The 403,588-nt window shown below is 72.2% G+C and carries 395 protein-coding genes, 4 tRNA genes, 1 other RNA gene, 2 pseudogenes and 1 riboswitch; of the genes and pseudogenes, 184 read left to right on the top strand and 218 right to left on the bottom strand.

The window, feature by feature from the left end:
- Positions 1-146 precede the first annotated feature (146 nt).
- Genes J2X26_RS20500 through J2X26_RS20485 form a run of 4 tightly spaced genes read right to left on the bottom strand, consistent with a single transcriptional unit; the run spans position 147 to position 6,097 of the window.
- Positions 147-1,814, bottom strand: coding sequence for an ABC transporter substrate-binding protein (locus tag J2X26_RS20500; RefSeq protein WP_307494554.1), 1,668 nt, complete (start codon positions 1,812-1,814; stop codon positions 147-149).
- 37 nt (positions 1,815-1,851) lie between these two features.
- On the bottom strand, positions 1,852-2,760 hold the full coding sequence (locus J2X26_RS20495; RefSeq protein WP_439897879.1) for a carbohydrate ABC transporter permease: 909 nt from the start codon (positions 2,758-2,760) through the stop codon (positions 1,852-1,854).
- Positions 2,754-3,791 (bottom strand): ABC transporter permease, encoded by a 1,038-nt coding sequence (locus J2X26_RS20490; protein ID WP_307494552.1) that lies wholly within the window; start codon positions 3,789-3,791, stop codon positions 2,754-2,756. The genes J2X26_RS20495 and J2X26_RS20490 overlap by 7 nt, the downstream gene beginning before the upstream one ends.
- A complete protein-coding gene (locus J2X26_RS20485; RefSeq protein WP_307494551.1) occupies positions 3,788-6,097 on the bottom strand; it encodes a glycoside hydrolase family 3 N-terminal domain-containing protein in 2,310 nt (769 codons plus the stop codon). The genes J2X26_RS20490 and J2X26_RS20485 overlap by 4 nt, the downstream gene beginning before the upstream one ends.
- A 251-nt stretch (positions 6,098-6,348) precedes the next feature.
- Here J2X26_RS20485 and J2X26_RS20480 point away from each other — a divergent pair, with 251 nt between their 5' ends.
- Positions 6,349-7,428, top strand: coding sequence for a LacI family DNA-binding transcriptional regulator (locus J2X26_RS20480; protein WP_307494550.1), 1,080 nt, complete (start codon positions 6,349-6,351; stop codon positions 7,426-7,428).
- A 2-nt stretch (positions 7,429-7,430) separates the two neighbouring features.
- Complete coding sequence (locus tag J2X26_RS20475; RefSeq protein ID WP_307494549.1) at positions 7,431-8,399, top strand: acetylxylan esterase; 969 nt, start codon at positions 7,431-7,433, stop codon at positions 8,397-8,399.
- A 253-nt stretch (positions 8,400-8,652) separates the two neighbouring features.
- Here J2X26_RS20475 and mgrA read toward each other — a convergent pair whose 3' ends face one another.
- Positions 8,653-9,678, bottom strand: a complete 1,026-nt coding sequence (gene mgrA / locus J2X26_RS20470) for an L-glyceraldehyde 3-phosphate reductase (protein WP_307494548.1) — start codon at positions 9,676-9,678, stop codon at positions 8,653-8,655.
- Between the two features lie 28 nt (positions 9,679-9,706).
- Here mgrA and J2X26_RS20465 point away from each other — a divergent pair, with 28 nt between their 5' ends.
- Positions 9,707-10,168 carry a tRNA (cytidine(34)-2'-O)-methyltransferase gene (locus J2X26_RS20465; protein ID WP_307494547.1) on the top strand — a complete coding sequence of 154 codons (462 nt, stop codon included), beginning with the start codon at positions 9,707-9,709 and terminating at the stop codon, positions 10,166-10,168.
- Here J2X26_RS20465 and J2X26_RS20460 read toward each other — a convergent pair.
- Positions 10,165-11,763 (bottom strand): beta-1,3-glucanase family protein, encoded by a 1,599-nt coding sequence (locus tag J2X26_RS20460; RefSeq protein ID WP_307494546.1) that lies wholly within the window; start codon positions 11,761-11,763, stop codon positions 10,165-10,167. The genes J2X26_RS20465 and J2X26_RS20460 overlap by 4 nt on opposite strands.
- Before the next feature lie 100 nt (positions 11,764-11,863).
- Complete coding sequence (locus J2X26_RS20455) at positions 11,864-12,886, bottom strand: GGDEF domain-containing protein (RefSeq protein ID WP_307494545.1); 1,023 nt, start codon at positions 12,884-12,886, stop codon at positions 11,864-11,866.
- A gap of 143 nt (positions 12,887-13,029) precedes the next feature.
- Here J2X26_RS20455 and J2X26_RS20445 point away from each other — a divergent pair.
- The 3 genes and pseudogenes from J2X26_RS20445 (at position 13,030) to J2X26_RS20435 (ending at position 16,542) form a co-directional block, all read left to right on the top strand.
- Positions 13,030-14,864, top strand: a pseudogene (locus J2X26_RS20445) (gamma-glutamyltransferase family protein).
- Positions 14,865-14,961: 97 nt separating this feature from the next.
- Positions 14,962-15,831, top strand: a complete 870-nt coding sequence (locus J2X26_RS20440; RefSeq protein ID WP_307494544.1) for an amidohydrolase family protein — start codon at positions 14,962-14,964, stop codon at positions 15,829-15,831.
- Positions 15,832-15,855: 24 nt separating this feature from the next.
- Positions 15,856-16,542, top strand: a complete 687-nt coding sequence (locus J2X26_RS20435) for a FadR/GntR family transcriptional regulator (RefSeq protein WP_307494543.1) — start codon at positions 15,856-15,858, stop codon at positions 16,540-16,542.
- Here the strand turns inward: J2X26_RS20435 and J2X26_RS20430 are convergent.
- Positions 16,539-17,561, bottom strand: coding sequence for a LacI family DNA-binding transcriptional regulator (locus J2X26_RS20430; RefSeq protein WP_307494542.1), 1,023 nt, complete (start codon positions 17,559-17,561; stop codon positions 16,539-16,541). The two genes, J2X26_RS20435 and J2X26_RS20430, sit on opposite strands and share 4 nt — an antisense overlap.
- 96 nt (positions 17,562-17,657) lie before the next feature.
- Between J2X26_RS20430 and J2X26_RS20425 the strand changes: the two genes are divergently transcribed.
- Both J2X26_RS20425 and J2X26_RS20420 read left to right on the top strand, forming a co-directional pair.
- Complete coding sequence (locus J2X26_RS20425) at positions 17,658-19,181, top strand: UxaA family hydrolase (RefSeq protein ID WP_307494567.1); 1,524 nt, start codon at positions 17,658-17,660, stop codon at positions 19,179-19,181.
- 64 nt (positions 19,182-19,245) lie between these two features.
- Positions 19,246-19,482, top strand: coding sequence for a hypothetical protein (locus J2X26_RS20420; RefSeq protein WP_307494541.1), 237 nt, complete (start codon positions 19,246-19,248; stop codon positions 19,480-19,482).
- A 127-nt stretch (positions 19,483-19,609) separates the two neighbouring features.
- Here J2X26_RS20420 and J2X26_RS20415 read toward each other — a convergent pair whose 3' ends face one another.
- The 4 genes from J2X26_RS20415 to uxaC all read right to left on the bottom strand — a co-directional run bounded on the left by J2X26_RS20415 (position 19,610) and on the right by uxaC (position 23,331).
- Positions 19,610-19,756, bottom strand: coding sequence for a hypothetical protein (locus tag J2X26_RS20415; protein WP_307494540.1), 147 nt, complete (start codon positions 19,754-19,756; stop codon positions 19,610-19,612).
- Between the two features lie 335 nt (positions 19,757-20,091).
- Positions 20,092-21,195 (bottom strand): sugar kinase, encoded by a 1,104-nt coding sequence (locus J2X26_RS20410; RefSeq protein ID WP_307494539.1) that lies wholly within the window; start codon positions 21,193-21,195, stop codon positions 20,092-20,094.
- Positions 21,196-21,220: 25 nt separating this feature from the next.
- The gene (gene eda / locus J2X26_RS20405; protein WP_307494538.1) at positions 21,221-21,850 is read right to left on the bottom strand and encodes a bifunctional 4-hydroxy-2-oxoglutarate aldolase/2-dehydro-3-deoxy-phosphogluconate aldolase; all 630 of its coding nucleotides are present in this window, start codon (positions 21,848-21,850) and stop codon (positions 21,221-21,223) included.
- The gene (uxaC, locus tag J2X26_RS20400; RefSeq protein WP_307494537.1) at positions 21,847-23,331 is read right to left on the bottom strand and encodes a glucuronate isomerase; all 1,485 of its coding nucleotides are present in this window, start codon (positions 23,329-23,331) and stop codon (positions 21,847-21,849) included. Before uxaC ends, eda begins: the two co-directional genes overlap by 4 nt.
- A gap of 237 nt (positions 23,332-23,568) precedes the next feature.
- On the opposite strand from uxaC, the gene J2X26_RS20395 reads away from it, so the two are divergent.
- From J2X26_RS20395 to J2X26_RS20375, 5 genes are all read left to right on the top strand, one after another.
- On the top strand, positions 23,569-24,681 hold the full coding sequence (locus J2X26_RS20395) for a LacI family DNA-binding transcriptional regulator (protein WP_307494536.1): 1,113 nt from the start codon (positions 23,569-23,571) through the stop codon (positions 24,679-24,681).
- Positions 24,678-26,192, top strand: coding sequence for a mannitol dehydrogenase family protein (locus tag J2X26_RS20390; RefSeq protein WP_307494535.1), 1,515 nt, complete (start codon positions 24,678-24,680; stop codon positions 26,190-26,192). Before J2X26_RS20395 ends, J2X26_RS20390 begins: the two co-directional genes overlap by 4 nt.
- Before the next feature lie 137 nt (positions 26,193-26,329).
- Positions 26,330-27,493, top strand: coding sequence for a Gfo/Idh/MocA family protein (locus J2X26_RS20385; protein WP_307494534.1), 1,164 nt, complete (start codon positions 26,330-26,332; stop codon positions 27,491-27,493).
- Positions 27,494-27,495: 2 nt separating this feature from the next.
- Positions 27,496-28,377, top strand: coding sequence for a sugar phosphate isomerase/epimerase family protein (locus J2X26_RS20380; RefSeq protein ID WP_307494533.1), 882 nt, complete (start codon positions 27,496-27,498; stop codon positions 28,375-28,377).
- A 25-nt stretch (positions 28,378-28,402) separates the two neighbouring features.
- Entirely contained in the window at positions 28,403-29,032 is a 630-nt protein-coding gene (locus J2X26_RS20375; RefSeq protein WP_307494532.1) for an HAD-IA family hydrolase, read from the top strand.
- Here the strand turns inward: J2X26_RS20375 and J2X26_RS20370 are convergent.
- The 3 genes from J2X26_RS20370 to J2X26_RS20360 are packed head-to-tail and all read right to left on the bottom strand — an operon-like array spanning position 29,029 to position 32,950.
- The gene (locus J2X26_RS20370) at positions 29,029-30,174 is read right to left on the bottom strand and encodes an SGNH/GDSL hydrolase family protein (protein WP_307494531.1); all 1,146 of its coding nucleotides are present in this window, start codon (positions 30,172-30,174) and stop codon (positions 29,029-29,031) included. The two genes, J2X26_RS20375 and J2X26_RS20370, sit on opposite strands and share 4 nt — an antisense overlap.
- Positions 30,174-32,192: an FAD-dependent oxidoreductase gene (locus tag J2X26_RS20365; protein WP_307494530.1), complete on the bottom strand. Its 2,019-nt coding sequence runs from the start codon at positions 32,190-32,192 to the stop codon at positions 30,174-30,176. Before J2X26_RS20365 ends, J2X26_RS20370 begins: the two co-directional genes overlap by 1 nt.
- Entirely contained in the window at positions 32,192-32,950 is a 759-nt protein-coding gene (locus J2X26_RS20360; RefSeq protein WP_307494529.1) for a 3-ketoacyl-ACP reductase, read from the bottom strand. Before J2X26_RS20360 ends, J2X26_RS20365 begins: the two co-directional genes overlap by 1 nt.
- Before the next feature lie 119 nt (positions 32,951-33,069).
- On the opposite strand from J2X26_RS20360, the gene J2X26_RS20355 reads away from it, so the two are divergent.
- A complete protein-coding gene (locus tag J2X26_RS20355; RefSeq protein WP_307494528.1) occupies positions 33,070-33,543 on the top strand; it encodes a hypothetical protein in 474 nt (157 codons plus the stop codon).
- A 48-nt stretch (positions 33,544-33,591) separates the two neighbouring features.
- Positions 33,592-34,497, top strand: a complete 906-nt coding sequence (locus J2X26_RS20350) for an AEC family transporter (RefSeq protein WP_307494527.1) — start codon at positions 33,592-33,594, stop codon at positions 34,495-34,497.
- On the opposite strand, the gene J2X26_RS20345 is transcribed toward J2X26_RS20350, so the two are convergent.
- The 6 genes from J2X26_RS20345 to J2X26_RS20320 all read right to left on the bottom strand — a co-directional run bounded on the left by J2X26_RS20345 (position 34,498) and on the right by J2X26_RS20320 (position 41,260).
- Positions 34,498-35,154 carry a class II aldolase/adducin family protein gene (locus J2X26_RS20345; RefSeq protein ID WP_307494526.1) on the bottom strand — a complete coding sequence of 219 codons (657 nt, stop codon included), beginning with the start codon at positions 35,152-35,154 and terminating at the stop codon, positions 34,498-34,500.
- Positions 35,155-35,318: 164 nt separating this feature from the next.
- The gene (locus tag J2X26_RS20340) at positions 35,319-36,092 is read right to left on the bottom strand and encodes an SDR family oxidoreductase (protein ID WP_307494525.1); all 774 of its coding nucleotides are present in this window, start codon (positions 36,090-36,092) and stop codon (positions 35,319-35,321) included.
- Between the two features lie 75 nt (positions 36,093-36,167).
- Positions 36,168-37,631, bottom strand: a complete 1,464-nt coding sequence (locus tag J2X26_RS20335) for a rhamnulokinase (RefSeq protein ID WP_307494524.1) — start codon at positions 37,629-37,631, stop codon at positions 36,168-36,170.
- Between the two features lie 85 nt (positions 37,632-37,716).
- Entirely contained in the window at positions 37,717-39,756 is a 2,040-nt protein-coding gene (locus J2X26_RS20330; RefSeq protein WP_439897878.1) for a bifunctional aldolase/short-chain dehydrogenase, read from the bottom strand.
- Positions 39,744-40,898, bottom strand: coding sequence for an L-rhamnose isomerase (rhaI, locus tag J2X26_RS20325; protein ID WP_307494522.1), 1,155 nt, complete (start codon positions 40,896-40,898; stop codon positions 39,744-39,746). Before rhaI ends, J2X26_RS20330 begins: the two co-directional genes overlap by 13 nt.
- Entirely contained in the window at positions 40,895-41,260 is a 366-nt protein-coding gene (locus tag J2X26_RS20320; protein ID WP_307494521.1) for an L-rhamnose mutarotase, read from the bottom strand. The genes rhaI and J2X26_RS20320 overlap by 4 nt, the downstream gene beginning before the upstream one ends.
- 265 nt (positions 41,261-41,525) lie before the next feature.
- Here J2X26_RS20320 and J2X26_RS20315 point away from each other — a divergent pair, with 265 nt between their 5' ends.
- From J2X26_RS20315 to J2X26_RS20300, 4 genes are all read left to right on the top strand, one after another.
- Complete coding sequence (locus J2X26_RS20315; protein WP_307494520.1) at positions 41,526-42,572, top strand: LacI family DNA-binding transcriptional regulator; 1,047 nt, start codon at positions 41,526-41,528, stop codon at positions 42,570-42,572.
- Positions 42,573-42,832: 260 nt separating this feature from the next.
- The gene (locus J2X26_RS20310; RefSeq protein WP_307494519.1) at positions 42,833-43,942 is read left to right on the top strand and encodes a Gfo/Idh/MocA family protein; all 1,110 of its coding nucleotides are present in this window, start codon (positions 42,833-42,835) and stop codon (positions 43,940-43,942) included.
- 245 nt (positions 43,943-44,187) lie between these two features.
- The gene (locus J2X26_RS20305) at positions 44,188-45,042 is read left to right on the top strand and encodes a hypothetical protein (RefSeq protein WP_307494518.1); all 855 of its coding nucleotides are present in this window, start codon (positions 44,188-44,190) and stop codon (positions 45,040-45,042) included.
- Positions 45,039-47,003: a beta-galactosidase gene (locus tag J2X26_RS20300; protein WP_307494517.1), complete on the top strand. Its 1,965-nt coding sequence runs from the start codon at positions 45,039-45,041 to the stop codon at positions 47,001-47,003. The genes J2X26_RS20305 and J2X26_RS20300 overlap by 4 nt, the downstream gene beginning before the upstream one ends.
- A 41-nt stretch (positions 47,004-47,044) precedes the next feature.
- Here the strand turns inward: J2X26_RS20300 and J2X26_RS20295 are convergent, their stop codons facing one another.
- Positions 47,045-48,142, bottom strand: coding sequence for a DNA glycosylase AlkZ-like family protein (locus J2X26_RS20295; protein WP_307494516.1), 1,098 nt, complete (start codon positions 48,140-48,142; stop codon positions 47,045-47,047).
- 47 nt (positions 48,143-48,189) lie between these two features.
- Between J2X26_RS20295 and J2X26_RS20290 the strand changes: the two genes are divergently transcribed.
- The 5 genes from J2X26_RS20290 to J2X26_RS20270 all read left to right on the top strand — a co-directional run bounded on the left by J2X26_RS20290 (position 48,190) and on the right by J2X26_RS20270 (position 53,245).
- Positions 48,190-49,125: an ABC transporter ATP-binding protein gene (locus J2X26_RS20290; RefSeq protein ID WP_307494515.1), complete on the top strand. Its 936-nt coding sequence runs from the start codon at positions 48,190-48,192 to the stop codon at positions 49,123-49,125.
- Positions 49,122-50,336 carry an ABC transporter permease gene (locus J2X26_RS20285; RefSeq protein WP_307494514.1) on the top strand — a complete coding sequence of 405 codons (1,215 nt, stop codon included), beginning with the start codon at positions 49,122-49,124 and terminating at the stop codon, positions 50,334-50,336. Before J2X26_RS20290 ends, J2X26_RS20285 begins: the two co-directional genes overlap by 4 nt.
- A gap of 82 nt (positions 50,337-50,418) precedes the next feature.
- Positions 50,419-51,063, top strand: a complete 645-nt coding sequence (locus J2X26_RS20280) for a GNAT family N-acetyltransferase (protein ID WP_307494513.1) — start codon at positions 50,419-50,421, stop codon at positions 51,061-51,063.
- 121 nt (positions 51,064-51,184) lie between these two features.
- Complete coding sequence (locus J2X26_RS20275) at positions 51,185-51,556, top strand: STAS/SEC14 domain-containing protein (protein ID WP_307494512.1); 372 nt, start codon at positions 51,185-51,187, stop codon at positions 51,554-51,556.
- A 42-nt stretch (positions 51,557-51,598) separates the two neighbouring features.
- A complete protein-coding gene (locus J2X26_RS20270) occupies positions 51,599-53,245 on the top strand; it encodes a bifunctional 3'-5' exonuclease/DNA polymerase (RefSeq protein WP_307494511.1) in 1,647 nt (548 codons plus the stop codon).
- Position 53,246: 1 nt separating this feature from the next.
- On the opposite strand, the gene J2X26_RS20265 is transcribed toward J2X26_RS20270, so the two are convergent.
- Positions 53,247-53,738, bottom strand: a complete 492-nt coding sequence (locus J2X26_RS20265) for a hypothetical protein (RefSeq protein WP_307494510.1) — start codon at positions 53,736-53,738, stop codon at positions 53,247-53,249.
- A 159-nt stretch (positions 53,739-53,897) separates the two neighbouring features.
- Between J2X26_RS20265 and J2X26_RS20260 the strand changes: the two genes are divergently transcribed.
- Complete coding sequence (locus J2X26_RS20260) at positions 53,898-54,392, top strand: hypothetical protein (protein ID WP_307494509.1); 495 nt, start codon at positions 53,898-53,900, stop codon at positions 54,390-54,392.
- 6 nt (positions 54,393-54,398) lie between these two features.
- On the opposite strand, the gene J2X26_RS20255 is transcribed toward J2X26_RS20260, so the two are convergent.
- From J2X26_RS20255 to J2X26_RS20245, 3 genes are read right to left on the bottom strand one after another with little or no spacing between them, the layout of a single operon-like run.
- Positions 54,399-55,127, bottom strand: a complete 729-nt coding sequence (locus J2X26_RS20255; protein WP_307494508.1) for a cupin domain-containing protein — start codon at positions 55,125-55,127, stop codon at positions 54,399-54,401.
- Positions 55,124-56,041, bottom strand: coding sequence for a PmoA family protein (locus tag J2X26_RS20250; RefSeq protein WP_307494507.1), 918 nt, complete (start codon positions 56,039-56,041; stop codon positions 55,124-55,126). The genes J2X26_RS20255 and J2X26_RS20250 overlap by 4 nt, the downstream gene beginning before the upstream one ends.
- Positions 56,038-57,483, bottom strand: coding sequence for a Gfo/Idh/MocA family protein (locus J2X26_RS20245; RefSeq protein ID WP_307494506.1), 1,446 nt, complete (start codon positions 57,481-57,483; stop codon positions 56,038-56,040). The genes J2X26_RS20250 and J2X26_RS20245 overlap by 4 nt, the downstream gene beginning before the upstream one ends.
- Positions 57,484-57,591: 108 nt before the next feature.
- On the opposite strand from J2X26_RS20245, the gene arfA reads away from it, so the two are divergent.
- Both arfA and J2X26_RS20235 read left to right on the top strand, forming a co-directional pair.
- On the top strand, positions 57,592-59,103 hold the full coding sequence (gene arfA, locus J2X26_RS20240; RefSeq protein ID WP_307494505.1) for an arabinosylfuranosidase ArfA: 1,512 nt from the start codon (positions 57,592-57,594) through the stop codon (positions 59,101-59,103).
- Between the two features lie 76 nt (positions 59,104-59,179).
- A complete protein-coding gene (locus J2X26_RS20235; RefSeq protein ID WP_307494504.1) occupies positions 59,180-60,178 on the top strand; it encodes an alpha/beta hydrolase in 999 nt (332 codons plus the stop codon).
- Positions 60,179-60,185: 7 nt separating this feature from the next.
- On the opposite strand, the gene J2X26_RS20230 is transcribed toward J2X26_RS20235, so the two are convergent.
- The 4 genes from J2X26_RS20230 to J2X26_RS20215 form a co-directional block, all read right to left on the bottom strand.
- Positions 60,186-60,824: a hypothetical protein gene (locus J2X26_RS20230; protein WP_307494503.1), complete on the bottom strand. Its 639-nt coding sequence runs from the start codon at positions 60,822-60,824 to the stop codon at positions 60,186-60,188.
- Positions 60,825-60,868: 44 nt separating this feature from the next.
- Positions 60,869-61,780, bottom strand: coding sequence for a carbohydrate ABC transporter permease (locus J2X26_RS20225; RefSeq protein WP_307494502.1), 912 nt, complete (start codon positions 61,778-61,780; stop codon positions 60,869-60,871).
- On the bottom strand, positions 61,780-62,733 hold the full coding sequence (locus J2X26_RS20220) for a carbohydrate ABC transporter permease (protein WP_307494501.1): 954 nt from the start codon (positions 62,731-62,733) through the stop codon (positions 61,780-61,782). Before J2X26_RS20220 ends, J2X26_RS20225 begins: the two co-directional genes overlap by 1 nt.
- Before the next feature lie 98 nt (positions 62,734-62,831).
- Positions 62,832-64,157, bottom strand: a complete 1,326-nt coding sequence (locus tag J2X26_RS20215; protein ID WP_307494500.1) for an ABC transporter substrate-binding protein — start codon at positions 64,155-64,157, stop codon at positions 62,832-62,834.
- A gap of 264 nt (positions 64,158-64,421) precedes the next feature.
- Here J2X26_RS20215 and J2X26_RS20210 point away from each other — a divergent pair, with 264 nt between their 5' ends.
- On the top strand, positions 64,422-65,633 hold the full coding sequence (locus tag J2X26_RS20210) for an alpha-hydroxy acid oxidase (protein WP_307494499.1): 1,212 nt from the start codon (positions 64,422-64,424) through the stop codon (positions 65,631-65,633).
- 193 nt (positions 65,634-65,826) lie between these two features.
- On the opposite strand, the gene J2X26_RS20205 is transcribed toward J2X26_RS20210, so the two are convergent.
- From J2X26_RS20205 to J2X26_RS20185, 5 genes are all read right to left on the bottom strand, one after another.
- On the bottom strand, positions 65,827-71,568 hold the full coding sequence (locus tag J2X26_RS20205) for a GDSL-type esterase/lipase family protein (protein WP_307494498.1): 5,742 nt from the start codon (positions 71,566-71,568) through the stop codon (positions 65,827-65,829).
- Positions 71,569-71,759: 191 nt separating this feature from the next.
- Entirely contained in the window at positions 71,760-72,635 is an 876-nt protein-coding gene (locus J2X26_RS20200; protein WP_307494497.1) for a hypothetical protein, read from the bottom strand.
- A 108-nt stretch (positions 72,636-72,743) separates the two neighbouring features.
- Complete coding sequence (locus J2X26_RS20195) at positions 72,744-73,220, bottom strand: GNAT family N-acetyltransferase (protein ID WP_307494496.1); 477 nt, start codon at positions 73,218-73,220, stop codon at positions 72,744-72,746.
- Positions 73,221-73,242: 22 nt separating this feature from the next.
- A complete protein-coding gene (locus tag J2X26_RS20190; protein WP_307494495.1) occupies positions 73,243-74,385 on the bottom strand; it encodes a Gfo/Idh/MocA family protein in 1,143 nt (380 codons plus the stop codon).
- Positions 74,386-74,396: 11 nt separating this feature from the next.
- Positions 74,397-76,349: a DUF6807 family protein gene (locus tag J2X26_RS20185; protein ID WP_307494494.1), complete on the bottom strand. Its 1,953-nt coding sequence runs from the start codon at positions 76,347-76,349 to the stop codon at positions 74,397-74,399.
- Positions 76,350-76,517: 168 nt separating this feature from the next.
- Here J2X26_RS20185 and J2X26_RS20180 point away from each other — a divergent pair, with 168 nt between their 5' ends.
- The 3 genes from J2X26_RS20180 to J2X26_RS20170 are packed head-to-tail and all read left to right on the top strand — an operon-like array spanning position 76,518 to position 79,760.
- Positions 76,518-77,459 (top strand): carbohydrate ABC transporter permease, encoded by a 942-nt coding sequence (locus J2X26_RS20180; protein ID WP_307494493.1) that lies wholly within the window; start codon positions 76,518-76,520, stop codon positions 77,457-77,459.
- Entirely contained in the window at positions 77,452-78,387 is a 936-nt protein-coding gene (locus tag J2X26_RS20175; protein ID WP_307494492.1) for a carbohydrate ABC transporter permease, read from the top strand. The genes J2X26_RS20180 and J2X26_RS20175 overlap by 8 nt, the downstream gene beginning before the upstream one ends.
- Before the next feature lie 59 nt (positions 78,388-78,446).
- Entirely contained in the window at positions 78,447-79,760 is a 1,314-nt protein-coding gene (locus J2X26_RS20170) for an ABC transporter substrate-binding protein (RefSeq protein WP_307494491.1), read from the top strand.
- A gap of 291 nt (positions 79,761-80,051) precedes the next feature.
- Here the strand turns inward: J2X26_RS20170 and J2X26_RS20165 are convergent, their stop codons facing one another.
- Positions 80,052-81,188 (bottom strand): LacI family DNA-binding transcriptional regulator, encoded by a 1,137-nt coding sequence (locus J2X26_RS20165; protein ID WP_307494490.1) that lies wholly within the window; start codon positions 81,186-81,188, stop codon positions 80,052-80,054.
- Positions 81,189-81,516: 328 nt separating this feature from the next.
- Between J2X26_RS20165 and J2X26_RS20160 the strand changes: the two genes are divergently transcribed.
- From J2X26_RS20160 to J2X26_RS20145, 4 genes are all read left to right on the top strand, one after another.
- Complete coding sequence (locus J2X26_RS20160; protein ID WP_307494489.1) at positions 81,517-84,153, top strand: discoidin domain-containing protein; 2,637 nt, start codon at positions 81,517-81,519, stop codon at positions 84,151-84,153.
- A gap of 146 nt (positions 84,154-84,299) precedes the next feature.
- Positions 84,300-85,688: a DUF1996 domain-containing protein gene (locus J2X26_RS20155; protein WP_307494488.1), complete on the top strand. Its 1,389-nt coding sequence runs from the start codon at positions 84,300-84,302 to the stop codon at positions 85,686-85,688.
- Between the two features lie 84 nt (positions 85,689-85,772).
- Positions 85,773-88,379 carry a discoidin domain-containing protein gene (locus J2X26_RS20150; RefSeq protein ID WP_307494487.1) on the top strand — a complete coding sequence of 869 codons (2,607 nt, stop codon included), beginning with the start codon at positions 85,773-85,775 and terminating at the stop codon, positions 88,377-88,379.
- Positions 88,380-88,522: 143 nt separating this feature from the next.
- Positions 88,523-89,731, top strand: coding sequence for an MIR domain-containing protein (locus J2X26_RS20145; RefSeq protein WP_307494486.1), 1,209 nt, complete (start codon positions 88,523-88,525; stop codon positions 89,729-89,731).
- Between the two features lie 10 nt (positions 89,732-89,741).
- Here J2X26_RS20145 and J2X26_RS20140 read toward each other — a convergent pair whose 3' ends face one another.
- Positions 89,742-91,202, bottom strand: coding sequence for a serine hydrolase domain-containing protein (locus J2X26_RS20140; RefSeq protein WP_307494485.1), 1,461 nt, complete (start codon positions 91,200-91,202; stop codon positions 89,742-89,744).
- Between the two features lie 200 nt (positions 91,203-91,402).
- Positions 91,403-93,982, bottom strand: coding sequence for an ATP-dependent Clp protease ATP-binding subunit (locus J2X26_RS20135; protein ID WP_307494484.1), 2,580 nt, complete (start codon positions 93,980-93,982; stop codon positions 91,403-91,405).
- A gap of 286 nt (positions 93,983-94,268) precedes the next feature.
- On the opposite strand from J2X26_RS20135, the gene J2X26_RS20130 reads away from it, so the two are divergent.
- Positions 94,269-95,267, top strand: coding sequence for a ScyD/ScyE family protein (locus tag J2X26_RS20130; protein WP_307494483.1), 999 nt, complete (start codon positions 94,269-94,271; stop codon positions 95,265-95,267).
- A gap of 49 nt (positions 95,268-95,316) precedes the next feature.
- Here J2X26_RS20130 and J2X26_RS20125 read toward each other — a convergent pair whose 3' ends face one another.
- A complete protein-coding gene (locus J2X26_RS20125) occupies positions 95,317-95,943 on the bottom strand; it encodes a helix-turn-helix domain-containing protein (RefSeq protein ID WP_307494482.1) in 627 nt (208 codons plus the stop codon).
- Between the two features lie 205 nt (positions 95,944-96,148).
- On the opposite strand from J2X26_RS20125, the gene J2X26_RS20120 reads away from it, so the two are divergent.
- Genes J2X26_RS20120 through allB form a run of 3 tightly spaced genes read left to right on the top strand, consistent with a single transcriptional unit; the run spans position 96,149 to position 99,849 of the window.
- Positions 96,149-97,747 carry an NCS1 family nucleobase:cation symporter-1 gene (locus tag J2X26_RS20120; RefSeq protein WP_307494481.1) on the top strand — a complete coding sequence of 533 codons (1,599 nt, stop codon included), beginning with the start codon at positions 96,149-96,151 and terminating at the stop codon, positions 97,745-97,747.
- A 42-nt stretch (positions 97,748-97,789) separates the two neighbouring features.
- Complete coding sequence (locus tag J2X26_RS20115; protein WP_439897877.1) at positions 97,790-98,503, top strand: aspartate/glutamate racemase family protein; 714 nt, start codon at positions 97,790-97,792, stop codon at positions 98,501-98,503.
- 26 nt (positions 98,504-98,529) lie between these two features.
- Positions 98,530-99,849, top strand: coding sequence for an allantoinase AllB (allB, locus tag J2X26_RS20110; protein WP_307494479.1), 1,320 nt, complete (start codon positions 98,530-98,532; stop codon positions 99,847-99,849).
- A 4-nt stretch (positions 99,850-99,853) separates the two neighbouring features.
- On the opposite strand, the gene J2X26_RS20105 is transcribed toward allB, so the two are convergent.
- A complete protein-coding gene (locus J2X26_RS20105; RefSeq protein ID WP_307494566.1) occupies positions 99,854-100,534 on the bottom strand; it encodes a YoaK family protein in 681 nt (226 codons plus the stop codon).
- 29 nt (positions 100,535-100,563) lie between these two features.
- On the opposite strand from J2X26_RS20105, the gene J2X26_RS20100 reads away from it, so the two are divergent.
- The 10 genes from J2X26_RS20100 to J2X26_RS20055 all read left to right on the top strand — a co-directional run bounded on the left by J2X26_RS20100 (position 100,564) and on the right by J2X26_RS20055 (position 113,855).
- Positions 100,564-101,637: an acetamidase/formamidase family protein gene (locus J2X26_RS20100; protein WP_307494478.1), complete on the top strand. Its 1,074-nt coding sequence runs from the start codon at positions 100,564-100,566 to the stop codon at positions 101,635-101,637.
- Positions 101,637-103,133, top strand: coding sequence for an AtzH-like domain-containing protein (locus tag J2X26_RS20095; RefSeq protein WP_307494477.1), 1,497 nt, complete (start codon positions 101,637-101,639; stop codon positions 103,131-103,133). Before J2X26_RS20100 ends, J2X26_RS20095 begins: the two co-directional genes overlap by 1 nt.
- Complete coding sequence (locus tag J2X26_RS20090; RefSeq protein WP_307494476.1) at positions 103,130-104,347, top strand: pyridoxal-phosphate-dependent aminotransferase family protein; 1,218 nt, start codon at positions 103,130-103,132, stop codon at positions 104,345-104,347. The genes J2X26_RS20095 and J2X26_RS20090 overlap by 4 nt, the downstream gene beginning before the upstream one ends.
- Positions 104,347-105,591 (top strand): allantoate amidohydrolase, encoded by a 1,245-nt coding sequence (locus J2X26_RS20085; RefSeq protein ID WP_307494475.1) that lies wholly within the window; start codon positions 104,347-104,349, stop codon positions 105,589-105,591. Before J2X26_RS20090 ends, J2X26_RS20085 begins: the two co-directional genes overlap by 1 nt.
- Before the next feature lie 12 nt (positions 105,592-105,603).
- On the top strand, positions 105,604-106,419 hold the full coding sequence (locus tag J2X26_RS20080) for a Cof-type HAD-IIB family hydrolase (RefSeq protein WP_307494474.1): 816 nt from the start codon (positions 105,604-105,606) through the stop codon (positions 106,417-106,419).
- Entirely contained in the window at positions 106,419-106,949 is a 531-nt protein-coding gene (locus tag J2X26_RS20075; protein ID WP_307494473.1) for an alpha/beta hydrolase family protein, read from the top strand. The genes J2X26_RS20080 and J2X26_RS20075 overlap by 1 nt, the downstream gene beginning before the upstream one ends.
- 26 nt (positions 106,950-106,975) lie before the next feature.
- Complete coding sequence (locus J2X26_RS20070) at positions 106,976-107,629, top strand: SanA/YdcF family protein (RefSeq protein ID WP_307494472.1); 654 nt, start codon at positions 106,976-106,978, stop codon at positions 107,627-107,629.
- 25 nt (positions 107,630-107,654) lie between these two features.
- Complete coding sequence (locus J2X26_RS20065) at positions 107,655-108,707, top strand: aminotransferase class V-fold PLP-dependent enzyme (RefSeq protein ID WP_307494471.1); 1,053 nt, start codon at positions 107,655-107,657, stop codon at positions 108,705-108,707.
- Positions 108,708-108,875: 168 nt separating this feature from the next.
- Positions 108,876-110,978: an MMPL family transporter gene (locus J2X26_RS20060; protein ID WP_307494470.1), complete on the top strand. Its 2,103-nt coding sequence runs from the start codon at positions 108,876-108,878 to the stop codon at positions 110,976-110,978.
- A gap of 102 nt (positions 110,979-111,080) precedes the next feature.
- Positions 111,081-113,855 (top strand): cation-translocating P-type ATPase, encoded by a 2,775-nt coding sequence (locus J2X26_RS20055; protein WP_307494469.1) that lies wholly within the window; start codon positions 111,081-111,083, stop codon positions 113,853-113,855.
- Here J2X26_RS20055 and J2X26_RS20050 read toward each other — a convergent pair whose 3' ends face one another.
- Together J2X26_RS20050 and J2X26_RS20045 are read right to left on the bottom strand one after the other, a co-directional pair.
- Positions 113,856-114,602, bottom strand: a complete 747-nt coding sequence (locus tag J2X26_RS20050) for a PIG-L deacetylase family protein (protein ID WP_307494468.1) — start codon at positions 114,600-114,602, stop codon at positions 113,856-113,858. It lies immediately after the preceding gene.
- 10 nt (positions 114,603-114,612) lie between these two features.
- On the bottom strand, positions 114,613-115,167 hold the full coding sequence (locus J2X26_RS20045; protein WP_307494467.1) for an O-acetyl-ADP-ribose deacetylase: 555 nt from the start codon (positions 115,165-115,167) through the stop codon (positions 114,613-114,615).
- A gap of 944 nt (positions 115,168-116,111) precedes the next feature.
- Between J2X26_RS20045 and J2X26_RS20040 the strand changes: the two genes are divergently transcribed.
- Positions 116,112-116,756 carry a hypothetical protein gene (locus J2X26_RS20040; protein WP_307494466.1) on the top strand — a complete coding sequence of 215 codons (645 nt, stop codon included), beginning with the start codon at positions 116,112-116,114 and terminating at the stop codon, positions 116,754-116,756.
- Here J2X26_RS20040 and dtd read toward each other — a convergent pair.
- The 8 genes from dtd to J2X26_RS20000 all read right to left on the bottom strand — a co-directional run bounded on the left by dtd (position 116,753) and on the right by J2X26_RS20000 (position 122,168).
- Positions 116,753-117,190, bottom strand: a complete 438-nt coding sequence (gene dtd / locus J2X26_RS20035; RefSeq protein WP_307494465.1) for a D-aminoacyl-tRNA deacylase — start codon at positions 117,188-117,190, stop codon at positions 116,753-116,755. The two genes, J2X26_RS20040 and dtd, sit on opposite strands and share 4 nt — an antisense overlap.
- The gene (locus J2X26_RS20030) at positions 117,187-118,143 is read right to left on the bottom strand and encodes an asparaginase (protein ID WP_439897882.1); all 957 of its coding nucleotides are present in this window, start codon (positions 118,141-118,143) and stop codon (positions 117,187-117,189) included. Before J2X26_RS20030 ends, dtd begins: the two co-directional genes overlap by 4 nt.
- A 2-nt stretch (positions 118,144-118,145) precedes the next feature.
- Positions 118,146-118,496 (bottom strand): DUF2516 family protein, encoded by a 351-nt coding sequence (locus tag J2X26_RS20025; RefSeq protein ID WP_307494464.1) that lies wholly within the window; start codon positions 118,494-118,496, stop codon positions 118,146-118,148.
- Positions 118,497-118,515: 19 nt separating this feature from the next.
- A complete protein-coding gene (locus tag J2X26_RS20020) occupies positions 118,516-118,935 on the bottom strand; it encodes a type II toxin-antitoxin system VapC family toxin (RefSeq protein WP_307494463.1) in 420 nt (139 codons plus the stop codon).
- Position 118,936: 1 nt separating this feature from the next.
- Positions 118,937-119,203 (bottom strand): type II toxin-antitoxin system Phd/YefM family antitoxin, encoded by a 267-nt coding sequence (locus J2X26_RS20015; protein ID WP_307494462.1) that lies wholly within the window; start codon positions 119,201-119,203, stop codon positions 118,937-118,939.
- Between the two features lie 90 nt (positions 119,204-119,293).
- The gene (locus J2X26_RS20010) at positions 119,294-120,406 is read right to left on the bottom strand and encodes an FUSC family protein (RefSeq protein ID WP_307494461.1); all 1,113 of its coding nucleotides are present in this window, start codon (positions 120,404-120,406) and stop codon (positions 119,294-119,296) included.
- Complete coding sequence (gene ygfZ / locus J2X26_RS20005; protein ID WP_307494460.1) at positions 120,403-121,590, bottom strand: CAF17-like 4Fe-4S cluster assembly/insertion protein YgfZ; 1,188 nt, start codon at positions 121,588-121,590, stop codon at positions 120,403-120,405. Before ygfZ ends, J2X26_RS20010 begins: the two co-directional genes overlap by 4 nt.
- Positions 121,590-122,168 carry an FABP family protein gene (locus J2X26_RS20000; RefSeq protein WP_307494459.1) on the bottom strand — a complete coding sequence of 193 codons (579 nt, stop codon included), beginning with the start codon at positions 122,166-122,168 and terminating at the stop codon, positions 121,590-121,592. Before J2X26_RS20000 ends, ygfZ begins: the two co-directional genes overlap by 1 nt.
- Positions 122,169-122,354: 186 nt before the next feature.
- On the opposite strand from J2X26_RS20000, the gene J2X26_RS19995 reads away from it, so the two are divergent.
- Positions 122,355-122,726 carry a DsrE family protein gene (locus J2X26_RS19995; RefSeq protein ID WP_307494458.1) on the top strand — a complete coding sequence of 124 codons (372 nt, stop codon included), beginning with the start codon at positions 122,355-122,357 and terminating at the stop codon, positions 122,724-122,726.
- Here J2X26_RS19995 and J2X26_RS19990 read toward each other — a convergent pair.
- From J2X26_RS19990 to J2X26_RS19980, 3 genes are all read right to left on the bottom strand, one after another.
- A complete protein-coding gene (locus tag J2X26_RS19990) occupies positions 122,723-123,184 on the bottom strand; it encodes a DUF4395 domain-containing protein (RefSeq protein WP_307494457.1) in 462 nt (153 codons plus the stop codon). The genes J2X26_RS19995 and J2X26_RS19990 overlap by 4 nt on opposite strands.
- A 73-nt stretch (positions 123,185-123,257) precedes the next feature.
- A complete protein-coding gene (locus J2X26_RS19985) occupies positions 123,258-123,719 on the bottom strand; it encodes a thioredoxin family protein (RefSeq protein WP_307494456.1) in 462 nt (153 codons plus the stop codon).
- 3 nt (positions 123,720-123,722) lie between these two features.
- Positions 123,723-124,457 (bottom strand): hypothetical protein, encoded by a 735-nt coding sequence (locus J2X26_RS19980; RefSeq protein WP_307494455.1) that lies wholly within the window; start codon positions 124,455-124,457, stop codon positions 123,723-123,725.
- Between the two features lie 235 nt (positions 124,458-124,692).
- On the opposite strand from J2X26_RS19980, the gene J2X26_RS19975 reads away from it, so the two are divergent.
- The 3 genes from J2X26_RS19975 to J2X26_RS19965 are packed head-to-tail and all read left to right on the top strand — an operon-like array spanning position 124,693 to position 127,698.
- On the top strand, positions 124,693-125,421 hold the full coding sequence (locus tag J2X26_RS19975) for a winged helix-turn-helix transcriptional regulator (protein WP_056593539.1): 729 nt from the start codon (positions 124,693-124,695) through the stop codon (positions 125,419-125,421).
- Positions 125,422-125,464: 43 nt separating this feature from the next.
- Positions 125,465-126,745: a Na+/H+ antiporter NhaA gene (nhaA, locus tag J2X26_RS19970; protein WP_307494454.1), complete on the top strand. Its 1,281-nt coding sequence runs from the start codon at positions 125,465-125,467 to the stop codon at positions 126,743-126,745.
- Positions 126,746-126,756: 11 nt separating this feature from the next.
- Complete coding sequence (locus tag J2X26_RS19965) at positions 126,757-127,698, top strand: alpha/beta fold hydrolase (RefSeq protein ID WP_307494453.1); 942 nt, start codon at positions 126,757-126,759, stop codon at positions 127,696-127,698.
- On the opposite strand, the gene nth is transcribed toward J2X26_RS19965, so the two are convergent.
- Positions 127,688-128,404, bottom strand: a complete 717-nt coding sequence (gene nth / locus J2X26_RS19960; RefSeq protein WP_439897881.1) for an endonuclease III — start codon at positions 128,402-128,404, stop codon at positions 127,688-127,690. The two genes, J2X26_RS19965 and nth, sit on opposite strands and share 11 nt — an antisense overlap.
- Before the next feature lie 168 nt (positions 128,405-128,572).
- Here nth and J2X26_RS19955 point away from each other — a divergent pair, with 168 nt between their 5' ends.
- Together J2X26_RS19955 and J2X26_RS19950 are read left to right on the top strand one after the other, a co-directional pair.
- Positions 128,573-128,983 carry a hypothetical protein gene (locus J2X26_RS19955; RefSeq protein WP_307494451.1) on the top strand — a complete coding sequence of 137 codons (411 nt, stop codon included), beginning with the start codon at positions 128,573-128,575 and terminating at the stop codon, positions 128,981-128,983.
- A 125-nt stretch (positions 128,984-129,108) separates the two neighbouring features.
- Positions 129,109-129,786, top strand: a complete 678-nt coding sequence (locus J2X26_RS19950) for a Crp/Fnr family transcriptional regulator (protein WP_307494450.1) — start codon at positions 129,109-129,111, stop codon at positions 129,784-129,786.
- 12 nt (positions 129,787-129,798) lie between these two features.
- Here the strand turns inward: J2X26_RS19950 and J2X26_RS19945 are convergent, their stop codons facing one another.
- From J2X26_RS19945 to J2X26_RS19935, 3 genes are read right to left on the bottom strand one after another with little or no spacing between them, the layout of a single operon-like run.
- The gene (locus J2X26_RS19945) at positions 129,799-130,293 is read right to left on the bottom strand and encodes a RidA family protein (protein WP_307494449.1); all 495 of its coding nucleotides are present in this window, start codon (positions 130,291-130,293) and stop codon (positions 129,799-129,801) included.
- A complete protein-coding gene (locus tag J2X26_RS19940) occupies positions 130,293-130,451 on the bottom strand; it encodes a DUF4177 domain-containing protein (protein WP_146847999.1) in 159 nt (52 codons plus the stop codon). The genes J2X26_RS19945 and J2X26_RS19940 overlap by 1 nt, the downstream gene beginning before the upstream one ends.
- 39 nt (positions 130,452-130,490) lie before the next feature.
- Complete coding sequence (locus tag J2X26_RS19935; protein WP_307494448.1) at positions 130,491-130,784, bottom strand: WhiB family transcriptional regulator; 294 nt, start codon at positions 130,782-130,784, stop codon at positions 130,491-130,493.
- A 233-nt stretch (positions 130,785-131,017) separates the two neighbouring features.
- Here J2X26_RS19935 and J2X26_RS19930 point away from each other — a divergent pair, with 233 nt between their 5' ends.
- The 4 genes from J2X26_RS19930 (at position 131,018) to J2X26_RS19915 (ending at position 135,761) form a co-directional block, all read left to right on the top strand.
- On the top strand, positions 131,018-133,477 hold the full coding sequence (locus J2X26_RS19930) for a penicillin-binding protein (RefSeq protein ID WP_307494447.1): 2,460 nt from the start codon (positions 131,018-131,020) through the stop codon (positions 133,475-133,477).
- Complete coding sequence (locus J2X26_RS19925; protein WP_307494446.1) at positions 133,477-134,427, top strand: metallophosphoesterase; 951 nt, start codon at positions 133,477-133,479, stop codon at positions 134,425-134,427. The genes J2X26_RS19930 and J2X26_RS19925 overlap by 1 nt, the downstream gene beginning before the upstream one ends.
- Before the next feature lie 48 nt (positions 134,428-134,475).
- A tRNA-Pro gene (locus J2X26_RS19920) sits at positions 134,476-134,549 on the top strand.
- Between the two features lie 111 nt (positions 134,550-134,660).
- Complete coding sequence (locus J2X26_RS19915) at positions 134,661-135,761, top strand: HEAT repeat domain-containing protein (protein WP_307494445.1); 1,101 nt, start codon at positions 134,661-134,663, stop codon at positions 135,759-135,761.
- A 108-nt stretch (positions 135,762-135,869) separates the two neighbouring features.
- On the opposite strand, the gene J2X26_RS19910 is transcribed toward J2X26_RS19915, so the two are convergent.
- From J2X26_RS19910 to J2X26_RS19860, 11 genes are all read right to left on the bottom strand, one after another.
- Positions 135,870-136,733, bottom strand: a complete 864-nt coding sequence (locus J2X26_RS19910; RefSeq protein ID WP_307494444.1) for a DUF4097 family beta strand repeat-containing protein — start codon at positions 136,731-136,733, stop codon at positions 135,870-135,872.
- On the bottom strand, positions 136,730-137,398 hold the full coding sequence (locus J2X26_RS19905; RefSeq protein ID WP_055918957.1) for a response regulator: 669 nt from the start codon (positions 137,396-137,398) through the stop codon (positions 136,730-136,732). The genes J2X26_RS19910 and J2X26_RS19905 overlap by 4 nt, the downstream gene beginning before the upstream one ends.
- Positions 137,386-138,726 (bottom strand): sensor histidine kinase, encoded by a 1,341-nt coding sequence (locus J2X26_RS19900; RefSeq protein ID WP_307494443.1) that lies wholly within the window; start codon positions 138,724-138,726, stop codon positions 137,386-137,388. The genes J2X26_RS19905 and J2X26_RS19900 overlap by 13 nt, the downstream gene beginning before the upstream one ends.
- 127 nt (positions 138,727-138,853) lie before the next feature.
- Entirely contained in the window at positions 138,854-142,141 is a 3,288-nt protein-coding gene (locus tag J2X26_RS19895) for a glycoside hydrolase family 48 protein (RefSeq protein WP_307494442.1), read from the bottom strand.
- Between the two features lie 246 nt (positions 142,142-142,387).
- Positions 142,388-143,158, bottom strand: a complete 771-nt coding sequence (locus J2X26_RS19890; RefSeq protein ID WP_307494441.1) for an ABC transporter permease — start codon at positions 143,156-143,158, stop codon at positions 142,388-142,390.
- Positions 143,159-143,161: 3 nt separating this feature from the next.
- Positions 143,162-144,061: an ABC transporter ATP-binding protein gene (locus J2X26_RS19885; protein WP_307494440.1), complete on the bottom strand. Its 900-nt coding sequence runs from the start codon at positions 144,059-144,061 to the stop codon at positions 143,162-143,164.
- Positions 144,062-144,138: 77 nt separating this feature from the next.
- Positions 144,139-144,879, bottom strand: a complete 741-nt coding sequence (locus J2X26_RS19880; RefSeq protein WP_307494439.1) for a hypothetical protein — start codon at positions 144,877-144,879, stop codon at positions 144,139-144,141.
- The gene (locus J2X26_RS19875) at positions 144,876-145,766 is read right to left on the bottom strand and encodes an ATP-binding cassette domain-containing protein (RefSeq protein WP_307494438.1); all 891 of its coding nucleotides are present in this window, start codon (positions 145,764-145,766) and stop codon (positions 144,876-144,878) included. The genes J2X26_RS19880 and J2X26_RS19875 overlap by 4 nt, the downstream gene beginning before the upstream one ends.
- Positions 145,763-146,125: a GntR family transcriptional regulator gene (locus tag J2X26_RS19870; protein WP_056025858.1), complete on the bottom strand. Its 363-nt coding sequence runs from the start codon at positions 146,123-146,125 to the stop codon at positions 145,763-145,765. Before J2X26_RS19870 ends, J2X26_RS19875 begins: the two co-directional genes overlap by 4 nt.
- A 260-nt stretch (positions 146,126-146,385) precedes the next feature.
- Positions 146,386-147,435: an aspartate-semialdehyde dehydrogenase gene (locus J2X26_RS19865; RefSeq protein WP_307494437.1), complete on the bottom strand. Its 1,050-nt coding sequence runs from the start codon at positions 147,433-147,435 to the stop codon at positions 146,386-146,388.
- Positions 147,436-147,439: 4 nt separating this feature from the next.
- Complete coding sequence (locus J2X26_RS19860; protein WP_307494436.1) at positions 147,440-148,714, bottom strand: aspartate kinase; 1,275 nt, start codon at positions 148,712-148,714, stop codon at positions 147,440-147,442.
- A 205-nt stretch (positions 148,715-148,919) separates the two neighbouring features.
- Between J2X26_RS19860 and J2X26_RS19855 the strand changes: the two genes are divergently transcribed.
- Positions 148,920-150,146 (top strand): cellulose-binding domain-containing protein, encoded by a 1,227-nt coding sequence (locus J2X26_RS19855; RefSeq protein WP_307494435.1) that lies wholly within the window; start codon positions 148,920-148,922, stop codon positions 150,144-150,146.
- 143 nt (positions 150,147-150,289) lie between these two features.
- Here the strand turns inward: J2X26_RS19855 and J2X26_RS19850 are convergent, their stop codons facing one another.
- The 8 genes from J2X26_RS19850 to J2X26_RS19815 form a co-directional block, all read right to left on the bottom strand.
- Positions 150,290-150,853: a DUF5063 domain-containing protein gene (locus tag J2X26_RS19850; protein ID WP_307494434.1), complete on the bottom strand. Its 564-nt coding sequence runs from the start codon at positions 150,851-150,853 to the stop codon at positions 150,290-150,292.
- 10 nt (positions 150,854-150,863) lie between these two features.
- Positions 150,864-151,463, bottom strand: a complete 600-nt coding sequence (gene recR, locus J2X26_RS19845) for a recombination mediator RecR (RefSeq protein WP_146846750.1) — start codon at positions 151,461-151,463, stop codon at positions 150,864-150,866.
- A 9-nt stretch (positions 151,464-151,472) separates the two neighbouring features.
- On the bottom strand, positions 151,473-151,898 hold the full coding sequence (locus J2X26_RS19840; RefSeq protein WP_307494433.1) for a VOC family protein: 426 nt from the start codon (positions 151,896-151,898) through the stop codon (positions 151,473-151,475).
- Complete coding sequence (locus J2X26_RS19835; protein ID WP_307494432.1) at positions 151,895-154,102, bottom strand: DNA polymerase III subunit gamma and tau; 2,208 nt, start codon at positions 154,100-154,102, stop codon at positions 151,895-151,897. The genes J2X26_RS19840 and J2X26_RS19835 overlap by 4 nt, the downstream gene beginning before the upstream one ends.
- 40 nt (positions 154,103-154,142) lie before the next feature.
- Positions 154,143-155,495: an FAD-binding oxidoreductase gene (locus J2X26_RS19830; RefSeq protein WP_307494431.1), complete on the bottom strand. Its 1,353-nt coding sequence runs from the start codon at positions 155,493-155,495 to the stop codon at positions 154,143-154,145.
- A gap of 115 nt (positions 155,496-155,610) precedes the next feature.
- Positions 155,611-156,969: an FtsX-like permease family protein gene (locus J2X26_RS19825; protein ID WP_307494430.1), complete on the bottom strand. Its 1,359-nt coding sequence runs from the start codon at positions 156,967-156,969 to the stop codon at positions 155,611-155,613.
- Positions 156,966-157,652 carry an ABC transporter ATP-binding protein gene (locus tag J2X26_RS19820; RefSeq protein ID WP_307494429.1) on the bottom strand — a complete coding sequence of 229 codons (687 nt, stop codon included), beginning with the start codon at positions 157,650-157,652 and terminating at the stop codon, positions 156,966-156,968. Before J2X26_RS19820 ends, J2X26_RS19825 begins: the two co-directional genes overlap by 4 nt.
- Positions 157,653-157,767: 115 nt before the next feature.
- Positions 157,768-158,373: a LysE family transporter gene (locus J2X26_RS19815; protein WP_307494428.1), complete on the bottom strand. Its 606-nt coding sequence runs from the start codon at positions 158,371-158,373 to the stop codon at positions 157,768-157,770.
- Between the two features lie 69 nt (positions 158,374-158,442).
- Here J2X26_RS19815 and J2X26_RS19810 point away from each other — a divergent pair, with 69 nt between their 5' ends.
- On the top strand, positions 158,443-158,868 hold the full coding sequence (locus tag J2X26_RS19810) for an Lrp/AsnC family transcriptional regulator (protein WP_307494427.1): 426 nt from the start codon (positions 158,443-158,445) through the stop codon (positions 158,866-158,868).
- Here the strand turns inward: J2X26_RS19810 and ffs are convergent.
- An RNA gene (ffs, locus tag J2X26_RS19805) (signal recognition particle sRNA small type) lies at positions 158,867-158,963 on the bottom strand. The genes J2X26_RS19810 and ffs overlap by 2 nt on opposite strands.
- An 88-nt stretch (positions 158,964-159,051) precedes the next feature.
- On the opposite strand from ffs, the gene sthA reads away from it, so the two are divergent.
- Positions 159,052-160,491 (top strand): Si-specific NAD(P)(+) transhydrogenase, encoded by a 1,440-nt coding sequence (sthA, locus tag J2X26_RS19800; RefSeq protein WP_307494426.1) that lies wholly within the window; start codon positions 159,052-159,054, stop codon positions 160,489-160,491.
- Positions 160,488-160,898 carry a tRNA (N6-threonylcarbamoyladenosine(37)-N6)-methyltransferase TrmO gene (gene tsaA / locus J2X26_RS19795; protein WP_307494425.1) on the top strand — a complete coding sequence of 137 codons (411 nt, stop codon included), beginning with the start codon at positions 160,488-160,490 and terminating at the stop codon, positions 160,896-160,898. The genes sthA and tsaA overlap by 4 nt, the downstream gene beginning before the upstream one ends.
- Before the next feature lies 1 nt (position 160,899).
- Here tsaA and J2X26_RS19790 read toward each other — a convergent pair whose 3' ends face one another.
- Together J2X26_RS19790 and J2X26_RS19785 are read right to left on the bottom strand one after the other, a co-directional pair.
- Positions 160,900-161,454 carry a DUF5134 domain-containing protein gene (locus J2X26_RS19790; protein WP_307494424.1) on the bottom strand — a complete coding sequence of 185 codons (555 nt, stop codon included), beginning with the start codon at positions 161,452-161,454 and terminating at the stop codon, positions 160,900-160,902.
- Positions 161,455-161,546: 92 nt separating this feature from the next.
- Positions 161,547-162,368 carry an inositol monophosphatase family protein gene (locus J2X26_RS19785; protein WP_307494423.1) on the bottom strand — a complete coding sequence of 274 codons (822 nt, stop codon included), beginning with the start codon at positions 162,366-162,368 and terminating at the stop codon, positions 161,547-161,549.
- A gap of 99 nt (positions 162,369-162,467) precedes the next feature.
- Between J2X26_RS19785 and J2X26_RS19780 the strand changes: the two genes are divergently transcribed.
- From J2X26_RS19780 to J2X26_RS19765, 4 genes are all read left to right on the top strand, one after another.
- A tRNA-Ser gene (locus J2X26_RS19780) sits at positions 162,468-162,552 on the top strand.
- 353 nt (positions 162,553-162,905) lie between these two features.
- A complete protein-coding gene (sqr, locus tag J2X26_RS19775) occupies positions 162,906-164,141 on the top strand; it encodes a type III sulfide quinone reductase, selenoprotein subtype (RefSeq protein ID WP_307494422.1) in 1,236 nt (411 codons plus the stop codon).
- Positions 164,142-164,153: 12 nt separating this feature from the next.
- Positions 164,154-164,468, top strand: coding sequence for a TusE/DsrC/DsvC family sulfur relay protein (locus J2X26_RS19770; RefSeq protein ID WP_307494421.1), 315 nt, complete (start codon positions 164,154-164,156; stop codon positions 164,466-164,468).
- Between the two features lies 1 nt (position 164,469).
- Positions 164,470-164,985: a DsrE/DsrF/DrsH-like family protein gene (locus tag J2X26_RS19765; protein WP_307494420.1), complete on the top strand. Its 516-nt coding sequence runs from the start codon at positions 164,470-164,472 to the stop codon at positions 164,983-164,985.
- A gap of 170 nt (positions 164,986-165,155) precedes the next feature.
- Here the strand turns inward: J2X26_RS19765 and J2X26_RS19760 are convergent, their stop codons facing one another.
- From J2X26_RS19760 to J2X26_RS19745, 4 genes are all read right to left on the bottom strand, one after another.
- Positions 165,156-165,398, bottom strand: coding sequence for a thioredoxin family protein (locus tag J2X26_RS19760; RefSeq protein WP_307494419.1), 243 nt, complete (start codon positions 165,396-165,398; stop codon positions 165,156-165,158).
- A 25-nt stretch (positions 165,399-165,423) separates the two neighbouring features.
- Complete coding sequence (locus tag J2X26_RS19755) at positions 165,424-166,479, bottom strand: permease (protein WP_307494418.1); 1,056 nt, start codon at positions 166,477-166,479, stop codon at positions 165,424-165,426.
- Position 166,480: 1 nt separating this feature from the next.
- The gene (locus J2X26_RS19750) at positions 166,481-166,795 is read right to left on the bottom strand and encodes an ArsR/SmtB family transcription factor (RefSeq protein ID WP_307494417.1); all 315 of its coding nucleotides are present in this window, start codon (positions 166,793-166,795) and stop codon (positions 166,481-166,483) included.
- A gap of 118 nt (positions 166,796-166,913) precedes the next feature.
- Entirely contained in the window at positions 166,914-168,929 is a 2,016-nt protein-coding gene (locus J2X26_RS19745) for a hypothetical protein (protein ID WP_307494416.1), read from the bottom strand.
- A gap of 201 nt (positions 168,930-169,130) precedes the next feature.
- Between J2X26_RS19745 and J2X26_RS19740 the strand changes: the two genes are divergently transcribed.
- Complete coding sequence (locus tag J2X26_RS19740) at positions 169,131-169,568, top strand: hypothetical protein (RefSeq protein ID WP_307494415.1); 438 nt, start codon at positions 169,131-169,133, stop codon at positions 169,566-169,568.
- A 3-nt stretch (positions 169,569-169,571) separates the two neighbouring features.
- On the opposite strand, the gene J2X26_RS19735 is transcribed toward J2X26_RS19740, so the two are convergent.
- The 4 genes from J2X26_RS19735 to J2X26_RS19720 are packed head-to-tail and all read right to left on the bottom strand — an operon-like array spanning position 169,572 to position 173,098.
- Positions 169,572-170,795 (bottom strand): NAD(P)/FAD-dependent oxidoreductase, encoded by a 1,224-nt coding sequence (locus J2X26_RS19735; protein ID WP_307494414.1) that lies wholly within the window; start codon positions 170,793-170,795, stop codon positions 169,572-169,574.
- Between the two features lie 26 nt (positions 170,796-170,821).
- Positions 170,822-171,139 (bottom strand): DUF2314 domain-containing protein, encoded by a 318-nt coding sequence (locus J2X26_RS19730; RefSeq protein ID WP_307494413.1) that lies wholly within the window; start codon positions 171,137-171,139, stop codon positions 170,822-170,824.
- Entirely contained in the window at positions 171,136-172,659 is a 1,524-nt protein-coding gene (locus J2X26_RS19725; RefSeq protein WP_307494412.1) for an ATP-dependent DNA ligase, read from the bottom strand. The genes J2X26_RS19730 and J2X26_RS19725 overlap by 4 nt, the downstream gene beginning before the upstream one ends.
- A 43-nt stretch (positions 172,660-172,702) precedes the next feature.
- Positions 172,703-173,098 carry a YchJ family protein gene (locus J2X26_RS19720; RefSeq protein ID WP_307494411.1) on the bottom strand — a complete coding sequence of 132 codons (396 nt, stop codon included), beginning with the start codon at positions 173,096-173,098 and terminating at the stop codon, positions 172,703-172,705.
- Between the two features lie 264 nt (positions 173,099-173,362).
- Between J2X26_RS19720 and J2X26_RS19715 the strand changes: the two genes are divergently transcribed.
- The gene (locus tag J2X26_RS19715) at positions 173,363-173,566 is read left to right on the top strand and encodes a cold-shock protein (protein WP_028049733.1); all 204 of its coding nucleotides are present in this window, start codon (positions 173,363-173,365) and stop codon (positions 173,564-173,566) included.
- Between the two features lie 136 nt (positions 173,567-173,702).
- On the top strand, positions 173,703-174,782 hold the full coding sequence (locus J2X26_RS19710; protein WP_307494410.1) for a fatty acid desaturase family protein: 1,080 nt from the start codon (positions 173,703-173,705) through the stop codon (positions 174,780-174,782).
- A 266-nt stretch (positions 174,783-175,048) separates the two neighbouring features.
- Here the strand turns inward: J2X26_RS19710 and J2X26_RS19705 are convergent, their stop codons facing one another.
- Positions 175,049-177,640, bottom strand: a complete 2,592-nt coding sequence (locus tag J2X26_RS19705; protein ID WP_307494409.1) for a rhamnogalacturonan lyase — start codon at positions 177,638-177,640, stop codon at positions 175,049-175,051.
- 360 nt (positions 177,641-178,000) lie between these two features.
- On the opposite strand from J2X26_RS19705, the gene J2X26_RS19700 reads away from it, so the two are divergent.
- From J2X26_RS19700 to J2X26_RS19685, 4 genes are all read left to right on the top strand, one after another.
- Complete coding sequence (locus tag J2X26_RS19700) at positions 178,001-178,297, top strand: type II toxin-antitoxin system VapB family antitoxin (RefSeq protein WP_055919049.1); 297 nt, start codon at positions 178,001-178,003, stop codon at positions 178,295-178,297.
- A complete protein-coding gene (locus tag J2X26_RS19695) occupies positions 178,294-178,917 on the top strand; it encodes a LytR C-terminal domain-containing protein (protein ID WP_307494408.1) in 624 nt (207 codons plus the stop codon). Before J2X26_RS19700 ends, J2X26_RS19695 begins: the two co-directional genes overlap by 4 nt.
- A gap of 84 nt (positions 178,918-179,001) precedes the next feature.
- Positions 179,002-179,187 (top strand): hypothetical protein, encoded by a 186-nt coding sequence (locus J2X26_RS19690; protein WP_307494407.1) that lies wholly within the window; start codon positions 179,002-179,004, stop codon positions 179,185-179,187.
- Positions 179,188-179,340: 153 nt separating this feature from the next.
- Positions 179,341-180,591: a glycosyltransferase 87 family protein gene (locus J2X26_RS19685; protein ID WP_307494406.1), complete on the top strand. Its 1,251-nt coding sequence runs from the start codon at positions 179,341-179,343 to the stop codon at positions 180,589-180,591.
- Here the strand turns inward: J2X26_RS19685 and J2X26_RS19680 are convergent.
- Genes J2X26_RS19680 through J2X26_RS19665 form a run of 4 tightly spaced genes read right to left on the bottom strand, consistent with a single transcriptional unit; the run spans position 180,534 to position 184,174 of the window.
- The gene (locus J2X26_RS19680; protein ID WP_307494405.1) at positions 180,534-181,754 is read right to left on the bottom strand and encodes a lysophospholipid acyltransferase family protein; all 1,221 of its coding nucleotides are present in this window, start codon (positions 181,752-181,754) and stop codon (positions 180,534-180,536) included. The genes J2X26_RS19685 and J2X26_RS19680 overlap by 58 nt on opposite strands.
- The gene (locus tag J2X26_RS19675; protein WP_307494404.1) at positions 181,751-182,629 is read right to left on the bottom strand and encodes a phosphatidate cytidylyltransferase; all 879 of its coding nucleotides are present in this window, start codon (positions 182,627-182,629) and stop codon (positions 181,751-181,753) included. Before J2X26_RS19675 ends, J2X26_RS19680 begins: the two co-directional genes overlap by 4 nt.
- A complete protein-coding gene (locus tag J2X26_RS19670) occupies positions 182,626-183,210 on the bottom strand; it encodes a CDP-alcohol phosphatidyltransferase family protein (protein WP_307494403.1) in 585 nt (194 codons plus the stop codon). The genes J2X26_RS19675 and J2X26_RS19670 overlap by 4 nt, the downstream gene beginning before the upstream one ends.
- A 40-nt stretch (positions 183,211-183,250) precedes the next feature.
- Positions 183,251-184,174 carry an LLM class F420-dependent oxidoreductase gene (locus J2X26_RS19665; protein ID WP_307494402.1) on the bottom strand — a complete coding sequence of 308 codons (924 nt, stop codon included), beginning with the start codon at positions 184,172-184,174 and terminating at the stop codon, positions 183,251-183,253.
- A 56-nt stretch (positions 184,175-184,230) separates the two neighbouring features.
- Here J2X26_RS19665 and J2X26_RS19660 point away from each other — a divergent pair, with 56 nt between their 5' ends.
- Positions 184,231-184,875: a DUF1684 domain-containing protein gene (locus tag J2X26_RS19660; RefSeq protein WP_307494401.1), complete on the top strand. Its 645-nt coding sequence runs from the start codon at positions 184,231-184,233 to the stop codon at positions 184,873-184,875.
- Positions 184,872-185,690: a hypothetical protein gene (locus J2X26_RS19655; protein ID WP_307494400.1), complete on the top strand. Its 819-nt coding sequence runs from the start codon at positions 184,872-184,874 to the stop codon at positions 185,688-185,690. The genes J2X26_RS19660 and J2X26_RS19655 overlap by 4 nt, the downstream gene beginning before the upstream one ends.
- A gap of 61 nt (positions 185,691-185,751) precedes the next feature.
- Here J2X26_RS19655 and J2X26_RS19650 read toward each other — a convergent pair whose 3' ends face one another.
- The 5 genes from J2X26_RS19650 to J2X26_RS19630 all read right to left on the bottom strand — a co-directional run bounded on the left by J2X26_RS19650 (position 185,752) and on the right by J2X26_RS19630 (position 191,088).
- Positions 185,752-186,669, bottom strand: coding sequence for an Fpg/Nei family DNA glycosylase (locus J2X26_RS19650; RefSeq protein WP_307494399.1), 918 nt, complete (start codon positions 186,667-186,669; stop codon positions 185,752-185,754).
- A 10-nt stretch (positions 186,670-186,679) separates the two neighbouring features.
- Complete coding sequence (locus tag J2X26_RS19645; protein ID WP_307494398.1) at positions 186,680-188,560, bottom strand: AAA family ATPase; 1,881 nt, start codon at positions 188,558-188,560, stop codon at positions 186,680-186,682.
- Between the two features lie 125 nt (positions 188,561-188,685).
- Positions 188,686-189,480, bottom strand: coding sequence for a tyrosine-protein phosphatase (locus tag J2X26_RS19640; protein WP_307494397.1), 795 nt, complete (start codon positions 189,478-189,480; stop codon positions 188,686-188,688).
- A 5-nt stretch (positions 189,481-189,485) separates the two neighbouring features.
- Positions 189,486-190,673, bottom strand: coding sequence for an RNA polymerase sigma factor (locus J2X26_RS19635; protein WP_307494564.1), 1,188 nt, complete (start codon positions 190,671-190,673; stop codon positions 189,486-189,488).
- A gap of 28 nt (positions 190,674-190,701) precedes the next feature.
- A complete protein-coding gene (locus tag J2X26_RS19630) occupies positions 190,702-191,088 on the bottom strand; it encodes a YciI family protein (RefSeq protein WP_307494563.1) in 387 nt (128 codons plus the stop codon).
- 159 nt (positions 191,089-191,247) lie between these two features.
- Between J2X26_RS19630 and J2X26_RS19625 the strand changes: the two genes are divergently transcribed.
- The 3 genes from J2X26_RS19625 to J2X26_RS19615 are packed head-to-tail and all read left to right on the top strand — an operon-like array spanning position 191,248 to position 193,579.
- Complete coding sequence (locus J2X26_RS19625; RefSeq protein ID WP_307494396.1) at positions 191,248-192,126, top strand: L,D-transpeptidase; 879 nt, start codon at positions 191,248-191,250, stop codon at positions 192,124-192,126.
- A 45-nt stretch (positions 192,127-192,171) separates the two neighbouring features.
- Complete coding sequence (locus tag J2X26_RS19620; protein WP_307494395.1) at positions 192,172-192,873, top strand: phosphatase PAP2 family protein; 702 nt, start codon at positions 192,172-192,174, stop codon at positions 192,871-192,873.
- Positions 192,848-193,579, top strand: a complete 732-nt coding sequence (locus tag J2X26_RS19615; RefSeq protein ID WP_307494394.1) for a phosphatase PAP2 family protein — start codon at positions 192,848-192,850, stop codon at positions 193,577-193,579. The genes J2X26_RS19620 and J2X26_RS19615 overlap by 26 nt, the downstream gene beginning before the upstream one ends.
- Here the strand turns inward: J2X26_RS19615 and J2X26_RS19610 are convergent.
- On the bottom strand, positions 193,547-194,179 hold the full coding sequence (locus J2X26_RS19610) for a hypothetical protein (RefSeq protein WP_307494393.1): 633 nt from the start codon (positions 194,177-194,179) through the stop codon (positions 193,547-193,549). The two genes, J2X26_RS19615 and J2X26_RS19610, sit on opposite strands and share 33 nt — an antisense overlap.
- 42 nt (positions 194,180-194,221) lie before the next feature.
- Here J2X26_RS19610 and J2X26_RS19605 point away from each other — a divergent pair, with 42 nt between their 5' ends.
- On the top strand, positions 194,222-194,761 hold the full coding sequence (locus J2X26_RS19605; protein ID WP_307494392.1) for an AAA family ATPase: 540 nt from the start codon (positions 194,222-194,224) through the stop codon (positions 194,759-194,761).
- Between the two features lie 90 nt (positions 194,762-194,851).
- On the opposite strand, the gene J2X26_RS19600 is transcribed toward J2X26_RS19605, so the two are convergent.
- Positions 194,852-194,941: transfer RNA gene (locus J2X26_RS19600), tRNA-Ser, on the bottom strand.
- A gap of 82 nt (positions 194,942-195,023) precedes the next feature.
- Here J2X26_RS19600 and J2X26_RS19595 point away from each other — a divergent pair.
- The 3 genes from J2X26_RS19595 to J2X26_RS19585 are packed head-to-tail and all read left to right on the top strand — an operon-like array spanning position 195,024 to position 196,536.
- Complete coding sequence (locus J2X26_RS19595) at positions 195,024-195,281, top strand: FitA-like ribbon-helix-helix domain-containing protein (protein ID WP_307494391.1); 258 nt, start codon at positions 195,024-195,026, stop codon at positions 195,279-195,281.
- A 1-nt stretch (position 195,282) separates the two neighbouring features.
- Positions 195,283-195,666: a type II toxin-antitoxin system VapC family toxin gene (locus J2X26_RS19590; RefSeq protein WP_307494390.1), complete on the top strand. Its 384-nt coding sequence runs from the start codon at positions 195,283-195,285 to the stop codon at positions 195,664-195,666.
- 18 nt (positions 195,667-195,684) lie between these two features.
- The gene (locus tag J2X26_RS19585; protein ID WP_307494389.1) at positions 195,685-196,536 is read left to right on the top strand and encodes an NAD-dependent protein deacetylase; all 852 of its coding nucleotides are present in this window, start codon (positions 195,685-195,687) and stop codon (positions 196,534-196,536) included.
- Here the strand turns inward: J2X26_RS19585 and tadA are convergent.
- A complete protein-coding gene (gene tadA, locus J2X26_RS19580) occupies positions 196,524-197,003 on the bottom strand; it encodes a tRNA adenosine(34) deaminase TadA (protein WP_307494388.1) in 480 nt (159 codons plus the stop codon). The genes J2X26_RS19585 and tadA overlap by 13 nt on opposite strands.
- Positions 197,004-197,042: 39 nt before the next feature.
- Here tadA and upp point away from each other — a divergent pair, with 39 nt between their 5' ends.
- The 3 genes from upp to J2X26_RS19565 all read left to right on the top strand — a co-directional run bounded on the left by upp (position 197,043) and on the right by J2X26_RS19565 (position 198,862).
- The gene (gene upp / locus J2X26_RS19575) at positions 197,043-197,678 is read left to right on the top strand and encodes a uracil phosphoribosyltransferase (RefSeq protein ID WP_055919117.1); all 636 of its coding nucleotides are present in this window, start codon (positions 197,043-197,045) and stop codon (positions 197,676-197,678) included.
- A 250-nt stretch (positions 197,679-197,928) separates the two neighbouring features.
- The gene (locus tag J2X26_RS19570; RefSeq protein WP_307494387.1) at positions 197,929-198,144 is read left to right on the top strand and encodes a hypothetical protein; all 216 of its coding nucleotides are present in this window, start codon (positions 197,929-197,931) and stop codon (positions 198,142-198,144) included.
- Positions 198,145-198,196: 52 nt separating this feature from the next.
- Positions 198,197-198,862 carry an SDR family oxidoreductase gene (locus J2X26_RS19565; protein WP_307494386.1) on the top strand — a complete coding sequence of 222 codons (666 nt, stop codon included), beginning with the start codon at positions 198,197-198,199 and terminating at the stop codon, positions 198,860-198,862.
- Positions 198,863-198,866: 4 nt separating this feature from the next.
- Here J2X26_RS19565 and J2X26_RS19560 read toward each other — a convergent pair whose 3' ends face one another.
- The gene (locus J2X26_RS19560) at positions 198,867-202,745 is read right to left on the bottom strand and encodes a sigma-70 family RNA polymerase sigma factor (protein ID WP_307494385.1); all 3,879 of its coding nucleotides are present in this window, start codon (positions 202,743-202,745) and stop codon (positions 198,867-198,869) included.
- A gap of 145 nt (positions 202,746-202,890) precedes the next feature.
- On the opposite strand from J2X26_RS19560, the gene J2X26_RS19555 reads away from it, so the two are divergent.
- Positions 202,891-203,709: a hypothetical protein gene (locus J2X26_RS19555; RefSeq protein ID WP_307494384.1), complete on the top strand. Its 819-nt coding sequence runs from the start codon at positions 202,891-202,893 to the stop codon at positions 203,707-203,709.
- Positions 203,710-203,809: 100 nt separating this feature from the next.
- Positions 203,810-204,688 (top strand): aminoglycoside phosphotransferase family protein, encoded by an 879-nt coding sequence (locus J2X26_RS19550; protein WP_307494383.1) that lies wholly within the window; start codon positions 203,810-203,812, stop codon positions 204,686-204,688.
- A 66-nt stretch (positions 204,689-204,754) separates the two neighbouring features.
- Here J2X26_RS19550 and J2X26_RS19545 read toward each other — a convergent pair whose 3' ends face one another.
- The 7 genes from J2X26_RS19545 to nrdH all read right to left on the bottom strand — a co-directional run bounded on the left by J2X26_RS19545 (position 204,755) and on the right by nrdH (position 210,843).
- The gene (locus tag J2X26_RS19545) at positions 204,755-205,054 is read right to left on the bottom strand and encodes a DUF1540 domain-containing protein (RefSeq protein WP_307494382.1); all 300 of its coding nucleotides are present in this window, start codon (positions 205,052-205,054) and stop codon (positions 204,755-204,757) included.
- A gap of 123 nt (positions 205,055-205,177) precedes the next feature.
- Positions 205,178-205,906 (bottom strand): DUF2510 domain-containing protein, encoded by a 729-nt coding sequence (locus tag J2X26_RS19540; protein WP_307494381.1) that lies wholly within the window; start codon positions 205,904-205,906, stop codon positions 205,178-205,180.
- A gap of 86 nt (positions 205,907-205,992) precedes the next feature.
- On the bottom strand, positions 205,993-206,793 hold the full coding sequence (locus J2X26_RS19535; protein WP_307494380.1) for a DUF2510 domain-containing protein: 801 nt from the start codon (positions 206,791-206,793) through the stop codon (positions 205,993-205,995).
- Between the two features lie 157 nt (positions 206,794-206,950).
- Positions 206,951-207,925 (bottom strand): class 1b ribonucleoside-diphosphate reductase subunit beta, encoded by a 975-nt coding sequence (gene nrdF / locus J2X26_RS19530; protein ID WP_307494379.1) that lies wholly within the window; start codon positions 207,923-207,925, stop codon positions 206,951-206,953.
- 34 nt (positions 207,926-207,959) lie between these two features.
- On the bottom strand, positions 207,960-210,107 hold the full coding sequence (gene nrdE / locus J2X26_RS19525; RefSeq protein WP_307494378.1) for a class 1b ribonucleoside-diphosphate reductase subunit alpha: 2,148 nt from the start codon (positions 210,105-210,107) through the stop codon (positions 207,960-207,962).
- A complete protein-coding gene (gene nrdI / locus J2X26_RS19520; RefSeq protein ID WP_307494377.1) occupies positions 210,077-210,493 on the bottom strand; it encodes a class Ib ribonucleoside-diphosphate reductase assembly flavoprotein NrdI in 417 nt (138 codons plus the stop codon). Before nrdI ends, nrdE begins: the two co-directional genes overlap by 31 nt.
- Positions 210,494-210,597: 104 nt before the next feature.
- Positions 210,598-210,843, bottom strand: coding sequence for a glutaredoxin-like protein NrdH (gene nrdH, locus J2X26_RS19515; RefSeq protein WP_146846699.1), 246 nt, complete (start codon positions 210,841-210,843; stop codon positions 210,598-210,600).
- A gap of 514 nt (positions 210,844-211,357) precedes the next feature.
- Here nrdH and J2X26_RS19510 point away from each other — a divergent pair.
- A complete protein-coding gene (locus J2X26_RS19510) occupies positions 211,358-214,537 on the top strand; it encodes a BTAD domain-containing putative transcriptional regulator (RefSeq protein ID WP_307494376.1) in 3,180 nt (1,059 codons plus the stop codon).
- Between the two features lie 27 nt (positions 214,538-214,564).
- Here the strand turns inward: J2X26_RS19510 and J2X26_RS19505 are convergent, their stop codons facing one another.
- From J2X26_RS19505 to dnaK, 7 genes are all read right to left on the bottom strand, one after another.
- Positions 214,565-215,392, bottom strand: a complete 828-nt coding sequence (locus tag J2X26_RS19505) for an ABC transporter permease (protein WP_307494375.1) — start codon at positions 215,390-215,392, stop codon at positions 214,565-214,567.
- Positions 215,392-216,378: an ATP-binding cassette domain-containing protein gene (locus tag J2X26_RS19500; RefSeq protein WP_307494374.1), complete on the bottom strand. Its 987-nt coding sequence runs from the start codon at positions 216,376-216,378 to the stop codon at positions 215,392-215,394. The genes J2X26_RS19505 and J2X26_RS19500 overlap by 1 nt, the downstream gene beginning before the upstream one ends.
- Before the next feature lie 156 nt (positions 216,379-216,534).
- Entirely contained in the window at positions 216,535-217,701 is a 1,167-nt protein-coding gene (locus J2X26_RS19495) for an aminotransferase class V-fold PLP-dependent enzyme (RefSeq protein ID WP_307494373.1), read from the bottom strand.
- An 85-nt stretch (positions 217,702-217,786) separates the two neighbouring features.
- On the bottom strand, positions 217,787-218,209 hold the full coding sequence (locus tag J2X26_RS19490) for a heat shock protein transcriptional repressor HspR (RefSeq protein WP_307494372.1): 423 nt from the start codon (positions 218,207-218,209) through the stop codon (positions 217,787-217,789).
- A 2-nt stretch (positions 218,210-218,211) separates the two neighbouring features.
- Positions 218,212-219,180, bottom strand: a complete 969-nt coding sequence (locus J2X26_RS19485; RefSeq protein WP_307494371.1) for a DnaJ C-terminal domain-containing protein — start codon at positions 219,178-219,180, stop codon at positions 218,212-218,214.
- Between the two features lie 79 nt (positions 219,181-219,259).
- Entirely contained in the window at positions 219,260-219,820 is a 561-nt protein-coding gene (gene grpE / locus J2X26_RS19480) for a nucleotide exchange factor GrpE (RefSeq protein WP_307494370.1), read from the bottom strand.
- Positions 219,817-221,679, bottom strand: a complete 1,863-nt coding sequence (gene dnaK, locus J2X26_RS19475; protein WP_307494369.1) for a molecular chaperone DnaK — start codon at positions 221,677-221,679, stop codon at positions 219,817-219,819. The genes grpE and dnaK overlap by 4 nt, the downstream gene beginning before the upstream one ends.
- Positions 221,680-222,034: 355 nt before the next feature.
- Here dnaK and J2X26_RS19470 point away from each other — a divergent pair, with 355 nt between their 5' ends.
- Together J2X26_RS19470 and J2X26_RS19465 are read left to right on the top strand one after the other, a co-directional pair.
- Positions 222,035-222,709 carry an ATP-binding cassette domain-containing protein gene (locus J2X26_RS19470; protein WP_307494368.1) on the top strand — a complete coding sequence of 225 codons (675 nt, stop codon included), beginning with the start codon at positions 222,035-222,037 and terminating at the stop codon, positions 222,707-222,709.
- On the top strand, positions 222,709-223,395 hold the full coding sequence (locus tag J2X26_RS19465; protein ID WP_307494367.1) for a hypothetical protein: 687 nt from the start codon (positions 222,709-222,711) through the stop codon (positions 223,393-223,395). The genes J2X26_RS19470 and J2X26_RS19465 overlap by 1 nt, the downstream gene beginning before the upstream one ends.
- A 309-nt stretch (positions 223,396-223,704) precedes the next feature.
- On the opposite strand, the gene J2X26_RS19460 is transcribed toward J2X26_RS19465, so the two are convergent.
- Positions 223,705-224,058, bottom strand: a complete 354-nt coding sequence (locus tag J2X26_RS19460) for a hypothetical protein (RefSeq protein ID WP_307494366.1) — start codon at positions 224,056-224,058, stop codon at positions 223,705-223,707.
- Positions 224,059-224,533: 475 nt separating this feature from the next.
- Between J2X26_RS19460 and J2X26_RS19455 the strand changes: the two genes are divergently transcribed.
- The 4 genes from J2X26_RS19455 to J2X26_RS19440 are packed head-to-tail and all read left to right on the top strand — an operon-like array spanning position 224,534 to position 226,380.
- Positions 224,534-224,977, top strand: coding sequence for an SRPBCC domain-containing protein (locus tag J2X26_RS19455; RefSeq protein ID WP_307494365.1), 444 nt, complete (start codon positions 224,534-224,536; stop codon positions 224,975-224,977).
- A complete protein-coding gene (locus J2X26_RS19450; RefSeq protein ID WP_307494364.1) occupies positions 224,967-225,314 on the top strand; it encodes an ArsR/SmtB family transcription factor in 348 nt (115 codons plus the stop codon). The genes J2X26_RS19455 and J2X26_RS19450 overlap by 11 nt, the downstream gene beginning before the upstream one ends.
- A gap of 1 nt (position 225,315) precedes the next feature.
- Positions 225,316-225,888: a dihydrofolate reductase family protein gene (locus J2X26_RS19445; RefSeq protein ID WP_307494363.1), complete on the top strand. Its 573-nt coding sequence runs from the start codon at positions 225,316-225,318 to the stop codon at positions 225,886-225,888.
- A gap of 15 nt (positions 225,889-225,903) precedes the next feature.
- Positions 225,904-226,380 carry a nitroreductase family deazaflavin-dependent oxidoreductase gene (locus tag J2X26_RS19440; protein WP_307494362.1) on the top strand — a complete coding sequence of 159 codons (477 nt, stop codon included), beginning with the start codon at positions 225,904-225,906 and terminating at the stop codon, positions 226,378-226,380.
- A gap of 43 nt (positions 226,381-226,423) precedes the next feature.
- Here J2X26_RS19440 and J2X26_RS19435 read toward each other — a convergent pair whose 3' ends face one another.
- Complete coding sequence (locus tag J2X26_RS19435; RefSeq protein WP_307494361.1) at positions 226,424-227,197, bottom strand: VOC family protein; 774 nt, start codon at positions 227,195-227,197, stop codon at positions 226,424-226,426.
- A gap of 79 nt (positions 227,198-227,276) precedes the next feature.
- Here J2X26_RS19435 and J2X26_RS19430 point away from each other — a divergent pair, with 79 nt between their 5' ends.
- The 3 genes from J2X26_RS19430 (at position 227,277) to J2X26_RS19420 (ending at position 228,832) form a co-directional block, all read left to right on the top strand.
- Positions 227,277-227,837 (top strand): GNAT family N-acetyltransferase, encoded by a 561-nt coding sequence (locus J2X26_RS19430; protein WP_307494360.1) that lies wholly within the window; start codon positions 227,277-227,279, stop codon positions 227,835-227,837.
- Positions 227,838-227,904: 67 nt separating this feature from the next.
- Positions 227,905-228,522: a DinB family protein gene (locus tag J2X26_RS19425; protein ID WP_307494359.1), complete on the top strand. Its 618-nt coding sequence runs from the start codon at positions 227,905-227,907 to the stop codon at positions 228,520-228,522.
- A 10-nt stretch (positions 228,523-228,532) separates the two neighbouring features.
- Positions 228,533-228,832: a hypothetical protein gene (locus J2X26_RS19420; protein ID WP_307494358.1), complete on the top strand. Its 300-nt coding sequence runs from the start codon at positions 228,533-228,535 to the stop codon at positions 228,830-228,832.
- 19 nt (positions 228,833-228,851) lie between these two features.
- Here the strand turns inward: J2X26_RS19420 and J2X26_RS19415 are convergent, their stop codons facing one another.
- Together J2X26_RS19415 and J2X26_RS19410 are read right to left on the bottom strand one after the other, a co-directional pair.
- Positions 228,852-229,193 carry a YciI family protein gene (locus J2X26_RS19415; RefSeq protein ID WP_307494357.1) on the bottom strand — a complete coding sequence of 114 codons (342 nt, stop codon included), beginning with the start codon at positions 229,191-229,193 and terminating at the stop codon, positions 228,852-228,854.
- Between the two features lie 148 nt (positions 229,194-229,341).
- The gene (locus J2X26_RS19410) at positions 229,342-230,184 is read right to left on the bottom strand and encodes a hypothetical protein (RefSeq protein ID WP_307494356.1); all 843 of its coding nucleotides are present in this window, start codon (positions 230,182-230,184) and stop codon (positions 229,342-229,344) included.
- 533 nt (positions 230,185-230,717) lie between these two features.
- On the opposite strand from J2X26_RS19410, the gene J2X26_RS19405 reads away from it, so the two are divergent.
- Positions 230,718-232,340: a DUF294 nucleotidyltransferase-like domain-containing protein gene (locus J2X26_RS19405; RefSeq protein WP_307494355.1), complete on the top strand. Its 1,623-nt coding sequence runs from the start codon at positions 230,718-230,720 to the stop codon at positions 232,338-232,340.
- Positions 232,341-232,412: 72 nt separating this feature from the next.
- On the opposite strand, the gene J2X26_RS19400 is transcribed toward J2X26_RS19405, so the two are convergent.
- Complete coding sequence (locus J2X26_RS19400; RefSeq protein ID WP_307494354.1) at positions 232,413-233,150, bottom strand: SDR family NAD(P)-dependent oxidoreductase; 738 nt, start codon at positions 233,148-233,150, stop codon at positions 232,413-232,415.
- A gap of 101 nt (positions 233,151-233,251) precedes the next feature.
- Here J2X26_RS19400 and J2X26_RS19395 point away from each other — a divergent pair, with 101 nt between their 5' ends.
- On the top strand, positions 233,252-234,115 hold the full coding sequence (locus tag J2X26_RS19395; RefSeq protein WP_307494353.1) for a LysR family transcriptional regulator: 864 nt from the start codon (positions 233,252-233,254) through the stop codon (positions 234,113-234,115).
- 48 nt (positions 234,116-234,163) lie between these two features.
- On the opposite strand, the gene J2X26_RS19390 is transcribed toward J2X26_RS19395, so the two are convergent.
- Positions 234,164-234,691, bottom strand: a complete 528-nt coding sequence (locus J2X26_RS19390; protein WP_307494352.1) for an NUDIX domain-containing protein — start codon at positions 234,689-234,691, stop codon at positions 234,164-234,166.
- Between the two features lie 59 nt (positions 234,692-234,750).
- Positions 234,751-235,266: a GNAT family N-acetyltransferase gene (locus tag J2X26_RS19385; protein ID WP_307494351.1), complete on the bottom strand. Its 516-nt coding sequence runs from the start codon at positions 235,264-235,266 to the stop codon at positions 234,751-234,753.
- A 273-nt stretch (positions 235,267-235,539) separates the two neighbouring features.
- Between J2X26_RS19385 and J2X26_RS19380 the strand changes: the two genes are divergently transcribed.
- The 4 genes from J2X26_RS19380 to J2X26_RS19365 all read left to right on the top strand — a co-directional run bounded on the left by J2X26_RS19380 (position 235,540) and on the right by J2X26_RS19365 (position 242,404).
- Entirely contained in the window at positions 235,540-238,290 is a 2,751-nt protein-coding gene (locus tag J2X26_RS19380) for a glycoside hydrolase family 9 protein (protein WP_307494350.1), read from the top strand.
- A 119-nt stretch (positions 238,291-238,409) separates the two neighbouring features.
- Positions 238,410-239,006 carry a GNAT family N-acetyltransferase gene (locus J2X26_RS19375; protein ID WP_307494349.1) on the top strand — a complete coding sequence of 199 codons (597 nt, stop codon included), beginning with the start codon at positions 238,410-238,412 and terminating at the stop codon, positions 239,004-239,006.
- Between the two features lie 195 nt (positions 239,007-239,201).
- Positions 239,202-240,824: a cellulase family glycosylhydrolase gene (locus J2X26_RS19370; protein ID WP_307494348.1), complete on the top strand. Its 1,623-nt coding sequence runs from the start codon at positions 239,202-239,204 to the stop codon at positions 240,822-240,824.
- A gap of 122 nt (positions 240,825-240,946) precedes the next feature.
- Positions 240,947-242,404: a DUF6345 domain-containing protein gene (locus tag J2X26_RS19365; RefSeq protein WP_307494347.1), complete on the top strand. Its 1,458-nt coding sequence runs from the start codon at positions 240,947-240,949 to the stop codon at positions 242,402-242,404.
- 7 nt (positions 242,405-242,411) lie between these two features.
- Here the strand turns inward: J2X26_RS19365 and J2X26_RS19360 are convergent, their stop codons facing one another.
- Positions 242,412-243,341: a cold-shock protein gene (locus tag J2X26_RS19360; protein WP_307494346.1), complete on the bottom strand. Its 930-nt coding sequence runs from the start codon at positions 243,339-243,341 to the stop codon at positions 242,412-242,414.
- A 138-nt stretch (positions 243,342-243,479) separates the two neighbouring features.
- Between J2X26_RS19360 and J2X26_RS19355 the strand changes: the two genes are divergently transcribed.
- Positions 243,480-245,942: a hemopexin repeat-containing protein gene (locus J2X26_RS19355; RefSeq protein WP_307494345.1), complete on the top strand. Its 2,463-nt coding sequence runs from the start codon at positions 243,480-243,482 to the stop codon at positions 245,940-245,942.
- A 58-nt stretch (positions 245,943-246,000) separates the two neighbouring features.
- Here J2X26_RS19355 and J2X26_RS19350 read toward each other — a convergent pair whose 3' ends face one another.
- Positions 246,001-247,296 carry an MFS transporter gene (locus J2X26_RS19350; protein ID WP_307494344.1) on the bottom strand — a complete coding sequence of 432 codons (1,296 nt, stop codon included), beginning with the start codon at positions 247,294-247,296 and terminating at the stop codon, positions 246,001-246,003.
- A 56-nt stretch (positions 247,297-247,352) separates the two neighbouring features.
- Between J2X26_RS19350 and J2X26_RS19345 the strand changes: the two genes are divergently transcribed.
- Together J2X26_RS19345 and J2X26_RS19340 are read left to right on the top strand one after the other, a co-directional pair.
- Entirely contained in the window at positions 247,353-247,898 is a 546-nt protein-coding gene (locus J2X26_RS19345; protein ID WP_307494343.1) for a CGNR zinc finger domain-containing protein, read from the top strand.
- 196 nt (positions 247,899-248,094) lie between these two features.
- Positions 248,095-248,631, top strand: coding sequence for a class I SAM-dependent DNA methyltransferase (locus J2X26_RS19340; protein WP_307494342.1), 537 nt, complete (start codon positions 248,095-248,097; stop codon positions 248,629-248,631).
- 126 nt (positions 248,632-248,757) lie between these two features.
- On the opposite strand, the gene J2X26_RS19335 is transcribed toward J2X26_RS19340, so the two are convergent.
- Positions 248,758-248,907: a hypothetical protein gene (locus J2X26_RS19335; protein ID WP_307494341.1), complete on the bottom strand. Its 150-nt coding sequence runs from the start codon at positions 248,905-248,907 to the stop codon at positions 248,758-248,760.
- Positions 248,908-249,054: 147 nt separating this feature from the next.
- Between J2X26_RS19335 and J2X26_RS19330 the strand changes: the two genes are divergently transcribed.
- From J2X26_RS19330 to J2X26_RS19320, 3 genes are all read left to right on the top strand, one after another.
- Positions 249,055-249,597, top strand: a complete 543-nt coding sequence (locus J2X26_RS19330; protein ID WP_307494340.1) for an AAA family ATPase — start codon at positions 249,055-249,057, stop codon at positions 249,595-249,597.
- Positions 249,598-249,817: 220 nt separating this feature from the next.
- Positions 249,818-251,101 carry a cellulose binding domain-containing protein gene (locus tag J2X26_RS19325; protein ID WP_307494339.1) on the top strand — a complete coding sequence of 428 codons (1,284 nt, stop codon included), beginning with the start codon at positions 249,818-249,820 and terminating at the stop codon, positions 251,099-251,101.
- Positions 251,102-251,235: 134 nt separating this feature from the next.
- Positions 251,236-251,574, top strand: coding sequence for a cupin domain-containing protein (locus tag J2X26_RS19320; RefSeq protein WP_307494338.1), 339 nt, complete (start codon positions 251,236-251,238; stop codon positions 251,572-251,574).
- Positions 251,575-251,595: 21 nt separating this feature from the next.
- Here J2X26_RS19320 and J2X26_RS19315 read toward each other — a convergent pair whose 3' ends face one another.
- The 5 genes and pseudogenes from J2X26_RS19315 to J2X26_RS19295 form a co-directional block, all read right to left on the bottom strand.
- Positions 251,596-252,465, bottom strand: a complete 870-nt coding sequence (locus J2X26_RS19315) for an AraC family transcriptional regulator (protein WP_307494337.1) — start codon at positions 252,463-252,465, stop codon at positions 251,596-251,598.
- Positions 252,466-252,559: 94 nt separating this feature from the next.
- On the bottom strand, positions 252,560-255,040 hold the full coding sequence (locus J2X26_RS19310; protein ID WP_307494336.1) for a hypothetical protein: 2,481 nt from the start codon (positions 255,038-255,040) through the stop codon (positions 252,560-252,562).
- Between the two features lie 685 nt (positions 255,041-255,725).
- Positions 255,726-255,830: pseudogene (locus tag J2X26_RS19305) on the bottom strand (RidA family protein); the annotation flags it as partial.
- Positions 255,831-255,923: 93 nt separating this feature from the next.
- Positions 255,924-256,823: an NADP-dependent oxidoreductase gene (locus J2X26_RS19300; RefSeq protein WP_307494335.1), complete on the bottom strand. Its 900-nt coding sequence runs from the start codon at positions 256,821-256,823 to the stop codon at positions 255,924-255,926.
- 18 nt (positions 256,824-256,841) lie between these two features.
- Positions 256,842-257,921, bottom strand: coding sequence for an alkene reductase (locus J2X26_RS19295; protein ID WP_307494334.1), 1,080 nt, complete (start codon positions 257,919-257,921; stop codon positions 256,842-256,844).
- A 101-nt stretch (positions 257,922-258,022) separates the two neighbouring features.
- On the opposite strand from J2X26_RS19295, the gene J2X26_RS19290 reads away from it, so the two are divergent.
- Positions 258,023-258,517: a MarR family winged helix-turn-helix transcriptional regulator gene (locus J2X26_RS19290; RefSeq protein ID WP_307494333.1), complete on the top strand. Its 495-nt coding sequence runs from the start codon at positions 258,023-258,025 to the stop codon at positions 258,515-258,517.
- A gap of 102 nt (positions 258,518-258,619) precedes the next feature.
- Here J2X26_RS19290 and yiaA read toward each other — a convergent pair whose 3' ends face one another.
- Positions 258,620-259,081: an inner membrane protein YiaA gene (gene yiaA / locus J2X26_RS19285; RefSeq protein ID WP_307494332.1), complete on the bottom strand. Its 462-nt coding sequence runs from the start codon at positions 259,079-259,081 to the stop codon at positions 258,620-258,622.
- A gap of 203 nt (positions 259,082-259,284) precedes the next feature.
- Between yiaA and J2X26_RS19280 the strand changes: the two genes are divergently transcribed.
- Positions 259,285-259,683, top strand: a complete 399-nt coding sequence (locus tag J2X26_RS19280) for a GNAT family N-acetyltransferase (RefSeq protein WP_307494331.1) — start codon at positions 259,285-259,287, stop codon at positions 259,681-259,683.
- Positions 259,684-259,718: 35 nt separating this feature from the next.
- Here J2X26_RS19280 and J2X26_RS19275 read toward each other — a convergent pair whose 3' ends face one another.
- The gene (locus J2X26_RS19275; RefSeq protein ID WP_307494330.1) at positions 259,719-260,213 is read right to left on the bottom strand and encodes a putative immunity protein; all 495 of its coding nucleotides are present in this window, start codon (positions 260,211-260,213) and stop codon (positions 259,719-259,721) included.
- 83 nt (positions 260,214-260,296) lie between these two features.
- On the opposite strand from J2X26_RS19275, the gene J2X26_RS19270 reads away from it, so the two are divergent.
- Both J2X26_RS19270 and J2X26_RS19265 read left to right on the top strand, forming a co-directional pair.
- Positions 260,297-261,331: an LLM class flavin-dependent oxidoreductase gene (locus tag J2X26_RS19270; RefSeq protein ID WP_307494329.1), complete on the top strand. Its 1,035-nt coding sequence runs from the start codon at positions 260,297-260,299 to the stop codon at positions 261,329-261,331.
- Positions 261,328-261,978 carry an NADPH-dependent F420 reductase gene (locus tag J2X26_RS19265; RefSeq protein WP_307494328.1) on the top strand — a complete coding sequence of 217 codons (651 nt, stop codon included), beginning with the start codon at positions 261,328-261,330 and terminating at the stop codon, positions 261,976-261,978. The genes J2X26_RS19270 and J2X26_RS19265 overlap by 4 nt, the downstream gene beginning before the upstream one ends.
- On the opposite strand, the gene J2X26_RS19260 is transcribed toward J2X26_RS19265, so the two are convergent.
- The gene (locus J2X26_RS19260) at positions 261,975-262,937 is read right to left on the bottom strand and encodes a helix-turn-helix transcriptional regulator (RefSeq protein ID WP_307494327.1); all 963 of its coding nucleotides are present in this window, start codon (positions 262,935-262,937) and stop codon (positions 261,975-261,977) included. The two genes, J2X26_RS19265 and J2X26_RS19260, sit on opposite strands and share 4 nt — an antisense overlap.
- Positions 262,938-263,020: 83 nt before the next feature.
- On the opposite strand from J2X26_RS19260, the gene J2X26_RS19255 reads away from it, so the two are divergent.
- From J2X26_RS19255 to J2X26_RS19245, 3 genes are all read left to right on the top strand, one after another.
- On the top strand, positions 263,021-263,446 hold the full coding sequence (locus tag J2X26_RS19255) for a VOC family protein (RefSeq protein WP_307494326.1): 426 nt from the start codon (positions 263,021-263,023) through the stop codon (positions 263,444-263,446).
- Positions 263,447-263,572: 126 nt separating this feature from the next.
- Positions 263,573-264,397, top strand: coding sequence for an alpha/beta hydrolase (locus J2X26_RS19250; protein WP_307494325.1), 825 nt, complete (start codon positions 263,573-263,575; stop codon positions 264,395-264,397).
- Positions 264,398-264,399: 2 nt separating this feature from the next.
- The gene (locus tag J2X26_RS19245; protein ID WP_307494324.1) at positions 264,400-265,182 is read left to right on the top strand and encodes an MBL fold metallo-hydrolase; all 783 of its coding nucleotides are present in this window, start codon (positions 264,400-264,402) and stop codon (positions 265,180-265,182) included.
- 4 nt (positions 265,183-265,186) lie between these two features.
- Here the strand turns inward: J2X26_RS19245 and J2X26_RS19240 are convergent, their stop codons facing one another.
- On the bottom strand, positions 265,187-265,537 hold the full coding sequence (locus J2X26_RS19240) for a hypothetical protein (protein WP_307494323.1): 351 nt from the start codon (positions 265,535-265,537) through the stop codon (positions 265,187-265,189).
- 98 nt (positions 265,538-265,635) lie between these two features.
- Here J2X26_RS19240 and J2X26_RS19235 point away from each other — a divergent pair, with 98 nt between their 5' ends.
- Genes J2X26_RS19235 through J2X26_RS19225 form a run of 3 tightly spaced genes read left to right on the top strand, consistent with a single transcriptional unit; the run spans position 265,636 to position 268,939 of the window.
- The gene (locus J2X26_RS19235; RefSeq protein ID WP_307494322.1) at positions 265,636-266,076 is read left to right on the top strand and encodes a YciI family protein; all 441 of its coding nucleotides are present in this window, start codon (positions 265,636-265,638) and stop codon (positions 266,074-266,076) included.
- Positions 266,073-267,272: an RNA polymerase sigma factor gene (locus tag J2X26_RS19230; protein ID WP_307494562.1), complete on the top strand. Its 1,200-nt coding sequence runs from the start codon at positions 266,073-266,075 to the stop codon at positions 267,270-267,272. Before J2X26_RS19235 ends, J2X26_RS19230 begins: the two co-directional genes overlap by 4 nt.
- Positions 267,269-268,939: a glycoside hydrolase family 9 protein gene (locus J2X26_RS19225; protein WP_307494321.1), complete on the top strand. Its 1,671-nt coding sequence runs from the start codon at positions 267,269-267,271 to the stop codon at positions 268,937-268,939. Before J2X26_RS19230 ends, J2X26_RS19225 begins: the two co-directional genes overlap by 4 nt.
- On the opposite strand, the gene J2X26_RS19220 is transcribed toward J2X26_RS19225, so the two are convergent.
- Positions 268,929-269,741 (bottom strand): SDR family NAD(P)-dependent oxidoreductase, encoded by an 813-nt coding sequence (locus J2X26_RS19220; protein WP_307494320.1) that lies wholly within the window; start codon positions 269,739-269,741, stop codon positions 268,929-268,931. The two genes, J2X26_RS19225 and J2X26_RS19220, sit on opposite strands and share 11 nt — an antisense overlap.
- A 102-nt stretch (positions 269,742-269,843) precedes the next feature.
- Entirely contained in the window at positions 269,844-271,148 is a 1,305-nt protein-coding gene (locus J2X26_RS19215; RefSeq protein WP_307494319.1) for a carbohydrate-binding protein, read from the bottom strand.
- A 320-nt stretch (positions 271,149-271,468) separates the two neighbouring features.
- Here J2X26_RS19215 and J2X26_RS19210 point away from each other — a divergent pair, with 320 nt between their 5' ends.
- The 5 genes from J2X26_RS19210 (at position 271,469) to J2X26_RS19190 (ending at position 274,725) form a co-directional block, all read left to right on the top strand.
- A complete protein-coding gene (locus tag J2X26_RS19210; RefSeq protein WP_307494318.1) occupies positions 271,469-272,314 on the top strand; it encodes a CPBP family intramembrane glutamic endopeptidase in 846 nt (281 codons plus the stop codon).
- Positions 272,311-273,222: an ATP-binding cassette domain-containing protein gene (locus tag J2X26_RS19205; protein ID WP_307494317.1), complete on the top strand. Its 912-nt coding sequence runs from the start codon at positions 272,311-272,313 to the stop codon at positions 273,220-273,222. The genes J2X26_RS19210 and J2X26_RS19205 overlap by 4 nt, the downstream gene beginning before the upstream one ends.
- An 8-nt stretch (positions 273,223-273,230) precedes the next feature.
- Positions 273,231-273,938 carry a hypothetical protein gene (locus J2X26_RS19200; protein ID WP_307494316.1) on the top strand — a complete coding sequence of 236 codons (708 nt, stop codon included), beginning with the start codon at positions 273,231-273,233 and terminating at the stop codon, positions 273,936-273,938.
- Positions 273,939-274,024: 86 nt separating this feature from the next.
- Positions 274,025-274,522, top strand: a complete 498-nt coding sequence (locus tag J2X26_RS19195) for a DUF2975 domain-containing protein (RefSeq protein ID WP_307494315.1) — start codon at positions 274,025-274,027, stop codon at positions 274,520-274,522.
- Entirely contained in the window at positions 274,522-274,725 is a 204-nt protein-coding gene (locus J2X26_RS19190) for a helix-turn-helix domain-containing protein (RefSeq protein WP_146846945.1), read from the top strand. Before J2X26_RS19195 ends, J2X26_RS19190 begins: the two co-directional genes overlap by 1 nt.
- Positions 274,726-274,742: 17 nt before the next feature.
- Here J2X26_RS19190 and J2X26_RS19185 read toward each other — a convergent pair whose 3' ends face one another.
- A complete protein-coding gene (locus tag J2X26_RS19185) occupies positions 274,743-275,264 on the bottom strand; it encodes a flavodoxin family protein (protein WP_307494314.1) in 522 nt (173 codons plus the stop codon).
- A gap of 183 nt (positions 275,265-275,447) precedes the next feature.
- On the opposite strand from J2X26_RS19185, the gene J2X26_RS19180 reads away from it, so the two are divergent.
- From J2X26_RS19180 to J2X26_RS19170, 3 genes are all read left to right on the top strand, one after another.
- Positions 275,448-277,136 carry a cellulase family glycosylhydrolase gene (locus J2X26_RS19180; protein ID WP_307494313.1) on the top strand — a complete coding sequence of 563 codons (1,689 nt, stop codon included), beginning with the start codon at positions 275,448-275,450 and terminating at the stop codon, positions 277,134-277,136.
- A gap of 94 nt (positions 277,137-277,230) precedes the next feature.
- Entirely contained in the window at positions 277,231-278,208 is a 978-nt protein-coding gene (locus tag J2X26_RS19175) for an NAD(P)-dependent alcohol dehydrogenase (protein WP_307494312.1), read from the top strand.
- A 190-nt stretch (positions 278,209-278,398) separates the two neighbouring features.
- Complete coding sequence (locus J2X26_RS19170; protein WP_307494311.1) at positions 278,399-280,327, top strand: glycoside hydrolase family 11 protein; 1,929 nt, start codon at positions 278,399-278,401, stop codon at positions 280,325-280,327.
- Between the two features lie 95 nt (positions 280,328-280,422).
- Here J2X26_RS19170 and J2X26_RS19165 read toward each other — a convergent pair whose 3' ends face one another.
- Together J2X26_RS19165 and J2X26_RS19160 are read right to left on the bottom strand one after the other, a co-directional pair.
- Positions 280,423-280,683, bottom strand: a complete 261-nt coding sequence (locus tag J2X26_RS19165; RefSeq protein WP_307494310.1) for a GlsB/YeaQ/YmgE family stress response membrane protein — start codon at positions 280,681-280,683, stop codon at positions 280,423-280,425.
- A 61-nt stretch (positions 280,684-280,744) separates the two neighbouring features.
- Positions 280,745-281,515, bottom strand: a complete 771-nt coding sequence (locus J2X26_RS19160) for a TetR/AcrR family transcriptional regulator (protein WP_307494309.1) — start codon at positions 281,513-281,515, stop codon at positions 280,745-280,747.
- A gap of 86 nt (positions 281,516-281,601) precedes the next feature.
- Between J2X26_RS19160 and J2X26_RS19155 the strand changes: the two genes are divergently transcribed.
- From J2X26_RS19155 to J2X26_RS19145, 3 genes are read left to right on the top strand one after another with little or no spacing between them, the layout of a single operon-like run.
- Complete coding sequence (locus tag J2X26_RS19155) at positions 281,602-282,540, top strand: ATP-binding cassette domain-containing protein (protein ID WP_307494308.1); 939 nt, start codon at positions 281,602-281,604, stop codon at positions 282,538-282,540.
- Positions 282,537-283,313, top strand: coding sequence for an ABC transporter permease (locus tag J2X26_RS19150; RefSeq protein WP_307494307.1), 777 nt, complete (start codon positions 282,537-282,539; stop codon positions 283,311-283,313). Before J2X26_RS19155 ends, J2X26_RS19150 begins: the two co-directional genes overlap by 4 nt.
- Positions 283,310-285,613, top strand: a complete 2,304-nt coding sequence (locus tag J2X26_RS19145) for an excinuclease ABC subunit UvrA (protein ID WP_307494306.1) — start codon at positions 283,310-283,312, stop codon at positions 285,611-285,613. The genes J2X26_RS19150 and J2X26_RS19145 overlap by 4 nt, the downstream gene beginning before the upstream one ends.
- Positions 285,614-285,708: 95 nt before the next feature.
- Here the strand turns inward: J2X26_RS19145 and J2X26_RS19140 are convergent, their stop codons facing one another.
- The 4 genes from J2X26_RS19140 to J2X26_RS19125 all read right to left on the bottom strand — a co-directional run bounded on the left by J2X26_RS19140 (position 285,709) and on the right by J2X26_RS19125 (position 288,406).
- Positions 285,709-286,740 carry a medium chain dehydrogenase/reductase family protein gene (locus tag J2X26_RS19140; protein WP_307494305.1) on the bottom strand — a complete coding sequence of 344 codons (1,032 nt, stop codon included), beginning with the start codon at positions 286,738-286,740 and terminating at the stop codon, positions 285,709-285,711.
- The gene (locus tag J2X26_RS19135; RefSeq protein WP_307494304.1) at positions 286,740-287,090 is read right to left on the bottom strand and encodes a hypothetical protein; all 351 of its coding nucleotides are present in this window, start codon (positions 287,088-287,090) and stop codon (positions 286,740-286,742) included. The genes J2X26_RS19140 and J2X26_RS19135 overlap by 1 nt, the downstream gene beginning before the upstream one ends.
- Positions 287,091-287,166: 76 nt before the next feature.
- Positions 287,167-287,718, bottom strand: coding sequence for a TetR/AcrR family transcriptional regulator (locus tag J2X26_RS19130; protein WP_307494303.1), 552 nt, complete (start codon positions 287,716-287,718; stop codon positions 287,167-287,169).
- 49 nt (positions 287,719-287,767) lie between these two features.
- A complete protein-coding gene (locus J2X26_RS19125; protein ID WP_307494302.1) occupies positions 287,768-288,406 on the bottom strand; it encodes a class I SAM-dependent methyltransferase in 639 nt (212 codons plus the stop codon).
- 38 nt (positions 288,407-288,444) lie between these two features.
- Here J2X26_RS19125 and J2X26_RS19120 point away from each other — a divergent pair, with 38 nt between their 5' ends.
- A complete protein-coding gene (locus J2X26_RS19120) occupies positions 288,445-288,891 on the top strand; it encodes a GNAT family N-acetyltransferase (protein WP_307494300.1) in 447 nt (148 codons plus the stop codon).
- Between the two features lie 13 nt (positions 288,892-288,904).
- Here the strand turns inward: J2X26_RS19120 and J2X26_RS19115 are convergent, their stop codons facing one another.
- Both J2X26_RS19115 and J2X26_RS19110 read right to left on the bottom strand, forming a co-directional pair.
- The gene (locus tag J2X26_RS19115; RefSeq protein WP_307494298.1) at positions 288,905-290,011 is read right to left on the bottom strand and encodes an AAA family ATPase; all 1,107 of its coding nucleotides are present in this window, start codon (positions 290,009-290,011) and stop codon (positions 288,905-288,907) included.
- A 29-nt stretch (positions 290,012-290,040) separates the two neighbouring features.
- Positions 290,041-290,469: a nitroreductase/quinone reductase family protein gene (locus J2X26_RS19110; protein ID WP_307494297.1), complete on the bottom strand. Its 429-nt coding sequence runs from the start codon at positions 290,467-290,469 to the stop codon at positions 290,041-290,043.
- A gap of 45 nt (positions 290,470-290,514) precedes the next feature.
- On the opposite strand from J2X26_RS19110, the gene J2X26_RS19105 reads away from it, so the two are divergent.
- From J2X26_RS19105 to J2X26_RS19095, 3 genes are read left to right on the top strand one after another with little or no spacing between them, the layout of a single operon-like run.
- On the top strand, positions 290,515-290,922 hold the full coding sequence (locus tag J2X26_RS19105; RefSeq protein ID WP_307494296.1) for a type II toxin-antitoxin system VapC family toxin: 408 nt from the start codon (positions 290,515-290,517) through the stop codon (positions 290,920-290,922).
- Positions 290,923-290,931: 9 nt separating this feature from the next.
- Positions 290,932-291,510 carry a mycothiol transferase gene (locus J2X26_RS19100; protein ID WP_307494294.1) on the top strand — a complete coding sequence of 193 codons (579 nt, stop codon included), beginning with the start codon at positions 290,932-290,934 and terminating at the stop codon, positions 291,508-291,510.
- A gap of 24 nt (positions 291,511-291,534) precedes the next feature.
- Complete coding sequence (locus J2X26_RS19095) at positions 291,535-292,089, top strand: GNAT family N-acetyltransferase (RefSeq protein ID WP_307494293.1); 555 nt, start codon at positions 291,535-291,537, stop codon at positions 292,087-292,089.
- Between the two features lie 16 nt (positions 292,090-292,105).
- On the opposite strand, the gene J2X26_RS19090 is transcribed toward J2X26_RS19095, so the two are convergent.
- Entirely contained in the window at positions 292,106-292,669 is a 564-nt protein-coding gene (locus J2X26_RS19090; RefSeq protein WP_307494292.1) for a hypothetical protein, read from the bottom strand.
- A 128-nt stretch (positions 292,670-292,797) separates the two neighbouring features.
- On the opposite strand from J2X26_RS19090, the gene J2X26_RS19085 reads away from it, so the two are divergent.
- The 8 genes from J2X26_RS19085 (at position 292,798) to J2X26_RS19050 (ending at position 299,065) form a co-directional block, all read left to right on the top strand.
- Positions 292,798-293,574 carry an SDR family oxidoreductase gene (locus J2X26_RS19085; protein WP_307494290.1) on the top strand — a complete coding sequence of 259 codons (777 nt, stop codon included), beginning with the start codon at positions 292,798-292,800 and terminating at the stop codon, positions 293,572-293,574.
- Between the two features lie 17 nt (positions 293,575-293,591).
- Positions 293,592-294,011, top strand: coding sequence for a type II toxin-antitoxin system PemK/MazF family toxin (locus J2X26_RS19080; RefSeq protein WP_307494289.1), 420 nt, complete (start codon positions 293,592-293,594; stop codon positions 294,009-294,011).
- Between the two features lie 34 nt (positions 294,012-294,045).
- Entirely contained in the window at positions 294,046-295,290 is a 1,245-nt protein-coding gene (locus tag J2X26_RS19075; protein WP_307494288.1) for an MFS transporter, read from the top strand.
- 46 nt (positions 295,291-295,336) lie between these two features.
- Positions 295,337-296,245, top strand: coding sequence for a metalloregulator ArsR/SmtB family transcription factor (locus J2X26_RS19070; protein ID WP_307494561.1), 909 nt, complete (start codon positions 295,337-295,339; stop codon positions 296,243-296,245).
- Positions 296,242-296,655 (top strand): arsenate reductase ArsC, encoded by a 414-nt coding sequence (locus tag J2X26_RS19065; protein WP_307494287.1) that lies wholly within the window; start codon positions 296,242-296,244, stop codon positions 296,653-296,655. The genes J2X26_RS19070 and J2X26_RS19065 overlap by 4 nt, the downstream gene beginning before the upstream one ends.
- Entirely contained in the window at positions 296,652-297,902 is a 1,251-nt protein-coding gene (locus J2X26_RS19060; RefSeq protein ID WP_307494286.1) for an APC family permease, read from the top strand. The genes J2X26_RS19065 and J2X26_RS19060 overlap by 4 nt, the downstream gene beginning before the upstream one ends.
- 21 nt (positions 297,903-297,923) lie before the next feature.
- A complete protein-coding gene (locus J2X26_RS19055; protein ID WP_307494285.1) occupies positions 297,924-298,103 on the top strand; it encodes a hypothetical protein in 180 nt (59 codons plus the stop codon).
- Positions 298,104-298,708: 605 nt separating this feature from the next.
- Positions 298,709-299,065: a hypothetical protein gene (locus J2X26_RS19050; protein WP_307494284.1), complete on the top strand. Its 357-nt coding sequence runs from the start codon at positions 298,709-298,711 to the stop codon at positions 299,063-299,065.
- Here J2X26_RS19050 and J2X26_RS19045 read toward each other — a convergent pair.
- Genes J2X26_RS19045 through J2X26_RS19025 form a run of 5 tightly spaced genes read right to left on the bottom strand, consistent with a single transcriptional unit; the run spans position 299,062 to position 301,904 of the window.
- Entirely contained in the window at positions 299,062-299,931 is an 870-nt protein-coding gene (locus J2X26_RS19045) for an alpha/beta fold hydrolase (RefSeq protein WP_307494283.1), read from the bottom strand. The two genes, J2X26_RS19050 and J2X26_RS19045, sit on opposite strands and share 4 nt — an antisense overlap.
- Before the next feature lie 21 nt (positions 299,932-299,952).
- On the bottom strand, positions 299,953-300,537 hold the full coding sequence (locus J2X26_RS19040; RefSeq protein ID WP_307494281.1) for a TetR/AcrR family transcriptional regulator: 585 nt from the start codon (positions 300,535-300,537) through the stop codon (positions 299,953-299,955).
- Between the two features lie 34 nt (positions 300,538-300,571).
- The gene (gene crcB, locus J2X26_RS19035) at positions 300,572-300,937 is read right to left on the bottom strand and encodes a fluoride efflux transporter CrcB (protein ID WP_307494280.1); all 366 of its coding nucleotides are present in this window, start codon (positions 300,935-300,937) and stop codon (positions 300,572-300,574) included.
- Entirely contained in the window at positions 300,934-301,383 is a 450-nt protein-coding gene (locus J2X26_RS19030; RefSeq protein WP_307494278.1) for a fluoride efflux transporter FluC, read from the bottom strand. Before J2X26_RS19030 ends, crcB begins: the two co-directional genes overlap by 4 nt.
- Positions 301,380-301,904, bottom strand: coding sequence for a universal stress protein (locus tag J2X26_RS19025; RefSeq protein ID WP_307494277.1), 525 nt, complete (start codon positions 301,902-301,904; stop codon positions 301,380-301,382). Before J2X26_RS19025 ends, J2X26_RS19030 begins: the two co-directional genes overlap by 4 nt.
- A 52-nt stretch (positions 301,905-301,956) precedes the next feature.
- Here J2X26_RS19025 and J2X26_RS19020 point away from each other — a divergent pair, with 52 nt between their 5' ends.
- Positions 301,957-302,604: an NADPH-dependent F420 reductase gene (locus tag J2X26_RS19020; protein ID WP_307494276.1), complete on the top strand. Its 648-nt coding sequence runs from the start codon at positions 301,957-301,959 to the stop codon at positions 302,602-302,604.
- 46 nt (positions 302,605-302,650) lie between these two features.
- Here the strand turns inward: J2X26_RS19020 and J2X26_RS19015 are convergent, their stop codons facing one another.
- Together J2X26_RS19015 and J2X26_RS19010 are read right to left on the bottom strand one after the other, a co-directional pair.
- Complete coding sequence (locus J2X26_RS19015) at positions 302,651-303,445, bottom strand: hypothetical protein (RefSeq protein WP_307494275.1); 795 nt, start codon at positions 303,443-303,445, stop codon at positions 302,651-302,653.
- Between the two features lie 30 nt (positions 303,446-303,475).
- Positions 303,476-304,264 carry a DUF6345 domain-containing protein gene (locus J2X26_RS19010; protein WP_307494274.1) on the bottom strand — a complete coding sequence of 263 codons (789 nt, stop codon included), beginning with the start codon at positions 304,262-304,264 and terminating at the stop codon, positions 303,476-303,478.
- 122 nt (positions 304,265-304,386) lie between these two features.
- Here J2X26_RS19010 and J2X26_RS19005 point away from each other — a divergent pair, with 122 nt between their 5' ends.
- Complete coding sequence (locus J2X26_RS19005) at positions 304,387-305,109, top strand: SAM-dependent methyltransferase (protein ID WP_307494272.1); 723 nt, start codon at positions 304,387-304,389, stop codon at positions 305,107-305,109.
- Positions 305,109-305,948 carry a class I SAM-dependent methyltransferase gene (locus J2X26_RS19000; RefSeq protein ID WP_307494271.1) on the top strand — a complete coding sequence of 280 codons (840 nt, stop codon included), beginning with the start codon at positions 305,109-305,111 and terminating at the stop codon, positions 305,946-305,948. The genes J2X26_RS19005 and J2X26_RS19000 overlap by 1 nt, the downstream gene beginning before the upstream one ends.
- Here J2X26_RS19000 and J2X26_RS18995 read toward each other — a convergent pair.
- The gene (locus J2X26_RS18995) at positions 305,921-306,568 is read right to left on the bottom strand and encodes a response regulator (RefSeq protein WP_307494270.1); all 648 of its coding nucleotides are present in this window, start codon (positions 306,566-306,568) and stop codon (positions 305,921-305,923) included. The genes J2X26_RS19000 and J2X26_RS18995 overlap by 28 nt on opposite strands.
- Complete coding sequence (locus tag J2X26_RS18990) at positions 306,565-307,833, bottom strand: sensor histidine kinase (RefSeq protein WP_307494269.1); 1,269 nt, start codon at positions 307,831-307,833, stop codon at positions 306,565-306,567. Before J2X26_RS18990 ends, J2X26_RS18995 begins: the two co-directional genes overlap by 4 nt.
- A gap of 182 nt (positions 307,834-308,015) precedes the next feature.
- Between J2X26_RS18990 and J2X26_RS18985 the strand changes: the two genes are divergently transcribed.
- Together J2X26_RS18985 and J2X26_RS18980 are read left to right on the top strand one after the other, a co-directional pair.
- Entirely contained in the window at positions 308,016-308,837 is an 822-nt protein-coding gene (locus tag J2X26_RS18985) for an SDR family oxidoreductase (protein ID WP_307494268.1), read from the top strand.
- A 39-nt stretch (positions 308,838-308,876) separates the two neighbouring features.
- The gene (locus J2X26_RS18980) at positions 308,877-309,929 is read left to right on the top strand and encodes an NAD(P)-dependent alcohol dehydrogenase (protein WP_439897876.1); all 1,053 of its coding nucleotides are present in this window, start codon (positions 308,877-308,879) and stop codon (positions 309,927-309,929) included.
- 153 nt (positions 309,930-310,082) lie between these two features.
- Here the strand turns inward: J2X26_RS18980 and J2X26_RS18975 are convergent, their stop codons facing one another.
- Positions 310,083-310,799, bottom strand: a complete 717-nt coding sequence (locus J2X26_RS18975; protein ID WP_307494267.1) for a TetR/AcrR family transcriptional regulator — start codon at positions 310,797-310,799, stop codon at positions 310,083-310,085.
- Between the two features lie 107 nt (positions 310,800-310,906).
- Here J2X26_RS18975 and J2X26_RS18970 point away from each other — a divergent pair, with 107 nt between their 5' ends.
- Positions 310,907-311,638, top strand: coding sequence for a DUF4386 family protein (locus J2X26_RS18970; RefSeq protein WP_307494266.1), 732 nt, complete (start codon positions 310,907-310,909; stop codon positions 311,636-311,638).
- A gap of 25 nt (positions 311,639-311,663) precedes the next feature.
- Positions 311,664-312,380: a YqjF family protein gene (locus J2X26_RS18965; RefSeq protein ID WP_307494265.1), complete on the top strand. Its 717-nt coding sequence runs from the start codon at positions 311,664-311,666 to the stop codon at positions 312,378-312,380.
- A 6-nt stretch (positions 312,381-312,386) separates the two neighbouring features.
- Here J2X26_RS18965 and J2X26_RS18960 read toward each other — a convergent pair whose 3' ends face one another.
- From J2X26_RS18960 to J2X26_RS18950, 3 genes are all read right to left on the bottom strand, one after another.
- Entirely contained in the window at positions 312,387-312,581 is a 195-nt protein-coding gene (locus J2X26_RS18960; RefSeq protein ID WP_307494264.1) for a helix-hairpin-helix domain-containing protein, read from the bottom strand.
- Between the two features lie 82 nt (positions 312,582-312,663).
- On the bottom strand, positions 312,664-313,398 hold the full coding sequence (locus tag J2X26_RS18955; protein ID WP_307494263.1) for a PadR family transcriptional regulator: 735 nt from the start codon (positions 313,396-313,398) through the stop codon (positions 312,664-312,666).
- Positions 313,399-313,538: 140 nt separating this feature from the next.
- Entirely contained in the window at positions 313,539-314,246 is a 708-nt protein-coding gene (locus J2X26_RS18950) for an SDR family NAD(P)-dependent oxidoreductase (RefSeq protein WP_307494261.1), read from the bottom strand.
- A 97-nt stretch (positions 314,247-314,343) separates the two neighbouring features.
- On the opposite strand from J2X26_RS18950, the gene J2X26_RS18945 reads away from it, so the two are divergent.
- A complete protein-coding gene (locus tag J2X26_RS18945) occupies positions 314,344-314,709 on the top strand; it encodes a YciI family protein (protein WP_307494260.1) in 366 nt (121 codons plus the stop codon).
- Here J2X26_RS18945 and J2X26_RS18940 read toward each other — a convergent pair whose 3' ends face one another.
- Entirely contained in the window at positions 314,710-315,105 is a 396-nt protein-coding gene (locus J2X26_RS18940; RefSeq protein ID WP_307494559.1) for a VOC family protein, read from the bottom strand. It abuts the gene before it with no gap.
- Positions 315,105-315,395, bottom strand: coding sequence for an ArsR/SmtB family transcription factor (locus tag J2X26_RS18935; protein ID WP_307494259.1), 291 nt, complete (start codon positions 315,393-315,395; stop codon positions 315,105-315,107). The genes J2X26_RS18940 and J2X26_RS18935 overlap by 1 nt, the downstream gene beginning before the upstream one ends.
- A 110-nt stretch (positions 315,396-315,505) precedes the next feature.
- Here J2X26_RS18935 and J2X26_RS18930 point away from each other — a divergent pair, with 110 nt between their 5' ends.
- The 6 genes from J2X26_RS18930 to J2X26_RS18905 all read left to right on the top strand — a co-directional run bounded on the left by J2X26_RS18930 (position 315,506) and on the right by J2X26_RS18905 (position 319,407).
- Positions 315,506-315,871, top strand: a complete 366-nt coding sequence (locus J2X26_RS18930; protein WP_307494258.1) for a YciI family protein — start codon at positions 315,506-315,508, stop codon at positions 315,869-315,871.
- On the top strand, positions 315,868-316,218 hold the full coding sequence (locus J2X26_RS18925; RefSeq protein WP_307494256.1) for a YciI family protein: 351 nt from the start codon (positions 315,868-315,870) through the stop codon (positions 316,216-316,218). Before J2X26_RS18930 ends, J2X26_RS18925 begins: the two co-directional genes overlap by 4 nt.
- Before the next feature lie 78 nt (positions 316,219-316,296).
- Entirely contained in the window at positions 316,297-316,695 is a 399-nt protein-coding gene (locus J2X26_RS18920; RefSeq protein ID WP_307494254.1) for a YciI family protein, read from the top strand.
- Complete coding sequence (locus J2X26_RS18915; protein WP_307494253.1) at positions 316,692-316,919, top strand: hypothetical protein; 228 nt, start codon at positions 316,692-316,694, stop codon at positions 316,917-316,919. Before J2X26_RS18920 ends, J2X26_RS18915 begins: the two co-directional genes overlap by 4 nt.
- Entirely contained in the window at positions 316,916-318,226 is a 1,311-nt protein-coding gene (locus tag J2X26_RS18910) for an RNA polymerase sigma factor (protein ID WP_307494252.1), read from the top strand. The genes J2X26_RS18915 and J2X26_RS18910 overlap by 4 nt, the downstream gene beginning before the upstream one ends.
- A gap of 233 nt (positions 318,227-318,459) precedes the next feature.
- A complete protein-coding gene (locus J2X26_RS18905) occupies positions 318,460-319,407 on the top strand; it encodes a hypothetical protein (protein WP_307494251.1) in 948 nt (315 codons plus the stop codon).
- A gap of 200 nt (positions 319,408-319,607) precedes the next feature.
- Here the strand turns inward: J2X26_RS18905 and J2X26_RS18900 are convergent, their stop codons facing one another.
- Entirely contained in the window at positions 319,608-320,855 is a 1,248-nt protein-coding gene (locus J2X26_RS18900; protein WP_307494250.1) for an Nramp family divalent metal transporter, read from the bottom strand.
- 182 nt (positions 320,856-321,037) lie between these two features.
- Positions 321,038-321,670, bottom strand: coding sequence for a hypothetical protein (locus J2X26_RS18895; protein WP_307494249.1), 633 nt, complete (start codon positions 321,668-321,670; stop codon positions 321,038-321,040).
- 68 nt (positions 321,671-321,738) lie between these two features.
- On the opposite strand from J2X26_RS18895, the gene J2X26_RS18890 reads away from it, so the two are divergent.
- The gene (locus J2X26_RS18890) at positions 321,739-322,842 is read left to right on the top strand and encodes a GNAT family N-acetyltransferase (RefSeq protein WP_307494248.1); all 1,104 of its coding nucleotides are present in this window, start codon (positions 321,739-321,741) and stop codon (positions 322,840-322,842) included.
- On the opposite strand, the gene J2X26_RS18885 is transcribed toward J2X26_RS18890, so the two are convergent.
- From J2X26_RS18885 to J2X26_RS18870, 4 genes are read right to left on the bottom strand one after another with little or no spacing between them, the layout of a single operon-like run.
- Complete coding sequence (locus J2X26_RS18885) at positions 322,829-323,620, bottom strand: SRPBCC family protein (RefSeq protein ID WP_307494247.1); 792 nt, start codon at positions 323,618-323,620, stop codon at positions 322,829-322,831. The two genes, J2X26_RS18890 and J2X26_RS18885, sit on opposite strands and share 14 nt — an antisense overlap.
- A gap of 50 nt (positions 323,621-323,670) precedes the next feature.
- Entirely contained in the window at positions 323,671-324,660 is a 990-nt protein-coding gene (locus tag J2X26_RS18880) for an ABC transporter ATP-binding protein (RefSeq protein WP_439897875.1), read from the bottom strand.
- Positions 324,654-326,390, bottom strand: a complete 1,737-nt coding sequence (locus J2X26_RS18875) for an ABC transporter permease (protein WP_307494245.1) — start codon at positions 326,388-326,390, stop codon at positions 324,654-324,656. Before J2X26_RS18875 ends, J2X26_RS18880 begins: the two co-directional genes overlap by 7 nt.
- Before the next feature lie 2 nt (positions 326,391-326,392).
- Complete coding sequence (locus tag J2X26_RS18870; RefSeq protein WP_307494244.1) at positions 326,393-327,415, bottom strand: thiamine ABC transporter substrate-binding protein; 1,023 nt, start codon at positions 327,413-327,415, stop codon at positions 326,393-326,395.
- A gap of 55 nt (positions 327,416-327,470) precedes the next feature.
- Positions 327,471-327,588, bottom strand: a riboswitch (TPP riboswitch).
- Positions 327,589-327,675: 87 nt separating this feature from the next.
- Between J2X26_RS18870 and J2X26_RS18865 the strand changes: the two genes are divergently transcribed.
- Complete coding sequence (locus J2X26_RS18865; protein WP_307494243.1) at positions 327,676-327,963, top strand: DUF4235 domain-containing protein; 288 nt, start codon at positions 327,676-327,678, stop codon at positions 327,961-327,963.
- Positions 327,964-327,972: 9 nt separating this feature from the next.
- Here the strand turns inward: J2X26_RS18865 and J2X26_RS18860 are convergent, their stop codons facing one another.
- The 7 genes from J2X26_RS18860 to J2X26_RS18830 are packed head-to-tail and all read right to left on the bottom strand — an operon-like array spanning position 327,973 to position 335,923.
- Entirely contained in the window at positions 327,973-329,421 is a 1,449-nt protein-coding gene (locus J2X26_RS18860) for a phytoene desaturase family protein (RefSeq protein ID WP_307494242.1), read from the bottom strand.
- 18 nt (positions 329,422-329,439) lie between these two features.
- A complete protein-coding gene (gene mnhG, locus J2X26_RS18855) occupies positions 329,440-329,841 on the bottom strand; it encodes a monovalent cation/H(+) antiporter subunit G (protein WP_307494241.1) in 402 nt (133 codons plus the stop codon).
- Positions 329,838-330,251, bottom strand: a complete 414-nt coding sequence (locus tag J2X26_RS18850) for a monovalent cation/H+ antiporter complex subunit F (RefSeq protein ID WP_307494240.1) — start codon at positions 330,249-330,251, stop codon at positions 329,838-329,840. Before J2X26_RS18850 ends, mnhG begins: the two co-directional genes overlap by 4 nt.
- A complete protein-coding gene (locus tag J2X26_RS18845; RefSeq protein WP_307494239.1) occupies positions 330,248-330,799 on the bottom strand; it encodes a Na+/H+ antiporter subunit E in 552 nt (183 codons plus the stop codon). The genes J2X26_RS18850 and J2X26_RS18845 overlap by 4 nt, the downstream gene beginning before the upstream one ends.
- Complete coding sequence (locus J2X26_RS18840; RefSeq protein WP_307494238.1) at positions 330,796-332,340, bottom strand: Na+/H+ antiporter subunit D; 1,545 nt, start codon at positions 332,338-332,340, stop codon at positions 330,796-330,798. The genes J2X26_RS18845 and J2X26_RS18840 overlap by 4 nt, the downstream gene beginning before the upstream one ends.
- On the bottom strand, positions 332,337-332,816 hold the full coding sequence (locus J2X26_RS18835) for a Na(+)/H(+) antiporter subunit C (protein ID WP_307494237.1): 480 nt from the start codon (positions 332,814-332,816) through the stop codon (positions 332,337-332,339). The genes J2X26_RS18840 and J2X26_RS18835 overlap by 4 nt, the downstream gene beginning before the upstream one ends.
- Positions 332,817-332,821: 5 nt before the next feature.
- The gene (locus J2X26_RS18830; RefSeq protein ID WP_307494236.1) at positions 332,822-335,923 is read right to left on the bottom strand and encodes a Na+/H+ antiporter subunit A; all 3,102 of its coding nucleotides are present in this window, start codon (positions 335,921-335,923) and stop codon (positions 332,822-332,824) included.
- Positions 335,924-336,352: 429 nt separating this feature from the next.
- On the opposite strand from J2X26_RS18830, the gene J2X26_RS18825 reads away from it, so the two are divergent.
- The gene (locus J2X26_RS18825; RefSeq protein ID WP_307494235.1) at positions 336,353-338,425 is read left to right on the top strand and encodes a (Fe-S)-binding protein; all 2,073 of its coding nucleotides are present in this window, start codon (positions 336,353-336,355) and stop codon (positions 338,423-338,425) included.
- Complete coding sequence (locus J2X26_RS18820) at positions 338,422-338,865, top strand: pyridoxamine 5'-phosphate oxidase family protein (RefSeq protein ID WP_307494234.1); 444 nt, start codon at positions 338,422-338,424, stop codon at positions 338,863-338,865. Before J2X26_RS18825 ends, J2X26_RS18820 begins: the two co-directional genes overlap by 4 nt.
- Here the strand turns inward: J2X26_RS18820 and J2X26_RS18815 are convergent.
- The 7 genes from J2X26_RS18815 to J2X26_RS18785 are packed head-to-tail and all read right to left on the bottom strand — an operon-like array spanning position 338,862 to position 347,237.
- On the bottom strand, positions 338,862-339,641 hold the full coding sequence (locus J2X26_RS18815) for a siderophore-interacting protein (RefSeq protein WP_307494233.1): 780 nt from the start codon (positions 339,639-339,641) through the stop codon (positions 338,862-338,864). The two genes, J2X26_RS18820 and J2X26_RS18815, sit on opposite strands and share 4 nt — an antisense overlap.
- Positions 339,638-340,216 (bottom strand): GNAT family N-acetyltransferase, encoded by a 579-nt coding sequence (locus J2X26_RS18810; RefSeq protein WP_307494232.1) that lies wholly within the window; start codon positions 340,214-340,216, stop codon positions 339,638-339,640. Before J2X26_RS18810 ends, J2X26_RS18815 begins: the two co-directional genes overlap by 4 nt.
- Positions 340,213-342,222 (bottom strand): penicillin acylase family protein, encoded by a 2,010-nt coding sequence (locus J2X26_RS18805; RefSeq protein ID WP_307494231.1) that lies wholly within the window; start codon positions 342,220-342,222, stop codon positions 340,213-340,215. Before J2X26_RS18805 ends, J2X26_RS18810 begins: the two co-directional genes overlap by 4 nt.
- Positions 342,219-343,973, bottom strand: a complete 1,755-nt coding sequence (locus tag J2X26_RS18800) for an IucA/IucC family protein (protein ID WP_307494230.1) — start codon at positions 343,971-343,973, stop codon at positions 342,219-342,221. The genes J2X26_RS18805 and J2X26_RS18800 overlap by 4 nt, the downstream gene beginning before the upstream one ends.
- Positions 343,970-344,506, bottom strand: a complete 537-nt coding sequence (locus tag J2X26_RS18795) for a GNAT family N-acetyltransferase (protein ID WP_307494229.1) — start codon at positions 344,504-344,506, stop codon at positions 343,970-343,972. The genes J2X26_RS18800 and J2X26_RS18795 overlap by 4 nt, the downstream gene beginning before the upstream one ends.
- Positions 344,503-345,768 (bottom strand): lysine N(6)-hydroxylase/L-ornithine N(5)-oxygenase family protein, encoded by a 1,266-nt coding sequence (locus J2X26_RS18790; RefSeq protein WP_307494228.1) that lies wholly within the window; start codon positions 345,766-345,768, stop codon positions 344,503-344,505. The genes J2X26_RS18795 and J2X26_RS18790 overlap by 4 nt, the downstream gene beginning before the upstream one ends.
- A complete protein-coding gene (locus J2X26_RS18785; protein ID WP_439897874.1) occupies positions 345,765-347,237 on the bottom strand; it encodes a pyridoxal phosphate-dependent decarboxylase family protein in 1,473 nt (490 codons plus the stop codon). Before J2X26_RS18785 ends, J2X26_RS18790 begins: the two co-directional genes overlap by 4 nt.
- A gap of 185 nt (positions 347,238-347,422) precedes the next feature.
- Between J2X26_RS18785 and J2X26_RS18780 the strand changes: the two genes are divergently transcribed.
- The gene (locus J2X26_RS18780; RefSeq protein ID WP_307494227.1) at positions 347,423-349,195 is read left to right on the top strand and encodes an ABC transporter ATP-binding protein; all 1,773 of its coding nucleotides are present in this window, start codon (positions 347,423-347,425) and stop codon (positions 349,193-349,195) included.
- Positions 349,196-349,199: 4 nt separating this feature from the next.
- Here J2X26_RS18780 and J2X26_RS18775 read toward each other — a convergent pair whose 3' ends face one another.
- Both J2X26_RS18775 and J2X26_RS18770 read right to left on the bottom strand, forming a co-directional pair.
- A complete protein-coding gene (locus J2X26_RS18775; RefSeq protein WP_307494225.1) occupies positions 349,200-350,465 on the bottom strand; it encodes a threonine/serine ThrE exporter family protein in 1,266 nt (421 codons plus the stop codon).
- Between the two features lie 19 nt (positions 350,466-350,484).
- A complete protein-coding gene (locus J2X26_RS18770; RefSeq protein ID WP_307494224.1) occupies positions 350,485-350,931 on the bottom strand; it encodes a MarR family winged helix-turn-helix transcriptional regulator in 447 nt (148 codons plus the stop codon).
- A 97-nt stretch (positions 350,932-351,028) separates the two neighbouring features.
- Between J2X26_RS18770 and J2X26_RS18765 the strand changes: the two genes are divergently transcribed.
- Genes J2X26_RS18765 through J2X26_RS18755 form a run of 3 tightly spaced genes read left to right on the top strand, consistent with a single transcriptional unit; the run spans position 351,029 to position 354,097 of the window.
- Entirely contained in the window at positions 351,029-352,912 is a 1,884-nt protein-coding gene (locus tag J2X26_RS18765) for an ABC transporter ATP-binding protein (protein WP_307494557.1), read from the top strand.
- Positions 352,909-353,271: a VOC family protein gene (locus J2X26_RS18760; RefSeq protein ID WP_307494223.1), complete on the top strand. Its 363-nt coding sequence runs from the start codon at positions 352,909-352,911 to the stop codon at positions 353,269-353,271. Before J2X26_RS18765 ends, J2X26_RS18760 begins: the two co-directional genes overlap by 4 nt.
- Before the next feature lie 10 nt (positions 353,272-353,281).
- Positions 353,282-354,097: an MBL fold metallo-hydrolase gene (locus J2X26_RS18755; RefSeq protein WP_307494222.1), complete on the top strand. Its 816-nt coding sequence runs from the start codon at positions 353,282-353,284 to the stop codon at positions 354,095-354,097.
- 4 nt (positions 354,098-354,101) lie between these two features.
- On the opposite strand, the gene soxR is transcribed toward J2X26_RS18755, so the two are convergent.
- The gene (soxR, locus tag J2X26_RS18750; protein ID WP_307494221.1) at positions 354,102-354,563 is read right to left on the bottom strand and encodes a redox-sensitive transcriptional activator SoxR; all 462 of its coding nucleotides are present in this window, start codon (positions 354,561-354,563) and stop codon (positions 354,102-354,104) included.
- Between the two features lie 45 nt (positions 354,564-354,608).
- Between soxR and J2X26_RS18745 the strand changes: the two genes are divergently transcribed.
- The gene (locus J2X26_RS18745) at positions 354,609-355,022 is read left to right on the top strand and encodes an SgcJ/EcaC family oxidoreductase (protein WP_307494220.1); all 414 of its coding nucleotides are present in this window, start codon (positions 354,609-354,611) and stop codon (positions 355,020-355,022) included.
- On the opposite strand, the gene J2X26_RS18740 is transcribed toward J2X26_RS18745, so the two are convergent.
- The 7 genes from J2X26_RS18740 to J2X26_RS18710 form a co-directional block, all read right to left on the bottom strand.
- Positions 355,023-355,484 (bottom strand): NUDIX domain-containing protein, encoded by a 462-nt coding sequence (locus J2X26_RS18740; RefSeq protein ID WP_307494219.1) that lies wholly within the window; start codon positions 355,482-355,484, stop codon positions 355,023-355,025.
- A gap of 95 nt (positions 355,485-355,579) precedes the next feature.
- Positions 355,580-355,861 carry a hypothetical protein gene (locus J2X26_RS18735; RefSeq protein ID WP_307494218.1) on the bottom strand — a complete coding sequence of 94 codons (282 nt, stop codon included), beginning with the start codon at positions 355,859-355,861 and terminating at the stop codon, positions 355,580-355,582.
- Positions 355,862-355,938: 77 nt separating this feature from the next.
- Positions 355,939-356,934: a hypothetical protein gene (locus J2X26_RS18730; RefSeq protein ID WP_307494217.1), complete on the bottom strand. Its 996-nt coding sequence runs from the start codon at positions 356,932-356,934 to the stop codon at positions 355,939-355,941.
- A gap of 102 nt (positions 356,935-357,036) precedes the next feature.
- Positions 357,037-358,164, bottom strand: a complete 1,128-nt coding sequence (locus J2X26_RS18725) for a hypothetical protein (protein WP_307494556.1) — start codon at positions 358,162-358,164, stop codon at positions 357,037-357,039.
- Positions 358,165-358,176: 12 nt separating this feature from the next.
- Positions 358,177-358,752, bottom strand: a complete 576-nt coding sequence (gene dcd, locus J2X26_RS18720; protein WP_055920610.1) for a dCTP deaminase — start codon at positions 358,750-358,752, stop codon at positions 358,177-358,179.
- 56 nt (positions 358,753-358,808) lie between these two features.
- Positions 358,809-359,456: a response regulator gene (locus J2X26_RS18715; RefSeq protein ID WP_307494216.1), complete on the bottom strand. Its 648-nt coding sequence runs from the start codon at positions 359,454-359,456 to the stop codon at positions 358,809-358,811.
- Positions 359,453-360,553 carry a sensor histidine kinase gene (locus tag J2X26_RS18710; RefSeq protein ID WP_307494215.1) on the bottom strand — a complete coding sequence of 367 codons (1,101 nt, stop codon included), beginning with the start codon at positions 360,551-360,553 and terminating at the stop codon, positions 359,453-359,455. Before J2X26_RS18710 ends, J2X26_RS18715 begins: the two co-directional genes overlap by 4 nt.
- 135 nt (positions 360,554-360,688) lie before the next feature.
- Here J2X26_RS18710 and J2X26_RS18705 point away from each other — a divergent pair, with 135 nt between their 5' ends.
- The 4 genes from J2X26_RS18705 (at position 360,689) to J2X26_RS18690 (ending at position 364,975) form a co-directional block, all read left to right on the top strand.
- The gene (locus J2X26_RS18705; protein WP_307494214.1) at positions 360,689-361,078 is read left to right on the top strand and encodes a DUF6069 family protein; all 390 of its coding nucleotides are present in this window, start codon (positions 360,689-360,691) and stop codon (positions 361,076-361,078) included.
- 270 nt (positions 361,079-361,348) lie between these two features.
- On the top strand, positions 361,349-363,811 hold the full coding sequence (locus tag J2X26_RS18700) for a GH36-type glycosyl hydrolase domain-containing protein (RefSeq protein ID WP_307494213.1): 2,463 nt from the start codon (positions 361,349-361,351) through the stop codon (positions 363,809-363,811).
- Between the two features lie 93 nt (positions 363,812-363,904).
- Positions 363,905-364,831 (top strand): aldose epimerase, encoded by a 927-nt coding sequence (locus J2X26_RS18695; protein ID WP_307494212.1) that lies wholly within the window; start codon positions 363,905-363,907, stop codon positions 364,829-364,831.
- Positions 364,832-364,904: 73 nt separating this feature from the next.
- Positions 364,905-364,975, top strand: a tRNA-Gly gene (locus tag J2X26_RS18690).
- 128 nt (positions 364,976-365,103) lie between these two features.
- Here J2X26_RS18690 and J2X26_RS18685 read toward each other — a convergent pair.
- The 7 genes from J2X26_RS18685 to J2X26_RS18655 all read right to left on the bottom strand — a co-directional run bounded on the left by J2X26_RS18685 (position 365,104) and on the right by J2X26_RS18655 (position 372,855).
- Positions 365,104-365,871, bottom strand: a complete 768-nt coding sequence (locus J2X26_RS18685) for a hypothetical protein (RefSeq protein ID WP_307494211.1) — start codon at positions 365,869-365,871, stop codon at positions 365,104-365,106.
- Entirely contained in the window at positions 365,868-366,635 is a 768-nt protein-coding gene (locus tag J2X26_RS18680; RefSeq protein WP_307494210.1) for a hypothetical protein, read from the bottom strand. The genes J2X26_RS18685 and J2X26_RS18680 overlap by 4 nt, the downstream gene beginning before the upstream one ends.
- Positions 366,632-367,270 (bottom strand): hypothetical protein, encoded by a 639-nt coding sequence (locus J2X26_RS18675; protein ID WP_307494209.1) that lies wholly within the window; start codon positions 367,268-367,270, stop codon positions 366,632-366,634. The genes J2X26_RS18680 and J2X26_RS18675 overlap by 4 nt, the downstream gene beginning before the upstream one ends.
- Complete coding sequence (locus J2X26_RS18670) at positions 367,267-367,908, bottom strand: signal peptidase I (protein ID WP_307494208.1); 642 nt, start codon at positions 367,906-367,908, stop codon at positions 367,267-367,269. Before J2X26_RS18670 ends, J2X26_RS18675 begins: the two co-directional genes overlap by 4 nt.
- A gap of 113 nt (positions 367,909-368,021) precedes the next feature.
- Entirely contained in the window at positions 368,022-368,666 is a 645-nt protein-coding gene (locus J2X26_RS18665; RefSeq protein ID WP_307494207.1) for an alternate-type signal peptide domain-containing protein, read from the bottom strand.
- 77 nt (positions 368,667-368,743) lie between these two features.
- Positions 368,744-370,996, bottom strand: a complete 2,253-nt coding sequence (locus J2X26_RS18660; RefSeq protein WP_307494206.1) for a CshA/CshB family fibrillar adhesin-related protein — start codon at positions 370,994-370,996, stop codon at positions 368,744-368,746.
- A 413-nt stretch (positions 370,997-371,409) separates the two neighbouring features.
- Positions 371,410-372,855, bottom strand: a complete 1,446-nt coding sequence (locus J2X26_RS18655) for a Tat pathway signal sequence domain protein (RefSeq protein WP_307494205.1) — start codon at positions 372,853-372,855, stop codon at positions 371,410-371,412.
- Positions 372,856-373,459: 604 nt separating this feature from the next.
- Here J2X26_RS18655 and J2X26_RS18650 point away from each other — a divergent pair.
- A complete protein-coding gene (locus J2X26_RS18650) occupies positions 373,460-374,242 on the top strand; it encodes a potassium channel family protein (RefSeq protein ID WP_307494204.1) in 783 nt (260 codons plus the stop codon).
- On the opposite strand, the gene J2X26_RS18645 is transcribed toward J2X26_RS18650, so the two are convergent.
- On the bottom strand, positions 374,235-374,849 hold the full coding sequence (locus tag J2X26_RS18645; protein WP_307494203.1) for a GNAT family N-acetyltransferase: 615 nt from the start codon (positions 374,847-374,849) through the stop codon (positions 374,235-374,237). The two genes, J2X26_RS18650 and J2X26_RS18645, sit on opposite strands and share 8 nt — an antisense overlap.
- Positions 374,850-374,921: 72 nt before the next feature.
- Between J2X26_RS18645 and J2X26_RS18640 the strand changes: the two genes are divergently transcribed.
- On the top strand, positions 374,922-375,161 hold the full coding sequence (locus tag J2X26_RS18640; protein ID WP_307494202.1) for a hypothetical protein: 240 nt from the start codon (positions 374,922-374,924) through the stop codon (positions 375,159-375,161).
- Between the two features lie 3 nt (positions 375,162-375,164).
- Here the strand turns inward: J2X26_RS18640 and J2X26_RS18635 are convergent, their stop codons facing one another.
- From J2X26_RS18635 to J2X26_RS18605, 7 genes are all read right to left on the bottom strand, one after another.
- Entirely contained in the window at positions 375,165-375,542 is a 378-nt protein-coding gene (locus J2X26_RS18635; RefSeq protein ID WP_307494201.1) for a YybH family protein, read from the bottom strand.
- A gap of 69 nt (positions 375,543-375,611) precedes the next feature.
- Complete coding sequence (locus tag J2X26_RS18630; RefSeq protein WP_307494199.1) at positions 375,612-376,190, bottom strand: hypothetical protein; 579 nt, start codon at positions 376,188-376,190, stop codon at positions 375,612-375,614.
- Entirely contained in the window at positions 376,187-376,762 is a 576-nt protein-coding gene (locus J2X26_RS18625; RefSeq protein WP_307494198.1) for a DUF6286 domain-containing protein, read from the bottom strand. Before J2X26_RS18625 ends, J2X26_RS18630 begins: the two co-directional genes overlap by 4 nt.
- Positions 376,759-377,121, bottom strand: coding sequence for an Asp23/Gls24 family envelope stress response protein (locus J2X26_RS18620; RefSeq protein ID WP_307494197.1), 363 nt, complete (start codon positions 377,119-377,121; stop codon positions 376,759-376,761). Before J2X26_RS18620 ends, J2X26_RS18625 begins: the two co-directional genes overlap by 4 nt.
- Complete coding sequence (locus tag J2X26_RS18615) at positions 377,114-377,293, bottom strand: hypothetical protein (protein WP_307494196.1); 180 nt, start codon at positions 377,291-377,293, stop codon at positions 377,114-377,116. The genes J2X26_RS18620 and J2X26_RS18615 overlap by 8 nt, the downstream gene beginning before the upstream one ends.
- Positions 377,294-377,302: 9 nt before the next feature.
- Positions 377,303-377,710 carry a hypothetical protein gene (locus tag J2X26_RS18610; RefSeq protein WP_307494195.1) on the bottom strand — a complete coding sequence of 136 codons (408 nt, stop codon included), beginning with the start codon at positions 377,708-377,710 and terminating at the stop codon, positions 377,303-377,305.
- The gene (locus J2X26_RS18605; protein ID WP_307494193.1) at positions 377,707-378,159 is read right to left on the bottom strand and encodes an Asp23/Gls24 family envelope stress response protein; all 453 of its coding nucleotides are present in this window, start codon (positions 378,157-378,159) and stop codon (positions 377,707-377,709) included. Before J2X26_RS18605 ends, J2X26_RS18610 begins: the two co-directional genes overlap by 4 nt.
- A gap of 132 nt (positions 378,160-378,291) precedes the next feature.
- Between J2X26_RS18605 and J2X26_RS18600 the strand changes: the two genes are divergently transcribed.
- Genes J2X26_RS18600 through J2X26_RS18585 form a run of 4 tightly spaced genes read left to right on the top strand, consistent with a single transcriptional unit; the run spans position 378,292 to position 382,845 of the window.
- The gene (locus tag J2X26_RS18600; protein WP_307494192.1) at positions 378,292-378,846 is read left to right on the top strand and encodes an RNA polymerase sigma factor; all 555 of its coding nucleotides are present in this window, start codon (positions 378,292-378,294) and stop codon (positions 378,844-378,846) included.
- Positions 378,843-379,289 (top strand): hypothetical protein, encoded by a 447-nt coding sequence (locus J2X26_RS18595; protein WP_307494191.1) that lies wholly within the window; start codon positions 378,843-378,845, stop codon positions 379,287-379,289. Before J2X26_RS18600 ends, J2X26_RS18595 begins: the two co-directional genes overlap by 4 nt.
- Before the next feature lie 59 nt (positions 379,290-379,348).
- Positions 379,349-381,934 carry a circularly permuted type 2 ATP-grasp protein gene (locus J2X26_RS18590; protein ID WP_307494190.1) on the top strand — a complete coding sequence of 862 codons (2,586 nt, stop codon included), beginning with the start codon at positions 379,349-379,351 and terminating at the stop codon, positions 381,932-381,934.
- Complete coding sequence (locus tag J2X26_RS18585) at positions 381,931-382,845, top strand: transglutaminase family protein (RefSeq protein WP_307494189.1); 915 nt, start codon at positions 381,931-381,933, stop codon at positions 382,843-382,845. The genes J2X26_RS18590 and J2X26_RS18585 overlap by 4 nt, the downstream gene beginning before the upstream one ends.
- Here the strand turns inward: J2X26_RS18585 and J2X26_RS18580 are convergent.
- From J2X26_RS18580 to J2X26_RS18565, 4 genes are all read right to left on the bottom strand, one after another.
- Positions 382,842-383,768, bottom strand: coding sequence for a hypothetical protein (locus J2X26_RS18580; protein ID WP_307494188.1), 927 nt, complete (start codon positions 383,766-383,768; stop codon positions 382,842-382,844). The genes J2X26_RS18585 and J2X26_RS18580 overlap by 4 nt on opposite strands.
- Positions 383,769-383,972: 204 nt before the next feature.
- Positions 383,973-384,500 (bottom strand): DinB family protein, encoded by a 528-nt coding sequence (locus tag J2X26_RS18575; RefSeq protein WP_307494187.1) that lies wholly within the window; start codon positions 384,498-384,500, stop codon positions 383,973-383,975.
- Positions 384,501-384,510: 10 nt separating this feature from the next.
- A complete protein-coding gene (locus J2X26_RS18570) occupies positions 384,511-384,693 on the bottom strand; it encodes a hypothetical protein (protein WP_307494186.1) in 183 nt (60 codons plus the stop codon).
- 182 nt (positions 384,694-384,875) lie between these two features.
- Positions 384,876-386,138, bottom strand: a complete 1,263-nt coding sequence (locus J2X26_RS18565; RefSeq protein WP_307494185.1) for a GAF domain-containing protein — start codon at positions 386,136-386,138, stop codon at positions 384,876-384,878.
- 216 nt (positions 386,139-386,354) lie between these two features.
- Between J2X26_RS18565 and J2X26_RS18560 the strand changes: the two genes are divergently transcribed.
- From J2X26_RS18560 to J2X26_RS18550, 3 genes are all read left to right on the top strand, one after another.
- Positions 386,355-386,984 (top strand): TetR/AcrR family transcriptional regulator, encoded by a 630-nt coding sequence (locus J2X26_RS18560; RefSeq protein ID WP_307494184.1) that lies wholly within the window; start codon positions 386,355-386,357, stop codon positions 386,982-386,984.
- A 4-nt stretch (positions 386,985-386,988) separates the two neighbouring features.
- Positions 386,989-388,125, top strand: a complete 1,137-nt coding sequence (locus J2X26_RS18555) for a methyltransferase (protein WP_307494183.1) — start codon at positions 386,989-386,991, stop codon at positions 388,123-388,125.
- 140 nt (positions 388,126-388,265) lie between these two features.
- The gene (locus J2X26_RS18550; protein WP_439897880.1) at positions 388,266-390,254 is read left to right on the top strand and encodes an NHL domain-containing thioredoxin family protein; all 1,989 of its coding nucleotides are present in this window, start codon (positions 388,266-388,268) and stop codon (positions 390,252-390,254) included.
- Between the two features lie 55 nt (positions 390,255-390,309).
- Here the strand turns inward: J2X26_RS18550 and J2X26_RS18545 are convergent, their stop codons facing one another.
- Together J2X26_RS18545 and J2X26_RS18540 are read right to left on the bottom strand one after the other, a co-directional pair.
- Positions 390,310-391,746, bottom strand: a complete 1,437-nt coding sequence (locus J2X26_RS18545; RefSeq protein ID WP_307494555.1) for a GGDEF domain-containing protein — start codon at positions 391,744-391,746, stop codon at positions 390,310-390,312.
- A gap of 132 nt (positions 391,747-391,878) precedes the next feature.
- Positions 391,879-392,520, bottom strand: coding sequence for a heme oxygenase (biliverdin-producing) (locus J2X26_RS18540; RefSeq protein WP_307494181.1), 642 nt, complete (start codon positions 392,518-392,520; stop codon positions 391,879-391,881).
- A 182-nt stretch (positions 392,521-392,702) separates the two neighbouring features.
- Between J2X26_RS18540 and J2X26_RS18535 the strand changes: the two genes are divergently transcribed.
- Positions 392,703-393,116: a hypothetical protein gene (locus tag J2X26_RS18535; protein ID WP_307494180.1), complete on the top strand. Its 414-nt coding sequence runs from the start codon at positions 392,703-392,705 to the stop codon at positions 393,114-393,116.
- Positions 393,113-393,304, top strand: coding sequence for a helix-turn-helix transcriptional regulator (locus tag J2X26_RS18530; RefSeq protein WP_307494179.1), 192 nt, complete (start codon positions 393,113-393,115; stop codon positions 393,302-393,304). Before J2X26_RS18535 ends, J2X26_RS18530 begins: the two co-directional genes overlap by 4 nt.
- Here the strand turns inward: J2X26_RS18530 and J2X26_RS18525 are convergent, their stop codons facing one another.
- The 6 genes from J2X26_RS18525 to J2X26_RS18500 form a co-directional block, all read right to left on the bottom strand.
- Positions 393,305-393,475, bottom strand: a complete 171-nt coding sequence (locus tag J2X26_RS18525; protein ID WP_307494178.1) for a hypothetical protein — start codon at positions 393,473-393,475, stop codon at positions 393,305-393,307. It lies immediately after the preceding gene.
- 104 nt (positions 393,476-393,579) lie between these two features.
- A complete protein-coding gene (locus J2X26_RS18520) occupies positions 393,580-394,575 on the bottom strand; it encodes a hypothetical protein (protein WP_307494177.1) in 996 nt (331 codons plus the stop codon).
- Positions 394,576-394,675: 100 nt separating this feature from the next.
- Positions 394,676-396,463: an ABC transporter ATP-binding protein gene (locus tag J2X26_RS18515; protein WP_307494176.1), complete on the bottom strand. Its 1,788-nt coding sequence runs from the start codon at positions 396,461-396,463 to the stop codon at positions 394,676-394,678.
- Entirely contained in the window at positions 396,460-398,343 is a 1,884-nt protein-coding gene (locus J2X26_RS18510; protein WP_307494175.1) for an ABC transporter ATP-binding protein, read from the bottom strand. Before J2X26_RS18510 ends, J2X26_RS18515 begins: the two co-directional genes overlap by 4 nt.
- Positions 398,340-400,742, bottom strand: a complete 2,403-nt coding sequence (locus tag J2X26_RS18505; protein WP_307494173.1) for a glycoside hydrolase family 9 protein — start codon at positions 400,740-400,742, stop codon at positions 398,340-398,342. Before J2X26_RS18505 ends, J2X26_RS18510 begins: the two co-directional genes overlap by 4 nt.
- Before the next feature lie 135 nt (positions 400,743-400,877).
- A complete protein-coding gene (locus J2X26_RS18500) occupies positions 400,878-401,591 on the bottom strand; it encodes a helix-turn-helix transcriptional regulator (protein ID WP_307494172.1) in 714 nt (237 codons plus the stop codon).
- A gap of 64 nt (positions 401,592-401,655) precedes the next feature.
- On the opposite strand from J2X26_RS18500, the gene J2X26_RS18495 reads away from it, so the two are divergent.
- Together J2X26_RS18495 and J2X26_RS18490 are read left to right on the top strand one after the other, a co-directional pair.
- Entirely contained in the window at positions 401,656-402,360 is a 705-nt protein-coding gene (locus tag J2X26_RS18495) for an alpha/beta fold hydrolase (RefSeq protein WP_307494171.1), read from the top strand.
- Between the two features lie 91 nt (positions 402,361-402,451).
- Positions 402,452-403,276: a DUF4397 domain-containing protein gene (locus J2X26_RS18490; RefSeq protein ID WP_307494170.1), complete on the top strand. Its 825-nt coding sequence runs from the start codon at positions 402,452-402,454 to the stop codon at positions 403,274-403,276.
- The last annotated feature ends 312 nt before the right edge of the window (positions 403,277-403,588 follow it).

Below are 403,588 nucleotides of genomic sequence, written 5' to 3'. Positions count from 1 at the left end.
GCGTGGGCCACCGGGTGTTTGCCCCCGCCCAACCCGTCGGCCCCCCCTGGGCGGGGTTTGTTGCCCCCCCCCCCGGGGGGGGGGGGGCCCCCCCCCCCCCCCCGGGGGGCGCCCGGGGGGGGGGGGGGGGCCGGCCCGGACGGTGCTCAGCCCTTGGCGGCGAGCGCCTGGTTGAACGTGTCGACGTACTGGTCGACGTTGAGCCCCTTGAGCTCGGTCTGCCAGTCATCCCACTCGGACATCGGCCGCTGGCCGAGGATGAACGCGGCCGTGTTCTGCGTGACCGAGTCGTTGAGCGCGGCCTGCCAGAGCGTGATCTGCTCCTGCTGCATCTCGTCCAGGGGTGCGGACGGGACCAGCGGCAGCTCGGTCTTGTCCGCCATGACGTCGATGAACTCGTTCGTGGCCTCGGTGTTCAGGCCGCGGATCAGATCGTCCGTCGTGCCGTTGGCCAGCATCCACACGCCGTTGCTGAACCCGAGGTCGGCGTTCAGCTTCTTGGTCCCCGCCGGGTTGACGCCGTTCCAGTCGACATCGGCCGCGAGCGCGCGGGTGTCGCCGTCCTTGGTGAACGTGGTGCCCTCGACGCCGTACTTGGCGTACTCGAGACCGCCGTCGGAGTAGTACAGCCAGTCCACGAACTGCAGGAGCGCCAGGAAGTACGGCTTCTCGGCCGCCTCGGACGAGATCATGAAGCCCGACGCGACGCGGCTGCCGGAGGCGACGTTGTCACCCGCGGGGCCCTCGGGCACCCGGATCAGGTGCACCTGGGCGTCGGTGTTGCCCGCGTCGGTGAACGTCTTGGAGTAGCTGGTGATCTCCTGGGTGTTGCCCGAGATCGCCAAGGACTGGCCGCTGCCGAACTTCTGCTTGGCGGTGTCGTCGTCCTGCGTGACCGACTCGGGGTCGAGCAGGCCGTCCTCGACGAGCGACGCGAAGTACGAGACGAGCTCCTTGTAGCCGTCGCCCGACGCCGCGTAGGAGAACGTCTCGGAGTCCTCGTCGAACACCAGCCCGTTGCCGAAGCCCCAGCCGGCGACCGTGCCGAAGTTCGGAGCCGCCAGGTTCAGCGTCGCGCCGAGCGGGCTGTTGTTCGTCGTGGACCAGCGGTCGGACATCGGCCAGACGCCGGGGTTCGCGTCCTTGATCGTCTCGAGGTCGTCACGCAGGTCGTCCCACGTCTGCGGGTCCTCGGTGATCCCCGCCTTCTCCCACACGTCCTGGCGGATCGCGATGGAGTACTGCGGCTGGGGCGACTCGTACAGGCCGGGGAGCATGTAGTACTTGCCGTCGGCCTGCTTGAGGTTGTCGATGTACGGCTGGAGCTGCCAGTCCTCGATCCGCTGCTGGAAGTTCGGCATGTACTGCACGAAGTCGCTGATCGGCAGCAGCGCGCCACCGGACACGAACTGCGTCTCCTGGCCGGGGTAGGTCACGGGGATGAGGTCCGGGGCGTCGCCCGCGCTGATGATCAGCGACTTCTTGGCGTCCCAGTCCGACAGCGGCGCGCTGGTCAGGTCGAAGCTGACCTTGTTGTTCTCCGCGAGGTGCGAGAAGAACAGCCAGTCCTCGTTGAGCGGGTAGTTCGGGTGGTCGCGGTACAGCACGCCGAGCTCGATCGGCTCCGTCGCGACGAACTCCGTGCCGACGGCGAAGTCGTCCATGGCGCCGACGCGCTGGGCGTCGGGGATGCCGCTGCTGCTGGCCGACGGCTCGTCGGCCGCGTCGCCGCCCGACGAGCACGCCGCGGTGAGCGTGAGCGCCAGCACCGCGACGGACGCCGCCGCCCCGACGCGCTTCCTGGTGGTCCTCATGGGTTCTCCTCGTTGAGAGAGATGTGGAGGGGTGGGATTACTGCTTCACCGCGCCGAGCATCACGCCCGACACGAAGTACCTCTGGAGGAACGGGTAGAGGCAGATGATGGGCAGGACCGTGAGGAGCATGGTCACGGACTGCACGTTGGCGCCGATCTGGGTGAGGTTGTCCGTGCCGCCGCCCTGGATCGAGGTGCCCCCGGTGACACCGGCCATGAGGTTCCGCAGGTAGACGGTCACCGGGTAGAGGTTCGGGTCGTCCATGTAGAGGAAGGCGCCGAACCAGCCGTTCCAGAACGAGACCGCGTAGAACAGCAGCATCGTCGCCACCACGGCCTTGCTCAGCGGGAGCACCACCTTGAAGAAGACGCCGTAGGTGCTCATGCCGTCGATCGAGGCGGCCTCCTCGAGCTCGCTCGGGAAGTTCTCGAAGAACGACTTCATCACCAGCAGGTTGAAGATGCTGATGGCGTTGGGCAGGACGATCGCCCAGAGGGTGTTCCGGAACCCGAGCTGGCTGATGAGGATGTAGTTCGGGATCAGACCGCCGTTGAAGAACATGGTGGCGACGGCGACGCCGATGAAGAACTTGCGCCCCTTGAGGTGGTGCTTGGACAGGGCGTAGGCGTACGTGGTGGTCAGGGCCATCGCGATGGCCGTGGCGACCACGGTGTACTCGAGGGTGTTGCGGTAGTTGCGCCAGAACATCGAGTCCCCGAACACCACCTGGAACGTGGTGAGGTTGAACCCGCGCGGGATCAGGTTGACCTGTCCCGAGTTGATGTAGCCCTCGGAGCTGAACGCCTGGGCGACGATGTTGACGAACGGGTACAGGACGAGGGCGGCGACGATGATCAGGACCGCCGCGTTGACCCAGCGGAAGGCCCGGTAGCCGGTGCTGTCCTTGACGCCGGTGCTCTTCGGGAGGGCAAGGTCGGTCACCACAGGCTCGCCCCCACGGTCTTCCGGGAGATCGCGTTGGCCGACAGGATCAGCGTCACGCCGATGATCGCCTCGAACAGGCCGATCGCCGTCGCGTAGCTGATGGAGTTGGACACGATCCCGACGCGGTACAGGTACGTGGAGATGACGTCGGCCGTGGAGTAGATCAGCGGGTTGGACAGCAGCAGGATCTTCTCGAAGCCCACCGCCATGAACGTCCCGATGTTGAGGATGAGCAGCACGATCATGGTGGGGCGGATACCCGGCAGGGTGATGTGCCACGTCTGCTGCCACCGGTTGGCGCCGTCGATCCGGGCCGCCTCGTAGAGCTGCTCGTCGATCGTCGTGAGCGCCGCGAGGTAAAGGATCGTGCCCCAGCCGACCGTCTGCCAGACCTCGGACGTCAGGTAGATCGTCCGGAACCAGGACGGCTCCTGCATGAAGGTGATCGCCTGCCCGCCGGCCGCCTCGATGATCTGGTTGACCGTGCCGTTGACGCTGGTGAGCTGGAAGACGATGCCCGCGACGATGACGACGGACATGAAGTGCGGCAGGTAGGAGATGGTCTGGACGCTGCGCTTGAACCGGCGCGACCGGACCTCGTTGAGCATCAGCGCCAGGATGATCGGCAGCGGGAACACGACCAGGAGCGTGAGGAACCCGAGGATCACCGTGTTGGTGAAGGCGTGCCAGAACTGCTGGTCGTTGATGAACATCCGGACGTAGTAGAGGCCCACCCACTCGTCGCCGAACATGCTGCCGCCGGGGCGGAACCGGCGGAACGCGACGACGTTTCCGAGGATCGGCACGTACCGGAAGATGAGCAGGAAGAGCAGCGGCAGGACCAGGAACGAGTAGAGCCGCCAGTCCTTGCGCAGCGCGGTCCGCCAGGTCTGGTGCGCGGCGGGGATGATCGAGCCGTCGTGCGCGAGCCAGGTCTGCTTGCGCGGCTTGCGCGACTTCTTCTTCGTGGGGTCGAGCGCCGGCGCGATGGGCGACAGCGGCTCGGCCACGGCGGGTTCCTTGAGGCTCATGCGCGCGTCACCTCCAGTGCGTGCAACGGCACGACGGATACCGCCGTGGTCAGCCGCCGGGTGTGGTCGACGGTCCGCAGGTCGCCGACGAGACGGAGCGCGAGCGCGTCGCTGTCGTCGGCGCTCGACCGCGCGACCCGCAGCTCGACGTCGCCCGGCTCGACGATCCGCGCACCGAACCTGCCGGTGAACGCGGTGACGTCGGCGGGGACGGTGAACGTGACGAGCGCCGACTCCCCGGGCTCGAGCTCCACGCGGGCATAGCCGACGAGGCGCACGACGGGCCGGGTCACCTGGGCCACCGGGTCGTGCAGGTAGAGCTGCACGACGTCGGCGCCGGACCGTTCCCCCGTGTTGGTGACGAGGACCTCGACCTGGGCGTCACCGTCGACCGCCCACTCGTCGCTGGTGGCGCGGGCCGACCACGAGAACGCCGTGTAGGACAGGCCGTGGCCGAACGGGAACGCCGCCGTCGGGTCCACCGACGAGACGCCCGAGCGCCGGCCCAGCGGCGCGGACAGGTAGGTGCCGGGCTGCCCGGAGGCGTCCGCGGGGATGCTGACCGGCAGGCGACCCGACGGCGACACCGCGCCCGTGAGCACCTCCGCGAGCCCCTGCCCGCCGAGCTGGCCAGGGAAGAACGCCTGCACGACCGCGGCGGCGTCGTCGGCGAGCGCCCCGATCGCGTACGGCCGCCCGGTCAGCAGCACCAGCACGACCGGGGTCCCCGTGTCCAGCAGCGCCCGGACCAGGTCGGCCTGGACGCCCGGTAGGTGCAGGTCGGTGGCGTCGCAGCCCTCGCCCGACGTGCCGCGGCCGAACAGCCCCGCTCGGTCGCCGACCGCGACGACGCACACGTCGGCGTCCCGGGCGGCGGCGACGGCCGCGTCGAACCCCGTGCGGTCGGGGTCGGTGACGCCGCAGCCGCGGGCGTAGGTGACGTTCTCGTGCGCGCCACGCAGCGCGTCGAGAACCGTCGGGATCTCGATGCCGAGCCCGTGCTCCGGGTGGTGCACGCCGACGTGCGCGGGGAACGAGTAGCAGCCGAGCATCGCCATCGGGTCGTCGGCGAGGGGGCCCACGAGGGCGACCCGCGCGTCGGGCCGCAGCGGGAGGACCTGTCCCGGGTTGGCCAGCAGGACGATCGCCTCGCGGGCCAGGCGGAGCGCCACGTCCCGGCTCTCCTCGTCGTCCAGGACCAGGTCCGGGTCCGCGACGGGCGACCAGTCGGCGTCGAGCAGGCCGAGCTCGGCCTTCTGCGCCAGGACGCGCCGCAGCGCGCGGTCCACCAGCACCTCGTCGACGTCGCCGCGGGCCAGCGCGTCCCGCAGCGGCTCGCCGTAGCAGTGCACGTTGGGCAGCTCCACGTCGACCCCGGCCGCGAGCGCCAGCGCGGCCGCCTCGCCCTCGGTCCCTGCGACGCCGTGCAGCGTCTGCAGGAACCGGATGCCGAAGTAGTCAGCGACGACCGTGCCGGTGAACCCCCAGCGGTCGCGCAGGACCGTGGTGAGCAGGGTGCTGTCGGCCGCGGACGGCACGCCGTCGAGCTCGGCGTAGGAGTGCATGACCGACCGCGCGCCGCCGTCGCGGACCGCCATCTCGAACGGGGGCAGGATCACGTCGGCGAGCTCGCGCGCACCGATCGAGACGGGTGCCAGGTTGCGTCCGGCGCGGCTGGCCGAGTACCCCGCGAAGTGCTTCAGGGTGGCGACGACGCCCGCGCCCTCGAGCCCCCGGACGTAGGCGGTGCCGACAGTCCCGACGAGGTACGGGTCCTCACCGATCGTCTCCTCGGTGCGACCCCAGCGGTAGTCGCGCGTCACGTCGAGCACGGGTGCGAGTCCCTGGTGCACCCCGGCCGCGCGCATCGAGGCGCCGATCCGGGCGGCCATCTCCTCGACCAGCTCGGGATCGAAGCTCGCGCCCCAGGACAGCGGCACCGGGTAGGCGGTGGCGCCCCAGGCGGCGAACCCCGTGAGGCACTCCTCGTGCACGAGGGCGGGGATGCCCCACCGGTTCGCTGCCACGACCTCCGCCTGCGACGCGGCCAGCGACCGCGCGCCCGCGGCGGGGTCGACCGGCGCGGAGCCGTACGGGCGGGTCAGCTGGCCGAGCCCGTCGCGGATGACCTCGGACCAGCCGAGGCCGTCGTCGGTCATCTCGGACTGGTGCGGGGCGACGCCGGCCCCTCCCGCATCGGCTCCGACCCAGAGGCCGACCAGCTGCGAGAGCTTCTCCTCGAGGGTCATCCGGGCGACGAGGTCGTCGACCTGGGCCTGCCGCTGTGTGGTGTCGTGCGCTGTCATCTGACCTGTCCACCTCCCCGTCTCACAGCCTTGTGAGCGCCGAAAGTATCGACTGCTTTGTCGATATCTGCCGGTGACGGACGTTAGGCGCCCGTACGAGACTCTGGCAATCCGGACGGGAACTTTGGCAAACGTTTCTCATTCGGAGCGCTGCTGGGAGCGGATGAGATCTCCGGACAGTGCTGGGCGGAGCACCTGGTCAGTGCTACGTTCGGCCGATAGTTGCGACGAGCAGACCGGGACCACGCACCATGACGACCACCAGCGCCAACGACGCCGACGCCGCTCCCGACGACGAGGTGGCCGGTGCCGAGGTCCCTGGGAGCACCGCGACGATCGCCCTGATCGCCGCCGAGGCAGGCGTCTCCATCCCCACGGTGTCCAAGGTCCTCAACGGCCGCACCGACGTCGCCGCGGTCACGCGCGCACGCGTCGAAGAGGTCATCGACCGCTACCAGTACCGCCGCCGCCGGGGCCGCGCGCAGACCGGACCGGGCCTGCTCGACCTCGTCTTCCACGAGCTCGACGCCGGCTGGTCCGTGCAGATCATCAAGGGTGTCGAGTCCGTCGCCGGGCCCGAACGCCTGGGCGTCGTGCTCTCGGAGCTGGGCGGCGCGCACCGGCCCCGCCAGGAGTGGCTCGACGACGTGCTGGCCCGCCGCCCCCGGGGCGTCATCCTCGTCCTGTCCGACCTCGACCCAGCACAGCGCCGCCAGCTGGAGACCCGGTCGATCCCGTTCGTCGTCGTCGACACCGCCGGCGAGCAGCCCGCCGGCGTCCCGACCGTCGGCTCCGCGAACTGGGCGGGCGGCCTGGCGGCCACCCGTCACCTCCTCGGCCTCGGTCACCGCAAGATCGCCGTCGTCTCCGGCCCGGTCGACGTGCTCTGCAGCCGCGCCCGCATCGACGGGTACCGCACCGCGCTCGACGAGGCCGGCGTCGCGGTGGACCCCGGGCTCGTCCGGTACGGCGACTTCTTCGTCGGCGGCGGCTACACGCACGGCATGGACCTGCTCGACCGGCCCGACCGGCCCACGGCGATCTTCGCGGGCTCCGACTTCCAGGCCCTCGGCGTGCTTCGCGCCGCCCGCGAGCTGGGCCTGCGGGTGCCGCAGGACCTGTCCGTCGTCGGCTACGACGACCTGCCCGTCACCGAGTGGATCGGTCCGCCGCTCACCACCATCCACCAGCCCCTCTACGAGATGGCCGCCACCGCCACCCGCATGGTGCTCGGCATGGCCCGCGGCGAGGCGCCGGCCAACCCGCGCATCGAGCTGGGCACCGAGCTGGTGATCCGCGAGAGCACCGCACCCCCGGCGACGGTGGGCTGACCGTGGCGCTGTTCGACCTCCCGCTCGACCAGCTCGAGCGTTACCGGTCCACCGTCCCCGAACCCGACGACTTCGACGAGTTCTGGGTGTCGACCGTCGCCGACGCCCGCCGGGACGACGTGCTGATCGACGTCGTCCCCGTGGCCACCGGGCTGACCCTCGTCGAGACCTGGGACGTGACGTTCGCCGGGTTCGACGGGCACCCCGTGCGCGCCTGGTACACCCGGCCCGCCGGCGTGCTCTCCGACCTGACCGCCGTGGTGGAGTACCTCGGCTACGGACGGGGGCGCGGGCTGCCGCAGGAGCGGCTGACCTGGGCCTCCGCCGGGTACGCACACCTGCTGATGGACACCCGCGGCCAGGGCGGTCAGTACGGCTCCGGCGGCGACACCCCCGACCCCGTCGGCTCCGACCCGGCCGCCCCGGGCTTCGTCACGCGCGGCATCCTCGACCCCGCGACGTACTACTACCGCCGCGTCCTCACCGACGCCGTCCGCGCCGTCGACGCGGTCCGCGCGCTGCCGGGCGTCTCCCAGGTGGCCGTCGTCGGGAACAGCCAGGGCGGCGGGATCGCCCTCGCGGTCGCCGGGCTGGTGCCCGACCTCGCCGCCGTGATGGTCAGCGCACCGTTCCTCTGCGACATCCCGCGCGCCCTGGCGATCACCGACGCCGACCCGTACGGCGAGATCGTCCGGTACCTCGCGGTCCACCGCGGCGCCGCCGACCAGGTGCTCCGGACCCTGGCCTACGTCGACGGGGTCCACCACGCCGCCCGGGCGACCGCCCCGGCCCTGTTCGCGACAGGTCTGCGCGACACGGTCTGCCCGCCGTCGACGGCGTTCGCCGCGCACAACGCGTACGCGGCACCGCGGGAGATGGCGGTCTACCCGTACAACCACCACGAGGGCGGCGAGGCCCACCACACAGCCCGCCAGCTGACGTGGCTCACGCAGCACCTACCGCCGACCTGACCGCCGACCGCCGACCGCCGACCGCCGACCGCCCCGCGATCGTGAGTTTGCGACGAGATCGTCAGTTGCAACTCACGATCTCGTCGCAAACTCACGACCTCGTCGGCAGCGGCGCGCACACCTGCCCGCCCTCGCGCCGAACTCGTCAGTCCGCGCCGAACTCGTCGGTTGCAACGAACGAGTTCGGCGCCGGGTGACGAGTTCGGCGGCCGGGCGGCGGCGGGGGCAGCGGGGATCTGGTAGATCGGGCGGGTCAGCGGCCCGTGCCGTCGACCGCGTGCGGGTCGATCGACGCGATCTCGTCGGCCGTCAGCGGCGCGGCGCTCAAGGCCTTGACGTTGTCCTCGAGCTGGGCGACCGAGCTGGCGCCGACGAGCGCCGAGGTGATGCGGTCGTCGCGCAGGACCCAGGACAGGGCCAGCTGCGCGAGCGACTGCCCGCGGTCGGCCGCGATCTCGTTGAGTGCTCGCGCGCGGGACAGGTAGGTCTCGGACAGGGCGGACGGCTTGAGGAAGTGGCCGACGGCCGCGCGGGAGTCGGCGGGGACGTCCCCGGACAGGTACCGCCCGGTGAGCAGACCCTGCGCCAGCGGGGAGAACACGATGGTGCCGATCCCCAGCTCGCCGACGACGTCGAGCAGGCTCTCGGTCTGGTCGGCGGCCACGTTCTCGATGTGCCGGTTGAACATCGAGTAGCTGGGCTGGTGGATGAGCAGCGGGGTGCCCAGGTCGGCGAGCACCTGCTGCGCGACCCGCGTCTGGGCGGGCGAGTAGTTGGAGATGCCCGCGTACAGGGCCTTCCCGCTGGTCACGGCGGTGTGCAGCGCCCCCATCGTCTCCTCGATCGGCACCGAGGGGTCGGGGCGGTGGGAGTAGAAGATGTCGACGTAGTCCACGCCGATGCGCGTCAGGGACTGGTCCAGGGAGGACAGCAGGTACTTGCGCGAGCCGCCGTCGCCGTACGGGCCGGGCCACATGTCGTAGCCGGCCTTGGAGGAGATGACGAGCTCGTCGCGGTACGGGCGCAGGTCGGATGCGAGGATGCGGCCGAAGTTCTCCTCCGCGGAGCCGTACGGCGGGCCGTAGTTGTTGGCCAGGTCGATGTGCGTGATGCCGAGGTCGAACGCCCGGCGCAGGACCGCACGCTGGGTGTCCAGCGGGGTCGTGTCACCGAAGTTGTGCCACAGGCCGAGCGACAGCGCGGGCAGGTCCAGCCCGCTGCGGCCGGTCCGGCGGTAGGTCATCGAGTCGTACCGGGCGTCGTCGGCAAGGAAAGGCATGAGACAACGCTATCCGTAGGATCGGCCCGTGCTGCACGTCGCGTTCTTCGAGCCCCGCATCCCCGGCAACACCGGCAGCGCCATCCGGCTGGCGGCCGGCACCGGCTCGACGCTGCACCTGGTCGAGCCGCTCGGGTTCGACCTGTCGGAGGCCAAGCTGCGCCGGGCGGGCCTCGACTACCACGACCTCGCGCACGTGGTGGTGCACAAGAACCTCGAGGCGCTGCTGGCGACCGTCCCGGGGCGGGTGTACGCCTTCACGACCCACGCGACCCAGCACCACACCGACCTCGCGTACCGGTCCGACGACGTGCTCCTGTTCGGACCGGAGCCCACCGGGCTGCCCGCCGATGTGCTGGAGCACCCCCGGATCACCGGCCAGGTGCGCATCCCGATGCTCCCCGGCCGGCGATCCATGAACCTGTCGAACGCCGCAGCTGTCGCCACGTACGAGGCGTGGCGACAGCTGGGCTTCGAGGGCGGCGTCTAGCCGAGCTTCCACTTCTGCGCGTTCGCGCCGTTGCAGTCCCAGATCTGGACCTGCGTGCCCGGCGTCGTCGAGTGCGCGGGGTTGTCCAGGCACCGGTTCGACGCGGGGTTGTAGTAGCCGCCGTTCTGCGGGATCCAGACCTGCGCGCCGGTGCCGTTGCAGTCGTACAGCTGCACCTTGGTGCCGTTGGCGGTGCCGCCGCCGGTGATGTCGAGGCACTTGCCCTGGACGCGCAGCGTGGTGCCGGCCTGCACGAAGGTCCACTTCTGGGCGACCGTGCCGTTGCAGCCCCAGATCTGGATCTTGTTGCCGTTGGCCGTGTTCTGCGCGCTGTTGTCGAGGCACATGCCGTTGGCGTTCACCAGCGCGCTGCCGCTGCCGGTGGGCGGCGGGTTCGTCGTGCCACCGCCGGTGAACGGCTGGATGATCAGCCCGGCCGCGGACGGCGAGCCGTCGTGCACCAGGGACTCGAAGTTGCCGACGTCGTCGAACGCGAACGCGTACGCCTTCCCGTCGGCCATGTTCGCGTGGATGACCCGCGCGTACTGGTTGGTCGGGTTGCTCTTGTAGAACGCCGACGCGTCGGTGCTGGGCTGGGTGTCGACCGTGCCGAGGGTGCCGCGGTTGAGGGCGGCGCACAGGGTGCGGGCGATGGGGCCGACGACGAGGTCGTTGGGTGCGTGCAGGGCCCCGTCGCAGCCCCACACGTCGGCGCTGCTGGGCCGGTTGAACGATGCGACCTGCTGGCCGGAGCCATTGGTGAACGTCATCGTGGTGCCCGAGGTCCGGCCGAAGTACTTGAGGTTGGGCTGGTCGCCGAACGGGACGACCGTAAGCGTCTTGCCGGTGTACGCGTTCCACGCCGACGCGATGTACGGGTCGAGGTAGGTCGCGCTCATCAGGCCGGCGCCCGCCGCCTTGCCGGGGGCGAGCACCCGCAGGACGGTGCCGTCCGAGCGCTTGACCACGGTGTTCGCCCACCCGGACTGGGCGGCGATCTGGTTGATCGTGTTGTCGCGGCCGTTGGCGACGAGGTCGCCGGACCGTCGGGTGCCCTGCGCACCGGTCACCGTGACGGTGTGCGGCACGGCGAACATGTCGACCTGCGAGCTGTTCAGCCACAGCCCGGCGTCGTTGTACGTGAACTCGCTCCAGTCGAACAGGATCTGGTGGTTGGCGTCCCCGCTCGCCCACGGCGCCGGCTGCACGAGCCCGTCCGGCGTGAGGAAGAACTTCAGCTTCTCGCCGAGCGAGAAGTACACGCGGCCGGAGATGCCGCGCGGCACCTGGATGGTGGTGCTGCCGCCGTTGCCCGGTCCGGCGATGGACACGTCGGGCGCGGCCGACGGCGGGTTCGACCCCGCGGGCCACGCGGTGAACGTGCCGCCCGCGTTGACGTAGCCGAGCCGGCCCGTGCTCAGGTTGGTGCCGAGCACGTAGACGTAGACCGCCTCACCGCGGCCGCTCGAGTTGGTGATGGTCAGCGGGAGCCGGTCAGGGCCCACCGCCTGTGCTCCTGCGGCCGCGGCCACCATCGTCGTCACTGCGACCGCGAGCGCACTGAGCGCTCCGATCACGCGTCTGCTGGTCCTCATTGACCCGCTCCTCATCACATTGCCGGCATCCCCACCCGCGTTGACACGTATCAACACCAGTCGCAGGACCCTATGACTTGGTGAGACGAGTCCGCAACTGTCAGACCCCGAGGTCGCCCGTGAGGATGCCGCGCAGCTCGTCGGCCAGACCGCCGCCCACCGACGCGGACTCCTTCGCAGAGCGCAGCCGACGCTGGGCCGACGCGACGAGGTGCTCCGCGTCGGCCGACCCGAGGCCGGAGAACGCCGCCGCGGAGTGGAAGGCCGGCCACGCCGACGGGTCGATGCCGGCCTGCGGCTGCGCGAGCAGCGCGAGGACGTCCCGCCGCAGGCCGTCGACGAGCGCCGCGGCGTGCTGGTCGGACGCCACCCCGGGGAGCGAGGCGATGACCGCGAACTCGTCGCCCGCCGTCCGTGCGGCCTGGCATCCCCCCGGCAGCCCGCCGGCCAGCCGGGCGCCGACTCCCGCGAGGACGATGTCGCCGACCGCCGGGCCGTACGTCGAGTTGAGCCGGGAGAACCCCGCGATGTCGAGCAGGACGACGACCACCCGCGCGCCGGTGCCGGCGCTCTCGGCGCACCGCCGGGTGAGCTCGTGCATGGCCATCGACCGGTGCGGCAGGGCGGTCAGCGGGTCGTGCAGCGACCGCACCGCCAGCAGGGTCGACAGCGACCGGACGAGGTCGGCCGTGCTGACGACGCCCCAGGACTCGTCGGCGACGAGGACGTCGTCGTACCGGCGCTCGTCGAAACGCTGCATCGCGCGCACGGCCACCTCGGAGACCGGCGCGGTCGGAGGGACCACCATGGGGCCCCAGTCGGTCAGCTCGTCCGTCCCGCGGCGGGCAAGTACCGCGCGGCCGAACCCGAGACGACCGGTCATCGCCGCGGTGAACCGCGTGCGCGTGACCAGCCCGATGCGTCGGTCGTCGTCCGGGTCCCGCACCGCGACGCTGGCCACGTGCGGCGAGCGGAAGATCAGCTCGAGCCGTGCCACGGGCATCCCGGCGTCGACCACGTCGACGGCGTGGGCCAGGTCGGCGACGGTGGTCGTGGCGGCCACCTTGTACCCGCCGACGGCGTTGCCGAGGCGCTGGGTCAGGAGCGTCAGGTCTGCATGCACCCGGAGAGTATCCGCGCAGGTCAACGCCCGTACGCCGCGGATCGACCGGAGTTCACCGACCGTTCGCCCGGTGTTCGGACGGTGCCGTGGGGCAAGATCGAGAGGTGTTCACCACCCGCCCCGAGCTCGTCGGAACCTTCGGCATGGTCGCCTCCACCCACTGGCTCGCGTCGTCGGTCGGGATGCGGATCCTGGAGGCCGGCGGCAACGCGTTCGACGCCGCGGTGGCCGCCGGCTTCACGCTGAGCGTCGTCGAGCCACACCTGAACGGCCCCGGCGGCGACGCCCCGATCATCGGCCACCGCGCCGACGACGGGCACACCTTCGTGATCTGCGGGCAGGGCACCGCGCCCGCCGCCGCGACCATCGACACCTACCGGGACCTGGGCCTGGACCTCGTCCCCGGCACCGGGCACCTCGCCGCGGTGGTCCCCGGGGCGTTCGGCGCCTGGCTCGACCTGCTCGCGCGGTACGGCACCCTCCCGCTGGCCGACGTCCTCGCCCCGGCCATCGGCTACGCGCGCGACGGCTATCCGCTGGTCCGCGCCGCCTCGCGCACGATCGCGACGGTCGCGCAGCAGCTCACCGAGCACTGGCCGACGTCCTCGCCCCGGCCATCGGCTACGCGCGCGACGGCTATCCGCTGGTCCGCGCCGCCTCGCGCACGATCGCGACGGTCGCGCAGCAGCTCACCGAGCACTGGCCGACGTCCGCCGCGGTCTACCTCCCGCACGGTGAGGTCCCGACGGCGGGCGCCCGGTTCAGCAACCCCGCGCTCGCCGACACGTTCGAGCGCCTCCTGGTGGGCAGCGGCTCGCGCGAGGCGCAGATCGAGGCTGCGCGGCACGCGTTCTACGAGGGCTTCGTCGCCGAGGCCGTCGACGCGTTCCAGTCGGGCGTCGCCGTGCAGGACTCGTCGGGCCGACGTCACACCGGGCTGCTGCGGGCGTCGGACCTGGCCGGCTGGCGGGCGACCGAGGAGCCGACGACGTCGCTGCGGTTCGCCGGCCGGACCATCCACAAGACCGCGGCCTGGGGGCAGGGACCGGTGCTCCTGCAACAGCTCGCGATGCTCGAGGCGCTCGGCGTCGCGGATCTCGTGCGCACCAACGACACCGTCGAGCTCGTGCACACCGTCGTCGAGGTGGCCAAGCTCGCGTTCGCCGACCGCGAGGCCTGGTACGGCGACGTCGACGACGTCCCGCTGGACACCCTGCTCTCCGGCGCATACGCGGCCGAGCGCGCGCGGCTCGTCGGCTCCGAGGCCTCCGAAGGGCTCCTACCGGGCTCGCCCGACGGGCGCGTCCCCCACGTCGCCGCGGCCCTGTGGGCGGCTCGGGCAGAGTCCGCGCCCGGCGTCGGCGAACCGACCGTCTCCCCGATCGGGCTGAGCCCGGGCGACACGTGCCACGTGGACGTCGTCGACCGGTGGGGCAACCGGGTGTCGGCGACGCCGTCGGGCGGCTGGCTGCAGTCGAGCCCGGTCGTCCCCGGCCTCGGGTTCGCTCTGCCGACCCGCGCGCAGATGTTCTGGCTCGAGCCGGGGCTGCCCAACAGCCTGGCCCCGGGCAGGCGCCCGCGGACCACGTTGAGCCCCGCGCTGCTGCTCGACGACGACGGCTCAGGCGTCGCGTTCGGCACGCCCGGCGGCGACCAGCAGGACCAGTGGCCGGTGCCGTTCTTGCTGCGTCACCTCGTCGGCGGCGCCGGCCTGCAGGCGTCCATCGACGCGCCGGCCTGGCACTCGACGCACGTGCCCGGATCGTTCTACCCGCGCACCCACACGCCCCGCGGACTCGTCGCCGAGTCCCGGCTCGGGGCCGACGTCCTGGACGCGCTCGCGGACCGCGGACACCAGGTGGAGACCGTCGGGCCGTGGGAGCTCGGGCGGCTCAGCGCGGCGGGGGTGCGGTCGGACGGGCTGCTGGTGGCGGCGGCGAACCCGCGGGGAATGCAGGGCTACGCCGTCGGCCGGTGAGGCAAGTCCTCCGATGACTTGACGAGTCGATGAGGGTTCGATGAGGGATGGCGTCTTGAAGGCGCTCAGACATCGGACCACTGTTAGCGTCCGGTCCATGCCCAATGTCGTGGATGCCCACCTCCAGGTGTGGAACCCGGACTCGGTGCACTACCCCTGGATGACCGCGGAGAACGCGGGGGTGCACCACACGTACCGGATCCCGGACATCGAGGACCAGCTCGCCGACGAGGACGTCGCCTGGGTGGTTCTCGTGCAGGCCGCCGACAACCGCGCGGACTCCGAACTCATGCTCTTCCAGGCACTCTCGTCCCCCCGCGTCGCCGGGGTCGTGGCGTGGGTCCCCCTCGACGCCCCCGACGACGCCGCCACGCAGCTGGACAAGTGGCGCCGGGAGCCGATCGTCGGGATCGGCCACCGCGGACACGACGGGCGCGATCCCGACTGGCTGCTCGACGCCGCCGTCGACGACAGCCTGACCCTCCTGACCGAGCGACGACTGACCCTGGACCTCACCGCGCACACGCCCACGGCCCTGGCGCATGTCGCGACCCTCGCCGAGAACCACCCCAAGCTCACCGTCGTCCTCGACCACCTGGGCGCTCCCCCGCTCGCCGCGCTGCGGGCCGGCGACCGGGACGGCTGGAGCCGCTGGTCCGCCCTGCTGGGCGCCGTCGCGCAGATGCCGAACGTCGTCGCCAAGCTGTCCGGGCTGACCACGGCCGCCGGAGCGGGCTGGACCCCGGACCACCTCCGGCCCGCCGTCGACCGCGCGCTCGAGGTGTTCGGACCCGACCGGCTCATGCTCGGCAGCGACTGGCCGTACGCGCTCCTCGAGGGCGACTCCTACGCGCAGGTCTGGCACGGTCTGCGCTCGACGGTGGACCAGCTGGGCGACGACGACCGCGCCGCGGTGCTGGGCGGTACGGCGACGCAGGTGTACGGGCTCCCGTTCGACTCGTTCTGACCGCGCGACCGCTAGGTTCGCTCCGTGTCACGTTCAGATGATGTCGTCGACGGGGTCAAGCAGATGATCCTCGACGGGCGGCTGGAGGCAGGGCAGCGGCTGCCTGCCGAGAAAGAGCTCGCAGCCACCCTCGGCGTCTCGCGCGGCTCCCTGCGCGAGGGCGTCCACGCGCTGGGGACGCTCGGCATCCTCGAGTCGCGGCACGGTGACGGCACCTACGTGACGACGCTCGACCCCGCGCTGCTGCTCGCCCCCGTCGGCTTCGTCGCCGAGCTGCAGGACGACGCCGCCGCGTTCCACAGCGTCCGCCGCCTCCTCGAGACAGAGGCCGCCGGCCTCGCCGCGCTGCACATCGACGACGACGCGCTCGCCCGCCTCCGCGCCGTCCTCGACGAGACAGCACGCGCCCTCGTCGACCTCCCGCTCGACCACGAGCGGCTCGTCGACGCGGACCTGGCCTTCCACGAGGAGGTCGCCCGGGCATCCGGCAACCCCGTCCTCGCGGCGCTCGTCGGGGGCCTGGCGGGGCGGGCGTCCCGGACCCGGCTGTGGCGCGGGCTCTCCGACGAGGGTGCGGAGGACCGGGCGTTCGTCGAGCACGAGGCGATCCTCGCGGCCCTCGCTGCCCGCGACCCCGACCGGGCACGCCTGCGGATGGCCACGCACCTGCTCGGGCTCGAGGACTCGGCGACGGGCGTCTGGGCGCGCTAGCGCCCGGGCGTCGAGTCGCGCAGCACGACCTGCGTCGGGACGTGCGTCAGGCGCGGTTCGTCGGAGGCGTCGGCCAGGGCGAGCTCGGTGGCGGCGATCCCGATGTCGACCAGCGGGATCCGGACCGTCGTGAGCGCCGGGACCACGTCCCGCAGGGTCGAGATGTCGTCGAAGCCCGCGAGCGCCACGTCCTCCGGCACCCGGATCCCGGCCTCACGGCCGGCGGCGAGCGCGCCGAGCGCCATGACGTCGTTGACCGCGAACACCAGCTCGGGCAGCTCGCCCTGGCGCAGAAGGGCGCGCATCGCGTCCTCGCCACCCTCGTGCGTGAACGCGCTCGTGATCACCGCGTCGTCCGGCACCGGGCTGCCCAGCTCGGCGAGCGCCCCGCGGAACGCATCGCGTCGCTCGCACGCCGTCAGGTGATCGGCCGGCCCGGCCAGGATCGCGAACCGGCGGTACCCGCGGCCGTGCAGGGCCTTCGCCAGGTCCCCGGCGCCTTGCGCGTTGTCCACCACGATGCTGTCGACGCCCAGGATCGGCTGACCGATGAGGGCGACCGATCCGCCCACCGACCGGTAGTCGGCCAGGGCCGCGCGCAGCTCGTCGTTGGTGGCCTCGTCGTCCAGGCGACCACCCGCGATGACGATCGCGCGCGCCCGCTGCCGCTTCAGCAGGTCGACCAGCCCGCTCTCGCGGCTCGGGTCGTGCTGGGTGCTCGCGAGGGTCACCTGCAGACCGGCGCGGTCGGCCGCGCGGGCGACACCCGCGGCGATCGAGGAGAAGTACGGGTCCGCGATGTCGTGCACCACGAGACCCAACGACGTCGTCCGGCCGCGCGCCATCGCCTGCGCGTTCGCGTCCGGGGTGTACCGGAGCCGGGTCGCCGCGGCGAGCACCCGGTCACGCAGGTCGGCGCGCACCGTGCGGTTGGCGCTCCCGTTGATCGCGCGGGAGGCGGTGGCCAGCGAGACGCCGGCCTCGCGGGCGACGTCACTGAGGGTCACGGAAGCAGCCATGGTCAGGAGGGTAGGCGCTTGCCGATGGTTGCAGGCCTGTTCGGGGTGGGCACGCCGGTGCGGACGTCGGGAAAGCGGTATCCTGGAGTGGTGACGATGACGCTCCGCCTCGCCGACTGCGTTCTCGTGCTGCGCCCCGACGACGACGTCGGCGTCGCCACGCGGGACCTGCAGTCCGGCACCGAGCTCGACACCCTGGTCGTCACCCAGAGCGTGCCGCGCGGGCACAAGCTCGCCGTGCGGGCCGTTGCTGTGGGCGAGCCCGTGCACAAGTACGGCCAGTCCATCGGCCGCGCCACCCGGGACATCGCCGTCGGCGACCACGTGCACTCGCACAACCTCGGCATGGACGACGGCGAGCGCGCCTACGAGTTCGGCACCGCCCGCGTCACCCTGCCGACGCCCCCGGGCCCCGTCCGCACCTTCGACGGATACGCCCGCAGCGACGGCCGCTGGGGCACCCGCAACTACGTCGGCATCGTCACCTCCGTGAACTGCTCCGCGTCGACCGCCCGGCTCATCGCCGACCAGTTCCGCGGCCGCGTCCTGGACGCCTACCCGCACGTCGACGGCGTCGTCGCCCTCACCCACGACACCGGCTGCGGCCTCGTGCCCACCAGCGAGGGCGCCCAGATCACCCGGCGCACCCTGCGCGGCTACGCCGACCACCCCAACATCGCCGGCCTGCTCGTCCTCGGCCTCGGCTGCGAGATGCTCCCCGCCGAGTCGCTCCTGGACGGACTCGACCTGCCCGCAGACAAGCCCGTCACCACCCTGGTCATCCAGGAGACCGGCGGCATCCGGCGCACCGTGCGAGCCGGTGTCGAGGCGATCGAGAAGATGCTGCCCGCGATCGACGCGCTGCGCCGCACCCCCGCACCCGTCTCCGAGCTGGTCCTCGGACTCAACTGCGGCGGCTCCGACGGGTACTCCGGCATCACCGCCAACCCCGCGCTAGGCCACGCGTCCGACCAGCTCGTCGCCCGCGGCGGCACCTCGATCCTCGCCGAGACCCCCGAGGTCTTCGGTGCCGAGCACCTGCTCCTGCGCCGGGCGGTCTCGCGTTCCGTCGGCCAGAAGCTGCTCGACCGGCTCGACTGGTGGAAGGGCTACACCGCGGCCGGCGGCGGCACGATGGACAACAACCCCTCCCCCGGCAACAAGGCCGGCGGGCTGACGACCATCCTCGAGAAGTCCCTCGGCGCCGTCGCCAAGGGCGGCACCGCCGAGCTGGTCGAGGTCTACGAGTATGCCGAACCCGTCACCGCCCGCGGCTTCACCTTCATGGACACCCCCGGGTACGACCCCGTCTCCGTCACCGGCCTCGTCGCCGGCGGCGCCACCGTCGTCGTGTTCACCACCGGCCGCGGGTCCGTCCTCGGCTGCAAGCCCACACCGTCCATCAAGGTCGCGACGAATACCGCCACCTACCTGCGGATGACCGAGGACATGGACCTCAACGCCGGACGCATCGTCGACGGCACCGCGACCGTCGCGTCCGTCGGCGACGAGCTGTTCGAGCTGATCATCGCCGTCGCCTCGGGCGGGCAGACCGTCTCCGAAGAGCTCGACCTGGGGTCCGACGAGTTCGTGCCCTGGCAGCTCGGCGCCGTCACCTGACCCTTCTTGACGGGCTCGCGGTCCGCCGACGTACCGTCGGGGTTCACCCTCAGGAGGTTCCGCGATGAAGTTCGTGCTCGAGGTCGACCTGTCTGCCGGCGCGGTGGCCGACGCCCCGCTCGAGGAGCTCGGCCGGATCTTGCGCTACTGGGCGGGGAACGTGAAGCACTACCCGCTCCAGCCAGGGTCCGGCGAGACGATCTCCGACTCGACCTATGCGTCTGTCGGGTCCTGGACGATCACGGGCGCTGACTCACCGGCTGAGCGAGGAAGCGCAGCGGGAGCGTCCGCGACGGACTGACGAGCCGAGCGGGGACGCACTCACTAGGGCCGAGACGCGGCGGCGCCGGCTTTGTCGGGGTCGCGAGGCCCCGGATCGCGCTGCCTCAACGGCGTCGAGGTCGAACGGCGCCGCGGGGACGAGCACGTCAGTCGTCGAGCCAGCGCAGCACCGTGCGGCCGAAGGCGCCGACGAGGGCGAGCCGCGATGTCACACCGCACGTGCTGCACACGAGGGCGTGGTTCACCCACGGCATGCCGTTCACCTGGTCGATCCCCGCGACGTCGAGGGTCAACGCCCGGCACCTCGGGCAGTACAGCTGCCCTTCAGGGTCCAGCTCGAGTGACGCTCCAGGCATCGCGGTCGGCAGGCTCGAGTGGCTCACGGGGTACCTCCGGGGGTCGTGCTGAGGGTGCGGATGCTGGCCCCAGTGCACCACGGCGCCATGGGGGTGCGCCCGTCGGTCCACATTGGTACGCCGGCGCGCGGCTCCAGCGGGGTCAGCGCTCGAGGTCCGCGGTCGAGCTCAGCGCTCGGGGTCCGCGGTCGACATCAGCTGTCGGGTTCAGCGCTCGGGGTCAGCGGTCAGGGTCAACGGTCGCGTCCGTGGTCGGGGTCAGCACTCGGGAGTCAGCGGTCGACGCGGGCTCCGCCGCCACCGGCCAGCTTGAGCACCTCGGCTTTGCTGACCATGGTCGTGTCTCCGGGTGTCGTCATCGCGAGGGCCCCGTGTGCGGCGCCGTACTCCACGGCGGTCTGCAGGTCCTCGCCGGCGAGCAGCCCGTAAGCGAGACCGGAGGCGAACGAGTCGCCGCCACCGACACGGTCGAGGATCTCCAGGCGCTCGCGGTGCGTGGCGCTGACCAGGCCGGTGCCCTTCGACCAGGCGATCGCGCCCCAGTCGTTGACGGTCGCGGAGTGCACGGTGCGCAGCGTCGTCGCGATGACCTGGAAGTTCGGGTAGGCCTCGGCCACGCGGTCGATCATGGCGGCGAACGACGAGAGCTCCAGGGCCGACAGGTTCTCGTCGACGCCTTCCACCTCGAAGCCGAGTGAGGCGGTGAAGTCCTCCTCGTTGCCGATCATCACGTCGATGTGCGGCGCGATCGCCCGGTTGACCTCCTGCGCGCGAGCCTGACCGCCGACGGCCTTCCAGAGGCTCGGCCGGTAGTTGAGGTCGTAGCTGACGATGGTGCCGTGCTTGCGCGCGACCGTGACGGCCTCGATCACGGTCTCGGCGGCGCTGTCCGACAGTGCCGCGAAGATGCCGCCCGTGTGGAACCAGCGCACCCCGAGCTCACCGAAGAGGTGCTCCCAGTCCACGTCCCCCGGCGTCAGCTGCGCCGCCGCGGTGTGGCCCCGGTCGCTCACGCCGACCGCTCCACGGACCCCGAACCCACGCTCGGTGAAGTTGAGCCCGTTGCGGACCTGGCGACCGATTCCGTCGTACGGCACCCACTGGATGAACGAGGTGTCCAGCCCGCCGGTGAGGATGAGGTCCTCGACCAGCCGCCCGACCTCGTTGTCCGCGAGGGCGGTCACGATCGCGGTGCGCAGCCCGAACGCACGCCGCAGCCCGCGGGACACGTTGTACTCGCCGCCACCCTCCCAGGCGCGGAACGAGCGCGCGGTGCGGATGCGACCCTCGCCGGGGTCGAGTCGGAGCATGACCTCGCCGAGGGAGACGGCGTCATAGCGCGTCTCGCCCGCGGGGCGGATGACCAGGTCGGACATGAGCGGTGTTCCTTCGCGATCGAGGTCAGGGGTGGGCGACGAGGCTGACGGCTTCGGCAGTCAGGTCCCGGACGGCGTCGAGGTCGCCGCCACGGATGAGGTCGCGGGGAACCATCCAGGAGCCGCCGACGGCCCGGACGGAGGGCAGCGCCAGGTACTCGGCGAGGTTGCTCGGCCCGATCCCACCGGTCGGCACGAACCCGACGTCACCGAACGGCGCCGCGAGCGCGGCGACCGCCTTGGCGCCGCCGGACGTGCCGGCGGGGAAGAACTTCACGGTGGTCAGGCCCAGCTCGAGCGCGGCCTGCACCTCGGTGGCCGTGACCGCGCCGGGCAGGGCGAGGATGCCGTGCTCCTGGCAGCGCTCGACGACCGCACGGCTGGTGCCGGGCGACACGACGTAGGACGCGCCCGCCGCCACCGCCTCGTCGACCTGCTGGGGGGTCAGCACCGTGCCCGCACCGACGAGGACGTCGCCCCGCGCGGCGATGGTGCGGATCGCGTCGGCCGCAGCCGCGGTGCGGAACGTGACCTCGGCGACCGGCAGCCCACCGTCGACGAGGGCCTGCGCCAGCGCGTCGGCGTGGGAAGCGTCGTCGATCACGACGACAGGGACGAGGCGGTGCGCCGACAGGCGCTCGAGGATGTCGCTCACTTGTGCTCCTTCGCACCGTGCTCGGACCCGCTCACGCGCGGGAAAGCGTTTGCCGACTTGGGTGGAGCATACGCCTGACGCGGGATCCGGTAGGCGAGGTCGACCGCGGTCTCGATCGCCTCGTCGGCGTCGAGCCGGTGCTCCGCGACGAGCCGGGCGAGGAAGCCGGCGTCGATGCGCCGGGCCAGGTCGTGGCGCGCGGGGATCGAGCAGAACGCACGCGTGTCGTCGACGAACCCCGTGGTGTTGGCGAACCCGGCCGAGTCGGTGACCGCCTCGCGGAAGCGCCGCATGCCGTCGGGCGTGTCGAGGAACCACCACGGCGCACCCAGCCGTACCGCGGGGTACACGCCCGCGATCGGTGCCAGCTCGCGGCTGAACGTGTCCTCGTCGACCGTGAACAGGACCAGTCGTAGACCGGGGTGGTGGCCGAACGCCTCCAGGACCGGACGCAGGGCGCGCACGTACTCGGTGGTCACGGGGATGTCGTAGCCGACGTCGGGGCCGCGCAGGTCCGCGACCGCCTGGTCGTGGTCACGCAGGACCCCCGGGTGGAGCTGCATCACCAGCCCGTCCTCGGCCGACATGCGGGCCATCTCGAACAGCATGTGACCCGAGAACGCCTGCGCGTCCGCCGCGCTGACGTCGCCGCGCAGGGCCGCCGACACGATCCGCTCGGCCTCGGCGTCGCTCAGCGGGGTCGTGTCCGCGGAGAGGTGCCCGTGGTCCGTGGCGCGCGCGCCCGCGGCGACGAACGCCCGCCGACGCTCCTCGAGCGCGTGCACCAGGTCGCGGTACCCCCCGATCGCGACCCCCGACCGCTGCTCGAGCAGCGCGACGTCCGCCTGCCAGCCGGGGCGGTCGACGTGCAGCAGCGCGTCGGGCCGGAAGGTCGGCACGATCCGGTCGCCCCACCCGCGGTCCGCCAGGTCCGCGTGGTCGGCGAGCGTCGCGGTCGCCGCGTCCGTGGTCGCCAGGATCTCGATACCGAACTCGTCGAAGAGCGCGAGCGGCCGGAACGCCGGCTTCTCCAGTCGCTCTGCGAGGAGGTCGAAGAGCCGGTCTGCGGAGTCGGCCGAGGGCCGCTCGTCCAGCCCGAACACCTCGACGAAGACGTGCTCGAGCCAATAGCGCGTCGGCGTCCCGCGGAACAGGGGCCAGTGCGTCGCGAAGGTCCGCCAGACCTCGCGCGGGTCCGCGACGACGCCCGGCCGGTCCCGACGGGGTACCCCGAGAGCGTCGTGCGGCACGCCCTGGGACACCAGCATGCGGACCAGGTAGTGGTCGGGCGTGACCAGCAGCGACGCCGGGTCCGTGAACGGCTCGTCGCGCGCCAGCAGGCCGGCGTCGACGTGACCGTGCATGGAGACGATCGGCAGGGTCGCGGTGGCGGCGAGGATCTCCCGGGCGATCGGCCGCACGACGGGGTCGCTGGGCAACGCCCGGTCGGGGTGCAACGACCACCCGGTCTCGCTCACCATCGGATCCTCCTGGGAACTCGCACTGGACCAGCACTGGCGCTGCCGTCGTGCACCGCCGAGAGGGTCCTCGATGACGCGCCGTGCAAACGCATTCATCGCACCCAAGCAGGTGAACGGGCTGGCCACAAGCCCCTGGGCGAAGACATCCCGCATGTCGGGACGACACTTGCGACGCGCGGATGCGGCGTGCTGAAATCGCATTCATTCATCCAGGGGTCGAGGCAAGGAGGGACTGTGGTGGTCACGCTGCGCGATGTCGCGCGAGCCGCGGGCGTCTCGCCGGCGACGGCCTCCCGCGCGCTCAGCGCTCCTGATCTCGTCGCCCCAGCCCGCCGGGAGCACGTCCAGCAGGTCGCCCGCGACCTCGGCTACCGGCCCAACCGGGCCGCGCGGGAACTCATCACGGGGCGCACCGGGAACCTGTGCCTCGTGGTGCCGGACCTGGAGAACCCGTTCTTCGCCGCCGTCGCCAAGGGCGTCCAGGCGCGTGCCCGCGCTCTCGGGTTCGCGCTGCTCGTCGCGGACGCCGAGGAGGACCCGCGCCTGGAGACAGAGCTGGTCGGGCACCTCGGTGCCCAGGTGGACGGCGTCATCCTCTGCTCCCCGCGAATGACCGACATCGAGCTCGACCGGCTCGGTCGGGACGTGCTCGACGACGACGTCCCCCTGCTGCTCGTCAACCGGCTGCACGGCGGGCTGCCGTCCGTCGTGATCGACAACGCGGACGGCGTCCGCCAGGCCGTGACGCACCTGTACGCGCTCGGCCACCGCCGGATCGGGTACGCCGGCGGCCCGGTCGGCTCGTGGTCGGACGCGCAGCGCCGTCGCGGGCTCGAGCACGCGTCGCACGGCTTGCGCAGCATCGACGTGGTCGACCTCGGGCACTTCCCTCCCCTCTTCGGCGGCGGCGTGGCTGCCGGCGACCTGGTCGCCGCGAGCGGTGTCACCGCGGTCCTCGCGCACAACGACCTGCTCGCGCTCGGCATCCTGAGCAGGCTGCGCGCGCGGGGTGTGCGCGTTCCCGAGGACGTGTCCGTCGTGGGGTACGACGACATCCCGGCAGCGACCCTGGTCTCGCCGACGCTCACCACGGTCACCGTCCCGCTGGCCCGCCTCGGCCGGGCGGCGGTCGACCTGCTCATCGAGACCGGCTCCGTCCCGACGGCGGCGGAGTCCGCGCTCGCGGCCGCGCTGACGGCGGCCGAGCGGACACGGCACGCGACACCGACGATCACGATCGGTTCCGGGGGTGCGGCCGACGTCCCGGCCTCGGTGCTCATCGGGGTCGAGCTGGTGGTCCGTGCGTCCACCGGCGTGGCGTCCGCACACTCGTCGGCGGCCGGCGAATGACCTCCAGCGCCGGGTCGTCCCGGCTCTCGCGCGCGACCCTTAGCGGCGCCTGCCTGCCGGCCGGCGTGCAGCCGCCCGCCGTCGACCCCGGGGACGTGAGCGTCGGGCTGGTCCACCTCGGGCTCGGTGCGTTCCACCGGGCGCACCAGGCCGTCTTCACCGAGGACGCCGCCGCGGCGACGGGCGAGAACGGGTGGGGCATCCTCGGCGTCACGCAGCGCAGCGCCCGCGTCGTGGAACAGCTCGCACCGCAGGACGGCCTCTACGGCGTCCTGACCAAGGGCACCGCCGAGACGTCGCTGCGACTCGTCGGATCGTTGCGCGACGTGGCGTTCCCGGGGACCGACACCCCTCACGTGCTCAGCACGATCGCCGCGCCGACCACGCACGTCGTGACCCTGACCGTCACCGAGAAGGGGTACCGGCGGGCGGCCGACGGCCGCCCGGACCTGGCCGACCCCGACCTGGCGGCCGACCTCGACGCGCTGGCGGCGGAGCTGAGCGGCGGCCGGACGGATACGGCGGCGCGCTCACCGCTCGGCCTGCTCCTCCGGGGGCTCGCCCTGCGCGCGAGGCACGACGCCGGGAACCTCACCGTGGTCTGCTGCGACAACCTCGCCGACAACGGAGCCGTCCTGGCGACACTCGTCGCCGCGACCCTCGACGCCGTGCCGCACGGGGACCGGCTCCGGGAGTGGGTCGACTCGGCGGTGCGCTTCCCGGGGACGATGGTCGACCGGATCGTGCCCGCGACGACCGACGCGCACCGCGCCGAGGCGCAGTCGCTCCTCGGGCTGAGCGACGCCGGCCTGGTGATCGGCGAACCCTTCACGCAATGGGTCATCCAGGACACGTTCGCGGGGCCGCGCCCGGCGTGGGAGCGCGTCGGGGCGACGCTCACCGCGGACGTCGCACCGTACGAGCGCGCCAAGCTGCGGGTGCTGAACGCCAGCCACTCGACGCTCGCCTACCTCGGGGCACTGCGGGGCCACGCGACGATCGCGCAGGCCGTCGCCGACCCGGCTCTGGAGGCGATCGCCCGGGCTCTCGTCGACGAGGACGTCCTGCCCACCCTCGTCGCACCCGACGGTATGGACCTCGCGCAGTACCGGGACGACGTCCTGTCGCGGTTCGCCAACCCGAACACCGGGCACACCACCGTGCAGGTCGCCATGGACGGCTCGCAGAAGCTGCCGCAGCGGCTGCTCGGCACGGTCCGCGACCGGCTCGACAGCGGGGCGGTGCCGACCGCCGCGGCCGGAGCGGTCGCCGCCTGGATCGCCTACGTGCGGGCGACCTCGCAGGGCGAGCTGGCGGTCGACGGCAAGCAGGTCGGACTCGACGACCCGTTGGCGCCGACCCTCGCCGCGGCCGCCGACGGGCCGCTCGACTCGCTGGCCGACCGGATGCTCGGCGTGCGGGCCGTCTTCGGCGAGGACCTGGCTGGGTCGGACGTCTTCCGGTCGGCCGTCCGCGGCGCGGTCGCGGACCTGGTGAGCATCCGGGCGTAGCCCGACGCCTCCCATCAGGGTCGACCCGACCAGCTGCCGACTTCAGACCCTTGACGGGGTGGCGCACCCGTACGCTACGCTGGAAAGCGCATTCCACACTCCGACCGACATCGCGGTCCAGAACACTCGGAGCACTCATGACGACCCGCACCCTGCGCATCGGGATGAACGGCATCACCGGCCGGATGGGCTACCGCCAGCACCTCGTCCGCTCGATCCTGTCGATCCGCGACCAGGGCGGCGTCACGCTCGAGGACGGCACGCGCGTGCAGGTGGAGCCGATCCTCGTCGGCCGGAACGCCGACAAGGTGCGTGAGCTGGCGGAGCTGCACGGGGTCGAGCACTGGACCACGGACGCAGACGCCGTCATCAACGACCCGACGGTCGACATCTACTTCGACGCCCAGGTGACCAGCCGCCGGTACTCGGCGCTCACCGCGGCGATGAAGGCCGGCAAGCACATCTTCACCGAGAAGCCGACGGCCGAGACGCTGGCGGAGGCGATCGACCTCGCCCGCCTGCGCGAGAGCACGGGCGTCACCGCGGGCGTGGTGCACGACAAGCTCTACCTGCCGGGCCTGGTCAAGCTGCGCCGACTGGTGGACGAGGGCTTCTTCGGCCGGATCCTGTCGCTGCGCGGCGAGTTCGGGTACTGGGTGTTCGAGGGCGACGGCCAGGAGGCCCAGCGCCCCAGCTGGAACTACCGCAAGGAGGACGGCGGCGGCATCGTCGTCGACATGTTCTGCCACTGGAACTACGTGCTGGAGGGCATCCTCGGCACGGTCAAGACGGTGAACGCGCAGACCGCGACGCACATCCCGACGCGCTGGGACGAGCGGGGCACCGCGTACGACGCCACCGCTGACGACGCCGCGTACGGCATCTTCGAGATCGAGACGCCGGGCGGCGACCCGGTGGTCGCGCAGATCAACTCCTCGTGGGCCGTGCGCGTGTACCGCGACGAGCTGGTCGAGTTCCAGATCGACGGCACGCACGGCTCGGCGGTCGCCGGCCTGAACAAGTGCGTCGCCCAGCAGCGCGCGCACACCCCGAAGCCCGTGTGGAACCCGGACCTGCCCGTCACGGAGTCGTTCCGCGACCAGTGGCTCGAGGTGCCGGCGAACGGCGACCTGGACAACGGCTTCAAGCTGCAGTGGGAGGAGTTCCTGCGCGACGTCGTCGCCGGGCGGACCCACCGGTTCGACCTGCTGTCGGCCGCGCGCGGCGTGCAGCTCGCCGAGCTGGGCCTGCAGTCGTCAGCGGAGGGCCGTCGTCTCGACGTCCCGTCGATCACGCTGTGAGCATGCAGAGCGCCGACCTCTCCCGGCTGTCGCTCAACACGGCGACCACGAAGTCGTGGACCTTGCGCGAGGCCGTCGACGGCACGGTCCGTGCCGGCCTGCCGGCGATCGGCGTGTGGCGTGACCGCGTGCAGGAAGCGGGGGTCGGCGAGGCCGCGAAGATCATCGCCGACGCCGGCCTGCGGGTCTCGTCGCTGTGCCGCGGCGGGTTCCTGACCGCGGACGACGACGCGGCCGCGACGGCTGCGCTCGACGACAACCGCCGCGCGATCGTCGAGGCGGCCACGCTCGGGACGCGCGAGCTGATCATGGTGGTCGGCGGGCTGCCGGCCGCGAGCGCCCCCGGCGGACCCGCGCTCCCGGGGACGGCCGGACGCGACATCGTGGGCGCCCGCCAGCGGGTGGCGGACCGGATCGGGGAGCTCGCACCGTTCGCGGCCGGGCACGGTGTCCGGCTGGTCCTGGAGCCGCTGCACCCGATCTTCGCCGCCGACCGGGCGGTCATCTCGACGCTGGGCCAGGCGCTCGACATCGCGGAGCCGTACCCGGCGGACGTCGTCGGCGTCGTGGTCGACACGTACCACGTGTGGTGGGACCCGGACCTCCAGCGGCAGATCGCCCGGGCAGGCGCGTCGGGCCGCATCGCGAGCTACCAGGTGTGCGACTGGACGCTCCCCCTCGCGGTCGACGCCCTGCTCTCCCGCGGGCACGTGGGCGACGGGTACATCGACTTCGCGACGATCACGCGGTGGGTCGCCGAGACCGGGTACGCCGGTGACGTCGAGGTGGAGATCTTCAACCAGTCCATCTGGGACACCCCGGGCGACGAGACGGTCGCGACGCTGGCCGACCGGTACGTGCGGCTCGTCCTGCCGTACCTCTGATCGACAGCCCGCTAGCGTCTCGACAGTGCCCGCACCCGACGCAGCGGCCGTGCTGTTCGACGTCGACGGCACGCTCGTCGACGCGGTCGCCAACCAGCGGCGCATCTGGGCGACCTGGGCGGATCGGTTCCGGCTGGACGGTGACGAGGTCTACTCCGTCGCTCTGCGAACACGGCCCGTCGAGACAGCGGCGCACTTCCTCCCGGAGGCGGACCGAGCGCGCGCCGTCGAACACTTTCACCGTCTGGAGGACGACGACGTGCACCAGGGCCAGTACAAGGCGTTCACCGGGGTGCACCAGTTGCTGCGCGACCTCGAGCCCGACCGATGGGCACTGGTGACGGCCAACCTTCGCCGACGAGTCGAGGGCCGCTTCCGCCGGTTGGCCCTGCCCGTCCCCAGGGTGATCGTGGACGCCGAGTCGACCGTGCACGGGAAACCTCACCCCGCGCCGTACCTCGCGGCCGCGGCTGCCCTGGGCGTCGTGCCCGCCCGATGCCTCGTGGTCGAGGACTCGGCCTCCGGGGTCGCCGCGGGCCTCGCCGCGGGGATGACCGTGTGGACTGTCAACGGCCCTGTTCCGCTCCGGGGTGCACATCGGCACTTTCCTGCGCTGTCGGATGCTGCGCCCGACGTCCTGAGGTTCGTCGGCTAGCTCGTCACCAGTGGCCGGAGCACCGCGGCGAACCGCGTTCCGATCAGCCGGTGGGCGTCCGCGTCGGGGTGCATGAGGTCGCGCATCGGGAGGTCGTCCCAGTCGGGCCAGCCGTAGAGGGACGCGCCGTCGACGTAGCTCAGCGCGCCGTCGGCACGCGCGTCGACGACCGACCGCAGCACCGACCGGATGACCGTCAGGGTCAGCTTGCCGTCGGCGACCTCGGACGCGTGGCCGGTGGTGCGGAACACCGACGGGTCGGCCGGGTCGAGCGACGTGGGTCCCGGGGTGGTCTCGACGAGCGGGCACAGGAGCGGCGAGACGACCACCAGCGGCGTCGTCGGATGTCCCTCGCGGATGGTGTCGAGGAAGCCGTGCACCGCGGGGGCGAACGCACGCAGGTGGATCGCGTCGTGGTTGACCACGTTGATGCCGAGCTTGAGGGTGATGACGTCGGCGGGCTGGTCGCGGATGGCGCGGGCGACGAACGGGTCGAGGACGGCGTTGCCGGAGAACCCGAGGTTGACCAGGTCCAGTCCGGCGATGCGGGCGGCGACCATCGGCCAGGCGCCGAGGGCCGACGCGGCACCGGCGCCGTGGCTGATCGACGAGCCGTGGTGGACCCAGCGACGGCCGACCACCGCGCTCGGCGCCGACACGGGCGCGTCGGTGGTCAGCGCGACGAGCCGCGTGGTCTCGCCGGGAGGAAGCCAGATCTCGACGTCCCGCTCGACGGTGCCGTCGCCGCCGAGCACCAGGTCCACGACCCCGGCGGGACCGGGTCGCACCGCGGTCGTCCCGGCGAGTGGATCGAGCACGAGGACGCCGGCCGCAGAGGCCACGGCCGACGGCTGGGGCACCACGACCCCGTCGACGAGGACGTCGTAGGGCTGGGGCTCGCCGGCGGGTGCGGGATCGACTGCGACGCGAAGGACGGCGACCTTGAGGGAAGCGTGACGAGCCGACGACCGGAACCGCAGCCGGACACCGGACGCCTGCGACTCGACCATGGCCATGAAGTCGTCGGGGAACTGCGGACGCGCCCACAGGGGCAGCCGGTGCGGCAGGAGCCCGGACGGCCCCTCCTCCACCCACGACGCCCCGCGGATCTCGACGCGAGGATCCGGCAGAGCGATGCGCATCAGTGGATGTTCCCGTGCTCGCGGAACTCCCGCCAGACGTTCTCGAAGAAGTCGTCGTCCTCGGGGATCGGCCGCCGCGGTCGCCAGCGGAACACGGGCTCGCCGGCGGGGTCGTCCGCGTCGCGGGGAACGACGGCCCGCCAGCCAGGAGCCGGCACCCACGACGTCTCCTGCACCTCGTCGTCGAGCGCGCCGCCGTCCAGGGTGAACCGGAACACTGATGGGAGCTCGGTGAGGCCGTGCGGGATGGCGCCGTCGGGATCGGTGTAGAGGACCGACCCGCGCGACCGGCCGCCGTGCGCGACATAGTCGGCCATCGCCGAGAGGTACACGTACGCGCTGGTCAGGATGTCGCGGACGAGGAAGGTGCGGTTGATCGAGCGGCGCGACGACGCGTCGGCGGACACCGTGGACTCGTACGACGAGAGCCAGGCGTGGACCTGGACCAGCGCCTCCTGGATCGACTCCGCGGAGCGCACCGGGCCGGCCTTGGCGCTCATGAGCACCTGGACCTCGCGCAGCAGGTCGCCGGTGTTGTCGGGGATCCCGGAGGCAGCGCGTGCCGAGGACGCCGCGACGAGCGCGACCGCGGCGTCGAGCACCGGGGCGGCGGCGGCGTCAAACGGACGCGGAGCGGCACCGCGACGGGCCGCGATGAACTGCGCCGCCCTGGTCGCGCCGACCTGCCCGCTGTTCAGCGCCGCACCGCCGGGCCGGTAGACCCCGTGCGCGCCGCCGGCCTCGCCGACCGGGAAGAAGCCCTCGATGTTCGACTGCCACCAGGCGTCGACCACGAGCCCGCCGTTGTTGTGCTGCGCGCAGACGTCGACCTCGAGCATGGTGGTCTCGAGGTCCACGTACGGGTTCTTGCCCAGGTAGAACTGGTACGCGGGCTCGTTCATGCGCCGCAGCCGCTCGATGGGCGTGCCGAACAGGACGCCCGCGCGGTCGAGGTACTCGTGGGCCTCGGGGCTCAGGGCAGTCGGGTCGAAGTCGGAGTGGACCGGGTTCCGACGGAAGTCGAGGAACACCCGCCGCCCGCGCAGCACCGTCTCCCGGTAGACCAGCAGGTCGATCAGCGACGAGCCGTCCATGGCCTTCCGGATGTCGAACGGCCACTGGTAGCCCTTGAGGAACACCAGCGACATGAGCTGCCCGTAGTCGGGTATGGCTTCCGTGAGAAATTCGCGCGGGTCCTCTCCAGAGGCGTCCGTCGAGATGAACGTCGGGATGACCTGCATGTACGTGCCGGACACGTTCCAGCGCGGGTGCGTCGAGGCCAGCCCGAACTGCCACTCGGTGAGGTTCTTGCCGTGCACGCCCGCGCGGTACGCGGCGCCGGACGCACCCCACTGGCCATTGGGGAAGACGCGCGTGGCGTACATCCCGGCCGGGCCGCCGGTCGCGTAGACGATGTTGGTGCACCGGAACAGCAGGAACGGGGACTCGACACCGTCGTGCGGCACGTCGGTGCGCAGCACCAGCAGCCCCGCCACGGCCCCGTCGGAGACGATCACGTCGACCACCCGGCACTCGTCGTAGATGCGGGTGCCGTTGCGGTGGACCTTCTTCTCCAGCTGCTCCACCATCGAGCGGCTGGTGTACGGGCCGACGGACGTGGCGCGCCGACGAGGGTCGTGGTCGGTCTTGTAGCCGATGAACTCGCCGTACCGGTTCTGCGGGAACGGCACGCCGAGGTCGCACAGGCGCAGGAACCCACGAGCAGAGAGGGCGGCTTCCGCCAACGCGTTGTCGCCGTCCATCGCCCCGCCGGAGTACAGCGTCTCGGCCATCTCCCGCACGGAGTCGCCGTCGCCGCCCGAGAGCGTGAGCTTGTAATAGGTCTGCTTGTCGGAGCCCGCGTTGCGCGACGATCCGGCGTTGACCTTGTCGGCGACCATGACGATGTCCGTCTGGCCGAGCTCCCACAGCCGGTCGGCCGCGCAGAACCCGGCAGAGCCGGTGCCGACGACGACGGTGTTGACGGTGACGACTGGCACACCCTGCAGCGACGTCATCACAGCACCGGGATGTGCATGCCGCCGTCGACGTGGAACACCTCGCCGGTCGAGTACGGGGTCTGACCGGACGCGAGGATCGAGACCGCGCCGGCGACGTCGGACGGTCGGCCCCACCGGTTGATGGGCGCGAGGCCCTCGGCGATCAGGGCGTCGTACTTCTCGGTGACGCCCGCGGTCATGTCGGTGGCGATCACCCCGGGCCGCACCTCGTAGACGACGATCCCCTCGGGCGCGAGGCGCACGGCGAACAGCTGCGTGGCCATGGCGACGCCGGCCTTGGAGATGCAGTAGTCGCCGCGGTTGGTGGAGACGGTGGTGGCGGAGATGCTCGACACGTTGATGACGGTGGCGCGGGGCAGGTTCGTTGAACCGAGCGCGATCACCTTGTTCGCGAACGTCTGCGTCAGGAAGTACGGCCCGCGCAGGTTGATGCCCAGCACCCGGTCGAAGCTCTCGGCGCCGGCCTCGAGGAGGTCCGCCCGCACGCTGGGAGCGACCCCGGCGTTGTTCACCAGCAGGTCGAGGCGACCCCAGGCCTCGACCGCGTCGTCGACGAACCGGGCGTGGTCCTCGAGGTCGGCCACCGAACCGCGCACGTAGCGGACCCGGCCTGGGGCGTCGAGCGACTCCAGCAGCTCGGTCGGCTCCTCGCGTGTGGCCAGGATCGAGACTGCGAACCCGTCGGCGAGCAGCCGCTGCGTGATTCCGAGGCCGATCCCCCGATTGCCCCCGGTGACCAGTGCGACTGCCGGCATCGTTGCCCTACCTCCGTGTGCGGGACGCACGTCTGACCTGCGCGTCGGAACCGATCGTGCCATGTCAGATGCCGTTCAGGCAAGCGCTTTCCGGCACCGGTCCGGCTTACGCTCGACCGATGTCGCGCGCCACCTCGTCACCCGTCCGCCGACGGTTGTGGTCGTTGGCCACGGGCGAGCTGGCCAGCATCGTCGTGCTGCCCTGGGTCGCCTACGGCTTGATCGGGCTACCCCGGTCGCCGGCCAATGTGCTAGGCACCGCGCTGGCGCTGTTCATCCTGCTGCAGGGGTCCGTGTACTGGCTGCTGAAGCTCCGTCGGCCGGCGGCGCCGGCGGGGATGGGCGTCTACGCGATCCTGCGCCGGATCAACTGGGCACTGCTCGGCATCGTGCTCGGCGTCCTCGTCGCGGCGCTGGTGAGGGGACCGGCCGACCAGGCGCTGCCGGGCCTCGCGTTCTGGGTGCTCGCAGTCCTGGAACAGGTCAACTACTTCCACACCCAGCTCATGTACGACACAGCAGCGGACCGCCGACGTCTGCGCGCGTCCGGCCTGCAGCCCGCCCACCTCGGGCGCGACATCGCGCGACGCTGATCCTGCAAGGATCGACGCCGTGATCCCCCGACCCCGCCCGGCGACCTGATGGGCGCAGTCATCACCGCACTCGCCACGATGGGGGCCGTCGTCGCGCTCGGCTGGTTCCTGGCCCGCCGGCGCGTGCTGGGCGAGCGCGCCGCGCCGGTGCTCGCGCGCGTCGTGTTCGCGGTGGCCACCCCGGCGCTGCTGCTCACCACGGTCGCGCACGCCGACCTGCACCTGCTGCTGTCCCGCCAGGCCGTCGTCACCTGGACGTCCACGGTGGCCGTCGCGCTCGTCGCGGTCCTCGTCCTGCGGTTCGCCCTGCGTCGACCGGCCGCCGACATCACCGTCGGAACGCTCGCGTCGTCCTACGTCAACGCCGGCAACGTCGGCCTCCCGCTGGCCGTCTACCTGCTAGACGACGCGGTCGCCGTCGTCCCGACCTTGCTCTTTCAGCTCCTCGTCCTGGCTCCGATCGCCTTCGCGGTGCTCGACCGAGGCTCCCGCAGCGGGTCCGTGCTGCGGCGGACCCTGAGCAACCCGATCATCGTCGGCACGCTCCTCGGCCTCGTCCTGGCGGCGCTGCCCTGGTCGCTGCCGGAGGTCGTGTACGAGCCGTTCCGCCTGGTCGGGGCCGCGGCCGCACCGCTCGCTCTCCTCACCTTCGGCATGGCGCTCGCCGTGCCGCGGACGGTCGACTCCGCGGCACCGCGCGCCGACCTGACGCTCGCGGTGAGCCTGCGCGCCCTGGTGCACCCGCTCCTCGCGTGGGGACTGGGCACGGCCCTCGGCCTGCCGCCGCAGGCGCTGCTCGCGGTCGTCGCGATGGCCGCCCTGCCGACCGCGCAGAACGTCCTCGTCTACGCGATGCAGTACCGGCACGGCGAGGCGCTCGCGCGGGACGCCGGACTCGTGACGACCGTGCTGTGCGTACCGGTGCTGCTGGTCGTCGCGGCGACCCTGGGCTGACTACGGCAGCCGGGCGCCCTCGGGCACGGCGATGCGGTCGTAGACCAGCACGTTCGGCACGCCGGCAAGGCTCGCGTGGTGCAGCACCTCGGCGTTCTCCTCGACGGCCACGGCCACCTTGAACGCGAGCTCGAGCGTGGTGCCGACGGCCAGCAGCCCGTGGTTGGCCCACACGACCGCGTTGACGGTGTCGCCCATGAGGTCGGCGCTGCGCCGACCGAACTCGGCGTGCGTCGAGAACTCGAACGGCATCACCGGGACCGGCCCCTTGGCGTAGAGCACCATGTTGAGCAGCACCGGGTCGATGGTCCGGCCGAGCACGCCGAGCACGTTCACGAAGGTGGACTCGGTGTGCACGATCGCCTGGACCTCCGGGCGGCGGCGGTAGTGCGCGAGGTGCACGGGCAGCTCGGTCGACGGCAGCATGCTCCCCTCGAGGACGTTCCCGTCGAGGTCGACGACCACCAGGTCCTCGGGCGTCATGAGGTCGTACCGCACGCCGGACGGCGTGATGACGATCGCCTCGTCGCTCAGGCGGACGCTGATGTTCCCCTGCGTGTTGAAGTTCAGGCCGGCGCGGACGGACTCGCGGCAGTAGTAGAGGATCTCGTCGCGCACGGGCGCGGTCGCGCGTGCGGCGCGGTGGGACTGCAGCATGTCGACGTCCTTCGATCGATGAATCGTTTCATGAGGATTCTGTCGCGACCCCCGCCTCCACAACGAGGGACCTTCGTCCCTGGGTGCACCGAGGCGCGCGCCGGACGATGTCTGGACCGGCGCGCGGACCCGTCCCGAGCGGCCCCGCGCGCCGGTCTCCACGCTCACCAGGTGCTGTCGCCGCGGATCACCACGTCGGAGCCGCCGTCGACGAAGACGAGCTGGCCGCACACGTGCGTGTTCTCCTCGCTGACCAGCCACGCGAGCAGCCGGGCCGGTACCTCGGCCTGCATGTAGCCGTTCAGCGGCATCGGCACCACGTCCGCCATCGCGGCGCGCTGCTCCTCGCTGGCGATCAGGTCGGCGGTCATCGGCGTCTCGACGATCCCGGGGCCGATCCCGTTCAGCGGGATGCCCGTACCAGCCCACTCCGGCGTCGCTGCGTGCCGGCGCATCCAGCGGCTGAGCGCCACCTTGGTCGACGAGTAGATCAACGCGCCGAGGTCGGCGTCGACCAGCTCCTGCGCCCGCTCCAGCGCCTTGGACTCGTCGCCGGCCAGGGCCAGCTCGACCAACAGGTCGTCGTGCGGCATCAGGCTCGCCATCGAGCTGGTGAGCGCCGCGCGGGGAGCCGACGAGCCGACCAGGAGGGGCCGCAACCCGTCGAGCGTCGCGACGCAGCCGTAGAAGTTCACGGCGACGGTCGCGGGGCTGGACAGGGCCAGGCCGGCGTTCGCGACGACGGCGTCGATGGTGCCCCCGCTGAGGGCGCGCACGTCCTCGACCATGGCCGCCCGGCCGGCGACGGTCGAGAGGTCCGCGACGACCTCCGCGTCGTGCAGGTCCACGCCGATGACCCGGTCACCCCGGTCGCGCAGGATCTCTGCGGTCGCGAGCCCGATGCCCGATGCCGATCCCGTGATGACGACGGTACGCATGACCACTCCTTCGGGACTGGGCCCGACGCCTTCGGGGGGCCTCGTCTCCACGCTAGGAAGGAGCGGGTCTGCGGACTACGGACCTTCGACCCGGTGCTCGGCAGCAGCCCACTGCCGGTCGGTCGGACCACCGGTCGCCCCGGGCTCGTAGCGCCGGAGCTCGAGGCCTTGCGCGCCCACCGCCCGCAGGTCCGCGAGCCCGCCGGAGAGCACCCCGGCGGCCCGTGCCTGCACCAGCACGTTGCCCAGCGCGGCACCCTCGACGGGCCCCGCGACCACCGACAGACCCGTCGCGTCCGCAGTGAGCTGGCACAGCAGCTCGTTGCGCACCCCCCCGCCGACCACGTGCACGACGCTGACGTCCTTGCCCGCGAGCGCCGACGACTGCCGGACGGCCCGCCGGTAGGCGAGCGCGAGCGAGTCGAGGATGCAGCGGACCGTCTCGGCCTGCGACTGCGGCGGCGTCTGCCCGGTCCGTTCGGCCTCGGCGGCGATACGGGCGGGCATGTCGCCCGGCGGCAGGAACGCCGGACCGTCGACGTCGACCACCGTGGTCAGCGCCGGTACGCGGGCGGCTGCCGCGAGCAGGTCGGGCAGGTCGGCAGGGAGCCCGGCCTCGTTCCAGGTGCGCAGGGACTCCTGGAGCACCCACAGCCCCATGACGTTGCGCAGGTACCGGACCGTGCCGTCGACCCCGGCCTCGTTGGTGAAGTTGGCGGCGCGGCTGGCCTCGGTGAGCACTGGTCGGTCCAGCTCGAGGCCCACCAGCGACCAGGTCCCGCAGGAGATGTAGGCGAAGTCGTCGCCGACGGCCGGCACGGCGACGACGGCCGAGGCGGTGTCGTGCGAGCCGACGGTCCACACCGGCACGGTCCCGTGCAGGCCGACGTCCGCGCGCACGTGGCCGAGCAGCGCACCCGGGTCGAGCAGCGGGGGGAGCAGGGTGCTGTCGATCCCCAGCCGCTCCGCCAGGTCGGTCGCCCACGTCCGCGTCGACGCGTCGAGCAGGCCGGTGGTCGACGCGTTGGTCACCTCCGCGACGCGCGCGCCGGTCAGCCAGCAGCCCAGCAGGTCCGGGATCAGCAGAGCGGTCTGCGCTGCGGCGAGCGCCGCGGTGCCCTGCGCGGCGACCAGCTGGAACACGGTGTTGAACGGCTGCACCTGCAGGCCGGTCCGGGCGTACAGCTCGGCTGCGGGGATCGTCGCGAAGACCGTGTCCGGGACTCCGTCGGTGCGCGCGTCGCGGTAGTGGAACGGGTTGCCCACCAGGGCGCCGTCGCGGTCGAGGAGCCCGTAGTCCACCGCCCACGAGTCGATGCCGACGCCGCTGAGCACCCCCGCCTCGCGGCCCGCGGCCCGCAGCCCGTCGAGCACGCCCCGGTAGAGCCCGAGCACGTCCCAGTGCAGCGCACCCGCCAGCTGGACGGGTCCGTTCGGGAACCGGTTGACCTCGTGCAGCGACACCCGCCCGCCGTCGACGGTCCCGACGATGACCCGGCCCGACGAGGCCCCGAGGTCGACGGCGGCGAACGCGCTCACCGCGCCGCCCCGCCGAGTGCGGCAGTCCGCGACGAGCGCGGCAGTCGGAACTGCCGCGCTCGTCGCAGAGTGCCGTTCTGGTGGCTCATCGCAGGAAGGCCGCCGCAACGCCGGAGTCGACCGGGATGTGCAGACCGGTGGTCTGCACCAGGTCGGGGCCGGTCAGCGCGAAGACCGCCGCGGCGACGTGCTCGGGCAGGACCTCGCGCTTGAGCAGGGTCCGTTGGGCGTAGTAGGCACCCAGCTCCTCCTCGGGCACCCCGTAGGTGGCGGCGCGCTGGGCGCCCCAGCCGCCGGCGAAGATCCCCGACCCGCGCACGACACCGTCGGGGTTGACCCCGTTGACCCGGATCCCGTGCCCGCCCAGCTCGGCGGCGAGCAGGCGGACCTGGTGGGCCTGGTCGGCCTTGGTCGCCGAGTACGCGATGTTGTTCGGCCCCGCGAACAGGGAGTTCTTCGAGGCGATGTAGACGATGTCCCCGCCCATGTCCTGGGCGATCATCGCCCGGGCCGCCTCACGGGCGACCAGGAACGAGCCGCGGGCCATCACGTCGTGCTGCAGGTCCCAGTCCTTGACGGTGGTGTCCAGCAGCGGCTTGGAGATGGACAGCCCGGCGTTGTTCACGACCAGGTCGACACCACCGAACGCGAGTGCCGTCGACGCGATGAGCCGGGCGATGTCCTCCTCGGAGGTCACGTCGGCCTGCACCGCGATGGCCACGTCCGGACCTCCCAGTGACGCGGCGACCTCGGAGGCGCCCTCCAGGTTGAGGTCCGCGACGACCACGCACGCGCCCTCGGCGGCGAGCCGCTCGGCGATCGCCCGCCCGATGCCCGACCCCGCCCCGGTGACCAGTGCGACCCGGGTGGCCAGCGGCTTGGGCTTGGGCATCCGCGCGAGCTTGGCCTCCTCCAGCGCCCAGTACTCGATCCGGAACTTCTCCGCCTCGCCGATCGGCACATACGTGCTGATCGCCTCGGCGCCGCGCATCACGTTGATCGCGTTGACGTAGAACTCCCCCGCCACCCGCGCGGTCTGCTTGTCCTTGCCGAACGAGAACATCCCCACCCCGGGCACCAGCACGATCGCCGGGTCCGCCCCACGGATCGCCGGGCTGTCCTCGGTGGCGTTGCGGTCGTAGTAGCCCTGGTAGTCCGCCCGGTACAGGGCGTGCAGCTCCTTGAGCCGGCCCACGACCTCCTCGATCGGCGCGTCCGAGGGCAGGTCCACGACCAGCGGCTTGACCTTGGTGCGCAGGAAATGGTCCGGGCACGACGTGCCCAGCTCGGCCAGACGCGGCAGCGCAGCGCGAGACACGAAGTCCAGCACGACGTCCGAGGAGGTGTAGTGACCGACCTGCGGCCTGTCCGTCGAGGCCAGCCCACGGATCACCGGCGCGAGCGCGGCCGCACGAGCCCGCCGCTCCTCGTCGCCAAGCGGGCTGACGACCACCTCACCGAACGGGTGCGGGCCTGCCGCGAGCTTCTCCGCGATGAACGCCTCGGCGGTCCGCACGATCTCCAGCGACCGCTCCTCGGCCTCCTCGGAGGTGTCACCCCAGGCGGTGATGCCGTGCCCGCCCAAGATGCAGCCGATGGCCTGCGGGTTCTTCTCCTTGATCTCCGCGATGTCCAGCCCGAGCTGGAACCCCGGCCGACGCCACGGCACCCACACGACCGAGTCCCCGAAGACCTCCTGGGTCAGCGCCTCGCCGTCGGCGGCCGTCGCGAACGCGATCCCCGAGTCCGGGTGCAGGTGGTCCACGTGCACCGCGTCGACCAGCGCGTGCATCGCCGTGTCGATCGACGGCGCCGCACCCCCCTTGCCGTGCAGGCAGTAGTCGAACGCCGCGACCATCTCGTCCTCACGGTCCACGCCCGGGTAGACGTCGACCAGCGCACGCAGCCGGTCCAGCCGCAGCACCGCCAGGTTCTTCTCCGTCAACGTGCCCAGATCACCACCCGAGCCCTTGACCCAGAGCAGCTCGACATCCGTACCCGTGACCGGATCCGTCGCGGTGCCCTTCGCGGAGGTGTTCCCACCCGCGTAGTTCGTGGTCCGCGGGTCCGCCCCGAGCCTGTTGGACCGTGCGACCAGCTCTTCTGCGACGCTCATGCTCCCCATCCCGCCTGGTTGCCACCGACGCGCTCGGCGACGATCTTCTCCGCGTACCCCGACGCCTTGTACGCCCCGATCGGGTCGGGATCGAGGCCTTGCGACTCCCGCAGGTCCGCGAGCAGCGGCCGGACATCCGTGTTGAAGGCATCCATGACCAGGCCGTTGGCGCCGAGCACGTCACCGGCCGTCTGCGCCTCCAGCAGCGCGTCGGCGTCGACCAGCAGCGCCTTCGCCGTGGCCTCCTGCACGTTCATGACCGAGCGGATCTGCCCGGGGATCTTCGGCTCGATGTTGTGGCACTGGTCGAGCATGAAGTTGACCCCGCTCGTGGGTGCCAGGGCACCCGACTGCACGATCTCGTGCATGATCCGGAACAGCTGGAACGGGTCCGCGGAGCCGACCATGAGGTCGTCGTCGGCGTAGAACCGGGAGTTGAAGTCGAACGCACCCAGGCGGCCCGCCCGCAGCAACTGGGCGACGATGAACTCGATGTTGGTCCCCGGCGCGTGGTGCCCGGTGTCCAGCACGACGAACGCACGGTCCCCCAGCGCCAGGCAGTGCAGCAGCGACGTGCCCCAGTCGGGGATGTCCATCGAGTAGAACGCGGGCTCGAAGAACTTGTACTCGAGGATCAGCCGGTGGTTCGGGTCGAGGGCCGCGTAGATCTCGGCGAGCGAGTCCGCGAGCCGGTCCTGCCGGGCGCGCAGCGAGTCCTGGCCGGGGTAGTTGAGGCCGTCGGGCAGCCAGAGCTTGAGGTCCGTGGAGCCGGTGGCGCGCATGACGTCGATGCACTGCAGGTGGTGCGCGACAGCCTTCGCCCGCACGCTCGCCGACGGGTGCGTCAGCGAGCCGAGCATGTAGTCGTCGTCCTGGAACAGGTTCGAGTTGATCGCCCCGATGGACACGCCCTGCTCCTTGGCGTGGCGCGCGAGGTCGTCGTAGTCGTCGACCAGGTCCCACGGGATGTGCAGGCTGACCCGCGGCGCCACGCCCGTGTACCGGTGCACCTGCGCCGCGTCGGCGATCTTCTCGTACGGGTCGCGCGGGACGCCCTGCTGGGCGAACACCTTGAACCGGGTGCCGGAGTTGCCGAACGCCCAGGACGGGAGCTCGATCGTCTGCTGTCGGAGGACATCCTGGATGGTCATGCGCGGAGCTCCTGGGGGTGGGTGGCGAGGCCGGCCGCACGCAGCTGGTCCTCCAGGTGGAACACCTCGTCGAGGACCCGGAAGCCCTCGTCGGGGTTGCCGTCGTCGACGAAGAACTCGCTCATCTCGGCCTGCCAGCGCGGGTTGACCGCGGTGCGGGTCATGGCCTCCTGGGCGGCGGCGTAGTCGTCGGTCTCGAGGTAGCCGACGAGCAGGCCGTCACCGGACAGGAACAGCGAGTAGTCGCGCCAGCCGGTGTCACGCAGGGCCTCGAGCATCTCGGGCCACACGGCGGCGTGCCGGGACCGGTACTCGTCCAGCCGGTCGGGCCGGACGCGGGACACGAAGCACACGCGGGTCATGCGCCGCCTACCTTTCTCGTATCAACGTTGAAACGATTCATGCACTCTAAGTAAGCGTTTACCGCGGTGTCAAGGGTAGGCCCCGGGAGCGACTTTGCGGGAGAGCTTCCTTGAACTCGATGAATCGATTCACTATCCTGCACCGTACGCGTCCGACCCGGCAGCCACAAGAGGCGTGGTGCAGCGAGGCACCCACGACGGCCGGCGCGGGGCAACTACCATCGGGCGCACGCGCGATGGGTTTCGACGGAGAGGACGACGGTCGATGTCGACGACGACACGGGGACGCGCGGACCGCCGACCCTCCATCACGGACGTCGCCAAGCGGGCCGGAGTCTCCGTCGGCACCGTCTCCAACGTGCTGAACCGCCCCGACCAGGTCAGCGACACCACCCGCGACCGCGTGCTCGTGGCCATCGAGGAGCTGCAGTTCGTCCGCAACGCCTCCGCCCGGCAGCTGCGCGCGGGGACCATCCAGACCGTCGGCGCCATCGTGCTCGACATCGCCAACCCGTTCTTCACGGAGGTCGCCCGCGGCGTCGAGGACCGGCTGGCCGCCGACGAGTACACCCTCATGCTCAGCTCGTCCGACGAGGACCCCGAGCGCGAGGCCCGGTACCTGCGGCTGTTCGAGGAGCACGGCGTGCAGGGCGTCATGGTCACTCCGTCCGCCGGCTCGCTGGACGCCCTGCTGGCCCTGCGGGACCGGGGCATCGACGTGGTCCTGCTCGACACCACGTCCCCGGTCGACGACATCTCCTCGGTCGCGGTCGACGACGTGCGCGGCGGCGCCCTGGCCGTCGAGCACCTGGTCAGCCTCGGGCACACCCGTATCGCGTTCATCAACGGGCCCCAGACCATCAAGCAGTGCGTCGACCGTCGCGAGGGCGTGCTCGCCGCGCTCACCGCCGCCGGGCTCGACCCCTCCGCGGCGCTCGTCGAGATCACCATCGGCTCGCTGAACGCCGAGGGCGGCGAGGACGGGGTCAACCGGCTGCTCGCGGCCGACGGCGACCGGCCGACCGCGATGTTCTGCGTCAACGACCTCACCGCGCTAGGCGCCCTGCGCGCGCTGCGGGCCCACGGCGTCGCGATCCCCGCCGAGATGGCCGTGGTCGGGTACGACGACGTCGTGTTCGCGTCGATGCTCACCGTGCCGCTGACGTCCGTCCGCCAGCCGACGCACCAGCTGGGCTGGACCGCCGCCGACCTGCTCCTGCGCCAGCGCTCGGAGGGCTCGACGTTCCAGCACCAGCGCATCCAGTTCCAGCCGGAGCTGGTGGTCCGGGGCTCGTCGGACCCCTCGGCCTGAGCCCGGGCCGACGCACGCGCGAGGACGACCCAGCCGACCCCGTCGGCTGAGCCGATCTCGTCCGTCACGCCCGAACTCATCAGTCCCGGCCGAACTCGTCGCTCGCAGCCGAACTCGTCGGTTGCAACAGACGAGTTCGGCTCGGTGTGACGAGCTCGCGACACGGTGTAGCGCGGGATCGCGGGCGGGGCGGATGGACGGATCGGTAGGCAAGCGCTTACCGTTGATTGAGTCGATTCATGCAGGCAAGGGAGCCGGACGTGACGGAGCAGGGCACGCTGAAGGTCGCCATCGTCGGGACGGGGGCTATCGCACACGCCCACGCGCAGGTGCTCGGACGCGACCCGTTGGCGTCGGTCGTCGCGGTCGCGGACCCGACCTCGGCCGTGCGAGAGAAGTTCGCCGACGAGTACAGGGTGGCCGGCCGGTACGACAGCCTCGATGCTCTCCTCGCTGCCGAGACGGTCGACGTGGTGCACCTCTGCACCCCGCCCGGCCTGCATAAGGACCAGGCGATCACCGCGCTGCGTGCCGGTGCCCACGTGGTCTGCGAGAAGCCGCCGGTGCTGTCGCTGGCGGACCTGGATGCGGTCCTCGAGGTAGCCCACGAGGTCGGTCGGGAGTACGCGGTGGTGTTCCAGCAGCGCACCGGGACCGCCGTCGGGCACGTGCAGAGGCTGCTGGCCCACGGCACGCTCGGGCGCCCGCTCGTCGGCGTCTGCCACACGCTCTGGTACCGCAAGCAGGAGGACTACTACGCCGTGCCATGGCGCGGGAAGTGGGCGACGGAGGGTGGCGGGCCGCTGCTCGGGCTCGGCATCCACCAGCTCGACCTGCTCGGGTTCCTGCTCGGCGAGTGGGCGGAGGTCGACGCTCGCGCGTTCCGCCTGGACCGTGACCTGGAGACCGAGGACACGTCGACGGCGGTGATCCGGTTCGCCAACAACGCGATCGTGTCCGTGCTGACCACCGCGCTGGCGCCGCGCCAGGTCAGCTACGTGCGGGTCGACACCACGCTCGGCACGGTCGAGGTCGAGCACCTCTATGGTCACGACGCCCGCTCCTGGCGGCTCACCGCGGCGCCGTCCCGCACCGGTGCAGAGCCGGACGCGGCGCCGTCGTCGTGGACGCTGCCGGTCGACGACGAGCCCTCCGGCCACACCCCGCTCCTCCGCGCGGTCTACGAAGCGCTGCGCTCCGGCGAGCCGCTGCCGGCTGTCGCGGCGGACCCGCACCGGTCGCTCGAGCTGGTCACCGCGATCTACGCGTCGGCGACCCTGGGCCGCCCGGTCACCAAGGCCGACCTCGCCCCGGGCAGCACCCTGCGCGACGGCTTCCTGCACGGCATCGAAGACCTCCGCCCGGCATGACGAACCACCCCACCCGAACGCCCGAGCAACTGGCTGCCCGAGCGACCACACGCTCGGACGCACGCCCTCCCCTCAGCGCAACGTCCGCAGATTCGAGCGTCCCGACGACCGAATCTGCGGACGCAAGCTCCACTCCCACCACAACGTCCGCACGTTCGGGCGTTCTGACGACCGGATCTGCGGACGTCCGCGTCGCGCCCGATCCCTTGTTCACCGATCCGCTCGGGGCGCCTACCGATCCCACCGTGGTCGAGGGGCCCGACGGGGCCTGGTGGTTGTTCGCGACGCAGCGGCGGGTCGACGACGACAGGCCCGGGGTCAGCTGGGTGCACGGGACGGACATCGCGGTCGCGACGAGCGCCGACGGCGGGCTGACCTGGACGCACCGCGGGGTGGTCGACGGGCTGGACCCCGGCGAGGGTCGCAACACCCTCTGGGCACCCGAGGTCGTGTTCGCCGAGGGGCGCTTCCACATGTTCGTCAGCTACATCACGGGGATCCCGGAGCAGTGGGCCGGGCACGAGCGGCACATCCTGCACCACGTGTCCGACGACCTGGTCACCTGGAAGTACCACGGGATCGTGCCGCTGAGCTCGGACTACGTGATCGACGCCTGCGTCGCACCGACGGCCGACGGCTACCGCATGTGGTTCAAGGACGAGGCCGCGGACTCGACGACGTGGTGCGCCGACTCCAGGGACCTGGAGACGTGGGGGCCGTCGCGGCCCGTCATCGAGGGTCGCCCGCACGAAGGCCCCAACGTGTTCACGCTCGGCGGCTGGCACTGGATGATCGTCGACGAGTGGCGCGGTCAGGCGGTGTACCGGTCGGACGACCTGGAGCAATGGACCGCCGACGGGCGCATCCTGGTCGAGCCGCGCGGCCACCACGCGGACGTCGTCGCGACGGACGACCAGGCCTGGATCTTCTACTTCACGCACGACGTGTCACCGTTCGGTGAGACCGGCGCGGGCGAGGACCCGGCCACGAGACGGGCCGTCGTGCGCGTGGCAGAAGCCCGCGTGGTCGACGGCCACCTGGTGTGCGACCCCCACGACCATGTTGACCTAGACCTACGACGAGCGGCGAGGACCCGATGATCCAGTACGGCGGCGACTACAACCCCGAGCAGTGGCCCCTGGCCACCCGCATCGAGGACGTCGAACTCATGCAGCAGGCCGGCGTCACGCTGGTCAGCGTCGGCATCTTCAGCTGGGCACAACTGGAGCCGCGCGAGGGCGAGTTCGACTTCGGGTGGCTCGACGACATCCTCGACCGGCTCCACGCAGCGGGCATCAAGGTCACGCTGGCCACCGCGACCGCGAGCCCGCCCCCGTGGCTGACACGCAAGCACCCGGAGTTCCTGCCGGTGCTGGCGGACGGCACGGTGCTGCACCCGGGCGGTCGGCAGGCGTACCGGGTGTCGTCGCCGGCGTACCGCGAGTACGTGCTGCGGATGACGCGGACGATGGCGGAGCGGTACGGGGACCACCCGGCGCTGGCGCTCTGGCACGTGGACAACGAGCTGGGCTGCCACGTCCCGCACGACTTCTCCGACGACGCCGCGGCCGCGTTCCGGCGCTGGCTGGCGGACCGGTACGGCACGGTCGAGGCGCTCAACGCCGCCTGGGGCACGGCGTTCTGGTCGCAGCGGTACGACGACTTCGACGAGGTGCTGCCCCCGCGCAGCGCGCCGACGTACCCGAACCCGACCCAGCAGCTGGACTTCGCGCGGTTCTCCTCGGACGAGCTGCTGGTGCACTACCGCGCGCTGCGGGACGTGCTGCGCGAGGTCACGCCGAACGTGCCGACGACCACCAACCTCATGCTCTCCACGGGCACGAAGTGGATGGACTACTTCTCCTGGGCCGACGACCTCGACGTCATCGCCAACGACCACTACACGCGCGCCCACGACCCGGAGGCCCACGTCGAGCTCGCGTTCAGCGCGGACCTCACGCGCGGGGTGGCCGGCGGCGACCCGTGGATGCTCATGGAGCACTCGACGAGCGCGGTGAACTGGCAGCCGCGCAACCGCACCAAGCGTCCGGGCGAGATGCTCCGGCACTCGCTGGCGCACGTGGCCCGCGGCGCGGACGCGGTGATGTTCTTCCAGTGGCGGCAGTCCGCCACGGGTGCGGAGAAGTTCCACTCGGCGATGCTGCCGCACGCGGGTACGGACACCGACGTGTGGCGCAACACGGTCGCGCTCGGGTCGGCCCTGAAGGCCCTGAGCGAGGTCGGGGGCAGCCGCGTCCGCGCGCGGGCTGCGATCGTCTTCGACTACCCGGCCTGGTGGGGCACCGAGCTCGACAGCCACCCGTCGGCCGCCGTCACCTACCCGGACCGCGTCCTCGCGCACTACCGCGCGCTGTGGCAGCGGAACGTCACGGTGGACATCGTGCGGCCGTCGGCGGACCTGTCGGAGTACTCGCTCGTCGTCGTGCCGGCTCTCTACCTGGTGACCGACGCGGACGCGTCGAACATCGCGCGGGCCGCCGTGCGCGGTGCGTCCGTGCTGGTCACGTACTTCTCGGGCATCGCCGACGAGCACGACCACATCCGCCTCGGCGGCTACCCGGGCGCCTTCCGGGAGCTGCTGGGGGTGCGCACCGAGGAGTTCTGGGCGCTGCAGGACGGCGAGACGCTCACCCTCGACGACGGCACGACCGCCGACGTCTGGTCGGAGCAGACGCACCTCGCGGCGGGCACGTCAGCGGTGCGCACGTTCGCCGACGGCGACCTCGCCGGCTGGCCTGCCCTCACGCGGCGACCCGTCGGCGCGGGAGCCGCGTGGTACGTGGGGACGCGTCTCAGCGCCGACGGGCTGCAGGGCGTGACGGACGCGCTGATCGCGGAGGCGGGCCTGACGCCGGAGCACGACGGGGTCGAGGCCGTCCGCCGGGTCGCCGACGACGGCCGCTCGTGGCTCTTCGTCCTCAACCACACGACCGACGAGGTCAAGGTCGCGGCGACCGGGCACGAGCTCCTCCGCGACGAGCCTGTGCCGGGCACCCTCGTCGTCCCGCCTGGTGCGGTCGCGGTGGTGCGCGAAGGCTGACCACCGCGGCGACGCCGAAGGATCGCGAGCCTGCGGGCCGGTCAGGGCCTCACCAGGTCCAGCTCCAGCCACTGCGCGAGGTCCTCGATCTCGGCGTCCACCGCGGCGCGCGCGTCGGCGGACCACGGGTGGTCCTCGTGCACCGCGTGCAGCCGCAGCACCCCCGCCTTCACGTCGGCGGTCGCGTCGACCTTGCCCACCAGCCGGTCGCCGACGAGCACCGGGAGCGCGTAGTAGCCCCAGCGGCGCGCGGCCACGGGCTTGAACATCTCGAGGATGTAGTCGAACTCGAAGATGTCGGTCATGCGCTTGCGGTCGTGCAGGAGCAGGTCGAACGGCGAGAGCAGCGCAGCCCGGCCCTCGAACGGGGCGTCGAGCTGGGCGGGGTCGACGCGCCACTCGCCGCGGACGCCCTCGACCACGGCGGGCTCACCCGCCTCGGCGACGTCGACCGGCTCGACGGGTTGCTCGGGTCCGCGCCGCCGGGCGATGCCGAGCGCCGCGAGCCGGCGTTCGTCGCGGACCCGGAACGCCTCCTCCAGCGGCACCGGCGGACCCGGCGGGTAGACGCGCTCCGCCAGGTCCCAGAGCCGGTCGCGCCCGGTGCCACCGGCGGGGGCGACGTCGCCCATCTGCACCATGAGGCCCAGCAGCATCTGGACGTTGCGGTTGTTGTTCCAGCCCGTCGACTTCCACGGACGCACGCACGTGTCGGGGATCTCGCTGATCGGGAGCGGCCCGTCGGCGCGCAGCAGCTCGAGGACGTCCTGCCGGCACCCCTCGTTGTCCGCGACCCACTGCCGGTTGGACCGCTGCCAGTCCTTGAGCCGGTCCCCCGCGCCCGGCCACACCGCCATCTCCGCGCGGTAGAGCGCGATGTCCTGCGCGACCCGCAGCGTGCCGCGGTACTCCAGGATCGACTGCCCGTCGAGGGCGTCGGCGAGCTCGCGCGGGTCGTACGCCGACCCGATCCGGCTCCACAGGACCAGGTCCGCGCTCGGCGCGACCGCGCTGGTCGGGTTGAGCAGCAGGAGCCACAGGTCGTGCACCGTGTCGTGCACGTCGGTCGGCCGGTCCGCCGTCAGTCGCTGGGCACGCACCGCGATGCGGCGGGCCTCGGCACGGGTGAGGTGGTGCACGCTCGGCAGACTAGGCCTGACCACCGACAGATGTTTCGATGGGCGCCATGGGTGCACTGACGATGGAGTCCCTGAACAAGACGTACGGCGAGGTCCGGGCGCTGCGCGACCTGTCGATGGAGGTGCGGGCCGGCGAGATCGTCGGCTTCGTCGGCTCCAACGGCGCGGGCAAGTCGACGACGATGCGGATCGTGCTCGGCGTGCTGGAGGCCGACTCCGGCGAGGTGCGCTGGGACGGTCGGCCGATCGACCTCGCGGTCCGGCAGCGCATCGGGTACATGCCCGAGGAGCGCGGCCTCTACCCGCGGATGAAGGTCAGCGACCAGCTGGTCTACCTCGCGCGGCTGCACGGCCTGGACCCGGCGTCGGCCAAGGCGTCGATGGAGCACTGGACCGAGGTGCTCGGCATCGCGGAGCGGCGCGGCGACGAGATCCTCAAGCTGTCGCTGGGCAACCAGCAGCGCGTCCAGCTGGCCGCGGCGCTGGTCCACTCCCCCGACATCCTGGTGCTCGACGAGCCGTTCTCCGGTCTGGACCCCGTCGCGGTCGACGTGATGAGCGGCGTGCTGCGCGAGCAGGCCGCCGCGGGCGTGCCGGTGCTGTTCTCGTCGCACCAGCTCGAGCTCGTCGAGTCCCTGTGCGACCGCGTCGGGATCATCAAGAGCGGGTCCATGGTGAAGTTCGGCGGGATCGAGGAGCTGCGCCGGACCGACGACAGGCGATGGGTGGTCGACGGTCCGCCGGCGGCGTCGTGGATCACCGCGGTGCCGTCGGCCCACGTGGTGTCCACGCAGGGGCGGCGGACCGTGGTCGAGGTGCGCGGACAGTCCGCCGACGCCGTCGACCAGGAGATCCTCCGCGCCGCGATGGCGGCCGGCCCGGTGCACGAGTTCAGCCTCCTGCGGCCGTCCCTGACCGAGCTGTACCGGCACGTCGTGACGACCGACACCACCGCGACCGACCGAGAGACGGTGTCCGCATGAACCCCCGCCCGACCGTCGTCGAGATCTCGAACGGCGCCGCCATCCGGCTGATCGCCGGGCGGGAGATCAGCACCCGCGTGAAGTCCAAGGCGTTCATCTGGACCACTGTCGCGCTCGTCGCGGCCGTCGTGCTCGGCGGGGTGCTGCTGCACTTCGTGGGGCAGCAGGCCGACGATGCCCAGCAGGTCGGGGTGACCCCCGAGGCGTCCGGAATCTCCGAGCAGCTCGTCGCCCTCGGCGCGGTCCTGGGCGCGACGATCGAGACGCAGGACGTCGCGTCCGCCGAGGCCGGCGAGGAGCTGCTGAGGGACGGGACCGTGAGTGCGGTCGTGACCGGCACCGACCCGCTGACCGTCGTCGTGCACACCGAGCTGTCCGACTCGCTCGCACCTGTGCTCGGCTCTCTGGCGCAGCAGGAGGCGCTGTCGTCGGCGGTCACCGACCTGGGGGGCGACCCCGGCGAGGTCGGCCGCGAGATCGCGCAGGCCGCACCCGACGTCACTGCGCTGGAGCCCGAGCCGGAGCGCGACAACGCGCAGATCGTGGCGGGGTTCGTCGCGGGCATCCTGCTCTTCATCTCGCTGATGACCGCCGGCCAGCTGGTCGCGCAGGGCGTGGTCGAGGAGAAGTCGTCGCGCGTGGTGGAGCTGCTGCTGGCGACCGTGCGTCCGTGGCAGCTCATGGCCGGCAAGGTGCTGGGCATCGGGGTCATCGGGCTGGGCCAGGTGGTGCTCGTCGTCGGCGCGGGGGCGGGAACGGCTGCCCTGCTCGGACTCGTCGACGCCAGCTCGATCAACCTCGGCCTCACGGCGCTCTGGGTGATCGTGTGGTTCGTCGTCGGCTTCACCATGTACGCCCTGGCACTCGCCGCCCTCGCCGCGCTGGTCTCGCGCCAGGAGGACGTCGGCTCGGTGACCGCTCCCGTGATGACGCTGATGATGATCCCGTACCTCATCGGCGTCAGCATCGCGCCGTGGGACCCGACCAACCCGCTGGTCGTCTTCCTGAGCTTCGTCCCGTTCTGCGCTCCGCTGCTGATGCCCATGCGGATCGCGCTCGGTGAGGTGGCTCCATGGGAGGTCGCCCTGTCCCTCGGCCTGTCGCTCGCGCTGATCCCCGTGCTGGTCTGGCTGGCCGGCCGGATCTACTCGAACGCCGTCCTGCGCAGCGGTGGCCGGATCAAGCTGAAGGACGCACTGACAGCGTCGTAAGTGTTTCCGCAGGTCAGGCGCGTGTTCACGGGAGTCATTCTGGGGTTGCATCTGGACGCATGTCCCAGAGAGGATGCCCGACATGTCCGCTCCCCCGCCGCCCGATGTCGTCGAGCCGTTGCACCCCTCCGGCATCGCAGAGGCGGCGACGGTGCTGGCGGCCGCCCTCGCCGACGACCCCGGATTCGTCCACCTGTTCCCCGTCCGCGCCCGGCGGGAGCGTGAGCTGCGCGCGATGTACCGGATGACCCTGTCCGACTCGGTGCAGCACGGCCACGCGTTCGTGACCCGGCTCGACGGCGTCGTCACCGGCGCGATCGCGCTCTACCCGCCGGGCGCCTACCCGATGACGCCCGTGCGCTGGTGGCGCCAGGCGTTCCGGATCCTGCGCATCGCCGTCAACACCCGCGAGCACAGCCTCGGCATCATCAAGTTCGGCGACGTGACCTCCGCCGGCGTGCCGGGCGACTCCTGGTACGTCGAGGCGCTGGGCGTGCGGCCCGACCTGCAGCGCGCCGGCCGCGGGAAGCGGCTCATGGCGACCGTGTTCGGGCTCATCGACCACGCCGGCGGCCCGTCCTACCTGGAGACCACCAAGCCCGACAACGTCGGGTACTACACCGCCCTCGGGTACGACGCCGTGCGGACGCGGGTCGCGCTCGGGCACCCCGACGACGGGCCGTGGATCTTCCCGATGCGTCGCGACCCTGTGGGCGTGACCGTCTAGGGTCCCGCCGCGCGGAGGACGTCGACCCACCTCCACCGTCATCCCGGTCGCGCCGGGCGGTCGGTCGACGACCGCCGCGCGCCGTTGACGGCCCTCGCACGTGCGGTCCAGGCTCGCTGGCATGATCCGACTTCTCGATGACATGCCCGCCGGCGTCCTCGGATTCCAGGCGGTCGACGACGTGGAACGGGAGGACTACGCGGAGGTCCTCCTCCCAGCGATCCGGTCGGCGATCGCGGAGCACGGCAAGGTGCGGCTCCTGTACGTGCTCGGCCCGGAGTTCGACGACTACGAGGGCGGGGCGGTGTGGGAGGACCTCAAGCTCGGCGCCAGCCACCCGGCGTCGTTCGAGCGGATCGCGGTCGTGACCGACGCACGGTGGGCCGGCCCCGCGATGAGGGTGTTCAGTGTCCTCTGGCCCGGGCAGGCGCGCGCGTTCCCGCTGGCCGGGCTGGGTTCCGCCACGGAGTGGGCGGCCGGCACGACCGAGTGAGCGCGCTCGGCCGGGTGTCAGACCCACCAGCCACAATGAGCCGTGTCCTTGCTGCTGCTCCTCGACGACCCGTCGCGCGCCGATGTCGTGGAGCTGCAGGCGCTGACCGACCAGGGTGAGCCGCTCGGCTCCGTCGTCGTCGCTGTCGAGGACCTCAACGACGTCGTCCGCGAGCGTGAGGCGGACCGGCCGCGGTGGGTGTGGGACGACACGTCGCGCCGCTACCCGCCGCTGCTGGCCGCGGGAGTTCGACTCGAGCGGTGCCACGACCTGCGGCTCTGCCACGCGATCCTGCGGCGGAGCGTGTACTCGCAGTCGTCCGCGCTGGCCACGGCACCGCCGGGCCCGTGGGACGGGCCACGTGAACCGCCCCCGGTCGAGGGGAGCCTGTTCGACGACGTCGGACCGGCGGTCGCGCTGGATCCGCTCGACGAGCTCCAGCGCCAGCTGGCGGCCGTCGCAGGTGCCGACGAACCGGGTCGCCTGCGTCTGCTCCTCGCCGCCGAGTCCACGGGTGCGCTGATCGCCGCCGAGATGCAGCACGACGGCATGCCGTGGAGCGTCGAGGCCCACGACGCGCTCCTCACGTCGTTGCTGGGAGAACGACCCCGCAGCGGGCGTCCCCCGAAGCTCGAAGCGCTCGCCGACGAGGTCCGCGCCGCGCTCGGTCAGTCGTCGCTGAACCTCGACTCGCAGCCGGACCTGCTGCGCGGGCTGCGGTCGGCCGGCTGCGACGTGGAGTCGACACGCACGTGGGAGATCAAGGAGCTCGACCACCCGGTGAGGGACCCGCTGCTCGCGTACAAGAAGCTGTCGCGCCTGCTCAGCGCCAACGGGTGGGCGTGGATGGAGGCGTGGGTCCACGACGGCCGGTTCCGCCCCGACTACGTCCCCGGCGGCGTGGTGACCGGGCGGTGGGCGACCAGCGGCGGCGGGGCGCTCCAGCTGCCCGCCAGCATCCGCGCGGCCGTGCGCGCCGACCCCGGGTGGAAGCTCGTCGTCGCCGACGCCGCCCAGCTGGAGCCTCGCGTGCTCGCCGCGATGTCCGGCGACGGCGCCATGGCCGCGGCCGGTCGGCACGCCGACCTGTACCAGGGCGTGGTCGACGCGGGCATCGTCGAGACCCGTTCCGAGGCCAAGTACGCGATGCTCGGCGCGATCTACGGCGCCACGACCGGCCCGTCCGCGGTCCTCATGCCCCGGCTGACCAAGGCCTACCCGCGGGCGGTCGCGCTGGTCGAGGCCGGCGCCCGGGCCGGGGAACGCGGCGACGTCGTCTCCACCTGGCTCGGCCGGACCTCACCGCGTCCGGACGCCGCCTGGCAGGCGGAGCTCGCCGCCGCCTCCGCGGAAGGAGCGGGTGCCGACGACGTCCGTGCCGCACGCCGACGCGGCCGCGACTGGGGCCGGTTCACGCGCAACTTCATCGTCCAGGGCACCGCCGCCGAGTGGGCGCTGTGCTGGATGGCGTCGCTGCGGCGTCGCCTCCTGCTCGTCGACGGGCGCCCGCACCTGGTGTTCTTCCTGCACGACGAGGTCATGGTGCACTCGCCGGCCGACGTCGCTGGCGAGGTCGCGGTCGCCGTCCGGGAGTCCGCCGTCGAGGCCGGGCGGCTGCTGTTCGGGGACACACCCGTCGACTTCGCGCTGAACGTCGCCGTGGTCGACAGCTACGACGAGGCCAAGTAGGTCAGTGGGTCAGGATCAGCTTGAGCCCGATGACGAGGAGCCCGAAGGCGCCTGCCAGGGCAGTCTCGCCCAGCAGCGCAGCGCCTCGGACGCCGGCACGGTGTGCCGCGAACGCAGCGACCCCCGCCAGCATCGCGACGGTGAACCACAGGGAGAGGAAGGCGGAGTCCTGCACGTCCAGGCCGAGCAGCCGACCGATGACGAAGACCACGAGGACCGGGAGGCTGCCCAGCAGGACGCCCGTGTTGTTCTTCAGCGCGTGGCGCAGCCGGTGGTGCGCACTGTGGTCGGTGTCCTCGAAGCGTCCGCCGATCGCGTCCGCGTACACGTGCGCGAGCCAGTACGTCACAGAGACCAGGGCGGTCGCGACGACCACGAGCTCGCCGGTCTCCGCCCCCGCACTCGTCGCGGCCAGCACGACGCTCGACACGAGCGCCCCGTAGAGCATCTCGGCCGGACCCTTGCTGTGCAGGAACCTCCCCACACGGCTCACGCGCTCGTCCACCGTCACTCCACCCTCCGCCGTCGGACAACGTCCCTATCGTGACCTATGCCGGACCGAGCCGTTTGCCGCGCCCAGGACACGAGAGCACGCGCCGGATACGGTCGGGGAGACGCAACGGCGCGTAGACGACTCGACGGGGGAACGGCGATGGACGATCTGCTCAGTGCGCTCAACGGACAGGAACGCGACCTCCTCCGCGAGACCGAGCCGGCCCGCATGGCCGAGCTCGACGAGGACCAGCTGATCCGGCTGCACTCGCGCATCAGGCGGGCTCGCAAGAAGCACCAGAAGAACTACCGCCGGCAGGCCAGCGCGGGCGTCGAGGAGCACGGCGGTCGCGGAATCTCCCGACCGAAGAACACGCAGGCGGCGCAGAAGGCCGAGGTCTTCGAGGACGCGCTCGCACGCGTCAGCGGGCTGCTCCAGACACGCGCTGCCGAGGCCGCCGAGGCGCTCAAGCAGGAACGGCTCGCCGCTGCCCGCGCGAACCGGTCGACCGGGCCGGGCAGCGACAGCCCTGGGGCGGCGGGCGTCGGCCCCGGCGAGGCCCGCAGTCACAGTCAGACGACGGGTGGGGCGAAGCGTGACGCGTCCTCCCAGGCGCAGGGCGCGCGCCGCCAGGCCAAGAGCGACAACCGCTGACGGGTCTCAGGCGCCCGTCGGCCACGTCTGGAGCCGGCCGCACATCCCGTACCGGCGCGGCGCCGGGTCGGCGTCGACACCGGACACCGCGCCGCGTGCCAGGTGCGGGGCGACGCCGCGGAACAGGCCCTCGAGCGCGGACGCGGTGCTCTCGGTCTCGGGGTAGACGGTGCGCGTCCACGTCTCCTGCCAGCGCGGCGCGAACGGTCGGGCCAGCCGGGTGGCTGCGTCGTGGAGCGGCGTGAGGGCGGCCGGGCCGAGGCGGTGGACCGCGGCACGGAGCTCGGCGTACCCCTCGAGCGCGAGGTCGCGACGGCGGCGGGCAGCGGCGGCGATCTCGTCGTCGGACGCGCCCTCGCCCGGCAAGGTCGCCGCCTCGCGGTAGGCGGCCGGATCGGCGAGGACGGCCGCGGGGAAGGTCAGGACGGCGTCGCCCGCCTCGGGCAGCCCTGCGTTCGACATGAGGACCAGCACCTCGAGGTCGCCGTCGTTCACCGCGCGGTGCACGACGCCGGGCCCGAACGTCACGATCGACCCGGGGCGCAGCGGGTGGGCCGCGAACCCGGACGGGCCGAGGGTGTGGACGGAGCCGGTACCAGCAAGGACGACGTACGCCTCCGACGACACGACGTGCAGGTGCGGCGACCCGCTCCCCGCCCGGCCGACGCCGTCGGAGGCGGGCCAGTCGTACACGCGCAGGTGGCTGATCGAGACGCCGCCGGGAAGTCCGTTCATCGGGTCAGCATCTCGCGCTCACCCAGCAATGCGAGCGCGGCGGCCGACGCCGGGTCGGAGGAGCCGTCGGCGATGACGACCGCGTACCGGAACCGCAGGGTGTCGCCGGGCGCGAACGGGACCTCCGTCGAGAAGAACGGCGCCGGGTTCAGGCAGCCGAACTGCTCGGTGCGGGCGAACCACTGCGGGGGGTGCGACGGGTTGTCGGTGCCGTCGACGATGACGACGGTCGAGGCGCCGCCGGTGCCGTCGTGCCGGCCGACGAAGCCCATCCACGGGCCGCGCGTGCCCCGGACCTCCTCCCCTCCGGAAAAGTCGGGAGCGAGCAGGGTCCCTCCGGTGAACGACCGCGGTCCGCGCCAGAAGAGCCCGCCGTAGCCGGCGTTCTCGCGACCGCGCGTGGTGGGTGACCCGATGGTCAGGTCGGCCGAGGACACGTTGGTCATGGCGGTCTCGAACGTCAGCACCCAGGCGTCGTCGCGACCTGCGGGCACGACGAACCCGAGCGTGCGCTGCTCGTCGATCACGTGCTCGCGCTGCTGGGTGTGCCAGGCCAGGGTGTGCGTGAGGTCGACGCGGTCGTCCGCGACCTCCAGGTCGGTGAGGGCGACGTGGTCCATCGACCCGTCGTTCTCCAGCTGCACGTACCCCTGACCGTGCACGTACGTGGGCCCGCCCCAGAAGTTGTGCTCGCCGACCACCGGCAGCGACCAGGCGATGCCCTTGTGCCAGACGTGGTCGTGCGGGCGGAAGGCGGTGACCAGGTCGCCGCCGCGGGTGCGGACAGGGTGCAGATAGGGGCGCGGGCTCTCCAGCTGCACGTCGGTGGGGACGTAGACGTACTGCGCCAGGGTGGTGCCGTCGGCGACGACGTCGACGGCGCGCCCGACGTCGTGGAGGGCGGAGAGCGTCACCGGTCCACCTCGAGCGAGACGCCCAGGTCCAGGTCACCGATCGTGACCGGCAGGCCCGTGACCAGCGACTGGTTGGCCGCGATGCCGACCGACACCGCCCGCAGCCCGTCGAGGTACCCCGCCGGGCGGCCGAGGGCGTCCTCGGACACCCGCAGGTGGCGTCGGAACACATCCTTGAGCAGGATCGCGTCGCCGCCGCCGTGCCCACCGATGCCGTCGGGGATCGGGTACTCCGTCGCGCGCTCCCAGTGCTTCTGCACCAGCAGCCGCTCCCCCTCGGGTCGCAGCGAGTCGCCGAGCGAGGTCGGAGTGGCCGACGGGTCGAGCAGCGCGTTCCCGTCCTCGTCCAGCGCGATCGCGCCGCGCTCGACGACCTCCAGCTCCGCGCGGCCGGCCGTGCCGTTGACGGTGACGCGGTACCCCTCCCAGGGGCTGTGCGCGTTCAGCGAGTAGGTCAGGGTGGCGCCGCGCCGGTAGTCGACGAGGAGCGCCATGTTGTCCTCGATGGTGATGCCGGGACCGAACACGTCCTGGTCGCGCAGGTAGCCGTCGTGCTCCTCGGCGTCGAGGTACAGCGACTTCAGGCGCGGGTCCGCGTTGAGGTCGAGCGTGAACGGGTCGCCGACGACGCCGGTGCCCCGGGCCGGTCGAGGGCCGAGCCCGCGGTCGGCGGCGTTGCGGTCGCCGTAGAACTTGAGACCGCCGCGGGCGTAGACGCGGGCCGGCACGTCGCCGATCCACCAGTTGACCAGGTCGAAGTGGTGGCTCGACTTGTGCACCAGCAGGCCGCCGGAGTTCTTCTTCTCGCGGTGCCAGCGGCGGAAGTAGTCGGCGCCGTGCACGGTGTCGAGCGCCCACTCGAAGTGCACCGAGGTGACCTCACCGATCTCGCCGGACGCGATGACCTGGCGCAAGGAGGAGTTCCGCGGGGCGTACCGGTAGTTGAAGGTCATGACGACGTCCCGGCCGGTCTCGCCGACCGCGCCCGTGATCCGTCGGCAGCCCGGCCGGTCGACGGTCAGCGGCTTCTCGACGACGACGTCGGCCCCCGCGGCGAGCGCCCGCGCCACCAGCTCGGCATGCGCGTGGTCGGGCGCGGTCACGACGACGACGTCGACGGACTGCTCCGCGATCATCTTCTCGAGGCCGTCGGGCGCGTACTGCGGCAGCCCGGCGGGCCGGCCGAGAGCCGTCGAGACGACGCCCTCGTAGTGGGCCATCCGGCCCGGGTTGGTGTCCAGGAGCGCGACGAGGGTGGCGACGTCCGCGTGCTCCCCGACGATCGCGTCGATGTACATGCCTGCCCGGTGGCCGGTGCCGGCCACGGCGTACCGCAGGTGCTGCCCCGACGGCGCGGGGGCGAACTCGGGGATGACGCCGGGTCCGGCGACCGTGCTGCTGCTCGATGCAGGACGCGGTGCGGTGGGGTTCTGGTCGCTCACGGGTGTCCTCGGTGTGTGTCGTCGCCTCGTTGCGGCGGACCTGCGGAAAGCGTTGTCCGTCGGTAGGTAGCCTAAGCGGTGGACCTGTTGTTGCACAGAGGAGATCCGATGTCCCCGCGAGCCACCGTCCTGCTGCACCCCGACTTCCGCGTGGGCGAGATCGACCGCCGCCTGTTCGCGTCGTTCGTCGAGCACCTCGGGCGCGCCGTCTACACCGGCATCTACGAACCGGGCCACGAGACCGCCGACGAGCACGGCTTCCGCCGGGACGTCGCCGACCTGACCCGTGAGCTGGGCGTCAGCATGATCCGGTATCCGGGCGGCAACTTCGTCTCCAACTACGTGTGGGAGGACGGTGTCGGGCCCGACCGCCTCCCGTTCATCGACCTCGCCTGGCGCACCATCGAGCCCAACACCGTGGGCACCGACGAGTTCCTGCAGTGGGCCGAGCGCGAGGGCATCGAGCCGATGATGGCCGTCAACCTGGGCACCCGCGGGGTCGCTGCGGCGGCGGCGCTCGTCGAGTACTGCAACGGCGAGGCCGGGTCGCGGTGGGCCGACCTGCGGATCGCGAACGGCCGCACGGAGCCCTACGGCGTGCGGCTCTGGTGCCTGGGCAACGAGATGGACGGGCCGTGGCAGATCGGGCACAAGGACGCCGACGAGTACGGCAAGCTCGCCGCCGAGGCTGGCAAGGCCATGCGGCTGGTGGACCAGTCGATCGAGCTCGTCGTCTGCGGGTCGTCGTCGATGATGATGGACACCTTCGGCTCGTGGGAGCAGACCGTCCTCGAGCACACGTGGGACGTCGTCGACCACCTGTCGATGCACGCCTACTACGAGGAGCTCGACGGCGACCGCGCCTCGTTCCTCGGGTCCGGCACGTCGATGGACCGGTTCATCCGCCGGGTCGTCGCGTCCGCCGACGCGGTCGCCGCGCGCCGCCGCTCCGACAAGGTCGTCACGATCTCGTTCGACGAGTGGAACGTCTGGTACCTGCAGTCCCGCTTCGTCGGCGAGAAGAACCTGCCGCTGCAGCGTGACGCCCCGCGCATCATCGAGGACGTCTACTCGGCGCTCGACGCGGTCGTCGTCGGCGACCTGCTGGTGACCCTGCTCAACCACGCCGACCGCGTGCCCGTCGCGTGCCTGGCGCAGCTGGTCAACGTCATCGCGCCGATCATGACCGAGCCCGGCGGCCCGGCCTGGCGCCAGCCGACGTTCCACCCCTTCGCGACGACCGCGCGCCTCGCCCGCGGCACCGCTCTCGACCTGCGCGTCTCGGGTCCCTCGATGACGACCACGGCCCACGGCGAGGTCCCCGTGGTCACCGCGGCGGCGACCCTCGACGGCTCCGACGTCGCCGTGTTCCTGGTCAACCGCTCCGCCGAGCCCGTCGAGGTCGAGCTGTCGCACCCCGGCGTGACGCTCGCGCTGGGCCGCGGCGTGCAGGTGACCGCCGACGACGAGCCCGCCGTCGAGGGCCCCGAGCACGCGGCCGCCGTCGCCGAGCGTCACGTCTCGGAGGTCGACGGCCCCGCGCCGGCGACCGGCAGCACGGTCGTGACGCTCGCCCCGGAGTCCTGGACCGCCCTGCCGGGAACCCTCACCCGCGCCTGAGCACGCCGCGAGCTCGGTGGTCGGAGCCACCGAGCTGGGACGCGAGCACCGAGCTCGGTGGTGAGACGATCGGGCGATGAGACGCCTCGGGCTCGTGGTCGGCTGGCTGCTCGGCCTGCTGGCTGCGGGCCTGGTGGGCTTCGGGGTCGCCGCGTACCTGAGCCCGAAGCCCGCGTCCGTCGTGATCCGTCGCCGGTTCGACCGCAACGGCGCCGAGCGGCTGACCGCGACCGCGCCGTTCGTGCCCGGGCACGTCGTCTCCACCCTCGACATCCCGTACCGCGACGGCGACCCCGACGCCCGCCTCGACGTGCACCGGTCCACCACACCCGGCGTCGCCCTCCCGACGATCGTCTGGGTGCACGGCGGGGCGTGGCTGTCAGGCAGCAAGGACCTCATCGCCAACTACCTACGGGTGATTGCCGGCGGCGGCTGCACGGTGGTCGGTGTCGGCTACTCGATCTCGCCTCGGGCCACCTACCCGACGCAAGCACTCCAGCTTCTCGACGCACTCGTGTACCTCACGGAGCACGCCGACGAGCTCGGCGTCGACGCGCAGCGCCTCGTGCTGGCGGGCGACTCGGCGGGCGCGCAGATCAGCGCCCAGGTCGCCGGCATGGTGGCCAGCCCGCCGTACGCCGCGTCCATCGGCGCGCACCCGCGGATCAGCCTCGACCAGATCGCCGGCACCGTGCTCTTCTGCGGGGCCTTCGACATGTCGCTCGCGCGCGGGCTGCGCGGCCGGAACCGCTTGTTCGTCGACTCGGTGATGCGGTCGTTCACCGGCACCCTCGACTACCTCGACGACCCCCGCTTCTCCGGCATCTCCGTCGTCGAGCACCTGACCGCTGACTTCCCCCCGACGTTCGTCTCCTGCGGCAATGCCGATCCTGGACTCGGCCACACCCTGTCGCTGATCGCCACGCTCGAGCGGTTCGGCGTCGCCCACGAGACCCTCCTCTTCGACGCCGACCACGTCCCGCCTCTGGGGCACAACTACCAGTTCCGGCTGGGCGCCGACGCCGGCCAGGAGGCCCTGGCGGCGATCCAGCGGTTCGTCGAGCGGCTGCCGTAGAGGCGTGTCAGCCCTGGCGGACCGACGCGCGGTGCTCGACCGCCACGACGGCCAGGGACAGCAGGCCCGGGACGATGACGGCGAGCGGCGCGAGCATCCACACCATGACAGCGCACAGCCCGAGCGCGACGACGAGCAGGACCGTGCCGGTGAGGTCGTCTCCGGTGCGCTTGGCGGCGGTCTGGACGATCGCCCCCCACCGAACCCCCGGCGACCAGCCGGCGGCCGCTCGCAGCGTGATGACGAGCAGGACGGCGACCAGGAAGACGGTCGCGATCCGGACCCCGGCGCCGCCGGGCATCCCGCCGACACCGATGAGCTGCAGGTTGAACAGGAGGACCAGCAGCAGGACGGGCATGCCGATCGAGACCAGCCAGACACCTCGGCAGGCGGCCTTGAAGTCCTCCCAGAGCGCCGCGACGGTGTCGGGCCGGCCGTCGAGGTGACGGCGGACGTGGGACACCCCGGCGGCGAGCGCGGGGACGGCGGTGATGATCGGGAGGCTGAGCACCGAGACCCCGAGGCCGACCAGGAGCGCCTCGCTGAACAGCCCGAACCGTCCGCCGCCGAGCAGCGGTTTCTGGTCAGGACCGGGAGCCGGGTCCGCGGGGCGGCCGGAGTCGTCGTCGGGAAGCGGGGTGCTCATGGCTCCCAGGCTGACACGCTCCTGCCGCCCTGCGAAAACCGTCATCAGCCCTTGAGCCCCTGCGTGGCCACGCCCTCGACGAGGTACCGCTGGAAGACCAGGAAGAAGAGCATGACCGGGACGAGCGCGAGGACGGCCATGGCCATCTGGGCGCCGTAGTCGGAGGTCGTGGTCTGGTCGACGAAGAGCCGCAGCGCGATCGGCAGCGAGTACAGGTCGGGCTTCTTCAGGTACAGCAGGGGGCCGAAGAAGTCGTTCCAGGACCAGATGAACGCGAAGATCGCGCTGGTGACCAGGGCGGGCTTCATCAGGGGCAGCATGATCGAGCGGAAGATCCGCACGTGCCCCGCGCCGTCGATGCGTGCGGCCTCGTCGAGCTCGCGCGGCAGGTTGCGCATGAACTGGACCATGAGGAAGACGAAGAACGCCTCGGCGGCGAGGAACTTGCCGATCAGCAGCGGCACGAACGTGTCCACCAGGCCGAGCCGGTTGAACACGATGTACTGCGGGATGATCACCACGTGGAACGGCAGCAGGAGCGTGCCGATCATGAGTGCGAAGAAGACGTTGCGCCCCGGGAAGTCGATCCGCGCGAAGGCGTAGGCGCTGATCGAGCAGGACAGGGTGATCCCGATGACGGAGCCGACGGCCAGGATCGTCGAGTTCATGAAGAACGTCCAGAACGAGACGCCGCCGATGCCCTCGATGGCCTTCTGGAAGTTGGCCACCGTGAAGTCGGTGGGGATGAGGCTGACGTTGCCGACGATCTCGCTCGACGGCTTGAACGAGGACATCAGCATCCACACCGCGGGGTAGAGCACGATCACGATCAGTGCGAGCGAGCACACGTGGAAGACCAGGGCCCGGCCGCGCTTGCGGTTCTTGGTGGACTGACGCAGTCGTGCGCTGTCGTCGGAGCTGACGATGTGGTCGGAAGTCGAGGTGATGGTGCTCATCACTTGCCCTCCCCGGAGTAGTGGACCCAGTGCTTCGAGCTCCAGAAGAAGACGGCCGCGAGTGCGCCGACGACGATCACGAGGATCCAGGCCATCGCCGAGGCGTAGCCCATCTGGAAGTCCTGGAAGCCGCGGAAGTAGAGGTAGAGGGTGTAGAAGAGCGTCGACCTGGCGGGGCCACCGGTGCCGTTGGAGATGATGAACGCCGACGCGAAGATCTGGAACGCGTGGATCATCTCGAGCAGCAGGTTGAAGAAGATCACCGGCGAGAGCATGGGCAGCGTGATCTTCAGGAACTTGCGCGAGGCTCCGGCGCCGTCGACCGACGCGGCCTCGTACAGCTCCTGCGGGATCTGCTTGAGCCCGGCCAGGAAGATGACCATCGGCGCCCCGAACTGCCAGACGGTCAGCAGGATGAGCATGGGCATCGTGCGCGACGGGTCACCGACCCAGCCGCCGGCGGGGAAGCCGAGGAACTGGCCCACCTGGTCGACGATGCCGTTGTCGATGAACATCGCCTTCCACACGATCGCGATGGAGACCGAGGCCCCGATCAGCGAGGGTGCGTAGAACGAGGACCGGTAGAAGCCCTTGCCGCTGAACGCGTTGTTCAGCAGCATCGCCACGGCCAGCGCGGCGAGCAGCTTGATCGGGGTCCCCAGCACGACGTAGGTGAGAGTGACCTTCCACGCCTGCTGGTAGTTCGGGTCGGAGAACAGGCGTGTGAAGTTCTCCAGGCCGATCCACTCGGGCGGTGCGAAGAGGTTGTAGTTCGTGAACGCCAGGTACAGCGAGGCGATCATCGGGCCCGCGGTGAGCAGGACGAACCCGAGCAGCCAGGGGCTCAGGAACGCGTAGCCGGCCAGGGACTCGGTCCGCTTGCGGCGCTTGCGGGCCGCGGTGTGCGCGGCCGTCGTGGGGCCCGTTGTCGGAGCCTCGGCAGTGAGGGTCACGAGCGTGATCCGTTCGTCGGTTGCGATGTGCAGGCGGTCTCAGGAGACCGCGGTGGGGGGTGGACCGCCCGCCGTGCCAGCGGGCGGTCCACCACCGGTCACTGGGTCGAGAGCTCAGCCTCGGCGAACCACTGCTCGGCGAACTCGTCGACGGACAGGGTGCCGTACGCGAGCTCCTCGGCCAGGGTGCGCCACTTCGCCTCGATCGTGCCGAAGCCCTTGACGGGGATCGGGGTGGACTCGGTCACCTGCTCGGCGACCTTCTCCTCGTACGCGATCACCTGGGCGTCGACGCTGCCCTCGGTGGTGTCGACGGCGGCGCGCTGGTCGGCGTCCGCCGGGACACCCTTGGAGGTGCCGAAGATCTTCCCGACCTCGGGGTCCGTGAGCAGGAAGTTGATCAGCGTCGCGGCCTGCTCGGGGTACTCCGTGTTGGCGCCCGAGGACAGCAGCATGGACGGCTTGAAGAAGAGCGCCTTCTCACCGGGCTCGATCGACGGGATCTGCGCCATCGCCAGGTTCGGGGTGCCCGAGTCGGCGACGTAGCCGGCCAGGAAGTTGTCCCAGCTCATCTCGGACGCGGTCTCGTTGACCGTGAAGCCGCCCTTGGGTGCGAGCGAGACGTTGCGGTCGACGGGGAAGACCGCCTTGTCGGCCCGCAGGTCGGCCGTCAGGTCGAGGAACTCGGTGACGTCGCCCTCGTCGAAGCCGAAGGTGCCGTCGTCCTCGAAGGGCGTGATGCCCTTCTGCAGGAGCCACTGGATGAAGAACCAGAAGGTGCCCGTGTAGTCGACCGCGCCGTAGAGCGCGTAGCCGTCGGCCGTCGTCTCGCCGGCACCGGAGACGTCGGCGATGAACTCGTTGTAGTCCTCCCACGTGTACTCGGCCTCGTCGGGGAACGTCGCCCCGGTCTGCTCGATCACGTTGGGGTTCTGGAACATGGCGAACGTGTTCGTCGACGTCGGGATGCCGATCATCTTGTCCTCGAGGACACCCGCCTTGGTGAGCGTCTCGTCGAAGCCCGAGAGGTCGATCGTGCCGTTGTCCACCCACTCCTGCAGGTCGAGCAGCTGGCCGTTCTGGTTGAACTCACGCAGGTACGACAGGTCGAACTGCATGACGTCCGGGAGGGCGCGGCCGGCGGCCTCGGTGGAGCGTGCCGTCCAGTAGTCCGGGAACGCAGCGAAGCTGGTCTGGACCGTGATGTACGGGTACTTCTCCTCGAAGAGCGCGAGCGCCTCGTTGTACCGGGCGGCCCGGTCGTCGTTGCCCCACCACGTGAAGTTCAGGGTGACGGGGGACGTGTCGGGGCCGGTGGAGCTGGCCGTCGGCTCGCTGTCGCCGGAGTCGCCGGAGGAGCAGGCGGTCAGGGCGAGGGCGGCGACGGCAGCTACAGCGGCGGTCTTCCAGATGATTCGCTTCATCGTCGTTGAGCCTCCTTGCTCGAAGGTGTGAAAGCGCATTCCGGACGTTAGGCGAGCGCTTCCCGGCATGTCAACGCCTCGCGCTGAATCGTTACAAACCTGTTGGATCAGCCTGGATGATGCCACGGAGGGCGCGCGTGCGCAGCACGGGTGGCTACTGTCGACGAAGGTGCTGGTCGCGGAGCATGGAGCTCCGCGGCAACCTGTTGTATCGTTTCAATCTCCGTGCTGCCCGACGACGCGCCACACACTCTGGAGTCCCCGGTGACCGACCGTCAGATCCCCTCGTGGTCCGAGCTCAAGCCGCTCATGCGACCCAAGCCGCTGGTCTGGAACGGCACCGAGCGGCGCCTGGCGGACGCGCTGACCATCGCCGACCTGCGCACGGTCGCCCGCAAGCGCACCCCCCGCTCGGTGTTCGACTACACCGACGGTGCCGCCGAGGCCGAGATCAGCCTGCGCCGAGCCCGCCACCTGTTCCGGGAGCTGGAGTTCCAGCCGTCGATCCTGCACGACGTGTCCCACGTGGACCCGACCACGGACATGATCGGCACGCCCTCGGCCCTCCCGTTCGCGTTCGCCCCGACCGGGTTCACGCGGATGATGAACCACGAGGGCGAGCGGGCCGTGGTCCGGGTGGCCCAGCGCCGCGGCATCCCGTACGCGCTGTCCACCATGGGCACCACGTCCATCGAGGACGTCGCGGCAGCGGGGCCCGAGGCGCGCAAGTGGTTCCAGCTGTACGTGTGGAAGGACCGCTCCGCAGGTGAGGACCTCATGGCCCGCGCGAAGGCCGCCGGGTACGAGGCGCTCATGCTCACCGTCGACGTCCCCGTGGCCGGCGCCCGGCTGCGCGACGCCCGCAACGGCTTCTCGATCCCGCCGGCGCTGACCGTCAAGACCGTCGTCGACGCCGCGACCCACCCGGCGTGGTGGATGAACCTGCTGACCACCGAGCCGCTGACGTTCGCGTCGCTGTCCTCCTGGTCGGGCACCGTCGCGGACCTGCTGGACAAGCTGTTCGACCCGACCATGACGATCGCGGACCTGGAGTGGATCCGCGCCTCGTGGGACGGGCCGCTGATCATCAAGGGCATCCAGACCGTCGCCGACGCCCGCCGGGTCACGGATGCCGGCGCCGACGCGGTGGTGCTGTCCAACCACGGCGGCCGCCAGCTCGACCGCGCCCCCGTGCCGCTGCGCCTGCTGCCCGACGTCGCCGCGGCCGTCGGGGACCGCACCCAGGTCTGGGTCGACACCGGCATCATGTCCGGCGCCGACGTCGTCGCCGCCCTCGCCCTGGGTGCCGACGCGACCCTGGTCGGCCGCGCCTACCTGTACGGCCTGATGGCCGGCGGCGAACGCGGCGTGGACCGCGCCGTGCAGATCCTCGAGCGCGAGATCCGCCGCACCATGGCGCTGCTCGGAGTCTCGACGGTCAAGGAGCTCGGCCCCCAGCACGTCCGCCTCCCCTGACCCACACCCCCCGCAACGTCCGCACTCCATCGGCCTCGACCCCGCAGGAGCGCGGACGTTGCTGTGCGTGCACGCGGGACGTCCGCGCAGAGGCGGGCTGGAACCCGACGGAGTGCGGACGCTGCGGTCGGAGCAGAACGACGGCCGCCCCGGGTGAGAGGAGTCACCCGGGGCGGCCGTCGTGTCGCTCAGGTCAGCGCGTGACCTTGACCTTGAGCTCCGGGCTGCTGGTGGAGCCCAGCGGGTTGGACAGCTCGGCGCGGTAGACGTGGGTGCCCACCGCCCGGCCGCTGACCGGGGTGACCGCCTTCTGGGCGTTGAACCCGTTTGCGGTCAGCGACTGCGTGTCGATGAGCACGCCGTCCTCGTACAGCCGGTACTCGGTGGCGTTGGTGCCCCACCAGAGGTTCGTGGTGACGGTGTAGGACCCGTCGCCGTCCCAGTTGTCGTGGCTGAGGACCGGGGTGCCCGGGTTGGCCGTGGTGACCTTGACGGTCAGTGCCGCGGTCGTCGTCGACCCGTGCTGGTTGGTCAGCACCGCCGTGTACACGTAGGTGCCGTTGCGCTTGCCGGCGATCTGGAACGCCGCCGACTGAGCGCTCGGGGTGGCGTCGACCAGGTCACGCGACGCGATCGCGACCCCGTTCTCCAGCAGCGTCACGGTCTGGGTGTTCTGGCCCCACCACAGGTTCACGGCGACCGTGTAGCTGCTGTCGTTGTCCCAGTTGTCGCTGGACAGCACGCCCTTGGCAGGCGCCCCCGTGGCCGGACCAGGCACGCGCTCGTCCGGGCCGGTGGCGGCACCCGTGTAGACGATGCGCGGCGCGGCCGGCGTGGTCATGCCGTCCCCCAGGAAGTAGCTGGTGTGCGGCGGCTGGTTGTAGCCCGTGTTCTGCCACGCGACGCCCAGGCGGTACACCGGGTCGGACTGCAGGGTGCGCAGCCGGTGGTCGGTGAGGTCCACCGTGGTGGCGATCCGCAGCGCCGACGAGTCGGCGAGGCGGGTCACGATCTCCTCGCGCCAGTCGCCGAACAGGTCGGCCTGCAGGGCGGGCGTGCCCTTGGTGCCGTTGTCGGAGAGGGTGCCGGTCGCCCGGTAGATCTCGGTCGAGGACTGGTCCTCTGAGGACCACTTCGAGATCGTCGGGACGCCCGTGAGGGCCGTCGTGTCCCAGTCGTGGTCGGTGATCTCCCGCAGGAGGTCGCCGTCCCACCAGGTGAGGAAGTTCGCCGCGGGGATGGTGGTCCCGAGCAGCTCCCCGTCGGCGGCCCGCAGCTGACCGGCCCGCGAGTTCGACGTGCCGTCCGCGACCACGGCCCAGGACTCCGAGCCGGGGTGTGCGGCGTCGATGTCGCCCGAGGCCCCGCGCCCGGTGTCGGCGGTGGCCGGCATCGACCAGATCACCTCGCCGGTCGCGGCGTCGCGGAACGTCGCCCCGATGCCCTTGCTGTGCGGCGCCTCCTCGTGCACCGCGAACACCTCGAGCCCGGGACGGTCGGGGTCGAGGTCGCTGACGTGCAGCGCGTCACCGTGCCCGAGCCCGGTGCTGTAGAGCACGGTCCCGTCGTCGTCGATCGTCATGGAGCCGAAGACGATCTCGTCCTTCTGGTCGCCGTCGACGTCGGCCACGGACAGGTTGTGGTTGCCCTGCCCGCGGTACTGCTCGCCGGCCACGTCGGAGTCGAACGTCCACCGCTTCACCAGCTGCGAGCCGTCGAAGTCGTACGCCGCCAGGACGGTCCGCGTGTAGTAGCCGCGGCTCATGACGAGGCTCGGGTGCTCGCCGTCGAGGTAGGCCACCCCGGCGAGGAACCGGTCGACCCGGTTGCCGTACGCGTCGCCCCACGCCCCCACGTCACCGCGCGGCGGCGTGTAGTCGATCGTGTCGATCGCCGCCCCCGTCGCACCGGAGAACACCGTGAGGAACTCCGGCCCGGTGAGCACGTAGCCCGACGAGTTGCGGTAGTCCGCCCGCGCGTCGCCGATCACCGTGCCGACGCCGTCGACGGTCCCGTCCGCGGTCTTCATGCTGACCTCGGCCTTGCCGTCGCCGTCCAGGTCGAACACCTGGAACTGCGTGTAGTGCGCGCCGGCCCGGATGTTCTGGCCCAGGTCGATGCGCCACAGGCGCGTGCCGTCCAGCTCGTAGGCGTCGACGTAGACGTTGCCCGTGTACCCGGCCTGCGAGTTGTCCTTCGAGTTGGACGGGTCCCACTTCACGACGACCTCGTACTGCCCGTCACCGTCCACGTCTCCGACGGACGCGTCGTTGGCGTTGTACGTGTACGGCTGGCCGTCCTTGGTGTACGCGTCGGCGGGCTCGTCCAGCGGCACGTCGAGGTGCTGGCTGTCCCACACGCGGAACTCGCCGGTGACCCAGCGCTCGATGCCGTCGACGACCGAGCTGACCCGGTACACGTCGTCGGCACCGCCGTCGGGATCGAGCAGGTTGGTGCTCGCCTTGACGGGCGCCGTCGTGATCCGCGCACCGTCCCGGTACACGTGGAACGCGATCGAGTCGGGGTCCAGGCCCAGCTGACGCCAGCCGACGTAGACGCCGTCGTCAACCGCGACCGCGACCGGGGAGCGGTCCAGCCGCTCGGCCTGCCGGGACAGGGTGGTGACGGCGGGTGTCGTCAGCGAGTCCGACTGTGCGGACACGCCGCCCGCGTTCACCGAGGCCACGCGGTACGTGTACTCGATGGTGGTGAGCACCGTGGTGTCCGTGTAGGCGGGGCCGTCCGCGCGGCCGACGACGACGAACGAGCCGTCCCTGGCCTGCCGGAGCACCTGGTAGAACAGCGCACCGTCGACGGCGTCCCACCGGAGGGTGACGTCGTTCTTGTTCACGTCGCCCAGGCGCAGGCCCGTCGGCACGGCGGCCGTCGGGACGTCGGGGTCGACCGTCGTCACGTCGAGCGTGTCCGTCGGCACCGACTCGAGCCCGCTCGGGTCGAGCGCCACCACGTAGTACTCGTACGCCAGGCCGACGTCGGGGGTGGTGTCGACGAACGTCGTCGTCGTGACGTCACCGAGCGCCACGGGAGCAGCCGCCCCGGCGGCCTTCCGGTACACGCGGTACCCGGCCGAGTCGGCGGTCCCGGTCCAGCTCAGCGCGACGCTGACGGACGAGCCCGTGATGCTGACGTCGTCCAGCGTGAGGGCGCTCGGCGCCAGCAGCAGCGGCGTGATCTCGATGCCGTTCAGCCGGCTCGACGTCCCCGTCATCACCAGGCTCAGCTGCCCGTCGGTGACGAGCACCGGCTGGCTGACCTTCTCCGACACCGACCCCGCGCCCGCGTTCGAGGCACCGAAGTCCTTGCCCTCGATCTGCACGTTGGAGCGGCTGGTGCCGATCCAGTCGCCGTTGTAGGTCTTGACGGCGTAGGTGCCGTCCGGCACGTCGACGGCGAACACGTGCTGGGTGCCCGGCAGCAGGAAGTCGCGCTGCAGGGCGTTCGGCGGCGTCGGGAAGTTCACGCCACGGTCGCGGCCGCCCAGACCCGTCGGGTCCAGCCAGCCCCAGCCGATCTCCGGGGCGTAGCGCGAGAGCTGGCTCGCCTCGGTGTATCCGGGCATGAGCGGGTTACCGGCCAGCTGCACGTCGAACTTGTACAGCGCGGCCTTCGTCGTGACGCGCACGGCCGCCGACGGTGCCGACGGTCCGCGACCGTTCACCGCGACCACCCGCAGGTCGTACGACGCGCCCTCGACCAGCCCGCCGATCGCCGCCTGCGGCAGCGTCGAGGTGGCGACGAGCGCGTACGCGCCGTCCCCGTCCGCGGCGGCCTTGCGGAACACCTGGTAGATGTCCGCGCCCTCGCTCGCCGTCCAGGTGAGCTGGACGCCGGCGTTGGAGACGCTGCCCGCGACGACCCCGGCCGGTGCGGCGGGGACCTCCGCGGGCGGCGCGACGTCGACCACCTCGCCGGCCAGCGGGAGGTCGAGCTCGGCGACGTCACCGGCGACCAGGCGAGCCAGCTGGATCGCGCCGTACTCCTGGAAGTGGGTGTCGTCGATCGTGCCCGTCGGCCGGCCCGGGTAGACCCCGGCCGGGACGTGCAGGAACACGCTCGTCGACGCCTCGGGCCCGATCTCGTCGAGGTACGCGCGGCTGGATGCCGACAGGTCGACGAGCGGTGTGCCGGTCTCGGTCGCCAGCGCGGTGGCTGCGGCGACGTACTCCGGGAACGAGACGTTGAACTTCCCGGTGGTCGCGTCGAAGCTGCGACGGGACACGGGCGTGACGATGACGGGCTGCGCACCGCGCTGGGTGGCGCCGTCGACGAACGTCCGCAGGTACTCCGCGTAGTCAGCGGGGGCGGCGAACCGGTCGTCGACCCCGTAGGTGGCGTCGTTGTGGCCGAACTGCACGAACAGGTAGTCGCCGGGCTTGACCAGGCGCAGCACCTCGTCCAGGCGGCCCTGGCTGATGAAGTTCTTCGACGAGCGCCCGCCGATGGCCCGGTTGTCCACCGTGACGTCGTCGGACAGGAACCGGCCGAGCATCTGCCCCCAGCCGGCCTGCGGCGCGTAGTCCGCGGTGTACGACTGCACGGTCGAGTCGCCGGTGACCCAGACGGTCGGCTCGCTGCCGGGTGCCCGCGGGCTCTGCGCGGCGATCCGGAGCTGGTTGAGCTTCGGCGCCGAGCCGGAGAAGTCGAGGTTGAGCTGGCCGTCGACGATCGCGATGTCGAACGACATCTCGAGGAACTGGCCGGCGGGCTTCGAGGTCGCGGCGACCTTCGCCATCTGCTCGGCGGTGATCGCGACGTCGGTGGCCTCGGTGGCGTCGCCCGCGACCAGGCTGACCGTGTAGTCGCCGTTCGGCAGGTCGACGACGAGCTCGGTGTCGCCCACGCTCACGAAGTCGGAGCGCAGCGCGTCGGCCGTGCCACGGTCCGTCGCCGTGACGGCACGGGTGTCGACGAAGCCGTACCGCGTGGTCGCGCTGTAGGCGCTGGTGGCGTCCAGCCTCGTCGCACCGGGCGAGAGCGCCCCGCTGCCCAGGTCGAAGTCGAGGACGGCCGGGACGGTCGGCGCCGTCGGCAGGCTGCTCACCGCGGCCGCCGACGGGACGGACAGCCCGGCCGCGTCGATCGCCTGCACCCGGTAGTAGCGCAGGGTCGAGGTGTCGACGGGGTCGGTGGTGACCACGTCGCGCGCGTCGGTCCGCGCGACCTCGGTGTAGGTGCCATCGACCGCGTCGGACCGCGAGACCGCGTACCCGGTCGCGCCCGCCACCTCGTTCCAGCGGAGCGTGACCGCGTCGGGGGTCACGTGGGCCATGCGGGCCGAGGTCGGCGCGGCGATGGTCGAGGTGCCCGGCTCGGGCTCCTCCGGGGCGGTCCCCGTCTGGCTCACGACGATCGAGCTCACGTAGCCGCCCGCACCGCTGCCGGTGATCCCCACGGTGAGCTGACCGTCGGCGACCGCCGCGGGCCAGGTGCCGGAGACGGTGGCCACCTTGGTGCTCAGCGAGCCGCCGCCCGCACCCTCGAGGGTCACCGTGGTCTTGGTGGTGCTGCTCCCCGCGAGCAGGTCGCCCGAGCGGACGGTCACGTCGTAGGTGCCGTTGGGCACGTCGAGCACGAACGTCCACGCGGTCGCGAGCACGAAGTCGCGGTCCGCCGGGTCCTCGGCACCTCGGTCGCGCGAGATCGGCGTGACCCCGTCGGCCGGCACGATGCCGAACCCGGTCGCCGCGCTGTAGCGGGTCGCGTCCGTCACCTGCTGGTAGCCGTCGGCCACCGGGCTCGTCGCGGTACCCAGGTCGAACTTCCACGTGGTGGGCGCGTCCGCCGCCACGGCGGGCAGCCCGCCGGTGGCGACCATCGCGGCCGCGGTGGCCGTGGCCACGCCGACCAGCAGCGCGCGGGCCCGGCTCGTCCGTGCCGCCGGTCGTCCCTCGTCGTGCACGCGCGTCGAGCGCATGGCATCACCCTTTGTCTCGTCGTTGAGAACGCTCTGGTTCCGGGGTCTTGGAACGATTCACCGGAGCAAGCAGGATCATTCGTACAGGCGCGTTCCCGGGTCGCGCAAGAGTTTCGGGCAAACTGGGGAAAGCGCTCGCCGTAGAACGTTTTCCACGAGCCGCCCGTGACGACGCCGTCAGCGAGCAGGCCTCACCCGTCCGCCGGCGCCCCGCACGCCGTCCGGATGAACGTGAAGAGCGCCGACCGCAACGCCTTGCTGGACGGCACGTAGAACACCGGCTGCTCGACCCCGTCCACCCGCGTGTGCAGACCGAAGAACGTCCCGCGCTTGTCGTCCGCGACGGCATGCAGGTCGCACCGACCGGCGATGGCAGGAAGCGTCACCGCGCCGGCGCCGTCGGCGGTGTCGAGCGCGACGGGCCAGCTCACGGCTCCCCCGGGCGGCGCGAACAGGATCGTCCGGTCCACCTGCGTGACCTCGACCCGAGGACCACCGGCCACCGGCTCGAGCTCGAGCTCGACGTTCGCGACGAGGGTGCCGTCGACGTCGGACGTGGTGATCGTGTCCGCCAGCGTGAGCGTCGCTCCCTGCGCGACCGCGACCCCCGCGCAGTCCTCGCCGTGGATCCTCGCCAGGTGCTCCTGGGGATCCGTCGGCTCGGCCACGATCGTCGACCGCCTCCCCGCGTCATCCGTCAGGTCGACCTCCGCGTGCGCCGGCCCGGAGGTCTCGTCGTCGCACACCGGGTCACCCAGCGCCACCGAGAAGTCGCGGTCCACGCCGGCCCGCAGGATCCTCCCCTTGTCCGTCGACGCGACCCCCTCGACATCCGGCGTGGTCAGCCGCACCCCCGTCACCGACACGTCGCCCGGTCCGGCGTTGGTCACGCGCACCTGCACCACGCGCTGCGCCCACGTGCTGCGGCCCTGCCGGACCTCGACGCTGATCCCCGCCAGCACGTCCGTGGGGATCGGCGACGCCGTGACCGCGGGCTCACCGGACGAGCACCCCGCCACGACGAGCGCAGCGACAACCACCGCTGCCACCCGCCACCGTCCGGCCATCCTCCGATGGTGCCGCAGGCGCGGCCTCCGACGAAGGCATTCCGGCCGCAACGTCCGCACTTCTGCGGGTCCCGACCCGATTCTGCGCGGACGTCCCGGTGGAGACAGTCAGCCGCCCGCGGGGCCCAGGTCGCGGCGCATCACGAAGTTCGTGAGCGCGACCCCGCGCAGCACGGGGTGCTGCTCGACCACGACCGCGAACCCGTGCGCCTCGAAGAACGGCCGCGCGGTCAGGCTCGCGTGGGTGCTCAGCTCGACGGCCCCGAGCTCCTGCGCGGTGGTCACCGCCCATCCCAGCAGCGCCGTCGCCACCCCGCGCCGGCCGAACGCGGGATCGACGAAGAGCATGTCGACGTAGCCCCGCTCGTCGACGTCCGTGAACCCGACCACGCGGCCGTCGACCTCCGCGACCCGGGTGCGTGACGCCCGGCGCCGGGCATCCCACCCGGCGGGATCGATCTCGTCGCTGGCCCAGGCGGCGACCTGCTCCGGCGAGTAGTCGCGGGCGGCGGTCACCCGGACCGCACGCCGGAAGACGTCGAGCGTCGCGGGGCCGTCGGCCTCGCCGTAGTCACGCAGGATCACGACGGACGAGCCTAGACCGCCGTCACCGGGCGACCGCGAACGGGGCACCGAGCTCGGTGAACGTCGCACCCTCGTCGGCGACGCGCGCGCACCACGCCTCGACGTCGGCGATCACGGGGTGCCGGGCGCCGCCCTCGTCGACCCACTCCACGAGCGCGTCCGGCACGGGCGTCGGGTCCGGCCCGGTGCGCACGGCCTCGAGCACGCGCAGGAACGCCCCGGTGTCCGCGACCGAGCACCGCAGGGTCACGGGCGGGTGGGCGCGTGCGGTGAGCAGCTGGGTCAGCAGGTCCACGCGGCCGCACCGGATCCGGCGCGTGCCGCGCGGCGACGACACCTCGAGATCGTCGGTCTCGTAGAGCAGCGTCGCGGTGCCCAGGGTCCCGCGGACGGTCACGCGCGCCGGCGACCGGTCCGGCGCACAGAGGGTCAGGCCCGCGGCGACGCGGATCCCCGCCCGGGTCTCGACGACCACGGCCGACGTGTCGTCCGCCTCGATCGGGTGCGCCCGGTGCAGGTCGAGCCGCACGTCGGTGACGTCCTCCGCGGTGCGAGCACCCGCCAGCAGCAGCGCCGTGGCGATCGCGTGCGCGAGCGGGTTGGTGACGACCCCGTCGACCACCTCGACCCCGTCGAGGGTGCGCCGGCCGGCCCACCGCGCGCGCTCGTAGTAGGCCGCGGTCCGCACCCAGGTGCCGACGGCGCCGACCCCGGTGATCTCCCCCAGCTCACCGGTGGCGACGATCCGCGCGACCTCGTCGACCGCACCGGAGCCGAACGTCTGGAACCCGACCTGGCACAGCCGCCCGGTCTGCTCGACCACGGCCAGCAGCTCGGCGTGCTCGGCCAGCGACGCGGTGGTCGGCTTCTCCAGCAGCACGTCGCAGCCGGCCCGGAGCGCAGCGGAGGCGAGCGCGAGGTGCGTGTGGATCGGGGTCGCGATGACGACGACGTCCGGCCGGGCCTCCGCGAGGAGGGTGTCGAGGTCCGGGAACCACGGGACGTCGCCGTCCAGCGGACGCGGGTCCACCAGAGCCGTGAGCGTCGCGAGGCCGCGTTCCTGCAGGTCCTCGACCTTGCGGACGTGCGAGGCGCCGTGACCGTGGATGCCTACGACGGCGACGGTCGGCAGCGCGATCGCCGTGGGCTGCCGCGCGTCGCTCACCGTGCGCACGGTCATCCCCAGGCCTGCGCGGCGAGCCGTCCCGCCTCGTCCGCGCCGAGTGCCCGGTCCACCACGACCGCGGCCAGCCCGACGTCGAGGTGGTCGCCCTCGGCCACGTCGACCACCTGGTCCCACGCGAGCGCGGGACCGGCACCGACGTACTCGGCCACGCGGGCGAACCACGGGCGCAGGTGCGCGGGGTGCTGGACGAGCAGGACCGTCGTCGTCGCCCCCTCGCGGCGCTGCACGAAGGCGAGCCATGGCGAGAGGCTGCCGTGCACGGCCTCCTCGCCGACGAGCCCGTCCCCGAGCACGGTGGTGACGTCCGCCGACGGGAGCCGCCAGAAGATGCCGCCGTAGCCGGCGCTCGGCCGGCCGTTGGTGCCGGGGCTCTCGATGCGCAGCGGACCGTGCGCGGCAAGCAGCACGCTGGACCAGCGCAGCACGTACCCGCGACCGTCCGCCAGCGGCTCCGCAGACAGGCGGCGGTCCTCGGCGAGCAGGGGCCGGTCGCGCTCGTCGCGCCACTCGATCTCGTCGACGAGCGTCGCGCCGTCGTCGTCCACACGCGTGCCGGCACTGACCTGGCGACCGTGGTTGGGCAGCAGGGTGGGGCCCTCGTCGCGCAGGAAGGTGCGACCGCCCCAGTAGTTGGTGCCGTTGACCACGGGCACCGCCATGGAGACGCCGTAGTGGTGGCGGTGGTCGACCGGGCTGGTCTCGGTCAATGCCGTGCCGGCCGCGGAGTGCACCGGGTGCAGGTAGGGGCGCGGTGCGTGGACGCTGGGCACGCGCTCGCCGGAGACGTAGCGGGCGAGCGGCACGGTCGACGAGTTCCGGGCGGTGCCGCGCAGCAGGAAGGAGCCCAGGTCGGCGGCCCAGCCGGCCGCGGTGAGCTCGGGCACGTGCGGTCCCACCGGGTCCGTCGCGGTCCGGCGGCCCAGCCGCGCGGCCGGGGGCACCGGTCCGGTGCTCGCCCGCACGGCGAGGACGGGCTCGATCAGCGGCGGTGTCGGGTCGAGCGTCTCGCCGCCGACGAGCGAGCGCAGGTGCGCCCAGGCCTGCCGGCCGAGCTCGGCCTGCGGGACCGTCGCGGTGGTCAGCGAGGGCGTCGCGAACCGGGCCAGCTCGATGTCGTCGAAACCCGTGATGGACACGTCCCCGGGCACGGCCACGCCGAGCTCGTTGAGGCGCGCGAGCAGCCCGAAGGCGACGAGGTCGTTGTAGGCGACGACGGCGGTGGCGCGCGACGCCAGCACGTCCTGCGCGGCGGCGTACCCGGACTCGACGGACGACCCCGCGGGCCGCTCACTCAGCCGCACGTCCTCGCGCCTGGCCGCCGCGACCCGCAGGGCGTCCAGCCGTGCACCGTGCGACGCGCTGTCCGTGGGACCGGCCAGGTACAGCAGGTGCCGGTGGCCCAGGCCGGTGAGGTGCTCGACGATCTGGTCGATGCCGGCGGCATAGTCGATGGCCAGCGTGGGCGTGGACCCGTCGGCGGCGCGGTTGACGACGACCACCGGACGGATCTCGGGGAGCAGCGCGCGCAGCGTCTGCTCGGGCATGCGCGGAGAGACCAGGACGAGCGCGTCGCAGCGCAGCCGGGCGTCGAGGGCGATGCGCTCCTCGTCGGCCGCGTGCTCGGCGGTGTCCGCGACGAGCACCCGGTAGCCCTCCTCGGCCGCAGCCGAGGCGACGCCGCGGAGCACCTGCTGGAACATCGGGTTGGCCAGGTCGGGGACCACCACGGCGACCGTGTTGGTCCGCCCGAGAGACAGGCTGCGCGCGGTGTTGCTCGGCCGGTAGTGGAGCTGCTCGGCCACCTCCCGGACCCGCGCGGCCAGCTCGGGGTCGACCGTGGACCGGCCGTTCATGACCCGTGACACGGTCGCCCGGGACACGCCCGCGGCGTGCGCGACCTCGGCGATGGTCGACGCGCTGCGCGTCCACCCGTTCTGCGTCACTGCAGCCTCCCGCGGTCACCTGTGAGCCACCAATGTGAGGGCGGCTCCGCGCCGAACATACACCACGGGAAACCGGTTCCCAACCCGTTCCACGGGTGCTACGGTACCGACCGAGGAACCGGTTTCTCATCGGTGCCTTATCGCGAACACAGTGAGGTGATCGACGACATGTCCGTAGTGACAGAGCTGCGCAGGACCGCCAAGGGAGCCAAGACGGCGCCCTCGCGGCGGGGCTTGCGCAATGGCGACGGGAAGAGCGCCGCGATCTTTCTCGCGCCCTGGTTCCTGGGCCTGGGGCTCATCACGATCGGCCCGATGATCGCATCGGGCTACCTGTCCTTCACGGACTACAACCTGCTCCAGCCCCCCGAGTGGATCGGCATCGAGAACTACACGCGGCTGTTCGAGGACCCCCGGCTCCTCAACTCGCTGCGGGTCACGTTCACGTACGTGTTCACGGCGGTGCCGCTGCAGCTGCTCGCGGCCCTGGCGCTCGCGCTCATCCTGGACCGCGGCCTGAAGGGTCTGCCCTTCTACCGCTCGGTCCTCTACCTGCCCTCGCTGCTCGGCGGCTCCGTCGCCGTCGCCATCCTGTGGCGTCAGGTGTTCGGCATCGACGGCCTGGTGAACCAGTTCCTGGCGCTGTTCGGCATCCAGGGCAAGGGCTGGGTGTCCGACCCGGAGACCGCGCTCTGGACCCTCGTGCTCCTGCACATCTGGACGTTCGGCGCTCCGATGATCATCTTCCTGGCCGGACTGCGGCAGATCCCGGAGATGTACTACGAGGCTGCGGCCATCGACGGCGCCGGCGTCGTGCGCAAATTCCGGTCGATTACTCTCCCGCTCCTCACGCCGATCATCTTCTTCAACCTGGTGCTCCAGGTGATCGGTGCGTTCCAGAGCTTCACGCAGGCGTTCGTGGTCTCCGGCGGTACCGGCGGCCCGGCCGACTCGACGATGTTCTACACGCTCTACCTGTACCAGAAGGGATTCACAGCCTTCGACATGGGGTACGCCTCCGCCATGGCCTGGCTGCTGGTGCTCATCGTCGCGGTGATGACCCTGATCAACTTCTTCGCCTCCAAGTTCTGGGTCTTCTACGATGACTGAGGTCCACGTGCGCCCCACGCCCGCCGACGCCCCCACGCCCGCCCAGCGCATCGCCGCGCTGGCCGACGAGGCGCCGCCCGTCCGTCACCGGTCCCCGTGGCCGGACCGCAGGCGCGACGCGCTCAAGCACCTCGGCCTCATCGCGCTCTGCGCGCTGATGCTCTACCCGCTGGTCTGGCTGCTGGTCAGCTCGTTCAAGCCGACCGAGCTGATCTTCCGGGACGTGTCCCTGATCCCCACCGAGGTCGACTGGACCAACTACTCGGAGGGCTGGAACGCGCTGCAGTACCCGTTCAGCCGCTACCTGATGAACTCAGCGATCATCGTCCTCGGGTCGCTGCTGGGGAACCTGGTCGCCTGCTCGATGGCGGCGTACGCGTTCGCGCGGCTGGAGTTCCGCGGCCGCAAGCTGTGGTTCGCGGTCATGCTCATGTCGATCATGCTGCCGATCCACGTGATCATCGTGCCGCAGTACATCCTGTTCGCGAAGCTGGACTGGATCAACACGTTCCTGCCGCTGATCGTCCCGAAGCTGCTCGCCACGGACGCGTTCTTCATCTTCCTCATGGTCCAGTTCTTCCGCGGCATCCCCCGGGAGCTGGACGAGGCAGCCCGCCTGGACGGCTGCGGCCACGGGCGCATCTACCTGCGGATCATGCTCCCGCTCTCGCTGCCTGCCCTGGCCACCACGGCGATCTTCACCTTCATCTGGACGTGGAACGACTTCTTCAGCCAGCTGATCTTCCTCGTCAGACCGGACATGTACACCGCTCCGGTTGCTCTGCGCACCTTCCTGGACTCCACAGGCGCCAGCTCGTGGGGCCCGATGTTCGCGATGTCGATCGTCTCCCTCATCCCCGTCTTCCTCGCCTTCCTGTTCGGCCAGAAGTACCTGGTCAAGGGGATCGCGACGACGGGCATCAAGTAGCAGTCCTGTTCCGCCGGCCTTTGACAGCACACCGTCGTCCTCGTCAACCAAGGAGAACCATGCGCCGCCCCCGTTCATCCGTCCGCGCAGGAGCCCTGCTGGCCATCGCGGCCCTGGCCCTGACCGCCTGCGCCGGCTCGACCGACGAGCCGGCTGCCGAGCCCACGTCGTCCGGCCCGCCGGAGCCCGTCGAGATCCGCTTCTCCTGGTGGGGCTCCGACACCCGCCACGAGCTGACCCAGCAGGTGCTGGACAAGTTCACGGAGAAGTACCCGCACATCACCGTGGTCCCGGACTACACCGACTGGAACAGCTACTTCGACAAGCTGGGCACCTCGGTCGCCGGTGGTGACGCCCCCGACGTCATCACGCAGGAGGAGCGGTTCCTCAACGACTACGCCTCGCGCGGCGTCCTGGCGGACCTCAACGAGCTGGGCCTGGACACGTCGAAGATCGACGCGAACGTGCTGCAGTCCGGCACCATCGACGACGCCCTCTACGGCGTGGCCACCGGTGTGAACGCGTACACGATCATCGCCGACCCCGCCGCCTTCGCGGCTGCGGGCGTCGAGATGCCCGACGACACCACCTGGACGTGGGAGGACTACGTCGACATCGCCAACGAGATCACCGCCAAGACCGGCGGCACCATCTACGGCGCGCAGGACTACGGCTTCAACGAGCCCGGCTTCTCGATCTTCGCGCGTCAGCGTGGCGAGTCCCTCTACACCGCCGACCACAAGCTCGGGTACGACGACAAGACCCTCGCCGACTGGTGGCAGTACTCGCTCGACCTGCAGGCCGGTGGCGGTCAGCCCGACGCCGCCAAGACGGTCGAGGTCGACGCCGGCGGTCCGGAACAGTCCCTCGTCGGCACCGGCACGGGTGCCATGTCGTGGTTCTGGACCAACCAGCTGACCGCCATCTCCAACGCCTCGGGCAAGGAGCTCAAGCTGCTCCGCGTCCCCGGTGAGTCGGAGGAGGAGCGGACCGGCATGTACTTCAAGCCGGCCATGTACTACGCCGTCTCCGCCAAGTCCGAGCACCCGGAGGAGTCCGCGCTGCTGGTCGACTTCCTGCTCAACGACCCCGCCGCCGGCGAGATCCTGCTCTCCGACCGTGGCCTGCCGGCCAACACCGACGTCCGCGCCGCCGTGCAGGACAAGTTCTCGCCCACCGACAAGCAGGCCGCCGAGTTCCTCGCCGACCTCGAGGACGAGATCGTCGACGGCCCGGTCGTCCCGCCCGTGGGCGCCGGTCAGGTCGCGGAGATCACGCGCCGCATCAACCAGGAGGTCCTCTTCGGCCGCCTGAGCCCGGCTGACGCAGCCAAGCAGTACACGCTCGAGGTCGAGGCTGCCATCGGCGGCTGATCACCTCTGCGCCGCGACGTCCGCACGACCGAGCCCCCCTCCGCTCGGACGTGCGGACGTCGCGCTGTGTCCGGGTGCGCAGCGTCCGCACATTCGGTCGTCCGAGCGATCGAACGTGCGGACGTTGCCACGTCGGAGGGCTTGCGTCCGCACATCCGGCTGTCCCGGCGACCGAATCTGCGGACGTCCGAGGGGGCCACCTCCTCGGACGTTGCGCAGGGCCTGGCGGACGCCCGAGCAAGCGTGCGCTGCGGCAGCCACTTCCTCGGACGTTGCGGTCGTAGCGCGGGGTCAGGCGCTGTCGCGGACGCGGAGCGTCGGCTCGAAGATCGTCGACGTCACGCGGCGGCCCGGGTCGGCGATGGTGTCCAGCAGGATGCGAGCCATCTCCGCGGCCATCTCCTCGATCGGCTGCCGCACGGACGTGAGCGCGGGACGGGACAGGGCGCCGACGGAGCTGTCGTCGAACCCGATGACGCGCACGTCGTCGGGCACCCGTCGGCCGGCGGCCTGCAGCGCCTCGATCGCGCCGAGCGCCATGAGGTCGTTGGACGCGAACACCCCGTCGAGGTCCGCGTAGTCCGCGAGCAGCGACGTCATCGCGGCGACACCGCTCTCGTACGTGAAGTTGCCGCCGACGGTCGGCACGAACGCCTGCCCGTGGCGGGCCATCGCGTCCTGGAACCCGGAGAGCCGGTCCTGCGCGGACGGCACGTCGAGGGGACCGGAGATCGCCGCGACGTGTCGGCACCCGCGGGCCACCAGGTGCTCGGCGGCGAGGCGTGCACCGTCGCGGTTGGCGACGTCGACGAAGCTCAGCGGGATCGGTCGGCCGGGACGCGCGAACACGACGGCAGGGAGCCCCGCCTCGACGAGCAGCCCCGGCATCGGGTCGTCGCCGCGGGTGGACACGACCAGGGCGCCGTCGGCGTTGCCGTTCCGCAGCGAGGAGATGACGCGGGCGCGGTCGGAGTCCGTCTCGGCGAGCATGAGGATCGGGTCGACGTCGCGCGGGCGCAGGGCTCGCAGCATGCCCCCGACGACACGGCCGAAGAACGGGTCGGCGAAGTCGATGGTGGAGGGTGAGCCCTGCTCCTCGACGCCGGACACCACCACGATGACGGCGCCGGTGCGGCGGGTGACCAGCGACCGCGCGGCGAGGTTGGGCACGTAGCCGGTGGTCGCGATGGCCTCGCGGACGACCGCCTGGATGTCGGCGGCGACGCGGCGCTGGCCGTTGACGACCCTCGACACCGTGGCGCGGGAGACGCCGGCCACGCGGGCCACGTCCTCCAGGGTGGGCGCACCGGAACCGGCGATGGGGCCGACCGCCAGACCGCTGGGCGGCGTCGCCTCGAGCGTCCCAGAGGCGCTCGCCGCCGCGCGCGCGGCGGTGCTCGCGCTCCCCACCCCGAGCTCGTCTGCCATGCGCGTCAGGCTACCAGGATCGGAGAGCGCTCTCGCGGATCTGGCGGCAGTTTGGGCGTCGCGACCGACCCTTCTCCCGCCAGCTCCACTGTACGAGCGGGTGAAAACGGGTATACGGTCCCACCGGGAGCCAGAAGGGCGCCATCCACACCCCTCGAGCACGATGTTGTCGTCCTGAACTCGGATCCGACGATAGAGCGCTCTCCCACGTACGACCGGCACTCAGCTCAACGACGAACTGCACGCCCGGCGCACCGGATCGACGACGAGGTCGACTGCGGACCGACCTCCCGTCCCCTGCCACGGGCCAGCCCCGGAGGAGACACCTGTGTTCACGACCACCACCCACCCACCTGCCAGGACCGCCCCACCCCCCGGCCGCAGCCGCCGCATGCTCGGCGTCCTGGTCGCCGCCGCGCTCGTCGCGGCCGGCATCGGTACCGCCGCCGCCGCCCAGGCCGCGCCCGTCCTGCTCTCGCAGGGCAAGACCGTCACGGCGTCGTCCACCGAGAGCGCCGACTACACGCCGGCGTCTGCGGTCACCGACGGCAACGCCGGCACCCGCTGGGCGAGCACGCCGTCCGACGCGCAGTGGCTGACCATCGACCTGGGAGCGACCGCGCAGGTCGAGCAGGTCGTCCTGACCTGGGAGGCGGCCTACGGGTCGGGCTACCAGATCCGGACGTCGGACAACGGCACGTCCTGGACGAGCATCTACACCACGACCACCGGCAAGGGCGGCAAGGAGACGCTGGACGTGACCGGCAGCGGCCGGTACGTGCAGCTGCTGGGCACCAAGCGCGCCACCGGCTACGGCTACTCCCTCTGGGAGGTGCAGGTCTACGGCACCCCGGGCGGGACCCAGCCGCCGACGGGCACGTGCGGCACGACCAACGTCGCGCAGGGCAAGACCGCGACCGCGTCGTCCTCCGAGCAGGGCGCGGGCACGGCGGCAGGCCTCGCGGTCGACGGCAACGCCGGCACGCGCTGGGCGAGCACGTTCGCCGACAACCAGTGGTGGCAGGTGGACCTCGGCGCGAGCCAGTCCGTCTGCAACGTCACGCTGAGCTGGGAGGGCGCGTACGGCAAGGCGTTCCGCGTCCAGGGCTCCACCAACGGCACGACGTGGACGACCCTGTCGACGGTCACGAACGGCACCGGCGGCACGCAGTCGATCGCGGTCAGCGGCACCGCCCGGTACCTGCGGCTCGACCTGCAGACCCGTGCGACCGGCTACGGCTTCTCGCTGTGGGAGGTGTCCGTGAAGACGACGGGCACGCCGACGCCCGACCCGACGACACCCGGCCCTGACCCCACCGGTCCGGCCGACGGCAAGGTGCGGATCGCGGGCAGCCAGGGCAACTGGGCTCTGCTGGTCAACGGTCAGAACTGGGTCACCAAGGGCATGACGTGGGGCCCGGCACCGGCCGAGTTCCCGCAGCACGCGGCCAACCTCAAGGCGATGGGCGTCAACACCATCCGCACGTGGGGCACCGACGCGGGCTCGAAGGTCCTGTTCGACGCGGCAGCGGCCGCGGGCATGCGCACGGTCGCGGGCTTCTGGCTCGCTCCCGGCGGCGGCCCCGGCTCGGGCGGCTGCCCGAACTACGTCACCGACGCCACCTACAAGGCCAACTCGATGAACGACATCGTCTCCTGGGTCACGGCGTACAAGGACCACCCCGGCGTGCTCATGTGGAACGTCGGCAACGAGTCCCTGCTGGGTCTGGGCAACTGCTACTCGGGCGCCGAGCTCGAGGCGCAGCGCACCGCGTACGCGACGTTCGTCAACGACGCCGCCAAGCGCATCCACCAGATCGACCCGACCCACCCGGTGACGTCGACGGACGCGTGGACCGGCGCGTGGCCGTACTACAAGGCCAGCTCCCCGGACCTGGACCTGTACGGCCTGAACTCCTACAACGCGGTGTGCGACGCCAAGGCGACGTGGATAGCGGGCGGCTACACCAAGCCGTACCTCATCACCGAGGGCGGCCCGGCCGGCGAGTGGGAGGTTCCCGACGACGCCAACGGCGTTCCCGACCAGGGCACCGACCAGCAGAACGCCGACGGGTACACGCGGGCGTGGAGCTGCATCAAGGCGCACTCGGGCGTCGCGCTCGGCGCCACCCTGTTCCACTACGGCAACGAGGGCGACTTCGGCGGCATCTGGTTCAACGTGAAGCCGGGCAACAACAAGCGGCTCTCGTACTACGCGATCGCCAAGGCGTACGGCGGCTCGGCCGGGGCGGCGGGCGTCAACACTCCCCCGACGTTCAGCTCGATGACCGTCGCCAACAGCGGTGCCGTGGTGGCCGGCTCGACGTTCACGGTGAACGCCGCGGCGAGCGACCCGAACGGTGACCCGATCACCTACAACGTGCTGCTGAACAGCAAGTACATCAACGACTCCGGCGGCCTGGCCCCGGCGACGTTCACGCGCAGCGGCACGACGTTCTCGGTGACGGCCCCGCAGACGCTCGGCGTCTGGAAGGTCTACGTGTTCGCGGAGGACGGCAAGGGCAACGTGGGCGTCGAGACGCGCTCGCTCCGCGTGGTCCCGCCGGCCGTCAGCGGCACGAACATCGCCAAGGGCCGACCGGCCACGGCGTCGTCCTTCGACCCTTACAACGGCAACTTCACGCCGGGGCAGGCCACCGACGGCGACTACGCCACCCGGTGGGCCAGCAACTGGGCCGACGACGAGTGGATCCAGGTCGACCTGGGCTCGGTCCGCTCGTTCTCCTCGGTCCAGCTGGTGTGGGAGTCCGCGTTCGGCAAGGGCTACCGCATCGAGACGTCGAACGACGGGAACGCGTGGTCGACCCTGACCACGGTCACCGCCGGCGACGGGAACGTCGACACCCTGAACACCGCCGGCTCGGCCCGCTACGTGCGGGTGCACGGGACAGCCCGCGGCACCGCGTACGGCTACTCGCTGTACGAGCTCGGGATCTACTCCTGAGCGAGTAGGACGTGCCCGGGGCGGGCGGCCACCCGCCCCGGGCACCCACCCTCGGCCAACCCCTCACAGAGCCGAACCGCCTGAGGGTCGTGTGCATCGTCGCACCACCTTCGGGTCCCTTCCGCACCTCGTCCGAAGGAGACCTCATGCCCACCCATCTCCACGCACCACGCTCACGGAAAGCCCGGGCCGTGCTGGCCGGAGCACTGTCCGCCGTGCTCGTCGCGACCGGTCTCGGCGTCGCGATCGCCACCACCGCGAGCGCCGCACCCGTCAACATCTCGCAGGGCAAGCTCGCCACGTCCTCGTCGGCGGAGGGCCCGGACTTCACCGCGTCCAAGGCCGTCGACGGCAACGGGAACACCCGCTGGGCCAGCCAGTTCTCCGACGCGCAGTGGATCCAGGTCGACCTGGGCGCCACGGCCACCGTCGACCGCGTCGAGCTGCGCTGGGAGGCCGCCTACGGCAAGGCGTTCCAGGTGCAGCTCTCCCCGAACGGCACCACCTGGACCACCGTCGCGACCGTCACCAACGGCACCGGCGGCAACCAGACGGTCGCCGCGTCGGGCACGGGCCGCTACCTGCGGCTGAACCTCACCGCGCGCGGCACGGGCTACGGCTACTCGCTGTGGGACCTCGCCGTGTACGGCACGGGTGGCGCGAGCACGCCTCCGCACACGCCGAAGCCGCTGCCGCCGGCCCCGCCGGGCGCCGACACGACCGTGACGCACCACGAGTTCCAGGCGAACTGCACCCCGACGCACACGCTGAACGACGACCCGATCGTCTACCCGGGCCAGGCGGGCGCGTCGCACAGCCACACGTTCATGGGCAACCGCTCGACCAACGCGAACACCACGACGGCGTCGCTGCTGGCTGCGAACAGCACCAGCTGCACGGTGCCGCAGGACGAGTCGGCGTACTGGTTCCCGACCCTCATGCGCGGCGAGAACAAGGTCGTCGCCAGCAACGAGCAGACCATCTACTACAAGACCGGGATCATCGACTACAAGAAGGTCGTCCCGTTCCCGCAGGGTCTGCGCTTCCTCGTCGGCAGCATGACGGCCACCCAGGAGGAGTTCCGGACGGCCCCCGGCGCGGTCGAGGGCTTCGAGTGCGGGAACAGCTCGTTCAACTGGGACATCCCGGCGAACTGCCCCGTCGGCTCGCAGCTCAACGTCCGCTACCAGGCACCGAGCTGCTGGGACGGCATCAACCTCGACTCGGCCAACCACAAGAGCCACATGGCGTACCCGGTCAACGGTGAGTGCACGGCCAGCCACCCGGTCGCGGTGCCGATGATCGAGTTCAAGCTGTCGTGGCCGGCCGCCGGGAACATGTCGGACGTCCGGTTCTCCAGCGGTCGTGGGTTCTCGTTCCACTACGACTTCTTCAACGCGTGGGACCCGGCCGTGCTCCAGGCGCTGACCGAGCACTGCATCAACGGCGGTCTGCAGTGCAACCCGCGCGGCTACGACCTGTACAAGCCGTGGGCCGGAGCCGTGCTGGACGCGAACTACCAGCTCATCCCGTAGCAGGTCCCCCAGACGCACGGCCCGGCCGTACCCGCATCAGGCCCGGCCGGGCCGTGCTCCCACCACCCCATCCGAAGGACTGTCATGCACACCCATGTCCACTCCCGGGCCAGAGCCTGGGTCGCCGCGGTCCTCGCGGCCGGCGTCGTCGCGGTCGGCGCGATCTCCGCCGCCACGGCAGCGAGCGCCGCCCCCGTGAACCTGTCCCAAGGCAAGACCGTCACGGCCTCCTCGACGGAGAACGCCGACTACACCCCCGCCCGCAACGCCGTCGACGGCAACGCCGCCACCCGCTGGGCCAGCCTCCCGGCCGACCCCCAGTGGATCCAGGTCGACCTCGGCGCGACCGCGACGCTCGACCACGTGACGCTCGTCTGGGAGGCCGCGTACGGCAAGGCGTTCACGGTCCAGACGTCGACGAACGGCACGTCCTGGTCGACGGCCGCCACGGTCACCAACGGCACGGGCGGCACCCAGAACGTCAACGTCACGGGCACCGCCCGGTACGTGCGGCTCAACCTCACGGCCCGCGGAACCGGCTACGGCTACTCGCTGTGGGAGTTCCAGGTGTTCGGCGAGGTCGGCGGGGCCACCCCGACGCCGACGCCCACGCCGACGACGCCCGGCACCTGCGGCACGGCGAACGTCGCCCAGGGCAAGACGGCCACCGCGTCGACCACCGAGAACGGCGGCACGCCCGCGAGCGCGGCGGTCGACGGCAACCTCGGCACCCGCTGGTCCAGCACCTTCGCGGACGCGCAGTGGTGGCAGGTCGACCTGGGCTCGTCGCAGAGCGTCTGCAAGGTCACGCTGCGGTGGGAGGGCGCGTACGGCAAGGCGTTCCGCGTCCAGACGTCGACCAACGGCACCACGTGGGCGACGGCGGCTACGGTCACCAACGGCACCGGCGGCGTGCAGGCCATCGACGTCGCCGCGACCGCGCGCTACGTGCGGCTCGACCTGACGGCCCGTGGCACCGGCTACGGCTACTCGCTCTGGGAGGTCCAGATCAACGCAGGAGGAACTCCCCCCGTCACTGACCCGATCCCGGGTGGCGGCGACCTCGGCCCGAACGTCCACGTGTTCACGCCGACCACCGGGCAGGCCGCGATCCAGGCGAAGCTCGACGAGACGTTCACGGCTCAGGAGACGGCGCAGTTCGGCACCCGCCGCGACCAGTTCCTCTTCGCGCCCGGCACCTACGACGTGCAGGCGCACATCGGGTTCAACACGTCGATCAACGGCCTCGGCCGCAACCCCGACGACGTCAACATCACGGGCGGGGTGTGGGCCGACGCGCAGTGGTTCGGCGGCAACGCGACGCAGAACTTCTGGCGCTCGATGGAGAACCTCAAGATCACGCCGTTCACCGGGGAGGACCGCTGGGCGGTCTCGCAGGCGGCACCCATGCGGCGCATCCACGTCGCGGGCGACCTCGCGGTGTTCCCATCCTCGTACGGCTGGGCCTCGGGCGGCTTCACGGCCGACTCCAAGGTCGACGGCGCGATGAAGTCGGCCTCGCAGCAGCAGTGGTACACCCGTGACTCGGCGCTGGGCCGCTGGGAGGGCTCGGTCTGGAACATGGTGTTCTCGGGTGTGACGGGCTCTCCGGCGCCGAGCTTCCCCAACCCGTCGCACACGGTGCTCGACACCACGCCCGTCAGCCGAGAGAAGCCGTACCTGTACCTCGACGGCTCCAGCTACGCGGTCTTCGTGCCGTCCACCCGGACCAACGCCCGCGGCGTCTCGTGGCCCAACACGCCCGGCACGTCGATCCCGCTGAGCCAGTTCTACGTCGCCAAGCCCGGTGACAGCGCGGACCGCATCAACGCCGCGCTGGCGCAGGGCCTGCACCTGCTGCTCACCCCGGGGATCTACACGCTCGACAAGACGATCGACGTGAACCGTGCGGACACCGTGGTGCTCGGCCTCGGCTACGCGACGATCGTCCCGACCGCCGGCCAGACGGCCATGAAGGTCGGCGACGTCAACGGCGTCCGGATCGCCGGCGTCCTGTTCGACGCGGGCGTCGTCAACTCCCCGGCGATGCTCGAGGTCGGGTCGGCCGGCAACCACACCGACCGCGCCAGCAACCCGGTCTCGCTGCACGACGTGTTCGTCCGCGTCGGCGGCCGCATCCCCGGCAAGGTGACCTCGGCCATCGTCGTCAACTCCGACGACACGATCATCGACCACATCTGGTCGTGGCGCGGTGACCACGGCGCCGGGGTCGGCTGGAACGAGAACCCGTCCGCGTACGGCCTGGTCGTGAACGGCAACGACGTGCTCGGGCTGGGTCTGTTCGTCGAGCACTACCAGAAGGAGAACACCCTCTGGAACGGTGACCGCGGGCGGACGATCTTCTACCAGAACGAGCTGCCGTACGACGTGCCGAACCAGGCGGCGTGGCAGAACGGCACTCGCCGCGGCTACGCGGGCTACCGGGTGGCCGACGCCGTGAACACCCACGAGCTGTGGGGCGGCGGCGTGTACAGCTTCTTCAACGTCGACCCGAGCATCGTCGTCGACAGCGGGTTCCAGGTCCCGGTCAAGCCGGGCGTGCGGTTCCACAACATCCTGACCGTCTCCCTGGGCGGCAACGGGACCATCGCGCACGTCATCAACGACACCGGCGGCGTGGCGCAGGGCACCGCCACGATCCCGTCGTACCTGGCCAGCTACGGCGGCTGACCTCTGCAGATGCACCGACGGCCCCGGTCCGACGACCGGGGCCGTCGATGTATCTCACCCGGCCCCGCCGACTCCTTCGTGTCACCCTCGACACGAGGGTGCTGCACGCTGACGTGCGGCTCGCGGGGACGAGAGGGACGTCGATGCCGGAGCAGGTCCTCACGGGGCGGGCGGTCGCGTTCGACCCCGCCACCCACGGGTTCGCCTTCCCCAACGCGTTCGTCAACGAGGTGCTCACGCTGCCCAACGGCGCCCGGATCACCACGGCCGGCCGGTGCGGCGGGATGGCGTTCGCGGCCCTCGACTACTTCCTGGCCGGCCAGCCGGTTCCCGCGTGGCGCTCCGACCTGTGGACGCCCAGCCGGGTCCCGCCCGACAGCCACTGGCTCGCGCAGCTGTTCACGCAGCGCCTGCGGGACTCGTTCTTCACCGGCTCCGCCGCCAAGTTCGTCACGTGGTCCATGCACTCCGACGACGAGACCTGGGTGTTCAAGGGCGTCACGCGCTGGACCAAGGAGGAGGAGCTCCCCCGGCTCATCGCGTCCATCGACGCGGGCCGGCCCGTGGTGCTCGGACTGGTCGTCGCACGCAGCCTCGGCTCCATCGGCGACAACCACCAGGTCGTCGCGTACGGCTACGAGCAGGACCGCGCCACCGGCCGGACGACCGTGCTGGTCTACGACAACAACACGCCCCGCAAGGCGGTGACGCTCACGTCCGACGCGGACCAGCACGACTGGACCGCGTCCAACGGCCACTCGTGGCGGGGGTTCTTCCTGCAGGACTACACGCCACGACGCCCGCGCGTTCTCACCAGGAAGCCGCCCGGCGTCAAGGACCCGGTGTCCACCGGGGACACCGTCAAGCTGTCGCACGTGTGGACCGGGCTGACCCTGCACTCCCACGACCTGCCGTACACCCACCCCGGCACCGACGGCCTCCAGCAGGTCACCTGCTTCGAGGGATCCGACGACAACGACCGCTGGCTGCTCGTCGGGACCAACGGGACTCCGGCCGGCACCGACCTGCGCGACGGGTCGGTCGTCCGGCTGCGGCACCTGTCCACGGGTCGATGGCTCCGCAGCAGCGCCGGCGTGCAGTCACCGCTCTCGCACCAGCAGCAGGTCAGCGCCTCCGACACGGCCGACGCCGCCGCGGACTGGCGGGTGGAGGTGGTCGACGCGCGACCGTGGACCGCCGGCGCCCGCGTCCGCCTCGTACACGTCGCGACGGACGCCGCACTGCACTCCCACCGCGCGTCCGACCCCCGCCTGACCGCCGGCCAGCAGGAGGTCACCGGCTTCCGCAAGCGCGACGTCAACGACTGGTGGACGGTCCTGGAGCTCAGCTGAGGAGACGCGCTCAGCCGACCCAGATGTCCTCGTCGACGTCCCGCACCACCGTGCCCGTCAGCCGCGGCACGGTCGTCGGCCCGAAGGCGACGTTGAACCCGCCGTCCACCACCACGTCGTCACCCGTCACCGTGGCGGTCGCCGTGACCACGAACGGCGACTCCACGAACCGGAAGGTGAGCACGTAGGTGTCGGGAGTGGTCCACGCGCCGCTGACCAGCACGTCCTCGGGATCCGCCGGCCGCCGCAGGGTGGTCCGGGTGAGCGCCGGCTGCGCGTGCCCGACCGAGACGATCACCGTCTCCTCCTCGTGGTCGACGGTCAGCCGGTCGTGCCCGTCACCGACCTCCAGCACCGCGTTCCGGATGCCCAGCTCGTTCGGCTCGAAGGTGATCGTCCGACCGTCGAGCCGCGCACCGGTCCGCGACGTCGGTGCACCGTGCGGCGGGTCCAGCCGCAACCCGGCCAGCCGCTCGCCGAGGAGCCGGCGGCCGTCGTGGTCGTCCGGGAGCGGACCGTCGGCGAGCCCGGGCAGCAGGTGCTCCCACACCAGGGCGAGCTCGCCGTGCATCTCGCCGACCCCCGCGGTGATGGCCACGACGACGTCCCGCTCGGGCAGCACCACGCAGTACTGACCGAACGCGCCGTCCCCGCGGTAGCTGTCGTGCCGACCGCGCCAGAACTGGTAGCCGTACCCCTGCGCCCAGTCGATGTCGGGGTTCGTGTCGTTGGGCACCTGCGCGCGCGTCGCCTCGCCCACCCAGCCCTCGGGGATCACCCGGTCCCCCTCCCAGACCCCGTCCTGCAGGTAGAGCTGGCCGAACACCGCGATGTCCTCGGTGGTCCCCGACATCCCCGAGCCGCCGACGTCGACGCCGCCCGGCGACTGCTGCCAGGTCGCCCCCTCGATGCCGAGCGGCTCGAACAGCCGGGGCTCGAGGTAGTCGAGCAACCGCTGGCCGGTGACCTTCTGCACCAGCGCCGCGAGCAGGTGCGTGCCGGCGGTGTTGTAGACGAAGAACGTGCCGGGTTCGTGCTCCACCGGCTCCGCGAGGAACGCCCTGACCCAGTCCCCCGTCTGGAACACCCGCTCCGTGGGGTCGTCCGCGTGCCCGGTGGTCATCGTCAGCAGGTCCCGGAGCCGCATCCGCCGCAGGTTCTCGTCCGGGTCCTTCGGCGCCTCGTCGGCGAAGTGGTCGAGGACGAGGTCGTCGACACCCAGCAGACCGTCCGCCACCGCGAACCCGACCGCCGTCGACGTGAAGCTCTTGCTCAGCGAGAAGAACTCGTGCAGCCGGTCCGGCGCGAACGGCGCAGCCCACCCCTCGGCGACCACCGACCCGTGCCGCACCACCATCAGCGAGTGCAGCTCGGGCCAGCCGACGAGCGCGTCGACCAGCCGCAGGAGTGCCCGCGGGTCGACCCCCTGCTCCTCGGGCGTGGAACGGGGCAGTCGACGCAGTCCAGGCATGCCCCCCACCCTGCCACCGCCGGTCCGCGCGCGCCGAGATCGTCAGCCGCGGCCGAACTCGTTGGTCCGGGCCGAACTCGTCTGTTGCAGCGGGCGAGTTCGGCCGCGAGCGACGAGTTCGGCTCGGTGGGTGCCGATCTGGACACGACGAACGCCCCGGTCCGTGAGGACCGGGGCGTTCGTCGTGCGTGCGGTGCGGGTCAGCCCACCTGGGGCAGGGTTCCCGTCCCGCTGTCGCTGATGGTCGGACCGGCGGCGGGCAGGTCGGTGCCCGAGCCGGGGGTGCCGTAGGAGGCTCCGACGGCGACCGGCTCGGCCGGGTGCGCGCCGCGCGGGACGCCACGGAACGTGAACTCCCCGAGCAGACCTTCGCCCTCGGCGTCCACGATCACCAGCTGACCGGCCTTGAGCTCGCCGAACAGGATCTTCTCGGACAGCGCGTCCTCGATGTCCCGCTGGATGGCGCGGCGCAGCGGCCGAGCACCCAGGACCGGGTCGTAACCCTTCTCCGACAGCAGCTTCTTGGCCGCGGGCGTGATCTCGATGTCCATGTCCTTGTCCCGCAGACGCTTGGCCAGCTTGGCGACCATGAGGTCGACGATCTGGAAGATCTCCGGCTGGGACAGCTGCGGGAACACGACCACGTCGTCGACGCGGTTGAGGAACTCAGGCCGGAAGTGCTGCTTGAGCTCGTCGTTGACCTTGGACTTCATGCGCTCGTACGACGTCGACAGGTCCCCGCCGGCCTGGAAGCCGGTCATGAGGCCCTTGGCGATGTCCCGGGTGCCGAGGTTCGTGGTCATGATGATGACGGTGTTCTTGAAGTCGACCACGCGGCCCTGCGAGTCGGTCAGGCGACCGTCCTCGAGGATCTGCAGCAGCGAGTTGAAGATGTCCGCGTGGGCCTTCTCGACCTCGTCGAAGAGGACCACCGAGAACGGCTTGCGACGGACCTTCTCCGTGAGCTGGCCACCCTCGTCGTACCCGACGTAGCCGGGGGGCGAGCCGAACAGCCGCGAGACCGTGTGCTTCTCCGAGAACTCGGACATGTCGAGCTGGATCAGCGCGTTCTCGTCGCCGAAGAGGAACTCCGCGAGCGCCTTGGCCAGCTCGGTCTTCCCGACGCCCGTGGGGCCGGCGAAGATGAACGACCCACCGGGACGCTTCGGGTCCTTGAGCCCGGCACGCGTACGACGGATGGCCTGCGAGAGCGCCTTGATGGCGGCGTCCTGGCCGACGACCCGCTTGTGCAGGTTCTCCTCCATGTGGAGCAGGCGGCTGGACTCCTCCTCGGTGAGCTTGAACACCGGGATGCCCGTGGCGATCGCCAGCACCTCGGCGATGAGCTCCTCGTCCACCTCCGCGACCGCGTCGAGGTCGCCGGACTTCCAGGCCTTCTCCTTCTCCACGCGCTTGAGACCGAGCTGCTTCTCGGCGTCGCGGAGACGGGCTGCCTTCTCGAAGTCCTGCTCGTCGATCGCCGACTCCTTGTCGCGGCGCGTCTCGGCGATCTGCTCGTCGAGCTCGCGCAGCTCCGGGGGAGCCGTCATGCGGCGGATGCGCAGGCGGGCGCCGGCCTCGTCGACCAGGTCGATCGCCTTGTCCGGCAGGTAGCGGTCGTTGACGTACCGGTCCGCCAGGGTGGCGGCGGCGACCAGGGCGGCGTCCGTGATGGACACGCGGTGGTGCGCCTCGTACCGGTCGCGCAGACCCTTGAGGATCTCGATCGCGTGCGCCAGGTTGGGCTCGGCCACCTGGATCGGCTGGAAGCGACGCTCCAGGGCCGGGTCCTTCTCGACGTACTTGCGGTACTCGTCGAGCGTGGTGGCACCGATGGTCTGCAGCTCGCCGCGCGCCAGCATCGGCTTGAGGATGCTCGCGGCGTCGATGGCGCCCTCGGCGGCACCCGCCCCGACGAGGGTGTGGATCTCGTCGATGAACAGGATGATGTCGCCGCGGGTGCGGATCTCCTTGAGGACCTTCTTCAGGCGCTCCTCGAAGTCACCGCGGTAGCGGCTGCCGGCCACGAGCGCGCCCAGGTCCAGCGTGTAGAGCTGCTTGTCCTTGAGCGTCTCGGGCACGTCGCCGCGCACGATGTCCTGCGCGAGGCCCTCGACGACGGCGGTCTTGCCGACGCCGGGCTCCCCGATGAGGACCGGGTTGTTCTTGGTGCGGCGGGACAGCACCTGCATGACCCGCTCGATCTCCTTCTCGCGCCCGATGACCGGGTCGAGCTTGCCGTCGCGCGCAGCCTGCGTGAGGTTGCGGCCGAACTGGTCGAGGACGGCGCTGCCCGAGGGCTGCCCCTCCTGCGGACCGCCGGCGGCGACGGGCTCCTTGCCCTGGTAGCCGGAGACGAGCTGGATGACCTGCTGGCGCACGCGGTTCAGGTCCGCGCCGAGCTTGTTGAGGACCTGGGCGGCGACGCCCTCGCCCTCGCGGATGAGGCCGAGCAGGATGTGCTCGGTCCCGATGTAGTTGTGGCCCAGCTGGAGCGCCTCGCGCAGCGACAGCTCGAGGACCTTCTTGGCGCGCGGGGTGAAGGGGATGTGGCCCGACGGAGCCTGCTGGCCCTCGCCGATGATCTCCTGCACCTGGGCGCGCACGGCCTCGAGCGAGATGCCGAGCGACTCCAGAGCCTTGGCTGCGACACCCTCACCCTCGTGGATCAGGCCCAGGAGGATGTGCTCCGTCCCGATGTAGTTGTGGTTGAGCATCCGTGCCTCTTCTTGGGCAAGGACGACCACACGACGGGCTCGGTCCGTGAATCTCTCGAACATGTGCACTCCTCACGAGCTGCGTGCCGGCTCCCCTGGCTGGCGCACCGGGGGTCGACGGGGCGGCGTTGTTCGATGCTAACGGCGGGGTGGTGCCTCAACTGCCCGTGTTCGCCGCAGGCGTGACGACCGGCCCCGGTTGCCCGGGGTCATGGATCGCCGGGGCACCCCGGGTCTAGCGTCGATGAGCGCTGGAGGGTCATCCCGGGCGCGCAGGGGGCGACGACGACGCTGCCCCAGCAACCCCGACACGCACGAGTCCAGGAATGTTGTCGAGGGGAGGGGTCCTATGGGTCCCCGACGAGTTCTTGTCCTGCTGTCCGCCGTCCTGCTGCTGGTGCTGGCGCCGTCCACGGCGTCCGCACACCATCCGTCGCCCGACCGGGAGCCGCAGCTCCTGGCCAGCGGCCTGTCCGGGGGGTTCGGGAGCACCATCGGCCCCGACGGTGCGCTGTACGTCACCGAGCCGTCGGTCGGAGAGATCTCCCGGATCGACCCGCGGACGGGAGAGGTGACGACGTTCGCCTCCGGGCTGCCCACCAACGTGTCCATCAACGGCGCCTTCGGTGGCGCGTTCGACGTGGCGTTCGTGGGCGGCACCGCGTACGCGCTGGTCACGTTCGTCAGCGAGGACGTCGGCGGGACGTTCCCCGACGGCATCTACCGCATCGACGGTCCGAGCACCGCCACGCTCGTCGTCGACATCGGCACCTGGGCCGCGGCGCACCCGCCGACCACGAGCTTCTTCGTCCCCACCGGCGTGCAGTACGCGTTCGAGCCGTACAAGGGCGGGTTCCTGGTGACGGACGGCCACCACAACCGGGTCTACCGGGTGGGTCTCGACGGATCGATCGCGGTCCAGATCGCCTTCGGCAACATCGTGCCCACGGGGCTCGCCGTCGACGGCAGGACGGTGTTCCTGGCCCAGGCCGGACCGGTCCCGCACCTCCCGCAGGACGGCAAGGTCGTCGTGTTCGGGCCGTGGTCGACCACGGCGACGACGGTCGCGTCGGGCGCTCCGCTGATGGTCGACGTGGAGCTGGGCCGCGGGCACCAGCTGTACGCGCTCGCGCAGGGCGTCTGGCCGCTCGGCGGTCCCGAGGGATCACCGGCGGCGCCGGAGACCGGGCAGCTGCTCAAGGTCGGGCGGCACGGTGCGCTCGAGGTCGTCGCCGACGCCCTGGACCAGCCGGTCTCGTTCCAGGTGATCCGCGGCACCGCCTACGTGGTCACGCTCGGTGGAGAGGTGTGGACGGTCGACCTCGACGGGAGGCACGGCCACCGCTGACCGGACTGGCGAGGGGTCGGGCGACGCTGCCCGGCCCCTCGTCGCACGCTCAGGGCGTCCGGTCGGGGTGCACGATCACCCACGTCGCCACGGTGACGCCGTCGGTCTGGTTGCTGAGCCGGTGCGGGGTGCCGCAGGCGTAGGAGACGGTGTCGCCGGCGCGCACGACGACGCGCTCGTCGGGGAAGTCGATGGTGAGCTCGCCCTGCGACACGGTGCCGATCTCGTACCCGACGTGCGTGAGCAGCTCGTTCTGCTCGGCGCCGGTGGAGCCGGGCGGGTAGGTGGACTCGAAGAAGTCGACGTCGCGTGAGCGTCCCGGGGACAGGCGTCGGAAGACCACACCGCCCGCGAGCCGGACGACGTCGGCCTCGACGGCTCGGCGCACGACGTAGCCGTCGAGCACGGGCTGCGGCGTGGGGTCGGCGACGCCGCCGAAGACGTCGACGAGCGACGCGTCGAGAGCGGTGACGAACGCGAAGAGGCGGTTCACCGACGGTCGCAGCACGCCGCGCTCGATCTGCGAGACCGCGCTGGTGGAGATGCCGAGGCGCTTTCCGACCTCCTTGAGCGTGAGCCCGCGTTCCTCGCGCAGCTGCCGCAGGCGCCCGCCGAGCTGCTCGGAGTCGAACGCGTCGAGCAGGCGTCCGGCCTCGTCGGCGGTGGTGGTGGTCACGCGCAACCTCCGTGGGCCAGGACTCACGAATGAAGTCCAAAGTTCACAAACCGGAAACCGATCGCAGGTTGTGAAGTCATAGATTCACAAGCGTTCAGCGATCGCTTCACCGTACGGGATGACGGACGCACACGGACAGAGCTCGTCGGGACGCCGACGACCAGGACCGAACACCCCCCATCGACCTCCCCGCGTGAGGACCACCATGAACCCCGAGACCACCGAGCTCCCGAACGACGTCGTCGAGGCCGCCGGGCTGCCCCCGGGCGCCGGCACGATGCAGCCCGGCTACGACCCCCGGCTCACCAACGAGGACCTGGCGCCGCTGAAGAAGCAGACCTGGTCGTCGTACAACATCTTCGCGTTCTGGATGTCCGACGTGCACAGCGTCGGCGGCTACGTCACGGCCGGCTCCCTGTTCGCGCTCGGCATCGCCAGCTGGCAGGTGCTCGTCGCGCTCATCGTCGGCATCGTCATCGTGCAGGTCTTCTGCAACCTCGTCGCCAAGCCGAGCCAGAAGACCGGCGTGCCCTACCCGGTCATCAACCGCGCCGTGTTCGGCGTGCTCGGCGCCAACATCCCGGCCATCATCCGCGGCCTCATCGCGGTCGCCTGGTACGGGGTGCAGACGTTCCTCGCGGCCGAGGCGCTCAACATCATCTTCCTCAAGTTCATCCCGAGCTCCGCGGAGCTGCTGGAGACCGGCTTCCTCGGGCTGTCGACGCTGGGCTGGATCTCCTACGCGATCCTGTGGGTGGCCCAGGCGGCCCTGTTCTGGACGGGCATGGAGACCATCCGCAAGTTCATCGACTGGGCCGGTCCGGCGGTCTACGTGGTGATGATCGCGCTGGCGGTGTACCTGGTGTCCGAGGCGGGCTGGGAGAACATCTCGCTCAACCTCTCGTCGGGTCCCCCGATGGGCTTCTGGGCCTCGATCCCCGTGATGCTCGGCGCGATCGCGCTCGTCGTGTCCTACTTCTCGGGGCCGATGCTGAACTTCGGCGACTTCGCGCGCTACGGGAAGAGCTTCAAGGCCGTCAAGAAGGGCAACTTCCTCGGGCTGCCGCTCAACTTCCTGTTCTTCTCGCTGCTGACGGTCATCTGCGCGTCGGCGACGGTCCCGGTGTTCGGCGAGCTCATCACCGACCCGATCCACACCGTGCAGCAGATCGACACCCCGTTCGCGATCCTGCTGGGCGGCCTCACGTTCGTCACCGCGACCGTCGGCATCAACATCGTCGCCAACTTCATCTCCCCCGCGTTCGACTTCTCGAACGTCTCCCCGCAGAAGATCAGCTGGCGCATGGGCGGCATGATCGCGGCCGTCGGCTCGGTGCTGCTGACCCCGTGGAACTGGTACTCCAACGCGAACGCCATCCACTACACGCTGGGCGTCCTGGGTGCGCTGATCGGCCCGCTGTTCGGCATCCTCATCGCCGGCTACTACGTGATCGGCAAGCAGCGCGTGCACGTCGACGACATGTTCACGATGTCGACGAAGGGCAAGTACTGGTACTCCGGCGGCTACAACCGCAACGCCGTCGCGACCGTGCTCGTCGCGGGCCTGATCTCGGTGGCGGCCGCCGTGCTGCCCAAGGCGTTCGCGGACATGGGCGCGTTCGACGTGACCTGGATCGCGAGCTACAGCTGGTTCATCGGCTGCGGGCTCGGCTACGGGATCTTCGTCTTCCTGGAGCGCCGGAACCCGCAGATCCCGGTGCTGGACGCGTCCGACGAGCACGTCTCGGACGGCACCGTCGAGGAGCGCACCGGCACGACCGCTCCGTCCGAGGCTGTGGCCTGAGCCGTGCACATCCGGGTCATCAACCCCAACACCACCCGGGCGATGACCGACCTGATCGGTCGGTCCGCCCGGGTGGTGGCGGCGGCCGGCACATTCGTCGACGCCGTCCAGCCGACGATGGGTCCGGCGTCGATCGAGAGCCACTACGAGGAGGCGCTGGCCGTCCCCGGCCTCCTGGAGCAGATCGCGCTCGGGGAGGCCGAGGGGGTCGACGCGTACGTGGTCGCCTGCTTCGGGGACCCCGGCGTCGACGCCGCACGCGAGCTCGCCAGCGGCCCCGTGATCGGGATCGCGGAGGCCGCGATGCATGCCGCGGCGCTCGTCGGCCGCCGGTTCGCCGTCGTCACCACGCTGGGTCGCACGACCGCCCGGGCACGCGAGCTGGTGGACCGGTACGGGTTCCGGGACGCGTGCGTAGCGATCCGCGCGTGCGAGGTCCCCGTCCTCGCGCTCGAGGACCCGCGCGCCCGGACGCGGCTCGTCGACGAGTGCCGGCGCGCGGTGGAGCAGGACGGTGCCGACGTGGTCGTCCTCGGCTGCGCCGGCATGGCCGAGCTGTGCGCGGTGATCGCCGACGAGATCGGGGTCCCCGTGGTCGACGGCGTCGCCGCGGGCACGGTGCTCGCGCAGTCCCTGGTCGCCCTGGGGCTCAGGCCGGCCGCCGCCGGGGAGTACGCAGCGCCGCCCGCCAAGCCGATGGCCGGGCTCCTCGCGGGTTTCGCGATCCGCGCGGACGCGCCCGTGGCCGTAGCCTGACGCACCAGACGACCACGGGAGCCGCCATGACCGAGCCTGACCTCGTCGTCCGTGCGCGGCGCGCGTGGGTGGACGGCACGTGGAGGGCTGCGCAGGTCGCGGTGACCGACGGGCGGATCACCGCGCTCGACGGCCCCGTCCCGGCCGGCACCACGGTGCTCGATCTCGCCGACGACGAGGTGCTGCTCCCCGGTCTGGTCGACAGCCACGTGCACGTCAACGAGCCGGGCCGCACCGCGTGGGAGGGCTTCGCGTCGGCCACCCGCGCCGCGGCGGCCGGTGGGGTCACCACGCTCGTCGACATGCCGCTCAACTCGATCCCGCCCACCACGACGGTCGAGGCGCTGGCCGCCAAGCGGGCCGCGACGGACGGCAAGCTGAGCGTCGACGTGGCGTTCTGGGGCGGGGCCGTGCCGGACAACCTGGGGTCGCTCGGTCCGCTGCACGCGGCGGGCGTCCGCGGGTTCAAGGCGTTCCTCACGCCGTCAGGGGTCGACGAGTTCGGGCACCTCGACGCCGAGCAGCTGGAGACGGCGCTGGCGGAGGTCGCCGAGCTCGGCAGCGTGCTGATCGTGCACGCCGAGGACCCGGCAGACCTGCACGCCGACGGTGCGCTGGGGCCGAGGTACGCCGACTTCCTGGCCAGCCGCCCCGCCGTCAGCGAGCGCCACGCGATCGCCCGCGTGATCGACGCGATGCGGCGCACGGGTGCCCGCGCGCACGTCCTGCACCTGTCCGACGCCGGCTCGCTCGACCTCGTCCGGGCCGCGAAGGCCGAGGGACTGCCCCTGACCGTGGAGACGTGCCCGCACTACCTGGCGCTGCGGGCCGAGGACGTGCCGTCGGCCGCCACGCAGTTCAAGTGCTGCCCGCCCATCCGCGACGCCGGCAACCAGGACCTGCTGTGGGCCGCGGTGCTGGACGGGACCATCGACGCGATCGTGTCCGACCACTCCCCGTCGACGGCCGACCTGAAGAACACCGACTTCGGGCTGTCCTGGGGCGGCATCGCGGGCCTGCAGCTGGGCCTGTCGGTGGTGTGGACGGAGGCCCGTCGCCGAGGGATCGCGCTGGAGGATCTCCTCCCACTGGTCACCACGGGACCGGCCCGCGTCGCCGGACTCGACCTAGGCGTCCTCCGGGAGGGCGCTCCCGCGCACCTCGTCGCCTTCGCGCCCGACCAGGAGCGCGTCGTCGACGTGCGCACCCTCGAGCACAAGAACCCGGTCTCGCCCTACGACGGCGCGACGCTGGCCGGAGCCGTGCGGACCGTCTGGCTCGACGGCGTGACCATCGTAGAGGGCGGCGCCGTCACCGCACCCGGACGGGGGCACATCTGTGCGTGAGCGATCAGGCCTCGCGGTGCGCGTGCCCGAGCACCGCCGCGACCAGCGCCAGCACCCCCGCGAACAGCATCCCGACCCCGACGCCACGCTCGCCGCCGACGTGCAGCAGCAGCGCGCCCACCGCGGCGCCGACCAGGATCAGCGCGACCGCGAGCGAGCGTCGCGCCCAGCCGTCCCCGGTGCCGCCGGCGAGCCGCGAGTCGGCGGCCAGACCCGTGAGCGTCGAGGTCACGACGACCGTGGTCACGTCCTTCACAGCGAGCCGTCGCGCGGTCGCGGCCTGCAGCCCCATCGCGACGGCGAGCAGCGTGGTGACGACGAACGCCCAGGTGGTGGCCTCGACCGGGGGCGCGACGAGCGCGCCGATGCCCAGCCCGGCCGCGAGCACGCCGGTCGCCGCGAACGTGCCGCTCGTGCGGTCCGACCAGCCGGCCGGGGCGGTGCGCAGCACGCGTCCGCCGAGCGCGGCCCCGGCCAGGAAGCCGACCAGCGCGAGCGTCGGGCCGAGTACCGGCAGGTCGTCGGCACCCGCGAGCGCCATGCCGAGGATGACCACGTTTCCGGTCATGTTCGCGGTGAACACCCGGTCCAGCCCGAGATAGCCGACAGCGTCGACGATGCCCGTCGTGAACGTCAGTGCCAGCATGAGCACCAGGTGTCGGCGTGCGTCGTCCCAGGTCTTCATCACGGCGTCATCGTGGGGGTGCAGGACCGATGAGTGCAACGCTGCAGCCCGGCGCGGGCGAGATCCGTGCCGCCGCCTACCTGCGCTCGACGCCTGCCACGGTCCTGTGGGGCCGCCTGCCGTGCGCGACCGACGCGCCGGTCCTGCGCATCGAGCCCGGCACCGAGGTCACCATCGACACGGTCAGCCACGAGGGCCTGCTCGACGACCAGGGCAGCGACCCGCTGGCGTTCTTCACGAGCCACGGCGTCGCACCGGACGACGTGCTCACCGACGCCGTCGAGATCGTCGGCACCCTGACGCGCGACCCCGCCGACGGGCCGCACGTGGTGACCGGACCGATCCACGTCGCGGGCGCGATGCCGGGCGACCTGCTCGCGATCACCGTCCTGGAGACCACCCCGCGCGTCCCGTACGGCGTGATCTCGAACCGGCACGGCCGCGGCGCGCTGCCGGGCGAGCTCCCCCGCGGCCCGGAGAACGTGAGCGTGTTCGCCACGGTCAAGGACGGCACCACCGGCTGCCTGCCCGCCGTCGAGGGCGGCGAGCGCCTGATCGAGTTCCCGCTGGCACCCTTCCTCGGGATCATGGGCGTCGCGGTCGCCGGGCACGAGCGACCGCACTCCGTGCCGCCCGGCGCGCACGGCGGCAACATCGACATCAACCTGCTCCAGGTGGGCAGCACGCTCTACCTGCCCGTGCAGGTGCCGGGCGCGCTGGCGTACGTGGGCGACCCGCACTTCGCGCAGGGCGACGGCGAGGTGGCGCTCACCGCGCTGGAGGCGTCCCTGCGGGTCACGCTCCGGTTCGACGTGGTCCCGGCGGTCGACGCGCTCGCGCAGTTCGGCCCGTTCGAGGGGCCCCTCGTCGAGACGCCGGACTACCTGGTGCCTACGGGTATGGATCCCGATCTGAACGAAGCGGTGCGCAGGTGCGTCCGGGCGTCGCTCGCCCTGCTGCAGGCGCGGTGGGGCCTGGACGAGCACCTCGCGTACGCGTACCTTTCCGCGGCCACCGACATCGACATCTCGCAGGTGGTCGACCAGGTCTGCGGGGCCCACGCGCGCATCCGGAAAGCCGACCTGGAGGCCATCCCCCGATGATGCCGACCGAGCTGCAGGACGCCTTCGACGCCTACGAGCGCGCGCTGGCGACCGACGACATCGAGGCCCTGGACGACGCATTCGCGCCCGGCGAGGAGACGCTGCGCGGGGACAGCAACGGCCTGCTCGTCGGGCACGACGCCATCAGCGCGTTCCGCAGCGCGCGCGGCGGCATCACGCCCCGGGTGCTGGACCGGGTCGAGTCCCGCCGCCTGGCCGACGACTGCTGGCTGATCGTCGCGATGTCCCGCTACGAGGGCGGCGGCACCGGGCTCCAGACGCAGGTGTGGCAGCTGGCGGACGGTCGGTGGCGGATCACCGCCGCACACGTCACCGGCCGCACCCCCAGCTTCGACAAGGCGGTCTGGCGGACGGTCGGCGACCCGCTCTACCAGGGCGCGTTCGACGGTCCCCTGCTGGGGCTGCGCGTCGCGGTCAAGGACGTGTTCGCCGTCCGCGGGTACCGGATCGGCGCGGGCAACCCGACCTGGCTGCGCGACGCCGCCCGCGAGCGCCAGCACGCCCCCGCGGTCCTGGACCTGCTCAAGGCCGGTGCGTCGGTGCGTGGCCTGGCCCGCACGGACGAGCTCGCGTACTCGATCGCGGGCGCGAACCCGCACTACGGCACCCCCGCCAACGGCGCCGTCGTGGGGGCGCTCCCGGGCGGCTCGTCGAGCGGTCCGGCGACTGCGGTCGCGACGGGCCAGGCGGACGTGGGGCTGGCCAGCGACACCGCCGGGTCGATCCGCGTCCCGGCCAGCTACCAGGGCCTGTGGGGGCTGCGGACGACGCACGGCCTGGTGCCGCGGCAGGGCATGGTGCCCCTGGCCCCGTCGTTCGACACGGTCGGCTGGCTGACGCGCGACGGCGCGACCCTCGACGCGGTCGTCACGTGGTGCCTCGAGGACGACGCCCCGCCGCTCCCGTCGCGCCGGCTCGTGCCCGCCGAGGTCCTGCAGCTGGTCGAGCCCGCGACCCGGGAGGCGTTCGACGCCTGGTCGGGCGGGACCGTCGAGGAGGTCGAGGTCGGGCCGCTGGACGAGTGGTTCGAGGCCTTCCGCGTCGTGCAGGCCGCGGAGGCGTGGCGGGCGCACGGCGCCTGGGTCACCGCGCACCCCGACGCCGTCGGACCCGGTGTGCGCGAGCGGTTCGCGATCGCGAGCGAGGTGACCGCGTCGGACGAGGCGTCCGCCCGGACCGAGGTCGAGCGGCTGGCGGGAGTGATCCGCGCGCTCGTCGACGACGCCGTCCTGGTGCTGCCGACGACGCCCGGTCCTGCCCCGGCGAGGACCGTGAGCGCCGCCGAGCTCGACCAGGTCCGCGCCGCCACCCTGCGGATGACCGCCCTGGCCGGCATCGGCGGGCTCCCCGCGCTGACCTTCCCTGCCCTGACCTTCCCGTCGGCGCTCGGCCCGGCACCCGTCGGCGTCTGCCTGGTCGGCCCCCGCGGTAGCGACCTGTCCCTGGTCCGGCACGCCCTTGGAGGCCTCACATGACCCACCCGGTCAACCCGCCCGCCCGATTGCTCATGGGACCCGGACCGGTCAACGCGGACCCGCGCGTGCTCCGCGCCCTGTCGACGCCGCTGGTCGGCCAGTACGACCCGGTGATGACCGGCTACATGAACGAGACGATGGCGCTGTACCGCGAGGTCTTCGCGACGACCAACGAGGCCACCCTCCTGGTCGACGGCACGTCCCGCGCGGGGATCGAGGCGGCCCTGGTCTCGCTCGTCCGTCCCGGCGAGCGCGTCCTGGTCCCGGTGTTCGGGCGCTTCGGGCACCTGCTGGCGGAGATCGCGCTGCGCGCGCAGGCCGAGGTGCACACGATCGAGGTGCCGTGGGGGCAGGTGTTCCCGGCGTCGGTCGTCGAGGAGGCGATCGTGCGCGTCCGCCCGCACCTGCTCGCGATGGTGCAGGGCGACACGTCGACGACGATGCTCCAGCCGCTCGACGAGCTCGGGGCGATCTGCGCGAAGCACGGCGTGCTCTTCTACACCGACGCGACCGCGTCCCTGGGCGGCAACCCGTTCGAGATGGACGCCTGGGGTCTGGACGCCGCCACGGCCGGCCTGCAGAAGTGCCTGTCGGGTCCGTCGGGCAGCGCGCCGATCAGCCTGTCGGACAAGGCCGTCGAGGTGATCCGGGGGCGTCGCCGCATCGAGGCCGGGATCCGCGAGGAGTCCGACGAGGACACCGGGGAGCCCGTGCACTCCAACTACTTCGACCTCGGCATGATCCTCGACTACTGGGGACCGCGGCGGCTCAACCACCACACCGAGGCGACGAGCATGCTGTACGCGGCGCGGGAGTGCGCGCGGATCATCGTCGACGAGGGTCGGCAGGCCGTCATCGACCGGCACGAGCGGGCGGGCCGCGCGATGCTCGCGGGGGTCCGGGGCCTGGGGCTGGGGGTGTTCGGGGACGTGGCGCACAAGATGAACAACGTGGTCGCGGTGGAGATCCCGGACGGCGTGGACGGTGACGCGGTGCGTGGTGCGCTGCTGCAGGACTTCGGCATCGAGATCGGCACGTCGTTCGGGCCGCTGCACGGTCGCGTCTGGCGGATCGGCACCATGGGTGCCAACGCGCGCCTCGACACCGTGCTGAGCACGCTCGCCGCGCTGGAGCAGGTGCTGCGCCGCGCCGGTGCCCGGGTGCCGCACGGCGGCGGCGTCGACGCGGCCTACTCGGGCTGGTCAGCGGCCTGATGCTCGACGTCCACACCGCTGCCCGGCGCATCATGGCGCGCTGCGACGAGCTCGCGGCGTACACCTCGATGACCGACGGCATCGAGCGCGTCTACCTCTCTCCCGAGCACGCCCGCGTGAACCGCGTGGCCGCCCGCTGGATGCGCGAGGTCGGGCTGGACACGTGGCAGGACGCGGCGGGCAACCAGTGCGGGCACCTGGCCGGGCGGGACCCGGAGGCGCCGTCGCTCCTGCTCGGCTCGCACCTGGACACCGTGCGCGACGCCGGCCGGTACGACGGGATTCTCGGCGTGCTCATGGCGATCGAGGTGGTCCGCGCGCTGCGCCCCCAGGTCGGTTCGTTCCGCTTCGGGCTCGACGTCGTCGCGTTCTGGGATGAGGAGGGCGCCCGGTTCGGCACCGCGCTGCTCGGGTCGTCCGCGATGGCCGGTCGCTGGAACGAGGCCTGGTGGGACCTGACCGACGAGCACGGCACCACGCTGCGCACGGCGTTCAGCGAGTTCGGCCTGGACCCGGGGCGGATCGGCACGGCCGCGCGGTCGCCCTCGTCCTTGGCGGGCTACCTGGAGGCGCACATCGAGCAGGGTCCTGAGCTAGACGACGGCGGCGCCCCGCTGGGTGTCGTCACCTCGATCGCGAGCGCGCGACGGTTCGCGGTGCAGATCGACGGCGAGGCCCGGCACGCCGGGGGTGCCCGGTACGAGAAGCGGCACGACGCCCTGCTCGGCGCCAGCGAGGTCGCGCTCGCCGTCGAGCGGCTCTGCCGCGCCGAGCACCACATCATCGGCACGGTCGGCCGCCTGGAGACGTTCCCCGGTGCGGTCAACGTGGTGCCCGGCGAGGCACGCCTGACGGTCGACCTGCGCGGCGAGCACGACGACGACCGCGACCGCGTCTGGGGCAGCATCACCCGGGAGCTCGACGAGATCGCGGGCCGGCGCGGGCTCACCTGGTCCGCGCGCGAGCTGCACGAGGCACCGGCCGTCATGTGCGACGCCCTCCTCCAGGACGTCGTGCGCGCCGGGATCGAGGACACCGGTCGCCGGAACGTCCCCGCGCTGTTCAGCCGCGCGGGGCACGACGCCATGGCACTCGGGGCGGTCACGGGCGTCGGCATGCTGTTCCTGCGCAACCCCGACGGCATCAGCCACCACCCGGACGAGGACGTCAGCCTGGCCGACGTCGAGACGGGGCTGACTGCGCTGGTCGCGACCGTCGAGCACCTGGCCCGCGAGGCCGGCTGAGAAGATCGACCCGTGCAGCCTCCCGTCTTCGACACCGTCCCCGACATCCGCCTCATCGCCGTCGACATGGACGGCTCCCTGCTCGACGACGAGAAGCGCATCCACGACGACTTCTGGCCGCTGCTGGACCAGCTCGCCGGCCGCGGGATCCTGCTCTGCCCGGCGAGCGGTCGGCAGTACGCCACGCTGCGCCGCCAGTTCGCCCGGGACGAGCTGGTCTACATCGCGGAGAACGGCTCCTACGTCGTCCAGCACGACGAGGAGATCAGCGCGGACCCCCTCGACCTCGGCACGGCGCGGAGGGTCGTCGAGACGGTCCGGGCGGCCGACGGGCTCGACCTGGGGACCGTGCTGTGCGGCAAGCGCTCGGCGTACGTGGAGCGGACCGACGACGCGTTCCTCGACCAGGCGCGTCCGTACTACGCGCGCCTGGAGACGGTCGACGACCTGACGGCCGTCGACGACGAGGTCCTCAAGGTCGCCGTCTACGACTTCGGGATGGCCACCGACGGCGCAGGGCCCCTGCTCGAGCCGTTCGGCGGCGACGACCGCGTGCTGGTGTCCGGCAAGCACTGGGTCGACGTGATGAGCCCGACCGCCGACAAGGGTCACGCCCTGCGCGCGGTCCAGGAGAGCCTCGGCATCACGCCGGAGCAGACGATGGCGTTCGGCGACTACTTCAACGACGTCGGCATGCTCGACGCGGCGTACTACTCGTTCGCGATGGACAACGCGCACCCCGACATCCGGGCACACGCGCGGTTCGTCGCCCCGCCGAACACCGCCAACGGCGTGGTCCGCACCATCACGTCGGTGCTGGGCCTCTGATGTCCGTCGCCGGCCTGCTGCTGACCCCCGGCTTCGGCGGGACCCGTGACGGTGCGCCGCTGGTCGCCGTCGAGAAGGCCGTCGCCCCGCTGCCCGTGCTGCGGCTCGACCTGCCGAAGACCGCGGCGCCGGCGATCGCGGAGGTCCGCGCGCAGACCGAGGCCTTCGCGGCGTCGCTGGGCGTCGGCACCGAGGACCTCGTCCTCGGCGGCCGCTCGTTCGGCGGCCGCATGTGCTCGATGGCCGTCGCGGCAGGTCTGCCCGCCGCCGGGCTCGTCCTCCTCTCGTACCCCCTGCACCCGCCGGGCCGCCCGGACACCCTCCGCATCGCGCACCTGCCGGAGATCCGCGTCCCCGTCCTCGCCGTCTCGGGCACGACCGACCCGTTCGGCTCGCCCGAGGAGCTGACCCACCACCTGGCCGCGATCCCCGGCCCGGTCACCACCGTCTTCCTGCCGGGACCCCACCTGCCGACGAGCGCCGCCGCCGTCGCATCCGCGGTGAGCGACTGGCTGAACAGCCTCCACTGACGGGTCAGTCCACCTACGCTCCGACCGTGAGCACCCGCCGCCGTCGCGCCACCCGGATCGTCGGCGGCGTCCTGCTGGCCCTGGTCGCCGTCCCCGTCCTGTGGGTCCAGGCCGTCGGTCAGTCGGAGGTCCGCGCCGCCGACGACGTCCCCGTCACCCCGGTCGCCCTCGTCCTCGGCGCCGGCCTGAAGCCGGACGGCAGCCCGTCGGTGTACCTGACCCGCCGCCTCGACGCCGCTCGCGAGCTGTACGAACGGGGTGCCGTCGACGTCGTGCTGGTCAGCGGCGACAACGGCACGGCCCAGCACGACGAGCCGACCGCCATGCTCGACTGGCTGGTCGACCACGGCGTCCCTGCCGACCACGTGGTCCGCGACCATGCCGGCTTCGACACCCACGACTCCTGCGTGCGGGCGCACGACGTGTTCGGGGTCCGCGACGCGGTCGTCGTCACGCAGGACTACCACGTGCGCCGCGCGCTGTTCTCGTGCACGGCGGCGGGGATCTCCGTGACCGGTGTCGGGGTGTCGTCGGTCTCGGTCCGGCCGGTCCAGGCGGTCGTGTGGCGCGCCCGGGAGGTCCCCGCGTCATGGCGTGCGGCCTGGGACGCGGTGACGGGCCGCTCCCCGGTCTACGACGGCCCGCCGGAGACGACGGTCCAGGACGCGCTCGGCAGCTGATGCTGCGTGCGAGACGATCGTCCCCATGGACCCTCTCGAGACCCTGCGCGCAGCGTTCGCCCCCGTGCCCGGCTACCTCGACGCCGCCACCTGCGGGCTGCCCGCGCGGGCGACGGTGACCGCGATGCACGAGGCGCTCGACACGTGGCGGGCCGGGAAGGCGGACCTTGCGGTCTACGACGAGGCCGTCACGGCGTCGCGCGCGGCGTACGCGCGGCTCGTCGGGGTCGACCCGTCGTGGGTGGCCGTCGGCTCGCAGGCGTCCGTGCTGGTCGGCCTGGTCGCGGCGAGCGTGCCGGACGGTGCCGAGGTCCTCACGGTCGACGGTGACTTCGCCTCGGTCGTCTTCCCGTTCCTGGTGCACGCCGACCGGGGCGTGACCGTCCGGCACGTGCCGGTGGAGTCGCTGGCCGACGAGGTCCGCCCGTCCACGCACGTCGTCGCGTTCTCGCTCGTGCAGTCGGTCGACGGGCGCGTCGCCGACGTGGAGGCCGTCGCCCGAGCGGCAGCCGCGGCCGGTGCGCTGACCGTCTGCGACGTCACGCAGGCCGCCGGCTGGCTCCCGGTGGACGCGACGGCGCTCGACGTGACCGTGTGCGCGTCCTACAAGTGGCTGTCGGCACCGCGGGGGACCGCGTTCCTCACGGTCCGCCCGGACCTCATGGACCGGCTGCGACCGACGAGCGCCGGCTGGTACGCGGGCGAGGAGATCTGGTCGTCGGTCTACGGGCCCGCGATGGCGCTCGCCCGCGACGCACGGCGGTTCGACGTCTCCCCCGCGTGGCTGTGCTGGGTGGGTGCCGTCCCGGCACTGGAGCTGTTCGCGGCCGCTCCCCTCGACGCCGTCCACCGGTACACCGTCGGCCTCGCCGACGCCTTCCGGGCGGGCGTCGGTCTGCCGCCGGGGGGCAGCGCGATCGTCCGGCTGCCCGACGACGCGGCCGGCTCGCGGCGGGCCCTGCTCGGGACGCAGGGCACCCGCGCGGCGGGGCGCGGCGGCGGCGTCCGCCTCGCGTTCCACGTCTGGAACGACACCGCGGACGTCGAGCGAGCCGTGGCTGCCCTGAGCAACTCCTGAGGGGAACCTGAGGGTCGACTCGGGGGTCTCCCGGATATCCCTGTGCCTGGCGGCGGCGGAATCCTAGGCTCGTTCACAGCATCGACACCGGCTCTCGACGATGTATCTCCCGTCGGGCGGGCCGCACCTTCCTGTCGTCGTCGACAACCCCTACATGAGGACACACCCATGTCTCAGGTCGCCGGATGGATCACCCACCGCTACCTCAAGTTCGCCGTCATCGTCTTCTGGCTCGTCGTCGTGGCGCTCCTCGGGCCGCTCGCGGGCAAGCTCACCGGCGCGCAGGACAACGACGCCAAGTCCTGGCTGCCCGCCAACGCCGAGTCGACCGAGGTGCTCGACGTCGCCGCGGGGTTCGTGTCGTCCAACACGATCCCCGCCGTGATCGTCTACGAGCGGCCGGACGGCCTCACGCCCGCGGACCTCGAGGCCGTCGCGACCGACGCCCAGGAGTTCGGCACGCTGGACACCCTCGACGGTGAGGTCATCGGCCCGATCCCGTCGGAGGACGGGGAGGCTGTGCAGATCATCGTGCCGCTCGACCTCGGCTCGGACGGCTGGAACCTCGCCGCCGACGCGGTCGACGACCTGCGGGCCACCGCCGAGGACGGCCCCGATGGTCTCGACGTCTACGTCACCGGCCCGGCGGGCGGCGCCGCCGACTCGTCCGCGGCGTTCGAGGGCATCGACGGCACCCTGCTGTACGCGGCCGTCGCCGTCGTCATCGTCATCCTGCTGATCACCTACCGCAGCCCGATCCTCTGGCTCCTGCCGGTCATCTCGGCGGGTGTCGCGCTCACCGTCTCGCAGGCCCTCATCTACCTGCTCGCGGACAACTACGACCTCACCGTCAACGCCCAGAGCGCCGGCATCCTCACGGTCCTCGTGTTCGGCGCGGGGACGGACTACGCCCTGCTGCTCGTCGCGCGCTACCGCGAGGAGCTGCGCAAGCACGGCGACCGCCACGAGGCCATGGCCCTGGCCCTGCACCGCGCCAGCCCGGCGATCATCGCGTCCGGCGCCACGGTCGCCATCGGCATGCTCTGCCTGCTCTTCGCGACCATGAACTCGACCGCCGGCCTCGGCCCGGTCGCGGCCGTCGGCGTCGGCGTCGCGGTGCTCGTGATGCTGACCCTGCTGCCCGCGCTGCTCGTCACGTGCGGCCGGTGGATCTTCTGGCCCCGCGCCCCGAAGCTCGGCGACGACGAGCCGTCCGAGCACGGTTTCTGGGCGCGCGTCGGCGGCCGCATCGAGCGTCGCCCCCGCGCCACGTGGATCGGGACGTCCGCGATCCTCGCGGTCGCGTGCCTCGGCATCGTCGCGCTGAACGCCACGGGCCTGACCACCGAGGAGTCGTTCCGCGGCACGCAGCCCTCGATCGAGGGCGAGAAGGTGCTCGCCGCGCACTTCCCCGGCGGGGCCGGCTCGCCGGTCGCGGTCATCGCGAACGCCGACCAGGCGAACGAGGTGGCACTGGTGTTCGCCGACGTCGAAGGCATCGACCCGACGAGCGTCACGGAGCCCGTCGTGAAGGACGGTCTGGCGTACATCGAGGGCACCCTGACCTCGGCGCCCGACAGCGACGACGCCTACGACACGGTCGACCGGGTACGGGCCGCCGTGCACTCTGTGCCGGACGCGGACGCCCTGGTGGGCGGCAGCACCGCCGTCAACCTCGACGTGCAGCGCGCGTCCGCGGACGACAACCGGCTGATCATCCCGATCGTCCTCCTGGTCGTGTTCCTGATCCTGATGGTCCTGCTCCGGGCGGTCGTCGCCCCGCTGGTGCTCATCGGGACGGTCGTGCTCTCGTTCGGCGCCGCCATCGGCGTCAGCGCGCTGATCTTCAAGTACGTCTTCGGCTACGCCGGGGCGGACACGTCGTTCCCGCTGTTCGTCTTCGTGTTCCTGGTCGCGCTCGGGATCGACTACAACATCTTCCTCATGACCCGGGTCCGGGAGGAGGCCATCCGCCTCGGGCACCACCGTGGCTCGCTGGTCGGTCTGGCGGCCACCGGCGGGGTGATCACGTCGGCCGGGCTGGTGCTCGCGGGGACGTTCGCGGTGCTCGGCACGCTGCCTCTGGTGGCGTTCGCGGAGATCGGGTTCGCCGTGGCGTTCGGCGTGCTCCTCGACACCCTGGTGGTCCGGTCCGTGCTGGTCACGGCGCTGAACCTCGACATCGGCAAGACGATGTGGTGGCCCAGCGCGCTGAGCAAGCAGGCCGAGCCGGAGCCGGCCGAGGAGCAGGTGCCGGTTCCGGTCGCCTGAGCGCCACGCGAGATGCCCGGATCGTCCGTAGATCCGGGCATCTCGGGATAGCGTCTGGCGCAGGGCCTCTTGAAGGGCACCGCCGCGGCGCCAGGAGCTGACGTGACAGACATCGCTGAACCTCAGACCACGACCATCGCCACGCCGCCCACCCGGTGGTGGGCGCTCGACCCGGAGGCTGCGACCGCGCAGCTCGACACCGATCCGGCGACGGGTCTGTCGTCCGCCGAGGTCACGACCCGGCGGGAGCGGTACGGCTCGAACACCCTGACCGCGCAGGCGGCCCCGTCCGTGTGGTCGGTGGTCTTCCAGCAGCTGCGCGACCCGATGAACATCATGCTGATCGCCGTCGCGGCGGTGAGCGCGGCCATCGGGCAGGGGTCGACGGCCCTCATCGTCGGCTTCCTGGTGGTGATCAACGTCGTCATCGGGACCCGACAGGAGATGCTCGCGCGCAAGAGCGTCGACGCGCTGGCCACGATGCAGGAACCGCAGTCCCGCGTGCGGCGGGATGGTGCGCTGGTGCAGATCCCCGCGCACGACCTGGTGCCCGGCGACATCGTCGAGCTGGAGGCGGGCGACATCGTGCCCGCCGACGGCCGGCTGCTGCGGACCGCCACGATGGAGACGCAGGAAGCGGCGCTGACCGGCGAGAGCACCCCGATCGGCAAGGACGTGATCACGCTCGCCGACGACGAGGTCCCGCTCGGCGACCGCGCCAACATGGCGTTCCAGAACACGTCGGTCACCCGCGGCACCGGCACGATGCTGGTCACCGCGACGGGCATGACCACGCAGATCGGCAACATCGCCACGCTGCTGTCGTCGGTGGAGAAGACGAAGTCGCCGCTGCAGCAGGAGCTCGACAAGCTCACCAAGGTCCTCGGCGTCATCGCGTGGACCGCGGTCGCGGTCATCGTGGTCATCGGCATCGTGCGCGGCCAGTCCCCGAGCGACCTGCTCTTCCTGGCGACCGCCGTGGCCATCTCCGCGATCCCGACGGGCCTGCCCACGTTCGTCCAGGCGATGCTCGCGTACGGGGCCCGTCAGCTGGCCGACGCGAAGGCCGTCGTCGCCAACCTCAACGACGTCGAGACGCTCGGAGCGACCAGCTCGATCAACTCGGACAAGACGGGGACGCTGACCCTCAACGAGATGACGGTCACCGCGCTGTACACGATCGGTCAGCACTTCACCGTCGAGGGCAGCGGCTACGCGAAGTCGGGCAAGATCCTGCAGACGGCGGGCGCCGACGTGCCGGACCTGACCCCGCTCGCCTACGGCCTGTGCCTGGCCAGCGACGCGACCGTGTCCGACTCCGGTGCCGTGATCGGCGACCCGACCGAGGCCGCCCTCGTGGTGCTCGCCGCCAAGCTGGGGATCGACGCGGAGGAGAGCCGCCGGACGTACCCCCGCGTCGCGGAGGTGCCGTTCGACTCGGCGTACAAGTTCATGGCCACCGCCCACTGGCTCCCCTGGCGTGGTGACCGGTCCCTGGTCGAGGTGGTCAAGGGCGGTCCGGACGTCGTGCTGCAACGCTGCACGCACGCCCTCGCCGGTCCGGGCCAGACAGTCCCGCTGGAGGACATGCGCGCCGACATCGAGGCGGAGATGGAGCGGCTCGCCGAGCAGGGTCTGCGCACGCTCGCCTTCGCGACGCGGTTCCTCACGCCGGCCGACGAGGCCGCCCTGGTCGCCGACCCGATGTCCTACGTCGAGGAGCTCGTGTTCGTCGGCCTGGTCGGCATCGTCGACCCGCTGCGGCCCACCGCCAAGGTGGCCGTCGAGATCGCCCTGAAGGCGGGCATCGAGGTCCGCATGATCACCGGCGACCACGCGGTGACCGCGAGCGCGATCGGCAGGCAGCTGGGCCTCGGCCCGGGCGCGATCAGCGGACCGGAGCTGGCCGCCCTGACCGACGAGGAGCTGCTGGAGCGACTGCCGAACCTGCACGTGTTCGGCCGTGTCACCCCTGAGGACAAGCTCCGGCTCGTCCAGCTCATGCAGAAGCAGGGCCTCGTGGTCGCCATGACGGGTGATGCCGTCAACGACGCCGCCGCCATCAAGCAGGCCGACATCGGCGTCGCGATGGGCTCCGGCAGCGAGGTCACCAAGCAGGCGGCCCGCCTCGTGCTCACCGACGACAACTTCAGCACCCTGGTGCACGCGGTCGAGCTCGGGCGCAGCATCTACCAGAAGATCACCGCGTACATCCGCTTCCAGATGAGCCAGCTGATCGGCCTCGTGGTGCTGTTCCTCGCGGCCAGCATCTTCGACATCGCCGACGGCGTCGCGATGACTCCGATGATGGTGCTGTTCCTCAACTTCTTCGTCGCCGTGTTCCCGGTCATCGCGATCATGCTCGACCCGGTCGGCCCCGGGATCATGGACCGCATGCCGCGCGACCCGAAGCTCGGCATCAGCAACGGCTACGCGGTACGCCGCTGGATCCTCTACGGGATGGTCCTGTGCATCTCCTCGGCGATCCCGCTGGTGGCCGGCCCCGACACCCCGGCCGCCGACACCCCGACGGCGTCGATGACGATGGCGTTCGTGGTCATGGGCCTCGGTTCGGTCCTGTCCGGGCTGGTCCTGCGGCGCGAGCCGGAGTCGGGCCTCGCTGCTCCCCTGCTGACGGCGGTCAAGGTGCTCTCGGCCCCCGTGATCCTCGTCGTGCTGGCCACCGAGCTGGACTTCCTGCAGGGATGGCTCACGACGCAGTCGTTGTCGGGTCCGCAGTGGCTGGCCTGCCTGGGCCTCGCACTGCTGCTGCCGATCGTCGCGGAGATCGACAAGGTGATCATGCGGCACCGGGCCGCCACCCAGCTCGTCCTGGACCCGAAGGAGGCAGTGAGCCCGGCGCGCGCTCGCAGCTAGTCAGTCGAGCATCGGCGGCGGCGCCTGCAGGTCGTAGGTCCGGAACAGGACCGCGTGCTCGACCCCCATGGCACGTCCCTGCATCGCCGCGATCATCGGCAGCATGTCCTTCGGGGCGGGATGCCCGGGCAGTCCCGCGAGGTACTCCTCGTGGGCCTCCAGGGACGCGATCCCGGCCTGCAGGGCGTCCGGGGTGACCTCCACGCCGTGCGTCGCCCGGGAGTCTCCGCTGACCAGCAGCCAGCGGACCTGCCAGGGCTCCAGGCCGCCGTCGAGCAGCTCGGTGAACACCCACCGGTTGCCGGCGTCGCGCACCGCGTCGAGCGTGGCCAGCCCGGCCACGCGGTGGTCGGCCATGTTCAGCCCCGCGACGAACTCGAGCTCCCACGACCCGGTGAGCACCACGTCGGGCCGGTACTCACGGATCCGCCGCGCGATGTCCCGCCGCAGCGGCAGCCCGTACTCCAGCACGCCGTCGGGGTGCTCGAGGAACGTCACGTCGGTGACACCGACCGCCGCCGACCCCGTGACCTGCTCGCGGGTGCGGACCTCGCGGGTGCGGTCCGGCGGCGACGCGTCCATGCCGGCCTCCCCGCGGGTGAGCACCAGGTAGGCGACGTCGACCCCGCGGGCGGTCCACATCGCGACAGCGGACGAGGTGCCGTACTCGACGTCGTCCGGGTGTGCGACGACGCACAGCACGCGGCGGAACTCGGAGTCCGGCAGGGCCGGCAGGAGATCAGGCATGTCCGCGACGCTACGCGCGGTCGAGCTCGCTCCGGAAGGCGTCGAGCGCGTTCTGCGAGAAGAGCACGAAGCGCACCACCTCGATCCCGTGCGGTCGTGGGTGCCCCGGGGTCCAGCCCGCCTCGGTGCCCTCCTGCCACACCCGGACGGTGCCGACGGCGATCCGTGCCACGTCCTCGACCGCCCAGCCGTAGACACCGGCGCTGACCGCCGGGAAGGCGATGCTCGCGGCATCCAGCCCCACGGCCAGCTCGAGCGGCCGCGCGAAGCAGGACGACAGCAGCACGGGGTCCGTCTCTCCTCGGTGCCGGTTCGGCCCGACGGTGTGGATCACCCAGCGGGCGGTGAGGTCGAACCCGGGAGTCACGACGGCGTCCCCGACGGGCAGCCCGTCCGGCAGCGTGGTCGCGCGCAGCTCGTGGCACGCGGCCAGCAGCCCGGGCCCGGCGGCCGCATGGATCGCGCCGTCGACTCCCCCGCCACCCAGCAGGGACGAGTTCGCGGCGTTGACGATGACGTCGACGTCCTGCGTGGTGATGTCCCCGAGGACGGCCTCGATCAGCATCCCGCCATCATCCCGGTCGCCGGGCGACATGGGTAAGGCCCCTCGGACGCTTACTCCGAGGGGCCTTCACCGGTTCCCAGGGTACAAGGGGTCCGCGTCCGGACGGGTGAACGACTCGCGCGTCGTCCACATCTTTCGTCCACACCCCTGTGTTTACCGGGTGTTTACGCAGGTGAACCTGTGGACAAGGGTGTGGGTAAAGCGGTGGACAAAGAAAGCTCCGAGAACCCCTTGTGGCCCCCTACCGAAGCGCGTTAGAAATCTCACATCGAGATCGACAGATCGAGAACCGCAGGCGAAGGATCCCTCCCGGGGAGACTGAAACCGCAGGTCAGGTGGCCTCTTCGGAGATCACGTGGACCGGGTGGACGACCACTCGGACAGGGCCGGAGCCTCGACGCACGAGCCCCTTCGGGGACTCGAGCAGGCGGCGCAGAACGCCCTTCGGGGAGGTGGCGCCGGTGGGGACAGGCTGTGGATGTCGGACCGACCGGAGAACGGACGACCACATCGCCGTGGCGACACGACGAACCGCGGATGACGACGCGGGGACGTCAAGGACCGGAAGGTAGCTCGCAGTCGTCCCGCCCGTGGCGGGTCGTCGGTGCCGGAGCCCCTCGGGGTGACCGCGTCGGCGACGAACCGCGTGTCGGGACGTAGCCGCACCGTCAGCGCGGCGTCGGTCACCGGTTCGCCGGGGACGGAAGACCTGCGAACACGAGAGGGCCCCTCGGACGCTTACTCCGAGGGGCCCTCTCCGTATGCCCGGACCTCTCACGGTTCGCGGTGGTCTGCGCTGAATCCTTTCGGGTGGATCGCCTGCGACCTGGACCCGGCGTGCCGCCGCTCCTGCTTCGGTATGTTCCGTCGGGCCCGCGGAGCCGCACCGATCACGCGGGCGTGCATCTGTGCTGCCGCGCGCTCGCGGTGGGGAGGGAAGTGCCGTGGTGGCGACGACGTTCATGGAGCCCGCTGAGGCGAAGCACCGCGTCACGGCCGCTGGGTGGGTGCTCCGTGGCATCGGCGTGCTGGTCGTCTGGTCGGCGTGGGCGTTCCTGGTGGGAGCCGCGCTCCTCCTGTCGGGGAACGGCGGGAAGGCCGCCGGCCCGGCGGTCGCCGTCGCGGCGATGCTCGTCGCGCTCGTCCCCACCTGGTTCCTGGTCCGCGGGGCGCGCTCCCGGCGGTGGCTCCTGGCCGGCGCGACGGTGGTCCTGGTCCTGGTCGGGCTCTTCCTCGGTTCGCTCGGGGGTCCGAGCCTGGCGCGGATGACCGGCGTGGGTGCGTCGCTGCCGGTCGCGACCGGCGCCCAGCTGCTCACCACGTCGAGCGTCGAGAACACCCTCTGCCTGCAGGAGTGCTCGCAGGTCACGCACCTGTACGCGGTCCTCGACTCGGACGCCGCACAGTCCAAGATCGGGTCCGGGCTCCTGGCGAGCGGGTGGGACGCGGTGGACCTCGGGACGTTCTGCAAGGGCCAGTTCGGGGTCCGGCTGGCCGACGTCGCCGACCCGACGATCGTCGATCCCCCACCGGCGCCGCCCGGCATGGAGCTGCTGAGCGTCTCGACGAGCCGCTGCGAGCGCCCCTAGGCGTCTGGCACCGACTCCAGCAGGATCGTCACCGGTCCGTCGTTGACCAGCTCGACCGCCATGTCCGCGCCGAACACGCCCGTGGCCACCTCGAGGCCGCGGGCGCGCAGGGCGTCGACGACGGCCTCGACCAGCGGCTGCGCGACGGGCCCGGGTGCTGCGGCGTTCCAGGTCGGCCGACGGCCCTTGCGGGTGTCCGCGTAGAGCGTGAACTGGCTGACGACGAGCACCGGGGCGCCGACGTCCACCGCGCACTGCTCGTCGCGCAGGATGCGCAGCTCGGCGATCTTCCGCGCGACCAGCTCGACCTGCGCCGCTCCGTCGCCGGGCGTCACCCCCACCAGCGCCACCAGGCCGGGCCGGTCGATCGCGCCGACCACGATGCCGTCGACGGTCACGGACGCGCGCGTGACGCGCTGGACGACCGCTCTCATGCGCCGAAGGTCGCGACGACCTCGCCGACGGCCCTGCCGTGGCCCAGGACGGGTGTCAGGGAGACGGCCTCGACGAGCGCGGGATCGACCCCGGCCACGGTGAGCGCGGCCGCGAGCACCACCGGCCGGGGACGCGACGACCCGTCCACGATCTTCAGCGCGACCGCGCCGCCGTCCGGCAGACCGGCGGCGTAGACGCCGTCGGCACCGTCCTTCGCCACAAGGCCCGGGACCGCCTCCATGAACCGGGTGGCGTCCCGCCCGGTGCCGGCGACGTGCCACGGGTGCTCCGACATCGCCCGCCCGGCACGCCGCGGGAGCCCGTCACCGGTCGCGAGGCCCGCGAACGAGCGGGCGAGCCCGCGCAGCGTCGTCGAGAACAGCGGAGCGCCGCAGCCGTCGACCGTCGCCAGCTCGACGGGCACGCCGGTGAGCTCACCGACCACCTCCCGCGTCGCCACCTGCAACGGGTGCTCCGGGTCGAGGTAGTCCTGGGTCGGCCAGCCCGCGGCCACGCACGTCGCGAGCATCCCCGCGTGCTTGCCGGAGCAGTTCTGGGTGAGCGGCTCGGTCCCGTGCCCGTCCGCGCGCCACTGCCACGCCGCGTCGGCGTCCAGCGGCCAGTCGGGGGTGTTCCGCAGGTCGTCGGCACCCAGACCCGCGTCGGCGAGGATCGCGCGGACCACGTCGAGGTGCCCGGGCTCGGCGTTGTGGCTGGCGCACACGAGGGCGAGCTCGGCGCCGTCGACGTCCAGCCCGGCGCGCAGCATCGCGACCGCCTGCAACGGCTTGAGCGACGACCGCGCCCACATCGTCGCGTCGGGGCCCCCCAGGGCGAACCGCTCGGACCCGTCGGGCGCGAGCACCACGACGTGGCCGACGTGCACCGACTCCACCAGACCGCCGCGCAGCACCCGCGCGAGCGGGACCGCGGAGGCGCCGATGTCCGGCACGCTCACCAGCCGCCGGAGGGACCCGACGGTCCGCGGGGTCCACGTCCGCGTCCGCGTCCGCCCGAGTACGGGGTCACCGCAGGCTTGACGTCGACCAGGTACACGATCGCGCCGACCGCGGCGAGCAGGGCGAGGAACGACGGCAGGTGCGGCACGCCCGGGATCGGGATCACGCTGAACGAGACGGCCGTGGCGACGCCGACGATCGCGCCCCAGAAACCCTTGGTCCGCTTCCCCGCCTGCGGGAACGCGGTCGCCGGCCGCCGGAGCAGGTCGATGAGCGCCCACAGGCTCAGCCCGAAGATGGCGATGTAGAAGACGAAGAAGATGACGACCTGCAGGCTCGCGATCACGGGGCGAGCCTACGAGACATCACGGGACGACGAGCAGGCCTTCGGCGCGCGCCGCGGCCGCGAGGTGCTCGTCCCACGCAGCGACGACGAGGTCGGGCGACCGCAGCTCCAGGGCGGACGCGAGGTGCAGGGCGTCGGCGGCACGCAACGGGTGCCGGCCGACGAGCGCGGCGGCCGACGTCGTGACGGCCTCCTGCAGCTCGAGCACGTGCAGCCCGGGCCACAGCCGCTCCCACGCCGCGAGCGCCTCGGCCGCTGCCTCGTCGTCGAGCCGACCCGCGCGCCGGCCGCCGGCGAGCACGGCCCGCACCTCGGCGTCGGCCAGCCGGGACGTGACCACCAGGTCGGCGCCGTCCCACAGGGCCGCGACCAGCGCGGACCCGGGCTCGGCGACGCAGAGCTTCACCAGCGCGCTGGTGTCCAGGTAGACGACCGCCATCTCAGCGCCGCAGCCGACGGACCAGGTCCGAGACCCCGCCCTTGGCCGCCGGGGTGCTGCGCTCCGTGGACCGGGCCGGTGGCCGGGGTGCCGAGGCCGGCGTCAGCAGCCCGTCCCGCTCCAGCCGGGACAACAGGTCCGCCGCCTCGATGCCGCTGAGCCGCGCGACGGGGATCCCGCGCTCCGTGATGACCACGTCCTCCCCGGCGCGCGCGGCCTCGATCCACTGCCTGAGCTCTGCGCGCAACGCGCTGACCGAGACGTCCACGCAGCGACCGTATCGAACCCGCCCCGCCCACGGGGGAGGTTGCAGGCAGGTCGTCGACCTCCGGTGCTCCGTACCGAGCTGGTGTCGGGGTCAGATCTCCGGCAGGGAGTCGCGGGCGGCCTGCGGGTCGACGCCCGCCGCCTCCAGCAGGTCGACGACGAGCGAGCGGTGCAGCAGCACCAGGCTCTGCACCTGCCAGTCGAGCGCGGCCAGCCGGAACGGGTCCAGCGCGCCGGAGACCGCCAGCAGCTGCGCCCGTGCGCGCTCCGGGTCCCGGCCCGCGCCGAGGGCCGCGGCGAGGTCGTCGGTGGCCCGGGCGGTGGCCTCGACCTGCTCCGCGACCGTCGTCATGTCATGGGTCTGCGCCTCGACGGCCGACAGGCAGCGCCGGGCGAGCACGCGGGCGTTGCGCATCGCGCGGTCGACGAGCACCGCGTCGGCCGCGAGCCCGGCCAGCTCCGCGCGGTGCTTGCGGATGGTCGGGGACACGCGGGCCAGCTCGCCGGCGTTGGTCGCGGTCTCGGACCACTCGTCCAGCGCGGGCTGCGACGCCCGCCCGCGCACGAGCGCGTCCTCGACGTCGGCCGTCGACCCGGTGCGCAGGCCGCGCGCCAGGATGCGGAGCACGCCCGCCAGGTCCTCGGTCGCCGCACGGGCGAGCGTCCGGGGGTGGCGACGAGGGTCGCGCGGGGTCAGCAGCGCGACCGCGAGCGCCACGGCTCCCCCGATCGCGGCGTCGATCCACCGCCCGAGCGGCCCACCGGTCGCGGAGATCGCGGGCAGGCCGACGATGACCAGCGCCTGCACGCCCGCCTGCGTGGTGAGCATCTGCCCGCGGTCGATGAACCGCGCGATGATCGCCGCCAGGAACAGCACGACGGCCACCTGCCAGGCGCCGTTGCCGATGAGGTGCACCAGCAGGTCCCCCAGCGCGACCCCGATCGCCACCCCGACGGCCAGCTCCGCGACCCGCCGGACCGACCGGTCCGTCGTGAACCCGAGCGCGATCCACGCGCTGACGGGCGCGAAGAACGGGAACGGGTGCCCGACCGCGTACCGGGCGATCGCGAACGCGATGGCCGCTGCGATCGACGCCTGCAGGATCGGGAACCACGCAGCACGGACCCGCGCCCACCCCTGGCGCAGCCGCACCTCGACGCGCACGTCCAGACGGGAGGTCGTGCGCGACTCGGGGGTGCTCACAGGCTCGGGTGCTGCCCCAGGCCGCGGGTCAGGGGTCCGCGCGCGGCGGGCCGGTCCACGGAGACGCCGTCGCCGGGCACGATCTGCTCCTGGCCGGCTGCGACCGACCCGGCCTCGGACTCGACCACCAGCTCGGCGTCCGCCGGCACCGACCGCTTGACCACGGCCAGCGCGACCGGACCCAGCTCGTGGTGGCGCGCGACGGTGGTGACCTGCCCGACCACCCGCCCGGGCTCCTGCGAGTCGGCGCCTCGGACCACGTCGTGCACCGCGGCACCGGGCTCGGGCAGCAGGTGCCCGGACCCGTCGAGGTGCAGCATGACCAGGCGACGCGGCGGCCGGCCGAGGTTGTGCACGCGCGCCACGGTCTCCTGCCCGCGGTAGCAGCCCTTGGTCAGGTGCACCGCGGTGCGCAGCCAGTCGAGCTCGTGCGGGATGGTCCGGTGGTCGACCTCGTGGGACGAGCGCGGGCGCCACGCCTCCACGCGGGCGGCCTCGCTGGCCCAGGTGCCGACGAGCGGCCAGCCGGCAGCCTCCCGCGCGCGCACCTCCTCGACCAGCCGGTCGCGCGGGACCAGGACGAGCCGCCAGTCGCGGTCGGCGCCGGGGTGCTCGTCGTCGGCCGGTCCGTACCGCGTGCCACCCGCTGCCGTGGTCGGCCACGGGTCGCGCCAGGTGATCGGCTCGTCGGGCGTGCCCTCGGCGTCCACCGGCTCGCCGATGGCGGCCCAGTCGTCGGTCGCGTCGACGATCTCGACCCGCAGCATGAACTTCATGCGGTTCAGCCAGGCGGCGAGCGCGATCGGCGTCTCGGTGATCAGCCAGGTGGTCTCGCCGTCGTCGACGACGCCCGCCGCGTGCTCGACGTGCCCCTGCGGGCTGAGCACCAGCAGCTCCGTCGACGTGCGCGGTGGCAGCGCGGTCAGCTCCTGCGAGGTGATGGAGTTCAGCCAGGTCAGCCGGTCCGGGCCGGTGACGGTGACGACCCCGAGGTTCGACTGGTCCACCACGGCACCGCCGCGGGACAGCGCGCGCTGCTCGGCGGTCGGGTCGCCGTAGTGCCACGCGACACCGTCGTCCGGGCCCGAGCCCCGGACCGCTCCACGGCGAGCCAGCAGGGGGCTGCTGTGCCGCGGGGGCTCGCCGTGCGATGCGGGTGTCTCGACGGTCGCGTCGGTGGTCATCAGGCCTCGTCGTCGGTGAGGGCCTCGACCCGCGCGAGGCGGCCCGAGGCGTAGGACTGCATGGGGTGCCCGAACGCGGCGATGTCGTGCGCCCACATGAGCTCGCCGTTCACCAGGCCGTAGAGGCGCTTGCCGGCACTGACGTCGGCGCCGGACGCGGTGCGCACGATGGCGTCGCTCACCAGGTCGATGCGGCCCTTGCCGACCGCGCCGATGTAGACGGCGACGTGCCCCGACGGGTCGGCGACCAGGAGCTCGACGGCGTGCTGGTCCTCGGTGAGGCCCCAGTCGGTCGGTCGCTCGGGCGGGATGCGCCAGTAGCCGGACTCGGTCTGCCAGACGGGTGCGGGCGGCTCGTCCTCGAGCGCCGCCGTCGTGGACGGCGCCACGATCAGCCTGATCGTCGACGTGTACGACAGGTACGGTCCGCCGTCGCTGGCGATGACGATCTCCTGCGTGAAGGTCGCCTCGTCGATACCCGGGTAGTCGACGACGCCCTCACCGCGCCACGTGCCCACCAGCCAGGCCAGCGGGTAGACCTCGGGAGCGAGACCCTCGGGGTCGAGGACGAACGGCATGGGCGGGGCCTCCTGTGGTGACACGGCGTCAGGGCACGTCAGCGCTGGCCCTTGTAGAGCCGGTAGACGACGAAGCAGGCGAACCAGCCGATCACCAGCGTCGCGGCGACCAGCAGGCCGATGAAGACTCCCTCGAGCGCAGTCATGCCGACGATCCTAACGAGCGCACACCCCTAACCTGTTCCGATGAGTCCCACGCCACGCCCCCTGGTGATCAAGACCACGTCCGGCACCGAGCGCCCGGAGGCCACCAACCAGGCGTTCACGGTGGCTGCGGCCGCCGTCGCGGCGGGCGCGGACGTCAGCCTCTGGCTCACGGGCGAGTCGGCCTGGTTCGCCCTGCCGGGGCGCGCGGCCGACCTGGTCCTCGAGCACGCCACCCCGCTGGGCGAGCTGTTGGACCTGGTGCTCGAGGGCGGCCGCGTGACCGTCTGCACGCAGTGCGCCGCCCGCCGGGGCATCGGTCCGGAGCACGTGCTCCCGGGCGTGCGGATCGCCGGCGCGGCGGTCTTCGTGGAGGAGTCGCTGGCCGAGCGCGCGCAGGCGCTCGTGTACTAGGCCGTCTTCCCCGCCCGCAGCCGGACGCCGAGCAGGTACAGCTCGCACCCGAGGCACAGCCCGAACACCGCGTTGAGGAACGCCGCGACCAGCGCGAGCGCGGCGGCGACCGGGACGGCGACAGCCACGCCCGCCAGGCCGAGGACCAGCCCCGCACCCGTGATGATCAGGCCGACCAGCTGCGCGAACGTCGGCGGGCGCGGGTCCTCGAGCTCGGTCGGCGGCGCCAGGCGCGGGCGGACCAGCTTGCGGAACACCCAGCCCTGCCAGGTGCGACCGATGCCGCCGAACGCGCCGAGCGCGAAGCTCGCGACGATGACCGCGAGGACGGCGTAGGCGGCGGGCGTGGTGCCGAGCAGCAGGACGACGACGAGCAGGACGAGCGTCAGTGCGGCGCCGAAGCGGGGGCCGCGGGGGTCGATGCCCGCGGGGGCGTCGATGCGTACGGGCGTGCTCACGGGGACTCCAGGGGGTCGCGCAGGGATGAGGGGTCCATCGGCCGGGGACTGCGCGCCCGCGCCGGGAGCCGGCTCAGGCTGCGGAGACCCCGCCCGGACAGGAGTCGAGCGCGGCGAGCGCGTGCCGACGGTCCGTGGCACCGGACATGCGGCCGACCACGACGCCGCGGGCGTCGAGCAGGAGCGTGGTCGGGGTGCGCATGATGCCGAAGCGTCGCACGAGATCGAGGTGCTCGACCACGTCCATCTCGACGTGTGAGAGGTCGTCGTGCTCGGAGACGAGCTGCGCGAGCACCGCGTGGGTGCGACGGCAGGGCGCACAGACCTCGCTGGAGAACTGCACGAGAGTCGCGCGGGTGCCGAGCGGCACCCCCAGCTCGGCGGCCGAGAGGCGCGAGTCGTCGGCCTCGTCCACCGGTGCGGACGCCAGGAGCGCGGGGTCGACCGCGGTGTACCTCCCGTTGCGCGACCGCCACCACAGGCCCAGCACGGCAGCGACGACCAGGAGGGCGAGGACGAGCAGGACGCGGTCCACGCCTCAGCCCACCAGGACCCGGCCGACGACGTACACGAGGATGCCGGTCACGGTGACCGGGAGGGTGACGGCCGCGAGCGAGGGCCAGCGCCGTTCGAGCGACGGCAGCTGGTCGAAGAGCGCGTGCAGGGTGGCGACGAGGACCCCGACCGAGAGGCCCAGCAGGGCGCCCGCCAGGGGGTCGATCGCCGGGAGCAGCAGCCCGCCCAGGGCACCGGCACCCGCCGCGGCCCCGGCCGTGACCAGCGCGCCGACCCACGGCTTGAGGTGCAGCGCCACCACGGCGGACCCGACGGCCAGCGCCAGGGCCCCGACGACCACGATGGGCTCGCCGCCGGGCGTCCGGCCGATCGCGACCCACCCGGCCACGGCGACCGCGACGAGCGTTCCGGCGACCGTCCCCGACACCGACTCGACGAGCCGGGTGCGCCCGTCGCGACGCAGGAGCTCGTTGACGAACGCCAGCAGGATCGCGGCCGCGAAGACGACCGGCAGGTCCCGCAGGTACGGCTGGTCGACCGTGAGGTGCACGACCGCGACGGCCCCGACACCCCCGAGCGCCACGACCGTGGCGGACCCGGGCTTGAACGGCAGCCCCGCCAGCGCGGGCCAGCCGAGGGCGAAGACGAGAGCGAGGACCGCGGCGGTGCCGGTCAGCGGCAGGCCGCCGAGATATCCGGCGACGGCGACGGCGGCGGCGAGGACGGCCGTCACGACCGCCCGGGTGGCGAGCTGCATGGGGTCCCCTACCGTCCCGCGACCGGGGTCACCGGGGAGGTTGCCCGGGGCGCGGCCGGTCGTGCGGTCTGCAAGGAGGGGAGGAGCACGCCGCCGATTGTCGCATCCCGGCGCGATCCGGCCTGTCCAACCGGTCACCCGTCCTGGTGGAACACCGCCATCACCTGGGCCGTGGGCGCAGGTTGCTCGGACCGCGCGGTACCGTTGCCCCCACTCGCACGCGGGGAGGTCCCAGGTGGCAGATCTGCTGCTGCTCACTCCAGCGTCCGGGGGCTCCGCCCAGGTGCTCCCGGCCCTCGGTCTGTTGTCCCACCGCGTCCGCGTGCTCCCCGTCGAACCGTCGGCTCTCGTGGACGCACCGGACGCGGACATCGTCGTGCTCGACGCACGACGCGACCTGGTCACGGCCAGGACCACCTGTCGGCTGCTGCGCGCCACGGGCCTGACCGTCCCGCTCATCCTCGTGCTCACCGAAGGCGGCCTCACCGTCGTCACGGCGGAGTGGGGCGCGGACGACATCATCCTGGAGACGGCCAACCCGGCCGAGGTGGAGACGCGGTTCCGGCTGGTCATGGAGCGCGCCGCCACCGCGGGGTACGACGACGCCCCGCAGGAGATCTCCTCCGGCGAGCTCACCATCGACGCCGGCGGCTACACGGCCCGGCTCCGTGGCCGGCCGCTCGACCTCACCTACAAGGAGTTCGAGCTCCTCAAGTACCTGGTCCAGCACCCGGGGCGCGTGTTCACGCGCGCCCAGCTGCTGCAGGAGGTCTGGGGCTACGACTACTACGGAGGCACCCGGACCGTCGACGTGCACGTCCGACGCCTGCGCGCCAAGCTCGGGCCCGAGCACGAGCAGCTCATCGGCACGGTCCGCAACGTCGGCTACCGCTTCGACCCGCCCAAGGACCGCCGCGGAGCGGTGGACGGTCGCAACGAGGTCCCGGAGCCTGCAGACGCCTGAGCGTCGCCGTCCAGCCTGACGAGAGGGCCTGCGAGGAGGTTCCGTGCCCACACCCGCGCGCCGTCTCTTCGACGCCCTCTCCCCCGGCTCCGAGCGCAACCTGCTCGACACCCTGCGCGAGGAGCGCGTCGGCGGTGCCCTGCTGCTGGTCGGGACGGTCGTCGCCCTGCTCTGGGCCAACATCGCCCCCGCGTCGTACACGGCGGTCTCGGACACCGTCGTCGGACCTGCGGCCCTGCACCTCGACCTCACGCTGGCCACCTGGGCGACCGACGGGCTGCTCGCGATCTTCTTCTTCGTCGTCGGGCTCGAGCTCAAGCGGGAGATCGTCGCCGGTGAGCTGCGCAACCCGCGGACGGCGGTGGTGCCCATCGTCGCCGCGGTCGGCGGCATGGTCGTCCCCGCGGCGCTGTACCTCGCCGTCAACCTGACGTCCCCGGACGGCAACGCGCGCGGGTGGGCCGTCCCGACGGCGACGGACATCGCGTTCGCGGTATCCGTCCTCGCGATCGTCGGCCGCAGCCTGCCGAACGCGTTGCGCGCCTTCCTGCTCACGCTCGCGGTCGTCGACGACCTGCTCGCGATCATCGTCATCGGCGCCGTCTACACCGAGTCCGTCTCCGCGCTGTGGCTGGTCGTGGGTGCCGCGACGGTCGTCGTGTTCGCGCTCGTCATCCGTCGGGGCTGGGTCAGCGGCTGGCTGCTGGTGCCCCTCGGCCTGGTCGCGTGGGCCGCCGTCCACGCGTCCGGCGTCCACGCGACGATCGCCGGGGTCGCGCTGGGGCTCGTCGTCCCCGCCACGCCGGAGGCCACCCGGCGGGCGCTCCGGCTCGACGCCCTGCCACAGGACTCGCTCGCGGAACGGTGGGAACACGTGTGGCGGCCGCTGTCCGCGGGGATCGCCGTGCCCGTGTTCGCGCTGTTCGCCGCCGGGGTGACGCTCAGTGCCGGGACCCTGGCGACGTCGTTCGCGGACCCGGTCGCCCAGGGCGTGGCGCTCGGCCTCGTCGTGGGCAAACCCCTGGGCATCCTCGGCGCCACGTGGCTGGTCGCGCGCTTCACGCGGGCCGCGCTCGCCCCCGGCCTCGGCTGGCCGGACGTCGGAGCCGTCGGCCTGCTCGGCGGGATCGGGTTCACGGTGTCGCTGCTGGTCGGCGAGCTCGCCTTCGGCGCCGGCAGCCCGCACGACGAGCACGTCGTCGTCGCGGTGCTGGTCGCGTCGCTGGTCGCGGCCGTCCTCGGCGGCGCGGCCCTGTTCCAGCGCGACCGACATCACGCGCACGTGGAGCCCAGGGCCTCACGCGACACCGACCAGACCGGGTAGGTTCGGCACCGATGAGCACCGTCGACTCCGCCTCGCTCCTCATCGACGGCCCCTGGGAGCATCGCTATGTGGCCGCGAACGGCGCCCGGTTCCACGTGGCCGTCGCCGGCCCCGACGACCGCGACGCCCCGCTCGTCGTGCTCCTGCACGGCATCCCGCAGTTCTGGTGGGCGTGGCGGCACCAGCTCCCCGCCCTCGCGGATGCCGGCTACCGCGTGGCGGCCATGGACGTGCGCGGCACGGGTGGTTCCGACAAGCCGCCCGTCGGGTACGACGTCCCGACGCTGGCTGCCGACGTCGCGGGCGTGATCCAGTCGCTCGGCGCTGCGAACGCGGTGATCGTCGGCAGCGGCACGGGCGGCGAGATCGCGTGGGCGATGGCCGGGCTGCACCCCGACCGGGTCCGCGCGGTCGCCGCGCTGGCGGCCCCGCACCCGCTGGACACCCGTGGGCACCCCCGCACCGCCGTCCGCCCGTCGGCTCTGCGGCGGCTGGCGTTCGTGCAGCTGCCGTCGTTCCCGGAGCAGGCGCTGATGGAAGGCGACCTGGTCGCGAGGTTCCTGCGGGAGTGGGGCGGCCACCCGGGCTGGCTCGACCGGCGCGCGGAGACGACGTACCGCTCCGCGGCGCGCGTGCCGTTCGCGGCGCACAGCCAGATGGAGCAGCTGCGCTGGATGGTCCGGTCGATGCCCCGCCCCGACGGCCGCCGCTACCACTCGATCCTCGAGGAGCGCACGCGGCCGGTCCCCGTCCTGCAGGTGCACGGCGGTCGCGACGGGCTCCGACCCGCGTCCCGCGCCGCCCTGTCCAAGGACACCGCGGCGCTGGTGGCCTCGCGCTACCAGTTCGAGCTTCTGCCTCAGGCCGGGCACTACCCCGCGGAGGAGGCGCCGGAGCGCGTCACCGACCTTCTTCTGGCATGGCTGCGCGAGGTCGCCCCGGTCACGCCTTGACCATCGCGGCGGCCTTCGCGGGGTCGATCTCACCGATCCCCGCCGACGGGCACATCGCGGCGACCGGGCACGCCCCGCACGCCGGCTTGCGCGCGAAGCAGGTGCGCCGCCCGTGGAAGATCAGCCGGTGCGAGGCCATCGTCCAGTCCTTGCGGGGCAGCAGCGCGCCGAGCTCCTGCTCGACCACCAGCGGGTCCTTGCTCGTGGTGTAGCCGAGCCGCAGCGAGAGCCGCATGACGTGCGTGTCCGTGGTGATCCCCGGGACACCGAACGCGTTCCCGAGCACCACGTTGGCCGTCTTGCGTCCCACGCCGGGCAGCGTCACCAGGTCCTTGAGCCGCCCGGGGACCTCCCCGTGGTACCGCTCGACGAGCTCCCGGGACAGCCCCATGACCGACTTCGTCTTGGCCCGGAAGAAGCCGGTGGGCCGCAGGATCTCCTCGACCTCCTCGGGGTTCGCGGCCGCGAGGGCCGCGGCGTCCGGGTAGCGCGCGAAGAGGGCCGGGGTGGTGAGGTTCACGAGGACGTCGGTGGTCTGCGCCGACAGCACCGTGGCGACCAGCAGCTCGAACGGGGACGTGAAGTCCAGCTCGCAGTGCGCGTCGGGGTAGCGCACGGCCAGGGCACGGTCGACCCGGCGTGCACGGCGGGTGCGGGCGAGCGAGGACTCAGCCTCCGGGGTGTCTGCTCCGGTCACGATCGGCAGCCTACGACCCGGCGCCGACACCCGTTCGGGGCGCCTCTGACCTGCGGCGTTGCTCCCTTGGAGTGATCTGGGGCCCCACCCGGGCCCGCGCGCTCAAGGTCGGCCCGTATCGGGCCGAATCCACCCACGGCACCCGTTCGAGATGCCCGTCCGAGGAGGACCTGCCCCATGACGTCACCCGTCGAGCAACGGGTCAATGATCTCCGCCTCGACCGGCGCGCGCTGCGTGCCGAGCGCGCCCGGGTCGCCTGGTGGCGTCGGCTCGTCCGCGCCCGCCTCGACCTGGCGGTCGCGCTGGCCGCCCGCCCGCAGACGCTCGGCGAGGAGATGGCGTTCCAGCTCCCGCTCGACGTGGGCCTCGACGTCCCGCGTCCTGCCGCCCTCGCCGCCGTGCTCGACGTCAGCACCGAGGCGATCGACCGTCTGGGCGAGCTGAAGGCCCTCGACGAGCAGCTCTCGACCTACGCCGCCGGCGTGGAGGACGCCCTGACGCGGGCCACGGACCGGCTCATCACCCGCCTCGCGGCCGACCCCGGCATCGTCGTCGCCGGCCTCGGGGAGCCTCTGGGCCGCGGATGACACCCACCATGGGGCAGACTGAGTGCGGATCAGGCCGCTGACCAGCGGCCGGTCCGACCGTCTCCATCGTGAACGTTGCCGCCACCGGGATGAACCGGGTGCGGCCAGAGAGGTGAGGTGTCCCCGTGGAGGACGACATCGTGCTGTCGGCGCCGCTGTTCGCCGGGCTCGACCCGGAGGCGTCCGAGACGCTCGTCGCGACGATGAAGCCGATCGAGATCGCGCGCGGCGACGCCCTGTTCCAGGAGGGTGAGCCCGGCGACCGGCTCTACGTCGTGCGCGAGGGCAAGATCAAGCTCGGCCGCCGCTCGAACGACGGCCGCGAGAACCTGCTGGCCGTCCTCGGACCGGGCGAGATGTTCGGCGAGCTGAGCCTCTTCGACCCCGGCCCCCGCACGGCCACGGCGACCGTCGTCGCCGACGCCGTGGTGCTCGAGCTCGGGCACAGCGACCTGATCCGCTGGCTCCAGGACAAGCCGGCCGTGGCGCAGCACCTGCTCCAGGCGCTCGCCCGACGGCTGCGCCGGACCAACGAGGCGCTCGCCGACCTGGTGTTCTCGGACGTGCCCGGTCGCGTCGCCAAGGCGCTGCTGGACCTGTCGACCCGCTTCGGCGAGAAGGTCGACGAGGGCATCCGCGTCGCGCACGACCTCACGCAGGAGGAGCTCGCGCAGCTCGTCGGCGCGTCGCGCGAGACCGTCAACAAGGCGCTGGCCGACTTCGCCGCCCGCGGCTGGGTGCGCCGGGAGGGCCGCGCGGTCGTGCTGCTCGACGTCGAGCGCCTGGAGCGCCGGGCCCGCTAGGCCCCGACGGGCTCAGGCCAGCTCGACGACGATCTCGACCTCGACCGGGGCGTCCATCGGCAGCACGGCCACGCCCACGGCCGACCGCGCGTGCACGCCTGCGTCACCCAGGACGGCGTGCAGCAGCAGGCTGGCGCCGTTGACGACCGAGGGCTGACCGGTGAACGCCGGGTCACTGGCGACGAAGCCGACGACCTTGGTGACGTGCACGATCCGGTCGAGCGCGTCGGCGCCCTGCGGACCACCCTCGGCGGCGACCACCGCGGCGACCGCAGCGAGCGCGTTCAGCGCGCACGTCCGGGCGTACCCGGCCGCGTCGTCCGGGGAGACCAGACCGTCCCCGACGCCGACCTTGCCGGTGGCCGGCAGCGCGCCGGCCACGAGCGGCAGCTGGCCCGAGGTGTAGACGTAGGCGCCGGACCGGACGGCCGGCACGTACGCCGCGAGGGGCAGGGCCACCTGGGGCAGTTCCAGCCCCAGGTCGGCGAGCCGCGCGGCGGCGCCCATCAGGACTCCTTGGGCCGCTTGAGGTACGCCACGAGGCCGGCGTCGGGTCCCTGGATCACCTGGACGAGCTCCCAGCCGTCGGCTCCCCACTGGTCGAGGATCGCCTTCGTGGCGTGAATGATGAGCGGAATGGTCGCGTACTCCCACGTCGTTGCCATGGGGCTCACCCTAGGGCCCTCCACGACGTCGGAGCGCTCTCACAAGGCGTCGACGACGTCCGTCCCGACGAGCTCGTTGCGCCAGGACCGCACCTCGGGGCGCCGGCGGAGCAGTGCCCGTCGTTCGCGCTCGGTCATGCCGCCCCAGACCCCGAAGTCCATGCGGTTGTCGAGGGCGTCGGCGAGGCAGGCCAGCCGGACGGGGCAGCCGGTGCACACCGTGCGCGCCTCACGCTGGGCAGCGCCCTCGACGAAGAGCGCGTCGGGTGCGAGCTTGCCGGTCCCGCACGCTGCGAGCGCTGTCCAGTGCGCGTCCTGCGCGAGTGTGGTCACTCATCCTCCCGAGCACGCCGACGGGGGCGTGCCGTGGCATCCGCACCCGTGTCCTGCCGGGAAACTACTGGTAGGAGCACCTCCGTGGCGAGACTCCGTTCGGGTCATATCGTCAGATGGACGTGTGACCGGGTCAGAAGGCGTCCAGCGTTGATGTGCAGGTCCCGTGCAGGTCGGGGTGCCGGGAGCCGTTCCGCTCGGGCCGTGACAGGGCGTCCGACTACCCTGACGGCATGCCGAACCCTGCGCGCCAGCGCGGCCGACAGGTCAACGTCTTCCAGGCGGTGGCCCTCCTGCTCACCTTCGCGCTCGTCGCGGGTGTGTCGGGGGTGCTCGCCGCCGGTCTCGTCCTGCCCGGAGTCGCCGTCGCCAACGGCGTGACCGACCTGACGGTCACCGCCTTCGACGACCTGCCGACCGAGCTCGCAGAGAAGCCGCTGCCCGAGAAGTCGGTCATCCTGGCCGTGGACGGCACCCTGATGGCGACGTTCTACACGCAGAACCGCGTGGTGGTCCCGCTCGCCGAGATCTCGCCCCTGCTGCAGAACGCCGTGGTCGCGACGGAGGACAAGCGCTTCTACCAGCACGTGGGCGTCGACCCCACCGGCATGCTCCGCGCGTTCGTCAAGAACCAGACGGACGAGGACGGCGGCCAGGAGGGCGCGTCGACGCTCACCCAGCAGTACATCAAGAACGTCCTGATCGACGACGCGCTCAGCAAGGAGACCGAGGCCGAGAAGCTCCAGGCTCTCCAGGCCGCCCGCGGCGCGAGCGGCACCGAGGGGTACGCGCGCAAGCTGCGCGAGGCGAAGCTCGCGATCGCGCTCGAGAAGCGGATGTCGAAGCAGGAGATCCTCGAGAAGTACCTGAACATCGCGCCCTTCGGGGCGTCGGTCTACGGGGCGGAGTCCGCCGCGCAGTACTACTTCAGCAAGCCGGCGCGGGACCTCAACTACATCGAGGCCGCCACGATCGCCGGTGTCACCCAGAGCCCGACCAAGTGGGACCCGGTCCTCAACCCCGAGGCCTCGCAGACCCGCCGGGACAGCGTGCTGTCCAAGATGCACGACCAGGGCTTCATCACCGACGCGGAGTACACCGCCGGTGTCGCCACCCCGCTCGCGGACACCATGCACGTCACGCCGCTGAAGCAGGGCTGCATGGCGGCTGGTGACGTGATCGCCGGCTCCGGCTACTTCTGTGACTTCGTCACCAAGGTCATCGCCAACGACCCCGCCTTCGGTGCCACGCGCGACGAGCGGATCGGGCTGCTCTACCGTGGCGGCCTCACGATCACCACGACGCTCGACCCGCGGCTGCAGGGGCTGGCCGACGCCGAGGTCAAGGCCGGCATCCCGGTGGACGACCCGTCGGGTGTGGCCACCGCGATCGTCACCGTGCAGCCCGGCACCGGCAAGATCCTGTCGATGGCCCAGAACCGGACCTACGCCGCGGCGGCCACGCCCGGGACGCGCGAGGAGTCCGTCAACTTCAACACCGACGGCGCGTACGGCGGCTCGGGCGGGTTCGCCCCGGGTTCGACGTTCAAGCCGTTCACCCTGCTCGAGTGGCTCAAGCAGGGCCACAGCCTGAACGACCAGGTCAACGGCACCGAGCGCACGATGAACGAGAACATGTTCGTCACGTGCGGCTCCAAGGGCGGGAACGTCCCGTGGCCGGTCGGGAACTCCGAGGGCGGCGCCGGCATGATGTCGGTGGCGAACGCCACGCAGAACTCCGTCAACCTCGCCTACCTGACCATGGCCACGCAGCTCGACATGTGCAACATCATGAAGGGCGCCGAGGCCCTGGGCATGCACACGGCCAAGCCCAAGCGGGACGGCACCAGCACCCCGTCGCTCAACCCGTCGAACGTCATCGGCACCGACTCGGTGGCGCCGCTGTCCATGGCTGCGGCCTTCGCGGCGTTCGCGTCGGGCGGCGTCTACTGCACGCCGATCGCGATCGTCAGCGTCCGGGACGCCGACGGCGTCGAGCTGCCGATCCCGCAGGCCAACTGCGCGCAGGCGATCGAGCCGAAGTACGCCAACACGATGAACTACGCCCTGAGCAACGTGTGGAAGGGCACCGCCAAGTCGGTCGGCGCACCCGCGTTCCCGTCGGCAGGCAAGACGGGCACCACGACGCACAACGAGGACACCTGGTTCGTCGGGTACACGCCGCTGCTGGCGACCGCCGTGTGGGTCGGCTTCTCGCAGGCGCCGGCCCCGGTGCAGAACATGTGGATCGCGGGCAAGTACGTCAAGAACGCGTTCGGGTCGACCATCGCAGCGCCGACCTGGAAGAGGTTCACCACCCAGGCGCTCGAGGGCGTCTCGAACCCGGACTTCGCCGCTCCCGACGACAAGCTCGTCTTCGGCGAGAAGGTGCCCGTGCCGTCGGTCGTCGGCAGGTCCGAGGCTGACGCCCGCGCGATCCTCACGCAGGCCGGCTTCAACGCCACGATCGACCCGGCGCAGGTGGCCTCGCCGTTCCCGGCGGGCACGGTGGCCTCGCAGAACCCGGCCGGCACGGCGACCCGCGGCACGGCGATCATCCTCACGCTGTCGAACGGCCAGCCGCCCGCACCGACCGACCCGACCCTGCCCGGCCTGCCCGGGTGGCCCGGGAACGGCGGCGGGAACGGCGGCGGCGGCGGTGGCGGCGGTGGCGGCGGCGGCGGCAGGCCGTAGTGGGAGGCACGACGTCCGGCGTCGCCCGCACCGCGGGAGCGCTCGCGCTCGCCGGTGCGGGCGCGCTCGCGTACGCCTCGCTGGTCGAGGTGCGCTGGTACACGCTGCGGCAGGTCACCGTGCCGGTGCTCCCCGCCGGTCAGGACCCCCTGCGGATCCTGCACATCTCCGACCTGCACCTGACGCCCGGCCAGCGCAAGAAGGTCGACTGGGTCAAGGACCTGGCCTCGCTGGACCCGCACATGGTGGTCGACACGGGCGACAACTGGGCGCACCTCGACGCGATGCCGGCCCTGCTCGAGGCCCTGGAGCCGCACCTCGCGGTCCCCGGGGCGTTCGTGCTGGGGTCCAACGACTACGTCGCTCCCTCGCCCAAGAACCCCGCCCGGTACCTGCTGCCGGACGCCCGGCGAGGCCCTGCGCGGCGCCCCCCCGAGCTGCCGTGGCGCGAGCTCACCTCCCGGTTCCGGTCGGCCGGCTGGATCGACCTCACCAACCGCCGTGACGTGCTCAAGGTCGACGGCCGCGTGCTGTCGCTCGTCGGCACGGACGACGCGCACCTCGACCGCGACCGCTTCCCGGCGGCAGCCGGCGACGACGACGCCCGTACCGGCTCGGCGCCTGTCGACCTGCACCTCGGCATCACGCACGCGCCGTACCGCCGGGTCCTCGACGCGATGCACGCGGACGACGTCGACCTGGCGATCGCCGGCCACACCCACGGCGGCCAGCTGGCACTCCCGCTCTGGGGCGCCCTGGTGACCAACTGCGACCTCGACACGCGCCGCGCCAAGGGCCTTCACGGCTGGCCGGGGCCGCGTCCGGACCAGTCCGGCGGCGCGGGCTCGACGTGGATGCACGTGTCCGCGGGGCTCGGCACGTCGCCGTACGCCCCGGTGCGGTTCGCGTGCCGACCCGAAGCGACCCTGCTCACACTCGTCGCGCCCTGATCCAGTTTCGTTCCACCCCTGGTCGTCGGCTATCCTTACCAGGCTCCACGGGGTGTGGCGCAGCTTGGTAGCGCGCTTCGTTCGGGACGAAGAGGTCGTGGGTTCGAATCCCGCCACCCCGACACTGTGGAGAAGGCCCCTGGCCAGCGGAGACGCTGCCAGGGGCCTTCGCATACCCGGGTCGCGTCCCGGCGATCCGGTGGTCACGCAGGGATCTCGCGGAACGAGGGACAGTGGACAGCAGGAGCGCCTGGACCCAGCTGCTCGCTCTCGGCGATCAGCCCGACGACGAGTTCGACGACGACGCCGCGGGGCGCTTGGTCCATCTCTTGCAGCAGCGCGGTGAGAGCGTCGTGCTCGAGTGGACGCTGCCTGCCCTGACTGACCCGAACCCGTGGCGCCGAGAGGCTGCCGCGTGGGTGCTGGGTGAGCTCGGCTACGAGCAGGGCCGTCCCTTCGGCGACCAGGTGATGCCTGCTCTCGTCCGCGCGGCGCGATCCGAGAGCGTCGCCGACACGCGCCAGGAGATGGTCTCGGCGATCGGCAGCGCCGAGGACCCCGCGTGGGTGCCCGAGCTCCTGTCCTACGCCGACGACGACGCCCCTGAGGTGCGCGAGACCGTCGCTCGCTTGCTGCCCGGCATGTTCGCGGGGGACGACCTGTCCGCAGAGGCCGTCGCCGCGTTGGTCACGTTGACGCGTGACGTCGACCCCGGCGTGCGCGACTGGGCCACGTTCGGCCTCGGAGTTCAGAGCACGATCGACGACGACGTGATCAGGAACGCCCTGGCGGACCGACTCGAGGACGACGGGGGCGACACTCGATTCGAAGCGGTCCTGGGCCTGGCTCGCCGAGGCGACGCGCGTGCTCTGTCGGCGCTACGACACCGCCTCGACGACGAGCAGCCAACGATCTGTCTGCTGGACATCGAGGCGGCTGCTGAGCTGGCCGACCCGGCACTCCTGGCGACCCTGCGAAGGCTGGCCGAGAGCTGGGCGGCTGACGACGTCGACGACGACCCCCACAGCGCGGCGCTCGCCTACGCGATCGAACGAAGTGAACCCGGTACCCACCTCCTGGCAGCTGCCGCCCAGACCGCACTTGCTCGGGACGTGAACCTCGATCTGGTCGACATCGGTTGGAGCATCACGGTCGTCGACGACTATCCGAGGACTGTTCTCGTCATCCGGCGCCCTGATGGAAGCGCCTACACGGCTTACGGCGAGACTCGGCTGTGGGAGCACGACACCCCGACGAGGTTCGACGCCGACAAACAGGTCGCCCTGTGGACAGCCACGGTCAGAGGCGTCGCAGCCACCGACGAGCCGCAGTAACAGCTCACGCCGAAGTCACCCCGGTCGCGGTCGGTCTCAGCGCCACCCCGACAGACGAGAAAGGCCCCTGATCAGCAGATCTGCTGATCAGGGGCCTCTCTCGTGGGATCAGCCGCGCGGACCCAGGTAGGCCGCGTGGCCGTCGCTGGTGCGGATCCGGACGTGCACCGACGACGTCGGGTCGACCGGACCCTCGATCGTCTGACCACCGTCGTTCGTCGAGATGTCGAGCGCGACCGGCTCCCCCGTGCCGTACACGGTGACGTCGCCGTCGCTCGCGTGGGCGTCGATGTCGCTGCGGGAGCGGGCGATCTCCGTGCGCCCGTCGCTGGACCGGGTGGTGACCGTGCCGGAGACGTCGGAGACGGTGATCTCGCCGTCGGCGGCGCTGACGGAGACGGAGCCCCGGACGTCGCTGACGCTGGTGCGGCCGTCGGCGGTGCGGACGGTGACGTCCCCGGCGATGTCGGACACGTCGGTCTCCCCGTCGCTGACGCGCACGTCGAGCGCGCCGCGCAGCGACGTGGCGGTCACGGAGCCGTCGTTGGCGCGCACGAGCACGGCGGTGCCGTCGGGAACCGTCACGTCGAGCGACGCCGAGCAGAACCCGGGCCGCCACCAGTCGCACCGGTAGCTGACCAGCAGGCGGTCCGCGGACACGTCCGTGCGGTAGCGCGCGGACGCGAGCACCGTGCTGGCGGTGCGCTCGACGTCGACGCGGTCACCGCCCGTGGTGACGGTGACGTGCCCGTCGGCGACGATCTCGACCAAGGGCGCGGCGTCGTACGAGGCCCGCTCGGACGTCGTCGTCGCGTCGTCGGAGCCCATCACGAGCAGATCGACCGCGCTGTAGGCGCCGGACAGCAGCAGGACACCTCCGACGATCGCTCCGGCCCACGTCAGCGCACGGGCACCCGGGCCGCGCGGGGCGGGGCTGGGGGCGTCGACCGGCCGTTCCAGGGTGCTGGTCATGGTCGTTCTCCGTTCGTGGGTTCGTGCTCCAGCCAGCGCAGCACGGCGAGCACACGGCGGTGGTCGTCGGCGGCCTGCGGGAGGTCGAGCTTGGTGAGGATGGAGGTCACGTGCTTCTCGACGGCCGGGAGGCCGACGACGAGACGGTCGGCGATCGCCGCGTTGGAGCGGCCCTCCGCCATGAGGCCGAGCACGTCCCGCTCGCGCGGGGTGAGGGTCTCGAGGCCGGACCGGCGGGTCCGGGCGAGGATCTGGGCGACGACCTCGGGGTCGATCACCGTGCCGCCGCCGGCCACCCGGCCGAGGGCGTCGAGGAACTCGTCCACGTCCGCCACACGGTCCTTGAGCACGTAGCCGAGGCCGCGCACGTCACCGGCGAAGAGCTCCCGGGCGTACCGCTGCTCCACGTACTGCGACAGGACCAGCACGGGCAGCCGCGGGTGCAGGCTGCGCAGGTGCACCGCGGCCCGCAGGCCCTCGTCGGTGTGCGACGGGGGCATCCGGACGTCGGTGACCAGGATGTCGGGCACCGCGGCGGACGGACCCAGGGCGGCGACGACCTCGTCGGCGGTGGTGTAGCCGGTGACGTCGTGCCCCTCGGCGACGAGCAGCCGCGTGAGGCCGTCGAGCAGGAGGACCGAGTCCTCCGCGATCACGATGCGCACGGCACCTCCACAGTCACTCGTGTGCCGGCTCCGGCCGGGCTGTCCAGGTCGAACGTGCCGTCCAGGGCGGCGACACGGCTGCGCAGTCCGTCGAGCCCGCTGCCGGGCGTCGCAGCTGCTCCCCCGCGACCGTCGTCGGCGATCACCAGGCGCAACGTGCCGGCCGGGGTGACCCCCGCCTGCACGGTGACGGCGGTCGCCGACGCGTGCTTGGCGGCGTTGGTCAGGGCCTCGGCGACGACGAAGTACGCGGCGGCCTGCGCGGACGTGCTGGCGCGGTTCAGCGAGGGTGGGTCGGGGACGTCGACACGCACCGGGACGGGGCTGCGGGCCGCGAGGGCGGACAGCGCGGCGTCGAGCCCGCGGTCGGTGAGGACGGCCGGGTGGATGCCCCGGACGAGGTCGCGCAGCTCGGCGAGCGTCTCCTTGACCTCGCGGTGCGCGTGCTCCAGGGCTGCGGACGCCTCGGGGTCGCTCGACGCCTTGCGGCGGGCGGCGCCCAGCTCGACGCCGAGAGCCACCAGTCGCTGCTGGGCGCCGTCGTGCAGGTCGCGCTCGATGCGCCGACGCTCCTCGTCGGCCGCCCCGACCGCGGCCGTGCGCGTCTCGGTGAGCTGGAGCGCACGGCCCTCGGCCTGCGCAGCCCGTGCCTGGGCCTGCCGCGCGGCCTCGACCGCCTCGGCCCGGGCCGACGCCCCGACGAGCGCCCGCGCCGTGCGGACCATCGCGAGCGAGCCGGCCTGCGTGAGCAGGGCCGTCACCCACACGAGCAGGATGGCTCCCGGGATCATGAGGATCAGCGGGACAGGCGGGTGGGTGACGCCGTTGGCGAGGGCCACGACCGGGTAGACGAGGCCGCCGATCGCGAACCCGCCGGCGACGCTCACCACGACGCTCTGGACCGTCAGGATCAGCCCCGCGACCAGGATGTACGCCACGTGCGCCCAGGTCCGGCTGTCGGCCAGCACGCCGCCCCAGGAGGCCCACATGCCCTGCCGGTGCGGGTAGCGGGGTGCGGGGATGTCCACGTCGAGCTGGGCGTGCAGCCGGGCCCGCTCGAGCTGCGCGAAGGGGCGGCAGAGCCAGAGCGTGGCGACGAGCATCGGGATGCCCACGAACAGGATGAGCAGGCTCAGCGACAGCGAGACCGCGACCGTGAGCGCGATGAAGGCGAACAGCAGGACGAAGGAGCCGATGACGACCTGGGAGATGCCGCGCCAGGTCGCCACCGACACGGGGGCCGCAGCGAGGGCCCGCAGGTCGACGAAGGCCGGGGCGACGACCCGGAGGTCGTCGGACACGCTGCCCGGAGGTGTCGGTGAGGTCATGACAGTGACGCTAGGGCTCGGGGCCGACCCGCAGACAGCCTGACCACCCACGAGGGAGGGGTGGGGTCTGCCCTACCCCGCGCGAACGGGCCGGCCCTCCGCGGAGGACCGGCCCGTCGTCATGCGGTTAGCCGATGGTGCAGGTGGCACCGTTCAGCGTGAACGCGGTCGGGTTGGTGTTGGTCCCCGTGTGGGAGCCGTTGAACCCGATGTCCGCGGTCTGACCGGCACCGAGGGTGCCGTTCCAGGCGGCGTTCTTCGCCGTGACCGCCGTGCCGGACTGCGACCAGTCGGCGCTCCAGCCCTGGGTGACCTTCTGGCCGTTGGCGAACGAGAACCCGAGGGTCCAGCCGTTCAGCGCCGACGTGCCCGTGTTGGTCACCTTGACGGAGGCCGTGAAGCCCGTGTTCCAGCTGCTGGCGTTGTAGGTCACCTTGCAGGAGCTGGTCGGCGTGCTCGGCTGGGTCGTCACCGAGAGGGCCGACGACGCGGCGGACACGTTGCCCGCGACGTCCCGTGCCCGGACCGTGTACTGGTACGCCGTCGCCGCCGTGAGACCGCTGTCGGTGTACGACGCGGAGGTCGGTGTGCCGACCTTCGTCGTGCCCCGGTAGACGTCGTAGCCGGCCAGGCCCGAGCCACCCGTGTCCGTGGACGCGGTCCACGTGAGGGCGACACTGGTCTGGGTGACGGTCGTCGCGACGAGGCCGGAGGGCACCGACGGGGCGATCGTGTCCTGCGTCGTCCCCGGCAGGGTGGTCACCGACAGGGCCGACGACGCGGCGGAGATGTTGCCCGCCACGTCCTTGGCCCGAACGGTGTACGAGTACGCCGTGTTGGCCGTCAGGCCGGTGTCCGAGTACGACGTCGTCGTGGTGGAGCCGACGCGCGTCGTGCCCCGGTACACGTCGTACCCGGCCATGCCGGAGCCGCCGCTGTTGTCGGTCGAGGCCGACCAGGACAGCGTGAGGCTGTTCTGGGTGACAGCGCTCGCGACGAGGCCCGTGGGGACGCTCGGCGCGGTCGTGTCGGACGGCGTGGCCCGGGTGGTGACCGACAGGGCCGACGACGCGGCGGACACGTTGCCCGCGACGTCCTTGGACCGCACGGTGTACGAGTACGCCGTGGACGGGGTCAGACCGGTCTCCGTGAACGACGTGGTGGTCGAGGTGCCGACCAGCGTCGTGCCGCGGTAGATGTCGTACCCGGCCACACCCGAGCCACCGGTGTTGTCCGTCGAGGCCGTCCACGAGATCGTGGCCGACGTCGACGTCGTGGTGCCGGCGAGCAGACCCGTCGGGACCGACGGCGCCGTGGTGTCGACCGGCGGAGGCGTGGTGCCCTCGAACAGCCGCGCGTAGTCGGCGAGCGCACCCGCGATGGCGGTCTGCGCCCAGAACCGGTGGAACGTGAACTGCGGCGCCACACCCGTGGCCAGGGCCGTCTGCATCTTCGGCCACGCGGGGTCGTTCTTGTACCAGGAGCGGATGTCCAGGAACGAGACGCCCGGCTTGATCACGTCGCCGTTGGGCATCGTGCCCGTCCAGCCGGAGGGGATATAGATACCGTTGCCGCCGGCGACGTACGTGTCGTCGAACCGCAGGAAGTCCCCACGGGTCTCGACGGTGCCGACACCCAGGTCGTCCTGGTTGGAGGCCCAGATGGCGTCGAGCAGCGCCTTGGCCTTGTCACGCGACGCGGTGTCGCCCGACTTGGCGGCGTAGAAGAGCAGCGCACGGGCGGTGTCGCCGGCGACGCCGACGTCCTGGCCGTAGCTCTTGACCGAGACCGAGAGGCCGGAGTTGGCACCCGGGTTGGCCTTGTTCCAGGTGTCCGGCTTGCCGGTCCAGGTCAGCTCCGACGGAACCTTCCAGTTGGCGCCGTCCGTCGAGATGTTCGCGACGACCCAGGGGACCCACTTGTCGAGGACCTTCTTGGCCTGCGCGTTGCCCGAGGCGTAGTACAGCTCGGCGACGCGCTGGACGCCCCACGCCTGCATGCCGAACCACTGGTTCGACGGCGGGTCGTTGTAGACGGGCGCCTCGGTGTAGCCCATGCCGTAGAACGTGGGCGTGCCGCTCGGCGGCGTCGCATAGGCGCCGCCCCAGCTGTTGGTCGCGCCACCGGCGATGCCGCCCTGGGGGGCCTGCAGCCAGGTGTAGAACTCGAGCTGACGCTCGAGCGAGGCCGCCCAGTCGCTCTTGGCACTCGACGACTTCGGCGTCAGGGCCGAGTCCGTCGACAGTGCGTACGCGGCGAGCGGGTTCTGGTAGCCCATGTGCGCGTGCGACGAGCTGACGCGCCATGCCCAGCCGGCGCTGGTGTCGAGCGCGCCGCCCCACGCCAGGTACCAGGACAGCAGGTAGTGCGCACTGTCCTTGCCGGTGCCCGCGGGGCAGCTCGGCGACGTGCAGCCGATCGTCTTGAAGTACTTGTCGAACAGCGTGTATCGCAGGTAGTCGCCCATCTTGGCGGCCTTCGCGACGACGGAGGCGACGTCGGCCTGCTTGCCCTGCTCGGTGGCCCACTTGTTGGCCCAGTAGACCGCCTCGACGGCACGCGCGTCGGCGTCGGACGCCGAGGTGTACTTCCACTGCTTCGAGTAGGAGGCATCACCCGTGAACAGGTCGAGGAACCCGTTCTTGCCGCCGTACTTGAACTCCTCGCAGCTGGGCTGCGGGACGGTCTCCCAGACCGACTCCTGCTCGCCGCGCTGGAACGTGTTGATGAAGGACGAGCCGGTCGCGGTCGGGCCGAGCTCGCAGCCCGCCCCGGGGGTCGCGCCGAAGCCGTACTTGTTGTCGACGTCCGCGAGCCAGTGCATCTGGTAGATGTCCGACGTGCCGTACGTGGACTTCAGCTCGTTGGCGATCGGGTCCTTGCCGACCGTCACGCCGCTGCTGAGCTGGCTCGGATACTTGCTCGGGTGGTCGTACTCCGAGGCGTACGTCGCGGGTGAGTTCGGGTTGTAGAACGAGTTCGTCGGCTGGTCCACCGACTGGGGGATCATGTACTTCTCCATGGTGTCCCAGGCGTTGTTCAGCGGTGCCCAGTCGCCCGTGGTCTGGCCGTACAGCGCCTCGAGCCAGATCCAGAAGGAGTAGGCCTCCGACGTCGTCGCGTGGCCGTAGTCGGGGGCCTCGACGATGAGGGTCTCGACGGAGTGGTACGGGATCCCCTGCGCGCTGAAGTAGCCGTTGGCGGGGTTCTTGATCTTCTCGTACTGGGTGAGGAAGCGCTGCGCGTACTCACCGTCGGCCACGGCGGCCTTCACGGGGGCGGCGGCCGGGACGACGAGCGTCGCGGGCGCCGGGGCGGCCATCGCGGGGGAGACCCCGCAGATGGCCAGCAGCGATGCTGCGCTCAGGGTGGCCGTGGCCACCCAGGCAGATCGCCGTCGGGTCGATGAGGACATCATTCGTACCTTTCTGGCTGTCGGGCACGTCCCGCGACGCCGCGGGCACGTCCCGGCGCTCCCACGCGCAGGCGCGTGGGAGCGGTGACGGAGGTGCACGAAGGAACTGACCGTCGATGCCGGTTCGGCCCGCAGCGGCGCGGGTCTCCGGGCAGAGAGCGGCCGGGTCGGCGCCCACTTTCCGGCGGTCCACAGCCAGCGTCCAGACTCCTAAACGATTCGAGTGGGAGCGCGACCACATGGCCGTCACGACCACCGGAACAGGCGGGCCGCCACCGGCACCCCGATAACGGTCCACACCGCCATGACCAGCAACGACGTGGTCGGGAACGGCTGCCCCCACCACGCGGCGGCGAGCGCCTCGCTGCCCGCCCCCAGCGGCGTGTACCCGGCGATCGTCTGGATCACGTCGGGCATCAGCGGCAGCGGGAGCCAGACCCCCGCGAAGAACAGCGAGGCGAAGTACACGCTCATCCCCCAGGCCGTGGCCGCGGCCGCCGTCGGCGCGAGGGCCGCGATCACGGAGCCGACCGCGAACGCCGCGAGCACGGTCATCACGAGCGCGAGGAGCAGGACCAGCGGGTCCGCGGGCGCGGCCACGCCCACGACCGCGGCGCCGAGCACGTACATGAGCACCGCCGCGACCAGCAGCGCGCCGAGGTTCACCAGCACCTGCGCGACGAGGATGCGCGACGGCGGGACGGGGGTGGTGGACAGCCGCTTGAGCACGCCGCGGCCGCGGTAGTTGCCGATGGTCGTCGGGAAGCTGGACAGCGCCACCGTGGCGACCGCGAGCGCCAGGACCGTCGGCGCGTAGCCGGTGATGCCGTTGACCTGCGACAGGACCGGGTCCGTGACGTCGAAGGGCTGGTCCGCCCAGGGCATCACCAGGCCGAGCACGGTGAGCAGGACGGCGGGGAACAGGATCGCGAAGAACGCACCGGACGGCTCCCGGAGGAACAGGCGGGACTCGACGACGGTGAGGCGGGTCAGGGCACTGGTGCTGGTGCTGGACATGGCTCAGACCTCCACATTGCTGGTGAGTGCGACGAAGGCGTCCTCCAGCGAGCTCTGCTCGAGGCGCAGGTTCTCGGGGCGGATGCCGTGCTGGGCCAGTGCGACCAGGACGTCCTGCACGACGTTGTCCCGGCCGCGGGCCTCGATGGTGCCGTCGTCCGTGTGCGTGACGGTGGCGATGGTCTCCAGGAGCCCGACGGGCACCGGAGCCGACGGGCGGAACCGCAGCACCTGCTCGGCGGTCGCCCGCGCGACCAGCTCCCCCGGCGTCCCCGTCGCCACGACGCGACCGGCGTCGATCAGCGCGATGCGGTCGCACAGCCGCTCGGCCTCCTCCATGAGGTGCGTGACCAGCACGATCGTCACGCCCCGGTCGCGGATGCGTTCCACCACGTCCCAGGTGTCCCGGCGCGCGTGCGGGTCGAGGCCCGTGGTGAGCTCGTCGAGGATGGCGACCTGCGGGTTGCCGACGAGCGCGAGCGCGACCGACAGCCGCTGCTTCTGGCCACCCGACAGCTGCTCGAACCGCGCGTCGGCCCGGTCGGTCAGCCCCAGCTCGTCGAGCAGCTGCGCCGGGTCGGCCGGGTCCGGGTAGAACGACGCGTACAGGTCGAGGGCCTCCCGCACACCGAGCTTCGGCTGGAGCTGGCTCTCCTGGAGCTGGAGACCGACGACCTCCCGGAGCCGGCTGCGGTCCCGGACCGGGTCGAGCCCGAGGACGGTGACAGTTCCGGAGTCGGCCTGCCGGAGGCCGCCGATGATCTCGACGGTGGTGGTCTTGCCGGCCCCGTTGCGACCCAGCACGCCGAAGATCTCGCCGCGGTGGACCTCGAGGCTGACGTCGTCGACGGCGACGGTGTCGCCGTAGCGCTTGTGCAGGTGCTCGACCTGGATGACGGGCATGGTCACTCCTTCTCTCATGAGGGTGTGCGGTGCCGCGGGAGCGGCGGGTGCCGGGTCCCGGAACGGGTCTTCTGGGGTCAGGTGGTGCGGCGGGGGACGTCGACGCCGCGGGTGAGGCGGTCGAACGCGAACGCCTGGACGGCGATGATCAGCAGGCTGGCTGCCGCGGCGATGGGGCTCGCCTGGTCGCTGCCGAACCAGGCGGACGTCTCCAACGGACCGGACTCGTAGGCGAACAGGACCGAGACGACGAGGATCGGCCCGACGGTCAGCGGCAGGGCGAGGGTTCCCCACCACCCACCGGCCCGCATGTACGTGATCCCGACCAGCAGGCCGCAGAGGTAGGCGACGACGAAGGTCAGCGTGGTGCTCGTGGCGATCGCGAGCGGGTCGGCCGTGTCCGGCGACATCCCCTCGAGGACCCGCCACTCCCAGCCCATCGCCCCGAAGACCGCCCGCTCGACCAGCAGGAGCCCGTTGTACACGAGCCCGTAGGCGATGCCCGTGCCGATGGCGGCGAGGATCGACCCGCGCGCCAGGCTGCGACGGGTGAGCCCGGCGGCGATGTGCACCGGCAGGTAGGCGGCGGTGATCGCGATGAAGACCGAGAACGGGAACCAGATCGCGCCCTGGCGGGCGAACGACAGGACGCTGTTCTGGACCTCGCCGACCGTGTTGATCACGACGATCGCGAGGGTCACCACCACGATCGCCATCGCCCACGCCCACATGGCGAGGTAGAGGTGCATCATCAGCAGCCACTGGGCAGTGGCGCGGACCGAGCTCACGCGCGGCGCCCGCGCGACGTCGACGGTCATCGTGCCTCCTCCGGGGTGGGGACGCGGTCGGTCAGGTGGACGAACAGGTCCTGCAGCGCCACGGGGCCCAGCTCCAGGCCGGCCGCCCGGGCGCGCGCCGCGTCGTCGTCGCGCGGTCCGACGAGGGTTGCCTGGGCGGTGCGGCCCAGGTGCTGACGCGCGACCACCTCCCGGCCCGCGACGAACGCAGCCACGTCGTGGGCCGGGCCCGTGACGGTGAGGCCGCTGGAGCGCAGGGTGTCGGCGTCCGAGACCGTCAGCACGGCGCCCCGGTCGAGCATCACGACGTCCTCCAGCAGGCGCTCGATCTCCCCGATGAGGTGGCTCGACAGGACGATCGTGCGCGGGTGCTCCAGCCAGTCCGCCAGGAGCGCGTCGTAGAACGCGTACCGCGACGGAGCGTCCATCCCCAGGTGCACCTCGTCGAGCAGGGTCAGCGGCGTGCGGCTCGCGATGCCGACCACCACGCCGAACGCCGAGCGCTTGCCGCGCGACAGCCGGTCGGGCCGGTTCAGGGGGTCCAGCTCGAACCGGTCCATGAGTGCACCCGCGAGCTGGGTGTCGAAGAGCGGCCGCCGGTCGGCCAGGAACTCGAGGGTGTCCTTCAGCTTCTGGTCCTGGGCGACGTCACCGCTCTCGCGGACCAGGCACGTGCCTGCCAGGACCCGCTCGTTCTCCCACGGGTCCTCCCCGTCGACGAGCACCGTGCCCGAGGCGCGGCGCTTGAAGGCCGCCAGCACCGACAGCGCGGTGGTCTTGCCCGAGCCGTTGCGGCCGAGCAGCCCGGTGATCACACCGGGGCGGATGGTGAACGACACCGAGTCGAGAGCGACGGTCGCGTCGTAGCGGGCGGTGAGGTCCCGGACCTCGACGCCGAAGCCGCTCATCGCGGTCCCTCCTTCTCGCGGAGCCGCTCGACGATCTCCTCGACGCCGATGCCCAGCACGCGCGCCTGCTCGAGCATCGGCTCGACGACGTCGGCGAAGAACGAGGCCCGGCGCTGGGCGAGCAGCTGCTCACGGGCGCCCTCGGCGACGAACATGCCGATGCCGCGGCGCTTGTAGAGGACGCCCTCGTCGACCAGCTCGGTGAACGCCTTGGCGGCGGTCGCCGGGTTGATGCGGAACGTCGTCGCGTACTGCGTGGTCGACATGACCTGTTCCTCCGCTCGCAGGGCTCCGGTGAGCACGTCCGACCGGATCTGGTCGGCGATCTGCACGTACAGGGGGTCACGCCCGTCGAACATCGCGTGCCTCCGTTCTGTGGTTCGTTACTTGACCAACTAACCATAGAACGCCGGCACGGCACAAGGGGTTCACCGCGCCCTGCGTCCGCACATCCGGTCGTCCGGACGCGCGAATCCGCGGACGTCGCGACGTCACCACCGTTGCGTCCGCACATCCGGTCGCCAGGGCGCGCGAATCTGCGGACGCAACGGGTGGGAACACAGCAACGTCCGCACTCGTGAGGGTGGGAACCCTCTCGAGTGCGGACGTTGTGGGTGTGTCAGACGGCGGTGAGGCGCTGGGCCGCCACGAGCTCCGCGATCTGGACCGCGTTCAGCGCGGCGCCCTTGCGGAGGTTGTCGTTGCTGATGAACAGCGCGAGGCCGCGACCGCCCTCGACGCCCTCGTCCTGACGCAGACGGCCGACGAACGACGGGTCCTGCCCGGCGGCCTGCAGCGGCGTCGGCACGTCGGTCAGCTGCACGCCCGGCGCGTCGGCCAGCAGCTCGGCGGCACGCTCGGGGCTCAGCGGACGAGCGAACTCGGCGTTGATCGACAGCGAGTGCCCGGTGAACACCGGGACGCGCACGCACGTGCCCGACACCAGCAGGCCGGGGATGTCGAGGATCTTGCGCGACTCGTGCCGGAGCTTCTGCTCCTCGTCGGTCTCGTTCAGCCCGTCCTCCACGATCGAACCGGCCAGCGGGATGACGTCGAACGCGATGGGCCGGACGTACTTCACGGGAGCGGGCAGCGTCACCGCGGACCCGTCGTGCACGAGCGCGAGCGTGTCCTGCTCGACGGCCGCGCGGATCTGGCTGTCCAGCTCGTCGGCCCCGGCGAGCCCCGAGCCCGAGACCGCCTGGTAGGTGGAGACGACCAGGCGCGTCAGCTGCGCCTCGTCGTGCAGGACCTTGAGCACCGGCATCGCGGCCATGGTGGTGCAGTTCGGGTTGGCGATGATGCCCTTGACGGCACCCGCGAGCGCGCCCGGGTTCACCTCGGAGACGATGAGCGGGACCTCGGGGTCTCGACGCCACGCCGAGGAGTTGTCGATGACCAGCGCACCGGCCGCGGCGAACCGGGGGGCGTGCACCTTCGAGGCGGCGCCGCCCGCGGAGAACAGAGCGACGTCGATGCCCGAGAGGTCGGCGGTCTCGATGTCCTCGACCACCACGTCCGCGCCCTTCCAGGGCAGCGTGGTCCCCGCCGAGCGCGACGACGCGAAATAGCGGATCGAGGCGACCGGGAAGTCGCGCTCGTCCAGCAGCCGGCGCATGACGCTGCCGACCTGGCCGGTGGCACCGACCACCGCGATGTTCAGTCCCATGTCCCTACCGTCCCGTCCCGCCGTACACGACGGCCTCGTCTTCTGTGGAGTCCAGGTCGAACGCCGTGTGCACCGCGCGGACCGCCTCGTCGAGCGAGTCGGCACGCGTGACCACGGAGATCCGGATCTCCGACGTCGAGATCATCTCGATGTTGACGCCCGCGTCCGACAGCGCGGCGAACAGCCGCGCCGAGACCCCGGGGTGCGACCGCATGCCCGCGCCGATGAGCGAGAGCTTGCCGATGGTGTCGTCGTACTGCAGCGACGCGAAGCCGATGTCGGGCTGGTGCTCGCTGAGCGCCGCCGTGGCGGCCGCGCCGTCCGTGGCGGGCAGCGTGAAGGAGATGTCCGTCAGGCCCGTCGCGGCGACCGAGACGTTCTGCACGATCATGTCGATGTTCACGCCGGCGCTGGCGACGACCTCGAAGATGCGCGCCGCCTTGCCGGGCACGTCGGGCACGCCGACGACCGTGATCTTGGCCTCGCTGCGGTCGTGCGCGACGCCGGCGATGATCGGCTGTTCCACAATCTCTCCTTCAGCGGCGGGCTGGTCGGTCACGAAGGTGCCCGTATGAGTGGTGAACGACGAGCGCACGTGGATCGGTACCCCGTACCGGCGCGCGTACTCGACGCAGCGCAGGACCAGCACCTTGGCGCCGCTGGCCGCGAGCTCGAGCATCTCGTCGTAGCTGACCCGGTCCAGCTTGCGGGCGGTCGGCACGATCCGCGGGTCCGCGGTGAACACGCCGTCGACGTCCGTGTAGATCTCGCACACGTCGGCCTTGAGCGACGCGGCGAGCGCGACCGCCGTGGTGTCCGAGCCTCCGCGACCGAGCGTGGTCACGTCGTTGGTGGACGGGTTGACGCCCTGGAACCCCGCGACGATGGCGACAGAGCCCCGCGCGACGGTGTCCCGGATGCGGCTGGGCGTGACGTCGATGATCCGCGCCTTGCCGTAGGACTCGTCGGTGATGACCCCGGCCTGCTGCCCGGTGAACGACTTGGCGTCGACGCCGAGGTTGTGGATGGCCATCGCGAGCAGCGACATCGAGATGCGCTCGCCGGCGGTCAGCAGGATGTCCATCTCGCGCTGCGGCGGCAGCGGGGTGACCTGCCGCGCCAGGTCGATGAGCTCGTCCGTGGTGTCGCCCATCGCGCTGACCACCACGACGACGTCGTGACCGGCGCGCTTCGCCTCGGCGACGCGCTTGGCGACGCGCTTGATGCTGCTGGCGTCGGCGACGGAGGAACCGCCGTACTTCTGCACGATCAGGGCCACGGGAGAGCTCTTTTCGCGGGCTCGGGACAGGTCCGGGCGAGTGTACGTGCGTGCCCACCAGGTGGGCAGCGAGTTTCAGATGCCGGATCGTCGCCGCTCATGGTGAAGCGTTTGGGGCCCTCCCGGTGCGGCGCGCGGGCCACCACGCTGCCAGGTGCGACGCCTGACCGCAGGGGGCTCGGGCGCGCGACCGAGAGGAACCACCATGTCACTGCCCCGCGCCGCGCTCGCGTTGTTGCTCGCCTGTGTCCTCGCCGTCGTCGGGACGGTCGTCGGGCTGTCCGCGCAGGCCGCGACCGGGTGCAAGGTCACGTGGACCGCGAACTCGTGGCCCGGGGGCTTCACCGCCGACGTCCGGGTGACCCCCGGCGAGGCCGTGCACGGGTGGACCCTCACGTGGTTCTTCCCGTCGGGCCAGACCGTGACGCAGGGGTGGAACGCCACGATCGTCCAGTACGGCCCCAGCGTCACGGCGACCAACGCAGCGTGGAACGGCGACATCCCGGCAGGTGGCAGCACCTCGTTCGGCTTCCAGGGCACCTACGCAGGCTCCAACACCGTGCCCGCCGCGTTCGCCCTCAACGGCGTCGCCTGTAACGGCACGGCACCGTCCACCACGGCGCCCGTCACGCCCTCCGCCCCGGTTCCGACCGACTGGCCGACGATGCCGCAGCCCACGCAGACCGTCACGCCCACTCCCACCCCCACGCCCACCGCGACTCCGACGCCCGCCGTCCCGAGCGACCCCGACTGCGGCACCGCGCTCTTCTGCGACGGCCTCGAGTCCCAGACCGGCACGACGCCCAGCAGCCCGTGGACCGTGCAGCATCCCGACTGCTCGGGCAACGGGACCGCCTCGATCGACAGCACGGTCGCGCACTCCGGCACCCGCTCGCTCAAGATCGTCGGCGCCGCGGGCTACTGCAACCACGTGTTCGCCCAGGCGGCGGCCGACCTGACCCGGCTGTCGCAGACGTACTACGTGCGCTTCTACGTCCGGCACACCACCGAGCTGCCGACCTCGCACACCACGTTCCTCGCGATGAACGACGCGAACGACGGCAACCGTGACCTGCGGATGGGCGGCCAGAACGGGCGGCTGCAGTGGAACCGCTCGTCCGACGACGCCACCCTCCCGGAGCAGAGCCCCGCGGGCGTGGCGCTGAGCGCGTCGCTGCCGGCGTCGTACTGGGCCTGCGTGGAGATCGAGGTGGACCGCACGGGTCGCATGCTCACGCGGGTCGACGGCTACGCCATCCGGGGCCTGATCGTGGACGGCACGCCGACGCACGACATCGACGGTCAGTGGTTGGCCAAGGCGTGGTCGCCGCGCCTGACGGACCTGCGGCTCGGCTGGGAGAGCTACGGCGAAGGCAGCGACACGCTGTGGTTCGACGACGTCGTGATCGCGAGCAGCCGGGTGGGCTGCTGACACTGCACCGCACCGCGAGCGTCAGGGCTGCAGGGCGTCGTACTCGGCCTCTGCGACTGTGCCCGCGCGTCGCCTGGTGGGGTCAGGGCTGCAGGGCGTCGTACTCGGCCTCTGCGACTGTGCCCGCGCGTCGCCTGGTGGGGTCAGGGCTGCAGCGCGTCGTACTCGGCCTCTGCGGCGACGTCGTCCTCCACGTCCAGACGCAGGTGCGCCAGCATCGTCTGCAGGGTCCGCAGGACGCTCGACGCTCGCTCGCCCCAGTCGGACAGGTAGGAGAACTGCCACCACCAGAGGGCCTCGAGCACGCCGCCGGTCTCGTAGTGCCGCAGACCCTGGGCCAGCGCACCGGCGATCGCGACCAGGTCGCCCGACACGCTCGCGGGCTGGACGTCGACGCCGAGGAGCGGGTCGACCACCTCGGCGTACTCGTCGATGCCCTCGAACACGTTCGCCAGGTTGGCCCGCAGCGGCTCGACGTCCGGGTCCGGTCCGACGTCCGGCTCGAACCGCTCGGACGGCACGACGTCGGTGGTCGCACCCAACCGGGCACCCGCCGCGAGCATGTCGCTCACCGCGAGCAGCAGCAACGGCAACGACGCGTCCGGGTTCGCCCCCGAGGCGACCTCGGTGATCGTCGTCAGGTAGCTGCGGGCCTCGGTCGCGACGGACTCGGCGATGTCGCGGAGGTCGGCGTCGGCTCTGGTCATCTTGCTCTCCCTACGCGCTGATCCGTCGGCGGCCCTCGAACGCCCGGCCGAGGGTGACCTCGTCGGCGTACTCCAGATCCCCACCCACCGGCAGCCCCGACGCCAGCCGGCTGACCGTCAGCCCCATCGGGACCAGCAGCCGCGCCAGGTACGTGGCCGTCGCCTCGCCCTCGACGTTCGGGTCCGTGGCCAGGATGACCTCGGTGACGGTGCCGTCGGCGAGGCGGGTCATCAGGCCCGCGATGCGCAGGTCGTCCGGGCCGACGCCGGCGATCGGGTTGATGGCCCCGCCGAGCACGTGGTACTTGCCGCGGAACTCCCGGGTGCGCTCGATGGCGACGACGTCCTTGGACTCCTCGACCACGCAGATCGACGTCGGCGAGCGGCGCGGGTCGCGGCAGATGCGGCACTGCGGCTCCTGCGCGACGTTCCCGCAGATCTCGCAGAACCGGACCCGCAGCTTCACCTCGGTGAGCGCGTCCGACAGCCGTCGGACGTCCGCCGGATCCGCCGACAGGATGTGGAACGCGATGCGCTGGGCGCTCTTGGGACCGACCCCGGGCAGTCGCCCGAGCTCGTCGATCAGGTCCTGGACCGCGCCTTCGTACACACCGTCAGCCTACGGGGTGGTTCCTGTCCCGACGTCGGACGCCACCAGCTCCACCTCGAAGCCTTCCGCGTTCTCCAGGTAGGCCGCGTAGTGCTCCGGACCGCCCGCGAACGGGTGCCGGTCGGCGAACAGGAGCGACCAGCCGTGCTCCGGCGCGGCGGTCACGAGAGCGTCCAGCTCCGCCCTGGTCCCACCCCACAGCGCGAGGTGGTTCAGGCCCGGACGCAGGCGGTCGTGCGGTGCCGCGGCGACGTCCGGTCCCGACTCGACGACCACGTACGGCCCGTCACCACGGGACCAGCTCACGCCGTCGGGCCAGCGGTCCCGGACCTCGTAGCCCAGCCGCGCGAGCAGCCAGCCCCAGCTCCGCTCCGCCGCAGGCAGGTCCGCCACCCAGATCTCGAGATGGTGCAGGCCGCCGGGCAGCCGGCTCACGACGTGCCGTCGTCCAGCTGCTCGTCGATGACGGTCCCGCCGAGCATCTGCGCGACCAGGGGGGCGCCGATGAGGCTCGACGTGGTGATGTCCGGGTCGTCCGGCGACGGTTCGTCGGGCACTCCCGGGATCACGCGCGACGCCGACTCCCGCGCAGCCGCCATGCCGCGCTCGCGGGCGGTGCCGGGCGCCGGCGGTGCGACGTCGTGCGGCGGCGCGTCCGGGACAGCGGGCTCGCCGGGCTCGTCGTCGGGCGGTTCCGGCATCGGGGGCTCGTCGTCCCACGACGCCGCCGCCTCCGCCGGGGTGACCGCCCGGGGGTTGCTGCGCTCGTCGGCGGCAGGCCGGGGCGCAGCCGCGGCGGGGGCCGGGGTCGACGTCGCCTGCTCGGCGAGGATGCCCTCGACCCGCACGTCGAACCCGAGCGTCTCCCGCACGGCCCGGGCGACGACGTCCGCGTGGGCGCCGTTGCGGAACGTGGTCGCGAGCGCGGGGTTGTCGAAGGCCACCTTCAGCGTCGTCGCGTCGAGCTCGGCCACCTGGGCGTTGCGCGGGTCGATGAGCGCCCACGTGACCCGGCGCAGACCCTTGACGGTCTCGAGGACCTCGGGCCAGCGGCGGCGCAGCACCTCGGTGTCGGGTCCGCCGGTCGTGCGTGCGGGCGACCGGGGCGCGGCGGGCGGAGCAGCAGCCGGCTGGACCTCGGGGGCCGACGACGCGACTGCGGCTGGTTCCACCGCCGCTGCGGGGGTCGCCGACGTGGCCGGTGCGTCGGGGACGACAGGCTCGGTAGCGCTCGGTGCCGGGGGGACATCCCACGGCGGGCTGTCGTCGGCGATCGACGATTCCGCGTCGGGAGTGTCGTCGCTCGTCGGCGCCACCACCGGCGCGGCAGGCTGCGCGCGCTCGACCGGCACCGGCTCAGGGCGGGGGGCCGGGACGGCGACGGGCGGCGCGGCGGCCGGCGGCGCGGCGGCCGGCGGCGCAGCGGGCGCGGCGGCGACCGGGACCCGGACGGCCGCGGCGCCGTCGGCGGGCAGCCCGCGCTCCAGCCGGTCGAGCCGAGCGCCGAAGCCGGAGCGTGAGTCCTCGACCGCGGGGAGCAGGAGCCGCGCCATGAGCAGCTCGAGGTGCAGACGGGGCGACGTCGCGCCGGTCATCTCGGTGAGCGCGGCGTTGCAGAGGTCCGCCGACCGCGACAGCTCGGAGGCACCCAGGTGGCGGGCCTGCAGGCGCATGCGGTCCAGCTGGTCGGTGGGGACGTCGCGCAGGGCGGCGTCGGCGGCGTCGCCGGAGGCCGCGATGACGATGAGGTCGCGCAGGCGCTCCAGCAGGTCCTCGACGAAGCGCCGCGGCTCGTGGCCGGTGGAGATCACGCGCTCGACCACCCGGAACGCCGAGGCGCCGTCACGGGCCGCGATCGCCTCGGTCAGGTCGTCCAGCAACGACGCCTGCGTGTACCCGAGCAGCGCGGCGGCGCCCTCGTACCCGAGCTCGCCACCGCCCGAGCCCGCGATCAGCTGGTCGAGCACCGAGAGCGTGTCCCGCACGGAGCCGCCGCCGGCGCGCACCACGAGCGGCAGCACGCCGGACGCCACGGGCACGCCCTCGCTGTCGCACAGCTGCTGCAGGTACGGCACGAGCACGTCGGGCGGGACCAGCCGGAACGGGTAGTGGTGGGTGCGCGAGCGGATGGTGCCGATGACCTTGTCCGGCTCCGTCGTCGCGAAGATGAACTTGATGTGCGGCGGCGGCTCCTCGACGATCTTGAGCAGCGCGTTGAAGCCCTGGTTCGAGACCATGTGCGCCTCGTCGAGGATGAAGACCTTGTAGCGGTCCCGCGCGGGCGCGAACGTGGCGCGCTCCCGCAGCTCACGGGCGTCGTCGACACCGCCGTGGCTCGCCGCGTCGATCTCCACGACGTCCAGGCTGCCTGGTCCCCCGCGCGCAAGCTCGACGCACGACGGGCACACGTCGCACGGGGTGTCGGTGGGGTTCTCCTCGGTGTTCTGCGCGCAGTTGAGGATGCGGGCGAGGATGCGCGCCGACGTCGTCTTGCCACAGCCGCGCGGGCCGGAGAACAGGTAGGCGTGGTTCACCTGACCGCTGCGCAGCGCCTGCCGCAGAGGAGCCGTGACGTGGTCCTGGCCGATCACCTCGGCGAAGTTCTCGGGCCGGTAGCGGCGGTACAGGGCTGTCGTCACGCCACGGACTCTAGACGCCCGCGCTGACAGCCGTCGCCGCTCAGGCGCCGAGAGAAGCGATCGCGGTGAGCACGCCGTCCGGGTCGTAGCGGCGCTTGGCAGCGAGCAGCCTGTCGGCGTTCGCGCCGAAGCCGAGCCGAGCGCGCTCCGTGTCGTCCGGACCCAGGATGTTCGGGTACCCACCGGGCAGCGCTCCGGGCGCGAGGGCGTCCGTGACCCGCGCGACCCACGCGCGGTGCGGAGCGGCATCGCCGCCCGGCCAGGCTGCGATCACTTCCGCCAGCACGTGCTCCTGGCGCAGCGCGAACGCGGTCGCGTCCGGGGCGACCCGGGTGGCGGCGCCGTGGAAGTGGTGCAGCGCCAGCAGCGACGACGGCGACGGCCAGGTCGCGGCGGCCTCGGCGAGCACCTCGATCGCGTCGTCGGTCAGCGTGGGCAGCCATCGCGTGCCGAGCGCGTAGTGCTGGCCGGAATGGGCGCCGGCCTCGAACATCCGGATCAGCTCGGGGTAGGGCAGGGGGCCGACGCCACCGGCGACCGGCGTACCGAGCCGCAGCAGCGGTGCCACCGCCGCCTCACCCGCGTCGAGGTCCCCGCTCCACGTCGGCGCGACGAACACCGCCGCCTCCCCCGTCGGTCCGCCGACGAAGCCGGCCATCACGGTGAGCTCGTCGGGGGCCGTGGCGAGCACGTCACGGTAGCCGCGCAGGACCTGGACGGCCTGTTCGTGCGGGTACAGGACCATGCCGCCGAGCACCGGGCCCAGCGGGAGCAGCCGGTAGCGCGCCGCGGTCACGATGCCGAAGTTCCCGCCGCCGCCGCGCAACGCCCAGAACAGCTCGGCGTCTCCGTCGGGCCCCGCGACCACCCGGGTCCCGTCGGGGAGCAGGACATCGGCGGAGAGCAGGTTGTCGAGCGCGAGACCGAACTGCCCCGCGAGCCCGCCGTACCCACCGGCGAGCGTCATGCCCGCCATCCCGACGGTCCGCACGACGGCCGTCGCGGTGCCCACACCGTGCGCGGCAGCCGGGTCCACGACGTCCGCGACGAGTGCGCCGCCCTGCGCCACAGCCACGCCCGCAGCGGGGTCGACCTCGACGCCCCGCAGCGCGGACAGGTCGAGCACGACACCGCCGTCGTCCAGCGCCCGGCCGGCCCAGTCGTGCCCGCCGCCGCGTACCGAGAGCGCTGCGCCGCTGTCGCGTGCGACGAGCAGCGCCGTCCGCGCGTCGTCCGCGTCGGCGCACCGGACCACGACGGCCGGCCGGCGGTCGACCGCACCGTTCCACACGCGACGGGCGTCGTCGTACCCGTCGTCGTCCCGCTGCCACACGCGGCCGCGCACGGCCGCGCGCAACCGGGCACCCACCTCGGAGCTCGTCGTCTGCGTCATGTCGAGAGGCCCCCTGCCGTGCGACCAGACCGCGACTCCGTCCAGTGCAGCGCGGGCCCCGTCAGGTCGTCAAGGAGCAGACGAGCAGCCTGCCCGGACGGGCACCCGACTGCCGTCAGTCCGCGCGGACCACCGTGTCCGCCAGCACCGACCGCAGCAGCGGCCGCGAGGTCTCCGTCGCGGCGAACACCAGCGCGCAGCCGCCCGCGAGAAACGCGACGAGCATGAGCGGACCCTGCGGGGACGAGACGGCGGCCAGCCCGAGCAGCGGGAAGAACATGACGAGCGCGGTCACCGCGGACCCGACGGCGACGAACAGCAGCGGCACCAGCACGGTGCGCCGGCGGACGGAGTCGTGCAGCTCGACGGGAGTCCCGGCGAGGTTCTGCAGTGCGATCTCCCGGCGCCGGTCCAGCACGGACGCGGCCTGCGCGATGCCCGCGGACACGGCCGCGAGCAGGAACGCGACGACCAGCGTCACCATGGCGCCCGTCACCAGGTCGTCCATGAGGATCGCGCCCTGCGGGTCCTGCGACGTGTCGATCGCGGTCATCGACGGCAGGACCGCGAGCGCCCCGGCCACGAACCCCGCGAGCCCCAGCCCGCCGACCACCCGCCACGCGGCCTTGGGGTCGTCGAGGAGCCGGCGAGCGGCGAGCAGCCGGGCGGGGGTCGTCGCGCGGCGCAGCTGCACCTTGCCGACGAGCCCGAGCACCCACGGCCCGACGGCGTTGAGGGTCGCGAAGCCGACGGCCATCGCCCCGAGGAGCGCCGCCACGGCGGCGGCACCGAGCGCGCCGGCGACGGCGCTGACGAGCATGAACGTGCCGATCCCGACGGCGGCGACCACGACGCGCAGCCACGTCATCTTCTTCGGCGTCTCCCGCCGGGCGACCCCCAGGGGAGACACCGCGACGCGCCGCAGCGAGAACGCACCGGACAGCGCGGCCAGGAGCGGCACCGCCACGAGCGCGATCGCGAGCCCCTGCCACCCGACCCACAGCTCGGCGACGCTGAACGTGGTGCCCTGGAACGGCAGCAGCGCGCACAGCGGCAGCAGCACGACGTAGAGCAGGATGCCGAGGACCGCGCCGACGAGCCCCTGCCACGCGGTCTCGGCGACAGTCAGGCCGACCACCTCGCGAGGCGTCGCGCCGAGCAGCCGGAGCGTCGCCAGGCGGGCGTCCCGGCGGGCGACCCCCAGCCGGGCCGCGGCGCCACCGAGCGTGACCAGCGGCACGACGAGCAGGATGACGGCCACCCACGCGAGGGTCTCGTAGAGGCTGCGCACGTCCTGCTCGCCGGGGGCCAGCGGGAGGTCGGCGCGCGCCGCGAAGCCGAGCAGCCCGCCGACGACGCTCAGCGTCAGGCCGGTGCTCACGGCGAACGCGGTGATGGCCAGCGCGGTGGTGACGCGCGCGTCCCGACCGCCCGCCCGCTGGAACCGGGGCGCGAGCGAGAGGACGGTGTTCATCGTGCGGCCTCTGCCTGCCGGACGAGCCCGTCGCGCACCTCGATGCGGCGGTCGCACCAGTCGGCGACCTGCGCATCGTGGGTCACGACGACGAGCGACGCCCCCGCGGCCTTCGTCGTCTCCGTGAGGATCCGCATCACGTCGTGGCCGGTGCTCTGGTCGAGTGCGCCCGTCGGCTCGTCGGCGAAGACCACCGCGGGACCGGTGATGAGCGCCCGAGCGACCGCGACGCGCTGCGCCTGCCCGCCGGACAGCTCACCGGGCCGTCGAGCCTCCATGCCGGCGAGCCCGAGCGACCCCAACCACCGTCCCGCCAGATCGGTGGCCTCCCTCCGCGGGGTGCCCAGGAGCATCGCCGGCAGGGCCACGTTCTCGATCGCGGGCAGCTCCGAGAGCAGCTGGCCGAACTGGAACACGAAGCCGTAGTGCTTGCGGCGCAGGAGCGAGCGCTCGCGGTCGGACAGCCCGCCGACCTCCGTGCCGTCGAGCGCGACCGTGCCGGAGTCGGGCAGCAGGATGCCCGCGAGGCAGTGCAGCAGCGTCGACTTGCCGGAGCCGGACGGGCCCATGACGGCGAGCGACTCCCCGCCGGCGAGGTCGACGTCGACCCCGGCGAGCGCGGTCGTCGAGCCGAAACGCTTGACCAGGCCGCGGGCGGACAGGCGTGCGGTGGCGGTGTTCATGGTGCCCAGGCTCCCCGGCGACGGCGGGACGCCGCGTCGGACCCCGGGGTCGTTCCCTCCCGCCGGGCGTGCACCCGCAGGGGGACCGGCGTCGGACCGTCGGATGACGGCGGCCTCAGACGACGAGCGCGACGCCGGCGGCCACCACGACGACCGATCCGGCGACCGACACCCACGTCCGGGCGACCGGCGGCAGCCGCAGACCGAGCAGCCCGCTGGAGACGGCGAGCAGGAGCTGCCAGGCGAGCGAGGCGAGGCCGACCCCCACGACGAACGCGACGACGGACCCCGCGCCACCCACCAGTGCCGCCAGGCCGACCGCGATCGCCGTGAACGTGACGGCGGTGAGCGGGTTGACCGCCGTCAGCGCGACGAACCGTCCGTAGCTCCGCACCGCCGTGGTCGTCCGGTCCTGCCCGGGGTCGGGAGCGGCCTGGCGGGTGGCCGCGACGAGACCGACGACACCGATCACGACGAGGACCGCGGCGCTCACCCCGCGCACCAGGGCGGCGTGCTCGCCGACGGCCCGGCTCACCGGGGTCCCGACGGCCACCGCCACCACCGCGTACAAGACGTCGACCGTCGCGATCCCGCAGGCCGCCGCGACCGCCACCCGCACGCCGTCGACCAGCCCGCTGCGCAGGAGCAGGACGCCCACCGGGCCGACGGGCATCGCGACCGACAGCCCGGCTAAGACACCGAGGGCAAACGCTGGGGACATGCTCTCCAGGGTGGCCGATGCCGCTCGCGCCTCCTGCGAAGATCGCTGTGCGACTGCGATCATCGCCGTATGGACAGCATCGACGACGCAATCCTCCGCGAGCTGACCGCAGATGCGCGGCTCTCCTACAGCGACCTCGGCGCGCGCGTCGGTCTCAGCCCGAACGCCGCTGCGAACCGCGTCCGCCGCCTGGTCGACGACGGCACCATCCGCGGGTTCACCATCGTGACCGCGTCGTCGCCCCCCGCACGGCCCGGCACCGGGCTCGAGGTGTTCGTCGAGGTGCGCTTGGCCGACGGGACCACGAACGAGTCGTTCACCGCGGCACTCCGCGGCTTCCCGCAGGTGCTCGACGCCGTGCACGTCACCGGCTCGTACGACTACCTGCTGCACGCGGTCGTCGCGGACCCGGCGGCCCTCGACCTGTTCGTCCGGCGGCTCAAGCGCGAGGCGGGCGCCGGCCAGACGTTCACGAGGCTCGCGCTGCGCGCATAGAAAGGACCCCCCGCACACCCGCCAGAGCTCACCTGCCCTTGCTGCCTTCCGGCCCTGGGGGAGTTCAGCGAGATGACGCCGCACGAGGGGTCGGGGAAGAGCCTAACCCAGCGCGCGCCCTCGTTCACACGCCGGTCATCCGCTCGACTCTCGCGACGCGACGTTCGCGGGCAGACTTCGAGGATGGCCAGCGACGGCACCCTCGAGATCCCCGAGCGCTACGACTACGACCTCGTCGTCGTCGGGACCGGCCCGGGCGGGCAGAAGGCCGCGATCGCCGCGGCCAAGCTGGGGCACAAGGTCGCCATCATCGAGCGCCGGCACATGATGGGCGGCGTCTCGACGAACACGGGGACCATCCCGAGCAAGACCCTGCGCGAGGCGGTCATGTACCTGACGGGCATGGCGCAGCGGGAGGTGTACGGCGCCAGCTACCGCGTGAAGTCCGACATCACGATGGAGGACCTGTTCGCGCGGACCCAGCACGTCATCGGCCGTGAGCACGAGGTCATCCGCGCCCAGCTGCTGCGCAACCACATCGACATCCTCAGCGGCACCGGGTCGTTCCTGGACGCGCACACGCTCGGCATCCTCGACGACGACGGCATCCGACGCACCCAGGTCACCGCCCGGTTCGTCATCGTCGCCACCGGCTCCAAGCCGCACCGGCCGACCACGGTCCAGTTCGACGGGAGCACGGTCCTCGACTCCGACGGCGTCCTCGCGCTGGAGAAGGTGCCGAACTCGATGGTGGTCGTCGGCGCCGGGATCATCGGCATCGAGTACGCGTCGATGTTCGCCGCCCTGGGCACCCGCGTCACCGTCATCGACAAGCGCCCGGCCATGCTCGAGATGTGCGACCCCGAGGTCGCCGAGTCGCTGAAGTTCCACCTGCGGGACCTGTCGGTGTCGTTCCGGTTCGGTGAGGAGGTAGCCGGCGTCGACAGCAACACGCACGGCACCGTGACCCGGCTGGCGTCCGGCAAGCGGATCGCCGCCGACGCCGTCATGTACTCGGCGGGACGGCAGGGGCAGACGGACGCGCTCAACCTGGCGGCAGCGGGACTCTCGGCCGACTCCCGCGGACGCATCGCCGTCGACGAGCAGTACCGCACGGAGGTCCCGAACATCTTCGCGGTCGGCGACGTCATCGGGTTCCCCGCGCTCGCGGCGACGAGCATGGACCAGGGGCGGCTCGCGGCGTACCACGCGTTCGACGAGCCGGCCCGCGAGCTCCAGTCCGTCCAGCCCATCGGCATCTACACGATCCCCGAGATCTCCTACTGCGGCCGCACCGAAGAGGAGCTCACCACCGAGGCCGTCCCCTACGAGGTCGGGGTCGCGCGGTACCGCGAGCTCGCCCGCGGCCAGATCGTCGGCGACTCCTACGGGATGCTCAAGCTCCTCGTCCACACCGAGACCCGGGAGCTGCTCGGCGTCCACATCTTCGGGACCTCCGCCACCGACCTCGTCCACATCGGTCAGGCGATCATGGCGTGCGGCGGCACCGTCGACTACCTCGTCGACACCGTCCTCAACTACCCGACGCTGTCCGAGGCCTACAAGGTCGCGGCGCTGGACGCGACGAACAAGATCCGCCAGGTCGCGCGGTTCAGCCTGTGACCGCCGCCGAGCTCCGTCCGATCGGCTGGGTGCGCAGCCCGGTGGCCGACCCGTCCGACGCCGCACGGCAGGGCGACGAGGGCGCCCCCGACGTCGTCGTCGAGCTCGACCCGTCGGTCGCCGCCGCCGCCGCCGACCTGCACCCCGGTGACGACCTCCTGCTGCTCACCTGGTTCCACCTCGCCGACCGCACGACCCTCGCCGTCCACCCGCGCGGCGACGCCTCACGACCTGTCACCGGCGTGTTCGCGACGCGCTCCCCCGACCGGCCGAACCCGATCGGCCTGCACCGCGTCCGGCTCCTGCGCGTCGACGGCCTGCGCCTGCACGTGTCCGGCTGCGAAGCCGTCGACGGCACCCCCGTCGTCGACATCAAGCCGGTGCTCGGCGCTGCCGACGAGCGCTGAGTCACATCGCGGCCATCGCCGCCATCGTGCCGACCGCCGCGACCGACCCGCCCACCGCCGCAGGGGTCCGGTGGGTGTGGCGCGAGCCCGCCGACGCCACGCGCGCGTGCAGCGCCACGGCCGCCGTCAACCACCCGGCGAGCACCGTCAGGACGAGCGTGCGGACGTCGGTGGCGGTCTCGCCATGGTGTCCGCTCGGGAGCATGACGCTCCGACCGTGCACCGCCGGCATGACCAGGACGAGCACGGCCATGAGGCCCAGCTCGACGACCTCCCGCGCCGACTCGAACGCGGACGGTCCCGGTACGTCCCCCGCCGCGCGCTCGTGCAGCGCAGCCACCGCGGTCCACAGGACCATGCCCCCGAGGACGACCGCCCACACCGCGGGTCCGAGCGGGTCCCGGGAGGGCGCGACCATGGCCGCCATCGCGAACCCCATGACGCCGTGTCCCACCCACTGCCGGGCGGTGCGGCGGGAGCAGCCGACGATCCCCAGCGCGAACGCGATCCCGGTGGAGACGAGGAGCGCATCGGTGGTGACGGCGATGGTGGGCATGACTGCATGACGCGCGCCACGACGGATCTCGACACTCTGGCGCCGACCAGCTCGACGGACCGACCCTCGTCGGCGGAAACCGGACCGGCCGGTCAGACCGCCGCGAGGCCACGCGCGACGGCGGCGACCATCGCGTCCGCGATCTCGGGCGACGCCGCCGCCAGGATCGAGTCGGACGCGAGCGACCAGGGCTCACCCCGCGCATCCAGGACGACCCCGCCCGCCTCTCGGACCAGCACCACACCAGCCACGACGTCCCAGGCCGCGTTCCCGAAGGCCAACGACGCGGACGTCCGCCCGGTCGCCACCCACGCCAGCTCGGTCGCGGAGGTTCCGACCACCCGCACCTTGCCGAAGGTTGCGGCCGCCTCCCGCAGCGCGGCCGCCCGCACGTCGAGCGACCACGGGGGCCCCGACGTCCACGACAGGTCTCCGACGGTGACCGTCAGCGAGTCGATCGGGCCGCCAACGGTCGACATCCGCACGTCGCCGCCGGCCGCCCGACGCCAGGTCCCGACACCGCACGCGCCCCACACGATCTCCCCGGTGGTCACGTCGGCGGTGACGCCCACCACCGGCTCACCGCCCGAGAGCCGCGCCAGCGTGCACGCCACGAGCGGCAGACCGGCGACGAAGTTCGCGGTCCCGTCGATCGGGTCGACCACCCACCGGTCGTCCGCGTCCTCCTGCGGCGTGCCCTCCTCGCCCTGGACCGGGAGCGGCGACCCCTCGCGCAGCGTGCGCACGACGGCGTCCTCCGTCGCCAGGTCGACGGCCGTGACCAGGTCGTTCGGGCCCTTGAGCCGCAGGACCGCCCGGTCGTCGGCCCGTCGGACGACGGCCAGCCCCGCATCGACGGCGCTGAGCGCCAGGTCCAGGTCATGCTGCAGGTCGGGAGCAAGGAGGGACGTCATGGTGCGCATCCTCTCCTTCGCGAGCGACGCGGAGGTGAACGATCGGCCCTCGCCGTCGGTTCGGTCCCACGTCCCCGGTCGGGTATCCTCTGTCGGCCGGGAGGATTCGCCTAGTGGCCTATGGCGCACGCTTGGAAAGCGTGTTGGGTGAAAGCCCTCGGGGGTTCGAATCCCCCATCCTCCGCGCACCGAAGGGCCCGTGACCTGCACTTTTGCAAGTCACGGGCCCTTCGTCGCGCCGCGACGATCCTTGCCTCGACGGTGCGGCACCGGGTCTGGCGACGGGGAAACAGCGCGCCCGCCGAACGGAAGTACCCCACCCGCACGGACTGAACCCGCCTTCGCGCTCGGAGAGCGAGTACCCAGGACGTTGTGCTCTACGCACGCTCTGGCATCCAGCGCACGGTGAGAAGTCAGGGCGGCTTCGCCGCCCGGCCGGGCGGTTCTCGCCCGGAGTCGAAAGGAGAGAGCGATGACGCTCACCTGGGACGCCGTGGTCTTCGCCGACCGCGACGGAATGATCGCCGGCTGACCGCCATGACCAGGAACGTGGTGGTGCTCGGCGCCGGTACGGCCGGGACGATGGTGGCCAACAAGCTCCGGCGCAAGCTGGACGACACCTGGGCGATCACCGTGGTCGACCGCGACGACACCCACCCGTACCAGCCGGGGTTCCTCTTCGTCCCGTTCGGCGGGCCGACCGACGAGCTCGTCCGGTCCCGCCACGCCTTCGTGCACGACGGCGTGGACCTGGTGCTGGAGGCTGTCGAGCGGGTGGACGCTGCCGCACAGGAGGTCGTGCTCCTGGACGGTCGGCTGCTGCCGTACGACTACCTCGTCATCGCGTCCGGCACGTCACCGCGCCCGGACCAGACCCCCGGCATGCTCGGCCCACAGTGGCGGCAGAGCATCTTCGACTTCTACACGCTCGACGGCGCCAAGGCCCTGGCCGAGGCTCTGCACGGGTTCCGCGGCGGTCGCCTCGTGGTCCACATCACCGACATGCCGATCAAGTGCCCCGTGGCGCCGCTGGAGTTCACCTTCCTGGCGGACGCCTGGCTGCGCGAGCACGGGCTGCGCTCCGCCACCGACCTGGTCTTCGTGACTCCGCTGGACGGCGCGTTCACCAAGCCCATCGCAGCCGAACAGCTCGGGTCGATGCTCGTCGACCGCGGCGTGACCGTAGAGCCCGACTTCCTGGTCGAGCACATCGAGGACAAGACGCTGGTGTCCTACGACGGACGCGAGGTGCCCTTCGACCTGCTCGTGACGATCCCGCTGAACATGGGCGCTGACTTCGTCACCCGTTCCGGCCTGGGCGACGACCTGGGGTTCGTCCCGGTCGACAAGCACACGCTGCAGTCCATCGCCGACCCGCGGATCTTCGCAGTCGGCGACGCCTCCGACATCCCCACCTCCAAGGCGGGATCCGTCGCGCACTTCTCGGCGGACATCCTGGTCGACAACCTCGTCGAGCTCGCCGCCGGCAGGCCCATGACCAACTCGTTCGACGGCCACGCCAACTGCTTCGTCGAGTCCGGCGACCACAAAGCCCTGCTGCTCGACTTCAACTACGAGACCCAACCCCTGACCGGCATGTACCCGGCGCCCTACGTCGGACCGATGAGCCTGCTCAAGGAGAGCAGAGCCAACCATCTCGGGAAGCTCGCGTTCCGCTGGGTCTACTGGAACGTCCTGCTGCCCGGACGGCCACTCCCGATGGCATCGGCCATGTCCATGGTCGGCAAGCACACCCCCGTTCCCACGTCCTGAGAGAGGTGCACCATGCCAGTCACGACCCTCGGCGGTCACCAGGTCCACGTCAACGAGGAGGGGTTCCTCACCGACCCCGCCGAGTGGGACGACGAGCTCGCGGCAGTCCTCGCGCAGCAGATCGGCCTGGAGCTCACCGATGAGCACCGCACCGTGCTCACGTTCCTGCGCGACGACTTCGCGCAGCGCGGCGAGACCGCGACCCTCCGACGGGCAGCGGCCGGCAGCGGTGTGCCCGTCAAAGACCTGTTCCGCCTCTTCCCGCAGAAGCCGGCCAAGAAGATGGCCTACGTCGCCGGCCTGCCCAAGCCAGTTGGATGTGTCTGACATGACCACGACCGAGACCGCACCCGCGGTCGTCCCGAACTTCAGCTCCGAGGACGCGAAGGGCCGCACCCTCGCGATCATCTGCTCCAAGGGCAACCTCGACATGGCCTACCCCGGCCTCATCCTTGCCAACGCGGCCTTGGGCGAGGGTGTCGAGACCCACCTGTTCTTCACGTTCTGGGGACTCGACATCATCACGAAGGCGACGATGGCCGACCTGAAGTTCACGATGCTCGGCAACACGGCCACGCACATGCCGCAGGGGCTCGGCGGGCTGCCGGGGATGACGCACATGGCCACCTCCAAGCTGAAGAAGGCGATCGCTGATCTGGACGTCCCGGACGTGCCCGAGTTCCTCGAGCAGATCGTCGCGTCCGGCGGACACCTGTGGGCCTGCCGGCTGTCCGCCGACATGAACCACCTGACTCTCGCCGACCTCGACGAGGACGTCGAGGGGATCATCAGCGCGAGCGACTTCATCGAGAAGACCGACGGCGCCCAGCTGCTGTTCATCTGAGGCACCTCGCCGGCGTCCAGCCGGCCGACCTGCCTCGGCGTGAGCTGGAGGCGCGCCCACGTCCTTTGCCGACCGTCGCGACCCACGCGGCCGCGATCGCCGCGAGCACGCCGGTACCCAGTGAACGGAGGTCGTCGGCAGGGCGAGCAGCTGTCCCGACCCGAGAGCGGTCAGGCGACCGGTGCGGTGAGCAGTTCCTTGACGTGGGCGGCGGTCGGGACACGCCCAGAGAGCACGACTCTCTCGTCCACGACCAGTCCGGGAGTGGTCATGACCCCGTAGCCGAGGATGGTCGGGAAGTCGGTGACCTTCTCGATCTCGGCGTCCAGGCCGAGCGAGGCGACGGCCTCGCGCGTCACGCGCTCGAGGTTGACGCAGTTCGCGCAGCCGGGTCCGAGAATCTTGATCTTCATGGTGCTCTCCTTGGCTGGTCGGTGATCAGGCGCCGATGGTGGCGTTGAACAGGTAGCCGACGGCGATGATCCCGAGGCCGGTGACGCCGACGAACGCGGCGATGAGCGGGGGCCGCAGTACGCGGCGCAGCAGGATTACCTCGGGCAGGCTCAACGCGACGACGGCCATCATGAACGCGAGCAGGGTGCCCATCGGCAGGCCCTGGTCGTGGAGCGCCTCGACCAGGGGCAGCACGCCGGCCGCATTGGAGTACAGCGGGATGCCGATGAGCACGGCGACCAGGACGGCGAACGGGTTGCCGGCGCCGGCGTACCGGGCGAAGAAGTCCTCGGGCGCCCAACCGTGGATGACCGCGCCCAGGCCGATGCCGACCAGCAGGTACGGCCAGATCTTGCGCAGGATCGAGAGGACCTCTTCGACGCCCATCTGGATCCGGTCGTCCCAGGTCAGGTGGGCGGCGGAGTCGACGGGCTGGCCGCCGAGGCGAGTCTCGAAGACGAACGGCTCGACCCATCGTTCGGGCGAGATCCGACCAAGCGCGAAGCCGGCGACGATCGCGATGACCACGCCTGCGGCGACGTACATCAGCGTTGGTCCGAGCCCGAACAGGCCGAACAGCAGCGCGATCGCGACCTCGTTGACCAGAGGGCTCGCAATCAGGAAGCTCATCGTCACCCCGAGTGGGACCCCGGCGGCGACGAACCCGATGAACGCGGGCACTGCGCTGCACGAGCAGAACGGGGTGACCACCCCGAGCCCCGCGGCCATGACATTGCCGACGCCCTCACGGCGCCCGCCCAGCAGGGCCCGGGTGCGCTCCACGCTCATGAACGACCGCATCACGGTGATCAGGAAGATGATCCCGATCAGCAGCAGCGCGATCTTGACGGTGTCGTACAGGAAGAACCGCACGCTCGAACCGAGGCGGCTCTCGGGGTCCAGGCCGAACGCGTCGACCAGCAGCCAGTCCCAGAACCGCCCGTTGACCGCGTAGAGCACGAACCACACCACGGCCGCGGCACCGAGCCCGACCCAGCGGCGGGTCGGCGTCCGCGCCCTCGCGTGCTCGACCGTGCTCATGTCACACCGCTGCCGACACCCCGGGCAACGCCGCCCCCATTCGGTCGTGCGCATCGTTCGCAAGTGCGTAGTCGACCCAGCGGCCCCGGCGGGTCGCGGCGACCAGACCCGCCTCGCGCAGGACCTTGAGGTGATAGCTGAGCAGGTTTGCGGGCACCGTGACGTGCTCCTGCAGGTGGCATACGCACGTCGGCCCGGCCGACAGCCGCTCCAGGACGGTCCAGCGCACCGGGTCCGCCACCGCCTGCAAGACGGTCAGAGCTCCTTCCGCAGTCGATCTCGAGCGGATCGTCTCAATCTGGCTTGAAGCAACCATGCTTGAACTGTGCGCCGACGCGAACGGGCCGGACCAGGGACCAACGTCCCGGGGCCTCCGCGCACCGAAGGGCCCGTCACCGCAGCGATGTGGGTGACGGGCCCTTCGTCGTGCCCGGTCATGACGTCGACGGTCCCGTGCCCGACGAGGAGCTGCTGGTCATCCCCGACGCGTACCCCCGCAGGTAGTCACGCAGCAGCACCTCCGACGACGGGGTGCCGGACGGGATGACGGACGGGTCGGGGGGGAGCCCGGCCGCGCCGGCCTGGCGCCCGAGCATGACGGCCTTGATGCGGTTGACCGCAGTCTCCCGGAAGCCGTTCGCCTCGTTCGCCTCGGCGGGACTGGCCGTGGCCAGCGCGGGGAGCTGGTCCGGGTCGGCTACGGCCAGCGCCCTGGCAACGCCCCGGTCGTGCGCTGCCAGATACTCAGCGCGACCGTCGGCGTGGCCCTGGAGGTACGCATCGAGCGTGGCACCGCTGTGTGCCTTGGCGCTGGGCGGCACGTTGGCGATGCCGTGGTCGTAGCCGTCCCGGTACGGCCCGGTGCTGCTCAGCTCCTGGTGCTTCTTGCGCTTCTGCCTCTTCTGGAAGGACTCGCGGTCTTCCCGGTCCAGGATGGCCGGCGATCCGGGGGCCATCGGGTAGGGGTCGCCCATCGGCTCACCGTTGAGATCCTGCAGCTCACTGTTGTAGTACTGCCGGGTCGTGTCGACGCTGCTCAGGAAAGCGGTGTTGAGACCGGTGAGGTTGTCGGCCTCCTGCTCGAGCGCCTGCTTCTTGCCCGGTTCCTGCTCCAGCTGGGCCTCGAGCGCCGTACGGGACTGCTTGGTGACCTGCTTGTGGAGGAAGCGCCGCGCCTCGTCGAGGACGAACTGCTGCTTGAGGGCGGGCAGATGATGGGTCGCGAACCAGTCGCGGGCAGCCTTGCCCCACCCCTCTCCCGTCTTGGTCCGGGCGATGACCGTGTTGTGCCCCAGGAGAGGAAAGTGGGCGTCGATGAACGCCTGACCGAAGTACGGGGACTTGCGGAACCAGACGAACATGTCCTGGTCGCTCTTGCCCCAGGCGCCGTTGCAGTGCCGGCAGATCCGCATGAGGTTGCCGATGTCGTTCGAGTAGACGTTGACGGCCTCGGCGGTGAGCAGGACCTCGCAGCCGACCGTCCCGGGTTTGCCGTTCGTCTGGAACAGGCGGTCGAAGCTCTTCTTGCCGCCTTGGATGCCGTTGTAGAGGTTGGCGTTGACGGCCATGCCGCGTGCCAGCAGCTGCAAGTTGTCGCGCAGCTCGGAGAACGCCTGCTGGTGGTCGACCTCGAACTGCGTCGCATCGGTGACCTGCCCGCAGGTCGCACAGATCTGCGTCGCCGTGGCGTCGGCGTGCTGCTTCAGGGCCCCGGTAGCGATGGCCTCCTGGGCGAGCGCGTGGTTCACGGAGCCGGTGGAGCTCCCGGTGACGCCCGTGAGCGAGCTCGAGACCGAGTGCCACCCGCCGTCGTCGCGGCCCGACGCCGCCGCGGGTCGACTCGCGTACTCGGCCGGGACCGCGAATCTCGGGTCGTGCTCGGCCTCGGGGAGACTGGGTGAGGGGCCCAGCCCGACGGTCCACGCCTGGACGAGGACCTGCTCACGGGCGTAGAGCGCGGTCGCGAACGCGGGTGTCGGCGAGATCTTGAGCCTCTTCAGCGAGGCCCTGAACTCGTCGAGGGTGTCCCTGCCCAGCCAGTCCGCGAACTCGCCGGGCATGTTGGCAGCGGCGCCGCGGGCGAGTGCCACGATCGCCGGCTGCGTCGTGAACGGCACCGGCGTGGCGGGATGGGCCGTCTCGGCCCAGAACTTGAGGATCAGCTGGACGGCTCGCGGCGCGCCGGAGACCCCCGACATCACCTCCAGGTCGGCCCAGGTCATCGGCTGCTTCTTCTTGTCCTCGATGGTGCGGCGCACAGGGGAGGCGGGGTCGCCGACGAGGGACCGTGCGGGTGCGGGCGTGGCACGGTGGTCGACCGGCCCGAGTGCCAGCCCGGCGACCGGTGCCGGGCGCAGCAGTGACAGCCGCGACGCCGGCGCGTGCTGGCGCGGCGCGGAGGCAGGCATCGATGTCGCGGGGACGGAGAGCTTCTCTGCTAGCTGCGTCATGGTGCCCCCTGGAGATCTCCCGGCTGCCATCATCTGCCGGGCACGACACCTCGTCCTCAGTACTTTCTACTGCTCCGCCGGGCCCCGTTTGCGCCGGGCCACGACCCCGTCGCGGTCGGCGTGGACCGCTCCGACCGCGTCGTCACGACCGGACGCAACGGCGTCCAGAGGACTTCAGGCGCGCGACGTAGGCTCGTCGTCGTGGCCACCTTCTCCTCCGTGTCGAGACAGAACGTCCTCCAGGCGATCGCCGAGTACGACTCCCGCGGGGACACCGGCTTCCTCGACGTCTACGGCTTCGAGCCGTTCCCCGGCTACGCGCTCGTCCACGACGGCCGCTCCTACGACCTGAGGGCGGTCGTCGGCGTCGCGCACCGGTTCGCGACCGGCCGTCTGGCCACCTCCGAGGAGTTCGGCAGCAGCAGGGACGGCGCCGTCGCGATCCTGCGCAAGCGGGGTTTCGACGTGACCGAGCCCGCGGTCGCGGTCAGGCCGGCGCCGGTGCGTGCCGCCCGAGGGTCGCGGGCTCCGCGGACCCCGGTCGTGCGGGCGAGCGCCACGCGGGAGGCACCGTCGGCGACCTGCCCGACGTGCTTCATGACGCTCCCGGCGACGGGCATCTGCGACGAGTGCGGCTGAGCCTCAGCGCTCCAGCCACGCCAGTGCACCGTTGGCCGCGACGACCCCGGTGCTGAACGACGCCTGCAACAGGTAGCCGCCGGTTGGCGCCTCCCAGTCGAGCATCTCGCCTGCCACGAAGGTGCCGGGCAGCCGACGGAGCATCAGCGCGTCGTCGACCTCCGACCACGCGATGCCGCCCGCGGTGGAGATCGCCTTCTCGATGGGCATCGTCGCGACGACCACGACCGGCACCGCCTTCACCAGCGCGGCCATCTCCCGCGGGTCGGTCGGCAGGGCACCGCCTCCTGCCTCTCGGAGCAGCGCGATGCCGACCGGGTCGAGACCGAGCGTCCGACGGAGCCAGTTCGACCCGGAGTCCTTCGGCCGGCGGCGCTGCAACCGGTCGGCCAGGTGGTCGACCGTGAGCGCGGGGCGCAGGTCGACGACGAGGACGCACCGGCCGTCGGCCTCGACGGCATCACGCGCCGCGGCGCCGATCGCGTAGACCGGTCCGCCCTCGATCCCCGCCCGGGTGACCATCGCGTCACCCTGGACCGCCGGACCGGGTCGTCCCTGCACCGTCAGCGCGACGTGCTTGAGCGGCGTCCCCTCGAACCGGTCGGCGAACGTGTCAGTCCATCCGACGCGCATCCCGACGTTCGCCGGTCGCAGCGGCGCCACCGTCACACCACGGTCGGAGAAGGGGCCGACCCATCCGCCGTCGGAACCGAGCCTCGGCCATGACGCACCGCCGAGCGCGAAGACCGTCACGTCGGCCGCCACCTCGGTCTCCTGACCGTCGAGGGCGGTCAGGCGCAGACCCTCGTCGGTCCAGCCCGTCCAGCGGGTCCGCCGCTCGATCCGCACCCCGAGGTCGGCCAGCCGCGACAACCACGCACGGACCAGCGGCGTCGCCCGGAACGACCGCGGGAACACCCGCCCGCTCGACCCGACGAACGGCTGCTCCCCCAGGCCGGCGCACCAGTCGCGCAGGTCGTCGGGGCCAAACACGTCGAGCATCGGCGCGAGCCGATCTGCGGAGCTGCCGTACCTGGCCAGGAAGCCGTGGCGATCCTCGCTGTGGGTCAGGTTCAAGCCGCCGTGGCCGGCCAGCAGGAACTTGCGAGCGGGCGACGGCATCCGGTCGTAGACGGTGACTGCCACACCGGCCCGCGCGAGCACCTCGGCCGCGATCAGCCCGGCCGGTCCGCCGCCGACGACGCTCGCCGTCCTGGGTCTCGACACCGGCTCAACGTAGAGGACGCCGGCCGTCAGCCCGGCCCTCGCCGGCTGATCGCGACGACGTTCCGGCGCTCGAACTGCACCGGGTCGCCCGCGTGCAGCCCCCGCAGCTCCGCAGGGTCGCTGCCGAGGCTCCCCTCGAGCTCCGTCTCCCCGACGTCCGTCACGGTCACCCACATCCGCTCGGCGAGGCCGGTCGACGGCTCGAAGATCAGCTTGACCCGGTCGCCCACCTGCACCGACGCCACCGCATCGTCGCTCGGGATGCGGAACGTGTCCGGCGCTGCCGCGTGCTTCTCGACGGCGTCCGCGAGCACCCACCCGACCCGCCGACGGAACAGGCTCACGGCCGACCCGCCAACGCCCGGACCGCGTCGATCGTGTCCGCCTCCGCAGCGGTCTTGTCGTCGCGGTACCGCAGCACCCGCGCGAACCGCAGCGCGACGCCGCCGGGGTACCGCGTCGAGCGCTGCAGGCCGTCGAACGCGATCTCGACCACCTGCTCGGGCCGCACGGTCACCACCCAGCCGTCGTCGCCCGTCGACAGCTCGGTGAACCGCTCCGTCTGCCACGCCAGCATCTCGTCGGTCATGCCCTTGAACGTCTTGCCGAGCATCACGAACCCGTCGCCGTCGCGCGCCCCGAGGTGGATGTTCGACAGCGTCCCCTGCCGCCGCCCGGAACCCCGCTCGACCGCCAGGACGACGAGGTCGAGGGTGTTCCGCGGCTTGACCTTGATCCACGCGGCGCCGCGTCGCCCTGCCTCGTAGGGGGCGTCGGCCGACTTGATGACGACACCCTCCTGGCCGGCGAGGACCACGTCGGCGAAGTACGAACGGGCCTCGTCGACGTCCGCCGTGACCAGCCGGTGCACGACCGACGGCCCCGCCACGGCGTCGAGCGCGTCGAGGCGGCGCAGCAGCGGTGCGTCGAGCAGGTCGACGCCGTCGACATGGAGGGCGTCGAAGAAGAACGGGGTCAGGGTGGTCACGGCGGCGACCTCGGCGTCCTTGGTGGCCGAACGTGCCGCGGTCTCCTGGAACGGTCGCGGGCGGCCGTCCGGGCCGACGGCGAGCGCCTCACCGTCGAGCACCAGGTCCGACGCCGGCATCGCCCGGACCGCCGCGACGATCTCCGGCACCCGGGCGGTGATGTCGTCGAGGCTCCGCGTGAAGACGCGCACGTCGTCGCCCTCGCGGTGCACCTGGATCCGGATGCCGTCGAGCTTCGAGTCGACGACCACCGGACCCGGCCCGAGGCTCGCCCACGCACCGTCGACGTCCGGCGCCGACTGCGCCAGCATCGGGCGAACGGGCCGCCCGACGACGAGCGTGAACGCCGCGAGCGCACTGACCGGGTCGGGTGACGTCAGCGCCGCGACGGCGACCGGCTCGGTGTCGCCCGCGAGCATCGCGGCGCGTCGCACGACCTCCGGTGGGACCGCCGCGGCCTCCGCGACGGCATCCAGGAGCAGCGCGTCGAGCGACCCCTGCCGCAGCTCCCCGGTGACCAGGCCGCCCAGGAGCCGCTGCTCGTCGGCGGTGGCCGCCCCGAACAGCTCCGCCGTCAGCGCGTTCCTGCTGATCACGGAGCCGGGACCCTCCAGCCGCGACATCTGCTCGAAGACCGCGTCGACCCCCGTCACGGTGAGCGAAGGTTCGGACGCCGGCGTCGGCAGCGACGTCAGCGAGCGCCACCCCAGCCCGGTCCGCCGCTGGCGCAGCTGACCCCCGAGGTACCGGGAGACGATCCCGACGTCCTCGGGCGGTGTCCGGCGGAGCAGGTCGACCAGGAGCGCCCGCTTGGCCAGCCGCGACCGTGTCGTCGCGAGGGCGGACGACGTCGTCGCCAGGTCGGCCAGCAGCATCCCTGCATCCTGCCGCCCGGCACCGACATCCCGCGCGCCAGGGCTACGAACCGATCCCGCCGTCCACGTACAGCCAGCGGCCGTCCTCCCGCACGAAGTGGCTGGTCTCGTGCAGCCGGCCGCGCCGACCGTCGTCCAGCCGGTAGTGCGCGACGAACTCGACCGTGCCGGCGTCGTCCCACGGCCCGCCGGCGTCCTTGCGGACCACGTCCAGCCGGTACCAGGCCATCTCGTCGTCCAGCTCGAGGAGGTCCGGCCGGGTGCTCGGGTGCCACGTGACCAGCAGGTAGTGGGAGGCGCCGGTCGCGAAGCCCGTGTACCGCGAGCGCATCAGTGCCTCGGCGGTCGGCGCCCGGCGGCCGTCGGCCAGGTAGCGGCCGCAGCACTCGTCGTAGGTCTCGCCGGTGCCGCACGGGCAGCGGTCGTCGTGCTCGGTCATCGGCCCTCCGGACGCGGTCGTCGGGGCGAACGTAGCAAGAAGTCTCGGCGGCGGCCGGACGCCGAATGCGTCACTCCCGTTCCCGTCCGGCCCGTCGTGCCGTACGGTTGTCCCTGTAGTCGCAGTGAATCGCTTGTCATGACGGCCGAGGAAACTTGGCAGGACGTTCTCGAGGACCACCTCGGAGACGGACGACGAACACCGTGAATACCGGTCCCGGTCACCCGGGAGTTGTCCATACCGCACGTGAGAGAAGAGAACATCATGCCTGTTGGCACCGTGAAGTGGTTCAACGCCGAGAAGGGCTTCGGCTTCATCGCCCCCGAGGACGGCGGACCCGACGTCTTCGCGCACTACAGCGCGATCACGACGAGCGGCTACCGCACGCTCGAGGAGAACCAGAAGGTCCAGTTCGAGGTCACGCAGGGCCCCAAGGGCCCGCAGGCGTCGAACATCACGCCTCTCTGAGCCTCATAGCTCCAGAGCACGAGACCCCGGCCGACTACCGGCCGGGGTCTCGTCGCATCCTCGACCAGGCGCCTCCGCTCCCGCTGATCCCGACTGCACTCGCGCCGCACCTCGCACGACCGACAGGACGGACGCCATGAGCTCCCCGACGCTTACCGCCACACCCACCCGACCTCGCGACCGCGCCGTCAGCGACTTCACCGAGCTGACCCGCACCATCCAGGCCGCCGGCCTGATGAAGCGTCGCCCCGCGCACTACGCCGTGCGGCTCTCCGCCGCCGTCGTCGCCGTCTTCGGCCTGATCGCCACGATCATCCTCGTGGGTGACTCCTGGTGGCAGATCGCCGTCGCCTTCGCCGCCGCCGTGATCCTCACGCAGGTCGCGTTCCTGGGACACGACGCCGCGCACCGCCAGATCTTCGCCGACGGGCGCGCCAACAACTGGACGTCCCTCGTGCTGGCCGACCTGTTCGTCGGCCTGAGCCACGGCTGGTGGCAGCGCAAGCACACGCGCCACCACGCCAACCCGAACAAGATCGACACGGACCCGGACATCGACCTCGAGGTCCTGGCGTTCACCCCGGAGCAGGCCGCGAAGCGCACCAAGCCGCTGTCGGTCTGGTTCATCAACCACCAGGGCTGGTTCTTCTTCCCGCTGCTTCTGCTCGAAGGCCTGGCGCTGCACGTCGCCGCCATCAAGCGGCTGTCGTCGCGCGAGAAGCTCGAGCACCGCGCGGCCGAGATCGTGATGATGACCATCCGGCTCGTCGGTGGCACCGCCCTCGTCTTCCTCTGCATGTCCTGGCCGATCGCGCTGGTCTTCCTGGCCGTGCAGATGGGCGTCTTCGGGTTCTACATGGGTGCGTCGTTCGCCCCGAACCACAAGGGCATGCCGCTGATCCCCAAGGACTCGCGTCTCGACTTCCTGCGCCGCCAGGTGCTGACCAGCCGGAACATCGGCGGCGGCAAGTGGGTCGACGTGCTCATGGGCGGGCTCAACCACCAGGTCGAGCACCACCTGTTCCCGTCGATGCCCCGCCCGTCCCTGCGCCGCGCGAAGCCGATCGTCGAGGCGTACTGCCGGGAGCACAACATCCCCTACGTCCAGGTGTCGCTCCCGCGGTCGTACGCGATCATCGTGAAGTACCTGAACACCGTCGGGAAGCCCGACCGCGACCCGTTCAACTGCCCGATGACGGCGCTCTACCGCGTCTGACCTCCGGCTCCTCGAAGCCCCCGTCGCCCCCTGTGGGCGGCGGGGGCTTCGTCGTGAGGGCGACCACCGAGCGGACGAACAAGCCATGAGTGGCGCCACGGGGCGCTGTCGCGGCACTCATGGCTTGTTCGTCGGCAGGAGAGCACGGACCGGGCACCATCCAGTCCCGTCGCGACGGAGACGCAGAGAAGGGCGCCGGTCGGTAGTGACCCCGACCGGCGCCCTGGGATCGCGCTTGCCCTCGCGACCCCTCGATCCTCGACGTGTCAGTCGAGCATCGAGATCACCTGCTGGGCCTGGTACCCGAGGATCGCCCGGGCGGCAGGCGTGACGGTGGACAGTCGCGTCCGCGGCGTGAGCAGCTCCACGTACGCCTTCAGCGACTTCACCGCGATCTTCTCGTTGCCGGCGTCGGCGGTCTTGTCGGCCACCTCGAGCGCGGCGAGAAGCCCCGCGACGACGGGACCGGTGATCGCACCGGCGGCGATCTGTGCCTTGGTCGCGTCGCGCAGGGCGTCGATGCTGCCCGACGCGTAGTACGACGGCACCGGCACCTGCGTGTAATCGGTGTCCGAGGCGAGGTAGAAGCCCACGTCCGACGGCTGGTTGTAGGTCGTCTGCTGACGGGCGACCTCGACGCGGTACTGCGGGTCGTGCATGAGCGTGTACATCTTCGTGTGGCTCAGCGCCGTGTTGGTGAACAGGCGGATCGCCGACGAGTCCTCGGTGCGGACCAGCAGCTCCTCGCGGGAGTCGCCCAGGACGTCCGCGACCAGGGCCGGGTTGCCCTTGGTGCCGTTGTTCGAGCGCGTGCCCGTGGCGGTCAGCTGGCGGCCCCGGGTCCAGTCGTCGATCGTGACGTCCTGCGCCCCGGAGCCGTTGACGATCTGCGTCGTCCCGTCCGGCAGCCACTTGATGCTCATGTTCGTGCCGGGGATCGCACCGGGCGTGAAGGCACCGGTCGCCGAGTACAGCCCCAGCGAGCCACCGCCGCCGGGCAGGCTCGCCCAGACCTCGAGGCCGCGCGTGCCGGGGAGCACGTCGCCCACCATCGAGCGGCCTGTGTCGGCACCGGAGTACTTGCCGAAGATGACCTCACCGGTCGCGGCGTCGCGCAGGGCCATGCCGTAGGGGGCGAAGGTGGCGCCCTCGTGGCTGGTGTAGATCTCCAGGCCCGGACGGTCGGGGTCGACGTCCGTGACGTGCATGGCGTCGCCGTGACCGAGGCGGACGACCTGCCCGGCACCCGGGCTCGCGGGCGGGAGCGTGTCGAACGACGAGTACAGGACGGAGCCGTCGTCGTCGATCGTCGCCGCGCCGTAGACGATCTCCTGCTTGCCGTCACCGTCCACGTCGGACGCGGACAGCGAGTGGAAGCCCTGCGTGGTGATCGTCCCGTACACGGGGTCGGTGCCATCGCGGCCGTGCGGACCGTCGTTGAACGGGTTCGTCATCGGGACGTGGCCCGAGTCGACGTACCAGCGCTCCTGGAGCTTCTTGCCGTCCCAGTCGTACGCGACGAGCGTCGTGCGCGTGTAGTAGCCGCGGGCGAAGACCGCCGAGGGCGTCTGGCCGTCGAGGTACGCGACGCCGGCCAGGAAGCGGTCGACGCGGTTGCCGGGCTCGATGCGGGCCATGGCGTAGTCGCCCCAGAGCAGACCGTCGTCGCCGCGACCCGGCTTGTAGTCGATCGTCTGGAGCTCCTTGCCGGTCGCCCCCGCGAACACCGTGAGGTACTCGGGACCGTCGACGATGAAGCCCTCGAAGTTGCGCAGGACGTTGCGGGCGCTGCGGCTGGGGGCGTAGACGTCGATGAAGTAGTTGGCGAGCGCCGTCGCGTCCTGCGTCGAGAGCGGGTACGCGTACTGCGGCGCGATGCCGAGCGCCGCCTCGACGGTCGACGGCCAGTGGCCCGCGACGACCTCGGGGTGGCTGCTCCAGCCCTGGAGCATGGTGACCAGGTGGTCGAAGTAGCCCTGCTTGCTCAGCCGGTAGTCGACGGTGTCGGTGACGCCGGCGTCGCGGTCGCGCTTCGGCAACGAGACGAACTTCTCGGATGCGACGGTTCCGTCGGCCTTGTACTGCGTGATCTTGCTTCCGGGCGCCGTCTTCATCATGAGCTCGGCCTTGCCGTCACCGTCGTAGTCGTAGACGGGGAACTGCGTGTAGTGCGCGCCGGCGCGGATGTTCACGCCCAGGTCGATGCGCCACAGCTGCGTGCCGTCCTGCTCGTAGGCGTCGACGAACACGTTGCCGGTGTAGCCGACCTGGCTGACGTCCTTCGAGTTCGACGGGTCCCACTTGACGATGTACTCGTACCGTCCGTCGCCGTCGACGTCCGCCACGGACATGTCGTTGGCCGAGTACGTGTACGCCTCGCCCACGGGGGTGACACCGTCGGCCGGCTTGTGCAGCGGGATGTCGAGGCTCGCCTGGGCCCACGGGGTAGCTTCTGCACCGTCGACCTCGGCGCCGTTCACGACCGCGGCCACCCGGTAGTGGGAGGCGGTGGTGCCGGCGGGGTCGACGAAGTTGGTGGAGTCGGTGACCGTGCCCAGGAGGGTGCCGTCGCGGTAGACCGCGAAGTCGGGGCCGGTCAGCCCGGTCGCGGTGGCGCCGGTGACCTCGCTGGCGAGCAGCCGCCAGGACAGGAACACGCCTTCGGTCGTGGCGGCGGCGACGAGTCCGCGGTCGAGGCGCTCGAGGGTCAGTCCGTCGGGACCCTTGCCGGGGCCGTGCCCGATGCCGGTCCCAGGGAGTGGTGCTGCCGTCGCGGGGGTGGCAGCGAGCGTGCCCACGAGCAGCACGGACCCGGCGATCGCGGTGAGCGTTCGTCCTCGTCGTTGCGTCAGACTCATCCTTGAATCCTTTCAATCGGCTAGGCGTCCCCCACGGGTGAAGGGGTAGCTCCCGATGAGGAAAGTCGGGGGCGCCTTTGACCCCGACCGCCCACGACCGTATCGCCTGGTTCACCCGAGTCAACCCTTGATGTCACATTCGCCGGAAACCGTTGACGGGAGCGCTCCCGCCAACGGAAACCGCTATCCAATTGTCGTCCGACCGACCCCCGCGCGGCGCCCGAGAGCGTGGATGGGGAACGAGGTCGGCGGTGCGGACCCGCGCGCTCGGTGTGTCCGCCGGCTCGACCCTCGCGGGCGGCGCTGACCTCACCCGCGGGTGCGGCACGGAGCGGCGGGCGTGTCACCTAGACTCCCTCCGTGATCTTCAAGGCGGTGGGCGAGGGCAGGCCCTACCCGGAGCACGGGCTCGAGACGGCCAAGCAGTGGGCCGAGGTCCCGCCGCGCCAGGTGCGGCTCGACGAGCTGGTGACGACGAAGCGCACCCTCGACCTCGACGCGCTGCTCGCGGAGGACTCGACGTTCTACGGCGACCTGTTCGCGCACGTCGTGCAGTACCGCGGCGTGATGTACCTGGAGGACGGTCTGCACCGCGCTGTCCGGGCAGCGCTGCACCAGCGCGCGCTGCTGCACGCCCGGGTGCTGGTGATCAAGTGACCGAGCCGGACCGCGCGCGGCAGCTTCGCCGACGGCACATGCACGAACGACAGGCAGTCATCTTCGGGGTGCTCCTCGCGGCCCTCGCGCTCGCCGGCCTCGGCGCCGCGGCCATCTTCACGGGCAGCCTGAGCCTGCCGTTCTTCGCTCGCGACTTCGCGAAGGTACCCACACCCACAGCGTCGCAGGACCCGTACCCGTGCCCCCCGGCCGGGGCGTTGCCGGTGGCCGCCAACCAGATCACCGTGAAGGTCTTCAACGCGACCACGCGCGTCGGCCTGGCCGGTGCCACAGGGGCGGCACTGACGGAGCGCGGCTTCATCGTCGCGTCCGCGGAGAACGCCACGGCCACCTACGACGGCACGGCGCGCATCATCTTCGGCGTCACCGGCGTCGCCCAGGCGTACACCCTCGCGGCGCACATCGACGGGGCGGTCCTCGTGCTCGACCCGCGCGCGGACGCCAGCCTGGACGTGGCGCTGGGAGCCGAGTTCGCCGAGCTCAAGCCCCTCGACACGGTCACGCTCGACCCGGCCGCACCCCTCGTGGCCCCGGCGGGCTGCACACCGTTCGACGAGGTCGTCGCCCCGGTGGCGACGGAGGCCCCCGCCGCCGGCTGACGCCCGTCGTGCGCGGTCGTGACGACCGTGCGACCGTGGATCTCCGCCGTGGTCAACGACCGCGGACGACGAAGGAGGTCGACGATGACCGAGCCAGACACCACGCCCGACCCCGTCCTCGAGACGGCCCCGGACGCACCCCCGGCACCCGACGACCCGCCGCGTGGCGACGAGTACGTCGACGACACCGAGCGCAGTGCGGTGTTCCCCGTCGCCGGGCCGGCCGCAGGGACCGTGCCACCGCCGGTGGTCCCGGGACGCCCCGCCTGATACTCACAGGGAGCAGGGCGGCGACGAGGCCCACGGGCGGGCTAGCCTGATCACCTGCCCGCTCGTCGGCCTCGTCCGGCCACTGCCTCGGAGGTCGCGCTGCTCCGCCGCCTGCTGCACTCCACCACGGCCGTCTGGGTCGCGTTCGTCCTCGTGCACGGCTGGCTCGCGCTCGTCGGCCTCGTCCTGATCCCCCAGCAGGCGTTCTGGGACCTCGACCTCTACCGCTACTGGATGTGGCTCGGGCTCAACCAGGGCGAGTGGCCCGTGCTCTCGGGCTCGTGGGTGTACCCGGCGGGGGCGATCATCCCGATGCTCGCTGCCGCGGTCGGTGGTGCGGGAGGCGGCTCCGCGTATGCGGCCGTCTGGGCGCTGATGATCACCGTGCTCGACGCGGTCGCGGTCGCGTTCCTCATGCACACCCGTCGGCCCGACCGTCCGCAGGGGCCACCGACCACGATCGGCGCCTGGTGGTGGCTCGCATTCCTGGTGCTCCTCGGACCGGTCGCGATGGGTCGCCTCGACGCCGTCATCGCTCCCGTGGTCGTCGTCGCCCTGTCGATCGCGCTCAACCACCCGCGCATCACCTCCGCGCTGCTGACCGCCGCGGCATGGGTCAAGGTCGCGCCCGGCGCCCTGCTCATCGCGCTGTTCGTGGCGGTGCGCCGACCGTGGCGCTCCGTGGTGGTGCCCGCGGCGATCGTCAGCGTCGTGGTCGTCGGGACCGTCGCGGCGCTGGGCGGGCTGCCGCACGTGGCGTCGTTCCTGACCGAGCAGGAGGAGCGCGGGCTGCAGATCGAGTCGCCAGGGGCCACCCCGTGGCTCGTCGCGGGACTGTTCTCCACGTCGATCACCCGGTACCTGAACCAGCCGATCGTCACCTGGGAGATCAAGGGACCGGGCACGCAGGGCGCCGCGGACGTCCTCAGTGCGCTCTTCTTCCTCGCGCTCGGCGCAGCGGCGCTGCTGCTCTGGTGGCGTCGCGAACAGCTCGGTGCCCGGATGTGGTCCGGCGGGATCGCGCGCACGGAGCTGCTGGTCCGTGGCGCGATGCTCCTGACGCTGGCCATGCTCGTGTTCAACAAGGTGGGGTCGCCGCAGTACATCGGCTGGCTGGCGCCCCCCGTGGCGGTCGCCCTGGCGCTGCGGCTGCCCGGCTGGCGGACGACCGCGTGGCTGACGCTGGGCACCGCCGCGGCGACGCAGATCGTCTTTCCCTGGTTCTACTCGCAGGTCGTCTCCGGCGGGCCCGGGGTCACGCTGACGCTGGCCGCGCGGAACGTCGCGCTCGTGGTGCTGCTCGTACACACCGTCGTCGCGCTCGTCCGGCCGCTACCTCCGGACGATCAGCCCGACGCCTTGCGCCGCCAGGAGCGGATCACCAGCGCGAGCCCCGCCGCGTAGGTCACGCCGAGCACCCCCAGGTACGGCACGTAGAACCGTCGCAGCACGGGGTGCCCGACGACGGCCGCTCCCCCGATCGCCGCGCCCATCGCCACCGCACGCGCACCGCGCGCACCGGCCGTGTGCACGGCGAGCGGGATCCGTGGGATGCCCGCATCGCCCGCCGCGGCGGCGTAGAGCTTGACCGGGACACCGTTCGCCGCCTGCTTCCAGACTCCGCGCGCACCGGCCGCCATGTGCTGTGCCGCCGCGTCGCGCATCGTGGCCGTCGTCAGCGGTGCCGGAGGTCGCAGGCCGCGCCGGGTCAGCTCGGAGGTGACCAGGACGCCCGCGACCGACCCGGCGGTGAGCCACGCGGCCGCGGGCAGGATCCGGCGCGGGTTGGCGACGCCGACGACCGCCAGGTACATCTCCATCGTCACCGGCCAGCTGACGGCCTCGGCGAACCCCCAGGCGGCGGCACCGGCCATGCCGGCCTTGCCGTCCATCGCGCGGTGCAGGACGCGCCACGTGCGGGACTCGGACGCCGTCGCGGGGCCCTCGGCGAGCAGCGCCTCGAGCTGGTGGACGACCGGCGACATGTCGTCGTCCACGAGGTCCTCCGGCTGGATGGGGTGGCCGAGGCGGACCTCGACGGGGCCCGGGTGCAGCCCGCCGCCCTTGGGCAGCAGGTCGCGGGTGCCGACGATGGCGACAGGGAGCAGCGGGACGTCGAACTCGCGGGCGATCCGGACGGCCCCGCTGCGCAGCTCCCCCAGCCGACCGTCGGTGGTGCGCGTCCCCTCGGGGAACACGAGCAGGCTGGACCCGGCGCCCAGCACGGTCTGCGCACCGTCCACCAGGCCTGTGTAGCCCCCGCCCTTGCGGTGCACCGGGACCGCGCCGATGGCCAGCTTGAGGCTCAGCCGCATCCACGCCTTCTCGAACCAGTAGTCCTCCGCCGCGACGACCACCGGCTTGTACGGCGCGGGGAACGCGGCGATCAGCGCCGGGGTGTCCGCGTGCGAGCTGTGGTTGGCGACGATCACCATCGCCTCGTACGGCGCGGACCCGCGAACCTTGTACCCGCCGACCAGGTGGAAGACGTTGCGCCAGAACGTGTGCCGCGCAGCGCCGGCAAGGTTGAAGCCGGGCGGAAGGCCGACGCGTCGGCGCGACGTCATGCGAGCACCGCGGCGAGCGGGAGCACCAGCAGCAAGGAGTCCACGCGGTCCAGCAGCCCCCCGAATCCAGGCAGCCACGCCCCGGCGTCCTTGACCCCGGCCCGGCGCTTCACCATCGACTCCAACAGGTCTCCTCCGACGCTCCCGAGCAGCACGGCGACGTACAGCCCCGGCGAGGCGGAGTCCAGCACGACCAGCACGATCGCAGCCCCGACGGCGGCTCCGACCATACCGCCGACCGTCTTGTTCGGACTGAGCCGGGAGAGTGGTCGTCGCGCCCAGGCGAACCGGCGCAGGCCCGTCCCGCCGCACCAGGCCGCGATGTCGGTGGCGGCCGCAGCGAAGCACAGCAGGTACGCGTCGCTGCCGACGAGGACGAGGTTGGCCAGCGACCAGCACAGCCAGATCGACCCGAAGGCCGTCAGTGTCGCACGCTCGAGGCCCCGCTCCGAGTCCCCGGCGAGCAGGGCGGGGACGGCGCAGAGCAGCGCCACGAGCGGCACCAGGGCGAGCAGGTCGGGGGCCAGCCAGGCCGCCAGCGGGTAGACGACCGCGAGCACCAGCAGGAGCGTCGTCTCGGCTCGGGGCAGCCGCATCATCGCGGCGAACTCGCGCACCGCCTGGAGCGCCAGCAGCGCCGCGAGCGCCGCCGTGGGACCGGGACCGAGCCACATGGGGATGCCGATGACGGGCAGGATCAACGCCCACGTGGTCCAGCGGCGGCGGAGCTCCGGCTTGCCGGAGAGGAAGACCGGGACGGCCGCGAGCGCCAGGATCGTCACGCTGACGGCCAGCAGCCAGACCGCCCGGCCCTCGAGGTCGAGATGCCAGCCGAGGAGCGTCAGGTGGATCTCGAGGTCGGGCACGAGGTTCACGCGAGGACTCGGCGGAGCTCGCGCAGCCGCGTCGCCACCGTCACCAGCGACAGCCCGATCATCACCGGCAGCAGGATCGGCGACAGCCCGGGGGCCGCAGCCAGGACGACCACCACGAGGCACCGCTCGGTCTTGCCGAACGGTCCCCCGTTGATCCGGGTCGCGCCGGCCCCGGCGCCGGCCAACGAGACGAACGTCGGCAGGGTGGCGACGACTGCGGCGACGAGCACGAACACCAGTCCCGCGCCGCCCTGCAGCCGGCCAAGCAGCACGGCGAGGCCGGCGAACATCAGCAGGTCGCCGGCCCGGTCCCCGAGCTCGTTGACCACGAACCCCCAGGGCCGGGACACCCCGCGGGCGCGCGCGACCGCACCGTCGAGGTTCGCGCCCGCCAGCCGACCGGCCAGCAGCACCAGGACGAGCGGCCACGCCCCGACGGCGATCGCGACGGCGGCAAGCGCTGCGCTGGCCACGCCGAGCCACGTGAACACGTCGGGTGACACGTCGCGGTCGACGGCCCACCGGACGACGCCGTCGAGGCGCCGGGTGTACCAAGGCTTGAGTGCATACAGGCCGCGCATGCCGGGACCCTAGCGAGTCCCGGCGGACGCCGAGGCCGGTTCACCCCAGCTGCGACGCGACCTCCGACGCGACGAGCTCCAGGTGGTCCAGGTCCTTCAGGTCCAGCACCTGCAGGTACACGCGAGTGATGCCGAGCTCCCGGTAGGAGCCGATCCGGTCGACAACGGCGGTCGGCGTGCCGGCGAACCCGACCGCGCGCACCTCGCTGACGTCGCGCCCGATGGCGTCGGCCCGGCGGGCCACCTCGGCGTCGTCGCGACCCGCGCAGAGCACCTGCGCCACGGAGAACGTGAGGGTCGACGGGTCGCGGCCGGCCTCCTCGCACGCCGCCCGGACGGTCGCCACGCGGCCCTGGACGTCGGCCGGTGCGGGGAACGACTGGTTGAACTCGGTGGCAAAGCGGACGGCCAGGGCGGGCGTGCGCTTCGGGCCGCTGCCGCCGACGATGATCGGCACGCGGGACTGCACGGGCTTGGGCAGCGCCGGCGAGTGCTTCAGCTGGTAGTGCTCGCCCGCGAAGTCGTAGTGCTCCCCCACGGGCGTACCCCACAGGCCGGTGATCAGCTCGAGCTGCTCGGTGAGCAGACCGAACCGCTTCTCGGGGAACGGGATCCCGTACGCGGCGTGCTCCTGCGCGAACCACCCGGCACCGAGGCCCAGCTCGACGCGTCCGCCCGACATCTGGTCCACCTGTGCCACCTGGATCGCCAGCACGCCGGGGTGCCGGAACGTGGCCGACGAGACCAGGGTGCCCAGCCGGATCCGGCTGGTCTCCCGCGCCAGCCCGGCCAGCGTCGTCCACGCGTCGGTGGGCCCCGGCAGGCCGTCGCCGGACCCCATGCTCAGGTAGTGGTCGGAGCGGAAGAAGGCGTCGAAGCCGAGGTCCTCCGTGGCCTTGGCGACGGCGAGCAGGTCGTCGTACGTGGCCCCCTGCTGGGGCTCGGTGAAGATGCGCAGATCCATGCAACCAACCCTCACACAGGTCGACCCCGCGCCGCGTGCCGTGCGACCGTGTGGACGTGATCCCCGCCATCGTGACCGGACGCCATCCTGCCGACGAGCCCTTCGCGGTGGCGGACTGGCGCCGTCGCGTCGCCGGGATCTACGCCGACGTGCGCCGGATCGGTGCCGACGACCCGGCGGCCGCGCACGCCGTCTGGGTCCAGCGACGCGACGAGCTCCTCGCCGAGCACCCGGCGTCGCCGCTCGACGCCGTGGCCAAGGCGTCGTTCGGGGGCCTCGACGTCCCGCACCACGACCCGGCGTACCGGTTCGAGTGCGAGGTCCTCCCCGCCACCGCCCAGCGGCTGGACGTGAGCAGCGGACCCGACGGGGTGGTGCCGTTCGAGCGCATCGGCACCGTCGAGCTGGGCGACCTCGGCAGGCTCGCCGTCTGGGTGATCCGCGGCTACGGGGGTGGACTGTTCGTCCCGCTGAAGGACGCGCTCGCCGGGACGCCCGGCGGCACGTACGGCGGCGGGCGGTACCTGCTGGACACCATCAAGGGGGCGGATCTCGGCATGGCACAGGACAAGCTCGTCATCGACCTGAACTTCGCGTACAACCCGTCGTGCGCCTACGACCCGGCGTGGACCTGTCCGTTGGCCACCCGCGCCAACACGCTCGCCGTGGACGTCCCGGTGGGCGAGCGGATGAGGTCATGAGCGCGCTGACGTCGATGTGGGCCTGGGACAACCCGGTCGCCCGCACCCTCGACGCCCGCGGCCGCGACTACGCGCCCGCCGAGCCAGCCGCACTCGTCGCGTTCTGCCAGGACCGCGCGATCCAGCGGGTCTTCCTGTCGGCACCCTGGGCGGCCGACGAGGGACCGGTCGGCGACTGGTTCGGCGCCGCGACCACCGCGCTGCAGACCGCCGGCGTCGCGGTCGGTCCGCTGGGCGGTGACCCCGGCTGGCTCGGTGAGCCGTCGCTCGCGGTCACGTGGGCCCTGGCCGCCCTGCGCTCCGGCCCGAGCGACAGCCTCCAGCTCGACGTCGAGCCGTGGGCGACCCCGGGCTGGCCCGCCGACCGGGACCAGCTCTGCGCACAGTGGCTGACGCTCCTCGACGGCGTCCTCGCGGCGCTGCCGACCGGCGTCTCGCTGGGGGTCGACACCCCGTGGTGGCTCGCGCACGAGCACTGGGAGGGCGGCACCCTGCTCGACGCCATCCTCGCGCGGGTCGGCCGGGTCGGGGTCGTCGCGTTCAGCGACCACGCGCAGGGGCCCGACGGCATCGTCGCGCTGGCCGCTCCGGCGGTCGTGGCGGCGTCGGCGGCGGGCCTGCCGTTCACGGTCGGCGTCGAGACCGACACGGCCGAGGTCGCGGGCGGGGCGCAGTTCACGTTCATCGACGAGGGCCCGGAGGTCCTGGAGGCGGAGACCGCGCTGGTCACGGACGCGTTCGGCACGCTCCCCGGCTACGAGGGCGTCACGGTGGAGCACCACCGCGCCTGGCGCTCGCTGCTGGGCCTCGACTGACCGACCAAGCCATGGCTGACGTGCGTGCGACTGTTGACGGCACCCACGGCTTGGTCGGGCGTCAGACCTGGCAGGTCGGGCACCAGTAGAGCTTGCGGGTGGCCATGTCCTCGACGACCACGGGGGTTCCGCTGACCAGGCACGGCTCTCCCGCGCGGTGGTAGACCCAGTGGCGCAAGGTAGAGTCGGCGACCGCCTCCTCGCGCTGGGCCTCCGCCAGGTCCTCGCGCGTGAGGATGAAACCTCGCTCGATGCCGTCGGCCAAGAGCACGGCCCAGTCGTCCCAGAGCACACGGGCGACGTCGGTCGGGACGCGGCGGCCGGGGGTGTGCGGGTCGAGCCGCGCCCGGAACAGCAGCTCCGCGCGATAGATGTTGCCGATCCCCGCGACCACCGTCTGGTCCATGAGCAGCTGGCCGACGGCCACGTTCCGGGAAGTCAGCCGGTGCACCATCACGTCGCCCGCCGCCGCGAGGTCGTCGGTGGACGCCGGGTCCGGGCCGAGCCGCTCGATCGCCGCAGCTGCGCCCGCCGGATCGAGGACCTCGCACGCGGACGGTCCGCGCAGGTCGGCGACGGTCGCGTCGGAGGCGAGCCGCACCCGCACCTGGCCGACGGGCTCGGGAGGGAACACCTCGCCGACCGGGACATCTCGTTCGCCCTCCCCCATCCGCACGGCCCGACGCAGCCGGGGAGCGCCCATGCTGCCCGCTGAGTACCCGCCCTGCACGAGCGGCGTGAGCGACCCGTAGAAGTCCCACGCGCCGTACAGGCCCAGGTGCACGCGCAGGACGTCGCCCGACTCGAACGTGCAGAACAGCTGCTTGCCGACGGCGTCCGCAGCCACGAGGACCTGGCCGTCGATCCGCGCTGCGCCGGCCGCGAACCGGCCCTGCGGAGAGCTGACGGCGAGCCGGCGACCGACGAGGTCCTGGGTGAGCTGGCGGGCGATGCGGTGGACGGTATGACCCTCGGGCACGCCCCGAAGGCTAGGCCACCCGGAGCCGCTCCGCCGCAGCACCGGCGGCAGCCGCCCCAGCCGCCGTCCGGTCGTGCTCCTCCTGCGCGAGCAGCTGCTCCTGCGCCAGCGTCGCCGCCTCGAGCACGTCGGTGATCTCCTCGCCGATGAGCTCGTGCCGCTCCAGCAGCGCGTCCCGCAGCGCCTCCACCAGGTGGCGGTGCCGGGACAGCAGGCGCCGCACGGTGGTCCGGGCGTCGTCGAGGACGGCCTCGAGCTGGGCGCGGGCCTGCGCGTCGGCGAGCACCGCGGAGACGAGGTCGTGCGGTGTGGCGGCGAACGAGATGAGCGAGCCGGTCATCCCGGCTGCGCCGACCATCTGCGCGGCGGTCCGCGTCGCCGACGCGAGGTCCCCCGCAGGTCCGGTGCTGGTCTGCCCGAAGAACAGCTCCTCGGCCACCCAGCCGCCCATCGCGATCTGCACCAGGGCGCGCAGGTCGTAGTGCGAGTGCGTCCAGACCTCTTCGCAGTCGCCGTGCGCGAGCAGCCCGAGCGCGTCGCCACGGCGGATGATCGTGAGCACCTCGAGGGTCCGGTTCGGTGCCGCGAGCCATGCGGTGACGGCGTGGCCGGCCTCGTGGGTGGCGATGAGTCGCTGCTCGCCGTCGGTGTAGCGGACGGGGTGGCCGATGCCGACCATCTCGGTGATCCGGGCGTGCTCGACGTCCGCGTACGTCATGGCCATCGAGCCGCGGCGCAGGGCGTTGACCAGGGCCTCGTCCAGCAGGTGCTCGATCATCACCGGCGTCCACCCGTTGGTCGCCGCGGCCAGGCGGTCGCGCAGGGCCGGGTCGTCGAGCTCGGAGTCGGTGGAGCGCCGGGCCAGGAAGTGGTCGACGAGCGCGCGTCGGCCCACCGCGTCCGGGGTCGCGAACGTCAGGCGCCGGTCGAAGCGACCGGGCCGCAGCAACGCCGGGTCGAGGGAGTCGGCGCGGTTGGTGGCGGCGATCAGCAGGATCGGCGCCTTGACCGGCTTGCGCTGCTGGAGCTGGCGCGACGCCGGCAGCAGCAGGTTGGCGCGGGCGATGAACCAGTTGACGAACTTGTCGCCCGTCGTCGGCTGGTCGAACGACTGCATCTGCACCAGGAGCTCGTTCACGACGCCGCCGGTCCCCTCGCTGACCACCGCGTTGGTGACCGTGTGCGGGATGCGGAACGCGTCGAACGGGCCCGAGGCCACCATCGCGGACGCCATGCCGCCGCGGCGCGTCGCGATGGCGTCGATCTCCTCGATGAAGCCGATCGCGCCGCCCTCGGTGCGGGCCGCCTTGCGCAGGGCCTTGAAGTACGACCGGATCTTCTTGGCCGTCGCGCCGTAGTACATCGACTGGAACGACGTCGCCGAGACGAACAGGAACGGCACACCGGCCTCCGCGGCCATGGCCTTGGCCGTCATCGTCTTGCCGGTCCCGGGCAGCCCCTCGAACAGCAGGCCGCGGCGCGGGGTGCCGCCCATCTGCTCGGCGAACTGCTTGTGCGTCTGGAACAGGTCGATCGAGCGCCGCACGTCCTCCTTGACGGGGTCGATGCCGATGACGTCGTCCAGCCGGACGTCCACCTGCTCGGGCCGGAAGACGACGTGCGGCGAGCGCGCCGAGCCCAGCTGCGTCCCGGCCAGCAGGAGCAGGAGGGCACCGAAGAACAGCACCGGGACAAGGACGAGGGGGTCGATCGCCGGCAGCTCCGGGACGATCGGACGGCCCAGGAGCGCGTTGACGATGACCCACGTCTCGACCGCGATCACGAACGCTGCCGTGCGGTACACCCGTCGGCGGCGGACCCGGTCGCGCTCGACGGCGATGTCGTGCGCGCCTCGTCGGATGGGGGACGTGATCTCGTCGGCCACAGGCATGCCTTTCCCTCGGCGCCTGGGTTCAGACGACGCTGCGTCGCGGGAGGTGCGATCTGCCCATCGTGGGTGCGACCGGGTGAGTCGGCAATATCGGACATACCGGACCACCCGAACGGTCCAACGCGTCACCCGCCGGTGCGAAGCGTCCTGCGGAGGGTCTCCACCTCGACCAGGCTCAGCCCGAGCCCGTCCGAGAGGTAGCCGTCGAACGTGCCGAACTCAGCGCGCAGGGTGCTCAGTGCCGCCTGCAGGTACTCCGCCCGGACCTCGAGCAGCGGCCGCAGGAGCTCCGGGTCCCCGCCCACCGCGGCGAGCTGCTCCAGGAGCGGCGCGAACGTGACCCGGACGGCGGGGTTCACGGCCAGGAACTCCTCCAGGGCGCCCGCCTCGTCCACACCGGCGGCCAGCAGCAGGATCGTGGCCCCCCACCCGGTGCGGTCCTTGCCCGCCGTGCAGTGGAACAGCACAGGCCGGCTCTCGGGGTCGATGACCGTCCGGACGAAGGCCGCGTACGCCGTCCGGGCCGCGTCCCCGACGACGAGCCGGCGGTAGACGGTGAGCATCTGCCCGGCCAGGTCGAGGTCCGCGAGCACCGCGGCGTCGCCACCGGCGAGCAGCGTCGGCAGCTGCGCAGCCGCCCCCTCGGGCAGGTCCGCGAGCGCGTCGAGAACCAGGAGCTGAGCTCCGGCGGGCAGCTGGTCCGGGCGTCCCGACCGCTCGGCGTCGGTACGCAGGTCGACGACGGTCCGGATGCCGAGGTCCGCGAGTGCGGCGTCCGTCGTGACCGAGACGTCGGCCAGCTCGGCCGACCGGTAGGCGATGCCGGTCGCGACCGTGCCGCCGTCGGCGGTGGCCCGGCCCCCCACGTCCCGGAGGTTGGTGACGGCGGGAGACAGCAGGATGTGCGGGTCGACGGTCACGCGGGTCAGGGTGTCAGCCCGCGCCGCAGCCGCGCCACCTGCACGCGGAGGTAGTCGCGCTCGGCGAGGCTCGTGGTCCCGTGCGACGCCAGGAGCAGCTGGTCGGCGGCCTCCTGCGGGCGGCCGGCCCGCTCCAGCAGGTGGCCGCGCACCGCTGCGAGGCGGTGATGTCCGCCGAGCCGGTCGTCGAGCGTCGCGAGCAGGGCCAGGCCGGCATCGGGGCCGTCCACCATCGCGAGGGCCACGGCGCGGTTGAGCGTGACCATCGGGTTGCCGGTCATCCGCTCGAGCAGCCCGTAGAGCGCGAGCAGCTGGGGCCAGTCCGTCGCGTCGGTGCTCGGCGCCTCGTCGTGCACCGCGGCGATCGCGGCCTGCAGCTGATACTCCCCCACGGCACCGCGCACGAGGGCGTCCTCGACGAGCCCGACGCCTTCGTCGACCATCGAGCGGTCCCACAGCCCGCGGTCCTGGTCGGCCAGCGAGACCAGCTCGCCGTGCGGGCCGGTGCGGGCGGGACGGCGGGCGTCGGTGAGCAGGATCAGGGCGAGCAGACCGGTGACCTCGGGGTCGTCGGGAAGGCTCGCGTGCAGGGTCCGGGTCAAGCGCAGGGCCTCGACGGCCAGGTCGGCTCGGGCGACGGTCGAGCCCGTGGTGCTGGCGTAGCCCTCGTTGAACATCAGGTACAGCACCCGCAGGACGGCGCGGAGCCGCTCGGCGTACTCGTCCGCGCCGGGCATCCGGAACGGCCCGTCCAGGTCCCGCAGCGTCTTGCGCGCCCGGCTGAGGCGCTGCGCCATCGTCGGCTCGGGCACCAGGAATGCCCGGGCGATCTCCGCGGTGGTCAGGCCGCCGACGGAGCGCAGCGTGAGCGCGATCGCCGACGCCGGGCTGAGCGCCGGGTGGCAGCAGCCGAACAGCAGGAGCAGCGAGTCGTCGGCCTGCGACGGGTCCGCCTGCTCGACCGCCTCCATCGTGCCGACGAGCTCCTCGCGGCGTCGTCGCGCGTCCTCGCTGCGGTACCGGTCCACCAGCTTGTGCTGGCCGACGACGACGAGCCAGCCGCGCGGGTTGTCCGGCACCCCGTCGGCGGGCCACTGGGTGGTGGCCGCCAGGAGGGCCTCCTGCAGGGCGTCCTCGGCGTCCGCGAGGTCCCCGGACCGGCGGACGAGCACGCCCAGGACCTGCGGCGCCAGCTCGCGCAGCAGGTCCTCGACGGCCGGGTCACTCGGCAGGAGCGGGTGCCTCCATGACGGCTCGGACCTGCATCACCTGCTGGATCGGGATGCCGTCGGGTCCGGGGGCGGCGGACGCACGGGCGGCGATCGCGATCGCGCGCGCCTCGTCCTCGACGTCGACCGTCCAGTACCCGGCCAGGAACTCCTTCGACTCCGCGAACGGGCCGTCGGTGACGACCGGAGGGGACACCCCGTCGCTCCGCACGAGCTTCGCGGCGTCCGGCCACGCGAGGCCCTGCCCGTCGACGAACTCGCCGCTGGCCACCAGCTCCGCCCCGAGGTCCTGCTGGAACTGGATGTGGCGCCGTACGTCCTCGGGCGCCCACTCGTCGATCGGCGGGACGCCCTCGACGTAGTAGTTCATGAGCAGCATGTACTTCACGATGCACTCCGTCTCTCCGGGCCACGGGCGGCCCGCTCGTCCGATGGTCGGAGCCGCACGCGCGTTCTCGACACGCATCCTGTCGGCAATCCGCCGACGGCGACAGGTGGGGTTTGGCCCGGGAGGTCGCGCGGGCGCACCATGGCGGGGATGACCAGGAGCTCCGTGGTGCGCGCGACGGTGACCGCCGTGATGGTGGCCGCCCTCGCGGGAGCGTGCGCACAGGAGCCGGTGGCCCCCGCCGCCCCCGTGGTGGTCGCCGCTCCGGTCGCCGTCGAGAAGGCCGCCGCACCCGTCGTCGCCGCACCCCCGGCCGCGGACCTGAGCGCGCTGCCCGTCATCGACCTGCTGCACGTCGTCCCCGGCCTGCCCGGCATCGACGGCCTCACGCAGCAGGAGAACGCCGACCCGGCGCTCGGCCGCTGGCGGACCGTCGTGGTGGACCGGGACACGGCAGGCCGCGTCGCACCGGCCGGGGCAGCCGCCGGTGTGGTGCCCGCTCTGACGCTCGAGGTGCCGACGACGCTCCCCGTCATCGACCAGCGCGGCCGGTGGCTGCGTGTGATGGTGGCGACCCGGGGCGCGCTGCCCAGCCAGGACGTCGCGCAGACCAACGGGCGCAGCGTCTGGATCGACTCCGCGGACACGGCGGCGGCCGGCACCGACTGGTCCATCCAGGTGGACACCGCCGCGCAGACGATCACGGTCGACGACGGCACGACGACGCACGTCCTGCCCGTCAAGGCCACCGGAGCCCCCGGCACGCCCACGCCGCACGTCCCCGCGTTCCTGCTGGGCACGCGCTGGCTGGAGCCCGGCACCACCACCCCGCGCGTCCTCCTGCTGTCGACGCAGAGCGAGACGATCGACCACTACGACAAGCCGACCGGCACCGCGGTGACGGCCATCCACACGACGACCCTGCGGGGTGTGGGCGCGGTGTCCAACGGCTGCGTCCGGGTGGGGGACGAGGTGCTCGACCTGGTCTGGCTGGCGCCGGCCGGGACGGTCGTCACGACCGTCGGCTGACCCGTTCGACGGGCACACCCACGCGCTCACACTTACCCTCCGGGAATGCGACCCATGCCGCTCCGCCGCCGTGCGCTCCTGCGCGCGGCCGGGTTCGGCGTCGCGTTCACCGTCCCGGTCGCCGTCCTCGCCTACCTCGTCCGCGCCCAGGTGCACGCCGTCGTCGCGTTCGACCAGCGAGTGATCCAGGCCGCGACCGAGTACACCCGCGAGCACCCCGCCCTGAACCAGGCGCTGCTCGTCTGGCAGGAAGTCTTCCAGGCCAAGTGGGTCAACCTCGCGGCGACGCTCGTCTGCGTCTGGGTCTGGCGGCGGCACGGGCTGACCACCCGGGCGCTCTGGGCGTTCCTGACGATCATGGCCGCGTGGATCATCCAGCTGGCCGCCAAGGGCCTGGTCCAGCGGGCCCGTCCCGTGGTCGAGGACGCCGTCGCGCACGCCCCCGGCTCCAGCTTCCCGTCCGGCCACGCCACCAACACCGCGGCCGTCGCCCTGACGCTCACACTGCTCGTCTGGCCGCTGCTCGGCCGCCGCGGACGGGTGGTCGTCCCGCTCGTCGCCGCCACCTGCACCATCCTCACCGCCGTGGACCGCGTGATGCTCGGCGTGCACTACCCCTCCGACGTCGTCGCAGGGATCGCGCTCGGGACGGCCCTCGCGGGTGCGTCCTACCTGGGCTACAGCGGCTGGTCCGCGACGCCCTCCGACCAGGAGAAGAGTGATGCACACCTTCCTGCACCGCTATGAGCTGGACACCTCCGCACCGACGCGCAAGGAGGCGTGGCGGGACTTCGCCCAGCGCGTGCTCCTGCCCGCCGTGGGTCTGTGGCTCGTCATCGTCGGCGTCGGGTTCCTCATCACGGGGCCGCTGAACAACCTGCCAGGCGAGGCTGCAGTCAACGAGTGGTTCGTGACGCAGCGCACCGACACGTTGAACGCGGTCACCGCGGTCCTGTCCGCCATCGGCACGACCGAGTTCATCATCGGCGCGTGCGTGCTCTTCGTCGCCCTGTTCTGGTGGCGGACCAAGCAGTGGTGGCTCGCGATCGTGCCACCGCAGGCCATCGCCGTGCAGGCCATCGTGTTCATGACCGCAGCCCTGGTCGTCGGCCGCGAGCGCCCCGACGTCGAGAAGCTCGACGAGTCGCCGCCCACGTCCAGCTATCCCAGCGGCCACACCGGTGCGTCGACCGCGTTCTACGTCGTCCTGGCGATGCTCGCTCAGCGCATCGAGAACCGCGCCCTGCGTGTGGTCGTCACCGTCGTCTGCCTGCTGGTACCTATCGCCGTCGGCACAGCCCGGCTCTACCGCGGCATGCACAGCCTCTCCGACGTGCTCATGGGCCTGCTCAACGGCCTGGTCTGCGCGTTCCTGGCGTGGAACTACCTGCGCCGGGACACCTCGTCGGCGACCTCGACGTCATCGACTGCCCACAGCGTCGTCGGCCGCTGACGGTTCCCGCAGACCCAGCGAGCGAAGCTCGAGGGCGGCGAGCGAGCGGACGACCTCGGGGTCCCGACGGCGCCACGCGTTCGCGGGGTCGTCGCTCACGCGCGCGAGCGCCCGGACCGGCTGCGTCGCGAGCGCTCGCAGGGCGAACAGGTCCAGGTCGGCCGCGGAGTCGAGGATCCGCCCGGCCGCCCGGGCACGACTGACGAAGCGGGCGCGCACGACCAGCCAGACCCCGGCGACGAGCAGGATCGGGATGGCCGCGACCGTCAACCCCAGCAGCAGCGCCATCTGGTGCACCCCCTCCTGCACCTCGACACCAGCGTCCGCGATCGAGTCCGCGGCACCACCGGCCGCGGTGAAGGGTTCGCGGACGTCGTCGCCGACGAGCGGGACCCGAGCGACCGTGTCTCCCGCGGAGGTCAGGCTCTCCGCGAGCGACGAACCGGCGGCCTCGAGCGTGCGACCGGGAGCGGCGAGCAGCCCGACGACGTCGTACACCCACTGCCCGACGCGCACCCAGAGGACGACCCAGCCGAGCACGAGGAGGTCACCGAGGAGCTGGCGGGCACGCCGCCACGGGGTCTGCGCGTAGAGGATCACGCGGACATCTTGGCGTGCGGTCGTCGGCGATGATGGTCTGTGATGACGACACGACCGACTCTCTACCTGACCGTGGGGCTCCCGGGCACCGGGAAGACCACCGAGGCCCGGCGCATCGAGGTCGAGGAAAGCGCCCTGCGCCTCACGAAGGACGAGTGGGTCAAGGCCCTCTACGGCCTCGCGAACCCGCCGTCGGCCACGGACGTGATCGAAGGACGACTCGTCGAGATCGGGCTGCGCGCTCTCGGGCTCGGCATCAACGTCGTCATCGACTTCGGCCTCTGGTCCCGCGACGAGCGGTCCGCGCTGCGCCAGGCTGCAGCCGACCTCGGTGCGGCGGTCGAGCTGCGTTATCTCGCGCTCTCACCGGCCGAGCAACGCAGACGACTCGACCGACGCCACGCCGACGAGCCGCACACGACGTGGCACATGTCCGACGAGGAGCTCGCCGAGTGGGCGGCCCTCTTCAGCGTCCCGACGCCCGGGGAACTCGACGGCAGCGAACCTGTCGACAGCCCGCCGACGGGTTTCGCGACGTGGGAAGAGTGGCGTCGGCACCGCTGGCCTCCGTCGGTTTCCTGAGCCGGCGCGGCCGGTCGCGACGCTTACGCGTTTTGTGCAGCAACGACGAAGGGCCCCACGCGCAGAAACCTGCGGGTGGGGCCCTTCGACTGGCGGTAGCGGTGGGATTTGAACCCACGGTGGACTTTCACCCACACACGCTTTCGAGGCGTGCTCCTTAGGCCGCTCGGACACGCTACCTCGGCGAGAAGGGTACCTGGTCGGGAGCCCGACCCACGAATCGACGATTGCATGTGCAACACATGCACACTACCGTTGGCACATGGTCATGGTGCAGATCCGACATGTCCCCGACGACCTGCACCGCGAGCTGCGGGCGCGGGCAGCTCGCGAGGGGCGGTCACTGTCCGAGTTCCTCCTCGCGGAGCTCGTGCGGATGGGGTCCCGCCCGACGCTCGACCAGCTCGCGGACCGGATCCGCGCGCGCGACGTGGCGCCGCCGCGCGCAGACCAGCCGGTGGTCGAACTCATCGAGTCCGAGCGGGACGCCCGGGACGCGCACCTGACCGCGGAGCACTGACGTGCTCGTGGTCGACGCGTCGGTGGTCGTCGACTTCCTCCTCGATCCGGACGGTCTGCGCGAGCGATTCCGTGCAGGCGGCGATGATCTGCACGCCCCGGCGCACCTCGACGTCGAGGTGCTGAGTGCACTGCGACGCCTGGCGCAACGCAGGACGCTGACCGAGGGGCGCGCCCGTGGCGCCGTCGACGATCTCGCGGACCTGCCCCTGGCCCGGTACGACGTGACGCCGCTGCTGCGCCGGTCGTGGCAGCTGCGCGAGCAGGTCAGTGCGTACGACGCGCCGTACATCGCTCTCGCGGAGGCCCTCGACGCGACCCTCCTCACGCGGGACCAGCGCCTTGCGCGCACCTCCGGGCACACCGCGCGGGTCGAGGCCGTCTGACCGTCGTACCGTGGACGGATGGAGGCGCGCCCGATGACCGCAGGCTCCTTGGCGGACGTCGTCGAGGTGCTCGCCGGCCACCGCCTCGCGGCGCTCACGGGGGCGGGGGTCTCGACGGACTCCGGCATCCCCGACTACCGCGGCCCCGACTCCCCGCCGCGCACCCCGATGACGTTCCAGCAGTTCACGTCGGACACGGCCTTCCGCCGCCACTACTGGGCCCGCAACCACGTCGGCTGGCGGCACGTGCACCGGACGATGCCGAACGCGGGCCATCGCGCGCTGGCCGCCCTGGAGCACCGCGGCGTGGTCACCGGCCTGATCACGCAGAACGTCGACCTCCTGCACGAGGCGGCGGGCTCCCGGCAGGTCATCGACCTGCACGGCCGCTACGACCGGGTGCGCTGCCTGTCCTGCGGCATCGTGATCTCCCGCGCGGAGCTGGCCGACCGGCTCGACACGCTGAACCCCGGGTTCACCGCAGCCGTCGCGGACATCGAGATCGCCCCGGACGCCGACGCCGTCATCGAGCAGACCAGCCACTTCGTCGTCGCGGACTGCAGCGCGTGCGGGGGGATGCTCAAGCCGGACATCGTCTACTTCGGCGAGAACGTGCCGCGGGAGCGGGTGGAGCGGGCCTTCGCGATGGTCGACGCCGCCGACGCGCTCCTGGTCGCGGGGTCGTCGCTGACCGTCCAGTCGGGGCTGAGGTTCGTGCGGCACGCGGCTCAGACGGGCAAGCCGGTGGTCGTCGTGAACCGGGGCGCCACGCGCGGTGACAGGTACGCGGCCGTGACGCTCGACGCGGGGACGTCGGAGACGCTCACCGACCTGTCCGAGACCCTGCCGACGCCCCGTCAGTCGCGCTGAGCCTCGAAGAACCGCTGCAGCAGCAGCCCGCACTCCTCCGCGCGCACGCCGCCCACGACCTCGACCCGGTGGTTCAGCCGCCGGTCCCGCACGACGTCCCACTGCGAGCCGCACGCCCCTGCCTTCGGGTCCCACGCACCGAGGACCAGGCGCGGGATGCGCGCCAGCACGGTGGCACCGGCGCACATGAGGCACGGCTCGAGGGTCACGACGAGGGTGCAGTCGTCGAGCCGCCAGCGCCCGAGCCGGTCAGCGGCGGACCGCAGCGCCAGGATCTCCGCGTGAGCGGTGGGGTCGGCGTCGACCTCCCGGCGGTTCCGGCCCCGGCCGACGACGTCACCGGTCGGTCCGACGACCACCGCGCCCACCGGGACGTCCCCGGTGAGCACCGCACGGCGGGCCTCGTCGAGCGCGAGCCCCATCGCCCAGGTGTCGGCCGCCTGCCACGGGCGGAGGACGTCGCTCATGAACGCATCATGGCGTACGGCGACCGGTAGGTTGAGGCCATGCGCCTGCACGTCGCGGACCACCCCCTGGTCGCCCACAAGCTCACCGTCCTGCGCGACCAGAACACTGCGTCGCCGACCTTCCGCCTCCTGGTCGACGAGCTGGTCACCCTGCTCGCCTACGAGGCGACCCGGCACGTCCACGTCGAGTCCGTCGACATCGTCACCCCCGTCACGGCGACGACCGGCGTCAAGCTGGCCGACCCGCGCCCGCTCGTCGTGCCGATCCTGCGCGCCGGGCTCGGCATGCTCGACGGGATGACCCGCCTGCTGCCCACGGCCGAGGTCGGCTTCCTGGGGATGCAGCGCGACGAGGAGACCCTCGAGGCCATCACGTACGCCAACCGCCTCCCTGACGACCTGTCGGGCCGCCAGTGCTTCCTGCTGGACCCGATGCTGGCCACCGGCGGCACCCTGGTCGCGGCCATCGACTTCCTGCTGGCCCGGGGCGCCCGCGACGTCACGGCGGTCTGCCTCCTGGCCGCGCCCGAGGGCCTCGCGGTGGTCGAGCAGGCCGTGGGCGACCGGGCCGACGTGTCGGTCGTCGTCGCAGCCGTCGACGAGCGCCTCAACGACAAGGCGTACATCGTGCCGGGGCTCGGGGACGCCGGCGACCGGTTGTACGGGGTCGTCTAACCCGTCCCACGCCCTGGGACGACGAGGGATCTCCCTTGGTGCTGGCGACCCGTCGTGCGACAGTCGCCTCATGACCACGTCTGCGCTGCGCCTCGCCGCCGCGTATCCGTGCGCGTGTCATCGGTCCTGATCCACCAGGCCCCGACCACACCGCCGCCCGTCGACCGGGCCCGCGGACCGCGCACGCACCGGAGACGTCATGTCACTTCCCGCACAGCTACCCACCCCGCAACCAGGCTTGCTCCTGTACGTGAGCCTGCCTGAGGGGACCGCCCGCGCCCCGGGCGACCTGGCCGAGGTCGCCGAGGTGCTGCGCGAGTTCGCCACGGAGATGCTTCCCGGCGCCGAGACGTACACGGCCCTCTCGCTCGCGCCGGCGGGGTCCGACGACGTGCACCGCCTCGGCGACCGCATGAGCCACCTACGGCTCCTCGACGTCCTCGCCGACCCGGGGGACGCCGGCTGAGGAAAGTCTCCTCCGCTCGCAGGTCCCGGCCCTCGTGCCTACCGTGGGTGCCATGCGCATCGCGATCGCAGGGGGCCACGGTCAGGTCGCACGACACCTGTCCCGGGCCCTGACCGCGCGCGGTGACGTCCCCGTGGCCCTCGTCCGCCAGCTCCAGCACGTCGGCGACGTCGTCGCGGACGGCGCCGAGGCCGTGGTCCTCGACCTGGAGCGCGCGAACGCGCGGGACGTCGCCGAGGCGATCGCCGGGGCCGATGCCGTCGTGTTCGCTGCGGGCGCCGGGCCGGGCAGCGGGATCGCCCGCAAGGACACGGTGGACCGGGCCGCGGCCGGGCTGCTGGCCGACGGCGCCGAGCAGGCCGGGGTGCGGCGGTACGTGCTCGTCTCGTCGATGGGCGCTGGCGCTCCCCCGCCGCCCGGGACCGACGAGGTGTTCGCCGCCTACCTCGTCGCCAAGCGCGCCGCGGAGCTCGACCTGCGGACCCGCGACCTCGACTGGACGATCCTGCGCCCCGGCGGCCTCACCGACGACGAGCCGACGGGATCCGTCCGGCTCGACGACTCGGTGCCGCGCGGCTCGGTCCCCCGGGCCGACGTCGCCGCGGTCCTCGTCGCGCTGCTGCACGAGCCGCGCACGGCGGGGTTGGCCCTCGAGCTGATCGGCGGCGTGGTGCCCACCGACGCAGCCGTCGCGGCCGTCACGGAACGAGCCGACTGACCGGTCAGCCGACCGACTCGTCGTCGATGGCGGGCACAGGCGTGGACCGCAGCGTGATCGCCCCGATGAGGTACTGGTCGCCGGCGGTCGTCGCCGTCAGCGAGCTCACGTCGCATGCCAGCGTCACCTCGCCGAACCCCTTGGCGTCCGTGCCCAGCGAGTTGCTCGCCCGCCAGCCCGTCGCCGTCGAGTCGAAGGCGTTGTTGTCGGAGCCGTTCGACCCGTCCCACCTCGTCGGTCGGAGAGGGCGCTGGGTAGTGCCGCCGGAGCCACAGGTGTCGCCCAGCACCAGCCGATCGCCGGTCCCGGTACGGTCGCCTTCCCACGCGACCACCCCGATACGGGCGGCCGTACCCGCCTCGGCGGCGAACTCGAAGGCGGTCGGCACCGCGGAGGTGCCGATCCACTGCCCGCCGTCGTAGACGGTGACCGAGGCGTCGGACTCGGGGTCGGCGAACACGACCACGAGGGACCAGCCCGCGTAGTACGTCCGGTCCTGGTCGGTGGCCGTCGCGCTCACGGCGACGTCGGCGACCGACCAAGCGCCCGGGCCGCGCGCCGCCACGAGATCGGTGACGTCGGCGAACGACTGGTAGTACTGCCGGGAGGCGTTGTCGGTGGGCTCGGCGAGCACCTTGCCGGCCACGTCGACGTAGGTGCCTCCGGGTCCGCGCAGTCGCGCCAGCTCGCGTGAACCGCTCCAGGTGTCTCGGGGTCCGATGTTCGCCGACCAGTACAACCCGGCGAAGAGGATCTTGCGGCCCTTGGGCACGTCGAGCTGCGCGGTGGACGACACCGGGACCTTGCCGCGCGGTGTGCCCGGGGGTGGCGGCGCGTCGTCGAGCGGCACCATGGTGAGCGCGTTGTTGTCCCGGTCGCCCTTCTCGATCGCCGAGGCGCACGCGTAGACGGTCAGGGAGCAGGACAGCAGCGGAGCCCCGATCTCGGTCACGTCCGCCCGGGTGAAGCTGCCGCGCACGTCCAGCCCGGCCGACGACGTCTGGACCGAGCTCTGGCTCTGCGCCGACGCGCCGACGGCCTCCACCGCGACCGACGCGGTGCCCTGCGCGCTGCCGACCGCCCGGATGCCGACCAGGACCTGCACCGTCGAGCCCGCTGTGACCGTCTTCAGGTCGCAGACCACGGTCCGCTCGTCGGGCGACGCGGTGCAGGCGTTCGGCGGCGACGAGGCGGCGGCGAGGACGGCACGCAGGTTGATCGGAAGCCGCAGCGTGGCGCGGGTGCTCTCGGCGTCGGCGCCGCTCGCGCGCACCGTGAACGACGCAGTCCCCGTTCCGCCACCCAGCCAGACGTGCGGGTCGCCGTCGTCCAGGGTGAGCACCGGCGCGGTGGCGTCGACCGCGATGCCGAACGCGGCGGCGGGGTCGGCGTCGGGTGCCTGCGCGGACGCGGTCACGGTGCCGACGGCGCCGAACGAACCGGTGACGGCCTCGAGGTTGACGGGCAGGTCCAGCGTGGCCCCCGCGTCGATCACCCCGGTGGTGCACTCCACGGCCGACGCCGACGCGTCGGAGCAGGTCCAGGTCCCCGGGACGACCGCGGGCGACCCGAAGCCGACCCCCGCGGGCCGGCTGAGCGTCACGGTGACGCCCTGGGCGGGCAGCTCACCCGTGTTCGACACGCTCAGCGGGACGCTCGCAGGCGATCCGACGGCAACGGTCGCAGCGCTCTGGCCGGAGATCGCCAGGGCAGCGGGACGCTGGACGGTGAACGGCATCGTGACCGTCTCGGAGACCAGGCGCCCGCTCGGCGCCAGCTCGACGGCCAGCAGACCGGAGGTCGGGACCCCGGTGGGCGCCGACGTCAGCAGCAGCGAGAGCGGGGCGTCAGCCCGGGCAGGGACGGCGGCGGGGTGGCACGTCAGCGGGCTCGCGCCGGTACAGAGCCACGTCGAACCGGGCACTGCAGCACCCGTGACGCCCGTCGGGAGGTGCACCGTGACGGTGCCGGCACCGGCGGCGACCCCCGTGCCGCCCATGTTCGCGACGGGCAGGTCCAGCTGACGCGTCCGGCCGTTGACCAGCGGGACGGTGGTGGGCACGCTGCGCAGCGCGAGGCGAGCCGGCGACGGCGCGATGGCCACCTTGATCGGCGGGGCGACGTAGTCGATGCCGACCCCCTGGACGCGCAGACCGATCTCGCCGTCCGCCCGGTCGAACGACTCGTCGATCGAGACGCGCAGGACCAGGGTCGACGTCGACATGGCCGGCAGGCGGTCGAGCGTGCAGCGGGCGATGGTGACTCCCGCTCCGGCACCGTCGGCACACAGCCAGCCGGCCGCGCCCATCACGGCGAAGCGACCCCCGGCGAGCCCGTCGAGCGCGGCCGCCGCGATGCCGTCGAGCGCCACGCCGTCGGGCAGGGTCACCTCGGCGACCAGGTCCGTCGCGGCCGTACCACCGCTGTTGAGCAGCCCGACCACGAGCTCCTGACCGCCGAGCCCCGCCTCGAGGGTGAGCCCGCCGGGCGGCACGTCGATCGACACCGACGCGGGAGCGGGCGCCGGCGGGACCGCCGGCACGACGGGAGGCGCCGGGGTGGTCACGGTCGCCGCGGGAGCGTCGGCAGTCACGTCACCGGCGAGGTCCGCCGAGTCGTCCTCGTCGTCCACGACGACGTCGTCGTCCGTGGGCAGGTCGCTGGGCTCCGGCGTCGGGATGTCGGTGGGTTGGGGCGTCACCACCGCCTCGGCGCTGGGCGTCGGCTCAGGAGTGCTGCTGGCCGACTCGCTGACGGTCGGCTCCGGTGCGGCGACCGTCGCGTCGTCCGGGGATCCGAACAGATTGGAGATGGCGACGGCGGCCACGGCGGCGAGCGCCACGCCGCCCACGACGACCGCAGCAGCCCCGAGCGGGATCGCCGCCAGGAACGCCGCGACACCGCCGGCCGCGGCCGCACCACCCGCCGCTCCGGCACCGACCGCAGTGACGGTTCCGGTCGCCGCCGCACCGGCCCCCGCCGTGCCGCCGGCCGCCGCGCCACCCGCGCCCGCACCGGCGCCACCGACCCCTGCCGCAGCAGCTGCTGCGGCACCAGCCGCGAGACCGCCGCCCACGGGCAGGGCAGCACCGAGTGCGCCCAGCCCGAGCAGGCCGAGCACGAGGGGTGCGATGACGGCACGCATGCCGTGGTTGACGTCGCCCAGCTCGAGCAGGAGCCCGCGACAGGTACCGCAGTCCTCGAGGTGCGCCTCGACCTGCGCGGTCTCGCGCGTGCCCAGCCCGCCGCGGACGTAGGCACCGAGCTTGCCGGCGACACTCCGGCACCCCTCGTCGAGCGGGTCCTGCAGGTGCTGCTGGAGGTAGGCCTGCCGCAGACCCTCGCGCGCCCGGTACGCCAGGGCCGCCACGCCGTTGGCGGTGAGCCCGAGGATGGGCGCGATCTCCGCGGGCGTCAGGCCCTCCACCTCGGTGTGCCACAGCACGGCCTGCCACCGTTCGGGCAGCGAGTGGAACGCGCGCGCGACGACCCCCCGCTCGAAGCCGGCGAGCGCGGGCTCCTCCGCGGTGCCGGCCAGGGCGGTGCCCGCCTCGAGCACGGCGATGTCGTCCGTCGGCTGGACGCGGCGGTTCTTCTCACGACGTAGCCCGGCGACGCGACGCACGACGGTGAAGAGGTAGGCACGGAAGGCCGACTCGGGTCCGTTGCCCCGCTCGATGGCACCGAAGACGGCGGTGAACGAGTCCGCGACGACGTCGTCGGCGTCCTCCGGGGAGTCCGAGTACTGCCGGGCGACCACCCAGGCGGCGCCCGCGTGCCGCTCGTAGAGCGCGCCGATGGCAGCAGCGTCTCCGGAGCGCGCGGAGGCGATCAGCTCCGCGTCTCCCGTGACACCGCTGTCCAGCTGCGTGCTTGCTGACACGAACGGCTCCCGTCGGCATTCCTCGTCGACGGCACAGCCTGCCATATGCGGCGTTTCCATATAAGCAGGGTGAAAGTTCACCGGGTGAAAAGGCGCGCGAGTGGCGTCACACCCGACACGTGTTGGCCTCTCATCCAGCGTGACGATGAACTCAGGGTCCAACAACGCCCCGATGCCGGCCCTCTCGGGTGCCGTCCCGACGGACGCGTTGCCCGCGACGCTCCGGGAACGCTGGCGCGACGAGAGCGTCGGCTCGGTCTGGCTGCGCCCGTCGGACTGGTACCACCCGGCCGTCGACGCGCTCGCGACCGCCCTGCTCTCCGCGGGCGACCCCGCCGGTGCCGCCACGGAGCTCGGCCATGCCCGGGGCTACGACGGCGTCGGCATCGGTGAGACGTTGGACGACCTGGCCTGCCTGTACCGGACCCTCGGCGCCGCCGAGCCGCCGATGGCCGTCATGCGCGCGCTGTGCGAGGGCTGGGCCGATGCGCAGGCGGGCGCCGTCGTCGTCGGCGCCGCGCTCGACCCCGAGTCCGGGCTGCCGAGCCGCCAGTACCTGGCGCTCCGCCTCGCGGAGACCTACCGCGACGCGACTCTGCCCACGCAGCGGTCACGCACCGTGGCCGACCTCGGGCACCACCTGGTGATCATCGACGTGGCCACCGGTGACGTCGACCCGTTCACCCGGGCCGCCCGGTCCGCCGCCGTGGGCGCCGCGATGATTCAGACCTACGGCGACGGGCACCCGATGGCGACCCTGGGCGGGGGCGTCTTCGCCGTCCTCGCGCGCGCCGACGAGGACCCGCACCCGCCGCTCGAGGCCCTCCACCAGGAGATCGCCCGGCGCTGCGAGCTCCTGAAGGTCCGCGCCTCCATGCGCCAGCCGGTCCGCGTCTGGATCGAGCCGCTGCCGACCACCCACGAGCAGGCGCTGCGGATGCTCGACCGGGTCGCCCGGCCCTGATCCAGGGTCTTCGACAGGTGTCCGTGAGGTAAAGCGCAGGTCAGGGACTTCTTGGTAGCTGACGGGGGACATCTCGGGCGAATGCGTCTACCGTCGATCCATGAACTCCGCTGGACTTGCTCCGAGCGGCCCCACGACGCCTTCGGAACGAAGGGCTGCTGAGGCCGCTGAGACGTACCCGCCCGACCTTCCCACCCAGCCAGACCGCCGTTCGACCGTTCCCGTCGACCAGCCCCTCCCGCCCGTCGACGAGGTCCTCGCCGCCTCCGCCGAACCCGGCCCGATCCTCGCCTCCGGGGCGACCGCCGACGTGTTCGCCCTCGACGACCTGCACGTCCTGCGTCGGTACCGCTCCGGCGCCGACGCGTCCCCCGAGGTCCACCTGCTGCGGCACGTCGTCGCGCACGGCTTCCCCGCCCCGGCCGTCCTGCAGGCCGGCGGACGCGACCTCGTGATGGAACGCCTGCACGGCCCGACCCTGCTGCAGGCGCTCGGGGCCGGCGAGGTCTCGCTGCCCGACGCGGCCGGCATCCTGCACGACCTGCACACCCGTCTGCACGCGATCCCGGCGCCCGAGGGGTGGGGACCGGACGAGCCCGAGGCCTGGCCGCTGGTCACCTCCGGCCCGTCGGTGGTCCACCTGGACCTGCACCCGGGCAACGTGATCCTCACCGAGAACCACGGGCCCGCCCTGGTGGACTGGGCGAACGCCCGCACGGGCACCGCGGAGCTCGACGTGTCGCTGACGGCCCTGATCATCTCGGAGGTCGCGGTCGACGCCGGCGGCGTGTACTCGCAGGCCGCCCGCGCGCTCCTGGCGGCGTTCCTGGCAGCCAGCGACATCGACCCGCTCGTCGAGCTGGACGTCGCGGCCGAGCTGCGCGCCCTGGATCCCTCGCTGGTCCCCGGCGAGCGCGAGCTGGTACCTGCGGCCGCCGTGCTGGTCCGGGACCTGGTCGAGGTCGCCGCACACCCCTGACCTCTCCAGACGCAGACGCGACGGCGGCCGCCCCGGTCAGCGGGGCGGCCGTCGTCGCGTCTGGGGTCAGCGGGCGCTGAACGTGAGGCAGTCGGCCTCTTCGTGGCCGGCGCCCACGCGGATGGACTCCGCGGTGCACTCGAGCGACGTGTTGTGCACGCACTCGGCGCGCTGGCAGGCACCGACGTGGGTGATCACCTTGTCGAGGCCGCCCTTGGTGCCGAGCGGGAAGAACGTGGTGCACTGCGCGTCGCCGGTGGTACCGCCGATGTTCACGGCGGCGGCGTGGCAGTGCGAGTGGTCGTTGTACGAACAGCCGGCGACCGAACACTCGGCGACTGCGGGCATGTCCATCAGGGTGCTCATGTCGACCTCCGTGGGGGCGGGGTGTGCGCTTCTCTCGACGGTAGACCCGTCGCACGCACCCTGCATAGGAAGGAAGGGCAGGCTTACCCGCAGGTCAGGACCACAATTCAGGTGAGGCTGCCCTCACCACGGTCCTCGTCGGTACTCCGCCGACATCGACCACAGGGTGAGTGCCGGAGCCAGCGGCCCTGCCACCATGAGCAGCAAACCGATCGGCAGGGCGACGGGGACCGCGATCGACAGGACGAGCCCGATGCCGAACAGGAGGAGCCCGACCCCGCACGCCACGAGGAGCTTCCACAGCACGATCGCACCAAGGGCTCCCCGGACCGAGCGGCCGACGACCCGGTAGCCGGCCCGGCCGGCCTCGCTCTGCATACCCGGCGCGGTCGATCCCGTCCCGGGGCCGACCATCCATCCCGGAGCCGCGATGTCGGGGTCAGGCCTGGCCACCATCGTCTCCACGAAGAGCTGCTCGCCGACCCCCGCGATCGCGCCCACCACGCCGCCCCTCCTGCGCAGCTGGTACGCGGCCTCGACCGCCGCCTGGTGCTCGATGGGGATCTGCACGTCCCCGCCGCTCCGGTCGCCCCGCACGTGCTGGGCGACCGCCTGCGCCAGCGGCGAGCCCGCGTACCGCTCGTCCGTGATCGGCGGGAAGGCGTGCGTGACCGGGTCGTTCGGGCCGTGCCACGTGACCGGTCCGACCCCTCCCGTGGCCTCTTGCCCGACGATCGGTTTGCCGACCATCCGGCCCGGCTGCACGTGCTCGGTCCACCGCGTGCCGTCCCACCACCGGAGCATCCCGTCCCGCTGGGGGTCCGGGTACCAGTTCGGTGCGACTGCGTCCACGCTGTCTCCATGTGTTTCGAGGGGCCGACGATGAGCGGTTGTCGGGTCTATCGACGTCCGTGCGGCCGAGCGTGAGCCGGCGCGGCTCACGAGCGCAGGCGTCGCAGACCCGAGGTGATCGACGACGAGCCGACGACGAGCCCACGGATCCCGAGGACGAGCAACGCGACGCCGACCACCGGGAAGATGCCCAGCAGCAGCATCATCCCGGCCGACGCCGGGACCCGGGCGCCGCTCGGGTTCGCCGTCGGGTAGATGACGGTGATCGACGAGCCGATCGACGGGCAACTGCTCGACGAGTACCCCGCCCGCGCGCGGTACGTCGCGCCGCCGGCCGTGAACGCCGCCTCCGGGGAGCACAGTCGTGAGCCCTTGCTGCCGGTCGACTCGTGGAGCTCGACCACCGTCCCGGAGGTCGAGGTCTCGCCCGCGCCGGCGCGCGCGGACATGATCTGGGGGACGACGAAGAGGCCGCTCAGGGCGAAGACGAGCCCGATGAAGATCATCTTGACCCCGTTGCCGGCACCGACACTGCGCCGGCCCCCGACGATCCCTCCGAACACCTCGGCCGCGCCCTGGATCTGCGTGGGGCTACCGAAGGTCGGCGCCCCGCCGCCGTAGGGGTGCGTGCCGCCGGAGCCGTAGGGCTGGACACCGCCTTGGCCGTACGGCAGGGTGCGCTGCTGCAGTGCTGCGGTCGCCTCGAACGCGGCCGCGTACTCCGACGGCATCCCACCGGCGGGCTCCGGAACATGCTGCGGCGCGGGCGCGGGCGCGTCCGACACCGTGGGTCGCACGTGCGCCGTCCACTGCTGACCGTCCCACCAGCGATCCATCCCTGGAGCAGCATCGGGGCTCGGGTACCAGCCAGGCGGTGGTGCGGTCACGTCGACTCCCGTCGCACGAAGGTTCGGGGCCGGTGCGCGCGGTCCCCGCGACGCAGATCGGTCCGGGCGGCCCGGGAGTTGAGCCGACGGCGCCGAGAACGACCGAACGGCCGACCCCCCGAAGAGGGCCGGCCGTTCGCGTGTTCTGGGCGACGGGTCAGAAGTCCCAGTCGTCGTCCTCGGTGTTGACGGCCTTGCCGATGACGTACGACGAGCCCGAGCCGGAGAAGAAGTCGTGGTTCTCGTCGGCGTTCGGCGACAGGGCCGACAGGATCGCCGGGTTCACGTCGGTCTCGTCGCGCGGGAAGAGCGACTCGTAGCCGAGGTTCATGAGGGCCTTGTTGGCGTTGTAGCGCAGGAACTTCTTGACGTCCTCGGTCAGGCCGACGCCGTCGTAGAGGTCCTGCGTGTACTCGACCTCGTTGTCGTACAGCTCGAAGAGGAGCTCGAACGTGTAGTCCTTGAGCTCCGCCTTCTCGGCGGCCGACAGCTTCTCGAGGCCCTTCTGGTACTTGTAGCCGATGTAATACCCGTGCACGGCCTCGTCGCGGATGATCAGGCGGATCAGGTCGGCCGTGTTGGTGAGCTTGGCGCGGCTGGACCAGTACATCGGCAGGTAGAAGCCCGAGTAGAACAGGAACGACTCCAGCAACGTGCTGGCGACCTTCCGCTTCAGGGGCGAGTCGCCGCGGTAGTACTCCATGACGATCTCGGCCTTGCGCTGCAGGTTCGGGTTCTCCTCCGACCAGCGGAACGCCTCGTCGATCTCCTTGGTGGAGCAGAGCGTGGAGAAGATCGAGCTGTACGACTTGGCGTGCACCGACTCCATGAACGCGATGTTCGTGTAGACGGCCTCCTCGTGCGGCGTGATCGCGTCCGGGATGAGCGACACGGCGCCGACGGTGCCCTGGATGGTGTCCAGCAGCGTCAGGCCGGTGAAGACACGCATCGTGAGCGTCTTCTCCTGCTCGGTCAGCGTGGCCCACGACTGCACGTCGTTGGACACCGGGACCTTCTCCGGCAGCCAGAAGTTGCCGACGAGGCGGTCCCAGACGTCTGCGTCCTTGTCGTCGTCGAGCCGGTTCCAGTTGATCGCGGAGACGCGGCTGACGAGCTTGAGCTTCTCGCTCATCGGAGTGCTTCCTTCGTGTCGTTCAGAGAAGTGGTCAGAGCATGCACGAGACGCAGCCCTCGACCTCGGTGCCCTCGAGCGCGAGCTGGCGCAGGCGGATGTAGTAGATCGTCTTGATGCCCTTGCGCCAGGCGTAGATCTGCGCCTTGTTCAGGTCACGGGTGGTCGCCGTGTCCTTGAAGAACAGGGTCAGCGACAGGCCCTGGTCGACGTGCTGCGTCGCCTCGGCGTAGGTGTCGATGACCTTCTCGTAACCGATCTCGTACGCGTCCTGGTAGTACTCCAGGTTGTCGTTCGTCATGAACGGCGCCGGGTAGTAGACGCGGCCGATCTTGCCTTCCTTGCGGATCTCGATCTTCGACGCGATCGGGTGGATCGAGCTCGTCGAGTGGTTGATGTACGAGATCGAGCCCGTCGGCGGCACCGCCTGGAGGTTCTGGTTGTAGATGCCGTGCTCCTTGACCAGCGCAGCCAGCTCGGCCCAGTCCTCCTGGGTCGGGATGTGCACGCCGGCGTCGGCGAACAGGGCGGCGATGCGCTCCGTCTTGGGCACCCACGGCTTCGACGTGTACTTCTCGAAGTACTCGCCCGTCGCGTACTTCGAGTCCGCGAAGCCGTCGAACGCGCGACCGCGCTCCTGGGCCAGCAGGTTCGAGGCACGGATCGCGTGGTACGCCACCGTGTAGAAGTAGATGTTGGTGAAGTCGAGGCCCTCGTCGGACCCGTAGAAGATGCGCTCGCGGGCCAGGTAGCCGTGCAGGTTCATCTGGCCGAGGCCGATGGCGTGGCCGCCGGCGTTGGCCTTCTTGATGGACGGGACGGACTCGATGTCGGTCTGGTCGGAGACACCGGTCAGGGCGCGGATGGCCACCTCGACGGACTTGCCGAAGTCGGGCGAGTCCATCGACAGCGCGATGTTCATCGAGCCGAGGTTGCAGGAGATGTCCCGGCCGACCGTCTTGTACGAGAGGTCCTCGTTGTACTCCGACGGCGTCGAGACCTGCAGGATCTCCGAGCACAGGTTCGAGTGCGTGATCTTGCCGGCGATCGGGTTGGCCCGGTTCACCGTGTCCTCGAACATGACGTACGGGTAGCCGGACTCGAACTGCAGCTCCGCCAGCGTCTGGAAGAACTCGCGGGCGCTGATCTTGGTCTTCTTGATCCGCGCGTCGTCGACCATCTCGTAGTACTTCTCGGTGACGTTGATGTCCGCGAACGGCACCCCGTACACGCGCTCGACGTCGTACGGCGAGAACAGGTACATGGGCTCGTTCTTCTTCGCCAGCTCGAACGTGATGTCCGGGATGACGACGCCCAGCGAGAGGGTCTTGATCCGGATCTTCTCGTCGGCGTTCTCGCGCTTGGTGTCGAGGAACCGGTAGATGTCCGGGTGGTGCGCGTGCAGGTACACCGCGCCGGCGCCCTGGCGGGCACCCAGCTGGTTGGCGTACGAGAAGGAGTCTTCGAGGAGCTTCATCACGGGGATGACGCCGGAGCTCTGGTTCTCGATGTGCTTGATGGGCGCGCCGTGCTCGCGGATGTTGCTGAGCAGGAGCGCCACGCCGCCGCCGCGCTTGGACAGCTGCAGGGCGGAGTTGATGCCGCGCGCGATGGACTCCATGTTGTCCTCGATGCGCAGCAGGAAGCAGGAGACCGGCTCACCGCGCTGCGCCTTGCCGAGGTTGAGGAACGTCGGCGTCGCCGGCTGGAACCGGCCGGAGACGATCTCGTCGACCAGGGAGATCGCGAAGTCCTGGTTCCCCTCCGCCAGTGCGAGGGCGACCATGCAGACGCGGTCCTCGAAGCGCTCCAGGTACCGCTTCCCGTCGAACGTCTTCAGCGTGTACGACGTGTAGTACTTGAACGCGCCGAGGAACGTCTGGAAGCGGAACTTCTTGGAGTACGCGTACTCGAAGAGCGTCTTGATGAACGCGCGGTCGTACTGCCCGAGGATCTCCGGGTCGTAGTACTTGTTCTCGACGAGGTAGTCGAGCTTCTCGTTGAGGTCGTGGAAGAAGACCGTGTTCTGGTTGACGTGCTGCAGGAAGTACGCGCGCGCCGCCTCACGGTCCTTGTCGAACTGGATCTCACCGTCCGCGCCATACAGGTTCAGCATGGCGTTGAGGGCGTGGTAATCCAGGCCCGACGTCTCTACGCGGGTATCTGCGACTGTCGTTGCCAAAATCTTCCCAATCCCTCACGGACGTTGTGGACGTCCTCTGTCGTACCCATGAGCTCGAACCCGTACAGGTAGGGGACGCGACACTTGGTCGCGATGATGTCCCCTGCGATGCAGTAGGCCTCGCCGAAGTTCGTGTTGCCTGCCGCGATCACGCCGCGGATCAGCGCACGGTTGTCCTCGTCGTTGAGGAACTTGATGACCTGCTTCGGTACTGCGCCACCCTCGTTGCCCCCGCCGTACGTCGGCAGGATGAGTACGTACGGCTCGGAGGCGTGCAGGAACGGGTCTGTCGGACGCAACGGGATGCGCTGCGCCGGCAGACCGAGCTTCTGCACGAACCGGTGGGTGTTGTCCGAGGCGGAGGAGAAGTAGACCAGGGAGCTCATCGGCCGGATCCCCTCACCTCGGGTCGTGCGGTGGTGCGTGCGAGCGCAGAGAAGCCCGCCGGATCGGCGCGGTGTCGAGACCGGCGCCGATCCGGGGAGTTTCGTCAGGCGACTGCCGTGGCCAGTCGGTCGGCCAGCGCCTTGATGCGGTCGGGGCGGTAGCCCGACCAGTGCTCGCCGTCGACGATCACGACGGGGGCCTGCAGGTGACCGAGCGACATGACGTAGTCACGCGCGTCGGCGTCCTCGCTGATGTCCACCACCGTGTAGTCGGTGTCGAGCTTGTCGAGCGCACGGTAGGTCGCGTTGCACTGCACGCACGCCGGCTTGCTGTAGACCGTGATCGTCATGGTGGCTCCCCGTTGTCCTGTCTGCGGCACGCTCCCCCCGGAGCGTTCGCGAAGCTGTGTTCTCTGAAGCTGAAGGGCCCGTCTTCCGGGCCTGGCGTGGTGCTGAAACCGTGCTGGCACTGTGCGAACTTCGGTGCTGACCCCGACCAGACGTTCTCTGCACTGCGTCGTGACTAGACACTACACCTAGGGGTCCCACACGCAACGGACCACTAGGGGTTGTAGTGACAAGCGTGTCATTCTTCACCCTGTGGAGAAGTTCCAGGCTACCGCGCACCACTGACACAGCCCCCGACCAGCGCCGATGCACCGCCGTGCACAGGCATCCACAGGGGGCCGTCCGGCGCCCACAACGTGCTCCACAGGCAGTCCACACCCGCGCTGTCCGGTTCGTCGGGAATGCCGCGCACGACACGCCAGAACCCATTTGCACGACACGCAGAGACGATGTCGGGACGTGCACCCGAACGGCTGACGGGAGCCTCGTGCCAGCCGCGTGCGGGATGCTGTCCCCGTGCAGATCACCACGCTCGGGGCGCTCGCCGTCGACGGTCGCCCCGTCCGCGGCGACCGCCTGGTGGCACTCGTCGGGGCGCTCCTCGACGCACGCGGGCGCGGCGTGTCGTCGGCGACCCTCGTTGAGGACGTGTGGGAGGGCATCCCGCCCGACGACGCGGCCGGCGCCGTCCAGGCGCTCGTCTCGCGCGCGCGCCGGCTGGGGCTCGCGATCGAGGCCGCCCCCGGCGGGTACCGGCTGCCCACGGACGGGCTGCGGATCGACGTCGTCGACGCCGAGGCGCTGCTCGCGAGCGGACGGGACGCGCTGCGCTCGGGCGACGCCGCACGCGCTCAGGACCTCGGTGGCCAGGCCCGTGGGCTGCTCCCGGCGGTCCCCGACCTGGACCACCCGGCCACCGCGCACCTGCTCGCCGACGTGGTGACCCTGCAGGCCGAGGCGGGGCTCGCCCTCGGTCGGGTCGACGACCTCGTGGAGGACCTGCGGCGCTTCGCGCTGCGGACCCCGCCCGACGAGCCCCTGGTCGCCCTGCTCGTCCGGGTCCTGGCCGCGCAGGGCCGGGACGCCGAGGCGCTGGAGGTCGTCGAGCACCTGCGCACCGAGCTCGCCGACCGGTACGGCACCGACCCGTCGCCCGTCGTCGCCCAGGCGCACCTCGCGCTGCTGCGCGGGGAGCTGGCGGCCGGGCACGTCGCGCCGAGCCGGGCCGTCGTCGCACTGCCCGCGCCCTGGCGCCGGCCCGCGACCGCTCTGGTCGGACGCGACGACGACCTCGCGCAGGTGGAGGCCGCGCTCGGGCAGGGCGCGCTCGTCACGATCGTCGCGACGGGCGGGGCCGGCAAGACGCGGCTGGCCGGCGAGGTCGCCCGCCGGGCGGTCGCTGCCGGGCGCTCGGTTCGCGTCGTCGAGCTGGCAGGTCTGCGCGCGCCGGCCGAGGTGCTGCCCACAGTGCTCGCCGCGATCGGCGGGTCGGACGTGAGCGCCGCACGCGCGGACCTGACGACCGAGCGCCGGCTGCTCACCCCCGAGGACCGGCTGCGGCTCGCCGCCCAGGACCTCGACGGGCTGCTCGTGCTCGACAACTGCGAGCACGTGCTCGACGCCGCCGCGGTGGTCGTCGGCGACCTGCTCTCCGTCGCCTCCCCCGACCTGGTCGTGCTGGCGACGAGCCGGGCGCCGCTCGGCCTCGTCGGCGAGTCCGTGCACCGGCTGCGAGCGCTGCCCGACGCCGACGCCCTCGAGCTGCTGGAGACGCGGGCCCGCGCCGGCCGGGCGAGCCTCGGCTGGCAGCCGGACCGGGCGCTCGAGCTGTGCCACCGCCTGGACAACCTCCCGCTCGCCCTCGAGCTCGCCGCCGCACGCCTACGATCCATGACCGTCGAGGACGTGCTGGAGGGCCTGTCCGACCGGTTCGCGCTGCTCGACGACGCCCTGCGCGGGCTGCCCGAGCGGCACGCCAGCCTGTGGGCGATGGTCGACTGGAGCCGCGAGCTCCTTGACCCGTCCGACCGCGCGCTGGTCCAGCGGCTGGCCGTCGTGCCGACGTCGTTCACCGCCGAGACGGCGGTCGCGGTGTCGGGAGCGCACCCCGCGACCGTCCGACGAGGACTCGCCACCCTGGTCGAGCAGTCGCTGCTCACGCTCGACGAGGACGACAGCGGGCTGGCGCGCTACCGGATGCTCGAGACGGTCCGGGAGTACGGCGAGGTGCGGCTCGACGTCGCCGGCGAGCGGCCGGCCGCCATGGCCGGGCTGGTCCGCTGGGCGGCCACGACCGCCGTGCAGGTCGGTGCGGACTTCGTCGGCGCCGGGCAGCTGGTCGCGTTCGACCGCTGCGCCACGGAGCAGGAGACCTTCGTCGCTGCCCTGCGCTGGGCCGTCGACCACGGGGACGAACCCGGCGCCGTCGACATCGCGAGCGCCCTGTTCCACCTCTGGAGCATCCGAGGGCTGCACGTCGAGTGCGTCGAGTGGGCGATGCGGCTCCTCCTCGCCGACGACCCGGCCGCGCGACGGACGTCGACCCTGTTCCAGGGCGCCATGCCCGGGCGGGCGCTCCCCGACGCCGACCGGGTGACCACCGCCGGCGTCTTCGCGGCCGTCAACGCCGGCGTCGCCACCTCGCAGCGTCCCGTCGCGCTCGCGTGGCGCGCGATCCGGCGCGTGCTCGCCGACCGGCCGGCCGAGGTGTCCCCGCGGATGCGTGCGCTCGCCGCGACGCTGCCCGCGCTCGGCTCCCCCGACGTCGACGAGAGCCTGGCCGCGGCGGAGCGGATGGTCGAGGCGGACGACGACTTCCTCCAGGGCCTCGGGCTGTTCATGCGGGCCGCGGTCCGGGAGAACGCCGGCGACCCGTCGATGTCCAGCGCCGACGCGCGCGAGGCGTACCGCCGGTTCCAGGCCATCGGTGACCACTGGGGCATGGGGATGGCCGCGCAGGGCATCGGCCAGTGGGAAAGCACGCGCAGCGGCGGCGACTCCGAGAGGTGGCTGAGCGAGAGCCTGGAGCACCTGGAGCTGGTCGGTGCGATGCAGGACGTCCGCAGCCTCCGGGTCCAGCTGGACATGCAGCGCGCACTGGCGGGCGACGAGCAGGCCACGGCACAGCTGCGCGAGGTGACGACCTCTACGCAGGCGGACGACGTGGACGCCGCGCAGGCCCACCTCGGCCTGGCGCAGGTCGCGTCGCAGGCGGGGCGGGTGCAGGAAGCGATCGACCACGCCGAGGCCGCGGCCGCGCTGGTCACCGCCACGCGCGTCCCCATGCACCAGGCACGCGTCGTGTTCCTCGTCGCCGTCGCCGTCACCCACCTGCACGTCGCGGCGCTGCCCGGCGAGCACACCACGGCCTCGGTGGACCGCGCGGTCGAGCTGCTCCGGACGGCGGCGGCGGACGCAGCCGCGACCAGCGACATGCCCGTGCTCGGGACCTACGCGCTCGGCTTCGCGGAGCTGGCCGCGTACCGCGGTGAGGTCGACCGCGCGCACGAGCTGTGGGCCCTCGGCACGCGGCTCGGCGCCAACCTCGTGCCCTACTTCCAGCTGGGCCTGGGCGGGTCGAAGGCCGAGCCGGTGGGCGACGACACCGTCCGGGGCGCGCTGCTCGCCCAGTGGCAGGCGGTGCGCCCGGCACAGGCAGCCCTGCGGGTCCGGGAGCTGACGGTCGGCGCCGGCTGAGAGGTTCCCAGCCGGCGCCGTCCTTCGTCAGACCTTGCGGCGGTACGCCCGCATGGCCAGCGGCAGGAACACCGCGACCAACCCGACGCACCACGCCAGCGTCCAGTAGACGCTGTCACCCATCGGCGTCCCCAGGAACAGCCCGCGCATCGCGGCGACCAGGTGGGTCAACGGGTTCCACGCGACGAACGTCTGCATCCAGCTGGGCAGCGAGCCCGCCGGGACGAACACGTTGGACGCGAAGCTCAGCGGCATGATGATCAGGAACATGATCCCCTGCACGGCACCGGACGTCCGGACCTTCATCCCGACGAACACCGAGACCCAGGACAGCGACAGGGCGAACACGACGGCGAGCAGGCAGCCCGCGAGCGCGCTGAGCGGGTCCGTGAGGATCCGGAAGCCCATCAGGTAGCCGATGCCGAGCGTCATCACGGTGACGATGACGTAGCGGACCACGTCGCCGAGCACCGCGCCGATCAGGGGTGACGAGCGCGGGATGGGCAGCGACTTGAACCTGTCGAAGATGCCCTTCTCCAGGTCGGTGTTGAGGTTCACGCCGATCGCGATGGCGCCCGTCGCGATGGTCTGCGCGAGGATGCCCGGCAGCAGGAACTGCAGGTAGGTGTGCGTGTCACCCGCCACCGCGCCGCCGAAGATGTAGACGAAGATCACGAGGAAGATCGCCGGCTGCAGCGTGACGTCGATGAGCGCCTCCGGCGTCCGCCACGTCTTGATCAGGCTGCGCTTGGCCAGCGACAACGAGTGCCGGACCAGCGGGAACGGCTTGCGGGTGACCGCGGTGGCCGACGTGGGGGCCAGCCGCGGGGCTCTGGGCTGCGTGAGCGTGGTCATCAGGCCACCTCCTTCTGGGTCGTGACGGTGGTGTCGTCCTCCGAGGCCGTGCGGCCCGTGAGGGAGAAGAACACCTCGTCCAGGCTGGGCAAGTGCAGGGACAGCTCGGTGACGCCGATCCCGGCGCTCGCCAGGCGGGACACCGTGGCGGTGAGCGCGGAGTCGTCGGCGACCGGGACCGCAAGGACGCCCTTGCGGATCTCCTCCGGCCCGCCGGTGCCGGTGGAGACCTGGCCGAGGATCGTCGCGGCCTCCTCCATGCGGGTCAGGTCCGACGGCCGGACCTCGAGTGTCTGACCGCCGACCACGCGCTTGAGGCCCTCGGGGGTGTCGTGCGCGATGACGCGACCGTGGTCGATGACCGTGATCTCGTCGGCGAGCGCGTCCGCCTCCTCCAGGTACTGGGTGGTGAGCAGGACGGTCGAGCCGTCCGTGACGAGCGAGCGGACGACGTCCCACATGTCCTCGCGCTTGGCGGGGTCCAGGCCGGTCGTCGGTTCGTCGAGGAAGATGACGTCGGGGCGGCCGACGAGGCTCGCGGCCAGGTCGAGCCGGCGGCGCATGCCCCCGGAGTAGGTCTTGGCGGGCCGGTCGGCCGCCGCGGTCAGGTCGAACCACTCGAGCAGCTCGGCGGCGCGTGTGCGGGCGCCGGCGCGACCGAGGTCCAGCAGCGTGCCGAACAGCACGAGGTTCTGGCGGCCGGAGAGGTCCTCGTCGACGGACGCGTACTGGCCCGTGAGGCCGATCGACTGGCGGACGCGCTCGGCGTCCTTGACCACGTCGAAGCCGCCGATGCGGGCGTGGCCGGCGTCGGGGACGAGCAGGGTGGACAGGATGCGGACGGCGGTCGTCTTGCCGGCACCGTTGGGGCCGAGCACGCCGAGGACCGTGCCGCGAGCGACGGCGAGGTCGACGCCCTGGAGGGCCTTCGTCTCGCCGAAGTGCTTGACGAGGCCGTGCGCCTCGATCACCAGGTCTTGTGTCATGGCTCCAGGCTGGCCGAGAGCGCTGACAGCCCACCGACACAGCGCTGACACGGCCGGTGTCAGCGCCGGGACGTCCGCACATCCGAGCGCCCCGACGACCGATCCTGCGGACGTCCGAGGAAGTGAGCGCTGGAGCGGCCACGTCCTCGGACGTTGTCAGCGGAGGGCGGCGAGGAGGCGGTCGAGCTCGTCGTCGGACGTGTAGTAGTGCGGGCTCGCGCGGACGACCTCCGTCAGGCCGCGCGCGCCGAAGTCGAGCTGGGCCGACGAGATGCGGGTGACGCTGACGTTCACGCCCGCCGCGGCGACCCGGGCGCGGACCTCGTCGGCCCGCATCCCGTCGACCGTGAAGGTGACGATGCCGGACTTCCGGACACCCTTGTCGCGCACCGTGACGCCGAGGGTCTGCGACAGGTCCTCGCGCAGCCGTGCCGCGAGCCCGGTGACGCGCTCCTCGATCGCCGGCAGGCCGAACGACAGCGCGTAGTCGACGGCCGCGCCGAGCCCGAGGTTGTCGGCGATCGACCGCTCCCACGTCTCGAACCGCAGCGCGCCGGGGACGACCTCGTAGGTGGTCGGCGACGTCCAGGTGGCCGCGCCGAGGCCGAGGACCGGCGGGACCAGGCTGTCGGTGATCGCGCGGCTCGCGTAGAGGAAGCCCGTGCCGCGGGGGCCGCGCAGGAACTTGCGACCGGTCGCGGCGAGCAGGTCGCAGCCGAGGGTCTCGACGTCGACGTCGAGCTGGCCGACCGACTGGCACGCGTCGAGCAGGAACGGCACACCGGCCCGCCGGGTGAGTGCGCCGACCGCCTCTGCCGGGTTGACCACGCCGCCGCCGGTCGGGATGTGCGTGAGCGCGACGACGGCCACGTCGGAGTCGAGCCGGCGCTCGAGCTCGTCCAGGTCGACCTGGCCGTGCTCGTCGTCCTCGATCACCTCGAGGGTCGCGCCGGAGCGCTCGCACGCCTGCAGGAGCGCGATCGCGTTGCTGATGTACTCGGTGCGCGCGGTGAGGATGCGCTGGCCCGCCTTGAGCGGGATCGACGAGAACGCCACGTTCCAGGCGACCGTCGCGCTCTGCACCAGCGCGATCTCGTCCGGCTGCGCACCGATCAGCCGAGCGACCGAGCCGTACACCTCGGCCACCCGCGCCTCGGACTCGGTCTCCGCCTCGTAGGGACCGATCTCCGCCTCACGCCGCAGGTGCGCGACGACGGTGTCCGTCACGACGCTCGGGCGCAGGGCACCACCGGCGTTGTTCAGGTGGGCGACATGGTCGATGCCGGGCGTGTCACGGCGGGCGCGGTCGAGATCGATCGTCACGATCCCGGAGTCTAGGCAGCGCACCGCGACGGGACGTCCGCACATCCGAGCGTCAGGACGACCGAACGTGCGGACGTTGCGGGGGTCAGCGGTTGCTCGGGCGCCAGAGGACTACTGCGGCGCGGTCGGCCGTGGTCGTCGGGCGGCGGCTGCGGCTGGCCGTGCGGTTGACCGCGACGACGTCGCCGCGAGGGTCCGCCGTGAAGATGCGGCGGCCGGGGTCGACGAACGCACGCAGGTACTCGACCTGCCGCTTGAGCTGCTCCAGCTCCGCCTCGAGCTCGAGGATCCGCTTGATGCCGGCCAGGTTGACGCCCTCGTCCTGGGACAGCCTCTGCACCTCGCGCAGGGTCGCGATGTCGCGCAGCGAGTACCGCCGGCCGCGGCCGCTGGCCCTGCTCGGGGTGACCAGACCGAGCCGGTCGTACTGGCGCAGGGTCTGCGGGTGCATGCCGGCCAGCTCGGCGGCGACCGAGATGACGTAGACCTTGGCGTCCTCGGCCGGCATGGCTACTTCTTCGCCGCGTCGAGCAGGTCGGCGCGCACGTCCTCACCGGACGTCGCGATGCCGAACGCCTGGACGGCCTCCCGCGCCGCGGAGCTGAGCCGCTGCGGGACGACGACCTGGACGGTGATGAGCAGGTCGCCCTTGCTGCCGGGGATGCCCTTGCCCTTGACGCGCAGGACGCGGCCCGACGGGGTGCCCTCGGGGACCTTGACGCGGACGGTCGACCCGTCGAGCGTCGGCACCTCGATCGTGGCGCCCAGCGCGGCCTCGTCGAAGGCCACCGGGACCGTGATCCGCAGGTTCTCACCGTCGAGCGAGAACACGGGGTGCGGGGTGACGCGGACGGTGATGACGAGGTCGCCCGCAGGTCCGCCGCCCGCACCCGGGCGGCCCTTGCCGCGCAGCCGGATCTTCTGGCCGTCGCGGACCCCCGCGGGGATGCGCGCGTTGACCGTGCGGCCCTCGACGCTGAGCGAGACCGTCGACCCCTCGACCGCCTGCCGGAAGGGCAGGGTCGCGCTGGTGGCCAGGTCGGCGCCCTGCTGCGGACCGAACCCGCCCGCGCCGCCCTGGCCGAACAGCCCGCCGAGGAGGTCCTCGAAGCCGGCCGCGCCGCCGGGCGCGTTGGTGTACCGGACGCGACCGCCGGGCTGGCCGCCGCCTCCGCCGAACATGCCGCCGAAGACGTCCTCGAAGCCCGCTCCGCCGCGACCGCCCGACGTGAACCGGGGACCGCCCGCCATCGCGCGCAGCTGGTCGTACTGGCCGCGCTGCTCGGGGTCGGACAGGACCGCGTACGCCTCGCCGACGTCCTTGAACCGCGCCTCCGCCTTGGCGTCCCCTGGGTTGTGGTCCGGGTGCTCCTGGCGCGCGAGCTTGCGGTACGCCTTCTTGATGGTGGCGGCGTCGGCGTCCTTGGGGACGCCGAGGACCGAGTAGAAGTCCTTCTCGAGCCAGTCCTGACCGGTCACGCCGCTCCTTCCTTGATCCTCGTGACGTCCGAGGTCCCACGGGTGCTGACCCGTGGAACCTCGGACGCTACTGGGGTTTCTACGCCTCGGGGTCGACGACCGCGACGCGCGCCGCCCGGATGACCCGGTCCGGCGTGCGGTACCCCGGCTGGAGCACCATCTGCACGGTCGACTCCGTGACGTCCGCGGAGTGCGAGTGCATGAGCGCCTCGTGCACCGCGGGGTCGAACGTCTCGCCGACCTCGCCGTAGCGGACCACGCCGAACCGCCCGAGGGTGCCCTCGAGCTTCTCGGCGATGGAGACGAACGGTCCGGTGAGGTCACCGTGCTGGCGGGCCAGCTCGATGTCGTCCAGCACCGGGATGAGCGCCTCGACGATGGTGTGCACTCCGCGCTCGTGAGCGGCGAGGGCATCGGCCTTCGACCGCTTCACGAACCCGGAGTACTGCTGCTCGAGGTTGTAGTAGGCCGCCTGCGACCGCTGCAGCTCCTCGAGCCGCTCGGCCGCCAGCTTCTCGACGGCCACGAGGCCCTCGAGGACGACCTCCTCCTCCGCGCCGGCCGCGATGGACTCGGCGTCGGCGAGGATCTGCTCCTCGGGGGTCAGCTCCTCGTTGGCGTCGTCGGGACCCGCCGTCACTTGCGAGCCTCGTCCTCGTCGTCGACGATCTCGGCGTCGACCACGTCCTCGTCGGACGTGGTGTCCGCCGCGGGCTGCTCGTCGGCCGGCGCGTTCTGCGCCATGTTGTCCGCCGAGTAGATCGCCTCGCCGATCTTCTGGCTCACCGCGAGCAGGGCCGAGTGCTTGGCCTTGACCTCGTCGAGGTCGGTGCCCGCGAGCGCCGTCTTCAGCTCGGTGACGGCCGTCTGGACCTCGGTCTTGACGTCCTCCGGCAGCTTGTCGGCGTTGTCGACGAGCAGCTTGTCGGTCGAGTAGGCCAGCTGCTCGGCCGTGTTGCGGGTCTCGGCCTCCTCGCGGCGCGCCTTGTCCTCGGCGGCGTGCTCCTCGGCCTCGCGCACCATGCGCTCGATGTCCTCCTTGGGGAGGGCCGAGCCGCCGGTGATCGTCATCGACTGCTCCTTGTTGGTGCCGCGGTCCTTGGCGGACACGTGCACGATGCCGTTCGCGTCGATGTCGAACGTGACCTCGATCTGCGGCACGCCACGCGGCGCCGGCGCGATGCCGGTGAGCTCGAAGGTGCCGAGCGGCTTGTTGTCCCGCGCGAACTCACGCTCGCCCTGGAACACCTGGATCAGCACGGACGGCTGGTTGTCCTCGGCCGTCGAGAAGATCTCCGACCGCTTGGTGGGGATGGCCGTGTTGCGCTCGATGAGCTTGGTCATCACGCCGCCCTTGGTCTCGATGCCGAGGCTCAGCGGGGTGACGTCGATCAGCAGGACGTCCTTGCGGTCGCCCTTCATGACGCCGGCCTGCAGCGCGGCACCGACGGCGACGACCTCGTCCGGGTTGACGCCCTTGTTGGGCTCCTTGCCGCCCGTGAGCTCCTTGACCACCTCGGTGACCGCGGGCATGCGGGTCGAGCCGCCGACGAGCACGATGTGGTCGATCTCCGAGAGCTTGATGCCCGCGTCGCGGATGACCGACTGGAACGGCGCCTTCGTGCGGTCGAGCAGGTCCTGCGTCATCTGCTGGAACTGCGCGCGCGTGAGCTTGGTGTCCAGGTGGACCGGGCCGTTCTCGCTCATCGACAGGTACTGCAGCGAGATGTTGGTGCTCGTCGCGGACGAGAGCTCCTTCTTGGCCTGCTCCGCCGCCTCGCGCAGGCGCTGCACGGCGATCTTGTCCTTGGCCAGGTCGACGCCCGTGGAGTTCTTCACCTCGGAGACGAGGAAGTCGACGATCCGGTTGTCCCAGTCGTCGCCGCCGAGCCGGTTGTCACCGGACGTCGCGCGGACCTCGATCGTCGAGAAGCCGTCGTCGTCCTTGCCCACCTCGAGGAGGGACACGTCGAACGTGCCACCACCGAGGTCGAAGACGAGGATGAGCTCGTCCTCCTTGCCGCGCTCCAGGCCGTAGGCGAGGGCGGCGGCGGTGGGCTCGTTGATGATGCGCAGGACGTTCAGGCCCGCGATGGCGCCCGCGTCCTTGGTGGCCTGGCGCTCGGCGTCGTTGAAGTACGCCGGGACCGTGATGACCGCCTCGGTGACGGGCTCGCCCAGGTAGGCCTCCGCGTCACGCTTCAGCTTGGAGAGCACCCGAGCGCTGATCTCCTGCGCGGTGTACTTCTTGTCGTCGACGGCCTGCGACCAGTCCGTGCCCATGTGGCGCTTGACCGACGTGATGGTCCGGTCGACGTTGGTGACGGCCTGGCGCTTGGCGATCTCGCCGACCAGCACCTCACCCGTCTTGGAGAACGCGACCACCGACGGCGTCGTGCGCGACCCCTCGGCGTTGGCGATGACCGTGGGCTCGCCGCCCTCGAGGACAGAGACCACCGAGTTGGTGGTGCCGAGGTCGATGCCGACTGCTCGTGCCATGTGTGTGCCTTCTTTCGTGTCGTACTTGGGGGTGTGTCGTCTCGCTCTTGAGTCCGGCTGGCTCAAGTCTGCGTCGCGATGTGGCTGCGCGCAAACTCGAGAAGACCGAACTTGAGTCTGTTGGGCTCAACCTTGAGGGGCCCTGACGCATTCCCGCGCGATGATGTGATCCCTCTCCGACGGTTCCGGTTCTCCCCGCGCTGATGGAGCGTGCCGAGTCCCGACTGCCACCCGCTGCTGGTTCGCCTTGCTGCTGCAAGTCCACCGCACCACCTAGCCGAGACGACTCCGTGCGTGCAGGAAGTGTGGCGCGAGCAGCAACTGTTCCCGGATGGCGCCTCGCTAGAGTCGCCGCATGGCTTCCGACGATGCCGTTTCCCGCTCCGCGCCCGCACCGGCGTCACCGCCGACCGTCCCCTCGCCCAAGGTCGGTGGCCTCGAGGTCCGCTCCGTGACCAAGTCATACGAGCGGCGCCGCGTCCTGACGGACATCTCGTTCCACGTCCCCGCAGGACGGTCGCTGGCCGTCGTGGGAGCGAACGGCTGCGGCAAGTCGACTCTCTTGAAGGTCTGCGCCGGCCTCGTCTCGCCCGACCGCGGCACGGTCCGCGTGCACGGCCGCCTCGGGTACTGCCCGCAGGAGATGGGGCTCGACGGGTTCCTCACCTCCGAGGACCACCTCGCCTGGTTCGGCCGCGGGCGAGGGCTGTCCCGCCGGGCCGCGGTCGCCGAGGGCAGCCTGGTCGCGGCGGCGCTCGACTGGTCTGTCCCCCGCCGGCAGCAGGTCCGGCACCTGTCGGGCGGCACCCGGCAGAAGCTCAACGTCACGACGACGATGCTCTCCGACCCGGGCGTCGTGCTGCTCGACGAGCCCTACCAGGGCTTCGACCACGGCAGCTACCTGGACTTCTGGGGCCTCGTCGACCAGTGGTGCGACGAGGGCCGCGCGGTCGTCATCGTCACGCACATGCTGCACGAGCTGAACCGCGTCCACGACGTGCTCGACCTGTCCGGGACAGAGATCGACTGATGCGTGGCCTCGCCGTGACCGCCCAGATGACCATCCGTGACCTGCTCGGCCGCCGCACCGTCGTCTTGCTGCTCATCCTCGTCCCGCTCGTCTTCTACGCCGCCCGCCGCGACGACTTCCAGGGGCAGGCCATCCGGTTCGCGAGCCTCGGCCTGGCGTGGGCAGTCAGCACCGTGGCGCTGTTCGCCACGAACAGCGTCCGCGCGCTCGAGCCGCGGCTCCGTCTCGCCGGGCACGGCAGCGTCGGGCTCTACCTGGGCAGGCTGACCTCCACCGTGGGGCTGGGCGCGTTCGTCGCCGCCCTGTATGCCGTACTCGTCACGCTCGACCAGGAGACCGTGAACCCCTGGTCCGCCGTGCTCGCGCTTGTCGCGTCCGGGACGATCGCCGCGGTCCTGGGCCTGCTCGTCGGCGCGGTCATCCCCCGGGAACTCGAGGGCATGCTCGTTCTGATCACGATCGTGGGCCTGCAGATGATCATCGACCCCACCAAAGCCGTCGCCGAGGCGCTCCCGCTGTGGTCCACTCGCGAGCTGGTCGGGCACGCCGTCGACGGTGTCGGGGACGTCGACGCCGCGATCGTGCACTGGGTCGCGTACGGCGTCGGCATGGCCGTCGTCGCCCTCGCGATCACCGCGGTGCGGCTGCGCCGGCGCCGGCACCTGGAGTACGTCGGCGCCGCGTGAGCACTGCACCGGAGCCTCTGGCACCGCGTCGCCCGGCACGGGTGGCAGCCGGGCCCGGCACCGGCACCGGCGACGCTCGCGGATGCACAAGGTCGCCCGTCTTGCTGGCCCTGAGGATTCGGACAAGATCGTGAGACGCGGGCCGTCTCACCGTCTTGTCCGATGCCTGGTCAGAGCGGTGCGCTCCCACGTGCAGGTCACCGCCTGGCCGCGCGGACAACTGCGATGAGTTCCTACACGTTCTTCTCAGGGTGCTCGTGCCTGACGCGCCGCGGGCGCTGCCCCCACCACCGCAGTAGTGGCGGACCGCTAGCGCATGGCGAGGTACCAGTTCCCGTCGAAACTCCGATCGACGGTCTCCTGCGACTCCACGTCCACGGCCAACCCGGCGACCAGGTCCTCCGGCATGCCGGCCGCGAGGAGGTGCTCTCGGACCACGTCGCGCGGGACGCCGCCCTCCCGCATCGCGCTCCGCTCAGCATCCGTGGCGACGATCCACCACACGTTGGGCGACAAGAAGTACCCCAAGAACGGGTACGTACCGATCACACCGACTGATGCCAGCTCGCGCGAGGCCGTCTGCGCGGCGTCACGGAGGAGGCGCTCCATCCGCTGATACAGGTCCGGGTCCTCGCGAAGGTTGGGGCGTGCGCTCAGGTTCACGAGCACATCCTCACGCACGGCCTCCCCGTCCGCGGACTGGCGCGCCACCTGGAACGGCCCGCCCGCCCACCTGCCGTTGGGCGCACAGGCGGACCCGTGCCCCCGTCCCGACCGACCGCCACCCACTCAGCCGTTCGGGCGCGAGCGACCGGCACCTGGGAGCTCCGGGTCGCCTCGCCTGATGCTCCACGGCCGCTGGTCAGCACCTTGCTGAGGATTCGGACAGGTAGGTGAGACGGAGCGCGTTTCACCTACCTGTCCCATCGCCGTTCAGGGCGGGTGAGCTCCGGACAAGTTCGATGAGTTCCTCCAGCCGGCCTCGCTGCTGCAGCTGTGTGAGCCGCCCGGCGCTCGTGCGATCTCATGTGGAACCCGTCGCAGTGCTAGGCCCGACGAGCATCAGCCCTCTGTCGGCGTCATTGACGCAACCCATCAGTTGCGATAACGTGGATAGCAACCTGATGGTTGCTACCGCATGGAGGGCGCAATGGGATTCCCCGATCGGATCGAGCGGACCGTAGAGATCTCTCACCCGCCGGCCACGGTGTGGGGGGCACTCACGACGGCCGAGGGTCTCGGAGCGTGGTTCGGCGACGAGGCGACGCTCGACCTGCGACCCGGGGGGCCGGGCCGGATGACCTGGACCAGCGGCGAGAGCACTGACTTCCGAGTCGAACGCGTCGAGGAGCCGAAGGTCTTCGGTTTCACCTGGCAGGTCTTCGGTCTGCCGGGGGACGACCCGCGACGCACCTATGTCGAGTTCACCCTTGTCGCGAACGGAACGGGCACGCAGCTGACGGTGGTCGAGTCCGGCTTCGCCCAACTACCGGATGGGGCCTACCGGAGGGCGTACGAGGGCAACGTCAAGGGCTGGGCGCTCGAGCTAGGCGAGCTGATCGAGTTCCTCGATGCCCACTGACCAGGAGTCGGTGGCCGAACAGGTCTTCGTCGCACTCGCCGACCCGACCCGCCGCGGCATCTTGGCGACGTTGGCCGCTGCGGGTCCTGCCACGGCGACGGACCTGGCCGATCGCCTCCCGATCACGCGTCAGGCGATTGCGAAGCATCTCGCTCTGTTGGCAGAGGCCGGTCTGGTGACGGCCGAGCCGGGCGAGCGGCGCAGGGTGCGGTATCGGCTGCGGTCCGCGCCGATGCAGGTGGCACAACAGTTCCTGGCGGCGCTCGCCAACGATTGGGACGGCCGGCTCGACGCATTGATGGACCACCTCGAAAGCGAAAAGGAAAAGGAGTCGTGACATGCGGAAGCTGATCGGCGGGATGAAGCTGTCTCTCGACGGAAAGGCAGCAGGACCGGAAGGGCTTGCTGATTGGGTAGATGGCTGGTCGGAGGACTTCGGCCTCACGCCACAGGTGGACGCGTGCCTGCTTGGAGGGGGCATGTATCCGACGTACGAGCAGTACTGGACCCAGATCCAGAACGAGCCGGCCAAGCCCCACCCGTTGAGCGGGGAGGTGCCGACCCAGGGCGAGGTCGAGTGGGCGCGCTTCGCTGCGCAGACGCCTCACTACGTGCTGTCTGGCACCGTGGCCTCGGCGCAATGGCCACAGACGAGCTTCGTGACGACGCTCGACGAGATCGACTCCCTCAAGCGGCAGTCGGGGAAGGACATCTACCTCGTCGGCGGAGCTCGAACCACGGCGAGCCTGATCGACGCCGGGCTTGTCGACGAGCTCCGACTCCTTGTCTATCCGCTGATCGCAGGTGAAGGGACTGCCCTCTTCACGACGCCCGTTCGTCGTGCACTCGAGCTGCGGAAGGTCGAACAGCTTGCCGACGGCCGTCTCAGCCTGAACTACGAGCTTGGCTGAGTCTGGAGAGCTCGCATGGACAACGGATACAACGCCGCGATCATCGAGGAGTTCCGCGCGAGCAACGGTCGCCTCGGCGGGTCGTGGACCGGCTACGCCGTGATCCTGATCCATCAGATCGGTGCCAGGTCCGCGGTGGAGCGGACCACACCGCTGAGCTGCTTTCCCGTAGGCGACGACCGATGGGCGATCGTCGCCTCCAACGGGGGATCGGAAAGGCACCCGGATTGGTACTACAACCTCAAGGCCAACCCTGTGATCACCGTCGAGCTCGGGGCCGACACCTTCACGGTCCTGGCTGAGGAGCTGCACGGCACCGCACGCGCGGCGCTGTGGCCGACGCTGGTCGCGGACGTCCCGAGACTCGGCGACTTGCAGGCCGGGGTCGTGCGACAGATACCGGTATTCATCCTGACCCGCCAGCAGGGGCAGCTCTCGCCGACGCGTCCGGCCAGGGTTGCGCGCGATCTCGCGCACGGGTCGACCTACTGAGACGGTGACGCTAGGAGGACCACAGGTCACCGAGCCAGCGCAATCAGGTCGGGGCCGGTTCCGGTGGATCGTGACGGTGCGCGTCGGACCTCGGGCTGATCAGGCCGATCTGGTGCCCGTCCGGGTCCACGAGCACGGCGAACCGGGAGCCGAAGAACGCGTCGAACGGCCGCTGCCGGGACTCGTGCCCGAGCCCCGTCATCCGCGACCAGACGGCGTCCACGTCGTCGCGGCCTGGCAGGTGGATCGATAGCACCGTGGCCGCCGCGTCCTGCGCGGGGCTGCCGCTGTTCCAGAAGCGCACCGACGACGACTCGTCGAGCTCCACGCTGAGCCCGTCGAACCGGATCTCCGCGTGCGGGTCGACCGCGTCACCGACGTCCCAGCCGAGGTCGCGATAGAACCCGGCGGTCCGGGCCACGTCGGCGACGACGAGGTTGAGCTGAGTCGGGCCCGGCGCCGCATGACCCGTCACCGCCGCCTCGGGCGTGTGCTGGTGGTGCAGCAGGCACCATGTCCCCGCGTCGTCGCGCACGTACGTCGACGAGATCGTCGCACGATACGTCGTCGGGCCGCGTTCGCCCCGGAACGCGTAGACCACAGTCGCGGCCGCACCCGACTCGACCAGTCGCGGATCGCCGAGCTCGACCTCGTCCCACCCCGGCGAGCCGGCCATCGCCTCGACGCACGCGGGCTTGTCCAGGACCGCGCCCGGGACGACCACGACCGCGTCGTCGTGGAGCACCCTCGCGTACTCGTCGGCTCCACCCCGCGCGAGCTCCCGCTCGAGCGCCATCAGCTCGTCCGCTACGTCCATGCCTCCAGGCAACCACCGCGTCCGAGAGACCGCACCGCCACGGCCCGCCGCGCGTGCCACCTTGCGCGAGAATTGCGCCATGGCGCTGACCACCCGGATGCTGACGCCGGACACGTGGGACGACTTCGCTGCGCTCGTCGAGTCGAACAACGGTGTGTGGGGTGGCTGCTGGTGCATGGGATTCCATCCAGGCGGTTCCACCGGGACACGCCAGGGCAACCATGACGCCAAGCAGCAGCTAGTGCAGCGCGGTGCGGTGCACCAGGTACTGGTCTACGACGAGGAGAGATGTGTCGGCTGGTGTCAGTTCGGCACCCCACCGGAGCTCCCCAACATCAAGAGCCGCCGCGCCTACGACGCTGACGCGCAGGATCCGCCCGACTGGCGGATCGGCTGCATCTTCACGAACTCGAAGGACCGCGGCAACGGGATCGCTGCGGCCGCCGTGCAAGGGGCCGTGGACGAGATCCGACGCGCCGGCGGAGGCGTCGTCGAGGCCTATCCGGAACAGACGGCGGATCGACCCCCGCAGCGAGGCGCATATCTCCATACCGGACCCGAAGAACTGTACGAGCGGCATGGATTTGTGAGGGACCGGCGCATCGCCAAGTGGCGGTGGGTCATGCGCGCCACCCTCTGACTCATGAGCAGCCCGCCCGTCAGAGAATCGTCTTGCTGTCGGCGCCCCGACGCGGAACGGTCAGGGCATGACCGTGCCCCCGCGCCTCGCTCCCCTGCTGGCCGAGTACGACTTCACGAGCAACCGTCTCCTGCGGCGCCTCAGCGGCCCCACGGTCGACAGCGGCGACGACGTACAGGTAGAGGTCGAGCCGCTCACGGACGCGGAGCTCCTCTGGGAACCCGTCCCCGGCGCGTGGACCCTTCGCCGGCAGACGGACGGGCCTGGCGGCCTGGGCGCGACGAGACTCGTCGGAGCGGGCGAGTGGGGTCACGACGGGGGTCGCCCGCACCCCTGGCCGCCGCCGGTCACGAGCATCGGCTGGCGCATCAACCACGTGGCCAAGACGCTGGCCGGGCGCGCGGACCACACCGACGGCACCCACACCCACACCGAGGCGTCCGACGAGCCGCAGGGCACAGCAGCAGGAGCAGTCGCGGGCCTGACAGCAGCGGTCGCGGCATGGCGCGCGACACTCCTGGGTGCCGACGACGCCGCCCTCGACACCGTCGGCTACAGCACCTACCCGAACGGCTCCGACTCCGAGGAGACGTTCCTCGACGTCGTCTGGTGGATGAACCAGGAGGTCGTCCACCACGGCGCTGAGATCGCCCTGCTCAGGGACCTGTACATCCGGCTGGGGTGAGGAGTGAGCCGTGCCCGACCGACCTGAGATCGTCTGCATCTGCGGCTCTACGCGGTTCGTGGACGAGATGCGCGCGGCGAACCGTGACCTGACCTTGGCAGGAGTCATCGTCGTCGCGCCAGGCGAAGCAGACGGGTTGATCTCCGACGAGCAGAAGGCTGCGCTGGACGCCCTCCATCTGCGCAAGATCGACCTGGCTGACCGGGTACTGGTCGTGAACCCCGGCGGGTATGTCGGCGAGTCCACGCGCAGAGAGATCGCCTACGCCGACGCCACCGGCAAGCCGATCTCGTTCACCGATCCAGCCTGACGGGTCAGGCCTTGGGGGCCTACCTGATGACCCGGACCTCCTGGGGCCAGCCGCACCCCTCTGCGACCCTGCCCGCCCACATCCTGGCCGTCTCCAGGTCGGGCACGTCGATGATCGTGATCCCGCCCAGGTACTCGGCGGTCTCGGCGTAAGGGCCGTCGGTGATCGAGATGGTCCCGCTCGTGGCGTCGGCGCTGAACGCGTCGGCCAGATCCTCCTCGAGCCCGCCGGCGAAGACCAGGACCCCGGCCGCCTCCATGTCACGGACGACCGCCGTGCTGGGCTCCACGCGGGTCTGGAACCACTCGGCCGGGTGGTCTCCGACCCACTGCTGGTTGAAGTAGATGGCGTACTGCGTCATGTCGCTCCTCCTGTGCGGCCGCCCGTGTGGCCTGTCACCACTGTGACGGACGAGCCTCGCCGGAATCGACAGGCCGGCGAGGCACATCGCGGTCGTCTGGGACTGCGCGCTCTCCGCCTCGGGGCGGCTCACCGAAGACGTTCCCCGATCACCGCCGTCGTGCCCGTGCCGCTGACCGATCGCGCTCAGCCGCCCTCCGATCCGCCCCAGAGGACCAGGACTGGTCGAGGGATGACGACTGGCCCACCAGGACGTCCGCGTCACGCACAGGTGACGTCACGGGGCCGCCGACCTCGGTCTCCGCGCGCCCGGCGTAACCGGCGACGACCCGCGCGGCGTAGCTCTTCAGATCCGGCTCCCGAATCTGGGTCTCGGCGAAGCGCGCGCGCTCGAGCGCCTGCGTCTCCTGGGGGCCGCCCGGGGCCGCGCGTCGCTCCATGTCCGCCAGCTCCAGGAGCGTTTCGACGCGGTCGAGCCAGCCGCGGTCGTGCTCAGGGAGCAGGGCGAGCGCAGCCTCGATGCTTTCCCGCGCGCCGGCTATGTCGCCGCGCATGTAGCGGCAGCCCGCGAGGGACCGGCGGCATGCCACCTGCGTGATGACGCTGCTGTTCGTGGCGCGGTCCACCGCCTGCTCCCAGAGCTGGAGGGCACGATCGCTGTCGCCAAGGCTCTCGTACGCGTAGGCGAGCGTCGAGTACTCCTCCGGCACGACGTCGCGCCCCCTGATCATGCGTTCCAGGGAGGTTGCCTGCTCCGCGATGAGTGCTCTCCGGAAGTTGAGCGCTCCGCCAAGATCCCGACCGGCGCCCGGTGCGCCCTCCGCCCACGCGGTCCGTGTCTGCACCTCGGTGAGGTTGAGCTCGTTGAGCTCGACCAGCAGAGCCGCGAGCTGCGTGCGTGTGCTTCGGAGCGCCGCCTTGTGCCGCTCGACGACGCCGTAGATCGACAGGGCGACCGCGATCAGGCTGAAGATCAACGAAGGCTTGTCCATGTCGTCCCCCAGGTGTCCCCGTACGACCCGTCACTTCACGGTTCGCCCTCGATGAGACGACGTGAAGTGACGAAGGTCCCGGAACCCTGACGACGGCGACGCGCACCCATCGGTCTCGGGCCAGGTCAGCGGGCTCGCAGCACCCTCGGTTGCGTAGCAGTTGCCGATGCGGGCCCGGTCGACGCCGGACGAGACTCGTCGCGTAGCGAACATCTCGGGCGCGGGATCCGCGCGGTGGCAAGAAGGTGCGCATGGAGCGGCAGCGAGCGGCGAACGTGGAGGCGGTCCACGGGCCACCAGAGGGCGTGGCTACCTCACCGTCCGCACCCACGACGGCCGCTGCTCGAGCGGTGCCCGTGCGGGGGCTCACGCTCGGCGCCCCGGTCGTAGCGGCGGAGCGCCGCGGCGACGAGAGCGCCGACCGGATCATGGATGCACCGCGCGCGCCGGTCGCTGCGCGGGTCCGCCGTCCGGTCCAGCTGGCGCAACCCGCTGGTGCAGGTCCGATCAGGCGGCTGTTCCTCGGAGCCGATGTGGCTCAGAGTGCCTTCGGTGAGGGCTTCATGGACGCCCACCTGGACGAGCGGCTCCCCGCCGTCAACAAGCTGGTTGCCGGTCTGCCGGACGCACAGCGAGGGTGGATGGAGAGGCTCCACCGGGACACCAAACTCAGCCTGCTGCACCAGGTGGGCGACCAGAAGAGCACCGACATCGTGCAGAGGATCTGCGACGGCCTGACGAAGCGCGACCCGACGTCGTTCCCCGACGCGTCCGTCGATGCCGTCGCGTGGCCGTTCCTCCTCGAGATCTCCCGGCCGGACCGCATCCCCCAGGACATGGGGATGCTCGGGAAGCTGCCCGAGTGGGTGTCGCAGCTGCGCAAGGTCTACGCCGACGCCGACGTCCGCGCCCTCGAGCGCGACATCGAGGGTTTTCACCGCGCGGCCGAGCGGGGGCGAGAGCACCTGGCCACGGTCCGTGCTGCCGTCGCCGCGTCCGGGGACGAGGGTGAGCCCCGACTCGTCATGAGCTACCTGACGAGGGAGCTCAGCAGCTGGTTGCTGAACCTCTACAAGGGTGCCGCCTCGAGCCTTGGGCTCACCGACTACGCGCTGCTCGCGGTGGGTTCGGTCGGGCGCGAAGAGATGTTCCCGCGCTCCGACGTCGACTACACGGTTCTCGTCGCCACGCTCACCAGCAAGGTCGCGGCCGTGGACAAGCTGATCTCGATGCAGCTCCAGCTGATGGGCGAGCCGGAGCTCGACGAGATCGGGAAGGGCGATCCGTCGGCGGTCGCGAAGGAGCACGTGGTCTCGAAGCGCGACATCCTCCTCGATGCGCGGACCTTGCACGCAGAGGGCGCCGGCGGCCGCAAGCTGGAGCAGGACTACTTCGCCAGCCGAGGCAAGGAGATGGGCGACGAGCCTCGGCGCCAGGAGGCCGCCACGGCACTGATCGACACCGAGGGCGGCAAGTTCGCGCCCACCAGCGAGTACCTCCGCGGGCCGGACAAGGACGTCAAGAAGGGGTTGCTGAGGCTGCCGACGTTCGTCACGAGAAACCTCGGGTTCTACTTCGATCGCCAGATCGACCAGCTCAACGTGTGGGACCGTGTCAAGGACCTGGTCGAGCAGAAGATCCTGTCAAGGGAGCTGGGCGACCAGATGATCGAGGTGGTCAACTTCGCATCCAGCCTCCGCATCAAGCTGCACAGCCACTACGGCGCAGAGAACGAGGTGTTCCGGCTCCGCAAGGACGTCGACGCGGAGTACCGCGGCTACGTCCTCACCGAGGCCGAAGAGGCCAAGTTCGGCAGGTGCGTGGTCATCAACGCGGACCTCCAGAGTCGGTCGCAGCGGTTCACCCTGGCCCGGTCGATGACGTTGCCCGCACTACGGACGGATGCCGTCGAGAAGCCGCCCGTCGTCGTGGTCGGCAAGCACGGCATGACCCGGACCACGCAGATGACGCTTGCCGACGGCCGCGCCGCGACGCTGACGGAAGAGATCGACACGGGCGAGGATGTGCCGTGGTACACGATGATCACCATCGACGGCGAGAAGCACGCGGTCGAGCCGGGCACGCAGATCGTCAAGCGCCTGAAGGACGGAAAGCGGATCTACAACACCTCCCTGGACAACCCCTTCGCTGCCTGAGGACGCGGCCCGCGGGGGCGCGACACGAAACCTCCGCGCGTTCCTCCGGCTGCTCGCGCGCCATCGGCCACCTCACCACGGCTGGGTGCCCGCCTCGTCGCGGAAGGTGCCGTTCGGCCCGCCGTCGGGCAACGTGGCGAGGTGGAGGAAAACGGCGGCGCCTTGCTCGGGCGTACGCGTCCCCCGGTGACCGTTGAGGTCGGTCGCCACGTACCCGGGGCACCCGGCGTTGACCAGGATCCCGGCCCCGGCGAGCTCCTTGGCGTACTGGACCGTGACGGCGTTGAGGTAGGACTTCGTCGGCGAGTACGCACCGGAGATCGGGCCGACGGCCTCGGCCTGCGCCGTCTGCAGGGTGAGCGATCCGACCGTGCTGGACACGTTGACGATGCGCGGCGACCCGGCTCGACGCAGCATGGGCAGCATCGCGTTGGTGACCCTGATGACGCCGACGACGTTGGTGTCGACGACCCTCAGGACCTGGTCGGCGCTGACCTTGCTCGGCTCCTGCGGCACGCCACCGGTGATGGCGGCGTTGTTGACGAGCACGTCGAGGCCGCCCTGCTCCTCCAGCTGGGCAGCGGCAGCGGCGACGCTCGCGTCGTCGGTCACGTCCAGCGGTACTCCGAAGACGTCGAGTCCCTCGGCCCGGAGCTTCTGCACCGCGTCGTCCCGGCGACCGGTGTCGCGCGCACCGACGCCGACGCGGAACCCGAGCCGAGCCAGCCCGGCGGCGATCTCGTAGCCGATGCCCTTGTTGGCCCCGGTGACGAGGGCTGTCTTCTTCTTCGCGGTGCTGTTCTCCGTCATGCGTCGATCGTGCTGTCGCCTCGTCACGCACTCCAACACCGATCAGGTGCCGCGCGATACCGCAACGGTATGGCACGAGGCCAACCGCGTACGCTGCCTGCGTGGAGACCCGTGAGCTGCGCTACTTCATCGCCGTCGCCGAGGAGTCGCACGTCGGCCGCGCCGCCCAGCGCCTGGGAATGGCCCAGCCTCCGCTGTCGCGGGCGATCGCGCAGCTCGAACGCCGGATCGGGGCTCACCTGTTCGTCCGCTCCTCCCGCGGTATGACCCTCACGATCGCCGGCCAGACCCTGCTGCGCGAGGGTCGGACAGCTCTCGCTGCTGTCGAGGCGGCCGAGCGGCGTACCCGCCGCACCATCGCGGGGTCCGGCCGGCCGGCGGTGGTGCTCACGGCGAAGGCGGGCGCGTCCAGCGAGCTGATGGCCACGCTTCTCGACGCGTACGCCGCCGAGCCGGATGCCGTCGACGTCGAGGTGGTCCTGAGCCCGCCGGGCCACCAGGCGCCCATGCTGCGGGACGGGCGCGCCGACGTCGCGATCCTGCACCAGCCCTTCGATGACGTCAGCGGCTTCGACGTGGACACGCTGAGAGTCGAGGGCCAGGTTCTGATCCTGCCCGCCGGCCATCCCCTGAGCCGCGTGACGTCGCTGACCGTCGCTGAGGCGACGTCGATTCCCGACCTTCCCCTGCCGCGTTGGCCTCGGCTCGATGGCACCTACCCCGACGAGCCGGGTCCCGAGCTGCGCGACCTGACACAGGTGCTGCAGCTCGTGCGGCTCGGCCGCGCCGCGATCGTGCTTCCGGAGTCGGCGCGCGCCAACGTGGGCGACGGACTGGCGGTCGTACCGGTCTCTGACGCCCCCCAGGTCACGACGGTCATCGCCTGGCCGCCGCAGAGCGTCTCGTCGGGCGTAGCCGGCCTGGTGCGCACCGCGTCGCGTCTCTCTGGCGCGCCGCACGACTGACCGACGGTGAAGTGGTGCGCAGCAGCGCGTCAGCGCCGCCGCCCCTGGTCAATCACGAACCGCCGAGAGGACCGCGTTCCGCGCGTCCGGCCACAGCGCGGCAAGGCGATCGACCCAGGGGGCAGCCATCTCTCCGGCCGCGAAGCGCTCCTCGGCTTCCCCGACAGTGACCCACTCCGCCTCGTGAACCTCCACCGGATCGACGACCAGCTCGGGGACTCCCGGCACCAGGGCGACATACAGGTAGACAAGCGCAGTGGCCTCGGTGAACCGGCCGACGAGCGCGAAGACGGGCTCACTCACCGCTAGTCCGGTCTCCTCCGTCACTTCCCGGGCTGCGGCCTGCCGGCTGGTCTCGCCTGCCAGCGCGCTCCCGCCGGGGAACTCCCACGCGAGCGGAAAGTCTCTGCCCGCTGCGCGGCGCGTCATGAGCACCCGACCGTCCGCACGAACGACGCAGGTCGCCACGACCACGTGGAAGCGGCCCGTCGGCCAGCTCGCCGCGCCGCGACGGACGACCTCTCCGGTGCGGGTTCCGTCCTCGTCCGTGAGATCCCAGAGCTCCGCACCGGTCATCCGCGCATCGTCGCACCACCCACCACCGGCATCGCGGGGCGAGGATCCCGACACGACGGTCAGGACATCGAGAGCGACGTCGTCATGAACTCGTCGGCCGTCATCACGAACTGCCGGTAGTGCGTGTGCTCGCCCAGGTAGGAGCCGCGATCCCCGGTGCCCGTCTCCCGCATCCCGAGCCGTCGCAGGATGCGCACGGATGCCTCGTTGGCGTCCAGCGCTTCCGCCCAGATCTCGCGAAGACCGACTTCGGCAAAGCCGTGGTGCAACCCCGCGGCAGCCGCAGCCGTTCCGACGCCTCGACCCCACAGACGCCGCTCGCCGACCAGGAACCCCAGTTCCCGTCGGTCGGGCTCAGCGCCGTGGAGGTCGACGTAGCCGATCAGGTGGCCGTCGCGAAACGCCCCGAGCCGCAGGAGATCGGCCGGGGGCTCGGCGATCGAACGACGGTAGAAGGACGCGAAGAACTCGAGGTCGCGCCCGACGGTCCACTCCGCAGCCCTGCAGAACTCCTCATCCCGCGCCCACGAAGCGATCGTTCCGGCGTCGTCGAGCGTGAGCAGTCGCAGGCTCACGGTGGAGGATCCGGGCACTCCTCGAGGCTAGTCCGGCGACGGGCACCTGACCTCGGAGCGGGGCGAGCACGTGACGGCCGGCGCGCAGCACCGGCGGCCGCCACTCGACTCGTCCGCGTACCTAATCGATTCCGCCTTCTGTAGCGCGCCAGAAGAACCCGCGGACGGTCCTACCGTGGCTCGAGCGCTCCCACGACGGCCGTCCCAGCGTCGGGAAGGTGCCGTGGGTGGCGATCGCCGTCCACCACGTCGCCCGCCCTGCAGAGGACTGCCATGTCACCGAGAACCCACCGTCGCCCCGGGATCCCCCGGCGGCGCACCGCCGGCCTGGCAGTCGCCGCTGCGCTGGCGGTCTCCGGCCTCGTCGCCGCGCCGCAGGTCGCCGCCGCCGCCACCGATCCCGGCTCCCCGGTCAAGGTCAACCAGGTCGCCTACGTCCCCGGCGTCGCCAAGGTCGCGACGCTCGTCAGCACGTCGACCTCGCCGGTCGCGTGGACGCTGCGGAACGCGGCCGGCACGGTCGTCGCGTCTGGCCAGTCGACGGTCAAGGGCGCCGACGCGCTGTCCGGCGACTCGACCCACCTCATCGACTTCTCGACGTTCGACACGCCGGGCTCCGGGTACGTGCTGTCCGCCGCGAACTCCAGCAGCTACCCCTTCGACATCTCCGCGGACCCGGTGAAGCGGCTCCGGTACGACTCGTTGGCGTTCTTCTACCACCAGCGCACCGGGATCGCGATCGAGGCGCAGTACGTCGGCAGCACCTACGCGCGTGCCGCCGGCCACCTGGGTATCTCGCCGAACCAGGGCGACACGAGCGTCCCGTGCCGCCAGTCGTGCGGCTACAACCTCGACGTGCGCGGCGGCTGGTACGACGCGGGCGACCACGGCAAGTACGTCGTCAACGGCGGCATCGCGACGTGGCAGCTGCAGAACGCCTACGAGCGGACCCTCTACGTCGCGGGCGCTGACAAGACGGCGCTGGGCGACGGCACCATGGCGATCCCCGAGCGCGCCAACGGTGCGCCCGACATCCTCGACGAGGCGCGCTGGGAGGTCGAGTTCCTGCTCCGGATGCAGGTGCCGGCCGGCCGTACGGACGCCGGGATGGTGCACCACAAGATCCACGACGAGAACTGGACCGGCCTGCCGACGATCCCCACGCAGGACAGCCAGCGCCGGCTCCTGTCGCCGGTGAGCACCGCGGCGACGCTCAACATGGCTGCGGTGGCGGCGCAGGCGTCGCGGCTGTGGAAGACGCTCGACCCGACGTTCGCCGCCAAGGCCCTCGCCGCGGCACAGACCGCGTACACCGCCGCCAAGGCGAACCCGAACCGGATCGCGTCCGCGAGCGACGGCACGGGTGGCGGCGCCTACGGCGACAACTCCGTGACGGACGAGTTCTACTGGGCGGCCGCCGAGCTGTATGCCACGACCGGCTCCGACGCGTACCGCGCCGACGTCACCGGCTCGTCCCTGTACAAGGGCGGCAGCTTCGCACAGCGCGGGTATGACTGGGGCTGGACCGGTGGGCTCGGCGACACGACGCTCGCACTGGTCCCGAACGGGCTTCCGTCGTCCGACGTGGCCGCCACCCGCGCGGCCATCGTGACGTTCGCCGACGCGGCTCTGGCTCGCGCCACGAGCCAGGCCTACCCGGCGCCCAACAACGCCGGGAGCGTCTACTACTGGGGCTCGAACGGCCAGGTCGCCAACAACGCGAACGCCCTCGCGCTCGCGTACGACTTCACCGGGCAGGCGAAGTACCGCACGGGCGTCTACGCCGCGCTCGACTACTTCCAGGGTCGCAACCCGCTCAACCAGTCCTACATCGCCGGATACGGCGAGAAGGCGGTCCAGAACGTGCACCACCGGTTCTGGGCGCACCAGGCGAACGCGTCCCTGCCGATCGCGCCGCCCGGCTCGTTCTCCGGGGGCCCGAACAGCGAGCTGCAGGACCCGATCGCCGCGGCGCAGCTCGCAGGCTGCGCGCCCCAGAAGTGCTTCGTGGACCACATCGAGGCGTACTCGGTGAACGAGGTCGCGATCAACTGGAACTCCGCGCTGGCCTGGTTGGCGAGCTGGGCGGCGGAGCACGCGGGCGGGACCCCTGCGGTCGACACCACACGGCCGAGCACGCCGGGCACGCCGACGGCGAGCGCGATCGGCGACACCTCGGTGACGTTGACGTGGGCGCCGTCCACGGACGCGGAGAGCGGGATCGCGCGGTACGACGTCGTGCGCGTCGCCGGGGACTCGCTCGAGATCGTGGCGACGTCGACCTCGACGTCCGCCACCGTCACGGGCTTGCGTGCCAGCACGGCGTACATGTTCGTCGTCGTGGCGCACAACGGCGCCCAGCTGAGCGCGACGTCCCCGTCGATGACCGTGACGACCACCGGCGTCACCATCGACCTGCCGCCCACCGCACCCGGCACCCCGGTCGCGTCGGGCATCACCCAGACGGGCGCCACGCTGGCCTGGACAGGCTCGACCGACGACAGAGGTGTCGCGGGGTACGACGTCCTGCGGCTCCAGAACGGCACGTCCACGGTGGTGGCGTCGTCCACCACGACCTCGGCGACGCTCACGGGGCTGGCCCCCGACACGGACCACGTGCTCGTGATCCGGGCCAAGGACACTGCCGGGCAGGTCTCAGGGGTGTCGACCTCGGTCGCCTTCCGCACCCTGCCCACCGTCACCACGCCGCCCGGCGGCTGCAAAGTGACGTACCAGGCGAACTCCTGGGGCACCGGGTTCACCGCGAACGTCACGCTCACCAACACGGGGTCGTCGGCGTGGACGTCGTGGAAGCTGGCGTTCACCTTCCCTGGCAACCAGGTGGTCACCCAGGGCTGGAGCGCCACGTACAGCCAGACAGGCTCGGCCGTGACCGTGACGAACGCGGCGTGGAACGGGAACGTGCCGGCCGGCGGCTCGACGAGCATCGGCTTCAACGGGTCGTACAGCGGCACCAACTCCGCGCCGACGGGCTTCACGGTGAACGGGGCGCCCTGCGCCTGAGCAGCCCGATCCTGCACGACGAGGGCCCCCGGTCACCCGACCGGCGGCCCTCGTCGGGTCTGGTGACACGATGGCGCGGTGACGACGTCAGCGGATCCCGACCGGCGCGCGGACTGAACGTGCAGGCGATCCGTGTCGAGACCGCCACGCCGGACCGCTGGTCCGACGTCGTCGCGGCGTTCGGCGGCCGCGCCTCCGCACCCGGCTCGTGCTGGTGCCAGCGGTTCCGCACGCACGACCAGCCGAGCAATCGCGACGAGCTGCACCGCGAGATCGAGGCGGCCGACGTCCCTGTGGGTCTGGTCGCCTATGTCGACGGCAGTCCGGCGGGGTGGTCTCGGGTCGTCCCGCGCGCGACCCTGCCGGGCGTCACGGGGAACCGGGCGCTGCGGCGCCTGCTCGACGACGATCCAGTGGCGTGGTGGGTGACCTGCTTCGCGGTTCGCCGAGGGCACCGCGGCGCAGGGGTGGGAACGGCGCTGCTGGTGGCCGCCGTCGAGCACGCCCGTCGCCACGGTGCGTCGGTCCTGGAGGGCCACCCGGTCGACGTCACGAGGCTCCGGGCCGCCAAGGTCTCGGGCTCGGCAGTGTTCACGGGCACGCTCGCGATGTTCGAGGCGGCCGGCTTCCACGAGATCGGCCGCACCTACCCCAGCCGGCCGGTCATGCGAGTGGACCTCGCAGGCACGAGAGCCTCCGATCTGTGCAGGGCGTGAGACTCTCCGGCTGACCACCACGCCGGTGTCACGCGACCGGGCCGGGCGGACGGGAGCGCGGAGGGGCGGTCGGAGGGTGCCGACGTGAATCGCTTCACACGGATGCGCGGGCGGCGCCCGTCTGGTGGGCTTGCCCATCGTTGCCAGCGTCGCCGCGATCCGTGCGCGGTCCCATTCCTGAGAGGGATCCCTCCCGTGCACTCACTTCGCAAGGTGCTGGCCGTGGCCACGGCAGCCGTGGTCGCCGTCGCCGGTTCGGTCGCCGTCTCCAGCCAGGCGAGCGCCGCTGCCGGCTGCCGTGTCGACTACACCGTGTCCAACCAGTGGCAGAGCGGCTTCGGCGCGAACGTGCAGGTGACCAACCTGGGCGATCCGATCACCTCCTGGGACCTCCGCTTCTCCTTCGGCGCCGGCCAGATCGTCAGCCAGCTGTGGAACGGTTCTGTCACCCAGTCCGGCGCGGCGGTGTCGGTGCGCAACGCCGGGTGGAACGGGAACGTCGCCACCAACAGCACCGCGTCGTTCGGCTTCAACGGCACGTGGGCCGGGAGCAACCCCGCGCCGACCGCGTTCACTCTCAACGGGGTCGCGTGCACGGGGAGCCCGGTCACCCCGACGAGCACGCCGACGACGTCGCCGTCGGCCACGCCTTCTCAGACACCGAGGCCGACGGCCACGCCGACGCCGACACCGACGCCCACGCAGACCACCGGACCGATCACGGGCAACGCCACCCAGCTCGTCGCCGCGATGGGCAAGGGCTGGAACCTGGGCAACCAGCTGGAAGCCAACATCAACGGGGTGCCCAGCGAGACGGCGTGGGGCAACCCGGTCATCACGGGCGCCCTGATCGACCGGGTCAAGGCCTCCGGCTTCACGACGATCCGGATCCCGGTCTCCTACCTCAGCAAGATCGGCTCCGGTCCGAGCTACACCGTGGACGCCGCCTGGCGCGGCCGGATCAAGCAAGTGGTGGACCTGGCCTACGACCGTGGTCTGCACGTGATCGTCAACATGCACGGCGACGGCTACAAGAGCGTCAGCGGCTCCTGGCTCATCTGCGACGCGTCCGGGCAGGACACGATCAAGGCCAAGTACCAGAAGGTCTGGCAGCAGGTGGCGTCGACGTTCCAGGGCTACGGCGGACGGCTGATCCTCGAGTCGATGAACGAGAACTTCGACGGGCAGTACGGCGCCCCGACGCAGCCGTGCTACTCCAACATCAACGCGTACAACCAGGTCTTCGTCGACACGGTGCGCCAGACCGGCGGCAACAACACCTCCCGGTGGCTGCTCGTGCCGGGCTGGAACACCAACATCGACTACACCACCGGCAGCTACGGCTTCGTCGTGCCGACCGACCAGTACCGGTCGTCGGCCGTACCCAGCAACGAGAAGCGCCTCATGATCTCCGCCCACTACTACGACCCGTGGGACTTCACCGGCACCGAGAGCGGCGTCATCACGCAGTGGGGCCCCAACGCGACGAACGCGTCGAACGCGTCGAAGAAGTCGACGTGGGGTCAGCAGGACTTCATGGACGCGCAGCTGAAGAAGATGCACGACAAGTTCGTCGTGAACGGGTACCCGGTGTTCATCGGGGAGTACGGCTCGATCGACAAGACGGCGTTCGACTCGACGAACAACCGGTTCCGCGCCGACTACGCCCGGACCCTCGTCGCGACCGCGAAGAAGTACGGTGCGGCCACCGCCTACTGGGACAACGGCCACAACGGCCAGTACGGGTTCGCGCTGTTCGACCGGGGCTCCGCGACGGTGACCCAGCAGGGCATCATCGACGCGATCATGGGCTCGTGACCACGACGAGCGGCGGTCGCTGAGGAGCCGCGGTATCACCCTCCTTCGGTTGCGCTCCTCTCCCGTGCAGCCCGCACCGCGCGGGACGCGGCGCACCACGGGGGGAAACAGTGGCTGACAACATGTATGCAGGCGTCTCGGTGCAGGTGTTCCCGAGCGGAGACACGGCACTGAGCACACCGCACGGCGACGTGACCGCCTTCCTCGACTACGTCCGGCAGTTCAACGGGGTCAACTTCCACGCCCGGGACGACGACGTGCGCGAGTGGCGGTTCAACCGGGAGTACGACAACTGGCAGGACAGCCTCGGCATGGACTCCGTTCGCGTGCTCTACGAGTACACGCACATGGGCATGGCTGCGGACGGCCGCTACGTCGCCGCGATGGGCCGCACCTGGGACAACACCTTCCAGGCCGACTCCACCCGGATGTCGTTCGGCGACCAGCGCCTGCGCTACCTCCTGCTCCACGGGTGCGACTCGCTCCAGATGCACGGGGGCCACAACCCCTGGCGCACGTGGGCTGAGCCGAACAAGGGCGCGCGGATGATCTTCGGTTTCGACGGGCTCACCTACGACGTCAGCGGGCTCGGTGCCGGGTTCTTCCGGGAGTGGAACAAGGGCAAGTCGTTCAGCCAGGCGTGGCAGGACGCCGCGCTCTCCACCCTGACGAACCACCGGCCGTCGTCCACCGCCTGCGGTGCGACCGCCGAAGAGGCTCAGGACCGGCTCTGGAACGAGCGCCTGTTCCACGGCGGTGCCGTCTCGGACAACTGGTACTGGTGGAGATGGGCAGGCCCAGCAGTGATCGAGGTCGTCATCACGATCACGGTTCCTCCGTCACCGATGCGCCTCTCGGTGGGGCGGCGACCCGTCGACGAACAGGTCGCGCAGTCCCTGGGGGACCGGTTCGGGGTGCGGTCGCAGATCGCCTCCGCGGGGTCGCCCGACCCCGAGCATGGCCACGAGGGGTCCGTCGGCCCGCGTCTCGTCCTGTCCCCGGACGGGTCCTACGAGGCGTTCCTCGCCGAGCCGGACCGCTACGCCCGGCCGATCGACGTGGACGCGGCCCGGGAGATCGCCGAGCGGACGGTCCGCTCCCTGGAGCTGGACACCGAGCTGGTGCTCGACGCCCTCACGGTCACCGAGCACGGCGGCGCGAGCCAGGACGGTGAGCAGGTCGAGACCGCGGTCGCCGACTTCACCGCCCACTTCCGTCAGGTGTACGACGGGACGCCGATGGCGCGAGGCGGCGACGGTCACGTGAGCGTCACGCTCGACCCGGCGGGCACCGTGTGCAGCATCTCCGACCGGACCGTCGCCGTGGTCGACGCCGTGGAGGCTGCGCCGTCGGACGGCTCCGAGGTCGACGTCGAGGAGGCTCTGCACGTCGCGGTCGAGAAACTTCGGCGGCAGGACCGTTGCGACGGCCGCAGCGACTCCGAGCTGGTCGTCCTGCCGGACACGCGGGACGTCTCCTACCGCGTCGACCGCGGCTCAGCAGTGCTGGTCGCGCGCGAGGAGGTCGAGATCCGCAGCAGCGACTTCGCGATCCGCAAGGTCGTCGAGGTCGTCCTCTAGGTAGGGCTCACATCCGTTCGACGCTGTCGGCCTGTGGTCCCCGGTCACTCTGGCGCACCTTGTACCGGACCCGGTCGCCCTCCTCCAGGCCCTCGGCACCCCGCACGACCGACACGTGCACGAACAGGTCCGCACCGCCCGCGTCCGGGGTGATGAAGCCGAAGCCGCGCTCGGCGTCGTAGCGCGCGACGACGCCCTCGCCGGCTGATGCCGTCGGGCGGGCCGACCTCTCGCGACCCGACGCCGCGGGCGCGCCCCGGCGAGGCGCCGATCCGCCCACGAGCCGCACGTTGCGGGCCTGCAGCCCTCGCTCTCCCTCGGCGACGTCGTAGGTCACGCGATCCCCCTCGGACAGCTCGGTGAGCCCTCCGGACAGCGCCCGCGCGTGGACGAAGGCGTCCTCGCCGCCGGAGTCCGGGGTGACGAACCCGAAGCCCTTGTCCACGTCGTAGAAGGACACGGTGCCGTCCGCTCCGTCGGACGCCACGGCCCGCCGGGCGGCCTCGGCCCCGAGCGGCAGCAGGTGGTCCGCCTGCGGCCCCTTCTCCCCCTCGACGACGAGGAACGCGACCCGCTGCCCCTCCGAGATCACGCCGCCCACCACGATGGCCGAGCTGTGCACGAAGATCTCGGCGCCACCACCGTCGGGCGTGACGAAGCCGTATCCCTTGCCCGGCTCGTACCAGGAGACGGTGCCGAGCACTCCCAGGACTGCGTCGGCGGCGTGGTCGGCGGTGACGCGCACGCGGCGTGCCTGCGGGCCGCGGTCTCCCTCGCCGACCTCGAACTCGACCTCCTGCCCCTCGCGGAGCAGTCTCGGCCCGTCGTCGCCCTCGATCTCGGACGCATGCACGAACAGGTCCTCGGCCCCGTCCCCGAGGGCGATGAAGCCGAACCCTCGCTCGGTGTCGAACCAGCGGACAGTTCCTTGGGGCACGGTGGACTCCTTGTCGAGGCTCAGGTTGCTCCCACCAGTGTCCCTGACGCGGGCTCGGGCACGTATCTCACCGCCGCCTCGCGGCATCCTCCGTCCAGGGGGCGCACACGGCGCTTCCCATGTCGACAGGGGGCTGTCATGGAACGCATCATCGAGATGGACGAGGGGGTCCGTCTCGCGGACCTTGCCGGCGAGCTCGCGCAGTCGGGCGTCGTCGTCAAGCAGAGGCTGGGGAAGCGGCTGCTCGTCGCCGAGGTGCCGTCAGGGATCGAGGGCGTACCGCGCGGCCTCCGGCTGCTCACCGCGGACGAGGTGACACGCCGGGCGTCCGGGACGTCCAGGGACGGCGAGCGCCTCGCGCTCGCGGGCCGGCTGCACCGCAGCTCCCCCGAGCGTCTGCGCCGCAAGAAGAACCGGCCGTACGTGGGCGCGGAGTGGGACTCCCCGACAGGCGGATCCCGACCTGACCCCGCCGACGGCGACCTCGCTGCCGGCACGCCCGGCGGAGGGACCCGCACGCCGGAGGCCGCGGCCGGGACGGCGACACAGCTCGGCGCGGTGACCACGACCGGGCGCGCCGCACCGACCGAGACGGCCACGCTCACGACCCCGAGCGTCCGCCCCGCGGCCGCGACGCCGACCAAGCCGGAGCGGCTGATCAACGAGGTGGCCGTCGGGCTGGTCTTCGTGGACGCGCCCGAGGGCAGCCCGTACGGGATGGACCTCGACGACATCGTGGATGCGATCGCGGAGGTACAGGACGGCACCGAGTGGCTGGCGGCGCAGCAGCCGTCCGCGAACATCACCTGGTCGTACGACATCCACATCGTGACCGTCGACGTCGAGCCGTGGACGGGCGCCAACTGGCCCGGGCTCCCCGACGAGTGGTACGGCGGCTCGGACGGCACCGGCACGGCCGGGATCGACGCGGCGCTCATGCGGTCGTCCAACGGCAAGATCTACCTGTTCCGCGGCAGCGAGTACGTGCGGTACTCGAGCGTCGCCGACGGTGTGGACGCCGGGTACCCGAAGCCGATCGCCGGCAACTGGAACGGCCTGCCGGCCTCGTTCACGAGCGGGATCGACGCCGCGTTCATGCGCGAGTCCAACCAGAAGATCTACTTCTTCAAGGGCAACCAGTACGCGCGCATCGACACGACGACGTCCACGATGGACGCCGGCTACCCGAAGCCGATCGCCGGCAACTGGCCCGGGCTGCCCGCGTCGTTCACCAGCGGGATCGACGCCGCTCTGCAGCGCAAGGACAACGACAAGATCTACTTCTTCAAGGGTGATCAGTACGTGCGCTTCAGCGCGGTCGCCGACGGGGTCGACGCCGGGTACCCGAAGTCGCTCGACCCGAACTGGGGCGGCATGCCGGACGACTTCCAGGAGGGCATCGACGCCGCGCTCTGGCGCGACAGCAACGGGGCGGTCTACCTGTTCAAGGGCGGGAAGTACGTCCGCTTCAGCGACGTGCCCGAGGGTGTCGACGACGGCTACCCGGCGCCGCTCGGCCTCTCGCGGGGCGAGGCGGAGCTGTTGTGGCGCGACCCGGCGATGGCGGTGCTGGGCCACGATCCCGGTGCCGCCGGGCTCGACGCCTTCGTGGCGAACCTCGAGTCGTCGTACGACGCCGACGCCGCCTACGCCGCGTTCTTCACGCGCTGGCCGGTCGGGTGGTTCGGGTACGCCGGGTACCCGCGCCTCGTCATGCACCTCGACAACGACGGCTGGGGGCAGTCCAACCTCGACAGCGTCTTCGCGCACGAGACCGGGCACATCTTCGGCGCACCCGACGAGTACGCGAGCAGCAACTGCGCGTGCGACTCGGCGGCCGGACGTTTCTACTCGCTCGCGAACGGCAACTGCGCCAACTGCGACGGGGCGACGGTCGCGTGCATCATGAAGTCGAACTCGCTGGCCGTCTGCCGCTTCACCCCGAAGCACCTCGGGTGGGGCCCGTTCCAGACACGGGTCGACGCGGCCCTGTGGCGCGGGTCGAACGACAGCGTCTACCTGTTCAGCGGCGACGAGTACATCCGGTACTCCGACGTGGGCGACGGTCGTGACTCCGGGTACCCGCGGCGCATCAAGGGCCCCTGGGTCGGCATCCCGGCGTCCTTCCAGTCGGACATCGACGCTGCGCTGTGGCGGGAGTCGAACGGGAAGATCTACCTGTTCAAGGGCGACCAGTACGTGCGGCTCGAAGGCTCGAACGCGACCATGGACGCCGGGTACCCGAAGCCCATCGCCGGCAACTGGCCCGGGCTGCCGGCGTCGTTCACGAGCGGGATCGACGCGGCGTTCTGGCGCGAGTCGAACGGCAAGATCTACTTCTTCAAGGGCAACCAGTACGTGCGGTTCAGCGCGGTCGCCGACGGGGTCGACCCCGGGTACCCCAAGCCCATCGCCGGCAACTGGACCGGGCTCCCGGCGTCGTTCACCAGCGGCATCGACGCAGCTCTCATGCGCCGCGACAACCACAAGATCTACTTCTTCCGTGGGACGCGGTACGTGCGCATCGACGGGGAGACGTCGGCCATGGATGCCGGCTACCCGAACTGGATCGACAAGAACTGGATGCCGTTCCCGCGCTGACGCCCGCTCGTCGCCCCCGGTCCGAGGCCGTGAGTCTCGCACCGGGGGCGACGACACGTCACGGCCGACGATCGATCGTGGCGAGCGCCCCGGGCACCTCCGCCCGACCGGGGACGACCTGCTCGATCTGGCGCATGCGCCTGACGGGAGACGCGACGACGGGCAGGCTCGCGAGCGCCATCGGGATGGCGCCGATCACCGCTGCCGGCCACGGTCCGACGCTGGTCACGAGGACCCCGCCGACGAGCGCGCCGATCGACAGGCTGCCCCACGACGCGAGGCGGTAGGTGGCGTTGACGCGACCGCGGAGCTCCGGGGCCACGGCGAGCTGGCGCAGGCTGACGGTCTGGGAGTTGGCGACCCCGATCCCGACGCCGGACAGCACGAAGGCCACGGTGAGGCCGGCCAGCGCCAACCAGCTGGGTGCCCGGATGCCGAGCACCCCCGCGAGCGGCGCGGTGTTGCCGACGAGCAGGGCCACGACGAGCGCGCGGCCGTACCCGAACCTCAGGGTCAGGCGCTGGCTGAGGACGCTCCCGATCACCGCGCCGACTCCCACGGCCATGAGCACGGCGCCGAGGACCACCGGCCCCCAACCGAAGGTCTGCAGCAGCAGGATCGTCAGGGAGAGCATGAGGACCTCGTTGCCGAAGTTCCACAGACCCGCTTCGGCGACGAGCGCACGCAGCACGCGGTGCTGCATCAGCGCCGCCATGCCGACCTTCAGCTCGGCGACGGCGGAGGCCTTCTCGGTGCGCGCTCGTCGAGGTTCGGGTACTCGGACGCGGGAGATCAGGACACCGGACGTCAGGTATCCGAGGGCGTTGAGGGCGATCGCGACGGGAGCGGTCAGTGCCTGCACGAGCAGGCCGCCGGCACCCGAACCGGCGACGCCGATGACGGACTGGGTGGCTGTGATGCGAGCGTTGGCGTCGATCAGCGCGGAGTCGTCGACCACGAGCGGCAGGAAGGAGAAGTCCGCCAGGGCGTAGAGCACGGTCAGCGACCCGACCAGGGCGGCCGCGACGACGAGCACCGGCACCGTGAGCCGACCGCTGATCGCCAGGGCGCACACCGCGACCAGGAGCAGGCCGCGGCCGAGGTCGGCGCCGATCATCAGAGGTCGCCGCCGCACGCGGTCGACGAGCACGCCCAACGCGAGCGTGAGCACGAGGTACGGCGTCAGGAGGGCGGCGCGAACGAAGGACAGCTCCGAGGCGGAGGCTCCCAGCGTGACCACGGCGAGCACCGGGAGCGCCAGCTCGCCGATCTCTGCACCGAGGGCGGAGAACGCCCCCGCGCCCCAGATGCGCCGGAACGCGGGGACATGCCACGCGTTCGTAACCGTCGTCATGCTCACAAAGGTTATGACTACGCCGTCATCACCGCAATGGCGGTTACGCTCGAGCCATGCCCGCGTCCTCTCCTGTCACACCGGCTCCGGGTGAGCTCGAGGTCGTGCGCGCGTTCGTCAACACCCTCGACATCGAGTCGGGAACGGACCGGCTGCGCGATCCGGCTGCATGGGCGTCGTGGGCTGGTGAGCGCGGGCTCGACCCTCGCGCGACCGCCGCCGACCTGCGCTTCGGCCGGGATCTTCGCGAGGCACTGCGGGCAGCACTGCTCGCCAACCACGACCGTGCGCCGCTCCCGCCGGAGACCATCGAGGCCCTCGACGCGGCGGCGAACCGCTCCCGGTTGGCGGTGCGCTTCACCCCCGACGGCCCGACCCTCCGACCCACGGGCACGGGCGTCGACGCGGTCTACGGACGGATCGTGTCGGCCGTGGCCGCAGCCCTCGTCGACGGGACCTGGTCGCGCCTCAAGGCCTGCGCCGCCGACGACTGCCACTGGGGCTTCTACGACACGTCCCGCTCCCGCACCGGCCAGTGGTGCTCGATGAGCATCTGCGGCAACCGCGCGAAGCAAGCACGCTGGCGGAACCGCGAGCCCTGACCCCGCACCGGGCGTGCCGCAGCCCGCGGACGGATGCGTCCGGCCGATGCCATGCTGTCTCGTGCCTCTCGCACCCCACGACCCGGAGACCTCCACGGCAGACGTCGTGGAGTGTGACGACGTTCCGTCGACGGACGACGTCGTACGAGCGGCGTACTCGTCACGAGCGGACGAGTACACGGCGAAGCTCGGCTCCATGAGCGCGATGGATCCCGTCGACCGCCGGCTCATCTCCGAGTGGGCCGTGGGCTGCGGCGGCCCCATCGTCGACGCCGGATGCGGTCCCGGCCACTGGACCAACCTGCTGACCGAGCTCGGGGTTGCGGTCGAGGGCGTCGATCTCGTCCCCGCGTTCATCGAGCTGGCCAAGGCACGCTTCCCGGCGACGTCCTATCGCGTGGCTCGGCTCGACGACCTCGGCGTGCCGGACGGGTCAGCTGCCGGGATCTTGGCCTGGTACTCGCTGATCCATCTCGAGCCCGACAGAGTGCCCACCATCCTGCAGGAACTGCGCCGCTGCCTCCGGGGCGACGGCTCGCTGGTCGTCGGGTTCTTCGCGAGCGAACGGCTCGAGCCGTTCCCGCACACGGTGACGACGGCCTACTCCTGGCCGGTCGACGAGCTGACGCAGCTCGTCGAGAACGCTGGGTTCGTGGTCCGCGACGCCCACGTCCGCCCGAACCCCCGCCGGCCCGATCGGCAGCACGGCGTGCTGGTGGCGGGACGACCCTGATCGACGTTCCGGTTCACCGACGCGGCCGATCCTGGAAGGCTCCGTCGCGATGGACGGCCAGGACAGGTGGCGGCTCGGCCGAGCAGCGCCTGCCTGACTCCGTCGGACGTCCAGGGCTCGGTGTGATCACGGAGCCCAGTCGTCCCACCGGCTCCACCAGTGCATCTGGGCATCGAGCTGCTCGGTCACACTCGCAGCGGCAGCAAGAACGAGGCCGACGCGGTCGTGCAGCACCTCGAACCGTTGGATCGTCGACCTCGGCTCGTAGATCCGCACGGTTGGCGACACTATCGGTCGAGGTCACCGTCACTCGCAGACCTGCGCCGGTCGCTCCCACGACTCCGAGATGGACGCGATGCTTCGCGACGCCGCGGGTGCTGAATCACGTCGTCAGCGACTGGGGTCGCGACGTACGGTTCCACGATGCCGCCGCCCCTCTCCGAGCCGGCCGCCGTCCTCGTCGTGACGGGGGCGATGGCCGCCGGGAAGTCAACGGTCGCCGACGCGCTCGCCCGGTCCTTCCCGCTGGCCGCGCACGTGCGGGGCGACATGTTCCGACGATTCGTCGTGAGCGGCCAGGCGTCGATGGACCCGCCGCTGTCCGCCGTCGGACGCACCCAGCTCGACCTGAGGCACTCCCTGGCTGCGCAGGCGGCGGACACCTACGCGGCCGCGGGGATCACGGCCGTGGTCCAGGACATCCTGCTCGGGCCGGATCTGGAGCGCTTCACGGCACAGGTGCGCACACGCCCCTGCTACGCGGTCGTGCTGACGCCCGACGCTGCGACGCTCGCGGACCGCGACGCGGCTCGGCACAAGCGCGGGTACGGCGCGTGGACCCCGGAGAAGTTCGCGGCCGCCGCACGGGAGACGCCCGGAGGGCTGCACGTCGACACGACGGGGTGGACGGTCGCCGAGACGGTGCGCCACGTCCTCGACCACCTGGACGACGCCCGGATCGCCTGATCCGGGCCTCGTTGCGCACCGCGGCCGAGGCCGGCCTCTCGGTGGCGTGTCGCACAGCACGACGCACACGGACGGAGAGCCGGCGGGGCGGACGTGAACCGATTCGCACCCGTTCCACGCAGCGAGTTTATCGATACATTCGCCGGAACCAGCGGGCCTCGTCCCGCTGGTGGAATCCCCGGCAGCGCGGCCAGGGACCCCTGCTGGAGGGAGCGACACCATGCGACACCCCACCCCGTCCCGAGGTCGGCGGTTCCTGCTGACGGCCACTGCCGCCCTGCTCGCCCTCGGTGGGCTGACCGCACCCGCCTCCGCGATGCCGGGGGGATCCCTCTCGGCGGCCACCACGGTCGGCTGCGGCCGGGCCGCGGGCCTGGCGACCGGTACGCACACGCTCAGCAGCGGCGGTCTGTCCCGGTCGTTCCGCCTCGACGTGCCTTCCGGCTACGACCCGAACCGTCCGTACCGCCTCGTCGTCGGGCTGCACTGGTGGCACGGCACGGCGGCGGACGTGGTGAACCAGAACTTCTACGGGCTCAAGCCGCTCGCGGGATCCAGCACGATCTTCGTGGCGCCGCAGGGCATCGACAACGCCTGGCCCAACACGAACGGCCGGGACGTCACGTTCGTGGACGACATCCTGCGCACCGTCGAGTCCGCGCTCTGCATCGACACGACGCAGCGGTTCGCGACCGGCTTCAGTTACGGCGGCGGCATGAGCAACGCCCTGGCGTGCGCCCGGGCCGACGTGTTCCGTGCGGTCGCGGTCCTCAACGGCGCCCAGCTGTCCGGCTGCGCCGGTGGGACCCAGCCCATCGCGTACCTCGGCTCCCACGGCGTCGTGGACAGTGTCCTGAACATCTCCCAGGGCCGCGCTCTGCGGGACCGCGCCCTTCGGAACAACGGGTGCCAGGCACAGCAGGCACCCGAGCCGGCCGCGGGCAGCGGAACCCACACGCGGACGGCCTACACGTGCCGCGACGGGTTCCCGGTGGTGTGGCTGGCGTCCGACAGCGACCACCAGTGGGACGCGCGTGACCGGGGGCAGCAGCAGTCGTGGGTGCCCGGGGAGATCTGGCGGTTCTTCAGCTCCCTGACGACCCCGCCCCCCACGCCGACGCCGACGCCCACCCCTACGCCGACGCCGACGCCGACCCCGACCGTCACCCCGACGCCCACACCGACCGCCTCGCCGACGCCGACCACACCCCCCACCGGCAGCTGCTCGGCGACCTACCGCACGGTGAACTTCTGGCCCGGTGGGTTCCAGGGCGAGGTGACCGTCCGGGCGGGCGCCGCCGCGACGTCCTGGAGCGTGAGCTGGCGCTCGTCCGGCGAGCGGGTGGACCAGGTGTGGAACGGCACGGTCACGACGCAGGGCGACCTCGTCGTCGTCCGGAACGTGGCCTGGAACGGCCAGCTGCCGTCCGGTGGCACCACGACGTTCGGGCTGCTCGGCAGCGGCACCTCCCCGACCCCGGCCCTGACGTGCACGAGCTCGTGAGCCGACGAGGCCACCGCCGTGGTCGGATCTCATCCTGAGACCTGCCACTCCACCCTCCGGCGAGGGCCCGGTGCACGTCGGCGGGCCTGCCTGACGCGCAACCGGCTCGGCCCGGACTCCGTCAGGATGAGCGCATGCTCCTCATCGAACTGTCCGAGCACGAGATCCACTCGTTCGACAGCAACGGCGTCGCCATGCGGTTCATGCCGACGGTCGGCGGGACGTCGATCCATCTGGCGCGCGTCGCAGCGGGCGGGATGCTCGGTCGACACCCCACGGTGCGGCGTCAGCTGTTCGCCGTCGTCGCCGGGCGCGGCGAGGTGCAGGCGGGCGACGAGCCCCGGGTGCCGATAGGTCCGGGATCGCTGGTGGTGTGGGAGCCGGGCGAGGTGCACCAGACCTGGGCGACCACCGACCTCACCGCGGTCGTGGTGGAGACCTCCGAGGAGCTCGACGTCGACGCAGCCCGATGAGCGAGGCGACTGCCGGCCCGCTCACTGGCCCTCGACCGGCAGCCAGAGCTCGACCGTGGCGGTGCTGAAGTCGTCGGCGCGGTCGAGCACCGCGACCAGCTCCGGGCCGGGGCGCAGCTGCCACGGGTTCGACGGGAACCACTCCGTCGCCGTGGCGGCCCACACCGCCTGCAGGGTGTCCGGGTAGGGACCCGCCGCACGGAAGACGGCCCACGAGCCTGCCGCGACGGGGAGGACGTCGAGGTCGTCGGGAACCTCCACCGCGTCCGTGACGGCGACGCCGTGCAGGTACGTGAGCTCCGTCCCCTCGCGGCGGTCGGGGTCGATGTCGGCGCTCACGGCGAGCAGGCCGTGCGGGTCGGCGTCGCCCAACGCCTTCAGCCGCTGGTGCTCCTGCGGGGCCAGCGAGGTGACGTGCTGCTGGATGGCCGGGTTGACCCCTTGGTGCACGAGCGGGACGCGTGCGGCGTGCCCCGCGAGGCGGAAGGCGGGTCGGGTGACGATGCGGACGTCCATGGGGAGTGCTCCTTCGACGGTCAGGCGGAACGTGAGGCGTGGCTGGGTGCGGAGGGGGCCACCGTCACGCCGGGCACGGCCCGGGCTGACGCCGTGCACGGACTGGAACGCCCGGCCGAAGGCCTCCGCCGAGCCGTAGCCGTAGCGCACGGCGATGCCCAGCAGGTCCCCGGATCCCGCGACGACCTCCGCCGCCGCGACCGTCATCCGCCGGCGGCGCACGTACTCCGACAGCGGCATCCCGGCCAGCGAGGAGAACATGCGGCGCAGGTGGTACTCGGTGGTCCCGAGCGAGGCTGCGAGACGGACGATGTCGAGCTCCTCGGTGAGGTGCTCCTCCACGAGGTCCACGAGCCGGTTGAGCCAGGCGATCACGGTGCCCCCTTCCGGCGTCCACTCTGGCGTCCCCGCACGCCGCAGGACCCGATCATCGCGGTCCGGTGCGATCAGGGCTCGCGCAGAGCCTGGGTCACCAGCAGGGGCTCGTGCCGTCGAGGGTGCTGGCCAGGCCGTTGGTGTCGATGGCGGTGATCCGCCAGGTCGTCGCCGAGCCCAGGAGCGTCTTGTCGACGACCTCGCGGTAGCCGTCCGGCGGTCCGATCAGGTCCATGCTGTAGCTCGCCCCGTTGATCGAGAGGGTGACGCTGTCGATGTTGTCGTCCGACACCCTCGCGAAGAACGCCATGCCGAAGTCGCCCATGTCGCGGCAGATGTCGGTCGGGAAGGACATGTCCGGCGACCGGTTCGCCCGGACGCTCGCCCTGGCCGCCATCTCGCCGAGGCTGCCCGACCGGTAGGTGACGACGACGGAGTCGGGATGGTCCCCGTCGCTGGGGGGCTGCCCGGTCGACCGCACGACGGTGATCGTGGCGGAGCCGCCCGCGGGGACCGTCACGCTCGGCGGCCCGGAGAGCCACGGGGCGACGGCGACCTCGAACACGTTGGTGCCCACGCAGTCCGACGTGACCGTGAGGACCGCCGACGTCTCGGCGCGCAGGTCGACGACGCTCGACGAGAGGGCAGGCCCGCACACGTACTCGACCTTGAAGTCGGCCGAGCTGCTGGCGCTCCGGCCGTCGACGGTGATCGTGAGCGTCGCGCGGTACAGCCCGGGCTCTCCCAGCGACGTCGCGTACGGCTCGCCGGCGGTTCCCGCGACCGGGCCCTCGAACGGCGCTCCGTCACGGGTGATCGACCACTCGAAGCGCCCGCCGGGTGGCACGTCGGAGTGCACGGCCGTGAAGGTTCCGATCGTGTAGGGGTAGTAGACGCTCTCGGCGGAGGTGACCGACGAGATCACGGGAGCGGTCGACGGCGTCGCGGTGACGGTCAGCGGAGTCGCCGACTGCGCTCCGGCTGCGGTCGTGACCGTGAGCGTCACGACGAACGCGAGGCCCTGGTCGGTCGGCAGCGTCGGCGCGAAGGACCCCGCGTCGGCACCGGTGGCGAAGGGGGCACCCACCCCGGCGGCGATGGACCACGCCCAGGTCGCACCGTCGGCCTGGCTCGCCGTCGCGGTGAACGTCGCCGGCTCGCCGAGCATCGGGACGGCGGGCGACACCGTGATCGGCCCGACCGTCGGCGGCACGGGCGGCGGCGTGGCTGACGCAGCCGGCGCGGACGCCGCTCCACCGTTCGGCCTGGTGCCCGCGGCGGGCGCGACCGCCGGTCGCTGAGCAGGGGGCGGCGAGGTCGGAGCCGGGGCGACGACGGCGTCCGCCGGCGGCTGCTCCAGGGGCGGCGCGGCAGCATCAGCCGGCGGCTCGGACGGCGTCGGCGCGGGCGGCGGCTCGCCCGTCCCGGGGTCGTACTTCTGCAGCGCGTCGGACGCCGTCCACTGCCCGTCGGCGAGCGTCAGGACGCCGGCGCGCTCCCCGTCCCGGTCGTTGTAGAACACGAAGCCGCCCTCCGCGACGAGCTCGACGTCGTGCCCGGGCTCGACGAGGTCGAGCTGCGTGACCTGTCCGTCGCGCGTGTCGACCACGTTCGCGCGGCCGGACGCGCGGTCGGGGACGAAGACGAAGGGTCCGGACTGCACGAGCTCCCCGAAGTCGGCCGCGCCCGGTTCCGCGAGCGCGACGACGCGCTCGCAGTCGTCGTGGCCGACGGCCGCGGTGACGAACGAGCCGGTCGCCGACTGCGCGGCGTACAGCTCCGCACCGGTCGACGAGCCGAGCAGCCGCACGTCGTCGTCGCGCACGTCGAGGCAGGACTCCGCGCCCGGCCGACCGCTCGCGTCGAGCGTCTGCACGACCGACCGCTCGGTGTCGACGAGCACCGGCCTGCCCTGGACGAGCACCAGCCGGTCGTCCGGAGCGGCGACGTCGCGCAGCACGTGCTTGTGGTCGTCGAACCACGTCAGGCCACCACGCTCCTCGTCGATGAGCCACAGCTGCCCGTCCTCGTCGACGACGGCCTGACCCGGCCCTGGCGTCGCGGCGAGCGAGAGGTCGGTGCGCACCTCGAGCGCCCGGGGGTCGACCAGCCGGGCGCGGGCCCCCGCCGGGTCGAGCACGTACAGCTCGCCGCCACCGCTGAGCACGTTCACGCCGCCACCTGCCGAGGCGAACGGCACGGGCTCCGACACCTCGAACGTCGCGCCGTCGATGCGGGCGACCGCGCCGTCGGTGGAGTCGGTCACGTAGGCGTCGCTTCCAGCCTGGACGACGCCCAGGTCGTGCCCGGCGCCGCGGACCCGCGCGCTCGCGACCACCTCCTCCGACGCGCCGTCGAGCAGGGTCAGCAGGCCTTCCCCGGGCGAGACGACCCACACGGATCCCGCGCCGAGGGTGAGGCGCTCCGCCGGCGTCCCGTGCCCGAGGAGCGTGGTGCCGACCAGCGCAGAGGTCGCGACGGCGAACGTCGAGAGCCAGGCGATCGTGCGCCGACCGACCACGATCGGGCGGCCCCGGAACGCGGCCACCGGGCCGCCGGACCTGCTGGAGAACACGACCCCTCCTGATGCGCTCCCGCACGGACCGAGCCGTCCCTGCGCAAGCAGGAGCGGTCGCCAGGTCGGCTGATACCGGGCCGTCGCAGCAGCACTCACCGTCAGGGGGACGACCGATCGGGCGAAAGGGGGACGAAACCGACACCCTCCATCCGCTGAGCGGCGCACACTCGACCCCGGCGCGGACCGCGTCGTCATCGCACCGGAGGAGCATCACGTGTTCGGCAGCCGCACCACCCTCGCTGACCCGCTACCCGAGCACGGCGACGACTGGTCCGCGGACCAGCTGGCGGCGTTCCAGCAGCGGCTCACGGTGGCCGTGGCAGAGCCGGGACCGGAGGGTGTGGCGACGTTGCTGGACGAGGTGCCCGACACCGCCCGGAACCTCGCCTCGCTCATCGAGCACCTCGTGGGTGAGCACGCCCGGCGGGCGCACGCCGAGGGCCGTGCGCGCCAGGTCGTCACCGGACCGCACCCCGACGGGGCCGTTCCCGGGGTCGGGCACATCCTCGTCGTGCGGTGGCTGACCCGACGGCAGGCGGTGGCCCGCCGCGTGATCCGACGCGTGTCGTACGCCCCGGCGACCACACCACCGTCGGAGCGGACGGGCCGGCAGGTGCTCCGCCACCTGGCCGACCAGCTCTCGGCGGCGCCCGATCGGCGCGAGCAGCCGACGCGCGTGGCATCACGCGACGGCGGCGCCTTCCGGCTCGACCAGCTGGCCGGGGATGGCCAACCGTGACACCTCGAGCATCGTCATGGTCGGGGTGACGCCCGCGCCGCCCAGCCGCACGCCGGGAGCCTACGGCTGGGGCTCACGTTCCACGACCCACGTCATCCTGGGCGCGCCTCGGCGGGCACCCCGGCCCGCCGAGGCCGTCGCTCAGGGGACCAGGACGAGCTTGCCGCCTCCGCGCCCGGCGTCGTTGAGCTCGGCGGCCCTCCGGACGTCGTCGAGGGGGAACACGCCGCCGATGGTCGTCGTGAGCTCTCCGCGTGCCCGCTGCCCCAGGAGCTCGGCCAGCTCCGGGACCGATCGCTCAGCGGTCGAGCTGAAGGCGATGCCCAGGGCGAACGCAGCCGGGTCCGCGATCGTGACGATCCGCTCGGTGCCGCCGCGCAGCTCGATCGAGTCGGGCAGCACCCCGCGACCGGTCGTGTCGAGGACCGCGTCGATGCCGTCGGGGGCCACGGCTCGCACGCGGTCGACGAGCCCCGCGCCGTAGGTGGTCGGGGTCGCACCGAGTGCCGCGACACGGTCCTGGTGGTCCGCGGAGGCGGTGCCGACGACATGCACACCGCGGGCGACCGCCAGCTGCGTCGCCAGCTCCCCGACCGAGCCGCTCGCACCGTGCACGAGCAGCGTCTCGCCGGTTTGCACCGCCAGCTCGCGCAGCACGCGCCGCGCGGTCTCCCCCGCGACCGGGACGGTCACCGCGTCGACCGGGTCGAGCCCGGCAGGGACCGGAGCGTAGGTGCTGGTGAGCGCCGCCTCGGCGTAGCCGCCCGCGGGCGGGTCGGCCCAGCCCACGACGGTGTCGCCGACGAGCACGTCGTCGACGCCGGCGCCGAGCGCGTCGACCACGCCGGCGATCTCGATGCCGAGGGCGGCCGGCAGGGCGGAGCCCGGGAACACGCCCGAGCGGATCTTGCCGTCGATGCCGTTCACCCCGGCAGCAAGGACGCGCACGCGCACCTGACCGGTGCCCGGCTCGGGGACGGGGACCTCGGCGGAGCGCAGGACCTCCGGTCCGCCGAACGTGTCGATCATGATCGTCTTCATGGTGTGTGCCTCTCGTGATCAGCCGACGACGGTGGCGTCGTCGAGCGTCGGATAGTCCGTGTAGCCCCGCTCGTGGCCGCCGTACGCGGTGCCGTAGTCGGGTGCCGTGAAGGGCCCGCCGACGGCGAGCCGAGCGGGGAGGTCCGGGTTGGCCAGGTACAGAGCCGCGTACGACACGAGGTCCGCCGAGCCGTCCTCGACGCGGCCGAGTGCGTCCGGCCCGGTCCAGCTCCCGGGCGTGAAGGGGTTGAGGACCAGCGGTCCGGACCAGCGCACGCGCAGCGTCGAGGTCAGCTCGACGTCCGGGCCTTCGGCCAGGTGCAGGTAGGCGAGCCCCAGCGGGTCGAGCGCGTCGACGAGCGCGTTGTAGGTGGCCTCGACGTCGTCCTCGGTGATGTCGTTGTAGGGGTTCCCCGGTGAGATCCGCAGCGCGGTGCGGTCCGCGCCGATCGCGTGGGCGACCGCCTGTACCACCTCGACCGTCAGGCGGATGCGTCCCGCGACGTCTCCACCCCACCCGTCGGTACGGGTGTTCGTGTTGGTGGCGAGGAACTGGTGCAGCAGGTAGCCGTTGGCGCCGTGCAGCTCGACCCCGTCGAAGCCGGCGTCGACGGCGTTGCGGGCCGCCTGGGCGAAGTCGGCGATCGTCCGCTCGATGCCGGCGTCGTCGAGCGCGAGCGGCGCGACGAACCCCAGGGGACCGGTCGGGGTGAACACCGTGCCGGCGGCAGCGATCGCGGACGCGCCGACGGGCGGCAGTCCCGTCAGGCTCGGGTGGCCGATCCGTCCGGTGTGCATGAGCTGGGCGAAGATCAGGCCGCCCCGCGCATGCACAGCGGACGTGACCCCGCGCCAGGCCTCGACCTGGACAGCCGTGTGCAGGCCGGGGGTGTCCGGGTAGCCCTGACCCTCGGGCGAGGGCTGAGTGCCCTCGGTGATGATGAGGCCCGCGCCGGCGCGCTGGGCGTAGTACTCCGCCATGAGCGGAGTCGCGCTCGCTCCTCTGCCGTAGGCCCGGCTACGGGTCATCGGAGCCATCACGATGCGGTTGCGGGTGGTGTAGCGGCCGATCGTTGCCGGTTCGAATGCAGTGGTCATGGGTGTCGCCCTCTCTCTGCGAACAGACTTTGCTGTTCGAGACAGGTAACTCAGTCCGCTCCCCACACATTCCCCGCGATCGGGACAGATATGCTCAGCTGGTGCCACACCCGCCCGACATCCCTGACATGGACAGGGAACCCCGCGCCGCAGCGAGCGGGCCGATCAGCCACGCGATCTTCCGGCTCGCCCGCACGCACCACGCCCTCGCGGGTCGGCTGTTCCGCGAGCTCGGGCTCCGGCCCGGCCAGGAGCTCCTGCTCATGCACCTGTGGGAGCACGGACCGCAGCGTCAGGCAGACCTCGCCGCACTGGTGGACACCGACTCCGCCTCGATGACGCGCACGGTCCAGCGCCTGGAACGGGCCGGGTTCGTCCGCCGCCGACCGAGCCCGGTCGACGGCCGCGTGACGCTCGTCGAGCCCACCGCGGCGAGCCTGGGCCTGCGCCCCCGCGTGGAGGCCCTCTGGGCGGCGCTCGAGCGCGGGACCGTCGGCGACCTCACCCGCGACGACCAGGAGGCGGCTCTCCGCACGCTGCGCCGGCTTGAGCGCAACCTGCTCGACGAACAAGGGCTGACGACGAGCCCCGAGTGACGCCGCCCGACGCGCGACCCTCTTGGAGGTACCCGACGTCCTCCATCACCTACGTCACGGCCCGCTGCACTCCCCGCGGGAGTGCGGTGGGCCGCTCGACACTCACTGCCAGACGGTCGCCTTGACCTCCGGCTCGACCGGCTTCGGCGCGGCGGGCGCCGGTCCGGCAGCCGCCAGGTCGCGGACGTTCTTCTGGACGGCGACCACCGAGAAGAGCGCCATCGTGAAGCTCAGCCCGAAGAACCCCTTCTCCGACAGCTCCAGCGGCGCGTTGACCAGCGCCGTCGTCACTAGCACGAGGGACGTCAGGACCATCGCCCACGACAGGCCCAGGAAGATCGACGTCACCGGCACACCTTCGGCGCGGTCGCGGACCGACTTCTGCACGGCGATCGCGGAGAACAGACCGAGCAGGAGCAGCGTGCCGAGGAAGCCCTTCTCCGACGGGTCCAGCTCCGCGTTCCACAGTCCGACGCCGTAGGCGAGGAGCGCGATGACGAGGGCCACCCAGGACGCGCCGACGAAGGCGGCAGTCGGTCGGGCTGGGACGGGGTTCAGCGACATGGAGACTCCGAAGGTCGAGGTGGCGGCAACCGTGCCAGCCGCGGCCCTGATGGTGCGGGTCCTGGACGGTCCACCGCAAGCATGTCGGCAGACTCCCCTCGGTCGGGCTAGTTCTCCACAACGACTGCGCATCGCTCGGGTCACGCCCCGGCATCACCCTCGCGCTCGCGCTCGACCACGTCCCCGAACGACAGGATGGGTGCGTGGACATCGACCTGCGCGCCCGAGGTGAGCTGACCGACCCCGAGCTGGACGCGCTGCACGCCGCAGCCTTCGACCATCCGGTCACGCAGACCCCCTGGCGGCAGCGCCTCGCGGACCACAGCCTCACGTGGGTCACCGCCCGTCTCGACGGGCGACTGGTCGGGTTCGTCAACGTGATCGGCGACGGCGGTGCCCACGCGATCCTCCTCGACACCTGCGTCGCACCCGACGTGCAGGGGCGCGGCACAGGGCGGGCGCTCGTCGAGGCCGCGGCCGACGAGGCGCGGCGCGCAGGGTGCGAGTGGCTGCACGCCGACTACGAGCCGCACCTGGTCGACTTCTACGAGGGCGCGTGCGGCCTGCGGCACAGCGAGGCCGGCCTCGTGCGCCTCGGCTGACGCCCGGTCGGATCGTCTCGACCCACCCCGGGGCCTCAGTCGTCGAAGGCGTGCCAGCAGATGGGGCTCCGGAGGCGCTGGTCGTCGAGGACGAGCTCACGGACCGCGGCGGGGAGCAGCTCCCGCTGCCAGTCCCGCTCCGCCAGCCGCGCCTCGGTACCCACCGCTCTGATCGCGTACGCCGCAGCCCCCAGGTCGTGAGCGGCAACATGGGCCACCGCGACCGCCTGGCCTGCGGAGAGCGCGGCGAACTTCGCCGGGTCGGGCAGCCCGCGGGCCGCGGCGTTCGCCTGGAACGCGGCGGCGTGCGCGGTCTTCATGGGCACCTCGCCACGGATCCAGGCCCGACCGACCTCGAGGGCGTCGCGCGGCCGGCTGTCGTCGGGGTGATCGTCCTCGAACAGGTGCAGCACGTGCTCGGCGCACCGCAGGGCCCACTCGGCGAGCAGCCGGTGGTCCTCGTCGGTGAGGGTCCCGCCCCGACGGACGGTGATCAGTCGGGGGTCGCGCTGGGTCGGGAGGATGGGCACACCCGTTCCTACCACCGGCAGGAATCGATCGCGTCCGAGTACAGTTGAACTGTCAACTACTGACGCATCGAGGAGCGACTCTCATGACCACCCTCCAGCTCGGCCTGGACTCGTTCGGCGACCGCCCCCAGGGCAGCGACGGCGAGCTCGTCTCGCATGCCACCGCGATCCGGCAGGTCGTCGAGGAGGCGGTCCTGGCCGACCAGGTCGGCGTCGACGTCATCGCCCTGGGCGAGCACCACCGCCCCGAGTACTCCGTCTCGTCCCCGGAGACCGTGCTGGCGGCGATCGCCGCCCGCACCTCGCGCCTGCGGCTCGGCTCGGGCGTCACGGTGCTCAGCTCCGACGACCCGGTACGTGTCTTCCAGCGCTTCGCCACCCTCGACGCCATCTCGAACGGCCGCGCGGAGGTCATCCTCGGCCGCGGCTCGTTCACCGAGTCGTTCCCGCTGTTCGGCTACGACCTGGCCGACTACGACCTCCTCTTCGAGGAGAAGATCGAGCTGTTCTCCCGGCTCCTGACCGAGCAGCCGGTCACCTGGTCCGGCACCACGCGCCCGGCCCTGACGAACGCTGACGTCTTCCCCAAGACCGAGTCCGGCCACCTGACCACCTGGGTCGGCGTCGGCGGCTCCCCGCAGTCCGTCGTGCGCACAGCCCAGTACGGCATGCCGCTCATGCTGGCGATCATCGGCGGCGACCCGCAGCGCTTCGCCCCGTACCTCGACCTGTACCGGCGGGCGGCCGAGCAGTTCGGCACCACCGCCCACCCGGTCGGCATGCACTCCCCCGGGTTCGTCGCGGACACCGACGAGGAGGCCGTCGAGATCTTCTGGCCGCACTACCGGACCCAGCGCGACCGGATCGGCGCGCTGCGCGGCTGGCCGCCGGTGCGTCGCGAGGAGTTCGACGCCGAGGTCGCGTACGGCTCTTTGTACGTCGGGTCACCGCAGACCGTCGCGCAGAAGATCGCCCGCGCCGTCACCGCGCTCGGGGTCGGCCGGTTCGACCTGATCTACACCACGGGCGCCCAGCCGGGCGACGCCCGCCTGCGCAACGTCGAGCTGTACGGCACCAAGGTCATCCCGATGGTCCGCGACCTGGTGGCGGACGCGTGACGACCACCACGATCGGCATCCTCGGCGCGGGCAAGGTCGGCACGGTGCTGGCCCGCCTGGCCGTCGCCGCGGGCTACCGCGTGCTCGTGGCGGGCTCGACCGACCCGGCGAAGATCGCCCTGACGGTCGAGGTCCTCGTCCCCGGCGCGGCCGCGGTCACCGCCCTCGACGCGGCCACCTCGGCGGACGTCGTGATCCTCGCGCTCCCCCTCGGCAAGTACCGCAATGTCCCCGTCGACGCGCTGGCGGGGAAGCTCGTCGTCGACGCGATGAACTACTGGTGGGAGATCGACGGCATCCGCGACGACCTCACCGACCCCCGGACGACCACGAGCGAGCTCGTCCAGGAGTACCTGCCCGCGTCGCGCGTCGTGAAGGCGTTCAACCACATGGGCTACCACGACCTCGACGGCGAAGCCCGGCCCGCCGGCACGCCCGGGCGCAAGGCGATCGCCGTCGCCGGGGACGACCCGGACGACACCGCGGCCGTCGCCGAGCTCGTCGAGCGGCTCGGGTTCGACCCCGTCGTCGTCGGACCGCTCCGCACCGGTGCGCGCCTACAGCCCGGCACCCCCGCCTTCGGTGCCAACGTCACCGCCCCCGCGCTCGCCGCCCTGGTCGACGACGCGAGGCTCGACCCCGTCTAGCCGCGCGCGGCCCGCTCGAAGCGCGCACCCCAGTCCCGGACCAGAGCCACCAGCTCCGCCGGCGAGACCACCGTGAACTCCGCACCGAGGGAGCCGAGCGCGAACAGCGGCCCCTCGAGCGAGTCCGTCTCCATCGTCATCGTGCAGCGCGCCGGGGAGTCCGCTCGCACGTCGGCCCAGCGTCCGACCACCCCGCGGACGACGTCGGCCGACGCCTCGACCACCACCTCGACCTGGTGCCGTCCGCCCGCGGAGTCGCCGAGGACGCGGGTGCGGACGAAGGCGGCGACGTCGTCGAACGGCGGCGTCCGCGGCGCGAACGAGGTGCCGGTGCTGTCGGCTGTGCCGATCCGGTCGATGCGGAAGGTCCGCCAGTCGTGCCGGTCGAGGTCGTAGCCGACGAGGTACCACCGCCGCCCGAGCGCGACGAGCTGTGCAGGCTCGACCAGCCGGGAGGACGCCGAACCGGCGGCCGCCACGTAGTCGAAGCGGACCCGCTCCCGGTCGCGACAGCCGAGCGCGAGGGTCGACAGGACGGCGTGGTCGACCGGCGCGACGACGTCGGCGCTCCACGGGGCGGGCGTCGTGGAGGAGCGGACCGCGTCGAGACGCGCGCGCAGCCGTCGCGGCATCACCTGCACGACCTTCGTCAGTGCGCGCAGCGCAGCATCGCCGCCGTCGCCCGTGGCCAGGTGGGACTGGATGGCGACCGCCAGCGCCATCGCCTCGTCGTCGTCCACCACGAGCGGCGGCAACGACGCCCCGGCCGCGAGCGCGTACCCGCCGTCGACCCCCGGCTGGGCGTCGACCGGGTAGCCGAGCTCGCGCAGCCGGTCGACGTCCCGGCGCAGCGTCCGCGCCGAGACGCCCAGCTCGTCCGCGAGCCGGGGCCCCGGCCAGTACCGGCGGGCCTGCAGTAACGACAGCAGCCGCAGGGTCCGCGAGCTCGTGTTCGCCATGCGTCCAGGCTCCCATCATCGCGGACAGGAAGTGGCCGCAATGGCTCATAGCGTCGTCCTGTCATCAACCGAGAGGACTTCCCGTGACCATCACGACCACCACCCACCTGAACTTCCGTGGCGACGCCCGCGCGGCGCTGGAGCTCTACCGGTCTGTCTTCGGCGGAGAGATCGTCCTCGTCACCTACCAGGACGCGCACAGCGCGCAGGACCCCGCGGAGGCCGAGCAGATCATGTGGGGCCAGGTCCGGTCCGACGACGGCTTCCACGTCATGGCCTACGACGTCCCCGGCCGCCTCCCGTACGAGCCGGGCGTCAACGCGGTGTTCGTGTCCGTGCGCGGTACCGACGCCGACGAGATCACTGCCTGCTGGACGGGCCTGTCCGCGGGCGCGACGGTCGTGCAGGAGCTCGCTCCCGCCGGGTGGTCGCCGCTCTACGGCATGCTCCGGGACCGGTTCGGTGTGGTCTGGGTGCTCGACGTCGTCGCCGAGCACACCGCGTCGTAGCCCGCTGACCTGCACACCAGCACCAGATCTGTGCACCCACAGACCACCGCGCGTGGTCTGTGGGTGCCACAGTGCTGATCAACCGGTCGGACGAACCGGACAGGCGACGAGGAACGAGGTGGCGTCATGACCGCTCCCGACACGATCGTGCTCATCCACGGCTTCTGGGTCACGCCCCGCTCCTGGGAGGGCTGGAAGGCGCACTACGAGGCCAAGGGCTACACGGTCCACACGCCCGGCTACCCGGGCTTCGAGGTGGAGGTCGAGGCGCTGCGGGCCGACCCGACGCCCATCGCGAACCTCACGGTCGAGGCGATCGCGAACCACCTCGACGAGTTCATCGGCTCGCTGGACACGCCCACCAAGCCGATCCTGATGGGCCACTCCGCGGGCGGGACGTTCCTGCAGCTGATGCTGGACCGCGGGCACGGCAGCGCCGCGGTCGCGCTGAACTCGGCGCCGGTCGAGGGGGTGCTCGTCACCCCGTGGTCGCAGCTCAAGTCGGTGTTCCCCGTCGTGAAGAACCCCGCGAACCACCACCGCGCGGTCGGCCTGTCGTTCGAGGAGTGGACGTACGCGTTCACCAACACGTACACGCCGGAGGAGTCGCAGTACTTCTACGACCGGTACCACATCCCCGCGTCGGGCCGCGTGCTCATCGACTCCGTGCTGGCGAACGTGCAGCCCGGCCACCAGGACGCGTGGGTCGACTTCAAGAACCCGAACCGGGTGCCGCTGCTGTTCCTGTCCGGCTCGGAGGACCACATCATGCCGCCGTCAGTGCAGGCGTCGAACGCCAAGCACTACAAGGGTGAGGGCACCGTCACCGAGCACGAGACCTACGACGGCCGTCCGCACCTCATGGTCGCCGGGCCCGGCTGGGAGGAGATCGCCGACCGCGCCCTGGAGTGGGCGCTCGCCCACGCCACCTCGAACGTCACGTCCGCCTGACGGTGTCGACGCTGACGTTCACGCACATCGGCGGCCCGACGGCGCTCCTCGAGGTCGACGGCTGGCGCATCCTGACCGACCCGACGTTCGACGCCCCCGGCCGGACCTACAAGTTCGGCTGGGGGACGTCGTCGCGCAAGACGACCGGTCCTGCGCTGTCGGTGGAGGAGGTCGGCGAGGTCGACGCGGTCCTGCTCAGCCACGACCACCACGCGGACAACCTCGACGACGCGGGCCGCGCGATGCTGGCCGGCGTCCCCGCGGTGCTGACCACCGTGCCGGGGGCGCGTCGGCTCGGTGCCCCCGCGCAGGGCCTGCACCCGTGGGAGACGACGACGCTGACCCACCCCGACCGTCCGACTCTGACGGTCACGGCGACCCCCGGCCGCCACGGACCGGTCGGCGCTCGAGCGATCATCGGGGCGGTCACCGGCTTCGGCCTCACGTGGGAGGGCCAGCAGCACGGCGCGGTGTGGGTGACCGGAGACACGGTGCTGACCTCCGAGGTGCGTCGGGTCCCCGAGCGGCTGCAGGTGGGCACGGTGGTCCTGCACCTCGGCGGGGTCCGGTTCCCCACGACCGGCCCGCTGCGCTACACGATGACGGTCGTGGACGGGCGCGAGCTGTGCCGGGAGCTGCGGCCGCGCACGGTGCTGCCGGTGCACCACGAGGGGTGGTCGCACTTCCTGGACAGCGCCGCGGCGCTGCAGCGACCGGAGCTCGCGCCCGACGGCGGGAGCACCGTATGGGCCGAGCGGGGGAAGCCGCAGGCCGTGGAGGTGTAGCGGCTCAGGCGCGGCGGCGGGGCCAGCTCAGCATGACGAACAGGTCGCGCTCGCCGCGGGCACCCTCGAGGACCGCTCGCGCCACCGCCGGCTCGCCCGCCTGCTCGGCCGACCACAGCTCGAAGTCGACCACCTGCGACCACCCCTCGGGCAGGTAGCCGAGGACCGTGGAGCCGTCGACGACCTTGACCACGTCGTGCTCGCTGCGCGCCAGCACGACGGCGAACCCGCGCTCCGACCGGTGGGCGCGCGCCGGTGCGGCGTCCTCGACGAAGCCCCGCACGCGCACGGGCACATGACCGCCACCGGCGGGCACCAGCCGGCCGGGCATCCGGGTCGAGGACGAGGGGTCCATGCGCGGAACCTACTCCGGCCCGGCACGTAGAGGAACGCGGCCGGGCTCCGTTCTTCGAGTGACAGTGCCAGTCTGGGCACGACGGAGAAGGAGCAGTCATGGCCAAGTACCTGCTGATCGTGGACTTCCAGAGCGGTCCCGACGAGTCGCCGATGTCGGAGTGGACTGACGACGAGGTCGCCGCGCACCTCAACTACTACGGGCGCCTGAACGCTGAGCTCACCGCCAACGGGGAGCTGGTGGGCGGCGAGGTCCTGACCGGGCCCGACCTGGCCAAGGTCGTGAGATCGGACGGGGTCACTCCGGTGATCACGGACGGTCCGTTCCAGGAGTTCAAGGAGTGGATCGCGGGCTACCAGATCGTCGACGTCGACTCCGAGGAGCGCGCGCTCGAGATCGCGGGGCTCGTCTCCGCGGTGCCGGGGCGCGGCGGGGTCCCGACGCAGCAGCCCATCCAGGTGCGCCGGATCATGGACGACGGCCCGTCGGGCGTCGAGGAGATGAACGCGTACCTCGAGACGGCGAGCAACCCGCGCTGAACGTCCCGAGCGACGTCGAGGACCTGCTGCGCGAGCTGGCGCCGCAGGTCCTCGGCACGCTCGCCCGCCGGTGGGGGGACTTCGACGCGGCCGAGGACGCGGTGCAGGAGGCACTGATCGCCGCCGCCCGGCACTGGTCGGCGGACGGTATCCCCGCGCAGCCCCGCGGCTGGCTGCTGCAGACGGCGTCGCGACGGATGGTCGACCAGTGGCGCAGCGACACCGCGCGCCGCGACCGGGAGGTCCGGGTCGCATCGGAGCCGTCGGCAGGCGGCGCGGCCCAGGACGACGACACCCTGACCGTGCTGTTCCTGTGCTGTCACCCGGTGCTCTCGCCCACGTCCGCGATCGCGCTGACCCTGCGCGCGGTCGGCGGGCTGACCACCGCGGAGATCGCCCGCGCCTTCCTCGTGCCCGAGGCGACGATGGCGCAGCGGATCAGCCGGGCCAAGCAGCGGGTCGCGGGTGAACGCTTCTCGATGCCGTCGCCCGACGAGCGCGCCGACCGGCTCCGCAGCGTCCTGCGCGTCCTCTACCTGATGTTCAACGAGGGCTACACCGGCAGCGCCGGCGACGACCTCACGCGCGTCGACCTGTCCGACGAGGCGATCCGTCTCGCGCGGCTCGTGCAGGCTGCCGACGACGACCCCGAGGTGGCCGGCCTGCTCGCCCTGGTGCTCCTGACGGACGCCCGACGTCCCGCCCGCACCGATGCGTCGGGCACCCCGGTGACGCTGGCCGACCAGGACCGAGGCTTGTGGGACCACGCGCGGGTCGCCGAGGGGACCGCGCTGCTCGACGGCGCGATCGGTCGAGGAGCCGTCGGCGAGTACCAGCTGCAGGCGGCGATCGCGGCGATCCACGACCGGGCGCGCAGCGCGGACGCGACGGACTGGCCGCAGATCCTCGCGCTGTACGAGCTGCTGGAGCGGATGACGGGCAGCCCCGTGGTGACCCTCAACCGGGCGGTCGCGACCGCGATGGTGCACGGGCCGGCTGTGGGCCTGGCGGTCCTGGACGGCGTCGACGGCACGCTCCCCCGCGTCGACCAGCTCAAGGCACACCTGCACGAGCTGGCGGGCGACCACGAGCTGGCCCTCACCCACTACCGTCGCGCGGCGGGCCGGGCGACGAACGTCGCGGAACGCCGGTACCTCGACGCGCAGGTGGCCCGGCTCGCCGGGGGGTCCGCGTGACCTTTCCGGCGTGGTCGGTGCAGGACATCGTCGCCGGACGCCCGGCCGTGCGGGTCAACCAGCTCGGGTACGTCCCGGGCCTGCCGATGCGAGCGACACTCGTCTCGGCCGACGTCGATCCGGTCGCGTTCACCGTCGTGCGCGATGACGGACTCGTCGCCCACGAGGGCAGGTCAGCGCCCTGGCCGGACCGACCCGAGCCCACCTCCGGCCTCCCCGTGCACGTGCTCGACCTCGGCGCGCTGGGCGAGGGCACGTTCCGCGTCGAGGCGCCGCCGTCGCGCAGCCACCCGTTCCGGGTGGGCGCCCGGTTGCACGCCGACCTGCGCGACGACGCCCTGCGCTTCTTCTCCCTGATGCGGTCGGGCACCGAGATCCTCGTCCCGGGCTACGAACGCCCGGCCGGCCATCGGGACACCGCCGTCCCCGCCTGGACCGGCCCGGACGCGCAGCGCCTCTACCCGGGCTGGCACGACGACGGCACGTACGACGTGTCGGGCGGCTGGTACGACGCGGGCGACTACGGCAAGTACGTCACCAGCGGGGCGATCGCGGTGTGGCAGCTGCTGGGCATCCTCGACCTGGTGCCGAGGCGTGGCGACATCTTGGAGGAGTGCCGGTGGCAGCTCGACTGGCTGCTGCGGATGCAGGTGCCGCCCGGGCGACCGCTGGCGGGCCTGGCGTTCCACCGTGTCCATGGCACCACGTGGTCCCCCGTGCCGGGCTGGCCGCACCTCGACCCGACCGAGCGCGTGCTGCACCGTCCGTCGACCACCGCGGCGCTCCACCTGGCTGCCGCCGCGGCGGCCGGCGCACGCCACTTCCGGTCGGTCGACCCCACCTACGCGCACCGGCTGGAGACGGCTGCACGGTCCGCCTATGACGCCGCCCGGCTGCACCCCGACGTGCTCGCCCCGGACGACCACGCCCGCCACGGCGGGGGACCGTACGACGACGGCGAGGTCGGCGACGACCTCTACTGGGCGGCCACCGAGCTGTGGCTCGCGACCGGGGACCACGCGTACGAGGTCGAGGTCCTGCGGGCAGCCGAGCACGCGTCGGACCCGTTCGACGCCGCAGGCTTCGACTTCAACGACGTCAGCGCCCCTGCCCGGCTCGACCTGGCACTGCACGGTGGCGGTCTGGCCGACCACGACCGGGTCGTCGACAGCGTGCGCGACGGCGCCGACCGGCTCGTCGCTCTGCAGGCGCAGCAGCCGTGGGGCCAGCCCTACGCACCTGCAGACGGATGGGGGTGGGGGTCGAACGGCCGGCTCCTGAACAACCTCGTCGTGCTGGGTGTGGCCCACCTGGTCACCGGTGAGACCGCCTACCGCGACGCCGTCGCGACGGGGGTGGACTACGTGCTGGGCCGCAACGCGCTCGGGCAGAGCTACGTGACCGGCTACGGCGCCGACCACAGCCACCACCAGCGCACCCGGCAGTTCGGCCACGACCTGGACCCCGCGATGCCCCCACCCCCGCCGGGCGCCCTGGCGGGCGGAGCGAACTCGGTCCCTGCGCCGGACTTCCCCTACGACACGCGTCTGGTCGGGCTGCCACCGCAGCTCTGCTACCTCGACGAACCCACGTCCGAGGTCACCAACGACGTGTGCGTCCGCTGGAACGCACCGCTCGCCTGGGTGGCCGCGTTCCTCACGGGCTGAGCAGCGCCTTCATCCTCGTGCGGACCAACCGGGCCGCGCGCTCGGGCGCCAGGCGGGCAAGGACGTCCATGACGGCCGCGTCCTTCCCGACGGTGACGCGGTAGGCGTCCCGCTCGACGCCGTCGAGGATGCGGCGCGCGGCCGTCGGCGACGACGCCATCATCTTCTCGACCTTCCGCGCCGCCGCGCCGGTGATCTCCGGCGGGCGCACCCCCGAGTTCTCGACGATTCCCGTGCGGGTCGCTCCGGGGAAGACGACCGTGACCGACACCGTGGTGCCGGCCAGCTCGGAATGCAGCCCCTCGGTGAGAAGGCGCACGGCCGCCTTCGACGCCCCGTAGACGGTCTGTCCGGGCACCGGCAGGAACGCACCCATGCTCGACACGTTGACCACGTGCGCTCGCGGCCTGGCGACGAGATGCGGCAGGAACGCCTTCGTCGTGTGCACCGGGCCCCAGAAGTTCACCGCGATCACCCGCTCGATGTCGTCGTACCCCAGGTCGAGCAGCGGGACGAACGGCTGGATGATGCCGGCACAGTTGATGAGGCCGTCGACCTGCCCGTGCTCGTCCACGACGGCTGCGGGGAGCGCCTCGACGGCCACCCGGTCGCTGACGTCGACGACGTGGACGGAGAGACGGTCGCCCGCCCGACCCGCCCGGGCCACGGTCTCCTCCAGGTGCTCGGCGGTCCGACTCACCGCGGCAACCCTGGCCCCTCGCGAGAGCAGCCCGAACACCAGCTCGCGGCCGATGCCGTCGCCGGCGCCCGTCACCACGACGGTCGTCCCTGCCACCTTCATCGCCGGCGCCCCCCTGCCGATCCGCTGCGCCGACCGTACTGCGGCGGAGAAGGTCGGCGCCGAGCTCCAACCGGGTTCGGCGCCGACCTTCTCAGACTCGGGTCAGACCGGCAGCCAGAGCGCCAGCACGTTCGGCGGCTCCCAGCCCGGCAGCGACGTGTGCGCCTGCCGGCACGAGTACCTCGTGCCGCCGTAGGTGACGACGTCGCCGACCTTGTAGGCCGTGTAGGCCGCCCACGTGCCGCTCGGCGTCGTCGGCGAGACCGTCGGTGTCGGTGTGGGCGTGCTGGTGGGGGTCGGCGTCGGGGTGCTCGTCGGCGTGGGCGTCTGCGTCGGGACCGTCCCGCCGATCAGCGACCGCACGTTGTCGCCGAACGTCCAGCCCTTCGACCCGTCCCAGTTGATCGACCACGTCATGAGCCCCTTGGGTGCCCCGCCGAGCTGCGACCACGCCTGCGAGACGAGCGCCGGCGACATGTACCCGCCGCCCGCACCGGGCTGGGCGGGGAGGCCGGGGACCTGCTTGTCGAACGGCACCCGGATCGTCGTGCCCTGGACAGTCAGGCCGGCGTCGAGGCACCGGGTCTGCGCGACGAAGCCCGCTACCGTGCCGGCGGCATAGGAGTTGCCGGCGCAGTCGTACATCGAGCCGTTGTAGTACTGCATGTTCAGCCACCAGAGGCGGCCGTTGTCGGCGTACTTCTTGATGATCGGCAGGTAGGAGCCCCAGATCGACCCGTAGACCACCGAGCCGCCGGTCACGTAGGCGGTCTCGGGTGCCATGGTCAGGCCGAACCCGGCGGGCATGGCCGCGAGGACCCCGTCGATGATGCGCACGAGGTTGGCCTGCGACGTCGACAACGTCCCGATGCTGCCGGAGCCGGTGAGCCCGGCCTCGATGTCGATGTCGATGCCGTCGAAGTTGTTGGCCTTGAGGATGGGCACGATCGTCGCGACGAAGCGGTCCGCGACCGCCGCGGACGACAGGTCGATGCTAGCGTTGGCCCCGCCGATAGACATCAGGATCGTGTGCCCCTGCGCCTTCGCGGCGCACATCTGGGCCGAGGTGGGGACGTCGACGCCGGTGTCCATCCCGTCGGCCCACTTCACCGTGCCGTCGGGCAGGATCACGGGGAACGCCGCCATCAGGACGTTGTAGCCGTGCTGCGCCTGGCGGGCGTCGTCGATCGGGATGTAGCCCATGCCGGGATGGACGCTGGAGTTGTCCCAGCTCTCCCAGTAGCCCTGCAGGACCTTGCCCGTCGGGCGGGACTTCTGGGCACAGGTGTCGGCCGCGCTGGCCGCGGACGCGTTGATGGTCAGGCCGACGGTGGCGACGAGGCCGGTGGCGACCACGGCTGAGAGCACAGCGGTGGCGAGGCGGCGTGGATGGACGTATCGAGGCATGGCGAAACCCTCCGGGAGCGAACGGACGGACGGGGCCGGCACCCGACCGTCACGAGGAGGGGTGCCGCGGGCGAGCACAGCGACGTCGTTGTCGCGGTGCTGGGTCGTCCGGGAGGGGCGGACGACCTGCGGATGACCGTATTGCCCGAGAGCGGGTGAATGGAAGGGGTCCTAACAAAACAGCCTCGCCTACCCTGGACGCGGACCCGACGTCGCGCTCCGCGCACGGCATCGCGTCCGGGGTGCGGTCCGGCGACCTGTCCGCCATCGTGACTTTCAGTGGCTCCACGCCACGCCGCCCCACGACAGGAGCCGCATCCGTGTCCACGACTTCTCCCTCGACGTCCGGCTGGACGACCTTCTGGAACCGGGGCGGGTGGTGGCGCGCGGTGCTCGTCGCCGTCGCGTATCTGGCCCTCTACATCCTCGGCGGCCAGCTCGTCGGCGCCCTCTTCGGCGACCAGGTCGACTCCGAGGACCTGTTCGCGACGCCCCAGAGCGTGTTCTTCGGGCTGTTCCTCCCGCTCGCGATCGGCGCCGTCGTGCTCATCGCGTTCGTCGCCTCCCTGCACTGGTTCCCGGCGCTGTTCGCGCGCCAGCCCATCGGTGGCCGGTGGTGGATGTGGCTCGCACCGGTCGCCGTCGTGGCCGCGATCGTGCTGCGGCTGCTCGGCATCGACTACGCCTCCTACGCCGCGGGGGTCGTGGCGGTCACGTTCATCTCCGGCCTGCTCGTGGGCTTCGTCGAGGAGATCCTCACGCGTGGCATCGCGGTGAAGATGCTGCGTGACGCGGGGAAGTCCGAGTGGGTGGTGATGGTGGTCTCGTCGCTGATCTTCGGGCTGCTGCACGCCTCGAACATCCTGGGCGGCCAGGAGGTCCTCACCGTCGCGCTGACCGTGGTCTTCGCCTTCGGGTTCGGCATCTGCATGTACCTGACCCTGCGGGTGACCGGGAACCTGATCTGGCCGATGCTCCTCCACGGCCTCTACGACCCGACGCTCTTCCTCGCGACGGGCGGCATCGACGAGGCTCACTCAGGCCCGCAGAGCGAGCTCCTCACTCTCGCCGGTCCGTCCAACATGATCTTCATCCTCATCGCGGTCGTCGGGCTGATCTTCGTGCGCGGCCGCGTGAAGCCGGCCCACGAGGGCGTCGTCGCATGATCGTCACCACGGCAGGGCTGGGGCGGACGTACGGGCGCAAGAGGGCAGTCGACGACGTCAGCTTCACCCTGCGGCCCGGTCGCCTGACCGGGTTCCTGGGTCCGAACGGGTCGGGCAAGTCCACGACGATGCGCCTGATGCTGGGCCTCGACCGCGGCGACGGCCGCACCGAGTGGGACGGCCAGCAGCTGCGTGACCTGGCGATCCCCGCACGGGCGGTGGGCGCGCACCTCGACGCGAAGGCGTTCCACCCGAAGCGGACGGTCCGTCGGCACCTGATGATGCACGCGGCGGCGAGCGGCGTCGGCGCCCGACGCGTCGCCGAGGTCCTCGACCTCGTCGGCCTGGGGTCGGTGGCCGACGACTCCCCCGGCGGGTTCTCGCTCGGGATGGCCCAGCGGGTCGGTCTGGCGACGGCGATCCTCGCGGAGCCGGACGTGCTGATGCTCGACGAGCCCTCGAACGGGCTGGACCCGCAGTCGATCCAGTGGCTGCGCGAGTTCCTGCGCGCGTACGCCCACGCCGGCCACACCGTCTTCGTGTCCAGCCACCTGCTGCCGGAGATGCAGCTCATGGCCGACCACGTGGTGGTCATCGGGCGCGGGACGGTCCTGGCCGACCAGTCCGTCGCCGACTTCGTCGACCGCAGCGCGTCCAGCCAGGTCCTCGTGCGGGTGGCGGACACCACGGCGGTGCTGAGCGCGGCCACCAGGGCCGGCCTCTCGGCGGTGTCCGAGGGTCCCGACGGGGTGGTGGTGACGGGGGCGTCGACCGAGCAGGTGGGGCTGCTGGTGCACGAGACCGGGCAGCCGGTCCGCGAGCTGGTCGCCCGGAACGCGTCGCTCGAGCAGGCGTTCATCGACCTGACCCGGGACGCGCAGGAGTACACCGGCGGGGAGGTCGCGTGATGGCGGGCATGCGCCGAGCACTGCTCTTCGAGGTGCGACGAGTGACGTCGGTGTGGTCCACCTGGATCCTGCTCGGGCTGATCTTCCTGGTCGGCCTCGCGACGAGCCTGAACCAGCTGCGGGGCCAGACCTCGGCCGACGACTTCCCGCTCGGCGCCGTCAACCACCTCACCGCCGGGGGCGTGCTCGCGGCGGCCATCGGGGCGTCCGCGATCGGGGCTGAGCTCCGCTGGAATACCCTGCGCGCGCTCTACACGGCCTTCCCCCGGCGCACGGACATCGTCCTGGCGAAGGTCGGGGTGGTCGTCGCGCTGCTGGTCGCCCTGAGCATCGTCTGCACCGCGGTGGACACCGCCGTGACCAGTGTGGCCGCCGGGGGCACCGGCTTCGACGGTGCGTGGTTCGGGCTGGGCACGCGCTCTGCCCTCGTGCTCGTGTGCTGGGGAGTGATCGGCTTCTCGATCGCCGCACTCACGCGCAGCCAGGTCGCGGGGTTCCTGGTGCCGGTCGCGGTGTCCTTCATCGTCGAGATCGGGCTCCTGTCGATCTTCCCGTCGAACACGCTCGCCTCCGTGCTGCCGTTCATCAACGCGTCCGAGGCGATCTCCGTGGGAGTACCGGCTGTCGAGGCTTTCGAGCGTGCCGCGGTGTTCGGTGGCTGGGCCGTCGTCCTGCTCGTCGCCGCCGTCGTGGTCCTGCGCCGACGGGACGCCTGACCGGCGGCCGGTGATCCTTGCCATCTTCGTCGTGAAACGATAGTTTTCTATCGTTAATCAATAGATCGCGACGAAGGAGCCCCACCATGGGCCGACTGGCCATCCTCGCCCTGCGGGCGGTGATCACGCTGATGTTCGCCGGTCTGCTGGTGGTGCAGGGCATGGTCGTCCCCGCGATCGGCCGCGACATCGACGACGGCGGCGGCGAGGTCGCCCACTTGCGGTGGCCGGTCGTGATCGTCCTGTTCCTCGGCGTGCTGGCCGTGCAGGTCGCCCTGGTCTGCATCTGGCAGCTGCTCACGATGGTCCGACGGGACACGGTGTTCGGCGCGGCCGCGTTCCGGTACGTCGACGTCATCATCGGCGCGGCGGTGGCGGCGACCCTGCTCGCGATGGTCCTGTCGTTCGTCCTGGCGCCCGGCGAGGCGGTGGCCCCCGGGATCGTCCTGCTCATCGTGATCGGCGGGATGGGCACCGCCGGCATCGCCCTGCTGGTCCTCGTGCTGCGGGTGCTGCTGGCCAAGGCCGTGGCTCTGGACACCACCGCGACCACCCTGCGCGCCGAGCTCGACGAGGTGATCTGATGCCGATCGTGGTCGACGTCGACGTCATGCTCGCGCGCCGCAAGATGTCCGTCGGCGAGCTGGCCGAGCGCGTCGGCATCACCCCCGCCAACCTCGCGGTGCTCAAGAACGGGCGGGCCAAGGCGGTCAGGTTCACCACGCTCGAGGCCCTGTGCGAGGTGCTGGAGTGCCAGCCGGGGGACCTCCTGCGCCGAGAGGTCTGACTACCGACGCGGCCCGGTCATCGAGCGGCGGCCGCGGCGGCGAACAGTGCCAGGCTCCGGCCCCACGACCGCGCCTGCTCCAGCTCGTCGGGCAGGAGACCGCTGGTGCGGCCCGTGACGGTGAACGACTCGGGCGGCATGACGAGCTCTGCCCCGGCCCGGGTGAGCCGCTTGCCGATGGCATGCGCGGCCGACCCCGCGAGCCGCCCCGCGAGCGCGGTGTCGAAGACGGCGACCGCCTGCCCCGACGCCTGGGCGACCAGCTGGTCCAGCCACTCGCGCACACCATCACCGCGGGACAGGGTCGTGGCGACGTCTCCGCGCGCCGCATCTCGGGTGCGAGGGGTGGACAGGCCGCGCTGGTGGGTCGGTGCGCCCACGACGAGCAGGTCCGGTCGGGTGGCGAGCGTCGGGATCCCCGCGACACCCACCTCGCAGACCGTGACCGGGATCCGCAGGTCGGCCAGCCCGGCCGCGACCGCCTCGGCGACCGCAGCAGTGCTTCCGTACATCGACTCGAAGACGAGGAGTGCAGCCATGGACCCACCGTCGCGCAGAACGCTCGCGCCGTCGCGGGCCGAACGTCCTTATCCGTTTCGCCCCCTTCCTCCACGGGCGTCGCATCCCTACACTCCGGTCGAAGCGCTTCGATGACGAGCGCGACGCTCGACGGAGAGCCGGCCGCCCTGTCGAGCGTGACCATGCGACGAAGGGCACCCGACGTGAGACGACCCCTCTGGACCACCCTGGCAGCACTCGCGACAGCGGCCGCCCTCTCGGCCGGCGTCACCGGACCCGCGCAGGCCGGTGAGCGCACCCCGAGGTCGGCGGCCAAGGTCGTCGCCGCGATGCAGCCGGGCTGGAACCTCGGCAACACGCTGGACGCCGTCGGCGCCGACGAGACGGCCTGGGGCAACCCGCGAGTCACCCGGGAGCTGCTGGACGAGGTGCGGGAGAATGGCTTCCGCAGCGTCCGCATCCCCGTGTCCCTCGGCCAGCACGAGGGACCCGCCCCCGACTACACGATCGACCCGGTGGTCCTCGACCGCGTCGAGGAGGTCGTCGACTGGGCCCTCGACGAGGACCTGTCCGTGCTGCTCGACCTGCACCACGACTCGTGGATGTGGACCAACGCGATGCCCGCCCGCCACGACGAGGTGCTCGCCCAGTTCACGGCCACGTGGGAGCAGCTGGCAGAGCGGTTCCGCGACCACCCCCGCACCCTGCTGTTCGAGAGCATCAACGAGCCGCAGTTCTCCGGGTCGACCGGGGAGGCGCAGGAGTACGCCCTGCTCGACGAGCTCAACGTCGCGTTCCACGAGGTGGTGCGCACCTCGGGCGGGAGGAACGCCGACCGGGTCCTGGTGCTGCCCACGCTGCACACCGACTCCGGCCAGGCGCGGCTCGACTCGCTCGTGTCGACGTTCACCGCGCTCGACGACCCGAACCTGGCGGCGACGTTCCATTACTACGGCTACTGGCCGTTCAGCGTGAACGTGGCGGGCGGCACCCGGTTCGACGCGACCGCCCAGCAGGACGCCACCGACGCGTTCGCGCGCGTGCACGCCACCCTCGTCAGCCAGGAGATTCCCGTCATCCTCGGCGAGTACGGGCTGCTCGGCTTCGACCGGCACACCGGCACCATCGAGCAGGGCGAGAAGCTGAAGTTCTTCGAGCACCTCGGCAACCAGGCCCGCACCACCGGTGTCACGACGATGCTCTGGGACAACGGCCAGCACCTCGACCGCACGGCGTTCTCCTGGCGGGACCCGGGGCTGTTCGCGCAGATCTCGTCGAGCTGGAAGAAGCGCTCCGGCACGGCGTCGACCGACCAGGTGTTCGTCCACCCCGGCGCCGTGACCGCGCAGACCGTGACCCTGAACCTCAACGGCACCACGTTCCGCGACCTGTCACTGGGGAAGCAGAAGCTGAAGAAGGGCAAGGACTACCAGCTCTCCGGCAGCACGCTGACCCTCCCGGCCGCGCTCCTGCAGCGCCTGTCCGGCTCGGGTGGCTACGGGACGAGCGCGGAGCTGGTCGCACGGTTCTCGCAGGGGGTCCCGTGGTCCATCGAGATCGTCAACGCGGACACCCCGGTGCTCTCCGACACCACCGGCACGACCGACGCGTTCGCGATCCCGACCGACTTCCGCGGCGACCGGCTGGCCACCATGGAGGCCCGCTACCTCGACGGCTCCAACGCCGGCCCGCACGGCTGGACGTCGTTCAAGGAGTTCGACGTGACCTTCGCGCCCGACGCGTCGGCGGGCACGATCGTCCTGCGTCCGGCGTTCTTCGCGGAGGTCGCCGACGGCGCCCCCGTGGTGCTCACGTTCCACTTCTGGAGCGGGGCGACGGTCACGTACACCGTGGTCAGGACCGGGACGACGGTCACCGGCAGCATCGGCTGACCGCGAGCAGCCCGGTGCGGACGGTCGCACCGGGCTGCTACGTTCCGGCGATGGCGATCCGGACGAACGGCCCGCGCCCCAGCCAGGTGGTCCCGTGAAGGCCGCTGAGTACAGCCGGTTTGGCCCGCCCGAGGTCCTCGAGGTGGTGGAGCGGCCGCGGCCGACGCCCGGCGCGACGGAGGTGCTGGTCCGGGTCCACGCGACCACGGTGACCGCCGCCGAGTGCCACATGCGGCGCGGGCGACCGCTGTGGGGCCGGGTGATCCTCGGCTTCCGTCGGCCGCGGCGGCGCATGCGGCGGCTCGGACTGGAGTTCGCGGGCGAGGTGGTGGAGGTCGGGTCGGGCGTGACGCGGTGCGCGCCCGGCGACGAGATCTTCGGGTTCACCGGCTTCCGGCTCGGCGCCGCAGCCGAGTACCTGTGCCTGCCGCAGTCCGGGTCGTTCGCGCCCAAGCCCGCCGGGGTGCCGTTCGCGCGCGCGGCTGCCTCTGTCGACGGCTCCACGACGGCCCTGTACTTCCTGCAGGGCCAGGCGCACGTCCGCGCGGGCCAGCGGGTCCTCGTCATCGGGGCGTCCGGCAGCATCGGCACCTACGCGGTGCAACTCGCGCACCGGTTCGGCGCGGAGGTCACCGGGGTGTGCAGCGGGCGCAACGGCGACCTCGTCCGGTCGCTCGGAGCCGACCACGTCGTCGACCACACGAGTGAGGACTTCACGACGAGCGGCAAGCGGTACGACGTCATCTTCGACGCCGTGGGCCGCAGCTCGTTCGCCCGGTCCCGGGGGTCGCTCACCGCGCGCGGCTGCTACATGTCGACGGCGACCGGGCCGCTCAGCACGCTCCTGGCGCTGGTGACGCGGTTCGGTCGCGGGCGACGGGTGCTGTCGGGCATGTCCGTCGAGAAGAACGCGTCGCTGACGTTCGTGGCCGGGCTGCTCGGCGACGACGCACTGGAGGTCGTGATCGACCGCGCGGTCCCGCTGGCCGACATCGTGGCGGCGCACGAGTACGTGGAGAGCGGGCGCAAGCGCGGGAACGTCGTCGTCGAGGTCGTACCGGACTCGCTCTGACGTCCGATACTTTCGAACCCGAAATCCTAAACGCTTCGTTCCCTCGCCAAGGTGTTCCCGGCACACGACGAGCGCTGCACACTGGCGTCGATAACGTTATCGACGCCGCGCTTCCGCCTGCGCGTCGGTACGGCGTCGGCGCCCTGCGAGGGCCGCCCGCGCAGCTCCCCCACGCACAAAGGAGTGTGAGATGTTCGAAAGTATCGCCGACTCGCGCGGTGCACGCGGCAAGCGGCGCTCGTTACGCGCTCTGGTGGCCTTCATCGCGGCCGGCGCCATGGTCGCCGTCGGCCTCTCGGTCGCCACCACCGCCAGCGCCATCTCGACGAACGGGACCGGCACCAACAACGGGTACTTCTACTCGTTCTGGACCGACAGCCAGGGCACCGTGTCCATGGACATGGGATCCGGCGGGCAGTACTCCACCCAGTGGAGCAACACCGGCAACTTCGTCGCAGGCAAGGGCTGGCAGACCGGCGGGCGCAAGGTCGTCAACTACTCCGGCAGCTTCAACCCGTCCGGCAACGCCTACCTGACGCTCTACGGGTGGACCACCAGCCCGCTGATCGAGTACTACATCGTCGACAACTGGGGCACCTACCGGCCCACCGGCACCTTCATGGGCACCGTGAACAGCGACGGCGGCACCTACGACATCTACCGCACCCAGCGCGTGAACCAGCCCTCGATCGAGGGCGACCGCTCGACCTTCTACCAGTACTGGAGCGTGCGGCAGTCGAAGAAGACCGGCGGCACCATCACGTCCGGCAACCACTTCGACGCGTGGGCCTCCAAGGGCATGAACCTCGGCAACCACAACTACATGATCATGGCCACCGAGGGGTACCAGAGCAGCGGTAACTCGAACATCACCGTGAGCGAGGGCTCCGGTGGTGGCGGCCAGACCACCACGCCTCCCCCGACCGGCGGCGGCGGCAACACCGGCGGCTGCTCCATCACCGCCACCCGCGCCGAAGAGTGGTCCGACCGGTTCAACGTGAACTACACCGTCAGCGGCGCCACCTCGTGGACCGCCACCCTCAACCTCAACGGCAGCCAGACCGTCCAGAACAGCTGGAACGCGAGCGTCAGCGGACGGACGGTCACCTCGACCGGCTCCAACACGTTCGGCGTCACCATCATGAAGAACGGCAACAACACGACGCCGTCGGCCACGTGCGGGACGTCAGGGGGCGGAGGCTCGACGCCGACGCCGACGACCTCGACGCCCCCGCCGACCTCGTCGAGCTGCTCCGCCGGCTACGTGGGCCTGACCTTCGACGACGGTCCGAACACCGGCACCACCAACCAGCTCATCTCCACGCTGCGCAACGCCGGTGCCACCGCGACCGTGTTCCCCACCGGCTCCAACGCCCAGTCGAACGCGTCGCTCATGCAGGCCTACAAGAACGCCGGCCTGCAGATCGGCAACCACAGCTGGGACCACCCGCACCTGGTGAACATGAGCCAGTCGGACATCCAGTCGCAGCTCTCGCGCACCCAGACCGCGATCCAGCAGACCGCCGGGGTCACCCCGACGCTCTTCCGGCCGCCGTACGGCGAGACCAACCAGACGCTCAAGAACGTCGAGTCCTCGCTCGGCCTGCGCGAGATCATCTGGGACGTCGACTCGAACGACTGGAACAACGCCAGTGCCGACGCCATCCGGCAGGCGGCCGCCCGGCTGACCAACGGCCAGATCATCCTCATGCACGACTGGCCGGCCGCGACCCAGCAGGCGCTGCCGAACATCCTGAACGACCTGAAGTCGCGCAACCTCTGCACGGGGCACATCTCGAGCAGCACCGGCCGGGCGGTCGCACCGTCCACCTCTGGCGGTGGTGGGTCGACGACACCGCCGCCCTCGAGCGGTTCGTGCACCGTGACCGCGACCCGCGCGGAGGAGTGGTCCGACCGGTTCAACGTGAGCTACACCGTCAGCGGTGCCAGCAGCTGGACGGTCACGCTCGGCCTCAACGGGAGCCAGAGCATCCAGAACAGCTGGAACGCGAGCGTCAGCGGCCGGACGGTCACCTCGACCGGCTCCAGCACGTTCGGCGTCACCATCCTGAAGAACGGCAACAACACCACACCGAGCGCCACCTGCGCGCCTCGCTGATGGCGGCGGTCCGGACGGACAGGGCCGGTCCGGACCGCTGAGGGAACGGCAGCCTCCCGCGAGGGGGGCTGCCGTTCTCGTTGCCCGGGCGGGCGTCAGGCGTTGGAGCGGCCGCCCACAAAACGCCAGATCGCGGTGACGATGATCGCGCCGACGATCGAGCCGATGATGCCGCTGGGGCGCAGCTCGAGACCGTCACCGTTCAGGAGGCTGGCCAGCAGGCCACCGACGAAGGAGCCGACGAGCCCGGCGATGATCGCCATCGTCCAGTCGATCCGGCCGCGCTTGCGACCGAGGATCAGCTGGGCGAGCGCACCGATGAGCATGCCGAACAGGATCAGTCCGAGGATGAGCATGGGCCGAGACTAGGGCCACGCGGACCTTTCGGGCAGTCCTTCCCGATCGGCGAGTTGACGCCTACGGCGCGGCGTCGACCAGCACCGCGATCCCGTCGAGCAACCGGGCCAGGCCGAACTCGAACGCCCGGCGCGGGTCGTAGGCCGCCTGCTGCGCCTCGCCGGCGATCGGTCCGACACGGGTGACCGTCGGGAAGCGTTCCGGGTCGTACACCTGGTCGAGGATCGGAGCGGTGGCCTCCCACCACTCGGTCTCGGTGATCCCGGTGGCGTCCTCGGCGGCGACCTGGTCGACAACCCCCCGGGCGGTCCCCGCGACGAACCCCTCGATGAGCGTGAACACGGCGTCCATCGCGACCTCGTCGAGACCCGTGCCGTCCACGGCCTGGAGCCCGAGCTCGTACTTGGTGAGCACGCCGGGGCCCAGCGGTGGCCGGCCGGACGCGGCGACCTGCAGCAGCCACGGGTGCCGCTCGTACTGGGTCCAGCTCGCGCGGGCGACCGCCTCGAGCCGGGCGCGCCAGTGGTCGGCCGCCGGGGCGTACAGCGACGGGAACTCGCCGAGCGCGCTGTCGACCATGAGGTCCAGTAGCTCGGCCTTCGCCGGGACGTAGGTGTAGAGGGTCATCGCGCCGACCCCGAGGTCGGTGGCGAGCCGGCGCATCGAGAGCGCCCCCAGGCCCTCGGCGTCCGCGAGCGCGACCGCGGCGTCCACCACGCGGTCGACGGAGAGCCCGGCCTCAGCGCCTCGGCCGCGGGGGGCCGGCTCCACCAGCCGCCACAGCAGGGAGAGGCTGCGCGCCGGGTCGCCGGTGCCGGTGATCTCCGTCATGACGCTCATCCTCCCCCGTCGGGAACAACCGGGTGACCCCCTGCGTTGCTTGTCGTACACTGTACGACTAGCCCTCGGGAGGACGCATGGCGATCAGGACGACTGGACTCACCCGCAGGTACGGCGAGACCACGGTGCTCGACGGGCTCGACCTGTCCGTGGAGGCGGGCACGGTGCACGGGCTGCTCGGCCCGAACGGCGCCGGCAAGACGACGGCCGTGCGGATCCTCTCCACGCTGCTGGACCCGCACGGCGGCACGGCGACCGTCGCCGGGTTCGACGTGGTCCGGGAGGCCGCGCAGGTGCGTCGGCACGTCGGGCTCGTCGGCCAGCACGCGGCCGTCGACGAGATCCTGGGCGGCCGGGACAACCTCGTGATGTTCGCCCGGCTCTCCCACCTCGGCACCCGGCAGGCGCGACGACGGGCCGACGAGCTGCTGGAGCGGTTCGACCTCGTCGACGCCGCCGAGCGGCCGGTCTCCACCTACTCCGGCGGCATGCGGCGACGGCTCGACCTCGCCGCCGGCCTGGTGCTGGACCCGACCGTGCTGCTGCTCGACGAGCCGACCACCGGTCTGGACCCGGCCGGCCGGCGCGAGGTGTGGCAGGCGGTCCGGGCGCTCGTCGCGGGCGGGACCGCGGTGCTGCTGACCACGCAGTACCTGGAGGAGGTGGACCAGCTGGCGTCCCAGGTGACCGTGCTGAACCACGGGCGGGTCGCCGCCGAGGGGACGCCCGACGCGCTCAAGGCGTCGATCGGGCAGGACCGGCTCGACGTCGTCGTCCGCGACGAGGCCGACCTGGCGGCCGCGCAGTCCGCGCTGCGGGCGGTCGCGGGGGATGCCGAGGTGGATCTGGACGGCCGCCGGGTCACCGCGACCGTCACGGACCGCGTCGCCGCGCTCACGCACGTGGTCCGGACGCTCGACGACGGCGGGATCGTCGTCGACGACGTGATCCTGCGCCGGCCGACGCTCGACGAAGTGTTCCTGCACCTGACCGGCTCGACGAAGGAGGCCTCATGACCTGGGCCCTGCGTGACTCCTGGACCGTGACCCTGCGCGACCTCGGGCACTGGCGCCGCCAGCCGTGGGACCTGCTGATCGGGCTCTCGTTCCCGATCCTGCTGCTCCTGATGTTCGGCTTCCTGCTCGGCGGCGCCATCGACGTTCCCGGCGGGTACATCGAGTTCCTCTTCCCCGGGATGCTCGCCGTGACGATGGCGTTCGGGCTGGAGAGCACGATGACCTACGTCTCGCAGGACGTGCAGCGCGGGGTGACCGACCGGTTCCGGTCGCTGCCGATGTCCCGCGCGGCCGTCCTGCTCGGCCGGGCGACAGCGGACATGCTCGCGAGCGTCGTCGGCCTGGCGGTGCTGCTGGTCGCGGGCCTGGTGATCGGGTGGCGGATCCACGAGGGACTCGGCAACGCGCTGGCCGGGGTGGCCCTGCTGCTGCTCCTGCGGTTCGCGTTCCTCTGGGTGGGGATCTACCTCGGCCTGCTGTTCCGCGGGCAGGGCGGCGTGATGGCGGTCCAGATCCTGGTGTGGCCGTTCGTCTTCCTGTCGAACGCGTTCGTGCCCATCTCGACGATGCCGGGCTGGCTGCAGACCTTGTCCGCGTGGAACCCGGTCACGGCGACGGTCGCTGCGACGCGCGAGCTGTTCGGGAACCCGACCGTGGCGGGCACCGGCTGGGCGTCGGAGAACGTGGTGCTGCTGGCGGTCGTGTGGCCGGTGGTGCTGTCAGCGGTCTTTGCGACACTGGCCGTGCGGCGCTGGGCGCGGCTGGGCCGATGACGATCTTCAAGGAGAACTCTGTGCACGACGCGATCCGGATCCGTGGCGGTCGGGAGAACAACCTCAAGGGCGTGGACGTCGACGTGCCCAAGCGCCAGATCACCGTGTTCACGGGGGTGTCCGGCTCGGGCAAGTCGTCGATGGCGTTCGACACCATCGCGGCCGAGAGCCAGCGCCTGCTGAACGAGACCCACTCGGCGTTCATCCAGAACTTCCTGCCGCAGTCGCCGCAGCCGGAGGCCGACGAGCTCACCGGGCTGACCGCGTCGATCGTCGTGGACCAGCAGCCGATGGGTGGGTCGTCGCGGTCGACCGTCGGCACCGCGACCGACACCTACGCCGGGATGCGGCGGGTGTGGTCGCGGATGGGAGTGCCGAACCTGGGGACCCCCATCGCGTTCTCGTTCAACGACCCCCGCGGCATGTGTCCTGACTGCGAGGGCATCGGGAACGTCGCGGCCATCGACGAGGACGCGCTGGTCGACCCCAGGAAGTCGTTGCTGGAGGGGGCCATCGACTTCCCGAACTTCCAGGTCGACTCCTGGTACTGGAAGGTCTACGCCGAGTGCGGGTTCTACCCGGCCGACCAGCCGGTGGGGACGTTCACACCCGAGCAGCGCCGGATGCTGCTCTACGGCCCCGACGAGGCGCCGAAGAAGGGCACCAAGGTCGCCGTCTCCGGGATGTCGCTCACGTACGAGGCGCTCGTCCCCAAGCTGAAGCGGCTCGTCCTGACCAAGAACCCGGAGCAGCTGCAGCCGCACGCGCGGGCCGCGGTCGAGCGCATCTCGACCCGCGGTCCGTGCCCGGCGTGCGGCGGCTCCCGGCTGAACGAGGCCGCGCGCGACTCCCTGGTGGGTGGCCGGTCCATCGCGGAGTGCGCGGACATGCAGGTCAGCGACCTGGCACCGTTCATCCGCGGCCTCGACTCGCCGGAGCACAAGCCGATGCTCGACGACCTGGCGGACCGGCTGGACGCGCTCGTGCACATCGGGCTCGGGTACCTCTCGCTGAGCCGCGAGTCCACCAGCCTGTCCGGCGGGGAGTCGCAGCGGGTCAAGATGGTCCGCCACCTGGGGTCGGCGCTGACCGACGTCACCTACGTGTTCGACGAGCCCTCCGTCGGGCTGCACCCGCACGACGTGCACCGCATGAACGAGCTCCTGATCGCGCTGCGGGCCAAGGGCAACACCGTCCTCGTGGTGGAGCACAAGCCCGAGGTCATCGAGATCGCGGACCACATCATCGACATGGGACCGGGGGCCGGCGGCGCGGGCGGTGAGGTCGTCTATGCGGGCGGCCTCGACGGGCTGCGGACCTCGGGCACCCTCACCGGCAACCACCTGACCAGCCACCAGCCGCTGAAGACGGACGTGCGGTCCTCCGTCGACGCGCTGTCGTTGCGGGGCGCCACCCTGCACAACCTGCAGGACGTGTCCGTCGACATCCCGCGCGGCGTCCTCACCGTCGTCACGGGCGTGGCGGGCTCCGGCAAGAGCTCGCTGATCCGCGGCGTCCTGCCCAAGCGGTTCCCGGACATCGTCGTGGTCGACCAGGCGACCACGCGAGGCTCCCGACGGTCCAACTCGGCCACGTACACCGGCATGCTCGACACCATCCGCAAGCTGTTCGCCAAGGCCAACGGCGTCAAGCCCGCCCTGTTCAGCGCCAACTCCGAGGGCGCCTGCCCCGAGTGCGGTGGGCTCGGGATCATCTACACCGACCTGGGCAACTTCGAGCCGATGAAGTCGACGTGCGAGGTCTGCGGCGGGCGGCGGTACACCGAGGAGGTGCTCGGCTACACGCTGCGCGGGCAGTCGATCGCGGACGTGCTCGAGATGTCGGTGGTGGAGGCTCGGGAGTTCTTCACCGACCGCACCGAGAAGGCCCTCGCGTCGACGCTGGCCGCCATGGACGACGTCGGCATCGGGTACCTGACCCTCGGCCAGCCGCTGTCCACGCTGTCCGGCGGCGAGCGCCAGAGGCTCAAGCTGGCCATCGAGCTGGCCTCCCCCGCCGACGTCTACGTCCTCGACGAGCCGACCACGGGACTGCACATGTCCGACGTCGACCGGCTCATCGGGCTCATCGACCGGTTCGTCGACGCCGGCTCCACCGTCATCGTCATCGAGCACAACCTCGACGTGATCTCCCGCGCCGACCACGTGCTCGACCTCGGACCGGGCGCCGGCGCCGACGGCGGACGCGTCGTCTTCGCCGGCCCGCCTGCCGACCTGGTGGCGGTGCCGGACTCCCTCACCGGCGAGCACCTGGCCCGTCGCCACGGGCTCCCGCGCTAGCGAGAGCGTGGGTTCGACCCGAGAACGTGGCTTCGCACCGACGTTCTCGCGCCGAACCCACGCTCTCGTCGCGGTCCCCGACCTGGCTGTCCCCGTCAGGGGATGAGCACCACCTTCCCGGCGACCGTGTGGGACTCGGCCAGGGCCAGTGCGCGGCCCGCCTCGACGAGCGGGAGCTGAGCCGCGACCTGCGCCGTGAGCGTGCCGGCGGCGAGGTGGTCGAGCACCTGGGTCAGGTCGTCGCGCAGGCGTCGGAAGAACCGCCCCGGGCGTCGGCGGCCGGCCCAGAAGTTGTAGAAGTGCGCGCGCCGCCCGTTCGGCAGGACGTTCCAGAGCATCACGCGCCCGAGGAGCGCGAGGACCGGGAGCTGCGACCTGCCGGCGTCGTCCTTCGTCGCCGCGGTGCCGTAGGAGACGAGCGTGCCGCTGCGGCGCAGCAGTCGCCAGGAGTCCGCGAGGCCGGGACCGCCGACGTGGTCGAACACCGCGTCGACTCCGTCGGGCGCCAGCGCGCGCAGCCGGTCGGCCAGGTTGGGGGCGCGGTAGTCGACGGGCGTCGCACCGAGGCTCCGGACGTGCTCGTGGTGGCGGGTCGAGGCGGTGCCGATGACCGTGACGCCGGCGTCTGCCGCGAGCTGCACCAGCGTGGAGCCGACGCCGCCGTTCGCGCCCAGCACCACGATCGTCTGGCCGCGCCGCACCTTCGCGATGCGGTGCAGCATCTGCCAGGCGGTGATCCCGTTCACGACGACCGTCTCGGCATCCACCGGGTCGACGTCCGCGGGCACGGGGACCACGTGCGTGGCGTCGACGAGCACGTGCGTGGACCAGGCACCGGTCTTCACGACGGCTGCGACTCGCTCGCCCACCGTCCCCGGGTCGACGCCCGCGCCGACCGCCAGGACGGTTCCGACGAGGTCGTACCCCGGCACGAACGGGAACGTCGGCTGGTCGTAGTACTTGCCGCGACGCATCTGCTGCTCCGCGAACGAGACCCCCGTCGCCTCGACCCGGACCAGCACCCGACCCTCCCCGGGGGCGGGCACGTCACGTTCCTGGACGAGCAGGCCGGTCGGCTCGATCAGGCCGGGCATCACGATCTCGGTGGCGGTGACGGACGTGGTCATCAGATCTCCTCAGAGGTCGTCGAGCGGGTGTGCAGCTTCACGAGCAGCGCGGCGGCGGCCGCGACGATGAGGACCAGGAACACCGGGTGCATGTCCTTGGACAGGCTCGGGGCGCCGTCGGGGCGAAGGATCCAGATCGCCAGGGGCGTCGCGTAGACCGCGGCGAGCGCCGCGCTGTACGGCCGCAGCGCGCGGAGCTCCGGGTGACGCAGGGTGCCGACGAGGACCAGCAGGACCGGGACTACTGCGACCATCGAGAACTGGCCGAGCACGAGCACGGGGACGGCCCACGCGGTGATCAGGACGGAGCGCGGGGTGCGACGGGTGGTGCGGGCTGTCTGCACGGACATGGGACTTCTCCTTCGACGAGAGCGTGATTAGTCACTCACCTGCTGGGTGCGCAAGGCGGAAGCGGGGCGGGTGCGGTCAGAGCGGGTGGCGGATGCCGGCGGAGACGATGGACGCCCACTCCTCGGGGACGTCGTCGATGCCGGTCGTGACGATCAGGTGGCACAGCTGCCCGAAGGCGATGAACCGCTGGACCGAGGCGTCGCTCGCGCCGGACCGGGTCTTGGCCAGCCGGACCACCGAGGCCAGCCCGGTCCGCAGTGCCTGCCCGACCTCCGGGATGTCAGCGACCGACTGGGCGTGGACCTGGAGCATGAGCAGCGACCGGTCGCTGATGAGCTGGGCGTAGGCCCCTCCCATCGCGTCGAGGACGGCGTCGGGGTCGGTCGCTCCCGACTCGTCGGCGCCGATGGTGAGGCTCTCGACGATCTGCTGGAAGCAGTCCTCGAGCGCGGCGACGAAGAGGCGCTCCTTGCTGGGGAACAGCTTGAACACGTATGCGGGCGAGATGCGGGCCGCCCGGGCGACGTCCGCGACCGTCGTGCCGTGATAGCCGCCGCGGGCGAACTCGCGCACCGCGCTCGCGGTGACGACGGGGATCCGCAGCTCGGCGGTGGAGAGGGAGGACATGTGAGTGACTGTACAGTCACTCACATCGTCCGACAACCCCCAGCTGCACTCACGACGCCGGCGTGGTCGTCGCGGAGAGCTGCTCGACCAGGCGCCAGCGCGACGCCGTCGACTCGAGGAGGACCAGTCCGGCGGTCTCCAGCAGCAGCAGGGGGCGTCGGCGGTGGTGCTCCCCCGCGCGCTCGGGCGTCACGCGGTCCAGCACCCGCTGCACCCCGCGGCCGAGCCGGGCCGACGACTCGACGTGGTCCGCCATCAGCAGCCGGCCGCCCGGTCGCAGCACGCGAGCCAGCTCGCGCAGGACCGCGAGCTCGTCGGCCACGCAGCACATCGCGAACGTGGAGACCACGGTGTCGAAGGAGTGGTCCGGCAGGTCCAGGTGCGCGGTGTCGGCCTCGACGAGCCGGACCGGCACGCCGACCTGCTTCGCCCGCGCGGCGGCTGCCCGGAGCATCGCCGGGCTGACGTCGGCGAGCGTCAGGTCGGTGGCGCGGTCCGCGAGGTACGGGAGGTTGGCGCCGGTGCCGACGCCGACCTCCAGCGTGCTACCCGACACCCGCTCGGCGATCCAGCGCCGGGCCGGCGCGAACAGGCGCGGCTCCAGGAACCCGGTGGTCCGGTCGTAGCTCGCCGCTTGCTCGTCCCAGTACTCCGCCCGCGTCACGCCCATGGCGCTCCAGGCTGCCACCGGTCCGCTGTCCGGGACACCCCGGATACGGTGCGGGCATGTTCCGCGAGGCACGTGCCGACGACCTTCCCGACCTCCTGCGGCTGTACCGCCAGCTGCACCCCGCCGAGCCGATCGCTGACGACGTCGCCCCGGTGCTCCAGCAGATCCTCGCCTCCCCCGGCCTGCACCTCTTCGTTCTGGAGGTCGACGGTGCCGTCGTCGCGACGACGTACCTCAACGTCATCCCGAACCTCACCCGACAGGCCTCGCCGTACGCGGTCGTCGAGAACGTCGTGGTCGACGAGCGACTGCGAGGTCGCGGGCTCGGCAAGGAGGCGATGGCGGGCACGCTGGCGGCGGCGTGGGCGGCCGGCTGCTACAAGGTCATGCTCCTGACCGGTTCACGCAGCCCCGCGACCCACGCGTTCTACCGGTCCTGCGGCCTGTCCGGCGACGCGAAGACCGCCTACGTCGCCCGCCCTCCGGTGCGCAGCGTGCCGTGACCGCGCCCGGCGCTCAGCGCTTCGGCCACGTCCACGCCGGGCCGTCGAACATCCCCGCACCCTCCACGGACGTCGCGCCGCCGCCCTTGGTGAGCTCGATGGTCGTGGCGTCGGCGGTGCGCAGGGCGCGGACCAGGTCCCCGGCATGGGTCACGACGAGCACCTGCGACCGCTCGGCCGCGGACGCGATCAGGGCGCCGACGGCCGGCATCAGGCTCGGGTGCAGGCTCGACTCGGGCTCGTTGAGCACCAGCAGGTCGGGCGGGCGGGTGGCGTGCGCCGCGGCGACGAGGAGCAGGAACGTGAGCGTGCCGTCGGACAGCTCGGCCGCCGAGAGCGGTCGCTTCAGACCCGGCTGCGTCATGGCGACCCGGCAGGCGCCGTCGTCGTCCTCCGTGATCACGACGCGCGAACCGGGGAACGCGGCGTCGACCGACGCCTGCAGCGCGTCCGCGTCGCCCATGAGCTCGATCGTCATCAGCGCCGCCGCGAGGTCGTCGCCGGCCGCGGACAGGACCGGGGTGTACGTCGCGACGCCGGGGCGACGGACCGGGCTGTCGGCGTCGGTGCGCAGGTGGTCGTAGAACCGCCAGCGACGGGCCTGCTCCCGCAGCGCGAACAGGTCGGGGGTGGCGGCCGGGTCGGCGAGCAGCGCCATCACCGACTCGTGCGCGTTCACCGTGAGCGGCACGGTCGTCCAGGCGCCGTCATCGTCGCGCGTGCGGACGCGCGACCCCGTGCGCTCGGTGAGGACCGTCGACGGCCGCAGCACCGGTCCGGCCCAGACGACCTCGGACTTGATCTCCGGGTCGAGGTTGAAGGGCCCCAGCTGCGGGAGGCCGAGGTCGATCGCGTAGGAGAGGTCCTCCGTCGCGACCCCCAGACGGATCGCTGCCGGTCCGGTCGACCGCCGGCCGGCGTGCATCGCGGAGCGCATCCCGCCCTCGCGCGCGAGCGACGACACTGCACCGTCGCGGGCCACGTCGGCGAGCAGGCGCAGCGCGCGGTAGACGCTCGTCTTGCCGCTCCCGTTGGCGCCCGTGACGACCGTGAGGTTGCCGAGGTCGAGCGCCAGCGAGCGCAGGCTGCGGTACCCCTCGACGGCCAACGTCCGGATCATGGCGCGACCCTAGCTGCGGCCGCCGACGCTCATACCGGCTCCAGCAGCACGACGGGGATCACGCGCGTCGTCCGCGTCTGATACTCCCCGTAGTTGGCCAGCGCCTCGACGATCCGCGGCCAGAGCTCCTCGCGCTCGTCGGCCGTCGCCACGCGGGCGACCATGTCGACCATCGGCCCACCACCCAACGACACCCGCACCTGCGGGTGGTCGCGCAGGTTGAGGAACCAGGACGGGTGCCCGTCGTTGCCCCCGGCGGACGCGACGACGACGAGCGTGTCCCCGAGCGTGAGCGGCGCCGTGAGCATCGACGACCGCGGCTTGCCCGACCGCCGCCCGACGGTCACCAGCTCCAGCGACGGCAGACCGACCAGCGTCGCCCCGAACCGGCCCCCGCTCACCTTCATGCCCGCGCGGTGGAGCCAGCTGAGCGTTCTCATCACGACGGTGCTGGTCATGCCTCGATGAGAACACGTGTCGGACCCCGGTGCGACGATGCCGCGATGACCAAGTTCGTCGTCGACGCGGGTGCCGCCCTGCGGTTCGCCGCGACCGGCTCCCCCCTGCCCGACGTCCACGAGCTCCTCGCGCCGACTCTCCTGCGGTCCCAGGCCTTGTCCGCGATGCACGAGGCCGTGCACCAGGGCTCGTTGACCGCAGCCGAAGCGCGCGAGCGGCTGGCGCGGCTGAACCGGTTGAAGATCCGGCTGCTCGGCGACGGCGTCCTGCGCAAGGTCGCCTGGACGATCGCCGACGAGCTCGGCTGGGAGTCCACCTACGCCGCCGAGTACGTCGCGCTCACCCGGCTGCAGGCGGACTACCTGGTGACGCTCGACGACGACCTGGCGCGCGCCGTGCAGGGCGTCGTGGCGACGGCACCGTTCGACGCTCTCCTCGACCCCCGGTCCTAGGGTGCACACATGGACGACTTCTGGTGGGAGCCCCCGATGGCGGGCACCGAGCTGGAGCACCTGGTCGGCGCCCTCGAGCGGCTGCGCACCACCTTCCGCTGGAAGGCCGACGACCTCGACGCAGCTGGGCTCAACACGCGGATCGCGTCGTCGGACCTGACCCTCGGAGGTCTCCTGAAGCACCTCGCCGCGGTGGAGGACATCCAGTTCACGGTCAAGCTGACCGGTGGCCGGATCGGTGAGCCGTGGGAGTCCACCGAGTGGCGCGGCGGCAACGACTGGCTGTTCAGCACCGCCGCCGACGACTCCCCTGAGCAGCTCTACGCGTACTGGGACGACGCCGTGCGCAGGTCCCGCGACCGCCTCGGGGCGGCCCTGACGCACGGCGGGCTCGACCAGCGGGTCGACCTGGCCGCCCTCGACGGCACCCACGCGAACCTGCGCCGGATCCTGTTCGACCTGGTCGAGGAGTACGGGCGGCACACCGGGCACGCCGACCTGCTCCGCGAGGCGGTCGACGGCCGCGTCGGCGAGGACCCGCCGGACGGCTGGCGTGCGGTGCAGGGCCGCTTCGGCCCGACCGCCTGACGGGCTCGTGCCACCATCCCTCACGTGAACGTCACCCTCAGCCCGTGGTCGATCTCCGACGCCGACGCCCTCGCCGCCGCCGTCGGGGAGAGCCCCGAGCTCGGGGTCCAGCTGGGCGAGGGGGTCGAGTCACCGACGGCCGCCCGGGGCTACATCGAGCAGTACCTCACCGACGACGAGGGCACGGTCGCGTTCGCGATCCGCGTCGACGGCGTCGCGGTCGGTCACGTCGCCCTGAGCCACATCGAGCGCCGGAACGACTCCGCCTGGGCGTCGTACTGGGTGACCGCCAGCCGGCGCCGGCACAAGCTGGCCTCCCGCGCGCTGGCCACGATCGCCGTCCACGCGTTCGACACCCTCGGCCTGTTCCGGCTCGAGCTCGGGCACCGGGTCAACAACCCGGCGTCGTGCCGCGTCGCCACGGCCGCGGGGTTCGCCGCCGAGGGGATCGAGCGGGCCAAGCTGCGCTACGGCAGCGACCGGTACGACGTCGAGACGCACGCCCGGCTGTCCACGGACCCGAGGCCCTCGATCGAGCTGATCCCCGTCGTCGACGCGTACGCCCCGCCGGGCGAGTGATCGCAGGTCGGCTCGCTCAGAAGTCGCCGCCGAAGTCACCCCCGAAGTCGCCGCCGAACCCTCCGTCGAAGCCTGCGTCTCCGCCGGAGTCGGCCGCGACGTCCCCGCCGCCGTCAGCCGACGCGTCCGCGCCGCCGCCGTCGGACAGGTCGAAGAAGCTGTCCGCGATCGCGGTCCCGACGAACGCTCCGGCGACGCTGGCCAGCAGGCTGCCGGCGATCATGCCGCCCATGCCGATGCCCCCACCGCCGCCGAAGCGGTTCTCGAGGGTCCCGGGCGCGCGCATCTCCGCCCTCGTCGCCATCCGCGCCAGGGCGCGCGGGTCGTCGGACTGCGCCCGCTCTGCCTCGGGCACGTCCTGCGAGAGCCCGTCGAGGACCTCCCGGCGCTGCTCGGGTGTCAGCTGCGCGAACGCCTCGGCGTGCGCCTGCTCGATCGCGTCGGGCGGCGCGGTGCGCAGCAGGTAGCGGTAACGGTCGATCGCGGCCTCGTCGGAGGTCGGCGGCCGGCTGCCGTACGGCTGGGTCCGCTGGTCGGTCGGCTGCTCGTCACGACCCAGGAACCGGTCGAGGAATCCCATGCGTCTCACCTCTCGTGCTCGCTCTCCCGTCCAACGCGGGCGTCGCCGGACGCGTTCCGACAATTCCTCATGGCAGACGCGCCCGCCTCCTGAGAGAGTGACGCCGCTCGAACCACTGGAGGTCACCCATGCCCGCACTCGACGGACGCGTCGTCCTGGTCACCGGCGCCAGCCGCCGGATCGCGATCGGCGCCGGTGTCGCCCGCCGCCTGGTCGCCGACGGCGCAACGCTGCTGCTGCACTCCTGGTCGCCACACGACGCCGAGCAGCAGTGGGGTGCCGACGAGGGCGGGGTCGACGCCCTGGTCGAGGAGCTGCGCGCGGCCGGCGGGACCGTCGAGCACGTGTCGATGGACCTCGCCGACCCGGCAGCGCCGCACGCGCTCGTCGACGCCGCGCACGTCGCGTTCGGCCGGCTCGACGCCGTCGTCGCCAACCACGCGCGCAGCTCCGGGCAGAACCTGGAACAGCTGACCGCCGCGGAGATCGACCTGTCCTACGCGGTGAACACCCGCGCCACCCTGCTGCTCGTGCAGGCGTTCGCGGCGCGGTACGACGACGCACCGGGTGGCCGCGTCGTCGTCTTCACGTCCGGCCAGTACCGCGGCGCGATGCCCGACGAGCTCCCCTACATCGCGTCGAAGGCTGCCCTGCACGAGCTGACCGCGAGCCTCGCGGTGCACCTGATGCCTCGCGGCATCACGGTCAACTGCGTGAACCCCGGCCCGAACGACACCGGCTACGCCGACGACGCCACGCGCGCTGCCCTGAGCGCCCACAGCCCCGGCGGCCGGTGGAGCACGCCGGCGGACACGGCCCGGCTGATCGGCTGGCTGCTCAGCGACGAGGCCGACTGGGTGACCGGCCAGACGATCGCGTCGGACGGCGGCTTCTCGTCGCTCTGAGCATCTACGCTCCGCGGGTGACCGAGCTCGCCCAGCTGCCCGCCGACCACCCCGGGATCACCGTCGGCGTGGTTGCCGCGCTCCTCCTCCTGCTCCGGCTCCTCAGGAGGCGCCGGCCGCGCGCCGGGCGCCCGCAGACCGGGGAGGTGTGGTTCGCCGAGGTGCCGTTCGAGGACGGCTCCGGGAGCAAGGACCGGCCGGTGCTGGTGCTGTCGGCCGGCGGGCGCACGTGCGACGTGGCGCGGTTCACGTCGCAGGACAAGAACGGCCGCCGCGACCACGTGCGGGTGCCGCAGGGCATCCCCGGGCTGCCGAAGGCCAGCTGGCTGAACCTGCGGCCGACGAGCCTGCCGCGCTCCGCGTTCCGTCGACGCACCGGGCAGCCGGGCGAGGCGTTCGTCGCCTGGTACCGCGACGCGGCAGACAATCGAGTGTGATCCGCACCGTCCGACGCAGTACCGTCCCGTCCTCGTGAGCCGGATCGTCGACACCGTCGTCCCGCCCCGGCTGGGCACCGGGTTCCGGTGGCTGCTGGCCTCGTCGTGGAGCTCGAACCTCGGCGACGGGATCGTGCTGGCTGCGGGTCCGCTGCTGGTGGCGTCGCGGACGGACGACGCGTTCCTCGTCGCGCTAGCGGCGCTGCTCCAGTGGCTGCCGCCGCTGCTGTTCGGGCTGTGGGCCGGGGCGGTGACGGACCGGCTGGACCGGCGGCGGCTGATCATCGTCGTCGACTCGTTGCGCACGCTGGTCCTGCTGCTGCTCGCGACCGCTGTGGTGCTCGACGTCGCCACCATCTGGCTCGTGCTGGTGGCCATGTTCCTGCTGGGCACCGCGGAGACGTTCGCCGACAACGCGTCGAGCACGCTGGTGCCGATGCTCGTGCAGCGCGACGACCTGGCGCTGGCGAACAGCCGGATCATGGCCGGGTTCGTCACGGTCAACCAGCTCGTCGGCCCGCCGCTGGGGGCGTTCCTGTTCGCCGTCGGGCAGGCGTTGCCGTTCGCCGCCGAGGCGGTGCTCGTGGGTGCGGGCGCGGTGCTGATCTCGCGCATCGCGCTGCCGCCGCACCGGACCGGGGAGCACACGACGCACATCCGGCACGACATCGCCGAGGGCGTCCGCTGGGTGCGGCACCACGCGGCGGTGCGGACGCTGGTGCTGACCATCCTCATCTTCAACGTGACGTTCGGGGCCGCCTGGTCGGTGCTGGTCCTGTACGCGCGGGAGCAGCTGGGGCTGGGGGCGATCGGGTTCGGGTTCATCACGACGGTGATGGCCCTCGGTGGGCTGGTCGGGACCGTGTCCTACGGCTGGATCACCCGTCGCGTCAGCCTGGCGAACCTCATGCGGATCGGCCTGATCATCGAGACCCTGACGCACCTGGCCCTCGCGCTGACGACGACCGCGTGGTTCGCGCTGTGCGTGTTCTTCGTGTTCGGCGCGCACGCGTTCGTGTGGGGGACGACGTCCGTGACGATCCGGCAGCGGGCGGTGCCGACGCAGCTTCAGGGGCGGGTCGGGAGCGTGAACCTGGTGGGGGTGTTCGGCGGGCTGGTGATCGGTGCCGCGATCGGCGGGCTGCTCGCGCAGCGCTACGGCGTGACGGCGCCGTTCTGGTTCGCATTCGTCGGGTCGGCGATCTTCGTCGTGCTCATCTGGCACCAGCTGCGGCACGTGGCGCACACAGACGAGCTGGATGCGCCGGCCGACGCTTGACGTCTGTATAGAAGATGTTCAATATAGCGGCGTGACGACGACAGCCATGGGCGCACCCGCCTCCGAGGACGTAGCCCGCGCCCTGCGCGCTCTCGCCGACCCGCTGCGGCTGCGTGCCCTGTCGCTGATCAGCGCCAGCCCCTCCGGCGAGGCGTGCGTGCTCGACATCAGCGAGCTGACGGCCGTGTCGCAGCCGACCGTGTCGCACCACCTCAAGGTGCTCCGGGACGCCGGGATCGTCACGTCCGAGCGCCGCGGGACGTGGGTCTGGTACCGGCTCGCGCCCGAGCACCAGGAGGCGGTCCGCGCAGTGCTGGGGGCGTTCGCCACCGTCGACGCGCGCCCGTCCGAGGCGATCCCCGACCTCGACGGCGACCTCGACCGCATCGCGGCCGACCTCGCACCGCGGTACCCGACGATCGACGCGGCCCGCGTCCGGGACGTCGTCCGCGACTCCGCGACGGCGCTCGCCCGCACGTCGGGCCTCGGCGCCCGGCTGGTCAACCTGACCGAGCGGTTCGCACGCCAGCGCCTCGACGACCTGGTCCGGATCGAGGGCGGGACCGCCGTCCCGCGGGTCCTGTTCGTCTGCGTCGCCAACGCCGGCCGCTCGCAGCTCGCGGCCGCCCTGCTCCAGCGTTACGCGGGGGACGCGGTCCTGGCCCGGTCGGCCGGGTCGGCGCCGGCCCCCACGATTCACACCCACGTCCGGCCGGAGCTCGACGCGCTCGACGCGGACGGGTTCCCCAAGCCGCTCACCGACGACGCCGTCCGCGCCGCTGACGTCGTCGTGACGATGGGCTGCGGCGACGTCTGCCCGGTCTACCCCGGCACCCGCTACGAGGACTGGGCGGTCGGCGACCCCGCGCTCGCGTCCCCGGAGGGCGTCGCGGCGATCCGCGCCGACATCGACACCCGTGTCCGGAACCTGCTGCCCACCATTGGAGTGTCATGACCAAGCCCAGCGTCCTGTTCGTCTGCGTCCACAACGCCGGCCGCTCCCAGATGGCCGCGGGGTTCCTCACCGCGCTGTCCGGCGGCGCCGTCGAGGTCCGGTCGGCGGGTTCGATGCCGGCCGACCAGGTCAACCCGGTCGCCGTCGACGCCATGGCCGAGGTCGGCGTCGACATCCGCGCCGAGCAGCCGAAGGTGCTCACCACCGAGGCCGTGCAGGCCTCCGACGTGGTGGTGACCATGGGATGTGGCGACGCCTGCCCGTACTTCCCGGGCAAGCGCTACGAGGACTGGGTGCTCGAGGACCCGGCGGGCCAAGGCATCGACTCGGTGCGCCCGATCCGCGACGAGATCCGTGGCCGGATCGTCACCCTCCTCGACGAGCTGGGCGTGACCCCCGTGAGTCTGTGACCGCCCTGGTCCGTCGCCTCGGCGTCACGGACGCGGTCGTCGTCGGGCTCGGCGCCATGCTCGGCGCCGGGGTGTTCTCCGTGTTCTCGCCTGCGGCGGAGGCGGCGGGCGCCGGCCTGCTGGTCGGGCTCCTGATCGCTGCCGTGGTGGCGTTCTGCAACGCGACGTCGTCGGCGCGGCTCGCGGCGCTGTACCCGCAGTCGGGCGGCACCTACGTCTACGCGCACCGACGGCTCGGACCGTTCTGGGGGTTCCAGGCTGGCTGGTCGTTCGTCGTCGGCAAGACCGCGAGCTGCGCCGCGATGGCGCTCACGTTCGCCTCCTACGCGGCACCCGGGCACACGCGGCTCGTCGGGATCCTCGCGGTCGTCGCCGTCACCGCGCTGAGCTACCGCGGCGTCCAGCGGTCGGCCCGGGTCAGCCTTGTGATCGTCGTGCTCACTCTCGCGACGCTCGCCGTGGTCGTCGTCGCGGCGCTGGCGGGCGGCACGGCATCGACCGCGAACCTGACCGGAGTCGAACCCGGCGGCGTGCTGCAGTCCGCCGGCCTGCTCTTCTTCGCGTTCGCGGGGTACGCCCGGATCGCGACGCTGGGCGAGGAGGTGGTCGACCCGCGCCGCACCCTCCCGCGCGCGATCCCGCTGGCGCTCGGCCTGGTCCTCGTCGTGTATCTCGTCGTGGGCGTGAGCGCCCTGCTCGCCGTCGGCGCCGACGGGCTCGCCGCGACCGCCGCTCCGTTGCGTGCGGTGGTCGAGGCCGGGTCCTTCGCAGCCCTGAGCCCGGTCGTGCAGGTCGGCGCGGCGTTCGCGTCGCTCGGCGCCCTGCTCGCGCTCGTGCTCGGGGTGTCACGCACGACCTTGGCGATGGCGCGGGAGCGGGAGCTGCCCCCGTTCCTCGCTGCCGTCGACGCGCGGCACGGGGTGCCGTACCGGGCGGAGCTGGCAGTCGCGGCCGTCGTGATCGTGCTCGTCGCGACGCTCGACGTGCGCGGAGCCATCGGGTTCTCGTCGTTCGGGGTGCTCACCTACTACGCCCTGACGAACGCGTCCGCGCTGCGGCTCGCACCCCACGAGGGCCGGCCGCCGCGGTGGGTCGCGGTGCTGGGGCTGGTCGGCTGCGCGGTCCTGGCGGTGACGCTGCCGCTCCCCTCCATCCTCGGCGGCCTGGCCGTCGCGCTCGCCGGCGCGCTCACGTGGGCGGTCCGCCGCAACCGGGGTGAGAAACAAGTGACGGCCGGCCGTGGTTGAGAGGCGTGAGAAGGGAAGCCGATGACCGACGAGACCACCTGGACCGACCCGCGCGAGCAGCTCGAGGCCGTCGTGATGATGGCCAACGGTCGGCTCGCGCCGCGGTCGTTCGCGGACCGCGCCGCCGCCGAGGCGTGGGCGCAGCCGGAGCTGGGCGACCAGGTGCTGGAACGCAACCTCGTCTGCTCCTGCGACAGCTAGGCGGCACTGCGCCCGCCGGGTGACGCGGCGCTGCTATCGTCCGCCGATGCCTGTCGGGACCCGTCGGGACGTGCTGCGCGCGTCCGTGCTCACCCTCGTCGTGCCCACCGCCGTGTTCCTCGTGATCGCCGTTCCCACCTCCGTGCTCGCACAACGAGCGGAGGGGTGGTCCGGGCTCGGGGTCGTCATGGTGGGTCTTGGGGCCGCGATCGCGCTGGGTGTCGTCGCACTCGTCGTCACGGCGGCGGTCACCTTCGGGCGGGCGCTGCCGCGCGGGCAGCGGTGGCGGCCGGCACTCGCCGCCGTCGTCGGCCCGCTCGCGGCGCTGGTCATGACGACGGGCCCCCTCGCGTGGGGCGGACCGGGCACCAAGCTGTGCCTGGCCGGCCTGACCGTGCTGCTGCCCCTCGCGGTGACGGGCCACGCACGCTGGAGGTGGGCCGTGGTCGTCGCCGTCGCGGCGGTGGCGCTCGGGTTCGTCGACGGCGGGGCCACGCAGTGGGGTCGCGACCAGGACCGGCGGGCAGAGCTCGAGCGGTTCGAGGATGCGCTCCCGTTGACCGACGGCCGCTCGCTCGACAGCCCACTGCCCGGCGGGTGGGTGGGTGTACCTCGACACGGACGTGCCCTACCCCGGGTCCGACCTGCCGCTCGGCATGCAGTGGCGGCGCGGTGCGAACACGCCGGACGAGGACAACTACTCCGTCACGGTCGCCACGGAACCGACCGACTGCACCCCCTTCGGCGACGACCCGGCGTGCACGATGGTTGGCCAGGGGGTGCACGGGGAGGTCACGCGGCACTACAGCGGGTACGTCTTCGTCCGGATCGGCGAGGTCGAGTGGCGCGTGGAGTCGTACACGCTCGACGACGCCGACGCGGCCGCCGTCCTGGACAGCCTCGAGCCCGTCGACGTCGACACGTTCCTCCGGGTCGCCGAGAGCACGATCGACGAGTTCTAGCCCGTCACGTGCGCGACGACCCGCTTGATCGTCTCCTCGTCGCGCAGGATCCGCCGGTGCCCCAGCCCGTCGCTGAGCACCAGCTCCGCCCCCGGCCAGGCGCGGGCGATGCGGGCGCCGTCGGCGTGGTCGGCCTCCTTGTCGTCCCGGTCGCTCAGCACCAGCGTGGCCGGCAGCATCCGTCGCGTGTTGGCCGCGCGCAGCGGGATGTCGAGGTCCGCCAGGCGGCGGTCCGCGAGGACCTGCATGCGGATCTCGAACCGGTGCCGGGTCCGCTCGCTGAAGCCGAGGGTGTGCGCGAAGCCCTCGATGTAGGTGGTCGGGTCCGCGAGCGGGGTGACCATGACGAGGCGTTCCGTCGGGGTGCCGTCGAGCACGGCGAGCGCGCTCGCGGCAGCACCCATCGAGTGACCGACGACGGCGCGGGCGGGGCCGTGCGCGGCGATCACGGTGTCGAGCGCGGTCGACATCTCCGGCAGCGTCGTCCGCCGACCACCGAGCGCGCCCGGTCCGGAGTCGCCGTGCGCGGGCGCGTCGTACGCGACGACCCGCAGGCCGGCGTCGACGAGGGGCTCGACGAGCGCGCGCAGCTGCCCGCGGTGGCCGCCCCAGCCGTGCACCAGGTAGACGGTCGGCCCGTCGCCCCAGATCTGCCCGGCGATCGTGCCGGTGCGGAAGGCGGTACCCCCGGGGATCGCCGCGCGATCCTTGGGCCGCGCGGGCGTGCACCACAGGCGGAGCGCCCCGCGGGCGACCAGCTCCGGAGCGACGCGGTCCAGCGCGCCGACAGCGGAGCGGACCAGCGGCGGGACCGGCGGCAGTTGCGTACGAACGGTCGTGCTTTTTTCGGTCGATGCTGCGGTCATGACAGGTTCCTCCGGATGGGGTCAGCGCAGGAGCGACTGCAGGAGCCGCTCGAAGGTGTAGCGGGTGTGGGCCTCGGCGGCCGGGTCGTGCAGCAGCCTGCACGCGTGGAAGTGCGCGAGCATCAGGCCGTGCAGGTCGTGCGCGAACTGCTCGGGCGCCAGGTCGTCGCGGAACGCCCCGTCCTTGGCCCCGGAGCGGTACACCTGCGCGAGGGAGTCGAGCAGGTCCCAGTGGTCCTTGACCACCAGGTCCCGGACCGGTCCGGGCTGGTCGTCGAACTCCGTGGCCGCCGAGACGAACAGGCAGCCGGACGAGCCCGACGACGACGTGAGCAGCCACCGCTCGAACAGGGTGCGGACGCGCGGCTCCCCGCGCGGGGCCGCGAGCGCCGGCCGGAAGACCTGGTCGACGAAGTGCTCGCGCGCGCTGCCCAGCACCGCGAGCTGGAGCGCCTCCTTGGAGCGGAAGTGCGCGTAGAGACCGCTCTTCGACAGGCCGCTCGCGCTGGCCAGGGTGCCGATGGTCAGACCGGCGACGCCGAGGCGCCCGGCGATCTCGACCGCCTGGTCGATCACCGCCTGACGGGTGGCGTCACCTTTGCTCATGGGACATGACTATCACGAACAGTACGATCGTGCGTTAGATCGCCATGATGCCGACGCCGAGTGCCGCTGCGCCGAGGCACAACAGCAAGGACCCCAGCGCGTTCGCGGTCGCCCGGCGCAGCTCGCCCGCCTGGATCAGCCGCACGGTCTCCACCATCGCGGTCGAGAACGTGGTGTACCCGCCGCAGAAGCCCGTGGCGGCCACCAGCAGCATGCGCGGACCGAGGCCGTGGTACAGGTGCGCGCCGGTCAGCAGGCCGATCAGGAGCGAGCCGCTGACGTTGACCACCAGGGTGGCCAGCGGGAAGACCCGCGTCCAGCGGGAGCGCACCGCACCGTCGACCATGAACCGCGTCGCCGCACCGACCCCGCCGAGCAGGGCCACCAGCACCAGGGTCACGGCGCCTCGTCCGGCAGCGGCAGACGCTCGTGGCGCCAGCGGTGGTGCCGGGCGCCGAGGGCGATACCCGCCACGCACGCGAGAAGCCCCAGCACCACGCTCGACACCCCGTACACCAGCGCCATCGTCGCCTGACCGCCCGCGAGCAGCCGCTCCATCTCGATGGCGAGGCTGCTGAACGTCGTGAACCCGCCGAGCACCCCGGTCCCCGCACCGAGCCGGATCACGAGGCTCCGTCGGGACTCCTGACCCCGGCGCAGCAGAACCTCCAGCAGGGCCCCGAGGAGGAAGGACCCCAGCAGGTTCTCGACGAACGTCGCCGTCGGCCATCCGCTCGACGAGGCGCCGACCGTCTGCGTCAGGGACCAGCGCGCGGCCGTGCCCACGGCACCGCCGACCGCGACGACCGCGACCAGGCGCGGGTCGAGGTGCGGCGATCGCGTCACGGGTGGTCCCCCGAGGAGAGGGGGACGATCGTGACGGGCACGGACTGGGTGTGCGCCAGGTGACCCGCCGTGGAGCCGCCGATCAGGTGGTTCATCCAGCCGCCGATCCCGGGACGCCGACTGCCGATGACGATCAGCAGGGCGCCCGACTCCCGCGCGACCCGAGCCAGGGCCCGGGACGCCTCGCCGACGGTGTAGACGAACCTCCACGGGACGTCCACGCCTGCGAGGTCCGCCGCGAGCTGCTTGCTCAGCGCGGTCTCCGCGACGCCGTCCCCCGCCTGGCTGTCGGCGTGGTCAGGGTCCAGCGGGGTGGTGACGAGGGTGCCGTCGGGCTCCTCGGCGACGAAGCTCCGCGCCGGGTCCGCCCAGACGCAGACCAACGACGCGCGCATCGCGTGTGCCAGCGACGCGGCACCACGCACGACCGCCGGTGACTGGTTCGGCAGCACCCCGACGACGAGGGTGGGGGTGCCGGGCTCCACGGCGCCGTGCCACGGGTGCGGGGCGGAACGGGTCACCTGTCGAGGCTACGCGGGAACACCAGCGGGGACGCGGAGGTTGCCCACCACCATGACCACTATCGGATTCATCGGCGCCGGCCACATCGGTGGCGCCCTCGCGCAGCTCGCGATCGCCCAGGGCTACGACGTCGTCGTCAGCAACTCCCGCGGTCCGGAGACCCTGACCGACCTGGTGGACCAGCTCGGCGACCGGGCGCGCGCCGGGACGTCGGCCGAGGCCGCCGCGGCCGGGGACGTGGTCGTCGTGACCATCCCGACCAAGAACGTGAAGGACGTGCCCGTCGCGCCCCTGGCCGGCAAGGTCGTCATCGACACCAACAACTACTACCCGCAGCGCGACGGCCAGATCCCGTCCCTGGACGACGAGTCGACCACCGTCTCGGAGCTCCTGCAGAGCCACCTGCCGCAGTCGCACGTGGTCAAGGCCTTCAACCACATCGGGGCCGGCGATCTCACCACGCAGGGCGCCCCCGCCGGCACGCCGGACCGTCGCGCGCTCGCCGTCGCCGGCGACTCGGACGAGGCCCGCGCCGCGGTGGCCGAGCTCATCGACGAGCTGGGCTTCGACACGGTCGACGTCGGCCCGCTCGCAGAGGGCTGGCGCTACCAGCGCGACACCGCGGCCTACATCCAGCGGTTCGACGCCGATGGGCTCCGCGCCGCGCTGGGCAAGGCCGTGCGCTACCGAGACATGTGACGACGGACGGCCTGCGCTCCCCTCCGGGCGCAGGCCGTCCGCGTGCTCAGCGGGTCGCGCCGACCCGGACCAGCTGCTTCGGGCCGTCGTTCCCGTACTCGTCGGCCGAGTGAGCCAGCTCGATGAACCAGCTGGGCGCCAGCAGGTCGGCGCCGCCCTCGTACGGCGCAGCCCAGTAGGCCAGCACCGACGAGACGACCTTGAGGTCGGTGCCCCGGCGCTCCTTGCGGTGACGCGCCGCCTCGAGGACACGCTCCAGCGCCTCGCCCTCCTCGACGAGCTCCGCCTCGTGGTCCAGCTCGACGGCGTCCCAGGTGGTCGCCATGAGGCTCAGCGGCCGGCCGTCGTCGAGGAACGTGGCGTTCAGGCCCGCCCGCGGACCCGTCACCGGGATGCCATCGAGCGTCACGCGGCTGCGCACGTCGGTCTTCACCGCGAACCGCGTCCGCTCCTTGCCGTCGAAGCGCACGGCCTGGACGACGGTGGCGTCGATGGTCGACTCCAGCCGCACGCCGTCGAACTGCGCGGCCGTCGGGCCCAGCCCGAAGCGTTCGGTGAGCTCGGCGGTGACGCCCAGTGCCTTCTCCGCGGGGAGCGGCTCGGGGTGCTCCTTCTCGGGGTCGGTGGCGGCGACGCCACGGACCGTGTCCACCAGGGTGGTGACGCCGGCGAGCCGGTTGCCCGGTCCGCCGTGCACGAGGGTGGCCTCCTTGCCGACGAGGGCGAACGCCTCCTCGGTGCGCACGACGTCACCGTCGATGCGGAAGGCCTCGGCGAGCGCCCGCAGGCGGTCGTCGTCCAGGGCTGCAGGTCGCACACGGGCGACCGAGATCGTGGTCATGACTGTTCCTCTCGAGAAGTGTGCGAGCGCTCAGCAGGCGTGCGGGATCCAGGTCCAGGAGAACCAGGAGCCGCCGCGGTGCGGGTCGGTGCTGACGAAGCCGTGGCCGTGCAGGAAGTCCGCGCCGGTGTTGGTGCCGGAGCTGTTGGCGTAGAGCACCGCCGACTCCACCCAGCTGGGCTGCGTGAACTGCGCCATCCAGAACCACGCGTCGATCACGCGCATCGGGTGGCGGCCGATGAGGAACTCCGGGATGCCGTACATGGCGGTCATCCACCGGCCGTCGAGCGCGGACGCGAAGGCCCGCCCCGGGTTGGCCAGGTCGAGGCTCGTCGTCGTGAAGCTCAGCAGGGCGTGCAGACCCTCGAACGCGTCGGCCCACCGGTCGAAGACGTCGCGGTTGGCCCCCTGCTGGAACGCGTCCATCTGCAGGGTGTTGCACACCTCCAGGCCCAACCACTCCAGGTCGCCGTGGCCGAGGCGCAGGTCGCCGTCGTTGCCGGCCGCGCTCGTCGTGAAGTCGCCCTGCACCTGGGAGTCGTCGGGTACGTCGCTGCGGAAGTAGAAGCCGCTCGGGCTGCCGTGCCCGGTGAAGTAGACGATGTCGGCCTGCTCCACCCACTGGTCGGCGTGCCCTCCGCGGGCGTTCGCCTTGAAGTCGTCCTCGAACGCGTTGCCGTCGCCCCAGTTGAACTTCCCGGTCGCGCCGTCGTGCACACGCAGCTCGTCGTAGAAGCCGCCTGCGTCCTCGTGCTCGTGGGTCAGCGCGTTGAGGTTGTTGTACGCGTTGATCCACTCGGTGCCGATGCCGTACGACATCGTCGTCCCCCTTCGCCGTCGGTCCTGTCACCGAGAACGAGAGGGACGTCCGACGGAGTGATACCGCGGTCGCGGGTCATATCTGCTCGCCCGGGTGCCCTGCCGGACGTAACGTCCGGCGCATGGACCTCCCCCGTCACCACACGATCCGTGAGAGCAGCCACCGGATCCTCGACCCGTTCACCGACGCCCAGCTGGCCACCCTCGGCCGCGCGCTGCACCTGACCCCCGGCACCACGCTGCTCGACCTCGCGTGCGGCAAGGGCGAGCTGCTGTGCACCTGGGCGCGGGACCACGGGACGGTCGGCACCGGAGTCGACCTGAGCACGGTGTTCGTCGCGGCGGCCCGCGAGCGGGCGGCGTCACTCGGGGTCGAGGTGACGTTCGTGCAGGGCGACGCCTCCGGCTACGTGGCGGAGTCGGCGGTCGACATCGCCTCGTGCGTGGGCGCGACGTGGATCGGCGGCGGGGTCGTCGGCACGCTCGACCTCCTGGGTCGGTCCCTGCGACCCGGCGGGATCGCGCTCGTCGGCGAGCCGTTCTGGCGGACCGACCCCCCGGAGGCGGCCCTCGCGATCGGCGACTTCGTGACCCTGCCGGCCCTGGTCGAGCAGACCCGCGACGCCGGCTGGGACCTGGTCGAGATGGTGCTCGCCGACGAGGCCAGCTGGGACCGGTACGTGGCCGCGCAGTGGCTGAACGTGCGGCGGTTCCTCGACGAGAACCCGGACGACGAGCTGGCACCGGCCCTGCGGCACGAGCTGTCGACGGCGCCCCTGGAGTACGTCACCCACCAGCGGCCGTACCTCGGCTGGGGCGTCTTCGCGCTGGTGCGGCGGCCCTGATGGACCCGTCGGCCGTGCAGGCCTACTACGCCGCGAAGAGCCAGCACGAGCGCGACCGGCTGCTCTCCGCGGAGGGTCTGCTCGAGCGCGTGCTGACCACCCGGCTCCTGGAACCCCACCTCGGCGCACCCGGTCGCGCGCTCGACCTCGGCGGCGGCACCGGGCCGTACTCCGTGTGGCTCGCGGAGCTCGGCTGGGACGTGACCCTGGCGGACCTGTCCCCCGAGCTGCTCGCCATCGCCGAGTCGTCACTGCCTGCGGGCACGGTCCGGGAGGTCGTCCAGATCGACGCCCGGGACCTCTCGCGCTGGGGCGACGCCACCTTCGACTCGGTCCTCAGCCTCGGGCCGATGTACCACCTGACGACGGCCCCCGACCGCGCGCTCGCTGCCCGGGAGCTCGCGCGGGTCACGCGACCCGGTGGTCGGGTCGCCGTCGCGCTCATGCCGCGGTACGTCTCCGTGCGCCGGCTCCTGTCGCTGCCCGACGAGCGGTGGCAGCTGGCAGATCCCGCGGTCCTGGACCGCCTGCTCGACGACGGCGTGTTCGAGAACGCCGTCCCCGACCGGTTCACCCACGTGTACGGCGTCGAGCCGCGCGACGTCGCGCCGTTCTTCGAGTCGCACGGCTTCTCGACGGTGACGCTGGCTTCGACGCACGGGTTCCTCACGGGCGTCGAGGACGGGCTCGAGGAGCTCCGGCTCGAGGACCCGGCGGCGTACACCCGGCTGCTCGACCGTCTCGTCGCGACGGCGTCGGATCCCGGTGTGCTCGCGACCGCCGGGCACCTGCTCTACGTCGGCCGGCGCCGTCAGGACCCCACGAGCCCCGACTCGTAGGCCGCGATCACCAGCTGCACCCGGTCCCGGCAGCCCAGCTTGCGCAGCGCCTCCGAGACGTGCGACTTCACGGTCGGCTCGGCGATCCACAGCTCCGCACCGATCTCCGCGTTCGACAGCCCTCGCGCCACCGCCCTCAGGATCTCGAGCTCGCGGGGCGTGAGGTCGTCGAGACCCTTCGCCCTGGTCGGCGCCGGCGACCGCGTGGTGAAGTCCTCGACCAGCCGCCGGGTGACCGTGGGCCCCAGCAGCATCGAGCCCTCCGCGACCATCCGCACCGCCTCGACCAGCCGGTCCGCCGTCACGTCCTTCAGCAGGAAGCCGCTGGCTCCCGCGCGCAGGGCGTCGTACACGTACTCGTCCAGGTCGAACGTCGTCAGGATCAGGACGCGGGTCGACGGGTGCTCCGCGCTGATCCGCTGGGTGGCCGCGATCCCGTCGAGCACCGGCATCCGCACGTCGACCACCGCGACGTCGGGCTTCTCGGACGCGACCAGCCGCAGCAGCTCGCGGCCGTCCTTCGCCGAACCGACCACCTCGAGGTCCGGTGCCGCTCCGATGATCGCCGCGAAGCCCTGCAGGACGACCGGCTGGTCGTCGGCGACGACGACCCGGGTCACGCGGGCACCTCGATCTCCAGCACGAACTCTCCGTCGACGACCACGGCCGTCATGGTGCCACCCAGCGCCTCGACGCGTTCGCGCATCCCGATCAGGCCGCGACCCGGTTCCGCGCCGCCGTCTGCCGCGTTGGACATCCGGAGGCCCACGGATGTCGCCGACTGCGTCCGGCTCACGGTGGTCAGGCTCCCCGCCGCGTGCCGTCGGGCATTGGTCAGCCCTTCCTGGACGGCTCGGTAGAGCACGTAGCCGGTCGCCGGCGGGACGTCGCGCCACGAGCCGTCGAGCGCGACCGACTGACCCGCCGCGACCGCGGAGGCCACCAGGTCGTCGACGTCGCACGCCGTCGGCTGCGGAGCACGCTCGCTCTCGTCCGACGTGCGTTGGAGCACCACGAGCACCTGCCGCAGCTCCGTGAGGGCCTCGCGGGCGTCCGACGCGATGGCCGCCAGGACCTCGCGCGCGTCGTCGTTCAGGTCCGGGTGCAGGAACGGCGCCGACTCCGCGCGGACCGCGACCAGCGACACATGGTGCGCGACCACGTCGTGCAGGTCCCGCGCAAGGCGGGCGCGCTCCCCGGCGAGGGACTCGATCTCCAGGGCGTGCCGCTCGGTGACCTGGGCATCGGCGACGCGACGCTGCGACCGGCGGACCGATCCGACCGCGTAGCCCACGGCAACCGCCGTCAGGACGGCGACGACGTACACGGTCAGGATCCCCCGCGCGTATCCCCCACGCCCGCCGGCGGTGACCGCACCGATCGGCAGGTAGGCCGGTATCGCGGTCCCGCAGTACCAGGCGGCCACCAGCAGCGCGGCCGCCGTGGGGACCACAGCACGACGGATCCCGTCCAGCGCCGCCAGCACGGCCACGGCCACGATCCCCAGCCACCACCCCCAGACGATCGCGCCGTACCACGGCACCACGAGGAACGGGAGCAGCGTGAGGGCGGTCGCCCAGACCGGCCACCGGCGTCCGAGCGCCACCCCGACGACGACACAGGCACCGCCGAGGAAGGCGAGCCGGTCGAACGACACCCACCCGTCCTCCGGCGACAGCCCGACGTCGAACAGCAGGAACCGGCCCACCTCCGGGGTGGCCAGCAGGAACATCGCGACCACCAGCGCGACCACGCCCGACGGGACCCACCAGCGCCACGAGTAGGCGGCGGGCGGATCGTCAGCCGGCCGGGCGTGGGCGGTCGTCTGGGCGGGAGGTGCACCGGCTGTCGTCTGGGCGGGAGGTGGGCCGGCTGTCGTCGTCACGGCGTCATCGTCGCGTGCCGCCCGCTCCGGCCGCCTCAGCCGCGCGGCGGAGATCGACGTCGTCCTCGGGTCGGCCGTCACCGTGCACCGCCCTGAGCAAGGACCACGCCCGACGTCTGAGCGGACCGACGAGAGCGGGCGGAGGATGGAACGGCGCACCCGAACCACCCCCGGAGGTCCTCATGCCCACCGTCCTCATCACCGGCACCTCCACCGGCATCGGGCTGGAGACCGCGCTGGCCGCCGCGGACGCCGGCTGGACCACCGTCGCGACGATGCGGGACCTCTCCAAGGCCTCGGTCCTCCGCGAGCGCGGCGCCGGGTTCCCGCTCGACCTCCGTGCGCTGGACGTGACCGACCACGCCGCCGTCGACGCCGTGGTCGCGTCCGTCGTCGCCGACCACGGCTCCCTGGACGCGGTGGTCAACAACGCCGGGGCCGGCCAGGTCGGCACCGCCGAGACCCTCGGCATGGACGCGTTCCGCGCGAACATGGAGCTCAACTTCTTCGGGGTCGTCGCCATGACCCAGGCGGCGTTGCCGCACCTGCGCGCGTCGGGCGGGCGGCTGCTGACGATCTCGAGCGTCGGGGGCGTCGTCGGCCAGCCGTTCAACGACGCGTACTGCGCCGCCAAGTTCGCCGTCGAGGGGTTCCTCGAGAGCCTCGCGCCCGTCGCCGCGGCGCTGGGCGTGCGGGTCGTGATCGTCGAACCCGGCGCCGTGGCCAGCGAGTTCGTCGCGAACGTCGGGCGCCCCTCGGCCGACGACGGGCCGTATGCGCCCCTGCTGGCCGCCTACCTCGAGCGGACCGCGGGCGCGTTCGCCAACGCCCAGTCCGCCGACGACGTCGCCGCTCTCCTGGTCGAGCTCCTCATGGACGAGGACCCACCCGTCCGCGTGCAGACGTCGCCGACCGCGCGGGCGTTCGCGGGGACCAAGCTGGCCGACCTCGACGGGTCCACCGTGCAGACGATGACACGCGCGTGGATCGGCACAGGCGCATGATGGGACCAGCCCACCCGTCGTGCCTCTGAGGAGATCACTGTGTCCTTGACCGTCCCCGCACTGCTCACCCCGTCCGCCGGCGCCCCGTTCGAGCGCGGCACCGTCGAGCGCCGCGAGCTCGGCGAGCACGACGTCCTCATCGACATCGCGTACGCCGGGATCTGCCACTCCGACATCCACCAGGCTCGCGAGGAGTGGGGCAAGGCCAGGTTCCCGATGGTCCCCGGGCACGAGATCGCGGGCCTCATCTCCGCCGTCGGGTCGGGCGTGACCAAGCACGCCGTCGGCGACCGCGCGGGCGTCGGATGCTTCGTCGACTCCTGCCGCGAGTGCGAGATGTGCCTGGCCGGCGAGGAGCAGTTCTGCCTGAACGGGAACGTCGGCACGTACAACAGCAAGGCCTACGACGGGTCACCGACGTACGGCGGCTACTCGACGCAGATCGTGGTCGACGAGAACTACGCGCTGCGCATCCCGTCGGGGATCTCGCTGGACGTCGCCGCACCGCTGCTGTGCGCCGGGATCACCCTCTACTCGCCCCTGAAGCACTGGGGTGCGGGGCCGGGCAAGAAGGTCGCCATCGTCGGCATGGGCGGGCTCGGGCACATGGGCGTGCAGCTCGCGCACGCGCTCGGCGCCGAGGTCACCGTGCTCAGCCAGTCGCTGTCCAAGCAGGCCGACGGGCTCGCGCTGGGCGCCGACCACTACTACGCGTCGAGCGACCGCCAGACCTTCCGGGACCTGCGCCGGTCGTTCGACCTGATCATCAGCACCGTCGGCGCCGACATCGACGTCGACGCGTACCTGTCGCTGCTGCGGTTCGAGGGGTCGCTGGTGTTCGTCGGGCTGCCCGAGAACAAGCAGTCGTTCCGCGTCTTCTCGCTGACAGGCGCTCGTCGGAACCTGTCCGGCTCCAACATCGGCGGCATCCGCGAGACCCAGGAGATGCTCGACTTCTGCGCGGAGCACGGGCTCGGCTCGGTCGTCGAGACGATCACCGCCGACGACGTCGACAAGGCCTACGACCGCGTCGTGAACAGCGACGTCCGCTACCGCTTCGTCATCGACACGTCGACGATCCCGGCGGTCTGACCTCGCGGGGGCCGAACTCGTCACTCACGGCCGAACTCGTCCGTTGCAACCGACGAGCTCGGCCGCAGCTGACGAGTTCGGCTGTTTCCGACGAGATCGTGAGTTGCGACTGCCGATCTCGTCGGAAAGTGCCGATCACGCGGCACTGAGCGGTCAGGCGTGCAGGCCGAGCGTCGCGACGATCTCGCGCAGCAGCTGCTCGTAGTAGGCGTCCGCGGGGCTGACCAGCGGGCGCAGCTGGCCGAAGACCTCCATGACCGTGAACCCGTGCACCCGGACGAACGCGTCGACGGCCAGCGCGATCACGGGTGCGGGCAGCGGGTAGGACTGCCGGGCGGCCAGGGCGTCGAACCCGGCAGCGGTGCCGTCGTCGAGGGTCGACGCCCGCGCGGTCAGCACGTCGTCGTCGACCAGGCCGCGCGCGTAGGCCGTCGCGAGCAGGGCCATGATCCGGCTCCCGGGCCGGACGGCGACGGCGATGGTGCGGCCCGCGGGTGCGTGGTAGCCGGGCACCGGGGCGCCGAACGCGAGGCCGAACTGCGCCGCGTGCGCCACCGACCACGCCCGGTAGGCACGCAGCCCGGCGGTGATGGCTGCGGCGACGTCGTCGGGGTCGTCGGCGAGTGCCGAGTCGACGGCCGCGTCGACCGCGTCGCCGTGCTCCGTGAACGCCTCGACCAGCAGCTCGGTGAGCAGGTCGTCGCGGCTGTCGACGTACCGGTAGAGCGCCGACACCGCGATGCCGAGGTCGCGAGCCACCGCGCGCAGCGTGACCCCCTCGACGCCGGCCTGCTCGAGGTGCGTGCGGGCGGAGCGCAGGATCGCGTCGGTCGTCTCCTGACGACGTCGCTCGCGCACGGTGGCAGCCATCCGCGCAGCATAAACGAGAACACTGTTCTTGACTTCCGTGCGACTCGCGAGAACACTGTTCACACAAGAGAGAACAGTGTTCTCGTTTCGTCCGTCAGGAGCGTCCCATGGTCAACGACCGCCGCACCGCCGCCTTCTCGCTCATCGCCTCCGGCACCCTCGCCCTCGTCGCCAGCGTCGGCCTGAGCATGCGGTTCGGCTGGCCCGACATCCTCGACGCCCCCGCCTCCGAGGTCCTGCCCGCGTTCGCGGAGGTCGCCGGGACCGTCCAGTCCCTCTTCCTGCTCCAGATGGCCGGCAGCCTCGTCCTCATCCCCGGCGTCATCGCGCTGCACCTGCTGCTCGCCCGCAGCCGCGGCACCGATGCCGCACTCCTCACCGTCACCGCGTTCGGCATCCTCGCCCCTGTCATCCAGAGCCTCGGCTGGATCCGCTGGCCGCTCGTCGTGCCCGGCCTGGCCGAGCGCTACCTCGACCCGACCGCCTCCGCCGCGACCACGGAGGCCACCGCCGCGACCTACGATCTGATCAACGCCTACGCCGGCGGGGCGCTCGGCGAGAACCTCGGCTGGCTGCTGCAGGGCGTGTGGGCCGTCGGGCTCGGCGTCCTCGCCTGGCGCGCGGCCGACGTCGCCCCCGTCTGGCTGCGTCGGTCGCTGGCGGTCGTCGCCGTCGCCTGGGCCGTCACCCTGGTGCCCGCCGGCTGGCTGGCCGACGACCCGCTGACCGCGATCGGCTCGTCGATCTACTCCGTCTGGTACCTGGTCCTCCTGGTCCTCGGCGTGGCGCTGCTGCGGTCGCCCTCCCGCAAGCCCGCCGCGGCTGCCACCCCGGTCTGACCCGGCGGGCATCTACGGTGGCCGGATGGATCCCATCCAGCCCGTCGCGACGCCGCTCAGCGGGCGCGTGATCCTGTCGCAGGACTGGGTGCGGGTCAGCTTCCTGCACTGGCGGGTGTCGTCCGACGTCGTCGCGCCGCTCCTGCCGCCGGGGACCCGGCCCGACGAGCTCGACGGCAGCTCCTGGGTCGGCCTCATCGCGTTCCGGATGGAGCGGTTCACGCTCGTCCCCGGGCCGGCGCTGCCGTACATCGGCGACTTCCCCGAGATCAACGTCCGGCTCTACACGGTCGACGACGAGGGCCGGCGCGGCGTGCTGTTCCGGTCGCTGGAGGCGTCGCGGGTGCTCACGGTGCTCGGCGCACGGACCGTCATGAACGTGCCGTACCAGTGGGCGCGGATGTCGATCCGGCGTTCCGACGACGCCATCGACTACCGCTCGACCCGCCTCACCGGCGATCGGCCGTCGTCGCGGATCGTCGTCCGACCGACGCGCCAGGCGGTCGTCGACGACCCGCTGGCCGACTTCCTCACCGCGCGCTGGGGCATGCACACCGTCCTGCGGGGGCGGACGCGGTTCGTGCCCAACGAGCACGAACCCTGGCCGTTGCGACGGGCGTCGCTGGTGTCGCTGGACGACGAGCTCGTCGCCGCAGGCGGGCTGCCGGGAGTGGCATCGCGACCGCCCGACTCGGTGCTGTACTCACCGGGAGTGCACGCCCGGTTCGCGATGCCGCAGTAGCCCGGCTCAACCTGTCGCGGCCAGCGCCTCGCGCAGGACCCGGATCGCCTTCGGGCCGACGCCGTGCAGCCGCAGGAGCTCGTCGGGATCCACGCCGCGGACGTCGTCGAGCGTCGTGATGCCCGCCAGTGCCAGCGCCGCCGTCGCGGGCCTGCCGATCCCGCGCGGTAACGGAGTGGGCGGTGTCGTCGAGTCGACCATGACGCGAGATTCTCTCATCGCCCCGACGCAGCGAGGCACCCCGCAGCATGAGCCGCGGGGTGCCTCGTCGGGAAGCCGGAGGTCAGGCCTCCGGTGCCGGGTCCGGGACCGACTGCGGGTCGCCGGCCAGGATCAGGTAGAGGTCCCGGCGCGCGCGGTCGAGGACCTCGAGCGCCTTGGTCGCCTGCTGGTCGGTGCCCGTGCGGGCGACCTGGTGGGCCGCCGCGCCGAGCGCCTCGAGAGCTCCGCGCAGCGCGCGACCCGGCGAGGTCGGCCGGCTCGCGGCGTCCTCCCACGGGCTGCCCAGCTGCTCGGCGTTCTGCGTGACGTAGGTGCCGCCCGCCTCGGTGAGCGTGGCCATCTTGCGGCCCGACTCGGACGTGATGGCGATGAGGCCCTCGTCCTCGAGGAGGTTGAGCGCCGGGTAGATGGCGCCGGGGCTGGGCCGCCAGGTGCCGCCCGACCGCTCGCCGATCTGCTGGATCAGCTGGTAGCCGTGCATCGGCTCCTCGGCGAGGAGCAGCAGGATCGCTGCGCGGATGTCGCCGCGTCCGGCGCGACGGCCGGGACCGCGGCCACGGCCGCCCGGGCCGAAGCCGGGACCACCGAAGCCACGCGGGCCGCCGGGGCCGAAGCCGCGGTGTCCGTCGTGCTCGTGGTGCTCGTGCGGGAACGCTCCGCGGGGACCTCCGCGGCGCGGGTCGAAGCCCTCCTCGTAGGGGGCGTCGGGGAAGTCGCCGCGACGGCGACGGGTGCGGCCGCGCTCGGCGGTCGGGTCGGTGGTGGTGCTGGAGAAGGGGTGGTGGGGGTGTCGCATGAGGTGTCTCCTGACGATGTGGGTCGCGGGGGCGGGGTCGCTCGGCCGCGGCGTCCGGGAGGTCGTGCGATCTCGACCGGATGACGTAACGATATATCGTCGATCTATCTTTGACAACCCCTAGCGATACACGCTCGTTCTCAGAGCCGCGCGAGCACCGCCCCGCCGTGCACGCCCAGCACCTGACCTGTGGTCCAGCCCGCGTCCGGCGACGCCAGATACGCGACGGCGGCGGCGACCTCCTCGACCGACCCCGGCCGACCCATCGGCACCCGGGCCAGCCGGCGCGCGTACTCGGCGTCGTCGAGCCGACCCGCCCAGAACTCGGTGTCGGGCACGAACCCCGGCGCGACGGCGTTCACGGCGATCCCGTCGGCTGCCACCCGGGCGGCAGTCCCCGTGACCCAGGAGTTGATCGCCGCCTTCGCGGCGCCGTACGACCCCGCACCGCGCAGGGCGGCCACCGAGCTCATCGCGACGATGCGCCCACCCGGTCGCGGCATCGCCGGCAGCAGCGCCTCACCGAGCAGGACCGTCGTCAGCACGTTCAGGCGGAACTCGTCGACCCACAGGTCGGCCGTCGCCTGCAGGCTGTCGTCCCGCTTCTCGAGCGAGCCGCCCGCGTTGAGCACCAGCACGTCGACCGCGCCCAAGCGCTTCGCGAGCGCCGCCACCTCGGCCGGGTCGCGCAGGTCGGCGACCTCGACCCGCATCGCTCCCGCGGCGGCCTCCTCGAGCACGTCACGACGTCGGCCGACGATCACCACGTCGTCCCCGTCGGCCACCAGCCTGCGCGCCACCGCGCGTCCGATCCCTGTCCCGCCGCCCGTCACCACCGCAGTTCTCATCGCCCTACCGAATCACCGGCGTGCGACTCTGTCGATCGGGACGAGCGGCGTGCGTCATGGGCACGACCGACCGACGACGAGCACGAGAGGGATCACCATGACCACCGAGTACATCGTGGCGCTGTACGGCGACCAGACCGTCTGGCACGGCGACGACGCCCCCGACCGCATCCCCGGCCACCGCGTGCACGAGGAGTTCGCACGCGCCTGCGCCGACGGCGGGCACGTCATCTGCGACAGCGCCGAGCTCCACCACTCGGTGTCGCGCGTGGTGCGCCTGCGGGACGGCCGCACGTCCGTGACCGACGGCCCGTTCGCCGAGCCGACCGAGGTCCTCGCGGGCTTCTACCGGATCGAGACGGACGACGTCGACGGGCTCACCTCGCTCGTCGGCGAGCTGATCCGCGGCACGGGCGAGGTGGCCGAGATCCGCGAGTCGATCGCTCCCCCGGAGGGCCTCTGATCAGGCGGAGGTCAGCTGCGCGAGCTGGATCAGGTTGCCGCAGGTGTCGTCGAGGACCGCGACGATGACCGGTCCCAGGTCGGTCGGCTCCTGCACGAACCGCACCCCCAGCGCCGTCAGCCGCTCGAACTCGGCCTGGACGTCGTCGACCCCGAACGACGTCGCCGGGATCCCGTCCTCGACCAGCGCCGCCTTGTACGGACCGACGGCGGGGTGCCCGCTGGGCTCGAGGAGGAGCTCGACCCCGTCCGGGACGGCCGGGGAGACGACGGTCAGCCAGCGGTCGTCGCCGCCGAGGGGGATGTCGTTCTTCAGGACGAACCCCAGCACGTCGGTGTAGAAGTCGAGGGCCTTCTGCTGGTCGTCGACGAACACGCTGGTCACGGTGATGCGGATCATGGGGAGACTCCTTCGTCGGGGACGGGCCAGCGGGTGGCGATCTGCCGCAGCGGTCCGGTGTCGAGGTGGTGGAACTTGTAGCGGCCCTCGCGACGGACGGTCACCAGGCCGGCGTCCTCGAGCACCTCGAGGTGCTGCGAGACCGCCTGCCGGGTGGACCCCAGCCCGTGCCGCATGGTCAGCCGCGTGCACAGCTCGAACAGCGACTGCCCGTCGCGGTCCTGCAGCTCGTCGAGGATCGCGCGGCGGGTGGCGTCGGCGAGAGCCTTGTAGATGTCGGCTGCCACCCGTCATGTATAGGCAAGCACGCACTTGCCTGTCAAGGTCTGTCGATTTCCGGAACCCTCGCGCGTCATCACCCCGACAGGCACAGTGGACGCATGAGGGAGATGACGTCATGACAGACCGGTGGACAGTCCTGCTCTGGGGCGACGAAGACATGTGGGAGAACGCGTCACCGGAGGTCCAGGAGCGTGCGATGGGCGAGCACGGGGCGTTCTCGGAGGCGTGCGAGCAGCGCGGCTACCGCATCCTCGGTGGCGACGAGCTGGGGTTCTCGAAGAACTCCGTCACCGTGCAGCGACCCGAGGACGGCGAGCTCACGATCACCGAGGGACCGTACGTCGAGCTGGCCGAGCACCTCGGCGGCTACTACGTCATCGAGACCGACGACGTCCAGGGTCTGGCCCGGCTCGCCGGCGAGCACCTCCTGACCGACGGCGGCGGGATCGAGCTGCGCCCGACCGTGGTGCACGACGCATGAGCCTCCAGACGTTCATCCTCCTCATGTACGCCACCGAGGGTGACTGGGACAACGCGGACGAGGCCACGAAGGCGGAGTACTACCGGCAGCACGGCGACTACGACGACCGGGCCGCCGACTTCGGCGTGACGTTCCTGGCGAGCGAGGCGCTCCAGTCCGTGACCACGGCCGTCACCCTGCGGCGGGCCGGCGACGACGCGGAGATCACCGACGGCCCCTTCGCCGAGACCGTCGAACAGCTCGGCGGCTTCTACCTGGTCACGGCGCCCAGCAGGGAGGCCGTGCTGAAGCACGCGATGCTCCTGCCGGAGTACACGATCGAGGTCCGCGAGATCGCCCAGATGTGAACTGTCGATCCCGTCGCGAGCCGCGCGTCATCGGGGCAGCGGGACGCACCAGGCGTCCCCCGATCAGCAGGAGCTGACATGGCCGAGTTCACCGTCATCCTCTACCGCGACGACGCCCGCGCCGCCGCGCTCACCGCCGAGGAGTCCGAGCGCGCGTGGGCCGCTCACAGCGGGTTCCACCGGCACTGCGCCGACCAGGGCTGGGAGATCGTCGCCACCCGGGCCCTCGGTGCGGCCGCCCGGGCGCGGTCGCTGCGGTCCGACGGGCGCGCGGGAGTCGTCGTCACCGACGGCCCCTACGCCGAGACGGCGGAGCAGGTGGCCGGGTTCTACCTGGTCGCCCGCACCACGCTCGACGCGCTGACCGAGGCGGTGTCCGCGCTCGTCCTCAACGGCGAGACCGCCGAGATCCGGCCGACCGAACGGTTCGAGGACGGCGTCCCCGTGAACGGCGCCGACGCTCTGACCGCCTCGTGAGGTTCGTCGTCCTCGCGTTCGGCCCCGCGGTGCTGCCCGCCGGCATCACACTGGGTCCCGTGGACACGGCGACCTCGGTGCAGGACCGCGCACTGCGCGACGGGACGTTCGACGGGCCCGCGTCGGCGCTGACCGGCATCCAGGTGCTCGAGGCGTCGGACCTCGACGTGGTCCTGGACCAGCTGCCCGCGTCGGGCACGTTCGAGGTGCGGCCCGTCGCGTGACCGTGTCCGACGACGCCCTCGCCGACGCCTGGCAGGCCCACTGGTCGCGGCTCATCGGGCTGCTCATCGGCCAGTTCGCACGCCCCGACCTGGCCGAGGACGCCGTCTCCGACGCCTTCGAGGCCGCCGCGCGGCACTGGCCCGTCGACGGCGTCCCGACGAACACCGGCGCGTGGCTGCTCACAGCCGCGCGCCGGCGCGTGCTCGACCGCCTCCGCTCGGAGGCGGTCCAACGGAAGAAGGAACCCCTGATGGTCGTCGACGACGAGATGCGTGCCGCCGCCGCGGCCGTCGTCGACCCCGGCGCCCACGTGGCCGACGAGCAGCTCCGGCTGATCTTCGCCTGCTGCCACCCCGCCATCGCTCCCGACGACCGCGTCGCCCTGACCCTGCGGTTCGTCGTCGGCCTCACCACCACCGAGATCGGTCGGCTCCTGCTCGTCCAGGAGTCGACCATGGCCGCCCGGATGACCCGCGCCAAGAAGCGGCTCGCGTCCTCCGGCATCCCCTTCGCGACACCCGCCGCCTCGCGGTTGGACGAGCGCCTCGACGTCGTCGCGACCGTCGTCTACCTCGCCTTCACCTCCGGGTACCACCCCGGGGTCGGCGACGTCCCCCTGCGCGTCGACCTCGGCGACGAGGCCATCCGCCTCCTGCGCGTCCTCGACTCCCTGCTGCCCGACCGCGCCGTCGTCCGCTCCCTGCTCGCCCTCCTGCTCCTGCAGCACTCCCGCCGCGACACCCGCCTCGACGCGACCGGCGCACTGATCCTGCTCCCGGACCAGGACCGCACCCGCTGGCACCGCGACGAGATCACCGAGGGCGTGACGCTCCTGGAGTCCCTCGCACCCGCCGGTCCCGGGTCGACGGCGGCTCCGTCCGGCCATCAGAGCCGGCTCGCGACGGAGTACCGGCTGCAGGCGCTCATCGCTGCCGAGCACGCCACCGCGCCGACGGCGGCCGACACCCGCTGGTCCGTCATCGCTGACCTGTACGCGCAGCTCGAGGCGCTCACCGGATCGCCGGTCGTCCGGCTGGCCCGCGCTGTCGCCGTGGCCGAGGCGTCCGGCCCGGACGCAGGTCTGCAGCTGCTCGACGGCCTCGACGACGCCCTCCCCCGCCACCACCGGGTCCCCGCCGTCCGCGCTGAGCTCCTCCGCCGCGCCGGCCACCCGACCGCAGCAGCAGCCGCCTACCGCGCAGCGCTGTCCCTGGTCACCAACCCGACCGAACGCACCCACCTGGAGTCCCGCCTGTCGGACCTGGAAGACACCACCCCAGTGCCACCGGAGTCGTCGACGCGCTAGCGGTCGCGGCCGAACTCGTCGGTTGCGGCCGAACTCGTCGGTTGGAACGCGCGAGTTCGGCCGCAACCGACGAGTTCGGGCGGTACGGGCTCAGCGCGTCGGGTCCAGCGCGAGGTGGGAGGGACGAGTTCGGCGACCGGATCGATCCGCCCACCGCCGCACGCCCTCGAGGTGCGTCCACAGAGGTGGTGGCAGTGCCCGTGGCGGCTCGATGTTTCGACGAGGGTGCCGCCATGCCACGACGACCGACGGATCGCTCCGGACCTCCGCCCGTGGTCCTGCCGACCGTGCACCTTGCCCGCAACAACCCGGCCGACGTGCTGCGGGCGCGGCGCTCGTCCGGCTCGTGGGAGCGGATCGCCCGTGGCGTATACCTGCCGGGCGAGCCAGTCGACAATCCAGACCGATCCCTCTCCGTCGCTCTCGGTCGGATCGTGGGCGTCCACCATCGGCTCGTCGCCGCGCACTGGTTCAGCCATGAGTCGGCCGCATTGCTCTGGGGTCTGCCGCTGTGGATCACCCCGACGCGGACGCACCTCATGCAGCGGCACACCGCCAGCTCGAGCCGAGACCCCTCCGTGCGGCACCACCCCGTCGTGCCTCCGGAGGACCAGCGCGCTGTCCTTGGCGGCCTGCCGGTGACGTCGTTGGAACTCACCGTCGTCGACTGCACGTCGACCCTCCCTGCGATGCAGGGGCTCGTCGTCGCCGATGCAGCGCTCCGAGCTGGAGCGGATCGGGAGGTGATCGAACGCGTCCTGGCGAGCCGGACCGGGCGGCGCGGTGTGACGCGCGCACGAGCGGTGATCTCGCTCGCCGACGACGGGGCCGACTCTCCCGGCGAGTCGGCCGCCCGCTTCGTGATCCTGAGGGACGGCCTCCCGCCACCGCAGACACAGGTGCCGGTCGTGACACGGCTCGGAACGTTCTGGTGCGACCTCGGCTGGGAGGAGTGGCGACTGGCGCTGGAGTACGACGGGCGCGGCAAGTACGACGGACGCGCGACCGACGAGTTCGTTCGGGAGAAACGACGTCATGACGCCCTTCTCGAGGCCGACTGGCGAGTCCTTCGCGTGACGAAGGAGGACCTGCGCGGCACGACCCTCACCCGTCGCATCCTGCAGCTGATCCCCGCCGGCTCGACGACCGCGCTCCGTCCACGCCGAGCCCTTCGCGGCTGAGCGATCGACCTCGCCACGCGGCCGAACTCGTCGTCTGCGGTCGAACTCGTCGCCTGCGGTCGAACTCGTCCGTTGCGACCGACGAGTTCGGTGCCAATCGACGAGTTCGGCGCCAACCAACGAGTGCGGCGCCGGAGCGAGCGCGTGGTCGGCGACGGCCGCGTGAGCGTGAGCTGGACGCAGACGGGTGGGCGAACCCGTCAGCCCAGGAGCAGGAGGATCAGGAGGGTGACGTTCAGGGCGACCACCAGCGTGACCACCAGGAGCAGGGTGGCGTGGAGCCAGGGGCCGTTGCGGTGGGAGCCCATGACCGTGCGGTTGCGGGTCAGGGCGACCAGGGGGATGACCGCGAACGGGATGCCGAAGCTGAGCACCACCTGCGAGAGGACCAGGGTCCAGGTGGCGTCGGCGCCGACGGCCAGCAGGATGATCGCGGGGATCAGGGTGACCACGCGGCGGACCAGCAGGGGGATCCGGCGGTGGATCAGCCCTTCCATGATCGTCGCGCCCGCGTAGGCGCCGACGGACGTGGACGCCAGGCCGGAGGCGAGCAGGCCGATGGCGAACGCGATCGCGATGCCCATGCCGAGCGCGTCGGCGATCGCGTCGTACGCGCCGGGGATCGAGTCGGTGCCGGGGACACCGCGCAGGCCCGACGCGGCGAGCAGGAGGAGGCCGATGTTGACGGCGCCCGCGATGGCCAGCGCGATGCCGACGTCCCACCGGGTCGACCGCAGCATCTCCAGGAGCGTCGAGCCCGTGGTGCGGCCGTGGCGGTCGCGGGCGAGGGCCGAGTGCACGTAGATGGCGTGCGGCATGACGGTGGCGCCGAGCATCGAGGCGGCGAGCAGGACCGAGTCGGTGCCGTCGAAGCGCGGGACCAGACCGGACAGGACGCCGCGGGCGTCGGGCGGCGAGACGAACAGGCCAGCGAGGAACCCGACGGTGATGACGGCGAGCAGGGCGATGATGACGTGCTCGAACCGCCGCTGCCCGTACCGGTTCTGCGTGGCGAGCAGGAGCAGCGACACGACGCCCACGATCAGTCCGCCGAGCGGCAGCGGGACGCCGAACAGCAGGTTGAGGGCGATGGCACCGCCGACGACCTCGGCGATGTCGGTGGCCGCCGCGACCACCTCGGCCTGCATCCAGAACGCCAGCCGCGGGGTGCGGCGCATCCGCTGCCCGAGCACCCCCGGCAGCGAGTCGCCGGTGACCAGGCCGAGCTTCGCGGACTGGTACTGGACGAGGACGGCCATCGCGTTCGCCGCGACGAGCACCCACAGCAGCAGGTAGCCGTACCGCGCACCGGCGGTGAGGTTGGCAGCGACGTTGCCCGGGTCGACGTAGGCGATCGCGGCGACGAACGCGGGACCGAGCAGGAGCGGGGCGCGACGAGGACGCGGTGGAGCGAGCTGTACGGCGTCGTCCGTCGCGCTGCTGATCATGGCTCACCCTCGAGAAAGTTCGGTCGTCCGAACTCATGCTAGCGGACGTACGGAACGCGGGCGTCCGCGACACGGACCGCGAGCAGGGTCCAGGCGAAGCGCCGCCCGACGACATGAGGCCCGGCGCGCGAGTGCGCGCAGTGCGCGGACGGACGGACGGCGGGAGCGGCGGCGACCGATCGTCAGGCCGCCGTCGGGACCTCGCGCTCCCAGCCGTCGGAGGTCGACCGGAACCCGACCCGCTCCAGGTACGCGCGCGACTCGGGCGCGGGCGACCCGCCGACCACCAGCCGACGGAACCCGTGCGCGGCGAACACGCCGCTGTCCCGGTACACGAACTCGCCGGGCGTGAAGTCCCGGTACCGGGGCGTCACGTAGTCGAGGTCGACCCGGCCGACGCCGTCCCCGGCGGACCGGACGACGACGGCCCCGACCAGCTCGTCGCCGCGCACGACGACGAAGGCGGCGGACGGGGCGGGGTCGGCGGCGGCGAAGGCGGGGTGGAACCGGGCGATGTCGGGGGCGTGCGTGTCGAGCAGGTGGCGCAGGACGGAGTCGTCGGCGGGGACCTCGAGGACGCCGTAGACCTGCGCGTCGTGCCGCTCGCGGTGCAGCCGGAACAGCCAGTAGACGTCGATGACGGCGATGACCCCGTTCATCACGGCGAACGGCCAGATGCCGACGATCGTGTTGTACGCCGTGGCGATCACGGCCCCGGCGAGGTTCAGCACCCGGAAGCGCAGCACCCGCGCCTGCGTGAGCGAGACGATGACCAGCAGCGAGCCGGCCCAGCCGACGATCTCCAACCACACCATCTCGTGAGAGTAGCGACGGCCCGGAAAAGGGTTCGCCACGGACGGTCGACAGGCGGATGGTGGAGGTCATGACGACGTGGTCGATCCGTGAGGTGCCGGTCTCGGAGACGCCTGAGGGGGCGTGGCTCCTGCACGGCTATACGGACGCGATGAACGACGTGCTGCTCGACGCGTGGGGCAACCGCGACTTCGAGCGGACCGCCACGGAGGTCCTGGGTTCGATGCACGACCAGCGGTACGTCTCCAAGCCGCGCCTGGTCGCGGTCGCCGACGACGAGCACGACGCCCCCGACCCGGCCCGCGTCCTCGGCTACGCGATGGTGAACCTCCCGCTGCAGGACAACACGCACACGGCGGGCATCGAGATCGGTGTGCGACCGGCGCAGCGCCGTCGGGGCGTCGGGGCATCGCTCTACGACGCGGTCCTCACGCTGGTCCGCGACGCGGGCCGCGCCACCGTCACGGCGGCCACGGACCAGCAGGTCGAGCCGCCGGAGGGTCCGGGCACGCTCGCCGCGACGACGGGCGTCGGACGCGTCGAGGCCGATGCCGCCGGTTCACGCTTCCTGCTGCAGCGAGGCTTCGCGCTGGAGCAGGTCGAGCGCTACTCGGTGTTCGACCTGCCGTTCGACGCGGACCTCGTCGCCAAGCACCGCGCCGAGGCCGAGGCCCATGCCGGACCCGACTACCGCCTGGTGAGCTGGCTCAGCCACGCGCCCGAGGAGTGGGTGGACGAGTACGCGCTGCTGAACACGCGCATGAGCACGGACGCGCCCCTCGGTGGTCTCGACCTCGAGGAGGACGTCTGGGACGCCGAGCGGGTCCGGGTCACGGAGAAGCAGTACCAGGAGCGGGAGCTCGAGCTGCTGGTGCTGGCCGCCGAGCACGTCCCGACGCACACGCTCGCCGCGTTCACCTGCTTCATGGCGGTGCCCAACAGCGACGAGTTCGTGCACCAGGACGACACGCTGGTGATCAAGGAGCACCGCGGCAAGCGCCTGGGCATGCTGGTCAAGACGGCGAACCTGCAGCGCCTCGCGGCCGAGCGGCCGACCATCCGGCGCGTCGGCACGTGGAACGCCGAGGAGAACTCCTACATGCTCTCCATCAACGTGGCGCTGGGCTTCCGCCCGGCCGGCGGTTCCGGGGAGTGGCAGCTCAAGCTGAGCTGACGCGCGACGACCGGCGCGGCACGGCCATCTCCCACCAGCGCGACCAGCGCTCGCGGACCTGCTCGAACGTGACGTCGTCGAGACCGTACGTGGACAGGATCGCGTCGACGGTGCCGTGCGGCGGGGTGTGCGCAGCGGGGGTCTCCATGAGCACGAGGTACATCTCGGAGATGCCGTGCAGGCGCAGGCCGAGCTGGAGCGGCGTCTCGTAGACGAGCGTGCCGCCGAGCAGGGTCCCGTCGGGCCGGCGCGCCTGGACGTGCCCGCCGATGGGCACGCCGCGGATGCCGACCAGACCGGCGCGGTCGAGCAGCCGGTCGGTGCGGTCGCCGGACGGCAGCCCGAACACGGACAGGGTCCGCCGGTCCTGGTCGGGGTGGACGGTCAGCGCGAACTGCAGCTGGTGGGCGTACGCGATCCAGCCCTCGTCGGTCTCGTCGCGCACGCCGTCGAACGTGGCCATGCCCTGGTGGCTGCGTCGCGTGACGGTCAGGTGCGTGCGGTGGGGCTCGTGCGCGGCGGACCGCAGCGTCAGCCTGTCGTGGTGCGGCCAGCTCAGGGTGTGGATGGTCGCGTCGCCGACGACGTCCTGCTTCTCGACCGCGGTGTCGACGAAGGCGCGGACCTCGGCCTCCAGACCGTCGTGGTCCCACCCGTACCAGCGGCGCACCAGCGCCGGATCTCGCAGGTAGGCCCAGACCTTCGACAGGGGCGCGGGGATGTCGACCGACACGACCTCACGGAGCTCCAGCGTCATCGCCATCACCTCGGTGCTCACCTGCTCGACCTGATGCTTCCGACCGTAGTCCGGTCGGGCGCCGACCGCGATCAGGCGTCGAGGACCGCGAGCGCGTCCGGTTCCACGCCGAGCTCGACGACGTCGCCGACCGCCCAGCGTCCGCCGACGGGCCCGAGCGCGGTGACCACGCCGATCCCGTCGACGTCGACGCGGACCTCGGACCGGCCTCGTCGCGACGAGACCCCGCGGACGGTGCCCTTGGCGACGCCGGTGCGCCCGACGACGAACGCACCTTCCGCGAGCGCGAGGGTCGCGCCGGACGGCGGCACGTCGAGGGCGTCGCGCAGGGGCGCCGCGGCGGGGCTGTCGAGCGGGACGAAGGCTTCGTAGCCGAGGAACGCGGCAACCTCGCGGGAGGCCGGCCGGACCCAGAGGTCCGCGGGTGCGTCGACTTGCAGGAGCCGGCCGGCGGCCATGACGGCGACGCGGTCGGCGACGGCGAAGGCCTCGTCCTGGTCGTGGGTGACGAACACCGCGGTGGTGCCGGTGGCGACGAGCGCGGCGCGTAGGTCGACGGCGAGGCGTTCGCGCAGGGCACGGTCGAGGGCGGACAGGGGCTCGTCGAGAAGCAGGAGCCGGGGTGCCGGGGCGAGCGCGCGGGCGAGGGCGACGCGCTGACGCTCGCCGCCCGACAGAGTGGCGATGCCGCGGTCCTCATACCCGGCGAGCCCGACCAGCTCCAGCAGAGACGCGACGCGCGCGCCGGACCGGGCGGGGAGGCCGTAGGCGACGTTCCCGCCGACCGTCCGGTGCGCGAAGAGCTGCCCGTCCTGGAACATCAGCCCGAACCCGCGCCGGTGCACGGGCACGCCGACGAGCGAGGTGCCGTCCCACGAGACGGTGCCGCCGGCCAGCGGTTCGAGGCCGGCGACCGCACGCAGCAGCGACGACTTGCCGCAGCCGGACGGTCCGAGCAGTGCGACGACGGAGCCGGGCGCCACGTCCAGGGAGACCCCGTCGACGGCCGGGACCGAGCCGTACCGGACGACGACGTCCCGCAGAGACAGACCGTTCACCACTCACCTCCGGCGCCGGGGGCGCGCAGTCGTTCGCAGGCCGCGACGATCCCCGCGGTGAGCACCGCGAGGACCACGGACGCGGCGAGCGTCATGCCGTAGGACTCGGCACCGGGCCGGCCGATGAGCCGGAAGATCACGACGGGCAGGGTCGGCCGGTCGGGGCGGGAGAGGAACGACGTGGCACCGAACTCCCCCAGCGACGCGGCGAACGCGAACCCGACGGCGAGGCCCAGGGACCGGCCGGCGATCGACAGGTCCACGGTCCGCAGCACGCGACCGGGCGTGGCGCCGAGCGTCGCGGCCGCCTCCCGCAGACGCGGGTCGATCGCGCGCAGCACCGGCAGCACCACCCGCACGACGAGCGGCACGGCGACGACCGCCTGGGCGATCGGCACCAGCAGCGGGCTGGTCCGCAGGTCGACGGGCAGCCCGAACGGGTGGTGCATGGACAGCAGGAACCCGAACCCGACGGTCACCGCGGACACACCGAGCGGGAGCATGAACAGCGCGTCGAGCCCGGCGACGGCGCGGCGGCCGACCGCGCGGCGTGGCCGTCGGGACACCACGAGCGCGACGAGCCCGCCGACGACCAGCGCGATCACCGTGGCGTCGAGCGCCACCCGCAGGGAGTTCAGCGTGGCCTGCCACACCGTCACGGTGAGCGACCCGCCGGTGGTGCCGAGCGCGGTGTAGTGGTCGAGCCCCCAGCCGTCGGGAGTCCGCAGCGACCGCACGACCAGGTTGACCAGGGGCAGGGCCAGCAGGAGGACGACGAGGGCGGTCACGGCGGTGGCGACGAGGGTGAGCGCGTGCCCGTCGCCGGTCGGCATGCCGGCGGGCCGGCGGAGCCGGAGCGGCCGGACGGAGGCGGACGGCAGGGTGAGCCCGAGCGCCTGCTCCCGGCGCGACCGGGCACGGCCCGCGACGATCAGCGTCCCCGCGACGACCACGAGCTGCACGACGGACAGCACGGCGGCCGCCCGCAGGTCGAGGAACTGCGTCGTCTGGATCCAGATCTCGGTCTCGATGGTCCCGAACTGCAGGCCGCCGAGCACGAGCACGGTCCCGAAGGCGGTCGCGCAGAAGAGGAACGCGAGCGACGCCGCCGACGCGATGGCCGGCGTCAGCTGGGGCAGGGTCACCGTGACGAACGCCCGCCACGGCGACGCGCCGAGCGCCCGCGCCGCCTGCTCCGCCCGCGGGTCGAGCCGCTCCCAGAGCCCGCCGACGGCGCGCACCACGACCGCGTAGTTGAAGAAGACGAGCGCGGCGACGATCGCGGCGAACGTGCCGTCGAGGTGCAGGAACCCGAGCGGCCCGCCGCTGACCAGCAACGACCGGAACGCCACGCCGACGACAACCGTCGGCAGGACGAACGGCACGGTCACGAACGCCCGCAGGAAGGTGCGCCCCCGGAACGTGTGCCGGTACAGGACGTACGCGCCGGGTACCCCGAGCAGCACGCTCAGCGCGGTCCCCAGGGTCGCCTGCGCCACCGTCAGCCCGACGATCCGCCACGTGCGGGGTCGCGAGAACACGTCCGCGAAGCCGCTGAGGTCCAGCTGCCCGTCGACGACGAACCCCTTCGCGATCATCACCGCCACGGGCCAGGCGAAGAAGACGCCCAAGAAGATCAAGGGCAGAGCGACCGCAGCCGACCAGAACACCACGACACGCCCCCGACCCGACGCTGCAGCAACGTCGGGTCGGGTGAGCGTCGAGACGGACATGGTCAGCCGATCACCGTCTCCGACCAGAGGGCCAGCCACGCCTCACGGTTCTTGCTGATGTCCTCCGGAGAGACCTCGAACGGGTCGGTCGCCAGGGGTGCGAACGCGGTCCACTCCTCGGGGAGCGTGGCCGTCGGGCTCACGGGGTACATGTACATGGAGACCGGGATGTCGTCCTGGACCTCGTCGGACAGCAGGAAGTCGAGCAGCTCCTGCGCGCCCTCCGGGTTCGCCGCACCCTCGAGGACGCCCGCGTACTCCGTCTGCCGGAAGCAGGTGTCGAGGAGGGCGCCGGTCGTCGGCTCCGTGCCGCCCTCGGGCACCGTGGACGGGGGCGACGACGCGTAGGACAGGACGATCGGGCGAGGCCCGCCGCCGCCCCCGCCGGAGAAGTCCGTGAAGTACGCGTCGGACCAGCCGTCGGCCACCTTCAGGCCGTTCGCCTTCAGCGCGGTCCAATAGTCGACCCAGCCGTCCTCGCCGAACGCGCCGACCGTCGCCAGCAGGAACGACAGGCCCGGCGACGACGTCACCGCGTTGGGGACGACGAGCAGGTCCTTGTACTCGGGCTTGGTCAGGTCCTCGAGGGTGACCGGCTCCGCGAGCCCCTGGGCCGTGAACCAGGCGTGGTCGACGTTGATGCAGACGTCGCCGTAGTCGACGGGCACGAGGGCGCCCTCGAACGCATCGGGCGCCTCGGTCGGCGCGACGACGCCCTCGTCGACGGCCCGCGACGCGAACGAGTTGTCGATGCCGAACACCAGGTCACCCAGCGGGGCGTCCTTGGTGAGCACGAGCTGGTTCACCAGCGCGCCGCCGTCGCCCGGCTGCACGACCTCGACCGCGAGACCGGACTCCTCCTCGAACGACTCGAGGAGTCCGTCGGACAGCACGAACGAGTCGTGCGTGACGAGCGTGACGGTGCCGGCCGACGCGCTGGGGGCGGCGTCGTCGGTGCCGATGGCCGAGCAGCCGGCCAGGGCGATGACGCCGGCGACTGCGATGAGCGAGTGGATCCTCGCCATGGGTGATGCTCCTCCTTGGTCGGAAAGGAGGGGGCCGTCGCAGGCTCACCTGCGAGGGCTGAGAAGCCCGACTCCCTACGCCGGTATCAACCGGATCAGGTTCGAGGGTCTGCGGTGGTCCGCACTCTCAGCGTCCAGACCCCTGCGGATCCGACGCTCCCCTGTCGTTCGCGGCGATCCTACGCCGCCGTGGGGCAGCGCACGGCCCCGCGCCGGGCTACGGTCGTCGCAGACCCCGTCACCACCTCCGGAGGCTCCCCGTGACCGACAAGCAGACCAACTCCATCGTCGCGAAGATCATCGGCGCAGGCGCCGCGTTCCTCGCCGCCCTGGTCGTCCAGAAGGTGCTCGCGCTGGCGTGGAAGGCGAAGACCGGGCACAAGCCCCCGGCCGCCGACGACCAGGGCGACGCCGGCCTGGCCGAGGTCGTCGCCGCCGCGGCCATCACCGGGGCGCTCGTCGCGATGTCCCGGGTGCTGGCCACCCGCGGGACCGCGCGGTTCACGGCGCAGGTCGACGACGGGCCGGACCTCAACCCGATGGACTGACGCGACGGACTACGGCGCCAGGCTCGGCGGCGCCATGATCCCGAACTCGCGCAGCACCCGCTTCGCCGCGTACCAGCCGCCGAGGCCGTGCACGCCGGGTCCGGGCGGGGTCGACGCCGAGCACAGGTAGACCCCGGCGCGGCCCGAGAAGTACGGGTCGAGGCGTCGGGTCGGCCGCGCGAAGAGCTGGCCGATGCTGGCGCGGCCCGCGGAGATGTCGCCGTCGACGTAGTTCTCGTTGTGGTCGCTCAGGCGGGCCGCGGGCGTGCAGCGGGACGCGACGACGACGTCCCGGAAACCCGGCGCGTACCGCTCGATGTGCCGGGTGACGGTCTCGGTCACGTCCCGGTCGGACCCGGACGGCACGTGCGCGTAGGTCCACAGCGGTCGCCGCCCGTTCACCTCGCGCGTCGCGTCGACGACGGTCGGGTCGCTGACCAGCGTCATCGGCAGGTCCGCGTGCTCGCCGCGCGCGACCGCGTTCTCCGCGCGGGCCATCTCGGCGCGCGTGCCGCCGACGTGCACGGTGCCGGCCCGCCCGACGTCGGGCACCGTCCACGGCACCGGACCGTCGAGCACGAAGTCGACCTTGGCCGCCGCGTCGCCGTACTCGAACGCGGCCAACGCGTCGCGCGCTCGCGGGGGGATGCGGTGGCCGAGCACGTCGACCAGGGTGCGGGGGGTGGTGTCGAACACGTAGCAGTGCGCGATCGGCAGGTCGGCCTCGCTGCGCACCCGATGGTCGGTGCGGATGGTCCCGCCGTGCGCCTCGAGGTCGCGCACCAGTGCGGCGGTGATCGCCCCGGAGCCGCCGCGCGGGATGGGCCAGCCACCCTCGGCGTGTGCGAGGGTGCCCAGCAGGAGCGCAGTGCCCGCGGCCGCGACGGACGGGAGCCGCGAGATCGCGTGCGCCGCGACACCGGTGAGCAGCGCGGGGGCGACGTCGCCGACGAACCGGCGGTCCCACGCGCGCGTGCCCTGCTCCAGGATGCCGAGCCCGAACCGCAGCGCGGCGCGGGGGTCGACCACCGGCACCGACCGCTTGTCGGACAGCGCCACCCTCACCGCGGCGGCCGGGTCGCCGCCGACCAGCGACCGCCAGACTGCACCGTCGACGCCGAGCTTCTCGACCGTGCGCTCCAGGTCCCGGTACGCCACCCCTGCCCTCCCGTCGGGGAGCGGCTGCGCGTACGACACGTCGGGCACCAGGAGCTCGACCCCGCGGGACCGCAGGTCGAAGCTCGCGAAGAACGGGGACGCCCACGCCATCGGGTGCACGGCGGAGCAGATGTCGTGGGTGATGCCGTCGGCGAGACCCAGGTCGAGGGTGCGTGCGCCGCCGCCGACGGTCGGCTGCGACTCCAGGACGGTCACCCGCAGGCCCGCGCGCGCGAGGGTGACGGCGGCGGCGAGCCCGTTGGGGCCTGAGCCGACCACCACGACGTCCGGTCGCGTCATCGCGTCCTCCTCTGCCCCTCAGTCTCGGGGCTCGTCGTCGTCGGGTCGACCCTGGTCCCGCGCCTGCGCGCGCTCCTGGTCGCTGGTCAGCTCGTCGACCACCAGCAGGTCGCTGCGGACCTTGCCCGTCCGGTAGCCGGCGCGGCCGACCATGTGCGCCGCCACGGGTGCGGTGAGCATCTGGAACACCGCCACGAGCACCAGCGCCCACACCGCGCCGCCGGACCGGAGCCGCAGGGCCAGGCCGATGAGCACCAGCGCGAGACCGAGCACCTGCGGCTTGGTGCCCGCGTGCATCCGCGCCAGCAGGTCCGGGAAGCGCAGCACGCCGACACCGGCCGCGAACGCGAGGAACGCCCCGCCGAGCAGGCACACCGCCGAGGCGACGTCGGCGACGGTCGTCCACTGGTCCTGCGTCATCCTCGGACCTCCCCCTCGGCGCCGCCACCGTGGTGCTCGTCGTACCCCTCGCGTCGTCCTGTCCGGCGTGAGCCCTCGGCCTCGTCCTCGGCGTCCATCCGCTCGGCCTCCTGGGCGGCGATCTCCTCGCGCGTGCGCACGCGGCCCTCGCCCTCGGGTTCGACCGCCGCGAACCGCGCGATGGTCACCGACCCGACGAAGCCGACCAGCGACAGCACCACCAGGATCGGGACCACGTCGGTGCGGCGCTCGATCGCGGCGTACAGCGCGACGGCCGCGATCATCGTCGTCACCACGATGTCGAGCGCGATGGTCCGGTCGAGCATCGACGGACCCTTCTCCGCGCGGATGACGGCCAGCACCGCCCCGACGGTGAGGAGAATCCCGCAGACCCAGACGACGACGGTCATGCGCGCACCCCCAGGCCGGCCGCGACCAGCTCCTCGTCCGACGCGAACGCCCGCAGCACCCGCTCCTCCTGGTCCAGCACCGACTGACGTGCCGCCTCGATCCCACCGCTCTGCCGCACGTCGAGCACGTGCAGGTAGAGCATCCCGGTGAGGCGGTGCGCCTCGACCACCAGAGAGCCCGGGACCAGCGACGACAGCTCCGCGGTCAGGGTCAGGTACAGGTCCGAGTGGCTGCGCAGCTGCACGCCGATCACCGCGCCGTGCGGCACGTACCGGGGCCGGATCGCGATGAGGCTGACCTCGAACGACGCCTTCACCACGTCGACCGCGAACCGGCCGAACAGCCTCAGGAAGCCCAGCGGACGGAAGCGCCCGTGGAAATCGATGGGCGCCATCCGCAGCCCGGTGGTCACGGCGAGCGCAATCAGCAGGCCGGCCAGCACGTTGCCGACGGACAGGTCGCCCCAGAGGAAGACCCACACGACGGTCAGCCAGACGACCGTCGCCCACTGGGTGCGCCACCGGTGCCGGCGCGGGTGCAGGCTCACGGCTGCTCCTCCGCCACGTCGTCGGACACGCCCTGGCCGCGCTCGCCGTCGGGCAGCACGGCGTCGACGTACGGGGTGCGCTCGGTCAGGGAGACGGCGGCGCGCTCGGTGTAGGCGTACAGCGGGCCGGCCGCGACGGTGAGCAGCAGGCCGACGCAGATCAGCGCTGCGGTCGGGGCAACCATCCCGAAGGGCAGGCGCACCGGCGGGCGCGGCTCCTCGGGGGTCTGCCAGAACGCCTTGTTCCACGCCTTGACCAGCGCGTAGAGCGTGAGCAGCGACGTCACGACGCTGCCGACGACCAGGACGTACGCCAGCGGGGTGCCCATCTGTACACCGGCCTCGAGCAGCCCGACCTTGCCCAGGAACCCGGACAGTGGCGGGATGCCGGCCAGGTTCATCGCGGGCACGAAGAAGAGGATCGCGAGCAGCGGGGTCAGCTTGGCCAGACCGCCCAGCTTGGTCAGGGACGTCGACCCGCCCGCGCGCTCGACCAGGCCCACCACCAGGAACAGCGCGGTCTGCACGGTGATGTGGTGAGCGACGTAGTAGATGGCGGCGGTGTACCCGAGGTCGGTGGCCAGGGCGATGCCGAACACCATGAACCCGATGTGGCTGACCAGCGTGAACGAGAGCAGTCGCTTGATGTCGTCCTGCGCGACGGCGCCGAGGATCCCGATCACCATCGTGGCCAGCGCCGCCCACATGAGGGCGTCGTCCAGCCTGCCGTCGGGGAACAGCAGCGTCTGCGTGCGGATGATCGCGTACACGCCGACCTTGGTCAGCAGGCCCGCGAACACCGCCGTCACCGGCGCGGGGGCGGTCGGGTAGGAGTCCGGGAGCCACGCGGACAGCGGGAAGACGGCCGCCTTGATGGCGAACGCGAGCAGCAGCAGCACCTGCAGCACCAGCCGGACGCCGGGGTCGATCTCGGGCAGGCGCAGGGCGAGCTGCGCCAGGTTCACGGTGCCCGTGGCCGCGTAGATCATCGCGATCGCCACGAGGAACAGCACCGACGACAGCAGCGCGACGACGATGTAGATGGTCCCCGCGCGGATCCGCTCGCCCGTGCCCCCGAGCGTGATGAGGACGTAGCTGGCGGCGAGCAGGATCTCGAATCCGACGTAGAGGTTGAACAGGTCGCCGGACAGGAACGCGTTGGCCACGCCCGCCGTCAGCACCAGGTAGGTCGGGTGGTAGATCGAGACGGGCGCGGACTCCTCGTCGTCCTCGCTGCCCTGCGCGAGGGAGTACAGGAGGACGCAGAGCGTGACCGCGCTGGAGATGGTGAGCATGAGCGCCGAGAGCCGGTCCGCCACCAGGTCGATGCCCACGGGGGCCGCCCAGCCGCCGACGTCCACGACGAGCGGGCCGTCGTCGGCGAGCACGAGCAGGGCCACGCTGGCGACGAGCACGAGCGCGAGGGCAACCACCGTGACGAACCGCTGCACGTTCGGCCGGCGGTACAGCGCGAGCGCCAGGCCGGCGGCGGACAGCGGGATGACGACGGGGAGCGGGACGAGCCAGGTGTAGTCGGTCACGGGTGCACCTCCCTCGCGGGCGCACCCTGATCGGTCTCGTCGCGAGCCTCGGCTGCTTCCTCGTCCAGGGTCCCGGCGGCGACCTCCGTGTCCAGGTCGGCGAAGGCACGCTCGTCGACCGCCGCGAGGCGTGCGATGCGCCGGTCCTCGACGTCGTCCTGCACCTCGTCGTGCCGGTGCAGCTGCCACGACCGGTAGGCCATCGCGAGCAGGAACGCCGTCATGCCGAGCGTGATGACGATCGCGGTCAGGACCATCGCCTGCGGCAGCGGGTCGCTCATCTGCCCTTCCGGCTCGGCCCCGACGATCGGGGGTCGCCCTGCCGCACCGCCCGCCACCAGGAACAGCAGGTTCGCGCCGTTGCCGATGAGGATGACGCCGATGAGCACGCGCGACAGGCTCCGCTCGAGCAGGAGGTAGACGCCCGCGGCGAACAGCACGCCGATGGTGACGACGAGGACGATGTTCGGGCTCATGTCGATCACGGCTCGCCCCCGTCCCCGCCGACCGGTTGCGCGGCGGCGCCGACCTGCGCGGGGACCTCCCCCTCGGCGTCACCGCCCACCGCGTCGCCGCTCACCGGGTCCTCGCCCGTCTCGGCGCGACGGTCGATCTCCGCCCCGAGGCTGCGCAGGATGTCGAGCACCAGGCCGACGACCACCAGGAAGACCCCGAGGTCGAAGAAGAGCGACGTCACCAGGTGGATGTCGCCGATGACCGGCAGGTGGATGTCGATGATCCAGGACTGCAGGACCTCGCCCCCGGCCAGCAGCGCGAGCAGGCCGACGCCGGCGGACAGGAACAGCCCGAGGCCGAGCAGGAGACCCGGTTGCACGGGGGCCGCCTCGCCCAGCTCGTACCGACCGCCCGCGAGGTACCGGACGATCAGCGCGATGCCCGTCACCAGGCCCGCCGCGAACCCGCCGCCGGGGGCGTTGTGGCCGCTGAACAGCAGGTAGACCGAGTAGACGATCATCGTGTGAAAGAGGAGGCGGACGACGACCTCGAAGATCACCGAGCGCCGCTGCGGCGCGAGCGTGCTGCCCGCCTGCAGCCACTCGCGGCCCCGCGATGCGCTCGACGGCACCGCGGACTCGTTGCGGTCGGCCACCATCCCGCCGGCGTCGACCGCGGCGTCGTCGCCGCCCGGACGCCGCAGCGCCGCCATCGGGTCCGGTACGCCGCCCCAGACGGCCCGCTCGGTGCGGGCCTCGTCGGCCCGGTAGATCGCGCCGGCGCGGCGGGAGAGGAAGACCAGCGACGCCACCCCCGTCGCGGCGACCAGCAGCACCGAGATCTCGCCCATGGTGTCCCACGCGCGGATGTCGACCAGGGTCACGTTCACGATGTTCTTGCCGCCGCCGAAGCTGTACGCCTCCTCCGCGAAGTCGTCCGAGACCGGCACGTGGATGCGTGCCCCGGGCGCGACCAGCGCGATCCCCGCGACCGTCAGCCCGACCGCCAGCCCCAGCGCGAGGCGCACCCACCGGCTGGCGGCGAGCGGCCGGTCGGAGAAGTACGGGGGCAGCCGGCGCAGGACCAGCACGAAGACCACCAGGGTCACCGTCTCCACCAGCACCTGCGTGAGGGCCAGGTCCGGGGCGCCGTGCAGCAGGAACAGGCCGGCGACGGAGTAGCCGCCGATGCCCAGCAGGATGACGGCCTTGAGCCTGCGCCGCGCCCGGGTGACCAGCAGCGCCGACGCGATCACGCCGGCCGCGAACACGAGCTGAGCGGGGGTGTCCCACCACCGGACCTGCGACGGGAAGACCGTGCTGGCCAGGGCCGTGCCGCCGACCGCCACGACGAACACGACGAGGATGAGGCCGAGGTACAGGGGCAGCGAACCGCGCTGGGTGACCGCGGTGACGTCGGCCGCCACGTCGTCGAGCCGCCGCATGAACCGCCGGTACACGCGGTCCGCCTCGGGCCCGTGGTACGCGGCGGTCTGCCAGCGCTCGACGCGGTCGCGGATCGCGAACAGCAGCGCGCCGGACAGCAGGATCGCGAGCGTGAGGACGAACGTCGGCGTGAACCCGGCCCACAGGACCAGGTGCCCGGGCTCGCCCTCGGGGTACGTGTCCGCGTACGGCGCCAGCAGGTGCTCGCCCAGCTGCGGCAGCAGCGCGACGGCCAGACCGAGGACCGCGAGGATCATCGCCGGCCACACGAGCAGCAGCGACGGGTGCGTGATGGCGGCGGGCTCGGCCTGGTCGTGGGACGCCTCGTGGATGGAGGTGCCCGGCGCGGTGGACTCGCTCACCTCTTCTGGGACCACGGCGGGTTTCGTCGAGAACGCGCCCCACCACAGCCGCAGACCGTAGGCGACCGTGAGCACCGAGCCGACCGACACCACGACCAGCACGATCATCCCGGCGGTCGTGTCGTCCAGGTGCCCGAGCGCCTCGAGCCCCGCCTCCTTGGCCACGTAGCCCGCGAACGGGGGCAGCCCGATCATCGACGCCGTCGCCAGCGCGCCCGCGAGCGCGGTCAGCTTCAGCTCGCGACCGACCCCCGACAGTCGCCGCAGGTCACGGGTGCCGGTGGCGGCATCCACGACGCCGACGACGAGGAACAGCGCCGCCTTGAACATCGCGTGCGCGCCCAGCATCGCCAGCCCGGCCAGCGCGGTCGCCTTCGTGCCGAGCCCCACCAGCAGGATGATCAGGCCCAGCTGGCTGACGGTGCCGAACGCGAGGATGAGCTTGAGGTCGTGCTGCCGCAGCGCCCGGTAGCCGCCGAGCAGCATGGTCCCGCAGCCGAGCACGACGACGATCCACACCCACGTGGGGTCCGTCGAGTACGCCGGGGCGAACCGGGCGACCAGGTAGACACCGGCCTTCACCATGGCCGCCGCGTGCAGGTACGCGCTCACGGGCGTCGGTGCCGCCATCGCCGCGGGCAGCCAGAAGTGGAACGGGATGAGCGCCGACTTGGTCACCGCGCCGGCCAGCAGGCAGACGATCGCGACCGTGACCGCAGGGGTGCCCTGCGGGGGGTTCGCGATGACCTCCGACAGCAGGTAGGTGCCCGCCGCCTCGCCCAGCAGCACCAGCCCGACGAGCATCGCCAGCCCGCCCGCGGTCGTGATGACGATGGCCTGCATGGCCGCCCGGCGGCTCGCCTTGCGCTCGGCGTAGTGGCCGATGAGCAGGTACGACGTGACCGTCGTGAGCTCCCAGAACGTGAACAGGAGCAGCAGGTCGTCGGCGGTGACCAGGCCGAGCATCGCGCCGCTGAACGCGACGAACACGCCACCGAACCGGCCCAGCCCGGCGGCGCTCGTCTTGAAGTACGCCGAGCAGTAGATGAGCACCAGGGCGCCGACGCCGCCCACGATCAGCGTCATCAGCCACGACAGGGTGTCCAGGCGGAACGTGAGGTCGAGCCCGAGCACGGGGATCCATTGGACCTGCTCGACCGGCCCGTTCCCGGCCTGCACCCGCGACGTCCAGCTCAGCGCCCAGACGGCGGCAGCGGCGGGTGCGAGGGCCAGGACCCAGAACGCCTTGCGGCCCATCCAGCGGACCAGCACGGGCGCGACGACGGCTGCGGCCAGGTGAACGGCGAGCAGCAGCAGCACGTCCGGCTCCGTCCTGTAGGGCGGGTGGTCGGTCGGTCGGGTTCGTCAGGTTCTCGGGATCAGGCGCAGGTGCGGGCACGCGTCGGGAGCCATGGAAAAGCGCCCCCGCGATGCACTGAGATTTGGTCAAGACTCTACCAACCGATTTCCCACACCTCCTCCCACGGGCCTGGCGACCGACGTCGGGCATGTCACGTCAGCACCGGGAATGCGCTGAGCCGGACGGACCCGCTCGGATCGGCACACCGCCTCCCGCCGGCTCGCAACGGCGTTCGCCGCCGAGCTCGTCACTCGCGGCCCAACTCGTCTGTTGCAACCGACGAGTTCGGCCGGGAGTGACGCGTTCGGCGGGGAGTGACGAGTTCGGCGAGTGGTGTCGAGGTGACGAGTTCCGCGGGTGCGGGCGTCCGACGCCGCTAGCGTGGCGGCGTGAATGTGCTGCAGGTGGTGTGTCTCGGGATCGTCGTCGTCGCGACCGTCGTCGGGGTGGCGATCTTTGCGCGTGGTGCGCGCGAGATCGTGCGGACCGTGCGGGTCGGCCGGGCGGCCGGCGGGCGGTGGTCGCCCGTGGGTCCTCGGCTGGCGACGCTGACCCGTGAGGTGCTCGGGCACGGGCGGTTCCAGCACCGGCCGGTGGTCAAGGTGGCGCACTGGGTGGTGATGGTCTCGTTCCCGATCCTGTTCCTCACCCTGGTCACCGGTTACGGGCAGGTGGTCGATCCGGCGTTCACGCTGCCGCTGATCGGGAGCTTCCCGCCGCTGGAGTGGGTGATCGAGGCGATCGCCTGGCTGTCGCTCATCGGCATCTTGGCGCTGATCACCCTGCGGATCCGGCTCGGTTCCCGGGCGAAGAGCTCGCGCTTCTTCGGGTCGAACCAGGGGCAGGCGTTCTTCGTCGAGGCGACCGTGCTCGCTGTCGTGCTGTGCGTGATCCTGCTGCGCGGGCTGGAGTACGCGCTGTACTCCGGGGACGCGTGGCACTTCCCGCTCACCGCCTGGTTCGGGGCGTCGTGGATCGGGGTGGCCCCGGCGACGCTGGAGAACGCGATCGTCGTGATCGCGACCGTGAAGATCGTCGTGTCGATGTCCTGGTTCGTCGTCGTCGGCCTGCAGCCCACGATGGGCGTCGCGTGGCACCGGTTCCTCGCCATCGTGAACGTGTACGCGCGCCGCGACCCGCGCGGTGGGGTCGCTCTCGGTCCCCTCCAGCCGATGACTCTGGGAGGACAGCCGGTCGACCTCGCGGCGCTGGAGGAGCTTCCCGACGACGCCCGCCTCGGGGTCGGCGCCATCGAGGACTTCACGTGGAAGGGCCTGCTCGACTTCTCGACGTGCACCGAGTGCGGCCGCTGCCAGGACCAGTGCCCGGCGTGGGCGACGGGCAAGCCGCTCAGCCCCAAGCTGGTGACCCTCGCGCTGCGGGACCACGCGGCGGCGACGGCTCCGTACCTGCAGGCGGGCTCTCATCAAGGCCTCGACCTGCTGGGGACCGGCGTCATCGACCCCGACGCGCTCTGGGCCTGCACCAGCTGCGGCGCGTGCGTGCAGCAGTGCCCCGTGGACATCGAGCACGTGGACGCGATCGTCGACATGCGGCGCTACCAGGTGCTCATGGAGTCGGCGTTCCCCAAGGAGCTCGGCGGCACCTTCACCAAGCTGGAGCGGCAGGGCAACCCCTGGGGGCTGCCGGCGCGCAACCGCCTCAACTGGGCGAAGGGCCTCGACTTCGAGGTGCCGGTGGTCGGCGTCGACGTGGAGTCCGCGGCGGAGGTCGAGTACCTGTTCTGGGTCGGCTGCGCGGGCGCCTACGAGGACCGCGCGATCCGCACGACGAAGGCCGTCGCGGAGCTGCTGCACACCGCCGGGGTCAGCTTCGCGGTGCTCGGCGACGGGGAGTCCTGCACCGGTGACCCCGCGCGCCGCGCCGGCAACGAGCTCCTGTTCCAGATGCTCGCCAGCGGCAACGTCGAGATGCTCAACGAGGTCGGCGCGCAGCGGATCGTCGTCACCTGCGCGCACTGCTTCAACACCATCTCGCGCGAGTACCCGCAGCTGGGCGGCCGGTACGAGGTGGTCCACCACACCGAGCTGCTGAACACCCTCGTCGCGGACGGCCGGCTGACCCTGCTGCCGTCGACCGACGAGCGCACCGTGACCTACCACGACCCCTGCTACCTGGGCCGGCACAACCAGGTCTACTCCCCGCCGCGCGACCTGCTCGGCGCCATCCCCGGCGTCCAGGTGACGGAGATGCCCCGCAACCGTGAGCAGTCGTTCTGCTGCGGCGGCGGTGGTGCGCGCGTGTGGATGGAGGAGTCCATCGGCACCCGCATCGGCACCGCCCGCGCCGAGGAGGCCATCGCCACCGGAGCCGGCGTCATCGCGACCGCCTGCCCGTTCTGCACGGTCATGCTGAGCGACGGCGTGGCCGCATCCCAGTCCGTCGGCGTCCCCGAGGTCACCGACATCGCCCTGCTGCTGCTCGACCGGGTGCGCGAGTGACCGGCCCACGCAGCACCGAGCAGCGGCGGCAGGACGCGCTGTACCGGCTCGGGCACGACGTCGACGCGTGGGTCGCGACGACGGACACCGACACCGGCGCACCCCGCCTGACGCCGCTGTCGTTCCTGTGGCACGGCGAGACCCTGCTGTTCTCGACGTCGGCCACCAGCCCGACCGCGCGCAACCTGGTCGCCAACCCGTCGGTGCAGGTCGGCGTCGGGCTGACCCGGGACGTCGTGCTCGTGCAGGGGACGATCGAGACGCTGGCGGCGATCTCCGACGAGCTCGGCGACGCGTTCGCCACCAAGAGCGGGTTCGACCCGCGCACCCTGTCCACCGTCTACCCGTACTTCCGGCTCACGCCCCGCACGATCCAGGTGTGGCGCGAGGAGGACGAGCTGGCCGGCCGGTGGGTCATGCGCGCGGGGGCATGGCTCTAGGCCTTGCCCACCTTCCAGTAGCCGCAGAACGTGACGTTGCCCTTCGGGACACCGCGCTCGCTCACCAGGTACCGGCGCGCGCCGGTGGCGATCCTCGACTCGCCGACCGCGAACGCGTAAGGCGTCCCGGGAAGCCAGTCGATCTCCTTGAGCCGATGGAGCGCGGACCCGCCGGCGCCCCGTGGCACCCAGTGCAGGGTCATCCCCGCGGGGGCGTCGACGTCCTGCGCGTCCGCGGCGTCGATGAGCTCGACGATCGCGTGCCCGACGGCGTCGCGCGGCATGTCGCGCAGGATGCCGAGGACGGCGGGCAGGCCGGACTCGTCGGCGACCAGCAGCGACCAGTCCGCCGGGACGGGGGCCCAGCCGCAGCCCTGGTCGATGAACGCGACCTCGGTGCCCGGCTCGACGGACTCGGCCCACGGACCGGCGATCCCGGCCGTGCCGTGGCAGACGAAGTCGATATCGAGCTCCAGCTCGTCGCGCCGGAACGCGCGGACCGTGTAGTTGCGGATGACCGGCCGTGTCGACTTCGGCAGCACCAGGTAGCGCAGGTAGGAGCGGGTGTCGAACTTGTCGGGCAGGTTGTCGAACCGCGCGTGGTCGTCCACCGGCACCGCGAGCCGGAACCACTGGTCGAACCCGCGGTAGTCGAACCGCCGCAGGTCGTCACCGGTGAGGGTCACGCGGACCATGTGCGGGGTGACGCGCTCTGTGCGGGCGACGTTCGCGTGCACCAGGCCGCTGGGGGCGTGCGTGACGGTGATGCTGCTCATCGGGACTCCAGGCTGGGCGACAGGGTGAGGAACGCGAGCTGCGCGCGCTTGTGCGGCAGCTCGATGACGGGGCCGGCGACGAAGCCGGTGCGGGTCATGCGGGTGAGGGCGCGGTCGTTGCGAACGTCGGGCTCGGCGACGATGCGGCGGGCTCCCGGCAGGTCGCGCAGGAACGCGACGAGCGCGCCGAACAGGCGAGCGGAGGACCCGGGGCGGACACGCGCTCCGACGAGCAGGTGGATGCCGACGTCGCCCGGCTGCACGTCGTAGCACTCGCCCAGCGGGTCGTCCGCGGGGTCGTACACCTGCAGGAGCGCGACGGGTTCGCCGCCGCAACGGAGCAGGTAGGCGTGGTGCGTCGGCAGGCTGTCGACGAAGGCGTACGTGTCGCGCAGCTCCTCGCGGCTCAGCTCCGCGAGGCCCCAGAACCTGGTGCCCGGCGCGGTGACCCAGGCGTGGATCGTGTCGAGGTCGGCGTCGGGGTCGAGGACGCAGGTCGCGAGAAGACCGAGCCCGTCGACGAACCGCTCGTCCACGACGGCGCCGCGCGCTCCGGCGGCCAGGGTCACGCTCATCGAGTCTCCTCCTCGAGCAGGTCCCAGTCGGTGACGACCTCGACGGTCTCGGCGGCCACCCACGTCCCCAGCTGGTCGGTCGCGTGCGCGCTCGCCGCGTCTCCGGACGCCCCGAACGGCACTCCCCACCGGCTGCGGCGGCGGTCGCCGAGATCCCAGACCCACCGCGCGACGGACCCGCGCCACGACCGGTCGCTCACGCCTGGGACGCTCGCGGTGCAGCGGACGCAGTCGGTGTCGCCGGACAGCGGGACAGCCTCCACAGCCGGTCCGGGGTAGCCGAGCAGGGTCGGGACGGGCTGGAGGCGGTGGCGGCTCCCCCACCGGGCGCTGACGTCGGAGTCGACGGCCGCTCGTTCCAGCGCTTCGCTCGCCACGGCCACACCGTCGATCCCGACCGCAGCGGCGCCGAGGAGCCGCGGCAGCGAGTCGGCCACCCGCGGTCCGACGCCCAGCCAGAGGTCGAGCAGGGCACCGCGGCCGTGCGGGGCGTGCAGGGGCGCGAGGGCCGGATGAGCGGTGAGCAGCACGGCGACCTCGGTCCGCCAGGCGGCGAAAGCCCCGGCGTCGGCGCTCTCGGCATCCATGTGCCGGTCCCACGCGAGCAGTCGGTCCCGCAGCGCCGCGGCCTCCGGTGACAGCGCGTCGGCCAGACCCACCCACCCCAGCAGTTCATCGGCGCTGCCGAGCAGGGTGTCGCCGTGGATCGCCGCCATGTCCGCGGGCCCGAACGTGCCCCCCGTGTCGAGCAGGTCCCGGATCCGTCGGGCCCGGTACGGCGCCACATACGCGCGGCCGTGGTCCCTCGACGCGGCGGCGGGCTTCTCGTTGGCGTCGACCGCGACACCGAGCACCGGTGCCGGCTCGGCCAGCGGGTGCCACCCGGTCGGCCGCGCGGCCTCCGACCAGGCGTCGTGCGGCAGCCGGCGGTCCCGCGGGGACCGGGTCACGACGAGACCCGCGTCGACGCTCAGCACGGTCCCGTCGGCGTCCGCCGTGAGCACCCGGTTCACGGGGTCGACCCACCCCCGCAGGGCGTCGATGACGTCCTGCGCCGACCGTGACCGGAGCAGCGGCAGCAGGCAGGAGAACCCGACGTCGGAGGCGACGCGGGCAGGGAACCGGACGCTGATCCCGTCGAGGACGAGCGGACCGCGCTCGGTCTCGACCACGTCGACGTCGACGTCGGCGCCGCCGCGGACCCGGATCGTCTCGACGTGCCGGGCCACGGGCGCCCACCCGTCCGGCCCGAGCGCGGAGCGCCCGTCCGGCGAGAGTCGCTCCCGGAACACCTCGACGTGGTGCGCGATCGCGTTGGTGATCCCCCATGCCGCCGTCCCGGTGTGCCCGAAGTGCTGCACGCCCGGCACCCCGGGGAATGCGAGCCCGAGCACGTCGAACTCGTCGCACGCCAGCCTGACCTGCTGGTACACCCCGGGGATCTCGATCATCCGGTGCGGGTCGCCCGCCAGCAGCGGCAGGCCGGACGCCGTCCGCGACCCGTGCAGCGCCCATGCGTTCGAGCCGGACGACGCGGTCTCGGCCGAGTCGAACAGGTCGATGGCGTCCTCGCCGAGCGTCAGCCGGACGTGCTCGTTCCACAGCAGCCGGGGGAACATCGAGAACAGCGCGTGGTTGACGAGCATGATCCCGAGCGGGACCCACGTGGACCAGGGCTCGTGAGGGACAGAGGCGTCGAGGACGTCCTCGTCCAACCCTGCGTTCACGCCCGCCACGTAGGCGTCGACGAACGCGCGGTCCTCGTCGGCGAGCCGTGCGTAGGCCCGCTGGGCGGTGTCCGCCAGGCGCGCACGCCGCGCGAACTGGTCCCACTCGACTCCGTCGGCCCCGATCCGCTCAGCCAACCGCCCTGCAGAACGCCACCGGTCGACCTCGATCTGCCACCCGCGGTCGCGCGCGGTGACCCGTCCCTGCTCGAACGCGAGCGACAAATGGTCCGTCGCCCGCACGTGGGGCACGCCGAGGGCGTCGCGGAAGACGGTCATGCGATGGGGTTGGCGAGCGTGCCCGCGTAGATGAGCGACGACGACTGGTCGGTCAGATCCACCATCTGCAGGGTGTTGCGCAGCTGCAGCCGGTTGAGGCAGGAGTGCGCGAACCGCTCGGCGCGCAGGTCGACGGCGGTCTGGAGCCCGGGGTGGTCGGCCGCGTGCTCGTCGACGCACTCGCGCACGAGCGCCCAGAACTCGCCCTCGGGCAGCACACCGTCCGTGTCGAGGATCGCCGCGAGGTGCCGGAACACCCCGTCGAAGACGTCGGTGAAGATGGCCAGCGCCTGCTCGTCGGCGGGCACCACCTGCCGGACGCGCGCGACGCTGTCGGGCAGCGGGCGAGCACCGAGCACGGCGACCTCCTCCCCGATGTCCTTCATGAGCACACGCGAGACCGCATGCCCGTCGAGCACCAGGATGAGGTTCTCGCCGTGCGGCATGAACGCCAGCTCGTGCACCAGAAGACAGTGCACCAGCGGGCGCAGGTAGGCACGCAGATACCGGCGGACCCAGTCCTCGGGGGCCAGCCCCGACGCCCGCACGCAGGCCGTGACGAACGCGTCGCCGTCGGCGTCCCGGTGCAGCAGCGCGGCCATCGTCGCCAGGCTCTCGGTCGGCCCCACCAGCGGCACGGGGCTCTCGCGCCACAGGGCGGCGAGCATCTTGCGGTGCGCGCTGGGTGCCGGCGTCCGGTGGTAGACGTCCCCGGTGTAGCCGACGGACACCCGCTCCCGGAGCACCTGGAAGCCGCACGCGGCCAGCGTCGGGTCTTCGCTGACCAGCTCGAAGACCCAGTCGTTGATGGCCGGGGTCGCCCGCATGTACGCCGGCGACAGGCCGCGCAGGAACCCCATGTTCTGGATGGCCAGCGCCACCTTGACGTAGTGCCGGTCGGGCCGCGTGGTGTTGAACAGCGTCCTGATCGACTGCTGGGCCGCGTAGTCGTCGTCGGCGGTGCCCAGCGGCACCAGGTCGCGACGCGCGACGTCGGGCGCGAACGTCACCGCCACCCGGTGCTCCCACTGCCACGGGTGCACGGGCAGGTACCGGTAGTCGGCGGGGTCCTCGCCTTCCGAGAGCAGCACCGCCTCGAACCGGTCCAGGGTCCGCGCTCCGAGCTCGTCGAGGTAGAACGCGTCCTCGTCGAGACCGGACCCCATCGCGAGGTGGCTCGCCGCCGTGCGCACCCCGAGCCACAGCGGGCGGATCGGCGCACCGGCCTCGGGCGAGTACGCGGCGTGCTCGTCGACCCCGAAGCCGATCCGGCCGTTGTTGGCGACGAACGACGGGTGGCCCTCGGTCATCGCGCGCTCGACGGTCGGCAGGTCGGCGTGCAGGAGGTCCGACGCCGACGGCCCGCCGTGGTGGGCCTTGAACGCGGCGCTGGCCAGCGTGGACGACAGCTCCTCCAGGTACACCGCGAGCAGCGCGTCGGGGATCTGCAGCAACGGCTGCAGCTCGAGCACCAGCGCGAGGGCGTCGAGTTCCGCCTCGACCCCGTCGACCGTCCGCGTCAGCGAGGCCTCGTCAATAGCCCAGTGCTCGAGCGCCAGCCGGCGGGCACGGAACCGGTAGTCGACGCCCCCGAGGGTCACGCGGTACCCCTCGCCGTCGGGCACGGGAGCGAGCAGGCGCTCGTGCGCGAACTCCGACAGCGCCTTGGTGACCAGGTGGCGGTGCGCGACGGCCATCGCCGTGGGGTTGAGGTGCGGCGCGAGGGCCGGTCGGGTGAGCAGCTCGGTCATCGTCGGCTCCCGGCGGTCACGGCGGCGGAGAAGTCCTCAGGCGTGCACACGGCCAACGAGGCGCGCTTGCCGGGCAGGTCGATCTCGCGCAGCACACGGAACCCGACCTCGGCGTTCTTCGCCGCGACCCGCACGTTGCGCACGTCGGGCTCGACGACGACCCGCGTGGCCAGCAGCTCGTCGAAGCAGAACGCAACGGTCGCCCGCATGACGTCGGAGGTCAGCCCGTGGACGGGCGCACCGGTCGGCGGTGCGACCAGCAGGTGCATCCCCAGGTCGCCGGTCCGGACCTCGGGCACGCCCGCGAGCAGCACCGTGGTCGGCTCGTAGGTCTCGACGAGGAACGTCGGCTCGTCGTCGACGAACCCGAGCCACGCGTCCTGCCGGGGGTCGGCTGCGACCGCGGCGAGGTACGCGCGGACGTCGTCGAGCGACAGCCCGCCCATCTGCCAGAACGCGGACGCGGGATGCGTGAACCACCCGTGCACGAGCGAGGCGTACCCCCGGTCCAGCGGCAGGATCGCGATGCTCATCGGACCGTCACCCCCGCCGGCACCCCGAACTCCTGGAACGCGATCCGGCGCTCGACCGGGTAGACCTCACGGCCCGTGATCGACGCGAGGATCGACGAGTTCCGCCACGCCCCGAAGCCGAGGTCCGGAGCGGTCAGCCCGTGGGTGTGCTCCTCGGCGTTCTGCACGAACACGCGGCCGCGCCCGCCGTCGACCGAGTAGTCCCGCGCGACCGCGAACCGCCCGGTGTCGTCCCAGTCGAGCAGGTGCCGGATGCCCAGCACGAAGTCGGGCACCTGAGCGGCGTAGCCGGTGGCCAGCACCAGCGCGTCGGTCCGGCGCTCGTAGACCTCGTCCAGCTGGGCGTGGCGCAGGGTCACCGTGAACGCACCGCCGTACCAGTCCGCGCCCAGCAGCTCGGTGTCGGTGAGCAGGGTCGTCGGCACCGGTCCGTCGAGGCTCAGCCGGTAGAGGGTGTCGAAGATGTCGTCGACCAGGTCCCCGCTGATGCCCTTGTAGAGGGAACGCTGCTCGCGTCCGAGCCGCTTGCGCACGTCCGCCGGGAGCGCGTGGAAGTGGTCGGTGTACTCCGGCGAGGTCAGCTCCAGCGTGAGCTTCGTGTACTCCATCGGGAAGAACCGCGGCGACCGCGTGACCCAGTCGAGCCGGTCGGTGGTGCCCAGCAGGTCGCGGTAGATCTCCGCCGCGGACTGCCCGCTGCCGACGACCGTCACCGACCCGGCGGCGCGCAGGGCGTCCCGGTGCGTGAGGTAGTCGGCGCTGTGCACCACGGGCCCCCGGACCGTCTCCGGCTGCACGGGCTGCGTGCCGACGCCGAGCACCACGTGCCGGCCGCGGTACGTCTCGCCCCGGTCCGTCGTGACGACGTAGTGGTCGCCCTCCTGCTCGAGGCCGACGACCCGACGACCCCACCGCAGCGACGGCAGCTGCGCGGCGACCCACCGGCAGTAGCGGTCGTACTCCGCACGCAGCGGGTAGAAGCTCTCGCGGATGTAGAACGGGTAGAGCCGCCCGGTCGCCTTGAGGTGGTTGAGGAACGAGTACGGCGAGGTGGGGTCGGCCATCGAGACCAGGTCCGCGAGGAACGGGACCTGGATCGTGGCGCCCTCGATCATCATCCCGGGGTGCCAGCGGAACTCGTCGGCCGCGTCGAGGAACACCGCGTCGAGCTCGTCCAGCGGAGCGCTCAGGGCGGCGAGCCCGAGGTTGAACGGCCCGATGCCGATGCCGACGACGTCGTGGACCCTCTCGTGGACAGTCACAGCGCACCCACCTCCGCTGCAGTGACCAGGTCGTCGCCCTCGACCAGCGCCGCACCCGCGCCGCGGACCAGGTCGAGCACCGCGCGTACGTCGTCGAGCGTCGTCTCGGGGTTGAGCAGCGTGAGCTTGAGGCACGGCCGCCCGTCCACCACGGTCTTGGCGACGGCCGCGCGCCCCGACTCGAACAGCACGCGCCGCACCAGCGGCACCAGGCGGTCGGCCTGCGCGTCCGTGACGTCGACCGGCTGGTAGCGGAACAGGACGGTGCTGAGCTCCGTGCGACCGACCAGCTCGAGGTCGACGTCGCGCTCGATCTCGTCGTGCACCCGCGCGGCAAGGTCCAGGACCGCGTCGAACATCTCCCCGATGCCGTCGGCGCCCAGCGCGCGCAGCGTGGTCCACAGCTTGAGCGCGTCGAACCGGCGGGTCGTCTGCAGCGACTTGTCCACCTGGTTGGGCTCCTCGGCGTCCGCGGGGTTGAGGTAGTCCGCGTGCCAGGTGACGTGCCGCAGGTCCTCCGGCCGGGACACGAGCACCGCGCTCGACGACACCGGCTGGAAGAAGCTCTTGTGGAAGTCGACCGTGACCGACCGCGCGCGCTCGATGCCGTCCAGCAGGTGCCGCCGCGTCGGTGAGACCAGCAGCCCGCACCCGTAGGCGGCGTCGACGTGGAGCCAGACGCCCGCGCGGTCGCACTCGTCCGCGATCAGGGCCAGCGGGTCGAGGCAGCCGCGGTCGGTCGTCCCGGCGGTCGCGACGACGCACATGGCCACCCGGTCGATCGCCGCGAGCGTGTCCAGCGCCCCCGCCAGCGCGGCGGGGTCCATCCGGCCGCGGGCGTCGGTCCGCACGAGCAGGACCGCGTCGTCACCGAGCCCCAGCAGGCGCGCGGACTTCTGCACGCTGAAGTGGCTGGACGCGGTGGCGACGATGACGAGCCGGCGCGCGGCGTCGGCACGGCTGTCCCCCGCGGCCACCCGGGCCGCGATCGCCGTCTCGCGCGCCAGCAGCAGCGCCTGCAGGTTCGACTGCGTGCCGCCCGACGTGAACACCCCGTCCCCGGCGGCGAACCCGATCCGCCCGCACGTCCAGTCGACCAGCTTGCGCTCCATGAGCGTGCCGATCGTCGACTGGTCGTAGGTGTCGAGGGACGGGTTGACCGCCGCGACGATCGCCTCGGCGACCACGGCCGGCACCGCCACCGGGCAGTTGAGGTGGGCCGCGTAGGCCGGGTGATGGAACCAGACCGCGTGCTCGCCGACGAGGTCGTCGGCCTCCCGCAGCGCCGAGCGCGTGCCCAGACCGTCGGCGTCGAGGTCGACCGCGTCGACCAGCTCCTGGAGCTGCGCCCGGCTGGCCCCCGAGAACGGTTGCGCGGTGTCGCGCAGCCGGCCGGCGAGCCGGTCGACGGTCTCGCGCATCGCCTCCACGTAGCGGTCGGCGGACGTGGCGGAGAGCAGCTGGTGCACGCGGAGAGCCCCTTCTCGGCGAAAGACGATCGCGATCTTAGGTGATCCTAAGTAAGCATCGCCTAACGTAGCGGAATCCGGACAGCCGTCAACCCGCAGTCCACCTGTCGCCGTTCGTCGAATCGATACGTTCTCGCCCGGGAAGGCGCTATCCCTCCGCCGCCTCAGATGTCACGATGGAACCCGTGACAGACGGCCCCCAGCCCTATCTCGCCGTGATCGACATCGACGGCGCCCACCCGGTCCGTTCGGTGTTCCGCCTCCTCGGAGCCCACCGCAAGCGCGTGCTCACGGCAGTCGCGTTCTTCACGATGAAGGACGTCCCGCTCTGGCTGATGCCGGTGATCACGGGCAAGGTCATCGACGTCGTCGTCGCGGGCGGCCCGACGAGCGAGCTGTGGCTCTGGGCCGCGATCGCTGTCGCTGCGCTCGTGCAGAACTACCCGAACCACGTGCAGTGGACCAAGCTCTTCATGGGCGCGGTCCGCGAGATCGGCGCCGACCTGCGCAACGGGCTCACCTCGCGGCTGCAGAGCCTCTCGATCGGCTTCCACTCACGCGTCAGCGCGTCGATCGTGCAGACCAAGGTGGTGCGCGACGTCGAGAACGTCGAGGTGATGCTCCAGCAGATCGCCCACCCGCTGCTGTCCGCGACGATGGTGATGCTCGGCGCGATCGTCATGACCGCGCTGGCCGTCCCGGAGTTCCTGCCCGTCTACGCGCTGACCATCCCGCTCGCCGTGCTCCTGCGGTTCGTCCTGGCGCGACGGTCCCGCGAGCGCAACGAGTCCTTCCGCCGCGAGGTCGAGCACTTCTCCGCCCGCGTCGGCGAGATGGCCACCCTCATGCCGATCACGCGCGCGCACGGACTCGAGGCCACCGCGGAGGAGCGCGTCGCCGTCGGCGCCGAGGGCGTCCGGTCCGCCGGGTACCGCCTCGACGTGCTCAACGGCCGGTTCGCGTCGCTCAGCTGGGTGAGCCTGCAGCTGCTCGGCGTGCTCTGCCTCGTGCTCGCCGCCTGGGTGTCGATCACCGGGATCATCACCATCTCGGCCGGCCAGGTGGTTCTGCTCAGCTCCTACTTCGCCCTCATCACCGGGTCCGTCACCAACCTGCTCATGCTCGTGCCCATCGGCGCCAAGGGCCTCGAGTCGGTCCGGTCCATCGCCGAGGTCATGCAGGAGCCCGACCTCGAGGTGAACGCCGGCAAGCGTCGCGTCGACAGCGTGGACGGCCGGCTGACCCTCGAGCAGGTGCACTTCCGCTACCCCGACGCCGAGGCCGACGCCCTCGACGGGATCGACCTGACCATCGAGGCCGGCCAGACCGTCGCGTTCGTCGGCCCGTCCGGCTCCGGCAAGTCGACCGTGCTCAACCTGGCGCTCGGCTTCCTGCGACCCACCGGCGGCCGGCTGCTGCTCGACGGCGTCGACACCGCCCTGCTCGACCTGCGCTCCGTCCGCACGCACGTGTCCGTCGTGCCCCAGGAGTCCGTGCTGTTCGAGGGGTCCATCCGCGACAACGTCGCCTACGGCCTGCCGAAGGTGTCCGACCAGCGCGTCCGCCAGGCGCTCGTCGACGCGAACGCCGCCGAGATCGTCGACGCCCTGCCCGACGGCTGGGACACGGTCGTCGGCGAGCGCGGCGCCCGGCTGTCCGGCGGCCAGCGGCAGCGCATCGCCATCGCCCGCGCCCTCGTCCGTGACCCGCGCATCCTGCTGCTCGACGAGGCGACCTCCGCCCTCGACCCTGAGTCCGAGGCCCTCGTCAAGGAGGCCCTCGCACGGCTCATGCGCGGACGCACCACGCTCGTCGTCGCGCACCGGTTGTCGACGATCCGCTCCGCCGACCGCATCGTCGTCCTCGACGACGCCCGCGTGGTCGAGGTCGGCACGCACGACGACCTGCTCGCCGCCGACGGCCGCTACGCCCGGCTCCAGCGCGCCCAGCAGGTCTGATCGCTCAGCGCTCGTACGCCCAGGTGGGGTCGGTGAGCATGCGGGCGATCGCCAGGCCGATGGCCAGCGCGGCCACGATGAGCGCGGCCTCGACCCCGAACGCGAGGGCCTCGACGGTGTTGCCGTTGGAGATGTGGAACACCGCCCGGTAGGCGAGGACGCCCGGCACCATGATCGTGACGGCCGGGACGTAGACGGTGATGCGGGGGACGTCGAGCCGTGGCGCGATGACCGCGGCGAGCAGCCCGACGACCAGGGCCGCGACGGCCGCGGCCGCCTGCGGGGGCACGTGCGCCTCGACGATCTCGATGCGCAGCACGTTCGCCAGCATGCCGACCCCGGCCGCCGCGAGCGCGATGCGCCACGGGCTGTTGAACATGAGCGCGAACCCGAGCACGCCGAGGAAGCTGGCGACGAAGCGCAGCGCGAGCAGGAGGCCCGGGTCGAGGCTCGGCGCCGCCGGCGGGTCCGGGCTGAGACCGACCACCAACGACACCGCCCACAGCGCGAGCGCCGCGGACGTCAGGATCATCAGTGCGTGCACCAGGCGCGCGATCCCCGCCGAGAAGTCCAGCTTGGCCAGGTCGAGGAAGCCGGTGACCAGCGGGAACCCGGGGACCAGGAACAGCACGGCCGAGACGTACCCCGCCTCGTGGCCGACCCCCACGGCGTCCGTGGCCTGGAGCACCCACACGAAGCCGAGGTAGCCCAGGCACGCCACGGTGGCGGAGAGCATGGTGACGCCGAACTGGTTGAACCCGCGGTGGAGCATCGTGCGGCGCAGCGCCTGGCCGAGGAACGCGCCGACGAAGACGCCGACGATCTCGGTGACTCCGCCGCTGTTCAGGAACGAGAACGCCGCACAGGCCATCGCGGCCCACAGTGCGTTGAGGACCACCGGGTACAGCGGCGGCTTGTCGGCGATGCGATCCAGCTCACCGGTGACCTCGTCGGGCGTGACGTGACCCGCGGCGTCCACGCGACCCGCCAAGTGCTCCAGCTCGGTGAGCCGGTCGACGTTGACGCCGATGGAGCGCACCTCGGTCACCTCGGTGCGGAAGCTGGGTCCGCGGTGCGACGTCGTCGTGATCTCCGTCAGGGTCACGTGCGCCTCGTGCCGGTCGATGCCCAGCGCCCTGGCGATCCGGGCCATGGAGGCCTTGACCCGGTACGAGCCCGTGCCGGCCGACAGGCTCAGTCGCCCGACCCGCAGCACGACACCGGACCGACGGATCAGCTCGAGCTCGTCGTCGTCCGGAACGGTGGGCACAGACCCATGATGGCCTGCCTCAGCCCTCCGACGTCGTCGGGGCACCGTCCCCCACGATCCGCAGCAACCGCAGCAGCTCCGCCTGCTCGTCGGCGGACAACCGCCCCAACCGCTCGGCCGCCCCTTCGTGCCGCTGCGCGGAGATCGCCTCCAACAACGCGTGCCCCTCAGGCGTCAGCTCCAGCAGCGTCGCGCGCCGGTCCGTCGGGTCGGGCAGCCGCCGGACCAGCCCGTGCTCCTCGGCGAGGTCCACCTTCGAGGTCACCGACCGCGGCGCGACGTCGAGGGCCGCGGCCAGCTCACCGAGCCGGCGCGGCCCGTCGCACCGCTCGAGGGTGCGCAGCAGCCGCAGCTGCCCGGGCGTGGTGCCCTGCAGCTCGAGCCGGGCGGCGGCGTCGCGACGTACGCCACGGAGCACGCCGTACAGGAGCTCGAGGAGCTCTCCGGAGCCGTCGGAGGAGGTCACGGCGGCGAGACTACCGCAACTTGTGATCCAGGCACATAGTGAGTTAACCTCACCATCGGCCCACAAGGCCCAGGACCAAGGAGGTGGGCCCGTGTCGATGACTTCCGGCAGCCCCAACATGCGCAGCTTCGCCAAGGACCGCACGGTCGCGGACCACAAGCTGACCCGCGACACCCTCGTGCGGATCCTGGGGTTCGCGCGCCCGTATCGCGGCAGGCTCGCGGTCTTCGTCGCGCTCATCGCCGTCGAGGCGGCGGCCGGCGCGGTCACGCCCCTGCTGTTCAAGACCCTCATCGACGACGGCATCACGGCCGGCAACACCGAGGTCGTCCTCACCGTCGCCGCGGTCGTCGCACTGCTCGCGATCCTCACGGCGGGGCTGGCCGTCGCCGACCGCTGGGTGTCGTCGCAGGTGGGCGAGGGCCTGATCAGCGACCTGCGCACCGAGGTCTTCGACCACGTGCAGCGCATGCCGCTGGCGTTCTTCAGCCGGGCCAAGACCGGCGCGCTCGTGCAGCGCCTCAACGGCGACGTGCTCGGCGCGCAGCAGGCGTTCACGTCGACCCTGCAGAACGTGGTGAGCAACTCGCTGACCATCGTGTTCGTGCTCGCGGCCATGCTCAGCATGTCCTGGCAGCTGACCCTGCTCAGCCTGGTCCTGCTGCCGGCGTTCATCTTCCCGGCCCGCTGGTTCGGCACGAAGATCGCCGCGATCACGCGGGAGAGCTACGCCCTGAACGCCGACGCCGCGCAGATCATGAACGAGCGGTTCAACGTCGCGGGTGCGCACCTGGTCAAGATCTTCGGCGACCCGCAGCGCGAGTCCCGGAACTACGCCGACCAGGTCGGCCGCGTCCGCGACATCGGCGTCACCCGCGCGCTGTACTCCACCTGGTTCCGCGTCGGCCTGACCACCCTCGCGTCCGTCGCGGTCGCCATCGTCTACGGCCTCGGCGGCGTGATGGCGATCCGCGGGCAGCTCACCGTCGGTGTCGTCGTCGCGCTGACCGCCTACCTCGGCCGCCTGTACGGCCCGCTGACCGCGATGTCCAACGTCCAGGTCGACGTGATGACCGCGCTGGTCAGCTTCGAGCGCGTGCTCGAGGTGCTGGACCTGGAGCCGACGGTCGCGGAGAAGCCGGACGCGATCGACCTCGGTGCGGAGAAGGAGAAGCACGGCGCGACGGTCGAGCTCGACGCGGTCAGCTTCCGGTACCCGGGTGCCGACGAGGTCTCGCTCGCGTCCCTGGAGTCCGTCGCGACCCTGCAGGTCGAGATCAACCAGAACACCCTCGACGACGTCAGCCTCACCGTCCCTGCGGGCCACCTGGTCGCGCTCGTCGGCCACTCGGGCGCCGGGAAGACGACCATCTCCCAGCTGGTCACCCGCATGTACGACCCGACGGCGGGCTCGGTGCGGATCGCCGGCGCCGACCTGCGGGACGTCACCCAGGCCTCGCTGCGCGCGACGGTCGGCGTGGTCAGCCAGGAGGCCCACCTCTTCCACGACACCATCGCGGAGAACCTGCGCTACGCCCGTCCGGAGGCCACGGACGCCGACATCGAGCGCGCGCTGGAGCAGGCGCACATCGCGGACCTCGTCGCGACGCTTCCCGACGGCATCCACACCGTCGTCGGCGACCGCGGCTACCGGCTGTCCGGCGGCGAGCGGCAGCGCCTCGCGATCGCCCGCATGCTGCTCAAGGCACCCGACGTCGTCATCCTCGACGAGGCCACCGCGCACCTCGACTCCGGCTCGGAGGCCGCGGTCCAGGCCGCGCTCGACGAGGCCCTGACCGGACGCACCAGCATCGTCATCGCCCACCGCCTGTCCACCGTGCGAGCCGCCGACTCGATCGTCGTCCTGGACCACGGGCGGGTCGTCGACCAAGGCACGCACGTCGAGCTGCTCGCCCGTGGGGGCGTGTACGCGGAGCTGTACCGCACGCAGTTCGAGGGCAGCGCTACGGTCGCCGCATGATCGGACGCATCGACGAGGTGGTCTTCGACTGCGCGAACCCGGCGGTCCTCGTGCGTTTCTGGGCCGACGTGCTCGGCGGCACCCCGGTGGGACGCAACGAAGGCTGGCACTACGTCGACCCGCCGGGCTGGACGCGAGTCGCGTTCCAGCGCGTGCCCGAGGGCAAGGTGGTGAAGAACCGCGTGCACCTCGACGTCGAGGTCGACGACATCCCGGCCGCGACCGCTCAGGCGGAGGCGCTCGGCGCGACGAGGGTCGGCGAGATCCACGTCGACACCGCCGGCTCGTTCCAGGTGCTGCTCGACCCCGAGGGCAACGAGTGGTGCGTGGTGAAGCCGGCGACCTCCAGCCCCGGCTAGCGTGAACAGCATGACCTTCTGGATCTGCGCCACGTGCGCCGTGGAGAGTGCCGAGCAGTTCGACGTCTGCGCGATCTGCGCCGACGAACGCCAGTGGGTGCCCGCGTCGGGCCAGCGCTGGACCACTCTCGAGGAGCTCCGCGAGCAGGGCTACCGCGCGCAGCTGGAGGAGCTCGAGCTGGACCTCCACGCGATCACCAGCTCGCCGAGCGCCGGCATCGGCCAGCAGTCGAAGCTGCTCGTCACCTCGGAGGGCAGCCTGCTGTGGGACCCGATCGGGTTCCTCGACGACGCGGTCGTCGAGCGCATCCTCGCCCTCGGCCCGGTCCGGGCGATCACCGCCAGCCACCCGCACATGTACGGCGTCCAGGTGGAGTGGAGCCGCGCGCTGGGCGGCCCACCGGTCCTCGTCGCCGAGGCCGACGCCCGCTGGATCAACCGCCCGGACCCGGTCATCCAGACGTGGTCCGGCGAGCTCGAGGTCCTGCCGGGCGTGACCCTGTCGCAGCCGGGCGGCCACTTCCCCGGCAGCGCGATCGCGCACTGGGCGGCCGGTGCGGCGGGCAGAGGGGTGCTCCTGAGCGGCGACACCATCTTCGCCAACCCGGACCGGCGGTCCGTCGCGTTCATGCGCAGCTACCCGAACCACCTGCCGCTGTCCGGTGCCGTCGCCCGCCGGGTCGCCGACCACGTCGACGGCCTCGAGTTCGACCGCCTCTACGGCAACTTCGCCAACGTCATCGCCACCGACGCCAAGGAGATCGTCCGCCGCTCGGCCGCCCGTCACATCGGCTGGGCCAACGGCGACTTCGACCACCTCACCTGACGGGTCAGTCCACGCTGCGGATGTGCCGCCTCGCGCCCGGCCCCTCGGCTGCCAACCTGTCGCGCGGGTTGACGGTCGGGCACGCGGTCAGCGAGAGGCAGCCGCACCCGATGCACCCGGACAGGTTGTCCCGCAGCGCGGTCAGCTCGTCGATCCGCCGGGTGAGGTCGTCACGCCACTCGCGGGCCAGGCGCGCCCAGTCCCGCGTGGTCGGCGGCTCGTCGTGCGGCAGGTCGTCGAGGGCCGCCTTGATGCGGGCCAGGGAGATCCCGAGCCGCTGCGACGCGCGGACGAACGCCACGACGCGGAGGGTGTCCCGTCGGTACTCGCGCCGGTCGCCGGCCGTGCGTCTGCTGCTGATCAGGCCGAGGCTCTCGTAGTAGTGCAGCGTCGACACGGCGACGCCGGCGCGGCCCGCCAGCTGCCCCGGTCGTAGCCACACCGCGTCCGGCGCGATCGGTTCCACGGGGCTCCTTGACGTCAAGTCCACTTGATGACGTGGACTCTACGCATGATGACCGTGAGCCCGTCCGACGCTCCACGCCCCGACATCGACCGCCTGGTCGAGCTGGTCGCCACCGTCGAGTCCACCCAGCGCGCAGAAGACGCCGACGGGTTCCTGGCCCTGTTCCACGACGACGCGGTCTGGGTCACCGGTGGTGGTGTGCGGCTCGTCGGGAAGGAGGCGATCGCCGCGTTCACACGCAGTGTCCTCCCGGGCGCGATGGTCGGCGTCACCGTCGACTACGTGGTCGACCACGTCCGCTTCCTCACGCCCGACGTCGCCCTGACGGGGGTCGACCAGGAGTACCGGCCGCAGGACGGCAGCCCGTCGTCGCGCGGGCTGCCGAGCTACGTCTGGGTCCGCGAGACCGACGGCCGGTGGCTGCTCGCGGTCGGCCAGAACACGGCCGTCCCCACCTGATCAGGCGAGCGCCTCCTCCAGCCGGTCGACGAACGCCGCCTGCGCGGTCACGACGAGCCGCCGCGCCTCGTCGGGCGCGAACCACCCCGCGCGGTCGAGCTCGGGCACGAGCAGCGTCCGGCCCGACCGCGGCGGCCAGGCGATCTCGACCAGGTTGCTGGTGATGGCCGACGCGTCGAGGTCCCCCTCCAGCGCCCACGCCGTCACGACCTTGCCGCCGCTCTGCTTCACGTCCCCGAGGGACAGCGGTTCCGACGACGGAGCCGGCACCCCGATCTCCTCGGCGAACTCCCGCAGTGCCGTGGCGTAGGGGTCCTCGCCGGGCGCCGGCTCCCCCTTCGGGATCGTCCACGCGCCCGCGTCCTTGCGCGCCCAGAACGGCCCGCCCATGTGCCCGAGCAGCACCTCGAGCCCGGCCGTCCGCCGGAACAGCAGCAGACCGGCACTCGTGCGGGGAGCCACCGTCATACCTCCGTCATCACGCACGCGACCCTAGTCCGGTCACCGCCGTCCGGGCCCGCGGAGCGATCCCCCTGCGGACCCGACGGCGGCGCCCGTCACCGCGCGGGCGTCTCCCCCCGCTGGGTCGGCACCCGGTCGAGGAGCGCCGGGTGCGTGAACGGGCTCTTCGTCGACCGACGGGTGGTCGCCACCCGTCGCAGGACCACGCCCAGCGCGACCAGGCACACGCCGGCGAACGCGAGCCACGGTGCCCAGCCCGTGTCCGCGAGCATCGCTGCTCCGGCCGGTTCTTCAGCGTGGGCCATCGGGGCCCCGGCGACGACGAGGCCGCCTGTCACGAGTGCTGTCCGCAGCGCTCGTCGGACGTAGGTGTGCATGACGAAAGCTCCTCCTGCTGATCGGATGGCCCAGGTGGGCCGTGGACGCGTGTCGCACGGGTGCGACCGGTCTCCGGTCAGGCAGGGGAGCTGGGGACCTCGGCAGCGGGCGTGGAGGCGGACACCGTGAGCACGCCACCGAGCAGGCACCGGCCCTGCGGGGCCGCGGCGTGGGAGGGGACACCGAGGACGGCGGCGTCGAGTGCCGTGCGGCCACCGGTCCCCGCAGAGCCCGCAGGCGCGGGGACGGCGGGGACGATCGGTGCGCCGGCCGGTGCAGGGGCCGGCGACACGGGGGCGACGGGAGCGAGGTCGACGGCTGCGGGCACGCTGGCGCCAGACCTCGCGCGCTGCGACGTGAGGACGAGGTCCGGCACGGTGGCTGCTGTTGGCGGCATGACGACCGGGTCCGACGAGGCCGGGGTCGCACCCGGTCGCGCGTCGACCGCTCCACGGACCGGGTCGAGGGCGCCGACCACCGGACCCACGGGCGTGAGGATCCTGGTCACGGGCTCCAGGGCACCGACGAGCGGCTGCAGCGCGTCGACGAGCGGTCCGAGTGCACCGCCGACCGGAGCCAGCACGTCGAGGGGTTCGACGACAGGGTCCAGCGCGTTCACCACCGGCGCGACGGCAGCGACCACCGGTGTCGCGGTGTCGAGCAGGGGCGAGGCCACGTCGACGACGGGAGCGACGACGGACGCCACTGGCGCGACCACGCCCCCGACGACCGGCACCACGGGCTCGGCGACCGCCGCGACGACCGGAGCGACAGGCGCAGCCACCGCAGGCACCACCGGCGCCACGGGCGCGACGACCACCGACACGACGGGCGCCACCGGCGCGACCACCGCAGAGACCACCGGGACCACGGGCGCGACGACGGCGGAGACCACAGGCGTCAGGAGGCCGGAGACGAGGTCAGGACGGGGCGGCGAGTCGTCGGCACGCGCGGGAGGGGCTGCCAGGAGCGCCTGGACCAGGACGACGAGCACGAGGGCCGCGAGCGCGAGCAGGCCGCGACGGAGCCACGTTCCCGCTCCCGCTGCGTTTCCCTGCTCCAGCGACGTCATCGTCAAGCCCCCATGACCCTGCGCGTCCGTCGACCGTATGAAGGCCTGTTCGACGGGGCAACCGGATCGAGCGACGTCACCTGTCCGGCCTAACGGTGGGGGTCAGACGTCCTCGGGGTCCACCAGAAAGTCCGCCTCGTCGGCGATCTCGCCTCCGATCGCGGCGTGCACCACGCGCGCGACGGCCTGGACCAGCGGGGCGGCGCGGGACCGGGCGACCCGGTGCTCGAACGACGGCCGCTCGGCCTCGAGCTCCTCGATGAACGGCGGCTCCCAGTGCACGCGGTAGGCGACGACACCGCCCTGGGTCCACGGCAGGCCACGCATGAGGGGCGGCAAGGCCGTCTCGACCCCCGCCTCGACGGAGAGCGTCCCGTCGTGCCCGAGGTCCACGAGCACGCCGTACGCCTCCGGCACGGGCGGCACCGCGAGCATCAGCTCGTCGTACGCCGACGCCTCGTCCATGAGCCGCTGCCGCTCGGCCTCGTCGTCGACCCCGTACCGCTCGAGCGCCGCGGACAGCCCGCGACCACCGGCCTCGGCCACCCAGCCGGGGCGACCGCCGGCGTCCCGGCCGACGCCGGGCGCGGGTCCGTTCCACGTGCTGGTGGCTTCGCTGAGCCGCGCGCGCGGCTGGACCGACTGGACCACCGCGAGCGCCTCGGCCGGTTCGAGCCAGGAGTCGGAGAGCACGGTGAGGTCGATGGCGCTGTCGACGTCGGGCGTGAGCACCGTGCCGTTCTCGCCGGTGCGGACCGAGCCTCCGAGGCGGCGGGCCGCGGCGACCATCCACTGCAGGACGCGCTCCTCCTCGCGGATCGGCATGCCGTCGGGGAACGCGCGCTTGAGCCCGTCGCGGTCACCGCCGGGGTACGGCTTCTCGCCGCGCTCACGAGGTGCCGTGAGCACGTACGCGAGCGTCGACGTCGTCGGGAGCCCGAGGTTGACAGCGTCCTCGGCCTCGACGCGGTAGGGACCGGTGAGCGTGGACAGCCGGGCGAGGCGCAGCGTGCGGGCCGGGGTCGACGAGCCGACGGCGCGGATGCCGAGCGCCGCGGTCATCGGTCCCATGATCCCGCGGGGCTGCGGGACGACCTCGTCCTCCTCCCACCGCGCCTGCGCGAACCTGCTGACGGCCAGCACCTCGACCTCGTCGGCACCCACGTCTCCCGGGAGGGCGAGCAGGTGCCGGCTGCGGACGTCGGGGTCGCCGGCCTGGATGCGGACCATGCCTGCCACGCCTCAGACGTCCGTCCGGTGGAAGTTCTGGAAGGACCGGGACGCGGTCGGACCGCGCTGCCCCTGGTACCGCGAGCCGTACTCGGAGGACCCGTACGGGTGCTCGGACGCCGACGACAGCCGGAAGAAGCACATCTGGCCGATCTTCATGCCGGGCCACAGCAGAATCGGCAGCGTCGCGACGTTGGACAGCTCGAGGGTCACGTGCCCGGAGAACCCGGGGTCGATGAACCCGGCCGTCGAGTGGGTGAGCAGCCCGAGCCGACCCAGCGACGACTTGCCCTCCAGCCGCGCGGCGATGTCGTCGGGCAGCGTCACGGCCTCGTACGTGGACCCGAGGACGAACTCGCCGGGGTGCAGCACGAACGACTCTCCCGGGGCGACCTCGACCAGCCGGGTCAGGTCCGGCTGGTCCGCCGCGGGGTCGATGAACGGGTACTTGTGGTTGTCGAACAGCCGGAAGTACCGGTCGAGCCGCACGTCGATGCTCGACGGCTGGAGCATGGCGGGCTCGTAGGGGTCGAGGGCCACGCGGCCCGACTCGAGCTCGGCCCTGATGTCACGGTCGGAGAGCAGCACGGGGCCACGGTAGTCCGGTTCCTTGTGCGCCCAGGGCGGGTCCGGGTCGTGGACCGTCAGGGCTGCTCGGCGTCGTGCGCGATGAGCGCGACCTGGGTGCGGTTCTCCAGCCCGAGCTTGAGCAGGATGCTCGACACGTGGGCCTTGACCGTCGCGAGCGTGAGGAACAGCTCACGGGCGATCTCGGCGTTGCTCGCGCCGTGCCCGATCGCGGCCACCACGTCCCGCTCCCGATCCGTCAGCACGGCCAGCGACGCGTGCGCCGCGGCCCGCGACCCGCCCGCGCGGGCGGTCGAGTCCATGAGCCGACGGGCCACCCGCGGGGACAGCACCGGCTCTCCGGCGGCGGCCGCCAGCACCGCCTCGACGATCCGCTGCGGCTCCGTGTCCTTCAGCAGGTACCCGCTCGCGCCGGCGTGCAGCGCGGCCCCGACCTCGTCGGCGGTGTCGAACGTGGTGAGCACGACGACGGCGGGCGGGTCCCGGCGTGCGCGGACGGCCCGGGTCGCCGCGATGCCGTCGGTGCCCGGCATGCGCAGGTCCATGAGGACGACGTCGGCGGGGTGGGCGTCGAGGGCGGCGGGAACCCCGGACCCGTCGGCCACCTGCGCCACCACGCTGATCCCGTGGGCGCCGTCGAGCAGGAGCGACAGCCCGGTCCGCACCAGGGCGTCGTCGTCGACGATGATCACGCGGACGCTCACGGCGCCCACGGTATCCAGGCGTCCAGCACGAACCCGTCCGCGACCGGCTCGGCCCGCAGCGTCCCGCCCAGCAGCTCGATGCGTTCCGTCAGCCCGATCAGCCCGGTCCCGGTCCCCGGTCCGAGGCCGCGCCCACCGGTCCCGTTCGCCACCCGCACCCGCAACCCGTCCTCGACCAGCACCCGCACGTCGACCGGCGCACCCGGTGCGTGCCGCCGCGCGTTGGTGAGCCCTTCCTGGCAGGTCCGGTAGACCGCGAGCCCGAGAGGCGTCGGCAGGTCCAGCCCGGGTGCGTCCAGCCGGACCGTCGCCCCGGCCGCGCGCTCCTGCTCGACCAGCGCCGGCAGGTCCGCGAGGCCCGGAGTCGGCCGCAGCTCGTCCGGCCCCTCGCGCAGCATCCCGACCACCGTCCGCAGCTCCTCCAGCGCCTCGCCCGCACTCGCCCGCACCACCCCCGCCGCCGCCGACACCTGCTCCGCGGAGAGGTCCGTGCGGTACTCCAGCGCGCCCGCCGTGGTGGCCAGCAGGGTCAGCCGGTGCGCGAGCGTGTCGTGCATCTCGCGGGCGATCCGGGTCCGCTCCGCCGACCGCGCCTCCGCGACCTTGCGTGCCTGGTCACGCTCGGCGGCGCGCGCCCGCTCGCGCCACTGCGCGACCAGGGCGTCCCGGGTCCGGCCGTACGCGCCCCAGCCGAGCAGCGCCGCGTGCACCGCGACGTCGCACAGCAACCACCAGCCGAGCGGCAGCCCGACGGACCGCCAGAGCGCCTGCAGCGCGTGCCCGGCGATGCTCGCGCACGCGACGGGGATCGCGACGCCCAGCCGCTCACGCCGCGCGACGACGTACGTCCCGGCCGTCGCGGCGGGTGTCGCGGCGGGGCTGAGGGCGGCGAGCACCCCGAGCGCCGCACCGCCGAGGAGCGGATGGCTGCGCAGCAGCGGAAGGGTCGCGACGGCCAGGAGCCCGAGCGCCAGGTCCACCGCGAGCGGCACCCCGTCCACGCGTGCGGCCCAGGCGGCGAGGGCCGTGAGCGCGAGCATCCCCACGAGCAGCCCGAGGAGGACACTCGGCGAGGGGACGTCACGGGGTCGGGTCATGCGCCGAGCGTAGGAACGCGTCCCGCGCACCCACCACCGACCAAAGGAGGGGGCGTGCCGTGCCTCCGGCCGAGGTCGACGGCACCGGACCGCGACCAGGGTCGACCTGTCCACCCACGACGTCAGGAGAAGCTCATGTCCCGTCCCGTCCCCGTCTGGCTCGTCGCGGTGACCGCGACCGTCCTCGCGCTCGCCGTCTGGGTGCTCGCCGTCCCGGTCGCCGGGGTCGACCTGTCGGCCGGCGCGCCCCCGCAGCAGGTCGGGGCCGCGGCGGTGGTCGTCGTGACCCTCGTCGTCACCCTGGCCGCCTGGGGCGTCCGCACCCTGCTCCGCCGACGCACCCCGGTCGCCTGGTGGCTGACCTGCGGGATCGTCCTGGCGATCTCCCTGCTCGGCCCGCTCGGCGGCACGTCCCCGGCCGCGGTCGGCACCCTCGTCGCCCTGCACCTCGTCGTCGGCGTGACCATCGCCGCCGGCCTGGCCCCTCGCCGCGCGCGCGTCCGGAGCGTCGTCCCGGCACGCTGACCCGGCCGCGGAGGCGGGCGAAGAGATCCGGTTCACCGACGCCGCGCGTTCGGGCAGGTCACGCCGTCGCCGCCGGCCGGAATCGCTTCGCCCGCCCGCTGGCCGTTCCGTCATCCCACGCGGGCGGCTATGCTCTCGTCCGAGAGTCGCGTGGGAGCGCTCTCGCACACGCACATCGCACACCAACAGCGCCGGCGACGACGCGTCCCGCACTGCAGCGGGAGCCGACGAGCCGCAGGCGTCACTGCCGAGCACTCGAGGGGCAAGTCCATGCGGTACGGCCAGTTTGACGACGAGGCACGCGAGTACGTCATCGAGACGCCTCACACGCCCTATCCGTGGATCAACTACCTGGGCTCCGAGCAGTTCTTCTCGCTCATCTCGCACCAGTCCGGTGGCTACTCGTTCTACCGCGACGCCAAGATGCGCCGCCTCACGCGCTACCGCTACAACAACATCCCCGCGGACGCGGGCGGCCGGTACTTCTACGTGAACGACGGCGGCGACGTGTGGACCCCGTCGTGGCTGCCGGTCAAGGCGGACCTGGACCACTTCGAGACGCGGCACGGCCTCGGCTACACGCGCATCACGGGTGAGCGCCGCGGGATCTCCGTCGAGACGCTGTTCTTCGTGCCCATCGGCGAGACCGCCGAGATCCAGAAGGTCACCGTCACCAACACCTCCGACGAGTCGAAGACGATCACGCTCTTCTCGTTCGTCGAGTTCTGCCTGTGGAACGCGCAGGACGACCAGACCAACTACCAGCGCAACCTGTCGATCGGCGAGGTCGAGGTCGAGCAGGACGGCCCGTACGGGTCGGCCGTGTTCCACAAGACGGAGTACCGCGAGCGCCGCGACCACTACGCCGTCTACGGCGTGAACACGCGTGCCGACGGCTTCGACACCGACCGCGACACGTTCGTCGGCGCGTACAACGGCCTGGGCGAGGCGACGGTCCCCCGCAGCGGGAAGTCGACCGGTTCGGTCGCGTCCGGCTGGTACCCGATCGGCTCGCACTCGCATCAGCTCACGCTCGCGCCCGGAGAGTCCCGCGCGCTCACGTACGTCCTCGGCTACATCGAGAACCCCGACGAGGAGAAGTGGGCCGACGACGCCCACCAGGTCATCAACAAGGAGCGCGCGCACGCGCTGCTGGGCCGCTTCGCGACGACGGAGCAGACGGACGCCGCGTTCGAGCAGCTCCGCGCCCACTGGACCGGCCTGCTGTCGACGTACTCGGTGAAGTCCGACGACGAGAAGCTGGACCGGATGGTCAACATCTGGAACCAGTACCAGTGCATGGTCACGTTCAACATGTCGCGCTCGGCGTCGTTCTTCGAGACCGGGATCGGCCGCGGGATGGGCTTCCGCGACTCCAACCAGGACCTGCTGGGCTTCGTGCACCTCATCCCCGAGCGTGCGCGCGAGCGCATCATCGACATCGCGTCGACGCAGTTCGAGGACGGCTCGGCGTACCACCAGTACCAGCCGCTGACGAAGCGCGGGAACAACGACATCGGCTCCGGCTTCAACGACGACCCGCTGTGGCTCATCGCCGGCGTGGCCGCGTACATCAAGGAGACCGGCGACGTCGCGATCCTCGACGAGCCGGTGCCGTTCGACAACGAGCCCGGCTCCGAGGTCCCGCTGTTCGAGCACCTGGTCCGCTCGTTCCAGTTCACGGTGGACAACCGTGGCCCGCACGGCCTGCCGCTCATCGGCCGCGCCGACTGGAACGACTGCCTGAACCTCAACTGCTTCTCCACCACTCCCGGCGAGTCGTTCCAGACCACCGAGAACCAGGCCGGGGGGCACGCCGAGTCGGTGTTCATCGCCGCGCAGTTCGTGCTCTACGGCGCCGAGTTCGCCGAGCTGGCGTCGCGCCGCGGCCTGACCGAGGTCGCCTCGCAGGCCCGCAAGGTCGTCGACGAGGTCCGCGCGGCGGTGCTCGAGCACGGCTGGGACGGCGAGTGGTTCCTGCGCGCGTACGACTACTACGGCAACCCGATCGGCACGGACGCCAAGCCCGAGGGCAAGATCTGGATCGAGCCGCAGGGCTTCGCGGTCATGGCCGGCATCGGGGTCGACGGCACCTCGCCCGAGTCGCCCGCCATCAAGGCACTCGACTCCGTCGGCGAGATGCTGGGCACCCCGCACGGCCTGGTGCTCCAGTACCCCGCGTACACCACGTACCAGATCGAGCTCGGCGAGGTCTCCACGTACCCGCCCGGGTACAAGGAGAACGGTGGCATCTTCTGCCACAACAACCCCTGGGTGATCATCGGCGAGACCGTGGTCGGCCGTGGCGCCAAGGCGTTCGACTACTACAAGCGGATCACGCCGGCGTACCGCGAGGAGATCTCGGACACGCACAAGCTCGAGCCGTACGTGTACGCGCAGATGATCGCGGGCAAGGAGGCGTCGCGCGCCGGCGAGGCCAAGAACTCGTGGCTGACCGGCACGGCGGCGTGGAACTTCGTCGCGGTGTCCCAGTACCTGCTCGGCGTCCGCCCCGACTACGACGGCCTCGTCGTCGACCCGCAGATCGGTCCGGACGTCCCGTCGTTCACCGTGACGCGCGTCGCCCGCGGTGCCACCTACGAGATCCACGTGACCAACTCCGGCACCGAGGGCGCCCGTGGGCGCCTCACCGTCGACGGCACGCCGGTTGAGGGCAACCTTGTCCCGTACGCCGCCGAGGGCTCGGTCGTCCGCGTCGAGGTCACCGTCTGACCCCGCAGGGTCAGGCGAGGTTCTGTGATGACTGCTGTCCAGGAAATCGAAGCGCTTGCGCCGTCGGAGGGGTACGACGCAGGCGAACGTGTCGTGACCATCCGGAACGGCTCGTGGGAGCTCGACGTGCTGCCCGCGACCGGTGCGTCCATCGCCGGCGGGCGCGTCTGCACGACCGACGGCGTGTGGCGTGACCTGCTGCGCCCGACCCGGCGGACGGTGCTGGGCGAGCCGGAGAAGTGCTCGAGCTTCCCGATGGTCCCCTGGTCCAACCGGATCAGCGACGGCGTGCTGCCGTTCGGCGGCCGGAGCTTCCAGCTGCAGCGCAACGGCGCGGACGGCACCGCGATCCACGGTGCTGCCCGGCACGCGGCGTGGTCCGTGGTCGAGCGGGCCGAGTCCCGTGTGGTGCTCGAGCTCGACACCACCGAGCTCATCGGCATCAACTTCCCGTGGAAGTTCCGCGCGCAGATCACCTATGCCCTGACGGGTGACCGGCTCACGGTCGGCACCTCGCTGCGCAACATCGACGTCGAGCCGTTCCCCGCCGGCTTCGGGCACCACCCGTACCTGCAGCGCACCCTGACGCCCGTCGGCGGTGCCTCACCGCTGACGCCCGGTCAGCCGGTGCTCCAGGTGCCCGCCCACCAGGGCTACTCGCTGGTCAACGCGATCCCGTCCGGTCCGGCCGGCCAGGTGCCGCGCCGCGCCGACTTCCGCGTCGCCCGGCCTCTCGGCTCGGCGTTCGTCGACGACGTGCTCACCGCGTGGGAGCCCGGGGCGCCCGTGCGGATCAGCTACGAGGACCTCGGCGTGAACATCGACCTGCACGCCGACCCCGTCTTCGCCCACCTCGTCGTCTACGCGCCGCGGAAGCGGTCGTACTTCGCCGTGGAGCCGGTGACCAACGTGAACAACGGGTTCTCGCTGCACGCCGCGGGCATCCCGGGCACCGGGGTCTTCGTCCTCGACCCGGGTGAGGAGCGCAGCGGGGCGTTCACCATGACCCTGCGGACGTAGCCGCGAGCCCAAGTTCGCCTCGCCCGGCCGTCCGGGTATGCTCTCTTCCCGGACCGATCCTCGATCGGTTCGCGCGGGTGTAGTTCAGTGGCAGAACTTCAGCTTCCCAAGCTGATAGCGCGAGTTCGATTCTCGTCACCCGCTCCGTTCACGAAAAGTCGCAAGCCCCGCCTGACCGCGGGAATCGCCCCCACCCAGCACCCTCCGCGCTCGCACACCGCGCACCACAGCGCGTCGCGTCACGCCGCCTGCCGTGACGTCGGCCGGACCGCCTACGCCTGTTCCCGCCGACGCCGACGTGCGACGAGGAGGAGGACGGTTCCGCCTCCGATGGCCAGGGCGATCACCCCGCCCATCTGCAGGACGTCGGCCCCGGTGCGGGCGAGGAAGTTGCTGCCGGCACCCGCGGACGGCGGGCGGCTCGCGGTCGTGCCCGACGTGCCAGGCGTCGGCCCGGTGCTGGAGGTCGGCGTCGGGCTCTGCGTCACGCCGGGCTCACCCTCGGTGAGGCGCAGCGTGACGTCGAAGCTCGCCGATACCGGGCCGTCCTGCGACCGGTTGCCGGAGGTCGCGTCGGCGTCGAACTCGTAGCCGACGACCAGGCGCGTGCTCTGCCCGGGTTGGAGCACGACCTCGGCCACGCTCGTGCGGTCGGTGGCCGCGAGCCGCCGCAGCGACCCCGCCGACGCGCCCGATGCGGTCGACCAGGTGATCGAGACGTCGTCGATGAACGTCGACGTGCTGCCGGCGGCCTGCTCGACCTCGACGTCGGCGACCCACGCGTGCAGCGTCGCGGCCGTGGGTCCGTCGTTGCGCGCGACGATCGCCCGGGACGCCCGGTCGCCCGGCACCGTCACCGGCACGCCGGCGAAGCTCGTGGTCTGTGTCGTGTACTCGCTGCCGTCCCACGCGAGCACGATCGTCTGCCCGTCCCATTGCGTGTCCAGCTCGTCGTCGGCGAACGCCGACCCGCCGACGGGCAGCGCGACGAGCGCAGCCGCCAGGACACCCGAGGCGCAGGCGCGCCCCCACCAGCTCACGGGGTGCCCCCGGGTCGGAACGTGGTGAAGGTGAACGTCACGGAGTGCGTGGGTTCGGACGCCGGGGTGAAGGTCCGGATGGCCGTCGCCGTCCAGGTGCTGCTCGCCGACAGGGTGCCGGCCGGACCGGGAGCGGTGGCGGTCACGCTCGCGGTGTCGGAGTGGGTCCAGCGGGTCGGGACGTAGCGCGCGACGAGGCACCAGAACTCGGAGCTCGGCGTGGTGCTCGCCGAGTACGCGCCGGACCAGGGGACGGACGACGACGCGGGCGTCCCGGTGGTGCTCGTCGTGCAGGCCGCGGCGCTCGCCACCCGGGTGAGCGTGATCGTGGAGGCCCCGAACACACCGCCGACGGCCGAGACCGCCACCGTGTACCCCAGACCACGATGCCCCTGCGCGAGCGACGTCACCTGGAGCGGGACGGCCACCGCGCCACCCGCGAGGTTGTTGGAGTTGTAGAGCGTCGCGGCCTGCGCGGGGCCGAAGGAGTAGGTGACGGTTCCGCGGTTGCGGCTCGCGTCGATCGGGGTGCTCGAGGTCGCGAACAGCGGGGCGCCGGGGGCGCCGGCACCGAACACCGTCACGCCGACGGGCATGCGGATCGTGCCGGAGAAGGAGTCGCGCCACAGCGCGAGGGTGCCGCCGGTGCCCGCACCCACCACGGCGGCGACGGCGAGGACCACCGCGACGAGCGCATGCGAGCGCCTCGGGCGGAAGCCCCTGGGCGTGGCGGTCGTGGGCTCGGCGGAGTCGTCGCGGGTCACGGGGTGAACCCCGTCCCGGTGCGCACCTGGTCGAGCGAGACGGTGACCGTCCCGAGCGACGTGACGGGGCCGGAGCCCACGCTCGCCGGCGGGACCATGACGTCGGCCCCGGTGTACGTCAGCGAGACCGTCAGCGTCCAGGGCGTCGAGCCCCACGCCGCCGTCTGCGCCGGGGTGAGGTTGCCGCCCGAACCGGGCAGCGTGAGCGTGGTGCCGACCGGCGTGGCGGCGGAGACGACGCCGTCCGGCCTCGTGACGCGGTAGGTCGCGGTCACCTGGCCCGTCGGCAGCAGCGCGGGGGCGGTGTCCCAGCGGACGGTGAGTCGCGCGGCGAGGTTGTCGCCGTCGAGGACGGTGCGGAACTGCTGCGCGACGGTGAACGAGTCGCCCGGGGTCGCCAGGTGGTCTGCGGTGATGCCGTCGGCCTGCATGGCGACCGCGTGCGCCGGGCTCACGTCGGGGCTCGTCTCGGTCCAGGTCGGGCTGCCGACGAGGACGAGGTCGAGGTCACCGGTCCGGACGACGGCGCCCGTGGCGGCCGCGGCATCACCCCAGAAGGCGTAGGTGAGCCCCGCGGCGGCGCCGGCCACCAGCGCGGCGGACACCCCCACGGTCACGATGCGGCGCCAGGTCATGTACTGCCACCGCCCGTGGCGACCGTGGCGAGGGTTCCGCCCGACCCGTCGCCGGACGTGCCGCCCGTCAGGGCGGCAGCCTCCGGGGAGGCCTCGTTCGGGGCAGCGTCCTTCGAGCCGCGCCGCTCGGGGCGCAGGATCATGAACGCGGCGTAGATCAGGAGGGCGCCGGCTGCGAGGGCCACGAAGAGGCCCTTGCGCTCGCCGAGCCACAGCGAGGCGTGCCCCACCAACGGCACGGAGTACAGGACGCGGGCCTTGACCTGGCCCGCGACGAGGGGCTCGTCGTCGGCGCCGTTCGCGTCGCCACGGGTCACGAACTGCACGCCGTCGGACGTGTAGCTCTTGGCGACGACCCGGTGGGTCACGAGCGTGGGGTCACCGGAGACCGGCTGGAACGTGATGACGTCGCCGAGCTGCACCTGCGCGTCGGCGTCGGTCACCGTGGTCACGGCGACGACGTCGCCCGGGGAGAACGTGGGCTCCATCGAGCCCGTCAGGACGGTCAGGGTGGTGCCGCCCAGCGCCTTGGGCAGGACGACGAGCACGACGACCGCGGCCACGACGACGAGCAGCAGCGCCCAGGTGAGCACCGAGAGCACTCCCGAGAACGCCGAGTCGCGCTGTGTCCTGGCCATGGTGGTCTCCCGTGGGGTCGCGTACGTGTCGTGGAGGTGGTCGGCCGGGGCGCCGCGCGCGGCGCCGACCGGATGCCGGCCGGACGGGTGGGTGCCCGTCCGGCCGGCGGGCGTCACGGGGTGAAGGCCGTGCCGGTACGGACCTGCGTGAGCTGGACCGCGATGTTGCTCAGCGCCGTCTGGGCCGCCGTGGCCGTCTGGTTCGTCACCGCGCCCGAGAACGACGCCGAGATGACCACCGAGAAGTTGGCGGTCGTCGGGACCGTCACCTCGTTGACGACGATCGTCCCGACGCCGTTGACGGGCGCACCCGCGCCCTGGCCGCTGGTGCCGGCCGCGAGACGCAGTGCGACGTCCGAGCCCAGAGCGACGTCGTTGGCGACGACCGTCGCGCCGTGCAGGACGTCGTACGTCACCGTCATACCCGTCGGGAGCGTCGAGCCGGTGGTGTCGACGTTCAGGGAGGCGACGAGGTTGTCGCCCTCGAGCGCGACGCCCAGGCCCTGGGTGCCCTCGATGACGTCGCCCGGCACCATGCGCCAGGTGGTGAGGTCCGTGATCGCGTGGGGGCCGTCCGTGCGGTCGACCGACACGTCACGCCACGCCAGGGTGCCGATCGCGGCGACGTCGAGGTTACCGTTCGTGATCGTGCCGCCCGTGAGGCTGGCGCTGTCCGTCCAGAGGGCGAACGTGGCGCCGCCGGAGAGGAGGGCGAGGCCGGCGAGCCCGGCGATGACGCCCTTGGTCTTGTTCTTCATGGTGCTGTTCCTTTCGGTGGGGTGCCCGGAGGGGCGGCAGCACGACCGGGCTCGGGCGTCCTGCAAGGATTCGTCGGCTAGGGGACGCCGATGGTCCCGGTTGCGGTGCAGACCCGGCTCGCGCCGGCTGCGATCGTGGGGATGGTCACCGAGGTGCCGGGCGTGACGGCGGGGGTGCCCGGGCAGGTGATCGTCGGGGAGGTGACTGCCGTCGTGGTGCCGCCTGCGTCGGTCCGCGCGTCGGTCGCGACGTCGGTCAGCACCACGTCCGTGACGGCGCCGGAGCCGGTGTTGGTCACCGTGTAGCGCCAGACGACCGCGGTCCCGGGTGCGAGCGCCGTCCCGCTCGCGACCGGGCTCGTGAAGGCGGTGTCGGTGGCGAGGAACGCCTGCTTGGCGAGCGTCATGCCGACGCGGTACACCGTGTGCGTGGCGCAGGTCAGCGCCGTGACCTCGGCGGGCGTGCACACGGCCTGGGCGGCCGCCGTCGCGAGCACCGCCGCGCCCGAGACCCGGGCCTGGTTGGTCATGACGCTGTCGACCGGGGTGGTGCGCACCGTCATGGTGAGGGTGATCGTCGCCGACGCACCCTCCGCCAGCGCGCCGCTCCAGCTCAGCAGGCGGTTGGGCGTGCTGTTGGTCGCCGCGCCGGCCGACACGGAGTGGCTCGTGTAGCTCGCGTCGTCGAAGGCCGCGCCGTAGCTGTCGTACACGTACGCCAGGTTGGTCGCGGTGTACGGCCCGTTGCCGACGTTCGAGACCGTGACGGTGTAGACGACCGTGCCGGGGGCCGCAGGCATGCTCGTGACGTTCGCCGTCTTCGTCACCCGGAGCGCCGGGACCTGGAGCAGCACCGGCCAGTCCTCGACCTCGCCGGTCGCCGCGACGCCGGTCGGCGCCAGCTGGGCGGCCACCATGGCGGTCTGGATCCGCAGGAAGGTCCGGTCGCCGCCGGCGGTCACGCCGACGGGCACGTCGGCGGGCACGGGGAACACCAGCGTGGTCACGTTCGCTGCGGGGCAGGTCACCGTGGCGGATGCCTCGTCGGCGTCGAACGCGCCGTTGCGGTCCCAGTCGATCCAGCCCTTGACCGACGCCGTGCTCGTGCATCGCACGTTCCCGAGCGAGTAGCTCGTCGTCACGCCGCGGTAGTAGGTGATGCTCGTCGGCGCCGTGGCGAAGGCGTCCTCGTCGGCCGTCGTCGTGGTCGCGGGCGGGACCACCCAGCCGGCGTCGCCCGAGGCGTCCGCGGAGTGCGGCGGCGTGCTGTTCGGGAAGGCCTGCGGCCCGAGCGCGGACGACGGGGCCGTCATCGTGGCCAGCCGCGCCGTCTGCACGGTCCCTGCCGACACGATCGCGGTCGTGGTGGTGGGGACCGCCACGTTCGACCACGTCGGCTGGACGACGGAGCCGGCGACGCCGTAGCCCGCCGGGGCGTCGCCGTAGTCGACGCCGAGCACGTAGCCGATCGCGACCGCGGCCAGGCCCGACCCGACCATCGACACGGTCAGGGAGCTCGCACCCTGCGCGAACGCGACCGCTGTCGCGGAGTAGTCCGGGCTGGTGCACTCGCCGGAGGACGTCAGCCGGAGCTGGTTGACGGTGCCGCCCTGGGTGTAGGCCTGCGCGTTGTAGGTGGTACCGCACGTGCCGCCGTACGCGTCGATCATCCGCCACGTCGTGCCCGCGCCGTTGGAGGGGGTCACTCGCACGTACTCACCGTTGTTGTTCGTCGCCTCGGCGTCGGCGACCACCAGGCCACCGAGCGTGACGGCCGTCGTCGTCGTGGGGGAACCGGTGAAGCTCGAGTCGGCGTACGTCGCCAGCTGCGCGGTCGGGCACGCCACCGTGAAGCCCGCGGTGCCGCCGTCGTTCCCGAGGCCGAGGCCGATAGCCAGGTTGTTCGGGGTGTCGGTCGTGCGGTACAGCCGCGTGAGGCCGTCCGGCGCCCAGTTGCCGGGGCGGTAGGCGAGCACCGAGCCGGTGATCGCACTGAGCGAGCAGGTCACCTCGAGCCGGGTCGTCGGTCCGACCTGCTGCCAGGTGCGCACGGTCTTGGCAGCGAGCGCCGTACCGGGCGCTCCCCAGGACACCCAGGAGATGCGGTCCTTGTAACGCCCGGTGCCTGCGTTCGCCACGACGGCCGAACCCGAGCCGGAGTCGGTGCCGAAGTCGCCGACCGCGGACTGCGCGGGGGTTGCCGGCAGCGCGACGACGGACGCGGCGGCGAGGCCGAGCACGGCCACCACGGTCCACAGCCAGCGCGTGCGCACGGCGAGCCCTCTCGTCGACCGGAACTGGACCCATGACCAGGCCCATGCGGTGGCCATCGGGCGGCAGCAAGCGGTACTTGACACCCGGGAGGGTGACGTACGGCGCCGAACAGGTGCTGGCACCCACGCGCGGACGCGGCGGCCCGCGACAAGCGCGGACGTTCCTGGTCAACCCGCCCACGGCGCAGGGGTACGCAGCGCGGGGGCGTTCCCGACGTCACACGCGGAGCACGCGGATCCCGCGCCGACCGGCCCGCGTGTCGGCACGGCCCGTCCGTCGTGAAGCACGGGCCGTCGGCGGCCGCCGGAGCGGCCGCTGGGTGGTCGTCGGCGGGCACGGAGGGTTCACGGTCGAGCGGTCGGGCGACCTAGTGGCGATCGTGGGCTGGGCGCCTCTCGACGTCGTCTGACGACAGAGCAGCGCCCGGCGGGACGGCCGAGACCGTCCCGCCGGGCGCACCCGGACCCGCTCAGCTCCTCCGCAGAAGGCGCAGCGGGTTCGCGCGGGTCTCGCCGAACACGAACCAGGACGTCGCGCCGACGTGCTGGACCTGGAAGTAGCCGAAGCCGAACCCGGTGTCCAGGAGGCTGGACGCCGCGACGATCCCGCCGTCGACCTCCACGCCACCGAGGTGCTGGCCGACGCCGAGCACGTCCTGCGCGTGCCGGGCCTGCGCGAGCAGCGCGTCGGCAGCGGGCCTGTCCCCGCGGCGGCTCCGGTCGACCAGCGCGGTCGCGAGCTGGTTGGTGCCCTCGAGCCAGACGCCCTGCGGGTGCACGGTGATGCCGTTGTACTGCGCGGTCGACGTGAGGCTCGCCGTGCTGAACGTGACGCCGGAGAGCTGTTCGCCGTCGGGCAGCTGGGACGTCGGGGAGCTCGCGTCGTCGGTGACGGCGAGGGTCGACCCGGCCCAGTCGAGCGCGCCGGCGTACTGCTTCTCGCGCAGCGCGAGCCAGCTCCAGGTGGCCGTGTCGAGCGGCACGGGGAACCGGTTGATCTCGACGCCGTCGTTGGTGCCCGTCCAGAAGGCTCCCTGGGCGGGGTCCCACATCAGGTCGACGAACGCCCGGGCGTGGTCGGCGGCCTTCGACCACGACCTGGTGCGCGTGAGCTCGCGGAGCATCGTGAAGAACGCGACGCAGTCGATGTTGTGCTCGGTCGAGCCGTTCGGCACCGGCACGTTGGAGCCGTTGACGCCGAACGAGAAGCCGCCGAGCGGCTGGGTGGACCAGGTGTTGGTGGTGATCCAGGTGCCGATGCGGACCGCGGCGTCGAGGTAGCGCCGGTCGCGCGTGCGGGCGAAGAGCTGGGCGAGCGCGATCCCGGGCCACGCCATGTCACCGACCGCGGTGCCGAGGAACCCGAACTGCCAGCCGATGTTCGCCGAGCCGTCCGGCAGGACGAACCCGTACGGCTGCGGGTTGCCGTCGTAGAACGTGTACGGGCCGACGTTGTAGCCCTGCCGAAGGCGACCGTCGGAGTAGCCGGGGTCGTGCTCCTGGGCGTAGACGAGCCCGTCGCCGATGGCCCGCGCCGTCTGCTCCGCGCTGCGGCGCCCGTCGGCGAGGAGCGCGATGACGGCCAGGGCGCTGTCGTAGACGAACGCGGTGCTGAACAGCCCGAGCTCGTCGGCGTAGCTCTGCGGCAGCCGGGGTCCGGTGTTGAGGGTCGGGTAGGCGTCGGTGGCGGACTGCAGGAACGCGACGGCCGCGCGGCCCGCGGCGGCGGCGCTGCCGTGCGGGTGGCCGTGCGCGGCGAGCGGGCCGCCGGCGGGCAGGCTGCGGGCGGTGGCACTGGTCGCGCCGGCGGCGACGGCGGCGGCCGCTCCGCCCAGGACCAGGAAGGATCGCCGGCTGAGCGGCGGGAGGGTCGGGCTGGACGTGCGGGGTGTCTGGTCGATCGGGGAGTTCGGCATCGCGGGGACCCCTCCAGGGCGGGCGTGCGGGCCGCGGCGGTGCGGCTCGGGACCACGGTAGAGACCCATCCGGCGGAACGGAAGATCTGGATGTATCGGACAACCCCGGCGCGCTCATCGAACGAGTGACACGTGTCGATCTTCCGGTCGCCTGTTGTTGACACGTGTCGACCAGACGATGCCGCCCAGGGCGCGACGACGGTCGCCTCGGGGCATGGCCCCATCGTCGGGTGCTGGCTGCTCGACGCCGCTGGGCGGAGCTGGACGTCCGCGCGGGGCCGGGATCCCCACCCTCCTGGGGATCCCGGCCCCGCGACGTCGTACACAGAGTGCCTCGCACGCGGCGCGGAGTCAAGCAGTCATTGACCCTCGTCACACGAATGCCATGACCACCGAGCTGGCTCCGCTCGGGTGGCCTGCGGCTCGGGAGGGCCCTGGTGCGTGGCGGCGCCGGCGTTTCTACCGGACCGCCGCGGACGCGCCACCGGGTCCGCCCGGGAGCATCGCGCGCGTGAGCCGCCTGGAGTCGGTCGGCGCGGGACCCGGTTGACGACACGTCCGAGGACGGCCCGGCCCGGCCGGGGCTGCGTGCCAGACTCCTGCCGTGAGCGCGCCTCGCAGTGAGCTGAAGGGCATCGGGTACGAGATCTTCATCGGCGCGCTGTCGCTGCTGTCGATCGTCAACCTGTTCCTCGTCGTGCTCACCCGGCAGGACGAGGACCTGCAGAACGTCCTCCTGATCATGAACGCGATCTTCAGCGGCGTCTTCCTGCTCGACTTCAGCTACCGGCTGGCGACGGCCCCGTCGCGCAAGGACTACTTCTTCCGGCACTTCGGCTGGGCCGACCTGCTGGCCAGCCTGCCACTCCCTGAGTTCAAGTTCCTGCGCATCTTCCGCCTCGTCCGCGTCGTCCGGCTCCTGCGCGGGGTCGGTGGCCGCAAGGTGCTGCGGACGCTGATCCGCGACCGGGCCGGCAGCGCGCTGTACACCCTGCTGCTCGCGGGCGTCCTCGTGCTGCAGTTCGGCAGCCTGACCATCCTGCGCATCGAGGACGACGCCCCGGGCGCCAACATCACGAACGCGTCGGACGCGCTCTGGTACACGATCGCCACCATCTCGACCGTGGGCTACGGCGACCAGTACCCGGTCACCAACGCGGGGCGCGTCGTCGGCGCGATGATCATCGTGGTCGGTGTCGGCATCTTCGGGACGTTCACCGGCTACCTGGCCAACCTGTTCCTCGCGCCACGGAAGCCCTCGCAACCCGCCGCGCCGGAGCCGACCGACCCCCTGACCCAGCTCCGGCACGTCCTCGACCTCCCGGGCGTGACCGTCGAGGACGTCGACCGGGTGCTGGCCCTGCACCGCGACGGCCCCGTCACGTGAGGTCGAGCGTCAGCGTCCTGCCCCAGTCGTGGCGGGCGGCCTCGGTGAAGCCGACGCGCGTGTAGAACGCGATGGCGCCCTCGTTGCGGCTGTCGACGCCGAGGTGCAGCCCGGGCACGCCCCGCTCGCGCAGCACGGCCGAGAGGGTCTCGATGAGCCGGCGGCCGAGGCCGAGGCCCTGGGCGCGCGGGAGCAGGTCGATGTGCATGTGCGCGGGGAACCGGTCGAACAGGGAGTCGTCGGCCGCTTCCCACTCGTGGACGCGGCCGACGAGCACGTGGTCCTCGGTGCCGTCGTGCGGGTTCTCCTGCACCGGGTACCGGGCCCGCAGGGTCGGCCACCACTGCCGCTCGAGCCACTGCTCGAACCGGTGGGTGTCGGCCGTCGCCACGATGTAGCCCGCGGGACCGAGCTCGTCGACGACGACGAACGACAGCCCCGGGTCGGCCACCGGGTACGGCCCGGCGTACAGGTGCCCCAGCAGGTCGGGGTCGCGGTACAGCGCGGTCGCATCCCCGCCGACCTCCCCGGTGAGCAGGCAGATCCGGTAGATCGCCGGGAGGTCGGACGGGTGGAACGGGCGGATCATCCCGGCTGCAGCAGGCATGCGCACGACCTTCTCACGCGTTCACAGCATTCTTGGTTCCAGGATCGGCTCCGACGTGCCGATATCCAGAGAGTGACGCTCATCACCGACTCCGCCCCCGACCTGCTGCACCAGGCGTTCATCGTCGCCGTCGGCACGTGCGACGACGACGGCAACCCCCTGGGCCCGCTGTACAGCGTGCTGAGCAGCGCGACGACGTTCCACGCCAGCGTCGTCGTCCCGACACCTGAGGAGGCGTTCCGGCTCGCCCGCGAGCAGATCGCCGCCCAGCCCGACCCCGAGGCGTGGGAGATCGTCAGCCTGCTGCACTGAGCCTCAACCGACGGCGGACGCCGGCAACGTCTTCTCGGGCCAGTAGGCCCACTCCTCGAACAGCTCTGCGCGTCCGTCCGGCCCGAACCGCAGCACCCACAGGTCCCGGTACTCCTGCGGCTCGTCGCCGCCGTAGTGGACCTCCACCCTGACGACGGCGTCCGGGCCGTCCGCCGCGATCACCGTCGCGGTCATGGTGAAGGGCGTCGGGTCCACCCAGAACCCCTTGATCGCGTCGAGCCCTTCCAGCGGCTCCGCGTCGTACGGCGAGCGCAGGTAGCGCGCGTCCTCCGCGAACAGCCGGTCCAGGCCGTCCACGTCCTGCGCCCGCCACGCCTGCTCGTACCTCTCGACCCATCCCGTGACCGCGTCCCGACCCATCGGTGACTCCTTCGCTCGCGTGTGGCTCCGAGTCTCCACCCGACCACCGACGCGAGGGTCAGCGTGACCTCAGCGCACTCTCGGCCCGACCTCCCCGCGGCGCAGGACCGACAGCTCGACGCGCGAGCGCAGCTGCTCGGCGGGCAGGACGTGCGCGAGGTCGGCGAGCACCCCGTCGCAGGTGGCGACCACCGCGCCCAGGTCCGCGTCGGGGTCGACGGTGGCCCGCAGGCGCACGACGAGCTCACCCCGGTCGGCGAGCACGGCTCCGCGCGCGGACCGGATCAGCGGGTCGTCGGCCAGCACCTGTGCGGCGGTCGCGACAGCCGGACCCGGGTCGACGACGAGCCTGCCCGGCTGCTCCCCGGACGGCAGGCGGAGCGACCCGACGGACCGTCGCGGCAGGTGCGCGAGCAGCCACCACAGCCCGATGACCACGAGCGCGCTCCCGACCACGCCGGCGACGACGGCGAAGCTCGACGCCTCGGTGACCTGCCCGGTGTCGACGGTGACCTCGTCGGGCACGTCGGGCCACACCGACTCCAGGAAGCCGGTCTGCCACCCCACGGCGGCCACCCCGACCACGATCAGCACGAGGCCGAGCAGCAGGACGAGCACCCGGTCGAACGCCAGGACCGACCGCCTCATCGCCCGTCACCCCCTGCGTGCAGCCCGGAGGTGACGCGACCGACGACCGTGACCGACAGCGGCTGAACCAGTGGTGCGAGACGCTCGGTGACGGCTGCGCGGACGGCCTCGGTGACGTCGTCACCCTCGAGCGTGGTCACCGTGACGGTCACGGACCGACGGGTGGCCGTGGCCCGGGCGGACAGCACGCGGTCCACCTCGTCGGCGGCGGACGCCGCGAGCCGGGCGGCGTCGCCGATGCCGATGGTCGTGCCGGTCGAGGACGTGACCGCGAGCCGGGTGCGGACCCGGCGGCCCAGCGCGACGACCACGAGCCACAGCCCGAGCAGGGCGACGACCACGCCGGCGGCGGCGACCGCCACGGACGGCACGACGCCGTCGAGGCTGTCCACGACGGGTGCGATCCACGGGTCGCCCTCCACCCGCCCGGCGACGACGAGCGCCTCGCGCACCACGACCACCCCGAGCGCGACGAGCAGGACCGCGATCGCGATGCTCCACCACGCGACCCGGCCGGCGCGGGTGGCCGCGGCGGCGGGGGCGAAGCCGGGCGACGTGTCGACGTGCGTCATCGCACCCTCGCCACGGGCCGGGTGGTGGCGGAGGCGCGGACGACCTCGCGCACCGCGACGCTCACGTGGGCGACGTCCTGACCTGCGAGGCGCTCCAGCTCCTGGCGCAGCGCGGCCTGCACGTTCGTGGTGACCTCGGCGGCCGAGGCCGGCCAGGTGATGGCCACCTCCACCTCGACGCGCGCCTTCGTCCCGGCCCGCTGCCAGCGCACACGCGGGTAGCCGCGGCCCAGGGTGCGCTCGACCGTGCCGACCGACGCCTCCTCGGCGGCGACCCCGGGAACCTCGAGGGTCACCTGGCGGGCGATCCGGGTCAGGGCGCGGTCGGCGATGGTGAGGGTGCCGCGGGCGTCAGCCACGGCCGCGGCCGGAGAGCAGGCCGGTGACGTCGATCCGGCCGTCGACGACCAGGCCGACGACCGCGCCGACGGCCGCGAGGACCACGGCCAGCATGAACATGTCGAACCCGCCGACGGCGGCGACGAGGGCGAGCAGCAGGCCGGCGAACAGCCCGATGGCGACAGATGACACGGTGGCTCCTCAGACGATGGTGTCGATGTCCTCGACGTGGACGCGGACGGGCATGGGTGCGACCGCGGAGACGGCTCGCTGGACCCGCGCCGCCGTCTGGGGCACGGGCACGAGGTCGGAGACGACGACGTGCACCTCGGTGCCCTCGTCGTCGATCCGGACGCCCGTGACCCGGCGGCCGGGCAGGTACGTGCCCAGCTCGCCGAAGCGCCCGCCGTGCAGCCGGACGACGCCGGGGACGGCGAGCACGGCTGCGGCGACGACCTCGGCCGTGGTGGGCGGCTCGGGGACGACGTCGGCGATCACGACGACCTCGACGGGGACGACGACCTCGGGCACGGGCTCGGCCAGGTCGAGGGGCGCGACCTCCTGCGCCACCTCCAGCGGCGTGGGTACGTGCTCCGGGACGTCGGTCACTGGACCCGCTGCTCCTGCGGGGCGGCCTGCTGCGTGTCGTCCTGCGGCAGGTGCACGTCGTTGACGGTCACGTTGACCTCCACCACGTGCAGGCCGGTCATGCGCTCGACGGCGCTGATGACGTTGCGACGGATGCCGTCGGCCAGGTCCGCGATCGAGACGCCGTACTCCGCGACGAGGTCGAGGTCGACGGCCGCCTCGGTCTCGCCGACCTCGACGGAGACGCCCTGCGAGTAATTGGTGCGGGCGCCCGGGATGCGCTCACGCAGGTTCCCGATCGCCCGGGCGGTGCCACCGCCGAGGGAGTGCACCCCGGTGACCTCGCTCGCCGCGATGCCGGCGATCTTGCTGACCACCGTGTCCGCGATGGTCGTGCTGCCCTCGGGCGTGACGAGCGCGCTCTGTCGGGCACGGGCGGCGGTGGTGACGGTCGTGGCGGGCTCGCTCATGGTGACCTCTCTCGGCTGGTGACGTACCTACGGTTGGTCGCGGTTCCGCCCGGTTCGTCACGGCGGACCGATGTGATCTGGGTCACACCCGCCGGGATGCGGTGCCGGTCCGCCGGACGCACGCTGCTCGGGATGGACGCAGACGAGATCCCCGACGAGGTGCTCGCCCGACGGGCGGCACTGCTGGACCGCGCCGCGTTCCGGGTGATCGTCGACCGCCACGGTCCCGCCCTCTATCGCTATGCCCGCCGCATGCTCGATGATCCACAGGACACCGAGGACTGCGTCCAGGAGGCGTTCGCCGCCGCGTGGACCTCGTTGCCGCAGTTCGCGGGCCGGTCGTCGCTGCGTACCTGGTTGTTCGCCATCACGGCGCACAAGGTGCGTTCGCTGCAACGCCGACGGACCCGCACCGCCATGCCCCTGCCGTTCGCCCCGCTCGACGAGGTCGATCCTCGTGCACTGGACCCGGAGCTCTCGGCGGAAGGCACGGACCTGCTCGACGCGCTGAACGCAGCGCTGCGGGAGCTTCCGCCGGGGCCGCGCTCGACGTGGCTGCTGCGGGAGGTCGAGGGTCTGTCGTACGAGCAGATCGCCGAGGTGTCGGGGACGACGACGAGCACGGTCCGTGGCCAGCTCCACCGGGCACGCGGGCACCTGGTCAAGCGGATGGAGGAGTGGCGATGAACGGCGAGCAGCTCCTCACGCAGGCCGCCCGGACGCTGCGCGAGCACACCGACATCGGCTGGGTCGCGCTGCGCGACGACGTCGTGGCAGCCGCCGTCCGCGCGTTCCGGCCGTCCGCACCGGTCCGCGGCCGGCTGCCGGGCGGGGAGCTCCTGGTGGCGTCGGCCGTGCTGGTGTCCCGCGTCCGGTCGGCCGTCACGGAGGTACCCGACGCCGGCGCGCTGCGCATCACGTGCACGACGACCGACGACGACGAGCTCGACCGCCTGACCGTGGAGCTCGTCGCGCTGTACGGCACCCCGCTGGTGCCGCTGGCCGACGAGGTCCGGCGCGCTGCCGCCGTCACGGTCGCCGAGACGCTCGGCCTCGCCGACGCCCCGGTGGACCGCGTCCGGGTCGACGTCTCCGTGCAGGACGTCACCCCCGACCCGCTACTGCTCTGAGCCATCCACCTGCGTGCCGACCTCCGCGGACGGCCTCGTCGTAGGACACACTCCTGTGTGTGACCGACCTGCTGTCCTCCCCCCGCCTGCAGGGCGAGTCGGGTGTGGTCGACCATCGCGCCGACTGGTCGTGGCTGCCCGACCCTGCGGACGCCCCCACGGGGCCGGGCCTGGCGCGCGCGCGCGACGAGGCGGAGCGGCTGCTCGCCGACCACGGCGTCACGTACGGCGCGGACCAGGAGGACGGGGAGCACCCCTGGCACCTGGACCCGCTACCGGTCATCGTCGACGAGCCGGAGTGGGCCCGCCTGGACGCGGCGCTGGTGCAGCGGGCCGAGCTGCTGGACGCGATCCTGCAGGACGCCTACGGCCACCGGCTGCTCCTGTCCGACAAGCTCCTGCCGCCGACGGTCGTGCTCGGTCACCCCGGGTTCGTGCGGGCGGTCGACGGCCTGCGGCTGCCCGGCGGGCGCGAGCTGGTGCTCACGGCGACGGACCTGGTGCGCGACGGCGCGGGCGGGTGGTGCGCGGTCGCGGACCGGACGCAGGCGCCGTCGGGCGTCGGCTACGCGATGGAGGACCGTCGCGTCGTGTCCCAGGTCCTCTCGGGGGTGTACCGGCAGGCGTCCATCCAGCGCCTCGGACCGTTCTTCCGCGCGCTGCGTCTCGCGCTGCGCGACGTCGCCCCGGGGCGCGCCGAGCAGCCCCGCGTCGTCCTGCTCACCTCGGGGCCGTCCAGCGAGACCGCGTTCGACCAGGCGTACCTGGCCTCGATGTTGGGGCTGCCGCTCGTCGAGGGGTCGGACCTGCTGGTCCGCGACGGCCGGGTCTGGATGCGGGGCGTCGAGGGCCTCGAACCGGTGGACGTGGTGCTGCGGCGCGTCGACGCCGAGTGGTGCGACCCGCTCGACCTGCGGCAGGGGTCGCGCCTCGGCGTGCCCGGGCTGGTCCGGGCGGTGCGCGCCGGGACCGTGAGCGTGGTCAACCCCCTGGGCAGCTCGGTGCTGGAGAACCCCGCGCTGCTCACGTACCTGCCGCGGCTGGCGAACGCGGTGCTCGACCAGGACCTGGCGCTGGCGTCGGCCCCCACCTGGTGGTGCGGCGAGCCGAGGTCGCTCCAGCACGTGCTGACCCACCTCGAACGGCTCGTGGTGCTGCCGACCGTCCGCGGCACGGACGTCGGCACGATCCTCGGCTGGACCCTGAGCCATCGCGAGCGCGAGCAGCTGGCCGCGCGGATCTCGGCGGAGCCGTGGCTGTGGGTGGGCCAGGAGCCGGTGGGTCCGGCCGGCCCGATCATCGACGGTGCGCCCGTGGGCGTCGGCAGCGACCTGCCGTCGGCCGAGGGTGTCGGTCCCGCCGACCTCGGTCCGCGTGCCGCCGTGCTGCGGACGTACGCCGTCGCGCACGGCGGGTCGTACACGGTCCTGGCCGGCGGGCTCGCGCGCGTCGCGCCCGGGCACGTGGTCTCGTCGGCCCTGGGTGCCGCCGCGAAGGACGTGTGGGTGCTCTCGACGCAGCCGGACGCGCCCGTCGAGCCGTGGGTGCCGTCCGACGAGTCGTCCGTGGGCGAGACCCCCGCGCCGCGCCGCCCGGCGACCGGCATCTCGCCGCGCACCGCCGAGAACCTGTACTGGATGGGCCGCTACGCCGAGCGGGCCGAGGACGCCAGCCGGGTGCTGCGCGTCGTCGTCGACCGCTGGGACGACTTCCACCAACGGCCGGCCTCCGCGGGCGGTCGCGCGCTCGAGGTGCTCATCTCCTCGCTCACCCCGATCGAGCAGTCGCCGCCGGCGTTCCGCGACCTGGTGCTGGACCCCCGCACGACGGGAACGGTGGCGCGGTCCGTCCGTCGCCTCGCCGCCTCGGCGGCCGCGGTGCGCGACCAGCTCTCCACCGACACGTTCGGCCCCCTGGCCCGCATCGACCGGGCGCTGCGCGACGAGCGCAACAAGACGCGCGGCCGGTCGCACGGCCGGGACTCGCTCGACCTCGGCGTCGTCGCGGGCAACACCGTGACGGCCGGCCTGCGGCCCGCGCTCGACAAGGTGCTCGAGGGCCTCCTCGCCATCGCCGGGATCACCGCCGAGGGCCTGGTGCGGGACGTCGGCTGGCAGTTCCTCGACGCAGGCCGGCGCATCGAACGGGCTCAGCACCTGGTCGAGAGCCTGCTGGCCACGGTCGTGCAGCGGCGGCCCGCCGACGTCGACGCCGTGGTGCTCGAGTCGGTGCTGCTCGCGCACGAGTCGGCGATCACGTACCGGCGGCGCCACCAGACCGGTGCCGGCCTCGCCGAGGTGCTCGAGCTCCTGCTGCTCGACCCCACCAACCCGCGCTCGCTCGCCTACCAGCTGGACCGGCTCCAGGAGTCGCTCGCCCTCGTCCCGCTGGCCGGCCGGGCCCCGGACCAGCGCGACCACCTGCTGGCCGACGTCGTCGACCTGCTGGCCGAGGTGGACCCGGTCGCCGTCACCGCCGCGGTCACCGAGGACGGTCGGCGCGCACGGCTGGCCGAGACGCTGGAGTCGATGCTCTGGCGCCTGCACTCGGCGGCCGACGAGATCGAGCGCGTGCACTTCGTCCGGCTCGCCCCGAGCCGCGCGCTCGAGGACCCCTGGGACGCACGGGACGGTGGTGGCGAGTGAGCCGCACCTACGACCTGGTCCACCGCACCACGTACTCGTACGCGAACGTGGTGACCGACTCCTACGGTCGCACCACCATGACGCCCCGGGACGTGCCGGGGCAGGCGTGCCTGTCGGCGTCGGTCGAGATCGAGCCGGCCCCCGCGGACACCAACGAGTGGGTCGACTACTTCGGCAACCGCACCACGTACTTCGGGGTGATCACGCCGCACACCCGGCTCGTGGTGACGTCGCGGTCCACCATCGAGGTCACCCGGCACGCCCCCGACCCCGCGGCACTGCCGACGGTCGGGTGGCACGACGTGGCCCGCCGGGTCGCCGCGGGCGAGGTCGGCCGGCTGGACCCGAGCATCGTGGACCTGCGCGAGGCGCTGCTCCCGTCGCCGCACGTGACGTTCGCCGACGAGGTCCGCGACTGGGCGGCGCCGACGTTCGCCGGGGACCGCCCGGTCGTGGACGTGCTCATCGAGCTGGCCCACCGGATCCGCACCGAGCTGGCGTACCGGTCGGGCTCCACCACGGTGCACACCACGCAGGCTCAGCTGCTCGCGCAGAAGGCGGGGGTCTGCCAGGACTTCGCGCACCTGATGATCGCGGCGCTGCGCCTGCACGGGCTGCCCGCGCGGTACTCCAGCGGCTACATCGAGACACGTCCGCCGGCCGGCCGGGAGAAGCTCCGGGGGGCCGACGCGTCGCACGCCTGGGTGTCCGCCTGGGTGCCGGGCGCCGGCTGGGTGGAGATCGACCCCACCAACGACCAGCTGGTCGACGACCGGTACGTGCTGCTGGGCTGGGGACGCGACTACGACGACGTCCCGCCCCTGCGCGGGGTCATCTTCACGGAAGGCTCCGGCTCCCGCCTCACCGTGTCGGTCGACCTGGTGCCCAGCGGAAGCGAGCCGTTCGCCTAGCGTCGGGCGGTCGCCCTGTCCTGCAGCTCGGCGGGCGTCACGATGAACCCGCCGCTGTCCACGACCGTCCCGCCGACCGCCCGCCACAGGGCGGCGGCGATGCGCGCGACCGACGGCTCCACGCGGGAGCGCGCGATGAGGTGCAGCTGCGAGGGGTGCTCGCTGCGCAGCTCCTCGGGCTCGGGCGGTCGCCAGCTCACGTGGTACGACCAGGGCCCGAACTCGCGCCAGTCCAGCCGCGACAACGCCACCGGCACCTCGGTCGAACGTCCGGTCCGGACCGTGATGGCCCCGTCGTACTCGAACGTCGCCGTCACCGAGAACGTCGGCGGCCCGGACGCCCCCTCCGACTGCTGCGGGCGGGGGACGTCCGTCGGTCCCACCCGCGCGCCCGTCATGGCCGGCCGCACCAGCGGCAGGGCGTCCTGCGCGGACAGCGGCATGGGCGACCACAGGGTCAGGTCGACCGCGGCGCCGGGGTCGGGCACGACGACCTTCCCCCGGTCCGCCGGGACGATGCTGCCGACCGCCCGGCGCGCGGCGGCGGTCATCCAGCCGTAGACCAGGTCGAGGGACGCGCGCGGGTCGGCCGGCACCAGCGCGTACAGGTCCACCTCGGGCACGACGAGACCGGCCGCCTGCGCCTCGGCCCGACCCACCGGCGTCGGCCCCTCGAGCGAGGCGGCGCCGTTCAGCCGCAGCAGCCCGGGCGCGGGCTCGGCGACGACCGATGAGATGCCGCGGAACCGCGCGCCGGTCATCGGGCGGACCTTCGCGGCCTGCTCGGCGCTCACCGGCTCGCGCGTCCAGGCGGCGTCGGGGAACCACGCGGTGGCCAGGACGACCACGTCCGTGCCACGGGGCACCACGAGGACGTTCCGGCCATCGAGGTCCCCGGGTAGCTCGACCAACGGCAGGCTCATGCCGGAGGACCGTACACAGGTTGTGATTCGAGCGGGTGAAGTTTGGGCGCGCCACCCGGCGAGTCCGCACTGGTCAGCGAGTTGTCCACAGGTTCCCGCGTGTTGCACACGGCTGTGGACACAACCTGTGGATAACGCGCGCGGTCGCGGGGAGCGCTTCCCTGACGACGCAGGTCACCGACCGTTCTCGCGGTCGCGGTGAGCTCAGGCGTGGACGTCGTGCAGGTGGTGGACGACGTCGTGCAGGAAGTACTGCCCGAGCGTCAGCACCGTGAACTCCGAGCCGTTCGACCGTCGCCCCGACCGGTCCCACTGGTGGTCGGCCACGGAGTCGAACAGGGCGGCGGTGCTGTCCGCCGCCTCGGCGAGCTCGACCGCGACCACCTGCGGGTCCTGGAGGTCGTACCGCTCCTCGAGCGCGGTCGCGTCCTGGTCCCAGTTCTCGAACAGCGGGTCGTCCTGCGTCAGGAGCAGGTCCAGCCGGGCACCGAAGATCCGCATCACGTCCCGCACGTGCGCGCCGTACTCGAGCGTCGACCACGTGGTCGGCGCCGGGCGGTCGCGGGCGTCGGCGCGGTGCAGCGCGGACACCCAGCGCGGCGTCAGGTCCCGCACGGTGCCGGCGATGGCGGGGCCGTCGACGTCGGTGGCCGTGAACCCGCACTCCGGGCACCGCTGCGACAGGACCCAGGTCCAGTCCTTGGTGTCGGGCTGGATCTCCTCGTTCGTCATGAACGGAAGATTAGTGGTCGGCCTCGTAGCCCGAGTACGTCAGGAGCCACGCGGCGCCGGGCAGGTCACGCTGCCGGTGGCCGGGCTCGTCGATGCGTCCCGCAGCCGGGGACACGAACTCCCCGGCGATCCAGCCGTCGTCGCGGATGTCGAGCCCGACGTCGCGTCCGGGCTCTCCTGCGTCGATGATCATCGTGCCCCCCTGGTCATCCCTTGCTGTGAGCGCTGCGGCCGGGCGAAGTTCCCCTCCGATCCTCGCCCAGCCGCCGCTCGTCTACCCCGCCGACCAGCAAGGGCCGCCTCGTTACGTGAGGAACCTAGGGCGCGGCACGTTGCAGGAACGTTGCAGGTGAGCGTCGGATCCAGGCGGCTTCGTCAGACGTGCCGGGGAGCTCCGAGCCGGTGGCCCAGCAGGTCCAGCCGGCCGACGGCGCGCACGTGCACCGGCGACCCCTTGGGTGCCAGCCAGGCGAGCCGCTCCCAGGCCTGCCAGTCGTCCGCGCCGGCGTCCGAGGCGAGCCAGCGGCTCACGACGCCGGGCAGCGGGCTGGCCAGCACGGCCGCGCGCACGTCGGCGGCGAGCTCGTCGCGGATCCGTTCGACCCCGGGCGCCACGGACCGGGCGAGGACGGGTCCGGGGTAGGCGGTGAGGGCGGCGTCGACCTCGCCGGTGTCGAGCAGCGCGTGCACCATGTCGGCGTCGGTGCGCAGCGGCGCGGTGAGTCGGTAGGGGCGGGACTCGCTGAGCAGGGGGCCGACGAGCCGGCGCAGGCGGGAGACCTCGGCCCGCACGGTGACGTCCGACAGCTCGTGCTCGCTGAGCAGCACGGCGAGCTCGTCGGCGCTGAGCCCGGCGGGGTGGCGGGCGAGGAGCAGGAGGAGCTCGGCGTGCCGCAGGCTGAGCCGGACGTCGATCCCGTTGATGTGCACGGTCGGGGCGCCGAGCACCCGCAGCCGTGCGGTCGACTGGCCGGTCAGCACGATGACGGAGTGCTTCTCGGTCGGCGAGGGTGCGACGCGCGCGAGCTCCGCCTCGACGGCCGCGACGGTCGCGCGGACCAGGGACATCACGAGCCCGGACGCCACCATCGGGCCGCCGGTGACGTCGAGGACGCCGAGCACCTGCCCGCTCGCGGCGTGGATGGGGACGGCGGCGCAGTTCCACGGCTGGACCTTGCGCGCGTAGTGCTCGGCCTCCACCACCTGGACGGGCTGGTCGGTGGCCAGCGCCGTGCCGAGCGCGTTGGTGCCGGCGGAGTCCTCGCGCCAGACGCCACCCTCCACGAAGCCGACACCCTCGACCCGGCGGCGCAGGGACACGTCGCCCTCGACCCACAGCATGCGGCCGACGTCGTCGGTCAGCGCGGTCACCCAGCCGGCGTCCGCGCCGGGGGCGACGAGCAGGTCCCGGACCACGGGCATGGCGGCCGCGAGCGCGAGGGAGCTCCGGTAGCCGGTGAGGTCGTTGCCGCCCATGTCGACCGGTGCGTTCTGCACCTCGGGGTCGACGCCGCTGCGCTGGCTTCTCCGCCAGGAGTCGGCGACGACCGACCGGACAGCGCGGCTGGAGAGCTGGCCGGTGGTGACGAAGCGCTCGTGGGCAGCACGCACACGGGCGGTGTCCACGATCTCCGTCATCTCGACTCCTCCCGACTGCGCCGTCGAGAACGCACGCTGGCGCGGGGACCACTCGGCCCCCGCGCAGTTCCGAGTGTACGAACACGAACCGCCGAATCGAGCACATTTCGGACGGATCTGCCGCGTGATCACGCGGGACGACCCCATATTTCGGTTCATCGACCGCCGCCCGGGGCCTCGCACCCATTTGATGACAGAACGTGCGATGATGTCACGATGCCCAAGATCATCGGCGGGTCCCTGCACGAGCACCGCGAGCAGACCCGCCAGAAGCTCTTCGCGGCCCTCTCGGCGCTCATGGCCGACCAGGGGTTCGATGCGATCACCCTCGCCGAGATCGCGTCCGCCGCCGGCGTCGGACGCACCGCCGTCTACAACCACTTCCCCGACAAGGAGTCCCTCCTGCTCGGGTTCATCACGCACGAGACCGAGCAGTATGCGGCCACCCTGCAGCGCGCCCTGGACGACATCGAGGACCCGACCGAGCAGCTCCAGACGTACGTCCGCCAGCAGGCCGCGCTGACGAAGGTGTACCACCTGGCCCCCGGCCCGGAGCTGCGCTCGGTGCTCTCCCGGGGCACCCAGCAGCGCGTCCGCGAGCACGTCATGGTGGTCGAGCAGATCCTGCGCCGGATCCTCGCCGCGGGAATCGAGTCCGGCGCCTTCCCGGAGCAGGACCTCGACGTCACGGTGCCGCTCATCAACGCGTGCCTGTCCGGCCGGGGCGTTCCCGCCGACGGCCCCGAGCGCGACCGTGCGATCGCGCAGACCGAGGCGTTCGTGCTCCGCGCCGTCGGTGCCACGGCATTCGTCCCTGTACCTGCGCCGACCCTCCAGCCGGCCTGACCCGGTGGCGAAGCGCGCACGCGGCGGCACACCACCCGCGCACCACGGCAGCCACCCCGTGGGCCGACGGCCCCGGTCCCGTCCGCCCGCCCGGCGGTCCACCAGCCTCGAGCTCACGTTCCTCCCGGGCCTCGGCGACGTGCTCGCCGACGAGGCCGCCGAGGTCCTCATGCTCGACGGCGCCCCGACGCCCGTGCCGGGCCGCGAGGACGCGCTCGACGTGTCCCACTGGGGCCCGCTCACGGCGGTCCTGGACCTGCGCACGGCCGTCGCCGCGTTCGTCGTCCTGCGGTTCGACGTCCCCCGCCCCAAGTCGCTGACCAGCGGTGACCACCTCCAGCGCATCGTCGACGCCATGTACTCCTCGCTGCGGGTCGGCAGCTCCTCGTCGTTCCGGTTCGAGGCCGCGGGCAGCGACTCGACGGTGTTCGCCCGGCTCGCGGAGCTGCTCGCCGAGGCGACCGGCCTGCGGTACGACGAGGCGCAGGGCGAGCTGGTCCTGCGCGTGCGTCGCGGCCTGCGCCCCGGGTCGTCCGGCGATCCCGGCTGGGACGTCCTGGTCCGCGTCGGGGCACGCCCTCTGTCCGCGCGGCGGTGGCGGGTCACCGACTTCCTCGGCGCCGCGAACGCCACGATCGCCGCGGCGATGGTGCGCCTGGGCGGCGTCGACCCCGAGGAGCGGGTGCTCAACCTCATGTGCGGCTCCGGGACGCTCCTGGTCGAGCGGCTCTCCGTCGCACCCGCGGCGGACGCGGTCGGGGTCGACCTGTCCGCCGACGCCCTCACGGCCTCGTCGGAGAACCTCGGCGCGGGCGCGGTGGAGGCCCGGCTGCTGCGGGCCGACTGCACCGGCCCCGAGCTGACGGAGGCCGTCGGCACCGGCTGGGACCTGCTCCTCGCCGACCCGCCGTGGGGCACCCTGCACGGCACGCACGCCACGAACGCCGAGGTCCACGCCGGCATGCTCCAGGCCGCCTACGACGTGGCCGCGCCCGGCGCCCGGTTCGTCGTCCTCACGCACGAGGTCAAGGTCATGGAGCGCTGCCTGCGCGACGCCGACGCCCTCTGGCGGGTCCGCTCGACCACGCGGGTGTTCGCCAAGGGCCACCACCCGCGCATCTACGTCCTCGACCGCACCTGACCCGCACCGTCCGAGCATGTGGCTGCTGGAGCGACCACCTGCTCGGACGTCCGCAGGATCGAGCGTCCTGACGACCGAATCCGCGGACGTTGCTCGCGGGGAGCCGCGACGTCCGCATGATCGAGCGTTCGGACGACCGGATGTTCGGACGTCCGGTCGGGGTCGCGCAGAATGGGGGTGTGCGTGAGAGTCGACTGCCCCGGGTCCGTGCGTCCGAGCTCGTCGGGCGGGGGTGGCTGAACACCGGCGGCCGCACCGTCACGCTCGCGGACCTGCGCGGGAAGATCTTCATCCTCGACTTCTGGACGTTCTGCTGCATCAACTGCCTGCACGTCCTGGACGAGCTGCGTGAGCTGGAGGAGCAGCACCGCGACGTGCTGGTGATCGTCGGCGTGCACTCCCCGAAGTTCGTGCACGAGGCCGACCCGGTGGCGTTGGCCGCCGCCGTCGAACGCTACGAGGTCCACCACCCGGTCCTCGACGACCCGCAGCTGGTGACGTGGTCGGCGTACACGGCGCGGGCGTGGCCGACGCTCGTCGTCATCGACCCCGAGGGCTACGTCGTCGCGCAGATGGCGGGCGAGGGGCACAAGCGCAACGTCGAGATCCTGGTCGGCGAGCTGATCGCGGAGCACGAGGCCAAGGGCACCCTGCACCGCGGCGACGGACCGTACGTCCCGCCCGCGCCGCGCGAGGGCACGCTCCGGTTCCCCGCGAAGGCGATCGCGCTGCCGGACGGTCACCTGCTGGTGGCGGACGCCGGGCACCACAGCCTGGCCGAGCTCGAGGCCGACGGCGAGACGCTGGTCCGGCGCATCGGGTCCGGTGAGCGCGGGCTGGTGGACGGCGGTCCCGACGAGGCGCGGTTCAGCGAGCCGAACGGGCTGTGCCTGGTCCCCGACGAGCTGCGGCTCACGCTCGGGTACGACGTGCTCGTCGCGGACACCGTGAACCACGCGCTGCGCGGGGTCCGGCTCGCGGACGGCACCGTGACCACGGTGGCCGGGACCGGCGCGCAGTACATGGTCGGCGCGGCGGACAACTTCGTGCCGTCGGACGAGGTCGAGTCCGACCAGGAGCTCGCGTCGGTGCCGGTGATCGGGGAGCCGGGCGACGCGGTCGCCGGTCGCATGGCCGGCGCCGGGACGTTCGTGCCCGGTCCTCGTCGGCACAAGCTGTCCTCCCCGTGGGACGTCGCCTGGTCGCAGCCGCTCGGGGCGTTCGTCGTCGCGATGGCGGGCAACCACACGCTGTGGGCCTTCGACGACCGGCAGGGCTCGATCGACCTGCTCGGCGGAACCATGAACGAGGGCCTGCTCGACGGTCCCCTGCACGAGGCGTGGTTCGCGCAGCCGTCGGGTCTCGCGGTCGCCGCCGACGACAAGATCTGGCTGGCCGACTCCGAGACGTCCGCGCTGCGCTGGGTGGATTCGGTGGAGCGGACCGTGCAGACCGTCGTCGGCGAAGGGCTGTTCGACTTCGGCCACCGCGACGGCCCCGCGGGGGAGGCGCGGCTGCAGCACCCGCTCGGCGTCGCCGTGCTCCCCGACGGCTCGGTGGTCGTCGCCGACACCTACAACGGCGCGGTGCGCCGGTACGCCGACGGCGAGGTCACCACGCTGGCCACCGGTCTGGCCGAGCCCAGCGGGATCGTCGTGCTGGACGGTGGCTCGACGCTGCTCGTCGTCGAGTCCGCCGCACACCGGCTCACCCGGATCGCGTTGCCCGCGACGCTCGTCGGCCAGATCCTGGACTCCGGCTCCCACCGCACGCAGCGTCCCGTCACGGAGCTGTCCCCCGGCGAGGTCCGGCTCGACGTCGTGTTCACCCCGGCGGCCGGCCAGAAGTACGACGACCGCTACGGTCCGTCCACGCGCCTGCAGGTCTCGTCGACCCCGGCCGGGCTGCTGCTGGAGGGCGCCGGCGACGACGTCCCCCTCGACCGCGTGCTGCGGCTCGACCCGGCCGTGCCGGAGGGCGTCCTGCACGTCACCGCGCACGCGGCCAGCTGCGACGCCGACCCCGCGATCGAGTACCCGGCGTGCCACCTGAACGCCCAGGACTGGGGAGTGCCGGTCCGGCTGGTCGAGGGCGCTCCCGCGACCCTCACGCTGCCGCTGCACGGCTGAGTCCCGCTCAGCGCGCGCTGTCCTCGACGGGCTAGCGGGCGCTGTCCTCGACGGGCTAGCGAGCCCCCAGGATCGCGACCGCCGCGAGCGCGTCGAGCGACGTCGCGACGACCTCACCCGTGGCCGCCGTCGCCGACATTCCGATCTCGACCTGCCACAGGTCGTGGATCACGACGGCGGTGGACGACTCCACGCCGATCTCCGCCGGGCTCCCACCGCGGGCCACCGCCGACGGGGGCTCGGACGCGCTCCGCCGGGTGAGCACCGCCCACGCCGATCCGCCCAGCGTCTCGGTGGCCGCCGCGGCGAACGCGCACAACCGGGGGACGACGCCGGACTGGGCGGCGACGATCGCGGCGGTGCCGGCCACCAGGACCCGCTCGGCCGTGACCGCGGGGTCCGCCGCCGCGGGCACCATCGAGCGCAGTGCCCGCGCCCGCGCGCGCTTGGCCTTGTACTGCGCGGTGTCGGCCTGCCGGAACAGGTGCCGCGCGGACACGGAGCCGGTCACCGCCGTGGAGGCGATGCCGTAGGAGATCGCCGCGCCGTGCGGCAGGGGGAACGCCGCGATGGTCGCCGCCATGACGTCCGCGACCTCCGCGCGCCGCCGACCGACGGTCACCAGGCAGAACTCGTCGCCGCCGATGCGGGCCGCAGTCGACCCCGGCAGCGCCGCGGCAGCGCGACCGAGGACGTCGGCGACGGAGCGCAGCAGGTCGTCGCCGGTGTCGTGGCCGAGCTCGTCGTTCACCCGTTTGAGCCCGTCGACGTCGCACATGACGATGCAGGTCTCGTGGCCGGACTCGAGTGCCGCCTCTGCCTCCGCGTCGGCGATCCGCCGGTTGGCCAGGCCCGTCAGCGGGTCGTCGGCGACGAGGTGACGCACCTGCGCCTCGAGGTCGACCCGGGCGACGGCGCCGGCGACGAGCGCCGCGAGCACCTCGGCACGGGCGACGTCGTCGACCCGGAACGGCGGGCCCGGCCGGGCGCGGACGGCGTACAGCTGACCCCAGACGCTGCCGTTGACCACCATGGGTGTCGCCAGGGCGGTCGCGGCGTCGAGCTCGCGCAGGGTGTCGACCTCCACCGGGTCACCGGCGTCGGGGTCGTCCGGGACGGTGGACTCGTCGTGCACCGTGCGCGCGTGGGCGACCCAGCTGGCCCGGTCGCGGATGAGAGCGCGCAGCGCGGGCCGGTCGTCGGCGCGGTACGACGCGCGCACCATCCAGACCGCACGGGGGGCGACGGGCGGCGGCTCGACGAGGACTATCCGGCACGTGTCCTGGTCGATGCGGCAGAACGCGACGTGCCGGGCGTCGAGCACCTCGATGCCCGTCGTGGTGGCCACGTGCGCCACCTCGTCGATGGACCGGCAGCGGTCGAGACGGTGCGCCGCCAGGGCGAGCGCGCGCACGCCGACGAGGTCCGCGGCGGACCTGCTGTCCGCGCGCGCACCCGGAGCAGCCGAGCTGCGACGCGTCACGTCGCCCATCATCGACCCTCCATACCGGATGGGGCGACGCAGACGGATGAGAGGTGCATGAGATCACCCGTCCTGGCGAAGCAAAAACGTTCTGCACGCCCTATTTCCGACGCCGACAGCGTACCCGCGGCGCCGCCGCGCTCACCGGACGTGCGCCGCGCCGAGCTCGCCGAACACGTCCGCGTTGAGCCGGAAGGCGAGCCGCGCCTCCTCGACGACGGCCGCGCGGGCCTCGTCGTCCAGCGGGAGGGCGTCGAGGCGTTCGCGGTAGACGTCCTTGAACGGCTTGAGCTTGTGGATCTCGGGGAAGTCGTAGAACGCGATGCCCTCGGACGTGAAGCCGTAGTGGCGCTGGAGCATCCGCTTGATGATCTGCCCGCCGGACAGGTCGCCGAGGTAGCGGGTGTAGGCGTGCGCGGCGTACCGCGGCAGGGAGTCGGCGGTCTGCGCGAGCCGGTCGGCGTAGACCTGGGTGGCGGGCAGGACGCGCACCTGGGTCCGCCAGTCCGCCCCGTACAGGTGGGCGAGGTCCTGCTCGATGGCCGGCACGCGGGTGAGCTCGGCGAACACGAGGCCGCCGTCGTTCTCGAGCTGCCCGCCGGCGGCCTCCAGCGCGGTGTAGACCACCAGCTGCTGGGCGGCGAGGTCGGCGTACGCGGCACGGTCCAACCGGCCCGCCAGGAGCAGCTCCACGAATCCCGAGCGCTCGGCCGCCTCGTGCTCGCCGCGGGTCCCCTCGCGGAGCGCGACGGAGAGCGGGGACAGGACGGCGGTGGTGCTCACGGGGCTCCTCAGGTACTGACGCAATGTCAGGAAACAGTACCCGAGGAGGTAAGGCTTGCCTATCCCCTGGTCACTCGCACGGCGGGGTTCGTCAGGAGCGGCGTGTCAAGTGAACTTGACTTGAGCGCTCGGTCGCGCCTACCGTGTCAAGTGAACTTGACTCGCATCGGAAGGACGGGCCCGTGCAGACACCACCCCCGGCAGACGCCTACAAGGCTGAGATGAGGGCGACCGGCGGCCTCGCGGTCTGGACGCTCGCCTGGACGGCGAGCCTCGCCCTCGCCCGCTTCGCCCCCGAGCTGTGGGGCGACTCCCGACCGGCCGCGACCTGGGCAGCGGTCATGCTGAACGTCCTCGTCGGGTTCGTGTGGATAATCTCGCTCACCCGCTGGCTACAAGCCCTCGACGAGCTGCAGCGCAAGATCATGCAGGACGCGCTCGCGGTCACCCTCGGAGCGGCGTGGGTCATCGGGTTCGGCTACGTCGTCGCGGAGGCGGCCGGTCTCGTCGACGAGGTGAGCGTCGCGGCCCTCCCGGTGTTCATGGCCGTCGTCTTCCTGGTCGCGGTCGCCGCCGGGAAGATCCGGTACCGATGAAGAACCGCATCGCGGAGCTCCGGTCCGAGCGCGCCTGGACGCAGGCCGACGTCGCGCAGCGCATCGGCGTCTCCCGGCAGACGGTCAACGCGATCGAGACGCAGAAGTTCGACCCGAGCCTGCCGGTGGCCTTCCGGCTGGCCAGGCTGTTCGAGATCCGGGTCGACGAGCTGTTCCTCGACGAGTAGTCAGGCGCTCGCGCGGATCGAGCCGACGACGCGGACCTGGACGTCGACACCGTCGACCGCGCCGGGCAGGTCCGACCCGGAGTCGCGGGACAGGTTGACCTGGAGCTGGTACCCGTCGGCGGCCCGGGCGATCCCGATCCCGCGCACGTCGGAGCGCCCCTTCAACGTCATGCGTAGGCGCTCTTTCGCTGCCCGGGCCTGTTCGAGGTCCGCCATGGTCGTACCGCCTCCCGCCGCCCGTGACGCGGCCGCAGAGGCGGCTGGTCCGACGGTCGTCAGACCAGTGTGACCCCAAGAGCGTCAAGAACGGCATCGATGGGGTTGATGTACGTCAACCCGGTGCCATTCTCGCCCCCCGACTCCGACCCTGCAAAGAGCAGCCCGAGGGCGACGCCGTCCGCGCGGTACACCAACGAGCCCGAGTCACCGCCGCGGGAGAACGGGCCGGTGCCGGTGGACTCGACCTCGATCTGGTTGTCGAAGCTGATCTCGCCCATGTCGTCGCCGTAGCCGACGACCACGTTGTCCAGCTCGATCGCGGTCACCCGCCCGCGCGTCACCGACGTGGTGCGACCGATCTTGGCCACCTGCTCGCCGCCGAGCGCGACGGCCGTGGTGGTGACCCGGCCCACCGGGTACTCCGGGTCGACCTCCTGGTCGTCCAGGAGGGCGATCGCGCAGTCGACGAGGGCCGTGCGGTGCTGGTCCAGGTCCACCCACGCGGCCAGGGTGCCGACGGTGTCCCGCGGGGCACGCCCACCGTCGGCGGGACCGGGCTGCAGGATCGTGTCGCCGACCTTGGCCTGCCGAGACCCCGCCAGCACATGGAAGTTGGACAGCGCGTGGACCACCCCGTCCTTGTGCACGAACGCGCCGAGGGTGCCGGCGGTGACCTTGGCGTGGGCGATGGAGACACCCGGGCGCAGCGGACGCGTGCGGCCGGTCTCCCCGAGGGCGTGGGCGGTGATGACCGGCGGCCGCGGACGGACCTTGGCCGGGTCGTCCGCGAGCGTGGAGATCCGACCTGTGCGGCGGATGTCGACGTCGGTTCCCACCTCGGCGGCGACCTTGCGCGCGATGCTCCGGACCGACGGCAGGCCCAGCCGGTAGCGGACCGCGAGCGCGTACGTCCCGTCGGGCTGCGGTGCCAGGCCGATGGCCAGCGCGGGACCGCCGTCGGCGACGTCGGACGGCCGGATGACCCGCTCCGACAGCTCGCGTGCGTAGTCGACGGCCTGTGCCTTGGTCTCGCGTGCCGTGCCGTGGTCCATGAAGATCCCCCTGTCCATTCGCCCTGGTACGTCCCGGAGCGGGTGCCAGTCTGCCCGTCGGCACCGACACGCGGAACTCGTCGGCACCGACACGCGGAACTCAGAGATAGGCCGCCGCCTGGATCCCGAACAGCTCGGCGTACAGGCCGCCGAGGGCCACGAGCTCCTCGTGCGAGCCGGACTCGACGATCCGGTGGTCGGCGACGACCAGGATGAGGTCGGCCATGCGGACCGTGGAGAACCGGTGCGAGACCAGCACGGTGACCGCGCCGGTCGTCGCGCCGACCGCCTTCGCGTGCGCCGCGTACCGCTCGTACAGGTCGTGCTCTGCCTGGGCGTCGAGGGCCGACGTCGGCTCGTCGAGCACCACCAGCAGCGGCTGCTCGCGCATCATCGCCCGGCCGAGCGCGAGCTTCTGCCACTGCCCGCCGGACAGCTGCGCGCCGTCCGCGTGGCTGGTGCCCAGCTGCGTGTCGAGCCCGTCGTCCAGGCGGGCCAGGACGTCGGAGGAGTGCGCGCGGTCGAGGGCGCCGAGCACAGCATCGTCGGACTCGATCCGGGGCAGGTCCCCGACGCCGACGTTCTGCCGCGCCAGCAGCTCGAACCGGCAGAAGTCCTGGAAGCCCGCCGCGGTGCGGTCGCGCCACCCGACGGGGTCGAGGTCGTGCAGGTCGACGCCGTCGACGGTGATGGTGCCCGTGGTCGGCGCGTAGAACCGGCACAGGAGCTTGACCAGCGTGGTCTTGCCGGCGCCGTTCTCGCCGACGATCGCGACGCTGGTGCCGGCGGGCAGCACCAGGTCGACCGCCTCCAGCACGGGGGCGTCGGTGCCGGGGTAGGTGAACGAGACGCCGTCGAACCGGATGCCGTCGCGCAGCTCGTCGGGCGCCGCCACCTGCGCGCCGTGCACGGTCTGCGCCTGCACGAGCGACCGCATCCACGCCAGGTCCGTCATGCTCCGCGCCGCCCGCTGGAGCTGCTGCAGGATGGTCACCGCAGCGGTGACCTGCTGGTTCACCTGGGACGCGAGCGTGATGACGAGCACCACGTCGCCGACCGTCCGCTGTCCGGCGACGGCGTCCCGGAGCACCAGGAGCGTCGCCGCGACGTACGCGACCGCGAACGCGAGCTGACCGGCCGCGCGCAGGGCGTCGGCACGCACCTCGCCCGCCCACAGGATCGCGGTCGCGGCATCCCACGACCGCCGCAGCCGCGTCCGGACCTCCTCGCCCAGCCCACAGGTGCGCAGCTCCTTGGCGGCGTCGGCGTCGAGCGACAGGACGAACAGGTGCCGCGCGCGGCGGTTGTCGGCGGCGGCGTCGGCGCGCGCCGCGCCCAGGACGTTCTCCGCGCGGCGGCCCAGGACCAACGGCGGCAGCGCGGCGAGCGGCAGGAGCAGCAGCCACGGGTTGAGCTCCGCGAGCAGGACGCCCGTGATGACGAGCGCGACGCCGAGGCCGATGGCGGACAGCAGCGCCTGCATCGACCCCCAGCCCGACCGGTTGAGCTCGGTGCGCAGCACCTGCAGGCGGTCCGCGTACTCGGGGCGCTCGTGGTGCTCGATGCCCGGCGAGTCGTGCGAGAGCCCGATGAGGTCGCGCTCCAGGCGCATGACCGCCTCGTCGCCCAGCTCGAAGTAGAAGATGTGCGCGAAGTGGCCGGCGGTCAGCGCGGCCACGACCAGCACCGCCACGAGGACAGCTGCGATCGACGCCCGCCGGGCGTCCCCCGCGACGGCTGCGTCGGTCAGGACAGCGAGGGCGGGTGCGGCCAGCGGCAGCGCCACCGACTGCAGCACCATCAGCACCGACGAGAGCGTGAGCTTGCCGGGGCTGATCCGCCCGGCCAGCCGGAACAGCGCCCAGCTCCCGGACACGGTCTGCCTCATGACTCCACCTCGTTCCCGTCGGCGTCCAGTCCCGCGGCGAACCGTTCGGCCTGCAGCCGGAACAGCCGGGCGTAGTGCCCGTCGGCCGCGACGAGCTCGTCGTGCGTGCCCTGCTCGACCACCCGGCCGGCGTCGATGACGACGATCCGGTCCGCCCGCCGCACGCTCGAGAACCGGTGGGAGATGAGCACCGACGTGACGCCCCGGGTGAGCTCGACGAACCGGTCGAAGAACGCGGCCTCCGCCCGGACGTCCAGGGCGGACGTCGGCTCGTCGAGCACCAGCAGGCGGGCTCCCGCCTCGAGCGCGTACAGCGACCGCGCGATCGCGATCCGCTGCCACTGGCCGCCGGACAGGTCGGCGCCGCCCTCGTACGCGCGCGACAGGGTGGTGTCGAAGCCGGACGGCAGCGCGTCGACGGCGTCCGCGATGCCCGCGCGCGCGGCCGCACCGCGCAGAACGGCCATCTCGCGCGGGACGTGCACCGCGCCGACCGCGATGTTGTCCGCGGCCGAGAGCTCGTACCGCACGAAGTCCTGGAACACCACGCTGACCTGGCGGCGCCACGCGGCGACGTCGAGGTCGGCCAGGTCCGTGCCGTCCACCGTGAGGCGGCCCGCGGTGGGCTCGTGCAGGCGGGTGAGCAGCTTGACCAGCGTCGTCTTGCCCGCGCCGTTGACGCCGACGATCGCCGTGCACAGCCCCGCGGGCAGCTCCAGGTCCAGGCCGTCGAGCACGGGTCTGCTGCTGCCCGGGTAGGCGAAGTGGACGTCGTCGAACCGGATGGCCTCCTCGGGGGCATCCGGCGGGACGGGCAGCCCGGGGCCGGCGGCGGGGAGCCGCGCCTCCGCGTCGGCCATCCGAGCCTCGAACTCCGCGAGCGCCGCGACGGCCTGCATCCCGTACTGCGTCTGCACGTCCGACTCGGGGTAGTACTCGCCGAGCGCGATCGCCGCGACGACCGACTGGATGCCGAGCGCGAGCGCGGTCAGCGTGATCTCGCCGGCCGACGCGGACCGGGCGATGGACACGAGCACGGCTGCGCTGATCACCAGCCCGATAGCCGTGTAGACGAGGTACGGCACCAGGTAGAGCCGACGGCGTCGGGCCGCGACGGGGTCGAGCATCGCCTTCGTCGCGTCGCTGTACTCGTCGGTGAACCAGCCCGCCAGCCCGAAGACCCGCATCTCCTTGGCCGCCTCGGGTCCCATCGCGACCTCGCGGAGGTACACCGACCGGCGGCGGAACCCGATGACCTGCGACCACACCTGCGAGTACCGCCGGAGCCCGCCGCGCTGCCCGTACCGGAACACCATGGTCGCGACGAACACCGCCGCGGCGGCCGGCCACGACACGACCGCACCGATGATCGCGGCGAACCCCACCAGCTGCACGTACCGCGCGACGAGCGCGAGCAGCCCCGCGGCCGACGACCCCGGGCTGCGGAACTCGGCCTCGAACTCGCGCGTGGCCTCCGTCAGGGCCTCGAGGGTGGCCTGGTCCTCCATCGGCGCGATGCTCGTCGACCGCAGCGCCACGCTCAGCGCCCGGTCCCGCAGGGCGCCGTCGATGCGCCGCTGCATGCGGACGCCGAGCGCGGTCTGCAGCGGGGCGAGCACCTGCCGCGCGAGGAACAGGACCGCGGCCAGCACGAAGGTGCTGACCAGGTCGCTCCACGCCGCCGACCCCGTGCCGCCGTCGACCGCCGCGGGCACCTGCCCCACCACGACGGACGTGGCCAGAACGAACGCGACCGGCAGGAGCCCGAGCACGACGTCGAGTGCGAGGAGGCCCGCGACCAGCCCTCCGCCCGCGGTCGGGAGCAGACGCGCGATCGCCCGGCGCGGCACGACCGCGCTGCGGTACCAGTTCCGGATCATGCTGCGTCCCTCCTGCGTCGTCGTCGCACACCGAGACCGACCACCAGCCCGGCGACGAGCACGCCCGCGCCGACCAGGATCCAGAGCGTCGACCGGTCGAACCCGAGCGACGTGCCGACGAAGCTCGCACCGCTGTCGACGACCTCGTCGGACGACGCCCACGCCGCCATCCACGTCAGCGACGAGTTCCAGTTGACCGTCATCTCGTTGGTGGACCAGGACTGGATGTTGTCGAGGTAGCACCGCTGTGCGACGCACCCCTGCGGCCAGGTCTGGGCCGCGACGGGGTCCTGGATCGAGCTGTTGGGACCGCCGGACAGGGTGCCGGCGGGCGGGTGCGGGAGCGTGGGGTCCAGCTGCGCGGCGAACGTCCGGTGGTGCTGGTTCTGGGAGAACTGGGTTCCGTAGCCGGTCACGTAGGACTGGTCGAGCGCGTTGCGGCCCAGCACGTAGTCGAGGCTCTCCAGCGCGGCCGTGCGGTACTCCTCGTCGCCCGTGATCTCGGCGGCGGCGGCCAGGGTCACCGCGTTGTTGAGGATGATCCCGTTGGAGCCCCACTCGAACCGGGCGTCGGACGGCTGGTACGGCTGCCCGAAGAACGCCTTGCCCTGCTGGTAGAGCGCGAAGTCGGCGAGCGTCACCACCGAGTCGCGCACCGCGTCGCGGTCGGGCAGCTCGCTGGGCACCAGCGCGAGGTCCATCCGGCCGAGGGCCGCGGTGCGCTGCCAGTCGAATGCGACCGCGCCCTTGAGGTCCGCCGAGTGCACCGGGGAGGCGGTCACGGCGTCGGCGAACTCGTCGTCGCCCGTGGTCAGGTAGAGCTCCGCGGCCGCCCAGTAGAACTCGTCGGTCACGTCCTTGTCGTCGTACGGACCACCGCCGTCGTTGCCGTCGAGCGCGGACGCGTAGAGGTCCGGGGTCTCGACCGCTGCCGCCCAGGCCGTGCGCGCCGACTCGAGCAGGCTCGCCGCGAACTCCTCGTCGTACGGCTCCCACAGCCGGGCGCCCTTGGCCGCGACCGCCGCGAGGTTGAGCGTCGCGGCCGTCGACGGGCGGTGCACCTGACGGGTCTGCGCGTCCTCGTCGGGCGCCAGCGGCAGCCCCGTCCAGCCGTCGTCCTGGACCTTGTGGAACACCAGGCCCGCGTACTGGTCGCCCGCGGGCACCTGCATGCGCTGCATCCACTCCAGCTCCCAGCGGGCCTCGTCGAGGACGTCCGGCACACCGTTGCCGGCCTCCGGGATCGCTGCGGTCCCGTCGGCGAGCGGGCCCGCCTCGGCCGCCTCACGGCCCTGCGCGACGAGCGCCTGCTCCCACGTGTCGAGCACCTGGTGCACCGCGATCCCACCGTTGACCACGTACTTGCCGTGGTCGCCCGCGTCGTACCAGCCGCCGCGCACGTCGAACGTGTCCTCGCAGGTCCAGCCCGAGTACCAGGCCTGCGGCGCCTGGCAGCCGACGGCGGTGTCCCCCGTGTTGGGTGCCACGCCGAGGTGCCCGGCCGCGCGCGCGTACTCGTCGCCGACCAGCGCACCGTCGATCTCGATGCCGCTGCGCGCCAGGTAGAAGTAGCCGAGCGCATCCGTCGCCAGGTCCGCGTACAGGTCGGCGTCGATGGCGAACGGGTGGCTGGTCTCGCCGTCGGCGACGAGCGTGAACCCCTGCCCGGTCGCGTCGACCTCGTCGAACGTGATCACGTGCACGTTCTCGTCAGCGGTCCGGTCCTCACCACGCGGGGCCGTCGTCCCCGTTGCCACCTCGTCGCCGTCTGCGTCGAGCAGCTGCCACGGCAGCGGGTCCGTCTCCTCGGTCACCAGCGACGCACGCTTCGGGCCCGTCGGCAGGTAGCCCAGCTGGTTCACGCGGACGCTCGTCGCGGTCTCTTGCTCGAACGGCGCCGGCAGCTCGCCGGTGTGCACCGAGACGTCGTCCACGCAGAACCGCCAGTCCTCCGGCGCGCCACCCACCTGGAACACGACCTGCCCCGCGGGCCAGTCCATCGTCGACGTGAACCCCACCTCGTACGGCTTCGGGTCCGGCTGCATGATCGGTCCCACCTCGGAGGTGGACGTCCACGGCTCGGTGTTCATCTGCACCAACGCGCGGATGGGCACCTCCGCGGTCCCGCTGACCGTGAAGGCGAACCGGTACGTCTCTCCCTTGACCAGCGGCACGCCGTCGACCCCGACGATCGACGACCACGCGGTGCTCGACCCACCCGGCACGTCCACGCACAGGCTTCCCGACGAGGTGTCCGCGACCATGTCCGGCGTCGTCCACCAGGGCGCGGCCTCGGTGTCGAACGACCCGTTCGGGATCAGCTCGGGGCCGTCCGCAGCCGCTGCGGGCACGGCTGCCCCCAGCAGGAGGACGACCGCCAAGGGCAGGACAGGACGCACGCGGGACTCCTTCGACCGGCTGAGAGCGCTCTCAAGGTAGTGCGTCGCGCGCACCGGTTCCACGGGTTTCGCGGACGGGATCCAGATCGTGGGTCGGACGCGCGATCGTGCGTCGGAAGCCACGAACCCACAGGCTCAGTCCGACGGCCGCGACGACACCGGGTACGCGTCCGGTGGCGGCTCGCCCACGTCCGCCAGGGGACGCGGCTCGTAGCGCTCCGGCGTGAGGTCGGCGCGCAAGATCCGGGCCAGGCGGAACCAGCGCACGGCCTCGCGCCACTGGCACCACGCCGCCACGTACCAGTGGCCCCCCGTACGGGCGAGCAGCACGGGCTCGATCCGACGCCGGCTCAGCGTGCCGTCCCCGCTGCGGTACTCGATCGCCAGCACCCGGTGCCGCCCGAGCGACTCCTCGACCGCACGCAGCACCTGCGGGGTCGCCACCTCGCCGACCTGCTCCGGCCGCGACCACACGCGGCCCGACAGCTCGTCGGCGCGAAGGCGGTCGGCAGGCGGGAGCGCGTCGAGCACCTTCCCGCGCGCAGCCTCCGCATCGGTGCCGAACGGGCTGCCCGGCGGCAGCGCCCGCACGGCGAGCGCGAGCGCGACCGCCTGCGCGGGCGTGAAGTTCACGGGCGGGAGGCCGACGGACGCGTCCAGCACGTAGCCGCCCCCGAGCCCCGCCTGCGCGGTCACCGGGAGGCCGGCCTGCTGCAGCGCCGAGACGTCGCGCTTGACCGTGCGCGGGGACACCTCGAACAGCCGCGCCAGCCGGGTGCTCGTCGTGCCGGCGTGGCCGACGCGGCGGAGCTCCTCGGCGAGGGCGTACAGACGGTCGGTCCGGTTCATGGTGCCAGCATGGTGACACAAAGGTGACATCCTGGTGTCACCGGACCCGGTTCACGATGGATCCATGACCACTACTCCACTGATCCTGGTTCCCGGTTTCTGGCTCGGCGGCTGGGCGTGGGACGGCGTCGCCGCCGCACTCCCCGACGAGTTCGACGTCCACGCGCCGACCCTGCCCGGCCTCGAGCCCGGCGCATCGCGCGGCACCGTCACGCGCGCCGACCACGTCCGCGCCCTGACCGACCTCGTCGACAGCCTCGACGGCGACGTCGTCCTCGTGGGCCACAGCGGCGGGGGCGCACTCGTCGGCGAGGTCGTCGACAAGCGGCCCGACCGCGTGCGCCGCGCGATCTACGTCGACTCCGGCCCGCTCGAGACCGGCGCCGCCATCGACGCCTCCGCCACCGAGGAGATCGAGGTCCCGCTGCCCACGTGGGAGGAGTTCGCGGCGCAGGGGTCGAGCATCGAGGGGATCTCCGAGGACGGGCTGGCGGAGTTCCGCCGGCGCGCGGTGCCGCACCCGGCCCAGGTCGTGCGCGGCGCCGTGCACGTCAGCGACCCGCGGCGGTTCGACGTTCCCGCGACCGCGATCTGCACCAGCCTGTCGGCCGAGCAGCTCAAGCCGATGGCCCACGGTGGCCCGCCGTTCCACACCGAGCTGGGCTCCGCGCACGACCTGACGTACGTCGACCTGCCGACCGGGCACTGGCCGATGTTCTCTCGGCCGGCCGACCTCGCCGCGGCGATCGCGCAGGCCGCACGCATCTAGTGCATCCGAGAACGGCCCGGCGGGCGAAGAGGGTGTGTCAGCACATCGGCCGCCCGACGTACCCGCCGGGCCAGTCCTCGAAGGACGCACCATGCGCGCACGACTCCTGTCCGGCATCGCAGCCGGGACGCTCGCCCTCGTCACCCTCGCCGCTGTCCCGGCCTCGGCAGCCGACCCCGCCAAGCTGTCCGTGCTCCACGGCGTCCCCGGTCTGACCGTCGACGTCTGGGTCAACGGTGAGCGCACCCTCGACGACTTCACGCCCGGCTCGCTCGCCGGACCGCTCGACCTGCCCGCCGGCACGTACACGGTCGCGATCACCGCGGCGGACGCCGCCGACGCGAGCGCGCCCGCCATCGGCCCCGTCGACCTGGCGCTGGAGGCCGGCAAGAACTACACGGCCGTCGCGCACCTCGACGCCGCCGGCACCCCGACCGCCACCCTGTTCACCAACGACATCTCCGCCACCGCCGCGGGCGAGGGCCGGCTCACCGTCCGGCACGTCGCCGCCGCCCCCGGGGTCGACGTGCTGGCGGGCACGACGCCCGTGATCACCAACCTGACCAACCCGAACGAGAAGGTCCTGAACCTCCCCGCCGGGACCGTCTCCGCGAGCGTGACCGCCACCGGCACCACGACGCCCGCGCTGCTCGGCCCGGCCGACGTGCCCGTCGTCGAGGGCACCAGCACGATCGTCTACGCGTGGGGCAGCGCGACCGCGTCGCCCGCCACCCTCGCGCTCGCCACGCAGACCATCACCGGCCTGCACAGCAACCCGTCCGGCGTGAACGCCGGCGAGGTCGGCCTCGTGTCCGACGGCGGCTCGTCCGCCTGGACCTTCGCCATCGCCGGTCTGGCCGTCGCCGGACTGATCGGCGCAGGGCTCGCCCGTCGCGCCGCCACCCAGCGGAGCTGACTGTCCTCATGATGCTCACGTCGCGACCCGGGAGTGCGTCTGCGCGCTCCCGGGTCTCGGCACGCGTGCTCGCGACCGTCGCCGCACTCGGCACGGCGACGGTTCTGCTGACCGCGTGCACCGGCCCGGACCCCGACTCCGGACCGGCGGTCGCGGGGGGGCCGGCCCCCCCCCCCCCCCCCCCGGCGCCCCCCCCCCCCCCCCCCCCCCCGCCCCCCCCGCCCCCGGGGGGGGGGGCCCCCCCGGGGGGGGGGGGGGACAACCCCGGGGGCCGCCACGGCCAGACGCCGGGGGGGCCCCCCGGGGGCGGCG

It is taken from the genome of Cellulomonas humilata, assembly GCF_030814415.1.
Classification (GTDB): Bacteria; Actinomycetota; Actinomycetes; order Actinomycetales; family Cellulomonadaceae; genus Cellulomonas; species Cellulomonas humilata_A.
Note: the sequence above shows the minus strand (reverse complement) of the source record. Positions and strands in the feature narration are given on the sequence as shown.

Bases quoted from the DNA above. Each gene is read 5' to 3' on its own strand.
- J2X26_RS20500 (WP_307494554.1), bottom strand. From the start codon at position 1,814: ATGAGGACCACCAGGAAGCGCGTCGGGGCGGCGGCGTCCGTCGCGGTG.
- J2X26_RS20490 (WP_307494552.1), bottom strand. From the start codon at position 3,791: ATGAGCCTCAAGGAACCCGCCGTGGCCGAGCCGCTGTCGCCCATCGCG.
- J2X26_RS20485 (WP_307494551.1), bottom strand. From the start codon at position 6,097: ATGACAGCGCACGACACCACACAGCGGCAGGCCCAGGTCGACGACCTC.
- J2X26_RS20480 (WP_307494550.1), top strand. From the start codon at position 6,349: ATGACGACCACCAGCGCCAACGACGCCGACGCCGCTCCCGACGACGAG.
- mgrA (WP_307494548.1), bottom strand. From the start codon at position 9,678: ATGCCTTTCCTTGCCGACGACGCCCGGTACGACTCGATGACCTACCGC.
- J2X26_RS20460 (WP_307494546.1), bottom strand. From the start codon at position 11,763: ATGAGGACCAGCAGACGCGTGATCGGAGCGCTCAGTGCGCTCGCGGTC.
- J2X26_RS20440 (WP_307494544.1), top strand. From the start codon at position 14,962: ATGCCCAATGTCGTGGATGCCCACCTCCAGGTGTGGAACCCGGACTCG.
- J2X26_RS20430 (WP_307494542.1), bottom strand. From the start codon at position 17,561: ATGGCTGCTTCCGTGACCCTCAGTGACGTCGCCCGCGAGGCCGGCGTC.
- J2X26_RS20425 (WP_307494567.1), top strand. From the start codon at position 17,658: ATGACGCTCCGCCTCGCCGACTGCGTTCTCGTGCTGCGCCCCGACGAC.
- J2X26_RS20420 (WP_307494541.1), top strand. From the start codon at position 19,246: ATGAAGTTCGTGCTCGAGGTCGACCTGTCTGCCGGCGCGGTGGCCGAC.
- J2X26_RS20410 (WP_307494539.1), bottom strand. From the start codon at position 21,195: ATGTCCGACCTGGTCATCCGCCCCGCGGGCGAGACGCGCTATGACGCC.
- uxaC (WP_307494537.1), bottom strand. From the start codon at position 23,331: ATGGTGAGCGAGACCGGGTGGTCGTTGCACCCCGACCGGGCGTTGCCC.
- J2X26_RS20390 (WP_307494535.1), top strand. From the start codon at position 24,678: ATGACCTCCAGCGCCGGGTCGTCCCGGCTCTCGCGCGCGACCCTTAGC.
- J2X26_RS20385 (WP_307494534.1), top strand. From the start codon at position 26,330: ATGACGACCCGCACCCTGCGCATCGGGATGAACGGCATCACCGGCCGG.
- J2X26_RS20380 (WP_307494533.1), top strand. From the start codon at position 27,496: ATGCAGAGCGCCGACCTCTCCCGGCTGTCGCTCAACACGGCGACCACG.
- J2X26_RS20370 (WP_307494531.1), bottom strand. From the start codon at position 30,174: ATGCGCATCGCTCTGCCGGATCCTCGCGTCGAGATCCGCGGGGCGTCG.
- J2X26_RS20365 (WP_307494530.1), bottom strand. From the start codon at position 32,192: ATGACGTCGCTGCAGGGTGTGCCAGTCGTCACCGTCAACACCGTCGTC.
- J2X26_RS20360 (WP_307494529.1), bottom strand. From the start codon at position 32,950: ATGCCGGCAGTCGCACTGGTCACCGGGGGCAATCGGGGGATCGGCCTC.
- J2X26_RS20355 (WP_307494528.1), top strand. From the start codon at position 33,070: ATGTCGCGCGCCACCTCGTCACCCGTCCGCCGACGGTTGTGGTCGTTG.
- J2X26_RS20350 (WP_307494527.1), top strand. From the start codon at position 33,592: ATGGGCGCAGTCATCACCGCACTCGCCACGATGGGGGCCGTCGTCGCG.
- J2X26_RS20345 (WP_307494526.1), bottom strand. From the start codon at position 35,154: ATGCTGCAGTCCCACCGCGCCGCACGCGCGACCGCGCCCGTGCGCGAC.
- J2X26_RS20340 (WP_307494525.1), bottom strand. From the start codon at position 36,092: ATGCGTACCGTCGTCATCACGGGATCGGCATCGGGCATCGGGCTCGCG.
- J2X26_RS20330 (WP_439897878.1), bottom strand. From the start codon at position 39,756: ATGGGGAGCATGAGCGTCGCAGAAGAGCTGGTCGCACGGTCCAACAGG.
- rhaI (WP_307494522.1), bottom strand. From the start codon at position 40,898: ATGACCATCCAGGATGTCCTCCGACAGCAGACGATCGAGCTCCCGTCC.
- J2X26_RS20320 (WP_307494521.1), bottom strand. From the start codon at position 41,260: ATGACCCGCGTGTGCTTCGTGTCCCGCGTCCGGCCCGACCGGCTGGAC.
- J2X26_RS20315 (WP_307494520.1), top strand. From the start codon at position 41,526: ATGTCGACGACGACACGGGGACGCGCGGACCGCCGACCCTCCATCACG.
- J2X26_RS20300 (WP_307494517.1), top strand. From the start codon at position 45,039: ATGATCCAGTACGGCGGCGACTACAACCCCGAGCAGTGGCCCCTGGCC.
- J2X26_RS20290 (WP_307494515.1), top strand. From the start codon at position 48,190: ATGGGTGCACTGACGATGGAGTCCCTGAACAAGACGTACGGCGAGGTC.
- J2X26_RS20285 (WP_307494514.1), top strand. From the start codon at position 49,122: ATGAACCCCCGCCCGACCGTCGTCGAGATCTCGAACGGCGCCGCCATC.
- J2X26_RS20280 (WP_307494513.1), top strand. From the start codon at position 50,419: ATGTCCGCTCCCCCGCCGCCCGATGTCGTCGAGCCGTTGCACCCCTCC.
- J2X26_RS20275 (WP_307494512.1), top strand. From the start codon at position 51,185: ATGATCCGACTTCTCGATGACATGCCCGCCGGCGTCCTCGGATTCCAG.
- J2X26_RS20260 (WP_307494509.1), top strand. From the start codon at position 53,898: ATGGACGATCTGCTCAGTGCGCTCAACGGACAGGAACGCGACCTCCTC.
- J2X26_RS20255 (WP_307494508.1), bottom strand. From the start codon at position 55,127: ATGAACGGACTTCCCGGCGGCGTCTCGATCAGCCACCTGCGCGTGTAC.
- arfA (WP_307494505.1), top strand. From the start codon at position 57,592: ATGTCCCCGCGAGCCACCGTCCTGCTGCACCCCGACTTCCGCGTGGGC.
- J2X26_RS20235 (WP_307494504.1), top strand. From the start codon at position 59,180: ATGAGACGCCTCGGGCTCGTGGTCGGCTGGCTGCTCGGCCTGCTGGCT.
- J2X26_RS20230 (WP_307494503.1), bottom strand. From the start codon at position 60,824: ATGAGCACCCCGCTTCCCGACGACGACTCCGGCCGCCCCGCGGACCCG.
- J2X26_RS20225 (WP_307494502.1), bottom strand. From the start codon at position 61,780: ATGAGCACCATCACCTCGACTTCCGACCACATCGTCAGCTCCGACGAC.
- J2X26_RS20215 (WP_307494500.1), bottom strand. From the start codon at position 64,157: ATGAAGCGAATCATCTGGAAGACCGCCGCTGTAGCTGCCGTCGCCGCC.
- J2X26_RS20205 (WP_307494498.1), bottom strand. From the start codon at position 71,568: ATGCGCTCGACGCGCGTGCACGACGAGGGACGACCGGCGGCACGGACG.
- J2X26_RS20200 (WP_307494497.1), bottom strand. From the start codon at position 72,635: ATGGCCGGACGGTGGCGGGTGGCAGCGGTGGTTGTCGCTGCGCTCGTC.
- J2X26_RS20180 (WP_307494493.1), top strand. From the start codon at position 76,518: ATGTCCGTAGTGACAGAGCTGCGCAGGACCGCCAAGGGAGCCAAGACG.
- J2X26_RS20175 (WP_307494492.1), top strand. From the start codon at position 77,452: ATGACTGAGGTCCACGTGCGCCCCACGCCCGCCGACGCCCCCACGCCC.
- J2X26_RS20170 (WP_307494491.1), top strand. From the start codon at position 78,447: ATGCGCCGCCCCCGTTCATCCGTCCGCGCAGGAGCCCTGCTGGCCATC.
- J2X26_RS20165 (WP_307494490.1), bottom strand. From the start codon at position 81,188: ATGGCAGACGAGCTCGGGGTGGGGAGCGCGAGCACCGCCGCGCGCGCG.
- J2X26_RS20155 (WP_307494488.1), top strand. From the start codon at position 84,300: ATGCCCACCCATCTCCACGCACCACGCTCACGGAAAGCCCGGGCCGTG.
- J2X26_RS20150 (WP_307494487.1), top strand. From the start codon at position 85,773: ATGCACACCCATGTCCACTCCCGGGCCAGAGCCTGGGTCGCCGCGGTC.
- J2X26_RS20145 (WP_307494486.1), top strand. From the start codon at position 88,523: ATGCCGGAGCAGGTCCTCACGGGGCGGGCGGTCGCGTTCGACCCCGCC.
- J2X26_RS20140 (WP_307494485.1), bottom strand. From the start codon at position 91,202: ATGCCTGGACTGCGTCGACTGCCCCGTTCCACGCCCGAGGAGCAGGGG.
- J2X26_RS20135 (WP_307494484.1), bottom strand. From the start codon at position 93,982: ATGTTCGAGAGATTCACGGACCGAGCCCGTCGTGTGGTCGTCCTTGCC.
- J2X26_RS20130 (WP_307494483.1), top strand. From the start codon at position 94,269: ATGGGTCCCCGACGAGTTCTTGTCCTGCTGTCCGCCGTCCTGCTGCTG.
- J2X26_RS20120 (WP_307494481.1), top strand. From the start codon at position 96,149: ATGAACCCCGAGACCACCGAGCTCCCGAACGACGTCGTCGAGGCCGCC.
- J2X26_RS20115 (WP_439897877.1), top strand. From the start codon at position 97,790: ATGACCGACCTGATCGGTCGGTCCGCCCGGGTGGTGGCGGCGGCCGGC.
- allB (WP_307494479.1), top strand. From the start codon at position 98,530: ATGACCGAGCCTGACCTCGTCGTCCGTGCGCGGCGCGCGTGGGTGGAC.
- J2X26_RS20105 (WP_307494566.1), bottom strand. From the start codon at position 100,534: ATGAAGACCTGGGACGACGCACGCCGACACCTGGTGCTCATGCTGGCA.
- J2X26_RS20100 (WP_307494478.1), top strand. From the start codon at position 100,564: ATGAGTGCAACGCTGCAGCCCGGCGCGGGCGAGATCCGTGCCGCCGCC.
- J2X26_RS20095 (WP_307494477.1), top strand. From the start codon at position 101,637: ATGCCGACCGAGCTGCAGGACGCCTTCGACGCCTACGAGCGCGCGCTG.
- J2X26_RS20090 (WP_307494476.1), top strand. From the start codon at position 103,130: ATGACCCACCCGGTCAACCCGCCCGCCCGATTGCTCATGGGACCCGGA.
- J2X26_RS20085 (WP_307494475.1), top strand. From the start codon at position 104,347: ATGCTCGACGTCCACACCGCTGCCCGGCGCATCATGGCGCGCTGCGAC.
- J2X26_RS20075 (WP_307494473.1), top strand. From the start codon at position 106,419: ATGTCCGTCGCCGGCCTGCTGCTGACCCCCGGCTTCGGCGGGACCCGT.
- J2X26_RS20065 (WP_307494471.1), top strand. From the start codon at position 107,655: ATGGACCCTCTCGAGACCCTGCGCGCAGCGTTCGCCCCCGTGCCCGGC.
- J2X26_RS20060 (WP_307494470.1), top strand. From the start codon at position 108,876: ATGTCTCAGGTCGCCGGATGGATCACCCACCGCTACCTCAAGTTCGCC.
- J2X26_RS20050 (WP_307494468.1), bottom strand. From the start codon at position 114,602: ATGCCTGATCTCCTGCCGGCCCTGCCGGACTCCGAGTTCCGCCGCGTG.
- J2X26_RS20045 (WP_307494467.1), bottom strand. From the start codon at position 115,167: ATGCTGATCGAGGCCGTCCTCGGGGACATCACCACGCAGGACGTCGAC.
- dtd (WP_307494465.1), bottom strand. From the start codon at position 117,190: ATGAGAGCGGTCGTCCAGCGCGTCACGCGCGCGTCCGTGACCGTCGAC.
- J2X26_RS20020 (WP_307494463.1), bottom strand. From the start codon at position 118,935: ATGGCGGTCGTCTACCTGGACACCAGCGCGCTGGTGAAGCTCTGCGTC.
- ygfZ (WP_307494460.1), bottom strand. From the start codon at position 121,590: ATGACCACCGACGCGACCGTCGAGACACCCGCATCGCACGGCGAGCCC.
- J2X26_RS20000 (WP_307494459.1), bottom strand. From the start codon at position 122,168: ATGCCGTTCGTCCTCGACCCCGAGGGTCTCGCTCCCGAGGTCTACCCG.
- J2X26_RS19995 (WP_307494458.1), top strand. From the start codon at position 122,355: ATGAGTCCCACGCCACGCCCCCTGGTGATCAAGACCACGTCCGGCACC.
- J2X26_RS19980 (WP_307494455.1), bottom strand. From the start codon at position 124,457: ATGCAGCTCGCCACCCGGGCGGTCGTGACGGCCGTCCTCGCCGCCGCC.
- J2X26_RS19965 (WP_307494453.1), top strand. From the start codon at position 126,757: ATGAGCACCGTCGACTCCGCCTCGCTCCTCATCGACGGCCCCTGGGAG.
- J2X26_RS19955 (WP_307494451.1), top strand. From the start codon at position 128,573: ATGACGTCACCCGTCGAGCAACGGGTCAATGATCTCCGCCTCGACCGG.
- J2X26_RS19945 (WP_307494449.1), bottom strand. From the start codon at position 130,293: ATGGGCGCCGCCGCGCGGCTCGCCGACCTGGGGCTGGAACTGCCCCAG.
- J2X26_RS19940 (WP_146847999.1), bottom strand. From the start codon at position 130,451: ATGGCAACGACGTGGGAGTACGCGACCATTCCGCTCATCATTCACGCC.
- J2X26_RS19930 (WP_307494447.1), top strand. From the start codon at position 131,018: ATGCCGAACCCTGCGCGCCAGCGCGGCCGACAGGTCAACGTCTTCCAG.
- J2X26_RS19910 (WP_307494444.1), bottom strand. From the start codon at position 136,733: ATGACCAGCACCCTGGAACGGCCGGTCGACGCCCCCAGCCCCGCCCCG.
- J2X26_RS19900 (WP_307494443.1), bottom strand. From the start codon at position 138,726: ATGACCTCACCGACACCTCCGGGCAGCGTGTCCGACGACCTCCGGGTC.
- J2X26_RS19895 (WP_307494442.1), bottom strand. From the start codon at position 142,141: ATGTCCTCATCGACCCGACGGCGATCTGCCTGGGTGGCCACGGCCACC.
- J2X26_RS19890 (WP_307494441.1), bottom strand. From the start codon at position 143,158: ATGTCCAGCACCAGCACCAGTGCCCTGACCCGCCTCACCGTCGTCGAG.
- J2X26_RS19885 (WP_307494440.1), bottom strand. From the start codon at position 144,061: ATGCCCGTCATCCAGGTCGAGCACCTGCACAAGCGCTACGGCGACACC.
- J2X26_RS19880 (WP_307494439.1), bottom strand. From the start codon at position 144,879: ATGACCGTCGACGTCGCGCGGGCGCCGCGCGTGAGCTCGGTCCGCGCC.
- J2X26_RS19875 (WP_307494438.1), bottom strand. From the start codon at position 145,766: ATGAGCGGCTTCGGCGTCGAGGTCCGGGACCTCACCGCCCGCTACGAC.
- J2X26_RS19870 (WP_056025858.1), bottom strand. From the start codon at position 146,125: ATGTTCGACGGGCGTGACCCCCTGTACGTGCAGATCGCCGACCAGATC.
- J2X26_RS19865 (WP_307494437.1), bottom strand. From the start codon at position 147,435: ATGGGACTGAACATCGCGGTGGTCGGTGCCACCGGCCAGGTCGGCAGC.
- J2X26_RS19855 (WP_307494435.1), top strand. From the start codon at position 148,920: ATGTCACTGCCCCGCGCCGCGCTCGCGTTGTTGCTCGCCTGTGTCCTC.
- J2X26_RS19850 (WP_307494434.1), bottom strand. From the start codon at position 150,853: ATGACCAGAGCCGACGCCGACCTCCGCGACATCGCCGAGTCCGTCGCG.
- J2X26_RS19830 (WP_307494431.1), bottom strand. From the start codon at position 155,495: ATGACGCAGACGACGAGCTCCGAGGTGGGTGCCCGGTTGCGCGCGGCC.
- J2X26_RS19825 (WP_307494430.1), bottom strand. From the start codon at position 156,969: ATGAACACCGTCCTCTCGCTCGCGCCCCGGTTCCAGCGGGCGGGCGGT.
- J2X26_RS19820 (WP_307494429.1), bottom strand. From the start codon at position 157,652: ATGAACACCGCCACCGCACGCCTGTCCGCCCGCGGCCTGGTCAAGCGT.
- J2X26_RS19815 (WP_307494428.1), bottom strand. From the start codon at position 158,373: ATGTCCCCAGCGTTTGCCCTCGGTGTCTTAGCCGGGCTGTCGGTCGCG.
- J2X26_RS19810 (WP_307494427.1), top strand. From the start codon at position 158,443: ATGGACAGCATCGACGACGCAATCCTCCGCGAGCTGACCGCAGATGCG.
- sthA (WP_307494426.1), top strand. From the start codon at position 159,052: ATGGCCAGCGACGGCACCCTCGAGATCCCCGAGCGCTACGACTACGAC.
- J2X26_RS19790 (WP_307494424.1), bottom strand. From the start codon at position 161,454: ATGCCCACCATCGCCGTCACCACCGATGCGCTCCTCGTCTCCACCGGG.
- J2X26_RS19785 (WP_307494423.1), bottom strand. From the start codon at position 162,368: ATGACGTCCCTCCTTGCTCCCGACCTGCAGCATGACCTGGACCTGGCG.
- sqr (WP_307494422.1), top strand. From the start codon at position 162,906: ATGACCAGGAACGTGGTGGTGCTCGGCGCCGGTACGGCCGGGACGATG.
- J2X26_RS19770 (WP_307494421.1), top strand. From the start codon at position 164,154: ATGCCAGTCACGACCCTCGGCGGTCACCAGGTCCACGTCAACGAGGAG.
- J2X26_RS19765 (WP_307494420.1), top strand. From the start codon at position 164,470: ATGACCACGACCGAGACCGCACCCGCGGTCGTCCCGAACTTCAGCTCC.
- J2X26_RS19760 (WP_307494419.1), bottom strand. From the start codon at position 165,398: ATGAAGATCAAGATTCTCGGACCCGGCTGCGCGAACTGCGTCAACCTC.
- J2X26_RS19755 (WP_307494418.1), bottom strand. From the start codon at position 166,479: ATGAGCACGGTCGAGCACGCGAGGGCGCGGACGCCGACCCGCCGCTGG.
- J2X26_RS19750 (WP_307494417.1), bottom strand. From the start codon at position 166,795: ATGGTTGCTTCAAGCCAGATTGAGACGATCCGCTCGAGATCGACTGCG.
- J2X26_RS19745 (WP_307494416.1), bottom strand. From the start codon at position 168,929: ATGACGCAGCTAGCAGAGAAGCTCTCCGTCCCCGCGACATCGATGCCT.
- J2X26_RS19725 (WP_307494412.1), bottom strand. From the start codon at position 172,659: ATGCTGCTGGCCGACCTGGCGACGACGTCGTCCGCCCTCGCGACGACA.
- J2X26_RS19720 (WP_307494411.1), bottom strand. From the start codon at position 173,098: ATGACCGAGCACGACGACCGCTGCCCGTGCGGCACCGGCGAGACCTAC.
- J2X26_RS19715 (WP_028049733.1), top strand. From the start codon at position 173,363: ATGCCTGTTGGCACCGTGAAGTGGTTCAACGCCGAGAAGGGCTTCGGC.
- J2X26_RS19710 (WP_307494410.1), top strand. From the start codon at position 173,703: ATGAGCTCCCCGACGCTTACCGCCACACCCACCCGACCTCGCGACCGC.
- J2X26_RS19705 (WP_307494409.1), bottom strand. From the start codon at position 177,640: ATGAGTCTGACGCAACGACGAGGACGAACGCTCACCGCGATCGCCGGG.
- J2X26_RS19690 (WP_307494407.1), top strand. From the start codon at position 179,002: ATGACCGAGCCAGACACCACGCCCGACCCCGTCCTCGAGACGGCCCCG.
- J2X26_RS19680 (WP_307494405.1), bottom strand. From the start codon at position 181,754: ATGACGTCGCGCCGACGCGTCGGCCTTCCGCCCGGCTTCAACCTTGCC.
- J2X26_RS19670 (WP_307494403.1), bottom strand. From the start codon at position 183,210: ATGCGCGGCCTGTATGCACTCAAGCCTTGGTACACCCGGCGCCTCGAC.
- J2X26_RS19665 (WP_307494402.1), bottom strand. From the start codon at position 184,174: ATGGATCTGCGCATCTTCACCGAGCCCCAGCAGGGGGCCACGTACGAC.
- J2X26_RS19655 (WP_307494400.1), top strand. From the start codon at position 184,872: ATGAGCGCGCTGACGTCGATGTGGGCCTGGGACAACCCGGTCGCCCGC.
- J2X26_RS19645 (WP_307494398.1), bottom strand. From the start codon at position 188,560: ATGCCTGTGGCCGACGAGATCACGTCCCCCATCCGACGAGGCGCGCAC.
- J2X26_RS19630 (WP_307494563.1), bottom strand. From the start codon at position 191,088: ATGCTGCTCATGAACTACTACGTCGAGGGCGTCCCGCCGATCGACGAG.
- J2X26_RS19625 (WP_307494396.1), top strand. From the start codon at position 191,248: ATGACCAGGAGCTCCGTGGTGCGCGCGACGGTGACCGCCGTGATGGTG.
- J2X26_RS19620 (WP_307494395.1), top strand. From the start codon at position 192,172: ATGCGACCCATGCCGCTCCGCCGCCGTGCGCTCCTGCGCGCGGCCGGG.
- J2X26_RS19615 (WP_307494394.1), top strand. From the start codon at position 192,848: ATGCACACCTTCCTGCACCGCTATGAGCTGGACACCTCCGCACCGACG.
- J2X26_RS19605 (WP_307494392.1), top strand. From the start codon at position 194,222: ATGACGACACGACCGACTCTCTACCTGACCGTGGGGCTCCCGGGCACC.
- J2X26_RS19595 (WP_307494391.1), top strand. From the start codon at position 195,024: ATGGTCATGGTGCAGATCCGACATGTCCCCGACGACCTGCACCGCGAG.
- J2X26_RS19585 (WP_307494389.1), top strand. From the start codon at position 195,685: ATGGAGGCGCGCCCGATGACCGCAGGCTCCTTGGCGGACGTCGTCGAG.
- tadA (WP_307494388.1), bottom strand. From the start codon at position 197,003: ATGAGCGACGTCCTCCGCCCGTGGCAGGCGGCCGACACCTGGGCGATG.
- upp (WP_055919117.1), top strand. From the start codon at position 197,043: ATGCGCCTGCACGTCGCGGACCACCCCCTGGTCGCCCACAAGCTCACC.
- J2X26_RS19565 (WP_307494386.1), top strand. From the start codon at position 198,197: ATGCGCATCGCGATCGCAGGGGGCCACGGTCAGGTCGCACGACACCTG.
- J2X26_RS19555 (WP_307494384.1), top strand. From the start codon at position 202,891: ATGAACTCAGGGTCCAACAACGCCCCGATGCCGGCCCTCTCGGGTGCC.
- J2X26_RS19550 (WP_307494383.1), top strand. From the start codon at position 203,810: ATGAACTCCGCTGGACTTGCTCCGAGCGGCCCCACGACGCCTTCGGAA.
- J2X26_RS19545 (WP_307494382.1), bottom strand. From the start codon at position 205,054: ATGAGCACCCTGATGGACATGCCCGCAGTCGCCGAGTGTTCGGTCGCC.
- nrdF (WP_307494379.1), bottom strand. From the start codon at position 207,925: ATGAGCGAGAAGCTCAAGCTCGTCAGCCGCGTCTCCGCGATCAACTGG.
- nrdI (WP_307494377.1), bottom strand. From the start codon at position 210,493: ATGAGCTCCCTGGTCTACTTCTCCTCCGCCTCGGACAACACCCACCGG.
- nrdH (WP_146846699.1), bottom strand. From the start codon at position 210,843: ATGACGATCACGGTCTACAGCAAGCCGGCGTGCGTGCAGTGCAACGCG.
- J2X26_RS19505 (WP_307494375.1), bottom strand. From the start codon at position 215,392: ATGACCACGCTCACGCAGCCCAGAGCCCCGCGGCTGGCCCCCACGTCG.
- J2X26_RS19500 (WP_307494374.1), bottom strand. From the start codon at position 216,378: ATGACACAAGACCTGGTGATCGAGGCGCACGGCCTCGTCAAGCACTTC.
- J2X26_RS19490 (WP_307494372.1), bottom strand. From the start codon at position 218,209: ATGCCGGCCGAGGACGCCAAGGTCTACGTCATCTCGGTCGCCGCCGAG.
- dnaK (WP_307494369.1), bottom strand. From the start codon at position 221,679: ATGGCACGAGCAGTCGGCATCGACCTCGGCACCACCAACTCGGTGGTC.
- J2X26_RS19470 (WP_307494368.1), top strand. From the start codon at position 222,035: ATGGCTTCCGACGATGCCGTTTCCCGCTCCGCGCCCGCACCGGCGTCA.
- J2X26_RS19465 (WP_307494367.1), top strand. From the start codon at position 222,709: ATGCGTGGCCTCGCCGTGACCGCCCAGATGACCATCCGTGACCTGCTC.
- J2X26_RS19455 (WP_307494365.1), top strand. From the start codon at position 224,534: ATGGAGGGCGCAATGGGATTCCCCGATCGGATCGAGCGGACCGTAGAG.
- J2X26_RS19450 (WP_307494364.1), top strand. From the start codon at position 224,967: ATGCCCACTGACCAGGAGTCGGTGGCCGAACAGGTCTTCGTCGCACTC.
- J2X26_RS19445 (WP_307494363.1), top strand. From the start codon at position 225,316: ATGCGGAAGCTGATCGGCGGGATGAAGCTGTCTCTCGACGGAAAGGCA.
- J2X26_RS19440 (WP_307494362.1), top strand. From the start codon at position 225,904: ATGGACAACGGATACAACGCCGCGATCATCGAGGAGTTCCGCGCGAGC.
- J2X26_RS19435 (WP_307494361.1), bottom strand. From the start codon at position 227,197: ATGGACGTAGCGGACGAGCTGATGGCGCTCGAGCGGGAGCTCGCGCGG.
- J2X26_RS19430 (WP_307494360.1), top strand. From the start codon at position 227,277: ATGGCGCTGACCACCCGGATGCTGACGCCGGACACGTGGGACGACTTC.
- J2X26_RS19425 (WP_307494359.1), top strand. From the start codon at position 227,905: ATGACCGTGCCCCCGCGCCTCGCTCCCCTGCTGGCCGAGTACGACTTC.
- J2X26_RS19415 (WP_307494357.1), bottom strand. From the start codon at position 229,193: ATGACGCAGTACGCCATCTACTTCAACCAGCAGTGGGTCGGAGACCAC.
- J2X26_RS19410 (WP_307494356.1), bottom strand. From the start codon at position 230,184: ATGGACAAGCCTTCGTTGATCTTCAGCCTGATCGCGGTCGCCCTGTCG.
- J2X26_RS19400 (WP_307494354.1), bottom strand. From the start codon at position 233,150: ATGACGGAGAACAGCACCGCGAAGAAGAAGACAGCCCTCGTCACCGGG.
- J2X26_RS19390 (WP_307494352.1), bottom strand. From the start codon at position 234,691: ATGACCGGTGCGGAGCTCTGGGATCTCACGGACGAGGACGGAACCCGC.
- J2X26_RS19380 (WP_307494350.1), top strand. From the start codon at position 235,540: ATGTCACCGAGAACCCACCGTCGCCCCGGGATCCCCCGGCGGCGCACC.
- J2X26_RS19365 (WP_307494347.1), top strand. From the start codon at position 240,947: ATGTATGCAGGCGTCTCGGTGCAGGTGTTCCCGAGCGGAGACACGGCA.
- J2X26_RS19355 (WP_307494345.1), top strand. From the start codon at position 243,480: ATGGAACGCATCATCGAGATGGACGAGGGGGTCCGTCTCGCGGACCTT.
- J2X26_RS19350 (WP_307494344.1), bottom strand. From the start codon at position 247,296: ATGACGACGGTTACGAACGCGTGGCATGTCCCCGCGTTCCGGCGCATC.
- J2X26_RS19345 (WP_307494343.1), top strand. From the start codon at position 247,353: ATGCCCGCGTCCTCTCCTGTCACACCGGCTCCGGGTGAGCTCGAGGTC.
- J2X26_RS19340 (WP_307494342.1), top strand. From the start codon at position 248,095: ATGAGCGCGATGGATCCCGTCGACCGCCGGCTCATCTCCGAGTGGGCC.
- J2X26_RS19330 (WP_307494340.1), top strand. From the start codon at position 249,055: ATGCCGCCGCCCCTCTCCGAGCCGGCCGCCGTCCTCGTCGTGACGGGG.
- J2X26_RS19325 (WP_307494339.1), top strand. From the start codon at position 249,818: ATGCGACACCCCACCCCGTCCCGAGGTCGGCGGTTCCTGCTGACGGCC.
- J2X26_RS19320 (WP_307494338.1), top strand. From the start codon at position 251,236: ATGCTCCTCATCGAACTGTCCGAGCACGAGATCCACTCGTTCGACAGC.
- J2X26_RS19300 (WP_307494335.1), bottom strand. From the start codon at position 256,823: ATGAAGACGATCATGATCGACACGTTCGGCGGACCGGAGGTCCTGCGC.
- J2X26_RS19295 (WP_307494334.1), bottom strand. From the start codon at position 257,921: ATGACCACTGCATTCGAACCGGCAACGATCGGCCGCTACACCACCCGC.
- yiaA (WP_307494332.1), bottom strand. From the start codon at position 259,081: ATGTCGCTGAACCCCGTCCCAGCCCGACCGACTGCCGCCTTCGTCGGC.
- J2X26_RS19270 (WP_307494329.1), top strand. From the start codon at position 260,297: ATGACCACCCTCCAGCTCGGCCTGGACTCGTTCGGCGACCGCCCCCAG.
- J2X26_RS19260 (WP_307494327.1), bottom strand. From the start codon at position 262,937: ATGGCGAACACGAGCTCGCGGACCCTGCGGCTGCTGTCGTTACTGCAG.
- J2X26_RS19250 (WP_307494325.1), top strand. From the start codon at position 263,573: ATGACCGCTCCCGACACGATCGTGCTCATCCACGGCTTCTGGGTCACG.
- J2X26_RS19240 (WP_307494323.1), bottom strand. From the start codon at position 265,537: ATGGACCCCTCGTCCTCGACCCGGATGCCCGGCCGGCTGGTGCCCGCC.
- J2X26_RS19235 (WP_307494322.1), top strand. From the start codon at position 265,636: ATGGCCAAGTACCTGCTGATCGTGGACTTCCAGAGCGGTCCCGACGAG.
- J2X26_RS19220 (WP_307494320.1), bottom strand. From the start codon at position 269,741: ATGAAGGTGGCAGGGACGACCGTCGTGGTGACGGGCGCCGGCGACGGC.
- J2X26_RS19215 (WP_307494319.1), bottom strand. From the start codon at position 271,148: ATGCCTCGATACGTCCATCCACGCCGCCTCGCCACCGCTGTGCTCTCA.
- J2X26_RS19205 (WP_307494317.1), top strand. From the start codon at position 272,311: ATGATCGTCACCACGGCAGGGCTGGGGCGGACGTACGGGCGCAAGAGG.
- J2X26_RS19200 (WP_307494316.1), top strand. From the start codon at position 273,231: ATGCGCCGAGCACTGCTCTTCGAGGTGCGACGAGTGACGTCGGTGTGG.
- J2X26_RS19195 (WP_307494315.1), top strand. From the start codon at position 274,025: ATGGGCCGACTGGCCATCCTCGCCCTGCGGGCGGTGATCACGCTGATG.
- J2X26_RS19190 (WP_146846945.1), top strand. From the start codon at position 274,522: ATGCCGATCGTGGTCGACGTCGACGTCATGCTCGCGCGCCGCAAGATG.
- J2X26_RS19185 (WP_307494314.1), bottom strand. From the start codon at position 275,264: ATGGCTGCACTCCTCGTCTTCGAGTCGATGTACGGAAGCACTGCTGCG.
- J2X26_RS19170 (WP_307494311.1), top strand. From the start codon at position 278,399: ATGTTCGAAAGTATCGCCGACTCGCGCGGTGCACGCGGCAAGCGGCGC.
- J2X26_RS19165 (WP_307494310.1), bottom strand. From the start codon at position 280,683: ATGCTCATCCTCGGACTGATCCTGTTCGGCATGCTCATCGGTGCGCTC.
- J2X26_RS19160 (WP_307494309.1), bottom strand. From the start codon at position 281,515: ATGACGGAGATCACCGGCACCGGCGACCCGGCGCGCAGCCTCTCCCTG.
- J2X26_RS19155 (WP_307494308.1), top strand. From the start codon at position 281,602: ATGGCGATCAGGACGACTGGACTCACCCGCAGGTACGGCGAGACCACG.
- J2X26_RS19150 (WP_307494307.1), top strand. From the start codon at position 282,537: ATGACCTGGGCCCTGCGTGACTCCTGGACCGTGACCCTGCGCGACCTC.
- J2X26_RS19145 (WP_307494306.1), top strand. From the start codon at position 283,310: ATGACGATCTTCAAGGAGAACTCTGTGCACGACGCGATCCGGATCCGT.
- J2X26_RS19140 (WP_307494305.1), bottom strand. From the start codon at position 286,740: ATGACCACGTCCGTCACCGCCACCGAGATCGTGATGCCCGGCCTGATC.
- J2X26_RS19135 (WP_307494304.1), bottom strand. From the start codon at position 287,090: ATGTCCGTGCAGACAGCCCGCACCACCCGTCGCACCCCGCGCTCCGTC.
- J2X26_RS19130 (WP_307494303.1), bottom strand. From the start codon at position 287,718: ATGTCCTCCCTCTCCACCGCCGAGCTGCGGATCCCCGTCGTCACCGCG.
- J2X26_RS19120 (WP_307494300.1), top strand. From the start codon at position 288,445: ATGTTCCGCGAGGCACGTGCCGACGACCTTCCCGACCTCCTGCGGCTG.
- J2X26_RS19115 (WP_307494298.1), bottom strand. From the start codon at position 290,011: ATGATCCGGACGTTGGCCGTCGAGGGGTACCGCAGCCTGCGCTCGCTG.
- J2X26_RS19110 (WP_307494297.1), bottom strand. From the start codon at position 290,469: ATGACCAGCACCGTCGTGATGAGAACGCTCAGCTGGCTCCACCGCGCG.
- J2X26_RS19105 (WP_307494296.1), top strand. From the start codon at position 290,515: ATGACCAAGTTCGTCGTCGACGCGGGTGCCGCCCTGCGGTTCGCCGCG.
- J2X26_RS19100 (WP_307494294.1), top strand. From the start codon at position 290,932: ATGGACGACTTCTGGTGGGAGCCCCCGATGGCGGGCACCGAGCTGGAG.
- J2X26_RS19090 (WP_307494292.1), bottom strand. From the start codon at position 292,669: ATGGGATTCCTCGACCGGTTCCTGGGTCGTGACGAGCAGCCGACCGAC.
- J2X26_RS19085 (WP_307494290.1), top strand. From the start codon at position 292,798: ATGCCCGCACTCGACGGACGCGTCGTCCTGGTCACCGGCGCCAGCCGC.
- J2X26_RS19070 (WP_307494561.1), top strand. From the start codon at position 295,337: ATGGGCGCACCCGCCTCCGAGGACGTAGCCCGCGCCCTGCGCGCTCTC.
- J2X26_RS19065 (WP_307494287.1), top strand. From the start codon at position 296,242: ATGACCAAGCCCAGCGTCCTGTTCGTCTGCGTCCACAACGCCGGCCGC.
- J2X26_RS19055 (WP_307494285.1), top strand. From the start codon at position 297,924: ATGACCGACGAGACCACCTGGACCGACCCGCGCGAGCAGCTCGAGGCC.
- J2X26_RS19045 (WP_307494283.1), bottom strand. From the start codon at position 299,931: ATGACCGCAGCATCGACCGAAAAAAGCACGACCGTTCGTACGCAACTG.
- J2X26_RS19040 (WP_307494281.1), bottom strand. From the start codon at position 300,537: ATGAGCAAAGGTGACGCCACCCGTCAGGCGGTGATCGACCAGGCGGTC.
- J2X26_RS19020 (WP_307494276.1), top strand. From the start codon at position 301,957: ATGACCACTATCGGATTCATCGGCGCCGGCCACATCGGTGGCGCCCTC.
- J2X26_RS19015 (WP_307494275.1), bottom strand. From the start codon at position 303,445: ATGACCACGATCTCGGTCGCCCGTGTGCGACCTGCAGCCCTGGACGAC.
- J2X26_RS19010 (WP_307494274.1), bottom strand. From the start codon at position 304,264: ATGTCGTACGGCATCGGCACCGAGTGGATCAACGCGTACAACAACCTC.
- J2X26_RS19005 (WP_307494272.1), top strand. From the start codon at position 304,387: ATGGACCTCCCCCGTCACCACACGATCCGTGAGAGCAGCCACCGGATC.
- J2X26_RS19000 (WP_307494271.1), top strand. From the start codon at position 305,109: ATGGACCCGTCGGCCGTGCAGGCCTACTACGCCGCGAAGAGCCAGCAC.
- J2X26_RS18985 (WP_307494268.1), top strand. From the start codon at position 308,016: ATGCCCACCGTCCTCATCACCGGCACCTCCACCGGCATCGGGCTGGAG.
- J2X26_RS18975 (WP_307494267.1), bottom strand. From the start codon at position 310,799: ATGGCTGCCACCGTGCGCGAGCGACGTCGTCAGGAGACGACCGACGCG.
- J2X26_RS18970 (WP_307494266.1), top strand. From the start codon at position 310,907: ATGGTCAACGACCGCCGCACCGCCGCCTTCTCGCTCATCGCCTCCGGC.
- J2X26_RS18965 (WP_307494265.1), top strand. From the start codon at position 311,664: ATGGATCCCATCCAGCCCGTCGCGACGCCGCTCAGCGGGCGCGTGATC.
- J2X26_RS18960 (WP_307494264.1), bottom strand. From the start codon at position 312,581: ATGGTCGACTCGACGACACCGCCCACTCCGTTACCGCGCGGGATCGGC.
- J2X26_RS18955 (WP_307494263.1), bottom strand. From the start codon at position 313,398: ATGCGACACCCCCACCACCCCTTCTCCAGCACCACCACCGACCCGACC.
- J2X26_RS18950 (WP_307494261.1), bottom strand. From the start codon at position 314,246: ATGAGAACTGCGGTGGTGACGGGCGGCGGGACAGGGATCGGACGCGCG.
- J2X26_RS18945 (WP_307494260.1), top strand. From the start codon at position 314,344: ATGACCACCGAGTACATCGTGGCGCTGTACGGCGACCAGACCGTCTGG.
- J2X26_RS18930 (WP_307494258.1), top strand. From the start codon at position 315,506: ATGACAGACCGGTGGACAGTCCTGCTCTGGGGCGACGAAGACATGTGG.
- J2X26_RS18925 (WP_307494256.1), top strand. From the start codon at position 315,868: ATGAGCCTCCAGACGTTCATCCTCCTCATGTACGCCACCGAGGGTGAC.
- J2X26_RS18920 (WP_307494254.1), top strand. From the start codon at position 316,297: ATGGCCGAGTTCACCGTCATCCTCTACCGCGACGACGCCCGCGCCGCC.
- J2X26_RS18905 (WP_307494251.1), top strand. From the start codon at position 318,460: ATGCCACGACGACCGACGGATCGCTCCGGACCTCCGCCCGTGGTCCTG.
- J2X26_RS18900 (WP_307494250.1), bottom strand. From the start codon at position 320,855: ATGATCAGCAGCGCGACGGACGACGCCGTACAGCTCGCTCCACCGCGT.
- J2X26_RS18895 (WP_307494249.1), bottom strand. From the start codon at position 321,670: ATGGTGTGGTTGGAGATCGTCGGCTGGGCCGGCTCGCTGCTGGTCATC.
- J2X26_RS18890 (WP_307494248.1), top strand. From the start codon at position 321,739: ATGACGACGTGGTCGATCCGTGAGGTGCCGGTCTCGGAGACGCCTGAG.
- J2X26_RS18875 (WP_307494245.1), bottom strand. From the start codon at position 326,390: ATGTCCGTCTCGACGCTCACCCGACCCGACGTTGCTGCAGCGTCGGGT.
- J2X26_RS18870 (WP_307494244.1), bottom strand. From the start codon at position 327,415: ATGGCGAGGATCCACTCGCTCATCGCAGTCGCCGGCGTCATCGCCCTG.
- J2X26_RS18860 (WP_307494242.1), bottom strand. From the start codon at position 329,421: ATGACGCGACCGGACGTCGTGGTGGTCGGCTCAGGCCCCAACGGGCTC.
- mnhG (WP_307494241.1), bottom strand. From the start codon at position 329,841: ATGACGCAGGACCAGTGGACGACCGTCGCCGACGTCGCCTCGGCGGTG.
- J2X26_RS18850 (WP_307494240.1), bottom strand. From the start codon at position 330,251: ATGACCGTCGTCGTCTGGGTCTGCGGGATTCTCCTCACCGTCGGGGCG.
- J2X26_RS18835 (WP_307494237.1), bottom strand. From the start codon at position 332,816: ATGAGCCCGAACATCGTCCTCGTCGTCACCATCGGCGTGCTGTTCGCC.
- J2X26_RS18815 (WP_307494233.1), bottom strand. From the start codon at position 339,641: ATGAGCAGCATCACCGTCACGCACGCCCCCAGCGGCCTGGTGCACGCG.
- J2X26_RS18810 (WP_307494232.1), bottom strand. From the start codon at position 340,216: ATGAGCGTGACCCTGGCCGCCGGAGCGCGCGGCGCCGTCGTGGACGAG.
- J2X26_RS18805 (WP_307494231.1), bottom strand. From the start codon at position 342,222: ATGACCGTCTTCCGCGACGCCCTCGGCGTGCCCCACGTGCGGGCGACG.
- J2X26_RS18800 (WP_307494230.1), bottom strand. From the start codon at position 343,973: ATGACCGAGCTGCTCACCCGACCGGCCCTCGCGCCGCACCTCAACCCC.
- J2X26_RS18795 (WP_307494229.1), bottom strand. From the start codon at position 344,506: ATGAGCATCGCGATCCTGCCGCTGGACCGGGGGTACGCCTCGCTCGTG.
- J2X26_RS18765 (WP_307494557.1), top strand. From the start codon at position 351,029: ATGACTTCCGGCAGCCCCAACATGCGCAGCTTCGCCAAGGACCGCACG.
- J2X26_RS18760 (WP_307494223.1), top strand. From the start codon at position 352,909: ATGATCGGACGCATCGACGAGGTGGTCTTCGACTGCGCGAACCCGGCG.
- J2X26_RS18755 (WP_307494222.1), top strand. From the start codon at position 353,282: ATGACCTTCTGGATCTGCGCCACGTGCGCCGTGGAGAGTGCCGAGCAG.
- J2X26_RS18745 (WP_307494220.1), top strand. From the start codon at position 354,609: ATGATGACCGTGAGCCCGTCCGACGCTCCACGCCCCGACATCGACCGC.
- J2X26_RS18735 (WP_307494218.1), bottom strand. From the start codon at position 355,861: ATGCACACCTACGTCCGACGAGCGCTGCGGACAGCACTCGTGACAGGC.
- J2X26_RS18730 (WP_307494217.1), bottom strand. From the start codon at position 356,934: ATGACGTCGCTGGAGCAGGGAAACGCAGCGGGAGCGGGAACGTGGCTC.
- J2X26_RS18725 (WP_307494556.1), bottom strand. From the start codon at position 358,164: ATGGTCCGCATCCAGGCCGGCGACCCCGACGTCCGCAGCCGGCACCTG.
- J2X26_RS18710 (WP_307494215.1), bottom strand. From the start codon at position 360,553: ATGACCCGACCCCGTGACGTCCCCTCGCCGAGTGTCCTCCTCGGGCTG.
- J2X26_RS18705 (WP_307494214.1), top strand. From the start codon at position 360,689: ATGTCCCGTCCCGTCCCCGTCTGGCTCGTCGCGGTGACCGCGACCGTC.
- J2X26_RS18700 (WP_307494213.1), top strand. From the start codon at position 361,349: ATGCGGTACGGCCAGTTTGACGACGAGGCACGCGAGTACGTCATCGAG.
- J2X26_RS18675 (WP_307494209.1), bottom strand. From the start codon at position 367,270: ATGACCTGGCGCCGCATCGTGACCGTGGGGGTGTCCGCCGCGCTGGTG.
- J2X26_RS18670 (WP_307494208.1), bottom strand. From the start codon at position 367,908: ATGGCCAGGACACAGCGCGACTCGGCGTTCTCGGGAGTGCTCTCGGTG.
- J2X26_RS18665 (WP_307494207.1), bottom strand. From the start codon at position 368,666: ATGAAGAACAAGACCAAGGGCGTCATCGCCGGGCTCGCCGGCCTCGCC.
- J2X26_RS18660 (WP_307494206.1), bottom strand. From the start codon at position 370,996: ATGGCCACCGCATGGGCCTGGTCATGGGTCCAGTTCCGGTCGACGAGA.
- J2X26_RS18655 (WP_307494205.1), bottom strand. From the start codon at position 372,855: ATGCCGAACTCCCCGATCGACCAGACACCCCGCACGTCCAGCCCGACC.
- J2X26_RS18645 (WP_307494203.1), bottom strand. From the start codon at position 374,849: ATGCCTGCTGCAGCCGGGATGATCCGCCCGTTCCACCCGTCCGACCTC.
- J2X26_RS18635 (WP_307494201.1), bottom strand. From the start codon at position 375,542: ATGGGTCGGGACGCGGTCACGGGATGGGTCGAGAGGTACGAGCAGGCG.
- J2X26_RS18630 (WP_307494199.1), bottom strand. From the start codon at position 376,190: ATGAGGCGGTCGGTCCTGGCGTTCGACCGGGTGCTCGTCCTGCTGCTC.
- J2X26_RS18625 (WP_307494198.1), bottom strand. From the start codon at position 376,762: ATGACGCACGTCGACACGTCGCCCGGCTTCGCCCCCGCCGCCGCGGCC.
- J2X26_RS18605 (WP_307494193.1), bottom strand. From the start codon at position 378,159: ATGAGCGAGCCCGCCACGACCGTCACCACCGCCGCCCGTGCCCGACAG.
- J2X26_RS18600 (WP_307494192.1), top strand. From the start codon at position 378,292: ATGGACGCAGACGAGATCCCCGACGAGGTGCTCGCCCGACGGGCGGCA.
- J2X26_RS18595 (WP_307494191.1), top strand. From the start codon at position 378,843: ATGAACGGCGAGCAGCTCCTCACGCAGGCCGCCCGGACGCTGCGCGAG.
- J2X26_RS18580 (WP_307494188.1), bottom strand. From the start codon at position 383,768: ATGAGCCTGCCGTTGGTCGAGCTACCCGGGGACCTCGATGGCCGGAAC.
- J2X26_RS18575 (WP_307494187.1), bottom strand. From the start codon at position 384,500: ATGACGAACGAGGAGATCCAGCCCGACACCAAGGACTGGACCTGGGTC.
- J2X26_RS18570 (WP_307494186.1), bottom strand. From the start codon at position 384,693: ATGATCATCGACGCAGGAGAGCCCGGACGCGACGTCGGGCTCGACATC.
- J2X26_RS18565 (WP_307494185.1), bottom strand. From the start codon at position 386,138: ATGACGGAGATCGTGGACACCGCCCGTGTGCGTGCTGCCCACGAGCGC.
- J2X26_RS18560 (WP_307494184.1), top strand. From the start codon at position 386,355: ATGCCCAAGATCATCGGCGGGTCCCTGCACGAGCACCGCGAGCAGACC.
- J2X26_RS18550 (WP_439897880.1), top strand. From the start codon at position 388,266: ATGTTCGGACGTCCGGTCGGGGTCGCGCAGAATGGGGGTGTGCGTGAG.
- J2X26_RS18545 (WP_307494555.1), bottom strand. From the start codon at position 391,746: ATGGGCGACGTGACGCGTCGCAGCTCGGCTGCTCCGGGTGCGCGCGCG.
- J2X26_RS18530 (WP_307494179.1), top strand. From the start codon at position 393,113: ATGAAGAACCGCATCGCGGAGCTCCGGTCCGAGCGCGCCTGGACGCAG.
- J2X26_RS18525 (WP_307494178.1), bottom strand. From the start codon at position 393,475: ATGACGTTGAAGGGGCGCTCCGACGTGCGCGGGATCGGGATCGCCCGG.
- J2X26_RS18520 (WP_307494177.1), bottom strand. From the start codon at position 394,575: ATGGACCACGGCACGGCACGCGAGACCAAGGCACAGGCCGTCGACTAC.
- J2X26_RS18515 (WP_307494176.1), bottom strand. From the start codon at position 396,463: ATGAGGCAGACCGTGTCCGGGAGCTGGGCGCTGTTCCGGCTGGCCGGG.
- J2X26_RS18510 (WP_307494175.1), bottom strand. From the start codon at position 398,343: ATGATCCGGAACTGGTACCGCAGCGCGGTCGTGCCGCGCCGGGCGATC.
- J2X26_RS18500 (WP_307494172.1), bottom strand. From the start codon at position 401,591: ATGAACCGGACCGACCGTCTGTACGCCCTCGCCGAGGAGCTCCGCCGC.
- J2X26_RS18495 (WP_307494171.1), top strand. From the start codon at position 401,656: ATGACCACTACTCCACTGATCCTGGTTCCCGGTTTCTGGCTCGGCGGC.
- J2X26_RS18490 (WP_307494170.1), top strand. From the start codon at position 402,452: ATGCGCGCACGACTCCTGTCCGGCATCGCAGCCGGGACGCTCGCCCTC.